This window comes from Halalkalicoccus jeotgali B3 (assembly GCF_000196895.1).
GTDB lineage: Archaea > Halobacteriota > Halobacteria > Halobacteriales > Halalkalicoccaceae > Halalkalicoccus > Halalkalicoccus jeotgali.
The window spans coordinates 2077521-2513006 of sequence record NC_014297.1; the positions used below are offsets into that span (position 1 = coordinate 2077521).

General features: G+C 65.9%; 482 protein-coding genes, 4 tRNA genes, 1 other RNA gene and 3 pseudogenes (1 of these 490 cut by a window edge). 263 read left to right on the top strand and 227 right to left on the bottom strand.

Annotated elements, in window-relative coordinates:
• The 3 genes from HACJB3_RS10855 to HACJB3_RS10865 form a co-directional block, all read left to right on the top strand.
• Positions 1-367, top strand: the 3' portion of a protein-coding gene (locus tag HACJB3_RS10855; protein ID WP_008416817.1) for a geranylgeranylglycerol-phosphate geranylgeranyltransferase. 467 nt of this gene lie to the left of the window's left edge; 367 of the gene's 834 nt are visible here — the last part of the coding sequence; the start codon falls outside the window, past its left edge; the stop codon is at positions 365-367.
• A 63-nt stretch (positions 368-430) separates the two neighbouring features.
• A complete protein-coding gene (locus tag HACJB3_RS10860) occupies positions 431-844 on the top strand; it encodes a CoA-binding protein (protein WP_008416816.1) in 414 nt (137 codons plus the stop codon).
• An 88-nt stretch (positions 845-932) separates the two neighbouring features.
• The gene (locus HACJB3_RS10865; RefSeq protein WP_008416815.1) at positions 933-1361 is read left to right on the top strand and encodes a universal stress protein; all 429 of its coding nucleotides are present in this window, start codon (positions 933-935) and stop codon (positions 1359-1361) included.
• A 15-nt stretch (positions 1362-1376) separates the two neighbouring features.
• Here HACJB3_RS10865 and HACJB3_RS10870 read toward each other — a convergent pair whose 3' ends face one another.
• Positions 1377-2351 carry a PLP-dependent cysteine synthase family protein gene (locus HACJB3_RS10870; RefSeq protein WP_013199497.1) on the bottom strand — a complete coding sequence of 325 codons (975 nt, stop codon included), beginning with the start codon at positions 2349-2351 and terminating at the stop codon, positions 1377-1379.
• Between the two features lie 26 nt (positions 2352-2377).
• Positions 2378-2737, bottom strand: a complete 360-nt coding sequence (locus tag HACJB3_RS10875) for a DUF5798 family protein (protein ID WP_202946613.1) — start codon at positions 2735-2737, stop codon at positions 2378-2380.
• Between the two features lie 84 nt (positions 2738-2821).
• On the opposite strand from HACJB3_RS10875, the gene HACJB3_RS10880 reads away from it, so the two are divergent.
• The 3 genes from HACJB3_RS10880 (at position 2822) to HACJB3_RS10885 (ending at position 4429) form a co-directional block, all read left to right on the top strand.
• Entirely contained in the window at positions 2822-3241 is a 420-nt protein-coding gene (locus tag HACJB3_RS10880) for a DUF7548 family protein (protein ID WP_008416805.1), read from the top strand.
• A gap of 51 nt (positions 3242-3292) precedes the next feature.
• Positions 3293-3604, top strand: an RNA gene (gene ffs / locus HACJB3_RS18795) — signal recognition particle sRNA.
• Positions 3605-3763: 159 nt separating this feature from the next.
• A complete protein-coding gene (locus tag HACJB3_RS10885) occupies positions 3764-4429 on the top strand; it encodes a DUF502 domain-containing protein (protein ID WP_008416804.1) in 666 nt (221 codons plus the stop codon).
• 25 nt (positions 4430-4454) lie between these two features.
• Here the strand turns inward: HACJB3_RS10885 and HACJB3_RS20215 are convergent, their stop codons facing one another.
• The 6 genes from HACJB3_RS20215 to HACJB3_RS10910 form a co-directional block, all read right to left on the bottom strand.
• Positions 4455-4628, bottom strand: coding sequence for a hypothetical protein (locus HACJB3_RS20215; RefSeq protein WP_008416803.1), 174 nt, complete (start codon positions 4626-4628; stop codon positions 4455-4457).
• 63 nt (positions 4629-4691) lie between these two features.
• Positions 4692-5579 (bottom strand): mechanosensitive ion channel family protein, encoded by an 888-nt coding sequence (locus tag HACJB3_RS10890; protein ID WP_008416801.1) that lies wholly within the window; start codon positions 5577-5579, stop codon positions 4692-4694.
• Positions 5579-5836 carry a YhbY family RNA-binding protein gene (locus HACJB3_RS10895; RefSeq protein ID WP_008416799.1) on the bottom strand — a complete coding sequence of 86 codons (258 nt, stop codon included), beginning with the start codon at positions 5834-5836 and terminating at the stop codon, positions 5579-5581. Before HACJB3_RS10895 ends, HACJB3_RS10890 begins: the two co-directional genes overlap by 1 nt.
• Before the next feature lie 66 nt (positions 5837-5902).
• The gene (locus tag HACJB3_RS10900) at positions 5903-6181 is read right to left on the bottom strand and encodes a ribonuclease P protein component 4 (RefSeq protein ID WP_008416798.1); all 279 of its coding nucleotides are present in this window, start codon (positions 6179-6181) and stop codon (positions 5903-5905) included.
• A 47-nt stretch (positions 6182-6228) separates the two neighbouring features.
• Complete coding sequence (locus HACJB3_RS10905) at positions 6229-6615, bottom strand: hypothetical protein (protein ID WP_008416797.1); 387 nt, start codon at positions 6613-6615, stop codon at positions 6229-6231.
• Between the two features lie 44 nt (positions 6616-6659).
• Positions 6660-7424, bottom strand: coding sequence for a DUF2797 domain-containing protein (locus tag HACJB3_RS10910; protein WP_008416796.1), 765 nt, complete (start codon positions 7422-7424; stop codon positions 6660-6662).
• Between the two features lie 122 nt (positions 7425-7546).
• Here HACJB3_RS10910 and acs (HACJB3_RS10915) point away from each other — a divergent pair, with 122 nt between their 5' ends.
• From acs (HACJB3_RS10915) to HACJB3_RS10945, 7 genes are all read left to right on the top strand, one after another.
• On the top strand, positions 7547-9487 hold the full coding sequence (gene acs / locus HACJB3_RS10915; protein WP_013199498.1) for an acetate--CoA ligase: 1941 nt from the start codon (positions 7547-7549) through the stop codon (positions 9485-9487).
• A gap of 103 nt (positions 9488-9590) precedes the next feature.
• Positions 9591-11231, top strand: a complete 1641-nt coding sequence (locus HACJB3_RS10920) for a bacterio-opsin activator domain-containing protein (protein ID WP_008416795.1) — start codon at positions 9591-9593, stop codon at positions 11229-11231.
• A 97-nt stretch (positions 11232-11328) separates the two neighbouring features.
• Positions 11329-13314, top strand: coding sequence for an acetate--CoA ligase (gene acs, locus HACJB3_RS10925; RefSeq protein WP_013199499.1), 1986 nt, complete (start codon positions 11329-11331; stop codon positions 13312-13314).
• 86 nt (positions 13315-13400) lie between these two features.
• Positions 13401-13838 (top strand): DUF4212 domain-containing protein, encoded by a 438-nt coding sequence (locus tag HACJB3_RS10930; protein WP_008416794.1) that lies wholly within the window; start codon positions 13401-13403, stop codon positions 13836-13838.
• The gene (locus tag HACJB3_RS10935) at positions 13835-15577 is read left to right on the top strand and encodes a sodium:solute symporter family transporter (protein WP_008416793.1); all 1743 of its coding nucleotides are present in this window, start codon (positions 13835-13837) and stop codon (positions 15575-15577) included. The genes HACJB3_RS10930 and HACJB3_RS10935 overlap by 4 nt, the downstream gene beginning before the upstream one ends.
• Positions 15578-15581: 4 nt before the next feature.
• Positions 15582-16040: a universal stress protein gene (locus tag HACJB3_RS10940; RefSeq protein WP_008416792.1), complete on the top strand. Its 459-nt coding sequence runs from the start codon at positions 15582-15584 to the stop codon at positions 16038-16040.
• 49 nt (positions 16041-16089) lie between these two features.
• A complete protein-coding gene (locus tag HACJB3_RS10945) occupies positions 16090-16311 on the top strand; it encodes a hypothetical protein (RefSeq protein WP_008416791.1) in 222 nt (73 codons plus the stop codon).
• A 7-nt stretch (positions 16312-16318) separates the two neighbouring features.
• Here HACJB3_RS10945 and HACJB3_RS10950 read toward each other — a convergent pair whose 3' ends face one another.
• The gene (locus HACJB3_RS10950) at positions 16319-16552 is read right to left on the bottom strand and encodes a hypothetical protein (protein WP_008416789.1); all 234 of its coding nucleotides are present in this window, start codon (positions 16550-16552) and stop codon (positions 16319-16321) included.
• Positions 16553-16649: 97 nt separating this feature from the next.
• On the opposite strand from HACJB3_RS10950, the gene HACJB3_RS10955 reads away from it, so the two are divergent.
• Positions 16650-17192: a tRNA (cytidine(56)-2'-O)-methyltransferase gene (locus HACJB3_RS10955; protein ID WP_008416787.1), complete on the top strand. Its 543-nt coding sequence runs from the start codon at positions 16650-16652 to the stop codon at positions 17190-17192.
• Here HACJB3_RS10955 and HACJB3_RS10960 read toward each other — a convergent pair.
• Positions 17176-17820: a hypothetical protein gene (locus tag HACJB3_RS10960; RefSeq protein ID WP_008416785.1), complete on the bottom strand. Its 645-nt coding sequence runs from the start codon at positions 17818-17820 to the stop codon at positions 17176-17178. The two genes, HACJB3_RS10955 and HACJB3_RS10960, sit on opposite strands and share 17 nt — an antisense overlap.
• Positions 17821-17910: 90 nt before the next feature.
• On the opposite strand from HACJB3_RS10960, the gene HACJB3_RS10965 reads away from it, so the two are divergent.
• From HACJB3_RS10965 to HACJB3_RS10990, 6 genes are all read left to right on the top strand, one after another.
• Entirely contained in the window at positions 17911-18438 is a 528-nt protein-coding gene (locus HACJB3_RS10965; RefSeq protein ID WP_008416783.1) for a transcription factor, read from the top strand.
• Entirely contained in the window at positions 18438-19115 is a 678-nt protein-coding gene (locus HACJB3_RS10970) for a DUF2110 family protein (RefSeq protein WP_008416781.1), read from the top strand. Before HACJB3_RS10965 ends, HACJB3_RS10970 begins: the two co-directional genes overlap by 1 nt.
• A complete protein-coding gene (locus tag HACJB3_RS10975) occupies positions 19112-19861 on the top strand; it encodes a DUF5803 family protein (RefSeq protein ID WP_008416779.1) in 750 nt (249 codons plus the stop codon). The genes HACJB3_RS10970 and HACJB3_RS10975 overlap by 4 nt, the downstream gene beginning before the upstream one ends.
• 29 nt (positions 19862-19890) lie before the next feature.
• Positions 19891-20580: a competence/damage-inducible protein A gene (locus HACJB3_RS10980; protein WP_008416778.1), complete on the top strand. Its 690-nt coding sequence runs from the start codon at positions 19891-19893 to the stop codon at positions 20578-20580.
• A 323-nt stretch (positions 20581-20903) separates the two neighbouring features.
• Positions 20904-21968 carry an ATP-NAD kinase family protein gene (locus HACJB3_RS10985; RefSeq protein ID WP_008416774.1) on the top strand — a complete coding sequence of 355 codons (1065 nt, stop codon included), beginning with the start codon at positions 20904-20906 and terminating at the stop codon, positions 21966-21968.
• A gap of 73 nt (positions 21969-22041) precedes the next feature.
• A complete protein-coding gene (locus HACJB3_RS10990) occupies positions 22042-23073 on the top strand; it encodes a phosphate signaling complex PhoU family protein (protein WP_008416773.1) in 1032 nt (343 codons plus the stop codon).
• Between the two features lie 469 nt (positions 23074-23542).
• On the opposite strand, the gene HACJB3_RS19640 is transcribed toward HACJB3_RS10990, so the two are convergent.
• Positions 23543-23977, bottom strand: coding sequence for a hypothetical protein (locus HACJB3_RS19640; protein ID WP_148258248.1), 435 nt, complete (start codon positions 23975-23977; stop codon positions 23543-23545).
• A 251-nt stretch (positions 23978-24228) separates the two neighbouring features.
• Here HACJB3_RS19640 and ggt point away from each other — a divergent pair, with 251 nt between their 5' ends.
• The gene (gene ggt, locus HACJB3_RS10995; RefSeq protein ID WP_008416771.1) at positions 24229-25842 is read left to right on the top strand and encodes a gamma-glutamyltransferase; all 1614 of its coding nucleotides are present in this window, start codon (positions 24229-24231) and stop codon (positions 25840-25842) included.
• Positions 25843-26113: 271 nt separating this feature from the next.
• Here ggt and HACJB3_RS11000 read toward each other — a convergent pair whose 3' ends face one another.
• Positions 26114-27994: an ABC transporter ATP-binding protein gene (locus HACJB3_RS11000; protein ID WP_008416770.1), complete on the bottom strand. Its 1881-nt coding sequence runs from the start codon at positions 27992-27994 to the stop codon at positions 26114-26116.
• A gap of 126 nt (positions 27995-28120) precedes the next feature.
• Between HACJB3_RS11000 and HACJB3_RS11005 the strand changes: the two genes are divergently transcribed.
• The gene (locus HACJB3_RS11005; protein ID WP_008416768.1) at positions 28121-28303 is read left to right on the top strand and encodes a YHS domain-containing protein; all 183 of its coding nucleotides are present in this window, start codon (positions 28121-28123) and stop codon (positions 28301-28303) included.
• 4 nt (positions 28304-28307) lie between these two features.
• On the opposite strand, the gene HACJB3_RS11010 is transcribed toward HACJB3_RS11005, so the two are convergent.
• Positions 28308-29450, bottom strand: a complete 1143-nt coding sequence (locus tag HACJB3_RS11010; protein ID WP_008416766.1) for an acyl-CoA dehydrogenase family protein — start codon at positions 29448-29450, stop codon at positions 28308-28310.
• A 96-nt stretch (positions 29451-29546) separates the two neighbouring features.
• On the opposite strand from HACJB3_RS11010, the gene HACJB3_RS11015 reads away from it, so the two are divergent.
• Both HACJB3_RS11015 and HACJB3_RS11020 read left to right on the top strand, forming a co-directional pair.
• Positions 29547-30344, top strand: a complete 798-nt coding sequence (locus HACJB3_RS11015; protein ID WP_008416764.1) for an RIO1 family regulatory kinase/ATPase domain-containing protein — start codon at positions 29547-29549, stop codon at positions 30342-30344.
• A gap of 43 nt (positions 30345-30387) precedes the next feature.
• Positions 30388-31920: an aldehyde dehydrogenase family protein gene (locus tag HACJB3_RS11020; protein ID WP_008416761.1), complete on the top strand. Its 1533-nt coding sequence runs from the start codon at positions 30388-30390 to the stop codon at positions 31918-31920.
• A gap of 302 nt (positions 31921-32222) precedes the next feature.
• Here HACJB3_RS11020 and HACJB3_RS11025 read toward each other — a convergent pair whose 3' ends face one another.
• The 6 genes from HACJB3_RS11025 to HACJB3_RS11050 form a co-directional block, all read right to left on the bottom strand.
• Positions 32223-33032 (bottom strand): carbon-nitrogen family hydrolase, encoded by an 810-nt coding sequence (locus HACJB3_RS11025; protein ID WP_008416759.1) that lies wholly within the window; start codon positions 33030-33032, stop codon positions 32223-32225.
• Positions 33029-33466: a CoxG family protein gene (locus HACJB3_RS11030; protein WP_008416757.1), complete on the bottom strand. Its 438-nt coding sequence runs from the start codon at positions 33464-33466 to the stop codon at positions 33029-33031. The genes HACJB3_RS11025 and HACJB3_RS11030 overlap by 4 nt, the downstream gene beginning before the upstream one ends.
• A gap of 39 nt (positions 33467-33505) precedes the next feature.
• Positions 33506-33730 (bottom strand): DUF7123 family protein, encoded by a 225-nt coding sequence (locus HACJB3_RS11035; protein ID WP_008416756.1) that lies wholly within the window; start codon positions 33728-33730, stop codon positions 33506-33508.
• Between the two features lie 46 nt (positions 33731-33776).
• Positions 33777-33962, bottom strand: coding sequence for a DUF7525 family protein (locus tag HACJB3_RS11040; protein ID WP_008416755.1), 186 nt, complete (start codon positions 33960-33962; stop codon positions 33777-33779).
• Positions 33963-34048: 86 nt separating this feature from the next.
• Positions 34049-35305 (bottom strand): Glu/Leu/Phe/Val family dehydrogenase, encoded by a 1257-nt coding sequence (locus HACJB3_RS11045; RefSeq protein WP_008416754.1) that lies wholly within the window; start codon positions 35303-35305, stop codon positions 34049-34051.
• A 70-nt stretch (positions 35306-35375) separates the two neighbouring features.
• The gene (locus HACJB3_RS11050; protein ID WP_049934580.1) at positions 35376-36218 is read right to left on the bottom strand and encodes an HpcH/HpaI aldolase/citrate lyase family protein; all 843 of its coding nucleotides are present in this window, start codon (positions 36216-36218) and stop codon (positions 35376-35378) included.
• 106 nt (positions 36219-36324) lie between these two features.
• Here HACJB3_RS11050 and HACJB3_RS11055 point away from each other — a divergent pair, with 106 nt between their 5' ends.
• Together HACJB3_RS11055 and HACJB3_RS11060 are read left to right on the top strand one after the other, a co-directional pair.
• On the top strand, positions 36325-36879 hold the full coding sequence (locus tag HACJB3_RS11055) for a YqaA family protein (RefSeq protein ID WP_008416752.1): 555 nt from the start codon (positions 36325-36327) through the stop codon (positions 36877-36879).
• A gap of 75 nt (positions 36880-36954) precedes the next feature.
• On the top strand, positions 36955-37404 hold the full coding sequence (locus tag HACJB3_RS11060) for a MaoC family dehydratase (RefSeq protein WP_008416751.1): 450 nt from the start codon (positions 36955-36957) through the stop codon (positions 37402-37404).
• On the opposite strand, the gene HACJB3_RS11065 is transcribed toward HACJB3_RS11060, so the two are convergent.
• Positions 37401-37733, bottom strand: coding sequence for a DUF5658 family protein (locus HACJB3_RS11065; protein WP_008416750.1), 333 nt, complete (start codon positions 37731-37733; stop codon positions 37401-37403). The genes HACJB3_RS11060 and HACJB3_RS11065 overlap by 4 nt on opposite strands.
• 68 nt (positions 37734-37801) lie before the next feature.
• Entirely contained in the window at positions 37802-39499 is a 1698-nt protein-coding gene (locus HACJB3_RS11070; RefSeq protein ID WP_008416749.1) for an acyl-CoA carboxylase subunit beta, read from the bottom strand.
• A gap of 119 nt (positions 39500-39618) precedes the next feature.
• Here HACJB3_RS11070 and HACJB3_RS11075 point away from each other — a divergent pair, with 119 nt between their 5' ends.
• Both HACJB3_RS11075 and HACJB3_RS11080 read left to right on the top strand, forming a co-directional pair.
• On the top strand, positions 39619-39819 hold the full coding sequence (locus HACJB3_RS11075; protein WP_008416748.1) for a hypothetical protein: 201 nt from the start codon (positions 39619-39621) through the stop codon (positions 39817-39819).
• Between the two features lie 76 nt (positions 39820-39895).
• On the top strand, positions 39896-40987 hold the full coding sequence (locus tag HACJB3_RS11080) for a baeRF10 domain-containing protein (RefSeq protein WP_008416746.1): 1092 nt from the start codon (positions 39896-39898) through the stop codon (positions 40985-40987).
• Positions 40988-41038: 51 nt separating this feature from the next.
• Here the strand turns inward: HACJB3_RS11080 and HACJB3_RS11085 are convergent, their stop codons facing one another.
• From HACJB3_RS11085 to HACJB3_RS11095, 3 genes are all read right to left on the bottom strand, one after another.
• Entirely contained in the window at positions 41039-41431 is a 393-nt protein-coding gene (locus HACJB3_RS11085; RefSeq protein WP_008416744.1) for a cupin domain-containing protein, read from the bottom strand.
• Between the two features lie 114 nt (positions 41432-41545).
• Positions 41546-42403: a class 1 fructose-bisphosphatase gene (locus tag HACJB3_RS11090; RefSeq protein WP_008416742.1), complete on the bottom strand. Its 858-nt coding sequence runs from the start codon at positions 42401-42403 to the stop codon at positions 41546-41548.
• On the bottom strand, positions 42403-43215 hold the full coding sequence (locus tag HACJB3_RS11095; protein WP_008416741.1) for a class I fructose-bisphosphate aldolase: 813 nt from the start codon (positions 43213-43215) through the stop codon (positions 42403-42405). The genes HACJB3_RS11090 and HACJB3_RS11095 overlap by 1 nt, the downstream gene beginning before the upstream one ends.
• Positions 43216-43435: 220 nt before the next feature.
• Between HACJB3_RS11095 and HACJB3_RS11100 the strand changes: the two genes are divergently transcribed.
• On the top strand, positions 43436-44245 hold the full coding sequence (locus HACJB3_RS11100; protein ID WP_394324780.1) for a 3-hydroxyacyl-CoA dehydrogenase family protein: 810 nt from the start codon (positions 43436-43438) through the stop codon (positions 44243-44245).
• Complete coding sequence (locus tag HACJB3_RS11105) at positions 44242-44520, top strand: hypothetical protein (protein ID WP_008416739.1); 279 nt, start codon at positions 44242-44244, stop codon at positions 44518-44520. The genes HACJB3_RS11100 and HACJB3_RS11105 overlap by 4 nt, the downstream gene beginning before the upstream one ends.
• Here HACJB3_RS11105 and HACJB3_RS11110 read toward each other — a convergent pair.
• Positions 44511-45602: a phytoene/squalene synthase family protein gene (locus HACJB3_RS11110; protein WP_049934421.1), complete on the bottom strand. Its 1092-nt coding sequence runs from the start codon at positions 45600-45602 to the stop codon at positions 44511-44513. The two genes, HACJB3_RS11105 and HACJB3_RS11110, sit on opposite strands and share 10 nt — an antisense overlap.
• Before the next feature lie 162 nt (positions 45603-45764).
• Here HACJB3_RS11110 and HACJB3_RS11115 point away from each other — a divergent pair, with 162 nt between their 5' ends.
• On the top strand, positions 45765-46907 hold the full coding sequence (locus HACJB3_RS11115; protein WP_008416737.1) for an acyl-CoA dehydrogenase: 1143 nt from the start codon (positions 45765-45767) through the stop codon (positions 46905-46907).
• Here HACJB3_RS11115 and HACJB3_RS11120 read toward each other — a convergent pair.
• Positions 46899-47831, bottom strand: coding sequence for a M23 family metallopeptidase (locus HACJB3_RS11120; RefSeq protein ID WP_008416736.1), 933 nt, complete (start codon positions 47829-47831; stop codon positions 46899-46901). The two genes, HACJB3_RS11115 and HACJB3_RS11120, sit on opposite strands and share 9 nt — an antisense overlap.
• Positions 47832-48079: 248 nt before the next feature.
• Here HACJB3_RS11120 and HACJB3_RS11125 point away from each other — a divergent pair, with 248 nt between their 5' ends.
• Genes HACJB3_RS11125 through HACJB3_RS11135 form a run of 3 tightly spaced genes read left to right on the top strand, consistent with a single transcriptional unit; the run spans position 48080 to position 49927 of the window.
• On the top strand, positions 48080-48337 hold the full coding sequence (locus tag HACJB3_RS11125) for a DUF7111 family protein (RefSeq protein WP_013199503.1): 258 nt from the start codon (positions 48080-48082) through the stop codon (positions 48335-48337).
• A gap of 49 nt (positions 48338-48386) precedes the next feature.
• Entirely contained in the window at positions 48387-49553 is a 1167-nt protein-coding gene (locus tag HACJB3_RS11130; RefSeq protein ID WP_008416734.1) for a thiolase domain-containing protein, read from the top strand.
• Positions 49550-49927 (top strand): Zn-ribbon domain-containing OB-fold protein, encoded by a 378-nt coding sequence (locus HACJB3_RS11135; RefSeq protein WP_008416732.1) that lies wholly within the window; start codon positions 49550-49552, stop codon positions 49925-49927. The genes HACJB3_RS11130 and HACJB3_RS11135 overlap by 4 nt, the downstream gene beginning before the upstream one ends.
• On the opposite strand, the gene HACJB3_RS11140 is transcribed toward HACJB3_RS11135, so the two are convergent.
• The 4 genes from HACJB3_RS11140 to HACJB3_RS11155 form a co-directional block, all read right to left on the bottom strand.
• Entirely contained in the window at positions 49904-50842 is a 939-nt protein-coding gene (locus HACJB3_RS11140; RefSeq protein ID WP_008416731.1) for an alpha/beta fold hydrolase, read from the bottom strand. The two genes, HACJB3_RS11135 and HACJB3_RS11140, sit on opposite strands and share 24 nt — an antisense overlap.
• 339 nt (positions 50843-51181) lie before the next feature.
• Positions 51182-51481, bottom strand: a complete 300-nt coding sequence (locus HACJB3_RS11145; RefSeq protein WP_238532760.1) for a hypothetical protein — start codon at positions 51479-51481, stop codon at positions 51182-51184.
• Positions 51482-51492: 11 nt separating this feature from the next.
• Positions 51493-52479 carry a methylmalonyl Co-A mutase-associated GTPase MeaB gene (gene meaB, locus HACJB3_RS11150; protein WP_008416727.1) on the bottom strand — a complete coding sequence of 329 codons (987 nt, stop codon included), beginning with the start codon at positions 52477-52479 and terminating at the stop codon, positions 51493-51495.
• Positions 52476-52892, bottom strand: a complete 417-nt coding sequence (locus tag HACJB3_RS11155; RefSeq protein WP_008416726.1) for a cobalamin B12-binding domain-containing protein — start codon at positions 52890-52892, stop codon at positions 52476-52478. Before HACJB3_RS11155 ends, meaB begins: the two co-directional genes overlap by 4 nt.
• A 181-nt stretch (positions 52893-53073) precedes the next feature.
• Here HACJB3_RS11155 and HACJB3_RS11160 point away from each other — a divergent pair, with 181 nt between their 5' ends.
• Entirely contained in the window at positions 53074-54174 is a 1101-nt protein-coding gene (locus tag HACJB3_RS11160) for a putative sulfate/molybdate transporter (protein ID WP_008416725.1), read from the top strand.
• Between the two features lie 4 nt (positions 54175-54178).
• On the opposite strand, the gene HACJB3_RS20220 is transcribed toward HACJB3_RS11160, so the two are convergent.
• From HACJB3_RS20220 to HACJB3_RS11185, 6 genes are read right to left on the bottom strand one after another with little or no spacing between them, the layout of a single operon-like run.
• A complete protein-coding gene (locus tag HACJB3_RS20220; RefSeq protein ID WP_008416724.1) occupies positions 54179-54331 on the bottom strand; it encodes a hypothetical protein in 153 nt (50 codons plus the stop codon).
• Between the two features lie 39 nt (positions 54332-54370).
• Entirely contained in the window at positions 54371-55117 is a 747-nt protein-coding gene (locus HACJB3_RS11165; RefSeq protein ID WP_008416723.1) for an ABC transporter permease, read from the bottom strand.
• A complete protein-coding gene (locus tag HACJB3_RS11170) occupies positions 55114-56034 on the bottom strand; it encodes an ABC transporter ATP-binding protein (RefSeq protein ID WP_008416722.1) in 921 nt (306 codons plus the stop codon). Before HACJB3_RS11170 ends, HACJB3_RS11165 begins: the two co-directional genes overlap by 4 nt.
• Positions 56035-56082: 48 nt before the next feature.
• Positions 56083-57000, bottom strand: a complete 918-nt coding sequence (gene pstA, locus HACJB3_RS11175; protein WP_008416721.1) for a phosphate ABC transporter permease PstA — start codon at positions 56998-57000, stop codon at positions 56083-56085.
• A gap of 14 nt (positions 57001-57014) precedes the next feature.
• Complete coding sequence (pstC, locus tag HACJB3_RS11180; RefSeq protein WP_008416720.1) at positions 57015-57953, bottom strand: phosphate ABC transporter permease subunit PstC; 939 nt, start codon at positions 57951-57953, stop codon at positions 57015-57017.
• A 23-nt stretch (positions 57954-57976) separates the two neighbouring features.
• Positions 57977-59083: a PstS family phosphate ABC transporter substrate-binding protein gene (locus HACJB3_RS11185; protein WP_013199504.1), complete on the bottom strand. Its 1107-nt coding sequence runs from the start codon at positions 59081-59083 to the stop codon at positions 57977-57979.
• A 323-nt stretch (positions 59084-59406) separates the two neighbouring features.
• Between HACJB3_RS11185 and HACJB3_RS11190 the strand changes: the two genes are divergently transcribed.
• Entirely contained in the window at positions 59407-60420 is a 1014-nt protein-coding gene (locus HACJB3_RS11190) for an aldo/keto reductase (protein ID WP_008416717.1), read from the top strand.
• Here the strand turns inward: HACJB3_RS11190 and HACJB3_RS11195 are convergent.
• Both HACJB3_RS11195 and HACJB3_RS11200 read right to left on the bottom strand, forming a co-directional pair.
• A complete protein-coding gene (locus HACJB3_RS11195) occupies positions 60417-61160 on the bottom strand; it encodes a DUF7546 family protein (protein WP_008416715.1) in 744 nt (247 codons plus the stop codon). The genes HACJB3_RS11190 and HACJB3_RS11195 overlap by 4 nt on opposite strands.
• On the bottom strand, positions 61157-62491 hold the full coding sequence (locus tag HACJB3_RS11200) for a heme o synthase (protein ID WP_238532868.1): 1335 nt from the start codon (positions 62489-62491) through the stop codon (positions 61157-61159). Before HACJB3_RS11200 ends, HACJB3_RS11195 begins: the two co-directional genes overlap by 4 nt.
• A 160-nt stretch (positions 62492-62651) precedes the next feature.
• Between HACJB3_RS11200 and coxB the strand changes: the two genes are divergently transcribed.
• The gene (gene coxB, locus HACJB3_RS11205; protein WP_008416713.1) at positions 62652-63557 is read left to right on the top strand and encodes a cytochrome c oxidase subunit II; all 906 of its coding nucleotides are present in this window, start codon (positions 62652-62654) and stop codon (positions 63555-63557) included.
• Between the two features lie 654 nt (positions 63558-64211).
• Here coxB and HACJB3_RS11210 read toward each other — a convergent pair.
• A complete protein-coding gene (locus tag HACJB3_RS11210; protein ID WP_008416712.1) occupies positions 64212-65117 on the bottom strand; it encodes a cytochrome c oxidase subunit 3 in 906 nt (301 codons plus the stop codon).
• A 90-nt stretch (positions 65118-65207) separates the two neighbouring features.
• Between HACJB3_RS11210 and HACJB3_RS11215 the strand changes: the two genes are divergently transcribed.
• The 5 genes from HACJB3_RS11215 (at position 65208) to HACJB3_RS11235 (ending at position 68486) form a co-directional block, all read left to right on the top strand.
• Positions 65208-65468: a DUF7410 domain-containing protein gene (locus HACJB3_RS11215; RefSeq protein ID WP_008416711.1), complete on the top strand. Its 261-nt coding sequence runs from the start codon at positions 65208-65210 to the stop codon at positions 65466-65468.
• Positions 65469-65506: 38 nt separating this feature from the next.
• Positions 65507-65890 (top strand): DUF7541 family protein, encoded by a 384-nt coding sequence (locus HACJB3_RS11220; protein WP_008416710.1) that lies wholly within the window; start codon positions 65507-65509, stop codon positions 65888-65890.
• Positions 65891-65933: 43 nt separating this feature from the next.
• Positions 65934-66161 carry a DUF6684 family protein gene (locus HACJB3_RS11225; protein WP_008416709.1) on the top strand — a complete coding sequence of 76 codons (228 nt, stop codon included), beginning with the start codon at positions 65934-65936 and terminating at the stop codon, positions 66159-66161.
• A gap of 84 nt (positions 66162-66245) precedes the next feature.
• A complete protein-coding gene (locus HACJB3_RS11230) occupies positions 66246-68000 on the top strand; it encodes a cbb3-type cytochrome c oxidase subunit I (protein WP_202946614.1) in 1755 nt (584 codons plus the stop codon).
• Between the two features lie 225 nt (positions 68001-68225).
• Entirely contained in the window at positions 68226-68486 is a 261-nt protein-coding gene (locus HACJB3_RS11235) for a DUF7520 family protein (protein ID WP_049934425.1), read from the top strand.
• 14 nt (positions 68487-68500) lie between these two features.
• Here HACJB3_RS11235 and HACJB3_RS11240 read toward each other — a convergent pair whose 3' ends face one another.
• Positions 68501-70114 carry a long-chain-fatty-acid--CoA ligase gene (locus HACJB3_RS11240; RefSeq protein ID WP_008416705.1) on the bottom strand — a complete coding sequence of 538 codons (1614 nt, stop codon included), beginning with the start codon at positions 70112-70114 and terminating at the stop codon, positions 68501-68503.
• Between the two features lie 93 nt (positions 70115-70207).
• On the opposite strand from HACJB3_RS11240, the gene HACJB3_RS11245 reads away from it, so the two are divergent.
• Positions 70208-70693, top strand: coding sequence for a hypothetical protein (locus HACJB3_RS11245; RefSeq protein ID WP_008416703.1), 486 nt, complete (start codon positions 70208-70210; stop codon positions 70691-70693).
• A 12-nt stretch (positions 70694-70705) separates the two neighbouring features.
• On the opposite strand, the gene HACJB3_RS11250 is transcribed toward HACJB3_RS11245, so the two are convergent.
• Both HACJB3_RS11250 and HACJB3_RS11255 read right to left on the bottom strand, forming a co-directional pair.
• Positions 70706-72412: an acyl-CoA mutase large subunit family protein gene (locus HACJB3_RS11250; protein ID WP_008416701.1), complete on the bottom strand. Its 1707-nt coding sequence runs from the start codon at positions 72410-72412 to the stop codon at positions 70706-70708.
• 76 nt (positions 72413-72488) lie between these two features.
• Entirely contained in the window at positions 72489-74138 is a 1650-nt protein-coding gene (locus HACJB3_RS11255; protein WP_008416699.1) for an acyl-CoA synthetase, read from the bottom strand.
• Positions 74139-74243: 105 nt separating this feature from the next.
• On the opposite strand from HACJB3_RS11255, the gene HACJB3_RS19965 reads away from it, so the two are divergent.
• On the top strand, positions 74244-74402 hold the full coding sequence (locus HACJB3_RS19965) for a hypothetical protein (protein ID WP_155828813.1): 159 nt from the start codon (positions 74244-74246) through the stop codon (positions 74400-74402).
• A 1-nt stretch (position 74403) separates the two neighbouring features.
• On the opposite strand, the gene HACJB3_RS11260 is transcribed toward HACJB3_RS19965, so the two are convergent.
• From HACJB3_RS11260 to HACJB3_RS11350, 19 genes are all read right to left on the bottom strand, one after another.
• A complete protein-coding gene (locus HACJB3_RS11260) occupies positions 74404-75603 on the bottom strand; it encodes an acyl-CoA dehydrogenase family protein (RefSeq protein ID WP_008416698.1) in 1200 nt (399 codons plus the stop codon).
• Between the two features lie 71 nt (positions 75604-75674).
• Entirely contained in the window at positions 75675-76997 is a 1323-nt protein-coding gene (locus tag HACJB3_RS11265) for an MmgE/PrpD family protein (RefSeq protein WP_008416697.1), read from the bottom strand.
• A gap of 34 nt (positions 76998-77031) precedes the next feature.
• Complete coding sequence (locus HACJB3_RS11270; protein ID WP_008416696.1) at positions 77032-77829, bottom strand: CBS pair associated ParBc domain-containing protein; 798 nt, start codon at positions 77827-77829, stop codon at positions 77032-77034.
• Positions 77830-77865: 36 nt separating this feature from the next.
• The gene (locus HACJB3_RS11275; RefSeq protein WP_008416695.1) at positions 77866-79350 is read right to left on the bottom strand and encodes a DHH family phosphoesterase; all 1485 of its coding nucleotides are present in this window, start codon (positions 79348-79350) and stop codon (positions 77866-77868) included.
• Between the two features lie 67 nt (positions 79351-79417).
• Positions 79418-80902 (bottom strand): NADH-quinone oxidoreductase subunit N, encoded by a 1485-nt coding sequence (locus HACJB3_RS11280; RefSeq protein ID WP_008416694.1) that lies wholly within the window; start codon positions 80900-80902, stop codon positions 79418-79420.
• On the bottom strand, positions 80902-82434 hold the full coding sequence (locus HACJB3_RS11285) for a complex I subunit 4 family protein (RefSeq protein WP_008416693.1): 1533 nt from the start codon (positions 82432-82434) through the stop codon (positions 80902-80904). The genes HACJB3_RS11280 and HACJB3_RS11285 overlap by 1 nt, the downstream gene beginning before the upstream one ends.
• A complete protein-coding gene (gene nuoL, locus HACJB3_RS11290) occupies positions 82435-84435 on the bottom strand; it encodes an NADH-quinone oxidoreductase subunit L (protein WP_008416692.1) in 2001 nt (666 codons plus the stop codon). It abuts the gene before it with no gap.
• Between the two features lie 4 nt (positions 84436-84439).
• The gene (nuoK, locus tag HACJB3_RS11295; protein ID WP_008416691.1) at positions 84440-84781 is read right to left on the bottom strand and encodes an NADH-quinone oxidoreductase subunit NuoK; all 342 of its coding nucleotides are present in this window, start codon (positions 84779-84781) and stop codon (positions 84440-84442) included.
• Positions 84782-85123, bottom strand: a complete 342-nt coding sequence (locus HACJB3_RS11300; RefSeq protein WP_008416690.1) for a hypothetical protein — start codon at positions 85121-85123, stop codon at positions 84782-84784. It abuts the gene before it with no gap.
• On the bottom strand, positions 85113-85421 hold the full coding sequence (locus HACJB3_RS11305; RefSeq protein ID WP_008416689.1) for an NADH-quinone oxidoreductase subunit J: 309 nt from the start codon (positions 85419-85421) through the stop codon (positions 85113-85115). Before HACJB3_RS11305 ends, HACJB3_RS11300 begins: the two co-directional genes overlap by 11 nt.
• Before the next feature lie 113 nt (positions 85422-85534).
• Positions 85535-85996: a NuoI/complex I 23 kDa subunit family protein gene (locus HACJB3_RS11310; protein ID WP_008416687.1), complete on the bottom strand. Its 462-nt coding sequence runs from the start codon at positions 85994-85996 to the stop codon at positions 85535-85537.
• Positions 85993-87060, bottom strand: coding sequence for a complex I subunit 1/NuoH family protein (locus HACJB3_RS11315; protein WP_008416685.1), 1068 nt, complete (start codon positions 87058-87060; stop codon positions 85993-85995). The genes HACJB3_RS11310 and HACJB3_RS11315 overlap by 4 nt, the downstream gene beginning before the upstream one ends.
• Positions 87061-88728, bottom strand: a complete 1668-nt coding sequence (locus tag HACJB3_RS11320) for an NADH-quinone oxidoreductase subunit D (protein WP_008416683.1) — start codon at positions 88726-88728, stop codon at positions 87061-87063.
• Positions 88725-89426: an NADH-quinone oxidoreductase subunit B gene (locus HACJB3_RS11325; protein WP_008416681.1), complete on the bottom strand. Its 702-nt coding sequence runs from the start codon at positions 89424-89426 to the stop codon at positions 88725-88727. Before HACJB3_RS11325 ends, HACJB3_RS11320 begins: the two co-directional genes overlap by 4 nt.
• Complete coding sequence (locus tag HACJB3_RS11330; protein ID WP_008416680.1) at positions 89423-89827, bottom strand: NADH-quinone oxidoreductase subunit A; 405 nt, start codon at positions 89825-89827, stop codon at positions 89423-89425. The genes HACJB3_RS11325 and HACJB3_RS11330 overlap by 4 nt, the downstream gene beginning before the upstream one ends.
• Before the next feature lie 88 nt (positions 89828-89915).
• Positions 89916-90539 (bottom strand): 5-(carboxyamino)imidazole ribonucleotide mutase, encoded by a 624-nt coding sequence (gene purE, locus HACJB3_RS11335; protein WP_008416678.1) that lies wholly within the window; start codon positions 90537-90539, stop codon positions 89916-89918.
• The gene (locus HACJB3_RS11340) at positions 90536-91690 is read right to left on the bottom strand and encodes a 5-(carboxyamino)imidazole ribonucleotide synthase (protein WP_008416675.1); all 1155 of its coding nucleotides are present in this window, start codon (positions 91688-91690) and stop codon (positions 90536-90538) included. The genes purE and HACJB3_RS11340 overlap by 4 nt, the downstream gene beginning before the upstream one ends.
• A gap of 37 nt (positions 91691-91727) precedes the next feature.
• Positions 91728-93131, bottom strand: a complete 1404-nt coding sequence (locus HACJB3_RS11345) for a sulfatase-like hydrolase/transferase (RefSeq protein WP_008416673.1) — start codon at positions 93129-93131, stop codon at positions 91728-91730.
• Positions 93128-94576 carry a sulfatase gene (locus HACJB3_RS11350; protein WP_008416672.1) on the bottom strand — a complete coding sequence of 483 codons (1449 nt, stop codon included), beginning with the start codon at positions 94574-94576 and terminating at the stop codon, positions 93128-93130. The genes HACJB3_RS11345 and HACJB3_RS11350 overlap by 4 nt, the downstream gene beginning before the upstream one ends.
• Before the next feature lie 243 nt (positions 94577-94819).
• Here HACJB3_RS11350 and HACJB3_RS11355 point away from each other — a divergent pair, with 243 nt between their 5' ends.
• The 4 genes from HACJB3_RS11355 to HACJB3_RS20225 are packed head-to-tail and all read left to right on the top strand — an operon-like array spanning position 94820 to position 97698.
• Positions 94820-95233 carry a hypothetical protein gene (locus HACJB3_RS11355; protein WP_008416670.1) on the top strand — a complete coding sequence of 138 codons (414 nt, stop codon included), beginning with the start codon at positions 94820-94822 and terminating at the stop codon, positions 95231-95233.
• Complete coding sequence (locus tag HACJB3_RS11360; protein WP_013199507.1) at positions 95230-96714, top strand: alpha,alpha-trehalose-phosphate synthase (UDP-forming); 1485 nt, start codon at positions 95230-95232, stop codon at positions 96712-96714. The genes HACJB3_RS11355 and HACJB3_RS11360 overlap by 4 nt, the downstream gene beginning before the upstream one ends.
• A complete protein-coding gene (gene otsB / locus HACJB3_RS11365) occupies positions 96707-97546 on the top strand; it encodes a trehalose-phosphatase (RefSeq protein WP_013199508.1) in 840 nt (279 codons plus the stop codon). Before HACJB3_RS11360 ends, otsB begins: the two co-directional genes overlap by 8 nt.
• A complete protein-coding gene (locus HACJB3_RS20225) occupies positions 97543-97698 on the top strand; it encodes a hypothetical protein (RefSeq protein WP_008416661.1) in 156 nt (51 codons plus the stop codon). The genes otsB and HACJB3_RS20225 overlap by 4 nt, the downstream gene beginning before the upstream one ends.
• 1 nt (position 97699) lies before the next feature.
• Here HACJB3_RS20225 and HACJB3_RS11370 read toward each other — a convergent pair whose 3' ends face one another.
• From HACJB3_RS11370 to gvpA, 5 genes are all read right to left on the bottom strand, one after another.
• Complete coding sequence (locus tag HACJB3_RS11370; RefSeq protein WP_008416659.1) at positions 97700-98317, bottom strand: hypothetical protein; 618 nt, start codon at positions 98315-98317, stop codon at positions 97700-97702.
• Between the two features lie 42 nt (positions 98318-98359).
• Positions 98360-99187: a hypothetical protein gene (locus tag HACJB3_RS11375; RefSeq protein WP_008416658.1), complete on the bottom strand. Its 828-nt coding sequence runs from the start codon at positions 99185-99187 to the stop codon at positions 98360-98362.
• 70 nt (positions 99188-99257) lie between these two features.
• Positions 99258-99596, bottom strand: a complete 339-nt coding sequence (locus HACJB3_RS11380; RefSeq protein WP_008416656.1) for a hypothetical protein — start codon at positions 99594-99596, stop codon at positions 99258-99260.
• A 51-nt stretch (positions 99597-99647) separates the two neighbouring features.
• Positions 99648-100106, bottom strand: a complete 459-nt coding sequence (gene gvpO, locus HACJB3_RS11385; protein WP_008416654.1) for a gas vesicle protein GvpO, halophile-type — start codon at positions 100104-100106, stop codon at positions 99648-99650.
• A 12-nt stretch (positions 100107-100118) separates the two neighbouring features.
• The gene (gene gvpA / locus HACJB3_RS11390; RefSeq protein WP_049934428.1) at positions 100119-100382 is read right to left on the bottom strand and encodes a gas vesicle protein GvpA; all 264 of its coding nucleotides are present in this window, start codon (positions 100380-100382) and stop codon (positions 100119-100121) included.
• A gap of 129 nt (positions 100383-100511) precedes the next feature.
• On the opposite strand from gvpA, the gene HACJB3_RS11395 reads away from it, so the two are divergent.
• From HACJB3_RS11395 to HACJB3_RS11440, 10 genes are read left to right on the top strand one after another with little or no spacing between them, the layout of a single operon-like run.
• Entirely contained in the window at positions 100512-101141 is a 630-nt protein-coding gene (locus HACJB3_RS11395) for a GvpL/GvpF family gas vesicle protein (protein ID WP_008416651.1), read from the top strand.
• A 2-nt stretch (positions 101142-101143) separates the two neighbouring features.
• Positions 101144-101398, top strand: a complete 255-nt coding sequence (gvpG, locus tag HACJB3_RS11400) for a gas vesicle protein GvpG (protein WP_008416650.1) — start codon at positions 101144-101146, stop codon at positions 101396-101398.
• Positions 101395-101892, top strand: a complete 498-nt coding sequence (gvpH, locus tag HACJB3_RS11405) for a gas vesicle protein GvpH (RefSeq protein WP_008416649.1) — start codon at positions 101395-101397, stop codon at positions 101890-101892. Before gvpG ends, gvpH begins: the two co-directional genes overlap by 4 nt.
• Positions 101889-102683 (top strand): hypothetical protein, encoded by a 795-nt coding sequence (locus HACJB3_RS11410; protein WP_008416648.1) that lies wholly within the window; start codon positions 101889-101891, stop codon positions 102681-102683. Before gvpH ends, HACJB3_RS11410 begins: the two co-directional genes overlap by 4 nt.
• A gap of 3 nt (positions 102684-102686) precedes the next feature.
• Positions 102687-103118: a gas vesicle protein GvpJ gene (gene gvpJ, locus HACJB3_RS11415; RefSeq protein ID WP_008416647.1), complete on the top strand. Its 432-nt coding sequence runs from the start codon at positions 102687-102689 to the stop codon at positions 103116-103118.
• Positions 103115-103447: a gas vesicle protein K gene (locus HACJB3_RS11420; RefSeq protein WP_008416646.1), complete on the top strand. Its 333-nt coding sequence runs from the start codon at positions 103115-103117 to the stop codon at positions 103445-103447. Before gvpJ ends, HACJB3_RS11420 begins: the two co-directional genes overlap by 4 nt.
• Positions 103444-104268 (top strand): gas vesicle protein GvpL, encoded by an 825-nt coding sequence (gene gvpL / locus HACJB3_RS11425; RefSeq protein ID WP_008416645.1) that lies wholly within the window; start codon positions 103444-103446, stop codon positions 104266-104268. The genes HACJB3_RS11420 and gvpL overlap by 4 nt, the downstream gene beginning before the upstream one ends.
• The gene (gvpM, locus tag HACJB3_RS11430) at positions 104268-104585 is read left to right on the top strand and encodes a gas vesicle protein GvpM (RefSeq protein WP_008416643.1); all 318 of its coding nucleotides are present in this window, start codon (positions 104268-104270) and stop codon (positions 104583-104585) included. Before gvpL ends, gvpM begins: the two co-directional genes overlap by 1 nt.
• Positions 104586-104616: 31 nt before the next feature.
• Positions 104617-105018: a 6,7-dimethyl-8-ribityllumazine synthase gene (gene ribH / locus HACJB3_RS11435; RefSeq protein ID WP_008416642.1), complete on the top strand. Its 402-nt coding sequence runs from the start codon at positions 104617-104619 to the stop codon at positions 105016-105018.
• Positions 105018-106202: a pyridoxal phosphate-dependent aminotransferase gene (locus tag HACJB3_RS11440; protein ID WP_008416641.1), complete on the top strand. Its 1185-nt coding sequence runs from the start codon at positions 105018-105020 to the stop codon at positions 106200-106202. Before ribH ends, HACJB3_RS11440 begins: the two co-directional genes overlap by 1 nt.
• Here the strand turns inward: HACJB3_RS11440 and HACJB3_RS11445 are convergent.
• From HACJB3_RS11445 to HACJB3_RS11455, 3 genes are read right to left on the bottom strand one after another with little or no spacing between them, the layout of a single operon-like run.
• Complete coding sequence (locus tag HACJB3_RS11445; protein ID WP_008416640.1) at positions 106193-107116, bottom strand: ring-cleaving dioxygenase; 924 nt, start codon at positions 107114-107116, stop codon at positions 106193-106195. The genes HACJB3_RS11440 and HACJB3_RS11445 overlap by 10 nt on opposite strands.
• Before the next feature lie 35 nt (positions 107117-107151).
• Complete coding sequence (locus HACJB3_RS11450; protein WP_008416638.1) at positions 107152-107691, bottom strand: CBS domain-containing protein; 540 nt, start codon at positions 107689-107691, stop codon at positions 107152-107154.
• A gap of 37 nt (positions 107692-107728) precedes the next feature.
• Positions 107729-108079 carry a DUF555 domain-containing protein gene (locus HACJB3_RS11455; protein ID WP_008416636.1) on the bottom strand — a complete coding sequence of 117 codons (351 nt, stop codon included), beginning with the start codon at positions 108077-108079 and terminating at the stop codon, positions 107729-107731.
• Between the two features lie 242 nt (positions 108080-108321).
• Here HACJB3_RS11455 and HACJB3_RS11460 point away from each other — a divergent pair, with 242 nt between their 5' ends.
• Positions 108322-108522 (top strand): hypothetical protein, encoded by a 201-nt coding sequence (locus HACJB3_RS11460; RefSeq protein WP_049934431.1) that lies wholly within the window; start codon positions 108322-108324, stop codon positions 108520-108522.
• Positions 108523-108570: 48 nt separating this feature from the next.
• Complete coding sequence (gene psmB, locus HACJB3_RS11465; RefSeq protein ID WP_008416634.1) at positions 108571-109314, top strand: archaeal proteasome endopeptidase complex subunit beta; 744 nt, start codon at positions 108571-108573, stop codon at positions 109312-109314.
• A 6-nt stretch (positions 109315-109320) separates the two neighbouring features.
• Here the strand turns inward: psmB and HACJB3_RS11470 are convergent, their stop codons facing one another.
• Positions 109321-110841, bottom strand: a complete 1521-nt coding sequence (locus HACJB3_RS11470; RefSeq protein WP_008416633.1) for a hypothetical protein — start codon at positions 110839-110841, stop codon at positions 109321-109323.
• 140 nt (positions 110842-110981) lie between these two features.
• On the opposite strand from HACJB3_RS11470, the gene HACJB3_RS11475 reads away from it, so the two are divergent.
• Positions 110982-112151, top strand: coding sequence for an AI-2E family transporter (locus tag HACJB3_RS11475; protein WP_008416632.1), 1170 nt, complete (start codon positions 110982-110984; stop codon positions 112149-112151).
• Between the two features lie 17 nt (positions 112152-112168).
• Here HACJB3_RS11475 and HACJB3_RS11480 read toward each other — a convergent pair whose 3' ends face one another.
• The 4 genes from HACJB3_RS11480 to HACJB3_RS11495 all read right to left on the bottom strand — a co-directional run bounded on the left by HACJB3_RS11480 (position 112169) and on the right by HACJB3_RS11495 (position 116744).
• Positions 112169-112348: a hypothetical protein gene (locus HACJB3_RS11480; RefSeq protein ID WP_008416631.1), complete on the bottom strand. Its 180-nt coding sequence runs from the start codon at positions 112346-112348 to the stop codon at positions 112169-112171.
• Positions 112349-112433: 85 nt separating this feature from the next.
• Complete coding sequence (locus HACJB3_RS11485; protein ID WP_008416630.1) at positions 112434-113525, bottom strand: DNA topoisomerase IV subunit A; 1092 nt, start codon at positions 113523-113525, stop codon at positions 112434-112436.
• Positions 113522-115891: a DNA topoisomerase VI subunit B gene (locus HACJB3_RS11490; RefSeq protein WP_008416629.1), complete on the bottom strand. Its 2370-nt coding sequence runs from the start codon at positions 115889-115891 to the stop codon at positions 113522-113524. Before HACJB3_RS11490 ends, HACJB3_RS11485 begins: the two co-directional genes overlap by 4 nt.
• Positions 115892-115961: 70 nt before the next feature.
• Complete coding sequence (locus HACJB3_RS11495) at positions 115962-116744, bottom strand: ZIP family metal transporter (RefSeq protein ID WP_008416628.1); 783 nt, start codon at positions 116742-116744, stop codon at positions 115962-115964.
• Between the two features lie 167 nt (positions 116745-116911).
• On the opposite strand from HACJB3_RS11495, the gene gyrB reads away from it, so the two are divergent.
• On the top strand, positions 116912-118819 hold the full coding sequence (gene gyrB / locus HACJB3_RS11500; protein ID WP_008416626.1) for a DNA topoisomerase (ATP-hydrolyzing) subunit B: 1908 nt from the start codon (positions 116912-116914) through the stop codon (positions 118817-118819).
• Positions 118820-119054: 235 nt separating this feature from the next.
• Positions 119055-121496, top strand: coding sequence for a DNA gyrase subunit A (gene gyrA, locus HACJB3_RS11505; RefSeq protein ID WP_008416624.1), 2442 nt, complete (start codon positions 119055-119057; stop codon positions 121494-121496).
• A 19-nt stretch (positions 121497-121515) separates the two neighbouring features.
• On the opposite strand, the gene HACJB3_RS11510 is transcribed toward gyrA, so the two are convergent.
• Together HACJB3_RS11510 and HACJB3_RS11515 are read right to left on the bottom strand one after the other, a co-directional pair.
• Entirely contained in the window at positions 121516-121902 is a 387-nt protein-coding gene (locus HACJB3_RS11510; protein ID WP_013199509.1) for a DUF7344 domain-containing protein, read from the bottom strand.
• A gap of 164 nt (positions 121903-122066) precedes the next feature.
• Complete coding sequence (locus HACJB3_RS11515) at positions 122067-122321, bottom strand: MTH865 family protein (RefSeq protein ID WP_008416620.1); 255 nt, start codon at positions 122319-122321, stop codon at positions 122067-122069.
• A 112-nt stretch (positions 122322-122433) separates the two neighbouring features.
• Between HACJB3_RS11515 and HACJB3_RS11520 the strand changes: the two genes are divergently transcribed.
• The 5 genes from HACJB3_RS11520 (at position 122434) to HACJB3_RS11540 (ending at position 127926) form a co-directional block, all read left to right on the top strand.
• The gene (locus HACJB3_RS11520; protein ID WP_008416619.1) at positions 122434-123498 is read left to right on the top strand and encodes a polyprenyl synthetase family protein; all 1065 of its coding nucleotides are present in this window, start codon (positions 122434-122436) and stop codon (positions 123496-123498) included.
• A gap of 67 nt (positions 123499-123565) precedes the next feature.
• Complete coding sequence (locus tag HACJB3_RS11525; RefSeq protein WP_008416616.1) at positions 123566-124429, top strand: alpha/beta fold hydrolase; 864 nt, start codon at positions 123566-123568, stop codon at positions 124427-124429.
• 28 nt (positions 124430-124457) lie between these two features.
• The gene (locus HACJB3_RS11530) at positions 124458-125516 is read left to right on the top strand and encodes a M42 family metallopeptidase (protein ID WP_008416615.1); all 1059 of its coding nucleotides are present in this window, start codon (positions 124458-124460) and stop codon (positions 125514-125516) included.
• Positions 125517-125567: 51 nt separating this feature from the next.
• Positions 125568-126353, top strand: a complete 786-nt coding sequence (locus HACJB3_RS11535) for a halocyanin domain-containing protein (protein WP_008416614.1) — start codon at positions 125568-125570, stop codon at positions 126351-126353.
• Between the two features lie 76 nt (positions 126354-126429).
• Positions 126430-127926 carry a TrkH family potassium uptake protein gene (locus HACJB3_RS11540; protein WP_008416613.1) on the top strand — a complete coding sequence of 499 codons (1497 nt, stop codon included), beginning with the start codon at positions 126430-126432 and terminating at the stop codon, positions 127924-127926.
• Here the strand turns inward: HACJB3_RS11540 and trkA are convergent.
• Both trkA and HACJB3_RS11550 read right to left on the bottom strand, forming a co-directional pair.
• The gene (gene trkA / locus HACJB3_RS11545) at positions 127921-129258 is read right to left on the bottom strand and encodes a Trk system potassium transporter TrkA (protein WP_008416612.1); all 1338 of its coding nucleotides are present in this window, start codon (positions 129256-129258) and stop codon (positions 127921-127923) included. The two genes, HACJB3_RS11540 and trkA, sit on opposite strands and share 6 nt — an antisense overlap.
• 60 nt (positions 129259-129318) lie before the next feature.
• Positions 129319-129849 (bottom strand): type II toxin-antitoxin system RatA family toxin, encoded by a 531-nt coding sequence (locus tag HACJB3_RS11550; protein ID WP_008416611.1) that lies wholly within the window; start codon positions 129847-129849, stop codon positions 129319-129321.
• Between the two features lie 107 nt (positions 129850-129956).
• On the opposite strand from HACJB3_RS11550, the gene HACJB3_RS11555 reads away from it, so the two are divergent.
• Complete coding sequence (locus HACJB3_RS11555) at positions 129957-130703, top strand: NAD(P)/FAD-dependent oxidoreductase (protein ID WP_008416610.1); 747 nt, start codon at positions 129957-129959, stop codon at positions 130701-130703.
• A gap of 2 nt (positions 130704-130705) precedes the next feature.
• Here HACJB3_RS11555 and HACJB3_RS11560 read toward each other — a convergent pair whose 3' ends face one another.
• On the bottom strand, positions 130706-131863 hold the full coding sequence (locus HACJB3_RS11560) for a thermonuclease family protein (RefSeq protein ID WP_008416609.1): 1158 nt from the start codon (positions 131861-131863) through the stop codon (positions 130706-130708).
• Positions 131864-131991: 128 nt separating this feature from the next.
• Between HACJB3_RS11560 and coaBC the strand changes: the two genes are divergently transcribed.
• The 18 genes from coaBC to HACJB3_RS11650 all read left to right on the top strand — a co-directional run bounded on the left by coaBC (position 131992) and on the right by HACJB3_RS11650 (position 150035).
• Positions 131992-133203, top strand: coding sequence for a bifunctional phosphopantothenoylcysteine decarboxylase/phosphopantothenate--cysteine ligase CoaBC (coaBC, locus tag HACJB3_RS11565; protein ID WP_008416608.1), 1212 nt, complete (start codon positions 131992-131994; stop codon positions 133201-133203).
• 90 nt (positions 133204-133293) lie between these two features.
• On the top strand, positions 133294-134325 hold the full coding sequence (locus HACJB3_RS11570; protein WP_008416607.1) for a monovalent cation/H+ antiporter subunit E: 1032 nt from the start codon (positions 133294-133296) through the stop codon (positions 134323-134325).
• Complete coding sequence (locus HACJB3_RS11575) at positions 134322-134597, top strand: cation:proton antiporter (RefSeq protein ID WP_008416605.1); 276 nt, start codon at positions 134322-134324, stop codon at positions 134595-134597. The genes HACJB3_RS11570 and HACJB3_RS11575 overlap by 4 nt, the downstream gene beginning before the upstream one ends.
• On the top strand, positions 134594-134908 hold the full coding sequence (mnhG, locus tag HACJB3_RS11580) for a monovalent cation/H(+) antiporter subunit G (RefSeq protein WP_008416604.1): 315 nt from the start codon (positions 134594-134596) through the stop codon (positions 134906-134908). The genes HACJB3_RS11575 and mnhG overlap by 4 nt, the downstream gene beginning before the upstream one ends.
• Positions 134905-135447 carry a DUF4040 domain-containing protein gene (locus HACJB3_RS11585; protein ID WP_008416603.1) on the top strand — a complete coding sequence of 181 codons (543 nt, stop codon included), beginning with the start codon at positions 134905-134907 and terminating at the stop codon, positions 135445-135447. The genes mnhG and HACJB3_RS11585 overlap by 4 nt, the downstream gene beginning before the upstream one ends.
• 67 nt (positions 135448-135514) lie before the next feature.
• Complete coding sequence (locus HACJB3_RS11590) at positions 135515-136039, top strand: MnhB domain-containing protein (protein WP_008416602.1); 525 nt, start codon at positions 135515-135517, stop codon at positions 136037-136039.
• On the top strand, positions 136039-136410 hold the full coding sequence (locus HACJB3_RS11595) for a cation:proton antiporter subunit C (RefSeq protein WP_008416601.1): 372 nt from the start codon (positions 136039-136041) through the stop codon (positions 136408-136410). The genes HACJB3_RS11590 and HACJB3_RS11595 overlap by 1 nt, the downstream gene beginning before the upstream one ends.
• Positions 136403-137929 (top strand): monovalent cation/H+ antiporter subunit D family protein, encoded by a 1527-nt coding sequence (locus HACJB3_RS11600; protein ID WP_008416600.1) that lies wholly within the window; start codon positions 136403-136405, stop codon positions 137927-137929. The genes HACJB3_RS11595 and HACJB3_RS11600 overlap by 8 nt, the downstream gene beginning before the upstream one ends.
• Entirely contained in the window at positions 137922-139700 is a 1779-nt protein-coding gene (locus tag HACJB3_RS11605; protein WP_008416599.1) for a proton-conducting transporter transmembrane domain-containing protein, read from the top strand. The genes HACJB3_RS11600 and HACJB3_RS11605 overlap by 8 nt, the downstream gene beginning before the upstream one ends.
• Complete coding sequence (locus tag HACJB3_RS11610; protein WP_008416598.1) at positions 139697-141550, top strand: Na(+)/H(+) antiporter subunit D; 1854 nt, start codon at positions 139697-139699, stop codon at positions 141548-141550. Before HACJB3_RS11605 ends, HACJB3_RS11610 begins: the two co-directional genes overlap by 4 nt.
• Before the next feature lie 177 nt (positions 141551-141727).
• Positions 141728-142114, top strand: coding sequence for a MaoC/PaaZ C-terminal domain-containing protein (locus HACJB3_RS11615; RefSeq protein WP_008416597.1), 387 nt, complete (start codon positions 141728-141730; stop codon positions 142112-142114).
• 48 nt (positions 142115-142162) lie between these two features.
• Positions 142163-142732: a hypoxanthine/guanine phosphoribosyltransferase gene (gene hpt / locus HACJB3_RS11620; RefSeq protein WP_008416596.1), complete on the top strand. Its 570-nt coding sequence runs from the start codon at positions 142163-142165 to the stop codon at positions 142730-142732.
• A gap of 292 nt (positions 142733-143024) precedes the next feature.
• A complete protein-coding gene (locus HACJB3_RS11625; protein ID WP_008416593.1) occupies positions 143025-144959 on the top strand; it encodes an ABC transporter substrate-binding protein in 1935 nt (644 codons plus the stop codon).
• 89 nt (positions 144960-145048) lie between these two features.
• Positions 145049-146005 carry an ABC transporter permease gene (locus HACJB3_RS11630; protein ID WP_049934436.1) on the top strand — a complete coding sequence of 319 codons (957 nt, stop codon included), beginning with the start codon at positions 145049-145051 and terminating at the stop codon, positions 146003-146005.
• A gap of 3 nt (positions 146006-146008) precedes the next feature.
• Entirely contained in the window at positions 146009-147043 is a 1035-nt protein-coding gene (locus tag HACJB3_RS11635; RefSeq protein ID WP_008416589.1) for an ABC transporter permease, read from the top strand.
• A complete protein-coding gene (locus tag HACJB3_RS11640; protein WP_008416587.1) occupies positions 147043-148119 on the top strand; it encodes an ABC transporter ATP-binding protein in 1077 nt (358 codons plus the stop codon). The genes HACJB3_RS11635 and HACJB3_RS11640 overlap by 1 nt, the downstream gene beginning before the upstream one ends.
• Positions 148112-149452 (top strand): ABC transporter ATP-binding protein, encoded by a 1341-nt coding sequence (locus HACJB3_RS11645; RefSeq protein WP_008416586.1) that lies wholly within the window; start codon positions 148112-148114, stop codon positions 149450-149452. The genes HACJB3_RS11640 and HACJB3_RS11645 overlap by 8 nt, the downstream gene beginning before the upstream one ends.
• Before the next feature lie 49 nt (positions 149453-149501).
• Complete coding sequence (locus tag HACJB3_RS11650) at positions 149502-150035, top strand: hypothetical protein (RefSeq protein WP_008416585.1); 534 nt, start codon at positions 149502-149504, stop codon at positions 150033-150035.
• A 9-nt stretch (positions 150036-150044) separates the two neighbouring features.
• Here HACJB3_RS11650 and HACJB3_RS11655 read toward each other — a convergent pair whose 3' ends face one another.
• Entirely contained in the window at positions 150045-150899 is an 855-nt protein-coding gene (locus tag HACJB3_RS11655) for a hypothetical protein (protein ID WP_008416584.1), read from the bottom strand.
• A 92-nt stretch (positions 150900-150991) separates the two neighbouring features.
• On the opposite strand from HACJB3_RS11655, the gene HACJB3_RS11660 reads away from it, so the two are divergent.
• On the top strand, positions 150992-151681 hold the full coding sequence (locus HACJB3_RS11660; RefSeq protein WP_008416583.1) for a type 1 glutamine amidotransferase domain-containing protein: 690 nt from the start codon (positions 150992-150994) through the stop codon (positions 151679-151681).
• Between the two features lie 88 nt (positions 151682-151769).
• On the top strand, positions 151770-152171 hold the full coding sequence (locus HACJB3_RS11665) for a DUF5518 domain-containing protein (RefSeq protein ID WP_049934581.1): 402 nt from the start codon (positions 151770-151772) through the stop codon (positions 152169-152171).
• A 388-nt stretch (positions 152172-152559) separates the two neighbouring features.
• Here HACJB3_RS11665 and HACJB3_RS11670 read toward each other — a convergent pair.
• Positions 152560-152634, bottom strand: a tRNA-Met gene (locus HACJB3_RS11670).
• Positions 152635-152745: 111 nt separating this feature from the next.
• On the opposite strand from HACJB3_RS11670, the gene HACJB3_RS11675 reads away from it, so the two are divergent.
• The gene (locus HACJB3_RS11675) at positions 152746-153108 is read left to right on the top strand and encodes a methylglyoxal synthase (protein ID WP_008416580.1); all 363 of its coding nucleotides are present in this window, start codon (positions 152746-152748) and stop codon (positions 153106-153108) included.
• On the opposite strand, the gene HACJB3_RS11680 is transcribed toward HACJB3_RS11675, so the two are convergent.
• Positions 153105-153371 carry an HAH_0734 family protein gene (locus HACJB3_RS11680; RefSeq protein WP_008416579.1) on the bottom strand — a complete coding sequence of 89 codons (267 nt, stop codon included), beginning with the start codon at positions 153369-153371 and terminating at the stop codon, positions 153105-153107. The two genes, HACJB3_RS11675 and HACJB3_RS11680, sit on opposite strands and share 4 nt — an antisense overlap.
• Positions 153372-153452: 81 nt before the next feature.
• Here HACJB3_RS11680 and HACJB3_RS11685 point away from each other — a divergent pair, with 81 nt between their 5' ends.
• A complete protein-coding gene (locus tag HACJB3_RS11685) occupies positions 153453-153869 on the top strand; it encodes a DUF6789 family protein (protein ID WP_008416578.1) in 417 nt (138 codons plus the stop codon).
• A gap of 14 nt (positions 153870-153883) precedes the next feature.
• Here HACJB3_RS11685 and HACJB3_RS11690 read toward each other — a convergent pair whose 3' ends face one another.
• Positions 153884-155728: a cbb3-type cytochrome c oxidase subunit I gene (locus HACJB3_RS11690; RefSeq protein ID WP_008416576.1), complete on the bottom strand. Its 1845-nt coding sequence runs from the start codon at positions 155726-155728 to the stop codon at positions 153884-153886.
• Between the two features lie 194 nt (positions 155729-155922).
• Here HACJB3_RS11690 and HACJB3_RS11695 point away from each other — a divergent pair, with 194 nt between their 5' ends.
• From HACJB3_RS11695 to HACJB3_RS11725, 7 genes are read left to right on the top strand one after another with little or no spacing between them, the layout of a single operon-like run.
• Positions 155923-156201: a 50S ribosomal protein L44e gene (locus tag HACJB3_RS11695; protein ID WP_008416575.1), complete on the top strand. Its 279-nt coding sequence runs from the start codon at positions 155923-155925 to the stop codon at positions 156199-156201.
• Between the two features lie 2 nt (positions 156202-156203).
• The gene (locus HACJB3_RS11700; RefSeq protein WP_008416573.1) at positions 156204-156377 is read left to right on the top strand and encodes a 30S ribosomal protein S27e; all 174 of its coding nucleotides are present in this window, start codon (positions 156204-156206) and stop codon (positions 156375-156377) included.
• The gene (locus HACJB3_RS11705) at positions 156377-157177 is read left to right on the top strand and encodes a translation initiation factor IF-2 subunit alpha (RefSeq protein ID WP_008416572.1); all 801 of its coding nucleotides are present in this window, start codon (positions 156377-156379) and stop codon (positions 157175-157177) included. Before HACJB3_RS11700 ends, HACJB3_RS11705 begins: the two co-directional genes overlap by 1 nt.
• A 2-nt stretch (positions 157178-157179) precedes the next feature.
• The gene (locus HACJB3_RS11710) at positions 157180-157362 is read left to right on the top strand and encodes an RNA-protein complex protein Nop10 (RefSeq protein WP_008416570.1); all 183 of its coding nucleotides are present in this window, start codon (positions 157180-157182) and stop codon (positions 157360-157362) included.
• Between the two features lie 4 nt (positions 157363-157366).
• Positions 157367-158119: a proteasome assembly chaperone family protein gene (locus HACJB3_RS11715; protein ID WP_008416569.1), complete on the top strand. Its 753-nt coding sequence runs from the start codon at positions 157367-157369 to the stop codon at positions 158117-158119.
• Between the two features lie 57 nt (positions 158120-158176).
• Positions 158177-158797 carry a J domain-containing protein gene (locus HACJB3_RS11720; RefSeq protein WP_008416567.1) on the top strand — a complete coding sequence of 207 codons (621 nt, stop codon included), beginning with the start codon at positions 158177-158179 and terminating at the stop codon, positions 158795-158797.
• Positions 158798-158822: 25 nt separating this feature from the next.
• Entirely contained in the window at positions 158823-159527 is a 705-nt protein-coding gene (locus HACJB3_RS11725; RefSeq protein WP_049934438.1) for a metallophosphoesterase, read from the top strand.
• A 43-nt stretch (positions 159528-159570) separates the two neighbouring features.
• Here the strand turns inward: HACJB3_RS11725 and HACJB3_RS11730 are convergent, their stop codons facing one another.
• Positions 159571-160815: an NAD(P)/FAD-dependent oxidoreductase gene (locus tag HACJB3_RS11730; RefSeq protein WP_008416564.1), complete on the bottom strand. Its 1245-nt coding sequence runs from the start codon at positions 160813-160815 to the stop codon at positions 159571-159573.
• A gap of 87 nt (positions 160816-160902) precedes the next feature.
• Between HACJB3_RS11730 and HACJB3_RS11735 the strand changes: the two genes are divergently transcribed.
• The 3 genes from HACJB3_RS11735 (at position 160903) to HACJB3_RS11745 (ending at position 163634) form a co-directional block, all read left to right on the top strand.
• Positions 160903-162099, top strand: a complete 1197-nt coding sequence (locus HACJB3_RS11735; protein ID WP_008416563.1) for a threonine synthase — start codon at positions 160903-160905, stop codon at positions 162097-162099.
• Between the two features lie 150 nt (positions 162100-162249).
• Positions 162250-162945: a TMEM165/GDT1 family protein gene (locus HACJB3_RS11740; protein WP_008416562.1), complete on the top strand. Its 696-nt coding sequence runs from the start codon at positions 162250-162252 to the stop codon at positions 162943-162945.
• 41 nt (positions 162946-162986) lie between these two features.
• Positions 162987-163634 (top strand): LysE family translocator, encoded by a 648-nt coding sequence (locus HACJB3_RS11745; protein WP_008416560.1) that lies wholly within the window; start codon positions 162987-162989, stop codon positions 163632-163634.
• On the opposite strand, the gene HACJB3_RS11750 is transcribed toward HACJB3_RS11745, so the two are convergent.
• The gene (locus tag HACJB3_RS11750) at positions 163626-164318 is read right to left on the bottom strand and encodes an HD domain-containing protein (protein WP_008416559.1); all 693 of its coding nucleotides are present in this window, start codon (positions 164316-164318) and stop codon (positions 163626-163628) included. The genes HACJB3_RS11745 and HACJB3_RS11750 overlap by 9 nt on opposite strands.
• 151 nt (positions 164319-164469) lie before the next feature.
• On the opposite strand from HACJB3_RS11750, the gene HACJB3_RS11755 reads away from it, so the two are divergent.
• The 3 genes from HACJB3_RS11755 to HACJB3_RS11765 all read left to right on the top strand — a co-directional run bounded on the left by HACJB3_RS11755 (position 164470) and on the right by HACJB3_RS11765 (position 167608).
• On the top strand, positions 164470-165237 hold the full coding sequence (locus HACJB3_RS11755; protein WP_008416557.1) for an alanyl-tRNA editing protein: 768 nt from the start codon (positions 164470-164472) through the stop codon (positions 165235-165237).
• A gap of 30 nt (positions 165238-165267) precedes the next feature.
• A complete protein-coding gene (locus HACJB3_RS11760; RefSeq protein ID WP_008416555.1) occupies positions 165268-166020 on the top strand; it encodes a ribonuclease H-like domain-containing protein in 753 nt (250 codons plus the stop codon).
• A 253-nt stretch (positions 166021-166273) separates the two neighbouring features.
• Positions 166274-167608, top strand: coding sequence for a polysaccharide deacetylase family protein (locus HACJB3_RS11765; protein WP_008416553.1), 1335 nt, complete (start codon positions 166274-166276; stop codon positions 167606-167608).
• A 42-nt stretch (positions 167609-167650) separates the two neighbouring features.
• Here HACJB3_RS11765 and HACJB3_RS11770 read toward each other — a convergent pair.
• From HACJB3_RS11770 to HACJB3_RS11800, 7 genes are all read right to left on the bottom strand, one after another.
• Positions 167651-167723 (bottom strand) — tRNA-Gln (locus tag HACJB3_RS11770).
• Positions 167724-167886: 163 nt separating this feature from the next.
• Positions 167887-168321 carry a metal-dependent transcriptional regulator gene (locus tag HACJB3_RS11775; protein ID WP_049934583.1) on the bottom strand — a complete coding sequence of 145 codons (435 nt, stop codon included), beginning with the start codon at positions 168319-168321 and terminating at the stop codon, positions 167887-167889.
• A gap of 109 nt (positions 168322-168430) precedes the next feature.
• Positions 168431-168931, bottom strand: a complete 501-nt coding sequence (locus tag HACJB3_RS11780) for a hypothetical protein (RefSeq protein WP_008416549.1) — start codon at positions 168929-168931, stop codon at positions 168431-168433.
• 50 nt (positions 168932-168981) lie between these two features.
• A complete protein-coding gene (sufD, locus tag HACJB3_RS11785) occupies positions 168982-170196 on the bottom strand; it encodes a Fe-S cluster assembly protein SufD (protein WP_008416548.1) in 1215 nt (404 codons plus the stop codon).
• Positions 170193-171611: a Fe-S cluster assembly protein SufB gene (gene sufB / locus HACJB3_RS11790; RefSeq protein ID WP_013199513.1), complete on the bottom strand. Its 1419-nt coding sequence runs from the start codon at positions 171609-171611 to the stop codon at positions 170193-170195. The genes sufD and sufB overlap by 4 nt, the downstream gene beginning before the upstream one ends.
• A gap of 34 nt (positions 171612-171645) precedes the next feature.
• Positions 171646-172569, bottom strand: a complete 924-nt coding sequence (locus HACJB3_RS11795; protein WP_008415635.1) for an ABC transporter ATP-binding protein — start codon at positions 172567-172569, stop codon at positions 171646-171648.
• Positions 172570-172681: 112 nt separating this feature from the next.
• Complete coding sequence (locus tag HACJB3_RS11800) at positions 172682-175366, bottom strand: DNA-directed DNA polymerase (protein WP_008415633.1); 2685 nt, start codon at positions 175364-175366, stop codon at positions 172682-172684.
• Between the two features lie 252 nt (positions 175367-175618).
• On the opposite strand from HACJB3_RS11800, the gene HACJB3_RS19645 reads away from it, so the two are divergent.
• From HACJB3_RS19645 to HACJB3_RS11810, 3 genes are read left to right on the top strand one after another with little or no spacing between them, the layout of a single operon-like run.
• Positions 175619-175789 carry a DUF7331 family protein gene (locus HACJB3_RS19645; protein ID WP_008415632.1) on the top strand — a complete coding sequence of 57 codons (171 nt, stop codon included), beginning with the start codon at positions 175619-175621 and terminating at the stop codon, positions 175787-175789.
• A 50-nt stretch (positions 175790-175839) separates the two neighbouring features.
• Entirely contained in the window at positions 175840-176202 is a 363-nt protein-coding gene (locus HACJB3_RS11805; protein WP_008415630.1) for a DUF7322 domain-containing protein, read from the top strand.
• Positions 176203-176225: 23 nt separating this feature from the next.
• A complete protein-coding gene (locus tag HACJB3_RS11810; protein WP_008415629.1) occupies positions 176226-176660 on the top strand; it encodes a DUF7346 family protein in 435 nt (144 codons plus the stop codon).
• On the opposite strand, the gene rad50 is transcribed toward HACJB3_RS11810, so the two are convergent.
• Genes rad50 through HACJB3_RS11825 form a run of 3 tightly spaced genes read right to left on the bottom strand, consistent with a single transcriptional unit; the run spans position 176634 to position 180884 of the window.
• The gene (gene rad50 / locus HACJB3_RS11815; RefSeq protein ID WP_013199514.1) at positions 176634-179306 is read right to left on the bottom strand and encodes a DNA double-strand break repair ATPase Rad50; all 2673 of its coding nucleotides are present in this window, start codon (positions 179304-179306) and stop codon (positions 176634-176636) included. The genes HACJB3_RS11810 and rad50 overlap by 27 nt on opposite strands.
• The gene (gene mre11 / locus HACJB3_RS11820) at positions 179303-180571 is read right to left on the bottom strand and encodes a DNA double-strand break repair protein Mre11 (protein WP_008415650.1); all 1269 of its coding nucleotides are present in this window, start codon (positions 180569-180571) and stop codon (positions 179303-179305) included. Before mre11 ends, rad50 begins: the two co-directional genes overlap by 4 nt.
• A gap of 40 nt (positions 180572-180611) precedes the next feature.
• Positions 180612-180884 (bottom strand): MarR family transcriptional regulator, encoded by a 273-nt coding sequence (locus tag HACJB3_RS11825; protein WP_008415652.1) that lies wholly within the window; start codon positions 180882-180884, stop codon positions 180612-180614.
• Positions 180885-181010: 126 nt separating this feature from the next.
• On the opposite strand from HACJB3_RS11825, the gene pan1 reads away from it, so the two are divergent.
• Entirely contained in the window at positions 181011-182222 is a 1212-nt protein-coding gene (pan1, locus tag HACJB3_RS11830) for a proteasome-activating nucleotidase Pan1 (protein WP_008415653.1), read from the top strand.
• 54 nt (positions 182223-182276) lie between these two features.
• Positions 182277-182834, top strand: a complete 558-nt coding sequence (cysE, locus tag HACJB3_RS11835; protein WP_008415657.1) for a serine O-acetyltransferase — start codon at positions 182277-182279, stop codon at positions 182832-182834.
• Positions 182835-182848: 14 nt separating this feature from the next.
• On the opposite strand, the gene HACJB3_RS11840 is transcribed toward cysE, so the two are convergent.
• The 4 genes from HACJB3_RS11840 to HACJB3_RS11850 form a co-directional block, all read right to left on the bottom strand.
• A complete protein-coding gene (locus HACJB3_RS11840) occupies positions 182849-183034 on the bottom strand; it encodes a hypothetical protein (protein WP_008415659.1) in 186 nt (61 codons plus the stop codon).
• A gap of 44 nt (positions 183035-183078) precedes the next feature.
• Positions 183079-183738, bottom strand: a complete 660-nt coding sequence (locus HACJB3_RS11845; RefSeq protein ID WP_013199515.1) for a hypothetical protein — start codon at positions 183736-183738, stop codon at positions 183079-183081.
• 327 nt (positions 183739-184065) lie between these two features.
• Entirely contained in the window at positions 184066-184197 is a 132-nt protein-coding gene (locus tag HACJB3_RS21075; protein WP_008415664.1) for a hypothetical protein, read from the bottom strand.
• A 30-nt stretch (positions 184198-184227) separates the two neighbouring features.
• Positions 184228-184425 (bottom strand): DUF5800 family protein, encoded by a 198-nt coding sequence (locus HACJB3_RS11850; protein WP_008415665.1) that lies wholly within the window; start codon positions 184423-184425, stop codon positions 184228-184230.
• Positions 184426-184520: 95 nt separating this feature from the next.
• On the opposite strand from HACJB3_RS11850, the gene HACJB3_RS11855 reads away from it, so the two are divergent.
• The 7 genes from HACJB3_RS11855 to HACJB3_RS11885 all read left to right on the top strand — a co-directional run bounded on the left by HACJB3_RS11855 (position 184521) and on the right by HACJB3_RS11885 (position 191286).
• Positions 184521-185378, top strand: coding sequence for a polymer-forming cytoskeletal protein (locus tag HACJB3_RS11855; RefSeq protein ID WP_008415666.1), 858 nt, complete (start codon positions 184521-184523; stop codon positions 185376-185378).
• A gap of 65 nt (positions 185379-185443) precedes the next feature.
• Entirely contained in the window at positions 185444-185773 is a 330-nt protein-coding gene (locus HACJB3_RS11860) for a 4Fe-4S dicluster domain-containing protein (protein ID WP_008415667.1), read from the top strand.
• A 14-nt stretch (positions 185774-185787) separates the two neighbouring features.
• The gene (locus HACJB3_RS11865; RefSeq protein ID WP_008415668.1) at positions 185788-186666 is read left to right on the top strand and encodes an electron transfer flavoprotein subunit beta/FixA family protein; all 879 of its coding nucleotides are present in this window, start codon (positions 185788-185790) and stop codon (positions 186664-186666) included.
• 2 nt (positions 186667-186668) lie between these two features.
• Positions 186669-188384 carry an electron transfer flavoprotein subunit alpha/FixB family protein gene (locus HACJB3_RS11870; RefSeq protein WP_081461317.1) on the top strand — a complete coding sequence of 572 codons (1716 nt, stop codon included), beginning with the start codon at positions 186669-186671 and terminating at the stop codon, positions 188382-188384.
• Positions 188385-190139: an FAD-dependent oxidoreductase gene (locus tag HACJB3_RS11875; protein WP_008415673.1), complete on the top strand. Its 1755-nt coding sequence runs from the start codon at positions 188385-188387 to the stop codon at positions 190137-190139.
• A complete protein-coding gene (locus HACJB3_RS11880; protein ID WP_008415674.1) occupies positions 190136-190501 on the top strand; it encodes a hypothetical protein in 366 nt (121 codons plus the stop codon). Before HACJB3_RS11875 ends, HACJB3_RS11880 begins: the two co-directional genes overlap by 4 nt.
• 44 nt (positions 190502-190545) lie before the next feature.
• Positions 190546-191286 carry a GNAT family N-acetyltransferase gene (locus tag HACJB3_RS11885; protein ID WP_008415675.1) on the top strand — a complete coding sequence of 247 codons (741 nt, stop codon included), beginning with the start codon at positions 190546-190548 and terminating at the stop codon, positions 191284-191286.
• On the opposite strand, the gene HACJB3_RS11890 is transcribed toward HACJB3_RS11885, so the two are convergent.
• Together HACJB3_RS11890 and HACJB3_RS11895 are read right to left on the bottom strand one after the other, a co-directional pair.
• Positions 191281-192666 (bottom strand): LLM class flavin-dependent oxidoreductase, encoded by a 1386-nt coding sequence (locus HACJB3_RS11890; protein WP_013199517.1) that lies wholly within the window; start codon positions 192664-192666, stop codon positions 191281-191283. The genes HACJB3_RS11885 and HACJB3_RS11890 overlap by 6 nt on opposite strands.
• A 158-nt stretch (positions 192667-192824) precedes the next feature.
• Positions 192825-194102 carry a carboxylate--amine ligase gene (locus tag HACJB3_RS11895; protein WP_008415684.1) on the bottom strand — a complete coding sequence of 426 codons (1278 nt, stop codon included), beginning with the start codon at positions 194100-194102 and terminating at the stop codon, positions 192825-192827.
• A gap of 192 nt (positions 194103-194294) precedes the next feature.
• Here HACJB3_RS11895 and HACJB3_RS11900 point away from each other — a divergent pair, with 192 nt between their 5' ends.
• The 12 genes from HACJB3_RS11900 (at position 194295) to HACJB3_RS11950 (ending at position 206323) form a co-directional block, all read left to right on the top strand.
• Positions 194295-195893: a Na+/H+ antiporter NhaC family protein gene (locus HACJB3_RS11900; RefSeq protein WP_008415686.1), complete on the top strand. Its 1599-nt coding sequence runs from the start codon at positions 194295-194297 to the stop codon at positions 195891-195893.
• A gap of 43 nt (positions 195894-195936) precedes the next feature.
• A complete protein-coding gene (locus tag HACJB3_RS11905) occupies positions 195937-197130 on the top strand; it encodes a redox-regulated ATPase YchF (RefSeq protein WP_008415688.1) in 1194 nt (397 codons plus the stop codon).
• Between the two features lie 41 nt (positions 197131-197171).
• Positions 197172-197387 (top strand): hypothetical protein, encoded by a 216-nt coding sequence (locus tag HACJB3_RS11910; protein ID WP_008415689.1) that lies wholly within the window; start codon positions 197172-197174, stop codon positions 197385-197387.
• A gap of 186 nt (positions 197388-197573) precedes the next feature.
• Positions 197574-198119 carry a ribbon-helix-helix protein, CopG family gene (locus tag HACJB3_RS11915; RefSeq protein ID WP_008415691.1) on the top strand — a complete coding sequence of 182 codons (546 nt, stop codon included), beginning with the start codon at positions 197574-197576 and terminating at the stop codon, positions 198117-198119.
• Positions 198120-198215: 96 nt separating this feature from the next.
• The gene (locus HACJB3_RS11920) at positions 198216-199421 is read left to right on the top strand and encodes an Nramp family divalent metal transporter (protein ID WP_008415693.1); all 1206 of its coding nucleotides are present in this window, start codon (positions 198216-198218) and stop codon (positions 199419-199421) included.
• A complete protein-coding gene (locus tag HACJB3_RS11925; protein WP_013199518.1) occupies positions 199421-201400 on the top strand; it encodes a hydantoinase/oxoprolinase family protein in 1980 nt (659 codons plus the stop codon). The genes HACJB3_RS11920 and HACJB3_RS11925 overlap by 1 nt, the downstream gene beginning before the upstream one ends.
• On the top strand, positions 201400-202983 hold the full coding sequence (locus HACJB3_RS11930) for a hydantoinase B/oxoprolinase family protein (protein WP_008415695.1): 1584 nt from the start codon (positions 201400-201402) through the stop codon (positions 202981-202983). The genes HACJB3_RS11925 and HACJB3_RS11930 overlap by 1 nt, the downstream gene beginning before the upstream one ends.
• Positions 202980-203675 (top strand): maleate cis-trans isomerase family protein, encoded by a 696-nt coding sequence (locus tag HACJB3_RS11935; RefSeq protein ID WP_008415696.1) that lies wholly within the window; start codon positions 202980-202982, stop codon positions 203673-203675. Before HACJB3_RS11930 ends, HACJB3_RS11935 begins: the two co-directional genes overlap by 4 nt.
• Positions 203676-203785: 110 nt before the next feature.
• Positions 203786-203962 carry a hypothetical protein gene (locus tag HACJB3_RS19970; RefSeq protein WP_155828814.1) on the top strand — a complete coding sequence of 59 codons (177 nt, stop codon included), beginning with the start codon at positions 203786-203788 and terminating at the stop codon, positions 203960-203962.
• Positions 203959-204576, top strand: coding sequence for a GAP family protein (locus tag HACJB3_RS11940; RefSeq protein ID WP_008415699.1), 618 nt, complete (start codon positions 203959-203961; stop codon positions 204574-204576). Before HACJB3_RS19970 ends, HACJB3_RS11940 begins: the two co-directional genes overlap by 4 nt.
• A gap of 219 nt (positions 204577-204795) precedes the next feature.
• On the top strand, positions 204796-205200 hold the full coding sequence (locus tag HACJB3_RS11945) for a DUF5518 domain-containing protein (RefSeq protein ID WP_008415700.1): 405 nt from the start codon (positions 204796-204798) through the stop codon (positions 205198-205200).
• A 91-nt stretch (positions 205201-205291) separates the two neighbouring features.
• On the top strand, positions 205292-206323 hold the full coding sequence (locus tag HACJB3_RS11950; RefSeq protein ID WP_008415702.1) for an AI-2E family transporter: 1032 nt from the start codon (positions 205292-205294) through the stop codon (positions 206321-206323).
• A 198-nt stretch (positions 206324-206521) separates the two neighbouring features.
• On the opposite strand, the gene HACJB3_RS11955 is transcribed toward HACJB3_RS11950, so the two are convergent.
• The 3 genes from HACJB3_RS11955 to HACJB3_RS11965 are packed head-to-tail and all read right to left on the bottom strand — an operon-like array spanning position 206522 to position 209107.
• Positions 206522-206896, bottom strand: coding sequence for a hypothetical protein (locus tag HACJB3_RS11955; protein WP_008415703.1), 375 nt, complete (start codon positions 206894-206896; stop codon positions 206522-206524).
• Between the two features lie 42 nt (positions 206897-206938).
• Positions 206939-207787 (bottom strand): UbiA family prenyltransferase, encoded by an 849-nt coding sequence (locus HACJB3_RS11960; RefSeq protein ID WP_008415705.1) that lies wholly within the window; start codon positions 207785-207787, stop codon positions 206939-206941.
• Between the two features lie 36 nt (positions 207788-207823).
• Entirely contained in the window at positions 207824-209107 is a 1284-nt protein-coding gene (locus HACJB3_RS11965; protein WP_008415706.1) for a TIGR00341 family protein, read from the bottom strand.
• A gap of 184 nt (positions 209108-209291) precedes the next feature.
• On the opposite strand from HACJB3_RS11965, the pseudogene HACJB3_RS11970 reads away from it, so the two are divergent.
• A pseudogene (locus HACJB3_RS11970) lies at positions 209292-210863 on the top strand (AMP-binding protein).
• 1 nt (position 210864) lies between these two features.
• Here the strand turns inward: HACJB3_RS11970 and HACJB3_RS11975 are convergent.
• The gene (locus HACJB3_RS11975; protein ID WP_008415708.1) at positions 210865-211830 is read right to left on the bottom strand and encodes an MBL fold metallo-hydrolase; all 966 of its coding nucleotides are present in this window, start codon (positions 211828-211830) and stop codon (positions 210865-210867) included.
• 111 nt (positions 211831-211941) lie between these two features.
• Here HACJB3_RS11975 and HACJB3_RS11980 point away from each other — a divergent pair, with 111 nt between their 5' ends.
• The 4 genes from HACJB3_RS11980 (at position 211942) to HACJB3_RS11995 (ending at position 215365) form a co-directional block, all read left to right on the top strand.
• The gene (locus HACJB3_RS11980; protein ID WP_008415710.1) at positions 211942-213081 is read left to right on the top strand and encodes an acyl-CoA dehydrogenase family protein; all 1140 of its coding nucleotides are present in this window, start codon (positions 211942-211944) and stop codon (positions 213079-213081) included.
• 39 nt (positions 213082-213120) lie between these two features.
• The gene (locus HACJB3_RS11985) at positions 213121-213639 is read left to right on the top strand and encodes an Lrp/AsnC family transcriptional regulator (protein WP_008415711.1); all 519 of its coding nucleotides are present in this window, start codon (positions 213121-213123) and stop codon (positions 213637-213639) included.
• A 135-nt stretch (positions 213640-213774) separates the two neighbouring features.
• Entirely contained in the window at positions 213775-214914 is a 1140-nt protein-coding gene (locus HACJB3_RS11990) for an ATP-binding protein (RefSeq protein ID WP_008415713.1), read from the top strand.
• Positions 214907-215365, top strand: a complete 459-nt coding sequence (locus HACJB3_RS11995; protein WP_008415714.1) for a response regulator — start codon at positions 214907-214909, stop codon at positions 215363-215365. Before HACJB3_RS11990 ends, HACJB3_RS11995 begins: the two co-directional genes overlap by 8 nt.
• 36 nt (positions 215366-215401) lie before the next feature.
• Here HACJB3_RS11995 and HACJB3_RS12000 read toward each other — a convergent pair whose 3' ends face one another.
• Together HACJB3_RS12000 and HACJB3_RS12005 are read right to left on the bottom strand one after the other, a co-directional pair.
• A complete protein-coding gene (locus HACJB3_RS12000) occupies positions 215402-216169 on the bottom strand; it encodes an SDR family NAD(P)-dependent oxidoreductase (protein WP_008415716.1) in 768 nt (255 codons plus the stop codon).
• 90 nt (positions 216170-216259) lie between these two features.
• The gene (locus HACJB3_RS12005) at positions 216260-217474 is read right to left on the bottom strand and encodes an acyl-CoA dehydrogenase family protein (protein ID WP_008415718.1); all 1215 of its coding nucleotides are present in this window, start codon (positions 217472-217474) and stop codon (positions 216260-216262) included.
• Between the two features lie 101 nt (positions 217475-217575).
• Between HACJB3_RS12005 and HACJB3_RS12010 the strand changes: the two genes are divergently transcribed.
• The 4 genes from HACJB3_RS12010 (at position 217576) to HACJB3_RS12025 (ending at position 222449) form a co-directional block, all read left to right on the top strand.
• Positions 217576-218640 (top strand): phosphotransferase family protein, encoded by a 1065-nt coding sequence (locus HACJB3_RS12010; protein ID WP_008415720.1) that lies wholly within the window; start codon positions 217576-217578, stop codon positions 218638-218640.
• Positions 218641-218825: 185 nt separating this feature from the next.
• Positions 218826-219554 carry a phosphocholine cytidylyltransferase family protein gene (locus tag HACJB3_RS12015; RefSeq protein ID WP_238532762.1) on the top strand — a complete coding sequence of 243 codons (729 nt, stop codon included), beginning with the start codon at positions 218826-218828 and terminating at the stop codon, positions 219552-219554.
• Entirely contained in the window at positions 219555-220703 is a 1149-nt protein-coding gene (locus HACJB3_RS12020) for a CDP-glycerol glycerophosphotransferase family protein (protein ID WP_008415723.1), read from the top strand. It abuts the gene before it with no gap.
• A 63-nt stretch (positions 220704-220766) separates the two neighbouring features.
• Positions 220767-222449: a thiamine pyrophosphate-binding protein gene (locus HACJB3_RS12025; RefSeq protein ID WP_008415724.1), complete on the top strand. Its 1683-nt coding sequence runs from the start codon at positions 220767-220769 to the stop codon at positions 222447-222449.
• A gap of 22 nt (positions 222450-222471) precedes the next feature.
• Here HACJB3_RS12025 and HACJB3_RS12030 read toward each other — a convergent pair whose 3' ends face one another.
• The 5 genes from HACJB3_RS12030 to HACJB3_RS12045 all read right to left on the bottom strand — a co-directional run bounded on the left by HACJB3_RS12030 (position 222472) and on the right by HACJB3_RS12045 (position 229620).
• Positions 222472-223908: a sugar porter family MFS transporter gene (locus HACJB3_RS12030; RefSeq protein WP_008415726.1), complete on the bottom strand. Its 1437-nt coding sequence runs from the start codon at positions 223906-223908 to the stop codon at positions 222472-222474.
• Positions 223909-224088: 180 nt separating this feature from the next.
• Complete coding sequence (locus HACJB3_RS12035; RefSeq protein WP_008415727.1) at positions 224089-225210, bottom strand: pyridoxal phosphate-dependent aminotransferase; 1122 nt, start codon at positions 225208-225210, stop codon at positions 224089-224091.
• Between the two features lie 39 nt (positions 225211-225249).
• Positions 225250-225399 (bottom strand): hypothetical protein, encoded by a 150-nt coding sequence (locus tag HACJB3_RS20230; protein ID WP_008415729.1) that lies wholly within the window; start codon positions 225397-225399, stop codon positions 225250-225252.
• A 31-nt stretch (positions 225400-225430) separates the two neighbouring features.
• Entirely contained in the window at positions 225431-228742 is a 3312-nt protein-coding gene (locus HACJB3_RS12040; protein WP_008415731.1) for an MMPL family transporter, read from the bottom strand.
• 137 nt (positions 228743-228879) lie between these two features.
• Entirely contained in the window at positions 228880-229620 is a 741-nt protein-coding gene (locus HACJB3_RS12045) for a proteasome assembly chaperone family protein (RefSeq protein ID WP_008415732.1), read from the bottom strand.
• A 180-nt stretch (positions 229621-229800) separates the two neighbouring features.
• Between HACJB3_RS12045 and HACJB3_RS12050 the strand changes: the two genes are divergently transcribed.
• Positions 229801-230343 carry a DoxX family protein gene (locus HACJB3_RS12050; RefSeq protein ID WP_013199519.1) on the top strand — a complete coding sequence of 181 codons (543 nt, stop codon included), beginning with the start codon at positions 229801-229803 and terminating at the stop codon, positions 230341-230343.
• Positions 230344-230404: 61 nt separating this feature from the next.
• On the opposite strand, the gene HACJB3_RS12055 is transcribed toward HACJB3_RS12050, so the two are convergent.
• Positions 230405-230794, bottom strand: coding sequence for a hypothetical protein (locus HACJB3_RS12055; protein WP_008415735.1), 390 nt, complete (start codon positions 230792-230794; stop codon positions 230405-230407).
• A gap of 298 nt (positions 230795-231092) precedes the next feature.
• Here HACJB3_RS12055 and HACJB3_RS20545 point away from each other — a divergent pair, with 298 nt between their 5' ends.
• From HACJB3_RS20545 to HACJB3_RS12075, 5 genes are all read left to right on the top strand, one after another.
• The gene (locus HACJB3_RS20545; protein ID WP_049946395.1) at positions 231093-231287 is read left to right on the top strand and encodes a hypothetical protein; all 195 of its coding nucleotides are present in this window, start codon (positions 231093-231095) and stop codon (positions 231285-231287) included.
• Positions 231288-231479: 192 nt separating this feature from the next.
• Positions 231480-232388, top strand: a complete 909-nt coding sequence (locus HACJB3_RS12060; RefSeq protein ID WP_008415738.1) for an RsmB/NOP family class I SAM-dependent RNA methyltransferase — start codon at positions 231480-231482, stop codon at positions 232386-232388.
• A complete protein-coding gene (locus HACJB3_RS12065; protein ID WP_008415739.1) occupies positions 232385-232885 on the top strand; it encodes a DUF7122 family protein in 501 nt (166 codons plus the stop codon). The genes HACJB3_RS12060 and HACJB3_RS12065 overlap by 4 nt, the downstream gene beginning before the upstream one ends.
• A gap of 81 nt (positions 232886-232966) precedes the next feature.
• On the top strand, positions 232967-233164 hold the full coding sequence (locus HACJB3_RS12070) for a hypothetical protein (RefSeq protein ID WP_008415741.1): 198 nt from the start codon (positions 232967-232969) through the stop codon (positions 233162-233164).
• Positions 233165-233226: 62 nt separating this feature from the next.
• The gene (locus HACJB3_RS12075; RefSeq protein WP_008415744.1) at positions 233227-234399 is read left to right on the top strand and encodes an MFS transporter; all 1173 of its coding nucleotides are present in this window, start codon (positions 233227-233229) and stop codon (positions 234397-234399) included.
• 121 nt (positions 234400-234520) lie between these two features.
• Here HACJB3_RS12075 and HACJB3_RS12080 read toward each other — a convergent pair whose 3' ends face one another.
• Positions 234521-236026, bottom strand: a complete 1506-nt coding sequence (locus tag HACJB3_RS12080) for a DUF790 family protein (RefSeq protein ID WP_008415745.1) — start codon at positions 236024-236026, stop codon at positions 234521-234523.
• A gap of 112 nt (positions 236027-236138) precedes the next feature.
• On the opposite strand from HACJB3_RS12080, the gene HACJB3_RS20235 reads away from it, so the two are divergent.
• Positions 236139-236282 (top strand): hypothetical protein, encoded by a 144-nt coding sequence (locus HACJB3_RS20235; RefSeq protein ID WP_008415746.1) that lies wholly within the window; start codon positions 236139-236141, stop codon positions 236280-236282.
• Here the strand turns inward: HACJB3_RS20235 and HACJB3_RS12085 are convergent, their stop codons facing one another.
• On the bottom strand, positions 236283-237647 hold the full coding sequence (locus tag HACJB3_RS12085; protein ID WP_008415747.1) for a DEAD/DEAH box helicase: 1365 nt from the start codon (positions 237645-237647) through the stop codon (positions 236283-236285).
• A 227-nt stretch (positions 237648-237874) separates the two neighbouring features.
• Between HACJB3_RS12085 and HACJB3_RS12090 the strand changes: the two genes are divergently transcribed.
• The 3 genes from HACJB3_RS12090 (at position 237875) to dnaK (ending at position 241181) form a co-directional block, all read left to right on the top strand.
• Positions 237875-238477, top strand: a complete 603-nt coding sequence (locus HACJB3_RS12090) for an HdeD family acid-resistance protein (protein WP_049934587.1) — start codon at positions 237875-237877, stop codon at positions 238475-238477.
• Positions 238478-238531: 54 nt separating this feature from the next.
• Complete coding sequence (locus HACJB3_RS12095; protein WP_008415749.1) at positions 238532-239128, top strand: nucleotide exchange factor GrpE; 597 nt, start codon at positions 238532-238534, stop codon at positions 239126-239128.
• Positions 239129-239267: 139 nt separating this feature from the next.
• Positions 239268-241181, top strand: a complete 1914-nt coding sequence (gene dnaK / locus HACJB3_RS12100; protein ID WP_008415752.1) for a molecular chaperone DnaK — start codon at positions 239268-239270, stop codon at positions 241179-241181.
• 179 nt (positions 241182-241360) lie between these two features.
• On the opposite strand, the gene HACJB3_RS20240 is transcribed toward dnaK, so the two are convergent.
• The 4 genes from HACJB3_RS20240 to HACJB3_RS12115 form a co-directional block, all read right to left on the bottom strand.
• On the bottom strand, positions 241361-241531 hold the full coding sequence (locus tag HACJB3_RS20240; protein WP_008415753.1) for a hypothetical protein: 171 nt from the start codon (positions 241529-241531) through the stop codon (positions 241361-241363).
• Positions 241532-241602: 71 nt separating this feature from the next.
• Positions 241603-242226 (bottom strand): SDR family oxidoreductase, encoded by a 624-nt coding sequence (locus HACJB3_RS12105; RefSeq protein ID WP_008415754.1) that lies wholly within the window; start codon positions 242224-242226, stop codon positions 241603-241605.
• 57 nt (positions 242227-242283) lie between these two features.
• Positions 242284-244017: a Rieske (2Fe-2S) protein gene (locus HACJB3_RS12110; RefSeq protein ID WP_008415755.1), complete on the bottom strand. Its 1734-nt coding sequence runs from the start codon at positions 244015-244017 to the stop codon at positions 242284-242286.
• Positions 244018-244064: 47 nt separating this feature from the next.
• Complete coding sequence (locus tag HACJB3_RS12115) at positions 244065-244859, bottom strand: ZIP family metal transporter (protein ID WP_008415756.1); 795 nt, start codon at positions 244857-244859, stop codon at positions 244065-244067.
• Positions 244860-244946: 87 nt separating this feature from the next.
• Between HACJB3_RS12115 and dnaJ the strand changes: the two genes are divergently transcribed.
• The 3 genes from dnaJ to HACJB3_RS12130 all read left to right on the top strand — a co-directional run bounded on the left by dnaJ (position 244947) and on the right by HACJB3_RS12130 (position 248210).
• Entirely contained in the window at positions 244947-246089 is a 1143-nt protein-coding gene (dnaJ, locus tag HACJB3_RS12120) for a molecular chaperone DnaJ (protein ID WP_008415758.1), read from the top strand.
• Positions 246090-246132: 43 nt separating this feature from the next.
• Positions 246133-246837, top strand: coding sequence for a hypothetical protein (locus tag HACJB3_RS12125; protein WP_008415760.1), 705 nt, complete (start codon positions 246133-246135; stop codon positions 246835-246837).
• Positions 246838-246899: 62 nt separating this feature from the next.
• Positions 246900-248210, top strand: coding sequence for a dicarboxylate/amino acid:cation symporter (locus HACJB3_RS12130; protein WP_368085819.1), 1311 nt, complete (start codon positions 246900-246902; stop codon positions 248208-248210).
• Between the two features lie 6 nt (positions 248211-248216).
• Here the strand turns inward: HACJB3_RS12130 and HACJB3_RS12135 are convergent, their stop codons facing one another.
• From HACJB3_RS12135 to HACJB3_RS12145, 3 genes are all read right to left on the bottom strand, one after another.
• The gene (locus HACJB3_RS12135) at positions 248217-250181 is read right to left on the bottom strand and encodes an AMP-binding protein (protein ID WP_008415764.1); all 1965 of its coding nucleotides are present in this window, start codon (positions 250179-250181) and stop codon (positions 248217-248219) included.
• Between the two features lie 196 nt (positions 250182-250377).
• Complete coding sequence (polX, locus tag HACJB3_RS12140) at positions 250378-252120, bottom strand: DNA polymerase/3'-5' exonuclease PolX (protein ID WP_013199520.1); 1743 nt, start codon at positions 252118-252120, stop codon at positions 250378-250380.
• A 14-nt stretch (positions 252121-252134) separates the two neighbouring features.
• Positions 252135-252572 carry a DUF5788 family protein gene (locus HACJB3_RS12145; RefSeq protein ID WP_049934589.1) on the bottom strand — a complete coding sequence of 146 codons (438 nt, stop codon included), beginning with the start codon at positions 252570-252572 and terminating at the stop codon, positions 252135-252137.
• A gap of 83 nt (positions 252573-252655) precedes the next feature.
• On the opposite strand from HACJB3_RS12145, the gene HACJB3_RS12150 reads away from it, so the two are divergent.
• Positions 252656-253591 (top strand): rhomboid family intramembrane serine protease, encoded by a 936-nt coding sequence (locus HACJB3_RS12150; RefSeq protein WP_008415769.1) that lies wholly within the window; start codon positions 252656-252658, stop codon positions 253589-253591.
• A complete protein-coding gene (locus HACJB3_RS12155; protein WP_008415771.1) occupies positions 253592-254326 on the top strand; it encodes an endonuclease V in 735 nt (244 codons plus the stop codon). It abuts the gene before it with no gap.
• On the opposite strand, the gene HACJB3_RS12160 is transcribed toward HACJB3_RS12155, so the two are convergent.
• The gene (locus HACJB3_RS12160; protein ID WP_008415773.1) at positions 254320-254718 is read right to left on the bottom strand and encodes an SHOCT domain-containing protein; all 399 of its coding nucleotides are present in this window, start codon (positions 254716-254718) and stop codon (positions 254320-254322) included. The two genes, HACJB3_RS12155 and HACJB3_RS12160, sit on opposite strands and share 7 nt — an antisense overlap.
• A 94-nt stretch (positions 254719-254812) precedes the next feature.
• On the opposite strand from HACJB3_RS12160, the gene HACJB3_RS12165 reads away from it, so the two are divergent.
• Together HACJB3_RS12165 and HACJB3_RS12170 are read left to right on the top strand one after the other, a co-directional pair.
• The gene (locus HACJB3_RS12165; protein WP_008415775.1) at positions 254813-255637 is read left to right on the top strand and encodes an SDR family oxidoreductase; all 825 of its coding nucleotides are present in this window, start codon (positions 254813-254815) and stop codon (positions 255635-255637) included.
• Entirely contained in the window at positions 255634-256977 is a 1344-nt protein-coding gene (locus tag HACJB3_RS12170; protein ID WP_049934446.1) for a glycerate kinase type-2 family protein, read from the top strand. Before HACJB3_RS12165 ends, HACJB3_RS12170 begins: the two co-directional genes overlap by 4 nt.
• Here the strand turns inward: HACJB3_RS12170 and HACJB3_RS12175 are convergent.
• Genes HACJB3_RS12175 through fer form a run of 4 tightly spaced genes read right to left on the bottom strand, consistent with a single transcriptional unit; the run spans position 256949 to position 260987 of the window.
• Complete coding sequence (locus tag HACJB3_RS12175; protein WP_008415778.1) at positions 256949-258031, bottom strand: M24 family metallopeptidase; 1083 nt, start codon at positions 258029-258031, stop codon at positions 256949-256951. The two genes, HACJB3_RS12170 and HACJB3_RS12175, sit on opposite strands and share 29 nt — an antisense overlap.
• A gap of 31 nt (positions 258032-258062) precedes the next feature.
• Positions 258063-259136 carry an ArsA family ATPase gene (locus tag HACJB3_RS12180; RefSeq protein ID WP_008415779.1) on the bottom strand — a complete coding sequence of 358 codons (1074 nt, stop codon included), beginning with the start codon at positions 259134-259136 and terminating at the stop codon, positions 258063-258065.
• A gap of 40 nt (positions 259137-259176) precedes the next feature.
• The gene (locus HACJB3_RS12185) at positions 259177-260277 is read right to left on the bottom strand and encodes a pyridoxal phosphate-dependent aminotransferase (protein WP_008415780.1); all 1101 of its coding nucleotides are present in this window, start codon (positions 260275-260277) and stop codon (positions 259177-259179) included.
• Between the two features lie 47 nt (positions 260278-260324).
• A complete protein-coding gene (gene fer / locus HACJB3_RS12190; RefSeq protein ID WP_008415782.1) occupies positions 260325-260987 on the bottom strand; it encodes a ferredoxin Fer in 663 nt (220 codons plus the stop codon).
• 80 nt (positions 260988-261067) lie between these two features.
• Between fer and HACJB3_RS12195 the strand changes: the two genes are divergently transcribed.
• The 4 genes from HACJB3_RS12195 (at position 261068) to HACJB3_RS12210 (ending at position 263070) form a co-directional block, all read left to right on the top strand.
• Entirely contained in the window at positions 261068-261421 is a 354-nt protein-coding gene (locus HACJB3_RS12195; protein ID WP_008415783.1) for a nuclear transport factor 2 family protein, read from the top strand.
• Positions 261418-261912 carry a CinA family protein gene (locus tag HACJB3_RS12200; protein WP_008415785.1) on the top strand — a complete coding sequence of 165 codons (495 nt, stop codon included), beginning with the start codon at positions 261418-261420 and terminating at the stop codon, positions 261910-261912. Before HACJB3_RS12195 ends, HACJB3_RS12200 begins: the two co-directional genes overlap by 4 nt.
• 38 nt (positions 261913-261950) lie before the next feature.
• Positions 261951-262439, top strand: a complete 489-nt coding sequence (locus HACJB3_RS12205) for a metal-dependent hydrolase (protein ID WP_008415786.1) — start codon at positions 261951-261953, stop codon at positions 262437-262439.
• Between the two features lie 115 nt (positions 262440-262554).
• Positions 262555-263070: a DUF7344 domain-containing protein gene (locus tag HACJB3_RS12210; protein WP_008415788.1), complete on the top strand. Its 516-nt coding sequence runs from the start codon at positions 262555-262557 to the stop codon at positions 263068-263070.
• A 5-nt stretch (positions 263071-263075) separates the two neighbouring features.
• On the opposite strand, the gene HACJB3_RS12215 is transcribed toward HACJB3_RS12210, so the two are convergent.
• Complete coding sequence (locus HACJB3_RS12215; RefSeq protein ID WP_049934449.1) at positions 263076-263828, bottom strand: PHP-associated domain-containing protein; 753 nt, start codon at positions 263826-263828, stop codon at positions 263076-263078.
• A 106-nt stretch (positions 263829-263934) separates the two neighbouring features.
• Between HACJB3_RS12215 and HACJB3_RS12220 the strand changes: the two genes are divergently transcribed.
• Positions 263935-264222 (top strand): DUF7565 family protein, encoded by a 288-nt coding sequence (locus tag HACJB3_RS12220; RefSeq protein ID WP_008415792.1) that lies wholly within the window; start codon positions 263935-263937, stop codon positions 264220-264222.
• A 40-nt stretch (positions 264223-264262) separates the two neighbouring features.
• On the opposite strand, the gene HACJB3_RS12225 is transcribed toward HACJB3_RS12220, so the two are convergent.
• Both HACJB3_RS12225 and HACJB3_RS12230 read right to left on the bottom strand, forming a co-directional pair.
• Positions 264263-264700: a transcription elongation factor Spt5 gene (locus tag HACJB3_RS12225; RefSeq protein ID WP_008415793.1), complete on the bottom strand. Its 438-nt coding sequence runs from the start codon at positions 264698-264700 to the stop codon at positions 264263-264265.
• A gap of 1 nt (position 264701) precedes the next feature.
• Positions 264702-264875, bottom strand: a complete 174-nt coding sequence (locus HACJB3_RS12230) for a protein translocase SEC61 complex subunit gamma (RefSeq protein WP_008415795.1) — start codon at positions 264873-264875, stop codon at positions 264702-264704.
• 90 nt (positions 264876-264965) lie between these two features.
• On the opposite strand from HACJB3_RS12230, the gene HACJB3_RS12235 reads away from it, so the two are divergent.
• Together HACJB3_RS12235 and HACJB3_RS12240 are read left to right on the top strand one after the other, a co-directional pair.
• Entirely contained in the window at positions 264966-266357 is a 1392-nt protein-coding gene (locus HACJB3_RS12235; RefSeq protein WP_049934452.1) for a hypothetical protein, read from the top strand.
• 36 nt (positions 266358-266393) lie between these two features.
• Entirely contained in the window at positions 266394-267470 is a 1077-nt protein-coding gene (locus tag HACJB3_RS12240; RefSeq protein WP_008415798.1) for a DUF7350 domain-containing protein, read from the top strand.
• Here the strand turns inward: HACJB3_RS12240 and ftsZ (HACJB3_RS12245) are convergent, their stop codons facing one another.
• From ftsZ (HACJB3_RS12245) to HACJB3_RS12255, 3 genes are all read right to left on the bottom strand, one after another.
• The gene (gene ftsZ, locus HACJB3_RS12245; protein ID WP_008415799.1) at positions 267471-268616 is read right to left on the bottom strand and encodes a cell division protein FtsZ; all 1146 of its coding nucleotides are present in this window, start codon (positions 268614-268616) and stop codon (positions 267471-267473) included. It lies immediately after the preceding gene.
• A 69-nt stretch (positions 268617-268685) separates the two neighbouring features.
• The gene (locus HACJB3_RS12250; protein ID WP_008415801.1) at positions 268686-270008 is read right to left on the bottom strand and encodes a D-aminoacyl-tRNA deacylase; all 1323 of its coding nucleotides are present in this window, start codon (positions 270006-270008) and stop codon (positions 268686-268688) included.
• A gap of 40 nt (positions 270009-270048) precedes the next feature.
• Positions 270049-271437, bottom strand: a complete 1389-nt coding sequence (locus tag HACJB3_RS12255; RefSeq protein WP_008415802.1) for a sodium/calcium exchanger protein — start codon at positions 271435-271437, stop codon at positions 270049-270051.
• 124 nt (positions 271438-271561) lie between these two features.
• On the opposite strand from HACJB3_RS12255, the gene HACJB3_RS12260 reads away from it, so the two are divergent.
• Together HACJB3_RS12260 and HACJB3_RS12265 are read left to right on the top strand one after the other, a co-directional pair.
• The gene (locus HACJB3_RS12260; RefSeq protein WP_008415804.1) at positions 271562-272383 is read left to right on the top strand and encodes a shikimate dehydrogenase; all 822 of its coding nucleotides are present in this window, start codon (positions 271562-271564) and stop codon (positions 272381-272383) included.
• Between the two features lie 21 nt (positions 272384-272404).
• On the top strand, positions 272405-273046 hold the full coding sequence (locus HACJB3_RS12265; protein WP_008415806.1) for a helix-hairpin-helix domain-containing protein: 642 nt from the start codon (positions 272405-272407) through the stop codon (positions 273044-273046).
• A gap of 15 nt (positions 273047-273061) precedes the next feature.
• Here the strand turns inward: HACJB3_RS12265 and HACJB3_RS12270 are convergent, their stop codons facing one another.
• Positions 273062-273352 carry a transcriptional regulator gene (locus HACJB3_RS12270; protein WP_008415808.1) on the bottom strand — a complete coding sequence of 97 codons (291 nt, stop codon included), beginning with the start codon at positions 273350-273352 and terminating at the stop codon, positions 273062-273064.
• A gap of 101 nt (positions 273353-273453) precedes the next feature.
• Between HACJB3_RS12270 and HACJB3_RS12275 the strand changes: the two genes are divergently transcribed.
• Positions 273454-274425, top strand: coding sequence for a sugar phosphate nucleotidyltransferase (locus HACJB3_RS12275; RefSeq protein ID WP_008415810.1), 972 nt, complete (start codon positions 273454-273456; stop codon positions 274423-274425).
• On the opposite strand, the gene HACJB3_RS12280 is transcribed toward HACJB3_RS12275, so the two are convergent.
• From HACJB3_RS12280 to HACJB3_RS12295, 4 genes are all read right to left on the bottom strand, one after another.
• Entirely contained in the window at positions 274426-275130 is a 705-nt protein-coding gene (locus HACJB3_RS12280) for a diphthine--ammonia ligase (protein ID WP_008415812.1), read from the bottom strand.
• A gap of 28 nt (positions 275131-275158) precedes the next feature.
• Positions 275159-276295 (bottom strand): DUF373 family protein, encoded by a 1137-nt coding sequence (locus HACJB3_RS12285; protein ID WP_202946615.1) that lies wholly within the window; start codon positions 276293-276295, stop codon positions 275159-275161.
• A gap of 34 nt (positions 276296-276329) precedes the next feature.
• Positions 276330-277325 (bottom strand): signal peptide peptidase SppA, encoded by a 996-nt coding sequence (gene sppA / locus HACJB3_RS12290; RefSeq protein ID WP_008415815.1) that lies wholly within the window; start codon positions 277323-277325, stop codon positions 276330-276332.
• Between the two features lie 577 nt (positions 277326-277902).
• The gene (locus HACJB3_RS12295; RefSeq protein ID WP_008415817.1) at positions 277903-278784 is read right to left on the bottom strand and encodes a coiled-coil protein; all 882 of its coding nucleotides are present in this window, start codon (positions 278782-278784) and stop codon (positions 277903-277905) included.
• A gap of 291 nt (positions 278785-279075) precedes the next feature.
• Between HACJB3_RS12295 and HACJB3_RS20245 the strand changes: the two genes are divergently transcribed.
• From HACJB3_RS20245 to HACJB3_RS12305, 3 genes are read left to right on the top strand one after another with little or no spacing between them, the layout of a single operon-like run.
• Entirely contained in the window at positions 279076-279225 is a 150-nt protein-coding gene (locus HACJB3_RS20245; protein WP_008415819.1) for a hypothetical protein, read from the top strand.
• Between the two features lie 38 nt (positions 279226-279263).
• On the top strand, positions 279264-280094 hold the full coding sequence (locus HACJB3_RS12300; protein WP_008415820.1) for a deoxyribonuclease IV: 831 nt from the start codon (positions 279264-279266) through the stop codon (positions 280092-280094).
• Positions 280095-280892 (top strand): class I SAM-dependent methyltransferase, encoded by a 798-nt coding sequence (locus tag HACJB3_RS12305; RefSeq protein ID WP_008415821.1) that lies wholly within the window; start codon positions 280095-280097, stop codon positions 280890-280892.
• Here the strand turns inward: HACJB3_RS12305 and HACJB3_RS12310 are convergent.
• A complete protein-coding gene (locus tag HACJB3_RS12310; protein WP_008415824.1) occupies positions 280889-281533 on the bottom strand; it encodes a DUF7095 family protein in 645 nt (214 codons plus the stop codon). The genes HACJB3_RS12305 and HACJB3_RS12310 overlap by 4 nt on opposite strands.
• 78 nt (positions 281534-281611) lie before the next feature.
• On the opposite strand from HACJB3_RS12310, the gene ncsA reads away from it, so the two are divergent.
• A complete protein-coding gene (gene ncsA / locus HACJB3_RS12315; protein WP_008415826.1) occupies positions 281612-282613 on the top strand; it encodes a tRNA 2-thiolation protein NcsA in 1002 nt (333 codons plus the stop codon).
• Positions 282614-282649: 36 nt separating this feature from the next.
• Positions 282650-283633, top strand: coding sequence for an aldo/keto reductase (locus HACJB3_RS12320; RefSeq protein WP_008415827.1), 984 nt, complete (start codon positions 282650-282652; stop codon positions 283631-283633).
• Positions 283634-283693: 60 nt separating this feature from the next.
• On the opposite strand, the gene ftsZ (HACJB3_RS12325) is transcribed toward HACJB3_RS12320, so the two are convergent.
• The 3 genes from ftsZ (HACJB3_RS12325) to HACJB3_RS12335 form a co-directional block, all read right to left on the bottom strand.
• Entirely contained in the window at positions 283694-284839 is a 1146-nt protein-coding gene (gene ftsZ / locus HACJB3_RS12325; RefSeq protein WP_008415828.1) for a cell division protein FtsZ, read from the bottom strand.
• Positions 284840-284841: 2 nt separating this feature from the next.
• On the bottom strand, positions 284842-285021 hold the full coding sequence (locus HACJB3_RS12330) for a ribbon-helix-helix domain-containing protein (protein ID WP_008415830.1): 180 nt from the start codon (positions 285019-285021) through the stop codon (positions 284842-284844).
• A 166-nt stretch (positions 285022-285187) separates the two neighbouring features.
• Positions 285188-285682 carry a double zinc ribbon domain-containing protein gene (locus HACJB3_RS12335; RefSeq protein WP_008415831.1) on the bottom strand — a complete coding sequence of 165 codons (495 nt, stop codon included), beginning with the start codon at positions 285680-285682 and terminating at the stop codon, positions 285188-285190.
• 137 nt (positions 285683-285819) lie between these two features.
• Between HACJB3_RS12335 and HACJB3_RS12340 the strand changes: the two genes are divergently transcribed.
• Together HACJB3_RS12340 and HACJB3_RS12345 are read left to right on the top strand one after the other, a co-directional pair.
• Positions 285820-285893 (top strand) — tRNA-Tyr (locus HACJB3_RS12340).
• A 285-nt stretch (positions 285894-286178) separates the two neighbouring features.
• Entirely contained in the window at positions 286179-286589 is a 411-nt protein-coding gene (locus tag HACJB3_RS12345; protein ID WP_238532763.1) for a type IV pilin, read from the top strand.
• A 78-nt stretch (positions 286590-286667) separates the two neighbouring features.
• Here the strand turns inward: HACJB3_RS12345 and HACJB3_RS12350 are convergent, their stop codons facing one another.
• Positions 286668-286967: a hypothetical protein gene (locus HACJB3_RS12350; protein WP_008415834.1), complete on the bottom strand. Its 300-nt coding sequence runs from the start codon at positions 286965-286967 to the stop codon at positions 286668-286670.
• Positions 286968-287053: 86 nt separating this feature from the next.
• Between HACJB3_RS12350 and HACJB3_RS12355 the strand changes: the two genes are divergently transcribed.
• Complete coding sequence (locus HACJB3_RS12355) at positions 287054-288253, top strand: M24 family metallopeptidase (RefSeq protein WP_008415837.1); 1200 nt, start codon at positions 287054-287056, stop codon at positions 288251-288253.
• Between the two features lie 40 nt (positions 288254-288293).
• Here HACJB3_RS12355 and HACJB3_RS20250 read toward each other — a convergent pair whose 3' ends face one another.
• Positions 288294-288431 carry a hypothetical protein gene (locus HACJB3_RS20250; RefSeq protein WP_008415839.1) on the bottom strand — a complete coding sequence of 46 codons (138 nt, stop codon included), beginning with the start codon at positions 288429-288431 and terminating at the stop codon, positions 288294-288296.
• Positions 288432-288553: 122 nt separating this feature from the next.
• On the opposite strand from HACJB3_RS20250, the gene HACJB3_RS12360 reads away from it, so the two are divergent.
• From HACJB3_RS12360 to HACJB3_RS12405, 10 genes are all read left to right on the top strand, one after another.
• A complete protein-coding gene (locus tag HACJB3_RS12360; RefSeq protein ID WP_008415841.1) occupies positions 288554-289171 on the top strand; it encodes an HAD family hydrolase in 618 nt (205 codons plus the stop codon).
• Positions 289168-290067, top strand: a complete 900-nt coding sequence (gene cbiB, locus HACJB3_RS12365; RefSeq protein ID WP_008415844.1) for an adenosylcobinamide-phosphate synthase CbiB — start codon at positions 289168-289170, stop codon at positions 290065-290067. The genes HACJB3_RS12360 and cbiB overlap by 4 nt, the downstream gene beginning before the upstream one ends.
• On the top strand, positions 290058-290792 hold the full coding sequence (gene cobS, locus HACJB3_RS12370; RefSeq protein ID WP_008415845.1) for an adenosylcobinamide-GDP ribazoletransferase: 735 nt from the start codon (positions 290058-290060) through the stop codon (positions 290790-290792). The genes cbiB and cobS overlap by 10 nt, the downstream gene beginning before the upstream one ends.
• Positions 290792-291337: a GTP--adenosylcobinamide-phosphate guanylyltransferase gene (locus tag HACJB3_RS12375; protein WP_008415847.1), complete on the top strand. Its 546-nt coding sequence runs from the start codon at positions 290792-290794 to the stop codon at positions 291335-291337. The genes cobS and HACJB3_RS12375 overlap by 1 nt, the downstream gene beginning before the upstream one ends.
• A gap of 23 nt (positions 291338-291360) precedes the next feature.
• Positions 291361-292371: an aminotransferase class I/II-fold pyridoxal phosphate-dependent enzyme gene (locus tag HACJB3_RS12380; protein ID WP_008415849.1), complete on the top strand. Its 1011-nt coding sequence runs from the start codon at positions 291361-291363 to the stop codon at positions 292369-292371.
• Positions 292364-293083 carry an adenosylcobinamide amidohydrolase gene (locus HACJB3_RS12385; RefSeq protein ID WP_008415851.1) on the top strand — a complete coding sequence of 240 codons (720 nt, stop codon included), beginning with the start codon at positions 292364-292366 and terminating at the stop codon, positions 293081-293083. The genes HACJB3_RS12380 and HACJB3_RS12385 overlap by 8 nt, the downstream gene beginning before the upstream one ends.
• 10 nt (positions 293084-293093) lie before the next feature.
• The gene (locus HACJB3_RS12390) at positions 293094-293765 is read left to right on the top strand and encodes a cob(I)yrinic acid a,c-diamide adenosyltransferase (RefSeq protein ID WP_008415852.1); all 672 of its coding nucleotides are present in this window, start codon (positions 293094-293096) and stop codon (positions 293763-293765) included.
• Complete coding sequence (locus tag HACJB3_RS12395; RefSeq protein ID WP_008415854.1) at positions 293766-295259, top strand: cobyric acid synthase; 1494 nt, start codon at positions 293766-293768, stop codon at positions 295257-295259.
• A gap of 83 nt (positions 295260-295342) precedes the next feature.
• Positions 295343-295427: transfer RNA gene (locus HACJB3_RS12400), tRNA-Ser, on the top strand.
• Between the two features lie 224 nt (positions 295428-295651).
• Positions 295652-295975 carry a HalOD1 output domain-containing protein gene (locus HACJB3_RS12405; protein ID WP_008415855.1) on the top strand — a complete coding sequence of 108 codons (324 nt, stop codon included), beginning with the start codon at positions 295652-295654 and terminating at the stop codon, positions 295973-295975.
• On the opposite strand, the gene HACJB3_RS12410 is transcribed toward HACJB3_RS12405, so the two are convergent.
• Together HACJB3_RS12410 and HACJB3_RS12415 are read right to left on the bottom strand one after the other, a co-directional pair.
• Positions 295972-297447, bottom strand: a complete 1476-nt coding sequence (locus tag HACJB3_RS12410; protein WP_238532869.1) for a (R)-citramalate synthase — start codon at positions 297445-297447, stop codon at positions 295972-295974. The genes HACJB3_RS12405 and HACJB3_RS12410 overlap by 4 nt on opposite strands.
• 190 nt (positions 297448-297637) lie before the next feature.
• Complete coding sequence (locus HACJB3_RS12415; RefSeq protein WP_008415859.1) at positions 297638-297982, bottom strand: DUF192 domain-containing protein; 345 nt, start codon at positions 297980-297982, stop codon at positions 297638-297640.
• An 83-nt stretch (positions 297983-298065) separates the two neighbouring features.
• On the opposite strand from HACJB3_RS12415, the gene HACJB3_RS12420 reads away from it, so the two are divergent.
• From HACJB3_RS12420 to HACJB3_RS12430, 3 genes are read left to right on the top strand one after another with little or no spacing between them, the layout of a single operon-like run.
• Positions 298066-299715 (top strand): hydroxysqualene dehydroxylase, encoded by a 1650-nt coding sequence (locus HACJB3_RS12420; RefSeq protein WP_049934458.1) that lies wholly within the window; start codon positions 298066-298068, stop codon positions 299713-299715.
• Positions 299716-300237, top strand: a complete 522-nt coding sequence (locus HACJB3_RS12425) for a DUF7097 family protein (RefSeq protein ID WP_008415862.1) — start codon at positions 299716-299718, stop codon at positions 300235-300237.
• A gap of 37 nt (positions 300238-300274) precedes the next feature.
• Complete coding sequence (locus tag HACJB3_RS12430; RefSeq protein ID WP_008415864.1) at positions 300275-300820, top strand: GMP synthase subunit A; 546 nt, start codon at positions 300275-300277, stop codon at positions 300818-300820.
• 5 nt (positions 300821-300825) lie between these two features.
• Here HACJB3_RS12430 and HACJB3_RS12435 read toward each other — a convergent pair whose 3' ends face one another.
• Genes HACJB3_RS12435 through HACJB3_RS12455 form a run of 5 tightly spaced genes read right to left on the bottom strand, consistent with a single transcriptional unit; the run spans position 300826 to position 302166 of the window.
• Positions 300826-301068, bottom strand: a complete 243-nt coding sequence (locus HACJB3_RS12435; protein ID WP_008415866.1) for a DUF3194 domain-containing protein — start codon at positions 301066-301068, stop codon at positions 300826-300828.
• Positions 301069-301467 (bottom strand): prefoldin subunit beta, encoded by a 399-nt coding sequence (locus HACJB3_RS12440; protein WP_008415867.1) that lies wholly within the window; start codon positions 301465-301467, stop codon positions 301069-301071. It lies immediately after the preceding gene.
• A 38-nt stretch (positions 301468-301505) separates the two neighbouring features.
• Positions 301506-301766, bottom strand: coding sequence for a KEOPS complex subunit Pcc1 (locus tag HACJB3_RS12445; protein ID WP_008415869.1), 261 nt, complete (start codon positions 301764-301766; stop codon positions 301506-301508).
• Complete coding sequence (locus HACJB3_RS12450; protein WP_008415870.1) at positions 301763-301897, bottom strand: DNA-directed RNA polymerase subunit P; 135 nt, start codon at positions 301895-301897, stop codon at positions 301763-301765. The genes HACJB3_RS12445 and HACJB3_RS12450 overlap by 4 nt, the downstream gene beginning before the upstream one ends.
• The gene (locus HACJB3_RS12455) at positions 301894-302166 is read right to left on the bottom strand and encodes a hypothetical protein (RefSeq protein WP_008415872.1); all 273 of its coding nucleotides are present in this window, start codon (positions 302164-302166) and stop codon (positions 301894-301896) included. Before HACJB3_RS12455 ends, HACJB3_RS12450 begins: the two co-directional genes overlap by 4 nt.
• A 149-nt stretch (positions 302167-302315) precedes the next feature.
• Here HACJB3_RS12455 and HACJB3_RS12460 point away from each other — a divergent pair, with 149 nt between their 5' ends.
• On the top strand, positions 302316-302756 hold the full coding sequence (locus tag HACJB3_RS12460) for a DUF5518 domain-containing protein (RefSeq protein ID WP_008415874.1): 441 nt from the start codon (positions 302316-302318) through the stop codon (positions 302754-302756).
• A gap of 20 nt (positions 302757-302776) precedes the next feature.
• Here the strand turns inward: HACJB3_RS12460 and HACJB3_RS12465 are convergent, their stop codons facing one another.
• Complete coding sequence (locus tag HACJB3_RS12465; protein ID WP_008415876.1) at positions 302777-303502, bottom strand: DUF2103 domain-containing protein; 726 nt, start codon at positions 303500-303502, stop codon at positions 302777-302779.
• Positions 303503-303579: 77 nt separating this feature from the next.
• On the opposite strand from HACJB3_RS12465, the gene HACJB3_RS12470 reads away from it, so the two are divergent.
• The 3 genes and pseudogenes from HACJB3_RS12470 (at position 303580) to HACJB3_RS12475 (ending at position 304908) form a co-directional block, all read left to right on the top strand.
• Positions 303580-304347, top strand: a complete 768-nt coding sequence (locus HACJB3_RS12470; RefSeq protein ID WP_008415879.1) for an aldo/keto reductase — start codon at positions 303580-303582, stop codon at positions 304345-304347.
• Positions 304348-304436: 89 nt separating this feature from the next.
• Positions 304437-304637 (top strand): annotated as a pseudogene (locus HACJB3_RS21250) (MATE family efflux transporter); the annotation flags it as partial.
• Between the two features lie 4 nt (positions 304638-304641).
• Positions 304642-304908 (top strand): hypothetical protein, encoded by a 267-nt coding sequence (locus HACJB3_RS12475; protein WP_008415883.1) that lies wholly within the window; start codon positions 304642-304644, stop codon positions 304906-304908.
• On the opposite strand, the gene HACJB3_RS12480 is transcribed toward HACJB3_RS12475, so the two are convergent.
• The 3 genes from HACJB3_RS12480 to HACJB3_RS12490 are packed head-to-tail and all read right to left on the bottom strand — an operon-like array spanning position 304905 to position 308154.
• On the bottom strand, positions 304905-305408 hold the full coding sequence (locus HACJB3_RS12480) for a TspO/MBR family protein (protein WP_008415885.1): 504 nt from the start codon (positions 305406-305408) through the stop codon (positions 304905-304907). The two genes, HACJB3_RS12475 and HACJB3_RS12480, sit on opposite strands and share 4 nt — an antisense overlap.
• Positions 305409-305441: 33 nt before the next feature.
• The gene (truD, locus tag HACJB3_RS12485; protein ID WP_008415887.1) at positions 305442-306824 is read right to left on the bottom strand and encodes a tRNA pseudouridine(13) synthase TruD; all 1383 of its coding nucleotides are present in this window, start codon (positions 306822-306824) and stop codon (positions 305442-305444) included.
• Positions 306825-306858: 34 nt separating this feature from the next.
• Positions 306859-308154, bottom strand: coding sequence for a cobyrinic acid a,c-diamide synthase (locus tag HACJB3_RS12490; RefSeq protein ID WP_008415888.1), 1296 nt, complete (start codon positions 308152-308154; stop codon positions 306859-306861).
• Between the two features lie 93 nt (positions 308155-308247).
• Between HACJB3_RS12490 and HACJB3_RS12495 the strand changes: the two genes are divergently transcribed.
• Both HACJB3_RS12495 and nucS read left to right on the top strand, forming a co-directional pair.
• The gene (locus tag HACJB3_RS12495) at positions 308248-308676 is read left to right on the top strand and encodes a DUF6735 family protein (protein WP_008415890.1); all 429 of its coding nucleotides are present in this window, start codon (positions 308248-308250) and stop codon (positions 308674-308676) included.
• Between the two features lie 40 nt (positions 308677-308716).
• Positions 308717-309445, top strand: coding sequence for an endonuclease NucS (gene nucS, locus HACJB3_RS12500; RefSeq protein WP_008415892.1), 729 nt, complete (start codon positions 308717-308719; stop codon positions 309443-309445).
• On the opposite strand, the gene mutS is transcribed toward nucS, so the two are convergent.
• Positions 309442-312090 (bottom strand): DNA mismatch repair protein MutS, encoded by a 2649-nt coding sequence (gene mutS, locus HACJB3_RS12505; protein WP_008415893.1) that lies wholly within the window; start codon positions 312088-312090, stop codon positions 309442-309444. The two genes, nucS and mutS, sit on opposite strands and share 4 nt — an antisense overlap.
• A gap of 91 nt (positions 312091-312181) precedes the next feature.
• Here mutS and HACJB3_RS12510 point away from each other — a divergent pair, with 91 nt between their 5' ends.
• Both HACJB3_RS12510 and HACJB3_RS12515 read left to right on the top strand, forming a co-directional pair.
• Positions 312182-312520 (top strand): thioredoxin family protein, encoded by a 339-nt coding sequence (locus tag HACJB3_RS12510; RefSeq protein ID WP_008415894.1) that lies wholly within the window; start codon positions 312182-312184, stop codon positions 312518-312520.
• 84 nt (positions 312521-312604) lie between these two features.
• On the top strand, positions 312605-313129 hold the full coding sequence (locus HACJB3_RS12515) for a small multi-drug export protein (RefSeq protein WP_008415895.1): 525 nt from the start codon (positions 312605-312607) through the stop codon (positions 313127-313129).
• Position 313130: 1 nt separating this feature from the next.
• On the opposite strand, the gene HACJB3_RS12520 is transcribed toward HACJB3_RS12515, so the two are convergent.
• Both HACJB3_RS12520 and pth2 read right to left on the bottom strand, forming a co-directional pair.
• Entirely contained in the window at positions 313131-313766 is a 636-nt protein-coding gene (locus HACJB3_RS12520) for a DsbA family oxidoreductase (RefSeq protein WP_008415896.1), read from the bottom strand.
• 53 nt (positions 313767-313819) lie between these two features.
• Positions 313820-314158, bottom strand: a complete 339-nt coding sequence (pth2, locus tag HACJB3_RS12525; RefSeq protein WP_008415897.1) for a peptidyl-tRNA hydrolase Pth2 — start codon at positions 314156-314158, stop codon at positions 313820-313822.
• Positions 314159-314240: 82 nt separating this feature from the next.
• On the opposite strand from pth2, the gene dcd reads away from it, so the two are divergent.
• The 3 genes from dcd to HACJB3_RS12540 are packed head-to-tail and all read left to right on the top strand — an operon-like array spanning position 314241 to position 316446.
• The gene (dcd, locus tag HACJB3_RS12530; protein ID WP_008415898.1) at positions 314241-314900 is read left to right on the top strand and encodes a dCTP deaminase; all 660 of its coding nucleotides are present in this window, start codon (positions 314241-314243) and stop codon (positions 314898-314900) included.
• Positions 314897-315799, top strand: a complete 903-nt coding sequence (locus HACJB3_RS12535; RefSeq protein ID WP_008415899.1) for a thiamine-phosphate synthase family protein — start codon at positions 314897-314899, stop codon at positions 315797-315799. Before dcd ends, HACJB3_RS12535 begins: the two co-directional genes overlap by 4 nt.
• The gene (locus tag HACJB3_RS12540; RefSeq protein WP_008415900.1) at positions 315796-316446 is read left to right on the top strand and encodes a class I SAM-dependent methyltransferase; all 651 of its coding nucleotides are present in this window, start codon (positions 315796-315798) and stop codon (positions 316444-316446) included. Before HACJB3_RS12535 ends, HACJB3_RS12540 begins: the two co-directional genes overlap by 4 nt.
• Here the strand turns inward: HACJB3_RS12540 and HACJB3_RS12545 are convergent.
• The 4 genes from HACJB3_RS12545 to HACJB3_RS12555 all read right to left on the bottom strand — a co-directional run bounded on the left by HACJB3_RS12545 (position 316414) and on the right by HACJB3_RS12555 (position 319049).
• On the bottom strand, positions 316414-316836 hold the full coding sequence (locus HACJB3_RS12545; protein ID WP_008415901.1) for an acyl-CoA thioesterase: 423 nt from the start codon (positions 316834-316836) through the stop codon (positions 316414-316416). The genes HACJB3_RS12540 and HACJB3_RS12545 overlap by 33 nt on opposite strands.
• A 77-nt stretch (positions 316837-316913) precedes the next feature.
• A complete protein-coding gene (locus HACJB3_RS20255; protein ID WP_008415902.1) occupies positions 316914-317069 on the bottom strand; it encodes a hypothetical protein in 156 nt (51 codons plus the stop codon).
• Positions 317070-317464: 395 nt separating this feature from the next.
• Positions 317465-318406: a sulfide-dependent adenosine diphosphate thiazole synthase gene (locus tag HACJB3_RS12550; protein WP_008415903.1), complete on the bottom strand. Its 942-nt coding sequence runs from the start codon at positions 318404-318406 to the stop codon at positions 317465-317467.
• 73 nt (positions 318407-318479) lie between these two features.
• Positions 318480-319049 carry a hypothetical protein gene (locus HACJB3_RS12555; RefSeq protein WP_008415905.1) on the bottom strand — a complete coding sequence of 190 codons (570 nt, stop codon included), beginning with the start codon at positions 319047-319049 and terminating at the stop codon, positions 318480-318482.
• 66 nt (positions 319050-319115) lie between these two features.
• Between HACJB3_RS12555 and HACJB3_RS12560 the strand changes: the two genes are divergently transcribed.
• Both HACJB3_RS12560 and HACJB3_RS12565 read left to right on the top strand, forming a co-directional pair.
• On the top strand, positions 319116-319553 hold the full coding sequence (locus HACJB3_RS12560; protein ID WP_008415906.1) for an FxLYD domain-containing protein: 438 nt from the start codon (positions 319116-319118) through the stop codon (positions 319551-319553).
• Entirely contained in the window at positions 319554-321065 is a 1512-nt protein-coding gene (locus HACJB3_RS12565) for a flippase (protein ID WP_008415909.1), read from the top strand. It begins immediately after the preceding gene.
• Here the strand turns inward: HACJB3_RS12565 and HACJB3_RS12570 are convergent.
• The 8 genes from HACJB3_RS12570 to HACJB3_RS12605 all read right to left on the bottom strand — a co-directional run bounded on the left by HACJB3_RS12570 (position 321022) and on the right by HACJB3_RS12605 (position 328662).
• Positions 321022-321792 carry a 4-phosphopantoate--beta-alanine ligase gene (locus HACJB3_RS12570; RefSeq protein WP_008415911.1) on the bottom strand — a complete coding sequence of 257 codons (771 nt, stop codon included), beginning with the start codon at positions 321790-321792 and terminating at the stop codon, positions 321022-321024. The two genes, HACJB3_RS12565 and HACJB3_RS12570, sit on opposite strands and share 44 nt — an antisense overlap.
• A 20-nt stretch (positions 321793-321812) precedes the next feature.
• Positions 321813-322706: a pantoate kinase gene (locus tag HACJB3_RS12575; RefSeq protein WP_008415912.1), complete on the bottom strand. Its 894-nt coding sequence runs from the start codon at positions 322704-322706 to the stop codon at positions 321813-321815.
• Between the two features lie 31 nt (positions 322707-322737).
• Entirely contained in the window at positions 322738-323544 is an 807-nt protein-coding gene (locus HACJB3_RS12580) for a hypothetical protein (protein WP_008415914.1), read from the bottom strand.
• Positions 323545-323786: 242 nt separating this feature from the next.
• Positions 323787-324386, bottom strand: coding sequence for a hypothetical protein (locus HACJB3_RS12585; RefSeq protein WP_008415915.1), 600 nt, complete (start codon positions 324384-324386; stop codon positions 323787-323789).
• Between the two features lie 182 nt (positions 324387-324568).
• Positions 324569-325867 (bottom strand): aspartate--tRNA(Asn) ligase, encoded by a 1299-nt coding sequence (aspS, locus tag HACJB3_RS12590; RefSeq protein WP_008415916.1) that lies wholly within the window; start codon positions 325865-325867, stop codon positions 324569-324571.
• 71 nt (positions 325868-325938) lie between these two features.
• Positions 325939-326364, bottom strand: a complete 426-nt coding sequence (locus HACJB3_RS12595; protein ID WP_008415918.1) for a GtrA family protein — start codon at positions 326362-326364, stop codon at positions 325939-325941.
• Between the two features lie 3 nt (positions 326365-326367).
• Positions 326368-327789, bottom strand: a complete 1422-nt coding sequence (locus HACJB3_RS12600) for a sulfatase (protein ID WP_049934462.1) — start codon at positions 327787-327789, stop codon at positions 326368-326370.
• Between the two features lie 150 nt (positions 327790-327939).
• Entirely contained in the window at positions 327940-328662 is a 723-nt protein-coding gene (locus tag HACJB3_RS12605) for a phosphoglycerol geranylgeranyltransferase (protein WP_008415920.1), read from the bottom strand.
• A gap of 108 nt (positions 328663-328770) precedes the next feature.
• Between HACJB3_RS12605 and HACJB3_RS12610 the strand changes: the two genes are divergently transcribed.
• Positions 328771-329169: a DUF2237 family protein gene (locus HACJB3_RS12610; RefSeq protein WP_008415921.1), complete on the top strand. Its 399-nt coding sequence runs from the start codon at positions 328771-328773 to the stop codon at positions 329167-329169.
• Positions 329170-329178: 9 nt separating this feature from the next.
• Here the strand turns inward: HACJB3_RS12610 and HACJB3_RS12615 are convergent, their stop codons facing one another.
• Positions 329179-331740 carry a DNA topoisomerase I gene (locus tag HACJB3_RS12615; RefSeq protein ID WP_008415922.1) on the bottom strand — a complete coding sequence of 854 codons (2562 nt, stop codon included), beginning with the start codon at positions 331738-331740 and terminating at the stop codon, positions 329179-329181.
• Here HACJB3_RS12615 and HACJB3_RS12620 point away from each other — a divergent pair.
• Complete coding sequence (locus HACJB3_RS12620; RefSeq protein WP_238532764.1) at positions 331727-332629, top strand: YihY/virulence factor BrkB family protein; 903 nt, start codon at positions 331727-331729, stop codon at positions 332627-332629. The genes HACJB3_RS12615 and HACJB3_RS12620 overlap by 14 nt on opposite strands.
• Here the strand turns inward: HACJB3_RS12620 and HACJB3_RS12625 are convergent.
• Entirely contained in the window at positions 332626-332874 is a 249-nt protein-coding gene (locus HACJB3_RS12625) for an amphi-Trp domain-containing protein (RefSeq protein WP_008415924.1), read from the bottom strand. The two genes, HACJB3_RS12620 and HACJB3_RS12625, sit on opposite strands and share 4 nt — an antisense overlap.
• A 157-nt stretch (positions 332875-333031) precedes the next feature.
• On the opposite strand from HACJB3_RS12625, the gene HACJB3_RS18810 reads away from it, so the two are divergent.
• Complete coding sequence (locus HACJB3_RS18810) at positions 333032-333136, top strand: universal stress protein (protein ID WP_081461330.1); 105 nt, start codon at positions 333032-333034, stop codon at positions 333134-333136.
• Between the two features lie 213 nt (positions 333137-333349).
• Here HACJB3_RS18810 and gatB read toward each other — a convergent pair whose 3' ends face one another.
• Positions 333350-334837, bottom strand: coding sequence for an Asp-tRNA(Asn)/Glu-tRNA(Gln) amidotransferase subunit GatB (gene gatB / locus HACJB3_RS12635; protein WP_008415929.1), 1488 nt, complete (start codon positions 334835-334837; stop codon positions 333350-333352).
• Positions 334838-334956: 119 nt separating this feature from the next.
• Between gatB and HACJB3_RS12640 the strand changes: the two genes are divergently transcribed.
• The 4 genes from HACJB3_RS12640 to HACJB3_RS12655 all read left to right on the top strand — a co-directional run bounded on the left by HACJB3_RS12640 (position 334957) and on the right by HACJB3_RS12655 (position 340328).
• Entirely contained in the window at positions 334957-335181 is a 225-nt protein-coding gene (locus HACJB3_RS12640) for a DUF7518 family protein (protein ID WP_008415930.1), read from the top strand.
• A 16-nt stretch (positions 335182-335197) separates the two neighbouring features.
• Positions 335198-338785 (top strand): chromosome segregation protein SMC, encoded by a 3588-nt coding sequence (gene smc / locus HACJB3_RS12645; protein ID WP_008415932.1) that lies wholly within the window; start codon positions 335198-335200, stop codon positions 338783-338785.
• A complete protein-coding gene (locus HACJB3_RS12650; RefSeq protein ID WP_008415933.1) occupies positions 338778-339584 on the top strand; it encodes a segregation and condensation protein A in 807 nt (268 codons plus the stop codon). Before smc ends, HACJB3_RS12650 begins: the two co-directional genes overlap by 8 nt.
• A gap of 255 nt (positions 339585-339839) precedes the next feature.
• Positions 339840-340328: a DoxX family protein gene (locus HACJB3_RS12655; RefSeq protein ID WP_008415936.1), complete on the top strand. Its 489-nt coding sequence runs from the start codon at positions 339840-339842 to the stop codon at positions 340326-340328.
• A gap of 6 nt (positions 340329-340334) precedes the next feature.
• Here HACJB3_RS12655 and mtnP read toward each other — a convergent pair whose 3' ends face one another.
• On the bottom strand, positions 340335-341189 hold the full coding sequence (gene mtnP, locus HACJB3_RS12660; RefSeq protein ID WP_008415937.1) for an S-methyl-5'-thioadenosine phosphorylase: 855 nt from the start codon (positions 341187-341189) through the stop codon (positions 340335-340337).
• Positions 341190-341649: 460 nt separating this feature from the next.
• Here mtnP and HACJB3_RS20680 point away from each other — a divergent pair, with 460 nt between their 5' ends.
• Both HACJB3_RS20680 and HACJB3_RS12670 read left to right on the top strand, forming a co-directional pair.
• Positions 341650-342108, top strand: coding sequence for a nucleoside deaminase (locus HACJB3_RS20680; protein WP_174264862.1), 459 nt, complete (start codon positions 341650-341652; stop codon positions 342106-342108).
• Between the two features lie 55 nt (positions 342109-342163).
• On the top strand, positions 342164-343588 hold the full coding sequence (locus HACJB3_RS12670) for an MATE family efflux transporter (protein ID WP_008415939.1): 1425 nt from the start codon (positions 342164-342166) through the stop codon (positions 343586-343588).
• Position 343589: 1 nt separating this feature from the next.
• Here HACJB3_RS12670 and HACJB3_RS12675 read toward each other — a convergent pair whose 3' ends face one another.
• Positions 343590-344285: a phosphoribosyltransferase gene (locus tag HACJB3_RS12675; protein WP_008415940.1), complete on the bottom strand. Its 696-nt coding sequence runs from the start codon at positions 344283-344285 to the stop codon at positions 343590-343592.
• Between the two features lie 116 nt (positions 344286-344401).
• On the opposite strand from HACJB3_RS12675, the gene HACJB3_RS12680 reads away from it, so the two are divergent.
• The 6 genes from HACJB3_RS12680 (at position 344402) to metG (ending at position 352433) form a co-directional block, all read left to right on the top strand.
• Positions 344402-345412: a DUF7544 domain-containing protein gene (locus tag HACJB3_RS12680; protein WP_008415941.1), complete on the top strand. Its 1011-nt coding sequence runs from the start codon at positions 344402-344404 to the stop codon at positions 345410-345412.
• A 22-nt stretch (positions 345413-345434) separates the two neighbouring features.
• Positions 345435-346337, top strand: a complete 903-nt coding sequence (locus HACJB3_RS12685) for a PhzF family phenazine biosynthesis protein (protein ID WP_008415942.1) — start codon at positions 345435-345437, stop codon at positions 346335-346337.
• Positions 346338-346432: 95 nt separating this feature from the next.
• Positions 346433-348748 carry a phosphoenolpyruvate synthase gene (gene ppsA / locus HACJB3_RS12690; protein WP_008415943.1) on the top strand — a complete coding sequence of 772 codons (2316 nt, stop codon included), beginning with the start codon at positions 346433-346435 and terminating at the stop codon, positions 348746-348748.
• Positions 348749-348790: 42 nt separating this feature from the next.
• Complete coding sequence (gene mfnA / locus HACJB3_RS12695) at positions 348791-349870, top strand: tyrosine decarboxylase MfnA (protein ID WP_049934465.1); 1080 nt, start codon at positions 348791-348793, stop codon at positions 349868-349870.
• A 25-nt stretch (positions 349871-349895) separates the two neighbouring features.
• Positions 349896-350282, top strand: a complete 387-nt coding sequence (locus HACJB3_RS12700) for a universal stress protein (RefSeq protein WP_008415947.1) — start codon at positions 349896-349898, stop codon at positions 350280-350282.
• Positions 350283-350354: 72 nt separating this feature from the next.
• Positions 350355-352433 carry a methionine--tRNA ligase gene (gene metG / locus HACJB3_RS12705; protein ID WP_008415948.1) on the top strand — a complete coding sequence of 693 codons (2079 nt, stop codon included), beginning with the start codon at positions 350355-350357 and terminating at the stop codon, positions 352431-352433.
• A gap of 286 nt (positions 352434-352719) precedes the next feature.
• Here metG and HACJB3_RS12710 read toward each other — a convergent pair whose 3' ends face one another.
• Positions 352720-353145, bottom strand: a complete 426-nt coding sequence (locus HACJB3_RS12710; protein WP_008415949.1) for a DMT family transporter — start codon at positions 353143-353145, stop codon at positions 352720-352722.
• A 443-nt stretch (positions 353146-353588) separates the two neighbouring features.
• On the opposite strand from HACJB3_RS12710, the gene pyk reads away from it, so the two are divergent.
• The 5 genes from pyk to HACJB3_RS12735 are packed head-to-tail and all read left to right on the top strand — an operon-like array spanning position 353589 to position 358034.
• Entirely contained in the window at positions 353589-355373 is a 1785-nt protein-coding gene (gene pyk / locus HACJB3_RS12715) for a pyruvate kinase (RefSeq protein WP_008415950.1), read from the top strand.
• Position 355374: 1 nt separating this feature from the next.
• Positions 355375-355560 (top strand): DUF7312 domain-containing protein, encoded by a 186-nt coding sequence (locus tag HACJB3_RS12720; protein WP_008415951.1) that lies wholly within the window; start codon positions 355375-355377, stop codon positions 355558-355560.
• Positions 355561-355598: 38 nt separating this feature from the next.
• Positions 355599-356156, top strand: coding sequence for an NfeD family protein (locus tag HACJB3_RS12725; RefSeq protein WP_008415952.1), 558 nt, complete (start codon positions 355599-355601; stop codon positions 356154-356156).
• Positions 356157-356214: 58 nt separating this feature from the next.
• Positions 356215-357372 carry an SPFH domain-containing protein gene (locus tag HACJB3_RS12730; protein ID WP_008415953.1) on the top strand — a complete coding sequence of 386 codons (1158 nt, stop codon included), beginning with the start codon at positions 356215-356217 and terminating at the stop codon, positions 357370-357372.
• A gap of 50 nt (positions 357373-357422) precedes the next feature.
• A complete protein-coding gene (locus HACJB3_RS12735) occupies positions 357423-358034 on the top strand; it encodes a winged helix-turn-helix transcriptional regulator (RefSeq protein WP_008415954.1) in 612 nt (203 codons plus the stop codon).
• Here HACJB3_RS12735 and HACJB3_RS12740 read toward each other — a convergent pair.
• The 3 genes from HACJB3_RS12740 to HACJB3_RS12750 form a co-directional block, all read right to left on the bottom strand.
• The gene (locus HACJB3_RS12740) at positions 358022-359023 is read right to left on the bottom strand and encodes a metallophosphoesterase family protein (RefSeq protein WP_008415956.1); all 1002 of its coding nucleotides are present in this window, start codon (positions 359021-359023) and stop codon (positions 358022-358024) included. The two genes, HACJB3_RS12735 and HACJB3_RS12740, sit on opposite strands and share 13 nt — an antisense overlap.
• Before the next feature lie 118 nt (positions 359024-359141).
• A complete protein-coding gene (locus tag HACJB3_RS12745) occupies positions 359142-359378 on the bottom strand; it encodes a DUF7123 family protein (RefSeq protein WP_008415958.1) in 237 nt (78 codons plus the stop codon).
• A gap of 127 nt (positions 359379-359505) precedes the next feature.
• On the bottom strand, positions 359506-360048 hold the full coding sequence (locus HACJB3_RS12750; protein WP_008415961.1) for a DUF84 family protein: 543 nt from the start codon (positions 360046-360048) through the stop codon (positions 359506-359508).
• Between the two features lie 231 nt (positions 360049-360279).
• On the opposite strand from HACJB3_RS12750, the gene HACJB3_RS12755 reads away from it, so the two are divergent.
• From HACJB3_RS12755 to HACJB3_RS12765, 3 genes are all read left to right on the top strand, one after another.
• Entirely contained in the window at positions 360280-361242 is a 963-nt protein-coding gene (locus HACJB3_RS12755; protein WP_008415963.1) for a transcription initiation factor IIB, read from the top strand.
• Between the two features lie 62 nt (positions 361243-361304).
• On the top strand, positions 361305-361988 hold the full coding sequence (locus tag HACJB3_RS12760; protein WP_008415965.1) for a type I 3-dehydroquinate dehydratase: 684 nt from the start codon (positions 361305-361307) through the stop codon (positions 361986-361988).
• A 37-nt stretch (positions 361989-362025) separates the two neighbouring features.
• Entirely contained in the window at positions 362026-362721 is a 696-nt protein-coding gene (locus tag HACJB3_RS12765; protein ID WP_008415967.1) for a carbonic anhydrase, read from the top strand.
• Positions 362722-362726: 5 nt separating this feature from the next.
• On the opposite strand, the gene HACJB3_RS12770 is transcribed toward HACJB3_RS12765, so the two are convergent.
• The 4 genes from HACJB3_RS12770 to HACJB3_RS12780 all read right to left on the bottom strand — a co-directional run bounded on the left by HACJB3_RS12770 (position 362727) and on the right by HACJB3_RS12780 (position 365298).
• Positions 362727-363473: a PHP-associated domain-containing protein gene (locus HACJB3_RS12770; protein WP_008415969.1), complete on the bottom strand. Its 747-nt coding sequence runs from the start codon at positions 363471-363473 to the stop codon at positions 362727-362729.
• A 129-nt stretch (positions 363474-363602) separates the two neighbouring features.
• Positions 363603-364556: a magnesium/cobalt transporter CorA gene (gene corA, locus HACJB3_RS12775; protein WP_008415971.1), complete on the bottom strand. Its 954-nt coding sequence runs from the start codon at positions 364554-364556 to the stop codon at positions 363603-363605.
• Positions 364553-364708 (bottom strand): hypothetical protein, encoded by a 156-nt coding sequence (locus HACJB3_RS20260; protein ID WP_008415973.1) that lies wholly within the window; start codon positions 364706-364708, stop codon positions 364553-364555. Before HACJB3_RS20260 ends, corA begins: the two co-directional genes overlap by 4 nt.
• 32 nt (positions 364709-364740) lie before the next feature.
• A complete protein-coding gene (locus tag HACJB3_RS12780) occupies positions 364741-365298 on the bottom strand; it encodes a hypothetical protein (RefSeq protein ID WP_008415975.1) in 558 nt (185 codons plus the stop codon).
• Between the two features lie 90 nt (positions 365299-365388).
• On the opposite strand from HACJB3_RS12780, the gene HACJB3_RS12785 reads away from it, so the two are divergent.
• On the top strand, positions 365389-366120 hold the full coding sequence (locus HACJB3_RS12785) for a glycosyltransferase family 2 protein (RefSeq protein ID WP_008415976.1): 732 nt from the start codon (positions 365389-365391) through the stop codon (positions 366118-366120).
• Here HACJB3_RS12785 and HACJB3_RS12790 read toward each other — a convergent pair.
• Positions 366117-366611: a deoxyuridine 5'-triphosphate nucleotidohydrolase gene (locus HACJB3_RS12790; protein ID WP_008415977.1), complete on the bottom strand. Its 495-nt coding sequence runs from the start codon at positions 366609-366611 to the stop codon at positions 366117-366119. The genes HACJB3_RS12785 and HACJB3_RS12790 overlap by 4 nt on opposite strands.
• A gap of 146 nt (positions 366612-366757) precedes the next feature.
• Here HACJB3_RS12790 and HACJB3_RS12795 point away from each other — a divergent pair, with 146 nt between their 5' ends.
• A complete protein-coding gene (locus HACJB3_RS12795; RefSeq protein WP_008415980.1) occupies positions 366758-368737 on the top strand; it encodes an aconitate hydratase in 1980 nt (659 codons plus the stop codon).
• Between the two features lie 25 nt (positions 368738-368762).
• On the opposite strand, the gene HACJB3_RS12800 is transcribed toward HACJB3_RS12795, so the two are convergent.
• From HACJB3_RS12800 to HACJB3_RS12820, 5 genes are all read right to left on the bottom strand, one after another.
• A complete protein-coding gene (locus HACJB3_RS12800; RefSeq protein WP_008415981.1) occupies positions 368763-369740 on the bottom strand; it encodes a nucleoside hydrolase in 978 nt (325 codons plus the stop codon).
• 134 nt (positions 369741-369874) lie between these two features.
• A complete protein-coding gene (locus HACJB3_RS12805) occupies positions 369875-370930 on the bottom strand; it encodes an ABC transporter permease (protein WP_008415982.1) in 1056 nt (351 codons plus the stop codon).
• The gene (locus HACJB3_RS12810) at positions 370927-372096 is read right to left on the bottom strand and encodes an ABC transporter permease (protein WP_008415984.1); all 1170 of its coding nucleotides are present in this window, start codon (positions 372094-372096) and stop codon (positions 370927-370929) included. Before HACJB3_RS12810 ends, HACJB3_RS12805 begins: the two co-directional genes overlap by 4 nt.
• Complete coding sequence (locus tag HACJB3_RS12815) at positions 372093-373685, bottom strand: ABC transporter ATP-binding protein (protein WP_008415986.1); 1593 nt, start codon at positions 373683-373685, stop codon at positions 372093-372095. The genes HACJB3_RS12810 and HACJB3_RS12815 overlap by 4 nt, the downstream gene beginning before the upstream one ends.
• Positions 373675-374754, bottom strand: coding sequence for a BMP family lipoprotein (locus tag HACJB3_RS12820; protein ID WP_008415988.1), 1080 nt, complete (start codon positions 374752-374754; stop codon positions 373675-373677). The genes HACJB3_RS12815 and HACJB3_RS12820 overlap by 11 nt, the downstream gene beginning before the upstream one ends.
• A gap of 63 nt (positions 374755-374817) precedes the next feature.
• Here HACJB3_RS12820 and rimI point away from each other — a divergent pair, with 63 nt between their 5' ends.
• Genes rimI through HACJB3_RS12845 form a run of 5 tightly spaced genes read left to right on the top strand, consistent with a single transcriptional unit; the run spans position 374818 to position 377139 of the window.
• A complete protein-coding gene (rimI, locus tag HACJB3_RS12825; protein WP_394295078.1) occupies positions 374818-375333 on the top strand; it encodes a ribosomal protein S18-alanine N-acetyltransferase in 516 nt (171 codons plus the stop codon).
• Between the two features lie 31 nt (positions 375334-375364).
• A complete protein-coding gene (locus HACJB3_RS12830) occupies positions 375365-375724 on the top strand; it encodes a DUF5810 domain-containing protein (protein WP_008415992.1) in 360 nt (119 codons plus the stop codon).
• A gap of 22 nt (positions 375725-375746) precedes the next feature.
• Positions 375747-376172, top strand: a complete 426-nt coding sequence (locus tag HACJB3_RS12835; protein ID WP_008415993.1) for a DUF5809 family protein — start codon at positions 375747-375749, stop codon at positions 376170-376172.
• Between the two features lie 38 nt (positions 376173-376210).
• Entirely contained in the window at positions 376211-376741 is a 531-nt protein-coding gene (locus HACJB3_RS12840; RefSeq protein ID WP_008415994.1) for an NUDIX hydrolase, read from the top strand.
• A gap of 32 nt (positions 376742-376773) precedes the next feature.
• Positions 376774-377139: a rhodanese-like domain-containing protein gene (locus HACJB3_RS12845; protein ID WP_008415995.1), complete on the top strand. Its 366-nt coding sequence runs from the start codon at positions 376774-376776 to the stop codon at positions 377137-377139.
• A 19-nt stretch (positions 377140-377158) separates the two neighbouring features.
• On the opposite strand, the gene yciH is transcribed toward HACJB3_RS12845, so the two are convergent.
• Both yciH and HACJB3_RS18815 read right to left on the bottom strand, forming a co-directional pair.
• The gene (gene yciH, locus HACJB3_RS12850) at positions 377159-377452 is read right to left on the bottom strand and encodes a stress response translation initiation inhibitor YciH (protein WP_008415996.1); all 294 of its coding nucleotides are present in this window, start codon (positions 377450-377452) and stop codon (positions 377159-377161) included.
• Between the two features lie 61 nt (positions 377453-377513).
• Positions 377514-377696 carry a DUF7573 domain-containing protein gene (locus HACJB3_RS18815; RefSeq protein WP_148258249.1) on the bottom strand — a complete coding sequence of 61 codons (183 nt, stop codon included), beginning with the start codon at positions 377694-377696 and terminating at the stop codon, positions 377514-377516.
• A gap of 51 nt (positions 377697-377747) precedes the next feature.
• On the opposite strand from HACJB3_RS18815, the gene HACJB3_RS18820 reads away from it, so the two are divergent.
• On the top strand, positions 377748-377957 hold the full coding sequence (locus HACJB3_RS18820) for a hypothetical protein (protein WP_008415997.1): 210 nt from the start codon (positions 377748-377750) through the stop codon (positions 377955-377957).
• On the opposite strand, the gene HACJB3_RS12860 is transcribed toward HACJB3_RS18820, so the two are convergent.
• From HACJB3_RS12860 to HACJB3_RS12870, 3 genes are all read right to left on the bottom strand, one after another.
• Positions 377908-378891, bottom strand: coding sequence for a 5,10-methylenetetrahydromethanopterin reductase (locus tag HACJB3_RS12860; RefSeq protein ID WP_049934591.1), 984 nt, complete (start codon positions 378889-378891; stop codon positions 377908-377910). The genes HACJB3_RS18820 and HACJB3_RS12860 overlap by 50 nt on opposite strands.
• A 64-nt stretch (positions 378892-378955) precedes the next feature.
• Entirely contained in the window at positions 378956-379711 is a 756-nt protein-coding gene (locus HACJB3_RS12865) for a coenzyme F420-0:L-glutamate ligase (protein WP_008415999.1), read from the bottom strand.
• Positions 379712-379793: 82 nt separating this feature from the next.
• The gene (locus tag HACJB3_RS12870) at positions 379794-381074 is read right to left on the bottom strand and encodes a polysaccharide deacetylase family protein (protein WP_008416000.1); all 1281 of its coding nucleotides are present in this window, start codon (positions 381072-381074) and stop codon (positions 379794-379796) included.
• A gap of 110 nt (positions 381075-381184) precedes the next feature.
• On the opposite strand from HACJB3_RS12870, the gene HACJB3_RS12875 reads away from it, so the two are divergent.
• Complete coding sequence (locus tag HACJB3_RS12875) at positions 381185-382366, top strand: translation initiation factor eIF-2B (RefSeq protein WP_008416001.1); 1182 nt, start codon at positions 381185-381187, stop codon at positions 382364-382366.
• Between the two features lie 131 nt (positions 382367-382497).
• Positions 382498-383424, top strand: a complete 927-nt coding sequence (gene ddh / locus HACJB3_RS12880) for a D-2-hydroxyacid dehydrogenase (RefSeq protein WP_008416003.1) — start codon at positions 382498-382500, stop codon at positions 383422-383424.
• A 3-nt stretch (positions 383425-383427) separates the two neighbouring features.
• On the opposite strand, the gene HACJB3_RS12885 is transcribed toward ddh, so the two are convergent.
• Both HACJB3_RS12885 and engB read right to left on the bottom strand, forming a co-directional pair.
• Positions 383428-383733 carry a hypothetical protein gene (locus HACJB3_RS12885; RefSeq protein WP_008416004.1) on the bottom strand — a complete coding sequence of 102 codons (306 nt, stop codon included), beginning with the start codon at positions 383731-383733 and terminating at the stop codon, positions 383428-383430.
• A gap of 52 nt (positions 383734-383785) precedes the next feature.
• Positions 383786-384406, bottom strand: a complete 621-nt coding sequence (gene engB, locus HACJB3_RS12890) for a GTP-binding protein EngB (RefSeq protein ID WP_008416005.1) — start codon at positions 384404-384406, stop codon at positions 383786-383788.
• An 81-nt stretch (positions 384407-384487) separates the two neighbouring features.
• Here engB and HACJB3_RS12895 point away from each other — a divergent pair, with 81 nt between their 5' ends.
• The 3 genes from HACJB3_RS12895 to HACJB3_RS12905 all read left to right on the top strand — a co-directional run bounded on the left by HACJB3_RS12895 (position 384488) and on the right by HACJB3_RS12905 (position 388342).
• Entirely contained in the window at positions 384488-385816 is a 1329-nt protein-coding gene (locus HACJB3_RS12895) for a TIGR00341 family protein (RefSeq protein ID WP_008416007.1), read from the top strand.
• Between the two features lie 105 nt (positions 385817-385921).
• Positions 385922-386950: a hypothetical protein gene (locus HACJB3_RS12900; RefSeq protein WP_008416009.1), complete on the top strand. Its 1029-nt coding sequence runs from the start codon at positions 385922-385924 to the stop codon at positions 386948-386950.
• Positions 386951-387058: 108 nt separating this feature from the next.
• Positions 387059-388342 carry a DUF389 domain-containing protein gene (locus HACJB3_RS12905; protein ID WP_008416010.1) on the top strand — a complete coding sequence of 428 codons (1284 nt, stop codon included), beginning with the start codon at positions 387059-387061 and terminating at the stop codon, positions 388340-388342.
• Here HACJB3_RS12905 and HACJB3_RS12910 read toward each other — a convergent pair.
• Positions 388312-389268 (bottom strand): NOG1 family protein, encoded by a 957-nt coding sequence (locus tag HACJB3_RS12910; protein ID WP_008416012.1) that lies wholly within the window; start codon positions 389266-389268, stop codon positions 388312-388314. The genes HACJB3_RS12905 and HACJB3_RS12910 overlap by 31 nt on opposite strands.
• 84 nt (positions 389269-389352) lie before the next feature.
• Between HACJB3_RS12910 and HACJB3_RS12915 the strand changes: the two are divergent.
• Positions 389353-389725 (top strand): annotated as a pseudogene (locus tag HACJB3_RS12915) (DUF5518 domain-containing protein).
• Between the two features lie 24 nt (positions 389726-389749).
• On the top strand, positions 389750-390070 hold the full coding sequence (locus tag HACJB3_RS12920) for a hypothetical protein (RefSeq protein WP_008416014.1): 321 nt from the start codon (positions 389750-389752) through the stop codon (positions 390068-390070).
• On the opposite strand, the gene hisE is transcribed toward HACJB3_RS12920, so the two are convergent.
• From hisE to HACJB3_RS12940, 4 genes are read right to left on the bottom strand one after another with little or no spacing between them, the layout of a single operon-like run.
• Positions 390067-390357, bottom strand: coding sequence for a phosphoribosyl-ATP diphosphatase (gene hisE, locus HACJB3_RS12925; protein WP_008416016.1), 291 nt, complete (start codon positions 390355-390357; stop codon positions 390067-390069). The genes HACJB3_RS12920 and hisE overlap by 4 nt on opposite strands.
• Positions 390354-390818, bottom strand: a complete 465-nt coding sequence (locus HACJB3_RS12930; protein WP_008416018.1) for a bifunctional nuclease family protein — start codon at positions 390816-390818, stop codon at positions 390354-390356. The genes hisE and HACJB3_RS12930 overlap by 4 nt, the downstream gene beginning before the upstream one ends.
• A 30-nt stretch (positions 390819-390848) precedes the next feature.
• Positions 390849-391439, bottom strand: a complete 591-nt coding sequence (pdxT, locus tag HACJB3_RS12935; RefSeq protein ID WP_008416020.1) for a pyridoxal 5'-phosphate synthase glutaminase subunit PdxT — start codon at positions 391437-391439, stop codon at positions 390849-390851.
• A 27-nt stretch (positions 391440-391466) separates the two neighbouring features.
• Positions 391467-391628 carry a preprotein translocase subunit Sec61beta gene (locus HACJB3_RS12940; RefSeq protein ID WP_008416021.1) on the bottom strand — a complete coding sequence of 54 codons (162 nt, stop codon included), beginning with the start codon at positions 391626-391628 and terminating at the stop codon, positions 391467-391469.
• Between the two features lie 95 nt (positions 391629-391723).
• Between HACJB3_RS12940 and HACJB3_RS12945 the strand changes: the two genes are divergently transcribed.
• Entirely contained in the window at positions 391724-391993 is a 270-nt protein-coding gene (locus tag HACJB3_RS12945; RefSeq protein ID WP_008416022.1) for a thioredoxin family protein, read from the top strand.
• Between the two features lie 27 nt (positions 391994-392020).
• Here the strand turns inward: HACJB3_RS12945 and npdG are convergent, their stop codons facing one another.
• Positions 392021-392686, bottom strand: a complete 666-nt coding sequence (npdG, locus tag HACJB3_RS12950; protein WP_008416023.1) for an NADPH-dependent F420 reductase — start codon at positions 392684-392686, stop codon at positions 392021-392023.
• Between the two features lie 96 nt (positions 392687-392782).
• Between npdG and HACJB3_RS12955 the strand changes: the two genes are divergently transcribed.
• Positions 392783-393259, top strand: a complete 477-nt coding sequence (locus HACJB3_RS12955) for a hypothetical protein (protein WP_008416024.1) — start codon at positions 392783-392785, stop codon at positions 393257-393259.
• On the opposite strand, the gene HACJB3_RS12960 is transcribed toward HACJB3_RS12955, so the two are convergent.
• From HACJB3_RS12960 to HACJB3_RS12970, 3 genes are all read right to left on the bottom strand, one after another.
• Positions 393260-394135 carry a TIGR01548 family HAD-type hydrolase gene (locus HACJB3_RS12960; RefSeq protein ID WP_008416025.1) on the bottom strand — a complete coding sequence of 292 codons (876 nt, stop codon included), beginning with the start codon at positions 394133-394135 and terminating at the stop codon, positions 393260-393262.
• A 120-nt stretch (positions 394136-394255) separates the two neighbouring features.
• Complete coding sequence (locus HACJB3_RS12965) at positions 394256-395899, bottom strand: hypothetical protein (RefSeq protein WP_008416026.1); 1644 nt, start codon at positions 395897-395899, stop codon at positions 394256-394258.
• Between the two features lie 248 nt (positions 395900-396147).
• The gene (locus HACJB3_RS12970) at positions 396148-396552 is read right to left on the bottom strand and encodes a UPF0146 family protein (RefSeq protein WP_008416027.1); all 405 of its coding nucleotides are present in this window, start codon (positions 396550-396552) and stop codon (positions 396148-396150) included.
• A gap of 40 nt (positions 396553-396592) precedes the next feature.
• Here HACJB3_RS12970 and HACJB3_RS12975 point away from each other — a divergent pair, with 40 nt between their 5' ends.
• Positions 396593-397114, top strand: coding sequence for an archaemetzincin family Zn-dependent metalloprotease (locus HACJB3_RS12975; RefSeq protein ID WP_008416028.1), 522 nt, complete (start codon positions 396593-396595; stop codon positions 397112-397114).
• Here HACJB3_RS12975 and HACJB3_RS12980 read toward each other — a convergent pair.
• From HACJB3_RS12980 to HACJB3_RS13000, 5 genes are read right to left on the bottom strand one after another with little or no spacing between them, the layout of a single operon-like run.
• The gene (locus HACJB3_RS12980; protein ID WP_008416029.1) at positions 397111-397872 is read right to left on the bottom strand and encodes an SDR family NAD(P)-dependent oxidoreductase; all 762 of its coding nucleotides are present in this window, start codon (positions 397870-397872) and stop codon (positions 397111-397113) included. The two genes, HACJB3_RS12975 and HACJB3_RS12980, sit on opposite strands and share 4 nt — an antisense overlap.
• A 41-nt stretch (positions 397873-397913) precedes the next feature.
• Positions 397914-398333 carry a universal stress protein gene (locus HACJB3_RS12985; protein WP_008416030.1) on the bottom strand — a complete coding sequence of 140 codons (420 nt, stop codon included), beginning with the start codon at positions 398331-398333 and terminating at the stop codon, positions 397914-397916.
• Positions 398334-398391: 58 nt separating this feature from the next.
• A complete protein-coding gene (locus HACJB3_RS12990) occupies positions 398392-398865 on the bottom strand; it encodes a hypothetical protein (RefSeq protein WP_008416032.1) in 474 nt (157 codons plus the stop codon).
• A 60-nt stretch (positions 398866-398925) separates the two neighbouring features.
• Complete coding sequence (locus HACJB3_RS12995; protein ID WP_008416033.1) at positions 398926-400740, bottom strand: ribosome biogenesis/translation initiation ATPase RLI; 1815 nt, start codon at positions 400738-400740, stop codon at positions 398926-398928.
• 1 nt (position 400741) lies between these two features.
• Positions 400742-401041, bottom strand: a complete 300-nt coding sequence (locus HACJB3_RS13000) for an EMC6-like membrane protein (protein WP_008416035.1) — start codon at positions 401039-401041, stop codon at positions 400742-400744.
• Positions 401042-401149: 108 nt separating this feature from the next.
• Here HACJB3_RS13000 and HACJB3_RS13005 point away from each other — a divergent pair, with 108 nt between their 5' ends.
• Positions 401150-401428 (top strand): MarR family transcriptional regulator, encoded by a 279-nt coding sequence (locus HACJB3_RS13005; protein ID WP_008416037.1) that lies wholly within the window; start codon positions 401150-401152, stop codon positions 401426-401428.
• Between the two features lie 83 nt (positions 401429-401511).
• On the opposite strand, the gene HACJB3_RS13010 is transcribed toward HACJB3_RS13005, so the two are convergent.
• Positions 401512-403353, bottom strand: coding sequence for a PINc/VapC family ATPase (locus HACJB3_RS13010; protein WP_008416039.1), 1842 nt, complete (start codon positions 403351-403353; stop codon positions 401512-401514).
• 89 nt (positions 403354-403442) lie between these two features.
• Between HACJB3_RS13010 and HACJB3_RS13015 the strand changes: the two genes are divergently transcribed.
• Positions 403443-403850, top strand: coding sequence for a hypothetical protein (locus HACJB3_RS13015; RefSeq protein ID WP_008416041.1), 408 nt, complete (start codon positions 403443-403445; stop codon positions 403848-403850).
• Here the strand turns inward: HACJB3_RS13015 and HACJB3_RS13020 are convergent.
• A complete protein-coding gene (locus HACJB3_RS13020) occupies positions 403814-404107 on the bottom strand; it encodes a hypothetical protein (protein ID WP_008416042.1) in 294 nt (97 codons plus the stop codon). The genes HACJB3_RS13015 and HACJB3_RS13020 overlap by 37 nt on opposite strands.
• A 70-nt stretch (positions 404108-404177) precedes the next feature.
• Here HACJB3_RS13020 and HACJB3_RS13025 point away from each other — a divergent pair, with 70 nt between their 5' ends.
• From HACJB3_RS13025 to HACJB3_RS21080, 5 genes are all read left to right on the top strand, one after another.
• Positions 404178-405308, top strand: coding sequence for a M20 family metallopeptidase (locus HACJB3_RS13025; RefSeq protein WP_008416043.1), 1131 nt, complete (start codon positions 404178-404180; stop codon positions 405306-405308).
• Between the two features lie 60 nt (positions 405309-405368).
• On the top strand, positions 405369-406844 hold the full coding sequence (locus tag HACJB3_RS13030) for a hypothetical protein (RefSeq protein WP_008416044.1): 1476 nt from the start codon (positions 405369-405371) through the stop codon (positions 406842-406844).
• Between the two features lie 58 nt (positions 406845-406902).
• A complete protein-coding gene (locus HACJB3_RS13035) occupies positions 406903-408408 on the top strand; it encodes a carboxypeptidase M32 (RefSeq protein ID WP_013199530.1) in 1506 nt (501 codons plus the stop codon).
• A gap of 51 nt (positions 408409-408459) precedes the next feature.
• A complete protein-coding gene (locus tag HACJB3_RS13040) occupies positions 408460-408669 on the top strand; it encodes a hypothetical protein (protein WP_008416045.1) in 210 nt (69 codons plus the stop codon).
• Positions 408670-408744: 75 nt separating this feature from the next.
• Positions 408745-408873 (top strand): hypothetical protein, encoded by a 129-nt coding sequence (locus HACJB3_RS21080; RefSeq protein WP_008416046.1) that lies wholly within the window; start codon positions 408745-408747, stop codon positions 408871-408873.
• A gap of 53 nt (positions 408874-408926) precedes the next feature.
• Here the strand turns inward: HACJB3_RS21080 and HACJB3_RS13045 are convergent, their stop codons facing one another.
• Positions 408927-409343: an EamA family transporter gene (locus tag HACJB3_RS13045; protein ID WP_008416047.1), complete on the bottom strand. Its 417-nt coding sequence runs from the start codon at positions 409341-409343 to the stop codon at positions 408927-408929.
• 58 nt (positions 409344-409401) lie between these two features.
• Entirely contained in the window at positions 409402-410052 is a 651-nt protein-coding gene (locus HACJB3_RS13050) for an alpha/beta hydrolase (protein ID WP_008416048.1), read from the bottom strand.
• 84 nt (positions 410053-410136) lie between these two features.
• Between HACJB3_RS13050 and HACJB3_RS20265 the strand changes: the two genes are divergently transcribed.
• From HACJB3_RS20265 to HACJB3_RS13060, 4 genes are read left to right on the top strand one after another with little or no spacing between them, the layout of a single operon-like run.
• A complete protein-coding gene (locus HACJB3_RS20265; protein ID WP_013199531.1) occupies positions 410137-410313 on the top strand; it encodes an HVO_0416 family zinc finger protein in 177 nt (58 codons plus the stop codon).
• A 42-nt stretch (positions 410314-410355) separates the two neighbouring features.
• Positions 410356-410514 (top strand): DUF7563 family protein, encoded by a 159-nt coding sequence (locus tag HACJB3_RS20270; protein WP_008416050.1) that lies wholly within the window; start codon positions 410356-410358, stop codon positions 410512-410514.
• Between the two features lie 45 nt (positions 410515-410559).
• On the top strand, positions 410560-412398 hold the full coding sequence (locus tag HACJB3_RS13055; protein WP_008416051.1) for a UvrD-helicase domain-containing protein: 1839 nt from the start codon (positions 410560-410562) through the stop codon (positions 412396-412398).
• Positions 412399-413532 carry a M24 family metallopeptidase gene (locus HACJB3_RS13060; protein WP_008416053.1) on the top strand — a complete coding sequence of 378 codons (1134 nt, stop codon included), beginning with the start codon at positions 412399-412401 and terminating at the stop codon, positions 413530-413532. It begins immediately after the preceding gene.
• Here the strand turns inward: HACJB3_RS13060 and HACJB3_RS13065 are convergent.
• From HACJB3_RS13065 to HACJB3_RS13075, 3 genes are all read right to left on the bottom strand, one after another.
• Entirely contained in the window at positions 413513-413956 is a 444-nt protein-coding gene (locus tag HACJB3_RS13065) for a pyridoxamine 5'-phosphate oxidase family protein (RefSeq protein WP_008416055.1), read from the bottom strand. The two genes, HACJB3_RS13060 and HACJB3_RS13065, sit on opposite strands and share 20 nt — an antisense overlap.
• 49 nt (positions 413957-414005) lie before the next feature.
• On the bottom strand, positions 414006-414236 hold the full coding sequence (locus HACJB3_RS13070; RefSeq protein WP_008416057.1) for a DUF7533 family protein: 231 nt from the start codon (positions 414234-414236) through the stop codon (positions 414006-414008).
• Positions 414237-414303: 67 nt separating this feature from the next.
• Positions 414304-414567 carry a DUF7533 family protein gene (locus HACJB3_RS13075; RefSeq protein WP_008416059.1) on the bottom strand — a complete coding sequence of 88 codons (264 nt, stop codon included), beginning with the start codon at positions 414565-414567 and terminating at the stop codon, positions 414304-414306.
• A 105-nt stretch (positions 414568-414672) separates the two neighbouring features.
• Between HACJB3_RS13075 and HACJB3_RS13080 the strand changes: the two genes are divergently transcribed.
• Positions 414673-415275, top strand: a complete 603-nt coding sequence (locus HACJB3_RS13080; protein WP_008416060.1) for a riboflavin synthase — start codon at positions 414673-414675, stop codon at positions 415273-415275.
• Here the strand turns inward: HACJB3_RS13080 and HACJB3_RS13085 are convergent.
• Positions 415244-416263 carry a PrsW family intramembrane metalloprotease gene (locus HACJB3_RS13085; protein WP_008416062.1) on the bottom strand — a complete coding sequence of 340 codons (1020 nt, stop codon included), beginning with the start codon at positions 416261-416263 and terminating at the stop codon, positions 415244-415246. The two genes, HACJB3_RS13080 and HACJB3_RS13085, sit on opposite strands and share 32 nt — an antisense overlap.
• Before the next feature lie 166 nt (positions 416264-416429).
• Between HACJB3_RS13085 and HACJB3_RS13090 the strand changes: the two genes are divergently transcribed.
• On the top strand, positions 416430-416804 hold the full coding sequence (locus tag HACJB3_RS13090) for a DUF7532 family protein (protein ID WP_008416064.1): 375 nt from the start codon (positions 416430-416432) through the stop codon (positions 416802-416804).
• Positions 416801-418150, top strand: coding sequence for a DUF402 domain-containing protein (locus HACJB3_RS13095; protein WP_008416066.1), 1350 nt, complete (start codon positions 416801-416803; stop codon positions 418148-418150). Before HACJB3_RS13090 ends, HACJB3_RS13095 begins: the two co-directional genes overlap by 4 nt.
• Here HACJB3_RS13095 and HACJB3_RS13100 read toward each other — a convergent pair.
• Both HACJB3_RS13100 and HACJB3_RS13105 read right to left on the bottom strand, forming a co-directional pair.
• The gene (locus tag HACJB3_RS13100; RefSeq protein WP_008416068.1) at positions 418147-418539 is read right to left on the bottom strand and encodes a DUF5611 family protein; all 393 of its coding nucleotides are present in this window, start codon (positions 418537-418539) and stop codon (positions 418147-418149) included. The genes HACJB3_RS13095 and HACJB3_RS13100 overlap by 4 nt on opposite strands.
• A 39-nt stretch (positions 418540-418578) precedes the next feature.
• Positions 418579-419379: a DUF7093 family protein gene (locus HACJB3_RS13105; RefSeq protein ID WP_008416070.1), complete on the bottom strand. Its 801-nt coding sequence runs from the start codon at positions 419377-419379 to the stop codon at positions 418579-418581.
• A gap of 103 nt (positions 419380-419482) precedes the next feature.
• Between HACJB3_RS13105 and HACJB3_RS13110 the strand changes: the two genes are divergently transcribed.
• The gene (locus tag HACJB3_RS13110; protein WP_008416072.1) at positions 419483-419773 is read left to right on the top strand and encodes a DUF6432 family protein; all 291 of its coding nucleotides are present in this window, start codon (positions 419483-419485) and stop codon (positions 419771-419773) included.
• Positions 419774-419833: 60 nt separating this feature from the next.
• Positions 419834-420910: a CAF17-like 4Fe-4S cluster assembly/insertion protein YgfZ gene (gene ygfZ, locus HACJB3_RS13115; RefSeq protein WP_008416074.1), complete on the top strand. Its 1077-nt coding sequence runs from the start codon at positions 419834-419836 to the stop codon at positions 420908-420910.
• Here ygfZ and HACJB3_RS13120 read toward each other — a convergent pair.
• From HACJB3_RS13120 to HACJB3_RS13135, 4 genes are all read right to left on the bottom strand, one after another.
• On the bottom strand, positions 420907-421992 hold the full coding sequence (locus tag HACJB3_RS13120; RefSeq protein ID WP_008416075.1) for a geranylgeranyl reductase family protein: 1086 nt from the start codon (positions 421990-421992) through the stop codon (positions 420907-420909). The two genes, ygfZ and HACJB3_RS13120, sit on opposite strands and share 4 nt — an antisense overlap.
• 100 nt (positions 421993-422092) lie before the next feature.
• A complete protein-coding gene (locus tag HACJB3_RS13125; protein ID WP_008416077.1) occupies positions 422093-423082 on the bottom strand; it encodes a WD40/YVTN/BNR-like repeat-containing protein in 990 nt (329 codons plus the stop codon).
• 36 nt (positions 423083-423118) lie between these two features.
• Positions 423119-426064, bottom strand: a complete 2946-nt coding sequence (uvrA, locus tag HACJB3_RS13130; protein WP_008416079.1) for an excinuclease ABC subunit UvrA — start codon at positions 426062-426064, stop codon at positions 423119-423121.
• Positions 426065-426231: 167 nt separating this feature from the next.
• Entirely contained in the window at positions 426232-427137 is a 906-nt protein-coding gene (locus HACJB3_RS13135) for a serine/threonine-protein kinase RIO2 (protein ID WP_008416080.1), read from the bottom strand.
• A gap of 130 nt (positions 427138-427267) precedes the next feature.
• On the opposite strand from HACJB3_RS13135, the gene HACJB3_RS13140 reads away from it, so the two are divergent.
• From HACJB3_RS13140 to ubaA, 5 genes are all read left to right on the top strand, one after another.
• Entirely contained in the window at positions 427268-428077 is an 810-nt protein-coding gene (locus tag HACJB3_RS13140) for an aldo/keto reductase (protein WP_008416081.1), read from the top strand.
• Positions 428078-428116: 39 nt separating this feature from the next.
• Positions 428117-428731 carry a class I SAM-dependent methyltransferase gene (locus tag HACJB3_RS13145; protein WP_008416082.1) on the top strand — a complete coding sequence of 205 codons (615 nt, stop codon included), beginning with the start codon at positions 428117-428119 and terminating at the stop codon, positions 428729-428731.
• Positions 428732-428782: 51 nt separating this feature from the next.
• Complete coding sequence (locus HACJB3_RS13150; protein ID WP_049934472.1) at positions 428783-429541, top strand: TrmB family transcriptional regulator; 759 nt, start codon at positions 428783-428785, stop codon at positions 429539-429541.
• 182 nt (positions 429542-429723) lie between these two features.
• Positions 429724-430296 carry a 50S ribosomal protein L15e gene (locus HACJB3_RS13155; RefSeq protein ID WP_008416084.1) on the top strand — a complete coding sequence of 191 codons (573 nt, stop codon included), beginning with the start codon at positions 429724-429726 and terminating at the stop codon, positions 430294-430296.
• A gap of 55 nt (positions 430297-430351) precedes the next feature.
• On the top strand, positions 430352-431191 hold the full coding sequence (ubaA, locus tag HACJB3_RS13160) for an SAMP-activating enzyme E1 (RefSeq protein WP_008416085.1): 840 nt from the start codon (positions 430352-430354) through the stop codon (positions 431189-431191).
• Position 431192: 1 nt separating this feature from the next.
• On the opposite strand, the gene HACJB3_RS13165 is transcribed toward ubaA, so the two are convergent.
• Positions 431193-431972, bottom strand: a complete 780-nt coding sequence (locus HACJB3_RS13165) for a DUF4350 domain-containing protein (RefSeq protein ID WP_008416086.1) — start codon at positions 431970-431972, stop codon at positions 431193-431195.
• A gap of 112 nt (positions 431973-432084) precedes the next feature.
• Here HACJB3_RS13165 and HACJB3_RS13170 point away from each other — a divergent pair, with 112 nt between their 5' ends.
• From HACJB3_RS13170 to HACJB3_RS13180, 3 genes are read left to right on the top strand one after another with little or no spacing between them, the layout of a single operon-like run.
• On the top strand, positions 432085-432918 hold the full coding sequence (locus HACJB3_RS13170) for a lipoate--protein ligase family protein (protein ID WP_008416087.1): 834 nt from the start codon (positions 432085-432087) through the stop codon (positions 432916-432918).
• A 1-nt stretch (position 432919) separates the two neighbouring features.
• The gene (locus HACJB3_RS13175) at positions 432920-433342 is read left to right on the top strand and encodes a DUF371 domain-containing protein (RefSeq protein ID WP_008416088.1); all 423 of its coding nucleotides are present in this window, start codon (positions 432920-432922) and stop codon (positions 433340-433342) included.
• A 37-nt stretch (positions 433343-433379) separates the two neighbouring features.
• Positions 433380-434183: an endonuclease III domain-containing protein gene (locus HACJB3_RS13180; protein ID WP_008416089.1), complete on the top strand. Its 804-nt coding sequence runs from the start codon at positions 433380-433382 to the stop codon at positions 434181-434183.
• Here HACJB3_RS13180 and HACJB3_RS13185 read toward each other — a convergent pair.
• Together HACJB3_RS13185 and HACJB3_RS13190 are read right to left on the bottom strand one after the other, a co-directional pair.
• Positions 434180-434926: an alpha/beta hydrolase gene (locus HACJB3_RS13185; protein WP_008416090.1), complete on the bottom strand. Its 747-nt coding sequence runs from the start codon at positions 434924-434926 to the stop codon at positions 434180-434182. The genes HACJB3_RS13180 and HACJB3_RS13185 overlap by 4 nt on opposite strands.
• 52 nt (positions 434927-434978) lie before the next feature.
• Complete coding sequence (locus HACJB3_RS13190; protein ID WP_008416091.1) at positions 434979-435380, bottom strand: disulfide bond formation protein B; 402 nt, start codon at positions 435378-435380, stop codon at positions 434979-434981.
• Positions 435381-435486: the final 106 nt, after the last annotated feature.

Here is a 435486-nt window from a genome sequence, read left to right on the forward strand (position 1 = left end):
CACCGCCCCCGCCGTGTTGTTCGTTCTCGCGGCGCTCGCGACGTTCACCCGCGAGGTGATCAAGGACGTCGAGGACCTCGCGGGCGACCGCGAGGAGGGTCTCAACACGCTCCCGATCGCGATCGGCGCACGCCCCGCGCTCTGGGTGGGCGTCGCCTGCCTCGCGGTCGCCGTCCTCGCCAGTCCCCTGCCCTATCTGCTTGACGCGCTCGGCGTCGTCTATCTGCTGGCCGTCCTGCCGGCAAACGCCGTGATGCTTTGGGCGGCGGCGACGAGCTTTCGGGACCCGACAGCGGGCCAGAAACGCCTGAAATACGGAATGTTCCTCGCGGCCGCGGCGTTCGTCCTCGGGCGGATCGCGGCCTGAGCCGCGAGGCGGTATCGGCCGCGGACGGAAACGTTATTCGAGGAGGTCCCCTTCACACGGCGTATGCCAGTCGAGAGCGATGCCGAGTTGCGAGAACTGCTCGGCCTTCGCACCGTCGCGGTCGTCGGTTGTTCCACGACACCGGGGAAGGACGCCCACGAGATCCCGAAGTACCTCACGAACCACGGCTACGACGTGATCCCGGTCAACCCCAACGCCGAGGAGGTCCTCGGGCGACCCGCCTACGACTCGCTCTCGGCCGTCGAGGAGGAGATCGACATCGTCGACGTCTTTCGCCCGAGCGACGAGGTCGCGGGCCTCGTCGAGGAGGCCCGAGAGCGCGAGGACGTGAAGGTCCTCTGGCTCCAGCTGGGCATTACCGATTCCGAGGCCGAAGCCCGCGCCGAGGAGGCGGGGATCCACGTCGTCGCCGACCGCTGTATGAAGGTCGAACACCAGCGATTGCACGCGCCCTGACGCCACGGGAGCGATCCCATCCGCACGGATCGTCTCTCGTAGTGCAGTCGATCCGATCGAATAATTATCACGGACCCCTAGTAGGGGTATGGACACCCGAATCCTCGTCCCGATCGACGAGTCCGAACAGTCAGAGACCGCCTTCGAGTACGCACTCGAGACGTTTCCGGAGGCGTCGATAACCGTTTTGCACGCCATCGACCCGCGAGAACTGCGAACTTACGGCGGCGTCGAGGGGTGGATCGACATGGACGAACTGGCGGCCCAGCGACGGGCGTACGCCCAGCGGCTGGTCGACGAGGCACGCGAGCACGCCGACGAGCGCGGGATTACCCTTTCGACGGCTGTCGAAACCGGCAAGCCGGCACGAACCGTCGTCGAGTTCGTCAAGGACAACGACATCGATCACGTGGTCATCGGGAGCCACGGCCGCTCCGGGGTCAGTCGCGTGTTGCTCGGCAGCGTCGCAGAACGGGTCGTTCGCCGCTCGCCCGTCCCCGTCACCATCGTCAGATGATCCCTGCCGACACCCTCACCCGTCCCACTCCTCGAACTCCCTGTAAATCCCCTTCGAGAGGTAGCGCTCGCTCGAATCCGGGAACACGGTGACGACGCTGTCGTAGGGCACCTCGAGCTCGCCCGTCTCGATCCGCGCGGCGACCCGCCGAGCCGCGACGCTTGCGGCGCCGGCACTGGAGGCAACCAAGTGCCCTTCCTCGCGGGCCAGTCGCTTGAGTTCGTCGTGAGCGTCCCGGTCGCTCACCTGCAGTACCTCGTCGACCAGGTCGGGCTCGAACAGTTCGTTCGTCGCCGGGTCGTGTGTGCCGATCCCCTCCGTTTTGTACTCGCCCTCCTCGCCGTCGATCCCTTTGGTCGTCGCGTACAGCGACCCCTCGGGTTCGACCGCGCCGACGTAGGTGTCGGAATCGCGCTCGCGGGCGTAGCGAGCCAGTCCCATCAGCGTGCCCGCAGTGCCACAACCGGCGACGACCGCCCCCACCGCCCCCTCCAAGGCCCCGTAGATCTCGGGGGCGGTCGTCTCGTAGTGCGCTTCCGTATTGAGGGGGTTCGAGAACTGCTGTGGGACGACGCTGTCCTCGAGTTCGTCGGCGAGTTCGTGGGCGCGCTCGATGGCCCCACCCATCCCCTCGCTGGTGGGCGTGTTGATTACCTCCGCACCGAGCGCGGCCATCAGCTGTTGTTTTTCCACGCTGAAGCGCTCGGGGACGACGAAGACCGCATCGAGATCGAGCTGTCCCGCGGCGACCGCGATCCCGATCCCGGTGTTGCCCGCCGTGGGCTCGATCACCGTTCCGCCCGGCGAGATCGCGCCCCGATCGAGCATCGCTTCGAGCATGTACTTCCCGATGCGGTCCTTGACGCTTGCACCGGGGTTGAACGACTCGAGTTTCGCGTAGACGGGGACCGACTCGGGGGCCGCACCGAGCGAGACCAGCGGCGTCCGGCCGACCGTTTCCAGCACGTTGGCGGCGGGCGGGGCACTCATCGGCTGGCAATCCTTGCCGGAGCTACTTAACTGGTCTCGGTTCCCACGCCCTCGTCGCCGTCGACGGGATCGGTCCCGGTGGTCGTGTCGGGGTCGTCCGCGACGTCACCTGCCGCGTCCTCGGCGGGGTCGGGCTCCTCGATGTCCTCGATGGAGGCCTCGGTAATCACTTTCTCGACGTCGATCCCCCGCTCCTCGGCGAGGGCTTCGAGCAGCGCGCGGTTCTGTTCGTGTTTGACTTCGAGGCCGGTGACAGTCTCGTGCGTGTTGTCGACCTTGACGCGGAGGTCCTCGAGCTGTTTTTTGACCTCGTTGAGCTGAGCGTAGAGCTGTTCGGCCTTCTCGGCCATTACTTGAAGCTTCTTCGTGGTGCTTCCCAGTCCCATACTCGGTCTTTTTTCCGGTCGTATGTGGGTGTTACGCTCGCCCGCGAACGCCGACTTTAGGTTTCGGCCATCCGAACGTCGCGTATGGACCTCACGCGACGTGCCCTCCAGTTGGGGATCGGCGCCTGTCTCGGCGTCGTTCTCGCCGTCATCGCCCCATACGTGCTCCTCCCCGACGGGGCGGCCGCCGGCCTCGCACGCTACTACGACGCCGGCTTTTTCGGTCCGCGGCTGATCGGCGTCTTCGGCGCCGTCGCGATCGTCGTCCTCGGGGCGGGACTGGGCGAGCGCTCGGACCCGGCGACCATCGCGGGCGCGGCGCTCGTGGTCGCGCTGTTCATGACGGGGATGTCCATCGAGTGGCTCCTCGCGCTCACCCCGGCGGACGTCACGGGCATCACCACCCAGGACTGGCTCGCGTATCACCGCTGGCTCGTGCTCGCCTTTTCGGGGCTGTCGGCGGTCGCTGCCGGTTTGTACGCGCGGGCACTCGGGCTGTTGTGACCGTACGAGACGACGAGACGAAACCCTCTTATGGTCGACGCGGATAGTAGAGAACGGACTAGGTCGGGCAGTTAGGCCCTGCTCGTCACCCGCGCTACGGTCTTCAGCGGGGACCGAACCCCGGGCGCGTCCGGTCCGACCGGCGCGGGCCCCGGGAGCCAACTGAGAAGCCTCGTCCGTCGGGGACAGCGGTCCGCGGCGAGCGTCCGCAGGGACGTGTCGTCGCGGTTGGTCGATGGAAATCCGTCAGGCACGGAAGTGAGCAGCGGGCCATCGGACACCTGTCGCTCGACGGATCGCGGGGTGGAGGAGGCAACCGGGACTCCCCGCGCCGGAACGCCGGGCAACCCCGGGCGTCCACCATTCATACGCTGTTCGACTCTCACGAGCCGTCGGCTCGGCGAGCGGTTTTCGCACCGAGCGGGCGCTGCGGTGGGATGATCCCGACTCGCGGTCGCCTCTCTCGTCCACCCGGCGAGTGCAACCGACAGTCGTATCAGGTTTCCGCGAGCGTTCGAGGGTATGCCCTCCCCGCGGCGCCAGCCCTCCCTCAGAGAGCGCCTCCGCCAGTCGGTCATCACCGGGACCGCGATCACAATCCCCTTCATCCTCACGGTCATCGTTCTGGGGTTCGTCCTGAGTTTCGTCGCCCAGACGCTTAACCCGGTGGTGTGGCTCGCCGATTACCTCGACGTCGAGGTCGCCCCGGCGATCGTACAAGTGACGACGGTCCTCACGCTGCTCGTGCTCATCGTCGCGGTGGGGATCGTCGCCGAACACACCGACGGAACACGGGTCGAGGGGGGATTTCACGCCGCCATGGAGTCGATCCCCGGCGTGAGTTCGATCTACAACAGCTTTCGCCGGATGAGCGACATCCTCCTCGAAAGCGACGTCGAGAGCTTTCAGGAGGTCAAACTCGTCGAGTTTCCCCGCGATGGCAGCTACACCCTCGCGTACCTGACCGGCCGTCCGCCGGCCGAACTGGTCGCGGCGACGGGCCACGAGGAGATGCTCACGCTGTTCGTGCCCTTCGCGCCCAACCCCGTGATGGGTGGGTTCCTGATCTACGCCCCCGAGGACCGCGTGATCGATGTCGAGATGAGCGTCGAGGAGAGCGTCCAGGCGATCATCACCAGCGGCGTCGCTCACAGCCAGGAGGACGACACCGGAGCCCGGACCAAATAAGAACGCGACGGCCGCCGCCCGCGAGCTACGTCCCGACCGAGCTATCGGCCGTCTGTTCGTCCCGCGGACGGCCCTCAGTCGCCAGTTCGACCGGGTGTCCGAAACGGACGTGATGTTCGACGGCCAGTCCGCCGAGATCGTCAGTGAGCGATTCGCTCGAATCGACGTGCCAGTCGCATTCGGTACAGACGTAGCGCATCGTACACCCGAGTCGTGGTGTCGCGCGTATCTAAATCAGTTCTTGTCTTGCGATAGCCGGGTCTCACTCCGCCGGCTCGCCGCCGGAGCGAAGCGTCCCGAGGCTCTCGATCGACAGCCCCCCGTCGAGCGTGCGATACGGGTAGGGGATGTCGATCCCCTCGCGGTCGAAGCGCTCTTTGACCCGCTGGACGTACTCGGCGCGGATCCGCACGAAGTCCGCACGGGCGGGATCGGCGATCCAAAAGCGCGACTGGAGGCCCACATCCGAGTCGTTGAGTTCGAGGAGTCGAACCGTCGGCTCGGGGTCGTCGAGGATCTCCGCATGATTTCGGGCCTCCTCGACGATGATATCGGTCGCCTGCCCGATGTCGTCGTCGTACCCGATCCCGAAGACGAACTTCTGTCGGAGCTTGTCCTTCGCGACAGGGTTTTTCACCGCGTTGTCGGTCAGATCGGAGTTGGGAACGGTGATGAGTTCGTTGTCGAACGTGCGCACGCGAGTCACGCGCAGGCTGATGTCCTCGACGATCCCCGAGTAATCGCCCTCCTGCCACTCGATCCAGTCGCCGATTCGGAAGGGCTTCTCGGTGAAGATGAACACGCCCGCGACGAAGTTCGAGATGACCGACTGCATCGCGATACCGATCGCGAGCGCGGCGGCCGCGGCGATCGTCGCCAGCGACGTGAGGAAGTTGCCAAAGCCCCCGAAACCGAACGCGACCGCGACCGCCGCAAAGAGCACGCCGAACCACGCGACCTTCATCAGCGGTCGCTGGGCGTGCGGTTCGAGGTCGCGCCTGTCGAAGGCGCGTTCGATCAGCGGTAACACCACGGCGCGGCCGACGAACACGAGGGCGACGAAGGCGACGAGAAAGCGTATCGCGCCGTCGATGGCGGCGGCGAGGCCCTGGGCGAACCCGAGATCGACGAGGATCCCTTCGAGTACCATCAGTGGTACACCGCCGTGTTGCCCCGCGTCTCGACGAGCGTGGCGTCGACCGCCTCGGCCAGTTCCGCAGCGAGCTCTTCGGTCGTCGTCCCACCGCGGGCCGCCCGGTGGAACTTCACCTTCACCAGTTCCCTCTCTGTGAGCTGGTCGGCCAGTTCCTCGGTCACGGCGTCGATCCCGCCCTTGCCGACCCACACCGTCACGTCGAGGTCGTGGGCGTCCTTCCTGAGTGCCTGGAGATCCGCTGGGTCGCTCATGCGTCGGTTATCGGGCCGATGCACTTTGAACGTTCGATTCGCGGTCGGAACGATCGGAGCGGCTCTTCAGGACCGATACGGGTACCGGTGGTGGGATCCGCAGTCACAGGTGACCACGACGTGGCCGTCCTGCAATCGGGTGCGGGCGTTGCGGCCGGGCCGGAGATACCGATCGCATCGGTCGCAGGTAAAACGCTCGAACGATCGGGGGACGCGCAGGCGGTTTCGCTCGGCGATCCGTCGCGCAAGTGCGACGTACTCGCGGGCCCGGTCGTCCTCACCCGCCGTCGCGGCCTCCTTTGCAAGCGCCTCCAGCCGGTCGATACGCTCGCTGGCGATGGACATTCACCTCGAAAAGGACGATACGTCGCTTTAGCTCTTTTGCGATCCGCTCAGTCCTCGAGGGCGTCGGCGATGCGTTCGAGGTGGCGGTTGACGTCCCGGACCTCGTCGCGAAGCTGACGGATCTCGCGGACGACCTGCTCGTCCCCGCCCTCGCCGCCGGCACCGGGCCCGCCGGCCGGACCGCCGCCCATCGCACCGCCGGGGCCGCCGCCGCCCATCATGCCGCCCATCATCTGGGCGAAGGGGTTGCCGCCCATGCCGCCCGGACCGCCACCGCCGCCCATCATCTCTTCGAGGCGCTCCTCGCGGGAGCCCTCGCCTTCGCCCTCGGGGCCGCCCTCGGCCTCGCGCTGCTCGCGGATCTCCTCAACGCGCTCGCGGAACGATTTCTCCTCCCCGCCCTCGGCGCCGCTCTCGTCGTTTTCGTCTGCCATACCTCCGGGTTCGACAGCCGAACCGAAAAGGGTTGGGTTGTCGCTCAGCCCGACTCGAACGCGCCGAGGCTCGATTGTAACGACCGCTCGGGGGCCCCCTCCCGGACCTCGTAGCCCACGAGGTCGCGCAGGTCGACCGCGTAGGTCGTCCTGTCCCGTTCGAGCACCAGAATCCGACCTTTGGTCCCGAGAACCCGGCCGCTAGCGATCGTCTCGCTGACTGGCCGCCCGGTGAGGTCCAACCCGTACTCGAAGGCGATCGTCTCGATGGGGTCGTACTCCGCCACGAACGCCTCCCACGCCGCGAGGTCCACGGTGGAGGCGAGCCCGCGAATCTTCGTCGGGACGCGCACGCTGTCGCCGACCTCCCTCGCGATTTCGCTCTCGATCTCGCGGGCGATTCGGCCGTTCGAGACGGTGTGGAGGTGTGCGGCGCGGTCGGCTCCCTGCTCGCGAAGCCGCGTGTCGAGTCGCCACGCACGGGTGACGCCGACCTTGAACGTCGCCGGGGCGAAGGCGGCGAGATACACCGCGTGCTCCTCGAAACAGTCCATCTCCGCTTTGAGACAGGTCCCCGTACAGCGGGCACACACCCACGTATAGGAGTGGTCCTCGCAGTAGGGAGCCGCGGGGTTCGAACACTCGACGTGAGTCCCTTCCGAGAGCGTGCCCGCACAGCGCCGGTCGCCGAGCGCGTAGTCGAGTCGCACGTCGGGTGCGAGAGCTTTGCGCGTGTACGCGTTCCCGGCGGCGAGGAGGAGCGCCGCCTCACCGTCGCCCGCGCCCGTCTCGTAACCCACGATCTGCACACAGTGAGTATCGGTGCGGGGCGGAAATGACTATCGCCCGCGGGCTGTGAACCCCGAAACAGCGGGTTGCAGACGGAGCGGGCGAAAACTTATCGTCCGATCGCCCGTGAACATCTCACACGATGACTCCGTCCCCGGACGAGCGATACGAGCCGCCCGCCCCGTTCGTCGAGCAGGCGAACGTCTCCGATCCGGGACTTTACCGGGACTTCGAGGCCGAGTGGCCCCAGTGTTGGGAACGGGCGGCCGCCCTTCTCGACTGGTACCGCGAGTACGAGCAGGTGCTCGACGACGACGAGGCACCCTTCTACGAGTGGTTCTCCGGGGGACGACTCAATGCCTCGTACAACTGCGTCGACCGCCACATCGAGGCCGGGCGCAAGAACCACGCCGCGCTCAAGTGGGAGGGAAAGCGCCGCGAAACGCGCACCTACACCTACCAGGACCTCTACGGCGAGGTCAACGAACTCGCCGCCGCCCTGCGGGATCTGGGCGTCGGCGAGGACGACGTCGTGACGATCTACCTCCCGATGATCCCCGAGCTTCCGATCGCGATGCTCGCGTGTGCGCGCATCGGCGCCCCCCACTCGGTGGTCTTCGCCGGCTTTTCCGCAGACGCCCTCACCACGCGGATGAAGCGGGCGAACTCGGAGTATCTGGTGACCTGCGACGGCTACTATCGGCGCGGCAACGCCTTCAACCAGAAGAGCAAGGCCGACAACGCGCTCATGGCGCTCGATCGCGAGGTCACGACGGTCGTCGTCGACCGACTGGGTGGGGACCTCGATCACAGTCTCGACGACGACCAGTACGACTACGGGGACCTCGTCCTCGCACACGCCGGGGCGACGATCCCGCCGGTGGTCCGGGACGCCGAGGACATGCTGTTTCTCATGTACACCTCCGGCACTACCGGCCAGCCCAAGGGGGTGACCCACTCGACGGGCGGTTATCTCGCCTACGCCGCCTGGACCTCCCGGGCCGTGCTGGATCTCAAGCCCGAGGACACCTACTGGTGTTCGGCGGACATCGGCTGGATCACCGGCCACTCCTACATCGTCTACGGGCCCCTCGCCCTCGGCACGACGACGCTGCTTTACGAGGGGACGCCCGACTACCCCGACCGCTCGCGGCTCTGGGAGATCGTCGAGCGAAACGCCGTCGACGTCTTCTACACCGCACCCACGGCGATCCGCGCGTTCATGAAGTGGGGCCAGCAGTACCCCGACGACCATGACCTCTCCAGTCTGCGCCTGCTCGGCACCGTCGGCGAGCCAATCAACCCCCGTGCCTGGAAGTGGTTTCACGACCACATCGGCGGCGGGGAGTGTCCAATCGTGGACACGTGGTGGCAGACCGAGACCGGCGGCATGATGGTCTCGACGCTCCCCGGGGCGAGTGCGATGAAACCCGGCTCGGCGGGTCCGCCCCTGCCGGGGATCAGCGCCCGGGTCGTCGACGAGGACGGTGAGGGGATCGAGCCCGGCGAGACGGGTTATCTCGTCGTCGACCGCCCGTGGCCGGGGATGTTTCGCACCCTGTACGGGGACGACGAACGCTACCGGGCCGAGTACTGGGAGCCCTTCTCCGAGGACGGAGAGTGGGTCTACTTCTCCGGGGACGGCGCGACGGTCGATTCCGACGGGTACATCACGGTGTTGGGGCGGGTCGACGACGTGATCAACGTCTCGGGCCACCGCCTCGGCACCATGGAGATCGAGAGCGCCATCGTCGGCGTCGCGGGTGTCGCCGAGGCTGCCGTCGTCGGCGGCCAACACGAGACCGACGGCACCGCCGTCTACGCCTACGTCAGCACCGACCACAGCCACGAGCCGAGCGAGGCACTCCGCGAGCGGATCGTCGAGAACGTTGAGGACGCCATCGGGCCGTTCGCCCGGCCCGAGGCGGTCGTGTTCACGCCGGAGTTACCGAAGACCCGTTCGGGCAAGATCATGCGCCGTCTGCTCGAAAACATCGCCAATCAGGAACCGCTTGGCGACACCTCGACGCTTCGCAACCCCGAGGTCGTCGGCGAGATAGCGGCCGCCGGCGACGACGGGTAGTTCGCTATTTTCGAGAGACGCGAACCCCCTACAGGTAGTGCTTTTCCCGAACTGAGGACCGACAGAGCTAACTGTATTTCGTAAAATACGAGAGATACGAAGGATGGCCGAAGCGAGTGCGATCGAACGAGGGGACGAGGAGGAGTGGCTCACGCGGTCGGACTACGAGCGACTGCTGGAGGCGGCGAGCACCTATCGCGAGCGCGTCCTCGTCCGGCTCGGGGGTGAGGTGGGCCTCAGGGTGACCGAGATGACGGAGATCCGCCGGAACGGGATTACGCGCGCACGAAGCGATCCGGACGGGTTCGTCCTCTCGGTCCCCGAAAACGATGGTACGAGCCGGGAGGCCTACCTTCCGGCGGGCGTCGAGCGCGAACTGACGCGGTACGTCAACAGCAACGCGATCGGGGACACGGACCGGATCGTCGACGTGACACCGCGGCGCGTCCAGATGCTGCTCAGCGGCGTCGCCGACCGGGCCGCCGAGCGAACCGGCGAGGCGCACTTTGCCGGCGTGAGCGCCCACGACCTGCGGCGGTATTTCGCCCGGACGCTGTTGTGTGAGCGAAACGTCTCGCCACGGGTGGTGCAGGCCGTCGGCGGCTGGCAAAGCCTCGAGGCGCTCGATCCATACCTCGAAGAATCCGACCGGCAGGAGATCGTCGAGGCCCTCGGAGAGGGACGCGAGCGGTCGGAGACGAGGCTCGATGCCGTCCTGCTCGATGCCTCGACGCGCGAGGGGATCGAAACCGGCGTCTGTGAGTCGCTCGCAGAACGCTATGCGTTCGCGTGGATCGACGCGCCGGAACTGGACGGGTCGGACGCACCCAGAGTCGTCTCGGGGATCGACGCCGAATCGATCCCATCGATCCGCGAGGACCTCGGCGAGGAGTCCACGACGCGAACCGAGGAGGGGGCCGTCCTCGCGATCGCGATTCGGTACGGCGAAACCCGTTATGGCACCCTCTGTATCGGCGGTTCGGACGTTCCCGACGAACGCGAACGGACGCGTCTGGAACTCCTCGGGCGTCGGATCGGCCACTCGATCACGGCGATCCGGCGCCGAAAGCTGTTGCTTGCGGATACGATCCTCCAACTCGAGTTCCGCTGTACTGACGCGGAATCGGCGCTGATCGCCGCCACCGATCGCTTCGACTGCCGGATCGACCTCGAATCGATCGTTTCGGCCTCCGAGTCGACGCTGGTCTATTACCTGACGCTCTCGGGGGCGAGCGCGACCGCCGTCATCGAGTTCGTCACCGACTATCGGGGAATCGAGGAGGGCCGACTCGTCGAGGGGCGTGACTCGGGCGCGCTGGTGGAGTTCGTCGTCTCGGGGGGCTGTCCACTCTCGTTGCTCACGGACTACGGCGCGACCGTCCAGCAGGCGACGGTCGAGGGCGGCGAAGCTCGCATCCTCGCCGAGTGTGCCTACGACACCGACCTTCGGGCGCTCGTCGAGCGGTTGACCGAGGCGTTTCCCGATACCCGCCTCGTGGGGAAACAGGCGGCCGAACGGGAGGCAAGCACCCTCGAGGGCTTCGAGCAGGGGGCGATCGAGCGCCTGACCGACCGCCAGCACGCGGCGTTGCGGGCGGCGTACTTCGGGGGGTATTTCGACTGGCCCCGGGGCAGCACGGCCGAGGAGGTCGCGGACGCCATGGGCGTCTCCTCGCCCACGCTACACAACCACCTCCGCAAGGGCCAGCGCGAGATCCTCGAGTTGTTGTTCGAGGACGGATAATATCTATAATCAGACTTATTTGTCACCGAATAGTAGACTGTTTTGCACACCTAGATCCCATGTTTACTATGTCGGTTCTGTATTGACTGGCCGTACCATGGAGGGTGACAACGAGGACGTTCAACTCGAGGCACGGCTCGCCGAACAGGACACGTTTGAGCCGCCGGAGTCGTTCACCGAGCAGGCGAACGTCTCCGATCCGGAGATCTACGAGGAGTTCGAAGGGAACTGGCCCGAGTGTTGGGAGCAGGCGGCCGATCTGCTCGATTGGGACGAATCGTACGACCAGGTACTGAACGAAGACAACGCGCCCTTTTACGAGTGGTTCTGTGAGGGCAAACTCAACGCCTCGTACAACTGTATCGACCGCCATATCGAGGATGGCCGTGGCGAGGAGGTCGCCATCGAGTGGGTCGGTGAACCCGTCGACGAGACGCGGACCTACACCTATCAGGACCTCTACGAGGAGGTAAACCAGACCGCCGCAGCGTTCCGTGAGATGGGCGTCGGCGAGGACGACGTCGTGACGATGTACCTCCCGATGATCCCCGAGCTCGCGATCGCGATGCTCGCGTGTGCGCGCATCGGTGCCCCCCACTCGGTGGTGTTCGCGGGCTTTTCCGCGGACGCGCTCGCGACCCGGATGAAGTCGGCCGATTCGGAGTACCTCGTCACCTGTGACGGCTACTACCGCCGGGGCGACCCGCTCGACCACCTCGACAAAGCAAACGAGGGGCTCGCGGACGTCGATCACGACACCACGACGGTCGTGGTCGACCGTCTCGGCGAGGAGGGGTTCGATCACGATCTGGGCGAGGACCAGGTCGACTACGCCGACCTGATCGCCGACCACGAGGGCGCGGAGATCGAACCCGTTGTCCGGGACGCCGAGGACATGCTGTTTCTCATGTACACCTCCGGCACTACCGGCCAACCCAAGGGGGTCAAACACACCACCGGCGGTTATCTGGCCTACGCCGCCTGGACGACCCATGCGGTGCTCGACGTCAAGCCCGAGGACACCTACTGGTGTTCGGCGGACATCGGCTGGATCACCGGCCACTCCTACATCGTCTACGGGCCCCTCGCCCTCGGCACGACCAGCGTGATGTACGAGGGCACGCCCGATTATCCCGAGAAGGACCGGATGTGGGAGATCGTCGAGGACTACGACGTGAATCAGCTCTACACCGCTCCCACGGCGATTCGCGCGTTCATGAAGTGGGGCCAGCAGTACCCCGATGAGCACGACCTCTCCAGTCTGCGCCTGCTCGGCACCGTCGGCGAGCCAATCAACCCCCGCGCCTGGAAGTGGTACTACAAACACATCGGCGGCGAGGAATGTCCGGTGGTCGATACGTGGTGGCAGACCGAGACCGGCGGCATGATGATCACCACCCTCCCGGGTATCGGAACGATGAAACCCGGCTCGGCGGGTCCGCCCCTGCCGGGGATCGACGCCCGGATCGTCGACACCAACGGCGAGCGGATCCAGGCGGGACAGGCGGGCTATCTCACCGTGGACAAGCCCTGGCCCGGTATGCTGCGGACGCTCTATAAGAACGACGACCGGTTCATCAGCGAGTACTGGCAGGAGTACTCCGACCCCGACAGCAACGAGTGGGTTTACTTCCCCGAGGACGGCGCGAAGATCGACGACGACGACTACATCACGGTGCTGGGGCGGGTCGACGACGTGATCAACGTCTCGGGCCACCGGTTGGGGACGATGGAGATCGAGAGCGCCATCGTCGGCGTCTCCGGCGTCGCCGAGGCCGCCGTTGTCGGCGGCGACCACGAGATGAAAGGCGAGGCGGTCTACGCCTACGTCATCACCGAGGACGGCTACGAGGGCGACGAAGACCTACGCGAGGAGATCGTTGCGGGCGTCGAGGACGCCATCGGTCCGATCGCCCGGCCCGAGGCGGTCGTGTTCACCGACGAGTTGCCGAAGACCCGTTCGGGCAAGATCATGCGCCGTCTGCTCGAGGACATCGCCAACGAGGAGGAACTGGGCGACACCTCGACGCTTCGCAACCCCGACGTCGTAAGCGAGATCCAGCAGAAGGTACAGAGCGACTGAGCCAGCGGCGCTTTTTCCCGATTTCGACTTCGATCGGCCGGGGAACATGCGCCGACGAAAACAACACAATTAACGATACACGAAACATGGCGAACGAACCACACACGGCCGACGAGATACGAACCGACGGCGGGTTATCCGACGTCGAGCGAGAAGAACAGATCGACTACATGGACGTCGAGATCAACTTGCTGAAACCGGCGACGCCGTTCATGCGCGATCACCTGCGGGTGATCTGGATCGGCTTTGCGATCTGGGCGCTGACGACGTTCGCGCCGATCACGATGACGCGTCTCGCACCCGACGTGATGACGTCCCAGATCCCGATGATCGGGTTCCCCTTGCACTACTTCCTGCTCGCGATCGTCGGGCCGGGGGCGGCGCTGGTCCTCTCGGTCTGGTACGCGCGCAAACGGGATCAGATCGACGAGAAATACGGTATCGAACAGAGCGTCGTCGACCCGGAAACGACCGATAGCGTTTCGGACGACGCGGCGGCAACTGACGGGGGTATCAGCGAATGATCGATAGCGTCCCGCTGCTTGCGGATTCCGCGATCGGCGCGATGGGCGATATGGTGCTTCAGACCGACGAGGGGCTGCTCCCGGAGGGGCTCAACGTCTCGTTCAAGCTCGTCCCGTCGATCATCGTCATCGGCATGATGCTCCTGTTCATCGTCGCCGGCTTCATGTTCAAGGTCGCTGACACCGACGACATGTGGGTCGCCGGCCGCTCGATCGGGAACATCGAGAACGGGATGGCCATCGGGGCCAACTGGATGTCGGCGGCGACATACCTCGGCGTGGCCGCCACCGTCGCCATCTCCGGCGTCTACGGGCTGGCGTACGTCATCGGCTGGACGACGGGGTATTTCATCCTGCTGATCTTCATGGCCGCCCAGATGCGCCGCTTCGGGAAGTACACTGCGCCCGATTTCGTCGGCGACCGCTTCAACTCCGACACCGCCCGCGCGCTGGCGGCGATCACTACGTTCCTGATCGGGTTCGTCTACGCGCTCGGACAGGCCCGCGGGATGGGGCTGGTCGGGATGTACATCCTCGGCGACTGGTCGGCAGTCACCGGCGGCGCGCTGACCGCCTACCAGACGATGATGGTGGTCTTCATGGTCATCACCGTCGGCTACCTCTCGCTGTCGGGGATGCTTGGCGCGACCAAGAACATGGTCCTGCAGTACGTCATCCTCATCAGCGCGTTCCTGATCGGGCTGGTCGTCACCGGCTGGTCGGCGGGATACACGACGATTCTCCCCCAGCTCGAGTACGGGATGATGATCGAAAGTCTCGGTACGGAGTTCTCGGCACCGTTCGCCGGCGGGAGCTACTACCTGTGGATCGCGACGTGTTTCAGCCTGGTCTTCGGGACGTGCGGACTACCCCACGTGCTGGTGCGGTTCTACACGGTCAAAAACGAGCGTGTGGCCCGCTGGTCGTGCACTTGGGGGCTCTTTTTCATCTCGCTGCTGTACCTGAGCGCGCCCGCCTTCGCTGCGATCGGCACCGCGCTCTACGGTGACCAGATCGGCGCCGTCTACGGCGATCCGGGCATGACCAGCGCCGCCGGCGACGTGCTGGTCGTGCTGGCCGCACAGCTCGCCGAGCTACCGGCGTGGTTCGTCGGCTTCGTCGCGGCGGGCGGCATCGCCGCGGCGGTCGCGACGACGGCCGGGCTGTTCATCGCCGCCTCGTCGGCGATCTCTCACGACATCTACGCGACCATCATCAACGAGGACGCGACCCAGCGCCAGCAGGTCCTCGTCGGCCGCCTGAGCATCATCCTGATCGGGGCGCTCACGATCGTCTTCGCGCTGGACCCCCAACAGCCGATCGCGGCCCTGGTCGGGTTCGCGTTCTCGCTCGCGGCCATCGTGCTGTTTCCGATGTTCTTCCTCGGTCTCTGGTGGGAGAACACGAACCGGCCGGGCGCCCTTGCGGGCATGACGACCGGTATCATCGTCTGGTTCATCCCCATGCTCAACGAGGGGAACTTCGGTCTCATCGAGGGCGGACTCGGTATCGAAGCCATCGCGACGTGGATGCCGGCTATCGGGTCGGCACTCGTCGGGACGCCGATCGTGTTCGCGGTGACGATCGCCGTCTCGCTCGTGACCAGCGAACCGCCGCTGCGGACCAAACAGATGGTCCGACAGTGTCACAGCCCCGACCCGATGCCAAAGGACATGACCGCGGCGGACGTCGTCGCCGAGAAGAACGGCAACCGGCCCGAGACGCCGGCGGACGACTGACATCATGTACGAACGCATACTCGTTCCGACCGACGGAAGCAAGGTCGCGCAAGCGGCGGTCGATCAGGCGATCGACATCGCCGAGAAGTACGGCGCCGAAGTCCACGCCCTGTTCGTCGCGGACGTCGACGCTGTCGCCTATGGGCTGGGGACCGAACAGGTCGATCGCATCAAACAGGGTAATTTCCAGGGGATGACCGATCTCCGCGAGGATGCCCAGGAGGCGACCGACTACGTCACAGAACGGGCCGAAGCCGCCGACCTGACCGCCGTCGAGCGCCACGCGGGCGGGCGACCCCACGACGTGATCGCTGACTACACGGCGGACAACGACATCGACCTCATCGTAATGGGCAGTCACGGCCGGTCGGGGATCCGCCGTGCACTGCTCGGGAGCGTCACCGAACGCACGCTGCGTTCGACGCACGTCCCCGTCCTCGTCGTCGACTACGTCGAAGACTAATACGACGTCGAACCGATTCACAATCACCGATCCGACCGACCACGATCCCATGACCTTTACAGACCGACTCCGCGAGCACGTCACCGAGAACCGGACCGGAATGCTCCATGACCTCATGTTCGCCGTCGTCTGGGTCGGACTCGTCTCGTTTCTGTTCGAGGTCGTCTTCGCCGGCGCGCCCTCCTGGGCCTACTACCTGTTCATGCTCGCGGGGATTCCGGCGTACTTCGGCTTCTTCCTCTCGCTCGCAGTGGCGCGCGAACAGTCGTAAAACCCGCTCAGTCGCCCTCGTCGGCCCGCGCGGCGACGTAGCGCCGTCGCAAACGAAAGCAGAGGGCACTGGCGACGGCGAACGCGATCGGAAACGTCAGGTGGGACGGCGGCCCCGAAAGCGCCGGTCGTAGGCTCATGCCGGCCATCACGGCGAACAGCAGCGCCAGGAGACCGGTGATCGGAACCACGACCCCCTCGGGAAACGCACCGCCCTCCGCTCGACGCGATCCGTCGTTCATGAGTGGCGTTCGAACGGGAACCGATTAAACGTCCGGTCCCCGACGGGGCGTCCGGTCGAATCGAAACCCCCTACCTGTCGGCGGGCCGAGCGAGGACATGAACGACGGACCCGAACTCGCCGTGGTACGACTGGGACATCGACCGGGTCGGGACGAACGCATGACGAGCCACGTCGGACTCACGGCACGGGCACTCGGAGCCGACCGGGTGATCCTCCCCGACAACGCCGGCCAGTCAAAAGCGACGGTCAAGGACATTACTGAACGCTTCGGCGGCCCCTTCTCCGTCGAACTCTCCGACTCACAGAAAGCACTTATCCGCGAGTGGGAGGGGCGGGTCGTCCACCTGACGATGTACGGCGAACGGGTTCAGGACGTCGAGGAGGGGATCCGAGAGACACACCGCGAAGAGCCCCTTCTAGTGGTCGTCGGCGGCGAGAAGGTCCCGTTCGGGATCTACGAACACGCCGACTGGAACGTCGGTGTCACTAACCAGCCCCACTCGGAGGTCGCCGGGCTGGCGGTGTTTCTCGATCGACTGTTCTGCGGCCGGGAACTCGAACGGGAGTGGGAGGACGCCGACCAGCGGGTGATTCCCACGGAGACGGGCAAGAAAGTCGAACCTACCGATTCGGAGTGAAAAGCGAGAAGGGGCGGGCGAGCCGTCGGGCGGTGGAACGAACCGGTCCCGGCTGAGCCCTGTCGAGCTCGTAGCGTTCGCGCTCTTCGAGAACCGCGTCGGCGTCTTCGAGCATTGTGAGTGCTTCGCGGACCTCCGCTTCGGAGAGGTCGGTGCGGGTGACGAGCTCCGAGGCCGACAGCGAGGCCGGCGAGTCATCGAGCGCCCGCTGGACCTTCCCGGCGCGATACATCACGCGGCCGGCCTCGCCGGCACCCATCTCGTCGAACCCGCTCGGGTCCGGTTCGGTGGGTTCGATCCCGTGGGCGGCCTTGTGAAACGTATCGAGGGCGAGCCACGCGAGGAGAAGGGTCATCGCACCCATGAAATACGACGATTCGGTGACCGTAAGCCACAGCCCGACGAGCGCTCCGAGCGCGAAGACGGTTGCACTCGCCCCGAGACTGGGGCCACCGGAGACCGCGTCGAGTGCGTTGATGACGGCAGTTAGACCGAATGCGATACCGGCGGCGACGACGATCGACCATGAGGCGTCGGTAAACACCATGACCATACCGAGGACGACGACGGTTCCAAGGATCACCGTCGGGTCCACCTCCTCACGGAGCGCGGCGAGGAACTCGCCCATAGGCCGTTGTTCTCCGACAACAGACATAGCGATTTCGGCCCTCGGGGTCGCTCAAAAGACTTAACCGGGAAACGGCGCAATGGGTGGCTAATGGCTTTTGAGGATCTACTCGAGGACCCCGTCATCCAGAAGTATTTGCACGAGCTGGTAGGGCCGAAGGGGATGCCGGTCGCCGCAGCACCGCCCGACGGGGAGGTCACCGACGAGGAACTCGCCGAGACGCTCGATCTGGAGCTCAACGACGTACGCCGGGCGCTCTTTATCCTCTACGAGAACGATCTGGCGAGTTATCGCCGGCTCCGGGACGAGGACTCGGGGTGGTTAACGTACCTCTGGACGTTCGAGTACGAGAACATCCCCGAGAACCTCGCCGAGGAGATGGAACGGCTGCTCGACGCGCTGGAAAACCGCGAGGAGTACGAACGGAACCACGAGTTCTACCTCTGTGAGGTCTGTTCGATCCGCTTCGAGTTCGGCGAGGCGATGGACTTCGGGTTCGAGTGTCCCGAGTGTGGCTCGCCCCTCGAATCGATGGACAACGCACGGCTCGTCGAGGCGATGGAGCGCCGGATCGAGGAGCTCCAGGGCGAACTCAACGTCGACGGCATCGAGGCCTGATGGTCGTCCTCGCAACCAAGGTGACGGTTCACGGCCGGGCCCGCGAACAGGCGCTCGACGGTCTTCGCTCGCTCGTCGGGAACGCCATCGGCGATCTCGACGTCACCTACGAGGTCGGCGTGCGCCACGACGACTTCCCGACGGTGAGCGTCGACGGGGAAGACGCGACCGTCGCGCGCAACGCGCTCCGTGAGGAGTGGGGCGAGATTACCGACGAGTTCCGCGAGGGCGAGACCTACGTCGGCACCCTGCAGTCGTGGGACGACGAGGGGTTCGTACTCGACGCCGGCCGCCCGGTCCGGATCCCGACGGACGAGTTAGGACTCGGACAGGGGCGGCCCGCCCAGCTCGTCGAACGGTTCGGACTGGTCCAGCACCTGCCAATGGAGTTCGTCTACGGCGGCGAGGACGACCCCTCGCGACTCGCCGACACGGAGCGCGACCGGCTCTACGAGTGGACTCGGGGCACCGGTCGGGTCAACGTCAACAACGCCACCCGCGGGGAGGTCCGGGCGACGGTCAACCGCGCGGGCCACGCGAAGGACATCGTCACCGTCGAGCGACTGGGCCTCTTAGAACAGAGCGTCGTCTGCCGGGAGGGGACCGACCCGCCCGGCCTGCTCTCAGCGATCGGCCCGCACCTCACCTCCGAACTGCGGTGTGTCATCACGACATGAACCGTCGCCTGCTCGCGTTCGTCTCGCTCGTCGCGCTCGTCACGCTAGCAGGGTGTGCGGGCTTCGGATCGACGACGAGCGAGGAGGGACTCAACGAGGAGGCGAGTTACGACTGGGACACCGACGCCGACGCCACCATCAACGTCTCCGGCGGCGAGTACCAGGCGGTCTACACGGTCGAGAACCGCTCGTCGATCCGTCTCTACGAATCGACGCGCTACGGCGACGACAACCCGATCGACGTGCGGGCGGTGCAGTTCCGCTATCCCGACGGCACGGTCGTCGGCACCGAGGAGATCGATGTCCAGGAGACCCGTTCGGGGGTCACCATCGAACTGCCGGCCGAGAACGGCCAACTCGCCTTTACCTCCGAAACCCAATCGAACAACTTCGCCACCGAGACGTTCGTCGAGGGTTCCTACGAGGTGATCCTCCCGCCGGGCTACCGGATCGACAACTTCGTGCTCGCGAACGTCCGGCCGGGGGGCTACGAGAGCGAGACCGTCGACGACCGGGTCCACATCCGCTGGGACGAGATGAACGCCAGCGTCATCTCGGTGCGGTACTACCTCGAACGCGACGTCTACCTGTTCGGCGGTCTCATCGTCGTCGCCTCCATCGGGGCGATCATCGCCGGGGCGTACGTCTACCGCCAGATGCAAGAACTCAGACGAAAGCGCGAGGAGGCGGGGCTGGACGTCGATATCGAGGAGGACGACCGAAAACCACCGCCGGGAATGCAGTAAGTTTTAGCGCGCGATCGCCAACGGGGGGTATGCACGTCGCGCTGGTGTCGGTCGGCGACGAGATCCTCGCCGGCGATACGGTCAACACGAACGCCGCATGGCTCGGACAGCGACTCGCCGCGCGGGGCGTCGACGTCGAGCGCGTGACCGTGATCCCCGATCGTATCGAGGAGATCGCCAGCGTCGTCTCCGAGTACCGAAGCGAGTACGACGCCGTGATCGTCACGGGCGGACTGGGACCGACCCACGACGACCTGACGATGGAGGGGGTCGCCGCGGCGCTCGACCGAGGGATCGAGCGAAACGAGGAAGCGCTGTCGTGGCTCACCGAGGAGGGGGGCTACGCCCGGGAAGACCTCACGGCCGGAACCGCCGACCTCCCCGCGGGGGCACGCCCGCTACACAACGAGGCCGGCGTCGCTCCCGGGGCGGCCATCGAGGGCGTCTACGTCCTGCCGGGGGTACCCGCCGAGATGAAGGCGATGTTCGAGACGGTCGAGACGGAGTTCGAGGGCGAACCCCGATATACGAGCGTCGTCTACACCACCGAACCCGAGAGCGCGCTCGTCCCGCGTTTGGAGGCGGTCCGTGACCGGTTCGACGTGTCCGTCGGGAGCTATCCCGGCGACGGCGTCAGACTGAAGCTCACCGGTGCGGACGAGGCGGTCGTCGAGTCGGCGGCCGACTGGCTGCGCGAACGCGTCGAACTGGACGAATAGTTGGGCGTGGCCCCGACGGGATCGAACCACGTCAGAGGCAATGCGTTGTGTCGATCCAGTTCGGGACCCGCGATGGGCGTAGGACCGGCGCGGGTATATATGTAATGGTCGTGATGGTCTACCGATAGAGGTAGACAAGCCAGGCGATCGTCAAGACGACGCTGACGACGAGCACCGAGGTGCCGAGGATCTCGATCGGGTACGTGCCGTGCTGTTCCAGCGGGAGCGGGTACATGACTCACCCTGTGTGGCGCTGTTTTATAAGTATTGACGACTCGCGTTCCGACCGCGAGGCCTTTCCTGACGGGGCGGGAACTGGCGGTATGCGACGTATCGGTTTCGTCTGTAACCCGATCGCCGGAATGGGTGGGCGGGTCGGCCTGAAGGGGACCGACGGGAAACTCGCGGAAGCGCGCGAGCGGGGTGCCGAGCCGCGCGCACCCGAGCGGGCATTCGCCGCGCTTGAGGCACTCTACGAGCGCCTGCCCGACGCCGAGGTCCTGACGGCCGGCGATCCGATGGGCGAGAGCGAGGCCCGGGCAGCCGGGTTCGACCCGGCGATCGTCCACGAGCCGGGCGAGGAGACGACCGCCGCCGATACCCGCGAGGCGGTCCGACGATTTCTGGATCGGGACGTCGACCTGGTCCTGTTCGTCGGCGGGGACGGAACCGCGACGGACGTCGCCGAGACGGTGACCGAGGCGGGAAGCGAGACGCCGATTCTGGGTGTGCCGGCGGGCGTGAAGGTCTACTCGTCGGTGTTCGGGGTCACGCCGCGGGACGCGGGCCGGATCGCCGCCGCGTTCGACGCGACCGAGTCCCGGGAGGTCAGCGACATCGACGAGGAGGCCTACCGGGAGGGAGAGGTCCGGGCGACCCTCCGGGCGGTGGTGAACGTCCCGGTCGCCGAGGAGCTACAGTCCTCGAAACAGCTCGGCGGCGGGAGCGTCGAGGGTCTCGTCCGGGGGTTCGTCGCAGGGGTCGACCCCGAGACGACGTACGTCTTCGCGCCCGGCGGGACCGTCGGCGCGATCGAGGCGGCGCTCGGGTTCGAGGGATCGCCGCTCGGTGTCGACGTCTGGCGGGACGGGGAGCTTCTGGTCCGCGACGGCGGCGAGTCGGAGGTCCTCGGGGCGCTTTCCGAGCGAAACGTCATCGTCGTCTCGCCGATCGGGGGACAAGGGTTCGTCTTCGGACGCGGCAACCAGCAGCTCTCGCCGGCCGTGATCCGACGCTGCGAGATCGAGATCGTCGCTTCCCGATCGAAGCTCGACGAGATCGGCGTACTCCGGGTCGATACTGGTGATCCCGACCTCGACGAAGAGCTTCGGGGCTGGACCCGGGTCCGGGTCGGCCGCGTCGAACGCCGGATGTTACAGGTCGTCTGACCCGCGCTATCTATAATGAGACATATAATGGAAGCGTAGTGAATATTAATACCCTCCAAGGCATACCCCCGGCATGGATACGCGAAAGGTCCAGCGACTCGGCCCCTCGACGCTGGCGATGACGCTACCCGCGGACTGGGCGAAAGAACACGGCGTCGAGAAGGGTGACGAGGTGACGTTGCGGCGGGGCAGCAAGGGCGCGCTGACGGTGATGCCCGAGTCCGCCGACCGTGAGGAAAGCGAGGCGATCATCCACGCCGACGAACTCGACGCCCGCGCCGTCGAGCGGGCGATCATCGCCCAGTACGTGCTCGGCCGACGGATCATCCACGTCCAACAAGAGGAGGGCGCGCTCTCGTCGGATCACATCAACGCCATTTATCAGGCCGAAACCCAGCTCATGGGGCTCGGCGTCATCGAGGAGACACCCGAGAGCATCGCGATCCGGTGCTCGGTCGATCCCGAAGACTTCACCCTCGACAACCTGCTCAAGCGCCTCGAGAATACCGGCAGCACGATGCGCGGGGAAGCCGTCAAGGCGCTCGCGATGGGCAATCCCGATCTGGCCCAGCGGGCCTTGAACCGGGAGCGACAGGCAAACAAGATCTTCGTCCTGTTGCTCAGGCTGATCTTCACCGCCTACCAAAACCCCACGCTCGCGCGGGCGGTCGGGCTCGACGACGGCTTTGCGCTGATCGGCTATCGCTCGATCGCGAAGAACCTCGAACTCACCGCCGACAACGCAGAGGACATCGCCGAGATCGTCCTCGAATCCGAGGACCACTCGCTGGCCGTCGACAGCGCGACGATGCGCCGGATCCGCGAATTTACCGACCGCGTCGACGAGGTTACCGTTCTCGCGGTCGAGGCCGCCGTCGAGCGCGATTACGATCTCACCATCGAGGTTCGCGAACTGTTCAAGGAGATCTCGGACCGCGAGGACGAGATCCTCGACGACTTATCCGAGATGAGCAACGAGGACCTGCTTCAGGTCCGAGAGGTGCTCGTGAGCCTCCAGCAGACCGCCCAGTACGCGATGCGAAACGCCGAGATCGCGGCGAACCTCGCACTCAACGAGGAGAGCGAACACGTGACCATCCACTAGAACGCCCTCGCGCGGTCGGCAAACCGCACTCGCCTTTTCGTGTCCGGCCAGGTAGCCGAGTCGCGATGCGCAACCGCGCCACTTCCGGGTGGATCGACTTTTCGCCGCCCCGCACGAGCGGGCGGCGGCCACCGGGCCGCTCGTAGGTCGTGCTATCGTTTCCCTTCCTCACCACAGGGCCTCACAGACTAATTCTCACGTACCGGTCGCATCTGATACGCAACGAAAAACCAAGGAGATAGATAGAGAGGTTGTATGCACCGCCGACCTCTACCTTCCTATCTCGAAGGGATACATCAGTTCAGTAGCCACCACCATCCTCAAAACACCGGCCGCATGTGCGGACGGTTATTGTATCAAGTTTCGGCTCAGCCCTGGATGAACATATCCATTGGCTCTATCGGGGAACAGACGACGAGAATCCAGTGTAGGAATCGATACCCACTTGCAGTCAGTCTTCCCACAATAATCAGCCAAGTTTCCTACAGTGTTTACTAATAGAAATATCATAGCCCGGATCCAGTAGAATAACCAGCGTTGCTTCAGCATCATCCCCATACCGATCTTCGCTGCAGGCTAATTCGAATTCAGTTCTGCTGGTGGAGAATTCAACGTCGCTATTCGCGTCCGGTTCGATAGTAGCTCGCACACTATAGACACCTTCTTCTACGATTTCAGCCTCAGTGATTTGACGTTCCGCTTTCACACTATATGTTTCTGCGAAAACAATCTCACCGCTATTTTGATCAGAAATCTCAATAGAAACCTGATAGCGCATTTCGCTAGCGTTATCTAATACAATATCTACAGAACCCTCATACTTTGTGAGACTGACACAGCCGCATACTACTGAGAGAGTGCTGAGACACCCATAGAGATATTCTCTACGTTTCAAATTAAACATACGATAGTTATACAATTAAGATACAAAATTCTTTTCGCCTATTGTCAACACGTCCAATAACCCCCCTATTGAATCCGTCCAACCACCGGAAACTGATAGCGGTAAGACAGACGAATGTTTCTGCGGTAACTAAGCACGAACTACCTAACAGGTGATTCAGTCCAAATCAGACGAAATTCACAGCCACGAGAACCGTTCTATGACACCCTTCCTTCTGTACCATTCAAGAACCCACGGTGCGGACGCACGCCATGGAGTTCGAGTACCCCTGGGAGTTCGCCGGCCGGCGCTCTGCGGTCATGGCCCCGAACGGGATGGTCGCGACGAGCCACCCGCTTGCGGCCCGTACCGGCACGAGAGTCCTCGAAGAGGGCGGGACGGCCGCCGACGCCGCGGTCGCGACCGCCGCGGTGTTGAACGTCGTCGAACCGCACATGACCGGGATCGGCGGCGACGCCTTCGCGCTGACCCAGTTCAACGGCGAGTACCGCGCACTCAACGCGAGCGGCCGGACACCCGCCGAAGCCGATCTCGAGAGCTATCGCGAGCGAACCGACGTCGAGGAGGACGGCGAGCCAGTCATGCCGGCCGAGGGTGGTCTACCCGTGACGGTACCGGGCGCGCTCGACGGCTGGGTGACGTTGCTCGACGCCCACGGGACCTTCGACCTCGCGGACCTCCTAGAACCGGCGATCGAGTACGCCGAAGACGGCGTTCCCGTCAGCGAGTACGTCGCTCGCCAGTGGACGACCGCCCAAGAACGGATCGCCGGGGTCGAGGAGAGCGCGCGGACGTTCCTCCCCGACGACCGAGCGCCCGAACCCGGCGAGCGCTTCTCGAACCCCGCGTTCGCCGAGTCGCTCGAATGGATCGCCCGCGATGGCCCCGAGGCGCTCTACGGCGGCGGCCTCGGCGAGCGGGTCGTCGAAGTGGTGCAGGACCACGGCGGCACCCTCACCCTCTCCGATATGGAGGCCCACGAGAGTACTTGGGAGGAACCGATCAGCACCGAGTACGGGGGTATCGAGGTGCTCGAACATCCGCCCAATGGGCAGGGGATCGTCGCGCTGGAGGCGCTGAACCTCGCCGCGGAACTCGGGATCGAAGGTGACCCGACCGACGAACAGCGTCTGCACCGACTGATCGAGGCGACCAAACTCGCCTTCGCGGACGGCTATGCCCACGTGAGTGACCCGGAACACGTCGACGTTCCCACCGAAACGATGCGCTCGAAGGACTACGCCCGCGAGCGCGTAAACGAGATCGGAACCGGAGCACGGACGTACGACGCGAAGGCGGGCGAGCACGCGAACACGGTCTACCTCTCGATCGTCGACCCGCAGGGCAACGCCGTCTCGTTTATCAATAGCATCTACATGAGCTTCGGCAGCGGGCTCACGGCGGGTGGTTTCGCCCTCCAGAATCGGGGCCATTCGTTCAGTCTCGACCCCGATCATCCCAACCGACTGGTGCCCGGAAAGCGTCCCTTCCACACGATCATCCCCGCGATGCTCCGCGAGGACGGCGAGTTTCGCGCCTCGTGGGGCGTCATGGGCGGGTCGATGCAGCCACAGGGTCATCTCCAGGTCGCCGCCAACATGGCAGCGGGGCTGAACCCACAGGCCGCCCTCGACGCGCCACGGTTCCGGTGGCTCGACGGGACCCGCGTTGCGCTCGAAACCTCGCGAATGCCCGACGAGGTGGTCGAGGGGCTCCGCGAGCGTGGTCACGAGGTGGTCGAGGAAGCGGCGTTCTTCGACGAGGGCGGCCACTGGGGCGGCGGCCAGATCGTCTATCGCGACGACGACGGAACCCTGATCGGCGGCTCGGACCCCCGAAAGGACGGGCAGGCCGTCGGCTTCTAACGAAAGCCCTCGGCGCTCGTTGGCACTCGCGCCTCGCCCTTTTCATGTCGCTACAAGAGACCGCGACGCGGTCTCTTGGCGTCACGAAAATCTTCGATTTTCGGTGACCACCAGGACCGCCACGCAGCCGGCCAATCGGCCGGCTGCGCTCAGTGACACCAGCCTTTCCCCGCCCCGTCCACGGAGCCGTCGGAAGTGGCGGCTCCGCTCGCGCCGGCCGCCGCCCCGTCCCGTTCTGCGTTTCAGTCCTCGGAGCTCCCCGAATCGGGACTCATCTCGACCCCGCGGCCTGTACGCCCCACAGGGAGGCGTACGTCCCCCCCTGGTCGAGCAGTTCCTCGTGGGTTCCCCGTTCGGTGATCCGACCGTCTTCGAGGACGAGGATCGTGTCCGCGCCTTTGACCGTCGAGAGGCGGTGGGCGATGGCGAACGTCGTGCGCTCTTCGGTCAGGCGGTCGATGCTCTCCTGGATCAATCGCTCTGTCTCGGTGTCGACGTCGCTGGTCGCCTCGTCGAGGATCAAGATCTCCGGGTCCTGCAGGATCGTCCGGGCGATCGAGAGGCGCTGTTGTTGCCCGCCCGAGAGCTTCACGCCCCTCTCGCCGATCCGGGTGTCGTAGCCCTCGGGGAGGTCACGGATGAACTCGTGTGCTTCCGCGGCGCGGGCGGCCTCCCGGATCCGCTCGTCGCTCGCCTCGAAGTTTCCATACGTGATGTTCTCCGCGACGGTGCCGTCGAAGAGGTAGGCGTCCTGGCCGACGTAACCGATCGCGCCCCGCAGGCTCGACAGCGTGAGACCCCGAACGTCATGGCCGTCGACGCGGATCTCGCCGCAGTTTACATCGTACAGTCGGAGCAACAGCTTCAGTACGGTCGACTTGCCCGCACCGGTCGGGCCGACGAGCGCGACGGTGTCGCCCGATTCGGCGACGAACTCGATGTCGTGGAGCACGCGCTCGCCCGAGTCCTTGCCCTCGGCAGCGGCGAGGGCGTTCTCGGGATACGCGAAGTCGACGTGGTCGTACTCGACGCGACCCTCGGGACGGGCTAACTCGACGGCGTCGGGGGCATCCGCGATCCGGACGGGGACGTCCATCAGCCCGAAGACGCGCTCGCTCGACGCCTTCGCGTTCTCGTACTGGTCGATGATGTTCGAGACCTCCGCCAGCGGCGTGACGAAACGCTGGGTCATCAACAGGAACGTAACGAACGTTCCCACAGTGAGCTCGCCAGTGAAGGGACCCGGCGCGCCCGAGAACAGCCAGACCCCGCCCACGACGAACGTCGCGGCGAAGGCGACCCCGGCAAGCAGCTCCATCCCCGGCCGGTAGACGTAATTGAGCTTGATCACTCGCATCGTCTGCTCGAAATACTTGTAGGAGGCCCGGCGAACGCGCTCGGTTTCGTAGGCCTCGGTGGTGGCGGTCTTGACGAGTTGGATCCCTCCCAGACTGTTTTCCAGCCGGGTGTTCAGGTCGCCGACGCTCGCACGCTGGGCGACGTAGATCGGCTCGACGACACGCATGAACCACAGCGTGAACAGCACCATCGCGGGTACTGCGATCAGGGTGACGAATGCGAGTTGCCAGTTGAGGTAAAACAGGACGGCGGCGATCCCCAGCACCATCACGCCCAGACGCGCGGAGTTCTGGAGCGCGTCGTCGAGAAAGACCTCCAAGTTGGAGGCGTCGTTGTTCAGTACGCTCATCACCTCCCCGGTCTGTTTGTCGTCGAAAAACGGCATGTCGAGGCGTTGCATCCGCTCGAAACTGTCCGTGCGAACCGCGTGCATCACCCGGTGGGCGAAGACGTTGGCAGCGGTGCCGTAGATCCACGTAAACACCGCCGTGACGAGAAACGCCCCGACGATCAATGCCGCCGAGAACCGAAACTGCCCCGACTGGGTCGCCGGAAGCCACGCGTCGGGAACTACGGGAAGGGTGAAGGGTTCGGTCGCGACGAAGATCGCGTCGATGGCGATCCCAAGCACCAGCGGCGGCAGGAGGCTCGCGATTCGGGCAACGACGTTCGCGGCCATGCCGAGGCCGAACCACGCGATCTCGGGCCGCCCGTAACTGCGAAACAGCCGGACCAGCGGCCTGTCGACCCGGTCGCGATAGACGTCGAAAACGCTCTCCTCGGTCGCACCCATCTGCCCTCACCGAGGGAGCGGGGCGGTATGTATCCGCCGGAATCCACGTCGAGAGCCGGTCTCGACCGGCGGCCAGCAGTCGCGCGCCGGTGACTTTTCACTCCGGGCGGCCAACCGGTGGCCACCATGACCGACTGTCCGGTCTGTAACAACGAGATCGAAGGGGAAACCCCCGGCTCCGAGGCGGGCTACGGCGGCGAGAACTACGCGCCCGCCCAGACGGAGTACGAGGGCGAGGTCTACTACTTCTGCTGTTCGGATCACAAGGAGTCGTTCGAATCGGCTCCCGAGGAGTACGCCGGATCGTAACGAGCTACAGCCCGATCTCCCGACCGATAACTAACTGTTGGATCTCGCTGGTGCCCTCGCCGATCTCCATCAGCTTGGCGTCGCGATAGAACCGCTGGGGCGCGAAGTCCTCGGTGTAGCCGTACCCGCCGAGCACCTGCACGGCGTCTTCTGCGACCTCCCGACAGGCCTCGCTGGCGTCGAGTTTCGCGAGCGCGCTCTTTCGGGTGACCTCCTCGCCGCGGTCGTAGGTCGTGGCGGCGTCGTGGGTGAGCAGGCGGGCACGCTCGGTCTTTCGGTGCATCGCAACGACGGTGTTCCGAACCGCGTCGAACTTCGAGATGGGCTGGCCGAACTGCTCGCGTTCGGTGCTATACTTCCGGGCGGCCTCGTAGGCGCCCTGAGCCAGTCCCACTGAGAGGGCCGCAATACTGATCCGCCCGCCGTCAAGGGTTTTCTTGGTCTGGTTCCAGCCATCGCCCACTTCACCGAGCAGACGGTCCTCGGGCAGTCGCACGTCGTCGAGCTGGATCTCACAGGTCGGCGAGGCGTTCAGCCCCATCTTCTCCCAGATCGTCGTCACCTCGAAGCCGTCGTCCTCGCGCGGGTCGACGATGAACGTAGAGATACCGTCGTAGCCCGCCTCGGGATCGGTAACGGCTTTGACGAGGATCGAGCCGGCCTCCGAGGCGTTCGTGATGAACTGCTTGGTTCCGTTGAGGACGTACTCGTCGCCGTCCTTTTCGGCGCGAGTGTTCATGTCCGAGGCGTCGCTCCCGCTTCCGGGCTCGGTCAATGCCCAGCCGCCGACGTACTCGCCCTCCGCGAGCGGGCGGAGCCAGCGCTCTTTCTGCTCGTCGGTGCCAAAGAGTTCGATGGGTTTCGAGGCGAGACTGACGTGGGCGGCATACGAGAGACCAATCGAGCCCGAAACCCGTCCCAGTTCCTCGGTGACGAGCGCGTACATGAGCTGATCGCCGCCGAGCCCGCCGTACTCTTCGCTTATCGGCACGCCCATGATATCGAGATCCGCGAGCTGGTCGAAGACTTCCTCGGGGTAGCGGTGTTCGGTTTCGATCTCCTGGGCGATGGGTTCGATCTCCTCCTCGCAGAAGTCCCGGACGGTGTCCCGGATCATCCGGTGTTCGTCAGGGAGCCTGAAATCCATAGTCCATCTTGCGCGAGAGCCGGCTTAAAAACAGCGAACGACCGTGATAGACCGGTCGCGAAGCGCCTATACGACTCGGGACCCTCCATTCGACCAATGGAGTTCCGTCGGCTGATTCGTGGACGAGTCGACGAGCCACAGCTCGAGCGGATCGGGCGGGAGATCGGCGACCGTTACGGCCGCGAGAGCGTCCACGTTTCGGTGCTAGAGGTGGACAACTGGCTCTCGACGCCGTGTGTCGTCGACGAGGAATGGTTTGTCAAGGTCATCAGCCCGCAGAACGCGCTGGTCCACGCGTTCTTTACCGGTGCGCGCAACCTCGGCGTCTTCTCGCGGGGCGAGGAAGGGTTCTTCGAGCGCTTCGAGGACCCCCTCGAAATGAGCCGCCACGAACTCGAGGCGACGCGAAGAGTCAGGGAAATCGGATTGAACGCTCCCGAGCCGATCGAGGCGTTCGGCGTCGGCGAGTTCGGCGTCCTCATGCTCGAGTACCTCCCGGAGTTTCGCACCCTCGATCGACTCCCACCCGCCGAGATCGAGACGCTGGCACCCGAACTGTTCTCGGCGCTCGCGCTCATGCACGATCACAGCCTCGCCCACGGCGACCTCCGCGGTGAGAACGTCCTCGTTCACGGCGGAGAACTGTACTTCATCGACGCGACGAACGTCCGGAACGAGGGGCTCTCGACCGCACGAGCCTACGACGTCGCCTGTGCGCTCGCGACGCTCGAACCCGCTCTCGGAACGAAACACACCGTCGAGATCGCCGCCGAAGTCTACGACACGACGACGCTGCTTGCCGCGCGGGACTTCCTCGATCTCGTCCGGTTACGTCCCGACCACGAGTTCGAGGCCGCGGGGTTGAAAGGCGAGATTGAACGGCGAGCGGGGTGACGGGCAACTTTTTACCCTCGCCTCGCAAACCATCCGAACGATTATGAGCCAGCAAGCCACGAGTGTCTCCCGACACTATATCGCCGGCGAGTGGACCGACGGGGAAGGCGAAGAGACCTTCGAGAGCGCCAATCCCGCGACCGGCGAGAGCCTCGGGGAGTTCCGACGGGGCACCGAATCGGACGTAGACCGCGCGCTCGCCGCGGCCGACGGGGCTTTCGAGGAGTGGCGCGCCCTCTCGTATATCGACCGGGCGGAGTACCTCTGGGACATCTACCACGAACTCAAGGATCGCCACGAGGAGCTCGGCCGGGTCGTCACCGAGGAGTGTGGCAAGGAGATCAGCGAGGGGAAGGCCGACGTCGCCGAGGCCTGGCATATGGTCGAGTGGGCCGCGGGCAACGCCCGCCACCCCCACGGCGACGTGGTTCCCAGCGAGATCCCCGCGAAGGACGCCTACATGCGCCGAAAACCCCGCGGTGTCGTCGGCTGTATCACGCCGTGGAACTTCCCCGTGGCGATCCCCTTCTGGCATATGGCCGTCTCGCTGGTTGAAGGCAACACCGTCGTCTGGAAGCCCGCCGAACAGACCCCCCGATGTGGACAGATCATCGCCGAGATGTTCGAGGACGCGGGCATCCCCGAGGGCGTGTTCAACATGGTACAGGGCTTTGGCGACGCCGGCAACACCATCGTCGAGGACGAGCGCGTTTCCACCGTTCTCTTCACCGGGAGCGCGGAGGTCGGCCACGAGATCGCGGGCAAGGTCGGAAGCGAGCCCGGGAAACTCGCCGCCTGCGAGATGGGTGGGAAAAACGGGATCATCGTCACCGAACAGGCGGACATGGACACGGCGGTCCACTCGGCGATCATGTCGAGTTTCAAGACGACCGGCCAGCGCTGCGTATCGAGCGAACGCCTGATCGTTCACACCGACGTCTACGACGAGTTCAAGGACCGCTACGTCGAACTCGCCGAGTCGGTGAAGATCGGCGACCCAATGGACGAGGACACCTTCATGGGGCCGGTGGTCGACGAGAGCCAGGTCGAGAAATTCCACAAGTACAACGACCTCGCACGAAAGGAGGGTGGGCGCGTGCTAGTCGACCGCGCTGAGCCCGATGCCGAGGAGCTGCCCGAGGGCTCGGAAGACGGCCACTGGGTCGGCCCCTTCGTCTATGAGGTCGACTACGACCCGGAGCTTCGCTGCCTGCAGGAGGAGGTCTTCGGCCCCCACGTCGCCCTGGTGGAGTACAGCGGCGACGTCGAGGAGGCCATCGACATCCACAACGACACGCCCTACGGGCTCGCGGGCGCGATCATAAGCGAGGACTACCGCCAGATCAACGCCTTCCGGGACTACGGCGAGGTCGGACTGGGCTACGCGAACCTGCCGTGTATCGGCGCGGAGGTCCACCTGCCCTTCGGCGGGGTCAAGAAGTCGGGCAACGGGTATCCGAGCGCGCGCGAAGTGATAGAAGCGGTCACCGAGCGCACTGCCTTTACCCTGAACAACTCCCGGGACATCGAGATGGCTCAAGGGCTCTCGGCGGATATTACGACGAGCGAGAACTGAAAGGATGGTGAACGGGGCCGGGCCAGACCCCGCTCGATAGGCACTGCGCTGGTTTCCACCAGCACGCTCTGCTACGAGGGCGGGGAGTATCAGTATACAGTTGCTAACGACGGTTAGGGACGTACTACGCGGTTCGAGACGAGGCGGGAGATGGACCGTCCGGGAGCGGTCCGGTGGAGCGCGACGCGGGTTGTGTGTGCCGTCAAGCGAGAAAAGCGCTCTTCGGCACTTCCTCCTCAGGGGTCGGGCCTAATAAACGTGTTTGCTCGGCCCTGACGGGTGCTACCACGCCCCGATTCGACTCACGACCGGCGATCACCCAGCGCCGGAAACTCCTCGCGGACCCGCTCGACCCTGCCGGGATCGATCTCGCTCGTGACCAGGGTCGGATCGTCGGCCGCACTCGCGAGCGTCGTTCCCCAGGGATCGAAGACCGTCGAGCGACCCAGTAACCGTGTCCCTTCGTACTCGGCGCTTCCGTTGACGGTCGCGACGTAACACTGGTTCTCGATGGCACGCGCCCGCGAGAGGGTCGTCCAGTGCTCGACGCGCGGGTAGGGCCACGCGCTCGGGACGAGTACCAGCGAGACGCCCTCCTCGACGAGTTCGCGATAGAGTTCGGGGAATCGTAGATCGTAACAGGTGGTGATCCCGACGGTGAACCCCTCGATCTCACAGACTCCCGAGAGGGGGTCCTCGCCCGGAACCAGCAGTTCGGCTTCGGCCGACTCGTAGCCGAAGAGGTGGTGTTTCCGGTAGACGGCCCGACGCTCGCCCGCCCGGTCGAACAGGACGGCGGTGTTCGCGAGCCCTTCGTCGGCGGGCGTCGCGACGTCGCTCGTCTCCGCGAGGTCCTCGACGATTGTCCCCGAAAGCACGTTGATTCCGGATTCGGCGGCGGCTTCCGAGAGCCGCGAGAGCGTCGGGCCCGAGAGTCCCTCGGCGGCGCGTTCGTAGGCCTCGAACGCGAAGTAACCGACGTTGAATATCTCCGGGAGACAGACGATATCCGCGTCGCGACCCGCGGCGTCGTCGATGGCCTCGATGGCCCGCTCGACGTTTCCCTTGACGTCGCCGTGTTCGATGTCCAGTTGCGCGAGTGCGATCTTCATCGGTCCCGTTCGGCGAGGTATTCCCGGATCGCCTCTTCGAGGTTCTCGAGTTCCGAATCGAGATTACGTTTGAAAAAGCGCTCGACGCCCGGGAGCTTGCCGTCGACGACGAACTCGTTGGAGAGACGACAGCCCCCCTCTACCTCCTCGAGGCGGTGGGTCCCGGTGACGCGCATGACCTTCGATCGACCGACGAACTCGACGTACCGGGGCGGATCGCGCTCGGTGTCCTCGGTCTCGACACGGGCGGCCCGCCGGATTACCGGAACCGGGATGTCGATGTACCAGGTCGCCTTGCGGCCCGCCTCGTCTTCGAGTTCGTACTCGGAGACGACGCTGATCGCCCGTGCTCGCTGCTCTGGATCGGAGATAAACTCCCAGACTTCCTCGCAGGTCGCCGGTAGCGTGAACTGTCGTTGAACCCGGACGGTCATACTACGAATCGGGGACCCTGCGATCAAAAAGACGCCGGATCAACTCAGTGTGACCTTCCACGTCGTCGAGCGCGAGCGGCCCCACTTCTCGATCTCGACCTCGTCGGTCTTCTCGTCGAGGTACGGCAGACGCGCGCCGACCTGTTTCGAGGAGAGGCCGAGCGCCTTCGCAATGTGCTTCGATCGGAAGTAGCTCTCGCCGGCCGAGACGCTGTCACGGAGGTAGGCGAGAATACGTTGATCCTCATCCGTGATATTGCTCATCGGACGGAAGTAGGGCGCAGACGGACTTTAACATTTCCCGCCCGCCCTATGCGTAGAGGTGGACGGCCACCACGAGGATCAACCCGGCGACCACCGCCGCCGCAAACCCCCACGCGCCGACCAGTCCGCCCGGGGCCGCGAGCATCCCGACCGCGCCGCCGGCCGCGAGCAGTCCGAACAACAACCCGATACCCAGTCCTTTATCCGACGTCACCCGTGTCGTGCGTGCCATTACTGGCCATACGCACAGGTGGGGCTTAGTGCGTTGTGGTTCGTTCGGGCGGCGTGAGCCCGCCGCAGGGCGGAATCTACCGACCGTCAGGGGAAGGTACCGCCTTCCTCGAAGGCCCGCACCACGCGGTCGATGGCGACGACGTAGGCCGCAGTCCGGAAGTTCGGCACGTCGTTGTCCTCGTAGGCCTCGATGAGGTCCTCGAAGGCGGTGACGATCACCTCCTCGAGTTCGTCGTTGACTCGATCTTCGTCCCAGTAGAAGCGCTGGCGGTTCTGGACCCACTCGAAGTAACTCACCGTCACGCCGCCTGCGTTCGCGAGGATGTCGGGGAAGACGTCGACCTCGCGTTCGGCCAGCACGTCGTCCGCGTCGGGCGTCAGGGGACCGTTTGCGGCCTCGACGATCACGTCGGCTGCGACCTCGCGGGCCAACTCCTTGTCGATGGCATTCTCGAGGGCCGCGGGCACGAGCAAGTCGACGTCGAGCGTCAGCAGGTCCTCGCCGGAGAGTTCCTCGTCGGCGCCGGAGAAGTCGCTGACGCTACCCGTTTCGTCCTTGTGATCGCGCACCGCCTGCGTGTCGAGTCCCGACTCGGTATAGATCGCGCCCGAGGAGTCCGAGACGGAGACGATCGTCGCGCCCTGTTGTTCGAGCAGGTTCGCAGCGATCCAGCCCGCGTTGCCGTAGCCCTGCACGGCGACCGTCGCGTCGCTTATATCGCGTCCGAGATAGGAGAAGGCCTCGCGGGCGGTGAGCATGGTCGAGCGGCCCGTCGCCTCGACGCGACCCTCGCTGCCGCCGCTTTCGATGGCCTTGCCGGTGACGACGCCCGGTGCGGTGGTGTTCTCGAGGGTCTCGTAGGTGTCCTTGAGCCAGTTCATCTCGCGCTGGCCGGTGTTGACGTCGGGGGCCGGAACGTCCCGATCCTCACCGATCAGCGGACGCAGTTCGGTCGCGAAGGCGCGGGTGATCCGTTCGAGTTCCGCCTCGGAGTACTGGGCGGGGTCGATGACGATCCCGCCCTTCCCGCCGCCGTAGGGGATGCCGACGATCGCAGTTTTGTACACCATCCACCCCGACAGCGCCATCACCTCGTCCCGGGAGACGTTCGGGTGATAGCGGATCCCACCCTTGTACGGGCCCCGGTCCCCGTTGAACTGCGAGCGGAAGGCCCGAAACCGACCCAGCGAACCGTCGTCCAGTTCGACAGAGAGGTTCGTCTCGAGGACGCGCTGGGGGTGTTTCAGTCGCCCGAGGACGTCCTCGTCGACGTCGAGGTAGGCGGCCGCGTCGTCGATCTGCTCCTGGAGACTCTCGAATGGGTTCGCTTCCTCGTCCATCGCTCGGTTTCACACCCACCGCGGAGTTAAGCGTGCCGGAATGTATATCATATTAGTAATATCTATGCCCTTAGTCGTCCCACGAGCCCGCGAGGCGGGCGTGCTCGCGGACCCGCTCGGCGCGCGCTAGAAGCGGGGCGTCGATCATCTCGCCGGCGACGCGAAAGACGCCCCGATCCTCGGCCTCGGCGCGCTCGCGGGCCGCGAGGACCCGGCGCGCCCACTCGATCTCCGCCGGGTCGGGCGCGAAGGCCTCGTTGATCGGTCCCACCTGACTAGGGTGGATCGCCATCTTCCCGTCGTAGCCCAGCCCGAGCGCAAAGCGCGTCTCGCTTGCGAGGCCCTCGCGGTCCTCGATGTCGGTGTAGACGGTGTCGATCGCCCCGACGTCGGCGGCGCTGGCGGCGATTACGACCCGCTCGCGGGCGTACAGCACTTCCGTCCCCTCGTCGGTGCGGGTCGCGCCGATGTCCGCCGCGAGGTCCTCGGCCCCGAAGACGAGCGCGTCGGTCGCCTCGTGGGCCGCGATCTCCGGAGCGGCGAGCACCCCGGCGGCGCTCTCGATCAGCGCGAGGACCGGCAGCGACCGGCCGTACTCCCGAACGGCCCCGTCGAGTCGCTCGACGGATCCCTCCTCGGCGACCTTCGGCAGCATCAGGCTGTCCGGCCGGACCCGTTCGAGGAGCGCGAGGTCGGGTTCGAACGCGGGATTGACCCGAAGACAGACCTCACAGTCGGGGTCGAACGCCGGGTCGGCGAGGAGTTCGGCGACCGCCTCGCGGGCCGCCGGTTTGCGGTCGGGTGAGACGGCGTCCTCGAGGTCGAAGACGATCACGTCCGCGCCCGCATCGGGGGCCTTCCGGAGCATCTCGGGGCGATCGCCGGGGGTGAACATGACGCTTCGGCGAGTCATGGCGGTCGTTCGATCCCGATCCATATCGGTCTACTCCCGTCGGCGGAGATGGGTGATGGGAAAGGGTTTACCACGAACTCGGACGAAAGAGTGAGGTGATGATCCGATGATCGACACGGCGTTCCTCTCCGGAGGGGGGTGGTTGGCGGGGATCGAGGGCATGCGGGCCATCGTCGAGACGGCGACTGGATGGCCGGGCGTCGGGATCGTCTTTGCGTACTCGTTTCTCATCGCCTTCGCCCTGCCGGGTCCGAGCGAGATCGTGCTGGTCGCGCCCCTCGACATCGCGCCAACGCGGGCGGCGACGCTCGGAGTCATCGTTCTCACCAGCGCGATCGGCAAGGCGATCGGGAGCGTGTTTGCCTTTCACATCGGGCAGGAGGCCAAACACGCCGGTCCGATCGTGCGCTGGCTCGAACGCTCGCGTTTCGACGTCATCTCGTGGTCCGAAAAACGGACGGTCGGGATCGCCCAGAAGTACGGGTACGCGGGACTCGCACTCGCCCTCTGTGTGCCGTTTTTCCCGGACACCGTCTCGATCTATGCGTTTGCCGTCCTTGAGGAGAACTACTGGAAGTTCGCACTCGCGACGTTCGTCGGGAGCCTCGGCCGACTCCTCGTGACACTCGGGGTCTTCGGCGGGGCCGCCGGCTTGTTGTAATCGCATCCGAGGACCGGACGCCAACGGAAAAACCCCCAGCGTTTTGCCCGCCGGAACCGACTCGGCAGTAGGGAGATGCCCGGACTGTACTACGAGGAGTTCGAGGTCGGCGAGACGATCGAACACGAAAAGCGCCGCACAGTGAGTGAATCGGACAACCAACGCTTCTGTGACATGACCATGAACCAACAGCCCCTTCACCTCGACGGGGAGTTCGCCTCAGAGAGCCAGTTCGGCGAGCGCCTCGTCAACGGCCTCTACACGATGAGTCTCGCCGTCGGGCTCTCGATACCCGAGACGACCGACGGCACCATCGTCGCGAACCTCTCGTACGACGACGTCTCGCATCCCCGGCCGGTGTTTCACGGCGATACGCTCCGCGCCCGATCGACCGTCACCGAGAAACGCGAGACGAGCGACGGTGAGCGCGGCGTGGTCACCATGCACGTCGAGGCGCTGAACCAACGCGAGGAACTGGTCTGTGAGTTCGACCGGACGGTCCTCTCGCTCCGAACCGATAGCTAGCTCAGGCCGGCGATCAGGGTGGCATTGACCAGCGAGGCGACTATCCACGGGATCGCGAGCCCCAACGGAACGATCGCGGTGTACTCGGCCGGAAGGAGGGTCCGCCCGGCGAGGCCGACCCCGAGCGCGAGGAGTTTGAGCGCGCCGAGTGCCACGTACCCGAACCGTTCGAGCGCGACGCGTGCGACCGGGTTTCCCTCGACGAACCCCCGTTCGATGCCGTAGTACGTAAGAGCAGTATCGGCGACCATCGAGACGACGACGAGTCCCCAGAGCAACGGTTCGTATCGGGAGAGACTCGCCCACGGCCCCGCTTCGTGGATCGGCATTCGAACCTCCGTTCGGGGCCGAGCACCATCGTTATCGACCGGCTATCGACCGACGAGGGCGTGCCTAACTAAATGACCGTTCCGTGTTTCTTGTCCGGACGGTCCTTCTCGAGGTCCTCGTAGAACGCGAAGCGATTGACGAGTTCCTCGCGCAGGTCGCTCGGCGGGACGATATCGTCGATGACCACCTCGCTTGCCATCCGATGGACGTCGATGTCTTCTCGGTACTCCTCGCGGAGGTCAGCCTCGCGCGCGGCGCGCTCCTCATCGTCGTCGATGTCGTCGAGTCTGTTCCGGTAGACGGCGTTGATCGCTGCCTCCGGGCCCATGATCGCGATCTCGCCGGAGGGAAGCGCGATCGTGCTCTCGGGGTCGTACGCCGGCCCGCTCATCGCGTAGATCCCTGCACCGTAGGCCTTGCGAACGACGACACACTGTTTGGGTACCGTCGCGCTCGAAGTGGCGTAGATCATCTTCTTGCCCTTCTCGAGGATGGCGTCCTTTTCGACCCCCGAACCGGCCATGAAGCCCGGCGTGTCACAGAGATACAGCAGGGGAACCTCGTAGGCGTCGGATTTCCAGATGAATTCGGCGGCCTTCTCGGCGGCGTCGGGGAAGATCGCCCCCGCGCGGTGGTTCGGCTGGTTGGCGATGATTCCCACGGGACGGCCGTCGATCCGGGCGTAGGCAGTAATGATCTCCGGCCCGTAGTCGGGTTTGAGTTCGAAATAGGAGCCCCGATCGACGACCCGCTCGATCACCTCACTCATGTCGTAGCCCCGATTGGGCTCGCTCGGCACGACCGAGTCGATCCCCGCTGGCGAACGCTTGGGTGGTTTCGCCTCGCCTCCTGGGGGCTTTTCGCCCGCTTTGTCGGGCAGGTAGGTGATCAGTTGAGAGACGAGCTTTCGGGCGTGCTCCTCGTCGCGGGCGACGAGATCCGCGCTTCCGGAGTGTTCGGCGTGGACCTGCGGACCGCCGAGGTCCCCCATCTCGATCTCCTCGCCGGTGACCATCTTCACCATTCGCGGGCTGGCGATCGCCATCGCGCTCATCCCCTCGACCATGACCGTGAAGTCCGCGAAAACGGGAGTGTAGGCCGCACCCGCGATACACGGCCCGTAGAGCACGCAGATCTGGGGTACTCTCCCCGAAAGCATCGAGTGGTTGTAGTAGTACTTGCCGATCCCCTCGCGGTTCGCGAAAAAGCCCCGCTGCTGGTCGATTCTTCCACCGGAGGAGTCCATCAGATACAGGACGGGCTTCCCGTTTTTCAGCGCGCGCTGTTGCATCCGGAGGAACTTCTCGACCCCTTTTCCGGCCATGGAACCGGCCTTTACAGTGAAATCGTTGGCCATGAAGTGGACTTCACGAGAGTCGAACTCCGCGGCCCCCGTCAGCAGGCCGTCGGCCGGCAGTCGATCCTCCGAATCGAACTCGGCGAACTTGCCGTCCTCGAAGAGCAACCCGTCGGGAAACCACAGATCCAGACGATCGCGAACGAACAGTTTGCCCCGCTCGGAGAGGCGCTCTTTGTACTTCTCGGGGCCGCCCGATTCGATGTCGGCGATCTCCTCGCGGAGCAGGCGTTCGCGCTCGGTGGGTCCGAGCCCGTCGTCGTACTCGACGACCGCGTCTTGAACCACCGTCGGTTCGTCGCTGTCGCCGACGTAGACCTCGACCTCGCTCTCGACGTGTTCCGCGAGCGCGGCGGCGATCGCGGAGGCCTCCTCCTCGCTCGCACCCGCGCTGATCCGGACGTCCATATCCCGTCTGTGCGGGGTGATTTGAAACAGTTTTCCATTGAGGATCCGTCCCCCAAGTGCATCCACCCGGAAGACCGCCACCACTTTTTAGTGAATCGGTGTAATTAGATCTAATTACGATGGTCGACGAGCACGCAGCGGAGAGTCCCGAAGGAGTCTCGCGCTACGACCTGCTCCTCGGACTGATCCCGGGGGTGTACGCGCTCGGTCTCGCCGCACAGGCACTGGTCTCGGTTTCGCTTCCGGTAGTGCTCGTTCTCTCCTCGCTGCTTGCGGCGACGGGACTGTTCGACGCGCTCGTCGTCCACCCGCCGGCGTGAGGTATGGTATCGATTCGCAGATGGCAGACGCAAGCCAAACGTTTGGGCGGTATCGCCGTTCACGGTCGATTACACGATGAGCGCTGCGAGAAACGATCTTCACGAACGGATCGAAGCGGTAGAGGAGGCTTCGGCCGATCGAACGGCCCTCGTTACGGTGGCGATCCCACCCGAGGAGGACCTCGAAGCGGTACGAAACCGGATCGAACGCGACCACGCCAACTCGGAGTACGGCGACTCGGGACCGGTCAACAGCGACGTCGAGGAGTCGCTCGAAGCGCTTCGGGGGCGCCTCCGGGAGTACGATACGGTCCCCGAGAACGGGCTGGTCGCCTACGTCGGCGTCGTCGACGAGGAACTCGTCGAGTACGTCTTCGACGAGTTGCCCACATCGGTCGAGGAGTTCCGCTACGAGCAGGCAAACGAGTTCGATACCGCGCCCCTCGAGAGCACGGGCGGACCCGACGCGACCTACGGCCTGCTGGTGGTCGAACGGGGCGAGGCGGCCCTCGGGCGCCTCGAGGGCGAGGAAATCGTCCCGATCGACACGCTAGAAAACGAGGTCGCCGAGGAGACCCCCACCGCGGACAACGCACCCGAAAGCGTCGAGGGCGGGGACCTTCAGAGCCGGCAGACGGAGTGGAAGGAGGGCTTTTTCGACGACGTCGCCGATGCGGCCGAACGGGCGTTCCTCGGCGAGGATCCGGTCGACAACCTCCTGATCGGCGGGACCGAGATAACGATCGAAGAGTTCACCGGCGAGGACCGACTCGACCACCGACTTCGCGACCGACTGGCCGGTACCTACCCCGTCGAGTACGCCTCCGAACAGGGACTCAGACAGCTCACCGAACGCGCGGAGGGGCAACTCACCGAGGCAGAGGACCGGCCCGCACGCGAGGCGCTCGATACGTTCTTCGAGCGGGTCGACGACGGCGAGGAGGTGGCCTATGGGTACGAGAAGGTCGACGAGGCGCTCACATACGACGCCGTCGAGACACTGTTGCTCGCCGAGTCGGTCCCCGCCGAGGAGGCGAGCGAACTGGCCGAGCGCGCAGAAGACATCGAGGCCGATCACGTGATTGTCCCCACGGGAATCGAACGCGGCGAGCAGTTCGAGGAGGGATTCGAGGGCTACGGCGCGCTGTTGCGCTTCGAGATCGACTAGTCGGCCGCGTTCGTTGATTCTCCGTCGGTCGTCACACTGTGTAGCCGCGAGTTACAGGTCAGGGAACTCCTCCTGATAGCCCGTCCCGTCGAGACGATCCTCCCGAAGCGGCCAGACGGCCAGAAGCGTCGCGGTCTCCCCCTCGAGCGCTCGCGAAGTGTGTGGGACTTCGGGGGGGATCGTCAACGCGTCGTAGGGTTCGAGCGAGACGCGCTCGCCGTCGACGAGGAAATCGAGGCGTCCCTCGACGAGCATGTTCATCTGTTCGTACGGGTGCGTGTGGGGCTCTCCGTCCGGCTTTTCGGGGCCGATCCGGGAGAGCCCGATCATCTGATCGATACCGCGAAAGACGACCTGCTCGAAACCCGGTTCCTCGCGATACGGCGCGACCTCCCGCAGGTTGTGGACGGCCGGTATCGCGGACGGGTCGTAGTCGCGTGGCATGCGAGTACATTCCGCGTACACCGGATAAACGTACCCGTTCACGTTCACGAATTTCGGGGGCGAGCGTCCGGCGAGAACCGCCTTTGCTGTCCCCGCTGTCCGTTTCGGACGGCGTCAGTTCAGCGCGCCTTCGAGCCTGTCGATCAGGTCCGTCGAGCCGACGTAGACGGGCACCCGCTCGTGGAGGTCCTCGGGGTCGACCTCGAGGATCGATCCCTCGCCGTCCGAAGAGCGCCCGCCGGCGGTCTCGACGATATATCCCACTGGATTGCCCTCGAACTGGAGGCGGAGTTTGCCCTCGGGGGCCGACTCCAGAGCGGGGTACGCGAAGATCCCGCCGTAGGTCAGCACTTGATTGACGTCGCCGATCATCGATCCGCCATACCTGAGTCTGAGGCTCTCGTCGCTCTCGATCTCCTCGACGTAGGCGGCAAAGTCCTCGGTCCAGTCGGGCACCCGGCCGCCGAAGCCGTAGACCGCCGGGTCCTCGGGCAGTGTCAGGTCCTCTCTGACTGCCTCGCGTTCGCCGTCGGTCACGACGTACTCGGTGACCTCGCCCTCGGCGGCGGCCGCCATCGTGGTGATCGGGCCGTAGAGCACGTACGTCGCCCCGACCAGTTCGTGTCCAGCGGCGGGCAGCGGCGCGTTGTAGATCCCGACGATGGTCCCCATCGTGTTGTTGGGCTTGAGGTTCGAGGATCCGTCAAGCGGATCGACCGCGATCGCGAGGCCCTCACCCGTATCGACGCTCTCTTTCGTTTCCTCGCTCGCGTACTGGCCGACGCCCTCTATCGCGCCCAGTCGCTCCTCTAAGAGGTCGTCGGCGTAGTCGTCGGCCGCGAGTCGGAGTTCGCCGCTGGGGTTCTTGCCGGCGGTCTCGGCTCGCCGGCCGGGTAGGGCGGAGCGGATCTCGGGGGCAGTGCGTGCGACCGTCTCGAAGACCTCCTCGACGGTGTCGGAGTGTTCCGACATCAGTCGTCGGCGGCGGCCGTCTCGGTCGATGCGAGCGCCTCGTCGGCGCTCGCGCCCTCGAAGATGACTTGTTCGAGCGCGTCGAGCAGCGCCGTGGGGTTCTCGCGCTGGAAGACGTTCCGTCCGACCGCGAGCCCCGAGGCCCCGGCGCTGATCGCGCTCTCGACGGTCTCGAGGAACTCCCTGTCGCTGGCTTTCGACCCGCCCGACATCACGACCTTGCTCTTTCCGGCCATCGCACAGGCGTGTTCCATCGCCTCGGGCGATCCGGGATACTTCACCTTCGTGATGTCGGCGCCCAGTTCCAGTCCGAGCCGGGTCGCATACGAGATCACGTCGGGCTTGGTGTCGTTTTTCAGTCCCTGACCGCGCGGGTAGGACCACATGACGACCGCCATGTCCTCCTCGCGGGCGCCCTCTTGGACCTCGCGGAACTCTTCTGCCATCTCGACCTCGTGGTTCGATCCCCCATAGAGGGTGAATCCGACCGCGTCCGCACCGAGTTCGGCGGCGTATTCGGGCGAGCAGTTGACCGCCGAGTCGTGTTCGCCCATCCAGAGGTTCGACGTGCCGTTGGTCTTGAGCAGGAGGTTCACGTCGTCCTCATAAGAGGGGTAGTACGCCTCAGCGATCCCCTTCTGGACGGCGACGGCGGTCACGGCGTCGTGGGTCGCGGCCTCGAAGACCCGCTCGGGGTCCATCGTCCCGGGGACGGGCTCGAAGTCCACGGGCCCGTGTTCGAGGCCGTGGTCGTAGGCGAGGATCAGTACCTTCCCATCGCGGACGATCGGGGAGTCGGAAAGCGGGAGCATTCGTCTTGGAGTCCGGCGACCTACTATAAGAAACTACTGCCGTCCGTCCGTCAGTGATACAGGGGGTAGCGCGCCGCTACCGAGCGATACCGGCGGATAGGTCGAATCGACAACTACGGCGATAGTAAACGCCAGCCGGCACGTTTAGGACGGTACCCGTCGAGGTCGGATCGTGAACATCGACTCGATAGAGCGGATCGGCGTCGTCGGCGCGGGGACGATGGGCAACGGCATCGCACAGGTCTGTGCGGCGAGCGGCTACGACGTGGTGATGCGCGACATCGAACCGGAGTTCGTCGAGAACGGTATGGAGGCGATCGAGGACAGCCTGGGGCGGTTCGTCTCGAAGGATCGCCTGAGCGAGCGCGAGGCCGAGGAGGCGACGGGCCGAATCACCGGCACGACCGATCTGGCGGACCTCCGGACGTGCGATCTGGTCATCGAGGCGGCCGTCGAGAAGATGGCGATCAAGCGGGAGATCTTCACGGAACTGGCGGAGATCACCGACGAGGACGTGCTCTTGGCGACCAACACGAGTACCCTGTCGATCACCACGATCGCGAGCGCGACCGATCGCGAAGAACGGGTGATCGGGCTTCACTTCATGAACCCGGTTCCGATCATGGAGGGCGTCGAGGTCGTCGTCGGCGAGAAGACCGCCGGGGAGACGGTCGAGATCGCCCACGCGCTCGCGGCGGAGCTGGGCAAAACCACCTGGGAATCGGACGACAAGCCCGGCTTCGTCACCAACCGAATCCTGATGCCCTGGATCAACGAGGGGATCCGTGCGTTCGACGAGGGCGTCGCCTCGAAGGAGGACATCGACGCGGGCATGGAACTTGGCACGAACGTCCCGATGGGGCCGCTGACGCTGGCGGATCACATCGGGCTGGACATCTGTCTCGACGCCAGCGAAACCCTCTACGAGGAACTGGGTGACCGGTACAAACCCGCCTACCTCCTGAAACGGAAGGTCGACGCGGGCGACCTGGGCAAGAAGACGGGTGCGGGCTTCTACGAGTACGAGTGAGCGACGGGCCCGACGACCGCGAACTCGCAGACCGGCTCTATCGGGAACTCGAGGCGACCGAGGACCTCCCGATCGATCGCGTCGCAAACCGGTGGCTCGGGGAGGCCCAAGCCGTCGCCAGCGAGATCCGCGGCGACGTCACCCCGACAGTGCGCCGGGAGGGCGCGACGGACGTCCTCGAACTCTTAGAGGCGATCGAGGGAACCGACAACGAACGGGCGGACGAGCGCGTCGAACGGGCGCGAAGACTGGCAGCGCGGCTGGCTCAGGCCTGATCGAACGGTCGGGCGGCGATCCTCGTTCGGAGGTCGCCGACGAGGGCGCTATCGGTTTCGCCGAGCATTCGGGAGACGATCGCGCCGACCTCGCTTCGCGAGACCTTCACGTCCCGCTCGGAGAGGGCGTCCTCGGGTCGAGCGGAGAGCTCCCGCAGCGTGCCGACCGCGAGCAGGTAGGGGATCGCCCACGCCGCGAGCCGGTTGCCCTCGACTTCGGGAAGCGTTTCGAGGTAGCGCTGGGCATCGTCGAGGAACGTCCGGGCGTGTTCGGCGGTCCGTTTGACGACGGCCGTCGATCCGTCGGCGTATTCGGCGGCCAGGACGCGCTCCTGTGGGACCCCCTCCGCGTCGAGCCACGTCGCCGGCAGGTAGACGTTGTCTTCCTCGTGGTAGTCGTCGTAGACGTCCTTGGCGATGTTTACCAGTTGGAGGAGAAGTCCGAACGACTCGGCGTTCTCGTAGAGGGTCCGTTCGACCGACGGATCGACTCCCTCGGTCTCCTCGCCGGGCGGTCCCGTGTTCCGACAGATGAGGTTGGTGATGAGGAGCCCGACGGTGCCCGCCGCGTAGTAACAGTACTCCTCGAGTTCCGTCCGGGTCCGGATCCTGAGCCCGCCGCTGTCGGCATACCGCTCGACGAACAGCGCCATCCCCGAAACGAGTTCGAGGACGGGCGGTCGGATCGCCGCTATCACGGAGTCGGGCTGGCGCTCGAAGGTGCGCACGACCCGGGGCGTCCGTGCGACGACCTCCCAGTCGGCGGTGCGCTCGCCGTCTTCGGGGATCCACTCGGCGACGGATTCGGTGAACGTCTCGACCCCGGTCGGGTCGTCGGGATCGAGGACGGCGTGGTAGGTCCGGAGCAACGTCGCCTGTGTCTCGGGAGGGATGTGGTGGGCGTCCTCGACGGTATCGGCGATTCGACAGAGGAGATAGCCCACACAGATGTACGACGACATGGGTTCGTCGAGGACGTCGATCGTCAGCGCGAACGTCCGTGAGACGCCCTCGACCGCCTCGTGGCACCACTCGAGGTCGGCGGCCGCCTCTGACAACGTACTCGGGGAGGATCCAGACATAGCCGTTGTCCGTCCTACGGGTCGGAGACAAAAAAACCCACAGGACCCGTCTTGAGCCCCCAGAACCCAACGGAACGTCCTCACGGCGAGGACGGAATCGACCCGGCCGTCGATTCGGGATCGAACCCGAAACCTAAAGCATCGACCGGGAGGATTCGAAACATGGACTTCAGCCTCTCCAGCGAGCAAAAGCAGATCCGCGAGATGGTCGCGGAGTTCGTCGACGAGGAGATCAAACCGCGCGCGAGCGAAATCGACGAGAACGACGAGTTCCCCCGGGATCTGATCGAGGAGATGGGCGAACTCGGCCTGATGGGGATACCCTTCCCGGAGGAGTACGGCGGGGCGGGTCTCGATTATCACTCGTATGCGATCGGCCTCGCCGAGATTTCGCGGGGCTCGGGCGGGCTCGGAACGGTCGTCGCGGCCCACACCTCGCTTGCGGGCAACATGCTCTACGAGTTCGGCAGCGAAGACCAGAAGGAGACGTATCTGACGCCGCTCGCCGAGGGACGGGACGTAGGGGCGTTCGCGCTCTCGGAGGCCGGCGCGGGCAGCGACGTCCCCGCGATGGAGACGACGGCCGAGCGCGACGGCGAGGAGTACGTCATCGACGGCGGAAAGCTCTGGATCTCGAACGGTTCCGTCGCTGATACCGTCGTCCTCTTCGCGAAGACCGACCCCGAGGCGGGCAACAGGGGGATCTCCTCCTTTGTCGTCCGCCCCGAGGAGGACGAGGGCTTTCTCGTCGAGGGAACCGAGCACAAACTCGGCGACAAGGGCTGTCCGACCGCCGAGCTCCGGTTTTCGGAGATGCGGATCCCCGAGTCCCGGCGGCTCGGCGAGGAAGGCGAGGGGTTCGTCCAGGCGCTGAAAACCCTCAACGGCGGGCGGATCACCATCGCCGCCCGCGGGGTCGGCCTCGCACAGGCCGCACTCGACGACGCCCGCGAGTACGCGAACGAGCGCGAGCAGTTCGGCCAGCCCATCGGGGAGTTCCAGACCATCAAGCACAAGCTCGCGGATATGGACACCAAACTGAGCGCCGCCCGACTGTTGATGCATCAGGCGGCGGATCTGAAGATCCGCGACGAGGAGTTCATCAAGGAGGCCGCACAGGCGAAACTCTACGCAAGCGAAATCAGTCGAGAGGTTGCGAACGAGGCGATCCAGATCCACGGCGGCTACGGCTATACGAAGGATTTCGACGTCGAGCGCTACTATCGCGACGCCAAACTCAACGAGATCTACGAGGGGACCAGCGAGATCCTCCGGAACACGATCGGCGATAAAGTTCTAGACTGACCGGACGGTCTGGTTTCGCTCGACGAATCCCGTTTCGCGCCGTTTCGACTCCCCGTCGGATTCGACCGCGTACTCGACGAACTCGACGGGCAATCCCGCACCGAGGAAGAACTCGGGACGGTCTTGGACGTGAAAATGGAGGTGCGGTTCCGACGAGTTGCCCGAGTTGCCACACCGGCCAACCGGCTGGCCGCGCTCGACGCACTCGCCCTCGCGTACTGTGACGCTCCCCTCCTTGAGGTGAGCGAGGACGCTGTACTCGTCCTCGGCATGACGGATGGTCACGTAATTGCCCCGGAGGTCGCGCTGGAACGGGTCGACCCAGCCGCCGAGATACGGACAGTCCCGGTGGCCGTCCGCGGCCGCAACCACTTCCCCGTCAGCGGGCGCGAGGATCGGCTCGTCGAAACAGTAGTACTCCCCCAACCGAGTGCCCTCGCCGGCGTGGCTCGTTCCGTCTTCGATGACGACGAAGTCGTAGGCATACCGTTGGGTGAGGACCTCCCACGAGTGGGAGGTCTCCTTCGTGGAGCCGCCGTTGATCGCCGTCCACCGACCCGAAAACGGCAGCGAAAAGCGGGTTTCCGGCGCATAGGTTTCAGGTGAGGGGAGTCCGTCGCGATAGCGGGCATGGATCGCGAGCTGGCCGGTGAGTTGGTTGATCGAGGCGACGAGGACGAAGGGATTGAGCATGGAGAGGAGGCTGCTCGCCCAGAATCGGAGTTTCGTCCCGCGATCGAACTCGAGCGACGAATCCTCCGTAGGATCGCCGAACAGCCCCCGAACCGCCGGCCAGAACCAGAACAGGAAAAACAGCGCGAACAGCCGGAGGATTGCGAGCGGTTCGTACACGTAGCCCGGAACGGAAAGGACGCCCAGATAGCCAAGAGTAGTCGGGTCGAACTCACGGAGCTGTCGGGCCATTGAGTCCTCTGTCTCGGCTCGTCCGATAGCGCTTTCGGCCGATGGACGCAGTTTCACTCGCTCGCCGTCCCGGCCTGGGCCACACGTCTCGCACGAAACCCGCCCGACTGCGAGCCCCCGAGGACGGTGGGATCACGAGAGTTGTCTAGTACTCCTCGACGGGATCGATCACGTCCCGCCGTCCCGACGCTGATACCGGTTCGGATCCCGACCGACAGGTTCGCCTTCCGGGCGGCCGAACGTCCGCCATGAACGAGGTAGGCAGTGTGCACGCGGAGTACCGCGAGACCGACACCGAGCGCGTTCTCACGTTCGAGCGCGAGGGCCGAACCGTCGAGATAGCACAGAACCGTGAGGGATACGCGATGCTGGCGGTGCGCGAGGGGGGGACCGAACTGGAGCGATACTACGGGTTCGACATGGCGCTCGATCACGCCGCCGAACTGCTCGGAGCACCGCCGACAGCCCTTCCCGTCCCCGATCCGGCGTCGAACATGGGACTGTGACTCCGCCCCATTCGGCAGCCCTTTATTTGCCCGTCGACTACGGGAGTTCATGACAGGTGTTCGAATCGCTGGCACGGGACATACTCACTTCGGGCAGTTCCCCGAGCGCACGGGACGGGATCTGTTCGCGGAGGCCAGCGCCGGAGCCATCGAGGAGGCGGGTGTCGACCGCGAGTCCGTCGAGGCGCTCTTCTACGGCAACTTCATGGGCGAACTCGCGGAGGATCAGGGCCATCAGGCCCCGTTGATGGCGGAGATGGCGGGAATCCGTGTCCCCGCCACGCGCTTCGAGAGCGCGTGCGCTTCGAGCGGGGTCGCGGTCCGGGAGGCCGTAAAGGACATCAGAAACGGCGAGAGCGACGCCATCCTCGTCGGCGGAGCCGAACGCATGACCAACCTCGGGACTGCGGGCGCGACGAAGGCACTCTCGATCGCCGCCGACGAACTGTTCGAGATCCGCGCGGGGATGAGTTTTCCCGGCGCGTACGCGCTGATGGCGCAGGCCTACTTCGCGGAGTACGGCGGTTTTCGCGAGGACTTAGCCCACATCGCGGTGAAGAACCACGAGAACGCCCTCGAGAACGACCACGCCCAGTACCAGCGTGCGATCACCGTCGAGGACGTTCTCGAAGCACCGCCCGTCGCCGAACCCCTCGGACTCTACGACGCCTGCCCGATCACGGACGGCGCGAGCGCGATGGTGCTCGTCAGCGACGAGTTCGCAGACCGCGAGGGGATCGACGCGCCCGTCTCGATCACCGGCACGGGCCAGGGTAGCGACCGGATGGCGCTTGCGGACCGGGAGTACCTCGCCCGGACCCCCGCCGCGAGCGCGGCCGCCTCGGCGGCCTACGCCGACGCCGGGATCGGCCCCGAGGACGTCGAACTCGCGGAAGTCCACGACTGCTTTACCATCGCGGAGGTACTCGCAATCGAGTCGCTGGGCTTTTTCGAACCCGGCGAGGGGATCGGCGCGGCCCACGCAGGCGAGACGACGTGTGACGGGACGATTCCGATCAACCTCTCGGGAGGGCTGAAGGCAAAGGGCCACCCCGTGGGTGCGACCGGGACGAGCCAGATCATCGAACTCGCGAAGCTCCTTTCGGGCGAGCACGTCAACAGCGACGCCGTCGCGGACGCTCGGGTGGGTCTTGCGCACAACGCCGGGGGGACCGTCGCGAGCACCACGGTTCATATCTTGGAGGCAACACAATGAGCGAGCAACGCGACGAGGGCTACGACGAGTGGATCGACGCGATCGATCGAGGCGAGGGCTACGTACTCGAGTGTTCGAACGGACACGGCTCGCTCCCGCCCCGCAGGCTCTGTCCGGAGTGTGGCGCGGGAGACCTCGAACGGAGGCCGCTGCCCGAGGGCGGCACCGTCGACACCTACACGAGGACCCACGTCCCGACCCCCGAGTTCGCGGAGGACGCCCCCTACGTCGTCGCCATCGCGGACTTCGGCGTCGCCCGGCTGACCGGCCAGTTGCGCGGCGTCGACGAGCCCGAGGTCGGGATGCGTGTGGCCGTCGGCGTCGAGGAGCGCGAGACGACCGGGGACCCGCTACTGGTCTTTCGATCCGCGTAGTTCCTCGCGGATCACGCCAACGAACTCCCGTGGGTGTTCGACGTGGGGGAGCAGTCGGGCGCGGTCGATCACGACGAGGCGGGTGTCTGCGGTCTCCGCGAGGGTGCGGCCCTGTCTGAGCGGCGTGATGTCCACTTCCCGGCCCCAGACGAGCGTCGTTTCGACGTCGAGGTCGGCCAGTTCCTTGCCCAGGTCGAGCGGGCGGTCGAGAAAGCCCGCGATGAACGAGGCGGGCGCGTAGCGCGCGCCCGGTTGGTGGGCGCTCTCCCACTCGTACTCGAGGGTCTCGTCGGTGAGCTTCTCCACGTCGTAGTAGCCGTGATCCGCGCTGAAATACCGGATCGAGGGCTTGCTCGCGATCAGGTTATATAAACTAGTCCCGACGACGGGGGACCGAAGCAGCGAGCGCAGGCGCGGGCGCTGGGTCGGCATCGTCCGCGCGGTCGGACAGATCAGCACGAGGCGCGAGAATTCGACGTCTGCGGCGGCCTCGACGGCGTACGCGCCCGACAACGAGGAGGCGACGCAGGTGGCGTCCTCGACGGTATCGGGGACGAAATCGCGGAGGAAGTCCGTATACAGCGCACCGGAGTACAGAAGCGGCGGGCGATCCGAGTTCCCGAAGCCCGGCAGGTCGGGCGCGATCACGTGGAACTCCTCGGCGAGTTCCTCGAAGACCTCCCTGAATTCGTGACTGGAGGCGGCGGCGTTGACCCCGTGGAGCAAAAGCAGGTCCGGATCCGACGAATCGCCGCCCTCGGTGTACGAAACGTCTATGCCGCGCCAGCGGTAGGTGTGCTGGCGGCCCGGGAGCGGTGGCGAAAGCGATCCGGCACGGCCGGCCAGCACGCGGTTGCCGGCGGCCGCGAGGCCGACAGCGGCCGCGGTACCACTAACCAATCGTCGAAGCTTCATGCTCGGTCTATCGGACGGAGGGGTCTTAACCCTGATCGACTACGCTGTTCGGCCCATTCAATTCCCATTAGAAATGTCAGAATATATAGTAGTAGCGGTCATACAGGAGATAATGAAACGTGGACGGCGAACGGTTCTCGCAACCGGTGCGTTGACGTTCACTGCCGGCGTCACCGGCTGTCTGGGCTCGTTCGGTATAAGCTCCGAGCCGGCCACGAGTACGGGGGCGTCGCGTCGGTCTCAGAGTCGCTCATCGCACGAACCATCACCGAGAAGCGTGCCCCGTTCAACGCTGCCGTCTTCTACGGACCACCGCCTGAGGGGACGATCGATTGGGAGCTACTGAGCGAGCGGATCCCAAAAGCGACCGAAGAGTACAGGGACGTAGATGAGGACGCGGTCATCACCGTCTTTCAGACGGCGTTCGAACTCGTCGAACCCGGACGCCCGCTGGTCGCCGTCGAGTTCGAATCGGACGTAACACGGTTCGTCGTCGATCTCGAAACGTGGCCCGACCGGACCGACACGGGGGATGATCCGAGATACCACGTCCGGATCCGACGGTACTCGTGGCAGGATTCGGTGGCGCCGGCGACCGAGACCGCGATCGAGGTTCCCGGGTTCGGGAGTTTCGATCACGTCGAGTGAGCCTACCGTGGCGAGGGTTCCGCTTCCTCGCGGGCGAGACACTCCGCCAGCGGCTCGATGATCTCGTCGGCCACGGTGTAGGGATCGGTCTCGCGGGCGACGATCCGGTCGACCAGCTCCTCGATCCCGCCGCGGCGCTCGATCTCACCCTCCAGCAGACGGCCGGCGTCCTCACGTAACAGGGTACGCACCTCCTCGGCATACCGGGTGCGGGCTTTCGCTTCGAGCGTGCCCGAGGATTCGAGATAGGTTCGATGGTCCGCGAACGTTTCGACGAGGGCATCGAGCCCCTCGCCGCTCGTCGCGACCGTCTCGACGATTTCGGGGGTCCACTCGCCGTTATCGCGGCCTTCGAGCATCTCCGAGAGCTGTTTCACGGTTCTGTCGGCACCGGGCATGTCGGCCTTGTTCACCACGAAGACATCGCCGATTTCGAGGATCCCGGCTTTGAGCATCTGGATGTCGTCGCCGCTTTCGGGCTGGACGAGCACGGCGACCGTGTCGGCGGTCCGGACGATGTCGACCTCGTTCTGACCCGCACCGACCGTCTCGACGATGATCCGGTCGATCCCGAAGGCGTCGAAGGCCGTGATCGCGTCGCCGGTCGCCGTCGAGAGTCCGCCTAACTGCCCGCGGGCGCTCATCGAGCGGACGAAGGTGTCCATATCGCCCGTGGTCGAGGCCATGCGGATCCGGTCGCCCAGCACCGCCCCGCCCGTATAGGGCGAGGATGGGTCGACGGCGATCACGCCGACGGTCAGGCCCTCGTCGCGGTAGGCCTTCGCGAGTTTATCGACGAGGGTGGACTTGCCCGCGCCGGGGCTGCCCGTGATCCCGATGACCTCGGCGTCGCCCGTGTGCTCGTGGAGCGCGGCCACCAGATCGCGATAGCCCGGCGAACGGTTCTCGATCCGCGTGATCGCCCGCGCGAGCGCCCGATATCGGCCGTCGAGCAGGTCTCCAACGAGGTCCGTGTCGCCGCCGCTCATCGCTCGGGAGCGTTCTCGCGGACGAACTCGATGGTGTCGCTCATGGGCGTTCCCGGTCCGAAGATGGCGTCGACACCCGCCTCCTGAAGCGGCTCTTTGTCCTTATCGGGGATCACGCCCCCGAGAATGATCAGCGTGTCCTCGAAGGCGCCGTACTCCTCGAGTCCGGCGACGATCTTCGGGACGAGCGTGTTGTGCGCTCCCGAGAGGATCGAAATGCCGAGTACGTCGACGTCCTCTTGGACCGCGGCCTGGACGATCTCGTCGGGCGCGTTGTGCAGCCCCGAGTAGATGACCTCGAAGCCCGCGTCGCGAAACGCCCGTGAGATGACGTGTGCACCGCGATCGTGGCCGTCGAGACCGACCTTCGCGACGAGACACCGGATCGCCCGCTGGTCCTCTTCGACGCTCACTTCGACCGCCTCCAGTCGGTGTTCATGGCCGTACTTTTCTGCCGAAGGGTTTTACTGTAACGGACGTCCGTGAGAGAGACGGCGGGCACCGCCGAGAAACCGGATTCGGTTATTTATTCGGATCGTTTCATCCCGTTCGGTTTCTGAGAAACGTAATACGATCCCGGTGTATAGTCCTCGCGTGGCCGTTTCAGTCCGAATCACCGGCTCCCGGCGTATCGAGTTCTCCGTCGACGAGGTGACGGGAGCGGTCGGTGATTCGCTTACGGTGTTGCCGATCGTCGTCGCGCTGGCGCTGTTGACCGAGATCTCGCTTCCCCACGTCCTGGTCGCCTTCGGGGTCTTCCAGATCGTGTGGGGCGTGTGGTACGGCCTGCCCGTTTCGGTCGAACCCATGAAGGCGCTGGCGGCGCTCGCGATCGCCGGGGCGCTCTCGTATGCGGAACTCGCGCTGGCGGGCCTCGTGTTGGGCGTCGTGTTGCTGGCGGTCGGCTATACGGGCGCGCTCTCGGTCGTCGAGCGCTGGATCGGCGAACCGGTGGTTCGCGGGATCCAGTTCGCCGTCGGGTTGCTCCTGTTGGAAACCGGCGTCTCGCTGGCGGCCGAGAGCCCCCCGCTCGCGGCGGTCGGATTGGTGGTCGCACTCGTCGTCATCGCACTCGGCTACAGGAATGCGAGCGCGCTCGTCGTACTCGGGGTCGGAGCGGCGATCGCGCTCGGGACGGCCGGCGTGCCTGCGGTTCAGTCGCCCGGCCTGCCGCCGGTTCCGGCCCTGGGGAGTGCGCTGACCTGGGGCGTGGTCGACGGGATCGTCGCCCAGTTCGCGATGACCATCGGCAACGCCGCGCTCGCGACGTCGCTGCTGTTCTCCGATCTGTTCGACCGGGAGGTCCCCGCCGACGTCCTCGCGGGAAGTATGGGCGTGACGAACCTCCTTGCCGTGCCGCTTGGCGGGATCCCGATGTGTCACGGCTGTGATGGCGTCGCGGGCAAGTACGAGTTCGGCGCACGCACCGGCGGCGCGAACGTGATCCTCGGAATCGGCTATCTCGCGCTCGCCTTGGTGGCGACCGGCGCGCTCGTGGCCGCATTCCCGGTCGCGATGCTCGGGGTGTTGCTCGCACTCGTCGCGATCTCGCTTGGAAGCAGCGTGAGAAAATCCTCGAACGTCGCCCTGTCGGTCGGAATCGGCCTGCTCGCGCTCGTCTGGAACGTGGGAATCGCCTTCGCGCTCGGGATCTGCGCTCACCTCGTCGTCGAGCGCTACCGCCGAGGCGCGTGATCCGTCACGGGTCGGCCGGAACGACTTCGGTCGACTGGATCCACGCCTGGTCGTTGTCGGCGTCTTGGATCACGGCGATCGTCCGCGACTCGTGTCGGTATTCGCTGTAGCGATATCGCGTCCCCTCCCATGGGTTCTCGGTCGGTTCGTCGGCCACACCGACCCTCGGAGAGTTGGTGTGATAAACGTTCGCATATCAATCGGTCTCGGGCAGCGCGTACGCGCCGACGAGGAAGAAGACGACTGCGAGCGCCGTGAGGACCGCCAGATCCGCGAGCCACGGCCCGCCGGAGACGGTAGCCGCGCGCACGCCCCGCGAGAAATAGGTGAGGGGAAGGAGGTCGATCACCGGCCCCATCCACTCGGGAAGGAGCGTCGGCGGGACGAACGTCTCGGCGAGAAACAGCATGGGCAGGGCGATAGTGTTCGCGGCGGCGATCACGCCGTCCTGGGAGTCCGCGACCCGCCCGAGGATCGCGCCGATGCCACAGAAGACGGCGGTGCCGATCACGACGAACGGGAGCAAGAGGGGCGAAAATACGAAGGTGGCGTCGGTCAGCAACCAGAGCACGCCAAGGAGGATCGCGCTGGCGACCCCGACGAGGATCGCGTTCACGAGAGTGTGTGCGAGCAGCCACTCGGTCCTGCTCAAGGGCGTGGTCGCCAGTTTCTCGAAGCGGTTGCCGTCCCGATGGCGCGCGACGGTGCTCCCGACCCGCGACAGCGGGGTAAAGAGGACGACGACCGCGAGATACCCCGGCAGGTAGTACTCCGGCGGCTCCGTAAAGAGGCCCCCGCCCGTGGGGTCGGTGGTCACGAGCGCTCCGAAGATGACGATCAGGAGGACCGGAAAGAAGAAGGTGAAAAAGACTGCCGTCCGACGGCGGATAAAGGAGTGCCACGCGGCGACGAACTCCGCTCGGGTGCGCGCGAACGAGTTCATTGGGCACCTCCGACCGTCGCCGGCTCCTCGGGGGCCCGCTCGTCGGCGAGTTCGAGGTAGACGTCCTCCAGTGTGGGTTGGGTCCAGGCGAGCGATTCGTACTCGACGCCGGCGCGTTCGAGGGCCCGTACGGCCGTAGCGATCCCCTCGGGGTCGATCCCGTGGATCGTGAGTTCGCCCCGCGTGGCCGAGACCCGATACCCGCTGCCCGCGAGCGCGTCGGGTCCGGCGTCGGTCTCGACGACCAGCCGGCTCTCGCCGCCGTGTGTCGCGACGAGCGAGTCGGGAGAACCGACTTCGACGAGTCGGCCGTCTGCGAGCAGCCCCACCCGGTCGGCGAGCGCCTCGGCCTCGGCCATGTTGTGGGTCGTGAGAAGGACGGTCGTTCCCCCGTCGGCGAGGTCGCCGATCAGCGCCCAGAGGTCCCGCCGGCCCGCGGGGTCGATCCCGGTCGTGGGTTCGTCGAGAAAGAGCAGGTCGGGGTCGTTGACCAGCGCCGAGCCCACGCAGATCCGGCGTTGCTGCCCGCCCGAGAGGGTCTCGTACCACGCGTCGGCCTCGTCGGCCATTCCGACCTCCGAAAGCACGTCCTCGACCGGCCGCGACTCGTCGTAGAGGCCGGCGTAGTACGCGAGCAGTTCGCGGCCGGTCAGCCGTTCGGGTGGTGAGAACGCCTGTGGAAGTAACGAGATGCGATTCTCGTCGAGCGCGCCGAGCGGGGCGCCGAAGACGGACACCTCGCCGGCATCGGGCGTCGTCGTTCCGGTCAGCGCCCGGACGAGCGTGGTCTTTCCCGCACCGTTGGGGCCGATAAGCGCGAACACCTCGCCGCGTTCGACGGCCAGCGAGACGCCGTCGAGCGCGGCGGTGTCGCCGTAGGACCGCGAGAGGTCCTCGGCGACGAGCGCGTTGTCCATATCGGGTGGAAGTAGCGAGGCCGTCCTAAGGGGTTCGATCCCGGGGCGCTACCGGCGTTGGTATCTGTTTCGGATCAGGATCGCCGCGGCGTTCATCGAGAGCATCACCGCCAGAAGGGTGACGACGCCTGCGGCGAGCACGCCGTACCGGAACTCGGGGCTCGGCATGGCCGACCACGTGTAGATCTGGCGCGGCATCGCACTGAACCGGGCCAGAAAGCCCGCGGGCGGGTTATAAATCGTCGCGGCCGCACCGATCATCAACAGTGGGGCCGTCTCGCCGATCGCGCGCCCGAACGCGAGGATCGTTCCGGTCAGGATACCGGGAAGGGCCCCCGGCAGGACGACGTTACGAGTTGTCTGCCAGCGAGTCGCGCCCATCGCAAGGGACGCTTCGCGCTGTGAGTCCGGCACGCTGTCGATCGCCTCCTGTGCGGAGATGATGACGATCGGAAGGATCAGTAGGCCAACAGCCATGCCGCCGACGAGAACGCTCCCGTAAGGGAGGGTAAAAACGCGGATAAACAGCGCGAGGCCGAGTAGCCCGTATACGACGGACGGAACGCCCGCGAGGTTCGCGATGTTGAGTTGGATCAGTTCCGTGAACCGGTTCTGCGGGGCGTACTCGACGAGGTACAGCGCCGCACCCACACCGATGGGAACCGTCGCCACTGCGACAACGATCATCATCATGATCGACCCGATGAGTGCGGGATAGATCCCCGCTTCATCGGGGAAGCGCGACGGAGCACTCGTCAGGAACTGCCAATCGAGCCACCGTGGGGTGTTCGGCTGTGTGAGCGCGAATGCATCGAGCGTAACGTACACGAGCAGGACCCCGACCATCAGGATGCCAAACAGCGTCGCGCCAAGGCAGACTCCCTGAAAGATTCGCCCACGCCAGTCACCGGAGCCACCGGTGTCGAACCAGTCGTCGGTCTGTGTCTGTGCGTTGTTTCCTGCCATCTATCTGTCCTCCATTAGCGGTACTCCTCCTGATATCTGCTTGCGACCCATTCCGCGGTGAGGTTCATCAGGAAGGTAATCACAAATAGCGTCAGTCCGATCGCGAACAGCGCGCTATATGCGGTCGTGCCGGCCGAAACGTCACTGGTTCCGAGCTGGACCATTGCCGCGGTCATCGTCTGGCCCGATTCGAGCAGTATGCCCGGGAAGCTCTCGAACGAGAACATCCGTGAGCGCTGGCCCATTGCGACCGCCACAATCATCGTCTCGCCGATCGCCCGTGAGAGAGCGAGGATGAACGCCGAGAAGATGCCTGAAGCAGCCGCGGGAACGACGACCCCCGTCGAGACCTCGAACTTCGTCGCGCCAAGCCCGTAGCCCGCCTGCCGGAGCTCGTCGGGGACGGCGCTCATCGCGTCCTCGCTCAGCGAGGAGACCATCGGGATGATCATGACGCCGACCATGATCGAGGCCGAAAGGACGTTGAACGTCCCGACGTTCAGCCCGACCGAGTCGAGGACCGGCGTGATGTATACGAGCCCGAAGTAGCCGTAGACGACCGTCGGGATCCCCGCAAGCACTTCGAGTGCGGGCTTGATCACCGATCGGATACGCGAACTCGCGTACTCCGAGAGGTATATCGCTGCGGCGAGCCCGACGGGGATGGCGATCAACGCCGACAGTACCGTCACGAGCAGCGTCCCAGTGACGAGCGGTAGCACGCCGAACTGGTTCGGCTCGATCGCGGGCGACCACTCGGACCCGAGGAGGAACGTCAGGGGGGAGACATCCCGGAAAAAGCCGATCGCGTCCGCTGTGAGCGTATAGATGATCCCCAACGTTACGAATACCGAGATCACAGCGGAGATAAACAGCAGGGTTTCGATCACTCGCTCTTCAAGCGAACGGCTGGCGCCGTCTTCGAGATCGAGTGTGTCGGTTTCCGTACTCATCTGTTATCAGCTATGTACTGTGATTATGCGCCGCTGCTGTTGTTGCTAGCGTTGCCGCTATCGTCGTTGCTGTTGTTACTGGCGTTGCCGCTGTCGCCGCTAGCACCTCCACCGACGACCTCATCGATCGTCGAGAGGTTTTCCTCGACCATGCTCTCGTTGGCCGGGACGTAGCCGATCTCGCTGACGAGGTCCGACGAGGAGTTGTTGATGTAGAACCGGACGAACTCCTCGACTGCCTGGTTCTCCTGCAGCGAGCTTTCGGAGACGTAGATGAACAGCGGTCGGGCGAGCGGGTAGTCACCGGCCTGTGCGGTTTCAAGGCTCGGCTCGACACAGCTGCCGTTACCGCCGTCGATCGAGAGGCCCTTGATCCGGTCCTGGTTCTCATCGTAGTAGGCGTATCCGAAGTAGCCCATCGCGTTCTCCGAGCCCTCGATGCCCTGAACGATGATGTTGTCCTGCTCGGTGCTCTCGTAATCGGAGCGGTGCGAGCCTCCCTCACCGATGACGGTCTCGGTGAAGAAGTCGAAGGTACCGGAGGTGGTCGCCGGGCCGTAGAGCTCGAAGGGCTGGTCCGGCCAGTCGTCGCGGACGTCGGACCACTGCTGGGCGCCGTTAGGGCCCCAGATCTGGGCGAGCTCCTCAAAGGTGACACAATCGACCCAGTCGGCGTTGTTGTTGACCGCAAAGGTCAGCGCGTCGCTACCGACCTGCATCTCGATCGGGGTGATGTCGTTCTCCTCGGCGGCCTGCTGTTCCTCCTCGCTGATCTCTCGCGAGGCCCCGTTGATGTCCGAATCGCCGGGGATGAACGCGTTCTCGAAGCCGCCACCGGTCCCGGTCGAGTCGACCGAGATGTTGACGTCGGGGTTCTCCCGCTGGAACTCCTCGGCCATCGCCTGCGAGATCGGGTAGACGGTACTGCTACCGGCGATGATAACCTGACCCGAAACCGAGCCGCTACCCGAACCATTGCCGCTCGACGAGCCACCGGACCCGTTGCCACCCTCGCCCCCGTTTCCACCGCTACACCCAGCGATCGAGATCGCAACGGCCGCCCCTCCGGTCGCAAGGAGCTCCCGGCGCGATACCGCTTCGACACGAGTCTTGCTTGGATCGTCTGCCATCACGTAACCCATTCGACGGATACGGGAAATACCATGCTATGAGTAATATATATTCGACAATATCTATATATCTAAGTACGGGTAGCCGTCGGCGCTCCGAACCGTGAGTCACGCCGAGACCGTGCTACGTGGGAGCCTCGTTGCCGATGGTGGTATCGTTGCCGGCAGGACTGAGGTATTGAATTTGATACGAATGTTAATAGAGCGTTTCGACCCCTCAATATATATTCGTCTACGTCGGCGCTTGCGCGGATGCAGTCGCCCGAACCCGAAGCGTTGGCCGGGACGGTGAGCGTTTAGGTGATCGCGCCGACAGGGGACGTATGGAGTATCACAGCCTCGGATCGACGGGCACGCAAGTCTCGGAACTCTGTTTCGGCACCTGGCGGTTCGGCAAGGAGAGCAACGGCACCGTCGAAACCGACAGAGAACAAGCCCACGACCTCCTCGATACGGCCTGGGAGCACGGTGTCAACTTCATCGACACCGCGAACGTCTATGGCACCCCCAACGGGACCAGCGAGGAGTACATCGGCGAGTGGCTCGCCGAGCACGACCGCGAGGACTTCGTGCTCGCCTCGAAGGTCTACTTCCCCTTTGACGGCTGGGGAGAACCCGGGCCGAACGATTCGGGGCTGGGACGCAAGCACATCCGCGCACAGGTCGAGGGCACGCTGGACAGGCTCGGTACTGATTACCTCGATCTGTACTACGTCCACCGTTTCGACGAGGACACGCCCATCGAGGAGACGCTTTCCGCGCTCGATACGCTGGTCGAGAAGGGCAAGGTCAACTACCTCGGCGCGAGCACGATGGCCGCCTGGCAGCTGACGAAGGCGCTGTGGAAGAGCGAGGTCAACAGCTTCGAGCGCTTCGAGGTCACCCAGCCGCTCTTTCACGCGGCGTATCGCGACGACGTCGCGGACTACCTCGACGTGGCGGCCGATCAGGATCTGGCGGTCTGTCCGTACTCGCCACTGGCGGGCGGATTCCTCACCGGCAAGTACGAACGCGAGGGCGAGGAGGTCGTCGGCCCCGAGGGCTCGCGCGCGGACCTCGACGACCGCTTCGAGGACTACTACGTCTCCGAGCGCGGTTGGCAGGTCTTAGAGGAGATCCGCGCGGTCGCCGACGAGGAGGGCGCGACCCCCGCCCAGGTCTCACTGCGCTGGCTGATGGACCAAGAGGCGTTCTCGTGTACGCCGATCGTCGGCGCGCGCACGACCGGCCAACTCGAGGAGAACGTCGGAGCGGTCGAAGTAGAGCTCTCGGACCAGCAGCGCGCACGGATCGACGACGCGCGCTACGAGGAAGAGGGGCGGCGCTTCGGTCACTAACCGCGACGTTCTCGTCGTTTTCGCCGCCAGCGCTCCTCGGAGTTCTCGCCGTCATCGCCCCCGTGCTCGCGCTTGAACGGCCGCCAGTACAGCAGGACGATAGTGACGAGGAAGATCGCAGTACCGGCAACGTACGACTGGAGGCTCGTAGCCACCGCGGTCCCCGCGCTGCCGAACGCGCCGACGAAGATCGGCGCGATCAGCGGCCAGACACACGAGAAACACGAAAAGAGGCCGATGACGCCGCCGATCGCGGAGCCCGCGGCGTCGATCAGGGTCGCGTAGACGAGATACGAGAGGGCGAGGTAGCCGACGACGAGGAACGGAACGAACGTCGCGCGGACAAGCGGGCCGTTATACGAGACGACGGGTCCGATCCCCGGGGAGGGCATCGAGACGTCGACCCCGGTGGGGAGCTGTGGAACCCCCGTCCAGAGCAGCCCCCCCAGCACGAACAGCGCGAGGAGGTAACCCCCGGCGACGACACCCGCGAGATACCGGTGGCGCGGTGCGCGCGGGTCGGGATTCGTCCGCACGATGGCCCACAGCCCGACGTTGATCCAGATGAAGGGGTAGACGACCGCGAAGACGCTATCGACGCGGACGTCAGCGAGGAGGTGATAGACCAACAGAACGGCGAGTTCGGTGTTGACCAGCAGGCCCCCGTACAGCAGCGTCGCGGTCCGCGGTCGGAAGCGTTCGGGGAGCGCGTCGAAAGAGAGCGTATCGGTTCGAGTCATAGCACGAGCGCGTCGACGATGATGGCGAACAGCAGCGCGCCCAGATACGCGTTCGAGGCGTGGAACGAGCGCATTGCCGCCTCGCGGGTCTGTTCGCGGTGCAGCGCCATCACTTCCCGCAGGAAGATCGCCCCGAAAACGACGCTGGTCGCAGCGAAAAGCCAGCCCAGCGTGTCAACCGCGGCGAGCAGGCTCGCGGCGATCAGCGTCGCGCCCAGATAGTAGACGATGTGTTTTCTGGTGAGGCGCTCGCCACGAACGACGGGCATCATCGGGAACCCGCCGCGGGCGTAGTCGTCCTTGTACGCGAGCGCGAGGTTGTAGAAATGCGCGGGCGTCCAACAGAAGATCACGCCAGCGAGCACGAGCGCCGGCAGGCCGATCTCCCCCGTCGCAGCGGCCCAGCCGATCAAGGCGGGCAACGCGCCCGCCGCACCGCCGATGACGGTGTTCTGGACGGTGTTCGGTTTGAGAACCAGCGTGTAGATCACGCTATAGAAGACGATCGCGGTCAGTCCCAGCAGGGCCGCGAGCGCGTTGACGAAGACGTAGAAGGTCCCGAGCGAAGCGAGCCCCAGGAGCGCACCGAACGCCAGCGCGTGGCTCACCGGGACGATCTCGGTCGCGAGCGGGCGGTCGGCGGTGCGTTTCATCCGCTGGTCGACGTCGCGTTCGAGTACGTGATTGAAGGTACCGCTCGCGCCGATGGCGAGTACGCCACCCAGAAGGGTGGCGACGATGGTGACGACCGGGAGGTTCGGACCGGCCGCAAGCGTCATCGCCGCGGCCGCGACCAGACAGAGCAGCCACATCAGCCGCGGCTTCATCAGGCTGTAGTACGCGCCCAGGGTCGCACGCAACCCGCCTGTCGGTCGTGGCGTTGCGGACTCCGGGGTCGCTTCGGTGGGGGGCGATTTCGTGAGCGGTTCGTCGCGTTCGCGGGTCGGGAACCGCCGTTCGAGCGACCACGCCAGACCGAGCAAGAGGCCACCGAAGATGGCCGTCCCGATCAGCAGGTGGAGCGCCGACACCATCGGGGGTGCGCCGGTCGTTGCGACGACCGCGCCGATCCCGATCTGGACGGGGTAGAGGACGGCGGGGATCCCGAGAGCCGTGCGGATCCGCGTCGAACCGGTTCGCCAGCCGACGACGGCGCTCGCGAGGACGCCGACCCCGACCAGCGCCGCAAGCAGTCGGTGTGTCCAGGCGATGGTCACCGCGGCACCCGTAAAGGGATACCCGCCGTTGCAGGCGGGCCACGTCGAACACGCGGCGGTGGCGTCGGTGAGCGCGGTCGTCGCGCCCGCGATCACCAGTAGGTACGCCCCCATCGCGGTCGCGGCGAGCACGCCGAGAGACCGGGATCCGTCGCCAAGCGATTCCGTGGACACGTCTAGGTAATCGTTGGAGCGGGCGTACTTAGAGGCCGCGATGTGACCGCCCCCGCTCGAAAACGCACACATTTATGCTCGCCCTCACAAAGGACGCGGTATGGAACGGAGCCGGCGCGCCCTCGTGGGGATCCTCTGTCTCGGGCTGTTCGCGCTCGTTGCAGAGCCCGCCGCGGCGCAGACCTCTATCAACGATCAACTCATCGGCAACCTGAACAACGCGCTCCTGTACGCCGCGATCCCGATCACGATCCTGGTGCAGGCGATCCTGATCTACGCGGTGTTCAAGTTCCGGAACAACGACGACCCCAAACCGACCCAGGAGAACCGTCGCTTGGAGATCACGTGGACGGTCGCGACCGCGATCGTGTTGCTGTTCGTCGGGCTGGCGTCCTATCAGGTGATGGCCGATCCCTTCATCACCGCCCAGAACGACGACGTGCCCGACGAGGCCGACGTCGAGATCGAGGTCGTCGCGTTCAACTACGGCTGGAACTTCAACTACCAGGACGAGGGCATCCAGACGACCGGCCAGGCGACGATCCCGACCGACACCCAGATCTACTTCAACGTGGGCGCTGATGCCGAGCAAAACTCCTACATACACGGGTTTCACGTTCCCGATCTCGGGCTGAAACAGGACGCCAACCCCGGCCAGCGAAACATGGTGAAGACCGAAGTCTACGAGGAAGGCGAGTACCAGGGCTACTGCTCGAAGTACTGTGGCGTGGGCCACTCGAACATGTACTTCACCATCAACGCGGTGAGCGAGGACGAGTACCAGCAGTGGGTCCAGGAGCAACAGGCCAGCGCTGAGGGCGGCAACGAGAGCCAAGCCGGCGGCGGTAACGAAAGCGGACAGAGCGGCGACCAGCAAGCCGGAGGCAACACGAGCGAACAGGCAAGCGGTAACGAGAGCCAGGCCGGAAACGAGAGCGGTGGCGGCAACGCGAGCGAACAGGCCGGTGGCAACGCAAGTAGCGGCAACCAGACCGGCGGCCAGTAGGGCCGTTTCCAGTCCGAGAGGATCCGGATTCTTTTTCGGAGTCCACGCGATGTTCGGTTCGGACGCGTCGTCACGACCGTAATCACCTATGATGCCGAGCATCTAGTGCGGCCAGTCCGTCGGGCCCGTCTCCCGGATCTCGTAGTCCCGCAGTTGCCGTGGCGACACTGCAACGCCTGCTGGGCCACTCTTTCGTCACAGTGTCGCTCCCCGTTCTCGTCCGTTCGGCTTCGTCTCGCGATCCCTGCCTCGGTTGAAACAACCGCGACAGTCGAGAGCGAACGCCCTCTCGCATTCCGGGCCCGTCGACCGGCACCGCGCATCGGCGTCGGTTGCCGTGGTAACGAGGTGGCTATCGACACAAACAGGAGAGACGACGGAGCTAGACGACCTCCGGATTCAGTCCATACACCGGGTCGAGTTCGACCGGTAAGAGCACATACTGACCGACTGGATCGTCTCTAAGAGCTACCCCGAGAGAAACGGCTCAAACGACACCGTCTGATCGAACGTTCACACTGCTATCGAGAGGGCGCCCGGACATACGCGAGCACTCCACTGGTCCTCAATAGTCATCGCCACCCGTCGTGACCGCTCCAAGCGTTGCCGTCTATCAGTCGGTCTGTCGCTCGCCTACGGAAGCGAAACGACGCCTCAGACGACCGCGCCGAGGTACAGCACGGCGACGAGGAAGATCCAGACGACGTCGACGAAGTGCCAGTACATCGAGACCGTCGAGACCGAAGTGTGGCGTTCGGCCGAATACTGGCCGTAGAGCGCGCGCACGAAGACGATGGCGATGAGCACTGCACCCATCGAGACGTGCAGCCCGTGCAGGCCGGTCAGCCCGTAGAAGGCACTGGCGTACAGCGCCTCCTGGGCGGCGGCCAGCGTGAACCCTTCGTGGACGATGAACTCGTAGTACTCGTAGCTCTGGCCGAAGAGGAAGATCACGCCGAGCAGGAGGGTCGCTCCGAGGCCGAGGATGAAGTTCCGGCGGTTGTCCTTCAGCAACTGGGAGTGTGCCCAGTGGATCGTCCCGCTGCTCAGTATCAGGATGAGCGTGTTCGCGAGGACGATCTCGCTGATGATGGGGATCTCGATCGAGCCCAGCGCGACGGTGCCGGCGACGAGCGGTCCCGAAATCACCTCGAAGTCGGCGGGCGGCCAACTGGCGATCCGGATCTGGAAGTAGTAGATGAACAGCGCACCGAAGGTCGCGACTTCGGTGCACAAGAACAGGACCATCCCCCAGCGAAGGCCGCTGTTGCCGTGACCGTCACCCTGCCAGAACGCCTTGATGAACGCGTGGTAGACCCAGCCATACAGCCCGACGAGGAATACGATGACGCTCGCGAGAACGAGCCCGCCGCCGACGAGCGGCTGCAGCGGTAGTTCGCCCATCGCGAGGATGAACAGTGCGGCCCCGATGTAGATCCCCGAGGCCCCCATCGCGGCGATGAAGGGCCACCAACTGGCCTCACCAAAGCCCTTCGGCCAGTCTTCGACGGCCGGCAGGTGGTGGCCGTGGTCGTCGCCAGAGTCTTCGGAAACGGTCATAACTCTGGGTTCTGCGTCGATTACCAAAAAGGCTCCCAACCGCGCCGACGGTCCGGAACCTACAACCGCTATCGGGGACAACCGCCGGGTATGTCAGCACCGGTCTTCGAGCGAGCCGACGAGGCCCCGGCCACCTGCCCGGAGTGTGGCCGGCCATTCGCGCGCACGGAGTACGTCACCCTCCATCTCGGCCTCGACCACCCGGAGGTGCTTTCGGAGTCCGACCGCGAGCGTTTCGTCGAAGTCTATCGGGGCGAGACCGAGGAGATGAAGCGGTTCCGGCTGAAGGCGCTCGCGGCGCTTCTCCTCGTCTACTTCGGGTTCCTGTACCTGTATCTCTTCGTCGGCTAGTTCGATGGGTTTTCGGTCGACTGGCCGCTAGTCGGGGCATGGAAGAGCAATCGGGGTTGAGCGACCGACACCGCAAGGCCAGCCCGTGGCCGCTGTTCGTCGCGCTTGGGCTGGCGCTCGCGGAGGTGGGTGTCTTTCTGGATCTTATCGCGATCGCGGTGGGGGGACTGTTGTTGCTCGTCGGCAGCCTCGGCGGGATCCTGAGCGAGTCGGGGTACGCAAAGACGCCTTGGCCCGCCGTCGGCGCGCTCGGGCTCGTCCTCGCGATCGTCGGGGTCGTCCTGACGGCGATCTACCCGCTTGGCGGCGGCGGGGCGCTCGATCTGGGGTTTCGGGCGATTTCGATCGCGATCGCGGGACTGATGTGTATGGGTGGGTCGTTGCTTGGGCGCGTGCTCGCGGGACGTGCCTCGCCGCTGTAGGGAGAACCACTAGCTATTTGATCGCCGACCGGGAAGGGCGGGTATGAGCCGACTGCTCGACGACCGCGTCTTCAACAAGGAGACGCTGCTCGACTCGACGGTGAACCTGGTGCCGTTTGCCATTCTAATGTTCTTTCTCGTCCTGTACGTCGTCGCGACCCCGAGCGGGTGGCAGGACGGATCGCTGATGAGCATCTACATGTTGACGATCATCATCAGTATGATCTGGGGACTCCTGCACCTGACGTACGCGACCGCAAAGCGCATCTAACTCCGCGGGCGGCGTCGCTGCGGGCGATTCTCCACGACGGGCGGAACCTAACCTTTCATTACGCTCCGTTACTGAGAGTCGGGTATGCAGGTAGACGGGCAAATAGCCTTGACCGTCCTGATGGGGCTCCTCCTGTTGATCGTCGCAGGGTGGATCGCCCGCATCGAGGACTGGCGTTCGTACACGCCGCTCGCCAGTGGGGGTGGGCGTGCGGTCGACGACAGCGCGCACGGAACACACGAAAAACCCGGCGGACTCATCCGCTGGCTCACCACGGTCGATCACAAGGACATCGGGATCCTCTACGCGATCTTCGGTACGTTTGCGCTCGTATGGGGAGGGGTGACGGTCGCGTTGATGCGGACCGAACTGTTCTCGCCGACGACGGTCCTCATGGACCCGACGACGTACAACGCCCTGATGACGAGCCACGGGATCACGATGCTGTTCCTGTTCGGGACGCCGATGATCGCCGCGTTCGGTAACTACGTCCTCCCGCTTTTGATCGGGGCCGACGACATGGCCTTTCCCCGGATCAACGCCATTGCCTTCTGGTTGCTTCCGGTCGCCGGGTCGCTGATCTGGGCGCCGTTTCTCCTGATGGCCGTCGGGATCGAACCCGCCCAGACCGGCTGGACGATGTACCCGCCGCTGTCGCTTGATCAGAGTGCACTCGGGGTCGACTTCATGTTACTCGGGCTGCACCTCTCGGGAATCAGCGCCACGCTGGGTGCGATCAACTTCATCGCGACCATCTTCACCGAGCGTGCCCCCGACGTCGGCTGGGAGCGACTCGACATCTTCTCATGGACGATGCTTACCCAGTCGGGATTGATCCTCTTTGCATTCCCGCTGTTGGGCAGCGTGTTGCTCATGTTGCTGCTCGACCGGAACCTCGGGACGACCTTCTTCACCACCGAGGGTGGCGGGTACATCCTCTATCAGCACCTCTTTTGGTTCTTCGGCCATCCCGAGGTCTATATCCTCGTGTTGCCCCCGATGGGGCTGGTGAGCCTGATCCTGCCCCGGTTTGCAGGCCGCAAGCTCTTCGGGTTCAAGTTCGTCGTCTACTCGACGCTCGCCATCGGCGTGCTCTCGTTTGGCGTGTGGGCCCACCACATGTTCACGACGGGTATCGATCCCCGGATCCGCTCGGCGTTCATGGCGGTTTCGCTCGCGATCGCGGTGCCGAGCGCAGTGAAGGTCTTTAACTGGATCACGACACTGTGGTCGGGCCGTCTGCGCCTGACGGTGCCGATGTTGTTCTGTCTCGGTTTCGTCTCGAACTTCATCATCGGCGGGGTCACCGGCGTGTTCCTCGCCTCCATCCCCGTCGACGCCGTACTTCACGCCACCTACTACGTCGTCGGACACTTCCACTATATCGTGATGGGCGCGATCGGCTTTGCGCTCTTTGCGGCCGTTTACTACTGGTTCCCGCTCATGACGGGCCGGATGTACCAGCGCTCGCTCGGGCTGATCCACTTCTGGCTCTCCTTTATCGGGACGAACGTGACCTTCTTCGCGATGATCCTGCTTGGCTACGGCGGGATGCCCCGTCGGTACGCCGAGTACCTGCCCCAGTACGCGACCCTCCATCAGGCCACGACGGTTGGGGCGTTTCTCATCTTCATCGGCGGGGTCGTCTTCCTGTGGAACATCATCCAGTCGTGGCTCGAAGGGCCCCGTGTCGAGAGCGGCGACCCGTGGAACCTCAAGGAAGACGGAATGGTTTCCCACGAGTGGGCGTGGTTCGAACACCAACTCGAAACCCGACTCGCTGACGGCGGCGAACCTGACGATGACACCGCGATGACCGACGGCGGCGAACGCGAGTAAAGAACCGCTTTTTCCTTTTCGACGCCCGGATTCGAGTCGGAGACCGACAAACCGGCTCGTCGCTACCCGGTCGTAACGATAACCACGGCGGTGACGGCCATCAGTACGGCGATACCGCCCAGAACGATCGCCAGTAGCTCCTTTTCGGTGAGCTCCCTGTCGAGCATATCCCCAGTCGGATCGGTGGAGGGAAAGCCTCATCGCTTCGCCGGCCGAACCCCCGCCGTGAGCGAATCAGCTACCGCCGGATCGCGCGTCTCGGGCCATCGGGTCGTCGTGGCGATCTACGTCGGGTTGGTCGTCTTCGCAGGTATCATGGGGTTTCTCCTCGGTTCCATCGTCGAGGACCTCCGGTCGGTCGCACTGCTCGGCGTGATCCCGATCCCGCCGACGCCGATCGGTCTGGCCGTCTACGGGTCGGTGACGATCGCCCTCTTGCTCGGGGTGCTCTTACTCGGGGTACGATACGCCTCGTCGGTCGAGTGACCTAATCCGGTCGACTACCCCTCGCCGACCATCCGGTCTTCCTCGTCCCACTCGCGCTGGCGCAGTTCGAACTTCTGGATCTTCCCGGTAGCGGTCGTGGGGAGTTCCTCGACGAACTCGATCTCGTGGACGACCTTATAGCCCGCCAGTCGCTCACGGGTGAACTCGGTGATCTCCTCGGCGCTCGCGCCCGGACTGTCGGGATCGCCGTTCGCGGGGACGAGAAACGCCTTCGGAGTCTCACCCCACTTCTTGCTCGGCGCGGGAATTACCGCGGCGTCGGCCACGGCGGGATGCTCGAAGAGGGTGTCCTCGAGTTCGATCGAGGAGATGTTCTCGCCCCCGGAGATGATGATGTCCTTCTTGCGGTCTTGGATCGAGATCATCCCGTGCTCGTCGACCACGGCCAAGTCGCCGGTGTGGTAGTACCCCTCGATCCGATCCGAGAAGGCCTCCTCCGTGGCATCGGGTTTCTCCCAGTAGCCCTCCATCACCTGATTACCCCGGACGACGATCTCGCCGATGGTGGCATCATCGCGGGGGACGTCCTCGCCCTCGTCGTCGACGACGCGGATCTCGGTTCCGAGATAGCCAAGCCCCTGTCGCTTCTTGATCGCGAAGCGATCCGTCGAGTCGGGATCGAACAGCCGTCTCGCGTCAGAGGTCGTGATCAGCGGGCCGGTCTCGGTCGCGCCGTAGACGTGTTTGAGATACCAGCCGAACTCGTCCTCGACGGTCCGGATGGTCGCCTCGGGCGGCGCGGCGCCCGCCGTGGCCGCCCGGACGGGATTGGACCCCTGGGTCCCCTCGCCGGTCTCCTCGTAGCGCTCGATCAGCATGTTCAACACAGTCGGGGCGGCACACAGATACGAGACGTCCTCGGTCCTGATGGTCTCGAGGATCCACTCGGCGTCGATTCCTCTGGTGCAGACGTGTTTCGCACCCATCCCCGTGATCGCGTAGATATGCCCCCAACCGTTGACGTGGAACATCGGCAGCGTCCACAGATAAACGTCGTCGTCGCGGATCTCCTGGTGGAGGCTGACGAGATACGCGTGGAGCGTCTCGGTCCGGTGGGTCCGACAGACCCCCTTCGGGTCGCCCGTGGTCCCCGAGGTGTAGTTGATCGTGATGACCTCGTCTTCCGTCATCTCGGGGCGGTCGTACTCGCCGGTCGAGTCCGAAAGTAGGGCGTCGAAATCCACCCAGTCGCCGTCGGTGGCGTTCGCATCGTTCGAGATGTAGAGGTCGGTCGGGACCGACCCGCGGATCGGTTCGATCTTTCCGGCGTGTTCGTGATCGGCGATGACCGCTTTCACCCCCGCGTCGTTCAGGATGTACTCGAAGTCCTCGGGGACCAGCCGGTAGTTCAGCGGCGTGTGGATCGCCCCCAGTTGCATGATCGCGTAGGCCGCCTCGAGGTGGTAGTGGGTGTTGGGATCAAGCACCGCAACCCGGTCGCCCTTCTCGATCCCCCGCTCTGCGAGGGCCGCCGAGAGCCGATCGACCCGGTCGCCGAGTTCCCCGTACGTGAATCGCTCCCCCGTGGTCGCCACCACGGCTTCCTGGTCACCGTAGTGCCTGCGTGCCCGGTCTAAAAAGTCGGTCGTCAGCAGTGGCTTGTGCATACCTCGCCGGACTTTTATCACAAATCGTGATATACGTTTTCGTCGAAGGCGGTCGTCCCAACTGATATCCGGAGACCGAGCCAACACTCGAACATGACGGGAGAGAACGGCTCGGCGCCGACGACCGAGGAGTTCGTCGAGTACTGTCGGACACAGGCGGGTCTCCTCCGGGGCAGCGTCGAGACGATGGTCACGGAGGCCGACGAGTTGCTCGCGGAGATCGACGCGAAGACCGAAGAGATCCGCGCGCGCCTCGACGAGCGCTCTGCGGGACCGGCGACGCCGCAGTCCACAGAGGGTCCGGACGACGACGTCGACCTCGAGGGGATCGAGGCGATGGAGTCGGACGTCGAGAGACAACAACTACTCGTCAGGACCAAACAGGCCCGAATGGAGGCGTTTCGCGAATTAGCGGACGATTACGACGCACTCGCGGGAGATCTGCGCTCGAACGTGGACGACGGCCGGGAGGCCATGGAACGCGTCGTCGAGTTCGAGGCCGACCGGGACGCGCCGGCGTACTTCGAGGACCGACTCACAGTACTGGAAGCCGCCGCCGGGGGATCCGACGCCGAGTGATCGGTTGGCGAGCTACCGGGCCAGTCCGACGGTCTCCCGATAGGAGCCGTGTTCGGCCTCGAAGACGGCCATGATCTCGCCCATCGTCGCGTAGGCCTTGACGGCGTCGACGATGGGGGGCATGACGTTTTCGTCCCCGCGGATAGCCTTTCGGATCGAGTCGAGGTGGGCCTCGACCGTCCCGTCGTCGCGTTCGGCTTTGACTTTCCGGAGGCGCTCGGTCTGGTGTTCTGCGGCGGCCTGTTCGTCGACGTGAAGGACGTCCGGGCTGGTGTCCTCTTCGAGGGTGTAGCTGTTTACCCCGACGACGACCTCCTCGCCCTGTTCGACGCGTTCTTGGTACTCGTAGGATGCGTCCTGGATCTCGCGGTGGAAGTAGCCCTCGGAGATCCCCCACAGAACGCCATCTCGGACCGACCCCTCGCCCATCTCGCGGATCTCCTCGAGGTACTCCATCGTCCGGCGTTCGGTCTCGTCGGTCAGCGCCTCGACGGCGAAACTTCCGCCGAGGGGATCGACGGTGTCGGCCGCACCAGACTCCTCGGCGATGATCTGTTGGGTCCTGAGTGCGACCCGCACGGCCTCCTCGCTCGGGAGGGCAAGCGCCTCGTCGAAGGAGTTGGTATGGAGGCTCTGAGTGCCCCCGAAGACGCCCGCGAGCGCCTGGATTGTGACGCGCACGACGTTGTTCAGGGGCTGTTGAGCAGTAAGGGACTGGCCTGCGGTCTGCGTGTGGAACTTCATCTGCTTCGAACGGGGGTCCTCCGCGCCGTACCACTCGTCCATGATCCTCGCGTAGATCCGTCGTCCCGCGCGGTACTTCGCGACCTCCTCGAAAATCGAGTTGTGCGAGTTGAAAAAGAACGAGAGCTGGGGCGCGAAGGCGTCGACATCGAGGCCGCGTTCCAGACAGTCCTCGACATAGGCAAAGCCGTCCGCGAGGGTGAAGGCGAGTTCCTGAACGGCCGTCGAGCCCGCCTCACGGATGTGATAACCCGAGATCGAGACGGGTTTGAACCGCGGGGTTTGCTGGACGGCGAACTCGATGGTGTCGGTGACCACCCCGAGCGAGGGCTCCGGCGGGACGACCCACTCCTTCTGGGCGATGAACTCCTTGAGCATATCGTTTTGGAGGGTTCCCCTCACTTCCTCGCGGGGCACGCCCTGTTGGTCCGCAAGCGCGACGTACATCGCGTAGATCACCGCCGCCGAGGGGTTGATCGTAAAGGAGGTCGAGACCTCCCCGATGTCGATCCCGGCGAACAGCACCTCCATGTCCCGCAGCGTGTCGACGGCGACGCCCTCCTTGCCGACCTCGCCCTCCGAGAGGGGGTCATCCGAGTCCTTGCCCATCAGACTGGGCATGTCGAAGGCCACCGAGAGCCCGGTTTGGCCCTCGTCGATCAGGTAGTGAAAGCGCTCGTTGGTCTCCTCTGCAGTGCCAAAGCCCGCGAACTGTCGCATGGTCCACGTCCGGCCCCGATACATCGTCGGATAGACCCCGCGGGTGTAGGGTTCCTCGCCCGGATAGCCAAGGTCCGATTCGTAGTCGATATCGGCCACGTCCGCGGGGGTGTAGAGGCGATCGACCTCGAGGTTCGAGACGGTCGCGAAGTCTTCCTTTCGCTCGCCGTGACGACCGAGGACCGGGTCGAGGGTCTCGGTCTCCCAGCGCTCCCTCTCGGTTCGGATCGCGTCGAGGTCCTCCTCGTCGTACATTGTCCTGTCTTTCATCATCGTTAGGTATTAATGTTCCGTCGGTCGAACGGAGGTCCAGCCGTCGCTGGGAGCCGACTCAGGCCCGTTCTCGCTTTCGGAGTTCGATCCGGCGGATCTTCCCGCTCGAGGTCTTCGGGAGTTCGGTGACGTACTCGATCCGGCGGGGGTACTTGTAGGGGGCCGTCTCCGATTTGACGACGGCCTGGATCTCCTCGGTGAGGTCCTCGTTCCCCTCGTAGCCGTCGGCCAACACGACGTAGGCCTTGACGACATTGCCCCGCTCGTCGTGGGGGCTCGCCACCGCGGCGGCCTCCGTGACCGCCTCGTGTTCGATCAGGGCGTCCTCGACTTCGAAGGGGCCGATCCGGTAGCCCGCCGAGATGATGATGTCGTCGGCCCGCCCCTCGAAGAAGAAGTAGCCCTCCTCGTCACGGGAGGCCAGATCCCCGGTCCGGTAGTACTCGCCCGCGAACGTCCGCTCGTCGAGGTCCGGGCGCTCGAAGTAGCCGTCGAAGATCCCCGGACAGTCGACCGGAACGGCGATCTCGCCGATCTCGCCCGGTTCGACCTCCCGCTCTTCGTCCGGGTCGATGATCGTCGTCCCCATCCCAGGTGCCGGCTTGCCCATGCTCCCGGGCTTGACCTCGATCCCGGGGTAGTTGGTGACGAGCGCGACCGTCTCGGTCTGCCCGTAGCCGTCCCGGGGCGTCACGCCGAAGGCCTCCTCGAAGGCCGCGATCGGATCGCGGTTCAACGGTTCGCCCGCCGAGACCGCCTCCCGGAGCGCGGGGTCGTAGGCCCCGAGGTCCGTCTGCGAGAACATCCGGTACTGCGTCGGAACCGCACACAGCCGTGTGACGCCCTCCTCTTCGAGGAGTTCGAGAAAGCGCTCCGGGTCGAACGCGCCCCCATAGACGAACTGCCTCGCGCCGGTGGTCAGACCGACGCCGACCGGGCTCCAGAACCACTTCGCCCACCCGGTTCCGGTGGTCGCCCACAGGAGTTCGTCCTCGAGGTCGTCTTCGGCCGTGATTCCCCACCAGTAGGGTCCGTTGACGAGTTCGAAACACCGCATCCAGCGGTGGCGGTGGAGGACGGGTTTCGGCTGGCCGGTCGTCCCGCTGGTGTAGTTGATCGACATCGGGTCCGCGGCCCCGAGTGCGGGCCCGTCGTGGTGGCCCTCTTCGGCCGCGACGAGGTCGGTAAACGACGCCCAGTCACCCTCGAACGCGTCGAAGGTCGCGCCCCCGTCGAGGTCGCCGCTCGTATCGCCGTCCAGAGCGACGAGCGTCTCGAGGGGCGTCTCCTCGAGAACGGGTTCGACCATCTCGAGCAGCGAGGCGTCACAGACGATCCCCGTCGCCTCGCAGTCGGTCGCACGATACTCGATGTCCTTCGGGGCGAGCATCGACGAACAGGGGACCACGAGCGCGCCACGTTTCAGTACCCCCAGTTGGATCGCGAAGACGTCGGGGTGTCGTGGAAGGAGCAACAACACACGATCCCCCTTTCCGATCCTGCGCTCGGCGAGCGCGTTCGCGAACCGGTTCATGTCCCCACGCAGGTCGCCGTAGGTACGTTCGGTCCGATCTCCGGCCTCGTTGCGGAACTCGAGTGCGACCCGGTCGCCGAACGACTCGCCGTGGGATTCGATCACCGCCGGGAGGTTGTACTCCTCGGGAACGTCCCACTCGAAGTCCGCCACCAAACTGTCATAATCGACCATCGTAGTCAATAGCTCTCCCGGTGCGTGTTACCTGTTTTGGTCAATCAAAAATAACTAGTAAGATATATATCTATTCAGTACATATCAGATATGAGGAACTAACTAATGGTTCGCTATCCAGACTGGTGCTGTCAACACTGTGGAGAACCGCTTCGTACCGTCCCCTGTCTGAACTGCATCCAGCTGGATCGGATGGAAGCAGAAGAAGACGGAACCGACGACGCCGAAGTCGAGGGCGAGCGCGCCGTCGCCACCACGAAGTAACTCAGTACGACCGCTCCATCCCGAGGGCGTTCTCGCCGAGGAAGTTGAGCGCGAGCTGTTGGGTGATCGGTACCAACCGCGTGAGGCGCGCCTCGCGGAAGTAGCGTTCGACATCGTACTCGCGGGCGATTCCGAACCCGCCGTGGGTCTGGACGGCCGCGTCGGCCGCCTCGAAGGCCGCCTCGCTCGCGAGGTACTTCGCGACGTTCGCGCGCGCGCCCAGATCCGCGCCGGCCTCCGAACCGACGGCGTTCGCCCCGTTGTAGACCACGGCCTTGGCCGCTTGCACCCGTGCGTAGGCCGCCGCGAGCGGGTGCTGGATCGCCTGGTTCGTCCCGATGGACCGGCCGAAGACTTCGCGCTGGTTCGCATACTCGACGCCCGCATCCAGAGCCGCCTCACCCAATCCAACGCACTCGGCGGCGATCACGAGTCGTTCCTCGTTCAGCCCGTCGAGCATCTGGTAGAACCCGCGGCCTTTCTCACCGATGAGCCGTTCTTCCGGGACGCGAAGCCCCTCAAACCAGCACTCGTAGGAGTGGACGGCGTTGCTCGCAGTCTTCTCGATCGCCTCGACTTCGAGGGTGCCCTTCGAGAGCGCCTCGTCGATGTCGACGAGGAACATCGAGATCCCGCGGGTGCGCTTTTCGACGTCCGCGCGTGGCGTCGTCCGGGCCATCAACACGAGGTAGTCGCTCGCGTCGATCCGCGAGGTCCAGATCTTCTGGCCGTCGATCACGTACTCGTCGCCCTCCTTTCGCGCGCGGGTCTCGATGGCCGTCGAGTCCGAGCCCGCATTGGGCTCGGTGAGGCCGAAGGCCTGGATCGACATCTCGCCGGCCGCGACTTTCGGAAGCAGGTCGGCTTTCAGCTCCTCGCTCGCGTATTCGACGAGCGAGACGGAGTTGTAGATCCCACCGTGGACCGACTGGGCGGCACTGAACCCGCCGCCGCTGGCTGCGATCTCTTCCATCATGACGACCGTCTCGGGCGTGCCCATCCCCGCCCCGTCGTACTCCTCGGGGATCAGTGCGCCGAACCAGCCGTGTTCGGCGAGCGCCTCGGCGAACTCGTGTGGGTACTCTCCCTCGCGGTCCTTCTCGCGCCAATAGGTCGCGTCGAAATCCGCACAGATCTCGCGGATCGAATCCCGGACGAGGCGCTGTTGGTCCGACAGCTCCACAGTGTCACGATTGATCATGGCTCGAATAGCCGCTACATAACTATACGCCTACGGAATGGCGTCGATCGTGCCGATTTCCGACGGCGCGCTCAGAGCGCCTCGGAGACGTCGAGCACCGTGGCGATCGAGTCCACTTCGGCGAACCCGTCGAGGTCCTCGTACAGTCCCTCGGCGTGTTCCTCACGAATCGTCCGGGTCGCACAGTCGAGGAACTTCGCGCGCTGGCGGTCCTCCGAAAGCGGGTTTCCGTACGTGCCCGGCGGGTTCTCCTGTCGGCGCTCGACGGTCTCGTCCCTTTCGAGTCGGACGACGGAGGTATGAGCGTCGTAGGCGAGGTCGGGATCGGTCCGAAACGAGACGCGCTCGCGGAGGTCCTCGACCGTCGGATCCGACAGCGCGGGCTCCTCGAACGTCGCGAGATCGACCCGGTCGCGCGCGAGCGCGCTCGCGACGGCATACTCCATCGAGAACTTCGCCTCCAGTCCCGTTTCGGGGTTCGAATGGGCAAGCGCGTCGGCCGCACCCTGCGAGGCCTCGACGACTATCGACTCGACGTCCTCGGGGTCGATCGCGTGCTCCACTGCGAGCGACTGGGTCGCGGCGATCGCCGTATGAGTGAAATAACAACACGGGTAGGCCTTGGTGTGGATCCCTCGCTCGTCGATGTACCGTCCCGCGGGCGCTTCGACCTCGCTTCGCTCGCCGTACAGGTCGAGAAAGCCGCCGTCACCGCCGATCGCCTCGTCGTCGGCGGTGATCCCGTCACGCGCGAGTATCGCGGCGGTGAGTCCCGACCGGGCCGCAAAACCCGCATGCATCGGCTTGGTCATCGAGCCGAAGTTCCGTTTCAATCCGGCGGGCGTCGAGGCGGCGATACAGAGGGCGTTCCTCGTCTCCTCGGGAGCGAGATCGAGCAGCCACGCCGCGGCGGCGGCCGCACCGAAGACCCCGAAGGTGGCCGTCGCGTGCCACCCGTCCTCGTAGTGGGCGGGACTGATCGGGGCGGCGACCCGGCTCATGACCTCGAAGCCTGCGACGTAGGCGGCGATCGCCTCTTGCCCGCTGGCCTCCGTCTCGCCGGCGAGCGCGAGGATCGGCGGGACCAGCACGACGCTCGGGTGACCGTCGATCGCCCACGAGAGGTCGTCGTAGTCGAGCGCGTGGCCCGCCGCCCCCAGCGCGAGCGCGTGGTCCAGCTCGGCACGTTCGGTGGTCGCCACCAACCCGCCGTCGGGACGCCACCGCGAGACGGACCGGCCGATATCGGTCGACAGTCCCGCGAGGGTCACCCCGACCGTATCGACGAACGCTCGCTCGACGAGGTCGGCCGTCGATCCGTCGATGGCGTTCGGATCGAGGTCCGTGACGGTCGCCGCCAGACGCGATTCGATGTCGTGATCCGCGAGGGCCATACCCACCCATCGACCGGTCGGCGTATAAAACGAGCTACTGGAGGCGCTCGGTCGTCTCGACGAGCGGGTGGCGCGCGTAGTCGACCACCGTGATGTCGCCGATGGAGGTGAGCCCCTCCTTGCGGGCGGTCCGTTCCATTCCGAGTTCGATGTCGTCGTCGATGACGATCACGTAGGCGTCCATCTCCTCGATGTCGAGTCGGTCGGCGGCCATGACTCGATGGTGGCCGTCGGCGAGCAACAGCCGGCCGCCGACATCGATCACGACCAGCGGTTCTGCCAGCCCGTGTTCGAGTTCGTACTTCCGTCCCTCGAGTTCGTCCGCGTAGACTTTCCCCTGTGTAGGAACGAGATCGGCGAGCGAGATCGTCCGGTGTTCTTCGCTGACGGAGATATCGTGGATGCTTTCGAGGGTGCGGATCAGTTTCCCCACCTTCTCGGGGGTAGCGCGCTCGATCTGGCTGCGGATCACGTCGGCGTTCGAGATGATTCCCACGAGGTTGCCCGCGTCGTCGACGACCGGCAGCTTTTGGATCCCCGAACGTAGGATGACGCGGGCGGCGTCGGTCACTTTCATCCGGGGGTGAGCGACGACCAGATCCGTGCTCATCACCTTGAAGATCGGTTCGTCCTCGTCGGCCAGCAGGAGATCCCGGGCGCTGATAAAGCCCTCGACGCGCCGGCCGTCACAGACCGGAAACCCGCTGTGCTCCTCGCTCTCGGCGATTCGGACGGCCACGTCGCCGACGGTCGCATCGGGCGAGACGGTCACGACGTCGCGGGTCATGTACTGGTTGACGCGTGGCTTGCCGTCGCTGACGCCTACGTTCATGGCCTCCAGACGGGTGGGTCTCGCAAAAACCCCACGCTACCGCCCACTGAGAGTCGAGCGCCACTGATCCGGTTCGTCGCCCGAGCGGTCATCCCCGCGCCCGTACGCCGAGAGCGTCTCGAAAAAGCGCTCGTCGATCACCTCGCGGACGATCTCGGTCAGCAGTTCGTCGTCGTTTTCGGTCTCCTCGCCGAGGAACCCGAGCGGGATCTGTGCGCCGGCCATCCCCGCGTGACCGCCCGCGCTCCCGATCTGGTCGAACGCCTCGCGCAGGGTTTCGCCGATATCGAGCTCCGAACCGCGCGCCCGCGCCGAGATGTAGATGGTCCCGTCGACGAACCCGTAGACGAGGGTGGCGACGACCCCCTCCATGGTCAGGAGGCGATCGGCAGCCTGTGAGATAGCGTCTCGGTCCCGGAGGGGGCCGATACAGCTCGTACAGACGCCGCCTTTCACTCGGTTGTTGCGGATCGCGCGCGCGAGCGTCTCGAAAGTCTCCTGACTGATCATTGGCCGTTCGATCTGATCGAGGACGTCGGTGTCGACGCGGGGCAACAGCGTTTCGGCCGCCTCGAAATCGAGGCGGTCTGCCCCCCGTGAGAAGTCCGCGGTATCGGTGCGGATCCCGAACAGGAGGGCGGTCGCGAGTTCCTCCGACGGTTCGACTTCCAGCGTATCGAAGTACTCGACGATCATGGTACACGTCGAACCGACTTCGCTTCTGACGTCGAGGTGACGGGCCTCGATCGGTTCCGGGGAGGGGTGGTGATCGATCACGATGTCGATCGGGGTGTCCTCGGGAAGCCGGTCGTTGACGCCGGGCAGCGAGTGATCGACGAGCGCGATCGCGTCGAACGCCGCGATGTCTTCGGGCGCGTCGAGTTCGGTGAGGTCCTCGTCGAGGTCGAGGACGTTGATCAGCGCCCGGTTTTCCTGATGGGAGATCTCGCCGAAGTAGTACGCACCGGCCTCCGCGCCAAAGGAGCGCGCGAGCGTCGCGAGTCCGACGCCACTGGCGATCGCGTCGGGATCGGGGTTGTCGTGAAGCACCACGGCCAGTTCCCCCTCGCAGTCGCCGATCAGCGATCGCAGGTGGCGCGCGCGCTGGGCCGCCTGCCCGGTGACCGTCTCGCCGACGTACTCGCGAAGGGCGGCGGTCGGGTCAAGAACCGTCCCGACCAGTCCCGAGAGCGTCTCGCGTTCGGCGGCGGTCGGCTCGTGGCCCGCGAAGGCGACGATCGGGACGGACGTGAAGACGTCGCTTGCGGCCCGGGCGATCTCGACGTTTCGCTCCGGCGAATCCGTCCCGATGAAGGCGCTCGCGACCGGCCCGTCGATCCCCGCGAGTACCGACGGGTCCGCGGGATCGGCCGCCGTGATCGTCACGTCCCGCTGGGGGAACTCGCGCTGTTCGGGGTCGAGCGTCACGACGTGGACCGGATCGGCCCGTTCGCGGGCGCGCTCGATCAGCGCGTGGCCGACGGTCCCGGCGCCACACCCCAACAGCAATCGGGAGGCCATACGGTGGTCGTACCCGATGGACGCGCTAAAACGTATCGTATCAGCGGGTGAAAAACCGTCCCGGGGATCAGGCCAGCAGCGCGCCCGCGGCGGCCTGTGCGAGGTCGACGACCGGGAACGCCGGAATCAGCGCGACGGTCATGACCGCCGCGGCGACGATCGCCGCGTACAGCCCGACGGGCTGGCGCGAGACGTCGAGTTCCCGAATCGGGTCCTCGATCCAGATCGCCTTGACCAGCCGGGAGTAGTAAAACAGCGACAGCGCGCTCGCGAGCGCGCCGACCGCCGCGAGCCACCAGTAGCCCGCCCCGATGGCCGCCGTGAACAGGACGTACTTCGAGAGGAACCCGCCCCCGATGGGCAGTCCCGCGAGGCTGAAGAGGAACACCGTCACCGCCGCGCAGGCGATCGGGGACTGGCGCCACATGCCGTTGTAGTCCTCGAAGGTGCGCCCGACACCGCGATATTCCGCGAGCGCGATAAAGAGGAACGCGCCGGTGTTCATGAAGCCATAGACCAGCAGGTGCATCATCGCCGCACCCATCACGGCCGCGTCGTTGCCGCCACCGAGCGCCGCCAGCCCGATCAGAACGTAGCCGGCGTGCCCGACCGACGAGTAAGCGAGCATCCGCTTGACGTTCTCCTGTAGCGCCGCGGCGAAGTTACCCACGAGCATCGTCACGACCGCGAGCACCTGAAAGATCAACACCCAGTCGATCCCGAGTCCGGCGACGACGTCGAGGGGGAACGCCTCGACGAACACGCGGAAGGCGATCACGAAGCCGGCGGCCTTCGACGCCGAGGAGATGAAGGCGCTGACGGGTGCGGGCGCGCCCTCGTAGGCTTCTGGCGCCCAGAAGTGAAACGGCACCGAGGCGGTCTTGTAGGCGAACCCGCCGACCAGCATCAGCGTGCCCACGCCGAGGATACCGACGTTCTCGGTCTCCTCGATCCCCGCGGCGACCGCACCGAGCTGGAGCGAGCCCGTCGTCGCGTAGACGAGGCTGATCCCGTAGACGAAGATCGCAGACGAGAGCGCCCCGATCAGGAAATACTTCAGACCGCCCTCGACGCTGCCGCGGTTGTGCTTGAGAAACGCAACCAGCGCGTACGAGGAGAGGCTCGCGAGTTCGAGACTGATGAAGACCGTCATCAGGCTGTTCGCGTTGGCCATCAGGGCCATCCCGGTCGCCGCGAGCACGATCAGCGAGTAGAACTCGCCCTTGTGGGGCTGGTCGTGTAGGTAGTCGTAGCTAGCCAGCACGACGAGCGCGGCCACGCTCGTGACGATGAACGTAAAGAAGAGGCTCATGCCGTCGACGATCACCTGATCGCCGAGCAAGGAGAGCCCCTCCGGGCGGCCGACGCCGGTAAAGAAGTACCAGACGGTGACCGCAAGCGACCCGAGGACGCCCGCGAGCGAGAGACCCGCGAGCAGCCCGTTGTTCGTCTTTCCGGGGTTGACGCTGTCGAGGAGGAACAGCGCGAACGACGTTACTGCCAGCACCACGACGGGCGCGAGTGCGATCCACGTGCCGGCGTCGGTCACCATCAGAGACCACCTCCGAGTTCGGCGAGCGGGTCAACTGCGTCTTGAATCATGGTAAAGAAGATGTCGGGATCGACACCCAGCAGGATGATGAGGCCGATCAGTACGAACAGCGGCACGACGTCGTGCAGCGGCGCGCGTGTGACCTCGTAGTCGGTTGCGAGTCGGTACTCGCCGAACAGCGTGCGCTGCATCGCAAACAGCAGGTAGCCCGCAACGATCACGATGCCGAACATCGCGACCGCTGTGAAGATCGGCGCGCTCGGGAGCACCGTCGACTGGAACGCCCCGAGGAAGATCATGAACTCCCCGGCGAACCCGGCCATCAGCGGCAGGCCCATGTAGCCGAACGCGGCTGCGATCAGGATTCCGACGGCGATCGGCATCCGGTCGGCCATCCCCGAGATGTCCCCGACCATACGCGTGTGCGTGGCGTTGTAGATCACGCCGACGGCCATGAACATCAGCCCCGAGATCAGCCCGTGGGCGACCATCTGGAAGGTTGCCCCGCCGATCCCGTAGACGGTGAAGGCGACCAGCCCGAGGATGACGTAGCCCATCGAGGAGATCGAGGAATAGGCGACGATCCGTTTCAGGTCCTGTTGGGCCAGCGCGAGCATCGCGCCGTAGATGACGCTGAAGACGCCGAGCGCGGCGATCGGGACGGCCAGCGCGGCGGCGACGTCGTACAGCATCGTGAAGTTAAAGCGCAACAGCGCGTAGGTCCCCATTTTCAGGAGCACGCCAGCGAGCAGCACGGAGACGGGCGTGGGGGCCTCGACGTGAGCGTCCGGCAGCCACGTGTGGACCGGGAAGATCGGCACCTTCACCGCGAACCCGAAGAAGATCGCGACGAAGCAGAGCAGTGCCACCGTATCGGGACCGAGCCCTGCGACGCCGGAGAGTTCGCCGTTGTGGAGCGCCTGGGTGATCTCGGCCATGCCGAAACTCGTCACCGAGTCCCCGAGCGCGAACACCAGCGTGATGAAGCCGATGAACATCACCAGCGAGGCGACGTTCGTGTAGACGAAGAACTTGATCGCGGCGTACTTCCGACGGGGGCCGCCCCAGACGCCGATCAGCAGGTACATCGGGATCAGGACGGCCTCCCAGAAGACGAACCAGACGAAGAAATCGAGCGTCGAGAAGACGCCGATGAGGCTCGCCTCCATGAACAACACCAGCCCGTAGAACTGCGAGATCCGCTCTTGAATGGGCGTCCACGCGCTCATGATCGCGAGCGGAACGAGGACGGTCGTAAGTACCAACAGCGGGAAACTCACGCCGTCGAGGCCGACGTGCCAGTTGATCGCGTAGGGATCGAGAGCGATCCACTGGGCTTGGGTTTCGAACGCGACGGTGCTGCCTTCGAGCAGGGCGTTCCCGCTCGCGTCGAAGCGCGTCCACATGTAGAGGCTGCCCGCGAGCGGAAGCAGGCTTAGGACGAACGCGACCTGCGGTGCGTACGCCTCCGGGATGAGGAAGACGACGAGCGCCGCGACGAGCGTGACTGCGATGAGTGCTTCGATCAACATTTAGAACCAACCTCCGTAGATGCCAAAGGCGACGAGCAACACGACCAGCGCAGTCGTGATCAGCGCCGCGTAGTTCGTGACGACCCCGCTTTGGAGCCTGCGGACCCGGCCGCTACCGAGCAGGCTCACGCTGCTGATGCCGTTGACGACGCCGTCAACGACACCCTGATCGAACGTGTCCGCGCCGCGGGCGACACGCTGGGTCAGACCCTCGGCGAGCCAGACCTGATACTCGTCCTGATAGTAGTTCGCCGCTAGCACGTCCTTCGCGCTACCGAGTTTGTCGGTGTGGGCCACCGGATGGGGCCCTCGGTAGAGCGCGATCGCGGTGCCGGCCCCCGCCAGTGCGAGGACGAACGCGATCGCACCGGGGATAAAGGGCGCCACGTCGGCGTGGTGGATGTGTGCGAACTCCTCTGCGGTCGTCGTGTACGTCGAGTAGGCGAGTTCCTCCGGCCCGCTGTCGAGCCAGTGTGAGAGGTACGTGATGTCCGCGCCGGTGAGTTCCGCGACCGGGACCATGTTGACGAACCCGGCGACCGTCGCGAGGATCCCGAGCACCGCCAGCGGGACTTTCGTGTTCCAGCCCAGCGGAACCGGGTGTTCCGCGTGGTCGCTCCGAGGCTCGCCGTGGAAGGTGAGGATCACCATCCGGAACGTATAGAATCCGGTGAAGAACACCGCGAGCAGCCCCATCGCGTACGCGGCGAGCAACACCGGGTTCTCGAGGCCGGCGATCAGCGCCTCGTAGAGGATCTCGTCCTTGCTCCAGAAGCCCGAAAAGGGCAGGATACCCGCGAGCGCGAGCGAGCCCGCGAGGAACGAGTAGTACGTCACGGGCATCTCGTCCTTGAGCCCGCCCATGTTCCACATGTTCTGTTCGTGGTGCATCGCGATGATGACCGCACCCGCGCCGAGGAACAACAGCGCCTTGAAGAAGGCGTGGGTCATCAGGTGGAAGGTCGCCGCGACGTAACCCGCCACGCCCAGCCCGAGCATCATATAGCCGTACTGGGAGATCGTCGAGTAGGCGAGCACCTGCTTGATGTCGTCCTTGACGACGCCCATGGTCGCCGCAAACAGCGCCGTGAAGCCGCCGGTAAAGGCGATGATGCCCATCGCGGTCGGCGAAAGGGCGTAGAAACCGAACATCCGCGCGACGAGGAAGACCCCGGCGGCGACCATCGTCGCCGCGTGGATCAGCGCCGAAACCGGCGTGGGACCCTCCATCGCGTCGGGCAGCCACGTGTGAAGCGGGAACTGCGCGGACTTGCCGATCACGCCACCGAGAACGAGCAACCCGAGGATCGTGACCCACGTCTGGGCGGGAAAGCCAAAGAGCGTCTCGCCACCCTCGATGGCCTCGCGGGCCAGTTGGGGGAACGCGCCCTCGCCGGCGAACTGGGCTGTGCCGAAGGTCGCGAGGATCCCGACGACACCGATCAGGAAGAAGTAATCGCCAAAGCGCGTGACCAGAAACGCCTTCTTCGCGGCGCTCGGCGGGGCGTCCTCGCGGAACCAGAAGCCGATCAGCAGGAACGAACAGAGGCCGACGAGCTCGAAGAACATGAAGGCCATCAGCAGGTTGTCCGCGAAGACGAACGAGAGCATACTGAACGTAAAGAGACCGAGCCCGGCGTAGTACCGGGGAAGACCGGTTTCGCCCTCGTCGTTCATATAACCGAGGCTGAACATGTGGACGAGGAAGGCGATCAGCGAGACGATCACCAACATCATCGTCGAGAGCGGGTCGAGAAGCAGGCCGAACGAAAGCGAGAGCGTCTCCCCGCCGACGCCGGTGATCCACGTATAGAGCGTCTCGTCGTAGACCTCGCCGCCCGCGACCCGAAGCATGGCCCAGAGCGAGAGCAACAGCGAGCCGCCCGTGGCAGCCATACCGACGAAGCCGCCCTTCTTCGGGAGGTACTCGCCCGCGACGAGCGCGATAACGAACGACGCGAGCGGGAGCAGTGCGATCAACGGTGCGTATTCGAATGCCATCTCGTTACCACCTCATCGTCGTCGCCTCGGTCACGTCCACGCCGCGGAAGTTGCGATAGAGAACGAGGATGATCCCGATCCCGATCGCGACCTCGGCGGCGGCCAGTGCCATCACGAACAGCGCGAAGGTCTGTCCGGTCAGGTTGCCCCACTGCAGCGAGAAGGCGACGAAGTTGATGTTCGCTGCGTTGAGCATGAGTTCGACGCTAATCAGGAACATTAGCGCGTTACGGCGCGTCAGTACGCCGAACAGGCCGATACAGAACACGCCCGCCGAGAGGACGAGGTACCACTGGACGGGCACGAGCAGTTGCGTCGGTGCGAGCAGTTGCGTCGGTGCGAGCATCTACTCCTCACCCCCCTCGAAGCCACCGCGTTCGGGGACGAGTCCCTCGGCAGGCTCCGCTTCTTCCTTGCGTGCGAGCATCACCGCGCCGTCTAGTGCCGCATCCAACACGATCGCGATCGCGAAGAAGCCGGCGATGAAGCCCTCGGCGGGAATCTCGCCCGCGTCGATGTTGAACAGCGCGTAGCCGATGTTCGCGGTAACGTTCGCCCCGTCGGGAAAGCCCTGTGGGGCGGGAAACGACGACGTGACGAAGACGAGCGCGAAGACACAGAAGAGCGCAAGCGCCGCCAGACCGGGAAGCAGGTGGCTCCCGACCTGGAATTCGGGCTTAGTCGGCATTGCTCGCCTCCGAGTCGGTCGGTCCCATGCCCTGTGCACCGCGGTCGGCCTCCACCGTTTCGTCGTGAGTCAGCATCACGGCGAACGTGATCAGGATGAGCACCCCGCCGACGTAGACGAGGATCTGCACCGCCGCGAGGAACTCCGCGGTCAGCGTCACGTAGTGGATCGCGACGCTCAACAGTGCCACCCCGAGCAGGAGCGCCGCGTGCCAGACGTCCCTGACGAGGACGACGCCGAGGCTGCTCGCGAGTGTCACCCCCGCAAACAGCACGAACGCCGCTGTCTCTAGTACCATTAGTTCAACACTCAGTCGCACGCCCTTTGAAGATTTCGAGATTGCCCCGGTGGATGGCGGATTTCCGGACCGATCCATCGGTGTTCGACGGCGAATTCGGGCCGCCGACTGGGCTACTGGTAGTCGACTTCGCCCTCGCCCTCGCCGATCCAGGCACCGCGATCGGGCTCGCGCGATTCGAGCGGGTCGATGTCCTTATACCACGGGACGTTCCCGAGCTGTTCTTTGTTGTAGACGAGATCGTCCTTGGTATCGCCGGTGAACTCGAAGTTCTGGGTGAGCAGGATGGCGTCGACGGGACAGACCTCCTCGCACAGCCGACAGTAGATACACTGGCCGATATGGAGGTTGTACTGTTCGCCGTTTCGCTGCTCGTCCTGGACGATCTGGATGGTGTCGTTCGGACAGACGTTCTCACACTGACGACACCAGATACAGCGCTCCTGGCTGAACTTATGCACCCCGCGAAAACGGGGGCTCACTTCGGGTGCGGTTTCTGGATACTCGACAGTGAACGTGTTGCCGTCGAGTGCGTGCTTCATCGTCGTCGCCATGGATTTGAACAGTCCGATCATGCGATAAACACCCCCACGATGATGGCCGTGAGAACCAGGTTGGCAAAGGAAAGCACGAGCATTCCCTTCCAACCGATCTCGATGAGCTGATCGATCCGCACCCGGGGCAGCGCCGAGCGCGCCCATTGGGTGAACAGGAAGACCGCCCAGATCTTGATGACGAACCAGACGATCCCCGGAAGCACCGGCCCCGCGGGCCCGCCCAGGAACAGCGTCGTGACGATCGCACCGCCGAGGAAGATGTGGAGGAACTCCCCGAGGTAGATCAACACGAAGTACACCGAGGAGTACTCGGTCTGGTACCCCGCGACGATCTCGGTCGGCGCCTCGGGCACGTCGAAGGGGTTACGACCCACTTCGGCCATGTTCGCGGTCATGAACAACACGAACGCGAAGGGGTTGACAAACGCGTACCACGAGGGGATCGAGACGCCCGCGACCGAGAACAGCGGTTCGGCCTGCGCGGCGACGATCTCGGACATCTGGAGCGTCCCCGCGAAGATCACGACCGACGCGGCCGTGACAATCAGCGGGATCTCGTAGGCGACGTTCTGGGCGACCGCGCGCAGCCCGCCGAGCATCGAGTACTTGTTGTTCGAGGCGTACCCTGCCGTCGCGAGCCCGAGCGAGGCGATCGAGGCGATCGCGAAGACGAGCACCAGCCCGACCTCGGGGTCGGCGAGGTGGATCCCACTTCCCATCGGGATCACCGCAAAGCCGAGCATCGCCGAGGAGGCGATCACCAGCGGCGCCAGATCGTAGGCCGGCCGGTCGACGCCCTCGGGGATGATCAGTTCCTTTGCGAGCAGTTGGACCGAGGCTGCGGGGATGATCAGGATCCCCGCCGGACCGTGTCGATTGACCGCGATCCGGTCGGTAAACGCGGCCGTGATCTTCCGTTTCGCCCACGGGCCGGCGACGCCGCTCATCGCCAGCATGATGTTGGCGATCAGGAACGCCGCGAGAAAGGCGGCGACGAACTCGCCGAGAACGCCGAACTGCCCAAGGCCGGTGACGTCGGCGATCCGGTCGGGGAGGACGACGTCCTGAAGCGGCAGGACCATTCAGCGATCCACCTCCCCGAGGATGATGTCCAGACTGCCAAGCGAGGCGATGAGGTCTGCGACGTACTCGCCCTCCGAGATCTCCGGCAGCACGTGGAGGTTGGAGAAACACGGACTGCGGATCTTGAAGCGTGCCGGCTTGTCGGTGCCGTCCGCACGGATGTAGATCCCGAGTTCGCCCTTCGCGGCCTCGACCGCCCGGTAGATCTCGGTGTCGGGGTCCGGGCGCAGCGTCCGGGGGACGTTCGCTTGGATCTCCCGGTCGTCCTCGGGCCACTCCTCGAGCAGGTCGATACACTGTTCGAGGATGCGGGCGGACTGTTCGACCTCGCGCATCCGCACGAGCAGGCGCGAGTAGTTGTCGCCGGCCTCCTCGGTGGCGACGTCCCAGTCGAGTTCGGGGTAATACCCATAGGGGTCGTCCCGGCGGAGGTCGTAGTCGACGCCCGACGCGCGGGCGACGGGGCCGGTCGCGCCGTACTGCTTTGCGACGTCGGTATCGAGGACACCGGTTCCGACGGTTCGGATCTGGAAGATCTCGTTGGAGGTGATCAGGTCGTGGTACTCCTGGGTCGCCTCCGGAAGGTCGTCGAGGAAGTCTCGAACCTTCTCGAAGAACTCCTCGCGGGGTTCGGGCAGGTCCCACGCGACCCCGCCCAGTCGGAGGTAGTTGAACATCATCCGACTGCCGGTGAGGTCCTCGAGGAGGCTCTGGCACTTCTCGCGGTCGCGCATCGCATACATGAAGATCGCGGTGAAGTCCCCGTAGATGTCCAGACAGAACGTCCCGAGCGCGAGCATGTGCGAACAGATCCGACACAACTCCGCGCCCATCGTTCGGATGACCTGTGCGTACTCGGGCACCTCGATGTCCGCGAGGTCTTCGGCGGCGCGCGCATAGCCCCACTCGTTCATCAGCCCGCCGGGTGCGTAGTCCCAGCGGTCCGGATAGGGCATGATCTGATGTCGATACGTGCCCTTCTGGGCCATCTGCTCCTCACAGCGGTGGAGGTAGCCGATGTCCGAATCGACGTCAACGACCTGCTCGCCGTCGAGCACCGTCTTCAGGTGCAACACGCCGTGGGTCGCCGGGTGGTGGGGACCGATGTTGAGGAACATCGTGTCCGTGTCCTCGTCGTAGTGGTCGTCGGCGATCGGGTTCTGGTGTTCCGCGAGCGTGACCATCTGCGGGCGGTCCTGATCGTAATCCAGCGCCAGCGGATGTCCCTGCCAGGTCTCGGGCAGCAAGATCCGTCGCGGGTCGGGATGGCCCTCGTACTCGATGCCCACTAGATCGTAGGCCTCACGTTCGTGCCAGTCGGCGGTCCGGTAGACGGGCTCTGCGGTCTGACTGACCGGACGGTCCTTGGCCGTCGGAACGACGACGCTGACTTCCTGGGTCGGATCCGCGTACTTCTTCAGGTGGTAGATCGATTCGTAACGGTCCTCGTACTCCTGGGCGGTGACCACCGAGAGGTGATCGAATCCGGCCTCGTCGCGCAGCGCAAAGAGCACGTCCTGGACCTCGTCGGGCCGGATGACAAAGCCCTCCGCGTTCAGATGCGTCTCGCGGCCGAGGACGTACTCGCCAAGCAGGCGCTCGATCGCGTCGTAGTCAACGCCCTCGTCGGTGACGTACTGTCGTCGTTCGGGTCGTTCTAAACTCATGGTGAATCAGCCCAGTTGTACCGCATGACCAGGTCCTCCGTGTCGATCTGGCTCGCGAGCTTATCGACCAGTTCGTCCTGTTCTAAGTCGCCGAACTGCTCTAGCTCGTAGGGTTTGACCGTCACCGGCGAGGACTCGCCCTCGGCGATGCGTTCTTGCAGCTTGACGACGCCGTAGACCAGCGCCTCGGGGCGGGGTGGACAGCCCGGAACGTGGATGTCCACGGGGATGACCTCCTCGGCACCCTTGATGACGTTGTAGCCCTCCTGGAAGGGGCCACCGGAGATGGCACACGAGCCCATGTTGACGACGAACTTGGGTTCTGCCATCTGGTCGTAGACGCGCTTCATCCGTGGGGCGAACTTCGAGACGATCGTTCCGGGGATGATGATGGTATCGGCCTGTCGCGGCGACGCCCGGGGCACGCCCGAGCCGAACCGGTCGAGGTCGTGTTTCACGGCGTAGGTGTGCATCATCTCCAAACTGCAGCAGGCGATCCCGAACTGCAGCATGAACATCGAGGACCCACGCGCCCAGTTCAGGAACTTATCGAACTTGGTGAGGATAAACGGCGAGGACCCGAACGCTTCGCGCAGCCGCGAGTTGAAGCGGTTGTCCACGTCGCCCATGCGGGCCTCCCTCGTGGCCGTCATGGCGTCGTTGCTCTCGGCGATCGACTCCCGTGGTGTGTCGCTCATTGTAGTCTGCTCCGTTTTGTCGCCTCCGGGCTCTTGATCCACTGTACTGCACCGGTGCGCCACGCCCAGATCAGCGCGGCGACGAGAACGGCGATGAAGACCAACATCGGTCCCAGCGCGTGGAGCAAGCCGACCTGCGCCACCGCGTCGCTGTAGATGAGAACCCAGGGGAAGATGAAGACCGTCTCGATGTCGAAGACGAGGAACAACAGCGCGACCATGTAGTACTGTATGTTAAACCGGATGCGCGTCGTCCCCGTTGGGATCTCACCGCTCTCGTAGATGCTCCGCTTTCCTTGTTCGGGGACCGTCGGCCGCAACAGCGCTGATACCGCCATCATACCGAGCGGGATCAACACCCCCACGAGCGCCAGTGCCCCAACTGCTATCCATGTACTCATAGACCGTGATCTCCGTATCGTTTTCCGGTTGGGAACCCACCTACATAAGGGTTGATTCTCACCGGTTCGCCCCCGTCAGCGGCAAGGGTCATCGGTCTCGCTCCGCCCGGAACGCGGGGGTTCCCGACTCGTGGAGCTCCCGGGAGACCGACGCCACTTCCCCCTGCAAGCTCTGGTGGTACTCGACCAAGCGATCGCGCAGTTCGACGTGCTCGCGCGCGAGGATCTGGACCGCCGACAGCGCCGCGTTGAACGACTTTCCCGCGTCGACCGCGACCAGCGGCGCTCCCGTCGGCATCCCGATCACCGAATCGACCGACTTCTCCTGAACCGGTACGCCGATGACGGGAACGGGGTAGGCCAGCGAAGCGGTCATGTTCGGCAGGTCCGCCGATTTTCCGCCCGCGCCCGCGATGATCACGTCTAGTCCCCGATCGCCAGCCGTACTCGCGTAGGCGTCCATCAGCTTCGGGGTCCGGTGGGCCGAGACGACGTACGTTTCGAAGGTAAAGCGAGTCTCGGGCGGGTCCTCGACGTCAGTCAGTTCCTCGAACCCCAGCTCGGTCAGGGCCTCGTAGGCCCCGTACATCGTCTCGAGATCCGAGTCGCTGCCCATGACGATCCCGACCTCGGGGGTCTCCTCGTCGGACCGCTCGCACTCGGCTTCGGCCTCGAAGCTCTCGATCAAGTCCCGTACTCCCTCGACGGTCATGGGTCGAACTCCACGTGCCGCCAGTATGTACGTGCCGACTCCAGCAGCTCGTCGGCCGAGCGATCGCCGCCGAGCACGGCGAAGTGACCCATCTTCCGAAGCGGGCGGACCTCGTCTTTGCCGTACCAGTGAAGGTGGACGAGCGGTTCGGCGAGCAGTTGCTCGATTCCCGAAAGCGTCGCTCGCCGGGGCTCACGGTCGTCGCCCAATACGTTCTTCGTCACGACCGGTTCGCGCAGTTCGGTCGCACCTAACGGAAGGCCACAGACCGCCCGGGCGTGCTGTTCGAACTGTGAACTGCGCGCGCCCTCGATCGTCCAGTGACCCGAGTTGTGTGGGCGTGGCGCGATCTCGTTGACGAGGATCTCCCCGTCTTCCTGAAAGAGTTCGATCCCGTAGACGCCCCGGCCGTCCATCAGTTCGAGGACCTCGCCGGCGACCGCCTGTGCGCGCTCTCGGACCGCCCCGCTCGCGCGCGCCGGGACCACCGTCTCGCGGAGGATTTCCTTTTCATGCAGGTTCTCGCCGGCCACGTAGGTCGCGACCTCCTCGTCCCCTTTGACGGCGATCACCGAGAGTTCGCGCTCGAAGTCGACCATTTCCTCGACCATCGCCGCCCCGCCCAGCTCCGAAAGGACGTCAGCGGCCTCCTCGGGGTCCTCGATGGGGAGGTTCCCCCGACCGTCATACCCGCCCTCGCGAGCTTTCACCATCGCGGGCGTCCCCAGTTCCTCGAGGGCAGCCCGCAACTCCTCGGGAGAGTCGACCGCCCGGAACGCCGGGACCGGGACGCCGGCGTCGGCGAGCGCGCGCTTTTGGACCAGTTTGTCCTGGATGGTTCGCAGGGTCTCGGGCGAGGGCTGAACCTCGATGTCGGCCTCCTCGGAGACGGTTTCGAGAAGGTCCGGATCCGCGAGTTCGATCTCGAACGTCAGCACGTCCGCGCGTGCGGCGAGTTCCCGAACCGAATCGGGATCATCGAACGCCCCGACGATCTGCTCGCTCGCGACGGGCGAGGCCGGACACTCGGGGGTGGGATCGAGGATGACTGTCTCGATACCGAGCGGTGCCGCCGCCTCCGCAAGCATCCGCCCCAGTTGGCCGCCGCCAACGACGCCGATCGTCGGTCCCGGAAGGGTCTTCGTTGCCATGAGCGACGGTTTCCCGAGGCGGGTCAAAAGCCCACCGCTACCGACCCATCGCGGTCGCGGTCCACGGTGCGATCGGGTCCTCGACCGCTTCCATGCGCTCGACCAGTCGTGCCTCCAGATCGCGTCGGATCCCCTCGTAGGCCGGATGGTCGATCAGGTTTCCGAGTTCGTTCGGGTCCGCCTCTATATCGTAGAGTTCGTTCCGGTCGGGGCCGTTGTGGACGTATTTGTACTGTGCGGTCCGAAGCATTCGCTGGGAGTAGAGTCCGAACTCGTCGCCGTGGTACTGGGCGAAGTGCGCGTCGGGCCAGTCCGTCGGTATCTCGCCCGCGAGGAGCGGCCGGATCGACCGGCCGTCCACGTCGGGGATCTCGACGCCCGCCAAGTCGAGAAACGTCGGCATCAGGTCGTGCAGCGAGACGAACTCCCGGCAGACGGAGCCTGCCTCGACCTCGCCGGGCCAGCGCACCTGCAAGGGGATGTGGTAGGTCTCGTCGTACATGATCGGCCCCTTGTTGAACTGGCGGTGGTTCCCGGTGAAATCGCCGTGATCCGAGGTGTGGATCGTACAGAGGTCTTCGACCCCCTCGGCGGCGTCGAGGATCCGTCCGATCTGGTCGTCGATCAGCGTCATGAACCCCCGATATTTGGCGATCGCTTCGGCCCACCGTTCCCAGTCGAAGCTCCTGACGCCGCGATAGTCGAGGTACTGTTCGTGGACCGCGGGTTTGCCGGCGTAAGTCTCCCGGTAGCTCGCCGGGGGGTCGATCTCCGCGGGGTCGTACATCGACGCGTAGGGTTCGGGGACGACGTAGGGATGGTGAGGACCGTAGAGGTCCACCCGGAGGAAGAACGGCTCGTCGAGTCCCTCCCGAAGCTGCTCGATGGCCTGTTGTGCGAGGTAGTACGGACGCGTCGCCTCGACCGGAACGGGGTCGCGTGCGGCGACGAGCGTTCCCGTGTCGGTGTAGATCGCGTCCTCGAGGTCCGCTTCGTCGACGCTGACCCCGAGCTCCTCGCGGTACGTACAGAAGTCGCCGGCCAAATCGGCGTCGTGGTGGCGGTCGGCCCCGCCGTGGTACTCGAAACCGAAGTCCCCGGGACCCTGATCGCGACCGACGTGCCACTTGCCCACGTAGGCGGTGTGGTAGCCGTCCGCGGCGAGCAGTTCGCCGAACGTGGGATGTCCCGGCGGCAGGTTCGGTTGTATCGCGTCGGCCTCGTGGCAGTTGTTCAACATCCCATGGTTGTGCGGGTACAGCCCAGTCAAAAGCGAGGCGCGCGCGGCCGAGCAGATGCTGATCGGGGTGTAGGCCCGCTCGAAGGTCATCCCGCCCTCTCGAAGGCGGTCGACGTGTTGAGTCTCGACCGAGGAGCCGGGCGCGGTGAGGTCGTACCGTTCCTGATCGGTGAGGAGAAGCAAGACGTTCGGGTCGCTCATAGGTAGCCTAGATCACGGAGACGGCCCTTGGTCGCTTCGGCCATCTCGACCGCTTCGTCGACGTCCGCGTGCTCGAAGGAGTCGGCCCACCCCTCCAGTTCGGCTGCCAGCTCCGCGGCGATCTCGGGTTCGGTCGCGGCGATCTCGAAGCGCTCCTCGGGGTCCTGCTCGACGTCGTAGAGCTCCTCGCTCCCATCGGAACCCCGGATGTATTTGTACTCGTCCGTCCGAATCGCCCGCAGGGAGCGGTCGTACTCGTATAAGGAGTCGGGAATCGACCCGAAGCGCTCCTCCAGTTGCGCCATCGAGGGCTGGGGCGAGACGTACTCGGCGATCACCGACTCGCGGGGCGTTTCCCGGGTGAGCAGCGATCGGCCCTGGGCCTGCTCGCGTGCGGCGGGCGCGTCGACCCCCGCCAGATCCAGCAGCGTCGGGAACAGGTCGAGCAACTGTATCAGTTCGTCCTCGTCGGCGGCGGGTTCGGGTCCGCCATGGATGACGAGCGGAACGTGCAACAGGGTATCGTAGACGTTGTACTGGTGGCCGAGAAAGCCGTGATCGCCGATGTTCTCGCCATGATCGCCACAGACCACGAGCACGGTGTCCTCCCACTCGCCGGCCGCTTCGAGGGCCGCACGGAACTCGCCGAGTTTCGCGTCGAGATAGGCGAGTTCGCCCCGGTACAGCCCCTCCAGTAGCGCGAACTCCTCCTCGGTGATCGCGTACTCCCCGACGTCGTAGGCACGCGGGTCCTGTCGGATCGCGATCGCCTCCTCGTAGGTTCCCTCGGGCAGGAACGGCTCGGCGTACTCGCGGGGTGGGCGATACTCGATGTGGGGCTCGATGTAGTTCGCGAAACAGAAGAAGGGGCGATCGCCGTCGCGTTTCCCAAGCCAGTCGGCGAGCCAGTCGGTAGTGTGGGCGGCCCCGTCGTCGGCGTTCGTTCGGACGAACTCGTCGTAGATCGCGTTCAGGCCGTTGACGATCGGGTTACCCGAGAACGCCTCCGAGACGAACGCGTCGAGCTTTCCGCGGGCGTGTTCGGCCCGCGTCACCTCCCCGAGGTCGGTCGCCGACTGGACGAGTTGCCACGTCTTGTGGAAGGTCTCGAACCCGCGGGCGAAGCCGAACTCCTCGGTGATCCACGTGTTGTTCGAGATACCCACCGTCTCGTAGCCCGCTCCGGCGAGCGTCTCCGCGAGGGTGGTGTAGCCCTCGTCGAGGTACGTGTGCCCGCCGTGGGCGCCGTGGCGTGAGGCGTAGGTGCCCGTAAAGAGCGACGCGTGCGAGGGCAACGTCCACGGCGCGCTCGTAAAGGCGTTCGAGTAGGCCGTTCCCTCGTCGGCGAGCTCCGCGAGCGTCGGCGTGATCGTCGGATCTGCCGGCACCGTCTCCGTCGCACGAGCGGTGTCCATGACGACGACCGCGATATTAGGATGTCCCATCGTCTGATCCCCTTCGGGGTTCGATATTGGATCATTACAGGCAAATATCAGGCCCTTGCGTGCGCACCCCATTCAGGGGTGATCGGACGGAACAGCGCTCCAAAATACCGATATCGGACAGCAGGATATTTGATACGATATCGAGTGAAGGTTTCCGAAATTGGCTAGTCCATATAAAAGCCACGGTATCGCAGGCAGAAGGGGGAGTGCTGAAAGCGTTGTAGCCATGTTCACAATAGGGCCATGAAACCCGCATTAGATGACATATTCCTGCCGTGCGGATGGGCGGTCGTCGCCCTCCGTGAGGACAGGATCGAGTTCAGGCGGGACGACGAGCGCCTGTCGCTCGTCGCGGAGCCGACGGACGAGAGTCCGTCGATGCCCGAGCTGTGTACGAGCCAACTCTGGCAGCTCCGGTGTGAACAACGCGTGGGAGAGGCGAAAAGTGGTATGAGGCTGGACTGTGTAACGACTATGGACACAGCCGTGGAGACACTACTCACCTATACGCAACGAATAAACGGAATCGTCGAGGCGGAGTCCGGGATCTCCGTCGGCCGAGTGGTGGAACTGCTCGACGCCGAGGCCCCCGGCAACTGCCGCGACCGGTGGAACCGGGATCTGTCGTCCGGTCTCGGCACGCACCCACCGCTATGACGGACCGACCACTGAGCGAGACGGTCCTCGAGGGGCTCGCCGAGCGGGACCTCGTCGTCGTCTCGAACCGACAACCGTACGCGCACAACCGCGATGACGGCGAAATCACCGTTTCGCGGCCGGCTGGCGGTCTCACCGCAGGGATCGACCCGGTGATGCAGCGCACGGAGGGGACGTGGATCGCGTGGGGCGACGGGGATGCGGACTTCGAGGTCGCCGAGGAGGGCCGCGTCCGCGTTCCCCCCGACGATCCCTCCTATACGCTCTCCCGGGTGGAACTGAGCGAGACCGACCTCGAACGGTACTACTACGGCTACAGCAACCAGGCGCTCTGGCCGCTGTGTCACGGCATGATCTACCCCGTCCGGTGTGACGGGCGGGACTTCGAGCGCTACCGGGCGGTCAACCGCCGCTTTGGCGAGGCCGTCGTTGAGGAGAGCGACGAGGGAAGCCTGATCTGGTTTCAGGACTACCACTTCGGGCTCGCACCCCGATTCGTCCGCCAAGAGATGCCCGAGGCGTTGCTGACTCAGTTCTGGCACATTCCCTGGCCGGCGCCGAAGACCTTCGCGGTCTGTCCGCAGGCCGACGCGCTGCTTGACGGCCTGCTCGCGAACGACCTACTGGTCTTTCACGTCGCCGAGTACGTCGAGAACTTCCTCGAGTGTGTCGCGTCGGTGCTGTCCGAAGCGACCGTCGACCGGGAGGACGGGACCGTCGAGTACGACGGCTCGACGACGACGATCCAATCGTTTCCGCTCGGAATCGACGCCGAGCGAACCGAGTCACTGGCGAGCGAGTCGGGCGTCTGGACCGACCTCGCCGAACGCTACGGGATCGACGGGCAGACGGTCGCGCTGGGCGTCGACCGGCTCGATTACACCAAGGGGATCCCCGAGCGTATCGACGCGATCGAGCGCTTTTTCGAGGAGTACCCCGGCCGACGCGGCGAGTTCACGTACGTCCAAAACGGCTCGGCGAGCCGCAGCGAGATCGAGAGCTACGAGTACCTCCAACAGCGGGTCGACACCGCGATCGAGCGGGTCAACCGTCGGTTCGGGACGGCGACGTGGAAGCCGATCGTCCGAATCGACGAGATGCTCCCCGAGGAGGAACTCTACGCGCTGTATCGCCACAGTGACCTCGCGCTCGTGAGCGCGCTTCGCGACGGGATGAACCTCGTGGCGAAGGAGTACGTCGCCTCCCAGGTCGACGACGACGGCGTGCTCGTCCTCTCTGAGTTCGCGGGCGCCCACGAGGAACTCGGCGATGGGGCGGTGACGATCAACCCCTTCGACACCCAGTCGTTCGCCGAGGCGATCGACCGGGCGCTGTCGCTGCCAACGGAGGAACGAAACGAGCGGATGGCCGCCCAGCGCCGGCGGGTCGCCGAATACGACCTGCTGACCTGGATGAACGACGTCTTCGAGACCGCACTCGCCTGCGAAACCGATCGGGAGCAGTCAGTGAGCCATGTCTGAGGGCGAGCGAAGCCTCGAGCGGTTCGACTCCTCACACGCGAGGATACGCGAGCGAGTCGAGGCCGCCGAGGGACTGTTGCTCTGTACGGACTTCGACGGCACGCTCGCCCCCATCGAGACCGACCCACAGGCCCCCGAGATCGTTCCGGAGAACCGCAGGGTGCTGCGTGCGCTTCGAGACACAGCCGGCGTGCGCGTCGCCGTCGTCAGCGGGCGGGCGCTCGCTGACGTCCGCGAGCGCGTTGGCATCGAGGGAATCGCCTACGCGGGCAATCACGGCCTCGAACTCCAGCGCCGCGACGCCACCGCCGTCCACCCGATCGCCGCGAAACACCGCGGGCGGATCGCCCGGATCGTCGAGGCGCTTAAGGCCGCCCTCGCCGGAATCGAGGGCGCGGCCGTCGAGGACAAGTCGGTCACGGCGACGGTTCACTACCGGAAAACCCCCGACGAACGGATCCGACAGGTCCGCGAGGCCGTCGAAACCGCCCTCGAGCGCTTTGGCGACGGGCGGGTCCGACGGACGGGGGGCAAGGAGATCATCGAACTTCGACCGGCCGTCCGCTGGCACAAGGGGATGGCCGTCTCGTTGCTCGCCGCCGACCACGAGGGATGGTTGCCGATCTACATCGGCGACGACACCACCGACGAGTCGGCGTTCCGGGCGGTCGAGGACGGGCTTGCGATCTACGTCGGATCGGGCGAGACGGCTGCCCACTACCGGGTGCCGACACAGGAAGGAGTCACCGCGTGTCTCTCTGCGCTCGCCGAGTGGCACGCCGACGAAAGCACCGTTCGAGAACCGACGCCGATAGAAACACAGCACACATGAGCCGCTACCCGCGCGAGGCGCGCAACGCACGGATCAAATGCATCGCCTGTAACGCACCCGTCGTCCGCACGACCGACGACCGGTACGTCTGTGTCGACTGCGGGGAGTCTCCGGTTCGTCCCCACGCGAAGGCGCCGCCCGCGGCCGACTAACTCACTCCTCGAAGTCGAGCGCCTCGATGAGCTGATCGGTCATCTCCTTGCGGCCGAGGTTGGCCTTGATGTCGTGGTCCTTCGCCAGCGACTGGAGTTCCCGATACGACAGCTCCTCTAGCTCCTCGCGACTCTCGGGGTCCTCTTCGTCCCCGGATTCGTCGTCCGATTCCCCACCGCCGTTCTCATTTCCCTCTTCGTCCTCCTCGTCCGTGCTCTCGACGTCCTCGTTTTCGTTCTCGTCGTCCTCGTCGTCCTCCTCGTCGTCGTCACCCGACTCCTCCGCGTCGTTCTCAGTTCCCTCCTCGTCGCCTGACTCCTCGTCCTCGCTCTCGTCTTGTGTGTCCTCCCCGTCTTCGGATCCGTCGTCGGCGTCCGATCCTCCGTCGTCCTCCTCGTCGTCGCCTCTGATCGATTCCTGGATCTGCCGGGCGATCGCTTCGCCGAGCTTCCGGCCGATGATCGCGCCGAGTGCGCCGCCGAGCGATTCGGCGAGCGATTTCTCGTCGTCGGCCTCGAAGGTGTCCTCGAGCTGGGTGCCCTCGAACAGCTCCTCGTAGTCGACGTTGTCGAGCAGTTTTTCGGTGTCGATGCTGTCGGCAAGGTTTGTGTCGCTCATTGTTGGCTCTGGGTGCCCACTGTGGGCTTGTCGGTTCGGGATCTATGCGCTCGCGGCGTCGCCGTTGTCGCTGTCGTCGCTATCGTCGGCGCCCAGAAGCTGGTTGACCAGTTCCTGAACGAACTGCGTGGCCAGCTCCTCGAGGGGCAACTCGTCGAGGATGCTGCCGAAGAAACTCCGCAGGCGCTCCGCTATTGCACTCCCGAACGCCGCAATCCGCTCGCCGAGGGCCAGATCGGGCAGGAGCCCGCTCGAACCGTCGCCGTCCTCGCCCTCCTGGTCACCGTCGTCCCCGCCAAGCAGACCGTCCTCGCCCAGCAGACCGCCGTCCTCGTCGTCCCCGCCCAGCAGGCCGCCGCCGAGCAGGTCATCGAGGCCGAGCAGGCTCCCCAGATCGCCGCCGTCGAGCAGGCCGCCGACCGCCGACAGCAGGTTTCCGAGCAGGTTCCCCCCGCCGGGAATCGCGGTGATATCGAGGGTCACCTCGTCGAGGTCGACCTCCAACCCGAGGAGATCGAGGAACAGTCCATCGAGGTTGAGGTGGAGCACGCGGGTGCCCTCCTCGGATTCGGACTCCTCGCGGTCGCTCTCCTCTTCGTCACCCGTCTCGTTGTCCTCGGTTTGATCGTCCTCGTTTTCCCCTTCGGCGTCCGCTTGTTCGTCGCCTTCCTCGGTTTCGTCGTCTTCCTCGTCCTCGGTTCCCTCGGCGGACTCCCCTTCGCTGTCGGCTCCGTCCTCGGCGTCCGCTTGTTCGTCGCTTTCCTCCGTTTCGTCTTCCTCCTCGGGCGCTTCCTCCTCTCCCCCGTCGGGGAGCAGTACGCGCACGTGGACGCCATCGTCTCGACCAGCGGTCGTAGATTGGTCTACCATCGTCATCGAAACAACCCACTAGAGACGTAAGTAGGTTCATTGCGGATTCGCTTACGTCTTCGTCGGGCGGCTACTCGCCGGCCGGCGTAAACGACTCGTGACAGTCGAGACAGACGTGGGACTCGGCGTTGAGCGCGTCCGCGCTCGCGTCAGTTAGCGCTCCGTCGTTGGCGAGTTTCGCCGCACCGACACCGGATTTGTATACCGCTGCCGCGCTCTCACACTCGGGGCACTCGATCGACGAGCCGTCCTCGAGGGCGGCGAGACGGCCCTCGAGGACCTCGATCCGGTCTTCGAGGGCTTCGATATGCTCGCCGTCGTCGACGGAGGCCTGTCCGAGCGCCTCGAGGGCCTCTTCTACGTCCATCGGTTCGTCGATCCACGGCAGGGTGATCTCTTCGTTACTCATCGCTGATCGGTAGGTGACGTGTCCGTATAACTCCCGGTACGTGACGAGAGATCAGACGTCCTGATCCATGTCGTCACGGCGATACCGGTGGGTTCGGCGGTAGCCGGTGATCTCGTGGTCGGCGTCGAGCGTGATCTCGTAGCGCCCGAGGATGTCCTGCGTATCGGGGACGCTCTTGCGTTCGAGGATCTCGACCGCCGCGACCCATCCTTCCTCGTTGTTGTCCTCGCCCCGGCTCCGATCGCGGTCGACGGAGACGACGCTCACGAGCGGACGGCCGATGAGGTCCGCTGCGACCTGCCTGATCTTTTCGCGTACCGTCCCGATCTCGGTTTCCGAGACGGAGTCGTTGTCTGCCATGTCTGAATCCTCCGATTGGTGGTCGTCGATCGTCTCGTCGTCGGGTCCGTGCTGGTAGCAGAACCCGTCGCCCTGTGCCGGCCGGGTGCATCGCTCGCCGCCCGAGGTCAGCGCCTGGCACTGCTCGTCGGCTGTCTCCGCGTCGGACATGGGGGAGTCCGCTTACGAGGACTCGGCGGACGCCTCGATCTCGATGTCCTCGAGGTCGTCTAAGTCCCCCTCTTCCTCCGCTTGTTCGATCTTCGATATCTCCCTCGCATAGTGGAGGAACGTGTCAACGGAGGCGATCACGACGCGGGCCTCGACGGTGAGGATCTCGATCCCGACGAGCGAGACACGCACCCAGATGTCGATGACCGCACCCTTATCGAGGATGCGATCGAGCACCTCTGCGAGGCTTGACGTGCTTGGTCTTGCTTGACTCATGGTCTTCCCTTCATCTACCATGCGAACGCCGACCGTCTTATGGTTTCCCCTTCCAGCGCAAGCGCTCACCTATTGGCCGACCGTGACACATATGCGGGTGCGACCGAGTAGGTTCGCTACCGAGCCACCATGACCGACGACGCACTCTACGTCTACGGCGTGATCGAAAACGAGGATCTCGACCTCGACATCGAGGGGGTCAACGGGGCCGAACGCGCGTACACAGTCAGCTATCAGTCGCTCGCGGCCGTCGTCTCGGACATCGACACCGTCGAGCCCGAACGCAGCGACGAGAACGTCCAGTGCCACGACGAGGTGCTCCAGACGATCCTCGAGCACGACGGCGGCCGAACGGTCGTCCCGATGAGCTTCGGGATGGGGTTCAAGAACAAACGCACCCTGAAGAACGTCCTCCGGAACGCCCGACCGGTCTTTTCGCGGACGTTACGGGAGATCGACGGGATGGTCGAACTCGGGCTGAAGGTCCTGACCGACGAGGACGCCGACGTCGACACCGACGAGATCGTCGCGGAGGTCGAGGAGCGCTTCGACCGGATAAGCGTTAACGTGGTGGAGAACCAACTGTTCAGCGATCGACTCGTGATAAACAGATCGTACCTCGTCGAACGCGCCGACCGGGAGGCGTTCAACGAGGCAGTCGGCGAGTTCGAGGACGACCACGACGAACTGTTGGTCCAGTATACGGGCCCGTGGGCACCGTACAACTTCGTCGACATCGAGATCACGGCCCAACGCTAACCATGTTCATCGTCGACGACATCCTGTTTCAGCCGTTCATCTCGATCCTCGATGCGATCCACACGCTCGCGGTCACGGAGATGTACAACATCGAGGGGATCCAGAGCGACCTAAAGGAAAACCAGCTGCTGTACGAACTCGGCGAGCGCGACCAAAGCGAGTACGAAAGCCGCAAGGCCGAACTCGAAGCCGAACTCGAGACGGCGGAGTTGGCACACGAACAGCTCGACAACAAGAACATCCAGATACGACAATGACCGACGACAACCACCGCGAGGCCTCCTCGCTGCTCGACGCACTCAGACACGTCGTCGAGACGCTACAGGAGGCGGAACAAAACGGCGAGAGAACGGGTGCGGGACACGGCAGCGTCTCGGGCAAACACGCCCGGACGGACTACGGGTTCAGGATCAGCACCGGCCCGGATCCGGACAGCCTCTGGGAGCGACTCGGCACCGACTCCGGCGAGGAGACCGAGCCGACAGCCGATACGGACACGGACACCGACGATCACCTCGTCGACGTCCGTAGGGAGGACGACGGCCTGGTCGTGCTCGCGGACCTCCCGCAGGCGACCGCAGAGAGCATCACCGCCGGGATCGACCGGGCGGAAAACGACCTGGTCATCGGGTTCGACGGGGAGGTCGTCGACCGGATCGCGCTGGGCGACGCCGAAGTCGCCGTGGCCGACTCGACGTTCAGAAACGGCGTACTGGAGGTCCGACTGCGAACGGAGGAGGGTGAGTCGTGAGCGAAACCGAAACGGAAACCGACGCTGAGGTCGCCTCGATCCTCGACCGCCTCGAGGAGCTACTTCCGGGACTCGTCGACGGGATCGAGCAACTCAAGACCCAGATCGTCGAGGGCAGCGACGACGAGGAGGTCATCGAGACCGCCGAGAACATCTGGGAGATCGTCGACGAGGCCGAGGACGTCCTCGATACGATCGACCTCGATGAGCTTCCCGACACGATCGACCTCGATGAGCTTCCCGACGCTATCGACGCCGAGGAGGTCCCCGAGGCGATCGCCGACGGCGACGCGCACGACGCGATCGATCTCTCGGCGCTCAAGGAGGCAATCGAACTCCGGGAGCTGTGGGAGGCCGTCGACCTCACTGACCTGCGCGAGCAGAAAGCGGACCTCGACGACGAGATCGACGACGTGACCGACGGCGACAGCGGCGACGACGGAGGGGTGCTCGATATGGATCTGGGGATGGGCGAGGGCGCACACATGAGTTTCGACCCCGAGAACCGCCAGGAGAAGATCCAACAGCTCATCGAGACGGCGGTCCAGGGCTTTCGAACCGCGCTGCTCGAGACCCACGACAAGCTCCGGTTGCTCTACGAGTTCAACCAGGAGAAACTCGGCGGCAACGACTCGCTGAACCCGACCGCGGTCTCGACGATGCCGAGTGGGCCGCTTGCGAACTCCGCCTCGACGCGTCACTCGACAGTGCCCTCGCAGGTGAAATACTCGCGAGCGAAAAACCCCCGCCGGATCTACGGCCGGCGCTTCGAGAACGCCAACACCGACTGAACCATGAGCGACGCACGACCCACACGACAGAAGAGCGACCTGGCGGACGTCCTCGAACTCGTCCTCGATAAGGGGATCGTCATCAACGCCGACATCGCGGTGACCGTCGGCGAGACCGAACTGCTCGGAATCGAGATCCGGGCAGCGATCGCCTCCTTCGAGACCGCCGCCGAGTACGGACTCGCCTTCCCCACCGGCACCGATATGCGCCGGGTCGAACAGGCCTCCGGGCGCGAACCCCTCGAGGTCGAAAACAACGAGGAGGTGAACCTCGGGATCAACGCGAGCGACGGGGGATCGAACGAGGACAGCGACCCGCCGAGCGCCCGTCCGGATCCCGAGGTCCCGATCTCGACGAACGAGGGTTCGGAGTCCGGCACCGACGCGAGCGACGGAGATGACGGGGACGGCGAGGACGAACCGGAGGACTCATGAGACAGATCGACCTCGGTGGCGAGGCCGACGAGGGTGGCGAGACGGACGCGGCCTCCGGACTGTTGGCGCTCGTGATGACCGTCGTCGAGTTGCTCGTCGAGGCGATGGAAAAGGAGGCGATCCGTCGTATGGAGTCGGGCGTCCTCTCTCCAGAGGAGATCGAACGGCTGGGCACCCAACTCCAGGCCATCGAGGACGAAATCGAGGCCATCAAGGAGCGAGAGGGGATCGAAAACGACGTCGGGGAGCTCCGTACCGAGCTCAACGACCTGCTCAGCGAGGGGATCGAGCGGGTCTACGACGATCACTACGAGGAGCTGGAACGATGAGCACCGCCGGCACGGAGTTCGAGGTGGGACGATACCTCTACTGTGCCGTGCGGGCCGACGATGACCCCTCGATCTCTGTCGCGGGGATAGAGGACGGCGAGGTGCGGATCGTCACCGCCGAGGGGATCGGCGCGGTCGTCCAGCCGGTCGAGGCGATGTTCGATTCGGACGACCTCACGGAGGTCAGACGGTGGTTACTCAGTCACCAGCGCGTGGTCGACGCCGTCGGCGAGTCCTTCGATACGCCCGTCCCCTTCCGGTTCGACACCGTCATCAAGGGCGACGACGAGCGCGTCGAAAACTGGATCACCGAGAACGCAACACAGCTCGAGGCCGCACTGGAGTCGCTGTCGGGCTGCTGGGAGTACCGGATCGAGCTTCGCTGGGACGAGTCGCGAGTCCGCGAGGAGATCGCACGCGATGACGAAGAACTCGCGGCGCTCCAAGCACGCATCGACGACGCGAGCGAGGGAACGGGCTACCTGCTCGAAAAGCAGTACGAACAGCACCTCACCGAGCGCCTCCAGGGGCGCCGGGACGACCTCGCGGGGCAACTCTACGATCGGGTCGCAGAACACGCACGAGCGGTCGAGACGGCCGGAAACCAGTCGACGCTGCTTGGGGCGGACGGGACGAACGGGAGCGACGACGGGTTCGAGACGGTGATCGAGCTGTCGGTGCTCGCCCCCGAGGACCATGAGGGAGTCATCGGCGACGTCTTAGAGGAGTTCATCGACCGCGATGGGTTCGACGTCAACTACACGGGGCCGTGGCCGCCGTACTCGCACGCACCGACGATCGGAGACGGGGGTGAGGGCTGATGGAGCCGGCACGCCCCGAGGGCCACGCGATCGTCGACGTGCTCGACGTCCTGTTGACCGACGGGGCGATCGTCCAAGCCGACGTGGTCGTCACCGTCGCGGACATCCCGCTCGTGGGAATCAACCTCCGGGCGGCGATCGCTGGCATGACGACGATGGTCGAGTACGACATCTTCACCGAGTGGGACGAGGAGATCCGGAGCCAGGAGCGGTATCGACACTCCGAGTTCGGCCGGCGGCCGCGTCCGAGCGTGCCCGATCCTTCGGGTTCGGATCCCGAGACCGACACGGGCCCCGCGGACCCGGACGAACGGTAAGGTCTTTTAGGTCGCTGTGATTCCCTCGGGTATGGTCACGCTCGGGCTCGTGGTAGCGCAGTTCAACCGGTCGGTCACCGAGGAGATGGCGGAGACGGCCCGCGACGCCGCCGCCGAGCGCGACGCCGAGATCGCGGCAACGCTCCGCGTTCCGGGCGCGTACGACAGCCCGCTAGCGGCCGATCGACTGGCCCGCCGCGACGAGATCGACGCGGTGGCGGTCGTGGGGGCGATCGTCACCGGCGACACCGAGCACGACCGCGTGATCGCCCAGTCGGCGGCCGACGCGCTCACGCAGGTGAGTCTGGAACGGGATACCCCCGTGACGTTCGGCGTCAGCGGGCCGGGGATGTCCTGTGCGGAGGCCCGCGAGCGCATCGAAAAGGGGAGGGATGCGGTCGAGGCCGCAATCGATCTGGTGGAGGAACTATAATGGAGTTTACAGACAGAGTCAGCCGAGTCGAACCGAGCGCAACCCTCGCGATCAGTCAACTCGCGAGCGAACTCGAAGCCGAGGGCGCGGACGTGATCGACCTCTCGGTGGGCGAACCCGACTTCCCGACCCCCGAGAACGTCGTCAGCGCGGGCAAGGAATCGATGGACGCCGGGGACACCGGCTATACGTCCTCGAACGGGATCAGCGACCTCCGCGAAGCCATCGCGACGAAGCTCCGGGGCGACGGGCTGGAGTACGGTCCCGAGAACGTTATCGTCACGCCGGGGGCGAAACAGGCGCTGTACGAGACGTTCCAGACGCTGGTGCAGGACGGTGACGAAGTGGTGTTGCTGGACCCGGCGTGGGTCTCCTACGAGGCGATGGCGAAACTCGCGGGTGGCACCCTTTCCAGAGTGGATCTCTCGGCCCACGAGTTCCGGCTGGAACCCGCCCTCGACGAGCTCGCAGAAACCGTAACCGACGACACCGAGTTGCTCGTCGTGAACTCCCCGAGCAACCCCTCGGGGGCGGTCTACAGCGACGACGCGCTCGACGGCGTGCGAGATCTGGCCGTCGAGCACGATATTACCGTGATCTCCGACGAGATCTACGAGCGCATCACCTACGGCGAGGAGCCGACGCCGCTCGCGACGCTTGAGGGGATGGGAGAACGCACCGTCACGGTGAACGGCTTTTCGAAAGCGTACTCGATGACCGGGTGGCGACTGGGCTATCTCGCCGCGCCCGAGGCGCTGATCGACGAGGCCGGCAAACTCCACTCGCACTCGGTTTCGTGTGCGACGAACTTCGTCCAGCACGCCGGCTGCGAGGCCCTCGAGAACACCGAGGACGCGGTAGAAGAGATGGTCGAAGCCTTCGAATCGCGCCGCGACCTGCTGGTCGACCTCCTCGCGGATCACGGGATCGACGTGCGAGCGCCCGAGGGCGCCTTCTACATGATGGTCCCCGTGAGCGAGACACCAAGCGCCTCGGATGCGAGCGGCGGCGAGCCGCGAGCGGACGATCAGTCGTGGTGTGAGGGGGCCATTCAGGACGCCCACGCCGCCACCGTGCCGGGAAGCGCGTTCGGCACGCCCGGCTACGCGCGGTTCTCGTATGCCAACAGCGAGGAGCGGATCCGCGAGGCGGTCGATCGGCTGGCCGAGGAAGGTTACCTGTAGAAGATCATCGGCAGATCGCGCTCGATCTCGGCCCGTCGGGGTTCGAGCCAGTCGGGCAGTCGAAGCTCCTCGCCGAGCGACGTTTCGGGCTCGTCGATGGTGAACCCCGGCCCGTCGGTCGCGATCTCGAAGAGCACGCCGCCCGGTTCCCGGAAGTAGATCGATTCGAAGTACGTGCGGTCGAGGACCGGCGTGACGTCCAGACCGCGCCCGACGAGCGTTTCGCGCCATTCCCGTTGGATGGCCGAATCGGCGGCCCGGAACGCGACGTGATGGACGCTGCCGACGCCGATCCGCCCGCGGCGCAACCCGGGACGGCACCTGACGTCGAGGATCGAGCCGGGTTCATCGCTCGCCACGTACCGGAAGCGGTCGTCCTCCTCGCCGACGGCGTCGTATCCCATCGCCCCGAGCAGGTCGGCGGTGCGCTCGTAGCCCTCGAGTGCGAGCGTCACGCCGTACAGGCCACCGATCGCGTGTTCGGGATCGGCCGATCCACCCTCCCACGGCTCCGCGTCGATCTCGGTTTCGGCGAGTTCGAGACGCAGCGCGTCGGGCCCGTGAAACCGCAGCAGGCGCTCGTCGAACCGTTCGACCGTCTCGGCGTCGATCTTCCGGTTCGCGAGGCGGTCGGCCCAGTACTCGAGCGAGTCGGGCGGTACCCCGAGAGCGATCGACTCGACCTGTCCGGTTCCGAGACGCCCGTGGGGAGTGTCGGGCCACGCGAAGAACGTCATCAGCGTCCCGGGTCGGCCGAGTTCGTCGCCGTAGTAGAGGTGATAGCTGTCGGGTGCGTCGAAGTTGACGGTCCGCTTGACCAGACGCAGACCGAGCAAGTCGGCGTAAAACGCGATGTTCTGTCCTGCGGTGTCACAGACGGCCGTGACGTGGTGGATGCCGGCTATGGTTGCCATACCAACAGGACGACGGCCGTCACCATAGCTGTAGGCTACGAGAGGCGTGCGGCGACGTCGGCCTCGGTGATGATCCCGACGGTTTCGCCTGTCTCGGTCACCATCACGGCCTTGTAGTGATCGAGCAGGTTGCCGATCTCGTCGAGGGTCGCCTCCCGCGAGACGGTCGGGAAGCTCTCGGCCATATGCGAGACCACCGGTTCGTCGCGCGCGTCGGCGTCGAGGTGGACGAGGTCGCTCTGGCTGATCGAGCCCACCGGAATACCGTTCTGGAGGACGGGCAGTTGCGAGTAGGCCTCCTCGTCCATCTTCCGCACCGCCTCGCGGATCGCATCATCGGGCCCAACGCGGATCACCTCGGTGTTCATCAGATCATCGGCCCGGACGATCCCGCCCTCGGTCTCGTCGAGCGCCTCGACGATCCGCCGCAGCGTCGAGAGCCGGGGGTCGACGTCACCGCCCTCGATCCTGGCGATCAGCGGCTGGGAGACGCCCGCCCGTTCGGCGAGGGCGCTCTGGGTCAGATCGAGTTCGATCCGGCGCTCGCGCAGGTCCTGGGGCGTGGGAAGGTTCATGCGCGTGAATAACTGCGAGTTATTATAAAAGGTTCGACTACTCGCCCTCCTCGATCTCGAAGGTCTCGATCACCGAGAGAGGAACGTCTCGGAGCGCGCCGCCGACCTCGCTTTTGGCGATGCGCTGGGCGTGTTCTTCGCCCTCGGCGTTGAACACCTTCATCTCCAGGACGAGCCCGACCAGGGCGGTGTCGGCCGCCACGTACGCCGAGTCGAACGGTTCCCCGCAGGCCGGACAGCCCGTCGCCCCGACCTCGACCTCGACGTAATCGAGGTCCTGTCGGTTCAGTCGCTTCCCGGCCTCGCTGACCGCCACGCCGATCGCGTCGTCGATCGACTCGACGTCCCGGACCAGCCACGCCGCCTCCATCGCCACGAGATAATTCATACCTTCCCTCTCCCCTGCGAAGGGGAGTGCGTTGCGGTTCGGCGCGCACGTCACGTCGATTCTCCCGATACGTTATTCAAATCTCTCAGTTCGCTCACCAAAAACCTTTCAATTCTCCGTCACGTGTCGGGATTTCGACCGTCCCGATCCGACAGAGTTCGTAAACCGAACGACTGCGCCGGGTCGCAGTCGTCACGAATGAATCGTTATATTCAGTTTGAGCAACAAGATATATGTAGGACGTGGTAGTCAGCGACTGGTATCGAATGATCGAACGGCTGTCCAACGTTGCCCTGTTTGCCCTGTACCAGACGACCGTCGCCCTCGGTTTGTGCCTGCTCCCGCTGGCGGTGGCGATGAGACGAGTCGGCCTCACCCTCCCGGTTCATCGGCTCCTCGCCGCGGCCGAGCGAAGCTACCAGAAGCGTTCGCCCGCGGAGTGATCGGCCGGAACGAGTGGGTTTATCAGTCCGTGGGAGTAACGTCCGGTAATGCGAACGCCCGACGACCTACAGCTTTCGGAGTCGCTCGCGTCGAGTCCCGGTCAGGCCAACCCCTACGAGCCCGAACTGGGTTCCCTACCCGAGGCCGACCTCCCCGAGGGGGCCGACGCCGCCGAACTCAAAACCGGCACCACGACCGTGGGCCTGCGCGCCGAGGACGGTGTCGTGCTGGCGACCGACATGCGTGCGAGTCTCGGCAACATGGTCTCGAGCAAGACGGTCCAGAAGGTCGAGGACGTCCACCCGACGGGCGCGCTCACCATCGCCGGCTCGGTCTCGGCGGCCCAGTCGCTGATCCGGACCCTGCGAGCCGAGGTCAACCTCTATGACGCCCGCCAGGGCGAGGACATGAGCATGACCGCCCTCTCGACGCTGACGAGCAACCTCCTTCGCAGCGGCGGCTTTTTCATCGTCGTGCCTGTGCTTGGCGGCGTCGACGACGAGGGCCCCCACATCTACAGCATGGACGCGCTGGGTGGCACCACCGAGGAGACCTACGCCGTCTCGGGCTCGGGCTCGCAGTTCGCCCTTGGCGTGCTCGAACAGCACTACGAGGAGGGCCTGAGCGTCGAGGAGGCCCGCGACGTCGCCATCCGCAGCGTCGGCAGCGCCGTCGAGCGCGACACCGCAAGCGGCAATGGCATCAACATCGCGACCGTCACCGAGGAGGGCGTCGACATCGAGCGCTTCGAGGAGTTCGAGGGCGTCGACGGCATCTCGAACGGCCGGTAAGTCGGTTTAGCGGTCGTCAACCCAATCGGCGAAGCTGCCCTCCAGCAGCGTTTCTTTCTGGCGGTCGATGTACTCGCGTTGAGCGGTGTGGATCGCCGACTCGAGCGAGTCACCCTCACTGCGGAGGTCGCTGACACGCTCGTGGCGCAACTCGGCGGGCGAGTAGCCATGTCGGGCGCGGTGGCGAAGCGGCCAGAGGTAGGTTTCGACCTCCTGATCGCTGAGCCCGCGGAGTTTCAGTCCGTCGCGGGCGTGGTCGAACAGGTCCGTAAACAGCGCCTCGCTCTCGATGGTCTCCTCGCCCCCGCCGGTGATCCACGAGAGGTCCGCCGCGAGGCCGTCGCGCATCGCACAGTAGAAGTTCTCCCGGGCGTCGGCCCAGTCGAGATCGATCACGGGGTGCTCGCGTCGGGGGAGACTCTCCAAGAGTCCGGCGAAGACCGCGAGGAAGGCCACCGAGTCCCTGACGGTCGGCTGGGAGCCGATGGGTCGGAACTCGATGCGGGCGTTGGCTGCAGAACGCGTCGCGCCGCCGAAGACCGGACGGACCCATCGCCAGTAGGTGCCGTGTTTCATGCGGAAGTGGGCGAACTCGTCGTCGAACCGATTCGAGGTCTCGACGGGCATCGGGACGATAGTGTCGTCGGCGACGACCCGGTCGACGGCCTCCTCGGTGCTCGAAAGATCGTGCGGGAAACGGACTTTCCCCGGGCTCGACTCGTTGAGGACGCTCTCGAAGACCGCGATCCGGTTCGCCATCCACGCCTCCTCGACGACCGCCTCCTCCGAATCCGCATCGTAGAGTTCCGGCGGGAAAAACGGCGAGTTCGCCCCGAGCGCGAGCAGCGGTCCGGCGATCCGCAGCGCGTAGTTGAAGTAATCGGGCAGGTCGGCGGCGTGGGCCACCTGGTAGTGGGGCTGAATCGAGGTGATGAGGCTTTCCGGCATCACCGTCGCCGAGTCGAGTGAAACGTTCGGCGCGTCGAGGTGCATTCCGGCCGTGGTGTCGCCCTCGGCGTTGGCCATAGCGTGATATCGTACGGAGTCGCTCATATTAGTCGCGATGCGAATCCCCCCGTCAGTAATGTGGTCGGTGAGGTACTCGCGGGCGCCCTCGCCCTCGGGCGGGATCGTCCACAGCCCGTCGCTGACCAACGTGATCCCCTCGGGACGCACACAGTCGAGTGCGGTCGTCAGGCGGGCTTTGATCTCGGCCTCCTGGGCGCGAAGCCCGTGGGCGTTCAGCGGCTGGGGGCTGGTCGACATCTCGGCGTTGTGCAGGCCCAGTTCCTTCTCGAAGCCGATGTACTCGAGCACCCGTCGGGGGACCCGCCGCAGCGCGCTGGTCTCGCCATCGACGGCATAGAACTCGTACTCGAAGCCGACGATCGCCTGTGGGTTGTCGAAGACTCCCTCCGAGAGTCCCTCGATGATAACGTCCGCGTCCTCGGCCGCACGGCGCTGAAAGGTCCGCGCGTCGGTCCCGAGAGCCTCCTGTACCGCCCGGGCGAGTTCGGATTCGGTCATTGCTCAGCCATCCGCCGCCGACCACCTTGAAAGTAGGAGTGTTCAGTCGGATCGACACCGGGCGAGCGCAAACGGCCCGTTAGCACCTGCTTTCGAACCGACCGGTGAGTTAATGCGACGAGCAACCATCGTGAAACGACATGGAGTACGACAGAGAGGTAGGGCGACGTCTCGGCTTGGGGCTGATCGTCCTCGGATTGGTTCTCCTCGCCGCCTACGTCGTCCGGGCGTTCATCGCCGTGGTCGTCTTCGCCGTCTTTTTGTACTACTCGGTTCGCCCGATCCATCGGTATCTCCGTCGGTTCGGACTGCCACGGCGTCTACGAGCGATGCTCGCGATCGTCCTGTTCGGGGTCCCGTTTCTGATCCTGCTGGCCTACACTGTCGCGATCGTGGTCATCGAAACTCAGCAGTTCGTCGAGGCCTACGACATCCAGAACCAAGTACTCAACAGCGGGCTCGAGCGGTTCGATCTGGCCGCGCTCGATCTCGATACCGTCCAACGGACCGTGACGACGGCGGGTACGCAGGGGTCGATTCTCGCCGTGTTCTTCAGCCTCTCGAGTGCGGCCAGCGTCGTCGGCAGCGTACTGATCCAGTCGTTGATCCTCGTCGTCTTGACGTACTATATGCTCGTCGACGGTCCACAACTGCGCGCGTGGGTCCTCGAGAACCTCGACGATACGGGGATCATTCGGCGCTACTTCGACGAGGTGGATCCCGAACTCTCGATGACGCTCTTTGGCAACATCGTCAACGTCTTCGTCACCGCCATCGTCGGCGTCGTCGTCTTTTTCACCTACAACGTCTTCGTCCCGGAGGCGGTCGAGGTGCCGTTTCCGAGCCTGCTCGGAGCGCTCGCCGGGATCGGGAGCCTGATCCCCGTCGTCGGGATCAAACTCGTCTACCTCCCCGTCGGGATCGGGCTCGCGGCGGCGGTCGTCGCCGCCGGCCAGACCCCCCTGTTGATCTACGTCGGGATCTTCTTCGTCGTCGCAGGGGTCTTCGTCGATTTCATCCCCGATTTCTTCATTCGCGCGCTCATCAGCGGCGAGAACACCCACACCGGGATGTTGCTGCTCAGCTACATCGTCGGTCCTGCCGTCTTCGGGTTCTACGGGCTGTTTCTCGTGCCGGTCCTCCTGATCCTCCTGACCAACGCGATGTACGTCCTCCTGCCGTACGTCCTCTGGGGCGAGGACACGCCGGCCCAGCAGACTCGCCTCGAGGACTTCGGCGGACCCGAACGGGACTCGCCGCCGGTGGCGGACACGAGCGATACCAACGCGACGCCCGTCGTCGAGGACTGAGAGCCGGGCGCGTCACCTCAGTCGGTGTGATGGTGGGTGTACTGTCCTTCGACGACGAACTCGTCTTCCCCGCACGCTCCACAGCGTGCGGGGGCCGTATAGCGGTGACCGTCGTCGACGTGCTCGACGACGCCCGCACTGATGACCAGACAGTTCGTACAGACGTAGCGCTCGGGAGTTTCGGGTGTGTGTGCCATGGGTCAGGCTACGGGAGAACGGAGCTTAGGTGCTGGTGTCCACCGTCCGACAAGTACGAGTAACGAACACATGCGAGGACCGTGACTACAGGACGTCCATCGCCGCGAGCCGCTCGGGGAGGTAGGTATCGGTGACGAAATCGAGCCCGCGGGAGGCAAGTGCCTGCTGTTCGGCCTTCTTTCCGATCTCCAACTGGAGTTCGATCTGTTCGGTCCAGTAGTCGGTCTGGAACCGGGGGTCCTCCAGTTCGTTCTCGAGGGCGTTGACGTCCGAGTCCGAGAGCGGATCGGTGGGAAGATCGTACTCGACGATGTCCGTGGGTTGGATGCCAATGAACTGTGCCTCGGGGGTCGCGAGGTACTCCGAGAGATGTGCGGATTTGATCGAGCCGTAGGCCACCGAGCCGTAGATCCGATAGGACCACGGGTCGCCGTCGGTAAAGACGGTCACGGGTAGGTCGAGTTCGTCGTGAAGCCGCTTCGTGATCCGGCGGGTCGCACGCGCCGGCTGGCCCTTCAGATGGACGATGATCACGTTGTATTCCTCGTCGAAGCCGTTCTCGACGAGCCGGTCGCGCATCCCGCCGGTCTCGACCGCGAGGACGAAGTCGGCGTCGTTGTCGAGGAACTCGATCGTGTCGGGGTTGTTGGGGATCTGATACCCCCCTTCACCGACGTCCTCCTGACAGTGGATCACCCGCTCGCCGCGGCGGGTCTGCTCGCGCAGTTCGAGCGGGCCCATCAGCGTCGCGCCCGACTCCTCGGGGCGCATGTGGAAGTCCTCGCGGGTCACCGAGGAGACGATCTCGAGGTCCTCGACGAGCTGGTTGGACTCGTCCTGATCGTTGAACTGAGCCTCCTCGTTGTCCCAGCTCTCCGAGAGGTAGTACAGTTCACGCAGCGTCGAGGAGCGATCCTCGCCCAGTTGGTCGGCGAGGAAATCGATCGTGTAGATCGCCTTCAGGAGCTTGCGCGCGCCCCGCACGGAGTTCGCAGACCGGGTGCTCGTCCGGTCGCCGTAGACCCAGACCTGCGAGTCCTCGTCGTACTCGATGTTGCTCTTGGTTCGTGTCGGGATCGACATCTCGGGGACGTCGCCGTCGGCGAACTGGTCGTAGAACTCCGCTGCGAGTTCGATCAATTGTTCGCGCGCGTCGTGTGGTGTGTCCGTGCTCATCTCTCAACTGTTAGTTTCGCCGTCTCGACCCCGCTCACGTCGAGGTCGAACGTCGCCTCCTCGTCCACGCTGTACTCCAAGGTCGCCGTCTCCCCGCCCGGAACCGTCGGCGACCACTTGACGAACCACTCGCCGTCCATCTCGATCACCGTCCCCGCAGAGAGGTCGTTCGGCTCGATAGAGACGATATCGGTGATTTCGAGGTCTTCCGCGGTGTTCGAGTGGTTCTCGACCGCCAGCACCACCGAGCCGTTCTCGACGACCCGCGAGACCTGTACGTTGTTCATGATCCGGGCCAGCGCCGCGTCGATGTCGGGGGGCTCTCTGTCCGTTACCTCCGCAACCTTCGTGGCCATTTCGGGCAGGATCGTCGCGAGCACGTCCTGTTTCTTCCGGCGTTTGGCGATCGAACGCTGTTTGTTGAGGTAGGACTTGAGTTCGCGGGCGGCCTCGCGGATCGCGAGTTCGATCTCGTCCTCGATCGCGGGGACGTTCGCGATGGCGTCCTTCGACTCGCTGGTGAAGGGGACGTTCGTCGAGGCGACGTGGACCATCACCACGGCGGGCCCGTTCGGCAGGCCCGTGTCGCCGGGCTGATCCAGTCCGTAGTTGCGCCAACCGATCGATTTGACGACGTCGGTGGTCGCACACGCCCCGCGTTGGTAGACGAGGGGGACGCGGTTCGCGAATCGCATCACGTCGATCGATCCCTCGGCGGAGATCTCGCCGCCGTAGGCGATGCCGGCCTCGACGATGAAGGGGTCCCCGCCGTGGACCTCAGCGTCCCGCGTCGCGGCGGCGTAGAACTCGGCGTCGAACTCCTTTCGGAGTCCGGCCTCGACCAGTTCGTCAGTGATCGGCGCCAGACAGTCCGTCGGCGGGGCGATGATGTCCGTCTCGCGCATCGCGTCGACCAGATCGCGAGCCGTGTTGCGGTCGTTCGCGACCTCCCTCGCGAGCGGGACGTCGTCGGGTACCGTCTTCATGACCGACCAGAACTCGGTAACGATGTTCTCGCGGGCGGTCTCGCCCACCGCGACATCGTCGCGCTCCTGGGTCATGTCCGCCGCGCGGTCGACGTACTCCGTGAGCGCCGAGTGGGAGAGTCTGTGGCGCCCATCGTCGTCGAACTTCGCGGCGAGCCTCTGTGAGAGTGCCTCGATCGTCGCCTCGTCCTTGCGGGTGCTCGTCGCGGCGTCCACCAACCGATAGCACTCGGCTTCCCGGTCCTCGACGATCGCGCTCCACGCCGCCCCGACGGCCGTCTCCCGGGCAGTCTGGCCGAAGGTACCGTGTTCGGCGGCGATCTCGTCCGCGACCTCGGCGACGAACGCTTCGAGTTCGTGATGGGCGATTCGCTCGCGCTGGGCCACGCGCTCGGCGACCCCGGTCGCGAACGCCTCGATGGCGTCGGCGGCCTTGTTCGTCGTCGCTTCCCGGACGGCACTCTCCACCTCGTCCGGTTCCGGGAGTTCCCACGCCATCTCGCGACCGAAGTGTCGGTTCCGGAAGTTATCGAGCACTTTCCGGGCGGTCTTCTTGCCGACGCGGGTGAACTCCTCCTGGAGAAAGCCCGACAGCGTGTGCGAGTCGGTCGCCCCGAGCATCTTGATGACGGTCCCGAGTTCGACACCGTGGGGGTGCGGGCGGATCTCCTCGGTCTCGGCGGGCAGCTGGTCGGTCGCGCGCTCGGCCTTAAACGAGTCGTTCGGCTCGTGGAGTTCGATCCGGGCGTGGGGGTTGACGACAGCGGTGTGTTTGATGTAATCGCGCAGCTGTCCCCGGGCGCGCATGTTCGCTTCCATCTCCAGCTCGATGCGTGTGCCGTGGGGCCGATCCCACGAGGTCGTCTCGGCGCTGCTGATCTCCGGTTCGTTGGTGTCCGTATCGATAATCAGTTCGAAGTACTGCGCTTCGTCCGCGCCCTGTGTTCGGGAAGTGATCTTCGCGGGCTTCCCGGAGGTGAGCTGACTGTAGAGCACCGCCGCGGAGATACCGATCCCCTGCTGGCCCCGGGACTGCTCGCGGGCATGAAAGCGAGAGCCGTACAGCAGCTTTCCGAACACCTTGGGGATCTGCTCTCTGGTGATCCCGGGGCCGTTGTCCTCGACGACCAGCCGGTAGTAGTTTCCCACCTCCTCGATCTCGACGTAGATGTCGGGGAGGATGCCCGCTTCCTCGGTGGCGTCGAGCGCGTTGTCGACGGCTTCCTTGACAGCGGTGACGAGCCCTCGGGCCCCGCTGTCGAACCCGAGCATGTGCTTGTTCTTCTCGAAGAACTCGGCGATGGAGATCTCCCGCTGGTTCGCAGCGAGCTCGTCGGCGATCCCCGTCTCCTCGCCGAGCGTCGACTGAAGCGACGTCATTCGTACCCGTCTCTATCGCCGGCGAACGTAAAACCCGTGCGGTAGCTCGGTGAAAGTGTAACTGGAGGCTTCAGACCGCCAACACCGTATCGACGAACAGCATGATCGAGAACCCGAAGATGAACAGCAAGGTGGCCTCGTCAGCGTAGCCGTGCCCGTGGCTCTGGGGGATCATCTCCCGGAAGATGACGGCCATCATCGTCCCCGCGGCGAACCCGGCGGCGACCGGGAACAGTTGAGTGAACACCGCGACGAGCACGAAGCCCGCGAGAGCGGCGATCGGTTCGGGAATCCCTCCCGAGAGGGTGGTATAGAGGATCGTCCGCGCGTCAGAGAGGTCCGTACGGCTTGCGGGGACGGCCATCGCGAAGCCATCGGGGACGTTCTGGATCGCGATGGCGAGCGCGAGTGAAAACCCGACACCCTCGAGGCCGCTACCGAAGGCGATTCCCACCGCCAACCCCTCGGGGACGTTGTGCAGCGTGATCGAACCGCCGACGAGTAGGGCCCTGCGGACCGTATCTGCGTCCTCCGGTTCGATCTCGACGTCGCGCTCGCCGGTCCGCCGACCGTTGATGAGCATGTGAAAGTGCGGGATCGCACGGTTCGCGACGAGCAAGAACAGCCCGCCGAGTAAGACCCCGACGAGCACCTCGCCGAGCGATTCACCTTCCATGCCGGGAACGATCAGCGCGAAGACTGCGGCACCGAACATGATCCCCGCGGCCAGCCCGAGGGCGGCGTCATAGACGCGGTGGGAGATTGTCGACACGACGAGAATCGGCAGGGCACCCAATCCCGTCGCACAGCCGGCCAGAAGCGAGACGAGAAGGACCGTCAGTACCGGTTCCATGCCCTACAGACGACGCCAATCGAGTATAAGGCCATGTGATCCAGCCGGAAGGCGCTTCTCCCCCGAGACGAAACGAGCCCGGACGTGTCAAACGCCAGTCTCCTCACGCGCGGGCGCGCGTACGGGAAGTTTAATCACTACGGAGGCCGAAGGACGAGTCAGATTTTATGTCCGAGCAGAGTGAGTACGGAGCCGGCCAGATCCAGGTGCTCGAAGGGCTCGAAGCCGTTCGCACCCGGCCGGCGATGTATATCGGTTCTACCGACTCCAGAGGGCTACACCACCTCGTCTACGAGGTCGTCGACAACGCGATCGACGAGGCGCTCGCGGGGTACTGTGATACGATCGGCGTGACGATCCACGAGGACGGTTCGGTGAGCGTCGCAGACGACGGCCGGGGCATCCCCGTCGATACCCACGCCGAGTACGACCGGCCCGCCGTCGAGGTGATCATGACCGTGCTTCACGCCGGCGGGAAGTTCGACTCCAAATCCTATCAGGTCTCCGGAGGACTTCACGGCGTCGGCGTCTCGGTGGTCAACGCACTCTCCGAGCGCCTCGAAGTCGAGATCCGGCGGGACGGCGCGGTCTGGCACCACCGCTTCGATCACGGCGCGCCGGAGGGCGACATCGAGCGCGTTCGTGATCTCGAAGCGGAAGAAGAGACCGGGACGACAGTCAGGTTCTGGCCCGACGACGGTATCTTCGAGGATCGCGAGTTCGTCGTCTCGACGCTCGAAAACCGTATCCGAGAACTCGCCTTTCTCAACCCAGGCGTCGAGATCACGCTGGCTGACGAGCGCGACGAAACCGAATCGACCTTCCAGTACGACGGCGGGATCCGCGAGTTCGTCGAGTATCTCAACGAGACGCGCACCCCGCTTCACGAGGACGTCCTCTATCTGGACGACGAGGAGCGAAACATCCAGGTTGAAGTGGCAATGCAGGCGACCGACGAGCTTCAGGGCTCGATCCACGCCTTCGCGAACAACATCAACACCCGCGAGGGGGGCACGCACCTGACCGGATTCAAGACCGCCCTGACGCGCGTGGTCAACGACTACGCGAACGGCGAGGGACTGCTCGACGAGATCGACGAGAACCTCCGGGGCGAGGACATCCGCGAGGGGCTGACCGCGGTGATCTCGATCAAACACCCCGACCCACAGTTCGAGGGCCAGACGAAGACCAAACTGGGCAACTCGGAAGTACGGGGGATCGTCGAGAGCGCGGTGCACGAGGGGCTTGGCACCTACTTCGAGGAACACCCCGACACTGCCCAAGCGGTCGTCCGCAAGGCCGTCGAGGCCGCGAAAGCTCGCAAGGCCGCAAAGCAGGCCGAAGAGCTCACTCGGAGGAAGAGCGCGCTCGAATCGACGGCCTTGCCCGGGAAACTCGCGGACTGTCAGACCCGCGACCCGAACGAAGCCGAACTGTTCGTCGTCGAGGGCGACTCGGCGGGCGGGAGCGCGAAACAGGGGCGCAACCGGAAGTTCCAAGCGATCCTCCCGCTCAAGGGGAAGATCCTCAACGTCGAGAAACACCGCCTCGACCGGATCCTCGAGAACAACGAGATCCGGGATCTGATCACGGCCGTGGGGGCGGGCGTCGGCGAGGAGTTCGACATCGACGAGGCACGTTACAAGCGGATCGTCATCATGACCGACGCCGACGTCGACGGGGCGCACATCCGCACCCTGCTGTTGACGCTGTTCTATCGGCATATGCGCCCGCTGATCGAGGCGGGCTACGTCTATGCCGCCCAGCCGCCGCTCTATCGCCTGCGGTACGGCGGGGAGACCCGCGAGGCGATGGCCGAGGCCGAACGCGAGGCGATCATCGACGAGTACGGTGCACCCGACCGGATCCAGCGGTTCAAAGGTCTCGGTGAAATGAACCCCGATCAGCTCTGGGAGACGACGATGAACCCCGACAATCGCGTGCTCAAGCGGGTCACCGTCGAGGACGCCGCCGCGGCCGACCGGATGTTCTCCGTGTTGATGGGAGACGCCGTCGAGCCGCGAAAGCAGTTCATCCAGGAGCACGCAAAGGAGGCCGAATGGGTCGACATCTGAAAGCCCTCGGAACGGACTGGCGACCGTTCCTCGCCCTTTGCATGTCCACCAGGACCGCATCGCAGCCGTCCGGTTGGACGGCTGCTCTTAGGAACGCCAGCCTTTCCCCGCCCTGCTCGCGGAGCCGCCGGAAGTGGCGGCACCGCTCGCACCGGCCACCTCACCGCGGCCGGTCACCGCAACCGCAGTACGAACGACACCCACAGCGACCACCACACCCTGAAACCCCCATACCATGAGTTCTGACGTCCCGAGCCCGAATATCGACGCCGCACGGATCGACACCGTCCGAATCGAGGACGAGATGGAACAGTCGTACATCGACTACGCGATGAGCGTCATCGCGGGCCGGGCACTGCCCGACGTCCGTGACGGCCTCAAGCCCGTCCACCGGCGCATCCTCTATGCGATGCACGAGATGGGCGTGAGCTCGCGGTCGGCCCACCGCAAGTCCTCCTCGGTCGTCGGGGAGACGATGGGGGATTATCACCCCCACGGCGACAGCGCGATCTACGACACGCTCGTCCGGATGTCCCAGGACTTCTCGATGCGTTACCCCCTCGTCGACGGGCAGGGCAACTTCGGTTCGGTCGACGGCGACCCCGCGGCGGCCATGCGCTACACCGAGGCCCGGATGAGCCCGATCTCCGAGGAGTTGCTGACCGACATCGAGAAGGAGACGGTCGACTTCACGGCCAACTACGACGACCGCCTCGAGGAGCCGGAGGTCCTGCCCGCGGCAATCCCGAACCTGCTCGTCAACGGTTCGTCGGGCATCGCCGTCGGGATGAGCACGAACGTCCCGCCGCACAATTTGCGAGAGGTGATCGACGCGACGATCCATCTGATCGACGATCCCGAGTGTTCGATTCCGGACCTGATGGAGCACGTCAAGGGACCGGACTTCCCGACGGGCGCGAACATCGTCGGCCGGGAGGCGATCCACTCGGCGTACACCACGGGTCGCGGGCGCCTTCGCGTGCGCGCCGAGTTCGAACGCGAGCAAGCGGACAAGCGCGAGCGGATCGTCATCACGGAACTGCCCTTCCAGCAGAACAAGTCGCGGCTGGTCGAGCGCATCGCCGAGAACGTCAACGAGGGCAAGATAGAGGGGATCAGCGACCTGCGCGACGAGTCGGACAGGGACGGGATCCGCATCGCGATCGACCTCAAGCGCGGCGCGAACGCCGACGTCGTCGAGAACCAGCTCCTAGAGCACCATCTCGAACGGACCTTCGGCGTGATCAACCTCGCGCTGGTCGACGGCCAACCGCAGGTACTCGACCTGAAGGAGACGCTCGAACACTACGTCGAGCACCGAAAGGACGTCGTACGCCGGCGCAGCGAGTACGACCTGGGCGAGGCCGAGGACCGCGCGCACATCCTCGAAGGGCGCCTGAAGGCGCTCGACAACGTCGACAGCGTCGTCGAGCTCATCCGCGGGGCCGAGGACCGAAACGGCGCGAAGGAGGCACTCAGCGACGAGTTCGACTTCTCGGAGGCCCAGGCCGAACACATCGTTCGGATGCAACTGGGTAGTCTCACCTCGCTCGAACGCAATGAGATCGATGAGGAGTACGACGCGCTCGTCGAAGAGATCGAGCGCCTCGAAACCATCCTCGCGAACGAGTCGGAGCTTCTCGGCGTCATCAAGGAGGAACTCCGGGAAATCCGCGAGGAGTACGGCGACGACCGGCGCACCAGCATCATCGAGGGCGGCGACACCGTGCTTCACGAGGACCTCATCCCCGAGGAGGACTCCCTGATCCTCGTCACCGAGGACGACTACGTCAAACGGATGCCCGTCTCGGCGTTCGACCCTCAGGGTCGCGGTGGCAAGGGCATCATCGGCGCGAACCTCAAGGAGGGCGATCGCGTCTCGAAGGTGTTCCGCGCGAACACCCACGACTACCTGCTTTGCTTTACGAACCACGGCAAGGCCTACCAGATCCGCGGGTTCGACGTTCCCGAGATGAGTCGCACCGCCAGAGGGAAGTCAGCGGTCAACATCCTCGATCTGGATCCCGACGAGGAGCTGACGGCGGTCGTCAACACCGACGACTTCGACGACGAGGAGTTCCTGACGATGGTCACGGAGAACGGCTACGTCAAGCGCACGGAGGCAAGTGCCTTCGAGCGCGTGCGCTCGTCGGGGCTGATCGCCGCCTCGCTCGAAGAGGGTGATCGACTCGTCGACGTCACCGTCACGGACGGTTCGGCGGACCTCCTGATCGCTACGCGAAACGGGATGGCGATCCGTTTTCCCGAGAGCGAGGCCCGCGCGATGGGGCGCACAGCCAGAGGAGTCAACGGGATCAAGCTTCAGGGTGGCGACTCGGTGGTCGGCCTCGTTACGGCCGACGAGAGCCGAAGCTTGTTGACGATCACCGAGAACGGCTACGGGAAACGCACGCCGTTCAGCGAGTATCGCACCCAGTCGCGCTACGGGAAAGGGCTGATCGACATCAAGACCGGAAACCGCAACGGGCCGGTGGCCGCAGTCGAATCCGTAAGCGAGGACGACGACCTCGTGGTGATGAGCGACGACGCCCAGATCATGCGGATCCACGCGGCCGACGTCTCACGGGTCGGACGAAACACCAAGGGCGTGATCGTCATGCGCCTCGCAGGCGACGATCGGGTCGCAAGCGTCGACGTGATCCCCGAAGTTCTCTGAGACCGATCCCGGAGCGATGCTACGAAGCGTGGAGTTTCTCGACCGCTTCGAGGCTGGCCGCGACAACGTCGAGTCGGGGGCCAGGAGCGACCGTCCCGGTTTCGCGGTCGAACTCGACGACGCCGGTGTCGACGAGTTTTGGGAGATGCGAGTGATACAGCGCGATGCGTGTCGGTTCGCGGTCGGTCTCCTCGAGTGCGGCCGGCTCGAGCCCGGTTCGCATCGCCGTCACGCTCGTAACGAGCGTCTCGAAGGGGAGCGTACCCGTTTCCCGATCGAGACGGACGACCACCTGCCGGCGGTACTCGGTCGCGAGTATGTCGAACACCCGATCGAGGGGCGCAGAGGCGGGGTGCTGATCGGGGTTCGGACCGTCTGCGTCGAGGGGGGCGCTTCGCTCCGACATTCCGTTTTGACCCACGGGTTCACCATGGGTAAGTACCGTACCATATCATTATGGTATTCCTAGAAAACGACGTTGGCGGATCCGTTTCGAGACATTTGGATCGGAAAACACGAGGAATGGGGTCAGGTCGGACGCCGACTCGTGTGGAGGCGACCGTCCTCGATTTATATCATGTCTTCCTTTTCGAGGCCGACCATAACGTCGTCGACGAGCGAATCGGCGTCCTCGTAGGGGAACTCCTGGTGGCCCGACAGACGGGTGGCCATCTCCATGGCGGTGAAGCTCGTCTCGCCGGCCTCGAACTTCGTTGCGGGACCGTTGGGGAGCGCGGGGACGAGGTCCATCTGGTTTTTCACGGGGTAATCCGCGCCCTCGAAGGCGTCGTGGAGCTGCGTGCGGAGTTCGTCTCTGTCTGCCATAGCGGGTATCTGCTCGCCCGGGCGATAAAAACGTTCTGGAACAATTATACATGCCGTGGGGGTTTCGACGGCAAACTGAACCTTTTTGAGCGCGCCGGGCGACCCCCGCGGTATGCGGGACGTCCTCACCGAGTGGCGGCCGGTCGTCGACGACGCCATCGAGACGCTGCTCCCTCGCGACATCGACGAGGCCTACCTCGTCGAGTGGTTCGGGCCGGCGAGCCACCGCTACGACCCGGATGCGATCCAGCGCGCGCTGTCGGACCCGATCTGGGACCTGCTCGATCGCGGCGGCAAGCGCTGGCGGGCGGTCGTCTGTCTGCTCTTGCTCGACGGGTTCGGGGCCGACCCACGCGCGTACCTGCCCTACGCCTGCATCCCGGAGGTGCTTCACAACGGAACGATCATCGTCGACGACGTCGAGGACGGGGCCGAGATCCGACGGGGCGAACCCGCCCTCCACCACCGCTTCGGTCCCGACATCGCACTCAACGCCGGCAATGCGATGTACTTCCTGCCCCTGAAAGTGATCGGCAAGAACCCCGCGGACCTCGATCCCGAGACTCAACTGGCGACCTACGAAATGCTCATGGACGAACTCAACCGCACGCATCTGGGTCAGGGGATGGACATCTACTGGCACCGCAACCGCGACGCGACGGTCGCGGAGGCGGAGTACCTCGAAATGTGTGCGTGTAAGACCGGCTGTCTCGGACGGATCGTCGCCCGATTGGCCGCCATCATCACCGACCAGCCCCCCGAAGTCGAGCGCGAGGTCGCCGCCTACGCCGAGGACATGTCCATCGCGTTCCAGATCGGCGACGACATCCTCGACGTCGAGAGCACCATCGAGGGTACCACCGAGTTCGGCAAGGCCTTTGGCAACGACATCCGCGAGGGAAAGCGCACACTGATGGTCATCCACGCCCTCTCGGCGGCCGACCCGGTAGCGGCCGATCGACTGTCGTCGATCCTCCACAAGCCCGAGAACACCCGCGAGGAGATCACCGAGGCCATCGGGATCCTCCAGTCGACCGACAGCATCGAGTACGCCCGCGAGTGCGCACTGTCCTTTTCCCAGAGCGCCCGCGAGCACCTCCGGGATGTGCCCCTCGACGAAGAGCGGGCCGACCAACTCGCCTCCTTTACCGAGTTCGTCATCGAGCGGGACGTCTGACTCGGTCGGGGCCGCTCGACTCGACCCCGTAGGGAGGGTTATGTCCGTCGGAAGCGTAGGACACCGGATGGCGACCGTGCGGACCGGCGATATCGAAACGTACTACGAACGACGCGGTGCCGGGCGTCCCGTGGTCTTCGTCCACGGCGCGATCCTCGATTACACCCAGTGGACGGCACAGATGGAGGCGCTTTGCGAGGACTACGACGTGATCGCCTACGACGTCCGCGGGCACGGTCGGACCGGCGGGTCGGACCGGGAACGCTACTCGGTCGACCTGTTCGCCGAGGACCTCGCCGCGCTCGTCGAGGCGCTCGATCTCGATCGCCCCGTCGTCTGCGGGCTTTCGATGGGTGGGTGTATCGCGCAGGTCTACGCCGCGCGCCATCCCGAGCGCGTGGGCGGGCTCGTGTTGGCCGATACGTTCACCCCGAAACTACTCACCCGCGGGGAGTGGATCCAGCGTTCGCTGATGTTGCGCGCGACCGTCCCGCCGGTTCGTCTCGTCGGCTACGAGCGTGTCGAGCGGGCGCTGGTGTGGCTTCACGAACGCCTCTCGAGGGGCGCGAGCGGCGACTACGGGGAGATCGAGCGCATCCGCTCGGCGGGTCCCCGAATGACGACCGGCGAGTTCGCGAAGGTGATCCGGGCGGTCGCGCGGTTCCACGAGACCCGACTGGACCTCGATTCGATCACGGCGCCGACCCTCGTGATCTACGGCGAGAACGAACCGCCGTTCGTACGCCGGCACGTCCCGAGGCTAGAAGCGACGCTCCCGGACGCCACCGTTCGGGAGGTCCCCGGCGCGGGCCACGCCTCGAACCTCGACGATCCCGCGTTTTTCACCCGGGTGGTTCGGGAGTTTCTGGCCCGGATCGATGCCTGCGAGGCGAACAGCGATCCCGACGGGACCGAGGGCGTCTCGCCGTGATTTATACGTATCGCGTCGTGGGGGAGGTATGGCAGTCGAACCCGACTTCGAGTACGACCTACTCGAGCGCCTGACCGAGGCCCGCGGCGTTCCGGGCTACGAGGACCGCGTACGGGCGATCGTCCGCGAGGAACTCACCCCGCACGTCGAGGATCTGCACACCGACGCGATGGGCAACGTGATCGGGACCGTCGAGGGCGAGTCGGCGTACTCGGTGGTCGTCGCCGCGCACATGGACGAGATCGGCTTCATGGTCACGCACGTCGACGAGAACGGCTTTCTCGCCGTCGACCCGCTCGGCGGGTTCGATCCCCGAGTCCTGAAAGCCCAGCGGGCGACCGTTCACACGCGCGGCGGGGACCTGCCGGGCGTCATCGGGTCGGCCCCACCCCACACGCTGGACGAGGCCGACCGCGAGAAGACACCGAAGGTCGAGGACGTGCGCATCGATCTCGGTCTCGACGCGGAGACGGTCGAGGAGCGCGTCTCGCCGGGTGACCTCGTGACGCTGGATCAAGGGACGGAAATCGTCGGCGAACACGTCACGGGGAAGGCGGTCGATAACCGGGTGAGCGTACTGGCGCTGATCGAGGCCGCCCGGCGACTCGACTCGCCAGCAGTGACGGTTCATTTCGCCGCGACGGTCCAAGAGGAGGTCGGACTCCGGGGAGCGAACGCGCTGGGGGTCGACCTCGATCCGGATCTGGCGATCGCGCTGGATACGACCGTCGCAAACGACGTTCCGGGCTTCGAGGAGCGCGAGTACGTCACCCGGTGTGGAGAGGGCGTCGCGATCAAGCTGAAGGACTCGAGCGTGATCACCAGCCCGAAGGTCCACCGACGCCTCGCGGCGGTCGCCGAGACGGAGGGCATCAGCCACCAGTTCGAGGTCCTGCCGGCGGGTGGGACCGACACGGCGGGCTTTCAGACCGCGGCGGGGGCCAAACCCGTCGGCGCGCTCTCGATTCCGACCCGGTATCTCCACACCGTCACCGAGAGCGCTCATCTCAGGGACGTCGGGGCGACGATCGACCTTCTGAGCGCCTTCCTCGACGGCGAGACCGGCGAGGGTGACTACCGTCTCTGAGCGAGGGCGAAAACCAACATATTCAGTACGGCCCGTTCCCAACCCCCGCGTATGACCGAGGACCGAGACCGGAACCGGGACCTCTCGCGGCGACTGTTCATGCGCGAGACGGTGATCGGCGGGACGGCGGCCGTCGCGGCGAGCACCAGCGCGGCCGCACAACAGGAAGGAGGCAACGAGAGTGGCGGGAACCAAAGCGAGGGCAACGAGAGCGGTGGAAACGAAAGCGGGGGCGGGAACGAAAGCGGTGGGGGCAACGAGAGCGAAGGTGGAAACGAGAGCGGGGGTGGCGGCGGTGGCGATCAGGTGCCCGCTTGGTCGAGTTTCGTGACGGACGCGAACAACTACGACGGTACCGACGACCAGCGCGGGTCGTCCGAGGTTACCGTCCAAGTCGGTGCGGGCGACGGACTGGCGTTCGGGCCGCCGGCGGTCTGGGTCGACACCGGCACGACCGTGATCTGGGAGTGGACCGGCGAAGGGGGGAGCCACAACGTCAGCAACACCGGCGATCTGGGCTTCGAGAGCGAAACCAGCGGCGAAGCCGGGTTCACTTTCGAGTACACCTTCGAGGAGAGCGGCATCTTCGAGTACGAATGCGTTCCCCACACCTCCCAGGGGATGCACGGCGGTGTCGCGGTCGGCGAGGAGATCGAAACGACCGCGGCCGAAAGCGAGAGCGGCGGGGCGGGTGGCTCGGAATCCACGGGCGTTACGCTGCCCGGTCCGGCGAAGTCCGCGGGCGTCGCGCTGACGGTCGCGCTCGGTTCGACGCTGGGGCTCACCTACGTCTTCATGAAGTACGGCGGCGACTACGGCGAAGAGCGGATCGAGTGAGCAAACGAACCGCTTACACGAGCGGTTCGGCCAGTAACGGTGTGAACCGACGATCGGCCGCGGGTCGTGGTATCCGATGAGGATCAACGTCGACTGGCGCGTGAGCGCGACCCTCGTCGGCGTCGTTCTCAAGTGGCTGAGCGTGCCGCTCGCGTTCCCGCTTCTGGTCGCGGTCTACTACCGCGAGGCGCTCGCCCCGTTTCTCGTCGCGATGGCGATCTCGGTGCTCGCGGGCGAGGCGCTGGTCCGCGTGGGTCACGAGGCACGGCTGGGGCCCCGAGAGGCGTTTCTCATGGTCGCGGTGACGTGGTTCGTCGTCCCGCTCATCGGGGCGGTTCCGTTCGTCCTCGCAGGGGTAGGGTCGGTCGCCCACCCGATAAACGCCCTCTTCGAGTCGATGAGCGGCATCACGACGACCGGCGCGACGGTCCTGGTGGACTTCGAAATCCACGCGCGCTCGATCATGATGTGGCGGCAGGTCAGCCAATGGCTCGGCGGCCTGGGTATCCTCGTGCTCGCGACGGCGATCCTCTCACAGATCGGCGTCGGTGGGGCACAGCTCATGGAGTCGGAAACCCAGACCCGCGACGTCAACAAACTCGACCCGCGGATCGCCCGGACAGCACGGCTGCTCGGCGGGCTCTACATCGGGATGACGCTCTTGCTGGTGGCGATCCTCTATTCGCTCTCGCTTGCGGGGCTGGCCCCGAACATGGGGCTGTACAACGCGATCGCCCACCCGCTGACGACCGTTTCGACGGCGGGATTCTCGCCGGAGCCCGACAGCATCATGGCCTTCTCGCCGGCCGTTCAGTGGGTCATCACGCTGTTTATGATCATCGGGGCGACGAACTTCGTGCTCATCTACTTCGCCCTGCAGGGTGACTGGCGTCGACTCGTCGACAGCGAGGAGTTTCGCTTCTACATCGCGCTGCTCGCGCTGTTGGCGGCGATCACGGCCGTGTTGCTCGCCTTCGAGAGCGACTACGCGGGCGGTGTCGAGCGGACCGTCCGCCACGCCGTATTCAATACGGTTTCGATGCTGACGACGACCGGCTACGCGAACGTCGACTTCGATCGCTGGGAGGCGGGCGCGAAACACGTCATGTTCGTCTGTATGTTCATCGGCGGGATGGCCGGCTCGACCACCTGCTCGATCAAGACGCTGCGCTGGCTGGTCGTCCTCAAGGGGTTTCGCCGCGATCTGTTCACCTCGATCCACCCCGAGGCGATCCGTCCCGTCCGGTTGAGCGACGAGGTGATCGACGAGGAGACCGTCAGGGACATCTACGCCTTCGCCCTCGTGAACCTCCTGTTGTTCTCGGCGGCGACGATCCTCGTCGTCGTCGACGGCGCCCGGGTCGGCCTCCCGTTGAACGAGTTCGAGGCGATGGGCGCGGCCGCGGCGACCTTCCTCAACATCGGTCCTGCGTTCGGGATCGCCGGCCCCTTCGGAACCTACGAGGCGTTTCCGGCGACGACGAAACTGGCGATGATCCTCCTGATGTGGATCGGGCGTATCGAGGTGATCCCGGTGTTGGTCCTGCTTACGAAGGCCTTCTGGACCTCATAGCACGGCGGCGGCGGCGTCGACGACATCCGTGCGCGCGAAGACGACGACGTGATCCCCGACCTCGATGCGGGTGTCGCCTCGGGGGATGAGACACTCCCCCTCGCGGGTGATCGCGCCGATCACGACCGCATCGGGGAGCTCGGCCATCGACTCCTGGAGGGTCCGACCCGCGAGTATGCTCTCGCGGTTGATCTCGACCTCAAGGACTTCCGCCCGGTCGTTGTGGATCAACGCGATGTTCTCGGCGCGGCCCTCGTGAGTGAAACGGGTGATCTCCTCGGCGGTGATCTCGCGGGGGTTGATCGCCGCGTCGACGCCGACCGCCTCGAAGATGTCGACGTAGTCGCCGTGTTCGACGACCGCCACCGCACGCGAGGTGCCCAGTTGCTTCGCCAGAAGCGAGATGAGCAGGTTCGACTCGTCGTGGGTCAGCGCGCTTATGACCACGTCGGCCTCGTCGATGTGCTCCCGGGTGAGAAACTCCATGTCGGTCGCGTCGCTCTCCATCACGACGGTGTTTGGCAGCCGTTCGGCGAGGTCGCGCGCCCGGTCGTGGTCGGCCTCGATGAGCCGGGGCGAGAGACCCTGGTCCTCGAGCAGTCGGGCGACCTGAAAGCCGATCTCGCTGCCACCGACGATGACGATCTCCTCGGCGGATCCCGGGGTCTGCTCGGGCGAGAGTTCGGCTCCAAAGAGCTGGACGCTCTCGGGGCTGCCGATCACGACGACGTAGTCGCCGGCCTGAAGCACCGTCTCCCCGCGGGTGATCTCGACGGTCTCGCCGCGCAACAGACCCACGAAGGTGAGCGAGTCGAAGCGATCCGCCTCCGCGACGGTCTGGCCGGTCACGGAACTGTCCTCGGGAATCTCGAACTCGGCCATCTGGATCGACCCGCCAGCGAAGGGGTCGGCGTCGCGCGCGGCGGGCAGGCCGACGATGGTGACGATCGCCTGGGCCGACAGCAGGTCCGTACAGACCATGAAGTCCACGCCGAAGGCCCGGTTCGAGCGGTGCCACGTATCCAACAGGTCGGGTTTCTTCACCCGGGCGATGGTGAAGACCTCGCCCCCGATCTTCGCGGCGTTGCAGGCGACGATGTTCGTCTCGTCGTTGTCGGTACTCGCGATGAGCATATCCGCCCGGTCGATCCCCGCCTCCTCGAGGGTCGGCATCGAGGTGCCGTCGCCCTGAATGGCCAGCACGTCGATCGAGTAGGTCAGGTCGTCGACGCGGTCGCCGTCGATGTCGACGACGACGACCTCGTGGTCGTCCGCGAGGCCGGCCGCGATCGAGGAGCCGACCTCGCCGGCACCGATGATGATTACGCGCACGAGATCACCGCTACTGTCATTGCTCGCCGGTTTGGGGCCGGCAGGTATGGGTATTTCCCTTCAGACGGAGTCGGGCGTCCGGTGGACCTCCAGATCCACCTCGCGGGGTTCGCCCTCGAGGTCGGCGACGATCCGCTCGACGATGCGTTCGGCCTCCTCCTCGATCTTGGGCTTGACCTTCTCGATCACCCACCCAAGCGAGACGAACGTCGGGAGATCGAGCGCGCTCGAACTGGCCGAATCCGGGTCGAACCCGACGTGGAGGTAGACCCGCGAGGCGGTCCCCTCGCCGTCCGGGGCCTCCTCGGGGACCTCCTCGACACGCCAGTGCCCGCGGGCGTGGATGTCCTTGACCAGTCGCCAGTCGATCCGTTGGGGCGGGTTCACCTCCGTGACCTCCGAGCGCGCAGTGTAGGAGAGTTTCCACCACTCCAGTTGGAGATCGTACTCGGTGCCGGGCGAGCCGTCGCCGTGCTGGCGGACCTCGGTGAGGTACTTCGAGTAGTTCGCGTACCGGGGAAAATCGATGAGGAACTCGTAGACCTCCGCTGGCGGCAGATAGACGACCGTGCTCAGTTCGACTTCGTCCACACCCCCTGTTGGGATGATCCCGCCCTAAGTGTTCGGCTTCTCGGATCGGTGACCGACCCCTCCGGAACGATGGACACCCTTACGAGCAAACGCCGTCGAGTGCGGGCATGGAGACAACCGGGCAGACGGACGCGGACGTACTGATCGTCGGCGGCGGGGTCGCCGGGCTCACGGCGGGGACCTTCACCGCGCGGGCGGGACTGGAGACGGTGGTCCTCACCGCGGGCGAGTCGATCCTGCGGCGCAACGCCCACCTGGAGAACTATCCCGGATTCCCCGCGGGCGTCGACTCGCGGCTGTTCGTCGACATGACGCGCACACAGGCCGAGCGCGCCGGCTGTGAGATCCACGAGAGGGAGGTCACGCAGGTCACGCACGCCGAGGACGGCGGGGGCTTCGAGGTCGCGACCGCCGGGGGCGCGCTCTTCGAAGCCGATCGGGTGATCGCCGCCTCGTGGTCGGATTCGAGCTACCTCGAAGCCCTCGACGTCGACCTCGATCGTCGCGGGAGCAAACAGTACGTCGAAACCGACGAGGGCCGCACCGCAGTCGAGGGCCTCTACGCCGCCGGCCGGATCGCCCGTCGGTACCACCAGGCCGTGATCGCGGCGGGCCACGGCGCGGAGGTCGCCCTGACGCTGATTCACGACTCCGAGGTGCATTTCTACAACGACTGGGTCGTCCCCGAGGGCTACTTCACCGACCGCGGCCGGGAGGTCCCGCCGGGCTGTGAGGAGATCGACGCGGAAGAACGCGAGCGCCGGGCGGAGGAGAGCCGCGAGACCATGCGCGAGTGGTTCGCCGAGCCCCATGACGGGGAGCCGACGCCCCATCCGAGCCTCGCCGAGGAGTGATCTCAGGGGAGCGTCTCACAGACCACGCCGTCGTTGTCGGCGTCGAGACGATGGGGATCGCTCGTGTCCTCGTCGTAGACTCCTTGGGCTTCCTCTTGGGTGTCGAAATCAGAACAGTCGAGGTCGCCGGTATCGCCAGTGGGCGGGCTCTCGGTCCCACCTCCGTCGTCCGCGGGCGGTTCCTCGGTGGATCCCTCGAAGCCCCACAGGCCGACACCCTCGCTCCGGGCCTCGGCTTCGGCGTTCTCGTACTCGGGTCGCTCGGAGAACTGCGAGTCGTACATCCGGGCCAGTCCCTCGTCGATCAGCGCGCGGTTGAACGACTCCCCGTCCATGTAGACGTAAACGAGGAGTCGGCCGTAAGAGCCACGCCGGTCGGCCTCGGGATCGATCGCGATGCGGAATTCCTCCCCGTCGAGTTCCTCGGTAGCGTACGCCGTCGCCCGGTCGCCCCAGTCGGCGAGCCAGTCCGCCCCGTCCGTGTTGTCGGGGATCCCCTCGAACTCCTCGGGATCGCTCTGACCGTAGGTTTCGGGGGTGTCGACTCCGAGCAGCCGGACGGTGTCGGTCTCGCCGTTCGGGAAGGTGACCTCCATCGTATCGCCGTCGATCACCCGATCGATCGTGACGGTCCACTCGGTGCCGTCGGCCGGCCCGCGTGCGGACGCCGACCCGTCGGTCTCGTCGGCGGTCCCGTCCTCGGAACTCACCGAGTCGGCGCTGTCGTCCTCGGCGTCGGCGTCCGAGGACCCGCCCGCCGAGTCAGTCGGCTCGTTCGACGGGTCGCTACCCGCATCGTCCTCCTCGGCCGACGCGTCTACCCCGTTCGAGTCGTTCCCGTCGCTGGTGCTGTCGCCGTCGTTCCCGTCGGATCCCTCAGACTCGCCGGACGTATCGGGGGGTGACTCGCCCGAATCCGAGGGCTCCGAATCGCCCGATTGGTCCGGCGAGTCAGTGCTCCCACCGGAGTCCGTTGTATCGTCGCTGGTCCCATCCTCGCCGCTCTCGACGTCGGTTTCCGGGGAATCGCCACCCTCGCTCTCGACCGGGTCGCCGTCGCCGGACCCGGGGTCGTCGGTTCCGACGCCGGCACAGCCGGCGAGCGCGACGAGGAAACAGAGGAGGGCGATGCCGCAGAGTCGACGCGAACGTCCGCTCATGCTCGTACCTCGTCGATCCATTATGTATGTGTTCGGACTGGTGCGGTTTGACTAGATGATTCGGCCGTCGAGGCGCGAGGGCTCCGGAGCGACTACGTTTAACCCCCCGGATCGAGAAGGGTGGGTAGATGCTCTCGGGAGTGAACGTCGCGCTCGGAATCACGGGGTCGATCGCCGCGGTCAAGACGGTCGAAATCGCCCACGAACTGCGCCGGCGCGGTGCGAACGTCAGGGGGGTGATGAGCCCGAGCGCGCGGGGGATCGTCCACCCCTGGAGCGTCGCGTTCGCCACCGACAACGAGGTCGTCACGGAGATCACGGGGCGGGTCGAACACGTCGACCTCTGTGGCCGGGAGGGGTGGGCCGACGTGCTGTTGATCGCGCCCGCGACGGCCAACACCGTCGGCAAGATCGCGAGCGCGATCGACGACACGCCCGTCACGACGTGTGCGACGACCGCGCTGGGCGCGGACCTGCCGGTCGTGATCGCCCCCGCGATGCACGAGCCGATGTACGACCACCCCGGCGTGCTCGAGGCCATCGAGCGCGTCGAGGGCTGGGGCGTCGGGTTCGTCTCCCCCCGTATCGAGGAGGGGAAAGCGAAGATCGCGACCGCCGACGCCATCGCGCTGGCGACCGCCCGCGCGGCGACACCCTCGGCGCTGTCGGGCGAGCGGATCGTCGTCACGGCGGGTGCGACCGCCGAGTCGATCGATCCGGTGCGGGTGTTGACCAACCGCTCGTCGGGCAAGACCGGGCGGGCGGTCGCGCGGGCCTGCTACGTCGCCGGCGCCGAGGTGACGCTGATCCACGCGCTCGTCGGTCCGCACCCGCTGACCGCGGGCGAGGAGGCGGATCCGGCGACCTACGCCGCGGTCGAACGCGTCGAGAGCAGCGCCGAACTCTCGGCGGCGGCTCTCGAAGCGGCCGCCGGGGCCGACGCGTACGTCTCGGTCGCGGCGATCAGCGACTACACCGTCGAACCCGAGGCCGAGAAGATCCGCTCGGGACAGGACCTCTCGCTCGACCTGCTGCCGAGCCCGAAGGTGGTCGATGCCGTCCGGGAGGAACACCCCGACTTGCCGATCGTCGGGTTCAAGACCGAGACGAGCGGCGACGACGGGGCGATGGTCGAGGCCGCCCGCGCGATCGCCGACCGGGTGGGGATGAGTTTCGTCGTCGCAAACGACGCGAGCGTGATGGGCGAAGAGGAGACCCGCACCCTGTTCGTCGACGGGGACGTCACGGAGCGCCGGGGGTCGAAAGCGGAGATCGGCGCGGCGGTCGCGGCGGAACTCGGGGTCCGCATCGCGGACGGGGTCGCCCGGGGCGAAGAATAACGAAATCGTTTTCCTATGAGTCGCGTTTGATTCCAGTAGTATGGGCCCCAGCTATGAGTAGGGACAACTCACCACCGGGAGGGGTCGTTCGTGGCGACTGAACGGGTCCTCGTGCCGGTCGAGCGGTCCGTGACGCTCAGACGGACCGTCGGCTACGCTACCGAGTCCGCCCGCGCGGCCGAGGGGAGCGTCGAGATCCACTTCGTCGCCGCGGTGACCGACGACGAGCGGACGCCGGGTGGGCGCGAGTCGGTCGAGGCGGCCCAGTCGCTGCTGGATCGCGTTCGCGCCTGGGCCGACGAGGACCTCGGGGAGGGTTCGGTGACCGTCGAGACGGCCGTCGTCGGGGCCGATCGCTACCTGTTCGGCCCGCGCGATTACGCCGATTGCCTCGCCGAGTACGCCCGGGAAAACGACATCGACCGCGTGCTGATCGACCCGGAGTACCGCCCCGGAGCCAGCGCGCCGATGCTTCGGCCCATCGAACACCGCCTCGCCGAACGCGGCATCGAGTTCAAGGAGGCCCCCGTCGAGCCCAAGACGCGCCGGGGACGGCTCGTCACGGCCGGCGGCGCGAGCCGGTTTTTCACGCTGTTCGCGGTGGCGTTCGGGTTCTATCTCGTCCTCGGGGACCCGACCTACTGGTTCGACCTCGCGACGGGGGCGGTCGCGGGGCTGATCGTCGCGGTCACCCTCGATCACGTGACGTTCTCGTCCCCGCCGTCGATCCGCCGGACGCCGGTTCGGGTGGCGCGATTCCTCGTCTACGTCCCGTATCTCCTCTTCGAGATCGTCAAGGCCAACGTCGCCGTCTCGCTGGTCATCCTGCGGCCGTCGATGCCGATCCAGCCCCAGATGACCCGCGTTCGGTCGGCCGTCCGGGACGGCCTCCCGCTGACGACGCTTGCAAACAGCATCACGCTCACGCCGGGGACGCTGACGGTTCGGGCGAACGACCGGAACCTCCTCGTCCACACGCTGATCACGGACGCCCGCGAGGACCTCTTCGACGGCGGGCTCGAACGCGCGGTGCGGTTCGTCTTCTACGGGCGAAACGCCGCCGGGATCGCCAGCCCCGAGGAGCGCGGCGACACCGAGATCCTCGGAGGTGAGGAGTCGTGAGCCTTCTTTCTGACGTCTTCATATGGGGAGCCGTCGCGTTCGTCGTGCTCGCGATCGCGATGCTCTATCGTGCGGTCAAGGGGCCGACGATGCAGGACCGGGTCCTCGCGGTCAACGTTCTGGGGACCAACACCGTGGTGATCCTCGCGTTGCTCGCGGTCGGGCTCGACGAGTCGTGGTTCCTCGACATCGCGCTGGTGTACGCGCTGCTCAACTTCCTGATGTCGATCGCCATCTCGAAGTTCACCGTCGAACGCGGGGGGATCATATGATCGAGACCCTTCGGGTGGCGCTGATCGTCGCGCTCGTCGTCGGCGGCGTCTTCTTCACGCTCGTCTCGACGGTGGGCGTGCTTCGCCTGCCGGACGTCTACGCGCGGGCCCACACCGCCTCCCAGACCGACACGTTGGGGGCCGGACTGGCGCTCGCGGGGGTCGCGCTCGGACTGGGCTGGCGCGCGGAGACGGTCTTTACCGTCCTGCTGTTGGTCTTCATCTTCATTACGAACCCGACGGCGGCCCACGCCATCGCGCGGGCGGCCTACGAGTCGGGGGTCGAACCCTGGCGGGAGGACGAGCCATGATCACGCCCATCGTTGCGACGCTGCTCGTGTTCGTGCTGGTGACGGCACTAGCGACGGCGCTGTTCCGGGACGTGCTCTCGGCGATCATCGTCTTTGCGGCCTACAGTCTGGGGATGGCGCTGGTCTACACCTACCTGCTCGCGCCCGACGTGGCGCTGACGGAGGCGGCCATCGGCGCGGGCGTGACGACGATCCTCCTGCTGTTGACGATCGCCAAAACGGTGCGCCCACCGACGGACGCGCTGTTCGAGTCGATCCACGTCCCCGGTGCGATCACGATGGGGGCGTTCGCGCTCGTTTTGGGGGCGGCGGTCCTGCCCGCGATGCCCGCGATCGGCGCCGAGAGCGCGCCCGTCTGGTCGAACCCCGAGGTGACCCAGTACTACCTCGAAAACACCTACGCCGAGACCGGCGTCCAGAACACCGTCGCGGCGGTGCTGGCCGCCTACCGGGGGTTCGACACCTTCGGTGAGGCGGTCGTCGTCTTCGGGGCCGCCGTTGCCGTGTTGCTCGTCCTCGATCGGGAGGTGTTCGCATGAACGAACTCACAAACGTCGTCCACACCTCGTTGGGCCTCGTTGGCGCTTGCGAGAGCGGCGACTGGGGGTGGTCGCCGTGAGCGCGGACGGTCTGAACGACGATTCGTACGTCGAGAGTCAGGTAATCATGACGACCGTAAAAGTCGTCGCGCCGTTCGTCCTGACCTACGGCCTCTTCATCACGTTCCACGGGGCCGACGCGCCCGGCGGGGGCTTTCAGGGCGGGGCGATCATCGGGACGGTGATCCTCATGATCGCCTTCGCATTCGGGATCGAACCCACCCGCGAGTGGCTCAGCAACGCCGCGGTCGTCGGGTTGATCGCCGGTGGCGTCCTCGCGTTCGGGACGATCGGACTCGTGTCGATGGCCCGGGGTGGGGCCTTCCTCCAGTACGACCTGCTGCCGATCCACCACCCCGTCCGGTACGGCATCGAGAGCGTCGAGATCCTCGGGATCGCCGCGATCGTCTCGGGCACCGTGATCGGGCTGTTTTTCGTCACGGCCGCGGGCTTTACCGCCGAGACCCTCGCGCGACCCGAGCGCTCGCAGGCGGACCGACCGCGCGGGCCCGAGACGGGGGGTGAGGAGTGATGCTCGAACTGCTCGCCACCCGCTATGCCTACGTCGTGTTCATCGTCCTGCTGTCGGTGGGGCTGTACATGGTAATCGCGAGTCAGAACCTCGTCAAGAAGGTCATCGGGGTCAACCTCTTTCAGACCGCGATCTTCCTGTTTTTCGTCGCCGCGGCCTACATCGAGGGCGGCTCCGCGCCGGTGGTGCCCAAGGACCCGGCGGGCCCGACCGCGGTACTGGTCAGCCCGCTGCCCCACGTGATCGTCCTGACGGCCATCGTCGTCGGGATCGCACTCACAGCGGTGGGGCTCGCGCTGATCATCCGGATCTACACCGAGTACGGCACGCTCCGCGAGGACGTCCTCCGGGAGGTGCGTGCGGATGATTGAACAGCTCCCCGTCCTGTTGATCGTCACCCCGATCCTCGCGGCGACCCTCTCGTTGCTGCTCGGGGTTCGCTACGGTCGGGCGGGCTGGTCGATCGCCGCGCTGACGACGACGGCACTGTTCGGACTCGCGGTGTGGCTCGCTACCAGCGTGTTCTCGGGCGGGACGATCGTCTACGAGGTCGGGAACTTCCCCCGGCCCATCGGGATCGAACTCGTCGCCGACCGGCTCTCGGCGCTCGTGGTCGTGCTCGTGGCCGGCGTCTCGGCGGGCGTACTCGCGTACACCCGCCGGGGCGGCCCGCGAGGTACCAGCTTCTACAGCGCCTACCTCCTGTTGGTGGGCGGGTTGCTCGGGCTCTCGCTGACGGGCGACGTCTTCAACATGTTCGTCTTCCTCGAGATCACGGGACTGACGACCTACGCGTTGATCGCGAAGGGCGAGTCGGGCGAGTCGGCGGTCGCCGCGCTCAAGTACCTGATCATCGGCACGGTCGGGGCTTCGCTGTACCTGATCGGCGTGGGCTTTCTGTTCCTCGCGACGGGCACCCTGAACATGGTCGATCTGGCGGCGTCGATCCCCGCCGCCGAGGGCGGGTACGCGAACCCGCTGGTGCTTGCGGCCTTCGCGTTCGTCTTCGTCGGCTTCGCGATCAAGATCGCGCTGTTTCCCCTTCACACCTGGCAGCCCGACGCCTACCAGCGCGCGCCCGACGGCGTGACGGCGCTGATATCGGCGCTGGTCTCGACGGTGTCGGCCTACGCGCTGTTCCGGGTGATCTACTCGGTGTTCACGATCGAGTTTCTCGTGGCGACCCCCCACGTCACCGAGGTTATCGTCGCGTTCGGATCGGTGAGCGTGCTCGCGGGGACCGCCCTCGCGGTGATCCAAACCGAGATCAAACGCACTCTCGCGTACTCGTCGGTCTCGCAGTTCGGCCTCGTGGTGCTCGCCTACGGACTGGCCAACGAGACGGCGCTTCTGGGTGGACTCGTCCACCTGCTTGGCCACGCGATCATGAAGGGGGGGCTGTTTCTGGCCTTCGGCGTCGTCGCGGCCAAAACTGGCGCCCGGACCGTCGACGAGTACGCCGGTTTGGCACGTCGCGCACCGTTCGCGGCGGGCACGTTCGCGGTGCTCGGCCTCGCGCTGGTCGGCGTCCCGCCCTCGATCGGCTTCGTCGGCAAGTGGTACATCGCCGTCGGGGCGGTCGAGGCGGGGATCTGGCCCGTCGCGGTCGTGGTCTTCCTGAGCACGATGTTGACGCTCGCGTACGTCGCGCGGCTGATCGAGAAGATGTACTTCACGCCGCCCACAGGGGACGTCCACGCCGCCGAGCGCGCGGTCGCGGCCGACGGTGGCGCGGAGAACGACGCCGAGGCCACCACCCGGAACCCGGTCTCGGCGGGGATGCTCGGCGCTGCGGTGTTCGCGGCGCTTCTCGTCGTGGCGCTCGGTTTCTCGGGAAGCGTCTTCGACTCGCTGCTCGGTCCGTTCGTCAAGGTGGTTCTCAATGGTTGACGTAGCTAGCATCAGACCGCTCGCGGCCGTCCTCGTCTCGTTTCTCGCGGCGGGGGCGATCGTCGCGTCGTATCGCCATCCCAACATCCGAGATAGCTGGTCGGTTCTGGCCGCGCTAGCGAAGTTCGGGATCGTCGCGAGCATGCTACCGGGCGTGCTCTCGGGGACGGTCTACGTCTGGAGTTTCGGTACCTTCCTCCCCGGCGTGGAGTTCGCCCTGCGTGCGGACCCGCTCGGGCTGTTTTTCGCCCTGCTGGCCTCGTTCCTGTGGATCTTCACGGCGTTTTACGCGACGGGCTACATGCGCGGGCTCGACGAACCCAATCAGACGCGCTTTTTCGCCGCGTTCGCGGTGAGCCTCTCGACGGCCGTCGGCATCGCCTTCGCACAGAACCTCGTGACGATCTTCGTCTTCTACGAGCTGTTGTCGGTCGCGACCTACCCCCTCGTCGCCCACGACGAGGACGCGGAGGCCCGCATCGCCGGCCGGAAGTACCTCGCTTACACCTTCTTCGGCGGCGGCGTGTTCGTGCTCGCGGGCACGGTGCTGGTCTTTCAGATGGCCGGCACCGTCGATTTCGTCGCGGGCGGGATCCCGGCGCTCGCACAAGCGGCCGGCACCGACCCGTGGTTCGCCCGCCTCGCGTTCGGCCTCCTGGTGACGGGATTCGGCGTGAAGGCCGCGCTGATGCCGATCCACTCGTGGCTCGCGGACGCGATGGTTGCGCCGACGCCGGTTTCGGGGCTGTTGCACGCGGTGGCGGTCGTCAAGTCGGGCGCCTTCGGCATCTCGCGGGTGGTCCTCGACGTCTACGGGCCCGACCTCGCTGCGGACCTCGGGGTGCACATCCCGCTTGCGATCGTCGCGGCCTTTACCCTGACTGCGGCCTCGATCATCGCGCTGCGCAAGGACCACCTCAAACGCCGGCTCGCGTACTCGACGACCGCCCAGCTCTCGTATATCGTGCTGGGACTGTCGATGCTGCACCCGTATGCGATCCTCGGCGGACTCTTTCACATCCCCGCCCACGCGTTCTGTAAGCTCACGCTGTTTTTCTGTGCGGGATCGATCCACGTCGAGACCCACACCGACTACATCAGCGAGATGGCCGGGATCGGCAAGCGGATGCCCTTCACGATGGCCGCCTTCACGGTCGGCGCGGCCGGTATGGCCGGCATTCCCCTCGTCGCGGGCTTCGTCAGCAAGTACTACATGCTAATCGGGGGGTTGGGCGCCGGCGGTATCGGCGTCATCGGGGCCGAGGGCGCGACGATGAGCCCGCTGCTGGGGACGATATTCTCGGGATCGTTGATCCTCAGCGGTCTCTTGAACATCGCCTATTTCTGGCCGATCGTCTACACGGCCTACTTCGAGAGCGAGAACCGTCACGACGCAAAACCCCTCGTTGAGTTCCCGATGGGCGGGAAACCCGAGTCCTACGGCGTTAGCGTGGGACGGCTCACGGACGGGGGCAAGCGGATCGAGGACCCCGAACACGAAGACGGCTACGCGGTCGACCAGTTCCCGAGCGATCACACGGACGACCCGGGCTACGAACCCGACGATCACGACGACCACCACGGCGGCGGGCCGCCCGACGAGGGCTGGGAGCGCCGAACCCCGTGGACCGAGAGCACGTGGCTCATGCTCGCCCCCATCGGCGTCATCGCGACCGGCGCGATCGTTCTGGGGGTCGTTCCCGCGCAGGCGGTGTTCTTCGATCTGGCCGGCTACATCGTCGAGACCGTGACGGGGGTGGTCGTCCCATGACCCCGGTCGACCTGCTCGCGAGCGTCCCTCCGGCGCTCGTGGTCCTGTTCGCCGCGTTGCTCGTCACCCTCTTCCCACGGACGGCGGGGTATGCGGTGAGCGCGCTCGCGACGATCTACGTCTTCGTCGTCTCGTTGGTCGTCCCACCGGGCGAGTACCTCCCGGTGGTCTTTCTGGGCTTCGACGCCCAGTTACTCCTCGTCGACGACTTCTCGCGACTGCTGGGACTGGGCTTTGGCTTCCTCGGGACCGCCGCGGTGGCCTACGCCGCCTCCAGCGGCCTGCCGAAGTCGTCGATGGCGCTGGTGATGTCCTACGTCGCCTCGGTGGCGGGCGTGATCTTCGCCGGCGACTGGCTCACGATACTGTTCTTCTGGGAGCTGATGGCCGTTACGAGCACACTGGTCGTCTGGGTCTACGGCGGCGACGCCGTCCGGGCGGGCTTTCGCTACGCCATCGCCCACGGTACCGGCGGTGTACTGCTCATTTGGGCGGTCGCCTGGCACTACGTCGAGACCGGCAGCCTCGCACTCGAAGGCGGCATCGCCCCCGGCGCACCCGCGCTGCTCGCGGCGCTCGGGGTCGGTATCAACTGTGCCTTCATCGGACTGCACACCTGGCTGCCCGATACCTATCCGCGCCCGCACATCGCAGCGTCGGTGTTCCTCTCGGTGTTTACCACGAAGAGCTCCGCGTACGTCCTCTATCAGGCGTTCCCCGACGGCCATCTCTATCTCGCCTACATGGGCGGACTGATGGCCGTCTACGGCGCGACCTTCGCGCTGCTCCAACACGACATGCGCGCGCTGTTGTCCTACCACATCCAGGCCCAGCTTGGCTACATCGTCGCCGGGATCGGGATCGGCAGCGCCATCGGGGTCGCCGGCGCGATGGCCCACCTGTTCAACAACATCCTCTTCAAGGCGCTTCTGTTCATGGCCGTCGGCGTCATCATTTATCGTACCGGCGAGGAGGACCTCTACGAACTGGGTGGACTGTGGCGCGAGATGCCCCTGACGGCGCTTGGCTACCTGTTCGGGGCGCTCTCGATCACGGCGATCCCGGGCTTTAACGGCTTCATCAGCAAGGGGATGATCCTCGACGCCGCCGATCCCCATTACTACGGCGCGCCCGAGTACGAGGCGCTGTACTGGCTGCTCATGGCCGGAGCGGTCGGCACCCTCCTGTCGTTCATCAAACTGGGCTACTACGCCTTCCTCCACGGCCCGGCGACGACCGACGTAAAGGACGCCAAACCCGGTCAGACGGTGGGGATGCTCTCGGTCGGCGTCGTCTGTCTCGGGGTCGGGGTCTTCTGGCCCACGTTCATCGACCTGCTGCCGTTCTCGGCCGAGCTCGACCTGCATCCCTACAGCCCGGGACACCTGACCGACTCGGCGGTGCTGGTGGCCATCGCAGTGGTCGGCTTCGCGGTCATTAGAAAACCCCTCTCGGCGCTCGGGCACGTCCACGACGTCGACCGCGTGTTGAACCCGCTGGTCTTCTACACCGGTCGGGTGAGCGTGCTCGCGGTCACCGAGACGTTCGCCGCGGTCGACCGGGCCGTCGTCGCGGTCGTTCGGCGGTGTTACTGGCTCGCCAATCACCCCGTTCTCGCGGTGGGGCGGGTCACCCGACGGCTCCCGACGTGGCTCGTCGGCGATCACAGCCCCGCCAACGGGGGCTCGCGGGCGTCCTCGGATCGCCGGTTCGACGGCGGCACGGGCGTCGCGGGGACGAACGCTGACAGCGAGTCCGCGCGACTCTACCTCCGGACGACTATCGGCGGGACGATCATGCTGATCGTCCTCGCGCTCACGATCGTGCTGCTCGTGCTGGTCTTCCTCTAAGCACGTGTTTCCACCTCGGATACCCTCGCGCTGTCGCCCTGCGGGTCACTCGGTGAAACCCTGTACGAAAAAGACGGTACGGCGAGCCGCGCCGGCCCCCACCAGGGGCTGGTACCGCTACCGTAGCGCTGGCCGCTTCCCCGCGCTTTATTCTCCATCGGTTCGACGGTCGGTTCGATGCCAGCCGAGCCACCACGGGAGGGCGACACCTATACTCACGAGCGTACGTTCACCCCCGAGGACGTCCGGCGATTCGGGGAGATCTCGGGCGACACCCAGTCGATTCACACCGACCCCGACGAGGAGGGGCGACTGATCGTCCAAGGCCTGCTGACGGCGACCATCCCCACGAAGGTCGGCGGGGAGCAGGAGTTCATCGCCCGGACCATGGAGTACGACTTCCGGCGGCCGGTCTACACGGGCGAGACCATCACCTGCGAGTGGACGACCGAGACCGTCACCGAACGCGAGGACCGGTACGAGGCCAGCGGGAGCGCCGTCTGCCGGAACGAGGAGGGGACGGTCGTGATGTCGGGGTATTTCGAGGGGATCGTTCGGAAGTAGGACACGGGCGGATCGGCAGGTTTTACTGGCGGATCGAGTAGATACGGCATGGATCAGTTGCGCCGGTCGCTGCAGGACGCGCCCATCATCGAGAAGGACGGCTATCACTACTTCGTCCACCCCATCAGCGACGGTGTGCCGATGCTCGAACCCAGTCTGCTTCGTGAGATCGTCATCAAGATCATCCGCAAGGCGAGCCTCGAGAACGTCGATAAGATCGTCACGCCCGCGGCAATGGGCATCCACATCTCGACTGCGGTCTCGCTGATGACGGACATCCCGCTCGTGGTCATCCGAAAGCGCCAGTACGGTCTGGAGGGGGAGGTCGCGCTCTTCCAGGAGACGGGCTACTCGGAGAACCAGATGTACATCAACGACGTCGAGGCCGGCGACCGCGTACTGGTGCTCGACGACGTCCTCAGTACGGGCGGCACCCTGAAAGCGATCACCGAGGCGCTCGGCGACATCGGTGCGGAGGTCGAGGACGTCGTCGCGGTGATCAAGAAGGTCGGCGGCGAGAACAAAATCGACGCCTCGCCGTACGCGGTCAAGACCCTGATCAACGTCGACGTCGTCGATGGGGAGGTCGTCATCGTCGACGAACGGGGCGACGGCTGACCGACCCGACGGGATCGCCACCCAGTGGGTGGGTTCGCGAAGTTCCTCGTGGTGTGAGTGCCACGAGGTGCGCGACCGACCCGATAATGAACTATCAATGATGTAGTTAACGGCATGTATTTCTTTTCGGAAGATTTGTGACGATATGCCCTACTATTTGCCGATTTCCATACGTACACTATATTAAACTCAAGTATCGTGTAAATACGAAGCTTACATACCACAGGAATCGGTACATATATATGTATACGATCGACACAAAAAAAGTATGCCAGAAGGTCACAATAATCTCATGGATGATATCAACCGGCGCCGGCTCCTACAGGGGATGGGGGCGGCCGGCGTCACGGGCGTTGCCGGCTGTCTCGGCGGCGACAACGATGACGAGGAGGATTCAAGTGGTCCGGAGGTCAGCGACCGCGAGGAGGTCGATTTCGCCGATCTACAGGAAGGTGGGACGCTTCGGGGTGCGGTCGGCGCGAACGTCGCCTCCTTCGATCCGCCTTACAGTACGGACACAACCTCGACGCAGGCTCAGAACTTCGTTTTCGAGACCCTGATCACGAACGACCGGGAGGGCAACTACTACCCGTGGCTCGCGGAAAGCTACGAGCTGGTCGAGACCCAGGACATCGACCGGACCGCCTACGCCGACTACATGACGAGCGTGAGCACGGACGAGGAGGGCGTCTTCGAAACCGACGAGCAGGTGATCATGCAACACCCCGAGGACGATCCCCTAGAGAGCGACGGGGTCCGCGTCATCACGCCCGAACAGGCCTCGGCGGCCGTCGACGACGGCACCTTCGGGATGCAGTATCGCTACCGGCTCCGCGAGGGGGTCCAGTTTCACAACGGCGAGGAGCTGACCGCCGAGAACGTCACTGCCAGCGTCGAGCGCTACGAGAACTCCGACGTTTCGGCCCAGACGTTCGACTCGCTGTTGCACGCCCGCGCAATCGACGAGTACACGGTCGATCTGTTCGCACAGGTCCCCGACGCCGAGGCCGAAGGACAGCTTCCGGGGATCTACATATTCACGACCGAACAGGCCGGCCTCGAGGACGGGGCGATCGATCCCCGCCAGGGTAACGAACCCATCGGGACCGGTCCCTACCAGTTCGAGGACTTCTCGGACGAACAGTACTACGAGCTCTCGAAGTTCAACGAATACTGGGTCGAGGCCATGGGCGTCGATTCGATCGACTGGTTCGACGGCCCCGAGGAGTTCCCCGACGGCCCGCTCGTCGACGCCATCGAGATGGAGATCGTCCCCGACGCCGCGAACCGGGCGGCCGCGCTCCGGAACGACGAGATCGACATCACGACCGGACTGGCGACCGACACCCTCGACGAGTTCAATTCGGACGACGGCTTTACCGTTACCGGCATCGAGACCGGCGGGTACGAGTACATCCAGTACCCGGTCAACGTCGAGCCGTGGGGCGACCAGCGCCTGCGAACGGCTGTCAACCACCTCGTCCCCCGCGAGAACATCGTCCAGAACGTCCTCAATGGGTGGGCGCGCCCGGCCTGGACGCCCATCCCCGAACTCGCAGAGGAGTCGGGCACGACCGACCCCGAGGCCCTCGAAGAGGAACTCCGCCCCGCAAACGAGTACGACACCGAACGCGCCGGGGAGCTTCTCGACGAGGTCGGCGAGGACCTCGGGCTTGAGTACCCCCTCGAAGTCACTCTCGAAACCAATGCGGACAACCCCGACCGCGTGCAGATGGTCGAGTTGATCGCCGAGTCGATGGCCCAGACGGAGTACTTCGAGACTTCGGTCGAGACCTACGAGTGGAACGCCTACATCGCGCGGGTGCTCGATCCCGAGTACCCCGACGGGGGAATCATCCCGTGTATCGGGCTCTCGGGGACGTTCAACCCCGGCAGTTTCTGCGATGCGCTCCACGGCACCGCGAACATCGGGCAGTGTTGTAACCTGACGGGGATCAGCGACCCCGAGTTCGACCGACTGGTCGACGCCGCACGCTTCGACATCGCGGTCGTCGAGGACGAACAGCTTCGGGCCGAGCGCTACGACGAGATCTGGCGGCTGCTGGCCGATCAACGCTACAGTTCGCTCACCCACTTCGACCTGATGACGGCCGTGAGCAACACCGACATCACCGGCTTTGGCATCTACCCCTTCGACGAGGGGATCTACAGCTTCGCGCTGTACAACCCGACCGAAAGCCAGGCGATGTGGCTCGAACGCGAGTGATCGCGCCGCCGAACCGATGAGTAGCGGCCGTCCCGACCAGTACAGCTACGACGACCGACTCCCAACGAACGACCAACGATGACCGCGACATGAGTTTACGACGCTTCATACTGAATCGAGTGCTGTCGATCATCCCGATCCTCTTCGGCGTGTCGGTGATCACCTTCGGGCTGGTGCACCTCACACCGGGCGATCCCATCAGCCAGATGGTCGCGCTGAACCCCGACGTAACGGCGAGCCAGGAGGCCCAGTTGCGCGCGCGATACGGGCTCGACGGCCCGGTCTGGCAGCAGTACCTGACGTGGATGGGCAACGTCCTGACGGCCGATTTCGGCACCGTCATCAGAACCAACCGCGAGGTTTCCGCGATCGTTCTCTCGCGGCTGCCCGAGACGATCGCGCTTGGCCTGTTCGGGTGGGCCTTCGCGCTGATCATCGCGATCCCGACCGGGATCTACGCGGCGGTCAACAAAGACGAGTTCGGCGACACCGTCAGTCGCTTTCTGGCGCTGTCGGGCATCTCGATCCCGAACTTCTGGCTCGGGTTGATGCTCATTCTCGTCGGCGCGCTCTGGCTGGGCTGGTGGCCGGTGCTTGCACCCTCCCGATTGTCGCTGTACCACCCCCAGATGCTGTGGTACCTCATCCTGCCCGGCCTGACGATCGGCACCGCTTCTGCGGCCTCGATCATGCGGGTGATGCGCACCTCGATGACCGAGGAGATGAACAAGGAGTACGTCACCGCCGCCCGCGCGAAGGGGCTGCCCGAGCGACAGGTCGTGCTCAAACACGTCCTGCGGAACTCGCTGATCTCGGTGGTGACGCTGGCGGCGACGCTGACGGCGGGGATCGTCGCCGGGTCGGTCGTCGTCGAGACCGTCTTCAACTGGCCCGGATTGGGTCGGGAGTTCATCCAGGCGATCACCACCCGGGAGGTGAACCTCATCATGGCGATCACGCTGTTTACGGGCGTGTTCATCATCCTGGCGAACCTGCTTGCGGACATCCTCTATGCGGTGCTCGATCCGCGGATCAGATACGATTAAACCATGTCTACAGAACGAGGCCGAATTCGGATCACCGGGTTCGACGCGGAACGTGTCGAAGAGCGCGACCGTCTCTCGGAGTGGGAGACGGAGAGCGAGACGGGCACACGGAGTCGGTGGCGCCGGGGACTGGACCGATTTACACACAATCGATCGGCGATGCTCGGCGTCGCGGTCGTCGTCGCGATGTCGTTGCTGGCGATCTTCTCGCGGCCGATTACCGTCGGCGGTGTGCTCGTCCAGCCGATCTCGCTTGCGCCACACGCACCGACCGACATCCTATATCTGCAGGACCCTTCGGTCGGGGTCTACGACCCGCCGTCGCTTGCCTACCCCATGGGGATCGACGGCTCGGGCCGCGACCTGTTCTCGCGGGTGCTGTACGGCGGGCGCTTTAGCATCTCGATCGGGTTCATCGTGGTCGCGCTCACCGCCGGTTTCGGCGCGGTCTACGGGGCCGTATCGGGCTACTACGGCGGCTGGATCGACGAGATCATGATGCGGGTCGTCGACACCATCTTCGCGTTCCCCGGCCTGATCCTGGCGCTGATCATCGTCGCCATCCTCGGCGGGGGCTACTGGCAACTCGTCCTCGCGTTTACCCTTTTCGGGTGGGCGGGCTACGGGCGACTGGTTCGCGGGGAGGTGCTCTCGATCAAGGAAAACGAGTACGTGCTGGCGGCCAAGGCCCTCGGGGCGAAAGACCGATCGGTGATCTTCAGACACATCATCCCGAACGCGATGCCGCCGTTGCTCGTGTTGGCTTCGCTCAACATCGGCACCGTCGTCATCGGGGTCGCGGCGCTTGGCTTTCTCGGACTGGGGATGCCGCCGGGCACCGCCGAATGGGGGACGATGCTGGACGCGACCCGCGCGACGCTGATTCAGGGACCGGGCGGGGCGATCCCGTGGTGGGCGACGGTCTATCCGGGGCTCGCGATCTTCTTGTTCGTGATGTCGATGAACATGATCGGGGACGGCATCAACGACGCGCTCGACGCCCAGCAAACCGGCGTCGGACGCGGGGGTGAGGAGTGATGGCGCTGCTCGAAGTCGAGGACCTGACCGTCGAGTTCTACACCGAGGAGGGGGTCGTCACCGCCGTCGAGGACCTCTCCTACCGGATCGAGCGCGGCGAGAAGTTCGGCGTCGTCGGCGAATCGGGGGCCGGAAAGAGCGTCACCGCTCTCTCGTTGATGCGCCTCATCGAGAGCCCAGGGCGGATCGCTAGCGGCGAGATCCGCTTCAAGGGCGAGGACATCCTCGAACTGAGCGAACGGGAGGTCAGGGACCTGCGTGGCAACGAAGTGGCGATGGTCTTTCAGGACGCCCAGACCGCGCTCAATCCCGTCTACACCGTCGGCGAACAGATCGCAGAGGCGATCCGCCACCACCTCGACTACGACGACCGGGAGGCACGCGAGCGAACCGTCCAACTGTTGGACGAGGTCGGCATCCCGGAAGCCGAGACGCGGTATTCGGATTACCCACACGAGTTCTCCGGCGGGATGCAACAGCGCGCGGTCATCGCGATGGCGCTGTCGTGCGAGCCCGACCTGTTGGTCTGTGACGAACCCACGACCGCACTCGACGTGACCATCGAGGCCCAGATCCTCGATCTGATCGAGGAACTCGCCGACGAGTTCGACGTCGCGGTCCAGCTCATCACGCACGATCTGGGCGTCATAGCGAAGGTCTGTAACCGCGTGATGGTGATGTACGCGGGCAAGCCCGTCGAGAAGGCGCCCGTCGAGGAGCTGTACTACGATCCCAAGCACCCCTACACCGTCGGGCTGATGAGTTCGATCCCGCGGGTCGGCGACGAGCGAGACCGTCTCCGGACGATCCCGGGGACGATGCCCGATCTCGTCGAACTGCCACCCGGCTGTAGCTTTCATCCCCGGTGTCCGTACGCCGAGGAGGTCTGTACCCTCGAGGAGCCACCGTTGCTCGACCCCGAGACGGGCGCGGCAGCGATCGAAACGACCGCCCACTCGGCGGCCTGTCTCGAATGGGCCGGCAAACTGGAGGCGGGGCTCGACTACGAGGTCGAAATACGGGACGACGAGGACACGCACCGAAACCCGGCCCGCGCGGAGGGAAGCGATGACTGAGCGGGCCGAGGAGCCGATCCTCCGGATCGAGGGACTACAGAAGTACTACGAGACCAGCGGGGGCTTTCTCGATACCCTGCTCGGACGCGGCGGGACGGTAAAGGCCGTCGACGGGATCGACCTCGAACTGTACGAGGGCGAAACCCTCGGGATCGTCGGCGAGAGCGGCTGTGGGAAGACCACGCTCGGACGGTCCCTGCTACGGTTGATCGAACCGACGGACGGGTCGGTCTACTACCGAGGCGAGGAGGTCACCGATATCTCGAACACGAAGCTACGGGAGCTGAGAACGGACCTCCAGTACATCTTTCAGGACCCGTTTTCGAGTCTGAACCCCAGACTGACCGTCGGCGACATCATCGGCGAGCCGCTCGACATCCACGGGATCGCCTCCGGCGAAGATCGTACCGAGCGGATCTACGACCTCCTCGACACGGTGGGGTTGAACCCGAGTCACGCCAACCGCTACCCCCACGAGTTTTCGGGCGGCCAGCGCCAGCGCATCGGCATCGCCCGCGCGCTCGCGGTCGACCCGGAGGTGATCGTCTGTGACGAGCCGGTCAGCGCGCTCGACGTCTCGGTACAGGCCCAGATCCTCAACCTGCTCGAGGACCTCCAGACGGAGTTGGGCCTCTCGTACGTCTTTATCGCCCACGATCTGAGCGTCGTCGAACACATCTCCGATCGGGTCGCGGTGATGTATCTGGGCGAGGTCGCCGAGACCGGACCGACCGAGGCGGTGTTCTCGCCGCCCCATCACCCCTACACGGAGGCGTTGCTCTCTGCGATCCCCGAACCGGATCCCCGCTGGGAGGGCGAACAGGTCATTCTCTCGGGGACGGTGCCCTCACCGATCGATCCGCCCTCGGGCTGTCGGTTTCACACGCGCTGCCCGCGCGTCATCCCGCCCGATGAGTACGACCTCCCGGGCGGCGAGTGGCGCTCGCTGCTCGATTTCAAACTGCGAGTCGGGGGCGCCGACGGCCTCGAAGCGCTCACCGCGGCGAACGACGACGGCGAGGACCCTTCGGAAGTCCCGCGATCGGTCCTCGACGAGCGGATCAGGGCCGAGTTCGACCTCCCGACGCGACTCTCCGATCCGAGAGCCGAGGAGGTGCTTTCGGAGGCGATCGAGGCGCTCCACGCCGGCGACCTCGAGGGGGCCAGCGAACGCCTCGAATCGACGTTCGTCTCGCCGTGCGAGCGCGACGAGCCGGCGCTGACCCGAACAGGCGAGGACCACCGGATCGCGTGTCACCGCTACGACGGGCGCTACGACGCCGGGCGACCCGAGTCGTTCGCGGCGGGAACGGACGCCTCCGCGGACGACTGAGCGCCGACCCGACCCAACGCTTTAGTCAGCCGGTCGCGTGCCGGCGACAATGCGGCGTATCTATGAGTCCGATGCCCTCCAGCGCGACGAGGGTGGGTTCACCCCGTCCGAGCGCCGGCACACCGACCCACAGGCGATGCGGTCGGTCGACGGGACCGCGCTGAGCCGACTGCTCGTCCCCGACTGGCTTCGCCACCGCGCGATCTCGATCACGGTGGCGACGCCCCGGACCGAGTACGCCCGGGGCGAGGCCGTTCCCTTCCGGGTGACGATGCGAAACACGATGCCGTTCCCGATCACCCTCCGGACGCGGTCGCCGCGGGTCTGGACGTGGAGCGTCGACGGGGCGAGGGACGCCACGCGGGTTTCGGTTCGCGATCCGCCCGCCGAATCGGGGGAGTTTCGCTTCGCCCGCGGCGAGCGAAAGCGCTTCGAGAAACGCTGGGAGCAGGCGTTTCGCGTTTCGAAGACCGAGTGGGAACGGGCCGATCCCGGGGAGGTCACGATCGGTGCGGGACTCAACGTCGAACACGCGACGGCGAAGGGGCTGTACGACGAGGTGACGGTTCGTCTCACCGAGTGAGACGGCCGGTCAGGGCCGAACGCCCCTCCCAGATACCGGCGTGGCCTGCTCGGGGGAGAACTCCAAAAGCGGGCCACACGCCTCACAGCCGAGCGCGAGCACCTCGTGGGTCCGACAGCAGGACTCGACGGTCCCCTCGCTCAGGACGATCTCGCCCGAACACCGCGGGCACGTCGGGTGAAACGACCGCAGCGAGCGGAGGATCCCCAGGCGCTGGTCGAGTGGAACCCGTTCCCAGCGACCCGTCAGATCGCACAACGCGCCGTCGGCGAGGGCGTCGGCCACCAGCGCGGCCTCGGAGGGCCACTTGCGGACCCGCCGGTCGGTCTCGACGGCGGGGTACTCCCGGTCGAGGACCGCCACCGCACCGGGATCGACGTCGAGCAGGCGCGCGATCGCGTCACGGTCGGTCGGATCCCCGTGGTCGGGCCGCTGGCGCTCGATCAGCCGGGAGAACCCCTCGGTCAGCCGGAGGTCGTCCCCGCGTTCGTCCGGTTCGATCGCCCCCGCACGGAGGAGGAACCGTTCGGGGTCGACGGCTTCTCGGTCGCGGCGACCGTCGCCCTCGGCCGTCCGGTCGTCGGGCCGTCGCTCTTCGATCGGATGGGTGTCGAAGCGGGCGAGGACGCACTCGGGCAGGTAGCGCTCCGTGAGGCGGGGCGTGCCGGGGACGAGGTAGCCACGGAGCGAGATCGAGAGCACCGAAGCGAGGAGCGTGACGGCGGCAAGGGGCACCGAGACGAGCGCCACCACCGCGCTCGCGAGGAGTGCGATGGCAGCGTTGAGAACGGTACACGGAACACAGCGGTTTCGTCCGGTGTGCGCCGGCTGTCGCACTCGGTCGAGAAACGACGGGTCGGTCATGTCCCAACCAGGAGACTGGCGCTCAAAACGATGGCGTCGAAAAGCCCGTCGGTCGTCACGTAGTTTATCGGGCTTGGTCCCCAAATCCGGGCATGGCACGCGCACTGTTCGTCGTCAGCGAGGAGGGCTATTGGGGAGAGGAGTGTATCGAGCCGTTGACGACGCTGTCGGACGCCGGCGTCGAGATCACGGTCGCGACCCCGAGCGGGTCGCCGCCGGTGATCGACGAGACCTCGCTGGACCCCGAGACGGTCGGCGAGGACACCGCCGAGTGGGTCCGAGAAGTCCACGAGACCGACGAGCGACTGAACGACCCCGAAGCGCTCGCGGCCGTCGAGGCCGCCGGGTTCGACGCCGTCGTCTTCCCCGGCGGACACGGCACCGTCTGGGACGTCAATCAGGACCGCGACGCCCGTCGGATCCTCGCCGAAACCGTCGAAGCCGGCCGAAAGGCACTCGTGGTCTGTCACGCGGTGGGCATCCTCGCCTTTACGCGCGAATCGGACGGGTCGTTCCTCGTCGAGGACCGGGACGTCACCGGCTTCCCCAACGAATGGGAAGCGGATACCGTCGAGGAACACGACGTCATGCCCGATGGCCGGAAACTCCCCTACTGGGTCGAAGAGGAAGTGGTCGCGGCCGGCGGGAACTGGAACGCCGAACTCGACGCCGACACGAGCGTCACCGTCGACGGCGACCTGCTGACCGCCCGCGGCCCCGACTCGTCCGCCGAGGCCGCCCGAACCCTGCTCGGGGAACTGGGAATCGAACGCCCGGCCTGAGCCGGCGAGTCCCGAGCCTCCTGTCAGAACCGCAGTACAGGATCGAGCAAGCGTCTAGTTCATGATCTTCCGTGACGTACTCCTTGTTATGGCAATCGACATGAAAGCGGTGGTGTACGGCTTCATCGTGAGCCTGCTCATCGGGTTGATCGGGGGAGCGGTAGTTCCGGGCACGGGCATGACGGTACCGGTCATGGGCTGGGGGCTCGCGGGTATCGTCGCCGGTCTGGTCGCCGGCTACGTCGCCGGCGGAACCGTGGGTAACGGGGCGGTTCACGGCGGCCTGGCGACAGTCATCGGCGCGCTGGTCCTGCTGGTCGCGGTCGCGTTCGTCGAGACCCTCTTCGGGGGGCTAGTCCCGGCGTTCGGCCTGCTGACCGTCGGCGTGACGCTGCTGGTGATCTATGCGATCCCGGGCGCGATCGGCGGGGCCATCGGCTCGTGGAGCAAGAACCGCCGGGCCACGCGCCAGGCCCGTCCGGCGGCCTGATACCGCGAACCGAGCGCAACTACGGCGTGATCGCCACGACGAACGGTTTTTCAAGGAATGTAGGATGGCAAGCCGTCGGTTTATTCTCGCCCAGTCCCCACTCGCCCCATGGACAAAGACGAGCGGGGTAAGGTCGTCTTCGCGCTCATCGCGGTTCTGGTAGTGCTAGTCTTCGGGTACGTCGTGCTTCGAGCCGTGATGGGCGCGTAGCCCCCGAGTCGAGGCTTCCGGTTGGTGCGTTGGATTCGGAAAACGTAGCGAAAGGGCGATTCGAACCCACTCGTTTCGTTCACAGTCGCTCACCCCCTGTTTCGGATCGACTACGTGCTCTACTTGTGGCGCTCGTGACGCTCGTCGCTTCGCTCCTCGGTATCGTCACGAGAAAGCATAGCGGGAGGTAGATTTGAACTACCGATCTGCGGGTTATGAGCCCGCCGGAATCTCCTGGCTATCCCATCCCGCTACCAGTTCATACCGGCGTGCCGTAGTTAAGGGTTGTGATTCAGAAATCGCACGGCGGCGACGCGATAGCCCCGGGGTAAACACCTTTGAAGCCGGCGCACGCAGGGGGTGTATGACTCGACTCGCGCTGATCGCCCACGACGAAAAGAAAGCCGACTTGATCGATTTCGTCCGCGAACACGAAACGCGCCTCGGAGAGTGTTCCCTCGTCGGCACGGGGACCACGGGAAAGCGCATCACCGAGGAGACGAGCCTGACCGTCGAGCGCATGGCCTCGGGCCCGCTCGGCGGGGACATGATGATCGGTGCGGAGGTCGCAAAGGAGGCGCTGGACGGCGTGATCTTCCTTCGCGATCCGCTCCGCGCACAGCCACACGAACCCGACATCACCGCACTGCTGCGGATCTGTGACGTTCACGACACGCCGCTTGCGACGAACCTCGCAAGCGCGGCGTATCTGATCGAGGGCGTCTAAGCGGAGGGTTTGCCGCGCTTTTGAACGATGTCGACGGCCTCGGCGTCGATGGTCTCGACGTCGAGGAAGTGGGGGACGTAGTTTCGCTTCTCGAAGTCCATTCGTTCGTCCTCGGTGCCGATGACACACCACAGCTGGGGACGCTCGGGACCGTGCCAGTCGCCGTTTCGCGTGACCGAAAACAGCACCATCTCCCGGTCGTCGTAGTCGATGATCCCGTCCTTCCGGACGCCGGGATCCCCGTGGATGATCAGGCGTTTCACGGCTGCGGGTTCGACGGATGGACGATTAAGCGCTTCGGATGATCGACAACGCTTTCCTTTCGACCGTGGTAGCCCCGGCAAATGAATCGGTACCTGCGTGCGATCAGTGCCGGCGTCGCCGCGACGACCGTGATGATGCTCGTGTTTCTGTTCAGTCAGGTACAGACCCGCTCGCAACTCGGCGCTCCGGAGGCGATCGCCCGGTTCGTCGGGATGCCCGAGCACCACGTCGTGGGCTTCGTCGTCTTCTCCGCGATCGGGATCCTCGTCTGGCCGGTCGTCTTCGTTCTGCTCAGAGAGCGGGTCGTCGGCCGGCGCGGGCCGCGGGATCCGACCGTCCAGGGGATGGCCTTCGGCGGGATCCTCTGGATCGCCTTTCTGATCCTCGGGACGGGTGAACTGACCTGGCCGTTCGTCATCCTCTATCTGTTTTTCACCCTCACGGGGCATCTCGTCTACGGGTTCGTACTCGGATACGTCTACGAACGACTGACCTGAAGAGTCGCCTACGTCTACGCCTCCGTCTCGGGGGTGTCTCGGGGTTTTTCCGTCGCCTGAGCCTGTTCGAGCCGGTTTTCGAACCACTCCCACTCCTTGGTGAACTGGCCGTACTTCTTCAGTCCCCAGACGTCGGCGTCCATCACGATCCGGCCCGAGCGATAGGACTGGACCATGTTGTACAACCAGATCACCTGCCCGAACGCGATCAGTAGCGCTCCGAGCGAGGCGACGACCTGTATCGGGACGAACTCGGCGGGGTAGGTGGCAGAACGCCGTGGCAGCCCGAGCATCCCCAGTACCAGCATGCCGAACGACAACAGGTTGACCCCGATAAAGGAAAACCAGAAGTGGGCAGCCCCGAGCGTCCGATTGTACATCCGCCGACTCATCAGCGGGAACCAGTAGTAGACCGCCGCGAAGACGGCAAACGGGATGGTGCCGGTGATGATGAAGTGGAAATGACCCACGACGTAGTAGGTGCCGTGGTACAGGAGGTCGACCGGGATCGACCCGAGGAACACCCCTGTCACGCCGCCGAAGATGAGCGTCGAGACGGCACCGATACAAAAGAGCATCGGCGCCTCCAGTCTGATATCCCCGGTCCACAGCGTGGTCGTCCAGTTGAAGACCTTCACCGCGCTCGGCACCGCGATGGCGATGGTGATCGCCATGAACGACGCGCGGATCCGCGGGTCGATGCCCGTCGTGAACATGTGGTGGGCCCACACGCCGAAGGATAGTACCCCGATGGCCATCGTCGAGTAGACGACGAACTTATACCCGAAGAGCTTGCGGCCCGCGAACTTCGGGAGGACGAGGCTGATCAACCCGAAGGGGGGCAAGACGAGGATGTAGACCTCGGGGTGGCCGAAAAACCAAAAGAGATGCTGAAAGAGGAGGTATCCCCCGTGTTCGACGGCGAAAAACGAGGTTCCGATGTTGCGATCCAGTAGCAACATCAGCAGGGTCGCACCCAAAAGCGGGAAGGCAAAGAGGATCAGTCCGGCCTGAACGAGCAGCGTCCACGAGAAGATGTCGAGTCGCTCCCAGCCGACGTCGGGCGAGCGCTCGACGAAGACCGTCGCGATGATGTTGATCGCCCCCAGCGTGGTCCCGATCCCCGAGAGATGTAACCCCAAAAGCGCCATATCGATCTGCGGGTTGACCGTCTGGACCGACAGGGGCGGGTAGAACGTCCAGGCCACGTCGACGGGCGAGAAGCCGAGAAACAGCGAGGCCATCGCGGGGACGACCGGCCCGAGGACCGTCGCCATCGCGTCGCTGATGATGCCGAATCGGATCAGAACGGCAGACGGCGGCAGTACCCAGAAGGCGATGGCGTTGATCCGGGGGTAGGCCATATCGTCGGCCCCGATCAGAAGTGGGAGGAAGTAGTTCGCCAGCCCGAATAGGATCGGCGTCGCGAAGAGAAACAGCATCGTAATCGCGTGGGTAGTAAAGAGTTCGTTGTACGTCTGGATCCCGAAGACCTCCGCTTCGGGCGTCAGCAGCTCGGTCCGGGCCATCATCGCGTCGGTGCCACCCCACAGGAACATGAACGCCCCAAAGGTGAGATAGAGGATGCCGATGTCGCGGTGGTCAACGGTCGTCAGCCAGCGGATCAGGCCGGTGGGTTTCGAGGTGTCAAAGCCGTAGCCGGTCGCAAAGCCGCCGTCAGACCGTGTACGCGAAGACGCCGAACCCTCGGCCGTGTCGTCGGTTCGCTCGCCGCCGTCGGTCACGAGGTCGCCGGCGGCGGGTGGGTCCGACGACCGGTGCAGTCGGTGGGCGAGCCCGCCACAGAGTACGAGTAGGACGACACCCAGCAGTGTCCCCCCGAGGAGTTCAGCGTACATGACAGAGACCTCCCGATCCGGTTCCCGAAGCACTGACGGTCGCGATCGTCGTCGAGTCGTGTGGTTTCGGGGTTCGAATCCGGTACCGGTTCACGCTTCGGAGTCGGGCTGGTAGCCACATCAACCTTTGCAGGCGGCGTCGAGGGGCAACCAAACGGGTTTTAAGCCACCACCCCCAACCCGTCGACAAGGCCATGGAGATTCCACGTCGATTCAACACGTACTGTCCGTACTGTAACGAACACCACGAACACGAACTGGAGAAAACGAGGACCGGGCGGCAGACCGGCATGAAGTGGATCGACCGCCAGCGCGAGCGCCAGAGCGGTATCGGCAATGACGGCAAGTTCTCGAAGGTCCCCAGCGGCGGGAAACCGACGAGCAAGACCGACTTCAAGTACCGCTGTGGCGAGTGTGGCAAAGCCCATCTGCGGGAGGGATGGCGAGCCGGTCGCGTTGACTTCCAGGAGTAAGTATGGCAGGAAACTTCTATTCCGTCGAGTGTCCGGACTGCGAGAACGAACAGATCGTCTTCGATAAGGCGTCCTCCGAGGTCGCGTGTGCAGTTTGTGGGCACACGCTCGCGCGACCGGCCGGCGGGAAGGCCGAGATCGACGGCGAGGTCACGGAAACCGTCGAGGCACGATAATGAACTACAGCGGCTGGCCCACACCCGGCGAACTCGTCGTCGGCAAGATCGAGGAGATCGAGGACTTCGGCGTCTTCGTCGATTTGCTCGAGTACGAGGACAAACAGGGGCTGATCCATATCTCCGAGGTTGCGTCGGGCTGGATCAAGAACGTTCGCGATCACGTCCGCGTCGGCCAGACCGTCGTCTGTAAGGTCCTCGAGGTTGATAAGGGCTCCCAGCAGATCGACCTCTCGTATAAGGACGTCAACGAACACCAGCGAAAGGACACGATCCAGCGCTGGAAGAACGACCAGAAGGCCGACAACTGGATGACGATCGCCTTCGGCGAGGACGTCGACGACGAGACCTACACGACGGTCGCCAACGAGCTCATCGAGGTCCACGGCGGGCTCTACGAGGGGTTCGAGCAGGCCGCGATCCACGGCCCCGAGGCGCTTTCCGAGACCGACCTCGGCGACGAGCAGGTCGATGCGATCGTCGAGACCGCCCGCGAGAACGTCTCGGTGCCCTACGTCACCGTGACGGGCTACGTCGATCTGATCTGCTCGACCGAGGCGGGCGTCGACGCCGTCAAAGAGGCCCTACAGGCCGCCGAAGGCAACGGGGAAGTGAGCGAGGAGATCGACCTCGAGGTCACCTACGTCGGCGCACCCGAATACCGGATCCGGGTCCAGGCGCCCAACTACAAGACCGCGGAGTCAGCACTCGAAGCCAGTGCCGAACGCGCGAACGCCGCGATCGGCGAGTTCGGTGGCAGCGGCGAGTTCCACCGCGAGCGACGAACCGACGACGAGTAAGCGTGAAATCGGACATCCGAGTCTGTCGCGAGTGGCGCGAGCGCCACGAACGCCCGGTGTACACCCTTTCGACGAGCTGTCCCGACTGTGGAGCCGAGGCGGTCAACAGCGCCCCGGCGCCCTTTTCGCCCGAGGACCGCTATGGCGAGTACCGACGCGCACTTAAGCGCCGAGAGCGCGAGTAACCGTATGAACGACGTAGAGGTCGAGGTCCTCGCAGAACCGGAACTCGACGACCCCGTCCTGGTCGAAGGACTGCCGGGCGTCGGCCACGTCGGGACGCTCGTCGCCGAACACCTGATCGAGGAGGGCGAGAGCGAACTCCTCAGACGGATCTACTCGGAGCACCTGCCCCCGCAGGTGACCGTCTCGGAGACGGGGTTGGCCGAGCTCGTCGCCGTGGAGTGTCACCACGTCGCCATCGGGGACCGAGACCTGCTGGTCGTGACCGGCGACCAACAGGCCGCAAGCGGCGTCGGTCACTACCGGATCGCCGAAGCAGTCCTCGATATCGCCGGGGAGGTCGGCGTCGGGAGCGTCCTGGCGCTCGGCGGGGTTCCAACGGGCGAACTCGTCGAAGAACACGCCGTTCTCGGGGCTGCATCGAGCGAGACGCTGATCGAAACGCTCGAAGACGTGGGCGTGGAGTTCCGCGAGAACGAACCCGAGGGTGGGATCGTCGGGATCAGCGGGCTGCTCGTGGGACTGGGCGGCCAGCGCGGGCTGACGGCGGCCTGCCTGATGGGCGAAACCAGCGGTTACCTCGTCGATCCCAAGAGCGCACAGGCGCTGTTGGGCGTGCTCCAGACACACCTCGATTTCGAGGTCGACCTGACCGAACTCGAAGAGCGTGCCGACGAGATGGAGGACGTCGTCGCCCGGATGCAGGAGATCGAGGACCAGAACGTCCCGACGGAGGACGACCTGCGCTACATCGGCTGACCGGGCGGTCGATCCGCTCTACGAAGCTTCTTTGCGATCGGATCCCTACCGGGTGGTGTGCAGTCGGAGTTCGTGTGGTTCCTCCCGTGGTGGCTCGTCGTCGGCGTCCTGGTCGGGCTCGCCATCGGACTCGTGATCGCCGGGGTGTTCGCCGTCGGCGCCCGTCTGTTTCCCGACCGACGACGCGAGCCGATCGCGAGTGGGGAACACAGGAAACACGCGGAGATCCGGCGTTACCTCCGGGCCATCGACGAACCCTTCGTCGAGAACGGCGAGATCGCGGGGGAGGTCATCGAGTTCTACCTCCCCGAGCGCGACGTGGCGATCACCTTCGACGCGCGGGCCTTTTTCCGGATCGAAGCGACCGACACCCACGGCGTGCTCGTCGAACACGAGATGCCGGGCATCCACCTCGGGCGCCGACTCCCCTTCGAGACGCCGGCGTTGACCGCCGGGGTCGGGACCGACGAGGCCGCGATGGCCGCCTTCGCCACCCTCGGCCTACCGACCGACGCGAACGAGGCCCAAATCAAGGCCGCCTATCGCGAGAAGGTAAAGCGCGTCCACCCGGATCAGGGCGGGGATCGCGAGTCCTTCGAGCGGGTGCGGACGGCCTACGCCACCGCCCGCAGCCACGTCGCCGACGAAGAGGAGAGCGCCGAGGCGCTCGCAACCTGATCTCGGGCGGGAAGCCGACAGGCTCATGCGTGGGGCGACGAACTCCCCGCCAGTGTTCGAGGACTGTCTGTTCCGGGACCGCGCCGCCTACTTTCCCGACGAGCGCACCCTCGTGCTCGCGGACGTCCACCTCGGTCGGGATCGGGCCTCGAACGTCGAGTTCTCGCTCGGCGAGCGCGAGGACGTCCTCTCGCGACTCGACGCGCTGCTCTCACGGTTCGACCCCCGCGAGGTCGTCGTCGCGGGCGATCTGCTCCACGGGTTCGATTCGGTCCCCCACGGGGTCGAACGGAGCCTCCGGGCGTTCGAACGGCACATCGAGGACGGGGGCGCACGCCTCGTCGTGACCCGCGGCAACCACGATCCGATGCTCGATTCGGTTCTAGAGGGGGTCGTCGCCGACTACTCGATCGGGGCCTCCCTCGCCTGTCACGGCCACGAACGGCCCGACCCCGCCGCGGGCTACGTCCACGGGCACATCCACCCCGCGATCACCATCGAGGGACGAAAGCGCCCCTGCTATCTCCGGGGTCCGGCGGCCGACGGCGGCGAGGTGCTCGTCCTGCCGGCCTTCACGCGGCTGGCCGGGGGCGTCGACGTCGCCCGCGCTGGGTCGTTTCGCTCGCCGTTGCTCGGGGAGCCTGATACCTATCGGCCGGTCGTCCTCGACGAGGACGTAGACGAGACCCTCGCGTTCCCGCCGCTGTCGGCGCTCCGATCGCATCTCTGAGGAGGAGGGGCCTCGATCACGCTGGCCGCGTCTCGGGACCCGGTCACGCCGAATCCTCGAGGACCGCCTCGGCGGCGACCCGGCCGCTCTCGATCGCACCCTGGATCGAGGACCACTGCGTGGACTCGCCTGCGAGATAGACCGGTCCCTCGGGGTCGCGGACGTCGGGTAGGTCCCTGTAGAAGCCCGGCGGCTGGGCGAACTGCGAGAAGGGGAGCCGGTCGGTGTGTAACAGCGAGAGCGAATCGACCGAGCGTTCGGGGAACCACGAGGCGAGCGCCTCGCGGGTACGCGCTGTGAGATCCTCGTCGGATCCGTCGGGTTCGCCGAGAAACGTCGCGCTCAGGAGCGTTTCATCCTCGGGTGCGTACTCCGGGGCGACCGCGGTGTGGGGAACGACGTGGTTTGGCGCGTCGTCGGCGACGTTGAGTAGCAGGCGCTTCCCGCAGTCGAGGGGTTCGGAGAGCGAATACCACTGGGTGAGACAGCCCCGGGCCTCGGTCGGGATCGAGTCGACGCCCGTCAGCTCCCGGGCGCGTTTCGGATCGGTCGCGACGACGACGGCGTCGGCCGAAACTGACTCGCCACCACGCGAGACGGTCGTCCCATCGATGGAGTCGACCTCGCTGTCGGTTTCGATCGTCGCGCCCGCCCCGCGTGCCGCGTCGGCCAGTTGCTCGGGGATCTCCCCCATCCCCGCGGCGGGGACGGCGATCCGCCCGCGCGAGAGCATCGCGAAGGTATAGGCGAAGGTGGCGGCCGAACTCGACAGCGCCCGATCGAGCGTGATCCCACCGTAGAAGGGCGCGGCGAAGTGCTCGATGAAGTCCTCGGAAAAGCCCCGTTCGAGCAGCGCCGCTCGGATGGTCTGGTCCCCGCCCGAAAAGAGCTCCTCGGGGTCGACGTTCGAGAGCCGTCGACGGAGCGCGAGCGTCCGGAGTTTATCGCCCAGCGTTACCTCCCGATTGAGCGCCGACTCGGCGAGCAAGCCGGGGTCCCGAAGCGGGTCCGAGAGCACCGAGCGCCGTCCGGGCCGGGCGAGACACGCCCCGGGCGTGAAATAGCGCAGGTCGAGCGCGTCGTAGTCGAGTTCGCGTTTTGCGGCGGGGTAGGCGGTAAAGAGGACCTGAAAGCCCCGATCGAACGTATAGCCGCCCTCGTGGCGCGAGCGCACCCGCCCGCCGACCGCGGGTTCGCGCTCGAACAGCGTTACGTCAGCCCCTTCGCGTGCGAGGTGGCGAGCACAGACCAGTCCCGCGAGCCCGCCGCCGACGACCACGACGTCCATGGCCGGGGGTTCGGCGGCGGGCTACTAAGTCCCTGCTACCGCCCGATCACAGAGCAAGCCCTTTGTCTCCGGCCGGCAAGCCCCGGTATGGAGACGACCGCGGCGTTCGTCGGCCTCTCGTGTATCGACTGTGGCGAGCGGTTCGACCCGGACGCCAATCGCTGTCCGGCGTGTGGTGGAATCCTCGATCCCGCCTACGACTACGGGGTGATCGACCTCACGCGGGAGGAACTCGCCGAGCGCCCCTTCGACTCGATGTGGCGCTACGAGGAACTGTTGCCCTTCCCCCGCGAATCGGCGATCACGATCGAGGAGGGCGCGACGCCGCTTGTCGAGTGCGAAAAGCTCGCCGCGGAGATGGGTGTCGGCCGGGTGCTGATCAAGGACGAGGGACGGAACCCGACGGGGAGTTTCAAGGACCGCGGCCAGACGGTGGCGATGACCGCCGCCGCCCAGCAGGGCGCGAGCGACGTCGCGCTCGCCTCGGCGGGCAACGCCGGGCAGGCCGCCGCCGCCTACGCCGGCCGGGCCGACATCGACGCACACGTCTTTCTCCCCTCGCGAGCGGGCTTTACGAACAAAGCGATGGTGAACGTTCACGGCGGCGATATGACCGTCGTCGGCGGGCGGATCGGCGACGCGGGAGCGGCTTACGCCGACGCGATGGCCGAGGAGGGCGAGAGCGAGGGGTGGCACTCTGTCGGGACGTTCGTCACGCCCTATCGTCATGAGGGAAAGAAGACGATGGCCTACGAGACGATCGAGCAACTGGACTGGGAAGTACCCGACGCGGTCGTCTACCCGACCGGCGGCGGGGTCGGGCTCGTGGGGATGCACAAGGCCGCGACGGAACTGCGCGAACTGGGCCTGATCGACGAGCTGCCCGCGATGTACGCCGCCCAGTCGAGCGGCTGTGCACCGATCGTCGAGGCATTCGAGGCCGGCAAGGACCGCCACGAGCCCGTCGAGCATCCCGACACGATCTGTGGCGGGATCGAGATCCCCGATCCCGGCGCGAGCCCGTGGATCCTCGAGTGCCTGCGTGAATCGGGCGGCGGCGCGGTCGCGACCGACGACGAGGAGATCCTCGAAAGCGCGATCGGGGTCGCGAAAGGCGAGGGCGTCGAGATGGGTGCGACCTGCGCGGCCGCGGCAAGCGGCGCGTGGAAACTCGCCGACGAGGGCGAGTTCGGTGCCGACGACACCGTTGTCCTGCTCAACACCGCAACCTCGAACAAGGACAGCGACGTGTTGCGAAGCCACCTGATGGGAAAAGGGATCTGAATTACGGGAGTCGGTATCGTATCGCGATTAGCTGGAACAGATATATGCTTTAGCCTCGTCTAACGCGAGTCGATCGATGGCCCTCCGAACGATCGCTCGGTTCGAACACCACACGGACTCGGAGTCGAGACCCCAACGCGGGGAAAAAGCGTGAGCGGCTGGGTCGAGGTTGCGGCAGTCGCGTTCGTCACCCAGTTGGCCGTGTTGCCCGGCGAGAAGGTCCAGTTCATCATCGCCGGCCTCTCGACGCGCTACAGCCCGTGGACCGTCGTCGGCGCCGCCGGGCTGGCGTTTGCGGGCTGGACGGCCCTCGAGATCCTCTTCGGTCGGGCACTGCAGACAGTTCTCTCCCCGACGGCGCTGACCGCGCTGACCGGCGGGTTGTTCCTCCTGTTCGCGGCGTTGCTCTACCGGTCGATGCCCGCGGCCGACGGGGAACGAACCGACGGGGGGCATACGATACTCACACCGGACCTCGACGCGCCGACCGTGTTCGGGCACGACCTCTCGGACTCCTTCGGCGGGTTCGTCCCGATCTTCCTGCTGATGGCGAGCGGCGAGTTCGGCGATAAGACCCAGCTCGTCACGATCGGGCTGGCGGCCGAGTACGGCGCGACGAGCGCCATCTGGGTCGGCGAGATGCTTGCGATCATCCCGGTGAGCCTCGCCAACGCCTTCTTCTTCCACAAGTTCTCCCGCCGCATCGACCTCCGAAAGGCCCACCTGCTGGGGGCGGTCCTGTTTGCCCTCTTCGCGCTCGACTCGTTCCTCTCGGTCCTGACGGGCGTCTCCGTCTGGGAGGCGGTCGTGGGGACCGTCTCGACCCTCGTCGGGAGCGTTCTCTGAGGGTACGGTGGAGTTTTGTCGATTCGCCCGAAACGGCCGGCGTGACCGGCACTCTCGGCGCGATACTGGCCGGCATCCTGCTCGGACTCTCGCTTGCGGCCCCGCCGGGGCCGATGAACGCGATCATCGCCGAGGAGAGCGTCCTCCGGGGATGGGATGCGGGCTTCCGGGCGGGACTGGGTGCGATGAGTGCCGACGCCTGCTTTTTCGTCGTCGCGCTCGCGGGCGTCACCGCCGTGATACGGGAGGCCGAGGCGGTGCGCGCGGGGATGATGGCGGTCGGCGGGTTGCTCATGCTCTACTTCGCGCTCGACGCCGCGAAAAGCACGGGCGAGTCGGTCGTCGGTACGGATCGGGACCCGAACTCGACGGGGTTTCGCCGGACGTTCGCACTCGCGTTGACCAACCCCTATCAGGTCCTCTGGTGGCTCACCGTCGGTGTGACGCTGCTCGATCCGGGCACGCTTGCGGTTCCGGTTCTCGACGAGGTGCACGTCGCGACCGGGAGCGCGGCCATCGTCGTCGGTTTCTTCGTGGGGATCGGACTGTGGATTACGGCGTTCCCGCTGGTGCTCACGCGGGCGGACCGACGGATCGACGGGTTCACACCGGCGATAGCCGCGACGAGCGCACTCGTTCTGGCCGGGTTCGGGCTGCTCTTCCTGTATCGGGCGCTTTTCTTACTCTAGGGAGTCGGGATCGCACTCCATTTCGGGGACCTCCATCTCGAGCCACTCGCGAAACCACCGCACGCGCTTGAGACGCTCGTGGGCGATGCTACCGCCGGTATCGCTCTCGATACGCTCGCAGGCGTCCGCCCCACGCTCGTAGACCCGCTCGACCATCGTCGCGGCGTCCATGTGGGTGCGTGCCTCATAGCCCATCCGCAGTATCATGAGGACTGTCCCGTTCGCGCCGACCTTATCGAGCAGATCGGCCTCGAGGAGACACTGACTTTCGAGCGAGAGGTCCGCCAGATCGCCCGAATGCGTGTGGGCTGTGATCGCCCGGCAGACCCGGTCGATGAACGAACTGGGGAAAGACCCCCGGGAGGACAGATACTCGCGGGCGACGCGGGCGCCCTCCTCGGCGTGGATCTCCTGGTCGGCGTCGAGTTTGGCGACATCGTGAAAGAGCGCGGCGACCCGGACGACGTCGACATCGGCACCCTCCTCTCGGGCGATCGTCTCGGCGATCGAGAGGACGTTCAGCGTGTGGTTGAACCGGTACTCCGCGGAGTGCCACGGATACCAGCGCATTCGTCCGCCCTCGTCTTCGTTTTTCACACTCGCGTCGAGATACTCGTAGACAAAGCGCTTCATCGACTCGAAATCCGCCTCCGAGACGGGCGTCTCTTTTATTTCAACGCCCATAGAAACACCTCGAAAGGACCGTGCGATCGTTCATTGTTATCTACAAAAACGCGTGTTTTACTCTTTAGCGTTACGACGGCCATGGGAGCGCTCGGGAGGTCACGCGAGCGACGACACGAGCGTTTATTCCCGACCGACCAGTACCGACGTCATGACCGATCCGCTGTACCTCGGCGATCCGACGGTTCGGGAGTTCGAAGCGCGCGTCGAGCGCGTCATCGACGACGGCGACGCGGCGCGGGTCGTCCTCGACGCCACCCATTTCTACCCCGAGGGCGGCGGCCAACCCGCCGATCGCGGGGCGCTCTCGGGAAGCGAGAACTGGCCCGTCCGCGACGTCCGAAAGACCGACGAGATCTACCACACCGTCGAGGGCGAGGGCCCAACAGTCGGCGAGCGCGTGGTCGGGGAGATCGACCGAGAGCACCGGGCCGCACATATGCAGTATCACACCGCTCAGCACCTGCTGTCGGCGGTCCTCCTCGAGGAGTACGACGCACCTACGACCGGCAATCAGCTCTACGCCGACCACGCCCGCCTCGATTGTGCGTACGAGCGCTTTACCGACGAGGATCTCGACGCGCTCGAAACCCGAATGAACGAACTGGTCGGGGCGGCCATGGACGTGCGGTGGTACACGCTCGGTCGCGAACGTGCGCAGACGGAACTCGACCCCGAACGCACCCGTCTCGACCTCCTGCCCGAGAGCATCACCGAGATTCGGATCGTCGAGATCGGCGACGGGATCGGTTCGACCCCGAACGGGGAGCCGAGCGGCCCGTCGACGGTCTTTGATCGAGTGGCGTGTGCGGGAACGCACGTCTCGAACACCGCGGAAATCGGGCGCGTTGAGGTAACGGGCCGTCGGACGCAGGGTTCGGACGAGGAGCGCGTCGAATTCGTCCTCGTAGACGAATAGGTTATCCTTCCGGACCACCGACTACGCGTCGTGCGCGTAGAGAACTGTTTCATCGCCGCAGACGGCGTGGGCGAGCGAACCGAGCGGAAACTCTGGGAGGCCGGCCTCACTGATTGGGACGCGTTCTCGGCGGCGGGGACGATGCCCGTCGGAGACGCCCGCAGCGACGCCATCGAGTCGTTCATCGACGAGGCACGGGACGAACTCGACCGACGAAACGCCGCCTTCTTCGCCGAGCGGCTCCCCTCGGCGAGCCACTGGCGTTTCTACGAGAACTTCCGACCCGACGCCTGTTTCTTCGACATCGAGACGACCGGCCTCAGCAAGGACCGCGATCGGGTAACGACCGCGAGTTTCCATCGCGGCGGCGAGACCGAGACGCTGGTGGCGGGCGAGGACCTCACCGGCGGGGCGATCGAGCGCGAACTCGACTCGGCGGACCTGCTCGTCAGCTTCAACGGCGCGCGCTTCGACGTGCCCTTCCTCGAGACCGCCTTCGACCTCTCGATCGAGACGCCCCACCTCGATCTGATGTATCCCTGCCGGAAGGCGGGGCTGACGGGCGGGCTGAAGGCGGTCGAGCGCGAGTTGGGGATCGAGCGCGAGGAAGACGGCGTCGACGGCCGCGAGGCGGTCAGATTGTGGCACGCCTACGAGCGCGGCGACGAGGCCGCCCTCGAGAAGTTGATCAGGTACAACCGCGACGACACCCGCAACCTCGCGACCCTCGCCGATCGGGTCGCCTCCCGGCTCGACGGGGACGTCTTCGGGGCATTTCGGTGACGGACCGCCCGTTCTGTCGCCGGGTCGAATGGGGAGATAGAGAGACGGTCGAAGCGACGCCGGCCTCGTTAGCGACCGCATAACTCACCCGAACCCACCGCCAACGTCAAGAGAGACCCCGAAGACGCTCGCATCGATGGATCCGATTGATGGCCGCTTGGAGGAACACCCCCGCTTCGATCCGGCCGAAGGAGGGGATAATCTGTCATATAGGGGACTAGTAACGATATAGGTGACGTGACTCCTATCATACATGAACGGGAGTCAAAAGCCCTTGACCAAGCGGGCCTTCCTGTCGACGGTCGGTGCGGCGTGTCTCACAGGCTGTCTCGGGGCTGGCGAAACGCGGTCGGATCCGAACGAAACCACGAACGAAGGAAACCGGACCGACGGAAACGAGACGGACCCCGAGTCACAACCGGAGTCCGAACCCGAACCGGAGCCCGAATCCGAGGAACCCACCCTGTTTCTCGACGGCGATCCCCGCGAGGAGTTCTGGGATCGCGGGGAGTGTTGGCAGGACTGTGAGTCCACGGACGAGTGGGACCTGCTCTCGGGGTCGCTCGAAACGTCGACGGAGCACGTCTATCGTGACTCTCGGTCGGTCCGCTTGACGAGTGCCGACGACGGCGAGAGCGCCGTCCGGATCCCACTCGAAGGATACGACCTCACCGAAACGTCGTTCTCGCTCGCGATGTACATCGAGTCGCCCGGCGATCACTACTCGCCGTCGTTCGACGTCAACGCTCCGGAGTGCGACCGAGAGCTTCACTTCCGGACCCGACACAAGATCGACGAACCGGGCTGGATCCGCTACGATCTGGGGATCAACCATACGTCAAGCCTCGAATCCACAGAGGAGGCCTATATGACGATCTCGTGGGCCGGCGAGGACGTCGAGTGGTACCTCGACGACATCCGAGCGGTGCCCGTCACCGAGGAACCCCGCCTGTTCGTTCAGTTCGACGATTCCCTGCGTTCGACCCACGACACCGCGTTCCCGATCATGCGCGAGTACGACATCCCGGCGACGGTCTTTACGATCACCGGGCGGATCGGTAACACAGGGAGTCTCACTCTCGATCAGATGACCGAGATGCAGGAGGCGGGCTGGGAGTTCGCGAGCCATACTCACACCCACCAACGGACCGGCGAACTCCCCCTCGACGAACAGCGAGCCGAACTCGAGGAGGCAAAGCGATGGCTACTCGAACACGGGTTCGGGGAGTCGGCCTCGCTGCTCGCCTATCCCTTCGGTTCGTTTACCACCGACACGATGGACATCGCCGCCGACTACTACGACTTCGCGACCCACGGTCAGCGCGGTGCGACGAACCGAACAATCAACTCCCCGCTGTCGGTCAATCGCCATCCCGGCGACGACGCCGGACGGTCGATGGAACTGATCGACATCCTCCTCGACGAACGCCTGCCGACCGACACGCTCGTGCTGTACTACCACGACGTCGTCGAGAACCACGAGACCTACATCGACCCGACGGGGTTCGCGGCGACGATGGCCTACATCGACGCCCAGGACGTCGATTGCCGTCTGACGACCGAACTCCGCGACTACCAGTTCGACTGACCATCGTAAAAATCGCGACCTACCGGGTCGCTCGCCACAGGATAGTCCCGGGCGGATTCGAACCGCCGTCAATGGCTCCAAAGGCCATTATGATTGGCCACTACACCACGGGACTGCGCGCACGCTTTCGTTCGTTTAGTTCCCTGAGGATCGCAGTTCTTTGGAACTGCTCACCACCACGGGACATCGTCGGTAGTCCGTGTATACCGCATCGCAGCGGGACATCACGGGACACCTCGCCGTACCTTCCCTCGGCGAGCACTTGAACGCTTCGAGAGTCAATCCGCCGGTTCCTCGAGACAAAACTCGAGATACTCACAGGCGTCGCTCTCGGGATCGAAACAATCGGGACAGTCCGACCGGCGGTCGATGATCGTATCCAATCGATCCCCGACGGTTTCGTCGATGACGCTCTCGAGTTCGCGGGCCTCCGTGCGGAACTCCTCGACCTCGAGGACGTTCGCGAGGAACCGTTCGATGATGCAGTAGGTCTGGAGTGCGTTTCGTGCCCGGACGATCCCCTCGTCGGTCAACGAGGCCCCCTTGTACTTTTCGTGGTCGACCAGGCCCCGGTCGGCGAGTTTGCCGATCATCTCGTTGACGCTCGCGGGACTGACCTCCAGCCGATCGGCGAGCGCACCGGTCGCGGCCGGCCCGTTCTCCGCACGCTGTACGACGTAGATCGCTTTGAGATACTGATCGGCCGTGTTCACGGCGACCACCTCGTGCGATCGCTGTGAGCAACGAACAGCGTTGTGAGTGTGTTCATGCGAGCCACCTCCGGTGGCCGACCGACAGCGACCAGCGATGTTGTCTGTGGGTTCATTCGCGTTCCTCCATGATCTCGGTGACCTCCCGAACGCCCTCCTCTTCCTCGGCTCGAATCCCCCGAAGCGTGTCCAGGAGGTCCTCGCGCTCGACCCCGAACTCCGCGTCGCTTCCCTCGATCGCCCCGATGAGGTCGTCATAGAACTTGTAGGCGGTCTCCTCGCTGTGGAGTTGGTCGTAGAGGATACCGTCGAAATCGTCGGGTTTGGTCTGGCCGTACTGGCCGTCGACCAGCGCCTCGATCTCCTCGAAAGCGACGCTCTCGGCGTCGAGATCCGCAATCAGTTCTTCGAGTCGTTTCCGGTGATCGGCCGATTCCTCGGCGGCGTGTTCGAGCAGATCCTCGATATCGTCGTCGAGTTCGGTCCGCTCGTCTGCCGACAACGACTGGTGGTGGTGATAGGCGCGGGCCTCGACGACCTCCTCGAGGACGATCCCGATCTGGAGCAACCGTGCGAGCTGGCGGTCCGAGCCGACCCGGGTCGCGAGACTCACGGCACCTCACCACGCGGTTCCAAAACGATACGGCCGATGGACATATCCCCCTATCGGAGCCGCTCTTTGATACGTCCTTCGAGGTCCTCACGCAGCTCGTCGACTTCGATCTCGTCGAGAACGGGCACGAAAAAGCCCTCGACGAGCATGTTCCTCGCCGACTGGGGGTCGACACCGCGCGAGATCATGTAGAACAGGTCTTCCTTGTCGACCTGTCCGACGGTCGCCGAGTGGCTCGCCTCGGTGTCGTGGTTGTTGATGATGAGCTTCGGGGAGGCGTCGGCCTCGCTCTCGTCGCTCAACATGAGCGTGTTCTCACGCTGGTAGGAGTTGGTGTCCCAGGCCTCGCTGCCGACGTCCTGGACACCCTCGTAGACCGAGCGCGAGCGATCGTCGAGCACGCCGCGGGTCACGAGGTCGGCGGTGGTGTGCTCCGCACGATGCCACACACGCGAGTTGATGTCGAAGTGCTGGTCGTCGTGGCCGAAGAAGGCCCCGACGATCTTCGTCTCCGATCCCTCGCCCGAAAGCGTGGTCTCGACGCCCGACTTCGTCAGCCGCGAGCCGAGGTTGCCCTCGATCCAGCTGATCGTCGAGTACTGGTCGGTGACGCCGTGCTTGAGCGTGTAGTTGTACGTCTCCTCGTCGAGGTCCTGCAGGCTGCCGTACTGGACGTGGCTGTTTTCGCCCGCCGCGATCTCGACGATGCCGCTGTAGTAGCGACCCTCCTCGCTCTCGACCGACTCGCCGGTCGACTGGCGCTCCAGAATGGTGACCGAACTCGACTGCTCGGTCACGACGAGCGTGTAGTTGAACAGCGACCCGGAGTTCATCGTCGTCCGGATCGTCACGTCCTCGGCGTCGACGTTGCGCGGGACGTAAACCACCGTCCCCGTGGTGAACAGGGCAGTCGACAGCGCCGTCAGGTAGTTCTCCTCCGGGTCGATGATCGAGCCGAAGTGCTCGCGAACGAGGTCCTCGTGCTCGCGTGCGGCCTCCGCAAAGGGCAGTACCTCGACGTCATCGGGACCGACTTGGTCCTTCTCCTCGGCCGCGTCGAGGGGATCGACCAGCGCCTCGAAGTCGAGGTCTTCGAGGTTCGTCCATCGCCGCCCCGGCGTCTGGATGACGCTGGGGAGCTCAAGCGAGTCGAGCGCCTCCAGCGCCTCCAACCGAGCGTCGAGGAGCCACTCGGGCTCGTCGAGCTTCTCGGAGATCTTCTCTACCGTTTCCTCCGAGATGTCCGCGTGCTGGATGGCGCTCATCCGAGCGATCCCTCCATTTCGAGTTCGATCAGACGATTCAGTTCGACGGCGTACTCGATCGGGAGTTCCTCGGTGATGGGCTCGATGAAGCCGCTGACGATCATCTGTTTCGCGTCGTCGTCGTCCAGCCCCCGCGACTGGAGGTAGAAGACGTCCTCGTCCCCGATCTTCCCCACCGTCGCCTCGTGAGCCACGTCGACCTTCGACTCGTTGATCTCCATGTACGGCATCGTGTCCGAGACGGACTCGTTGTCGAACATCAACGCGTCACACTCCACGCTCGTCGACGAATCGTGCGCCCCGTCGGCGATGTGGACCAACCCTCTATAATTGGTCCGGCCACCGTCTTTCGAGATCGATTTCGATTCGATCGTGGAGTTGGTGTTGGGCGCGTTGTGATAGACCTTCGCCCCAGTGTCGATGTCCTGGCCCTCGCCCGCAAACGCAATCGAGATGTGGTTCGCGCTCGCCCCGCGACCCTTGAGAATGGTGCAGGGATAGAGCATCGTGGCTTTCGAGCCCATCGAGCCCGAGACCCACTCCATCCGGCCGCCCTTCTCGGCGAGCGCGCGTTTCGTATTGAGGTTGAAGGTGTTTTTCGACCAGTTCTGCACGGTGCTGTATTGGACGTGGGCGTCCTCGCCGACGAACACTTCCACCCCCCCGGAGTGCAGGTTGTGCGTGCCGTATTTCGGCGCGCTACAGCCTTCGATGTAGTGGACTTCGCTGCCCTTTTCGGCGACGATGAGGGTGTGTTCGAACTGGCCCATCCCCTCCGAGTTCATGCGGAAGTAGGCCTGAACGGGCATTTCGACGGTGACGTCCTCGGGAACGTAGACGAAGCTCCCGCCGGACCAGACCGCACCGTGGAGGGCGGCGAACTTGTTGTCGCTTGGGGGAACGCAGCGGGTCATGAAGTACTCCTTCACGATGTCGGGGTGTTCCTGGACGGCCTCGTCCATGTTCATGAAGACGACGCCCTTCTCCTCCCACTGTTCTTGCATGTTCTGGTAGACGACCTCGCTTTCGTACTGGGCGCCCACCCCGGAGAGCGATTCGCGCTCGGCCTCGGGGATGCCGAGTTTCTCGAAGGTATCCTTGATGTCTTCGGGGACGTCCTCCCAGGAGTCGACGCTCCCGCGGGCTTCGACGTCGGGGCGGATGTAGGGGATGATCTCCTCGACGTCGAGCTGGGTGAGGTCGGGCTGGCCGGGCCAGTCGGTGGGAAGGGGCATGTTCTGGTAGTGTTCGAGCGCTCTAAGGCGGCGATCGAGCATCCAGTCGGGTTCGTCCTTGTCCTCGCTGATGAGGCGAACGACCTCTTCGGTCAGGCCCTTCTCCGAGCGGAACGCCGAGCGCTCCTCGTTGCGGTGATCGAAGCGCTCCTGGTTCTTGGTGAGTTCTTCTGAGCTCATTGGTTGATATGTATGGTAGTAGTCGTCGCGCGGTTCAGGCCGTCTGGTAGACTTCCTCGCGGACCCAGTCGTAACCCTTGTCCTCGAGCTTCTTCGCGAGCTCCGCGTCGCCGCTCATGGCGATCTCGCCGTCGAGCATGATGTGGACGCGATCAGGCTCGACGTAGTCGAGGATCCGCTGGTAGTGGGTGATCTGGAGGATCCCGGTGCCCTGCTCGTCGCGCAGCGCGTTGATCCCCTTCGAGACGTCCTGCAGACGGTCGATGTCGAGCCCCGAGTCGATCTCGTCGAGCACGGCGATCGAGGGCTCCAGAAGCGCGGCCTGCAGCACCTCGTTCTGTTTCTTCTCCCCGCCCGAGAAGCCCGCGTTCAGGTAGCGTCGGGCGAACTTCTCGTCCATGTCGAGCATCTCCATCTTTTCCGAGAGGAGCTGCTGGAACTCCGCGACACCGATCTCGCCGTCGTCGGCAGGCCCCTCCATCGGGCTGGTGTCGTAGCCGGTGTCCTCGGATTCGGTGCGTTCCGGTTCTTCGCGTTCCTCGTCCTCGAACAGTTCCTCGCGCTCGTCGAACTTCGCGTTGACGGCCGTCCGCAGGAAGTTCGACATCGTTACGCCCTCGATCTCCGCGGGGTACTGGAAGGCGAGGAACACGCCAAGTGCGGCGCGCTCGTTAGGCTCGAGTTCGAGCAGGTCCCACGTACGCTTGTCCTCGGGGATCTCGAAGTCCTCGCCGAAATCACCCTCTTCGAGGTGGATCAGCACCTCGCCGTCGGTGACCTCGTAGGCCGGGTGGCCCGCGATGACCTTCGCGGTGGTGGACTTCCCGCTGCCGTTGGGGCCCATCAGCGCGTGGATCTCGCCGGTCTTGACCTCGAGGTCAACACCGTTGAGGATCTTCTCGGCCTCGTCGTCGTCCGCCACTTCCGCGTGTAGGTTTTTCAGTTCAAGTGTTGCCATAGTGGCTCCTCAATCGGTTGAACGAAGGGTCGTGGCGTCCATAATGCTTTCGTCTTCCCCCGAATCGGTTTTCGAAACGAGAACTTTCCTTCGCCGATCTGTAAGTCGGGGACTACATGAAACTGCCCAGTCCCGTCTGCTGTTGACCCGATTTCACCTCGTCCCACGAGATATCGAGTGCTTCGAGCACGCGCGATATCGGGCCTTTGAGCGTCTTCTCGAGCATCTTCTCCCAGTCGACCTCGAACTCCTCGGGGAGTTGGTCCTCGTATTCGAAACAGATCACGTCCGGGTCGCGCTTGAACTCCGCGTAGAGGCGATCGCGCTGTGGGTCCAGGCCCCGCTCGTTCTCCATACGGCGGAAGAACTTCGGATGGACCTTCCTCAGATAGAGGCGTTTGGGTTTGCTCCCGCGTGTGAAGTTAGTCCCAAGCAGTAAGTTCGCGTACTTCGCGCCGCGGACCTGTGCGGTGTCGGTGTCGTAGTTGTCGAGGCGCTTGCCGATCCCGCCCGGGACAGCGATCCGGTCGAGGTCGATCTCGCCCTCCTGGAAGTCGGTAACGACGTCGTGGACGTAGCTCTTTACCTCCTCGAGGTCCTCCCCGAGGACGATCATCTCGATGACGTCCTTTTGGACCTCCTTCGTGATGGGCGCGATGTCCGAGCGCTTGTACTCGAAGCCCGTGATATCGATGTCGTCGACGTCCTTTCCCTCCTTCCAGATGATGTGGCCGGCATAGCGCTTTTTCCGACCGGCCTGGAAGAACCGTCTGTAGAGCTTCTCGAACTCGATCTGGAAGCGGTGGTCTTCGGCGTCGAGGACCTCGCTCGCGAACTCGTCGTACGAACCGTTGATGTGTTTCTCGATCTCGAAGGACTGCTCGATCGCGCTCTGTCTATCGACGCCGGCCCCGAGTTCGAGCATGACCGAGTCGGTGTCCCCGTAGGTGACCTGATAGCCCAGTTCGTTTGCGGACTCCTCGGTGAACTCGATGACGTCCCGTCCCGTGGCGGTCACCGCCCCGGCGACGTCCTTATCGTAGAGTCGGAAGCGCTCCCAGCCGAGCACCCCGTACAGCGAGTTCATGATGACCTTTACCGCCCCTTGCTGGCGGTCGAAGCGCTCGTACTCGCCGCTTCCGGGCGAGTGTTCGGCTCGCCGAGATTTCTTGCGATCGCGTTCGGTCAGCAGTTCGTCGACCATCGACCGGATGATGCCATCCGGTTGCCGTTTGAACTCCATCCCGTTGGGCGCGCGATAGGTCTCGCCCTCGTAGTCGGGTTCGGCCTTCGTCTCGGGCGAGGCGTTGATCGTCACCATACACATCGGGTACAGCGATTTGAGGTCCAGTACGGTGACGTTCTCCTTCACGCCGGTGATGGGGTCGAACACCGCCCCGCCTTCGTACTCCTCGCTGTCGACACGACCCTTCGAGGGCAGGGCGAACTCGCCGTGGACCTTATGCAGCACGTACATGTCGACAGTGTCGCCGGGGGTCGGTGCGTCCTCGAGCTTGCAGCCGACGAACGTGCGCACCTCGTCCCAGAAGGGGATGATCCCTTGACGGGCGTCGATCTCCACACAGAGTTCGACGTCCCTGACGTTGTATTCGAGCAGGCGTTCGGGGTCCTGTTCCCAGAGGTCGCCGATGTCACCCGCATACCGCTCCTTGCCGACGCCGAGTTCGGTTTCGGCGACGGCGTCGAGTCGGTAGGAGTCGAGCTCGGTGAACTGCGTGCGCTTGTACGCATAGAGCAGGTCGAAGACGACCCGGCCCTTGATGTTGGGCCCCTGCCAGTCCGAGCGCCAGACCTCGTTGACTCTCGAGAGACGCTCCATCGAGAGGTCGTAGTCGGTCGCCGGATCGAGACGGTCGAGGCGGTCGATCAGGTACGGGGCGTCGAAGTCGTCGACGTTCCAGCCCGTCAGCACGTCGGGGTCGGTCTCGGTGATGTAGGAGAGATACGCATCGAGCATCGCCTCCTCGCTCTCGAAGGCGTGGATCTCGATCTCGACGTCCTCGCTGATCGGGGCGTAGTCGGGGAGGTCGGCGGGGGAGGTTCCGTCGCCAGCGGGTGCGACGTACAGCCAGCCGATGTATTCCTCGCGCGTCGAGTCGTGGCTGGTCAGACAGACGATCGGCTCTTCGCCCTCCTCGGGGAAGCCCGACCGGTCGTCGACCTCGATGTCGAAGTTGTGGACCCGGAGGTCCGCTTCCGCCTCGACGGGCTCGATCTCCTCGTGGTGCACTCGAACGGAGCCGTCGTCGTCGCGGCGGTCGGGTACGCGGATCCCACTGTTGATGCCCTTGTCGATCAGCAGGCGGTTCGGAAAGAGGATGTCGGCCTCGTAGTGGTCGAAACGATCGCGCATGTTCCCGACGTCCCGGGGGGTTTGGCCGAAGATCCTCGTGAGCTTCTCGCCCCGGATCGACTCGTAGCCCTCCTCGGTGCCCGTGATCCGACTGTCGCTCAGGTCCTCGTCGGTCAGGCTCGCGCTCGGCGCGTAGAAGTAGGGTCGGAACTCGTAAATTCGGACGTGATGGGCCTCGCCGGCGTCGTCCCGACCGAAGACGTGGACGACGGGGTACTCGCCGTCGGCTCCCTCCTCGACGGTGTAGTTGACCTGTGTGACCCCGAGATCGACCGTCTCCTCGACGGGCGGGAATCGTCGCTCGTCGATGTCGACGACCTCACCCGTCGTATCGCCGTTCCCGGCGACGGCGCGCGCCTCCGCGGCCGGACGCCCCTCGCTCTCGTCGGCGTCCGCATACGCGGAGAGTCCCGATTGCTCCATATGTCCGCTCGTTGGATGCGGCAGGCTAAAACGTCGGTGGTTCGCCCGAGTGTCCCCGCCGTCGGGAACGCCTCGAAAGCGAGATTAATCCGAGGATGACCGTCACATCGAACGAAGCGAAATCGAGGGGCGAACGGGCCTGAAACCACCATTCGTCCGTGCGAAGCCCGGATCGACCGACTACCCTGGCAACTGGTGACGGAGCAACAAGACATATATCGTGTTAACACATACCAGTAATCGGTGACGACGATGTCAAGCGCCGATCCCGACCGACAGAGCGGCACCGACGAACTGGAACTCGACGCGGTCGAATCCGTCGAGACCTACGAGACCACCGGGGGCATCGTCTTCTACGACGTCCGGAACCCGCTCGCGTGGGTCAAAACGACCCATAGCGTCTCGCTGCCCGACCAACTCTGATCCGACCCGCGGGTCGAATCGCTTTTGCCCGCTGCGTCCGACCTCCGAACGTGTTACCCGACGAGCGCTCCGAGCACGAACCCGAGGAGCCCGATCTGGGTCCCGACATCCCGAACGTCGAACCAGAGGAGAGCGAACCGACCCTCGGGCCGGAGATCCCGGACGTCTCGCCGCCCGACGAGGGGTTTTTCGGGCCCGGAGACGTCCCGAAGGACCTCCTGAGCGCGTTCTGGAAGCTCGTCGTCCTGTTCAACGTCGGGCTCCTCGCGACGAGCCTCGGCGCGATGTTCGTGCTCTTCGAGGGGCGACTCGGCCTCGGGGGCGGACTGCTGGCGGTCGGCCTGCTCGCGCTCGCTCGCGGGCTCTATAGCTACTGGACGCTCGACCTCGAGGAGGGTACCGACAGCGACTAACCCGCGGGAGCAGTAGGACCGGTATGCAGACCGTCGAGGACGACGACGGCGCGCGATACCTCCTGCTCAAGCGCTCGGACGAGTCGAGCCTGGTACGCGATCCCGAAACCGGCGCGGAGCGCTACGTCGGGACCGACGACCTCTCGCCGGTCGAGGGGGTCTCGGCGCTTGAGACGGCCGCACGCGAGGTCGACGAACCGATCAGACGGCTTCTCTCGGCGGTCCACGACGACCGCACGCTCGGACTCCTGTTGGTACTAGACGCCCGCGGGCCGCTCGCGGTTCGGGAGCTTCTCGCGTTCGATACGCTCTGTGAGAGCGATTTTCACGGCACCGTCGCGGAGCTTCGGGCGGCGGGGCTACTCGAGGAGTGTGAGATCGCCGGCGAGCGCGGCTACGGGACGACTCAGCTCGCAGCCGAGGCGCTGTCCTCACTCCGTGGCTCCGGCGGCGAGTAGCGCCTCGCCGCGCTCGACCGTCGAGCAGTTGGTCGTCGGGTCCTTTCGCACCCGGACGAGGTCGTCGGCCGCGCCCACGAGCTCGTCGTCGTGGCTGACGACGACGATCTGCTCGACGCCCAGACGGCGCATCGACTCGACGAGGTCGACCAGCTTCGAGACGTGACCCGAATCGAGGAAGACGGTGGGTTCGTCCAGAATGAGCGGCGGCATCGGCGCGCCGCCCTCGATCCCCTCTGCGAGCAAACGGTAGATCGCACAGCGAAGCGAGAGGTTGAACAGCGCGCGCTCGCCCCCCGAGAGCTGCTCGGGCGCGAGCGGCGAGCCGTCCTTCTGGTAGACAGTGAGCTCGTATTCTCCTGTTAACTCCAGTTTCGCGTAGGCGTCGTTCTGGTAGACCAGCTCGAACGTCTCGTTGAGCATGCGTTCGAGCTGCTCGACGTTGCGCTGTCGGAGTTCCGAACGGAGCTGGGCGTACATCCCCTGGAGCTGTTCTGCCTCCCCGTACAGCGAGTCGAGCGCTCCGAGACGGTCGCCGAGGGCCGCGCGCCGTTCGCGGAGCGTCTCCAGGGAGTCGAGTTCGCTCTTGACGCCTCCGATCCGATCGCGCAGCCGGGCCTCCTCCTCGTCGAGTTCCGCGAGTTTCCCCTCGACGTTTTCGAGGTACGTCTCCGCACGCTGTCTGTCCTCCCGTGCTTGCTCGATGCGCTCGGGGTCGTGCTCGGCTTCGAGCTCCCGTTTTCGCTCGCGTTTCTCCGCGAGGCGCTCGCGTCGTTCGTCGTTCAACTCGGCGCGGTCCGCGCGGCGCTCGCGCAGCGACGAGACGGTCTCGCGGGCGTCAGCGAGGTCGACGAGGACGTCCGAGAGCGTTCCGAGGCGGTCGATTCGCTCCTCCAGCTCGGTTCGGCGCTCGTCAAGGTCGGCGGTTCGTTCCTGGGCCTCGCCCGCCCGTTCTCGCGCCTCGTTTGCGGTCTCGCGTTTTTCGACCGCCTCGGCGTCGAGCTCGTCCGCGCGCGTTCGGAGTTCCGATACCCGTTCGCGCTTCTCCTCGAGACCTGCCTCGCGATCCGAGAGCAACTCGTTGAGGGTCTCGCGGCGCTCGCGTTTCCGTTCGATCCCGGATTCGGCCTCCGAGAGCGCCTCAGCCCGGTCGATCCGTTCCTCGACGCTCTCGGTTTCCGTGCGAAGCTCCGCGAGTGCGTCCTCGAGGTCGGAAACCCGCTCGCGGCGCTCCGCGAGCGCGTCGACGTGGGGCGAGTCCTCGACCGGCTGCCCGCACTCGGGGCACTTGCCCGCCTCCCGGAGGCGCTCGCCCTCCTCGACGGCCTCGCGGGCGGTTTCGAGCGAGGCGCGAAGCGTCGTCTCGCGCTCGCGCAGCCCCTCGCGCTCCTCGCGCAGGTCTGCGAGCCGGCCGTCGGCCTCCCCGGGATCGACGGGGGCGCCCGCGAACCGCTCGCGCAGCTCCTCGATCTCCGATTCGAGTTCCGTGAGCGCCTCGCGGCGCTCTTCGAGGGCCGATTCGGTCTCCTCGATTTCCGCCTCGAGGGTCCGGCGTTTCTCGTGGGCCTCCTGGGCCCGCGTTTCGAGGTCCTTGGCGGCCTCCAGGGCCGTCTTCGCGTCGCTCTTCGCTTGCTGGGCCGCGAGACTCGACTCGCGGATCGCCTCGCGACACTCTTCGAGGTCCGTTTCGAGCGTCTCGCGGCGCTGCTCGATGATCGATTGGTCGGCGTCCTCGAGGGCCGATTCGGCGACGAGGTCTTCGCGCCGGTCCTCCAGTCGGCCGATCTCCGCGCGCGCCTCCGCGAGGCGCTCTTTGAGCGATTCGCGTTCGTCCTCGGTCTCCGAGATCGTGTCCCTGAGCCCCTCGATGTCGGTCTCGAGCGTTGCGATCTCCTCGCGGGTCCCCTCGTGGGCCTCGAGGATTTCGCTCGCCTCCTCGCGGGTTCGCTCTGCGTTCCGCTCGTTCTCCTCGTAGCGCTCGATCTCCTCCTCGAGGTCGTTGAGTTCGGTTTCGAGGTCGTTCAGGAGCGAGGGGAGCCCTTTTTCCTCTTTTTCGTCGATCTGGGATTCGATCTCCCGCAGGCTGCCCTGGACGTCTGCTCGCACGTCGTTGACGCCCAATCGAGCTTCGCTGACCCGCTCGCGGTACTCCTCTAACTTCCCGAGTTGGAGGAGGTCGTCGATCATGTCCTGGCGCTCGCCCGGCGTGGCGTGGATCAGCTTGTTGACCTCGCCCTGGCGGACGTACGCGCAGTTGACGAAGGCGTCCGCGTCCATCCGCAGTAGCTCCTCGATGTAGCGCTCGACGTCGCGGGCTCCTTCGATGCTCCCGTCGGGGGTTTCGAGGACGCACGTCGCGGTCTGTGCGCGCTCGCCCGACAGACGAACGCGGCGCTCGACGTGGTACTCCCCGTCTGCGTGGGTGAACCACAGCTCGATCTCACACTCCTCCTCGCCGTTCGTGATCACCTCCTCGAGGGTGCCGTCGAGCGCCGAGGAACCGTACAGCGCGAAGAAACACGCCTCGAGCAGCGAGGACTTCCCGCTGCCGTTAAGTCCGTGAATCACGCTGACGCCCCGTTCGAGCCGGAGGTCCGTGTCGCGATACGGCTTGAAGTTCGTCAGTCGGACGCGCTCGATCCTCACAGGTACTCCTCCATCGAGGACTGGGCCTGCCTGTCGGCACTCGCCCCCTCGGGTCGGTCGGTGGACTCGGCCGTGCCGGCCGTCCCGGGCGTGTCCCCGTCCGCGCTCTCGGTCGGCGACTCTGACGGTGACTCCCCGTCGGGTGCGGTCGCGGCAGGTTCGAAGGCCGCCGGGTCCTCCTCGAGCAGCGAGGTGACGCGTTCCTCGACGGCCCCGCGGACGTTCGAGTCGGCGAGCTTGCTCGCTCGAACCGTCTCGTCGATGTCGCTTGCGGCGCCCGACAGCCCCATCTCCCGCAGGCGCTCGCGGACCGCCGCGTCGGGGTCCGAGAACGAAACGTCGGCCGGTTCGCCGCTCTCGATCTCGCGTTTGTCGTTGACCCGAGCGATCAGCGCGCCTCCCTCGCGGGCGAACGACTCCACCTCCGCGGGCGCGAGTGGTTCGCCCTCGCCCTCGACGGTGACGATCACCACCCGCCCGTCGAGGTCGTGCTGGCCGACCCGTTCGAGCACGCGCTCGATCCCCTCGCCCGCAGCGAGTTGGACGTCGGCGAAGACGAACTCCCGGGTGTCGAGCCCCCGGCGGGTGATGTGGGCTTCGCCGTCCTCGAAGGTCACGAGGTTGTAGCCCCGCCCGTCGCGCTCGCTCGCGGTTGCCCGCTCGGTCGATCCGCAGTAGGTCACCCACGTCCCCTCGACCTCTGCGCGATCGGGGTGGTGGTTGTCCCCGAGCAACATGGCGTCGAACTCGACGGTGGCCGAATCGAGCAGTTCCTCGGTGTCCCAGTCGGCATAGCCGAAGGGCTCGAACAGGCCGTGGGCGACCAGCGCCGCGTGGTCGGTCTCGGGTAAGGCGAAGTCGTACTCCAACTCCTCGCGCCGGGAGACGGGAACGTGATCGAGCCCGTAGAAGGTCGTCTCGCCGACGGTGACTCCCTCGCTGTCGAGGCGGGTCGCAAGGCCCATGCGTGAGAAGAGATCGAGCCACTGTCCCTCGCGGGTCCCCTCGTGGTTGCCGACGATAGCGAGAAACGGCACGTCCGCGTCCTCGAGGTCCCGAAGCACGTCCAGCGTCCCGAGCAGGTCCCCGATGTCGGGCCGACGGTCGTGAAAGAGGTCACCGGCGTGAACGACGGCGTCGACGCCCTCCTCGATAGCGTCGGCGGCGACCCGCTCGAAGGCGGCCAGAAAGTCGGCGCGGCGCTCGGCCGAGTGGTACTGGCGATACCCGATGTGGGTGTCGCCGGTGTGGATCACCCGTGTCATGCCCCGTGGTTCGCCCGCGGGAAGTATAAGCTCCGTGGGGTCAGCGCGATTCGATCGTGAGGGTGTACAGGCGCTTTCTGGCGTCCGAAAACGAGAACCGTGATTCGACGACTCCCTCCTCCTCGAGCCGGTTCAACGCGTAACGGACGGTCCTCGGTGGGAGGAGCGTCTCCTCTGCGAGTTGGCTCTGCGTGAGCGTCTCGTTGTACTCTAGAACCTTCGCGACGAGTTTCGCGCTCGGCGGCAGCTCCCGGACCGCGTCCCACCCCGTCTGTTCTCCCGCCTCGGCCGCGATCGCCTCTGACGTGCTCATCTCGTCTGGCCCTACCGGATACAACGTAATAATATTTCCTCTTTTAAAATATTACCAGCAGAAATTCTAACTGATCGGAGTGGTTCGACCCGAAACCTCTTATGAGACAGCGCCGTAAATACCCCAATGACCGATACTGTAGAGGACGTCGACCTCCCGTACGAGGAGGGAACCTCACAGCAGGACAAGATCGAGGCCCTGCGCGACTGGCTCGACGTCCTCGAGGATCAGAACGAGGAGATGCGCGATAAGCTGTTGGACGCGAACGCCGAGAACAACAAGTACCAGCAGAAACTCGAGCGTCTGACCCACGAGAACAAGAAGCTCAAGCAGTCCCCGCTCTTTGTCGCCACCGTCCAGGAAATGACCGACGAGGGCGTCATCATCAAACAGCACGGCAACAATCAGGAGGCGCTCACCGAGGTCACCGAGGAGATGCGCGCCGAACTCGAACCCGACAGCCGGGTGGCGGTCAACAACTCGCTGTCGATCGTCAAGCAACTCGAAGGCGAGACCGACGTGCGCGCCCGCGTCATGCAGGTCGAGGAGAGTCCCGAGGTCTCCTACACCGATATCGGCGGGCTCGACGAGCAGATGAACGAGGTGCGCGAAACCGTCGAGATGCCCCTTCTCAAACCGGATATGTTCCGCGACGTGGGGATCGATCCCCCGAGCGGCGTCCTGCTCTACGGGCCGCCCGGAACCGGGAAAACGATGCTGGCGAAGGCGGTCGCGAACGAGACCGACGCCACGTTCATCAAGATGGCCGGCTCCGAGCTCGTCCATAAGTTCATCGGCGAGGGCGCGAAGCTGGTCCGGGACCTCTTCGAGGTCGCCCGCTCCCACGAACCCGCCGTGTTGTTCATCGACGAGATCGACGCCATCGCCTCGAAACGCACCGAATCGAAGACGTCGGGCGACGCGGAGGTCCAGCGCACGATGATGCAGCTCCTCTCGGAGATGGACGGCTTCGAGGACCGTGGCGAGGTACGGATCATCGCGGCGACGAACCGCTTCGACATGCTCGATCGCGCCATTCTCCGGCCCGGCCGGTTCGACCGCCTCATCGAGGTGCCAAAGCCCAACGCGGAGGGTCGCGAGCTCATCTTCGAGATCCACACCCGGGAGATGAACGTCGCCGAGGACGTCGACTTCGCGAAACTGGCCGAGGAGGCGACCGAGGCAAGCGGCGCGGACATCAAGGCGATCTGTACGGAGGCGGGGATGTTCGCCATCCGCGACGACCGCACCGAAGTGCGGATGGAGGACTTCGAGGAGGCGTGGGCGAAGATCCAGGCCGAAGAGGAGGACGACGAGGTCTCGAAGACGTTCGCCTGAGTCCCCGGTACCACAACAGCTACCATTCTGCACACGGAATGGCTGATAGCGATCATGTTCAAGCGAGTCCGTGAGGACGTTCGGACGGCCAAGGCGAAGGATCCGGCAGCCAAGAGTACGTTTGAGGTCCTGCTCGCGTACCCGGGGCTGCACGCGATCTGGATGTATCGGATCGCCCACGCGCTCTGGACGGCGGGCTTTCGGCTCCCCGGACGCCTGCTCTCGCATTACGCCCGCTTTCTCACCGGCGTCGAGATCCACCCCGGCGCACAGATCGGGCGACGATTCTTCATCGACCACGGCATGGGCATCGTGATCGGCGAAACCGCCGAGATCGGCGACGACGTAATGCTCTATCACGGCGTGACGCTGGGCGGGGATTCGTTGGCGGACGAGAAGCGCCATCCGACCCTCGAAGACGGCGTCACCGTCGGGGCCGGTTCGACCCTACTGGGCCCGATCGTCCTCGGCGAGGGCGCAAGCGTCGGTGCCGGATCAGTGGTGCTGGACTCGGTGCCCGGAAACTGCACGGTCGTGGGCAACCCGGCAAAGCTCGCCGGCGACTGTGCCGAGGACGATTCGGTGACGCTCGGCCGGGGCGTCAACCGATAGGATTCAGGGAGTCGTTAGGAGCCCGCACGGACCAGACAGACACACGAGTAGAGGACGAACGCGAACAGGAGGAAAAACATGATCGCTCCCATGGGATCGGTCGCCCAAATGGGTGCCGCCATCACCGCAAACGACACCGATAAGATGGCTGAACAGATCGCCTTCAAGTAGAGCGGGTCGATGAGATCGTTCCGTGTCATTTTGAGTGTATTTGAAGGAGTTGGTTCGATGTTTCGTGGTTACTCTACAGCGAGTTTCTCGGATCTACCGGCTTCGCCTTGCACCACGCAGTCGCGGGACTGCTACCGAGCGTAATGCCGAGACCACCGTATCCGCCTGAAATACTTTCGATTGCTCCGTTCGGCAGGGGAGAGAACGTGTGGGTATAAGACCCCCAGAGCGAGGACGCTACGCCGCCGTCCCGGAGCTGGAATTTTCCAGTAAGAGACGCGGTGGCGTCGGGCAAGAATCCCTCAAGGCTGAACGCAGGTGCTCGATTCTTGAGGTCGATCGTCCCAGCGAGAGCGTCCTGTGCAACGTCTCGTGCGGTGAACTTTGCGTTGTGACCATTGGTGACACTGACGCTGGGTGTACCCACCGGAGCCCAGTCCTGATTGATGAATCCGAAACCGATCGCATCGGGGCAGAACCACGAGTTTCTGAAGGCGTACTTCGCGTCGTTGAGCATCATCGTAGCAGTCGCCCGTACTTGGTTACGTTCTCCATAGACTGGCACGGTTGATACGATGAGCCTTGTGCTTGAGGAGTCAGGATTACCATAGACGTAGTCAGGGGAGACGACCGGAGAAGTGCCTGACTGCTCGCCGAGATCATCGGCCGATTGAGTGAGGTCTGCCGCACTGAGCGCTGCAGATTTGACAGTCGGATCAAGACCGAGGTCCATTAGGGCCTGTTCGACTCCATTGGCCCCGTTCCTATCCGCTCCAGAGAGTACAGCAGCGTTGATCTCCTCTTTCGTTAATTCGTCCTCACTTGTAGTGCCGACTCCGCTGATTGCGCCAACAGTAGCCAACGATCCGGCGGCGGCTGCGATGAACTGCCGTCTGTTTCGAATTTCACTTATTTTAGATATTTATAATATTAAATACTTTTTGTATTGTAATATTTCTCCATTTACAGCGATGGAGCAGATACCGATAGTAGCCGTCTGATCGGGTATCGGCCCCGAGTCCGGTCATACGAAGACCGTTCGAGTCGAGGTATCAGTCCGCTAGAATCCGGCGAAGATCGCATACGGGACTAAAAATAGCAAGAGAGTCATCACGAGCAAGAGCAGTCCGTACCCCGCGAGCGTGCCGGCGGCGGTGCGGAAGGCGGGGTGGGTGAGCGTCGAGCGATCCATACCGGGCGCTCGGCGGCCGTGGGGTAAAACCTACCGGACGATATCACCGACGCGCCGAGGTTCACCCGAGAGTTCGGGATCACGCTCGATGATCTGGAGGATCTCATGGTCGGTGACGTCCCAGTAGCGTTTCTCGGTCGCCTCTTCGATCAGTTCGCGTTCGAGGCGGAACTCCGTACCTTCGTAGACGGCGTCGACGCCTTCGTCGTCGATGGAGATCGTCGTCATGGGTCGAGAGAGACCGTCGAGACCCAAGATCCTGTCGTCCGACGCTCGTCAGACGCCACAGGAGATTTAAGAGGGCAGACCGCGGAACGAAAGGCGTGTCACTCCGGCCGGACCCCCTCTCTGCGCTCTCGATTCCCGACGGTACCGTCGTCGAAGAGCACGATCTGGTGACCGACGGCGACGTGTTCGTCGGCGCCCAGAGCACCGTCGAGTTCGGGATCAGAGGTCGGAACGTCGTCGCCGGCGAGCGGGTGCGCTTCGGCGGGCACATCGAGGCCGAGGGCGACTGCCGGCTCGATACGTGGTGTTCGGTCGCGGACAACGTACTGGTCGGCGGGGACGCCTACCTAGGCGAGCGCATCGAGATCGACGGTAAACTGGTCGTCGGTGGCGATCTGGACATCGGCGACGACGTCCAGATCGCCGAGGGGTTCGAAGCCAGCGGCTGGATCGTCATCCGGAACCCGATGCCGACGATCGTCTTCCTGTTCATGTACCTCACCCACCTGCTTCGGATGGGCGAGGACGACGCCGCAGAGGAACTGGTCGAGGAACTGTTCGACGAGGACGAGGAACGCGAACCGCTGACGATCCCGACCGGTGGGACCGTCTCGGACGACGCCTGGCGGGTCTCGACCCCGGCGACGATCGGGCGGGACTGTCGACTGCACGGCAACGTTCGGGCCGAATCGATCACGGTCGGCGAGGACACCGAGATCTTCGGGAGCCTTCGGGCGCGCGACGACATCGAGATCGCCGCCGGGGCCGTCGTTCACGGGGACGTCACGACCCGCAGCGGGACCGTCACCGTCGCCGCCGAGGCGCGCATCTGGGGGGATATCTCGTGTGAACACCTCGACCTGGCGCGCGATGGAGTCGTCGACGGGACGATCCGCGCACGCGGCGAGGTACACACTGGCCTCTCGACCGATCCCGACGGCTCACCGCAGTAAGTCACAGACGATGATGATGTTTGCCGAGTGATTTAAGTGACGAGTTGTCGTGTGAACAGATACCGATGCCCATTGATTCGACGTTCGAGGAGAACCGCGAAAAGGTAGATACCCACCGGGGCCACGACGTGTGGGGTCCGGTCGAAGAGCCAGAACAACTCGGAATCCACGGCACTCACGTCGCCGTGGACTTCGACGTCTGTCTCGCCGACGGCGCGTGCTTGGAGGACTGTCCCGTGGACGTCTTCGAGTGGGTGGACACGCCCGACCACCCTGAAAGCGAGATCAAGGCCGATCCGGCAAACGAGGCCCAGTGTATCGACTGTATGCTGTGTGTCGACGTCTGTCCGGTCGACGCCATCGACGTCGACGCCGGCCGAGCGGGGCGGACATGAGGGGGTGAGGAAGTATGTATACAGTCACACTCACGAAGGGCGTTCCGGACTTCAGCGAGGGCGCGGTCTCGTTTGACGACGAGGGGCACTTAGAGCGGGGCAAGACCCCGACGGTGATGAACCCGAACGACGCGTTCGCGCTCCGGGCGGCCCTCCAGACGAAGGTGCGCCACGGCGGCACGACCGCGGTGATGAGCATGGGCCCGCCGGGCTACGGCGAGGTGCTCGAAGAGGCGATGGAATCGATCTACGCCGACGAACTGTTCTTGCTCTCCGATCGCGAGATGGCCGCCGCCGACACGTGGGCGACGTCGATCACGCTCGCGACGGGGATCGAGAAGGTCGCGGAGGAACGGGAGCAGCCCGACCTCCTCTTTGCGGGCTTCAAGACCGCAGACGGCGAGACCGGCCACACCGGTCCCCAGACCTGCTGGTGTCTCGACTGGCCGATCCTCACACACGTGATCGCACTCGACGTGGACGAAGAGGAGCGAACGGTGCGGGCGAAACGGCTCGTCGAGGGCGATATCGAGGAGATAGAGACGGTGAAGGCACCGCTTCCCGCGATGATCGTCACCGACCCCGAGTTCGAGGCGACGTACAGGAAAGCCCAGCATCGACTCACCTACAAGGACCGCCGCGAGGAGACGAAAGCGCGTGCCGAGTCATATGAAGACCACCTGACGACGTGGGACCACACCGAATTGAACCTCGATCCCGACTACATCGGGCTGGATGGTTCGCCGACTATCGTTTCCGGTGTCGATCCGATCCCGAAAGCACCCTCCGAGCGCGAAGCGACGGTAGTCGAACCCGGCGACGAGGCGGGGATGGAATCGGTTCTCGACGAACTGCTTCCGTACACTGACCGCGCCGCCGCGGGGGGTGACTGACGATGGGCGAGATGGATCCGCGCGAGTATGAGATCGCGGAGCTCGGTCCGAAGGTGCGGGAGGTCGAGGATCTCGATGAACTGGAGGAGATGCTCGAACTCGAGGAGGGCGGGCCGAACCGCGAGGACGTCAAAACGCTGCTCGTCAGCCGGATCGAGAAGGTCGAAGCCGAAGAGAAGGAGGGCCCCCAAGAGATCGACCCGAGCGAACTCACCGTCGCGGAACTGGGCAACGTCGTGCGGAAGATCGACGCAGTCGACGAGCTCGAAGTCCTGCTGGAGGAGGAGAAGAAAGGGCAGGACCGAAAGACCGCAAAACGGCTGATCGAGAGCCAGCTCGAATCGGTCCAGGGAAGCGAGGATGGCGAGGAAACCGAACGACTCCCGCCCGAGGAGAAACACCCCGATCTCGACCACCCGACGGCGGACAAACAGTACGTGAAGGCCTTGGAGGGGGGCAGCTACCGGGACATGTGGGTCTACTGTGAGACCCAGCAGGGGCAGTTGATCGACGCCACAAAGGAGATGCTCGGGAAGGCCCGCGAGCTGATGGACGAGTACAACGACTCCTACGGAGAGACCGAGCGCGTCGTCGCGGTCGTGATCGGCGACTCGGTCGAAGGGCTTGCTGAAGAGACGATCGCCTACGGTGCGGACGTGGCGATCTACACCGAGGACCCACGGTTGGAGCGGTTCTACCACAAACCCTATACTGAAGTTTTCTGCGAGATGGCACGCGCCGGGTCGGGAAGCGAGTGGGACGACTCGCGAGGTGACGCCGACTGGAAGACGATCGAGGGCGAGGTCTACGACGAGCCCCGGTACGTGCTGTTCCCGGCGACGAACAACGGCCGGGATCTCTCGGCGCAGGTGCAGGCCGAACTCGACAGCGGGCTTGCCAGCGACTGTTCAGGGCTGTACATCGAGGAGACGGTCATCTCGAACCCCGCGAAGACAGGCGGGGCGGGCGACAAGAAGGAGTTCGAGCGCGTGCTCCACATGAAACGGCCCGACTTCTCGGGGTTCGAGTACTCGACCATCCTCTGTCTCGACGCGCCCGGTCGAGAGTTCCACCCGCAGGGCGCGTCGGTCATTCCCGGTAGCTTCGACCTGCCCGAGCCCGACGTCGGGCGCGAGGGCGAGGTCGTGGCGTTCGAGGCGACCCTCGACGAGGAGTGGTTCGGCGTGCAGATCGAGGACCACGACCGCCTCGAGGGCGGCGTGGACCTCACCGGACGGGAGGTGATCGTCGCGCTCGGGCGCGGGATCGGCGACGACCCCACGAAGGGAATGGAACTGGGTCTAGACTTGGTCGACGCCTTCGACGATGCCGATCTGGGAATCAGCCGCGGGATCGTCACCTCCTCATATCAGTTCGAGGGCCACGTCGAGCGCTACGCGAAAGAGGAGCGCCAGATCGGCGAGACCGGCCAGGTCGTCGCGCCCGACCTCTACATCGCCGCGGGGATCAGCGGCGCGATCCAGCACAAGGTGGGGATGGACGAGTCCGAGACGATCGTCTCGATCAACACCGACCCCGAGGCCGACATCCGCGACTTCTCCGATTACTTCATCGAGGGCGACCTCTTCGAGGTCCTTCCGCGATTGACCGAAGCGATCGAGCGCGGCGAGCCGGTTGCGGCCGTCGCGGACGGCGGCGAGGGCACCGGGGGTTCCCGACCCGATGCAGACCGGCGGTCCAAGGGAGGTGATGACTGAATGGCCACGAACGCCGATCCCGCGGAGAAGACCGAGAACGCGCCCGCGGAGGCGATCGAGCGCGGCGAGGTCGCGTCCGCCGACGAGGACAGCGAGGAGTACGAGCACTACGAGGCGGTCGTCGTCGGCTGCGGACCGGGCGGTGCCGCGGCGGCCGCGACGCTCGCGCGAAACGGCGTCGAGACGCTGGTCCTCGAACGCGGCGTCGACGCCGGCTCGAAGAACGTCTCCGGAGGGCTTCTCTACGCCGAGGAATCCGCCCCGTACACGATCGACGACCTCTTTCCAGGCTTTCGCGAGGAGGCCGCCGAACGCCCGATCACCGACTACTACCTTCACAACGTCGCCGGCGAGAAGGTGAAGACGTTCGACATCACGGACCTCCACGAACACGACACCGAGTGGAGCGACGCGGTGCTCCGGCGAAAGATGGACTCGTGGCTCGCAGAACGGGTCCACGAGATGACCCGTGAGACCGGCGGCGGGCTACTGACCGAGGTGCGGGTCAACGGACTCCTGCGGGAAGGTGGGGAGATCGTCGGCGTCACCTGCAACGAACTCGATCCCATCACTGCCGACCTGATCGTCGCGGCCGACGGCGTCAACAGCGAACTGGCTCGCGACGCCGGGCTGATGGACTGGGAGGAGCCCGAACAGTGGTTCCAGGGCGTCAAGGCCGTGGTGGACCTTCCCGATGTCGACGAGCGATTCGGGTTAGATAGTGATGAAGGCGAGGCCCACCTCTTCTCGGGCGACCTCTTCTCGGACGTCCGGGGCGGGGGTTTCCTCTACACCAACGAGGGGTCACTGTCGATCGGGACGGTCTTTCACCTCGATTCGCTGGTGGCGGAGGAGGCCGAACCCCACGAACTGCTCGACGCGCTGCTCACTCACCCGCTACTGGGGGAGTGGCTCGGCGACGAGTACCACGAACGCGAGTACAGCGCGAAGCTCGTACCCGATTCGAAGAAGGTCGCCAACCCCGAGCCCGGCGAGGGCCGACTCGTGCTCGTGGGCGACGCGGGCGGGCAGATGCAGGCCCAGGGGCCGATCATCAAAGGGATGAACCACGCGGTGACGGCGGGCGCGCTGGCGGCGGAAGCGTTCGTCGAGGCGCGCTCGCGGGGTGACCGGACCCTCGCGGGCGAGCGCTACGCGAAGCGCCTCCGTGACGAGGGCGTGATGGCGAAACTCAGGCCCAAACGCTACGAGGCCGCGAGCGCCCTGGGCGAGCGCGGGCCGGTCGCGAACCTTTCTGACAAAGTGGTCGACTCCCGCGTGGGCCGAACGGCACTTCGCGCGCTCTCGCGGGCGAACGGGCTCGAACGACTCTACAGTTCGCCGTACCTCTCGATGATGGTACCGGACACCGCGACGCCCTACGTGACGCTTCCGGCCGTCATCGCCGAGGAGTTAGGCCAGCCCGTCGAGGGCGAGAATAGCGTCGAACCTCCGAGCCTCGCGGATCGGATCGGCGAGTTGACCTACGACACCGACGTGGGCAACCCGCATATCGAACTGCTCGATTCGTCTGTCGAGGCAAGCGGCGCGGCGGTGACCGCCTGTCCAGTCAGCGCGCAGGACTTCGGCGGGGGCTGCTACCGCGAGGAGGTCGTCAAGACCAACGGGGACGAGGAACGTCTGATCAGCCTCGACACCCAACCCTGCGTCGAGTGCGGAACGTGTGCGATCGTCGCAGACACCCGCTGGGAGCACCCGCGTGGCGGGAAGGGCGTCGAGTTCCGCGAGGGATGAACGCGGAGGGCGAGAGCCGCCACGAGCGGATCGAGGCGCTCGCGGAGCGCGCCCACGAGGAACGCGAGCGGTTCGTCCCTCCCGAGAACCCGGACGAGCGGGCGCTTTCGTATCTCACGGACGGGCTGTGGCCCGTCCTGGAACTCTACATCGGAGCGCGCTCCTCGGGAGAGGGGTTCTCCCGGGCGGAACACGCCGCGCTCGAGGACGCGCTCAACGAATGGCTAGAGCTGTACGCGCTGTGTTACGGCGCCGGGATCGACGCGGCGTTCTCGGTCCGTGAGACCGCCGAACTGTTCGTCGAGACCCACAGCGTTCGGGACACCGCCCAACTCCTCACCCACGTGCCGACTCGCCGATAGGTGCGGACGCAAGATTATTGATCCGTGGTGTGGTATCATTGTTCATGAACGCCCAGACCGAACCGGATCTCGATCACGGCGACCGCGAACGCATCTACGCGTATCTGAAGGATCACGGCCCGACGGACTACGGAAACGTCCAGGAGGCGACGTTTCCGCAGGATCCCGGCGGATTCCGCCACCACGTCGCGATCCTGAAGCGAAACGGGCTCGTCGAGGAGGCGTTGGGTGGCGGGCTACAGGTCGTCCCCGAACTCGAAGGCGAGGAAGAGGAGTTCACCCGCGACGGGGTCGAGTTCCACGTCCGGCCCGCCCGTCAGGCCGATCTCTCCGGTATTCTCGGTGTCCTCCGGCAGGTCGCCGAGAAACGCACCTACATCGTCGCCGAGACGGTCGCCCAGGAACTCGACCACGAGGGCGAGCTGCTCCGCCAGGACGACGTCGAGTCGCGCGTGTTCTTCGTCGCGACGGTCAACGACGAGGTCGTCGGCTGGACGCACCTCCAGTCGCCGGAGATCGAGAAACTCTCCCACACGGCGGAACTGACGACGGGCGTCTTAGAGGAGTATCGCGGTCACGGTCTCGGGGGCCACCTGCTCGAACGCGGCCTCGAATGGGCCGGCTCGCAGGGCTACGAGCGGGTCTATCAGAGCATCCCCTCGACGAACGAGGGGGCCATCGAGTTCCTCGAAGACCACGGTTGGGAGGTCGAGGCGGTGCGGGAGGGCCACTACAAGATCGACGGCGAGTACGTCGACGAGGTGATGATGGCCGCCTCGCTATAGCTCTCGTAGCCCCATCGCGGATATCGCCTCTCGCTTGCCGGGGTGATCCTCCGCGAGCTCCGAGCGGCCGGTCAGGCTTTCGCGCAGCGTCCCGTCCTCGTACTCTCCCCGAACCAGCCCGCGCTCGCGTAGCTCGGGGACGACGAGGTCGACGAAATCACGCAGGCTGTTCGGCCTGATCACCTCCTTGACGTTGAAGCCGTCGACGCCGACCTCGTGGAACCAGTGCTCGAAGGCGTCGGCGATTTCCTCGGGCGGGCCGACCACGACGGGCGAGGTCGTCCCGAGCCCGGCGAACTGCGCCATCTCCCGCACCGTCCACTCGCGATCGGGGTCGCTCTTCGTGAAGGCGTTCACGGCACCCTGAATCGCCTCGGTCTCGATGTGTTCGAGCTTCTGGTCGGGGTTGAGCTCCGAGAGGTCCATATCCATGAACCCGCTGAGTAGCGCGAGGGTCGCCTCCACGTCGATGGTCTCTTTGTAGCTCTCGTGTTTGGCCTGGGCGATCTCCGCGGTCTCGCCGACGATCGGGACGAGTCCGGCAAAGAAGTCGAGCGAGTCGGGATCCCGACCGCACTCGGCGGCTCGCTCGCGCATATCGGCCATGTAATCCCTTACGCCCTTCTCTGTGGGCTGGCTGGTGAAGACCGCCTCGGCGTTCTTCGCGGCGAACTCGCGCCCGCGCTCGGAGGAACCCGCCTGATAGATCACGGGTGTCCGCTGGGGGGAGGGCTCACAGCCGTGGGGGCCCTGAACGTCGAAATACTCGCCCTCGAAGTCGATCTCCCTCACTTTCTCCGGATCAGTGTAGACGCCCTGTTCGCGGTCCCGAGCGACGGCATCGTCGTCCCAGCTGCCCTCCCAGAGGCGGTAACAGACCTGCATGAACTCCGCCGCGCGGTCGTAGCGCCCGTCGTGATCCATGCGTTGTTCGAGCCCGAGGTTTCGGGCGGCACTGTCGAGATACGAGGTGACGACGTTGAACGCCACCCGGCCGTCGGTGAGGTGGTCGAGCGTCGAGAACTCGCGGGCCAGCTGATAGGGATGGGCGTAGGTCGTCGAGCGCGTGATCGCAAAGCCGAGGTGGTCTGTGACCTCGGCCATCGCGGGCACCAGCGCCTGTGGGTGGTTCGACGGGGTCTGGACCGCCCGCTCGATCGCCGTTTCGCGACCGTCATCGTAGACGTCGTAGATCCCCCGCACATCCGCGAAGAAGATCGCGTCGAACCCGCCGCGTTCGGCCGTGCGCGCCAACTCGGTCCAGTACTCCCGGTCGGTATACCGGTGGGATTGGTCGCCTGGATAGCGCCAGGAGCCGGCGCTGACGTGCTCGACCGAGTTCATCGTAAAGAGGTTGAGCCCCATTCGCTCGTCCGTCATACCGGGAGGTCGGACGCCGCCGCCAAAAGCCGCCTGATAGCGGCGAGGGGAAGTGAACAACGCGGTGTGGACCGCGAGCGCTCCACGCTCGCGGTTTTTTGGAGGAGATTTTTGCTCCGAGAGGGTCGCTTCGCGACCCCGAGGAGTAAAAAGGTCCCCTAGCAGGAGCAGTAGTACTCGATCCCGCCGAATTTCGCTCGAATCACGTCATACGTGGGACCGGGATCGCTCGGGGAGTAGACGCCCGTCGCCAGGTCGTCGCTGTCCTCGAAGGCCCCCGAGACGAGCGCCGTCCAGTGGGCCTCGCTCAGCACGTCGCCGAAGGTGTCGTCGGTCGCGAGCAGTTCGAGGTAGTCGGGCAGGTAGACCCAGCGCGCGTCGGCGACCTCCTTGGAGTCGTATTCCGTGCCCGTCGCGTCGGCGTACGCGGCCATCGGGAGGTTCGCACCCGCCGCCACGGGAAGGCCGATCCATTTCCACGGGCGAGTGTTGATGTCGAGCAGGACGTACTCCCCTCGCTCGCGGTCGTAGACGAACTCCGATTCGCTGATGCCGTGATAGTTCGTCGCAGAAAGCACCGAGAGGGCGCGCTCCTCGATCTCCGGGCGCTCGACCCGTTCGACGACACACGAGGTGCCGAACGAAAGCGGGTAGCGCACGAGCGGGTTGCCGACGAACGTGAGAGGATCGCCGCTCGGGGGAACGTACGAGGCAAGCGAGCAGTCCTCGCCCTGCGCGATCGGGACCTTCTCCTGGGCCATCACGCGAATCCCCGCCTCGCGGGCGGTCGCGATTACCTCCGCGTACTCGTCTTCACTACCGACCTCGATGACGTTCGTCCCGACGGCCTCCTCGAACTCGCGTTTGCGTGCGGGCTTGATCACGAACGGGAACGCGAGCTCGGCGAGGATCGCTTCGGGTTCGAGGGGGTCGCCGAGCGCATCAGCGGCGTCGGGCGACTCCTCGCCGATGCCCGCCAGACGGTAGGTTTCGGGGTAGGGCACCCCGAGGTCCTCGGCGAGTCCGTACAGCGACTCCTTGTCCAGAACGCGACCGACGACCTCCTTGTCGGCGAAGGGGAGGCACACACCGTCGGGTTCGGCGTCGGCGAAGGCGTGAACCCACTCGTCCATGCAGCCGAAGGCGACCGGCTCGCCCTCGACGGCCGCCGCGATGGCCTCGACGTCCTCCCGGAACCCCTCCAGATCGTCAAGGGGATACGTCACTTCGCCGGCGAAGGTCACCGCCGTCGAGGAGGGCGCGACCCCGTCGCGGTTGCGATCGACGGCGATGACGGGCACGTCGTTGGCCGCGAGCGCGCGGGCGACGCCCAACCCCGTGATGTGGGCGTTACAGACGATCACGGGTGGGCGCTCGAAGGAGTGATCGTCGAGGGCCTCAACGAGCGCGTCGTGGTCGAGAAATCCGCTGGCCATACGTCGCCATAGACGCTTCCGAGCAAAAACCGACCGATACGCGAACTGAGAGAGACCGACACACTCACACCGACGAATGGGAATTAACGTTCCGAATCTATGGTCTATTATTCGACTTTTCTGGATTAAAGATGAAAAGTGAACTGTCGCTCGCGTCGAAAGTGTTAACACCTAGCTTGAATACAGGGGAGTATGCCAACTGAATTCGGGGCACTGTCGCTCGCACCGCCGCTGGTCGCCATCGCGCTGGCGATCATCACTCGGCGGGCGTTGCTGTCGCTGTTCATCGGGGTATGGGCAGGAGGGATCATCTATTCGGGTAGTTTGGGAGTGGTCCAGACGTTCGACTGGATCGTGAGCGCAATCGGCGAGGACGTCTTTCACGCACAGATCATCGTCTTCGTCTCGCTTCTGGGCGCGGGGATCGCACTGATCTGGCGGATCGGCGGGTCGCTCGCGGTCGCGAACTACGCGACCAGCCGACTCGATTCACACAGAAAGGTCGGAATCGCGACGTGGCTTCTGGGGCTGGTCTGGTTTTTCGACGACTACGCCAACACCGCCATCGTCGGTTCCTCGATGAAGGACATCGCCGACGAAACGAACATGTCCCGCGAGAAACTCGCCTACCTGCTGGATTCGACCGCCGCACCGGTCGCGACGTTCGGGATATCGAGTTGGGTTGCCTACCAGATCAGCATGATTCAGACGGGGTATGACGCCGCGGGGATCAGCGACGTCGCGCCCTCGGCGTTTCTCACGTTCGTCCGGAGCGTCCCGTACAACCTCTACTGTCTGTTCGCGATCCTCATGGTCGGCGTGATCGTCATCACCCGACGGGACTTCGGCGAGATGCTCGACGCCGAACACCGCGCCCAGAGCACGGGGAAGGTAAACCGCGACGGTGCCCAGCCCCTCCAGAGCATGAAAGATGACCTCGGCGATGTCGAGGTCGACGATCCGCAGCTCCGGTTTTTCACGCTCCCGATCCTCGCGCTGGTGGCCGTCGTCGCCGTCGGCGTGATCTGGAGCGGCTACTCGCCGGGCGCGTCGGCCATCGACATGGCAGAGAGCGCGGACTTCATGGGCGCGCTCGTCTGGGGTTCCTTTGCGATGGCGGCGACCGCGCTCGTGCTCGCGCTGTCCTACAGTATCCTTTCGCTTGATGAGGCCATGGAGACGGTGCTCGATGGCTTTGGCATCATGCTCCATGCGATCGCGATCCTCGTACTCGCGTGGTCGATCGGCGCGGTCGCCGGGGCGCTCGAAACCGGTACGTACGTGACCGAGATCGCCGCGGGATTCATCACGCCGACGCTGCTGCCGATCGTGATCCTGTTTGCCGCCGGGTTCATCTCGTTTTCGATCGGTACCTCCTGGGGGACGATGGCGCTCGTAACTCCCGTCGCGATCCCGCTCGCGTGGGAGGTTTCGGGGGGTACCCCGGAGATGCTCGCGGTCGCGACCGGTGCGGTCTTCTCGGGGGCGATCTTCGGCGACCACTGCTCGCCCATCTCCGATACGACCGTGCTGTCCTCGACGTTCGCCGGGGCCGACCACATCGATCACGTCCGCACCCAGATCTACTACGCGTTGACCGCCGCGACCGTCGCCACGTTCGTCTACGCCCTCTACGGACTGACGGGCCTGCCTCAGTTGGTCCTCATCCCGGTCGGGATCGGGACGCTGGTGGCGGTCATTTACGGGCTTTCGGAGCTCGACGCCCGCCGGAAGGGGCTGACCGCAAAGCCGTTCGTCAAACGCGAGCGCGAGTCCCTCGCCGACGACTAGGCCCCACCGAAAGGCAGTTGGCCCGCTCGGGGATACCACCGGTATGCTCACGCTCGCGCTCGCCGGCAAGCCAAACGCCGGAAAATCCACCTTCTACAGCGCCGCGACTCGCGCCGAAGTCGATATGGCGAACTACCCCTTCACCACGATCGACCCCAACCGCGGGGTGAGTTACGTCCGCACCGACTGTCCCTGTCTCGCCCGCGAGGAACGCTGTGGAACGGAGAACTGCCACGAGGGAAAACGCTACGTCCCGGTCGAGCTGATCGACGTGGCCGGCCTCGTCCCGGGCGCCCACGAGGGCCGAGGGTTGGGAAACCAGTTTCTCGACGCGCTGACGAACGCCGACGCGATCATCACGGTCGTCGACGCCTCCGGGGCAACCAACGCCGAGGGCGAACCCGTCGACGTCGGCAGCTACGACCCCGTCGAGGAGATCGACTTCATCGAAGAGGAGATGGACCGCTGGCTCGCGGGGATCGTCGCCCGGAACTGGGAGGGCGTCGAGCGCCAGTCGCGCTCGCCGGGGTTCGACATCGACGAGGCGATTTCTGATGTCCTCACGGGCTTTGGCGCGAGCGAGGCCGACGTCGCTGTCGTCCTCCGAGAACTGGAGTATCCCGAGAACCCCCGCGAGTGGACCGACGAGGATCGGAGAGGGCTCGCCCGGCTGGTTCGGGCCCGGACGAAACCCATTCTCGTCGCCGCGAACAAGGCCGACATCGCACCCGCTGAGAACCTCGACCGGCTGCGCGAAGCGGGGGAGAAGGCGGGTCGCCACGTGATACCGACCACGGCGGAGGGCGAACTCGCCCTGCGGAAGGGCGCGGAAGCGGGCCTGATCGCCTACGATCCGGGCGACCCCGACTTCGAGGTCCTCGGCGATCTCAGCGGAGCCCAACAAGAGCGGTTGGCGGAACTCGGCGACACCATGATCGAGTACGGCGGCACCGGCGTCCAGCAGGCCCTCGACAGCGCGGTCTACGACCTGCTCGATCGCTTTACGGCCTACCCCGTCCAGAACGAGACACGCTGGACGGACGGACAGGGCAACGTCCTCCCCGACGCCTTCTTGCTTCCCGCACACTCGACGCCGAAGGACCTCGCCTACGCCGTCCACTCGGACATCGGCGAGGGGTATCTCCATGCCGTCGACGCCCGCTCGAACCGGCGGATCGGGGAGGGCCACGAACTCTCGGAGGGCGACGTGATCAAGATCGTGAGCACGGCGAACTGAGCGAGCAGAACCGTTAGTAGCGTCCGGTCGAACGAGAAGGCATGAGCGAGCGTGCAGACGACGGCAAGAGCACGGACGAGGGGTCGGGCGGTCTCGGCGGAATGCTCCTCATGATCGGCGTTCTCGACCTGCTGTTGCTCGGCCTCGCAGCCTACACGTTCTCGCTGGGCGAGCCGACCGCCGGAACTGGGATCCTCGCGCTCGCGCTTGTGCTCACGGGGATCGACCTGTTCCTCTACCGGCGCGGCTCCTTCTGAGCCAGCATCTACCTACCGAACGACCGGGCGATCCTCGGCGAGTACACGAACACGCCCCGCCAGAACGTTCCCGGCGTTCTCGTCACCGTCGTCGTGATCGGCTTGGGACTCCTGGCGCTCGTGGATGTCACCGGGCTGGTCCGACCGGATCGTGAACTATACCCGCGGTAGGAGCCTCCATCCGGCATGACCGACCGCGTGACCGTCTCGCTCGACGCCGAGTCGCGTGCGGCCCTCGACAGCCTGCTTGCTGAAACCGGAAAGGGCCAAAGCGCCGTGCTCCGCCGGGCGCTGACCTTCTATGCCGCGAACCTCGAAGCCGCCGAGACCGACGTGAGCGCCGACCTCCAGCAGTACCACCGCCTGCTCTCGACCGGCGAGCACGTCCTGCTCGACGTGGACTTCCTCCACTGTTTTCTCGATCACGTCTACCGCGAGGGCGAGCCTGACCCCGAGTTCCGGGCCGCAGCCGACCGGGTCGCGGACTTTCACGCCGCCGAGTACGCAGAGCGTTTTTCCGACCTCGGCGAGGTCCTCGAATGGCTCTCGCTGTGTGGCTTTCTCACCGTCCGCGGGGTCGAGAACGGGACGTATCACGTCGTCTTTCCCTCCGAGCCCACTAAACGGTTCATGCTGCGGTTCATCGAGCGCTCGACGGCCGATCTCCCGTTCGACCTCGTCGTCGAGGAGGGGGTCGCGAAGGCGCTTCTCAGCCACGAACTGGACGAATGAACGGTTCATACGGGTGCTGTCCCGAGTATGCACCGGTCTCAACAAGCTTGATACCTCGTGAGCGGGTTCGTGAGTTCATAGCATGGGTGAGAACGAATGGCACTGAGGGACCGGCTGAAGGCGATCGGTCCGGGGGCGATCGTCGCGGCGGCGTTCGTCGGTCCCGGGACGGTGACGACTGCGAGCGTGATCGGTGCGGAGTACGCGTACGTTCTGGTCTGGACGATCGTCTTCTCGATCGTCGCGACGATCGTGCTCCAGGAGATGAGCGCCCGACTTGGCCTCGTCTCGCGGGCGGGATTGGGCGAGGCGCTTAGAGGCGAGTTCGACAACCCCGTTGCGAAGGGCGCAAGCGTCGTGCTCGTCGTGAGCGCGATCGGGATCGGCACTGCGGCCTTCCAGACCGGGAACATCGTCGGCGGCGCGGCCGGGCTGGCGACGATCACCGGGATCGACGCGAGCGTCTGGGGGCCGCTCATCGGGCTGGTCGCCGCGGCACTGCTCTGGAGCGGGAACTACGAACTGATCGAGCGGACCTTCGTTGTACTGGTGGTCGTCATGGGGCTTGCCTTCGTCGCGAACGCGATCATGGTTCGGCCCGATCTCGGTGCACTGGGTCGCGGGTTCGTCCCCGCCGTCCCCGAGGGATCGGCGTATCTGATCGCCGGGTTGATCGGGACCACGGTAGTCGGCTACAACCTCTTCTTGCACGCGAGCACGGTCCAGGAACGCTGGGACGGACCGGACGACCTCGCGGAATGTCGCACCGACACGATCGCCTCGGTACTCTTCGGCGGCGCGATCACCCTCTCGATAGTCATTACCGCCGCCGCGGTCTTCCCCGCCGGCACCGAGATCGGCGACGTCGGCGAGATGGCGAACCAGCTCGAACCCGTCTTCGGCGGGTTCGCGCTCACCTTCTTTGCGATCGGCCTCTTCGCGGCCGGCTTCACGAGCGCGATGAGCGCGCCGCTGGCGGGTGCGTACGCCACCGCCGGGGCGCTGGGCTGGGACGTCGATCTGACATCCACGCGGTTCAGAGCGATCTGGCTCACCATCCTGGGAACCGGGACGGTGTTCTCGGGGCTGGGCTACGATCCCGTCCAGGTGATCGTCTTCGCACAGGTCGCGAACGGGATCCTCCTGCCCGTGCTGGCGGTGTTCCTCATCTACGCGATGAACAACGACGCGTTGCTCGGCGAGCACACGAACTCCACCCTGCAGAACGCGCTCGGCGGGATCGTAACGCTCGTCGTGATCGGAATCGGGCTGCAGACGCTGTACGACATCGTTGCACTATGATGCATGACACACACATCGGGGTCGACGTCGGCGGCACGTTTACCGACGTGGCGCTGTATACGGACGAGGACCTCACGACGGCGAAAGTACCGAGCACCGAGGACCAGAGCGTCGGCGTGATGGCCGGGATCGAGAAGGCCTGCGAGGAGGCGGGGATCGATCCCGACGAGATTGCGGCCTTCAGCCACGCGATGACCGTCTCGGTCAACGCCCTGCTCGAACGCGACGGGGCGAAAACGGCGCTCGTGACCACCGAGGGCTTTCGGGACGTCCTGGAGATCGGCCGGCAGGCCCGGCCCGATCTCTACGACCTAGACGCCGAGAAACCCGCGGCGCTCGTCCCCCGCAAACGGCGCTACGAGCTCGACGAACGCGCCACTCCCGAGGGGATCGAGCGGGCGATCGACGAGGGTGAGGTCCGCGAGCTCGCACGCGAACTCGACGGGGTCGAGAGCGTCGCGGTCTGTCTGCTGCACGCCTACGCACACGACGACAACGAGCGCCGCGTCGCCGAACTCCTGCGCGAGGCGCTCGACGTTCCCGTCTCGACCTCCAGTGAGGTGCTTGCCGAGTTCCGGGAGTTCGAGCGAAGCTCGACGACGGCGGTCGACGCCTACGTGACCCCCGCGATCAACTCCTACGTCGGGCGGCTCGCCGAACGCGCCGCGGAGGCGGGCGTTCCGGTCCCCCGGATCATGCAGTCGAACGGGGGAACCGCCGAGGCCGACACCGTGCGGGAGCACGCGGTGACGACCGTGCTCTCGGGGCCGGCCGCGGGCGTCGTCGGCGCGGGAGCGACGGTCCCCGAAGAAGGGGGGTTGGTCACCYTCGACATGGGCGGGACGTCGAGCGACGTGAGCCTCGTCCGCGATGGCGAGATCGAGCGCACGACCGACGCGGAGATCGACGGGATTCCCATCGGGACCCCGATGGTCGACGTCAACACCGTGGGAGCCGGCGGCGGCTCGATCGCCTGGGTCGATCCGGGCGGGGCGCTGCGGGTCGGTCCGCGCTCGGCGGGCGCTGAGCCCGGCCCCGCCTGCTACGGCAAGGGCGGCGAACGGGCGACGGTGACCGACGCGAACGTCGTACTGGGATACATCGGCCCGGAGACGGCGCTGGGCGGCGAGATGACCCTCGACGTCGAGGCGGCCCACGACGTCCTCGAGGACCTGGCCGAGGAGGCCGGACTGGAGAACGCCTTGGAGGCCGCACGCGGCGTCTATCGCGTCGCCAACGCGAACATGGCCCGTGCGGTCCGGGCGGTCACCGTCGAGCGGGGCTACGACCCCCGCGGGTTCGGCCTGGTCGCCTTCGGCGGCGCGGGGCCGATGCACGCCGTATCGCTCGCCGAGTCGTTGGACATCGAGCGGGTGGTCGTTCCCCGACCAGCGGGGGTACTCTCGGCGTTCGGCCTGCTCGCCGCCGACGAGAAACACGACGCAGTTAGAACCTACCGTGCCCCCCTGGAGGAGGCCGATTCGGGGGCGGTCGAATCGGTGTATGCGGACCTCGAAGAGCGGGTCCGCGAGGAGACCGCAACCGGCGAACCCGCGATCGAGCGGGCGGCCGACCTGCGGTACGTCGGCCAGAGCTTCGAGATCACCGTCCCCCTGAGCGAGTTCGACCCCGCGGCGCTCGAAGAGCGCTTCCACGCGGCTCATAACCAGGCCTATGGCTATCGAATGGACGAGGCCGTCGAGCTCGTTAACCTCCGGGCGACGGCGACGGTGCCCCGCGAGGCGCCACCGGTAAGCTACGAGGGCGGGGGCGATCCCGTGGTCGGAACGCGCGAGGCGTACTTCCCGGGCGGAGGTCGCCACGAGGCGACGATCTACGACCGAGATCGGCTCGCACCCGGTGAACGGGTCGCGGGGCCCGCAGTGCTCGAACAGGCCGAAAGCACGACCGTCCTGCCCCCCGAGTGGGTCGGGACGGTCGAGACGGACGGAACGCTCACCGCACGGAGGGAGGACTGATGGACGCGATAACACTGGAGATACTCAGAAACCAACTGGAAAGCATTGCCGAGGAGATGGGACAGGTGCTGATCACGGGGGCCTATTCCCCGAACATCAAGGAGCGCCGGGACTGCTCGACCGCCCTGTTCGATTCGGAGGGGCGGATGGTCGCACAGGCCGAGCACATCCCGGTCCACCTGGGTGCGATGCCCGAGGCCGTCGAGACGGTCCGAAAAAAGGACCCACAGCCGGGGGACGTCTACGTGCTGAACGATCCCTTCGAGGGCGGGACGCACCTGCCGGACATCACGATGGTCTCGCCGCTGACGGTGGACGAGGGGATCGTCGGCTACGCCGTCTCCAGAGCCCACCACGCCGACGTCGGCGGGTCGACCCCGGGGAGCATGCCCGCGGGAGCACGCGAGATCTACGAGGAGGGGCTTCGCCTGCCGGCGGTGTGCCTCCAGCGGGCGGGTGAGACCAACGACGACGTCATGGACCTCCTGCTCGCGAACGTCCGGAACGCCGGGGAGCGCCGCGCGGACCTGCGCGCCCAGCTCGCCGCGAACGACCGTGCCGAGGACAGGTTAGGAGACCTCTTTTCCGAACACGGGGAGGGCGTAGTCAGAGAAGGGTTCGACGCCGTGATCGAGTACTCCCGCGAGCGGATCGAAGCGGAGATCGACGAGCTCCCCGACGGGAGCTACGACGCGATCGACGCCCTGGAGGGCGACGGGATCACCGACGGGGACATCCCGATCAAAGCGACGGTCACCGTCGAGGGCGAGGCGATCGACGTGGACTTCGAGGGGAGTTCGAAACAGGTCCCCGGAAACGTCAACGCGCCGCTTTCGGTGGCCAAAAGCGCCGTCTACTTCGTCGTGCGCTGCGTGACCGACCCAGAGATCCCGCCGAACCACGGCTGCTATGCGCCCGTCTCGGTACGGGCCCCCGAGGGATCGCTGTTGAACCCGCGGCCCCCGGCGGCGGTGGTGGGCGGAAACGTCGAGACGAGCCAGCGAGTGACGGATACGGTCTTCCTCGCCCTCGCGAAGGCCGCACCCGACCGCGTGCCCGCACAGGGCCAGGGGACGATGAACAACCTCACGATCGGCGGGCGGGATGGGGAATTCGCCTACTACGAGACGATCGGCGGGGGGTTCGGCGCGCGCGCCGAGAAGGACGGCATGGACGGCGTCCAAGTGGGTATGACGAACACGCTCAACACGCCCGTCGAGTCCCTCGAAACCGAGTACCCGATGCGCGTCGAGGAGTACGCACTCAGAGCCGACAGCGGCGGACGCGGGCGGTATCGCGGTGGAGTGGGTCTCGTGCGCTCGGTGCGCCTCGCGGAGCCCGCGACCGTCTCGTTGCTCACCGAACGGCGCCGATACGGCCCCCGCGGGGTCGCGGGCGGCGAGGACGGGCGGCCGGGCGAGAACCTGATTTCGGGGGAGCCGGTCCCGGCGAAGACGACGCGGGACGTCCCCGCCGGGGCGCTGATCACCGTGAAAACGCCTGGTGGCGGCGGTCACGGCGATCCCGACGATCGGGACCGCGAACTCGAAGAAAACGACCGCGAGAACGGGGTGGCCCAATGAGCGAGTGGCGCCGGCTGGGTGTCGTGGTCCCCTCCTCGAACACCGCCGTCGAGCGCGAGTTTCCGAGGTACGTACCCGAGGACGTCTCGGTTCACGCCAGCCGAATGCCCTTGGAATCGGTCACCGCGGCGGCGCTCGACTCGATGAGCGACCGCGCCGTCGAGTGTGCCGAACTCCTCTCGCATGCCGACGTGGACGCGGTCGCCTACGCCTGTACGACCGGGAGCCTGCTGCACGGCCCCGGGTTCGACGCGGAGTTAGAAAAAGCGCTCTCGGCGGCGATCGACGGGCCGGCGGTCGCCACGGCCCTGTCGGTCGACAGGGCCTTAGAGGAACTCGGCGCGAAGCGAATCGCCGTGCGCACACCGTACAACGAGGAGCTGAACGCCCGCGAACGGGCGTATCTCGAAGCGGCGGGGTACGAAGTCGTCTCGATCGCGGGGCTGGGAATCGAGGACAACACCGCGATCGGTGCGCTCGCACCCGACGACGTAACCGAACAGGTCGCCTCCGTCGATCCCGACGTGGACGCCGTCTTCGTCTCGTGTACGAACTACCCCACGCTGTCGGCGGTCGGGCCGCTGGAGAGCGATCTGGGGATACCGGTGGTGACGAGCAACGGGGCGACCGTGTGGGACCTCGGCCGGGCCGCGGGCGTGGGTATCGAGGGACCGGGACGCCTGTTTCACTAGGTCGGCGGTCGGTTCGGCCGCCCGGCCGTCCACCGCCGGCGTCGGCAGGGGGCGTTTCACTCGCTGGGATTGTAGAACACCTTGATGGTGTGTCACGACTAGACTGTTTCATGAGCGATCCGGATCCGAGGGGACCGCAAACGCCATCACGGACCCGGTTCTGGATGCTGATAGTCATCGCCTCGAGAGGCATGTTCCTCGGCGTGCTCGATACGACGATGATGAACGTTGCCGGGCCCGCGATCGGCCGAGCCCCGAACACGACCGTCAGCGCGACCGAACGATGACTGCCCCCGAGATTCTACCGCTGGTGTTCGTGATGATCGCGGGCCCACAGATCCTCTCCCCGATCTTCCTCGCGACGACCGAGAACTGGCGGCGGAACTCCGCCGCGTACGTCGCCGGTGCGGCGTTCTCGATTACCCTCGTGGTCACTGTCGCATACGCGTTCGGTGGTGGAACCGTCGGCTCGGGCGGATCGAACACGACGCTCAACGTGATCGTCCTCGTTGCGCTCGTGCTTGCGATGGTGAACACGTATCTGACCAGACACGAGTCGGAGCCACCGAAGTGGATGGGAAAACTCGGGACCGCGACGCCACGGTTCTCGTTCAGGCTCGGCTTTCTCCTCTTGGGATTTTTCCCGACCAACATCCTCACCTCGGTCGCCGTCGGGACCTATCTCGCGGCGAACGACGCCCCGTGGACGGACGCCCTTCCGTTCATCTCGCTCACGCTTCTGGTGCTGGCCCTCCCAGCGCTTATCCTGGTTGCGTTTGGCGAGCGTGCAGAGACCTTCCTACCGAAGGCTCGGGACTGGATGGACACGAACTCCTGGGTCGTCAACGAAGTCGTAATCGTCTTCTTCATCGGGATGGCCCTCAACAACCTTCTGGGTTGAAAGCGGCCTGCTCGCACTCGGAGTGGGGTTCTGACTACGTCCAACGACGGGATCGGGCGGTCACGGCTACAGCTGTTCACCGAACGGTCGGGACCGACGGCTGCGTCCTTGCTGGCCGCCCAGTCCGTCGGTCCCCTGCCCGGTACGAAACGTAGGGGAGTTTGGCTTGATCCACCACCGCAAAGAGTATCGCTGATGGCATCATACTAACTATTAATCATGGAGATTAGCTGGAAGGCTGTACTGATCGGCTTCGCCGTGACCATGGCGCTCGGCCTCATCAGTGGTCTGATCTACGTGGGCTCGGACGCCACGATCGTGGTACTGTACTGGGGAACGGTCGGCGTGCTCGGTGGCCTCGCGGCCGGATACGTCGTTGGCGGCACGAGTGGTTCTGGCGCGTTCCACGGCGGTCTCGCGACCGTCTTCGGGTCGGTCGTCGTGTTGGTCAGCGCGGCGTTCACGACCCTGCTGTTTGGGGGGATCGTTCCGACGTTCGGTGTGCTCGTCTTCGGCGCACTCGTACTCGCGTTCTACGCCATCCCCGGTATGCTGGGTGGCGCGGTGGGGTCGTGGGTAAAGGGCCGCCGGGCCGCTCCGGAGACGAGGCGCACGCGGGCCTGAGAACCCTCACTCCGACCATCGTGTACGAACAGACGGTTACCGGAACGACGAGGGAAACGAGGGGGATACTGACAGGGAGGACCAGACGGACATGAGTACGCGGTCGGAGCGTTCGAGAACGTTCCTCCGGATCGTCGCCATCGGAGCCGGAGGCCTCTCGTTACTGATCGTTCTGCCGTTTCTCAGTTGGATACTGGTCGCCGTGATACTCGCGTACGTCCTCCGTCCGATAGACGATCGGCTTTCGAGGCGGCTTGGTCCGGGGCTCTCGGCCGGTCTTTCGATACTCGGTGGTCTCTTTCTCGTCGTTCTCCCGGTCCTCGTCGTCCTCGGTGTCGCAGCGAATCAGGCACGCCAGCTAGCGGCCACGTTCGATCCGGGAGACGTCGCCCGGCTCGACGTCGTGATCGCGGAGCATCTCGGCGTGCAGGTCGATATGGCGACCGTACACGACGCGTTCAGCGGTGCAATCAAAACGGGAGCACGAGGGCTCGTCGGGAACCTCTTCAGTATCATCGGTGGGCTCCCCGAACTCTTCCTCGGGTTCACGGTCCTGTTTTTCGTGTTGTTCTACCTGCTCAAAGACGGCGAGTCCGCCGTCGAATGGCTCCGAGCGGTGGTACCGATCGAACCCGACGTTCGAGAGGAACTGTTCGAGGAGACCGGGTTGTTGCTGCACAACTCGCTCGTCGGTACCGCCGTCGTTGCAGGAGCACAGGCGGTGTTGCTCGGGGTCGCGTTCCTCGTTCTCGGTCTGGGGAACGTCGTGTTCTGGATCGTCACGACGTTCATCGCAGCGATGGTTCCGCTCCTCGGAGCGTCGATCGTCTGGATCCCCGCATCGATCTATCTGTTCGTCGTCGGTCGCCCCGTTCCCGCCGTTGCGTTATTCGTTTTCGGAGCGATCGCGATCAGTACGGTCGATAACATCCTCCGCCCGATGGTGATGCGTCGTGGGGCACAACTCAGTCCCGTTCTCACGATCATCGGCATTTTCGGTGGGATAGCGGTCTTCGGGTTCGTGGGGCTCTTCATCGGGCCGGTCGTTCTCGGACTGACGAAACTCCTCATCGAGCTACTCGTGCGGGAGTACCCCGCGTTGACACCAGTCGAAGGGAGATGAGACGACCGGATCACGCCGGTAGAAAACGACTGTCGGCGAGAACCGGAGAGAGTGCGTACGACCGTCGAAGCCCCCGAATTCGGGTGGGCATTGCTCCCCGCCGTCGCGACTGGGCGGTGTGAACGTCGGGTCACCACCGAGGCCGAATCGCGTTCGTCGTCACGGCGATCCACGACGGCGTCGGGGGAGCTATCGAGTTCAGTCGAACTGCTCTGCGGTGTCGATCCCGCAGACGACGCCCGAGCCTGCAAGAGCATCGCTGTCGCCGCTGCTCGCGACGAACAGCGCCTCAGCCTGGCGCTCGTGGGCGCGACGGGCGGCGGTTTCGAGGGCGTCATCGAAATCGTAGGGTTCGAACAGCGACTCCCACTCCTCCGGGTCGATCGCGTAGGCGCGTCGGTCCTCGACGGTGACGTACTCTCCCTGTTCGAACTCGGAGTGGCGACCCCGCAGGTCGGCGTCGAGCAGTTCGAGCGCGTCGGCCAGTTCTCCTTCATCGACGCCGGAGTCCTCGGCGGTCCGGGCGACGATGTCGGTCTCGATCGCCGTCGTACGTGCGGTGTCGTCGGTCATGGTTCGACGTTCGCGGACGACCGACGTAAAAACCGGGGCCGGCTACAGCGGCCGAAACCACACGGCAGCAAGGAGGAGCGCGAGAAAGACGTACGCCCCGCGGACGAGCAGCATGGTCGCGACCTCCGGATCGGCCCGCCGGGAGATGGCCGCGACGACGCCAAAGGCAAGGACGGCAAGCGTCGTCTCGGGCGGAAACACCCGCAGGAGGGCGAAGCCGACCACCAGCGCCAGCGCGAGGACCATCAGCCCGTAAGCGGCGCTCCGGGCGCGTGCGGGACCGAGCGCGACGGCCACGGTCCGTTTCTCGATCGAGCGGTCGTACTCGTAATCCTGCCCGTCGTCGATGACTTTCACACCCGAGAGCAAGACCAGAAAGACCAGCGAGAAGGCCAGCGCGATCGGTTCGAGGGTACCGACTTGGACGTAAAAGCCGCCGAGGATGGCCAGCGCGATCCCCGCCGGGTAGCCCGTGGTCGTCGTTATCGGGTTCGTATCCAGCTGTGGAGCGTGATGATAGGCGATGAGCCACGTCGGCAGCGTGAGGAGTGCGGCCCACGCGTCGACGGGGTACCACAGCGCCGCGAGACAGACGAAAAACAGGGCCGAGGCCCCGGCAAGCGCGCGCTTACAGCCCGGTTCGGAGAGCGGGTGGTCCGAGTCCTCGCCCCGGAGGTAGAAGTCGACGTAGCCGTCCTTGAGGTGGGCGGTGTAGACCGCGGCGAAGATCGCCGTCATGTGCACGGCCCCGAGCGCAAGCGAGAACTCCCCGGCGAGCATGCTCCCGAACCACGAGGCGGCGATCGGCGGCAGCATGAACACGGGGTGGACCTGCGAGAGAAGCGCCGCGAGATCCCCACCGACACCCTCCCCGTGGCGTGCGAAGACCATACCGAGGTGTTCGGCCGGGAGTTACATAGTTGTGGGTCACGTCCCCGCCGAGACCGTCTCGCGGTACTCGATCTCGACGGCGACGGCCGTCCCCGTCCGTTCCTCGATCCGCGCAGCGAGGGCCGTCGGGAGGTCCGGGTAGGCCACGTCTGCTGGGCGGCTCAGTACGACCGAGATCCGTCGGTCGCCCGACGAGAGGTCGCCGTCTGCAAAGCGTGTCTGGACGTCGACGAGTTCGACCCGGTCGTAGGCGTCCTGGGCGAGGACCTCCTCGACCCCGCGGTTGACCTCGTTCTCGAAGGCGATCTCGCCGGCGATGACGGCCCCCGATCCGGCCAGAAGACAGAGGAGGACGGTAAGCAGGACCAGTGGGGGACCGAACGCGGGCAGCGTGCGCTTTCGGAGCGGCCGGTCGGTCCAGTCGGCGGGGCGATATCCGAGCCACCAGAGGACGGCGATGGCCGCGAGGGTGACGAGTGCGGCGTTGACGATCAGGAGGACGAACGCCCCGAGTGCGACCGACGGGATCCCCCAGGCGATGCCGACGCCGACGGCGGCCGCCGCCGGAATCAGCGCCGCCGCGATCATGACGCCGACGATCGAGATCGGGAAGGCCGTCGCCAGCCCGAACGCCGCGGCCCCGCCCGCACCGGCCCCGACGACGACCGTCAGCATGCCGGGCGAGATCCGGTGGGTGACCTGCGTCACGGTAGTGACGTTCAGGGTCGCGGGCACGATCGAGGTGGTGCGGACGAGCCAGCCAAACGCCGCCGCCCCCAGGATCGCGACGACCAGCCCCGCCACGAGCGCCCGAAAGCCCCGCGCGATCATCTCCCGATCGTTGAGGACGGTCCCGGTGCTCGCGGTCAGAGCCGCACCGACCTGCGGGGCGATCACCATCGCGCCGACGACGATCGCCGGCGAATCGAGCAGCAGGCCGGCGGTCGCGACGATCGCGCTGATCAGCGTCATCCCGTAGTAGGTGCGGGAGTCGGGCGTCATGCCGTCGGCCCGCGTGCGGATCTCGGCGCGGTCGATGCTGTCGTCCTCGTCGGCAAAGCGCTCCTCGAGTTCGGCGAAGTTCGCCGTCGTCACCGTCTCGGCGCTCGTGATGACGGTGTAGTCCTCGCCGAGACCGGCCTCGCGTAGCTCGTCCATGACGGCCTCGACGGCGGGCGTCGGCAGCGGGAACTCGACGAGGACCGCCTCGCCGCCGTTGCTGGCGTCGCTGGTCACCACGTAGTCGATCCCCCGGTCGTCGAGCGCGTCGAGCCAGTCCTCGCGGTGGGCCTCGGAGACGAGCACCCGAACCAGTCGCATACACGCCCTGCAGATGCCACCTATATAATACCCGTCAGGATCGACGCCGCGAGGCTCTATTTCAACCGTAAGGGGAGTTTCGTGAACAAACGACGACTGTTAGCGGGCGGCGATTCGAGTGCCAGAACTGGTAGCCGTCGGAGGGAATCTTTTTGCCACGGAGGTGCTATTGTCGTGAACGAACATGACGAACCTTGTCACGCAGGTCGGGGAGATAGCCGAGGAGATGCCCGCCCGGACGGCGATCGGCTACGAGGGCCGGGAGACCTCCTACGAGGAGTTCTGGGCGCAGGTCGGCGGGTTCGCCGCGGCCCTCGACGAGCGCGGGATCGGCCCGGACGACCGGGTGGCGGTCTACCTGCCGAACCTCCCGCAGTTCCTCGTGGCCTTCCACGGCACCCTCAGGGCGGGTGGCGTGGTCGTCCCGATGAACCCCCAGTACAAAGCCCGCGAGATCGGTCATCTGCTCGCCGACAGCGGGGCAAAGGCGGTCGTCGCCCTCGGGGACCTCGTCCCGTTCGTCGAGGAAGTACGGGAGGAAACGGAGCTACAGGAGGTCATCTCGGTGGGCGAGGCCGAGGTCGGAAACGCGACCCCCTTCGAGGCATTCCTCGCCGACGGGGAGCTCGACATCGTCGAGCGGGACGACGACGACGACGCGGTCCAACCCTACACGTCGGGGACGACGGGCCGGCCCAAGGGCGTCCAGCTGACCCACGAGAACCTCGCGACGAACGCCGAGGCCTCGGTGTCGGTCGTCCCCGGCGGGATCCGCGCCGACGACGAGATGCTCGGGGTCCTCCCCTTGTTCCACATCTACGGGATGACGGTGACGATGAACGCGACGCTCTTTGCCGGCGGCGCGTACTACCCCCGACCGTCGTGAGACGCGGGGGAGGCGACCTCCCTCATCGAGGACGAAGAACTCACCCTGATGCACGGCGTGCCCGCGATGTACAACGACGTCATCAACCAGCCCGACGCCGCGGAGTTCGACCTCTCCTCGCTCCGTCTTGCGGGCGTCGGCGGCGCGGGCATCCCCATCGAGGTGCTGCGACGGTTCGAGGAACTGTACGACGTGACCGTCTGTGAGGGCTACGGGCTGACCGAGACCTCGCCGGTGACCCATTTCAACGACCCCAACGACCGCCGAGTCGGCTCGATCGGCAAGAGCCTCCCGGGGATCGACGCGCGGATCGTCACCGAGGACTTCGAGGACGTTTCGCCCGTCGAGCGCGGCCCCGTCGACGAAGAGGCGGTCGATCTGAACGAGATCACGGGCGAGCTGGTCATCGCGGGTCCGAACGTGATGAAGGGCTATTACGGTCTGCCCGAGGCCAACGAGGCGGCGTTCACCGAAGAGGGTGGGCGGCGATGGTTCCACACCGGCGACGTGGGATATTACGATTCCGAGGGGTTCTACTACGTCGTGGATCGCGAAAAGCACATGATCGTCACGGCGGGCTACAACGTCTACCCGCGCGAGGTCGAAGAGCTCCTGTTCGAGCACGCGGCCGTGGCGGACGCCGCCGTCGTCGGCATCCCCGACGACCGTCGCGGCGAGACGATCAAGGCATACGTCGTCCCGAGGCCCGACGCCGACGTGAGCGAGGAAGACATCAAGGAGTACTGTCTCTCCAACCTCGCCGAATACAAACACCCCCGCGAGGTCGAGTTCGTCGAGGAACTGCCCCGGACGACCACCGGAAAGGTCCAGAAGTTCAAACTCGAAGAGCGGGAAGTCGGAGCCGAGTGAGTCAGGGCAGCGCGAGCAGTGTTTCGAGGTCCGGCTCCGTGGTGAGGACGTATTCCGCGTCCTCGCGCTCGACGTGACCGGCGCGTTCGAGGTGGTCCAAGTGTGCGAACGCCTCGCCCGGCCCGTGCATAACGTGGATCCCCTCCAGATCGCCGAACAGCTCGGCGCTGACCGTCCAGGCGTCCGCGGGACCGTCTTCGAGTACCCCGAGGACACGCTCGGTCCGCTCGCGGTGATGGGACACGATGTAGCGCGCGCGCTCGGCCGGCTCGTCGATGACGTCGCGGTGGCCCGGCCAGACCCGCTCGAAGTCGCGTTCGATCAGGGTCCGAAGGGAGTCGACGTATCGTTCCAGGGGAGCGTCGATCCGGACGTCAGCCCCGCCGACGTTCGGGGTGTAGACCGGCAGAACTGCATCGCCGACGAAGGCTTCGGGACCGTCGCCCTCGAATGCGAAACAGCAGAGCCCGGCGGCGTGGCCGGGCGTATGCAGCGTTTCGAGGGCCATCTCGCCGGTCTCGATCCGGTCGCCCTCGGAGATTCGCGTGACGTCCGCGGGCTGGCCCATGATCTCCTGATGGCTGTCGAGGAAGGCAAGCAGCTCCTCGCGCTCGGCGTCGGGCATCCCCCACTGGTTGAACAGCTCCCGGCGGCGCTCGTCCAACTCGGCGAGCGCCTCGGCGCGCTGTTCGATCAGCGGGGCGTCGGCGGCGTGGGCGTAGACCGTCGCGCCGCTTTCGCGCTGGATCTTCCCCGCTAACCCGGCGTGGTCGGGGTGAAAGTGCGTGAGGATTACCTGATCGATGTCCGAAAAGTCGATCCCACGCTCGGCGAGCTCCTCACGGAGCTGTTCGCGGGTGCGGTCGGTCGCGATCCCCGTATCCAGCAGGGTGACGGGCTCGCCCTCCAGGAGATAGGCGTTGTTCTTGCCCTCGAACTCCTCGTTGCCGAGCGCGATGGCGTGCATACCGGAGCGAGGAGCGCACGGCTATTAAACGGGAGCGGTTCCCCGCCAAGAGAGTTAACGAATTTCAGAGAGTTGCCAAAACTATTTTACAGTGGAATGAGAGTATCCGACATGGCATTCACGCTGTCGGGCGAACACCGGGCGATCCGCGATGCGGTACGGGAGTTCGGGGAGGAGGAGATCGCACCCGTCGCACGCGAACACGACGAACGAAAGGAGTATCCCGCCGATCTGATCGAGGAGGCGGCCCGATACGATCTGGTCGCGCCGAACATCCCCGAAGAGTACGGCGGGCCGGGGATGGACATCCTTTCGAGTGCGATCGTCACCGAGGAGCTCTGGCGGGCCGATCCGGGGATCGGGAGCGCGATCGGCTCTCGAGGGTTCGGCTCGAACATGATCCTCGAGTTCGGCGACGAGTGGATGAAATCCGAGTGGCTCACCGCGATCGCGAGCGGTGAGTCGGCGTGTGCGAGCGCGATCTCCGAGCCCGCCCACGGGTCGAACGTCGCGGGCATGGAGACGCGCGCGGAACGGGACGGCGACGAGTGGGTCATCGACGGCAACAAGATGTGGATCACCAACGGAACCGTCGCCGACGTCGCGGTCGTGATGGCGAAAACCGATCCCGACGCCGGCAAACGGGGGATTACGGCGTTTCTCGTCCCCACAGACACCGAGGGCTTTCGCGCCGAGAAGATCGACAACAAGCTCGGGATCCGTGCCTCTGACCTCGCCGAACTGCTCCTCGACGACGTGCACGTTCCCGAGGAGAACGTCATCGGCGAGGTCAACGAGGGCTTTTACCAGCTCATGAACTTCTTCGGGTCCGGGCGGGTCAGCGTCGCCGCACAGGCCGTGGGTGCGGCCCAGGGCGCACTCGACGCCGCCCTCGAGTACGCGGGCGAGCGCGAGCAGTTCGACCGGAAGATCGCGGAGTTCCAGGCGATCGAGCACAAACTCGCGGAGATGGCCACGAACGTCGAGGCCGCCCGCTCGCTGACCTATCGGGCTGCAAGCGAGGTCACGGACGGCGATCAGCGCACGGCGATGAAGTTCGCGAGCATGGCAAAGCTCTTTGCGAGCGAGCACGCCGTCGACGTGGCTGACGAGTCGATCCAGGTCCACGGCGGGGCGGGCTACGTCACCGATCACGCCGCAGAACGCTACTACCGGGACGCTCGGATCACCAAGATCTACGAAGGGACCAGCGAGATCCAGAAGAACATCATCGCCGACGGGCTACTGTAACCGAAAGCGACAGTACCCGAGCAACGAAACCCCACGATCATGTCGGAACGCCCCCCGGACTGGGAGTTCAAGGAACGCGATATCGTCATTCTCAGGGAGCTCTCGGCGAACCCACAGATCTCCTCGCGACAGCTCACCGAGGTCCTAGCGAACGACCACGACATCGACGTCTCGCACGTAACCGTCAGCGAATCGATCCGGAAGATGCGCCAACAGGGCGTCTTCCGCGAGACGATCGTCCCGAACGAGGAGTACTTCATCTTCGGCCTGTTCGAGTTCCGGTTCAACCCCGAGAACTTCGCCGAGGGCTGGCGCGACGCCATGGAGTACATCCGCGAGGACCGACACACGCTCTTTTATTTTCTTTCGGACGGCGAGTACCAGTGGAAGTCGGTGATGATGTTTCCCGACCGGCGCTCGGAATCGCAGTGGATCCACGAGTTCTACAAGGCCCACGGCGGGGTCATCGACAACATCCGGAACTCGGTCATCCACAACGTCCTCAAGTTCCGTACCGATCCCGAACTCCTGAACGACCTCTCGGAAACGGGCGAGTAGCCCGCTCGACCGGCGACGAGACCCACAAAGACGGCCACCGTCTCGCCGCCCTGGCTTCCCGTCCCACTTCGGATTGATTGAATTCCAAATTTAGGTAGTAATATTTATTTCGTAGAAGTTAGAATAAGAATTCCAATGAGTTCCTCCCTGCCCATCGAGGGCGGAAACGGTGTCATCGTGTTCGTCGGGGGTGTTTACGTCCTCCTCGCCATCGGGTTGACGTACGTTCAGGTCGCCTCGAACGTGTCGTTCCGGGCGACGCCGATGGAGATCGTCCTGCTGGCCGGTCCGGGAGTGGTGCTGGTCTACGGTGGGTATCGGCTGACGGAGGCGGACGTCCATCCCGACTTTTACCCGACGATCACGCGCTGGTGTCTCGGCGGGTGTGGCCTGATGATCGGCCTGCTCGTGCTCTATCACGTCCAGCCCGGCACCAGCGTCTCCACGTCGAACCCGATCGGCGCCGTTCTCGTGGCGCTCAGTAGCGTTGCCGGCTACGAGGCAGGGCTGCACAACGCGCGGGCAAAGGAGCTCAGCCGAACGCGCGACCGACTCGATACGACCGTCGAGCGCCTCCGGACCTCCAACGAGCGCCTCGAACGGTTCGCCTACGCGGCCTCCCACGATCTCCAAGAGCCCCTCCGGATGGTGTCGAGCTATCTGCGGTTACTCGAACGCCGCTGTGGCAGTGATCTGAACGAGGAGGGCCGCGAGTGTCTGGAGATCGCCGTCGACGGCTCCGACCGGATGATCGCGATGGTCGACGGGTTGCTCAGGTACTCACGGGTGACGACCGGCGACGACTCCTTCGAACCGGTCGAGTTGGCGGACACGCTGGCGGACGCCCGGGCGGATCTCCGCGTGCTGATCCACGAACGTGGCGCGGAGATCACCGCCGGAACCCTGCCCGTCGTCATGGGGACACCGGGCCAGCTCGAACAGGTGTTCCAGAACCTGCTGTCGAACGCGATCCACTACGCCGGGGAGGGGCCGGCGCGGGTCCACGTCTCGGCCGCGCGGACCGGCGGGTGGTGGACCGTCACCGTCAGCGACGACGGGACGGGGATCGAGCCCGAGTACGCCGACGCGATCTTCGAGTTGTTCGAGCGCGCGACGACCGACGAGGAACACGCCGGTTCGGGGATCGGGCTCGCGCTCTGTGAGCGGATCGTCGAGCGCCACGGCGGCGAGATCTGGGTCGAGTCCGCGCCCGGCGAGGGGGCCGCCTTCTCGTTTACGCTGCCGGCCGTCGACGGGGGCGAGGAGAATGCGTGAGGGACGGCGGCTCGAACCGGTGGACATCCTGCTCGTCGAGGACAACCCCGGCGACGTCAAACTCACACAAGAGGCGTTCAAGGAGGGACAGATCGCGAACACGCTTCACGTCGTCACCGACGGCGTCGAGGCGCTCGATTTCCTCTTTCAGCGAAACGACCACGCCGACGCGCCCCGTCCCGACTTCGTCCTGCTCGATCTGAACCTCCCGCGCAAGAACGGCGACGAGGTGCTCGAAGAACTCCGGTCCGATCCGGACTGCAGGGACGTTCCGGTCATCGTCCTCACCGGGTCGAGCGCACAGGAAGACGTCGTTCGGTCCTACGAACTCGCCGCGAACGCCTATCTGACGAAACCGGTCGATCCGGGCGAGTTCATCAAGACGATCCTCGCGACCGAGCGCTACTGGCTGTCGGTCGTCCGACTGCCGACCGATTCCGAACTCGAGTGACGACCGCGAACGGGTTTGGAGGAGCGGGGCGGTCGTTCAGACCTCTGGGGTCTCCTCGACGCGCGGGACCCCGCCGGCAGTGATCGTCTCCCCGATGACGTAGGAGGAGGCGGGGCTCGCAAGAAACTGGGCGATATCGGCGATCTCCTCGGAGAGACCGATCCGGCGCTCGACCGACGCGCGGTCGATCTCGTCGGCCGAAACGCCCATCTGGGACTCGACGCCCGGCGTCGCGACGAACCCCGGCGCGATGCAGTTGACTCTGACGTCGTCGCCAGCCCATTCCGCCGAGAGGGTCGTCGTGAGGTTGATGATCCCCGCTTTCGCCGCACCGTAGTGGCTCATATACGGCGAGCCCCGTTGGCCCGCTACCGACGCGAGGTTGATCACCGTCCCGCCGGCCTGTTTGAGATGCTCGCCGGCCGCCTGCGTGCAGTGGTAGGTACCGGTGAGGTTGATATCGACGATAGTCTCCCAGCCGTTCTCGCTGATGTCGTCGAATCCGGCCATGAAACTCGCGCCCGCGTTGTTGACGAGGCAGTCGAGTCCGCCGAACTCCTCGACAGTCGCTTCGACCAGCGCCTCGACGGCGTCCCTGTCGGTCACGTCGCACTCGACGGCCAGCGCCTCGCCGCCCGCGTCCTCGATCCCCTCGGCAACCGGGTCGACGTTTCCCTGTTCGCGCGAGCAGACGACGACGCTTGCCCCACCCTCGGCGAAACGCTCGGCGATCGCCCGACCGATCCCGCTCGATGCCCCCGTCACGATCGCGACCTGCCCGTCGACCTCGAACCGCCCGCTCATCGTCCCGCCTCGCAGTGAGATGTGGTTACCATTGGTAGTACAATAACTGTGTTTCCATCCATCGTTAATAAGAATTCGTCCCGTGAGCGATTACCCTTCGTAGCGCGTGATCGCCTCGATCTCCCGTGGGTCCATGTCGTTGAGGGCCTCGCGGGCGATCACGCGCTTGTGGACCTCGTCGGCCCCGTCGACCAGTCGGAACTGCCGGACGTTCTCGTAGAAGTCGGCGATCGGGAGGTCCTTGCCGATGCCGTTTGCACCACACAGTTGGAGACAGTCGTCGATCACGTCCTGGACCGTGTTCGCCGCAAAGACCTTCGCCATCGAGACGGGGATCCGGGCCTCGCCGCCCGAATCGATCTCGCGGGCAGCGTGGCGCACCATCGTCCGGGCGGCGTGCAGGTTCGTCTCCGCTTCGGCGATCGTAAAGCGAACCGACTGTTTCTCGCCGAGCGATTCCCCGAAGGCCTCGCGCTCGCTGACGTAGGCCTTCGTCACGTCGAGTGCGCGTTCGGCCATTCCCGAATAGCGCATGCAGTGGGTGAGACGCGCGGGGCCGAGGCGCTGTTGGGCGTGGGAAAAGCCCTCGTTGCGCTCGCCGAGCAGGTTCTCCTCGGGGATCCGAACCCCGTCGTAGCGGATTTCGGCGTGACTCATCCCCGTGACTTCGCCACCCACATGGGGGATGTCACGGACGATTTCGACCCCCTCGGTGTCGCTCGGGACGAGAAAGAGCGAACAGCCGGCGTAGGGATGGGCCTCCGGGTCCGTGCGCGCCATCACGATCAGCACGTCGGCCTCCGATCCCTGCGTCGTCCACCACTTGTGCCCGTCGAGGATCCACTCGTCACCCTCCTTTTCCGCCTCGGTTTCGAGCATCTTCGGGTCCGACCCGCCCCCCTGGATCGGCTCAGTCATCGAGAATCCTGAACGAGCTTCCCCGGCAACGAGCGGTTCCAACCATTCGCCTTTCTGTTCGTCGGTTCCGAACAGTTCGAGGGTGTGCATGTTGCCCTCGTCCGGGGCGTCGACCCTGAGGGCGGCCGGTCCCAGCAGGCTCCGGCCGGCGGCCTCGAAGACGGGTAACATATCGCGGTAGCTCAGGCCCTGTCCCCCGTACTCCTCGGGGAGGTGCGGGGCATACAGTTCGCGCTCGCGGGCGGCCTCGCGCAGCGTTTCGAGTTGCTCCTCCGAAGCCGGGCCGCTCCCCAGAACCTCCCGTTCGACGGGGATCACTTCTTCCTCGAGAAACTCGCGGGTCCGGCTGGCGAACTCGCGTGCGCGCCGTGTGTCGTCGTACTCCATACGGGTGTATCGGAGATACACTGTAAAAGGATTCCCCCAAGCGAGTGTCGGTTGGTAATCCCGTCCCATAGCTATTCATACGACGGGGGAATACTGACCCCATGACCGATGCGAACGAGACGTACTTCGAGCGCCTCGTCGACGAGGAGGCGCTTGCCGACTATCTCGAAGGCGAACTCGGCCCCGTCGAGGAGTACTCGGTCTCCCACCATCAGGAGGGACACTCCAACGAGACGCTGTTCGTGACGTGGGGCGAAGGAGAGTTAGTAATCCGTCGCCCGCCGCCGGGCGAGACCGCCGACACCGCCCACGACGTGCTCCGGGAGTACCGGGTGATGGACGCGCTGCAGGGGACTGACGTCCCGCTTCCCGACACCCTGCTCGCCTGCAAGGACCACGACGTGATCGGCAGTGACTTCTACGTGATGAGTCGGGTCGACGGCGACGTTCTCAGGGAGCACGAACCCGAGCGGTTCGCCGATCACAGGGAAGAGATCGGCGGTGAACTCGTCGATTCGCTCGTCGCTATCCACGAAGTCGACCCGGAGGAGGTGGGGTTGGGCGAGTTCGGCCGACCCGCGGGCTACACCGATCGGCAGGTCGAACGGTGGGGCACACAGATCGAGTGGGCCACCGAGGTCACGAGCGAGGAACGGGAGGTCCGGACGCTCAAGGAGGTCGGCGACTGGTTGGAAGCGAACAAACCGAACTCGCACCCACACACGCTGGTCCACGGCGATTACAAGCTCGATAACGTGCTGTTCGCGCCCGGGACGCCGCCGGATCTGGTAGCGGTCCTCGACTGGGAGATGAGTACGCTGGGGGACCCGCTCGCGGATCTGGGTTGGATGCTCTCCTACTGGCGCGACCCGAAGGACCCCGAGCCGGCGATCCCCGAGCTCACCGCCCGGTTCATGGAGCGGGAGGGCTATTCCACCCGCGAGGAGTTGGTCGACCGATACGAGTCACGAACTGGATTCGAGTTCGAGCACGAGCAGTTCTACCGCGCGCTCGCTGTGTACAAACTCGCCGCGCTCGGCGAGATGTTCTTCCGGCGGTATCTGGAGGGGAACTCCGACGACCCGATGTATCCGAAGATGCGTGAGCGCGTCCCGGCGCTGGCGACACGAGCCGAACGGATCATCGAGGGCGAGGAGCCGCTGTAATTCCCGCGAGGTCTTCCCCATCTCGCCATCGCTGCCTCGAACACGACTGTCGCTGCGCGGCTTCGAACGCCCGCGGAGAACTGAAACGAGCGAGGGCGAGCCGTCACCCGAATCGGTTCTACATATTCACCCGGCGAGAACAGCCCCCTGCGTTTTTGCCGCTACTCGTGGATTACAACACAGTTATGAGTTCTCACGCAGGGGCTGAAGGCGTTCACGCAGTAGTGCTCGCCGCGGGGCTCGGCAGTCGGCTCCAGCCGCTTACCGACGGCACGCCGAAGACGCTGCTGGCCGTCAACGGCCATCCCATTCTCGGACACATCCTCGATTCGCTCGCTGACGCCGGCTACGAACGAGTGACCGTCGTCACCGGCTACGAGGCCGAACAGGTCCGCTCGTTCTGCCAGCGCGACGACCGGCTCGACTTCGAGTTCGTCCACAACGAGACGTTTCAGCAGACGAACAACAGCTACTCGCTGTGGCTGGCGCGCGAACGGCTCCGGGAGGGGTTCGTGCTCGTCAACTCCGATACGCTGTTTCCGACCGCCTGCCTCGACAGGCTCCGCGAGCGCGAGGGGTCGGCGCTGGTCGTCGACAGGGTCACCGACCTGACCGACGAGAGCATGAAAGTCGCCGTCGAGGACGGACGGGTCCGCGCGATCGGCAAGGGGATCGACCGCGCCGACGGCGAATTCATCGGGCTCTGTAAGTTCGAGCCCGACGAGGCGTCGGCGCTGATCCGCTGTCTCGATAACCTCGTCGAGCGCGGCCTGACGAACGAGTGGTACGAGACCGCCTTTGACCGGCTGGCGACCGACCGGTCGATCGGCGTCGTCGAAGTCCACGAGGAGTGGATCGAGATCGACGACCGCGAGGACCTCCGGACCGGCCAGCAGCTCTGGGGAGAGGCCTGAGTGGGCGTTCCGGGACTCTCGATCCTCGCCCACCGCCTCGTCCATCCTCTCCCGCGCGACGAGTCGCTGTGGGTCTTCGGAACGCGCGGCGGCGAGGCCTTCGAGGGCAACACCAAGTACCTCTTTTTGGCCCTGCAGGAGGAGGAATCGATCCGGCCGGTCTGGCTCTCGAAGCGCGCGGCGACCGTCCACGAGCTTCGCGAAAACGGGTTCGAGGCCTACCGCACGGACTCGCTCCGGGGACGACTGACGATGCTCCGGGCGGGCGTGGTCTTCGTCACCGGTACGATGACCGACATGGCGCTGTGGCCGACCGGCGGGGCGAGGGTCGTCCAGCTCTGGCACGGCGTCCCGCTGAAGCGTATCGCCGCGGACGCGCCGAGCTTCGAGGAGTTCTCGATCCGAGAGCGTCTCGGCCTTTCGTACACCTACCGGCAGTTCGACGCGTTGACCCTGACGGCGGCCGGGCTGGCCGACGCGTTTCGCTCGGCGTTCCGGATCGATTCCGATCTGCCGGTTACGGGCTACCCGCGAAACGACGCCCTGTTTCGCGAGATCCCCGGCGAGGACGTCGGCCAGCCCGAAAGCGCCCGTGGGATCCACGAGGACATCGACGCGGAGCGGCTGCTCGTCTACCTGCCGACCTACCGCGAGGACGGGTCCGACCCCGGAGAACACGTCGACTTCGAGCGCCTGGACCGGTTCCTCGCCGAGCGTGACGCGGCGTTGGTCGTGAAACTTCACCCCTTCAGCGACCCCGACTTCGATCCCGACCGCTTCGACCGCATCCGTCTCCTCCCGGCGGGCTCCGATATCTATCCCTTGCTCCGGGAAACCGACGCGCTCGTAACCGACTATTCGTCCGTTTACTTCGACTTCCTCCTGCTCGATCGCCCGGTCGCCTTCTACGCCTACGACCGCGAGCGCTACGAGCACCGTCCGGGATTTTATCACGCGTACGAACAGCTCACCCCCGGCCCCGTCGCCGAGACGTTCGACGGGCTGCTCGACGCGCTCGATCTCGTTCTCGACTCGCCCGAGGCACACGCCGACGAGCGCGAGCGCGTTCGGGCGTGGGCGTTCGATCACCATGACGATCGCTCCGCCGAGCGGGTCCGGGAGTACGTTCGGGTGCGGTTCGGGGTGTGACGGCGGTCCGGTCGACCGGCGAAAGCGTATGGATTGATACTCGTTCGTACGGCAATTAATCACATGAGTGAGAGCTACACCGGCGCGGATTGCTTCGTCGACGCGCTCGAACAGTACGGCGTCTCGTACGTCTTCGGTAACCCCGGCACGACCGAACTCCCAGTCTTGAAATCGCTTGCGGCAAGCGATATCGAGTACATTCTGGGACTGCACGAGGACATCGCGGTCGGGATGGCCGGCGGCTACGCGAGTACCCGGCGCTATCACGCCCATAGCGATCCCGACGTGTGCCCGGTTGGCGTGGCGAACCTGCATCTCGCGCCGGGGCTCGCTCACGGGCTCGGGAACCTCTACGCCGCGAAGGTCGCCGGCGCGCCGGTGGTCGTCACGGCGGGCAACCACAGCACCGACTTCCGCCACGAGGAGCCGATCCTCTCGGGCGATCTCGTGAGCCTCGCCGAGGAGTTCACCAAGTGGAGTGCCGAGGTGCTGGACGTGGCTGCGCTGCCAGCGATGATCCGGCGGGCGTTCCGGACGGCGCTGACCCCGCCGACCGGCCCGGTCTTTCTCGGCCTCCCGCTCGATACCATGCTGGCCGAGACGGACGCGGAGCCCGAACGGCTGGGCGAAATCCCGACCGCCGGTGGGGGAGACCCCACCCAACTCGCGCGAGCCGCGGAGCTGCTCACGGCGGCCGAGGCCCCGACCATGATCGTGGGCGATCAAATCGCTCGCGCGGGGAGCGACGCGGTCGACGCCGCTGTGACACTGGCCGAAACGGCGGGTCTACGGGTTCACGGCGAGATCCTCTCGTGTGAGGTGAACTTCCCGACGACGCACGACCAGTGGGTATCGTACATCCCACCCGACGAGGGCCTCGCGGCGCGGGTGATGGGGGCGGACACGCTCGTCTTCGCGGGCTGTTCGACCAACACGACGCTGACCCGCCACGAGAACCCCCTCATCGATTCCGAAACGACCTGCATCCATCTCGGGCCGGACGCGTGGGAACTCGGGAAACACCAGCCCGCCGACGCCGCCGTCCTGGGCGATCCCGGCGAGGTCATGCGTGCGCTCGCGGAGCGAATCGACCTCGAAGCGGGGGTACGAAAGGAGCGACTCGACCGGGTAGAAGAGACGAAAGCCGGGCTCGCCGACACGCTCGACTCGATCGGACGGGGTACGGAGGACGATCCGCGGGCGTCGAAGGCCGAACTGGCCGAGGCGCTCATCGAGAGCGCCCCGGACGCCTACATCGTCGACGAGGGCGTCACCGCGAAGTACGCACTGCTCACCCGCTGGCCGCTTGCGGCGGAGGGAATGATCTCGAACAAAGGCGGCGGGCTGGGCTACGGCCTTCCTGCGTCGGTCGGCGCGGCCATCGCCGAAAGCGAACACGAGGGGTCGAGGACCGTCCTCGGGTTCGTCGGCGACGGTTCGTACCTCTACTATCCCCACACGCTCTACTCGGCGGCACGCCACGACGTCGATCTAACAGTCGTAATCGCCGACAACCGCAACTACCGCATCCTGAAGGACAACACGATCGGGCTCTTCGGCGGCGAGGACGCCGATCACGACTACGTGGGAATGGACTTCGAGCCGCCGGTGGATCTCGTGACGAACGCACAGAGCCACGGCGCGGACGCCGAATTAGTCGAAACACCCGAGGGGATCGCTCCCGCGGTCGGGCGGGCGGTCGAAAGCGAGGGGCCGACCGTGCTCGACGTGCTGGTTCGGGACTGAGCCGCCGCGCCGACCGCCGCCCTCAATCGGAACGGTGTTGGCGTTCCGAGACCTCGCTGTCCCCGTCGGGGCCCATGATGGCGTTGCTGCGCAGGTCGGCCTCGATCTCCTCGAGCGACCGGCCCATCGTCTCGGGGACGCGCGTGTAGATGAACACGAACGCGAGCAGACAGAAGACCCCGAGAATCCAAAAGGAATAGCCCTCGCCGATCCGGTCGATCAGCGGGAGGAAGGTCAGGCCAACGAGGAAGTTCGCCCCCCAGTTGAAGACGCTCGCAACCCCCTCTGCGGTCCCGCGGATCCGAAGCGGGTAGATCTCGGAGATCAGCAGCCAGAACACGGGCCCGAGGCTGATCGCGTAGAAGGCGACGTAGAGGAACATACTCCCCAGCGTCACGTAGCCGACGATCCCCGACAGACCGGGCAGGAAGAACCCGAGTCCCAGAATACCGAGCATAACGGTCATCCCCGCAGTGCCCACGAGCAACAGGGGTCGCCGACCGACGCGATCGACCAACAGGACGGCGACGACCGTCAGCGCCACGTTGACGACCCCGACGCCGATGGTTCCGGCCAGCGAGGCGATGTCGCCGAAGCCGATGTTGCTGAGGATCGTCGGCGCGTAGTAGATGATCGTGTTGATTCCGCTGAACTGCTGGATGATCGCCAGTCCGACGCCGACGATCAGCGCCGGGCGGACCCACGGTTCGAGCAGGTCCGAGAGGCCCCCCTCCTCCTCGATCTCGCTGACTTCGCGGATGCCCTCGATCTCCTCGTCGACCGCGTCGGTCTCGCGGATGCGCGAGAGCACGCTTCGGGCCTCCTCGACCCGTTCGTTCTCGACGAGCCAGCGCGGGCTCTCGGGGAGGAAGTACGTCCCGATCGCAAGCACCGCAGCGGGCACCGCGCCGAACCAGAGCATCCAGCGCCAGCCGATGATCCCGAGGAACTCCGGTGCGAAGAGGTAGTTGACGCCGTAGGCCAGCAGGATGCCGATGGTGATCATCAGCTGCTGGAGGAAGCCGAGCGCTCCCCGGACGTCCGATGGGGCCGTCTCGGCGATGTACAGCGGGCCGACGATCGAGGCGACGCCGACGGCGACACCCTCGACGACCCGCCAGACGATCAGCCAGCCGAGCGTCGGCGAGAGGGCCATCCCGAACGAGCCCACGAAGAACACGACCGCGCCCGCGAGCGTCAGCCGGCGGCGGCCGAATCGATCCGCCAACTTCCCGCCGGTGGCCGCCCCGATCATCGCCCCCACGAGCACGCTGCTGGTCACGAGCCCCTGCATGAACGGCGAGAGGGTAAAGGACTGGTCGATGTAGAGCAACGCCCCGGAGATGACGCCGACGTCGAATCCGAACAACAGCCCGTTGAGTGCGGCGATGGCAGCGATAACGTAGACGAACTGGCTGTGGTCGCTGTCGGCGTCAAGCAGGCGGTTGGCTACGTCCATCGCACACTCCGACTCGTGTCCCCGCCATCGATTCGTCGTCCCGTTCGAACGGCCCCGCGGCGCCGATACGCCGGATCGGATCCCACCATTCTCACGAACGTTACTCGGATTCGGATAAACGCCCGTCGATGGCGATAGATCCAACGGAGTTATAACTCGGGTGTCACTGCGACCCGATCGTCAGCGCACCGCCCGCGTCGCCTCGCGCATGATCGACAGCGCCGCCTCCAACTCGTCGGTGCCGGTCGCATACGAGAGTCGGGCGTAGCCCGCCCCACCCTCGCCGAAGGCCTCGCCGGGGACGACCACCACGCCCCGGTCGATCACTTCCTCGACCCAGCCCTCGGGCACCTTCGGCATCGCATAGAAGGCACCCTTCGGGGTCGGCGTTTCGAGACCCATGTCGGTCAGCCCGTCGAGAACGAGGTCCCGGCGCTGTTCGAAGGTCTCGACCATCTCCTCGACGGGCTCTTGGGGACCCGAGAGGGCGGCCTCGGCGGCGTACTGGGCCGGCGCGCTCGCACACGCCTGGGCGTACTGATGCACCCGCAGCATGCGCTCGATCCGCCGGTTCGAGCCGGTGATCCAGCCGAGTCGCCAGCCGGTCATCGAATACGTCTTCGAGCAGGCGCTGACGACGACGACGTTGTCCGACTCGGCGAACTCCATGGGCGAGCGGTGAACGCCGTCGAAGACGATGTGTTCGTAGACCTCATCGCTGATGCACAGGACGTCGTGTTCGTCTGCGATCCGGGCGAACTCGCGCATGTCCGCCTCGCTTTGGACCGCCCCCGTTGGGTTAGCGGGGCTGTTGACGATGAACGCCGCAGTCTCGTCGGTGATCGCGTTCTCGACCGTTTCGGGCGAGAGCGTGAGGTCCTCGCGGAGTTCGAGGGGGTTCGGAACTCCGTCTGCGATCCGGGTCAGGGCGTCGTAGGAAACGAACCCCGGGTCCGGAAAGAGCACCTCTTGGCCGGGGTCGACGTGGGCTTCGATGGCCAGATGCAGCGCCTCGCTGCCTCCGGACGTCGCGATCACGTCCCCGGGGTCGATGGACTGGGAGTACTCCCGGTCGTACTTCGCGGCGATCGCCTCGCGTAGCTCTCTGGTCCCTTTGTTGGAGGTATAAGCGTCGACCGCGCCCGATTCGATGGCCTCGATTGCGGCCTCGCGGGCGTGGGTCGGCGTCGGAAAGTCGGGCTGGCCGAGCCCGAGGTTGATCGCCTCCTCGCCCGCTGCCTCGAACACCTCGCGGATCCCGCTGATCGAGACCGACTCGACACGTCGTGAGAACTCCGTCATGGGTTGGTGCGCGGCCCGCCCGCGCATAACGTTTGCTACCTATCCGCGAAACTCCTCGCGGAGGTCCTCGACGTGGCCCGAAAGCACCGACAGCGCCGCGTCGGCGTCCATGTATCCCTGTTCGTACTCCGAAAGCACGTACCCGGCGTCGTCGAGGAACTCCTCGACGTTTTCTTCGAGGTCTGCCATACTCCTTCCTACGTTCTCGAAGGGGATGAAGCTAATCCGAGGTGCCGGCCGGCGTCGCGGTTTCGGTCCCCGTCGAGTGGCCCCTGTCAGGGCCGAGATACCGCGCCCAGACCGCAAGCAGGCTCGGCAGGACGAACACGCTCGCGAGGAAGGCGTACACGATCGTCAACCCCGTGATGAGGCCGAACTGCTGGAGGGGCGGGAGGATGGCGAAGACGAGCACGCCGAAGCCGCCGACGGTGGTCGCAGCACTCCCCAGAAGCGCCCCGCCGGTCCCGCGGACGCTGCGGTCGAGCGCCTCGAAGAGGCCGTAATCGCGCTCGCGTTCGAGCAAGAATCGCTCGGTCATGTGGATGTTGTACGCCACACCGAGCCCGATCGTGAGGCTGGTGATCGTCCCGGTCATGACGTTGAAGGGAATCTCCAGGAGGTACATCGTCCCGAGGATCCACGCCACCGAGAGGACGATCGGCACCAGCGTCACGGCCCCGAGGACCGCGCTGCCGTGGGTCCACCGATAGGCGAGCATGAGGAAAGCAAAGACCGCCACGAGGGTGACGAGCATGCTCTCGACAACGGTTCGAAGGAGTTCCTGCTCGACGATCCCGAAGACGATCAGCTGGCTGGTTGCGGTCGCCTCCAGCCCGTCGCCGTCGAGGATCGTAGCGACTGCACGCGTCTCCTCGCTCGCCCGATCGGTGTCGGCGCTGCCCTCGATCGAGATCACGAGCCGGAACGACTCGTACTCGCCGGAATCGGTCCGATAGACGACCTCCTGGGCGGCGTTCTCGTCGGCCGCGAACAGCGCATCGTAGACTTCCTCGATATTTTCGTCGGGCACGCCGTCGCCGGTGGTGTCCGCGGCGGCGAACGTCTCGTTGAACTCCTCGTCCTCCTCGGCGACCGACTCCATGACCGACAGCGGACTCGTGAGATCGGCCTCGCCACTCGAGAGCACTACCGCCGAGTCGCTTTCGGCGGCCCGCGATTCGGCCTCGGCAAGACGGGAGAGCGCGTCATCGCGGGTGATATCGCCTTCGACGAGCACCTCGGTTTGGGTGTCCTCGCGCAGGAAGTTCTCGTTGACGTATTCGAGGTTCGCCTTCGAGTCGTACTGGCCCACGGCCAGCGGCTCGGGCAGGTCCTGCATCCAGTCGGCCGGATCGTCCGCGATGAAATCCTCTTGTGAGAAGGAGGTGTCGATGCCCGCCGCCCCGTAGGCCGCCCCCGCCGTAAGCACGAGCACGAGGACGATCACCGCCCAGGGAGCTCGGCGTGCGGCCCGCCCACCCAGCGCGAGGAAGTCACTCGCCGGACCCCCACCGGTCCCGAAGGCCCGCCGCCGCCTGTCGTAGCCCCGTGATTCGAGGGCGGCGTCGAGTTCGACCTTCGACGCGGGGATCAGCAGGCCGAAAACGAGAAGCGCCGAGACGATGCCGACGGCACTGACGATCCCGAACTCCCGGATCGGGCCAACGGGGCTGACGAGGTTTGAGAGGAAGCCGATCACCGCGGTCGCCGTGACCCAGATCAGCGCCAGTCCGAGCCCCGAGAGGGTGATGGCCATCGCGCGGCGCGAGCCCTCGGCGCTCTCTTCGCGCCGCTCGCGGTGGCGCATGAACACGTGGATGGCGTAGTCGATCGACAGCCCCACGAGCAACACCGGCACGGCGATCATGATCTGATTGAACGCGATCCCGATCCAGCCCATGAAGCCGAACGTCCACAGCAACACGACGAGGATGCCCACGCCACCGAGGACGATGTCGAGGGGATCCCGGTAGGCGATCGCAAGCACGCAGACGACGAACCCCAACGCCAGCGGGAGGACGATACCCAGACTATCCGTCAGCGAGCGCTCGATCTCGTCGGAGATGATACCCGAACCGAAGACGAACGCCGAGTCGAAGCGTTCCTCGACGATCCCGTCCATCGCGAGTTGCGAGTCGATCAACGAGGGTGGTGCTTCGCCCTCGATGGCCGCCCCGTCCCCGGCGGTCTGGGTGACGTAGATCGCGCGGGCGTCGGCGCTCGTCGATCCTGGCTCGTAGTCGGTCGGCAGGAACGCGAAGACCTCCCGGGGGGCGTCCTCCGAGAGTACCGATTCGAGTACCTTGTCGATCTCCGACTGGTTCATCGACTGGAGTTGAGCGATCCGCTCGTCCCGATCGGGGTCGATCTCCGCGATCGCCTCGGAGTCGTCTTCGAGCGCCGCGGCGTCGTCCTCCAGTTCGGCGGCGTCGGTTTCGAGTGCCTCCCCCTCGGCGTCGAGTTCCTCGCTTCGGGACTCGAGTGCCGCGCGGTCGTCCGCAAGGGCGTCACCGCGTTCCCCGAGGCGTTGCTGGCGCTCCTCTAATCGGCTGGCGTCGGTTTCAAAGGCCTCGCCGCGCTCAGCCAGATCGGCGCCCGCCGGGGCGAGCACCTCGCCCTCGATGGCGTCGTAGGCGGCCTCGATCTCCGCGGCGGGTTCGGCGCTTCGGTCCTCGTACTCCGCCTGCGTGATCTCGCCTGCCTGGAATCGTGCGTCGAGTGCGTTCAGTTCGGCCTGTGCGCCGGCCACGTCGTCGATCAGGGGTGCGAAAGCGGCGTACTCCCCGTCGGGAAGGCGCTCTCGGGCCGCGGCGTCGAGGTCCGCGATGCCCGTTTCGTACTCGGTCTCGGTGATCTCGCTGTCGTCGTAGGCGTCCCGTAGATCGCCGGTCTCGTTGAGCGTCTCGGCCATGAACGCGCCGCGGGCCTCGAGGTCGGTTCGGTCGGCTTCGAGTCGCGCTTGGCGCTCCTCTAGTTCGGCGGCGTCGGCTTCGAGTTCGCCGGCGTCTTCCTCGAGAGCCTCGCCGCGTGCTTCGAGGGCCTCGCCCTCGGATGCCAGTTCCTCGCCCTGAGCTTCGAGTCGCTGGCGTCGCTCGTCGAGGGCCTCGCCGCGCGCGTCGAGGGCCTCGGACCGCGTTTCCAGTTCGTCGGCACGTTCCCCGCGGATCGCGGCGGTGGCGACGACGTCAGCCAGATCACCGAACGGCTCGTCGGCGAGCGTTCCGTTTATCGTCTCGTTCTCGCGAAACGCCGCCTGCAGTTCGAGGCTCGCGATCAGCGATTCCTTCGAGAGGGCGTTTTCCTCGCGAACGATCAACTGGGCCGTCGTGGTGTTCTCCTCGGCACCGTAGTGCTCGTCGATGTAGGCCTGTTTGTCGGCCTCCACACTGTCGGTCTGGAACTGGTCGAGCGACGAGGACTGAGCGAGTCCGCCGACGCCGCTCCCGATCAGGAGCGTGAAGACCAGGAAGACGGCGACGACGAGTCGACTGCGTCCCGTGACGAGATCGATCAGGCGGTCTGCCGCGCGCACGCGCTCACCTCGCTACGGGATTCCTGCCACATCTGTGTCTATACGATCCTACAGACAGGACACGTATAACTATTTCGAGAGTACATCGAACCGACTCATAAGTACGTAGAGTCGATGAGATGCCCGTATCGGAAGAGTTACTGATACATTCCGAGGGGTTTGGCCTGCGTGCTCTCGTCCTCGCCGGCCTGTCGCATCCGCTCTGCGAGCTGTTCGCGCTGCTCGCGGATCTGTTCGGCCTGTTCGACGAGCTGGTCCACCTCGGCTTCGATCTCGGTGATCGGACCGATCCCGCCCTGAATCAGCGCGCGTGCAGCCTCGGGATCGGGGAACTGCGGATCGGTCTCGACGACCAGCCCCACGCTGTCGGAGTCCGTTTCGACCGCCCGATTGAGCAACGCGCCGGTCGGACCGCTGATGAAGCCCGTCTCGCGCGGGGGGACGATCCCCGCCCGGTCGAGGTGTGTACTCGCCTCGCCGGTCGCGACACCATACACCTCCGGGGAGCCGTCCTTCTCGGTCGGAAAGCCGCTGAGGTAGATCGGCGTCACCGCACGTTCCTCGAACCAGCCCGAGACGCAGGCGGCGAACTCGGGCGCGCCCGATCCCGAGACCGGCACCTCGCTCTGGAGGGCGAGCAGGTCCCGCTCGGGGTCGGCATAGAGCCTGACGGGTGCCTTGAGTTCGTCGTCGTCCTCGTGATACACCCCGATCCGCGGGAGCCCCTCGCAGTGGACGTTCGCGTAGTGGGTCATCGAGAACTGCTCGATCAGGTGATCGACCGCGATCTTGCCGACCAGTCCCACACCCGGTAGCCCCTCGACGAGGAACGGCTCGTCGAGCGAGATCGACTCCTCGCGTACGTCGATGCGTGCCATGCCTGAGCGACGCGGGCCATCTCAATAAAGGGACTGGCGGTCGTCGGTTCGGGCGGGCCGACAGGTCAGAGCGGGCGAATTAGCACGCGTGACTGTTCCTCCTTCGAGCGGGTCGTTGACCGGATGAATCCATCAGAACGGCTATACTCGGTGGTCGTGGATCCGGAGACGAATCAGGATATGGCGACGAATCAACTCGAACACACGGTCGCTGGAATCACGCTCGGCGGGCGCCTCCACGGTGCGAGCGTCTGGGTCGTACTGGCGCTGCGGGTGATCGCGGGAATCGCGTTCGTCCAGAACGGGCTCGGGAAGGTCCTCGGCGGGTTCGACGCACAGGGGTACCTGCTTGGCGCAGGAGCCAGCCCCATCAGCGGCTTTCTCGCATGGATCGCCGCGACCCCTCCGGCGCTCGAAGCGGTGAACGTGCTCGTCGCGTGGGGTGAGCTCTTCATTGGGCTTGGGCTGCTCGTGGGTTTTCTCACCCGACTGGCGGCGTTCTCGGGCGTGTTCATGATGGTGCTGTTCTACCTCGGGAACTGGTCGATCGCGACCGAGGGAACTCTCGTCACTGAGCCCCTGTTGTACCTGCTGGTCTTCCTCGCGCTGGCGGCGTTCGGGGCCGGACGCATCCTCGGGGTGGACCGGATCGTCGAGAACTACGAGGTCGGTGACCAAACGCTCATCGAGCGCCACCCCCACCTCGGAACGTTCCTCGGATAGGGCCTCGGACGACTGCCCCCTCGATTCGCAGCCGAGCGCTGACAGCGGTCGAACCCGGTGCTCACCCGACGAACCGCGCACGTAAATCACGCCGCAGCCAGTAGGCGAGCCCACCGGTGACGGAGGCGATGACGGCACAGCCCACCCCGTAGACGATGGCTACGGCGAAAAACGGGTTGAGACCCCACGCCAGCAGCGCGAGGTCCCCCGACGCGAGTGCGAGGCGAACCCCGATCCCGAAACCGAAGACGATGGCGAAGGCGAGTCCGGCGAATCCGCCGGACCCCGCGCCGTGAAACAAGGCGGCCGCGAGGTCGGGACTGCTCGCCCCGACGACGAGTCCCGCTACCCCGCCGCCGAGCACCCACCCGGACGGGCCGAACGACATCGCCGCGAGGGCGCCGATCACCGACCCGACGAGCGCGCCCACACCCGCGTTCCACCCGACCATTGTTGATCCGATTTCAGGACCGTTCGATAAGTAGTTACTGCCGGTACGAAGCGGTAGGGCCGCTCGTCGGGCCCCGTTGGCCGGACTTGATCGACGACGCCACGCCGTCGCTGTCGGACCGACGTTCGTCCGACCGTCATGAACTCGATCGTCTCGACGGCGGATCCGTTAGTGGTGTACCAAGTATGACATTCATCTACAGGGATGGTGAACAAGAGAGTGTAGAAATGACACTACACATAGTATTACAGACTATTTACATATTATTCAATAGTAGAATGTATAGAATCAAACTAGAATGAACACGGTAACGGTTCCATCGGGGCTCTCCCTCGATACGGTGTTCGGGGTATTGAGCGATCGCCGCAAGCGATACGTACTGTACGCGCTGCGCGGGGCGGAGGGGAACGTGTTGACGGTCGAGCAGTTGACGAGGCGAGTCCGTAAACTGGAGGGGGGGAATCGACGAGGGCGCCCCAAAGCGGATCGCTGAGGACCTCCGAAATCGACACATACCTGAGCTAGTCGCGACGAACGCGGTCGAATACGACGAGCGAAGCGAGACCGCCCGGTATCACAGCGTCCCGTCGCTCGAAGAATGGGTCGAACACGCCGAGTTCAAGGAGGCAAAAGCCCCCGAAGGATAGCGAAACCCACAAGCGAGCCACCGGGCTAGCGGGAAGCGATGGAGGTCCTTTCGCGGTACGAACCGCTCGTCGACGACTTCGAGGCCTTTCTCGCCGCCTGCGAGCGGTCGCTGCCCTCGGTCGTCCGCGTGAACACGATCAAGGCCGGCGTCGAACGGACGAAACGCGCCCTCGAGGCGGAGGACGTCGGCTACCGGGATCGCGACTGGAACCCGACCGTCCTCGAACTCGACACCAACAAGCCGGGCAACACGTGGCCCTATTTCCACGGTTGGATCCACGGTCAGGAGGAGGTCTCCTCGCTGCCGGCGACGGTACTCTCGCCCGACCCCGGCGAGCGGGTACTCGATGCGTGTGCCGCACCAGGGGGCAAAACTGCCCAGATCGCCGCATTGATGGACGACACCGGACTGGTCGTGGCTAACGACAACAACCTCGGGCGCCTGTCGGCGCTTCGCTTCAACGCCGAGCGACTCGGGCTGACGAACGTTGCCGTCACCCGCCAGGACGCCCGGAACTTCTCGCTGAAGCCCGTCGGGCTCGACGCCTTCGATCGCGTGCTCGTCGACGCCCCCTGCTCGTGTGAGGGGATCATCCGCAAGCGCCCCGACACCCTCGACGAGTGGAGCCTCTCGCACGTCGAGGGCGTTTCCGGCGTCCAGAAAGGGATCCTCAAACGGGCGATCCAGGCGACTCGCGAGGGCGGTGTCGTCGTCTACTCGACGTGTACGTTCGCCCCCGAGGAGAACGAGGCCGTGTTGGATCACGCCCTCGAAGAGGAGGACTGCCGGGTCGTCGAGTTCGAGACCCCCCTCGACTCCCGGCCGGGAGTCACCGAGTGGCAGGGAGAAAGGTACCACGAATCGGTCGCGAAAGCACGACGATACTACCCGCATCACAACGACACTGGTGGCTTTTTCTGTGCGAAACTGGAGGTGACGGGATGAGCAATTCGGGCCAGCGCTTCGACCGGCTCCCCGAAACCGACGAGGAGCGCGACCTCGACGGGCGAGCCACCCGCGAGGAAGTCGTCGAGTGGTGGGACGAGCGCTTCGGGATCGGCTCCGAGAAGTTCGCAGAGCACACCTTCTGGGAGAAAGGCGCGGGCAAGATCTGGATCTTCCATGACGAGGTCCCCTCGCCCACCGAGATCGAAGGGCTGGGGATGAAGTTCCTCAGGACCCGCCAGGAGCACTGGAAGCCGACGACCAACGCCGTCCAGCGCTTCGGTCGGGGCGCGACGCGAAACGTGATCGACCTCGACCCCGAGCAAGCGATGGCGTTCGTCCGCGGCGAGGATCAGGAGATCGAGTGGGACGGCGACTGGGGCTATCTGATCGCCGCCCACGAGATCGCCGGCGAGCGAGAACCGCTCGGTGTGGGGCTGTATCTCCACGGCGAGTTGCGCTCGGTAGTACCGAAGGGGCGGCGGCGCGAGGACTGAGCACCCGTCTTCGGGACGCCAACTCCGGACGGAGGCGATCCCGGCCAGTGGATTCTTATCATCAAAGTCGCATACGAGGACATGGCCATCGATCAGTGGAACGCAGAGACGACACCGGTGCAGACGGCGATTCTGGCGATGGTCACATGGGCCGTCGTGACGATGGTCCTGTCATACGTGTTCGGGCGGTCGTTGCTCGTGTCTAATCTGATGGCGTGTCTCGGTGCGGTCACCTTCGGCGTCGTGATCTACGTCGTCGAATCGGGACAGTTCGAATAGGAAAAGCCGTCTCGCTGGCCGCTATCCACACGTTTTAGCCGCGGTCGGATCAACCCCCGATAGTGCGCTGGGAGTACCGCAACACCGTCTTGGCCCTGTGTACGGCGGCGTTCTTCGCGACGATGGTCGCCCGCCTCGTCATCAGCCCCGTCGTCCCGCTGATCGTCGAGGAGTTCGGAACCTCCTCGGGAACCATCGGGCTGGCGCTATCGGGGATGTGGGCGGCCTACGCCCTCTCGCAGTTCCCCTCCGGCATCCTCGCGGACCGCTACGGCGAGCGGCGGGTGATCCTCACCGCCGTTTTCGTGACCGCCGCCGCGAGCGCCGCACTGGCGCTGTCGCCTTCGATGGCCGCCTTCGGCCTCTTCGCCGTCCTCCTCGGTGCGGGCGCGGGACTCCACTACGTGGTCGCGACGACGCTTCTGACCCGCATCTTCTCGAACACGGGCCGGGCGATCGGGCTCCACGTCACCGGCAGCCCGATCGCGGGCCTCTCGGCACCCGTGTTGGCGGCGGCGGTCGGTGCGCGCTACGGGTGGCGGGTCGCGCTCGTGTTGGGGACCGTCGCGGCGGTCCCCGTCGGGTTGGTGTTCGCCTGGCGGGTCCGCGAGACCGAGCCACAACACCCCGAGCGCCCGCTGCGCGAACAGTTCGAACCCCGGACGCTTGTCGAACTGCTCTCACGACCCGCGATCGCCTATACCACCGTTCTCGCGGTGATCGCGGCCTTTACGTGGCAGGCGACTGCCTCGTTTCTCCCCACCTTCCTGATCGCGCGCCACGGCTACTCGACGGCATTGGCCGGACTTCTCTTCTCGCTGTACTTCGTCGCCCACGGGGTGTTCGCCCCCACGATCGGCTCGCTCTCGGATCGTTTCGGTCGGGACCCGACGCTGGCGGCGACGCTCGCGGTCGGGATCCTCGCCTACCCCCTGCTCGTCGTCGGCCCCTCGCTGTCGGTCGTCGTCGCTGGGGTCGTCCTCGCGGGAATCGCCATGAGCTGGAGCGCCCCCCTACAGGACCGCTACATCGTCCGGCTCTCGGAGGGCGAGACGAACCGGGGGTTCGGACTCGTCCGGACCGTTTACATGCTGCTGGGGGCGCTCGGAAGCGTCGTTACCGGGACGCTCGCGGATCTGGCGGGCTGGGGCGTCGCTTACGGCGCGCTCGGGGTGCTGTTGGCGCTCGCGGTCGGGAGCCTCGCGGTCGTCCGGCTCCGGGGGCTCGCGCTCTGAAGCACTGAAAGGAAAAACTTCCCGAATCCACTGGGGTGGGGAGGGGGGGGATCAGCAGGACCGGGAAGTAATACATACTCCACACCTCTGAATAAAAACTCTTTCGGTTACAGCAGGTCGCCTACTCCTCGGCCGACCGGAGCCGACCGCCGGAGAGGCCGTCCCACTCGACGCGGTAGCCCAGTCGCGAGAGGACGGCGCTGGTCTCGGTGATCCCCGCCTTCGCGAGGACGCTTTCGGCCTCCGAGAGCGACTGACCGGTTTCGAGGCGCTCCGCGAGCCTCCCGAGGACGGCCGGTCGGACGAGGGTCCGTCCCACCAGTTCGTGCTCGGGAAAGTCGATGTCTGCAAGGGCGTCCTCGCTGACGCCGTGGCGGGCCGCGAGCGCGGCGATCGAAAGGGCGTCCGCCTCGGGCGAGAGCGCCTCAGGGAGGGAGGCGGCGCTCGCGGCGACGAGGCGCTCCTCGTAGCGGCGTAGTGCGTCACGGACGTCCTTGATCCGCACGGTCCCCGAGTAGGGGATGACGCGGTGATCGCGTGCCTCGATAGCCTCCCCGACGCCCAGCGATTCGTCGACCGCGACGAGCAACTCGACGTCCTCGACGCGATCCAGCTGGTCAAGCTTCTTTGCGACGTACTCGGGGGTCCAAAACCCCATGATTTCGAAGTGGACCCGGAACTCCGCGTGGGCGTAGTCGAACGCGAAGTCGGGGATCATCACGCTCGCACCGACTTCCAATGGTTCGGGCTCACGCTGGAGGTCCCAGTCGAGGTCGAGCGCCGAAAACCGGGTCGCGAACTCGCGCTCGACCGCGCTGTCGTAGCTCACCTCGACGACGGGCTCCGAATCGGGCGATCGCAGGGGATCGGCGTCGGAGAGTTCGAGGGTTCGTTCGGTGCCGTGGTCGTCGATCGTCGCCGTCAGCTCCCACTCGCCTGCCTCGACCACGGCCCGGAGCAGACGGGCAAAGCGGGTGCCGTACCGACGGGTCGCCCGGAACAGGGCGTCGGGACCGGTGACGAGGAGCTCTCGCCCCGAGCCCGTTTTCCGGACCTCGTAGAGCAACCCCAGGCGCTTTGTCGCCGAGACGAGCCGGCGGGGGTCGTCGCTTCGGATCCGTATCTCGCGGGCGTCGAACAGCGCGGTCTGGGCCAGCGAGAGGTCGTACTGGGCGAGCAGGGCGTCGGGATCGTACCGGTCGTCGAGCGCGACGAGCACCTGGCGTTCCTCCCGGTCGGCGTACAGCGCCCGGTCGAGCCGGTCCGGGGCGATTCCGAGGCTGTCGGCCGCCCGCGAGAGCGCCCGCTCGCGGTCGTCGTCGTTCGCGACCAGCAGTGCCTCGCCGGCCTCGAAGGCCGCTCGGCGGGCGCGTGCGGGGGAGACGGCCGCCCGTGTCTCGAAGGTCGCCTCGCGTTCGAGGAGTTTCGCGAGCCCCCGGACGAGCTTGAAGTCGTACTCGCCTTCGAGGTCAGCGAGCGCGCCGTCGAGTTCCGACCGGGGATCGCCGACGTGGTCCTCGAAAGTGCCGAGGACTTTCGCGGCCAGCGGGCGGTGTTCACGCCCGGCGAACTGGAGGTGGTAGCCCCCGCCCGCACGCGAGACGCGAAGCAGGTCCTTGGTCAGCACTGCCGACAGGTAGGGACCCGGGGGTGAAAAACGCGCCCAAACACCGGCGATAGCAGGCGCGCTCGGGCAAGCCGGCCGGCGATCCGGCCGCGACGCCAACGGTCGGGTACCGATGATCGTCGACAAATGCCGACTGTGCGAGTTCTACGTCGTCGTCGAAAGCCCGGCCGACCACCACCGCCTCATACAGGCCCACGAGCGACGCGAACACGGTGAGATCGGACCGGACCGACTGGACCGCCACCCCGACACCTGATCAGCGCCGCCGGGCCGCGACGTTCTCCTCCGCGGTGTCCTCGCTGACGAGTTCGTACAACAGCGCTCGCTTTCCCTCGCCGGGGCGTAAGATCCGGCCCAGCCGCTGGGTGAACTCCCGCTCGGAGCCGCTGCCCGAGAGCACCACGGCGACGCTGGCGTCGGGGACGTCAACGCCCTCGTCGAGGACGTTCGAGGCGACGACTCTGGAGTACGTCCCCTCGCGGAACCGGTCGAGGACCTCGCGGCGCTCTTTGGTCCCCGTACGGTGAGTGATCGCCGGGATGAGAAACCGTTCGGAGAGCCGGTAGACCAGGTCGTTGTGGGCGGTGAAGACGATGATTCGCTCGCCGTGGTGGCGCTCGAGGATCGCGCCCAACTGTTCGACCTTCCGCTCGGCGTTCGAGACGATCTCGCGAGCGTGCTGTTTCGCGAGCAGCGCTTCCCTCGCCCGGGGGTCCGACCCCGAACGTTTGACGAGTTCCTGATAGTCGCTGCCCCGGCGCATCTCGATGCCCGATTCGCGTAGATAGGAGACGAACGTCTCCTGGTTTCGCTCGTACTCCTCGCGCTCTCGTTCGGTGAGCGACACCTCGATCCGTTTGACGTCGTAGGGTGCGAGGTGCTCGCCGGCCAGTTCCTCGGCGCTCGTCCGGTAGACGACCGGCCCGACGAGGTCCTCGATGAGCTCGTGGGCGCCGTCGGGGCGCTCGAAGGTCGCGGTCAGTCCCAACCGAGCGGGCGCGGCCAGCAGGCGGGCGATCTCGCGATAGCCCTCGCCGCCGAGGTGATGCACCTCGTCGAAGACGACGAGGGAAAAGACGTCGCCGACCGAGTCGGCCTTCAGATACGCCGAGTCATAGGTCGAGACGGTGATCGCCTCCATCGACTGGACGCCACCGCCGAACTGCCCCACGGGGATATCGAACTCCGCGCGCAGCTCCTCGCGCCACTGGTTCAGCAGGTCGATCGTGGGCACGACGATCAGCGTCGGACAGGCGAGGGTCTCGATGGCCTTCATCGCGATCACGGTCTTGCCGCTCCCCGTCGGGAGTTCGAGCACACCCCGGTTCCCGTTGTCGTCCCACGCGTCGAGGGCCGCCTGCTGATAGGACCGCAGTTCGTACGCAGAGACGAGCCCGCGGAGGAACGACCGATCGAAGACGAGGTCCGCGTACTCGATGTCGCGCTCGTCGAGTCGTACTCGGAGATCCGCGTAGCGAAACGCGGGCGCTCGGTGGACCAGACTGCGGGGGTCGTATTCGAGGATCGGGTCCGACGGGACCGCCTCCCGCACGGCCTCGCGTTCGCGCTCGGGCCCGCTCGCGCGGATCGTCCCGTCCTCGTAGGTGAGCCGGATCGCCACTAGAGAAGGGTTGTCGGTCGGGGTGTATAACGACCGCGACGATCAGTTGAACAGTCGACAGTTCCACGGCCCGCCCCACCGCGGGAGAATCGTGCGATTCGCCGGGCCGGGATCGCGGTCCTGCTATCGGCCGTCGGTTCGTCCGGATGTAACTTACGACCCGACCTTCCCGACGATACGCAGACACGTTCATGCCCTCATCCGACCAACTCAAAGAGGGGAATACGATGGAAACACGAACGACCGAACGAGGGGAGGAACGGGTGGGGAACAGCGCCAGCGAGACGTGGCGGACGCTTATGGTCGTTGGCGGAGTACTGGCGATACTCGGGATGCTTGCGGTCGTGTTCCCGTTTGTCACGGGGATCGGAATCGAGCTGCTGCTCGGCGGACTGTTAGTCGTCGGCGGGCTCATCCATGCGTGGCACGCGCTCAGCGCGCGGGGTTGGGCCGGCTTCCTCGGCGGCGTGGCCCTCGGCGCGCTCTACGTGATCGCCGGGCTGGTGTTGCTCGTGAACCCTGTCGTCGGGCTGGCGACGCTCACCCTGCTGGTGGGGAGCTTCTTCGTCGTCGACGGGGTCGTTGAGCTCTACATGGGCCTTCGGGTCCGCCCCGAGACGAACTGGGTGGGGCTGGTGGTCAGCGGCGTCCTCTCGCTGGTGCTGGCGTGGCTGATCCTCGCGGGCTGGCCGAGCACGGCCGTCTGGGCGGTCGGGGTCCTGTTCGGGATCAACCTGCTGACGACCGGGCTGGCGATGGCTGCGGTCGCGATGGGCGGGCGCCGGACCGAGCGGGCGGCGGTCGGCTCCGGGACGGCCCGTCCCGAGTGATCCCGTTGGTCCGGTTCTGTAACCCTTAAACCTGCGGGGGCGCACCCTCGATACATGAGCAACGAGGAGCCGGCGGCCCCCGAGGAGGACCGGGAACCGACGGAGCCAGCGGCGGACGAGCCGGCCGAAGCGACTGGAACGGACGGCGTCGACGAGACGTCCGAAGACGAACGCGAGGGCCGAATCGCAGAACTCGAAGCCGAACTCGAGGAGCGCGAGGAACGCATCGAGGAGCTCGAATCGCGCCTGAAGCGCACGCAGGCGGACTTCCAGAACTACAAGAAGCGCGCGAAAAAGCGCCAGGAGCAACTCGAAAAGCGTGCCACCGAGGACCTCGTGACCCGGCTGCTCGACGTTCGGGACAACCTCAAACGAGCCCTCGAGGAGGAAAGCGAGGACGCGGAAAGCCTCAAACAGGGCGTCGAGATGACGCTCTCGGAGTTCGACCGCGTGCTCGAAGACGAGCGCGTCAGCGAGGTCGCACCCGAGCCGGGAGCCGAGGTCGACCCCCAGCGCCACGAGGTAATGATGCGCGTCGAAAGCGACCAGCCAGAGGGCGCGATCGACGAGGTCTACACGCCGGGTTACGAGATGAGCGAGAAGGTGCTTCGCCCGGCACAGGTCACCGTCAGCGACGGTACGGAAGAGTAGTGTTGCGGTTCCGGTTTTTCGGCGAGTTCGAGCGCGCGAATCGCCGGAAATCGGACGCCAGCGGCCCACTGGTATCGATTCACGCAGTCGCGTGATGTAGCAAGGTTTAACCGACCAAGAACGCAACGTCAGGCCAACAATGGCGAGTAACAAGATTCTCGGTATCGATCTCGGGACCACCAACAGCGCCTTTGCGGTCATGGAAGGTGGGGATCCCGAGATCATCGTCAACGGCGAGGGCGACCGGACGACACCGTCGGTCGTCGCCTTCACCGACGACGGCGAACGGCTCGTCGGCAAACCGGCGAAGAACCAGGCGATCCAGAACCCCGACCGGACGATCGCCTCGATCAAACGCCACATGGGCGAGGACGATTATACCGTCGAGGTCGAGGGCGAAGAGTACACGCCCGAACAGCTCTCGGCGATGATCCTCCAGAAGATTAAACGCGACGCCGAGGAGTACCTCGGCGACGACGTCGAGAAGGCCGTCATCACGGTGCCAGCGTACTTCAACGACAAGCAGCGCCAGGCGACGAAGGACGCCGGCGAGATCGCCGGCTTCGAGGTCGAGCGCATCGTCAACGAGCCGACCGCCGCCTCGATGGCCTACGGGCTCGACGACGATTCGGACCAGACCGTTCTCGTCTACGACCTCGGTGGGGGAACCTTCGACGTCTCCATTCTCGATCTCGGAGGTGGGGTTTACGAGGTCGTCGCGACCAACGGGGACAACGATCTGGGTGGCGACGACTGGGACCACGCGATCATCGACCACCTCGCCAAGGAGTTCGAGAACGACCACGGGATCGACCTCCGCGAGGACCGCCAGGCCCTCCAGCGCCTGAAGGACGCCGCCGAGGAGGCCAAGATCGAGCTGAGTAGCCGGAAGGAGACCGACATCAACCTGCCCTTCATCACGGCGACCGATTCGGGCCCGGTCCACCTCGAAACGTCGCTGACCCGCGCGACCTTCGAGTCGCTGACCGCCGATCTGATCGAGCGGACCGTCGCCCCAACCGAGCAGGCCCTCTCCGATGCGGGCTACGACGCGAGCGAGATCGACGAGGTCATCCTCGTCGGTGGCTCGACCCGGATGCCCCAGGTCCAGGAGAAAGTCGAGGAGGTCATCGACCAGGAGCCCAAAAAGAACGTCAACCCCGACGAGGCCGTCGCGCTGGGCGCGGCGATCCAAGGCGGCGTCCTCGGCGGCGAGGTCGACGACATCGTGTTGCTCGACGTGACGCCCCTGTCGCTCGGGATCGAGGTCAAGGGCGGCCTGTTCGAACGGCTCATCGAGAAGAACACCACCATCCCGACCGAGGAGTCGAAGGTCTTCACCACCGCGGCGGACAACCAGACCTCCGTGCAGGTCCGGGTGTTCCAGGGCGAGCGCGAGATGGCAGAGGACAACGAGCTCCTGGGGGAGTTCATGCTGACGGGAATCCCGCCGGCGCCCGCGGGCACCCCCCAGATCGAGGTCGGCTTCAACATCGACGAGAACGGCATCGTCAACGTCGAGGCCGAGGACCAGGGCTCGGGCAACAAAGAGGAGATCACCATCGAGGGCGGCGCGGGCCTCTCGGACGAGGAGATCGACCGCATGCAAGACGAGGCCGAACAGCACGCAGAGGAGGACAAGGAACGGCGCGAGCGCATCGAGGCGCGCAACGACGCCGAGAGTGCCGTTCAGCGCGCGCGGAGTCTGCTGGAGGAGAACGAGGAGGACCTCGACGAGGAGCTGATCGAGGAGATCGAAGCCGAGGTTGACGAAGTCGAGGCCGTACTGGAGGACGAGGAGGCCGACACCGAGGAGATCAAATCGGCGACCGAGGACCTGAGCAAGGCGCTTCAGGAGATCGGCAAGCAGATGTACCAGGACGCCGAGGGCGCAGCGGGTGCCGGTGGCGCCGATGCGGCCGGTGCGGGTGCCGGTCCCGGCGGCATGGGTGACATGGGCGGCGCTGGCGGGGCCGGTGCCGGTGGTGCGGGCGGTCAGGAAGGCGAGTACGTCGACGCGGACTTTGAGGACGTAGACGAAGACGACTCGTAGAGTCGTCTCGTCTGCCAATCAGAAGCCTGCGGCTTCTGATGACGTAGACGAGGACGAGGACAGTCAGTCCTCGTCCGCACACGAGAGCAGATCTCTCGTGAACGTAGACGAGGACGGCGACGACCAGTGAGACCGCCCGACTGAACTGAGTGGGTCCGGTCGACAACGAACGAGCCTTTTCAGGCGGATCGCGCCCGCCAGCCGTTGACGCCGAGGGGAAGGAGGACACCGACTCCGATCAGGACCGTCCACGCGAGCACGTCGCTATCGCTGGTTTGTCCTGTCGCGTACCACAGCACGACCGCGAGAACGACGAACGCGACCGTAACCTGCGTGTCGGTCGAGACCATAGCGTATCGACTGCCGATCCGAGTGAGTGTTTTCTGGTGATGATAGACGAATATACCCGAGGAAGCGATGATCAGACGGTTTCGAGCGCGCTCTCGATCGGTTCGTCGCCCTCGATCAGCTCGAAGGTCTTCCCGTGGGTGTTCTCGACATCGAGTGCGGCGACGAGCGTCCGGGCGACGTCGGCGCGGGTGATCTTCCCGCGCTCGACCCGGCGAGCGGCCTCGACCTTCCCGGTTGCGGGCTCGTCGGTCAGCTCGCCCGGTCGGACGATCGTGTAGGCCAGCTCGCTTCCTTCGAGGTGCTCGTCCGCGGCGAGTTTCGCCTCGAGATACGGCTGTAGCGCTTCGGGACTCTCCTCGGGACGATCGGCATTGATCGAACTGAGCATGACGAACCGATCCGTGCCCTGCTCTTCAGCCGCGTCGATGAGCCGGACCGCGCCGTCGCGATCGACACCTTTGACGTCCTCGCCGCTCGATCCGGCCGCGAAGATCACCGCGTCACACCCCTCGACGGCGTGGGAGACGTCCTCAGTCAGATCCGCGACGATCACGTCGACGCCGTAGTTCTCCTCCATCTCGGGGACCTGTGACTCCGTCCGGACCATCGCGTGTGCGGTGTGCTCGCTGTCGGCGAGCAGGTCCGTGATATGCTGTCCGACCCCGCCGTGCGAACCAGCGATGAGTACGTCCATCGCTCCAAGGAAGGGGCGACAGCACCAAAAGCGCGTGGCCGGAACTCGATGATGGGGTCAGGCCGACTCGTGGAGTTTCTCGCCACGATGCAGGCGGGTCGCGATCGTAAACGTCTGCTCGCGCTCGCGGCGAGTGGGGGTGTGGGCGGCGAGGTAGCGGGCGGTGGCGATCAGGTGGAGGCGTTTCTCGCCGGTGCGCTCGGCCTGCTCGAAGGCGGCCTCGACGTTCTGGAGCGTGTGGAAGTTCGCGTCCTCGCGGAGCAACGCCCCGCCGAGCGTGCGGGTTAGTTCCTCGGGATCGCCGCCCGAATCGAGGTAGTCCGCGACGAACCGTCCGGCCCTGTTGACCTCGCCCTCCTCGTCGAACGTCTCGAGCAGGTCCCCGAGGAGGGTTTCGGGGTCCGTTTCGACCTCCCGCGGTTCGGGGATCGGTGTCGGCGGCGTGTTGAGAAATCGGTCGAGATACACGTTGATCGCGCCGTCGTAGACCGCCTTATAACACTCTTCGCCGCCCGTCCGTCGGGCCAGCCCGCAGACCGCGTTCGCGTAGGTGTAGGTGTGATGGACCGTGTTCCAGTCGCGGACCTCGTTGCCCGTCCCGAACTGCGCGATCCGAACCCCGGCGGCCACGCCGACGCGGTCGGCAAGGTCCGCCGCACTCGCGCCGGCTTCGATCGCCTCGTCCAGTGTCGCGACGATCTCCCGGGGGTCCTCGGAGAGCAGCGTTTCGTCGAACCGTTCGGTCGGCGTCCACTCCTCGCGTTCGCCGGCCCCGATGCGCGCCGGGAGGCGCTCGAAGGATTCCGAAAGCAACGCGGCGAGATCGACCGGCTGGCGCCACGAGGAGCGTTCCTCGCTTCGCTCGGCGCTCGCCAACTGGGGGACGAGCGCCGGCAACAGGTCGTCGGCACGCTCCCAGCCGACGTGATTCAGCGTTTCTACGGCCTTGTTGAGGAAGTCCACCGTGTGTCCGGTGTCGAGATACCGGTGGTCGGTGGCCGCCCCCACCAGCATCGAGACGACCCGCTCGTTCGGAAGGTGGGCGATCGCGGTTCCGAGGACCCGCTCTGCACCCTGTCGGTCCCGGACCTCGATGCAGTCGCGAAACCAGCGCTCGAGGCGCTCGGGGTCGTGGTCGTCCCCCGAAAGGGGGTCCTGAACGAATCGGGGTGGGTGGCCCGACGCGTCGTTTGCGACGCTGACCGCGCCGGTGTAGAGCGCGCGGCGGCGGTCCTCGGGTTCGAGCGCCGGAAGGAGGTTGGCCATCGCGCCCATCGTCGTGAGCCCGCGCCCCCAGCCGTCGTCCCGGTAGCGCGCGCCGAACGTCGCGATACGTTCGAGGGGGAGTTCATAGTTGATATCGGCGTCGTCGAGCCCGATGACGGATTTCGCGAGCACCAATCGCAGGTCGTTCTCCAACCCGTCCTCCAACCGACCGAGCCAGCGCTCTCTCGGAGGATCGTCGCGCTTCGGGTGCGGGTCGACCCAGATCTCCTCGCCACGAACCTCGGTCGGGAAGGTCGGCAGGTCGTCGGCGAAGGGGTCGAACGTGCTGCCACAGCCGAGTTCGAACCGGGCGTGGTGCCAGTGGCAGGTGAGGACGCCGTCGTCGACGGTGCCCTGTGCCAGCGGAAATCCCATGTGCGGACAGCGGTTGTCGACGGCGTAGAACTCCCCTTCGTGGCGAAACAGGGCGATCGCTTGGCCGCGCGTCGTGACGAGAGCCTGGTCCTCGCCGTCGAGATCGGCTGTGGTCGCGACCTGTACGAAATCCTCGTCAGTTGTTGCCATGAGACAGGCTACGCGAGAGGGCGACTAAACGGTTCGCCGGATCGACGTCAGACGAACGACAGGGGCAGCATCAAGAGTACGCCACAGCAGAGTCCGGCGAGGAGTTCCGGAGTCCCGTTTCGCGGTAGCTCCCGTCCGATCGAGCGGGCCTCGGGGACGAGTTCGGAGGCGACGAGGTAGATCATCGCACCCGCGGCGAAGCCGAAACCGACGGCGAGAAACTCGCGGGCTGTCTGGACGAACAGGTAGGCTAGCGCCGCGCCGACGGGCTGAGGCAGGCTCGAAAACACCGCCCACCAGACTATCCGCCAGCGCGGGACGCCCAAGCCCTGTAACGGGATGGCGACGGCGATCCCCTCGGGGACGTTCTGGATCGCGATCGCCCCGGTGATAAAGACCGCGAGCACCGGCACCGTGACCCCGAGCGCCTCGACTCCCTCGCCGAGCGGGAGGTCCGCAAACGAGACGCCGATGGCGACGCCCTCCGGAAAGCTGTGGACGGTGAGCACGCCGAGGATGAGCACGAGCTTCTTGAAGCTCGCCTCCTCGTACCGCCGGGGGTGGATCTCGGTTCCCGAGAGCACGCGATCGCTCACGACGACCAGCGCGACCCCGACGGCGAGCCCGACCGCGAGGACCGTCGGCCCGCCCGCCGCGAGGCCCTCGCTCACCAGTCCGAAAACCGAAGCGGAAAGCATGATTCCGGAGGCGAACCCCCAGAGGCCGACGTTGAGTCGGTCGTTCACATCGTCGACGAAGAAGAAAGGGAGCGCCCCGAGGCCGGTGGCAAGCGCGGTCGCGAGGCCCGCGAGAACGACCACGGTCAGCTCCCCGAGCACCATAGGGGTCGTTGTCGAGCCGCCGTAGTAAGTAGAGGGGTCCGAGAGCGGTCCGTTCAAGTACGACAATCGAGTAAGGGGTGACAACTGATGAGCGAGGATTTCTACGACGTCCTCGGCGTGAGTCGAGACGCCGACGAGGACGAGATCAACAAGGCGTTCCGGAAGAAGGCCGCGAAGTACCACCCGGACGTCAGCGACGAACCGGACGCAGAGGAGAAGTTCAAACAGGCGAAGAAGGCCAAAGAGGTCCTCTCGGACGAACAGAAACGCTCCGCGTACGACCAGATGGGCCACGACCGCTTCGAACAGGCCGAAAAGCGCGGCGGGTTCGACGGTGGAGCCGGCGGTGCAGGTGGTTTCGGCGGGGCGGGCGGGTTCGGGGGGGCCGGCGGAGCCGGCGGCGGGCTGGGCGACATCTTCGAACAGTTCTTCGGCGGCGGGAGCGGGAGCGGCGGCCGCCGGCAGGGCGCGGACCTCCAAACGCGTCTCTCGGTCACGCTCGAAGAGGTCTACGATGGCGTCGAAAAGGAGATGACGATCAACCGCCCCGAGAACTGTCCGACCTGTGACGGCGCGGGCGGGGAGAACCCCGAGACCTGTCCCGAGTGCAACGGCCGTGGGCAGGTCACACAGGTCCAACAGACCCCCTTCGGGCGGATGCAACAGACCCAGGCCTGTCCGAACTGCCGGGGCGACGGTCAGATCTACGAGGAGACCTGCGGGGAGTGTCGCGGCGAGGGACAGGTCACCCGCGAGACCACCCTCTCGGTCGAGATCCCCGAGGGCATTCGCGACGGCCAGACGCTCCGGATGGAACGCGAGGGCGCGCCTGGCGAGCGGGGCGGTCCCAACGGCGACCTGCTGATCGAGATCCGGGTCGAAGACCACCCCGACTTCGAACGCGACGGCGACGATCTGAAGTATCGAAAACCCATCTCGTTCCCGGAGGCGGTCTTCGGGGCCACGATCGAGGTGCCGACCATGGAGGGCACCGTCGAAATGGACGTCCCGGGCGGCACCCAGAGCGGCGAGCGATTTCGACTCCAGGGTAAGGGGATGCCCCGACTTCGCCGTCGCGGTCAGGGCGATCTGTACGTCTCGATCCAGATCGTCACGCCCGAGGAACTGAACGCCGAGCAGCGAGAAGCCCTCGAAGCGTTCGCGGCGGCCGGCGGCGAGGAGATAGAAGTCGAGCAGGGCTTCTTCGAGAAGATCAAGAGCTCGCTGTAGCCGGATCGAGCACGTATTTGAGTGGCGAACACGAGACATCGGTATGGACACCGTCGGGGAGATCGTGGCTCGGGAGCGACGCACCCGCGAGCCGGCGTTGCGCGCGCAGACGGGCGTCAATCTGCGATACGATTACTACCAGTTCTGTACGACCGCCCACAAGGCGGGGAACTTCTTCAGCCACCGTGGGGTGCGAGCCGGCTCGCTCGTCGGCGTCGTCCGTGAGGAAAGCGGCGCGCCGTTGCTCTCGCTGTTCGGGGCGGCGCTGCTTGGCGCGCGGGTGTGCTTTGATCCACCCCACGACCTCGGTGCCCGATTGCTGGTCGCACCAGGAGAGGAGATAGAAACGTACGACCTCCCGTCCGGGGCGAGCCGGCTCGCATACGCCGGCGAGGCGAGGCCGGGGGTCGAGGCCTTCGGCGAGAGCGTCTGGAGCGAGAACCCCGCCTGTCCCGTCCCGCCAGAAATCGGCCCCGACACCGCGCTACTCGAAGTCGAGGACGAAACCCACACGCACGGCGAGTTGCTCGCCGCAGCGCGACGGGTCGTCGATCGGTTCGGGATCGAACCCGGAACGGAAGTGGCGATCCGCGCGCCGCTTTCGCGCCCCGGAGTGGTCGTCGCGGGCGTGCTCGCGCCGCTTCTGGCGGGCGGTGTCGTCCTCTTTCCCGGGCCCGACGAGACGGGAGATCTCGCGGTGGGTGAGGGATCCGAACCCGACGCGATCCGGCCCGAACAGGTCCTGTAACCTCTCCGCTTTCCGTTGGTTTGGGGAAACTGTTTTACCATTGAACGGACTGGCTATACGGTATGGCAAATAGTCGCATGCTGAAGGGGTGGCGCCGCTACCGGTCGGTGCCGATCATCTATCGGATCGGCGCGGCGTTCGTACTCGGCTCGCTGGCCGGTCTCACGATCGGGGAACCGATGTTGGCGCTCCAGCCACTCGGCGATCTGTTCGTGCGACTGTTGAGCATGATCGTCGTCCCGATCGTGATCTTCACGCTGTTGATGGGTGTTCGCCACCTCACGCCCTCCTCGCTGGGACGGGTCGGCGGGCAAGTCGTCGGGCTGTATGTCGTCACCTCGGCGATCGCCGTGGGGATCGGGCTGGCGGTCGCGAACGCCATCAACCCCGGTCAGGGGCTGACGTTGGTCGAAGCCGAGATCGACACACAACAGACGCCGAGTTTCACCGAAGTGTTCCTCGGGATCGTCCCCGAGAACCCGATCAACGCGATGGCGAGCGGCGACATTCTCGCCGTACTGTTCTTCGTTCTCGTCTTCGGGCTCGCGCTCGCGATGCTCCAGGAGGAAAGCGAGAATGCCCGCGTCCAGAACGGCGTCGAGACGTTCTTCGACGTGGCGGAGGCGGGTTCTGAGGCCCTGTTCAAGATCGTCTGGGGGATCATGGAGTACGGTGTGCTGGGCGTGTTTGTGCTGATGGCTGCCGTCTTCGCCGAGGCCGGTATCAGCGCGCTCTCGACGTTCGCGCTGCTTGCGGCCACGCTCATACTCGGGGTGGCACTTCACATCTCGATCGTGTATCTCGGGGCGATCATCGCCCTGCTCACCCAGCAGTCGCCGATCTCCTTTCTCGCCGGGATCAAGGAGGCGATGGTGACGGCGCTCTCGATCGCTTCCTCGAGCGCGACGCTGCCGATCTCGATGTCGAACGCCGAGGACAACCTCCGGGTCGACGAGGGGATCTACGGCTTCTCCCTGCCACTGGGTGCGACCATCAACATGGACGGCACCGGGATGTACCAGGGGATCGTCGCGGTCTTCGCGGCGAACCTCGTGGGCGTTTCACTCACGCTCACCGAACAGATCACCGTCGTCACCATCGCGGTGCTCGCGAGCATCGGCACCGCGGGCGTGCCGAGCGCCGGCCTGATCCTCCTGACGCTGGTGCTGACCCAGTTGGGTCTTCCCCTCGAAGTCGTGGGCTTCATCGCCGGTATCGACCCGCTACTCGACCGGCTCCGCACCATGACCAACGTCACCGGGGATCTGGCGGTGACGACGCTCGTCGCCCACTGGAACGGCGCGGTCGACTTCGACGACGGCGTCTGGGCCAGCAGCGAATCGGGTCCCGCGGGCGTCCCCGGCGACGACTGATCCCGTCTATCGCGCGTTCTCCAGCCCGTCTAACGCCTCGGGGTTCTCGATGCTGCTCATGTCGCCGAGTTCCTCGCCCGTGTAGCTCGCCTGCACGGCCCGGCGGATGATCTTCCCGCTCTGTGTCTTCGGGAACTCCGAAACGAACAGCACCTCGCGCGGACGAAACGGCTTGCCCAGTTCCTCGCCGACCTGCGCGCGCAGTTCCTCGCGTAGAGCGTCGGTCTCCTCGATCCCGGCCTCCAGAATGACGTAGGTGACGACCGCGGTGCCGGTGGTCTCGTCGGGGACGCCCACCGCGGCGGCCTGGTTGACCGAGGGGTGGTCCATCAGCGCACCTTCGACCTCGGCGGGGCCGACCTTGCGCCCGGCGACGTTGAGCGCGTCGTCGGCCCGGCCGTGAAGGAACCAAAAGCCCTCGGCATCCTTCTGTGCCCAGTCGCCGTGATCCCACAGCGGCGGGTCGTCGAAGGAGCTCCAGTACTCCGCGAGATAGCGCTCGTCGCCCTCCCAGAGGGATTTCGTCATCGAGGGACACGAGTCGCGCGCGACCAGAAAGCCCCGTTCGTGGGAGTCGGCGACCGATTCCCCTCGGGAGTTCACGATGTCGATGTCCATTCCGAGTCCGGGGCCACCGAGCGTACAGGGTTTCAGCGGCTGATTGGGCATCGGCATCAGGAAACAGCCACAGATCTCCGTGCCGCCGGAGATGTTGATGATCGGGGCCTCGCTCCCGCCGACCTTCTCGTAGAACCACTGCCAGGACTCGGGGTCCCAGGGCTCGCCGGTCGAGCCGAGGATCCGCAGCGACGAGAGGTCGTGGCGCTCGACGTGTGCATCGCCGTGTTTGCGAAGCGCGCGGATCGCCGTCGGCGAGATACCGAACTGCGTGATCGAGTGACGGTCGATCATCTCCCAGAACCGATCGGGTTCGGGGTGGTCGGGCGCGCCCTCGTACATCATTACCGTCCCGCCGAAGGTATGGGTCCCGATCAGCGTCCACGGCCCCATCATCCAACCGATATCGCTAACCCAGAAAAAGCGGTCGGCAGGCTTGAGATCCATCCCGAAGTGGACCTCTTTCGGACATTGGACGCCGACGCCCGCATGGGTGTGGACGATCCCTTTCGGTTTGCCCGTCGTGCCCGACGAATACAGCAACATCGACTCCCCATCCGCGGGCAGGGATTTCGTCTCGTACTCGTCGGACTCGGTTTCGATGGCGTCAGCCCACGTCTCGTCGCGCTCGTTACGGTCGTAGTCGCTTCCGAGTCGTTCGTAGACGATCGTGTGTTCGACGTGGCCCACCTCCTCGATGGCCTCGTCGGCGGAGGCCTTGAGATGGATCTCGCTCCCTCGACGGTAGAACCCATCGCCAGTAAAGAGGACGGAACACTCGGAGTCGTCGATCCGCGTCGCGGTGGCGTCGGTTCCGAACCCGGAGAAGATGGGAACGGCGATCGCGCCGACCTTGAAACAGCCGTAGAGAATGGAGATGACTTCGGGGACCATCGGCATGTAGAGTCCGACCGTATCACCGGTTTCGACCCCCCGTGCTTCGAGGGCGTTCGCGACCTGATTGGCCCGCCGGTACAGGTCGTGGTACGTGATCTGGCGCACCTCGCCGGGTTCGCCCTCCCAGATGCAGGCGATCTTGTTTCGTGTCTCGTTGCCGGGGGCTGCGTGGCGATCGACCGTGTTATGCGCGACGTTGAGCCGCCCGCCGGGATACCAGTCGGTGAACTGCGGGCCTTGGCTGTCGTCACGAACGCGGTCGTAGGGCTCGTAGAAGTCGATGCCCAGGTACTCGACCAGTTCGTCCCAGAACCACTCGATCTCGCCCGTGGTTCGCTCGATGAGTTCGTCGTAGTCGTCGAGATCGTAGCGCTCCATGAACGCCGCGACGTTCGTCTCCGCGGCAAAGGCCTCCGTTGGCCGGTGAACGATCTCCCCACCGTCCGGTGAATCCATACCCGCCAATCCCACAGGAACGACAAAGAGGTTTTGCACGTACGGGGTGGAGCAGGGTCGATGGGTACTGTGGGAACGGCCGCCTCGAATACGGCACCGAACGGACGTCCGTGAGTCGTGGACCCGAGGCGCTCGTATACCGACGAGGGGACAGGGCGAACCGCCGATCGGCCGGGTTCGAGGGCCAACCCGGCGATCACTCGACGAACGCCCGGACCTCGCTTGCCGTCCACGCGTTCAGGACGTCCGCGGGCCCGGCCCAACCCCGTCGGGCGGTGTGAATCCCGTATCGGTCGTTCTCGAACTCAGCGGGGCTGTGTGCGTCGGTGTTGATCACGACGGTCGCGCCCGCCTCGACGGCGACCTTCACCGCCCGGCCCCAGAGGTCGAGGCGGGCGGGGTTCGCGTTGATTTCGAGGGCCACCCCGTTGTCGGCGGCGGCCTCGGCGACCCGCTGGAGGTCCGGATCGAGGCCCGGCCGGCGGGTGAGCAGCCGCCCGGTCGGATGGCCGAGGATATCGGTCTGCGGGTGCTCGATGGCCGCGACGAGCCGGTCGGTCGCGGCTTCGGAGTCCATGTCGAGCCCGCTGTGTGGCGAGGCGACCACGAGATCGAGCTCTTCGAGGACGTCCTCGGCGACGCTCAGACCGCCCTCCGAGTCGATGTTCGCCTCGACGCCCGCGAACACCTCGATCGCCGCGTCTGCGGCCGCCTCGCGGATCGTTGCGGCCTGCTCGCGGAGGTCCTCGTCCGAGAGGCCGACCCCGCCGACCATCCCGGGCCCGGTCGCGTGATCCGAGATGCAGAGGTACTCGTGGCCGAACGTCTCGGCAGAAGCGATCCACTCGTCGATCGACTCGGTCCCGTCCGACCAGTCGGTATGCGTGTGTAGCTCCCCGCGGAGGTCGCCCTCCTCGATCAGGTCGGGGAGGGCGTCCGCGGCGGCGGCGTCGATCTCGCCGGTGTCTTCGCGGAGCTCTGGGGGGATCCACGCGAGATCCAACGCCGCATACATCTCCCCTTCGGTCCTGCCGGCGACCCGCTCGCCAGCACGCTGGCCCTCCTCGTTGGTGTCGCTCACGTCGAACACGCCGTACTCGTTGACTTTCAGGTCGCGATCCAGCGCACGGTTTCGAAACCGGATGTTGTGGGCCTTGCTGCCCGTGAAGTACTGCAATGCGCTGCCGAACTCCTCGGGGACGACGACTCGGAGGTCGACGCGAATCCCGTTTGCGACGACGCTCGCCTTGTTCTCGCCGGATTCGATGACTCGCTCGACCCGTCCCCAGTCGGTAAACGCCACGATGACTCCGTTCAGATCGTCGCTCGCGGCGAGCACGTCGACGTCACCGCTGGTCTCTCGCCACCGACGGATCGACCCGGCGACCTCCGCACGCTCGATCCCGTCGTGGCCGCGGAGGTAGTCGAGCAGGTCGTCGGCCAGCGGGCGGGTATCGCCCAGTAACTCGCGCTCGCTTGCCTTTCGGGCGAACTCCAACCCGCTGAGGATGTTCTGTTCGGTTTTCGGCCCGAACCCCTTGATCTCCTGAATCTCGCCAGCGCTCGCGACTGTTTCGAGATCCGCGAGGTTCTCGACGCCGAGTGCCTCGTAGAGCGTGCCGACCGTCTTCGGCCCGACGCCCTCGACGCTCGTGAGTTCGTCCATCGCCACCGGGAGCTTCGCGCGCTCTCCTTCTAGCTCCTCGATCGCGCCGGTGTCGACGTACTCGATGACCTTCGAGGAGATGGCGTCGCCAACCCCGTCGATCTCCTCGACCGCGTCCTGGCCCTTGCTCGCCAGGTCTTCGATTGCAGTCGGGTACTCCCGGATGCTCTCTGCGGCCCGGCGATACGTGTTGGGCTTGTATTCGACGTCCTGGGCTTCGAGGAGGTCGGCGTACTCCTCGAAGAGGGCGGCGATCTCGGCGTTGCGGCTCATGGCCCGTCTTGGATCTATCGCCTGTTAGGTGTACTGTCCTCGTCGAGCCCCAGCGCCTGGCGCATGAAGCGCGACCAGCGTTTCTTGTCGGCGACCTCCTGTGCGCGCGCCTCGGCTTCGAGGTTCGCGGGACCCAGTTGCTGGAGGCCCTCTAGCGCGCGGTCGATCCCGATGATCGATTCGGCGAGGCGTTCGCCCTCTGCCATGCTGATCTCGCCGGCCTCGATCCTATCGAGGCGCTCGATGCGCTCCTTGCGGAGGTTACGCTTTGCCTGCTCGACGCGCTCTTTCTCGCCCTCGGGGACCGTCGTGCGGCGCTTGATCTCGAAGACGAAATCCCGGAGTTCGACGCGTTCGCCCTGAACGGTGATCTCCTCTGGGATCCGTGCGCCGATGGTCGCGCCCTCCTTGCCGATCCGTTCGAGCAGCTGTTTTCGCTCATACTCCTGCACGTCCCGGTGTCGGTGATCGAGGAGCAAAAATCCCGCTCGTCCGATCCCCACCCCTTTTGTCGCCCCCACGCCAATCTCGGGTAATGGCGCAGTGTGATCGGTGTGGCGCACACGAGAACCTCCCCTACCGGTGTGGGCGCTGTGGCGGCGTCTTCTGTGCGAGCCACCGGCTGCCGGAGAACCACGACTGCCCCGGCCTCCAGGAGTGGCGCGACCCCGACGGGGTCTTCGACAGCGGGTTCGACGACGGCGTGAACAACCCCGGGGGACAGGAGAGGACGGTCCGCGACCGGGTGCCGTTCAACACCGGCACCGGCGGACCCCTCGGATACGTCCGCAACAACATGACCTACGTCTTCCTGTTGCTGATGTGGGTGACGTTCTCACTACAGTTCGTCCTCCTCCCGCTGTTCGGATTCGGAACCAACAGCGCCCTCCAGGTCTATCTGTTCGTCCTCGATTCGAACAACATTACTCACGTCTGGACGTGGGTCACCTCCATTTTCGCCCACGGTAGCGTCGGTCACATCGTGATGAACAGCATCGTCCTGTATTTCTTCGGGCCGATCGTCGAGCGGAAGGTCGGCAGCCGAAACTTCGCGGCGCTGTTTCTCGTAAGCGGCGTGATCGCCGGCCTCGCACAGGTCGGAACCGCGCTCGCGCTCGGCTCGTTCAGCGCCGTCGTCGGGGCCAGCGGTGCGATCATGGCCATCCTCGGTGTGCTCACCGTGCTGAACCCCCAGCTTCGGGTCCTGCTGTTTTTCTTCATCCCGATGCCGCTGTGGCTCCTGACGCTGGGCTTCGCCGCCGTCTCGATCGGTGTCGTCGGGTTCGGCGGCGTCGGCGCCGGCGGGATCGCCCATCTGGCCCACCTCGCGGGCCTGTTCGTCGGGCTGGCCTACGGCGAGAAGCTCCGCCGTGAAGGCGAGCGCGCGCCCGACCAACTCCGCTTTGGCGGCGGTCCCGGTGGTCCCGGCGGCCCGGGCGGTCCGGGCGGCCCCGGACGAGGGCGGTTCTGAATGGAGGTCGTCCATCCGAAATTTCGCCCTGATCCCGGACTCTCGCGGGCGGAGATGGAGGCCCTCCAGCGCGAGATCGGCCACGAGGCGGTCTTCGAGGACGACCTGGCCCCCCTGCCCGACTCGCCGCTGGTCGTCGGCGTCGATCAGGCCTTCCCAGACGAGCAGGCCGTCAGCGCGATCGTCGCCATGCGCGACGGCGAGGTGATCGAACGCACCTCCGCAGTAACCGACCTTTCCATACCGTATATCCCCGGCCTGCTCTCCTTCCGGGAGGGCGAATCGATCCTTGCGGCCTTCGAGACCTTGGAGTGCGAGCCGGATCTGGCGCTGTTCGACGGCAGCGGCCGGATTCATTACAGGGAGGCCGGACTGGCGACTCACATGGGCGTCGCGCTCGATCTCCCCAGCGTCGGCGTCGCAAAGAGCCTGCTCTGTGGCCGACTGAGCAACCCGCCCGAGGAGCCCTTCGCGGAGGGCACGCGAGTGCCGATACTGGCGAACGGCCGGGTCGAAGTCGAAGAGGGCAACGTACTGGGCTACGCGGTCCAGACCCGCCAGTACGACGGGGGGTCGCGCTACATCAACCCCCTCTACGTGAGCCCGGGCCACCGCGTCGGCCCCGAGACGGCAGCGGGGCTGGCGGAAGCACACTGTGCGGGCTATAAACTCCCCGAGCCGATCCGGCGGGCCGACGCCTATGCGGGCGAACTGGCGAGCGAAGCGCGTCAGTAGCGATCGGTCGCTCGGTCTCGGGACCGGCGGTTCCTCTCGGGGTCGCTCCCTAGCAGGCGCTCGATCCGGTGGTCGAACTCTTCATCGCTTAGCTCGCCGCGCGCGTAGCGCTGGCGCAACAGGGTTAGCGCGTCGGTATCGAGATCGGGGTCTGCGAAACAGTCGTCTTCAGTCAGGAGCTTCGTCGGCGAGTTGAGGTACGCGTAGACGGCGTACATGAGGTTGCCGAGGCCGAAGGTGAACCACACGGTGGTAAGGGCGATCAGTCCGTGGATCCACGCCGAACCGTACTGGGGGTTTTTCAGTACGACGCGGGTCTCGCCCTCGCGGGCGACCCGCCATCCGTCGGCGTACTCCTCGTCGAGTCGCCGTTGAAACCGCTCGATCCTCATGCTCACGACTGAGTAGGTCGAGGCGGATGAAAAGGGTTCCCCGCGCGGCGAGCATAGTACAACAATTAACACCCCTGCGGTCGACTGTCGGGACATGGAGAAGACCGTTTGTATCACGGGCTGTTCGTCGGGGATCGGTCGCGAGACGGCACGGCAGTTCCTGCAGGAGGAATGGACGGTGTACGCGACCGCCCGTGATACGGGCGATATCGCGGACCTCGCGGAGCTCGGCTGTGAGACGGCCGAACTCGACGTGACCAACGACGTACAGATACAATCGGTCGTCGAGCATATCCTCGCGGAGACCGGCCGGATCGACTGTCTGGTCAACAACGCGGGCTACGGCCAACTGGGTCCCGTCGAGGACATCCCGGTGCGCGACGTCGAAAAGCAGTTCGACACCAACGTCTACGGTCCGCATCGCCTCGTCCGGGAGGTCCTCCCGCACATGCGCGAGCGCGGCGACGGCACGATCGTCAACGTCTCCAGTCTGGCCGGGCGCGTCTCCTTTCCCGGCGGCGGCGTCTACTGCGGGTCGAAAGCCGCCCTCGAATCGATGACCGACGCTCTCAGAGTCGAGGCCGACCGCTTCGGCGTCGACGTCGTGTTGGTCGAACCCGGGCCGGTGGCGTCGAACTTCTCGGACCGTGCGACCGACTCCGCGGACGACATCCCACGCTCGGAGGCCTACAGCGACATCTACAGCGTGATCGACGACACGAGCGCGATCGGCGGGGACGGACCGGGCGCAATCGAGCCCGGCGAGGTCGCAGACTGGATCGTCCACGCCGCGAGCGCGACCCGCCCCAACGCCCGGTATCCCGTCGGGAAGGCCGCCAAACTCGGGTCGCTCGCCCGCCTAGTTCCCGACTCGCTTCGCGACACGGCGTTCAAACTCGCCCTGAAGATCGCCGGATGATGCAGGATCGCGAGGCGCTTGGCGGGACGGCCGCCCGCGACCTCGCACTCGACTGTATCGAGGCCGGAATCGAGGCCGGGGACCCCGAGCGGGCGATCGCCGAGAGCGTCTCGCTCGACGGCGATCGACTGACCATCGGCGAAACGAGCTACGACCTCGCTTCGTACGCCGACGTCGTCGTCTTCGGCGGGGGTAACGCCGGCGGCCGGATGGCGAGCGCGATCGAGGGCGTACTGGGTAAGCGGATTTCGAGAGGGGTCGTCGTCACCGACGCACCTGAAGAGACCGACCGGATCGAGGTGCTGCCGGGCGATCACCCCGTCCCCTCCGAGCGCGGGGTCGAGTCCACCCGCCGGATGCTCGAACTCGCGGACGACGCGGCGGACGATACGCTCGCGCTCGTGCTGGTCTCGGGTGGGGGAAGCGCGCTCATGCCCGCGCCCGCCGAGGGGATCACGCTTTCTGCACTCCAAGAGGTAACCGAAGCGCTGCTCGCGAGCGGGGCGGAGATCGGCGAGATCAACGCCGTCCGCAAGCACTGCTCGGCGTTCAAAGGCGGCGGGTTGGCACGCCGGGCCGCTCCCGGTACCGTGGTCTCGCTGATCGTCAGCGACGTCATCGGTAACGACCTGAGCACGATCGCGAGCGGGCCGACCGCCCCCGACGCGACGACCTTCGAGGAGGCCAAAGAGGTGCTCTCGCGATACGGGATCGACCCACCCGAGGCGATCGCGAGTCGCCTCGAACGCGGGGCAGAGGGGGAGGTAGCGGAGACGCCAGACGCCGAGGATCCCGTCTTCGATCGGGTCGACAATCACGTGATCGCCGACGGCTTCAGCGCCCTCGAAGCGGTCCGCGACCTCGCAAGCGAGCGGGGCTCCGAGCCGCTGATCCTCTCTTCCAGTGTGCGCGGCGAGGCCCGCGAGGCCGCAAAAACCCACGTCGCGATCGCAGAGGAAGTCCAACGAACGGGCAATCCGCTCGCCGCACCCGCAGTGGTCTGTTCGGGCGGCGAGACGACCGTGACGCTGCGTGGCGATGGCACCGGCGGGCCCAACCAGGAGTTCGCGCTTGCTGCGGCGATCGAACTCCGGGGGAGAGAGGGAATCGCGCTGACCGCGGTCGACACCGACGGGATCGACGGCGCGACCGACGCGGCGGGCGCGGTGGTCGATGGCGAGAGCGTCTCGGACCCCGAAACGGCGCGGGCTGCCCTCGCCGAGAACGACGTCTACCCGTATCTCGAAGAACGCGATTCGCTCATCGAGACGGGGGCGACAGGAACGAACGTCAACGACCTGCGGGTACTCGTCATCGCCAATCCCGAGGGGAGTCGTTGAGCCGTTCACAGCCCTCGGCAGTGACGACCACCAGGTCCTCGATCCGGACGCCGAACTCGCCGTCGAGATAGACGCCCGGCTCGACGCTGAAGACCATGCCCGCTTCGAGCGCCCTCGAGTTCCCGTCGACGATGTATGGCGGTTCGTGGACCTCGATGCCGACCCCGTGGCCCGTTCTATGCGTGAACTGCTCGCCGTAGCCCGCGTCTTCGATGACCTCCCTCGCAGCGCGGTCGACCGCTTCCGCGGGGACGCCGGGTGCGATCGCCTCGACGGCCGCCCCCTGAGCCTCACGGACGACGTCGTGAACCGCCTCGAACCCCGTCGGTGGGTCGCCCCCGAAGACGACCGTCCGGGTCTGGTCGCTCGGATAGCCATCGAGTCGGGTCCCGAAATCGAGGACGACGGGATCGCCAGCTTCGATCTCTCGGTCGCCATGGCGGTGGTGCGGGCGCGCGCCGTTCGGTCCGGCGGCGACGATCGTCTCGAAGGAGGGACCCTCGCCGCCCGCATCGGCTAATTGTGACTCGATCTCGCGGGCGAGGTCGCGTTCGGTCATCCCGATCGCGTCCAGCGTCCTGATCTCCTCGCTCACCCGGTCCGTCAACGCGCTGGCCCGTCGAATCGCGTCTATTTCGGCCTCGTCCTTCTTCAGGCGGAGGTCCGCAAGCACCTCGCTTGCCAGCCCGAACTCGGCGTCCGTCACAGCCTGAAGGTCCTGGGTGAAGCGCGCCCACAGCCGGTCGTCGACGAGCAAGCACTCCGGGTCGAGGTGCGAGAGGATCTCCTCGATGTACTCGCGAGGGTCCTCGCCGTCGTCCCAGAGTCGAGTATCAGAGACCCAGGTGTCGGCAAGCTGGTCGTCGTACATCGTCGGCGCGAGGAAGACGGGCTCGCCCTCACGGGGAACGAACAGGAGGAAGTGACGTTCCATCGGCTCGTCGCGAAATCCGGTCAAATATTGGAGGTTCGGTCCCGGAAAGAGCACGAGACACTCCTCGGGAGAAAGCGCCTGTTGGCAGGCGCGGGTCCGGCCCTCGTAGTCGGCGTCCATGGTCGAGGAGTCGGCCGACTGCGTGATAAAGTCAGTCGAGGCAGGCCGCGACGAGTTCGAGCATCCGTTCGCCCCGGACCTCGTCAGCAAACAGCGGTACCCGTTTGACGTCGTGGCCGCGAAACAGCTCCTGAGAGCGGGTCAACGCGCCCTGTTGGACCTTCCAGCGCCGATTACAGAACTCGCAGTTCTCGATATCCGGCGAGACGAAATCGTCGGGGTCGCCGCCGGCGACGTTCGCGAAGTCCTCCATCACGCGGTTGACGACCACCGTGGAAACGGGGATCTCGAACTCCGCTAACCTACTGAGCAGGCGTTTGGACTCGACGACGCTCATCTCCTCGGGCACCATTACGATCCGGAAGTCCGTTTTCGTGGGGTCTCGCAGCGTCGCGCGTAGGTGCTCGATTCGCTCGCGGAGTTCGTCGAGATCCCCCATCCCCCCTTCAGAGGGGTCGTCGCCGAACATCCCCTTCATTCCCTCGACCATCCCCTGCATCCGCTGGCGGAACTGCATCAGCCGCCCGACCATCGAGTCCATCAGTTCGGGGAGTTCGAGCAATCGGAGGGTGTGGCCCGTCGGCGCGGTGTCGATCACGACCCGGTCGAAGCGGTCGTCGTCGAGGTACTGAAGCAGTTGGCGCATCGCCGCCGCCTCGTCCGCTCCGGGCATCGACCCGCCCGACAGCAGGTCGCCCAGCCCGCTCTCCTCGTCGGCGGGCCCCTCGTAACCGACCCCATCGGCACCGCCGAACATCCCTTCGAACCCGCCGAGCGGGTTCTCGCCGCCGAGCATCCCTTCATCCATCGCGTCGTCGGGGTCGATCTCGGCGGCAAAGAGCGGGATGTCGTCTCGAATCTGCGTCGCCTCGCTCGGAATCTCCGTTTCGAGCGTGTCCGAAAGCGAGTGGGCGGGGTCCGTCGAAACCACCAGCGTTCGAGTGCCGTCCCGGGCGCTCGCGAGCGCGGTCGCGGCGGCCATCGTCGTTTTGCCGACGCCGCCTTTCCCCCCGTATAGTACGTACTCCGGAGCGTCGACACCGCTCGGAACGGACACCTCCACGTCTTCGATCTCCTCGACGGGCTCGACGTCCAGTTCGGCCATACCATCCGTTTCGGGGCGATCGCCGTGTACCCGTCGGTCTTCAGGCGAAAAACTCCGCCAGCCTGTCGGCGGCCTCCTGCGCTCGCGGCGTCACCAGCGCGAAGCGCAGCCACTCCGCCCGGGAGTCGCCGAAGGCCTCGCCGGGCATCCCCGCGACGCCGGCCTCGTCGATCAGGCGCTCGACGTTGTTCATGGTCCCCGGGAACCCCTCGAAGCGCGCCAGGACGTAAAAGGCGCCGTCCGGGCGGGTGTACTCGGCTCCCGCGGCGTCGAGCGCGTCGGTGAAGGCGTCAATGCGTTCCGCGAGCATCTCGCGCGTTCCCGCGTAGTAATCGGGATCCGTCTCGCGGAGCGCCTGCAAGACGGCATACTGGGCGGGCCGTGAGCCGGTGACGTTGACGAGCATGTGGCGGGTCCGGGCGGGTTCGGCCAGCGCGGGCGGCAACACGGTATAGCCCACCCGAAAGCCCGTGATCGCCATCGACTTCGAGAAGCTGGCCGTGACCACGCGGTGTGCCGAGTCGATCGATAGCGCGCTCGTAAAGCGTCCCGACTGGTCGAAGTGATCGTAGACCTCGTCGCTTATGAGGATCGCATCCGACTCCTCTGCGATCGCGACGAGTTCTCGTGTCGTTTCCTCGCCGTAGACCGCCCCCGTCGGGTTGTTCGGCGAGTTGACGACGATCGCGGCCGTCTCGGCGCTCGCCCGGTCGCGGACGGCCTCGGGATCGAGCCGGCCGTCCCCGTCGACGGGGACGTAGGTCGCCTCGCCGCCAAGCATCTGCGTCTTGCCGGGGTAGTACGGGTAGACGGGGTCGGTGAGCAACACCTCCTTGCCCGCGTCCCTGTCGAGGGCTTCGGCCATCGCGAGGTAGTTCGCCTCGCCGCCGCCGTTGGTGACGATCACCGACTCGAGAGGGACGTTTCGCCGATCAGCGATCTCCTCGCGTAGCTCGCGCAGGCCGTCGCTAGGCGGGTACTGGAACTCGTCGACGGGACGGTCGGCGTACTCGCGCAGGCCCTCCCGGAGCGCCTCGGGAGGTTCCCAGTCGGGGTTGCCACTGACCATGTCGATGACGTCCCGATCCGCGCGCTCGGCGTACTGCATCACCCGGAAGAACAGCGGTTTCTCGTAGTCCATACGTGCCCTGTCGACCCGGTCGACCTGCCTCTTTCGGGTTCGGACGATCAGTCGTTGACGTGGGCCTGTTCGAACGGTCGTGGGGGCAGTCGTAGCTTGTCGAGATACGGCAGGTGTTTGATGTTGTAGACGATCCGCAACTCGTCGGTGCTCGGCGTGCCGTTACAGGACAGCCGGATGCCCCGATCGAGCATCTCCGCCGGGAGGACGTGATTGACCGGCATCGAGAGCTCGCCGTCGAGGACCGCGACCGCACAGTTCGCACATGCCCCGCCCCGACAGGCGTACGGCCACGCGAACCCGCGGTTCTCGGCGGCCTCCAGCAGCGACTCGTTTGGCTGGACGAGAAACCGGCCGTAATCGGCCCCGTCGAGGCCCGCGTCGGCGGCCTTCTCGAACAGGTCCGCCTCGTCGAGAGTCCACCCGTGGTCGTCGAGCACCTCGTAGTTGAGGTACTCGACCCGCGAGAGCTCCTCGTCTTCCTCGTCTCCGGGGTCAGATCCCTCCTCCTCGATGCCGGTATCGAGCGAGGGGGCCTCGGGTCGCGAGCCGACGGTGAGTTCCTCGTAGGCCTCCCTGACCAACTGGAACTCGCGGGCGGATCCCCCCTGATCCGGGTGGGCCTCGATCACGCGCCGCCTGTAGGCACGGGCCACCTCCTCGTCGTCCGCGTCCGGATCGACCGACAGCACCTCGTACGGGGACACCATGCCCGCCCTAGCGGGTTCGTGCTGATAAATCCCTTCCGAGGTGCCGACAGCCTATTGGCGCGGGTCCCCGTAGCGGGCCCATGAGCGCGAGCGAGGAGGCGATCCGGGAGTACTACGAGTGCGTGGATCGGGAGGCCTACGAGGAGCTGTTCTCGCTGTTCGCCGAGGACGTCGTCTACCACCGCCCCGGCCAGGAGCCCATTGAGGGGATGGCCGACTTCGAGGAGTTCTACCAGGAGATCCGCGCGATCGATCGGGGGACCCACACCGTGATCGACCTCACCGCCGAGGACGACACGATCGCAGTGCAGGGGCGCTTTGCGGGCGTGCTGGAGGGCGGGCAGGTCGAGTTCGGCTTCGCCGACGTCCACCGGTTCGACGACGAGGGGCTCATCACCGAGCGCTGGACCTACACGGACACGGGGCGGGTGTGAGCGACCCCATCGAAACGCGGGTCGGCGAGGCGCTTCGCGAGCGCGAGGCGACGGTGGCGACCGCCGAGTCCTGTACCGGCGGGCTGATCTGCTCACTTTTGACCGACGTCCCCGGATCGAGCGACTACCTCGACCGGGGGTTCGTCACCTACGCCTACGACGCCAAACGCGAGATGCTGGGCGTCTCGCGGGAGGCACTGGACGATCACGGCGCGGTGAGCGACCCCGTCGCCCGCGAGATGGCCCGCGGGGCGCGCGACGTGGCCGACGTCACGTGGGGACTCGCGACGACCGGGGTCGCCGGGCCCACGGGGGGAAGCGAGGAGAATCCGGTAGGGACGGTCTACATCGGCGTCGCCCACGCCGCCCCGTGGGGCTCTGGCGACTCGTATGCAAGCGTCTCCCGATACGAGTTCGACGGCTCGCGGACCGAGATCAAGGGCGAGATCGCTCGCCAAGCCCTCACCGAACTGTACGAGGCGGTCGTCTGACGCAACCGTTATTTGCGTGCCGCGTTTATATCAGATAGATGAACAAACGTGGGCACGTGCTGAACGCGGCGTTGCTTGCGGTCGGGTTGGGGGTGATGGTCCGGCCCGTTCCGGAGGTCGAGACGCTCGCCGTGGTCGCCGAGCTGTTCGTCCCCATCGTGCTTGGCGCGCTCTTTCCGGACGTCGACACCGCGTTCGGAACGCACCGCAAGACGCTGCACAACCTGCCCGTGCTTGCGATCTTTCTGGCCTACCCGATCTACTTCGGGAACCTCCAGTGGGTCTGGGTCGGCGTGCTCAGTCACTACCTGCTGGACGTGCTGGGAAGCAAGCGCGGGATCGCGCTCTTCTATCCCCTCTGGCGCCGCGAGTTCGGCTTTCCCTTCGGGGTGCCCGTCAGGAGCCGGTGGTCGCCCGTCGTGACCCTCGTCGTGACGGGTCTCGAACTCGCGTTCGGGGCGGCCGTGATCCACTGGCTCCCCGCCCCGATGGCCGAGGGCGCCCTGACCCTCTTGGGCGTCCGATAGCGTCCGACACCGGCGTGCGTCGAGGAGGGATCGGTGTTGATATAACACGGTTGATCGTAGTGAGAAGCGTCTCGACAATCGGCGCGAGGACGGGCGACATGACGGTGATGGAAGGATGGTCACAGGTTCAAACCAGCACTTGACGGAAGCCCAGATCCACGACGTGCTGCGTAACGACCGTCGGCGGGCGGTGATCTCGACGCTCGGCGACGCCGACGGGGTGGCACAGATCCGGGACCTCGCCGATCGGATCGCGAGCACCGAAACCGGCACCACGCCCCCGCCACAGAACGCCAGACAGAGCGTCTACGTCTCGTTGCACCAGACCCATCTCCCGAAACTCGACTCGCTTGGCGTCGTCGAGTACGACACCGACACCAACACGGTGTCGCTGCGCGAGGAGGCGAGCGAGGTCGCGGCGTACATGGGTGGTGCGCCGGGATCGACCGTCCACTGGGCGCGGATCTATCTGGCCCTGAGCGTCCTCGGACTGGTCAAGACGGTCGTTGCGCTGCTCGCGATCGAACCACTGACGCGCGCGGCACTCGTGGGGGCGCTGATCATGTTCGTCGTCATGATGGGGCTTGCGGGCTATCACGTCTGGTTACAGCGCGACCGGCCGCTGCGCTGATCCGATCAGTACACTGCCACGTCGTCGAACCGGCCTTCGTACGCGGGGTGGCGCGGATGGGTCGGTTCCATCCCCGAGAGCGCGAGGCGATCGACCTTCTTCCAGGAGTTCTCCCATGCGAGGTGAGCGAACTCGATCCGACACCGGCGGCCGTGGCGCCGTCCCGACCGGTGGAACACCCGGCGGGCCACACCCGAGCGAAGCGCGGTATACAGGTCCGCCGCCGAGTCGATGTCGATCCCGAACTCGGTCCAGACCTCGCCGACGGTTCGAGGGAGGTGAGCGTACGACGAGCCGAAGGCCGGGAGACTGGTTTCACGGGCGATCTCGCGTGCGCGGCGGTTGTGATGCGGGAGGTGTTTCGGGTTGTAGATCTCGACGCCACAGAAACAGTCGGGGTGGCGATTCAGGTCGACGACGTCCAAACTGACCGTCGCGAACTCCGGGTGCGGGACGAGCGCGAGGGCGTCCCGGCGGTCGAGTTCTTCGAGCGTGCCCTCGAGCGTGAGGAAGTCCGGAATCGGCTCCTCGAGATCGAGCGCGAGGACGTGTTTTCGGTCGCGGAAACTCCCCGTGAAGACCTCACGGGCCGGAACGACCAGCAGGTCGTCGTCGCTGAAGCGCGCCGCGCGCTCGCGGATCTCCGGCAGGCGGGTGAAATGGGGCGCGTAGACGAGGACGTCGATTCCACGGTCTTTCGCCCGGCGGGCGACTCCTTCGTCGAGGATCTTCACATGCGGGTCGACACGAGTCGGCATACCGACTGGGTACTCCGGTCGCCGGTTTGCGACTTACGGTTCCAGTACCCTAAAATACATGGTATAAAATAAAGTATTTTATATCAGTAGGCCCTGTCGAACGTCGATGACCGGCTGGGAGTGTGCGATCGACGGCTGTGGCGTGACCTTCGAGTCCGCCGAGGAGCTGATCGCCCACCAGAAGGGCGAACACGCGGGCCACGAGTGTCGGGTCTGCGGGGTCGAGGTTCCCGACGGCTATCCGGCGATCAGACACGCCTTCGGGGAACACACCCGCGCGCAGTACGTCCGGGTCTACGACGCCGACGCGGAGGCGATCCGCGTCCGTGAGGCGGTGCTCCGACGGGTCCAGTCGGCGCTCGACGGGTCGATTTCGGCCGTCAATTCCGAGTGAAGAACGCGAGAGAGCGGGCGCTTTCGTCGCGACGCCGACTCTAGCGTTCTTCGGAGTCGAGCACGCGGATCTGATCGCCGCGCACCGTCACGGGGATCGGAACGGTCGCCTCGTAGAGTTCGACCGTGACCTGGTCTTTACCCTCGTCGATGCGCTGGACTTGGGCCTTCTCGCCCTTGAACGGGCCGGCGATGAGTTCGACGATGTCGCCCTCGGCAATCCCCTCGACGTCCGGTTTCGGACTGAGGAAGTGTTCGACCTCGGTGATCGAACTCTGTCCGGGGACGATCGAGCGCGCGTGGGGGATCTCGTCGAGGACGCGCTCGATGATCGCGTGGTCGTCGGATTCGACCATCACGTAGCTCGTCAGCGAGTCGGGCGCCAGCGCCGCGTGGATCGCGGGCTCCTCACGGTTCATGATCATGTCCGCGACGGTGCGCTCCTGGCTCGCCGTGGTTTTGACGGCGTAGATCGGCATTTCAGAGCCCTCCGGGGAGGAAGCTCATGACGACGAACATGAAAAAGCCGATGAGGCCGACGAGGACGATACCGACGGCGGCGATCAGCGCCACGCGGGAGAACTCCTCCCACGCCGGGGTCGTGGCGAACTTCAGGACGCGGACGTAGGAGTTGAGATCGGTCGGGACGTTCATACTGGCCGACGATAGGACAGCAGGGGTTTTCTATCTATTGATGGGCGCCTGAGCGACAGGTAGAGAACCCTCCGGTGTCGAGTACCGACGATGGGTACGAGGAGACGCGGGGTGGCCCTTCTGGCCCTCGCGCTCGCGGGACTGGTGTTCGCGACCGATGCGGTTGCGGCGAGCAACGTCGCGACCGGCCTCCAGGGCGACGGCCGTGATCTGCAGGTGCCGACGTGGCTCTACCTCGGTACCGGCGGGGCGGCGGTCGGCGCCTCGGGCCTGCTCGCGATGTTCGTCACCGACCGGCGGCTGATCGATCGCCTCCACACCTGGCGGCGGTCGACCGCCCTCGGCGAGGGGCTCGCGGGACCGTTTCGGGGTCTCGCCGGCACGCTCGCGGTCGTCGGCCTCGCGTTCGTGGTCTTCGTCGGACTGACCGGGCCGACGATCGCGAACGCCAACCTCGCCGTGCTCGTCGTCTTCGTCGGCGTGCGCGCGGGACTCGTGATGGTCGCGTACCTGCTCGCGAACCCCTGGCCCGCCCTCAACCCGTGGCGGGCGCTCGCGCGACTCGCGCCGACCGGGTTCGTCGAGTACCCCGACCGCTGGGGCGTCTGGCCCGCGGTCTGTGGCCTGCTCTGTATCCTCTGGGTCGAGGTCGTCGTCCCGATCAACACCGTCCCCGGGACGCTCGCGCTCGCCGTCCTCGCGTACAGCGCCTCCACGCTCACCGGAGCGGTCGTCTTCGGTCCCGACGACTGGTTTCGCTACGGCGACCCGCTTGCGGTGCTCTTTCGGTACTACGGGGCCGTCGCGCCGATCCAGCGAACGGACGAGGGGGTGGAACTAGTCCTGCCGGGCGCGAAACTCCGCGAATCCTCCGTCGTCGACGGGGCGAGCGGCGTGGCGTTCGTCCTCCTGTTGGTCTGGGAACTCACCTACAGCGCCTTCATCGTCGTCCCCGCGGGGATCGCGAGCGTCGAGTTCCTCGTCTCGCTCGGCGTCCCGCCCTCGGTGACCTACGCGGGGCTATTGCTCGCGGGCTACGGCCTTTTTCTGGGGAGTTACTGGTTCGCGACCCGCTTCGGAAAGCGCCTCGCCGAGACGTACGTCACCACGGAGCACCTCGCGGTGTGCTTTGCGCCGCCGCTGTTGGCGATCGCGGCGGGCTATCACCTCGCACACTACTTCACCTTTCTCGTCTCGCTTTCCCCGTCGCTCGCGCTCGTCCTCGCCTCGCCGCTGTCGCCGCCGGTGCCGCCGCTGACGCTCGTTCTGCCCACTTGGTTCGGCCTGCTCGATATCGGGTTCGTTCTGGCGGGCCACCTGCTCGCGATCTGGGCGGCCCACGCGGTCTCGTTTTCGGTGTTTCCGAGCCGACTGCAGGCGATCCGCAGCCAGTACCCCGTTGTGATCGTGATGATCGTCTATACGATGATCAGCCTCTGGTTGATCTCGCTTCCCACCGCCGACCCCGCGTTCGTCGGCTAACGCAACCCGTAAGACCGCGAGGACCCGAGGGCCGACATGGACCGCCGTGACTTCCTCCGGGTCGGTGCCCTCCTCGGAACGATCGGGACTGCGGGCTGTCTCGGTGTCTTCGAGACGCAATCGGCCTGGCGCGACCCCCCGCTCGTCGAGGACCGCCCTGAGGCGGCCTACATCCCCGCCTCGACCGAGGAAATGGGCACCTACGGAGTTACGGAGGTCGGCGAGTACACCGTTTCCTTACTCTATACCTTCCCCCATCGCTTCTGGACGGTCACCGGCACCGAGACCAACATGGTCGACGTCGGCGACGAGGACGCGTTACATCTGATGGCGAGCGTCTGGGAGACCGACTCGGGCATCGTCGTCCCGGCGGACGTCAGGCTGACCGTCGAGGGCGAATCGGCCCCCTACACGGGCCAACTCTGGGCGATGCTCGCCCAGCGGATGGGGTTTCACTACGGCGACAACCTCGCGATCGAGGAGGGCGAGTACACCGCGCGCCTCGATATCAACCCCGCCGGGGCCCGCGGGGTCGGTCGGTTGGAGGGGTTGTTCGAGGAGCCCCGCACTGCCGAGATCGACTTCGAGTACACGAGCGACGACGTCTACGACCTGACGTTCGATCTCGTCGAGGAGAGCCGCCGGGGAAATCGCGGGGAACTCCCCCTGATGGACCACGAGGGGATGGCCCACGGGGGCGACGGCGACCACACCCACGGCGGGATGGCCCGGCCGACGGTCCCGCCGGCCGACTCGTTTCCCGCCGAGGTGCTCGGAACCGGCGAGAGCGGGGACGCGACGTTCGTCGTCGCCAGCGAACCCGCACGGTTCGACGAGCCCACGCTCGTGGTCTCGCCGCGAACGCCCCACAACCGGACCATGCTCCCGCTGATGGCGCTGTCGGCGACCGTCCAGAGGGGGACGGAGACGGTCTTCGAGGGGGCTCTCGAAAGCAGGCTCGATACTGAACTGGGGTTTCACTACGGCGCGCCCGTCGGGATCGACGGGGGCGAGACGATCCGGATCGATATCGAGTCGGTCCCGCAGGTCGCCCGCCACGACGGCTACGAGACGGCCTTCTTCGAGATGCCGCCGGTCGAGATCGAAAACTGACTACTCGACGTAGTCGATGTCCTGTAGCTGACCGGTACTTTGCTCCTGTTGGCCCTCGTCCTCGCGGCCGTAGATCTGCGGGGAGTCGACCCCGGTAACGACGATCATGGTGCGCATCGCGCCGTCGAGTTCCTCGTCGACGGAGGTGCCCCAGATGATGCGGGCGTCGGGATCGATCCGCTCGTAGATCTCCTCGACGACGCCTTCTGCCTCCTCGATACTCATGTCGTTGCCACCGGTGACGTTGACCAGCGCGGAGTTCGCCCCGGAGATGTCGACGTCAAGCAGCGGAGAGCGAAGTGCCGACTTGACCGAGTCCTTCGCCTTCGATTCCGAATCGCTCTCGCCGAGTCCGATCATGGCGACCCCGCCTTTCTCCATGACGGTGCGAACGTCCGCGAAGTCGAGGTTCACTAATCCGGGTTTGGTGATCAGCTCGGTAATGCCCTTGACCGAGCGCATGAGCACCTCGTCTGCGACCTTGAACGCCTGGCGCACCGGCAGTTTACCGACGGCGTCGAGCAGGCGGTCGTTCGGCACGACGATCACGGTGTCGGCGACGTCTCGCAGCCGTTCGAGGCCGGCCTCGGCGTTGGTGCGTCGGACCTCGCCCTCGGCCGTGAACGGCGTCGTGACGATGGCGATGGTGAGCGCGCCCGACTCGCGGGCGGCTTTGGCGACGACGGGGGCCGAACCGGTGCCGGTCCCGCCGCCCAGACCCGCGGTCACGAAGACCATGTCCGAGCCCTGAATCGCGTCGTTGACCTCGTCCTGGCTCTCGAGGGCGGCCTCCTCGCCCACTTGGGGGAGTGACCCCGCGCCCCGGCCGCGCGTTTTCTGTTCGCCAAGCAGGATCTTGGTGTCGGCCTCGATCTCCACGAGGTGCTGGACGTCCGTGTTGGCGGCGACCAGCTTCGCGCCGTGGATGCCCTCCTCTTCCATCCGGTCGACCGTGTTGCCGCCCGCACCGCCACAGCCGACCACCGTTATATTGGTCTGGAGGTCCTCCAGTACGTCCCGAAGCTCCTCGTCGGTCATCTGGCCCGACTGGCTGACCTCGGGGGCGACGCCGTCCTCGGCGTCCTCTCGTGTCGCCGCCTGCTCCGCCTCGTCGCTCTCGACGGCGTCCTGAATGATCGAGTCCATTGTCTTGCGCGCTCGTAATGTACCCATCGTAATGATTGTTCCCGTTTACGTCCGACGAGCGTCCGACTCTCAGGCCCGATAGGACAGCTCTCGGACCCGCTCTGAGGTTACTGCCTCGGGCTCGATGGTCCGGCCGTCGACTTCGACAGCCTCTCCGGAGGCGAGTTTGCCGAACGCCGGCCCCTCGGGCACGCCGAGGGTCGCCGCCTTCTCTGGATCGAAGGCTCGCTCGCGGATCCGGATGTCCTCGGAACCCCGTTCGACCTCGTACTCGCGGTCGAGGAGCGCCACGAAATCGTCGAGGAGCGCCTCCCGATCGTTCGCTCCCGCGAATGCGGCGCGCTCGCCGATCTCGCTACCGTTCTCGGTGGTGTCGAAGGCGACTGTGTGGCGCTCGACCGCCCCGCGAACCGCCTCGGAATCGATCGGGCGGGCCGTTTCGAGCAGCTCGACGGGCAACGGTTCGACCGCGAACGCTTCGCCCTCGCCCTCGCCGAACCGCAACCCCTCCTCGACGGACCCGAGTTCGGATTCGAGCCGTTCTACGAGTTCGAGGTCCCGGTCGCCGACCTCGCGGAGCCACGTCTCGCCCACGACCCGATAGCCCAGTTCCTCGATAACCGATTCAAGTTCGGGCCGGTCGCCGTCGATGACCGCGAGTTCGGCCCCGCTTTGCTCGAAGGCCTGTCGGATCACGTCGGGGTCGAGCGCACCCATCGCCTCCAAACACCAGTCGGCGCCGATATGGCCGACCGCCCACGGCGTTTCCCTCACGACCCGCTCGGGTCGCGGGACGTAATGGCCCCCACCGAAGGCGACGACCTGTCGTTCCTGGTGGGCGCCTCCCTCGAGGTCGAGGACCGACCGGGCGAGCGCGCGGGCGCCCGCGTCGTCCTCCCACTGGGCCTCGTCGCTTCCCAGTTCCGCGAACAGGGAGGGGACCCCCACCGAGGTCGGCCCGTGGTGGGTACACTCCATACCGACCTCGTAGCCATCGGGGGCGTGCTCGCGGAAGTTTTCGAGGAGGCGTTTGTGTGCCGCCGGGGCGGCCGCCGCGAGTTCGCCCTCCTCGCCGCCGAACTCCGCGGGTCCGAAGTTCCCGGTGAAATGAGCCGTCAGCAGTGGCCCCGTCTCGCCCGAATGCCGGGAGGCGAACACCACGAGATCAGGCTCGGAGAAAGCCTCGGCGACGCCCTCCAGTTCGAGGTGCCACGCCTCGAAGGTGCGAAGCTCGAAGCTCGTCGTCTCGGTTTCGAGGGTATGGTAGGTGCTCCCGCCCTCGGAGTCGGGTCGGGCCGGGTCCTCCCGGGCGCGCCAGTCGGCGACGTCCAGCAGGTGCTCACGGATCAGTTCGGAGGCGCAGTCGGCGCGGCTGGCGACGATCGCGATCACTCACGTCGGTAGGGGCCCGGGAGGAAAAAACCGGTCGGGATCAGTCAGCCCCGCCGGGACGGACTTCGCGCGAGCCGACGGCGGATCGGGCGGTTGCTCCCGCCCGGGCGAAGAGGTTCCGGAGCTCCCCGCGGCGGGTCACAAGCAGGTAGCCCCCGAGCAGGAGATAGACGGCGGTATACCCGTACAGGAGATCGAGGCTTAGCGCCTCGGCGACGCCCTCGGGATAGATCCGGATGACGGCGAACTCGATGGCGACCTGCGAGACGAACAGGACCAAGAGGACGAGCGCCTCGCGCACGCTGATCTCGAAGTTCGAGAGGATCGCGAGCGCGAAGAGGCTCTGGGCGGCGGTGATCCAGATCTCGGCGACCTGCTTCTGGTCGAACGGAAGCGCTCCAAGGTGGCCCGCAGCGATGGAGTAAACCACCGCGAGCGTCCCGATCAGGAGCGTCCACTGGTTGAGCTTCGAGGAGATCAACGCGTTGAACCCCGCCGTCGAGCGGGCCTTGTTGACGAGGTAGGCGACGACGATGAGTTCGGGCGATTCACTCGCGAGCGGCGCGATCCACTGGATCATGAAGAACTCCGGGATGCCGTTCTGGATGCCGATGGTCTCAAGACCCATCGCGAAGGGGTGGACGGCGGTGTAAATCATCGCCCCCGAATAGGCAAACAGCGAAAGGACGACCCCGATCCGGGCCGGCTTCGGGAACGACTGGAAGTACGCGGGAACCCCGACCTGTTCTTCGTGTTCCTCGACATCGCCGCGCGCGATGATGAGGATGTACAGCACGTACAGTCCCACGAGGACGGCCGTATCGAAGAGGCCGATCCCGCCGGCGGACCCGCCGCCGGTCAGGCTCGCCATGCTGAACGGGACGACGAAGGCGAAGGCGGTCGCCGCAAAGAGGAACGCGATCTCGACGCTCAGATCCCGGTCGATGGAGACGGCGTTTCGTAGGCGTCCCTCCCGGTGCTCGACGGCAGGATCGCTCGCGGACCCCGCCCGGTAGACGGTAAAGAGCGCGATGGCCGACCAGCCGAGACCGATGAGGATGCGGTTCGCGCCGGTCATGTTCGCGACCGCGAGGTTCGCGGCGTCGGCTCCCCGCTGGGTGCCCTCTAGCGAGCCGGCCTGCCAGGCGTACAGCGCGTCGACGGCGTACTCGGGGGCGACCGCAAGCACCGCAAGCACCGCGATGGCGAAGGCACGAGGGACGTCCTTCTCCGCGGTTTCGGCCCCCCACGCCAGCAGGAACGACGAGCCGAGGACTGCGATCCCGGAGACCGCGACGGTAAGCACCGCCGAGTAGGGGGCACCGGGTTCGACGTGACCGCCGTGGGTGAACCACGTATACACCCACGGAACGGTGAGGACGAACGTCAGGACGACCGCGACGAGCGGGTGGCGAAAACGCTGTAGCATCGTCCTGAGAGGGGCGGGATAGGCACGTATCTCTTTTGTTACTCGGTCGGCCCGCAAACGGAGGTTCGTGGACCGGGTTCGGTCCGGTCCGTTTATCGGGTGGGGCGACGACACTACTCTCGTTATGGACGTCTACGGACTCCTCGGCAACCCCGTCGGCCACTCGCTATCCCCGCCGATGCACGAGGCGGCCTACCGGGAACTCGGAATGGACGCCCGGTACGTCACCTTCGAGCCCGACCCGGAGTCGCTCGAGGCTGCGATCTCCGGGGCGAGCGCGCTCGGGATCAAGGGACTGAACGTGACGATCCCGTTCAAACAGGAGGTGCTCACGCTCGTGGAACTCGACGACCTGGCCGACCGGATCGGTGCGGTCAACACCATCGACCTTACGGGGACGCCGACGGGGTACAACACCGACGCCGCGGGTGCGCGCCGGGCGCTCGAGCGCCACGACGTCGATCTCGACGGCGCGCGTGCGGTGCTGATCGGGGCCGGCGGGGCCGCACGCGCGATCGCGTTCGTCCTCGCCGACGAAGGGGCGACGATTCAGATCGCAAACCGGACCAAAGAGCGCGCAGAGGAACTCGCAACGGCGGTCCCGCAGACGACCGGCCACGGCCTCCCGGACCTGCCGGACCTGCTCGAAAACGCCGATGTGCTCATCAACGCCACCAGCGTCGGGATGGAGACGGACACCTCGCCGGTGCCCGCGGAGTCGCTACACCGCCATCTGACGGTCATGGACGTCGTCTACCGGCCCCTCGAGACCCGGCTGCTCAGGGACGCAAAGCAGACCGGCGCCGAGACGGTCGACGGGGGGTGGATGTTGCTCTATCAGGGCGTCGAAGCACTCGAACGCTGGACGGGACGGGAGGCGCCGGTCGAGGCGATGAACGAAACCCTCCGAGGGGAACTGACCGACGAGGCGGGCGCTTTTAAGTAGGTCGGCACGTATATCCCCCCAATGGCACTGCTGAACAAGCTGAAATCGTTGCTCGGACTCGACGACGGGCAGTCGGGTAGCGATCGGCAGGGCACCGACGACGTCGGCGTCACGGTCGAACGCGACTCCGGCGCCAGCGCCGGCAAACCGGCCGAGGAGTCCCCGCCGTCGACGCCCGCTCCCGGATCCGAGGACGCCGAACCCGAACCGGCAGACGGGAGCAAGTCCGATCCCGAACCCGAGGCCGGGACGGAGCCGGCCGCTGGGACCGACGTCGAGGCCGAGATCGAGTCCCCGTCGCCGGCCACCGGGACGGACGACGTCGAGGAGCATTCGGAGGGCCAGGAGGGCCCGCTCATCGACTCGGAGTCCGAGCCCATGGAGACGGTCGAGTCCGAACCCGTCGACGAAACCGGGACCGAAACCGAGGACGCGGACCGAGACTCCCACACCGGAACCGACGCCGCGGGACCGGAGGCGGCCGAACAGGAGGCCCTCCGGGAGATCAAGGGGATCGGGCCCTCGTATGCGACGAAGCTCTCGGAGGCCGGCGTCGACTCGGTCGCGGACTTAGCTGCGGCCGACGCGGGCGAGCTCTCGTCGGCGACGGGCCTCTCCGAGAAGCGCATTCAGGGTTGGATCGACCGCGCACAGGCGCGCTGAGTGGCGTCGGTCGGACTACTCGATGAGGAACGCGGGTTCCTCGACGCTTTCTGCCTTGCAGTCGGGACACCGAGAAGGGACGTTCAGCGGGTCGTCGAACGCCGAGAACCCACACTCGCGACACGTCGGCGGGGAGACCAGCAGGCGTCCGTCCGTGCCCTCGGTGCTCCGAGAGACGTGCTCGACGTGTGAGAGTGCGCTTTCGGTCGTGATCGCGAACTCGCTTGCGAGCGCGCTGGGGGTCGCAGGCCCCTCGCGCAGGCGGGCGGCGATGCGCTGGCGTGTGGTGGCGCTCGATTCGCGCATACGAATCGGAGACGGCGCGAGCACAAAAACCGTCGGTGTCGTGGTCGGTGGGAGCGCCCGGCACGGGAAAACGACTTAGCGTCGGGGCCTCATGTGCGAGCATGGACGCCATCGTGTTGGCAGGTGGGTACGCGACCCGGTTGTGGCCGATCACGAAACACAGGCCGAAGATGTTCCTCCCGGTCGGCGGGGAGACGGTCATCGATCAGGTGTTTGCGGGACTCGAGGCCGACGAGCGGATCGAGGACGTCTACGTCAGCACCAACGAGCGCTTCGCCGAGGACTTCGAGGAGCACATCGCGGCGAGTCGCTTCGAGAAACCCCGCGTCTCCGTCGAGGACACGAGCGCCGAGGACGAGAAGTTCGGCGTGGTCGGCGCGCTCGCCCAGTTGATCGAACGGGAGGGACTCGCCGAGGACACCCTCGTCATCGCGGGGGACAACCTGATCAGTTTCGACGTCAGCGACTTTATCGACTTCTTCGAACGGAAGGATGCGCCGGTGCTTGCGGCCTACGACGTCGGCTCGTACGAGCGCGCGAGTCAGTACGGGATCGTCGATATCGAGGGCGATCGGGTGGTCGGCTTCCAGGAGAAACCCGACGAACCCGAGAGCACCCTCGCCTCGATCGCCTGTTACGGCTTTCCGGCCCGGACCCTCCCGCAACTGGGCGAGTACCTCGAAGACGGTAACAACCCCGACGAGCCGGGCTGGTTTATCCAGTGGCTCGTCGATCAGGGCGAAGTCTACGCCTTTACCTTCGACGAGGCGTGGTACGACATCGGCACGCCCGAGAGCTATCTCGAGGCCGTCTCGTGGTTTCTCGACGGCGATTCGCACGTCCATCCCGACGCGACCGTCGAGGACTGCGAGATCGGCGAGAACGTCCACATCATGGCCGGCGCGCACCTCGAAGGCGTGACCGCCGTAAACTCGGTGGTCTTCCCCGACGTGACCGCCAGGAACTGTGAACTGCGGGGGACGATCATCGACGAGGGGACCCACGTCGAGGAGATCAACCTCGCGGGCGCGCTCATCGGGGCCCACACCCGGATCAACGGCGAAGAGCAGTGACTACTCGCCAAGCCAGGCGTCGGTGACCTGTAGCTTCCCGCGAGTGCCGTCCCACTCGACGGCGTACTCGAGTTCGATCGGACGATCCATATGCGGGCCGTCGGTCACGAGCGTCTCGAACTCCCCGCCCTCGCCAAGCACGTGGACGCCGTAGCGCTCGTTGAGGGCGATCAACTCCTCGAGGGCTGCCCGGTCGAGACTGCGGCCGAGCCATGACTCGTCGAGGCCGGCCGCGGCGACCTGCACGATCTGTATCTCGAAACCCGCCGCGAGCATTGCCTCGGCGAGCGCGACGGGGTCGCGCTCCCACAGCGGAGTGTACGTCTCCGCGTCCAGCCGTTCTGCCATCGCTTCGATCCGGGTCGTTTGAAACTCGCTTTCGACCGCGCCGGCGATGATCCCGTCGACCCCGACCGCCGTATCGAGGTCCGAAAGGGCGCGTTCGAGCGGTTCGAGTTCCGCGTCACCCTGTGTGCCCGAGTCGACGACGCCGTCGGTCCCGACGGCCGACTCGACCTCGAGGAGGTCGATGCCGATGCTGTCGGCCGCGAGGGCCGCGAGGTCGGTCGCGGGGACGTGATACATATACGAGTCGGCGGCGGGGTGGACGGTGAGCAGTCGCGAGACCGTCCGCCCGGAGTCGAGCGCGCGATACAGCGCCCACGAGGAGTCCTTCCCGCCCGAGAAGAGCGCGATCCAGTTCATACGGAGTGTTCGCCCCGATCGACAAAGGTCAGTCGGTCGCTTCCGCCGGTTCGGGCGCGCCGGCAAAGCGGGCCGCAGCCCGGACCCCGACGAGGCTCACGACGACGCCGGCGACGACGAAGACGGCGAGGCGCTGGAGCGGCGAGAGGACGAACGCCTCGACCGAGACGACCCCCACGTCGACCGGCGGGACGGCGCTGTGGTCGATCACGCCGCTTCGCTGGAGGAAGTACGCCGCGAACCCGCGGACGATCAGCCCCAGTGCGATCACCCCGAACGGGAGATTGAGCGCGGCCGTCGGAAGGGGCTCGTCGTGGATCGCCTCGTCGAGCAACCGGCCGGTACTGGCCGCCAGCGCGGCCATCGCGAGCCAGGGGACGCTATCGAAAACGAACCGCATGGCGGGCTCGAAGACCCCCTCCTGGGATTCGAGCCCCGAGACACCGAGCAGCCCGGCGAACACGCCGATCAGCGCGAGGCCCGCCCCGACGACGTAGGTCACGACCGAGACCTGCCCCGAGTAGAGTGCGTCTCGCACCCCGGCGGGCACCGTCGAAACGTAGACGTCGACGCCGAGCCCCTTATAGAGGAGAAACAGCCCGAAGACGGCCGTCAGCGAGGCGACGGCGACGACCGGCCCCATCGTCGCGAGCAGTATCGGAAAGACGATCAGCGCGAGCCCGAGGGGCACGAGCGTCGTCTGGCGGAGCTCCTCGTCGCCGAGGAACTGCTTGAGCAGGTAGTACGTCGACTCGATGTCGCGGGCCTGGCGGACGACCACCCGGTCGACCGAGTCGACGGACAGGCGGCTCTCGATGACGGGGACAAACCGTTCGTCCTCGGCGCTGTCGGTGACGATGATCGCCGAGTCGACCGCGTGGGCGTCGCGGATCGCCTCGATCTGGGCGGCGATCGACCGGCCCGCGCCGACCGCGTCGGGGCCGCCGGTGACGAGCGCGACCGTCGGCTCCTCCCCGTCCTCTTGGAGGTCGCGGGCCACTCGCAGCGTCTCGAGCAGACAGTTGACGCTCGAATCCTCCGGATCCGCGAGCCCGACGTCGATCACCAGCGACCGCACCGCGTCCCAACCGACGACCGGCGGGGAGGCGTCGGCCGCCCGCGCGATCCCGTCCGACCGGTCGAGACACACCACCAACGTACTCACGGTGTGCGCACACAAACGCCGGCCGGATAAAAACCTACAGGCGAACCTCGATCTCCCGATCCGACTCGCCGAGCACGCTCGCGATCCCCGCGCCGAAGGCGTACGCGACCGAGGCACTCCCGATCGAGAGCCGGGCCATCATCCCCTGATCGGGCTCGAACGCCCGGACCTCGGGGTCGATATCGAGGAGGTCGGCGAGCCGGTCCTCGGCGTCCTCGCGGGTGCCGAGCGCGTCGACCAGCCCCAGTTCGAGGGCCTCCTCGCCGACGTAGACGCGGGCCTCGGTCGCGCGGACCTCCTCCTCGGAGAGCTCGCGGCCCTCGGCGACCCGCTCGACGAACTGGCCGTAGAAATCGTCGATCAGCCCCTGGAGGTAGGCCCGTTCGTGGTCGTCCATCTCCCGGAGGGGGACGCCCGCGTCCTTGAACTCGCCCGCCGCGAAGCGCTCGTAGGACAGCCCCACCCGCTCTGCGAGGGCCGCGGCGTTGACTCGCGAGCCGATCACGCCGATACTTCCCACGAGGGAGGCCTCACGTGCCAGCAACTCGTCACAGCCGCTGGCAATCCAGTAGCCCCCGCTCCCACAGACGTCGGTCGTATAGGCGATCGCCGGTCCCTCGAAGGCGACGATCGCCCGCCTGATGTCGTCGCTCGGGACGACCTCCCCGCCGGGCGTGTTGAGCTTCACCAGGAGTCCCTCGACGTCCCCGTCGTCGGCGGCGGCCTCGATCTGTTCGACGACGTCGTCGGTCGGAGTGGTGTTGGGACCGTTCGGGAGCCGCCCACCCCCTCCGTCCCGCGAGATGGGTCCCTCGACGGCCACCTGTGCGACGTTGTAGGTCGTAAAGGCCTTGCTGGCCAGCCGACTCGCGATCCGCAGCCCGATAAGCGCGGTAGCGATCACGAGCAGGACCCCGATGAGTTCCACGCCCGTTGTCGGCAGTGCGAAAAACAGCACGTAACCGACGGCCGCGGCGAGTAGCGCACCGACCAGTGAAACCGCTAGTCGTCCGATAGCGTCCGAGTTCATGCAGACCTCCGAATCATACCCACTGCTTACGCTCTCGGGCGGTTAACGTTTCGTCTACGGGGCCAGCCTCGCTACTCGTCAGATCGCTCCGTCAACTACCGTTTCGTTAGCGTTGCCTAGTACTAATACCCGGTTCGACGAATCGCACCGGTTCTCATCAGTAGCAGATGCCAGTTCCTATCGTATTCGATCGGCGTTTAAAGAAATCAAGTACTATTAGACGAATTTAGCACGGGTCGAAGGAAGCCACGCACGAAAGCGACGATACCAATGACGACTCCTAGTAGATATCCAGGGTTAGACGCTGCCTCTAGACTGCTGGCAGGTGAGTTGACCACCGCGATAATAGCTAATCCGACGAGATATCCAATTGGAAGGAAAATTGCTATCAAAACCCAGCCATTATTTCTGATGTCATCCACTTCCCGTAATTAGAATGTTATATATATGTATATATATAAATTACGGACAATAACAACCGCAATAGCCGCGGTGGCGGACCGGCGCGGCTCCGTCACGTCGGTTTTTCGAGAAGATTTTTGCGGCGAGCGCACCCGAGCCGGAAAGAGGTCCGTTTCTAGAGCAGGCCGGTCTTCTGGAGCTTCATGAGGTCCTCGGTGTCGAGGGTTTCCCCTTCCTTGAACTTCTGGTAGATCTCCTCGGCTTCCTCTTTGGCTTCCTCGCGCTCTTGCTCGCGGTTGGACTTGCGAGCTTTCTCCTCTTTCTTGTCGAGTTCGCGCAGGCGCTTTTGGACGCGGACGAAGTCCTCGTGGTGCTGGTCTGCAGCCTCCTGGACCTCGACGAAGGCTTCGTGCATCTCGTCGGCCTCGTCCCTGATATCGTCGGCCTCCCGGTAGGCCTCGATCATCTGGTTGTGGTGTTCCTGGGCCTGGTCGGCGAGTTCCGTGACCTGCTGGTGGTGCTGGGAGGCTTCCGAGCGGACCTCTTCGGCTTCTTCGACCATCCCTTCGAGGTCGTCGTTGCCTTCGAGTTTCTCCTGGCGGGTCCGGTACTCCTCGCGTTTGTTCTCGATCTTCTCGATGAGTTCGCGCTCGTCCTCCGTCGAGAGGACCTCGGTCTGTTGTTTGAACTCGAGCTGTTCGATCTCCTCTTCGAGCTCCTCGAGCCCCTTGCCGTCGTCGAGTTCGAGGTCCGATTTCCGACCCTCGACCTCGTCGAACAGCTCGTTGGCCTTCGCGTTGAGCTCGTTTCGCTTCTGTTTGTGCTCTTGGACCTGCTCGTTGAGCTCGTCGCGTTTCTCCCTGTGCTCCTGGGCTTCGTCGACCTTCTCGCGGGTCGCCGCGTTGAGCTCGTCGCGCTTCCCGGCGCGCTTCGAGGCCATCTGGTTGAGGTCGTTCCGGCGGTCCCGGAGCTTGCCGGCGAGTTTGATGAGCTGTCCTTTCGAGTCGCTTTCGAGGTCGGAGTCGCTGACCTCGATGTTCTTGCTTTCGTCTACCATGCGTAGTTAATCCGTTATCCATCCCTCCACCGAAACCCGGCAGTGTACACTCGTCATCGCAACCACCCGTGTATAAGGATGCCCTCTCATTTTTCGAGCGATACTGCCGCCACGTCGGTGGCGTTCTGGTACCCCATACTACCGTCACGATCGGTTTAACTGTTGCGGTCGTGACACCCTGTAAATCGGTACCAAGACGCTCGAAATCGGGGTTTTGGCCCTCGGCGGATCAGTTTCACTTCCAGTCCGCCCGTGGCGCAGGGTAATGGCCCCGCAGCCCGAGTATCGAGTATGTTCGAACGGCTCGCGTGTACTTGCGAGGGGTGCGATCGGCCTCTGACGGTGGACGATCCCGAACTCGAGTTCCGACGGGGCGAGTGTCGCCGTCGGGCGTACGAGTGTGGTTGTGGGACGGTGACGATCACGGTCGCTCGTCGGTAAGTCGAAGCCACTATCCCCCCCGGCGGGCTCCCCCCTGCATGCACGTCGGAGCACACGTCTCGATCGCCGGCGGGGTCGACAACGCCGTCCCGCGACAGCTCGATATCGGGGGCAACTGCGGGCAGATCTTCACCACCTCACCGCAGGTCTGGGCCCAGCCCGAGATCGGCGAGGAGGAAGCGGAGCGCTTTCGCGAGGGAACGGACGAGAGCCTCGACGGGCCGTGGGTGATCCACTCGTCGTACCTCGTGAACCTCTGTACGCCCAAGGAGGACCTGCGCGAGAAATCGGTCGCGAGCATGCAGGCCGAACTCGAGGCGGCCGAACAGTTGGACATCGAGTTCGTCAACGTCCACCTGGGTGCCCACACCGGTGCGGGCGTCGAGGGCGGGCTCGAGAACGCCGCGAGCGCACTCGACGAGTTGGACGTCCCTGACGGGGTGACGATCCTGATCGAGAGCGACGCCGGGTCGGGAACGAAACTCGGCGGGGAGTTCGAACATCTCGCACGCGTGCTCGAAGCCAGCGCGCAGGATCTGGACGTCTGTGTCGACACCGCCCACGCCTTCGCGGCGGGCTATGACCTCTCGACCGCCGCGGGCGTTCGGGAGGCGGTCAGCGAGTTCGACGACGTCGTCGGGCTGGAGCATCTGCGGTGTATCCACCTCAACGATTCGAAACACGCCTGTGGCACCAACAAGGACGAACACGCCCACGTCGGCGAGGGCCTGATCGGAATCGATGGAATGGAGGCGATCATCAACCACCCCGACCTCGAAGACGTACCGCTGGTGCTCGAAACGCCCACCGAGGACGGCAAGAGCTACGAGTGGAACATCGACCGGGTCCGCGAGTTGCGCGGCGAGTAGATGCGCCGGTTCGATGCCGACTACCTCGAGGAGACGCGCCGCGGGATGTGGGAGGAGGTCGGCAAACTGGTGGACCTCGACCTCGGGTCGCGAACGCGGGTCGCGGACGTTGGCTGTGGGACGGGCGAACTCACGCGCGTGCTCGCCCGCGAGAGCCCCGCCGAGGTGGTCGGGATCGACGCCGACCCGGCTCTACTGGACGCCGCCCGCGAACACGGTCCCGTGCTGGCGGGCGACGCGACCCATCTCCCCCTGCGGACGAACGCGGTCGACCTGGTGACCTGTCAGGCCCTGCTGATCAACCTGCCCGAACCCCGGCGAGCCGTCGCGGAGTTCGCGCGGGTCTCCTCGGCGCTGGTCTGTGCGATCGAACCCGACAACGGGGGCGTCGAGGTGAAGTCGACGGTCGGTCGTGAGGTGGACCTCGCACGGCGCGCCCGCGAGCACTACATCGAGGGCGTCGGGACGGACGTCACCCTCGGGGCCGATAGTAGGGACCTGTTCGAAGCGGTCGGGTTGTCCGAGGTTCGGACCCGCCGGTACGACCACGAGAAGGTCATCGAGCCGCCCTACGGCGAGGCGGCCCTCGAGAGCGCGAGGCGAAAGGCGACGGGCGAGGGACTCGAAAGCGATCGCAGGACCATGCTCGGGGGCGATCTCGCGCCCGCAGCGTTCGACGAGTTGCGCGCCGAGTGGCGCGAGATGGGCCGCGAGGTGATCGGGCAGATGCAGGCCGGCGAGTACGAGCGAACGGAACGGGTGCCCTTTTACGTGACCGTCGGACGGGTCGACAGTTAGACCACGTCCCCTCGCACCGTCGCGCCCTCCTGGCGCTCGCGGTAGGCCTGTAGGGTATCGGCGGCCTCGCGGGCCTCGCCCTCGTCCATGCCGAGCATCTCGAGGGCGTTCGGAAGCGTCGGAAGGACGAGTTCGCCCGAGCGCAGTTTCTCGAGGGCCTTCGCGCTTCGTTGCCCGTCGACCCACAGACAGACCCCACGGGGGTCGAGGATCCGCTCGTAGTCGTTTCGCATCATCGCGCCCTGCAGGCGTTGGGTGACGTTGTCCTCGAAACTCGCGTTGCAGACCTCCAGATGGATCGGCTCGTCGTCCCCGAGGAGATGAGCCGCCAGACACCGCTCGGGAGCGGCGTAGCCGTTGTCGTTGGCCCGAACGAACTCGGGGAACGCTTCGGCCCACTCGCCTCTGACCGTCTGTCCGACCCCCTTCACGCCGTATCGCTCCTCGAAGGCCTCGCTTCGGCCCCCGTCGCTTTCGAGGAGGATGTCCTTGGTCAGGTAGACGTCGAGGCGCTCGATGGGGTCGAGTCCCAGCGAGACCTCGCCGTAGACCCAGATCTCCCGTACCGGAACGGGCATCGGCTCGGACTCGACGGTCTCGATCAGTCGTTCGACGCGCTCGACCGCCGCGGAACGGTCCATTGGGTGTCGTTGGCGACCTGCCCGCAAAACCCCCTCGGAGCGAAACCGTCATACGCCGAGGTGGGTTAGAGTCGGGCGATGGAGTGTACGAAGTGCGACCGCGAGGCGGTCATGCACGCGGCGTACTCCGGAGCACACCTCTGTGAAACCCACTTCTGTGAGTCGGTCGATCGGCGGGTCAGAAAGCGGATCCGGGAGGACTCGCTGCTGTCGGACGCGGCGACCCCCGAGGACCCCGAGACGTGGGTGATCGGTCTCTCCGGGGGAAAAGACAGCGTCGTCCTCACACACGTCCTCCACGAGACGTTCGCACAGGACCCCCGCGTGGAGATCGTCGGACTGACGATCCACGAAGGAATCGAGGGCTATCGCGATAAGAGTCTGGACGCCTGTGTCGAACTCGCCGACGAGATAGGAATTCGCCACGAGGTCGTCAGCTACGCCGAGGAGTTCGGCGTGCGCATGGACGACGTCGTAGAGGACGACCCCGAGAACATGGCCGCCTGTGCATACTGTGGCGTGTTCCGCCGGGACGTCCTCTCGCGGTACGCCGAAAGGCTAGACGCCGATAAACTGCTGACGGGCCACAACCTCGACGACGAAGCCCAGACCGCCTTGATGAACTTCTTGGAGGGTGACGTCGCCCAGATCGCCAAACACTTCGACGCCTCGCTGGGCGGGTTCGGGGACGAAACAGGAGGATCGAACGGGCGAAACAACGACGGAACACGGGCGGAAAGCGACGAGTTCGTCCCCCGGGCAAAACCCCTGCGGGACGTCCCCGAGAAGGAGGTCGCGCTCTATGCCCATCTGAAGGACTTGCCGGCTCACATCACCGAGTGTCCCCATTCGAGCGAGGCCTACCGGGGCGAGATCCAACGCTTGCTCTACGATCTGGAGGAGAACCACCCCGGGACGCGCCACTCGATCATGGCCGGCTACGAGGAGTTAGGAGAGATCGTCTCCCACGAGTACGACGACCGGAGTGCCGATCTGCGCGAGTGTGATCGGTGTGGATCGGCGACGACGCGCGAGATCTGCCGGAAGTGCTCGCTGCTTTCGGCGATCGAGGCGGTGTAAGCGAAGCTACAAGCGGCTAGCGTTCCCGGTTGAACCATGCGACAGCGCCCGCTCGGACGCACCGGTTGGACCGTCTCGGAGATCGGCCTCGGCACCTGGCAGGTCGGCTCCGATTGGGGCGACGTCTCCGACGAGGAAGGGCGGCGCGCGATCCACGCCGCCCTCGACGCCGGCGTCGACTTCATCGACACGGCCGACGTCTACGGCGACGGCCGCAGCGAACGGCACATCGCGACTGTCCTCGAGGAACGCGAGGAGGAGCCGGTCGTCGCCACCAAGGCCGGTCGCCGGCTCTCGCCACACGAGGCCGACGGCTACACCGAAGAGAACCTGAGAGAGTTCGTCGACCGGAGCCGGGAGAACCTCGCCGTCGAGACGATCGACCTGCTCCAACTGCACTGCCCGCCCACCGAGGCCTACTACCGACCGGAGACCGTCGACGCGCTCGATACCCTCGTCTCCGAGGGCCGGATCGGCGAGTACGGCGTCAGCGTCGAACGGGTCGAGGAGGGGCTGAAGGCCATCGAGTACCCCGGCGTCCAGACGGTCCAGATCATCTTCAATCCGTTCCGCCAGCGCCCCGCCGAACTGTTCTTCCGCGAGGCTGAGCGCCGCGACATCGGCGTGATCGTGCGCGTGCCCCTGGCCTCGGGCCTGTTGACCGGAACCATCGACGCCGACGACCAGTTCCCCGAGGGCGACCACCGCAACTACAACCGCGAGGGCGAGGCGTTCGACCGCGGCGAGACGTTCGCGGGCGTCCCCCTCGAAGACGGCGTCGAGGCCGTCGAGGAACTCGAACGGGTCGTCCCCGAGGACGCGACCATGGCGCAGTTCGCGCTGCGCTGGATCCTGAGCTTCGACGCCGTCAGCACGGTGATCCCCGGCTCGACGAGCACCGAGCACATCGAACAGAACGTCGCGGCGGCCGACCTCCCGGCGCCCGATGACGCACAACACCGGGCGGTTCGGGACGTCTACGAACGCCACATCGCGCCGGCGGTTCACCACCGCTGGTAGACGATAGACGCACGATCGGAGAGGTCGAAAAGAAAAGGAGGGCGACGGGGTGTGGTCGCCTCAGCGAATGACGTCCAGCCCGTTGTTTTTCTCGCGTTCGTCCCGCCCGCCGTCGCTCTGAGCGCCGGTGTCGACCTGCTGGCCGTTGATCGAGGCACGCGAGCGGTCGGCCTGTTTCTGTGTGCTCGGCCCGAGGATCTGGGCGCTCTGGACGCCCGTCATGATGGCCATCACCCGCACCTTGCCCTTGTACTCCTCCTGAATGCGCGCGCCCCAGATGACGTTCGCGCTGGCCTCGAGGCGCTCGGTGATGTTGTCGGCGATGCCTTCGGCCTCCTTCAGGGTGAGGTCCGGGCCACCGGTGATGTGGACCAGCCCACCCGAAGCGCCACGATAGTCGACGTCCAGAAGCGGGTGGTTCATCGCGTCCCGGACCACCTCGTCGGTCTTGTTCTTGTCCTGGGTCTCGCCGACGAGCATCACCGCGACGCCGCCCTGGTTCATGATCGCGGTCATGTCGGCATAATCGAGGTTGATCAGGGAGGGCTGGGTGATCGTCTCGGCGATCCCCTTGACCGTCTCGGCGATGATCTGGTCCATCACCGAAAAGGCCTTTCCGATCGGGAGGTTCGGGACGTAATCGAGCAGGCGGTTGTTGTCGAGCACGATGATCGAGTCGGCCTCGTTGCGCAACTTCTCGAGGCCTTCCTCGGCTTTTACTGTGCGTGCACGCTCGACGTTAAAGGGCGTCGAGACCATGCCCACGACGATGGCGCCCTGGCTCTTTGCGATCTTCGAGACGACGGGCGCAGCGCCGGTTCCGGTGCCGCCGCCCATACCGGCGGTAACGAACACGAGGTCGGCGTCGCCCAGTACTTCCTCGACGGTGCCCGTAGCCATCTCGGTGGCGCGTTCGCCCATCTCGGGGTCGCCACCGGCACCGAGCCCCTGCGTGAGGGACTTGCCCACGAGGATCTTGGTGTCGGCCTCGATCATCTGGAGGTGCTGTTTGTCGGTGTTGATCGCGACCGTCTCGGCACCCTCGACGCCGATGTTGTAGAGGCGGTTGACGGTGTTGTTGCCGGCACCGCCACAGCCGACGATCACGATACGAGGGTCGCCGAAATCATCGGCCTCGCCGAGTTCGCGCTTTCGTTCCTGCTCTGCCTCGGCGTTATCGAGCGCGTCGCGGACGATGTCCTGCATCGTTACACCTTTGCCCACGTGCGGTCGGAGCCTTGGGTGTCCTGGCTTACACCCCGTTCGTCGAGCATCTCCCGTACCGCGGCGCGAATCGCCTCGCTGCGGTTGGGGAACTGCCCCGTTTCGACCATCCGTTCGACCTCCTCGATCTGTTGTTCGGGAATTCGTAGTGTCACACGTTCCATGGTATCTTCCCCTGTCGTAAGACGAGGACCGTTTGGCGGCCATAGTGTCTTACACTGTAGCCAAACTCGCCCCATCCGTGGCGAGAAGGTGGCTAGCGCGTAAGACACGTCTTACATGGCCGTATCGTGCTCCCGTGAACTATTAAAACTACCGGCCGGTGTACGACTACGGATCGAGGACATCGGCGGCCGGTGTCCGACGGCCGCAGCTCGGACAGAACGCCCAGTCGGTCCGCAGTTCGACTCCACACTCGCATGAAGCGGGGTCAGCGGCCTTCTCGCCACAGTTCGGACAGTAGACGTGATCGGCGTCGACGAGTTCACCACACTGCACACAGTGGACGTCCGGGGGACGCTCGGCCGCATCGGATCCGTGCGTTTGCGGCGTTTGCGCCGACTCTCCATCGGAACGGGGACGGTCGTCCTCGACCGTCACAGTGACGTTTACGCCCGGAGCGGACTGCTCGTCGAGACGGTCCGTGATCCGGGAGTCGATCCGATCGGTGATGAGCGCATCGAGCGAATCCGACGCCGTCGGTTCGGCGGCGGGGGACTCGAGGTACGCGCGAAGCGCTTTGCGCATGACCTCGCTCTTCGAGGCGTCCATGGCCTCGATGCGTGCGACGAGGTCGTCGTCCGCGCGAAACGTGATCTTGCTCATCCAGCTAGGCGTTCATAACCCGTCCGGGTATTTGAACGTTTAGCATCGTGTCGGACGGGTGTCTCCCGCGTCCCTCGTGGCGAGTGTGGGTCGAATAACAACCCTTAAGTCCGAAAACGCACGACGGGTAGGTGTCGCCGCTCTTAGCTCAGCCTGGTAGAGCAGCCGACTGTAGATCGGCTTGTCCCCCGTTCGAATCGGGGAGAGCGGACTCGGATTTTCTCCGCGCCCACCTGCGAGAGCGACCGCCTCGCCAGCGGCGCGCCCGATGACGCCATCCCCGAGCTCGACGGCCGAAATCCCTCATCGGAGAGAACAGTAAATTGATAAGTCGTTTATCTCGTAACTATTATATAATCTCCCAAACATATTGGATAACAAGCACGAAGGCATCGAGGAGGACACCGGCCCTGGTGGCCGGTTCCGCCGTCGAGCCTCACGACCGTATCGGGGTGTGGTCACGGCGCTGTTCTCGTCCTTTCGTGTGCAGACAATCATGAGCTTGAAAACACTCACACACAAGGTCCGCGGCCTCTGCAGCGGCGAGGACCGCGGCGTATCGCCCGTGATCGGCGTCATCCTGATGGTCGCTATCACCGTGATCCTCGCGGCCGTCATCGGGGCGTTCGTCCTCGGCTTAGGTGATGACCTAGGCGAGAATCCGCAAGCAAGTATTAGTACCAGTAATGGGAACGTGACCGTGGATAGTCTCGGTAATGCAGATGGAATCGCGATTACTGATGATTCCAACAGTGTGCAGACAACGATAGAGAGTACAGGAGGGAGTGATACGATCGACGATGGAGATACCAGAGTTTGGGTCTATATTGGAGATACACCTGCGGATGGTGAAAATATGGACGAGTACAATGGTGATGCACAGCTAATGGAATCTGATCTTAGCTAGGATAAAGACACTCTAAGTTTATAATGTACTAATTTCCTGCTACCATCTTTGCATTTGTGGAAGGACGATCATTAGAGACTAATCAGCGAGTTCTTCCGGATCCAGTTCCCCGCTGAGGTAGGCCCGACCGCGCTCGGCCAGCCGGTACTCGCCGCCCTCACGTTCGAGCAGGTCCCGGATCGCGAGCTGTCGGCACCGATCCGCGACGTACTCCTCGCTCTTTTCGAGGCTCGTCGCGATCTCGGCGGGCCGCATGGGACCCTCCACGAGCTGTTCCATGACCCGCTCGTCGGTGTGGGTCATCCAGTCGATCCGCAGGCGCGCCTGCTGTTCGCGAAACCCGCCACGCACGAGCCGCGAGAGGAGTCCGTCGCTCATACCGGGCGTTCGGGCGCGAGCGCCTTAGGCCCGCCGCCCGGGTCGCTTCGGGAGGCTTATCCGCCGGCTTCGCGTCGCCCGGTGACATGGCGACACGGCTTCCCAACGAGGAGTTCGACGCGCGACTCGAAACCGTCCGCAGGCGGATCGCCCGGAGCGAGCACGACGCGGGCGTCTGGTTCGACGCGACCAGCATCGAGTACCTCACCGGCTTCGCGCACGTCCAGACCGAACGCCCCGTCGTCCTCGGCCTCACCGACGAGCGCTGTGAACTGGTCGTGCCCCGACTGGAGGTCGAGCGATGCGAGGACAACCCGCGGATCGACCGGGTCCACAGCTACTTCGACTATCCGGGCGGGCACCCGATGGAGACCGTCGTCGAAATGCTCCGGGAGATGGGCGTCGAGTCGGTGCTGGCGGACGCCGACGGCGCACCGGGCGTCATGGGCTACGAGGGGCCCGCCCTCTCGGCGTCTCTCGGGGTCGAAACCCAGTCGTGGGTCCCGCGGATGCGCTGGGAGAAGTCGTCGGCCGAGATCGATCTGATTCGGGAGTCCGCGAAATGGGCGAACCTCGGCCATCGCTATCTCGCCGAGTGCACCGAACCCGGCGCTCACCCCGCGACGGTGAGCCAGCGCGCCTCGATGGAGGCGTCCAGAGCCATGCTCGATACCCTCGGCGAGCGGTTCGTCGAGCGGGTGCGGGCAAGCGGGCCGGTACAGGCGGGCTACATTAGCGCCCGCGAGACCGCCCTGCCCCACGGCCATACACCCAACCAACGGCTGCGCGAGGGCGACGTCCTGATCACGGGTGCGAGCGCGAACGTCGACGGCTATCGCTCGGAACTCGAACGCACCATGTTCGTCGGCCATTATACGGACGAACAGGCCCACTATTTCGAGGTGATGCTCGAGGCACAAGACATCGCCATCGAGGCGCTCGGGCCGGGTGTCCCGCTCGCGGACGTCGACGAGGCGGTGTGGAGCTACTTCGAGGAGCAGGGACTCACCGACCTCGCCCGGCACCACGTCGGCCACAACATCGGGCTTGGGGCCCACGAACCGCCCTACATCGACCGGGGGTGGGCCGCCCACTGCGAGGCGGAGGCGACGGGCTACGGGGAGTCGGACGCCGTGATGCGACCCGGACACGTCTATACGATCGAACCGGGGATCTACACCGAAACCGAGGGCTATCGTCACTCGGATACGATTGCGATCACCGAGGAGGGCACCGAGTCCCTCACCTACTTCCCGCGGGATCTCGAATCGAACGTGATCCGCTGAGGCGGACGGTCGCGGGCGACGCCCGCAGCCACGACCGGTCTCAGAGCTGTCGTTCGGCCTCGCGCACCCCTTGTGCGATCGATTCGCGCTCGAAGTAGACCGCCTCGACGGTGAAGACCGCGGCCGCGATGGGGCGACGAGCCAGAAGACCGAGGGGAGCTGTGCGTAGAGGTACCACGTCAGCATGACGAAGAAGGCGCCCGATCGACGGCCCCGACCAGCGGCCTCACGTTTGTGCTTGCATCAGCACCCCCTGAACCGACCGAGCGATTCAAGTTCGCTTTCGCCAATCACACGGTAGTGGCAGTCTCGTTCGACCTCTTCGGCACGCTCGTTCGTGCCCCCAAACCCGCCGACCCGGCGCGGGCGATCGCCGCCGAACTCGAATCGCGGGGCGTCGAGGTTCCCGACGACTGGGAGGTGGCCTATCGCACCCCGTGGATCGACGCGCCCGAGGGCGCGGAGGTACCCTTACCGGCCCACGTCGCGCGGGCACTTTCGGCCCGCGGGGTCTCGGTCCCCGAAAACGCGGCCCGACGCGCCGTGATCGCGGCGTTTGACCCCGACGTCGAGCGTCGCGAGGGGGCCGTGGAGGCCATCGCGGCGGCTCGCGAGTACGGTCCCGTCGGCCTGCTCTCGAACTGCAGCGTGCCCGAACTCGTCTCTCGGACCCTGATCCGCGCCGGCCTGCGCGGGGAGTTCGACGCGGTCGTCACGAGCGTGGGCTGTGGCTGGCGCAAACCCGATCCGAAGGCGTTCAAGGCCGTCGCCGCCGAACTCGACGTGCCCGTCGCGGACCTCGTCCACGTCGGGGATTCGCCGGATGCCGACGGCGGAATCGAGGCCTGCGGGGGCCGGGCGATACTGCTCGATCGAGTTGCGCTCCCGGCGGTTCCCGAGCGCCTCGCAGAGCGATGAGCGACGCGCTCGTGGCGCTCGCGCTCGCGGTCGGCCTCGAACTCGCGATGGGAGAGCCACCTACGACGGCCCACCCCGTCGCGTGGTTCGGCCGACTCGTCGGGCGGGCGGATCGGGCGTGGTCCCGTCCCCGCACGGCGGGACTCGCCGTCGCCATCGCGTTGCCCGTGCTGGCGGCGGGGGTGGTCGTCGGGGCAGTCGCGCTCGCGGGCGGCGTCCATCACCTCGTGGGGGCCCTCGCCGCCGGAACCCTCCTGTTCGTCTCGACGAGCCTGCGGATGTTGCTGGACGTGGCGCGGACGGTGATCGCCGAAAGCGAACACGATCCCGTACGAGCGCGCGAGTCGGTTCGCGCGCTCGCCGGACGGGACGCGACGGACCTCTCAGCCGGCGAGATACGGAGCGCCGCCGTCGAGAGCGCCGCGGAGAACCTCGCGGACGGGCTAGTGGCACCCCTCGGCGCGTTCGCGGTTCTCGCCCCGGTCTCGCTGTCGCTCGCGGCGGGTGCGGCGACGTGGGTCAAGGCGGTCAACACGCTCGATTCCATGCTCGGCTATCCCGAGAAGCCCCACGGCACTGCGAGCGCTCGCCTCGACGACGCCGTGATGTGGCTGCCTGCCCGCGCGAGCGCCCTCCTGCTCGCACTGGTCAGCGGGCGCCCGTACGCGCTCGTCCGGGCCGCCGAGTGGGCGCGCGCGCCGCCCTCGCCCAACTCGGGGTGGCCGATGGCGACCCTGTCGAGCGTCCTCGACGTCCGCCTCGAAAAGCCGGGCGTCTACGTCCTGAACTCCTCGCGGGGGCTGCCGACGGTTGCCGAGGCGCGCCGCGGGGTCCGGACCGTCGCGCTCGCGGGCGCGCTTGCGTACCTGCTCGCAGGGGTGTTCGCGTGGTCCTAAACGCGCTCCGGGGGGCGCTCGGGTTTCTGACCCGCCTGCCGGTCGGCCGGGACGAACGCGCGTGGGAGGCGTTTCGCCGGACGCCGACCGCGTTCCCGCTCGCGGGCTATCCCGTGGGGGCACTGCTCGCCGTCCCCCTGCTCGTTCCAGGCCCGTCCCCGACCGTCGCGTTCGCGTTCCTTCTGGGGGTCTACCTCCTCACCGGGATCAACCACGCCGACGGCGTCGCGGATCTGGGCGACGCGGCGGTCGTCCACGGGGGGCCGGAGAAACGACGGGACGCCATGCACGACACCACCACCGGCGTCGGCGCGATCCTCGCGCTGGGAACCGTCCTCGTGGGCCTGGCGCTCGCAGGACTGGCGCTGGCGGCGCTCCCGCTCGCGGTCGCCGCCGGGATCGTCCTTGCGGCCGAGGTCGGCGCGAAGTTCGGGATTGCGCTGCTTTGCTGTCTCGGCGACCCGGCCCACGAGGGGCTGGGCTCGCAGTTCGCCGACCACGCGCCGCGGGCGCTTCTCGGTCCGCTGGCCGCGACCCTTCCAGTAGCGGTCCTCTCGCTACCGGCGTTCGCGAGCGTCTGTGGGGCGGGACTCGCGGCCGTCGTCGTCGGCCGGTGGGCCAACCGCCGACTGGGCGGGGTCAGCGGCGACGTACTGGGCGCGGCGAACGAGATCGGACGGGTCCTCGCGCTGCACGCGGGGGTGATCGCGTGGACGCTCTGGTGATGTGTGGCGGGCGGGGGACCCGACTCGAGATGGGCGAAAAGCCGCTGGTCGAGGTCGGCAGAAAGGCGATGGTCGACCGGGTGATCGGGGCCGTCTCGCCGGTCGTCGGGACCGTCCACGCCGCGCCCTCCCCCCACACCCCCGAGACGCGGGCGCACCTCGCGGGCCGGGTCCCGCTCGTCGGGACGCCCGGCGAGGGCTACGTCGAGGACCTCACGGCGGCGCTCGCGGTGATCGGACGCCCGGTCCTGACGGTCACGGCGGACCTGCCGCTTCTCCGGCCGGCGGACGTACGGGCCGCACTCGACGCCTATGGATCGGGCTCGCTGACGGTGGGCGTACCCGCCGAGCGAAAGCGCGAACTGGGCGTCAGCGTCGATACGAGCTTCGAACACGAGGGTCGCGAGATCGCGCCGACCGGGCTGAACGTGGTCGGGGACCACGGGGAGGCGGTCCGGGTGCTCGACCGGATCGGCCTCGCGGTCAACGTCAACACATGCTCTGATTTGGAAGTCGCTTCGGCTGTCATTTCCGAACGCTTCTAAGCCCGCGCGGTAATGAAGAACGCATGAAGCCGGACGCTATCGAGGGGGCGCGGCGCGTACCACACGGGGGTTGTACCGATCCGGGGATCACCGACTTCAGCGCGAACATCAACCCACGGATCCCATCCGGAATCGCGGGCGTCTACGAAGGGGCGTTGATGCAGTCGAAACGCTACCCGGCCGACGACTACCCCGAATATCGGACTGTCGCCGGCGAGTACGTCGGCTGTCCGCCCGAGGACATCGTCCCCACACCGGGCGGGCTCGCGGGGATCAGACTGGCGCTCGCGACGAGCGTCTCCTGTGATGACTCCGTGCTCGTCCCGGCCCCGAGTTTCGGCGAGTACGCCCGCGAGGTCGAACTTCAGGGAGGTGTCGTCGAGCGTGTCCCCCACGACGAGATCCTCCGGACCGACCCGAGCGACCACGCGATGGCGATCGTCTGTAACCCGAACAACCCGACCGGGACGGTCTACGAGTCCGGCGATCTGCTGGATTTCCTCGCGCGCTGTCGGCACGCCGACACCACCTTGCTCGTCGACGAGGCGTTTCTCGGGTTCACCGACCGGCCCTCGATGGCGGGCCAGCGCGGCGCGATCGTCGCCCGGTCGCTCACCAAACTCTTCGGGCTCCCGGGCCTCCGGGCGGGGTTTCTGGTCGCCTCCGGCGCTCCGGGTGAGCGCCTCAAGAACGCCCGGCGGACCTGGAACCTCTCGACGCCGGCGGTGGCGGTCGGTGCCCACTGCATGGCCCAGCGGGAGTTCGTCACCGAAACCCGAGAGCGCGTCCGAACCGAGCGCGAACGGCTGGTCGCGGCCCTCGACGGCGAGTACGACGTCAGCCCCTCGGAGGCACCGTTCCTCCTGCTCGAAACGGGCGAGCGCGCGGTCGACCGGGTGATCGAGCGCGTCGCACTCGAGGACATGACCGTCCGGGACGCCCGCACGTTTCGGGGCCTCGATTCGCACGTCAGGGTCGCGATCAGGACCCCTGAGGAGAACGACCGGCTGCTCGACGCGCTGCTGGATGTTTGAGACGCGGGTCCGCGAGGGCGTCCTGCAGGTCGAACGCGAGGGGACCCGATGGCTCAGCACCGGCTGGGACGGGGGCCCCTCGGAAGGCGCGGTGGCGTACAACGTCTCGGTGCCCGAGGGGTGGGACGAGACCGACCTCGCGGCGTACGTCGATGCGCGGTGCGAGCGGGCAGGCTTCGAGCGGCCGGGACCGGCGCTTCTGACCGGCGTCGACCTCGAACACGCCCGGAGAGCGCGCTATGGCTCCGTGGAAGCGATCGCCACGGCGGGCGTCTCGAACCCAGCCGGGCTGCCGATGGAGCCCTCCGGCGAGCCGAGCGTGCCCGCCGGGGAGGGCGTCGGCACCGTCAACCTGATCGTCGGAACGACCCGTGCCCTGGCGCCGGGGGCGCTCGCGAACCTCGTTGCCATCACAGCGGAGGCCAAGGCCGCGACCCTCTTAGAGCGGGCGGGCGCCCCGGGGACGACCACCGACGCGGTGATCGCGGCCTGTGACCCCGCCGGTGAGCGCGTCGCGTTCACCGGGAGCGCCACGCCGGTAGGAGCCGCAACCCGCGCCTGCGTGCGGGAAGCAGTGGCCGCAAGCCTCGACTCGCGCTACGCCGACCGGGCACTCCCCACCGTCGCGGAGGCCGAGTACGGTGTCGAGACCACGGAACGCGCCGCGGTCAGTACGATAGGGGACCGAACCGGCGAAGTGGGTTCACGATAAGGGGGTGGGTATGAGCAACACGGCCGAGAACACGCCCGGCAAGGGCAAGACACCCGAAGCCCGCGAGATCGAACCGAGCGCACCCGAGGCGTTCGGACGCGTCCAACTCTGGTGGGGCGACGGCAAGGGCAAGACCACGGCGGCGATGGGGATGGGCTTTCGCGCCGCGGGCCACGGCTTCCGTGTGCATATGCTCCAGTTCATGAAAGGTGGCGCATCGAGCGTCGAGGACGTCCGCGGGGAGTACAACGCGATCCGGGCGATGCCGGGGTTCACCTACGAGAACGCGGGCCACTACGGCTGGCACGGAATGGCCGACGGCAGCGAGGACGCCGATCACGAGGGCGAGGCCGCGGCGGGCTTCGAGCGCGCCCACGAACTGGTCGAGGCCGCGCACGGGGCGGACCTCTCGGCGCCACTCGATCTCGATGGCGAGCCCGAGGCGGGGATGCACATGCTGCTCCTCGACGAGGTCGTCTACGCCGCAAACCGGGGGCTGGTCGATCCCGACGACCTCGTCGAACTGATCGGGAACAAACCCGCGTCGCTCGAACTGGTTCTGACCGGCGGGCACGAGAAGCCCGAGTACCTCTATGAACGCGCCGACCTGATCACCCGCGTCGGAAAGGAGAAACACCAGTTCGAGGCGGGCGGGCGCGCCCGCAAGGGCACCGAGTACTGAATGGCCCGCACTCTCCTGATTGCGGGCACCGCAAGCCACGTCGGCAAGAGCACGGTCGCGGCGGGGTTGTGTCGGCATCTCGCCGACCGGGGGGTGGCCGTCGCGCCGTTCAAGGCCCAGAACATGTCGAACAACGCGCGGGCGGTGCCACGGGCGACCGAGCCCACGGAAGCCGGCGAGATCGGCGTCTCCCAGTACGTCCAGGCGCGGGCCGCCCGCACGGAGGCGACCACCGACATGAACCCCGTGCTCCTCAAGCCGCGTGGCGACGGCGAAAGTCAACTGATTATCGACGGCGAAGCAGTCGAGAACGTCGGTGCGGGCGAGTACTACGAGGCGGGTTGGGAGCGCGCCCGCGAGGCCGCCCGCAAAGCCTACTCACGCCTCGCCGCCGAGTACGACGTGATAATCGCCGAGGGCGCAGGCTCCATCGCGGAGATCAACCTCGCGGATCGGGATCTGGCGAACGTCGAGACGGCTCGTTTCGCGGACGCCGACGTGTTCTTGCTGGTCGATATCGAGCGTGGCGGGGCGTTCGCGAGCCTCTATGGCACCCTCGAACTGATGCCCGAAGACCTGCGCGACCGGGTGGTCGGGGCCGCGATCACGAAGTTCCGGGGCGATCCCTCGCTGCTCGAGTCGGGAATCGTGGAGATCGAAGAGCGCACGGGCGTCCCGATACTGGGCGTACTGCCGTACGACGACCCCGGCCTTCCCCAAGAGGACAGCGTCTCGCTACCCGCAGCGGGCGAGACGGCCCTTTATGGAGACTCCTCGGAAGTGCGCATCGCAGTGCCCCGACTCTCGCGGATCTCCAATTTCACCGACCTCGAACCGCTGGCTCGCGAACCCGGCGTGGGCGTCGCCTACGGGCCGCCCGAGACGGTTCTAGAGGGTGCGGACGCGGTCGTGCTCCCCGGAACGAAAAACACCGTCGACGACCTGCTCGAACTCCGCACGTCGGGCTTCGGCGAACGCCTCCGGACCTTTTCGGGCCCGATCGTCGGGCTCTGTGGGGGCTATCAGATGCTCGGCGAGCGGATCACGAACGCCGCGGTCGAGGGGACCGGCGACGAGGCGACCGTCGAGGGGTTCGGCCTACTGCCCGTCGAGACGCACTTTTCGCGGGAAAAACGCGTCGAACGCGTCGAGCGCGAGATTCGAGGCGTCGGCCCGCTCGCTGGTGCATTGGGGCGGGTGACCGGCTACGAGATACACATGGGCGAGACGGCCCTCACGGGGCCCGCAGACCGCCCCTTCAGGGACGAGGGAGCCGCGACCGAGCAGGTGTTCGGGACCTATCTCCACGGTCTGTTCGAAAACCGGGTCGCACGCGAAGCGTTCCTCGATCGGGTCTTCGAGTACGCCGGTCGTATGCGCCCCGAGTCGCACGCGGAACCGTCGCCATACGAACGCGCTGGGGCCCTCGTGGCCGACCATCTCGCGCTCGACGCGCTCGGAGTGAGCCATGAGAACATGTCGGAACGGGTATGAAGCGAACCACCAGACTGTATGTCAACAGGTGTCACAAATGAAAGCGAAACAACTAAAATACAGCCCCGTGTAGGTGGAGACGAGCCGAGGTAGCCTAGCCCGGCCAAGGCGGCAGATTCGAAATCTGCTGTCCTCACGGACTCGAGAGTTCAAATCTCTCCCTCGGCGCTTCTCAATGTCGCTGTTTTCCGAGCGACGCGTGTCGTCGAACTCCGGCCCCGACGGACGGCGGGAATATTATATATGTTATCTGTTATCCCGTCTTGGAGCTCAAAAAAGCCATAGAGGGACCCATCGAAACCAGTGTCACGTGATTAGAAGCGAGAATATATTTATACGATGAGGATAATGGTTGAATGTATTATGCGCAGGTCGGCGAGGTCCGATAGGGTATGACGGACGACGATCGGGGTGATCGCGGGACGGCGACCGTAGAGGGGCGTCGGGTCTATCGGACGACCCACGACTTCGAGGGGCGTCGTGCCCTGAGCACGACCGTTATCGAGGCCATCGAGGAAACCGTTGACATCGACGGCCCCTCCTCGCGGGTGCTTGCCGACGTCATCGATCCCGATTGTCTCGACGGGTTGTTCAGACCCGTTCGCCACCGGACCGACCGCGACAACGGGGCAGTAGAGTTCCCGCTCGAAGAACACCGGATCACCGTCTACGCGAACGGGGAGATCGAACTCCGGCGGATCGACGGGGAGGACTAGTCGTCGGCGGGCGGCGTCGGCGCTCGGTCGACGAGCAGGCGATCGAGCGCGTCGACCATCGCGACCACGCTCGCGCGCGTGATGTCGGCGTCGCTGCGCGCGACCGTTACGGTGCGATCCCCGCGGGACATCGTGACCTCGACGGTGACCACGGCGTCGGTCCCGCCGGTGATCGCGTCGACGTGATACGAGTCGAGTTGGGCGTCGGCCGCCGAGCCCAGCGCTTCCCGGACAGCCGAGACCGCGGCGTCCACGGGACCGCTTCCGAGGCCGCTTGCGACCCGTTCCTCGTCGTCGACCCGCAGGCGAACGCTCGCGGTCGGGGTGTCGCCGCCGCTGGCGGCGGTCAGATCGAGCAGTTCGACCCGCCGATCGCGCTCGCGCCCGCGGACGTCCTCGGCGATCGCCAGCAGGTCGGCGTCGGTGACGCGCTTGCCCCGATCCGCGAGTTCCTTGACCCGGGGGACGATCTCGGCGAGGGCCTCGTCGCTTACCGCGACGTCGTGCTCGGCGAGCGCGGCGCGTGCCCCCGCCCGGCCGGTGTGCTTTCCGAGGACGAGCCGGCGTTCGCGGCCCACCCGCTCGGGCGCGTAGGGCTCGTACATCCGCTCGTCCTTCAGCGTGCCGTCGGTGTGGATACCGCTCTCGTGTGCGAAGGCGTTCTCGCCGACGACCGCCTTGTTCGGGGGCAGCGGGACGCCCGTATAGCGCGAGACGACGCCCGCCAGATCGTATAACTGGGTAGTGTCGACCGTCTCGACCCCATAGGAGTGATCGAGCGCGATCGCGACCTCCTCGAGGGCGACGTTGCCCGCACGCTCGCCGACGCCGTTGACCGTGGCGTGGACGAGGTCCGCGCCCGCGGCGATGCTCGCGAGCGCGTTGGCCATTCCCAGTCCCAGATCGTCGTGGGTGTGGGTGCTGGTCGGCCCCAGTTCGGCGAGCCGGGAGACGGCCTCGTAGGCGGCTTCGGGGCCCGCGTGGCCGACGGTGTCGGCATAACAGACCCGATCGGCGCCGGCTTCGAGGGCGCTTCCGAGCAGATCGACCAGATACTCGAGGTCGGCCCGCGAGCCGTCCTCGCCGATGACCTCGACCCAGAGGCCGTGATCGCGAGCGTAGTCGACCAGTTCGACCGTCCGTTCGAGGACGCCTTCGCGGGTGGAATCGACCTTGCCCTCGATGTGTCGATCGCTCGCGGGCACGACGAGGTTGATCCCGTCGACGCCACACTCCATCGCGAGGTCGACGTCGCCGCGCACACCGCGGGCGAAGCTCGTGACCGTGGCGTCGAGTCCCAGATCCGTCACCCGCGAGATGGTTCGGCGTTCGCCCTCGCCGGTGCAGGCGCTGCCGGCCTCGATGTAGGGGACGGCGGCCGCATCGAGCGCGCGGGCGATGTCGGCCTTCTGGTCGGGCGACAGCGAGATACCCGGCGCTTGCTCGCCGTCACGAAGCGTCGTATCCAGCAGGTCGACCGAGTCGAGCGATTCGAGCCCGTCGAAAAGTGAGTTACTTTCGGGGGAGAATTTCGCATCCAGCCGGGTCGCCCCGACTTCCTCTATCCTCCGAGTCCGAATGGTGAGGGTTGCTCTCCATTGTACCCCCACTGAGGGCGAGACGGTATATCAAGCTGCTGGTCCCGACAGATACCGCAGCGGGTCACTCCTCGTCGAGTTCGAGTCGGTCACCCTCCCGGATCCCCTCGGCCGCGCCCGCCGGGAGTTCGAGGATCGTATCGGCCCACCCGCGCCCGAGGCCGGTCCAAGCATCGAGGCGTGCGGTGTGTGTGACCTCCCCGTCGACCAGCCAGACCGCGTCGATCGGGAAGGGGACACAGAGCATGTGTAGCGAGCGGGTGACCGGCTTTCCGAACTCGAAGACCAGCGCGTAGTCGTCGGGAATCGACCGCCGGAACATCAGCCCGCGCGCACGGGCGAGAAACGAGTCCGCGAGCTCGACGTGCTCGGCGACGACGATCTCGAGGTCGCGGTGAACGAGGCGCACAGGGGAACTGGGAAAACCGTCGTCATGAGCCTTGTGGCCCGCGGAACCCTTTTGTTCGCGCGTACTAACGAACGGCTGTTTCCATGAGGAGTGTGGCGATACTCGGCGGCGGGATCGGCGGCCTGAGCGCGGCCCACGAACTCGCCGAGCGGGGCGTTTCCGTGACCGTCTACGAGCGAAACGACCGCTTCGGCGGGAAGGCCCGGAGCGTCGCCGGGCCGGATCGGGGTTCGAGGACGCCGTTGCCCGCCGAACACGGCTTTCGGTTCTTCCCGGGGTACTACCGCCACGTCACCGAGACGATGGAACGGATCCCGACGGACGGGTCGGACAGGACGGTCGCCGACGCCCTCGTCCCGACCGAGGGCACGTTGCTCGCGCGCACGGCCGGCGAGGAGACGATCAGTTCGACGCGCACTCCCGAAGGGATCGAGGAGTGGCTCTCGGTCCTGCGACCGAGTTTCGCCACCGAGGAGCTCTCGAACGCGGAGGCGCGCTTTTTCGCCGAGCGCATGCTCGTCCTCCTCACCAGTTGCGAGGCCCGGCTGGACGAACAGTGGGACCGCACCTCGTGGTGGGAGTTCGTCGACGCCGGCAACCGCTCTCGGGCCTACCAGCGGGCCGTCTCGGCGACACAACTGCTGGTCGCCCTGCGCCCCCAGTTGGGTAGCGCCCGCACGGTGGGACGGATCTACCTCCAGCTCATGCGGGGACATCTCGACCCCGAAATCGAGACCGAACGGGTACTCGACGGCCCCACGAGCGAGGTCTGGATCGACCCGTGGGTCAGGTATCTCGACGGGCTGGGCGTCGAGTTGCGGACGAACGCGACGGTTCGGGAACTGCAGTTCGACGGCGAACGGATCTCCGGGCTGGTCGTCGAGGACGGGTCGGGAACCCACATCGAGCGCGCCGACCAGTACGTCCTCGCCGTGTCCGTCGAGGCGGCCCGGAGGCTCGTCTCCGAGGGGATCGGCCGAGCCGCACCCTCGCTGTCGCGACTGGACCGGCTGCGAACGGAGTGGATGAACGGCATCCAGTTCTACCTTCGCGAGGACCGCCCGCTGGTGCGGGGCCACGGCGTCTACACGGACTCGCCGTGGGCGCTGACCTCCGTCTCACAGGCACAGTTCTGGGACCGGGACCTCGCGGCGTACGGCGACGGCCAAGCGGGGGGCGTGCTCTCGGTGATCGCCTCCGACTGGGAGACGCCCGGGATCGTCTACGGCAAGCCCGCCCGGGAGTGTACCCGCGAGGAGATCGCAACGGAGATCTGGGAGCAGCTCAAGGCCCACCTCAACCGCGAGGGCGTTCGTCTCACCGACGAGAACCTCCTCGAGTGGTCCCTCGATCCGGCGATCGTCGAACGCGAGGGCGAACCCGGCGTCGAGAACCGCGAGCCCTTGCTCGTGAACACCGTCGGCTCGTGGCGTTACCGGCCGGCGGCCCGGACCGAGATCGACAACCTGACCGTGGCCGCCGATTACGTCCGCACCGAGAGCGATCTCGCGACCATGGAATCGGCCAACGAGGCCGCCCGGCGGGCGACCAATGTGATCCTCGAACGGGTCGGATCGAACGCGGAGCCGTGTGCGATTTACCCCCTCGAGGAACCGGCGATCTTCGGGCCGTTGAAGGCCCACGACCGGCTCCGGTATCGACTCGGCCTGCCCCATCCCGGCGAGATACACGACGGCATCCGACGGACGATCGGCCGGATCGCTCGCGCGTAGATGGAGCGAACACCCACCGGAACGTCGGTCGGCGTCGACGACCCTTACGAGCACACGGACCGATGCGATCACCTCACCGACGACGGGCGCTGTCGACTCGCCGTCGAGCGCCCCGAGACCGATCCCGAGTTCGCCCGCGAGCGACGCGCCGAGGACTACGCCTGTCTCGTGAGCGAGGCGGGCGTCGGGTGGCGGGACTGTCCGCACTTTCGCTCGCGGGCCAACGAGCGGGAGTGTCGCCGGTGTGGACTCGACGAGCGCCGGATGGCCCACTCGGGCGAGCGCCCCCTCTTGGAGGAACACCACCTCTCGTATCGGGCGGAGGGCGCCGAGCCCTCCCACGAGATCACGGTCGTCCTCTGTCGGTGGTGTCACGCGAAGGTCCACGGGTCGTGGGCGCGCATCGACGACGACGTTTCTCCGAGCGCCGAGGCGCTCGCGGAAGCCGAGGGCAGGCGCAGTCGCGAGCGCGACGAACTCGGGTTTCGTCGCGCGAGCGAGTGCGAACGCGAGGAGCGCTGATCGCTCACCTTTTTGCCCCCCGTCGGCTACCCACAGTATGCGAATCGACGTGGTCGACAACCACGGCCAGTTCACCCACCTCGAAGGGCGCGCGCTGCGCGATCTTGGCATCGAGACCGAGACCATCGACAACGAAACACCCCCCGAGGAGATCGACGCCGACGGGCTCGTCCTCTCGGGGGGCCCGGACATCGAGCGGGCGGGCCGGTGTGGCGAGTATCTCGACCTCGACATCCCCCTCCTGGGGATCTGTCTGGGGATGCAGGTGATCGCCGACGAACTCGGGGGGAGCGTTGGCAGCGGCGAGTACGGCGGGTACGCCGACGTCACCGTCGAGATCGTCGACGACGAGGACCCGCTGATCGGCTCGCTCGCACCCGAAACCCGCGTCTGGGCGAGCCATGGCGACGAGGTCAAAGAACTGCCTGAGGGGTTTTCGCTCACCGGAAAAAGCGACATCTGCGGGATCGAAGCGATGAGTTTCGAGGAGCGAGACCTCTACGGTGTCCAGTGGCATCCCGAAGTCGCTCACACCGAAGAGGGTGAGGCGGTGTTCGAGAACTTCCGGACGATCTGCGAATAGGCGTTCTACTCTTCTCGTTCGGCGAACAGTTCGTCGACGGCCGACTCGGCGGCCAGCACGGCGTCTTCTGCGACGTCGTCGGCCGCGCCGTCCTCGACGTTGAGATAGACGTCGACTTCCAACAGACCGTCCTCGAAGTGCACCGTCACGTCCAGATCATCGACTTCCGAGCGGCGATACCGCGAGAAAACGAACCCCTCGGCGGCTTCTGCGGCCGTCCGGACGACTTCCTCGTCGGTCGGTTCCATCTACGCGCCGCCGGGACCGGGGCTCGGACCGCCTGCCGGGCCCGCCGGACCGCCTGCGCCGCCAAGCATCTGCTGGAGTTCCTGCTGGAGCTCCTCGAACTGCGTCTGGACACGCTCTTCTTGCTTTTTCAGCGTTTCGAGGCGGACTTCGAGGCTGTCGACCTTCTCCGAGAGCTCGTCCTCTGCAGTCTCGCGGTCGGTCTCGATCAGCAACTCGCCGGCCTCGCGGTACATCGTGGTGTCCTCGTCGACGTCCTCTAAGGTTTCGAGGGCGTTCTGCGAGTCGTTGAGGCTCGATTCGGTCTGGTTCTTCTGGGTGGCGACCTGCTGGGCCGTATCCTGAAGGTCCTGCAGCTGTTCGAGTTTCTCCTGTGCTTCCGGCGGTAGGTTACCCTGCATACCTGCTCCGAGGTGGCCCGGACTGAAAAACCCCCGTTTTATGTCTCGACGAGGTCGCCCGCCTGGGCGCTCCGCTCCGCGACATCGAGCAGCGTCAGCCAAGTGTTCGCCGCCGCCCGCAGCGCAACGAGATCCGTCGCCTCGATCCGGATCGAGAGCGTCGCGCCCGACCGCGAGACGTCCGTCCACGAGCGCTCGTCCGCGAGGTCGGCGAGTTCGGGACGGAGCGAGCGCTCGATAAGGCGTGCACGGTGCTGGTCGTTGTACTCTGTGGTGAGAAACGCGTCGTGGGCAGTCACTTGACGCCGACTTCTTTGACGTCGCGGCTGCGCTCTTTGAGGAGCACGCGGTGGCCGCAGTACGGACAGCGGACGCCGCCGTACTCGTCGAGTTCGACGTCGCGCTTGCACCGCGAACACTTGTAGCTCATTCGTCGTCCGACTCGTCGAGCGCCGCGCGGATCGACCGCGAGACGGTGCGCCCGGCGGGCGTCTGAGGGCGGTAGGCGCCGCCGGCGAAGACCTCGCCGGTCGCCTCGTTCTTCCAGATTCCCGTGCCGACGCGGGTGACGTCGTCACCGTCGACGGTGGCGTGTTCCATGTCGTGTTCGATGTCCGCGACCCGGCGGCGGGCGACGCGGCCGTAGCGTGCGCCAAAACGTCCCGCGCTGCCGACACTGCCCGATTTTCTCTTAGCCATAGTGCCAGTAGCTACCCGCAGGGCGCACATAAGCCTGTTGAACCGCGCCCCTCCCCGGGTTCGAAACCACCGGGCACGGATCGCCTGGGGCCGTCTGTAACGCGGCCGAGCCCGAACGATTAAGTCAGATAACGTATATTTCGTAGGTGATGTCAGCTAGGTCCTCGTGGAACGTCAACAACTCGTTCGACGACGATCTGCGAACGGCGACGCTGCTCGGGTTCGCGTCGATCCCGGCGACCGTCGCTCTCAACTGGCAGGGGGATCCGAGCTCAATCGAGGGCGAGGCGCTCTTCCTCGCGTGTGTGCTCGCGGGCTATCTCTATGCGGACCGGTCAATGGGGTCCACTCATGCCGGGGCACAGACCGCGCTTATCGGAACGATCCCGGTCGTCGTCTGGTGGTTGATCGAGCTCATCAGCCAGCCGATCTCGGACTCGTTCGGACTGGCGTTCCTCTTCGTCGCCGGCCCGATCGTCCTGATCGGTGGGGTTCTATTAGTAGTGCTAATGGGAGCCCTGTGTGCAGTCGGCGGCGACCTACTACACCGACTCCTGGATCGCATTCGGGCGGGCGCCGTCAGAAACTGACTGAACCGGCCGGATTTCGACTAACTCACGCCGTAGCCTTCCTCGTCCAACAGTTCGTTCAAATCCTCCCGAACCCGCTCGCCGGTCTCGCGATCGGGGGCCGTCGTCACGACCCGGTTTTCCTGTACGCTGGAGCCGTCGCGCAGAAGCAGCCGGACGTTCCCGTTCGCACCTGCGCGGGTCGCCTTCGCGCGCAGCCCCGAGCGCGAGCCGCTGCCGCCGGCGTCGATCGGTCCCGGGATCACCTTCTTGACGTGGGGGTGGCCCGCGACGTGGTGGATGGCCTTCATTCCTGCGCGCCCCCCGATCAGCGTCGAGTGACTGCCGCCGATCTTCTCCTTCGGCGGGGTTTCGACAACCGCGAGCGCGGGCTCGCCGATCCGGCTGCGGACGGCCTCGACGGGGTCGTCATCCGAGACGCGATAGAAGTCGTAGTGCAACTGGGCGCGGATCTCCCGGAGGACCTCCCGGTCGCCGGCGGCATAGACCTCCTCGGGGCGCTTCCTCCGGATCTCGTCTGCGACCCGACCCGCGAAGTTCCGGCGCTCGACGACCTCGGCGGGGTCGCCCGATTCGGGCACAGTAGTTATGATCGTCTCGCCGAGGACCTCCTCGCCGTCGAGCATCGTCAGCGTCACGCGATCGCGCGCGATCGCACAGACCACGCCATCGGTGTTCGCCGAGCGACAGACCAGACAGTAATCGCCCGGTTTGTCGAGTTCCGAATGACACGCGCGACACCGCATCGCTTTCCCTACCCCGCGGCGGGATAAAACCCGACCGTTTCCGACAGCGATTCGTCCGGGGCCCCCGAGAGCCGAGCATGGACCTCGAACTCCCCCCGATCGGCCTCGGAACGATGGGTATCGACGAACCCGAGACGATCGCCAGCGCGATCGAAATGGGGTACAGACACCTCGACACGGCCCAGATCTACGAGAACGAGGCAGTCGTTGGCGAGGGGATCTCCCGCGCCGACGTGCCCCGCGAGGAACTAACGGTGGCGACGAAAGTCTGGGCCGACAGCCTCGCGCCCGCGGACGTCCGCGAGAGCACGGAAGCGAGCCTCGACCGACTGGGACTCGACGCCGTCGACCTGCTCTACGTCCACCGGCCCATCGAGGCCTACGACCCCGAAACGACGCTGCCGGCGTTCGATTCGCTTCGCGAGGACGGGCTGATCGAACGGATAGGGATGAGCAACTTCACCACCACCCAGCTCGGGGAGGCTCGTGAGATCCTCGACGCACCGATCGCCGCCCACCAGGTCGAGCGCCATCCATTCTACCGCGAGGACGACCTGCTCGAATACGCCCGCGAGGACGGCCACACGCTTGTGGCCTACGCACCGCTCGCCCAGGGCAACGTCTTCGACGACCCCATCCTCGGGGAGATCGCCGCCGAGCGCGGGGTCAGCGAGGCGCAGGTGAGCCTGGCATGGCTCGCGGGGACAGCGGGAGTCGTTTCGATCCCGAAAGCGAGCAGCGAAGAGCACCTGAAGGCGAACCTCGCAGCCGCGGAGATCGAGCTCACGAGCGAGGAGCGCGCGCGGATCGACGGGGTCGAGGGCGAAGGGAAGCTGTTCGAGTAGTAAAGGTAAACGGGTCCTGCGAGTATTTCGGAGGAGTGGACGAGACAGCCGGGCTTCGAGGGCGCGTGTTCGACCTGTCGTGGCCGGTGATGGCAGAACAGGTCCTGCGGACGCTGATGCGGACGGTCGACATCATCGTCGCGGGCTTCTTTTCGCCGGCGGCGGTCGCCCCGGTCGGTCTTGCCGATGTCTATGTGCGCCTGCCGCTGTGACTCGGGCTCGGCGACGGCGCGATCGCGCTGTCGAGTCAGGACACGGGCAGCGGCGCCGAGGCCAACAGGAACCGGGCGTCGCGTGGGCGCTGACGATCGCGGGCTCGCTTCGCGGGGGCAGCGAGACGGTCGCCCCGTTTCTCGCGAAGCTCACCGGGACGGTACTGTTCCTGTTGGAATCTCCTACGTCTTCGGCCTCAGGCTGGAGTACGGCGTCGCCGCCTACGTCGCCATCGTGGCCGATTACGTCTGGCGAAACCTGGTCGTCGGGGCGGTCTACTACCGGCGCAACTGGCTCGAACGGGGAACCCGGCTGATGGCCGACCGCGGCAGTTTCGATGAGGACTAGTTGAGCGCCCAGATCGAGTAGTTCAGAACGGCGGCGAAGGAGACCCACGCGAGATACGGCACGAGCAACGCGGCCGCACGCCGATCCACCCGCGAGAAGGCGACGATGGTCGCGACGATCAGAACCCAGAGGGCGACGATAATTCCCAAGGCGAGCAGGAGCTCCTGTGCGGCGAAGAAGGCCGGCGACCACGCGACGTTGACGACCATCTGCAGGGCGAAAACGCCGAGGGCGAGTTTCACCGCGCGGTTCTCGAATCCCCGCCGGTAGATCAGAAAGGCGGCGAGCCCCATCAGGGTAAAGAGGACCGTCCAGACGATCCCGAAGGCCGCGCCCGGCGGGTAGAACCACGGCTTCTCGAGCGCCTGGAACCACGCGCTGTCGGGGGTCGTAAAGGGGACGCCGAGCGCGCCGATCAAGTTGATCAGGACCGCCGCGGCGATCGCTCCGAGGATCTCGCGGCCGGTGAGCCGGACGCCGCCAATGGAAACGTGGGTCATGGCCGTCAGTAGGATCGCCACGACGATAAACGCTCAGCCCAGATCTCGCGGGTCGCACTTCAGGTATTCGCGGAGCAGAACGGTAGCATACGAGCCGCTCGGGAGCGCAAAGTCGAACGTGAGCGGGTCGCGCTTGACCGAGAGGTCGGTCGTCAGCAGGATCGCTCGCCGGGTGCCGGTCGAGTGGAACTCGCCGGGTAGGTCGAAGTCAGTAGTAGTGACTCCGGCTTCGGCGAGTACCTCGCGTTCGATCGCGCCGGGTTCGCCCTCGCCGAGTTCGGTCTCGGTGCCCACGAGCGGCGCGGTGACGAACGCCCGACCCCGCTCGACGTGGCGATTGACCGTCTCGACACGGTTTTCGGTCACGCGCTGGGTTCGGCTGGTATCCGGCCGGGCAAGCCCCTCGGGGGCGTCGGTATCCGCAAAACAGACGACGTCACCTGCGACCGCACGGTCGAACGGTAGATCGCGTTCGAGGCGCTCGCTCAGGATCCGGTTGAACAGGGAGGATTGAGCGGCGTTGACGAAGAGCCGCTGGAGGTTCGTCGGCGCGGTTTCGAGCGCAGCGCGGAAGTCCGCCTCGCTTTCCGCACCGCCTTCGACCAGCCGGTGGAGCATAGCGCGTTCGAAGCCGAGTTTGCGGGGAAACCGTTCGAGCGCGCCGTCCCAGTCTTCCGTCTCGTCGAGCGGGTCGCTTCCTTCCTCGCCCTCCTTCGAGGCGCGTCGCGCCTCGCGGTCGACGTATCCTCTGGCCGCCTGCGTGTCTTCCGGCTCGGACTCGCGGGGATTGCCGAGGTACTCCATGACCGCCCCGCGCCAGTCCTCACGGGCGATCGCGAGCCCGACCCGGTGGGTAACGGGCCGGCGACTACCGAAACGCTGCTGGCCGAAGTAGTTCGGAACTCCCACTCGTCCCCCGCCGAACTCCCGAAGCGCCGCCGTGATCGCGTCGCAGTTCTCGGGGTCGGCGTCCCGAACCCGGATGCGAAACTCGTTGCCCGCTAAGTCGCCGAACTGCAGGTCCCGACCGGCGCGGCCGACGACCTCGATGTCGGCGCCGCGGACCTCGGGGAGTGCCTCGGGCTCGCCCTTCATCACGCTGAATAGTTGCGTGGTCACGGCGCGTTTGTCCTTCGTCCCGGCCCACGAGACGCGCTCTCGGCTGGCCCCCATCGCATCCGACAGGCGACGGGCGAAGTCGTTGGTATCCCAACCTCGGAGGGTGACCCGGAGCACGAGATGCGGGTAGGCAGCGGGGTCGGCGTTGACGGGCTCGGTCGGAAAGTCCTCGATCTCCCGGACCCGGAAGTCCCCGTCGCGATCGCGGATCCGCCCGCCGATGCCGTCCGACCCGCTGGCGTAGAACTCCATGCCGACCTCGCGCTCGATCGGGTGGGCAGGGAGGTGCTCGTTCATACCGGCTCTCGACCCGGCGGGCGGATAAACCCTCTCAGAGCGCCTCGCAGAAACGGTCGAACGCGCCGCTCTCGGCGTGGACGTGCGTGTAGGTCCCCAGCGTACGATATTCGCTCAGTCCGTCGTGCTCGCCGTCGATGCCCGCGCCGCGCTCGACGTCGAAGGCGAAGCGAGCATCCGAGCCCACCGCGGCGCTGGAGTAGTGAAACTCGTGGCCCCGAAGGGACTCGTCTTTTCGCGCAGAAAGGGTGTCCTCGCGCGCCCGGAGTTCGACGTGGTCGAGCGCCTGATACCGCTCGCACATCTCGATGTCGGCGGGGAGGACGCCGGCCATGTCGTAGCGCTCGCCCTCGACGGTCGTCAGGGACTCGGCGAGCGCCATCAGCCCGCCACACACCCCGAGGACGGCAAGCCCCTCGCTCGCCCGCTCGGCGAGGGTTTCGAGGGCGGGGCTGTCGGCGAGCGCGGCAGCGTGCAGTTCGGGGTAGCCCCCGGGAAGGTAGACGCCGTCACACTCGGGGAGCGCGTCGCCCCGGATGGGCGAGAAGGGGACGACCTCGGCGCGTTCCTGCAGGCGCTCGATGGTCGCGGGATACCGAAAGCAGAAGGCGCCGTCGCGGGCGACCGCGACCCGTGTTCCGGTAGCTGGACGGGGTTCGGCGGGATCGGGTCGCGGCGGTGCGCGTGCGAGGGCCGCGAGCGCATCCGCGTCGAGGTGAGCGGCGGCCTCGTCGAGGATCGAGAGGTCGATCGGGGACTCCCCACCCATGTGGAGCCCGAGGTGGCGCTCGGGGATTTCGAGCCCGTCGAGGGGCGGGATCCGGCCGAAATACGACAGCGAGTCGGGCAGCGCCTCGCGGATCCCCCGCTCGTGGCGCCCGCCGTGGGCCCGCCCGGCGATGATCCCGACCACGTCGATATCGACCCCGGCATGGGCGGCGTATTCTCGAAAGCCGAGTGCGCTCGCTGCGACGCTCTCCATGCCCGCGCTCGCATCGCAGACGAGGACGACGGGCAAGTCGAGCAGCTCGGCGACGCGTGCAGTGCTCGTCTCGCCGTCGTACAGCCCCATCATCCCCTCGACAATACAGATATCGCCCTCGCCGCGGTAGTAGTTCCGGCGCATTCCCGCCTCGCCACAGAGCCACGGGTCGAGCGTGCGCGAGGCGCGTCCGGCGACTGCGGTGTGGTGGCTCGGGTCGATGAAGTCGGGGCCACCTTTTGCCGGTTGGACGGTGTAGCCCGCCGCCGAAAGGGCTCGGATCGCCGTGAGCGTCGCGACGGTCTTGCCGACGCCCGAGGCGGTCCCCGCGATGACGAATCCCTTCATGGCGGGCGTACGCGATCCGGTAGCATCAACGCCACGGGACCCGACGCACTCGCTTCGCGTAGGTTTATACGCGATGGCGGATCCAGAGGGCGCGTGGCCCGCAGAACCCTCCTCGCAAGAGCGCTCGATAACGGTTCGTACGTACTCACAGAGCGGCGCGAACCCGCCGCGGACGGCGACGAGCCGGTGGCGACGGCTCTCTCGCGGCGCGCGGTCTTCGAGTTCGCGGAGTTCGGGGTCCATGACGCAGTCGTCGTTCGCGAGGAGACGGAGACGACCTACGTCGTACTGCCCTTCTCGATACCGACGGCCGATTCCCTATCTCCCACGGGCGGGGCCTGTATCGCGCTCAGACCCGAAGCGGGGCTGAGCGAGGACTACCTCCGGGGCTGGGCCCACGCGATGAAGGGTGCGCTCGGCGACGCGATCGAAGCAGGCCTGCTCGACGAACGAGCCGCGACAGTGTATTTCGAGGGGCGAATCCAGCGGTTCGCCGACGCGACGGAGGTGATTGTCCCGTAGTGGGGCGTGGTTTTTATCCGCCGAGCCGGTAGGGAGCACAGTGACAGCGACCGAGGAGGGGAGTGCGCTCTCGGAGCCGACCAGCGAGGAGGCCTGTGACCGGCTGGCAGGAGCGATCGAACGGGGCGCGCTGGCGACGCTCTTTGGCGAGTGTACCGTCGCGTACGACGGGCGAGCGGCGAGCGAACTGGGCCCGGGAAAGCGCCACGTGATGTGCAAACCCGACGGGACGGTCCTCGTCCACACCGACGAGGGACAGAAGCCGATCAACTGGCAGCCGCCGGGCAGCGACCAGTCCGTCCGGATCGAAGACGGGCGTCTCGTCCTGCATAGTCAGCGCTCGAATCCCGACGAGGAACTCGTGGTGCGGTTCACTAATATCGATCAGCTCGCGGTCTTCGAAACGGGCGAAACGAGTACGAGCCTCTCGGTGACGGGCACCGAGGCGGAGATGAAACAACGCATCCTAGAGGAGCCGGAGCTGATCGAACCCGGCTTCCGGCCGCTCGCGACCGAGCGAACCACCCCGGCGGGGGCGGTCGATATCTTCGGCGAGGACGGGAAGGGACGGGTCGTGATCCTCGAACTGAAGCGCCGGCGGGTCGGCCCGGACGCCGTCGGCCAGCTGAACCGCTACGTCGAGGCACTCGAGCGCGACCTCCATGCCGGCGTCGAGATCAGAGGCGTTCTCGTTGCACCCTCGATCACGGATCGGGTCCGCCGGCTGCTCGCGACCAACGGGTTAGAGTTCGTTGCGCTCGCGCCCTAATCCTCGTTGGCCTCGTGTTTCAGCCGGTCGAGCGTCGTCAGCGCCTCGATGGGCGTCATGTTCGCGACGTCGAGCGCGCGCAGCGCCTCCGTGAGCTCCCCGTCGGCCGACGAAGGGGCGGGACCGCCAGAAGAAGGGTTGTCGTCGGAATCGGGGTTCGGCAGGGTACGGGAACCAACGATCGTTTCGCCGCCGTCGGTCGCGTTCTCCGGGGAACCCTCCGCAACGAGCGCACGCGACCGCTCGACGACACGGTCAGGAACGCCCGCGGCACGGGCGACCTCGATCCCGTAGGAAGCGGTCGCGGCCCCCCGCGAGACGTCGTGGCGGAATGTGACGCCGTCGTCGGTCTGGGTCGCCGCGAAGTGGAGGTTGAAGCCGCCCGCAAGCGCGTCGGCGAGCTCGGTGAGCTCGTGGTGGTGGGTCGCAAAGAGCGTCAATGCGCCCACCTCGCTGTGGACGTACTCGGTGATGGCGCGGGCGATCGCCAGCCCGTCGGCGGTGCTGGTTCCCCGTCCGACCTCGTCAAGCAGGACCAGCGAGCGCTCGCTGGCTCCCCTGAGAATGGTCGCGAGCTCGCTCATCTCGACCATGAAGGTAGAGCGCCCGCCGGCGATGTCGTCGCTCGCGCCGACGCGGGTGAAGACCCGGTCGACGATCCCGATACGGGCCCGGCTCGCGGGCACGAAACTCCCGATCTGTGCGAGGATCGTGATCAGCGCGATCTGGCGCATGTACGTCGATTTCCCGCTCATGTTCGGGCCCGTCAGCACCGCGAGGCGTTCGTCGGGCGTGAGCTCGGCCCCGTTGGGAACGAACGACTCCTGGGTCCGCTCGACGACCGGGTGGCGTCCGCCCTCGATGGCGATCCCCGGCTCCTCGTCGATCTCGGGGCGGGCGTAGCCGTACTTCGCGGCGACCGCCGCAAGCGAGACCAGCACGTCGAGGGTCGCAAGCGTCTCGGCGACCGCTTGTACCCGTTCGGACTCGCCGGCGACTTCTTGGCGTACCTCGACGAACAGCTCGTACTCGAGGTCGTCGGCCCGTTCCTCGGCGGTGATGATCTCGTCCTCTCGCTGTTTGAGCTCGGGCGTATAGAAGCGCTCCGAGTTCTTGAGCGTCTGTCTGCGGGTGTAGTTCTCAGGTACCCTCTCCAGATTGGGGTTCGTGACCTCGATGTAGTAGCCATGCACTTGGTTGAACCCGACCTTCAACGAGTCGACCCCGGTGCGCTCGCGTTCCCGGGCTTCGAGCGAGTCGATCCATTCCTTGCCCTCGCGTTCGGTCTCGCGAAGGCCGTCGAGATCGGCGTCGTAACCCGGCGCGATAACGTCGCCCTCGGTGATCTCGATCGGCGGGCTCTCCGCGATTGCCCGGTCGATCAGCTCCCGCACCCCTTCGAGTTCGTCGAGCCCCTCCCGGAGCTCGTGGAGGGTGTCGCTTTCGACGCCCGCCATCGCCGCACGAATCTCCGGAACCCTGTCGAGGGTGTCCTTCAGCGCGCGCAGGTCGCGGGCGTTCGCCCGCCCGCGCGAAACCCGTGCGATCAGGCGCTCGATGTCATACACGTCGCTCAGCAGGTCGTGGACCGTTTCCCGTGGTCCCACGAGCGTCGTCCACTCGGAGACGGCGTCCAGCCGGGCCTCGATCCGAGCGCGATCGAGCAGGGGCCGGCGCAGCCAGTCGGTGAGCTTCCGTCGGCCGAGCGCGCAGGCGGTCTCGTCGAGAACCCCCAAGATCGTGTGTTCGCTATCGCCGCCGACCGCACGCGGCTCGAACAGTTCGAGGCTCCTGAATGCGACCCGGTCGAGTAGCATGTACTCGCGGGGTTCGTAGCGGGTGAGGTGGTTGAGGTAGTCCAGACGGCCGTCCTGCCCCCCGCGGGCGTATTCGGCATACGAGAGCAACGCGCCACAGGCGCGGATCTCGGCGTCGCTCGCCAGTCGCTTTTCAGGAGTGCCGAAGTACGAATCGAGCAGCTCGCGGGCCCCTTCGAGGGCGAACCTAGAGGGGTCGTACGGCGTGACCATACAATCGCTATCGAACCCGTCGAACCCCTCCAGCCCGGGGCCGACGATCGCCTCCGCGGGGGCGAAGCGGCTGATCTCGTCCCTGATCGTCTCCTCCGATATGGCGCCCGTAGCGACGAAATCGCCCGTCGAAACGTCGAGGAACGCCAGCCCGTACTCCCGTTCGTCCCCACTCTCGTCCTCGGCGAGCGCCGCGACGTAGTTGTTGTCTTCGCTTCTAAGCAGTTCGGCTTCGGTGAGCGTGCCGGGTGTAACGATTCTCGTCACCGCGCGGTCGACCACGCCGCTCGCCTCCTCTGGGTCCTGGACCTGGTCCGCGACCGCGACCCGAAAGCCCGCATCCAGCAGCGTCTCGATGTAGGATTCGGCGCTGTCGATGGGGATCCCCGCCATCGGGTACGTTCCAGTACTGTCCTCGCGTTTGGTCAGCGTGATCTCCAACAGCCGGGCCGAAACCTCGGCGGCCTCACAGAACGTCTCGTAGAAGTCCCCTACCTGAAAGAGCACCAGCGACTCGTCGTAGCGCTCACAGAGGTCACAGTACTGGCGCATCATCGGCGTCAGCTCCCCGTGGCGCTCTTTCATCTTCGCGGGTGCGCCGAGCGCCCGTTCCATAGCAGTGGATGGCCCTCCGCGTGGAAATACCCCTCGGAATCGGACTCTCGTACGGCGATTCGCCTAACCGGATCGAACTCATAGGGAGCCCATGACCGCTTCGCAGAAACCGATCCGCGCGGAGACCGGCGAGGAGCTCGGCGCGCTGGTCGCCGAATACGACGTCGTCCTCGCGGAGTTCTACACCAAGGGCTGTACGCTCTGTCGGTCGATCGAGCCTGTACTCGGAACTGTCGCGCGAGCCACCGACGCCCGCGTCGTCATGCTCAACCCGGAGACGGACCTCTCGCTGGTCGAGACCTACGACATCAGGAGCGTCCCGACGCTGATCCTATTCGAGAACGGTGAGCGGGTAGGACGAGTAGCGAAGGGGTTCCAGGGCGCCGAGGAGATCCTCGGGTTCATCGAAGGAAACACGGGTGATCGATAGGGGCTAAAGCCGGCGGGCCCTCAGTCGACGACGATGCGAGTTATCTCGACCCTGAGCCGTCGGTCCCCCTCGTGGGTCGCAGCCATGGCCGTACTAACTACCCTACTAGCCGTTGAACCGGCTGCCGCGCGCTCGGCGACCGACCTGTTCGTCGAGTCGGGCGGACCACTAGGGTACGCGCTGGTCTTCCTGTTCGCCGCGATCCCGTGGTTCGAGATCTTCCTCGTGATCCCGCTCGGGATCGGCCTCGGGATGAACGTCGTCGGCGTCGCCGTCTTCGCTTTCCTCGGGAACGCCCTGTCGGTCTACGCAGTCATCGCCTTCCACGACCGGGCGCGGGCCTGGTGGATGAGGCGCCGTAAGACGGAGACGGAGCCGCGCGAGCGGGCCAGAGGGCGGGCGCGGGCCATCTGGGACCGCTACGGGCTGGCCGGACTCGCGCTCTCCTCGCCGCTGGTCACGGGAGTGCACCTCGCGGCGCTCATCGCGCTCGCGACCGGATCGAAAAAGCGGGCCGTCGGCGCGTGGCTGACCGCGAGCATCGCCCTCTGGACCGTAGTCCTGACCGCCGCCTCCTACTACGGTTTCGGGTTCGTCGCGGGGCTGTGAGTCAGGCGCCCTCGACGAGCCGTTCTAACTGTTCGGGCGGGACCGCACCGCGGGCAGCATACCCCCCGTAGGCGAACGTCGGCACGCCGGTCACGCCCTGCTCGCGGGCCGCGGTAAAGCGCTCGGCGAGGCGCGCACGAAGGTCTTCGTCCTCGCTGGCGGCGAGGACTTCCTCGGGATCGAGCCCCACGCTCTCGATGACGTCCGAAAGCACCTCGCGATCGCCGATGTCACGGCCTTCTTTCCAGAGTGCGGCGTAGATCGCCCCGTCGAGGTCGGCCCACCGCTCGGGACGGATCTCCTTGACGGTCAGCGAGGCGGCCTGTGCGGGCAGGGAATCGACCTCGGTCGCGATCTCCTGGGCCATCTCGACGCCGTAGCGCTCCTGGAGCCGGCGGACGTTTTCCCTGGCTTGCTCGAAGTACTCCTCGTCCTTCCCATCAGGGACGCCGTGGTCGATCTCCCCGTCGGGGCCGCGTTTCCCGCTTCGGAGGTCGAAGGGCTGCCAGTCGATCTCGACGGGTTCCTCTCGAGTTTCCTGATACCGGGCAAGGGACTGGCGGCCGAGATAACAGAATGGACAGACGTAATCGGCGTAGATCGTGAGCCGCTCGTCGGGGGAGTCGGAATCGGCCATACCGGCGGTTCGGTGTCGAGCCGGTAAAGCGGCCGGGTCGCGGCGACCCGCGATCAGAACAGCGAGAGGTGTCCCGTCACGCGATCGACCCGGTCGTCGGCGGCGGGCCCGACCGCCAGGGCCGTCACCGTCCCGGATTCGAGTTGGGTGTGGCCCGCGTCGCGGATCACCGCGTGGGGGACCCCCTCTCGCTCCGCGCGGTCCGCGAGCTCGAAGATCTCCTGTTCGCCCGACGCCTTCAGCACCACCTTCTTCTGGCCGCTGCCTTTCCACTCCTTCCATGCGCCCGAGTCGGTGTCCTCGTAGGCCGATAGTGCGGCGTGTGCGACCTGTGCGGCCAGCTTTCCCTGTCCCATACCGATGTCCGTGCGCGCGACGATCGCCTGTTTCATACCCCAACTGGCCCGGCGAGGGTTATAGCGGTGGCTACTCGCTATCGAGAAGGTTTACACCCTCTCGTGCGATCGTTCGGGTATGATCCTCTCGGACGCCGATATCCTCCGCCGTCTCGAAGCGGGCGATCTGGTGATCGAGCCACTCGATGACCCCGATCTCCAGATCCAGCCCGCGAGCGTTGACCTACGGCTCGGTCGCGAATTTTTGGAATTTCAGCGCGCGAACATTCCCTGTATCCATCCAGGCAGCGAGCGCGAAGTCTCCGAGTACGTCTCCGAAACCATCATCGACGAGGGCGAGGAGTTCGTGCTTCATCCCGGCGACTTCGTGCTCGGCACCACGAAAGAGCGCGTCGAGATCCCCCCGGACCTCTTGGCGAACGTCGAAGGACGGTCCTCGCTGGGCCGGCTTGCGATCGTGGTCCACGCGACTGCGGGGCTCTGCGATCCGGGGTATCGCGGACAGATCACGCTCGAACTCTCGAACCTGGGCACCGCGCCCGTCGCGCTCACGCCGGGGATGCGCATCTCCCAACTGGTGTTCACCGAGATGAAAAACGCCGCCGAGCGGCCCTACGGCTCGGGCCGGGGCTCGAAATACCAGGACCAGCAGGGCCCCCAAGCGTCGAGAATACAGGGCGATCACGAGTTCGGCGGCGATCAACGGGATGCCGAGCGCACCGAGGACGGACATGATTCGCCGAGCGGATCGACCGGGTCCGGGGGCGAACGACGATGAAGTTCATCGAGGAGGTCGTCGTCGAGGAGTTCCTCCCGACCGTCCGGTCGATGCTCGCCGAGGACTTACGCGAGCGGGGGTTGACCCAGAGCGAGGTCGCGGCGATGTTGGGGATCAGTCAGAGTGCCGTCTCGAAATACGCCCACGGTGAGGTCGCCCGCAACGAGGTAGTTCTCGGGGACGAACGGGTTACGGACCTCGTCTCTCGCGTCGGCGAGGGGCTCTCGACGGGCGATATGAGCCGGGTACAGGCGCTCATCGAGGCCGAAGTACTGATCCGTCGGCTCGAAACCCGCGGGGACCTCCTTGCGACGCTCCACGAGGAGTCGATGCCCGAACTCGCCGATCACGAGGGGGAGTTCCGGATCCACGACCCCGAAAGCGAGCTTCGGACCACCGAGCGCGTGCTCTCGTCGGTGCGCCGCGGGCTCAGAACCCTCGAAAACGCAAGCGGTTTTGCGGGGTTGATCCCCAACGTCGGGTCGAACCTCGTCGAATGCTCCCCTGATGCCGTGACGATCGACGACGTCGCGGGCGTTCCGGGGCGGATCTTCGACGTGAAGGGGCGGGCGACGATCCCCGGCGACCCCGAGTTCGGGGTCAGCGAACACGTCGCGAACGTGCTGCTGACCGCCCGCGAACACGGTAGCGAGGCGAGTGCGGCGCTGAACGTGCGCTACGACCCCTCGCTGTCGGCACTGCTCTCGGAGAACGGCCACACCGTCGTCGAGTTCGAGGGCGAGAAAGACCTCGACGAGGCGATCGCCGCCGCGCTCGATTCGGAACCCGATGCAACCGTCCTCGCTCAGACCGGCGGGTTCGGTATCGAGCCCGTGATCTACGTCCTCGGCGAGGACGCCCCCGCGGTGGCGGAAGCGATCAAACCCCTACTCCGATGAGCGCCGCCGACTTCTACACCCGGTGGGCCGACCTCTACGATCCGCTCTCCCGGCTGATCCCGGGGATCGCCGGTCTCCGGCGGAAAACGGCTGTGGCGCTCGACCTCGAACTCGGGGACGTAGTGGTCGAAATGGGCTGTGGAACGGGTGCGAACCTCGCCTCTCTCAGGGAGGAAGTCGGCCCGGAAGGAACGGTGATCGGCGTGGATGTCTCGGCGGGCGTCCTCGAACGCGCCCGCGAACACGTCACACGCGAGGGCTGGGAGAACGTCCACCTCGTCCGTGGAGACGCAACTGCGCCCCCCGTACAGCGAGCCGACGCCGTCGTCGCCACCTTCGTCATCGGGATGTTCTCCGATCCCGAACGTGTGGTCGAGGGGTGGTGTGAGTTCGTCGGGAGCGGGGGGACGGTTGCACTGCTCAACGCCACGCGGAGCCGCCGGGCGTACGGCCCGCTGGTCAACCTCCTCTTCCGGGCGTTCGTCTACGCCTCGACGCCGGGAAAGCGCCGGTTCGACGACCCCACTGAGGTGCTCGACCGGCGGGTCGCGGCGGGCCACAGGACCGTCGAACGTCGCTGTGAACGGACCGTCCACGACGATGGCGCGTTGGGATTAGTCCGTCTGACTGCCGGCCGCGTCCGCTAAGCCTTCGAACTCGGCGATGCGCTCGCGGAAGCGGTCGGGGATCGGACTCGGTTTCTCGGTTTCGGGGTCGAGGAACACCTGGATCGACTCGGCAGTCGCCACCCGCTCGCCGTCGGCGAGGACCTCGTAAGTCATCGGGAGGCTCGATCGGCCCATCTCGGGGACGTCGATCTCGACCGTGACGGACTGCTCCAGCAGGATCGGGCGCTCGTAGGAGAGTTCCAGCGAAGCGAGCACGCTCGGGACGGCGTCCAGTCCCGTTTCGAGCACCTGTTTGAAGTACTCGGTACGGGCCTGTTCGACGTAGGTCGCATACACGGCGTTGTTCACGTGGCCCATCGCGTCGATGTCCCGAAAGCGGACTTGGACGTCCGAGGAGAAGTTCCCCATTGTGTAGTCCAAAACGGATGGGCGAAATAACTCCCGCGATCCGTCCGGCTGTCCTGTGCGAACCTTCGATTCGCTGATCAGCGACGCCGAAAGGCCTCGACAACGAGAATCGAAGGGATGGCACCGACGAGGTAGCTGCTTACGACGACGGGGTCCGGTTCGAAAACAGCCATCCCGCTCCAGATCAGCGCTGCCGCGACGATGATGACGACGAGCCGTCCGGAAACCCCCATCGCACGGAACCACCGCCCGACGGCCCGAAACCCATCACGAGCCCGTTCACGAGAGCGCCGACGAGCACCCAGCACCACGCTACCGTTCCGGCTTCGACGAGGGCCGCCACAGGGATCAAAAGAACCATCAAGCAGAGAACGGCGTTGAACCACAGGCTCCCCACGTCGGACTCCGAGCCGGTGGTAGATGTCGCCATTGGGACACACTATGGGTGGAGCAACTATAATATTTCTGTAACTATCGACCGGCCAGCGGCTATATCGACTCTCAGCGAACCGGGAAAACAGTGGAACTGCGACGGCGCGATTCCGACGGAACGTCACTCGGCATCAAAGCCCTGGCGGGGATCATCGATCTCTGTGCGGCCGCTGTCGAAAGCGAGAACTATCGCCGCTCAATCGTCGCCCGAGGCTGCCGCGGCGGCCTGCCGGTCGGTCAGTTCGACCGGATCGGCGTCGATTTCGAGTTCGTTGAGGGCGGCCTGGGCGGCGCGCTTGCCCGAGAGCAACATCGCGCCGAACGTCGGGCCCATCCGCGGGAGGCCGTAGGTCGTTGCCGTAGCCATCCCGGTGACGATCAGCCCGTCGTGTGCCAGTCCGGTATGCTCGACGACGGCGTCCTCGCTTTGTCCGACCCACATCGAGTCGTGGCCCGGCGAGTCGTGGCCGGGCGCGCCGTAGGTGTCGTCGTCGGTCTGGTCCATCCCGCCCGCGCTCGCGGCGGCGTCGCCGATGCCCGGGGCGTCGAGCACACCCCGCTCGTGGAGCTTCTTGATCGCCATCGCGTCGTGTCCCGTCGCGTCGATCACCAGGTCCGCCTCGACCGCGATCGGGTCGACGCAGGTGATTTCTCTGGGGAGGGCGTGGACCGGCGTCCAGTTCATGACGATTCCCCCGACTCTGTGATCCTCGCGGATCACGATGTCGGTGAACTCCGTCATGTTCTGCATCTTCGCACCGGCGTCACACGCCGCCTTGATCAGCCCCGAACAGGCCTCGGGCCCGTTTGCGACGTAGAGCCCCTCGGTGTCGCTTGCGGGCTTGTACTCGACATCGAGGTCTTCTAGTACGTCTTGTGCGGGCTGGCGGACGGTGACCTTGTTCATTAGGAAGCCCCCGAGCCAGAACCCACCACCCAGGTAGTTGTTCTTCTCGACGACCATCGTCTTCACGCCCCGTTCGGCGAGTTCCTTCGCGGCCATCAGCCCCGAGGGGCCGCCTCCGACGATGATGACGTCCGAATCCGAGAAGTCCATGAACTCCTCGGTCCACTCCTGGCCGATCGCGCGCGTTACGTCCGCCTCGCCGACGTCGCTGAACCGTTCGTACTGGCTCATACAACTAAGTCATATTACCGAGTAGTTGAAAGACGTTGTGGTAGCTCTCAGGGAGGTGATACGACGTCGGTGACTACTCGACGCTTCGAAGGATGGCGAGCAGTTCCGCACGGTAAGCAACCGGATCGAGATCAATGGGAAGCCCCGAGACGGGGTAGGCCCCGCCCGCGACGCGGAACTCGCCCGAATGGGTCCAGACGCCGAACCACGCCTCGATGCCGGCGTCGACCCCGCCCGCCGCGAACCGGGCGGTGTACTTCGTGAGCCGAACACGGTCCCCCGAATCGGTTCGCACCCGCTGAGTCCGCCCGCGCTCGACGGCCTCGAACCCTCGGGCTTCGAGGTCGGCGACGAACGCCCGCCGGGCGTTCGAGAGTACCATCGGGAAGACGGCCATCGGTCCGATTCCCATCAGCGGCGGGTCGAACGTCAGTCGCGTCGCGAAGAAAAAGCGCCACGGTTGGTCGAGACCCCCGTCGGTCGCGTCTCGAACCGGCCCGCGAAGGTCGGCCCGCTCGTAGAGCGCGGTGTGGCCCTCGACGTCGAGCCCGGACATCGAGAACACCGTCTCGGTGGTTCGCCCGTCGAGGGTCCACTCGTCGAGGAGTTCGGAGGCCACCGTCGGAAAGGGATCGCCGGCCATAGCGGGCGTTCGGAGGCGATCGCATTAGTCGGTGTGTATATGCGTCCCGGACCCGTAACCGGGCCAATGCGCCGCCGGGAGCTACTCGTCTCGACGGTTCTCGCGTGTCTCGCCGGCTGTGTCGGTGGCAAGGACGGTTCCGGTACGCCCGAGGAGCCGAACGAATCGGGCGAACCGGCCGCTCCCGCCGGGGAACCCGACCGGCCGGAGGAAGGCGAACGCGTCGAGATCGTCGAGAGCGGACTGGTCCGACGGGACGTCGGCACCGACGAGGAGACCGTCTCAGTCAGGGGCGCGGTCGTCCCGCGGGCGGACGTGACGGTCAGCTACGTCGAGGTCCGGGCGAGCTTCTACGACATAGAAGGGGAGTTGCTGGATACGACGATCGAGCAGGTCGACATCGACGAGGGCGAGCGCTGGGAGTTCGAGGTCACGTATCCGGGCGTCGGCGACCGGGCCGCCGCAGTCGAGGACTACGAACTCGAGGTCGGCACCGAACTATAGATGAGCGGGGACGACTCGACGGCGACGATGGCCCGTGAGGGCTCGATCACCTTCCTCGGCAACGTCATCGGGAAGGTGTTCGGATTTTTCATGATCGCCGTCATCACCCGGCTGGTGAGCCCGTCGGTGTACGGCCTGTTCATCCTCGCGACCTCGATCATCCTGTTCCTCCAGGCGTTCGGGAACCTCGGGCTTCCGAAGGCGATCGACTACTTCGTCCCCCAGTACCTGAGCGACGGCGACCACGGGAAGGCTCGTGGGGTCATCGTCGTCGTGTTCGCGCTCGCGCTCGCGACCTCCGCGGTCGTCGCCGGACTGATCGTGCTTGGCGCGCGACCCATCGCCGACGCCTTCGGGGAACCCGCACTCGGGGTGGCGCTGCTCGTATTGAGCGTCACGATCCCGTTTCTCGCGATCTACAACGCCCTGCTCGCGAGTTTCAGCGCGATCAAGCGCCTGAAGTTCCGCGTCTACACGCGCGACGTCGTCCGGCCGACGGTTCGCCTCCTCGCCACCGCCGCGCTGTTGCTCGCGGGATACGGCCTGCTCGGGGTGGTCGGGGGCTACCTGATCGGACTGGTCGCCGCGATCCTCGCCGGCGCGTACTTCCTCCGGGAGAACGCCCCCCGTATCGTCAGCGCCGAGACGGCACGTGTCGCCTCCCGACCCCTGCTGTGGTACTCCGTGCCGCTGGCCTTTGCCGGCATCATCTACGTCTTCTTGGGTCAGGTCGACTACTTCGTCATCGGCTACTTCTACGGTTCGGAGGAGGTCGGCATCTACCGCGTGGGCTACGCGCTGGCGGCGAACCTGATGATCTTCTCGAGTTCGCTCGGGCCGATCTTCAAGCCGCTGATCGCAGAGACCAAGGCCGACCGCGCGGCGGTCAGGACGCGCTATCGGACCGCGACCCGCTGGATCGCGGGGTTGACCCTCCCGGTGGCGCTGGTCGTGGTCTTCGGCGCGAGCGCCTACCTCTCGGTCGTCTTCACCCCCCAGTACACGGTCGCGACCGCCGCGGTCGTGATCCTCGCGGTCGGGATCACCATCAGCGCCACCTGCGGGGGTCCCGACGGCGGCCTGCTACAGGGGCTCGGGTACTCGCGACTGGTCCTCTGTAACACCGCCGTCCTGGTGGCCGTCAACGTCGGCGTGAGCGTCCTACTGGTGCCCCGTATCGGCATCACCGGCGCGGCAATCGGGACCGCGAGCGCGCTCACGATAAACGGTCTGTTGGCCGTCGCCGAGGGCTATCGCTTTCACGACGTGCACCCGCTCACTCGGGACCTCGGTAAGGTCTTTCTCGCTGCGGTCCCCGCCGCCGTCGGCGCGAGCGCCGTCGTCACCCTCGTCGAGTCGCCGCTTTTCGTCGCGATCGCACTGCCGGTCGTCGTCCTCTCGCTGTACGTCGGCGCGCTCCATCTGACGAACGCCTTCACGGCCGAGGACGGCGAGATCGCCGCCCGGATCAGTCCTGCACTCCGTCGGGCGATCGCTCTGAGCCGCCGGTAGCATCCCGGATCGCCCGCTCGGCGGCCGCAAGCACCGCTTCGGGGTCGAACCCCGCGGTCAGGTCCTCCAGATCCGCGTCCGACCCGCGAAGCTCGCGGGCGTGGCGGGCGATGTTGGGTACCGCCCGGACGACGTTGTCGATGATTGGGACCGCCGCAACCTGCGCCGAACGCGAGAGAGGGTTGAGATCGATCACGATCTCGGTTTTGCCCATCGTCCCCAGCGCCGCCGCGCGGTCGCCGTCCTCGAGGGGGACGAGCACCACGTCGGCGTCGTAGATTCCGTCCGAATCGACCTTCGCGCGCTCGTGTGAGAGGTCGGGGATCCGCGCGTCGGCCCGTAGGCCCTTGACCTCGCTCGCACCGTGTTCGCGAAGGTGGTCTGCGATCGCCCGCACGCGCTCGGCGGTGCGTCCGAACAGGTTGACTTCGAGGTCCGCACCGACGGCCTCCGCGAGGTCGACGATCTCGCCGGGACACAGTGCGGCGACGTTACCGTTGACCGAGAGCACGGGATGGCGCGCCCGAAGGAGGTGGGCGGCCGCCACGCGGGCGGCGGCGTCGGCGCTCTCGGTGGTGCGTTCGCCGAGCAAGTAGTCGAAGGCCTCGCCCCGTCCCTGCGCGATCAGCCCCTGTTTGCTCGTGATCCCCTGCTCGACGCCCGCCTCGATCCGGTGGCGGGTCACCAGCGAGTCGTGGCGGGGGTGGTCGGCCGGAATGTCGGTCATACGCGTTCTCGACGAAGCAGTCACAAATCGCCTGCGTTGTTCGCCCGCGGCGGCCCCGAGGCACTCGGCGGCGGGGCCGCCCCCTCGAGAACGGTCGCTCCCGCGGCGTGGGTCCGACAGACCGACGGGTCGTAGCCCGCCTCGGAGAGCCCCGTTCCGAGCGCGAAGACGGTCTCGCCGAGCATCGCCATCGAGGCCTCGCCGCCGGCAGCCGAGACGTCCTCGATGGCCCCGCGAACCCGGTCGGTCAGCAGGTCCGCCTCGCGGGCGAACCGGCGGGAGGCGTACATGAACGTCGAAAGGGTCGGCTCCTCCGCGAGGATCGAGAGCGACTCGAGACCCGCGTCGGTCAGTCGGTCGGTGTCGCCCGAGAGCACCGACTCCGTCGAGAGGTCGCCGAAGGTCAGATACTCGATCCGAGTGCTCGCGGGGATCGCGTCGAGGCGATTGTGTGCGGGGCCACCGGGATCGAGCCGGATCGGGACGCCACCGCGGGCCTGCGCGACGACGTCACCAAGGCCGGTCCCCGAGCGGACCTCCGCGGCGTGGGCGATAGTGACGAGTTCGTTCGCAGAGAGTCGTCGGTCGAAGAGTTGATTGGCCGCGAACGCGGTCCCGAGCGCGAGCGCGCCCGAGGTTCCGAATCCCGCGCCCAGCGGGAGGTCGGTCGTCGCCTCGACATGAACGGAAATGGAGAGGGCGTCGAGTACGCGATCGACCGGTTCAACGACGATTTCGGTCCCGTCGAGGGTCGTCCGGGCCCGGGCGGCGGGCGTGGCGCGAACGGTCACGCCGTCGGTGAGCGTCACCCCTGCTCCCCGCGATCCCGCCTTCGAGGGGTCGTCGTCGGGGTGGCTACTGAAGAAACCGGTGACGTGTCCGGGGACGAACGCCGTCACCGCGTCGTCGTCCATGCCGGAAGTTCGCGAGCCCTTCGGTTAAGCCTTATACTCTCTCGCGCATGACGCGGGCGATCCGGTCGCTCGAGGTGCGCCCGATCGAGTGGACGGCTTGTGCGGTCGATTTGCCCGCTTCGGCGGCGACGTCCCACGCCACCCGCTGGACGTGTTCGGCGGGGTTTCGCGACCACCGGCCGGGGTGGACGAGCAGGTACAGGCGTTCACAACCCTCGGATTCGAGGCCCGCGATCAGGTCGTCGGTCGTCGAGATCCGTCCGAAGTCGCCCACGGTCGTCCCCCAGTCGCGCCCCGTATCCGAGACGTACGAGGGTTTGGTGGCGTCGTCGCTGGCGGTCTCGACCGAGAGATACGCTTCTGCCAGCAGGTCGTACTCCTCGATCGTGCGCTCCCCCCGCCACATGTCTAGGTTGTGATAGGGCGAGAGCGGACTCCCGTGGGGACAGATCGTCCGCACGTCGACGTGCTCGCGAAATCGTGCGAGGTTCTGCGTGAAGCGCTCGTGGGCCGCCTCGAAATCCCCGCGGGTCTTGACGTAGTCCTCGTAGTGATAGCCGACTTCGTGGCCCAACTCGGCGACCTCGCTGACGGTTTCGGGACTGAACGTCGAGGTCCGGAAGTAGTAGCTCGTGGGGATCTCGCGGGCGGCCTCGACACGGGCCATCGACCGGGCGGTGCTGACTTTCCGGTCGACGTCGTGGCGGATCACGATATGCGGGTCCTCGTGGTCGGTGTGCCTGACGTACTCCTCGAGCGTGTAGAACGTGTACCCGGCGTCGAGTGCGGCGTCCAGTAGCCGCCCGTAGTGATCGAACGTGAAATCACTGATGTTCATTCGGATTCTATATCTCACAACTACAGCCCCCGATATATATATGTGTTCACTAACTGATGATAACGAGTTCCTACCGGCCCAAACCAACAGACGTCACCGCGTTCCCCGATTCGAAATTAAGCCCACCCTACGGATATGTTAGGACATCTGTACGACGATAACGGCCCCAGTGGTTCCGTATTCGATCCGATTCGGCGGCCTCGAAAGGGGGATGACGACCGCAGGGGGTATCGACGGGCGAATCAGTAATCGAGCCAGTCGTCGCGCATCTCGCTGGTCTCCTCGGTGAGGTAGACCCGGGCCTCGGGATGTTGGTCGGCGTCCTGTACGAGCCCACCATCACGGCGATGGCGTTCGAGACGGTCTTTCGCCGTATCGCGATCGGCACCGTCGATAACGCTGATCGCGTCCAGCAACAGCGGTTCGGGAACGCCCGTCCCGATGCCGCCTTTCGGCGCGTCGGGTTCGGTATCCGTCGAGGCGGTGTCGTCCTCGATAACGGCGACGTACTCGCGGACATCGTCGCTGTCGCCGAGGCGGTCGTGCCAGCGCTGGGGAAAGAGACTGACTCGATCGTCCCCGACCCTGTAGTAGGCCTCGGCGTCGTGCCACCCCTCGCCCGTCGAGAGGGTGTCTTCGATGGACGAGCGAAGCTGTCCCTCTTTGAACGGAAGGCTGTCGTCCTCGGCGACTGCACGGTCGTAGGCGGCGAGCGTCTCGCGATCGAGACCGCGCCCGTCGGACCGGTGGTGGTGTTCGATGATGCGCAGTAGCTCCGAGGACGTGAGGGTCCCGCCGTACTGTCGCGCCTCCGCGAGCGCCTGCTGGTTCGGTTCGGCCATCGCTCGTCTATCGGGGCGAACGGCGAATAAAACCATTGCTGGCGATATGCGAGGTGCCACGGAAGGACGCCTCGTTCCCGCCGGCATCCCCACGCTATCACCGCCTTCGCCCGACGAACGCGATCGCTGACGGTCCGTAGAAACGGCACGGGATCGAAGCTCCCGCGAGCACCCGAGGGACCTTACGGCGAAAGCCGTTGGCGGTCCCTCGGAAACAGAACCGCCTCGCGGATGTTGCCCAGGTCGAGCATCGTCATCACGAGCCGCTCGACGCCGTAGGCCCAGCCGGCGTGCGGCGGCATCCCGTACTTGAACATCTTCGTGTAGTACTCGAACTGTGCGGGGTCGAGCCCCTGCTGTTCGAACCCCTCCACGAGGTGGTCGTAGCGGTGTTCGCGCTGCCCGCCCGAGACCAGTTCCATGCGCGGATGCATCAGGTCGAAGCCCTTCGAGAGCTCGCCGCCCTCGTGGTCCTGGATGTAGAAGGGCTTGATCTCGCTTGGCCAGTCAGTGACGAAGTAGTGCCCGCCGACGTCGTCGCCGAGGGCCTTCTCGCCCTCCGTGGGCAGGTCGTCGCCCCAGACGAGTTGCTCGTCGAGCTCGCCGGTGGCGTTGATGCGCTCGATTGCCTCCTCGTAGGTCAGGCGCGGGAACCCCTCGGCGGGCACCTCGAAGTCGTCGTAGCCGAGCGTCTCCAACTGGGCCTCGCAGTTCTCCGCGACGCCCTCGTACGCGGCCAGGAGGGTGCGCTCGCAGGCGTCCATCGCCTCCTCGTGGTCGATGAATGCGCTCTCGAAGTCGATCATCGTCGCCTCGTTCAGGTGCCGGGGCGTGTTGTGCTCCTCGGCCCGAAATATGGGACCGATCTCGAAGACCCGTTCGAGCCCGGAACCGACCATCAGCTGTTTGAACAGCTGCGGGCTCTGGTTCATGAAGGCCTCCTGTCCGAAGTAGGTGATCGGGAACAGCTCCGTGCCGCCTTCCGTTCCTGTGGCGACGATCTTCGGCGTGTTGATCTCCGTACAGCCGATCTCTCGGAAGCTCTCCCTGACTGCTCGGAGGACCTCCGCGCGGATCTCGAAGATGGCTTTGGTTTCCTCTTTTCGCAGATCCAGCGTCCGGTTGTCGAGTCGCGTCGAGAGTTCGGCATCGACCTTGCCCGAGGGATCGAGCGGGAGTTCGGGTTCGGCCGACGCGATCACGTCGAGTTCCTCGGGCGTGATCTCGACGCCCGTGGGCGCGCGTGGCTCCTCCTCGACCGCGCCGGTCACCGATATCACGCTCTCGCGCGCGAGGTCGAGTCCCGTCTCGACGATCTCGTCGTCCATCTCGTCTTTCTCGAACTTGATCTGGATCTTCCCGGATTTGTCCCGAAGGATGAGAAACGCGATGCCACCCAGATCGCGGACCTCGTGGACCCAGCCCGCGACCGTGGCGGTCTCGCCGGGTTCGGCCTCGGCGGTGTAGGTTCGGTTTTCCATACGGAGCGTTGAGCAAAGCGGGACTTAAGCCCGGCCATTTCGCTCATCCGGTCGGTCGACGGGGAGCCGATTCAGACGTCCCACGTCCAGCGCGCGTCGAGTACGTACCGGTAGACCCCGCTTATGAGGATGGCGATGATGTTCGCGATCAGGTACGCGATCCCAGACCACGTGACGATCCCGTAGAGGACGCCGAGTTGGATCGGGATCGCAGACCCCCGCACCAGGTTGGTCTTGATCAGACCGTGGAGGTACTCGCCCCAGCCCGTGTTCTTGACCGCCCGGAACGTCCAGAAGTTGTTGAGCGCGTACTGGAAGACGATCGTGATCTCGATGGCGATCGCCGCCGCGAGCAGGTAGTGGATGCCGGCGTACTCGACGAACCCGCCCAGTAGCAGCGTCTGGAGGCCCGCGGCCACCGCACCGACGATGGCGAAACGCCGGATTCGAACCGCAAAGCGTCCACCGACTGCCTGTCTGAGCAGTGCCCGAACCATTCGTTATCGATAACCAAGCGCCTCCAGTCGCTTCTCGACGGCCTCGTCTGCCGAGACCTGCGCCGTCTCGTCGCGTTCGAGCGACCGCGCGTGATCCCGAACCAGCGGTCGGAGCCGTTCGATGGCTGCCGCCCCCTCGGCGTCGGGCTCGGTCGCCAGGTCCCGTTGCTGTCTCGGATCCGAGGGGCGGTGATAGAGCTCCGCGGTTTCGGTGTTCGTGTTCTCGATGTAGGTCCACTCGTCGGTCCGGGCGCTCACGAGGAGATCCCCGTCGTCGAGGTCGCGCGGGATCGGCTGTTGGGTAATCTCCTCGCCGCGGACCGTCACCGAGAGCACCGGCTCCTCGGCGGGGCGATCGCCGCTGCGAACAGACTCCACGAGCGAGTCGCCCGCCCACGTCGCCGGCGACGGGACCCCGAGGAGCTCACAGACCGTCGGCGGGACCGCATCGAGCCCGACTGCTCCCTCGATCCGCCGGGCGTCGGAATCGGGCGCGTCGACGAGCAGCGGCACGTGCAGCAGTTCGTCGTATAGTTTGGGGTAGTGTGCGAGGTGGCCGTGGTCTTGGAACTCCTCGCCGTGATCCCCGGCGACGACGACCGCCGTCTCCTCGCGGGCACCGCTTTCCGACAGCGCCTCGAGGACGCGCCCGATGCTCGCGTCGACCTGACGCACCGTCGCCTGATAGAGCGTCCGCAGGTCCGCGAGGGTTCGCTCGCCGACGTCCCTGCCGAGCCCCGCCCGGGCGTGGGCCAGCAGCATCTGCGGGGTACCGAGCGGCGCCGAGGAGACCTCCCGGAAGTGCCGCGGTGCGGGCGCGTAGGGCGTGTGGGGGTCCATGTAGTGGATCCAGAGGAAAAACGGCTCCTCGCGGCCCTCGATGAACGACGTCGCGTGCTTCTCGACGTCGAGCATCCGCGAGGCGTCCATAAAGGGGCGGTCGTCGTCCCCGCCGCGGGCCCGCGAGAGGAGGCGACGAACCGGCGAGCTCGCGAGCTGGAGCCACGCCTCGACGGTCGGATGGGCCGCGAGGTATCGCCCGTAGAGCGACCCGGCGTCGGCGACGAACGACTCGAACTCCCCGAACCCGTCGTCGTACCCCCAGTGGTCGGTGAGAAAGCCGTTCGCGGCGTTGAACCCGCCCGTCTCGAAGCCGGCGTCGGCGAGGACCTCGGCGAGCGTCTCGCTTTCGGTGACGCCGATAGCCCCTGAGTCTGCGAAAACCGGACGGGAGGCCAACAGCCCCGGAAACGAAAACGGCGTCCAGTTACCGGTCGCGAAGGCGTGCTCGAAGACTGTCCCGCGCTCGGCGAGGCGCTCGAGGGATGGCGTCCGGTACTCGTCGCTGTACGGTCCGATCGCGTCCGCACGCAGCGAATCGACCGTGATCAGAACCACGTTACTGCAGTCAGTGTCTGTTGTCATGCCAGAGGACGGCCGGTTTCGACGCTGGGCGGATGTGACCCCGATTCCGCCCGGTGGCGACGACGAGACGTCGTCCGGCATACGTCGAACACACCGACCCGATACGGCGCTATAAACGGGGCGACCTACTCAACGTTGCGATACTCTTTCCTATCGGTGGTTCGTCGCTTTGGCCCGCGCGTCCTGGGCGCCCTCGACGGTCTCCTCGACCGCCTCGCAGCCCGCCTCGTGGAGCAAGTCCCCGACGACGATCACGTCGGCGTACTGAGCCATCGTATTGGCTGACTCGTAGTCGCCGATGCCACCGCCATAAAAGAGGGTCGCCTCCTCTAGGGCCTCGCTTGCGGCCCGCACCTTCTCCGGATCCCCGAAGGTGCCCGAGTACTCGATGTAGACGATGGGCTGGCCGAGCATCTTCTCCGCGACTTCAGCGTATGCAGCCACGTCCTCCGCGGTCTGCTGGCAGTCGGCTTGTGTTAGTTCTGCAACGCTCGCCTCGGGGTTGAGAACGATGTAGGCCTCGGTGAACGTCCGATCCCAGTCGATGTCATCGATCTTGACCCACTCCTTGTGGAACCCGATCGCCCACGAGATATCGCCCGCGTTGAGGACGACCGGCACGAGATAGCCGTCGAGCGCCTTGTCGTCGACGACTACCGCGGGGTTCGACGGCTCCTGATACAGCGGCACGTCGTACTTCGCGCAGGCGTCGATCACCTCTTGCATCTTCTCTTCGGTCATATCGAGGGTGCCACCGATCTCGATGGCGTCGGTTCCGGTTCGACAGACGTCCTCGAAGCTGTCGCCCGGAGCCAGGTCCTTGTCGGGATCGACCTTGACGATGTGATCCCAATCGGTCCACGATTCGCTCATACCGACTCAATTCTAAGGACGTGCTAAAACCCCTTCGGTGGGTTCGGAAGGGAAGCGATAGCGGCCCCGAGTAGCCACAGTTTTCCTCCCGCACTCGAACCCACACCCATGAGCGACGAGTCCGACCGCAACGTCTACGGCACCGAACTCCGTCCCTGTAGCGTCGACCCCGAGACAGGCTTCCTACGGGACGGCCACTGCCGACACCTCCGGCGGGATCCGGGCCGCCACGAGGTCTGTGCGGTACTGACCGAGGCGTTCCTGACCTTCAGCAAAGCGCAGGGAAACGACCTGACGACGCCCCAGCCCGAGTTCGGCTTTCCCGGGCTCGAACCGGGCGATCGCTGGTGTCTCTGTCTGCCCCGCTGGATCGAGGCCCGCGAAGCGGGGCACGCACCCCCGATCGTGCTCGAGGCGACCCACGAGCGTGTTCTCGACGAGATCGATCCCGACACGCTCCGGGAGTACGAGCTCGACCCGCGGGCCGAGGAAACGGGAGACGAGTAGGGACGTCCCTCAGCCCGCTTTCGCCTGCCACTTGCGAACCCGATCGGCGCTGATACCCTCGACCTCGTTTGCGACGGTCTCGGCCTCGGCGTCCTGGAGGTCGCTGACGCTCTCGACACCCGCGGCGGCGAGCTTCTCGGCCGTTTTCGCGCCGACGCCCTCGATCGATTCGAGGTCGGTCCCCGAGTCGTTCTCTCGCTCCTGGTACTCCCGGTAGTTACAGATCGGACAGCCCAGTTCCCAGGGTTCGTCGCCCGAGTGGACGAGCAGCTCGGGCAGGCCGTGTTCCTCACAGCGCTCGTCGGTGATCTCGATGTCGCCGCGTCGCGGAAGCGGCAGCGAGTAGTCACAGTCGGGGTACCGAGTACAGCCCACGAGCCGCGAGCCGTTCCGGAGCTGTTTGATCGCGAGCTCGCCGCCGTCGGCCTCGACGGGTTGGCCGTCCTCGGCGGTTGCGGCGGGGTCCTCGCCGTCACGCGAGGAGGGCGGGATCGACCCCTCCCCACATTCGGGACAGGCCCCGATCACTCGATCCTCCTCCTCGTCGGCCTCGTCAGCCTTACACTGCGGACAGCCGTGGACGAACGTCCCTCGGCCGGCGAGCATCTTCACGTGCCGTAGGTCGTGCTCCTCGCAGGTCGCCTCGAGGATGAGCGGCTTGCCCGTATTGGGCAGCGGAAGCGTGTACTCGCAGTCCGGATAGCCGTCACAGCCCACGAAGTACGACCCGCGGCGGGACCGCCGAACCAAAAGATCGTGACCCGATTCGGGGCACGGTCCCAGGGTCTTATCCGCTTTGAGCGATTTCTGGAGGTGGTCGCCGATCTCCTCGCGCGATTCCATCAGGTCGTCGAACACCCGTTCGAGCATCTCGCGGGACTCGCCGGCCACTTCGTCCAGGTCCTTCTCGCCCGCGGCGATCGCCTGCATGTCGTCTTCCAACTGGGCGGTCATCGCCTCGCTTACCACGCGGTCTGCGTACTCCTCGCCGGCCTCGACGACCGCCGTCGCCAGCTTGGTGGGCCGCGGCGAGTCGTTCTCGATGTACCCCCGGTCGTAGAGCTTCTCGATCGTGTTGTGACGCGTACTTTTCGTTCCGATTCCCATCTCCTCCATCGTCTCGATGAGGCGCGACTGCCCGTATCGACGGGGCGGCTGGGTTTCCTTGTCCTCGATTCGTATCTCGGTCAACGCGAGGGACTCGCCCTCCTCGACGTCGGGGACGACGTTCTCGTTCGTGCTGAAATAGGGGTAGACGGCGTGGTAACCCGGTTCGACGAGGCGTTTGCCGTTCGCCTTCAGGCGGTGCTCGCCCACTTCGAGGACGACCTTGAGGTGCTCCCAGCGCGCCGAATCGGCGACGGTCGCGAAAAAGCGCCGGACGACCAGTTCGTAGACCTCCCACTCCGCATCCGACAGTTCGCCCTTCGTCGGCAGTTCCTCCGTGGGATGGATCGGGGGGTGGTCGGTCGTCTCCTCGTCACCCTCCGTGGGGGTAATTTCCTCGCGTTCGAGCAGGGTTTCTGCGTCCTCGCCGAAGGTCCGGTTCCCGGTGAACGCATCGAGTAGCTCGCGGGGATCGAGGTCCTCGGGATACACCGTGTTGTCGGTCCGGGGATAGGTGATGTAGCCCGCCGTATAGAGGTCCTCGGCGATGCTCATCGCGCGTTTGGCGGAATAACCGATCGAACTCGCCGCACGGATGAACTGGGTGGTGTTGAACGGTGCGGGCGGCGCGTCGGTTCGCGTTCGCCGCGAGACCGACTCGACGCGGGCCTCGCTCGCTTCCCGAAGGGTCTCGTAGACAGCCTCCGCACGCTGCCCGTCCCAGACGCGTTCGGCCTCGTTGCCGTCCTCATCGCGGTAGAAGTACTGGGCGTCGAAGCTCTCCTCCCCTTTCACGAGGTTCGCGAAGATCTCCCAGTAGGCCTCGGGGTCGAACGCCTCGATCTCGCGTTCGCGATCCACGATCAGCTTGAGGGTGGGCGTCTGGACCCTTCCTACTGAAATGAAGTCGTCGCCCAGTTGCCGGGCCGAAAGCGAGAGGAACCTGGTGAGGGCCGCCCCCCAGACCAGATCGATGATCTGGCGGGCCTCGCCCGCCGCCGCCAGGTCGAAGTCGATCTCGTCGGGGTCGTCGAAGGCGCTGTGTACCTCACCGTCGGTGATCGACGAAAAGCGCACCCGGTCGATCTCCGCCCCGTCGTTGACGTCGCGGACGATCTCGTAGGCCTCCTTCCCGATGAGTTCGCCCTCGCGGTCGTAGTCGGTCGCGATCGTTACCCGGTTTGCGTCCCGAGCCAGCAGGCGAACGGTGCGGACGATGTTCTCCTGTGTGGGGGTCTTCTCGACGGCCGCGCCGATCAGTTCGACGGGCTCGACGTCACGCCAGTCCGAGTACTCCGAGGGGAAGTCGACGGCGACGACGTGGCCCGACAGGCCGATACAGCGTTTCCCGCCCCAGCGATAGACGTTGACGCCGTTTTGGCGTTCGACCTCCGCGGACTCGCCACTGAGGATGGCGGCGATCCGGCGGGCGGCGTTGTCCTTCTCGGTGATGATCAGATCCACGGATTACCGGCGCTACGTCGAGGCGGAGCCTAAACGTTTCGCGCGCCGTCAGGACACCCCGACGTCGGGATCGGAACGTTGTTCTCGGACCGACGAGTACGTCTGTGGGATGCGTGGGGGGTACGAGGTACTCGTAGAGATCGTCAGGGAGGTCCGCCGCCAGAACCTCCCGTTTCTGGCCGGGAGCCTCGCGTTTTACGCCTTCGTCTCGCTGTTGCCGCTGTTGTTGCTCGTCCTCGTCGCGGCCTCGCTGCTGGCCGGCGAGACCGTCGCGCGCTACCTGCTCGCGCTGACCCGGCTGTACCTCAGCCCGACCGGTCAGGACCTGCTTGCTGGAGCGATCACGGAGGCGACGGGCTGGGTCGGGAGTTCGATCGTCGGCCTGCTCGTGTTGCTGTGGGCGGCCTTCCGGATGTTCCTCGCCATCGACACCGCCTTCGCACAGCTCTACGAAACCCCCCGAACGAAGACCTCCCTCGGCCAGCGGGTGCGCGACGGGCTGATCGCCTCCTCTGCGATCGTCCTGGTGTTGGTCGCGGCCGTGGCCACCGCCGGGGTCTTTACGCTCCTGCCGGATTTCAGCTACTCCGGGGCCGTCGACTCGCTGTTGCTCGTCTGCGGGTTGCTGGTCGCGTTCCTCCCGTTGTACTACGTCTTTCCGAACGTCGAGGTCACCCTCGTGGAGGTGTTGCCGGGGGCGTTGTTCGCGGCCGTCGGCTGGGCGCTCCTCCAGTGGTTGTTTCAGTTCTACGCCTCGGTGGCGACGCTTGCGGCGGTCTTCGGTGTGATCGGAGGTGCACTGTTGTTCCTGTTGTGGCTGTATTTCGGCGCGTTGATCATCCTCTTTGGCGTCGTCGTCAACGTCGTTCTGGCGGGACGGACCGGTTAGTCCGCCTTCTCGACGGCCCAGTCCAGCGTCACCGTGATCGTCTGGCGCTCGCCACCGAGCATCGGGGACCGTTCCTCGGTCGTGATGTCGTACTCGAGGACCGAGGCCGGGTTAAGTTCGACGGTCTTGTTCCCGACCGAGATGTCCGAGGGTCCCTCCCCCCGGATCTCGCGGGCCAGCGCCTGCAGGTTGTCCGCGACCTCGTCGCGCGAGAGGTCCTCCTCGTAGGAAGTCTTGTCTGACATACGACTCCGAATTGGATCGCAAGCGACATAGTGGTTTACCCGGCTGCGGGTGCCTGCCACCGCGAGAGCGCTCGAAGTCGACCGTCCGAATCGCGCCGGTAAACCAGAACGGGAGTGGAACTCGATCCCGACCCTGTAGAACGGACGATTACACGTAATTCCGCTCGATGGAAGCGACGAGGCCGCACACGCGGCGCGCTGGGGCCTCGAACTCGACCGGCAGTTCGACGCGACCGCCGACGTCGTCCACGTCGTCGAGTGAAGGGATCCCAGCCACGAGAACGGCCGCCGAGTCGGCGGGATCGACCGGATCGAAACGTATTACCGCCCCGCGATCGGTACATGAATCGATGACAACCGACGGCACCACCACGACGCAACTGGAGATCGTAGAACCGATGGGCGAAGCCTGCATGATGGGTGTGCAGTTCGCTTTCGACGTCGCGACCGCGCTCTTTTGAACCCCGTTCGAGGCCTACCCGTCGAGACGCTCGCGTAGCAGTCGGTTGACCTGTCCGGGGTCGGCGCTACCGCCCGTTTTCCCCATCACTTGCCCGACGAGGAAGTTGATCGCGCCGTCGTCGCCCGATTCGAGGTCGGCGACCGCCTCGGGGTTCTCCTCGATCGCCTCCGTGACGGCGGCGGCGACCGCGTCGTCGTCGGTTTTTCCGAGGTCGCGCTTCTGAACGACGGCGTCGGGGTCGGTTCCCGAATCGAGCATCTCCCGGAGAACGATCTCGCGGGCGTTCTTCGCGGTGATCTCCCCTCCGGAAACCAGTTCGACGAGCCGGCGCACCTCGTCCAGTCGGTCCTCGACGTCGGTGACCGCCATGTCGCGGTAGTTAAGTTCTCCCAACAGGTCGTCCGCCACCCACGTCGCCGCCAGATCGGGCTCGAAGTCCCTCGCCAGGTCCTCGTAGAAGTCCGCGACCTGTTTCGTCGAGGTGAGTTTCGAGGCCGCCTCCTCGCCCAGCCCGTACTCCTCTCGAAAGCGCTCGCGCCGGGCGTCGGGCAGTTCGGGGATGTCGATCTTCGACGTCCAGTCCGCCACTCTGAGAACGGGCAGGTCGTACTCCGGGAAGTACCGGTAGTCCTTCTCCTCTTCTTTCGACCGCATCGAGACGGTGATGCCCCGGGACTCGTCCCAGTGGCGCGTCTCCTGTTCGATCTCGCGCCCTCTGCGAACGGCGTTTTTCTGTCTCGTCACCTCGTAAGCCAGCGCTTTCTCCGCGCCCTTGTGACTGGAGATGTTCTTGACCTCGGTCCGGTTGGCTGCCGCGAGCGTCTCCGCGTCGATGAAGCCGTCCTCCTCGACGTCCTCGCCGTCCACCAGCGAGATGTTGGCGTCGACTCGCAGCGAGCCGTCGCGCTGGCTGTCGAAGATCCCCAGATACTCGAGGACCTCCTCGAGTTTGGCGAGAAAGGCCCGCGTCTCCTTGGGGCTCCGAAAGTCGGGCCGGGTGACGATCTCCATCAGCGGGATCCCTGCGCGGTTGTAGTTGACGAGGGTGTGGTCGGCGGTTTCGATGTTTCCCCCTTCGTGCTGGAGGCTGCCCGGGTCCTCCTCGAGGTGGGCGCGCTCGATTCCGATCTCCCGGCGCTCGCCCTCGACGCCGATCTCCAAACGTCCGTCTTGGCAGAGCGGGGCGTCGTACTGGGTGATCTGGAAGTTCTTCGGCAGGTCGGGATAGTAGTAGTTCTTCCGGTGGAATCGAGTCTGCTGGGGGATCTCGGCGTCGATGGCCTTGCCGAGTTTCACCGCTGACTCGACGGCGGCCTCGTTGAGAACGGGGAGTGCTCCCGGCAGCCCGAGACAGGTCGGACAGGTGTGGGTGTTGGGTTCGGCGCCGCCTAGGTCGGTCGAACAGCCACAGAACACCTTCGTCTCGGTTTCGAGTTGGACGTGGACCTCGAGTCCGATCACGACCGCGAGATCGCGCTCGTGGGTCGCCTGCGCAGTCATTGGCCGGGCTTCGATCCGGACCGCATAAAGGCTACCGGGAGACCGATCCCGCCCGAGTAGTTAATTCACGGACACGTGTCTGACGCAGGTTTATGTCCGCCGAGCGAGGTAACGTGTGTATGCCCAACAGAGTCGAGGACCTCGAATCGCGGCTCCGCGAACTCGAAGCCACGGTGCGTGGACTCACCGAAGAGCTCGTCGAGACGAACGAACGGCTCCGCGAACTCGAAGCCACCCACGAGGAAGACGCCGAGATAGAAACCCGCGAGGTCGGAGTCGAAACCGATAGGAGCGAGCGCGAGGAATCGGAAGACGACACGGCCAACGACATCATCGTCGCGTAGTCCGCCGGTCCTTACCATGCACATTCGAGCGCTCGTCCTCGAGAACTTCAAGAGCTTCGGCAGAAAGACACGAATTCCGTTCTACGAGGACTTCACCACCGTCAGCGGCCCCAACGGCTCGGGCAAGTCGAACATCATCGACAGCGTGCTCTTTGCGCTCGGACTGGCCCGTGCCCGCGGGATCCGCGCCGAGAAGCTCACCGACCTGATCTACAACCCCGGTCACGACGGCACGGACTCCCAAGAAGGGCCCCGCGAGGCGAGCGTGGAGGTCGTCCTCGACAACACCGATGGCACGCTCGCGCGCGAGCAGGTCGTCAGCGCCGCCGGCAGCGAGGACATCGGCGACGTCGAGACGATCTCGGTTCGGCGGCGGGTAAAACGCACCGAGGACAACTACTACTCCTATTACTACCTCAACGACCGGTCGGTGAACCTCTCGGACATCCAGGACCTGCTCGCGCAGGCCGGCGTCACCCCCGAGGGCTACAACGTCGTCATGCAGGGCGACGTGACGGGGATCATCAACATGACCGCCGGACAGCGCCGCGAGATCATCGACGAGATCGCGGGCGTCGCGGAGTTCGACGCGAAAAAGGAGTCGGCCTTCGAGGAGCTCGAGACGGTCAAAGACCGGATCGAGGAGGCCGAACTCCGCATCGAGGAGAAAGAAGACCGCCTCGACCAGTTGAAAGACGAACGCGAAACCGCACTGGAGTACAAATCGCTCCGGGAGGAAAAAGAGGAGTTCGAGGGGTATCTGAAGGCCGCCGAGCTGGAGGAAAAGCGCGCGGAACTCGACGCCAAAGAGAGCCGGATCGAACAGAAGCGCGAGAAAGTAGAGGAGCTCCGCCGGGAGCTCGACGAGAAGCAGGGTGCCGTCACGCGCCTCGAAGAGGACTTAGAGGACTTAAACGCCGAGATCGAGCGCAAAGGCGAGGACGAACAGCTCGCGATCAAACGCGAGATCGAGGGAATCAAAGGCGAGATCAGCCGGTTCGAGGACAGGATCGAAAACGCAGAAGAGGCCATCGACGAGGCCGAAAGCGACCGACGGGAGGCGTTCGTCGGGGTCGACAGGAAAGAGGAGACGATCGCCGACCTCGATACGGAGATCCGCGAGACGAAGTTGGAGAAGGCCTCCGTGAAGGCCGACATCCAGGAGAAGGAGGCCGAGCGGGAGGAGATCGAAGCAGCAATCGAGGACGTCGACACGGAGTTCGACGAGCTGAAGGCCGATCTGCGGGAGAAAAAGGCCGCTCTCGAGGCGGCGCGCGACGAGCGAAACGAACACCAGCGCGAGCAGGACCGCCTGCTCGACGAGGCCCGCCGGCGCTCGAACGCGATCGGCGAGAAGGAGAACGAACGCGAGGAGACGCTCGAAGCGGTGCCCGAAATCGAGTCCGAGATCGACGATCTGGAGGACGAGCGCGAACGGGCCGTGAAGAACCGCGAGCAGATCGACGCGGTGGTCGAGGACCTCAAGGAGGAGAAGCGAGAGTTTCAGGGAAAGCTCGACGGGATCGAGGACGACCTTCAAGCCAAACAGCAGGAGTACGCGGAGCTCGAGGCCAAGGCCGGCGAGAGCGGCGACAGCTCGTATGGCCGGGCGGTCTCGACGATCCTCAATGCGGGCATGGACGGCGTCCACGGCACCGTCGGCCAATTAGGAGGCGTCGACTCGCGGTACGCCACCGCCTGCGAGACCGCGGCGGGCGGCCGGCTCGCGAACGTCGTGGTCGACGACGACGGGGTCGGCCAGCGCTGTATCGAACACCTGAAATCGCGCAACGCGGGCCGGGCGACGTTCCTCCCGATGACGGAGATGCGAAACCGCTCGCTCTCCTCGCCGCCGCGTGCGGAGGGCGTGGTCGACTTCGCGTACAACCTCGTCGATTTCGATACTGCGTACGCGGGGATCTTCTCGTACGTGCTCGGCGATACGCTCGTCGTCGAGGACATCGACACCGCACGGGACCTGATGGGCAAGTACCGGCTCGTGACGCTCGACGGGGAGCTGGTCGAGAAAAGCGGCGCGATGACCGGCGGGAGCCGCTCGGGCTCGCGCTACTCGTTTTCGAAATCGGGCAAAGGACAGTTAGAACGGGTCGCCGAGGCGATCACTGACTTACAGGACCGGCGCGAGTCGGTGCGCTCGGAGCTCCGAGGGGCCGAAGAGCGCCTCGAGAGCGCCCGCGATCGGAAAACCGAGGCCACGGAGCAGGTCCGTGAGATCGAAAGCACGATCGAGAAGAAACGCGAGGCGATCGAGGAGCGCGAAGCGAAGGCCGAGCGGTTGGTCGAGGAAGTCGAGGAACTGGAGGACGCCCGCGGGGACGTCGACGAGCGTATGGGCGAGATCGAGGAAAAGATCACGGAGGCAACCGGAGAGATCGAGGAGCTCGAAGGCGACATCGAGGAGCTCGAGGGCGAGCTCGCCGACTCGGAGATTCCCGAACTGACCGCCCAGCTCGACGGGATCGACGACGCGATCGACGAACTGGAGGACGCCCTCGACGAGCACGACGGACGCCTCAACGAACTCCAGCTCGAAAAACAGTACGCGGACAACGCCATCTCGGATCTGGACGAGCAGGCCTCGAACGCAGAGGAGCGTATCGAGAAGCAGGAGAGACGTATCGAGGAGTTCGAGACCGAGATCGAAAAGCAAGAGGAGCGCCTCGAGGGGAAGCGCGAGGCCGTTGAGGAACTCGAAGCCGAACTGACCGAAAAGAAGGAGGAGCGCCGCGAACTTCGCGGAACGCTCGGCGAGGCGGCCGACGAGCGCGACGTGGCCAAGGAGAAGGTCGGCACGACCGAGAGTCGTCTCGAAGGGCTGGAGGCCAGCGCCCGCGGGCTCGAAACCGACATCGCCGACCTAGAGGGGGAGGTCGGCGAGTACGACCCCGAGGAGATCCCCGATCACGACACCGTCGAGTCGCGGATCGCGGAGCTCGGTAGCGAAATGGAGGCCCTCGAACCCGTCAACATGCTCGCGATCGACGAGTACGACCGGGTCGAAGGGGAGCTCGACACCCTCACCGACCGCAAGGACGTGCTCGTCGAGGAGCGCGAGGGGATCACGGAGCGCATCGACTCGTACGAACAGCAAAAGCGCGACACGTTCATGGACGCCTACCGGGCGATCGACGAGCAGTTCCAGGAGATCTTCTCGCGCTTGTCGGCCGGCACCGGGGAGCTCCACCTCGAAGACGAGGACGACCCCTTCGACGGTGGCTTAACGATGAAGGCCCAGCCCGCCGATAAGCCCATCCAGCGCCTCGACGCGATGAGTGGGGGCGAGAAGTCCCTGACGGCGCTGGCCTTTATCTTCGCCATCCAGCGGTACAACCCCGCGCCCTTTTACGCGCTCGACGAGGTCGACGCCTTCCTCGACGCGGCGAACGCCGATCGGGTCGGAGAGCTAGTCGACGAACTCGCGAGCGACGCCCAGTTCGTCGTCGTCTCGCACCGCTCGGCGATGCTCGAACGCTCCGAGCGCGCCATCGGCGTCACCATGCAGGGCAACAACGTCAGCAGCGTCACCGGGATCGACCTCGCGGGAACGACCGAGGACGAGGAGGCAGCGACCGCCGATGACTGAGCCCACGATGCCGGAACCCGACGCGGAGAGCGAACCCGTCGAGTTGCTGGTCCAACTCGCCGAGGAAGGCGAGATCGAGCCGTGGGACATCGATATCGTCGAGGTGACCGACGCGTTCCTCGCGAAACTCGACGCGGCGGACCTGCGCACCTCGGGCCGGGCGCTCTTCTATGCGAGTGTCCTGTTGCGGATGAAAAGCGACGAGCTGCTCTCCGAGGACGACGAGGAGGAGTTCGACGACTGGGAGGCCGAGATGCACATGGGAGAGGACGAGCCGTTTCCCGAGGACCCCATCGGGAACCTCGAACGCGAGATGGAGCGCCGCCTCGATCGTAAACACGCCCGTGGTTCGCCCGAGACGCTCGACGAACTGGTAAGAGAACTGCGCGAGGCCGAGCGCGACTCGTGGTGGAAAGAATCGCGCGAGTACGATACCTCGGGTTCGCCAAAGGGCTTTCAACGGGGCACCCAGACGCTCGATTACCACGCGGCCGACGAGTTCCGCGCCGAGGAGGAACCGACCGCCGAGGAGGTGACCGGGACCGCCCACGGCGAGGACATCGAGGACACCATCACGCAGGTCTACGCCGCACTCGACGAGCAGTACAGCGCCGGGCGCGAGGAGGTGCTCTTCGGCGAGATCCGTTCGGCCGGCGGCACGCGCGTCGAGACGTTCCTCGCATTGCTCTTTCTGGCCCATCGCGGGCAGGTTTCGCTCCATCAGGACGACCTCTTTGGCGACCTCTGGGTGCGAAATCCCGCGGCGACGACCGAGGGAGCCGAAGCGATCGCCGATTGACTGAGGATCGTGTTATCAGTTAGCATTACCCTTATGTGGCACGACGTGGTATGATAGAGTATGTCACCCACAAGAATCCGCGAGCGGCTGACCGAAACCGAAGGCCGGGTCGATCCGGAAGAGTTCGTCTCGGCGCTCGATTACGTCCGCGGAAAGTGATCTGTCGATTTCCGACGTTCCAAGTATCCGTCCGGTCAGAAACCTCTCAAAAACGGTTATTATCCGAGACTTCCATACTAGCAACGGGTAATTCACATGTACCAACACGTTCGAAACGGAGAGGGACGGGGCTGGAGTCCGGTGTTTGTGCGGGTCGCACTCGGGCTCGTTTTTCTGGTCGCCGGGGTCGGCAAGGTCTTCGCAGTCGGCCCGAAGGCGACGGGGATCGCCGGTTTCGCAGGGTTCCTCGCGAGCCTCGGCGTTCCGATGCCCACGCTGTTTGCGTGGCTCGTCGGACTTCTCGAGTTGACGGGCGGGGCACTGTTGCTGCTGGGCCTATTCACGCGCTACGCCGCGGTGTTGCTGGCGATCGACATGCTCGTCGCGACCCTGCTCGTCCACCTGCCCAGCGGCTTCGCCGTCGGCAACGGAGGCTACGAGTACACACTGGTGTTGGCGCTCGTTTCGATCTCGCTGGTCTTCAGCGGCCCCGGGCGTCTCGCGCTGGAGTACGCCGTCTTCGACCGCGAGTTCCTGCCCGGCAACAGCCGTCGCTCCGACTCGGCCGAGGAAGTTCGAGCCTGAGCGGGTTCAGAGATACTCGCCGACCAGCGGCTCGACCCGCTCGCGGGTCTTCTCGGGGATCGCATCGGTGGGCGTGTTGATCGTCCCTTCGAGGGAGGTATGGGCCGCACACTCGTGGTCCTCCGGGAGCGTGCGGATCGCCTCCTCGACGACGGCTTTGATCGCTTTTTGGTTCTGTTCTGCGTTTTCGAGGACCTCCTGGAGGGTGACTTCGCTGTCCTCTTTCCAGACGTCGTAGTCGGTGACGCCGGCGACGGTAGCGTAGGCCATCTCGGCCTCACGGGCGAGTTTCGCCTCGGGAATCGCGGTCATACCAACCAGATCCCAGCCCTGGCTCCGATAGAACTCGCTTTCGGCCTTCGTGGAGTACTGTGGACCCTCGATGCAGACGTAGGTCCCGCCCTTCGAGACGTCGGCGTCGATCGTGCTCCGGGCGGCCTCGGTGAGATGATCGACGAGTTCGGGGCTGTAGGGGTAGGTGAAGGGCTGGTGGACCACGATCCCCTCGCCGTAGAAGGTCATCTCGCGGTGGCGGGTGCGGTCGACGATCTGGTCGGGGATCACGAGCGTCCCCGGTTCGAGTTCCTCTTTGAGCGAGCCGACGGCGTTCGAGGCGACGATATGGGAGACACCGACGGATTTGAGCGCGTAAATGTTCGCCCGGTAGGGGAGGTTCGTCGGCGAGCGCCCGTGGTCCTCGCCGTGGCGTGGCAGGAAGGCGATTTCTGTACCCGTCTCTCCGAACTCGCCGATGGTGACGGGAGCGCTCGGGTCGCCGTAGGGCGTTTCGACGTGTTCCTCGTGGGTGTGTTCGAGCGGTAGTGCCTCGTAGATGCCGCTGCCGCCGATGAAGCCGATCATACCCCGTTTTCCTCGGAGCGGCTACAAAACCGTGCTGGATCGGAACGATCAATCCGCCTACGGTAGTCCATAGCGTATGGCTACTGACGGAATCGACATGGACGGGCGAGTGCTTCGGGCGGTCTCGAACGACGGGGATGGGACAGTAAGCGACGCGACGACGTTCCGGTTCGAGCAGGAGAGGGACCTGATTCAGGCCCGTTACGAAGGCGGAGAGATAAGACGGGGGTTCCTCGTCGGCCGGAGCGACGGCGAGACCCTCGACTTCCGGTATACGCATCTGACGGTTGAGGGTGAGACCGCGACCGGTCGCTCGGTCGATGTGGTCGACCGCCTCCCCGATGGGCGGGTTCGCCTCCACGAGGAGTGGTCATGGGACTCGAAGGAGGGCTCGGGAACGAGCGTACTTGAAGAGATCGACGGGGAGGACGGTGATCCTACCGACCACAAACCACACCCTATGCCGCAACCATCCTCCCGCATGAACGAGGAGCGATTCATGCGCCGAGCGATCGAACTCGCCCGCGAGGCTGCAGAGCGCGGCGACAATCCCTTCGGTTCCGTTCTCGTCCACGACGGCGAGATCGTGATGGAGGACTCCAATAGAGTCGCCACCGAGGACGACATCCGCAGACACCCCGAGTTGACCCTCGCCCGACTCGCCGTGCGCGAGCTCGATCCCGAGATCAGAAGCGAGACGACGATGTACACGAGCACCGAGCCCTGTCCGATGTGTGCCGGCGGAATGGTTTATGCGGGGTTCGATCGGGTGGTGTACGCGACCTCCGGGCCGGAGATCGCCGCGTTCACCGGCCACGACCCGGGTGTTCGAGCGGCGGAAATCCTCGATGGAGTGACCGAGGTCGAGGGGCCATTCTGTCACGAGGCGGCCCTCGCGCTCCACGAGTCGGTGTGGTGAGCGCTGACACCCGTCAAGAAAGCTCATATAGTTCGGGCTGTTTCGGTTCGAAGTAGTGTCCACGGCCCACGAGAGTTCGCTCACCGAGGGCGGGTTGGTCCGCCCGATGGTCCGCCTCGCGTGGCCGATGGTCGTCATCCAACTGCTGCAGGTCGCGTACAACGTCGCCGACACGGCGTTTCTGGGCGCGGTCTCGGAGGACGCCGTCGGCGCGCTGAGCCTCGCCTTCCCGCTGATCTTCTTTCTGATCTCGGTCGGTGGCGGGTTCACCGCCGCCGGCGCGATCCTCGTCGCCCAGTATACGGGGGCCGAAAGCGGCCGGAACGCCGACGTGATCGCGGGCCAGACCCTCGCGTTTGTCACCCTGCTTGCCTGCGTGCTGGCCGTTCTCGGTCACTTCTCGACCGACTGGCTACTCTCGCTGTTCCCCGCGGGCGCCGGCACCCAAGAGCGGATCGTCCCGCTTGCGGCCGATTATATGAGGATATACTTCCTCGGGCTGCCCTTCCTGTTCGGGTTTTTCATCTTCGTCTCGATCATGCGCGGGTACGGCAACACCCGCACGCCAATGCGCGTGATGATCGTCAGCGTCGTGATCAACGTCGCGCTCGACCCCCTGTTGATCTTCGGGCTCGGACCGTTCCCCAGACTGGGAATCGAGGGGGCGGCCATCGCCACCATCACTGCTCGGGCGATCGCAACCGGGCTGGGGCTGTACGTCCTCTTCTATACGAACGCCGGGCCGGACATCCAGCCTCACGATCTCGTTCCACGGTTCGACCACGTCCGCGACATCGTCAGACTGGGAACCCCGAGCGCGATCGAACAGTCCTCCTCCTCGCTCGCGTTCGTCGTCCTGACGGGGATGGTCGTCGCCTTCCCGCCCGAGATCGTCGCCGCCTATGGACTCGGAAACCGGCTGATCTCGCTGGTCTTCCTGCCGGCGATGGGGCTCTCCCAAGCGCTCGATACGGTCGTCGGCCAGAACCTCGGGGCCGACCGGCCCGACCGTGCCGCCCGCGCCTCGAAACTCGCGATGGGGCTGGTTTCGATAGTGATGGCCGGTCTCACCCTCGTTGCCTACCTCTTTCCCGAACCGATCGTGGGCGTGTTCCTCACCGCGGATACGCCCGGCGCGGCCGAAACCATCGCTTACGGCGTCGAGTACCTGCAGATCGCGGCGCTCATGTTCGTCTTCTTGGGCGTATTGCAGGTTCTCCTTGGGACCTTCAGGGGCGCGGGCAACACGAAGACCGCAATGGTCTTCTCGCTGATCACGCTCTGGGCGGTCCGCGTCCCGCTGACGTACTCTCTGGTCTTTGTCGCCGGCTGGGCCGAGACGGGGATCTGGGTCGCGGTCGTGATGGGCGATGTGGTAGGTTGTCTCGTAGCGCTGGCGTGGTGGACGCGGGGAACGTGGAAGGAGAGCTACGTCGAGATCGAGCGCGAGCGCGCTCACGTCGGGGCGAGCGAGGACTGAGTCAGTCCGCGAGTCGCCACTCGTTTGCGCCGCTGCGCTCGATAACCTCGCGGCGTTCCATCTCGACGAGCACCTCGTCGAGGCGGTTGGGCTGGGCGATCTCCATCTCCATGCGTTCGAGATCGTGGAACTCCGAGAGGTAATGGCGGACCGCGTCGGGCGAAAACGTTTCCTCCTCGGCTCTCTCCATGACCCCCGAGATCAGGTCGATCATGTCCTCGATGAAGTTCCACGGGTAGACGATCCAAGCCCACTCCTCCAGGCGTTCGCCGATGAAATCGGGTTCGAACTCGCTGGTCTGGAGGAGTTGGAGGGTCGCGGTGCGGACCTCGCTTGCACCCCGTTCGGTCACGTACTCGTGGGCGCGCTCGATCGACCCGCCCGTATCCGCGATGTCGTCGATGATCAGGACGTCCTTGTCCTGTACCGAGCCCTCGGGCATCGGATAGCGGATCTGGGGCTCGCCGCTCTTCTGGGCCGTCCCCACGTAATGTTCCATTTTCAGGCTCGTCAGATCGTCGAGGCCGAGGAAATCGCAGATACAGCGCCCGGCGAACCAGCCCCCACGCGCCAGCGCGACGATCACGTCGGGTTCGAACGAAGAGCGTTTGACGTCTGTGCTCACCGCCCGGCAGAGTCCGTAAATGTACTCCCAGTTGGTGACCGTACAGTTGAACTCCTCGGGGAGATCGGACATGCTATGGTGCTATCCAGACGCGCTCCCGGTTTAAGTCGTCTGGCTTCTCACGAACGCCCGATCCGTGCGGGGAAGTGGCCGGTAAAGATTTGACCCGGGTTCGACAAACGGTCGGTATGGCGCTGTACGCGATCGACGATCTGGACGACGCGTGGGCGGCGACCCGCGAGTTCTTGACGCCGCTGTCAGTCAGGCGGGTCGCCGTCCTCGCCGTCGTCGTCTTCTTCGTCGGCGGAACCGGGATGAACCCCCTTGGCGGCAGTAGCGGAACCGGAACGGCCCCGGAGGCGGGACCCGGACCGGGAGCGAGCCTCGATGCGATCCAGGAGTTCGTCGCCCAGAACGCGCTCGCGATCGGCCTCATCGGCGGCACGTTGCTCGCGGTGGTTCTCGGGTTCGTGTTCGTCGGCGCGCTCATGGAGTTCGTCTTCGTCCAGTCGCTTCGCACTGACGAGGTCCGCTTTTGGGACTACGCGCGTCGATACCTCGGCAACGGACTGCGGCTGTTTGGCTTCCGGCTCGGATTGGCGTTGCTGACCGTCCTTCCGGTTCTGGCCTTTCTCGGGGTCGGGCTGACGGCGATCGGGGCAGGATCGCTCACCCAGACCGGCGGGGCGGCGCTCGTGCTCATCGGACTGCTCGCGGTCGTCGTGTTCGTACTCGTCTCGCTGGTCGACTCGTTTACCACCGCGTTCGTCGTCCCCGTTATGCTCGTTCGCGATTCGGGCGTGCTCGACGCCTGGCGGGCGTTCTGGCCCACTCTTACGGGCCAGTGGAAGCAGTACCTCGCGTACGCGGTCGCTGCGTTCGTCCTCAACGTCGCCCTCGGCATCGTGCTGTTCGTCGCCGTCGCGGCCGCGGCGCTCGTCCTCCTGATCCCGCTGGGTGTCGTCGTCGCGGGCACCGCGTTGCTCGCCCCCACTGTCGTTGCCCCCGTCGCGATCGCCCTCGGGGTACTGTTCGTCCTCGGGATCGTCGCGGTGGCGCTGGTCGTACAGGTCCCGATCCGGACGTACATGCGATATTACGCGCTGTTGATCCTCGGGGATACCGACGGGACGCTGGATCCGATCCCGGCGATCAGAGCGCGCGTCCGCGGGGACGGACGGGACCCCGAAACGATATAGCGCCACCGACCCGACACCGGCCATGGAACGACGGGTTCACCTGATCGATGCCTTCACCGGCGACCCTCTCGCCGGCAACGCCGCCGGCGTGGTACCCGATGCGGGGGAGTTGAGCGACGAGCAGCGCCAGGCGATCGCACGCGAACTCGCCGTCAGCGAGACGGCCTTCCTGAGCGACTCCGAGCGCGCCGACCGCCGGATCCGGTATTTCACGCCGACCACCGAGGTCGACCTCTGTGGGCACGCGACGATCGCGAGTCACGCCCACCTCTTCGAGGCGGGGACGCTCGACGCCGGGACGCACACCCTCGAAACCAACGTCGGCGTTCTCGATATCGAGGTCCGCTCTGACGGGACCGTCTGGATGGAACAGGACGACCCGCGGATCGAGCGGGTCGATCCCGACTACGAGACGGTCGCCGAGTCGCTCTCGATCGATCGTGCGGCGCTCGAAGACGTCGGTGCGGACCTCCCGCTTGCGGTTTCCTCGACGGGGTTTCCCGTCCTCGTCGTCCCGGTGAACTTCCTCGAACACCTCGGAAACGCCGACCCCGACGACGGGGCGGTCGCCGAGCTCTGTGAGTCCGTCGGCGCGATGGGGATCTATGCATTCACGTTCGATACGCTTACGCCGGCGGCGACGCTTCACGGCCGGATGTTCGCACCGCGTGCGGGGATCGCCGAGGACCCCGTCACCGGGACCGCAAGCGGCGCGGCCGGGGCCTACCTCCGCGAGTTCGATGCGTTCGGTCCCTCCGAATTCCCCGAGGAGATGCACTTCGAGCAGGGCCACTTCGTGGACCGCCCGGGTGAGGTCCGGGTGCGGGTCGGCGGAACGGTCCGCGTCGGCGGGCGCGCCGTCAAAGCGCTCTCGGGGACGCTTTCGGTGCCCGATCGCGGGACCGACGGGATCGTCGAGGCGTAGCGATCCGTCTTCACTCGAATTCGGGTAGTTGATTCCACGAACATTCGTGCGGGTCGCAACCTTCTTTACTCGCCTCGGTGTCGATCCGACCATCAATGGCAGTACGCTGGCTCGCGGAGATCGGCGCGGACGACATCGAAACCGTCGGTGGGAAGGGCGCCTCCCTCGGCGAGTTGACCGGTGCGGGCCTGCCAGTCCCGCCCGCGTTTATCGTCACCGCCGGGACCTACCGCGAGTTCATCGACGACGCCGGTATCGCGGACGAACTCCACGAGGCCGTCGACGTCGACGTCGAGGACTCGAAGGCGCTGGCCGCCGCCCAGAAACGCGCCGGAGAGCTCATCCTCGAGACGCCGTTTCCCGACGAGTTGCGCGAGGAGGTCCTCGCGGCCTACAGGGAGTTCGAAGACGACCCCTTCGTCGCGGTGCGCTCCTCGGCGACCGCCGAGGACCTGCCCGACGCCTCGTTTGCCGGCCAGCAGGAGACGTTTCTGAACGTCACCGAGGCGGACCTCTTAGAGCGCGTCAAGGAGTGTTGGGCCTCGCTGTTCACCCAGCGGGCGATCTACTACCGCAAACAGCAGGGCTTCGACAGCGAGGACGTCAACATCGCGGTCGTCGTCCAGCGGATGGTCGACGCCGAGAAGTCGGGCGTGATGTTCACGAGCCACCCCTCGACGGGCGACCCCCGGATCATCCTCGAGGCCGCGTGGGGACTCGGCGAGGCGGTCGTCTCGGGGTCGGTCTCGCCCGACAACTACGTCGTCGACCGCGAGAGCGGCACGATCGAGGAGGAGACCATCGCCACGAAGAAACTCCAGTGTGTCCGCGACGAGGAGACTGGCGAGACGATCGAGGAGGAAGTGCCCGAAGGAAAGCGAAACGAGCGGGTGCTCAGCGATGAGGAGATCGCCGAACTGATCGAACTGGGCGAGCGCGTCGAGGACCACTACGATACCCCCCAAGACGTCGAGTGGGCCATCGTTGGAGGGGAGGTGTTCATGCTCCAGTCGAGGCCGATCACGACGATCAGCGACGACGCCGGCGAGGAGGTCGAATCCGAGCTGATGAAAGGGATCGCCGACGGCGACGGGGGGACGATGGAGTACGACGAACGCGAGGAGAGCGACGGGGACGGCGAGGAGCTCGTCCACGGACTGGGCTCTAGCCCCGGACGGGCGAGCGGCGCGGCCCGCATCGTCACCAAGCTCGACCAGCTCGATAAGGTAAAAGAGGGCGACATCATCGTCACCGAGATGACGACGCCCGATATGGTGCCCGCGATGAAACGCGCCTCGGGGATCGTCACCGACGAAGGCGGGATGACCTCCCACGCCGCGATCGTTTCGAGGGAACTGGGCGTGCCCGCCGTCGTCGGAACGACCAACGCGACGAAAGTGATCGAGGACGGCCAGCAGATCACCATCGACGGCGAACGGGGCAGCGTCGAGGCCGGTCGAGTCGACACCGGCGAACCCGAGCGCGAACCGATCGAGGAGGCCCGCCCCGAGACACCGGTGAAACCGATGACCGCGACCGAGGTCAAAGTCAACGTCTCGATCCCCGAGGCCGCAGAACGGGCCGCCGCCACCGGTGCGGACGGCGTGGGCCTGTTGCGGATAGAGCACATGATCCTCTCGCTGGGCAAAACCCCCCAGAAGTTCGTCGCCGAGAACGGCGAGAAGGCCTACGTCGACGAGATCGTAAGCGGGATCAGGGGCGTGGCCGACGAGTTCTATCCCCGGCCGGTTCGGGTCCGGACGCTCGACGCCCCGACCGACGAGTTCCGCCAGCTCGAGGGCGGCGAGGACGAACCCCACGAGCACAACCCGATGCTTGGCTATCGCGGGATCCGACGCAGTTTGGATCGGCCCGACGTCTTCGAGTACGAGCTGCGGGCGTTCAAACGCCTCTACGAGATGGGCTACGACAACGTCGAGATCATGTTCCCGCTCGTGAACGACGCCGAGGACGTCCTTGCGGCCCGCCGACTGATGCGGGAGGTGGGAATCGACACCGAGCGCCGGTCGTGGGGCGTGATGGTCGAGACGCCCGCGAGCGCGCTCTCGATCGAAGGGATGGCCGAAGCCGGCATCGACTTCGCCTCGTTTGGCACGAACGACCTCACCCAGTACACCCTCGCTGTGGATCGCAACAACGAGCACGTCGCGGACCGCTTCGACGAGCTCCATCCCGCAGTGTTAGAGCTGATCGCAAGCACCATCGAGACCTGCCGGGAACACGACGTAAATACGAGCATCTGCGGGCAGGCCGGCTCGAAGCCGAAGATGGTCCAGCACCTCGTCAACACGGGCGTGAGCTCGATCAGCGCGAACATCGACGCCGTACGTGACGTCCAACACGAGGCAAAGCGCGTCGAGCAGAAGCTGGTGTTGGACTCGATCCGCTGACGAGAACGGAACCCATAAACGCCCCGCTTGGCCAGAGAGGGTATGCAGCGGGCAGAGAGGGGAACTCCACAGTCGTTCGACCGGGTGCTCTCCTCGATGTGTACTGAGCCCCATCCCGCGGCCCGCCGGGCCGCCGAACGCTTTCTCGCGACGAACCCGGGCGACCCGGCGAGCTACCCCGCGGTCGCCGACCTCGAAACGCAAGCGATCGAGTACCTCGGCGAGATCGCCGGACTCGAAACCCCCGACGGGTACGTCGCGAGCGGGGGGACCGAGGCCAACATTCAGGCGGTGCGTGCGGCGCGGAACCTCGCGCGCGACGGGACCAGCGCCGACGGCGAATCGGTGAACGTCGTCGCCCCCGAGAGTGCCCACTTCAGCTTCCACAAGGCCGCAGGACTTCTCGACGTGGAGTTGCGCCTCGTTCCTACCGAGGACGGGAAGGCGGACCTCACGGCGGTCGAGGCTGCCGTCGACGAGGGGACGGCGCTCGTGGTCGGGATCGCGGGCACTACCGAGTACGGCCGGGTCGATCCGATCGGCGAACTGGCCGAGCTCGCCCGCTCCGTGGGCGCCCGAACCCACATCGACGCGGCGTGGGGTGGCTTTTTGCTCCCCTTTAGCGACCACGAGTGGACCTTCGCGGACGCCCCGATCGACTCGATGACGATCGACCCCCACAAGGTCGGCCGGGCGGCGATCCCCGCCGGCGGGTTTCTCGTCCGGGACCGGGCGCTGCTGGACGCGCTCGCGGTCGAGACGCCGTACCTCGAGTCCGCGAGTCAGGCGAGCCTGACGGGCACGCGAAGCGGCGCAGGTGTCGCGAGCACGGTCGCCGCCTGCGAGGCGCTGTGGCCGGCGGGCTACCGGGAGAACTACGAGCGCGCCCGGGCGAACGCCGAGTGGCTGGCCGGCGAGCTTTCCGAGCGCGGCTTTCCGGTCGTCGAACCCGAACTCCCGATCGTCGCCGCCGACCTCCCGCAGGACCTCTTCGAGACGCTCCGGGAGGCCGGCTGGCGGATCTCCCGGACCGGCCGGGGGGAGCTTCGAGTGGTCTGTATGCCCCACGTCACCCGGGGGACGCTGGGGCGTTTTCTCGCCGACCTCGACAGTTACCGGTAAGCCATTGGCGTCCGAAGGGCCGGGCGTGTACGACATCATCGTCGGCGTAGACACGGACGTAGAGCGCGCGCGGACGCAGGCGGAGGCGGTCGCGGCGCTGCCGGGACGCGGGGAGATCAACGCGATCCTCGTCCACGTCTTCGACAACGAGGACGGCGACATCGAGTCGGTCGAGGCCGTCTCGGAGGCCCGGTCGATCCTCGAGGAGGCGGACGTCGGGGTCACGACCGAGGGGATCGGCGGGGAGACGGCGATGGCGCTTCTCGACACCGCAGAACGGTACGACGCCGACTGCATCTGCGTCGCCGGTCGGAAGCGAAGTCCCGCGGGCAAGGCCATCTTCGGCAGCGTCACCCAGGACGTGATCATGGGCACCCAACGCCCCACGCTGGTCTGTAGTCGCGAGGAGTGACGCCGGCCGGTCGTCGGCAGTCGAAGGGGGAAAACCGGCGGGTTTAGGGGCCGCGGCGAGCCAGAAGGAGACATGAGCCACGACGAGTACCCGACGGACCATCCTGCGGTGGTAACGTGCGGGTTGCCCTACGCCAACGGCGACCTGCACATCGGCCACCTGCGGACGTACGTCAGCGGGGACACCCTCGCGCGCTCGCTGCGACGACTGGGCCAGCAGACGGCGTTCGTCTCCGGGTCGGACATGCACGGCACTCCTGTGGCGGTGAACGCCGAGCGGGAGGGAATCACTCCAGAGGAGTTCGCCCTCGAATACCACGAGGAGTACGCCGAGACGTTCCCCGAGTTCGGCGTCGAGTTCGACAACTACGGCCACACCCACGACGAGACGAACACCGAACTCACCCGGGAGTTCGTCCGCGAGTGGATCGACAACGGGCACGTCTACGAGAAGGAGATCCAGGTCGCGTGGGACCCCGAAGTGGATCAGCCCCTCCCCGATCGATACGTCGAGGGGACCTGTCCCTACTGCGGCGAGAAGGCCCGCGGCGACGAGTGCGACGAGGGCTGTCAACGCCACCTCGAACCCGGCGAGATCGAAGACCCCACCAGCACCCTGACCGGCAACCCGGCCGAGTACCGCACCCGCGAACACGAGTTCCTCCGGCTCTCGGACTTTCAGGAGTACCTGAAGGGCTTTCTCGGTCGCTTGGAAGGCACCGATAACGCCAAGAACCAGCCAAAGGAGTGGGTCGAGGGCGAGCTTCAGGACCTCTGTATCACCCGTGACATGGACTGGGGGATCGAGTACCCCGAGGAGGGCAAGGAGGACCTCGTGCTGTACGTCTGGGTCGACGCGCCCATCGAGTACGTCGCCAGTACGAAACAGTACACCGAGCGAGTGGGTGAGGAGGTCTTCGACTGGGCCGAACCGTGGAAGGAGGGCGACGGGGAGTTGATCCACGTCATCGGACGGGACATCATCCAGCACCACACCGTCTTCTGGCCCTCGATGCTCCGGGGAGCGGACTACAACGAGCCCCGGGCGGTGATGGCGAGTGGCTTCGTCAACCTGGACGGAAAGGCGTTCTCGACCTCGCGAAACCGTGCGATCTGGGCCGACGACTACCTCGCCGAGGGATTCGACCCCGATCTGCTCAGGTACTACCTCGTGACCACCGGCGGGTTCCAGCAGGACGTCGACTTCTCCTGGGAGCGTTTCCAGGAGCGGGTCAACGGCGAGCTCGTGGGCAACTTCGGGAACTTCGTCTACCGGTCGCTGCTCTTCGCCCACCGGAACTTCGAGGGCACGCCCTCGGCCGACGTCAGCGAGGAGGTGCGTACGGAGATCAACGCCGCGATGGAGGCCTTCCGACGGGACCTCAACGAGTACTCGCTGCGGGAGGCCAGTCAGGCTGGGATCCGGCTCTCGCGCTTTGGCAACGAGTACATCCAGCGCAACGAGCCCTGGAAGCTCGTCGACGAGGACCCCGAGGAGGCTGCACGGGTGATCCGCGACTGCGTCCAGTTGGCGAAGGCCGCCGCCGTCCTCCTCGAACCGATCCTTCCACACGCCGCAGAACGCCTCTGGGCACAGTTCGGCGAGGCAGAGTCGGTCCACGACACTCGACTCGAGGACTCTCTCGAGGCCCCACCCACGGAGTTCGGCGAACCCGAGGCGCTGTTCGAGAAGGTCGAGGACGAGCGCGTCACGGAGCTCAACGAGAAGCTCCAAGAACGCGTCGCCGCCGCGAGCGCGGCCGCGAGTTCGGAGGACGAGGACACCGGTGGCGAGACGGATGAGGACACGAGCGGCCTCGAATCGCTCGCCGAGGAGCGAATCGGCTTCGAGGAGTTCCAAGAGCTCGATATCCGCGTCGGCGAAATCGAACTCGCCGAGGGGATCGAGGGGGCGGACGACCTTGCCCGCCTCGAAGTGGATATCGGCGTCGAAACCCGACAGATCGTCGCCGGCATCAAGCGCCTACACGATCTAGAGGAACTGCCCGGAACGCGGGTCGTGATCCTGGCCAATCTGGAGCCCGCCGAGCTGTTCGGCGTCGAGAGCAACGGCATGGTACTCGCAGCGGGCGAGGACGCGGACCTGCTGACGACACTTGGCGACAGCGATCCGGGGACGAAGGTCAGGTGATCGTGGGTCCGGTCGAGTCGTTCGCGTAGTTTTTGCTGGTCGACCATCGTAACGGCGATTCTATCGTAACGTTAGGGGAAGCACACAGCCGTTCGCATACCAGATCGTCCGTTTTCCGAGTTAACCAGACAAATGAAACGATCTCGAAGTAGCCATTGATGTCTTTAGCGTATGTCAAACTCAGGGTGGTAAATACAGAGGCTGTATACAGTATGGCGAGGCGGGGTGGGCAGCCGTGACGAGGTGAACAGTTATTGGCCGGATAGGTATAGCGTGAGCGGCTCGTTTATTGCGCTACGAGGACGACAGCGACACCCGCGAGCAGGAGTCCTGCAATTCTCGTCGTGGTGATTTCGTCTCCGAGCGCGGCCATCCCGATGAACGCTGCGACGACGAAATACATGGCACCGAGAGTCGAAACGACTGTCGTTGAGCCACGTGAGAGACCGACGTACATCGAGACGAAGCCGATTCCGGCGAACAATCCAGCCACGCCAGCGAGCGCCCCGCCTCGTGGCGTGACAACCAGCGAGGCACCTGATACGATAACGAACCCGACTGCAAGGAAAGTTGCGACGAGATACGAGACCGCAGCAGCCGTCCTCGGGTCCATGGATTCTGAGGCAGCGTTCCCCACGACGATCCAGATCCCCCACGAAACCATCGTCAGCGATCCGAATACCACAGCCGAATTTACCTCAGGGACTCCCATCGGTGCGTACGTTCTTCCTATAACGGTAAAAGACTCCGTTTGTAGCAATTCCGATCAAAGCAGAGGGAACAACTGCCAGTGACCGACTTGCGCTATGTATCATACACGGCGCTTGAACACCATCTGCTACTGGTGAGAGTGCCGGCAGCCAGTTCGCATATCTACTACCGGCCAGTTCACCGGATTACGGTCGCAATCGACCCATGCAACATCCTCCGTCCTATAATGATAGCCCTCACACACGACGCTTAGCGATCGGCGACGAATTCGATGAAGCCAGCCCCGGGACGTTCTGGAACACTCGGTTTCCACGTCGACGAACCCGACATACGTGGTCTAGTCCGGAGTGCGTGATCACGCCCGAAAGGCGTTCGGCCAACGAGGACTCACTCGCTGGCGAGCTAACCGTTGGGCTTTTTGCCGGCTTGTCGTCTACTGCCCCTATGAGAAACGCGAAGATCGTCTGTACGCTGGGGCCGGCCTCGGACGACCGGCGCACGATCCGCGAGCTGGCCGACGCGGGGATGTCGGTCGCGCGCTTGAACGCGAGCCACGGGACCGTCGAGGACCGCGCGGAGCTGATCGATCTCGTGAGGGAGATCGACGAGACCACCGACGACCCACTGGCGGTCATGCTCGACACGCAGGGTCCGGAGATCCGCACCGCACCCCTCGAGGAGCCGACCGAACTCGAAACCGGCTCCCGCGTGCGCTTCGTCGAGGGCGAGGACGCCACCCCCCAGCAAGTGGGTCTCTCGAACCCGATCACCGGGGTCGAGCCGGGTGACCGGGTGTTGCTCGACGACGGCCGGATCGAGACGACCGTCGAGGAACTCGAGGGCGATACCGTCATTGCACGCGTCGAGAGCGGCGGGCCGCTCCCGGGTCGCAAGGGGGTCAACGTGCCGGGCGTGGAGCTCGATCTGGAGGTCGTCACCGAAAAGGACCGCCGGGACCTGCAACTCGCCGCCGAAAAGGAGGTTGATTTCGTCGCCGCCTCGTTCGTCCGGGACGCAGAAGACGTCTACGAGGTCGGCGCGACCCTCGAAGAGTTCGGCGACCCGCTCCCTATCGTCTCGAAGATCGAGCGCGCCGGGGCCGTCGAGAACCTCCAGGGGATCGTCGAGGCCTCCTACGGCGTGATGGTCGCCCGGGGCGACCTGGGGGTCGAGTGCCCGATGGAGGACGTCCCGATGATCCAGAAACGCATCATCCGGGCGTGTCGGGACGCGGGCGCGCCCGTCATCACGGCCACGGAGATGCTCGACTCGATGGTCCACTCCCGGCGTCCCACCCGCGCGGAGGCCTCAGACGTGGCAAACGCCGTGCTCGACGGCACCGACGCGGTGATGCTTTCGGGCGAGACCGCCATCGGGGACCACCCCGTCCGCGTGGTCGAGACGATGGGCAGCATCGTCCGGCAGGTCGAGCGAAGCACCGAGTACGACGAACTACGCGAGAGCCGCGTCCCCGCCCCCAGCGACTCCCGGACCGAGGCGCTTGCCCGTGCGGCGCGCTATCTCGCCCGGGACCTCGACGCGAGCGCCGTCGTCGCGGCCAGCGAGTCGGGCTACACCGCCCGGAAGATGGCCAAATACCGGCCGGGCGTACCCGTCATCGCCTCGACGCCCACCGAGCGAGTCCGTCGACAGCTCGCGCTGTCGTGGGGTGTCAGCGCTCAGTACGCGCCCTTCACCGACGAGGGACCGAACGCCGTCATCGACAACGCCGTCAACGCGGCGCTCGATTCGGGCGTCGCAGACAGCGGCGACACAGTGGTGGTGCTCTCGGGGATGATGAGCGAGATCGAGGGCGCGGGCACGACGAACATGCTGAAGGTCCACGTCGCCGCGGAAACCCTCGAAACGGGTACGGGCGTCGTCTCCGGGCGGACCAGCGGGCCCGTCGTCCACACCGAAGACGGCGACCTCGCGGGCGTCGAGCCGGGAGCGATCCTCAGCCTCCCCGCGGGGTTCGACGGGGAGTTCACGGGCGAGCTTTCGAGGGTCGGGGCGATCGTCGATGCGCGCTCCGGGATGACGGGCTACCCCGCGATGATCGCGCGCGAACTGGGCATTCCGATGGTCAGCGGGGCGGACCTGACGGAGGTCCCCGACGGGACGACGGTGACCGTCGACGCCGAGCGGGGCGTGATCTACGAGGGCGAACTCGCGAGCCCGACCGAACGCCGCGAGATCGACGCCCCTGACTGGGCGGGAGGGCGGTGAGATGGCGAGCGACGACGGCGATCGGGAGTGGCAGTACGCCGTCGACGAGGTCGGCGAGGACGCCGACCCGGAAGACGACCGGCGCCGGATCGAACCCGAGTCGGTAACCCCCGAGAACGCGCTGTTCGTACTCGTCGGCGTGCTCCTCGCGATCGGTGCGCTCGCCTACGGGCTTGGACTTATCTGACCCGGAACCATTAATCGGGTCCCGTACTAAGACCGAGTATGGTCGAGATCCTCGGGCAGTCGTTGCCGCTCGTCCTCCTGGTCGCCGGCGTGTTGCTGGCGGTCGCGGAGGCGCTCGCGCCGGGGGCTCATCTGATCGTCCTCGGGGTCGCGCTGGTCGTCGCGGGGCTCGTCGGACTGGCACTCGGACCCTTCATCGGGGGCAGCGCCCTCGCAATCGCGCTGGCGGCGACGGTCCTCCTCGTGGGTGGCGTCTCCCTGTTCGCCTACCGCGAACTCGACATCTACGGCGGGAAGGGAGCCGGGCAGACCAGCGATTCGGACTCGCTCAGGGGACGGACGGGTCGGGTCACCGAACGGGTCACACCGAGCGACGGTGAAGTCAAACTCACCGGCGGGTTCAATCCGTACTACACCGCCCGGTCGATCGACGGCACCATCGAGGTGGGCGAGGAGGTGTTCGTCATCGACCCCGGCGGTGGGAACGTCCTCACGGTCGAATCGATGGGCGTCGTCGAGGACGAGATCGACCGCGAACTCGACCTCGGGCGGGTGACCGACGACGAACGTGAACCCGAATACGACCTCGACGGGTAGCGAACCTGTATTGGTATCTAGGGGAATCCTTTTGGTACCTACATCCTAACATCCACACATGTTCCCCGCGGTACCGCTGCAGGCGACGCTGACGCTGACGTTCGTCGCGTTGTTGTTGTTGTTCTTGGCCATCGTCACCGTCTGGCAGATGGTCGAGATCGTCGACGCGACCGAGAAACGCGCCCTGACGGTCTTCGGTGAGTACCGGAAGCTGCTCGAACCGGGCATCCACTTCATCCCCCCGTTCGTCAGCGCGACCCATCGCTTCGATATGCGAACCCAGACGCTCGATGTACCCCGACAGGAGGCCATCACGCGGGACAACTCGCCCGTGACCGCCGACGCCGTCGTCTACATCAAGGTAATGGACGCCAAGAAGGCGTTTCTGGAGGTCGACGACTACAAGCGGGCGGTCTCGAACCTCGCCCAGACGACCCTTCGAGCGGTGCTCGGCGACATGGAACTCGACGACACGCTCAGCAAGCGCGAGGAGATCAACGCCAAAATTCGAAAGGAACTCGACGAACCCACCGACGAGTGGGGGATCCGGGTGGAGTCGGTCGAAGTCCGGGAGGTGAACCCGAGCCAGGACGTCCAGCGTGCGATGGAACAACAGACCTCCGCCGAGCGCAAACGCCGCGCGATGATCCTCGAAGCACAGGGTGAACGCCGCAGCGCCGTCGAGAAGGCCGAGGGTGACAAGCAGTCGAACATCATCCGCGCACAGGGTGAAAAACAGAGCCAGATCCTCGAAGCACAGGGTGATGCGGTCTCGACGGTGCTGCGAGCGAAGTCCGCCGAGTCGATGGGCGAGCGGGCGGTCATCGAACGCGGGATGGAGACCTTGGAGTCGATCGGCCAGGGCGAGTCGACGACGTTCGTCCTCCCCCAGGAGCTGACCTCGCTGATGGGCCGGTACGGCAAACACCTCACCGGTAGCGACGTGAAACTCGACGAGGGCCAACTCGACAGCCTGGAGTTCGACGAGGAGACCCGACAGATGCTCGGGCTCGACAACATCGACGAGCTGATCGGCCAGATCGACGAGGAGGCCGACCTCGACGTCGAGGAGATGGAGCAGGAGGCCCAGGCGATCAAGGAGGGCGAGGACGTCGACAGCATCCAGGACCCCGACGAGGTGATCAGTGGGATGAGCGACGAGTTCGAGGACGACTCCGACGAGCGCGACCTCGAAACGGAGACGGAGACGAACTGACTGCAACGGGCCGAAGCTGTTATATCTCGGCTCTGCTATGTACCGATAGCATGGTAGAGCCGGGGCCCGAATCGGTCGATCGGGACAAACGGACGACGTTGCGGCGGTTTGCGGCGCTTGGAGCCGCGAGCCCGCTGGCGGCGTTCGTCGGGTCGAACTCCGGGAGCGACGCCCGCTCTGCGATCGCGGGCTACGTCTCCTCGACCCCCGGTGCGCACTTCTCGAAGATCCGTGACGACCTCTCGCTGGGGACGGGCGAAACCCAACACCACCTCCGGCGACTGGTCGATGCGGGTGCGATCGAGAGCCACATGGACGGAGAATACAGGAGGTACTTTCCGGAGGGACGGTTCTCCGCGTTCGAGCGCCGGGCGCTTGGCTACCTCCGTCGGGAGACACCACGCGGGATGGTGCTCGCGCTGCTCGCGAACCCGGCGACGACCGGCAGCGCGATCGCAGAGCGCCTCGACGTCTCGACGGCGACAGTGAGTAACACGGCCGCGGACTTAGAGGAGGCGGGGCTTCTCACCCGGTCGAACGGGTACGCGGTCGAGCGTCCCGAGACGCTCATCTCGCTTCTGGTTCGGTACGCCGACTCGTTCGACGAGCGCACCGTCTCGTTTGCGGATCGGGCCGACGAACTGGTCAGCTACGACCCGTAAACCGACACCGGACGGGAACGCTCGTCCGTGATCGGGGCGGATTCGATGGTGTCTGCGATGATTCCCGAGACGGTTCGTCTGAACCGATCGTCCTGGAGTGCCTCGTAGGCCGCACGCTGCTGAGTGGGGGTCGCGTGGGGGACCATCCGGATCGTGGTGCCGTTTTCGTCGATCTCGACGTGCAGGTGAGCCTGCGGATAGGCACACGCCGCCGGCGCGATCACCTGCCGCAGCGAGCCCCGTTCGATCACCGCCGGGACGTGGTGGTGCCCCGAGAGCACGAGCGGGACGCCCGCCGCGGCCAACCGATCGGCGACGGCGGGGGAATCGTGCATGGTCGAGGTGTTCCACGGCTCGACGGTGGCGAGCGACCCCCTGACCAGCGGGAGGACGTTGTGGTGGGTAACGACGACCGGCACAGCGGCGTCGGAAGCCGCCGCGTCGAGCCAGTCGCGCTGGCGGGTGGAGATCGCCCCCCGATGGGAGTCGTGAAGGGAGCCGTCGGGAAGGGAGGTACTGTCGAGGACGAGGAGGTCGACGCCGCCGACGCGCTCGACGGCCGGGAGCCCGCTCGGTGTGTACCGTTCGTAGAACGTCTCGACCGGGACGGACGAATGGTCGTCGAACGATTTGGGCACGTCGTGATTGCCAGGCGTCGCGAGGAAGGGCGTTTCGAGTGCGGAGACGATCTCGCCGAACCGTTCGAGGTTCCAGGGCTCGCCGTCCTTCGTCAGATCTCCCGCAAAGACCACACAGTCGAGGTCGGCGTTATCGAGCCGTGAGATGGCGGTTTCGAGGCGTCGTTCGGTACAGTGAAGGAGCCTGTCGGTGCCCCGCTCGCGCGTCGAGACGTGGATGTCAGAGAGCACGCCGATCCGGGTCGGCTCGTCGGTTCGGGGCCGGGCGAACCGAGCGAGAACGATTCCCTCGGGGTCGAGGATCGGAGCTCCAGCGGGCGTCCCGGCAGGTGATAAACCGTCTCCCGTCATTGGGAACGATTTCCAGGCACGGGAGAAGAACGCTGCTATGAGGTGTCCGTCACACCCCGGCACCGACAGTACGGGTCGGGCTTCCTCCGGAGGTCTCAGTAGCCGATGGGATGGATCGTTACTGACTGACCATCCACGTCGTCGAGGAGGAGTAGCCCCACTTCTCGACGCTGAGACCGAACTCGCCCGACTGGAGCGTGCTCATGTTCGTCCCGACCTCCTTCGCCGTGAGGTCGAGGTCCTCCGCGATGAGGCGGGACTTGAAGTACGTCTTCGTCTCGACATGCTCGCGGAGGTACGTGAGGATGCGCTGTTGGGTCTCGTTCAGGCTCCCGACGGTCGCGGTGGTGCTCATGATACACCCTACGGACCTATCGACTTTAGCGGATTTGGTACGGCTGATTAACCCGGTGTCGGCTTGCGTTTTCTCCCCGATCGCGCCGGCCCGGGCGGGGCCACCGCCGGTCGGTTGGTACGGCTGGTTAATCCCGAAACAGATGGCCGGCCGCACAGGCGACCGCCTGTGCGAGGGCCGTCTCCCGGTCGAGACGGCCGCCGGTGAACACGCCGATAGCACCCTGTTCGCGGGCGATCCTGTCGGTCCCGAGGTGGTCGTCGAGGACGGGACCGAGTTCCCGGCCCCCGATCATCTCCATCGAGATCGGATCGGGCAGGCGGACCGACGGTCCGGAGCCGATCTCGATGCGCTTGCCGTCGGTGACGGCCGCCCACATGATCAAGAACAGCCCCTCGACGCCGCCGAAGCGATCGTCTTCGGGTGCGTTCGCCGAGCGCTCCCCGTCCGAGAGGTCGGCAACGCCACCCTCCAAACCGACGGCGAAGGCCACGTCGGGCCCGAACGACCGCTGGGCTCGGTTTCTCGCGCCGACGATCGTCTCCGTGCGCCCGACGGGCTGTTCGCTGACTCCGGACTCGACGCGACGGCTCTCGACTCGTGCGGACTCGAACACCCGCTCGACGGCCCCCCGCTTGACCGGATTCTCGCTTCCGACGGCAACGTCCATGCCCCACCCTCGGGCGCAAACGGGTTGCGTGTTCCGTTCCGCTCCCGACCGACGGGACTAATTAAATCATTCGTTACAGACCCCTCAATCCGCCGTATAACCCGGTGTTATACCGGTCCGGATTTCGATACCAAAACACCTAAGTAAGTTTCGGACTTACCACATCTCAACCAGACGATCCGGGATTTTTCAGGTATCCCTGCCCGGCCAGCGCCCGCCCTCTCACAACCAATGAGCGAGAACATCAGAGAACGAACGCGCGAGACCGAGGACGAACAGGAGCGAGAACGCGAGGACTACAGCTGTCCGGAGTGTAGCGGTCAGCTGATCAGCGACGACGAGCACGGCGAAACCGTCTGTGCGGACTGTGGGCTGGTCGTCGCCGAGGACTCGGTCGACCGCGGGCCCGAGTGGCGCGCGTTCGATTCGCGCGAGAAGGACCAGAAATCGCGCGTGGGGGCCCCGACGACCAATACCATGCACGATAAGGGCCTCTCGACGAACATCGACTGGCGCAACAAGGACGCCTACGGCAACTCGCTGGGCAGCCGCCAGCGCCAGAAGATGCAACGGCTTCGCAAGTGGAACGAGCGCTTCCGGACCCGCGACAGCAAGGAACGAAACCTCAAGCAGGCACTCGGCGAGATCGACCGGATGGCGAGCGCGCTCGGTCTGCCCGACAACGTCCGGGAGACCGCGAGCGTGATCTACCGCCGGGCGCTCAACGAGGACCTCCTGCCCGGCCGGTCGATTGAGGGCGTCGCCACCGCGAGCGTCTACGCCGCCGCCCGGCAGGCCGGCGTTCCCCGGAGCCTCGACGAGATCAGCGAGGTCTCCCGGGTCGAGAAGAGCGAGGTCGCACGCACCTACCGGTACGTGGTTCGGGAACTCGGACTGGAGGTCCAGCCCGCAGACCCCGAGAGCTACGTTCCCCGGTTCGCCTCGGGGCTCGAACTGTCGGACGAGGCCGAACACCGCGCCCGCCAACTGCTTCGCAACGCCAAGGAGAAGGGCGTCCACTCGGGCAAGTCGCCCGTCGGCCTCGCGGCCGCGGCGGTCTACGCCGCGGCCCTGTTGACCAACGAGAAGACCACGCAGGCCGCCGTCAGCGAGGTCGCGGACATCTCCGAGGTCACGATCCGAAACCGGTATCACGAGCTGCTGGAAGCAGAGGAGAGCGTCGGTATCGCCTGAGCCGGTCGACCGGCGTAGCCGCGAAGCAACAGTATAACGACCGATCGGTTCCTGGAGGGAGTATGAGCCTCGAGTTCGATTCCTTTACGCTCGCCGCCGCGACGGCCGATCTGAGCGAGGAGCCACGTGCACGCGAGCACGCCGATTGCGTCGAGTTCCGCATGGACCTCGCGACGGAGTCGCTGACCGCGCTGGCCTCCTATACGGGCGAGCTCCCGATCGTCGCGACCAACCGCACCGACCGGGAGGGCGGGGCGGGCGGCGAGGAGAGCGACGAGCGCCGTCTCGACGATCTAGCTCGTGCCGCCGAGTTCGATAGCGTGGGCGCGATCGACATCGAACTCGCCGCGCTCGAATCGGGTGCGGCCGAGACGACCGCGGCCCACGCGCGCGATCACGGGGCGAGCGTGATCGCCTCGGCCCACGACTTCGAGGGGATCCCCGACACCGACGGGATGCGCGAACTCCTCGATCGGGCGACCGAGCACGGCGAGGTCGGCAAACTCGCAGTCAGCGCTACCGATCCGGGTGACGTCCTCGCGTTACTCTCGGTCACCGACGAACTGGCGGGCGAGGGCAAACGCGTGGCGACGATGGCGATGGGCGAGGCGGGCCGACACTCGCGGGCGGTCGCGCCGATCTACGGTTCGCGCATCGGCTACGCGCCGGTCGACCCCGCGAACGCGACCGCACCGGGACAGTACGATCTGGCGACGCTCCGGGAGTTGGTCGAGCGGTTGCGGTAACGCCAGCACTTTTGTCCTCGTCCCCGTAGGCGGTCCCATGTCAGGTGTCTCGCTCGACGCGCTGCTCGAACGGAACGACGCACACGCCGACTCGCTCCCCGAAGACCACTTCGACGCCGTCCAAGACGGCCAGCGACCCGCGGTCGTCTCGGTGTGTTGTTCGGACTCGCGCGTCTCCCAGGAGGGGATGTGGGACGCGACGGAGCCGGGGTGGATCTTCACCCCGAGCAACATCGGCAATCAGGTCCGCGAGCGCCACGACGGCGATCTCGTGGTCGACGGCTCGGTCCTGTACCCGATCGCCCACACGGAGACGGGGACGGCGGCCGTCGTCGGCCACACCGGCTGTGGGGCGATCACGGCGGCCTATCGAGCCGTCCGGGGCGAAGCTGGCGAGGAACCCCCCGGGATCGAACACCGGATCGAACTGCTCGTTCCGATCGTCGAGGAGGCCCTCGAGAAGGGCGTCGTCGCCCCCGATGCCGAGGAGTCGACGGCGATCAACCGGCTCGTCGAGTACAACGTCCGCCGGCAGGTCGAGTTCCTCCGTGAGGCCCCAGAGGTACCTGACGAGCAGCGCGTCTACGGGTTCGTCTACGACTTCCAGCGTGTCTACGGATCGACTCCGGGGAGAACCTACCTCGTGAGCGCCGACGGCGAGACCGACCCCGATCGCCTACGCGAGCTAGTTGGGGAGGACGCCTACGACCACGTCCGGAGCCTGCTCGCGTAGGCCGCCTAGCGGTCCATCGACGCGGGGACGGTGGGGACGACCGGCATCCGCGAGGTGATCAGATACGAGGACTTGCGGGCTGCGCCCTTCGCGTACTGGACGGTGCTTTTGCGGATCGGCGTCCGTCTGCCCTGGATGCGGGTCGCGCCCTCCGAGAGGGCGTCGATCACGGTTTCGCGCGGGACGTCCGCGATCGTCGACGCCCCGTCGGTCTCGATGGTGATCTCGGTGTAGGCCCGCCCGACGTTCGGCAGGTAGTGGGCGTCGCTCGCACCGAGTTTCGGGTACGCGTGGCGTTCGGCGAACGCCCGCGCCCGACGGTTTCGATAGCCGGTAAACAGCATCGAGTTGTACACCTCGATGGCGTCACAGTCCTCGATCCGGCGCTTTCGCACGCCGTGGCGCGAGCGCTGGAAGGGGTGTGGAACCGCCGCGACGCCGCCCAACTCCCGGACCTCCTCGACGGTGTCCTCGAAGGGGTTACCGGCGTCGGGGAGCTCCTCGACCCCGATGGCCAGCAGGTGGCCGTGGGCGGTCGAAACTTCGACCCCCGGGATGCCGATCAGCCCATACCGAGGGGCGAGTTCGGCGGCCCGGATCGAGTGTTCGATCTCGTCGTGGTCGGTGATCACCACGCCGTCGAGCCCGATGTCCGCAGCGTGTTCGAGGATGAGTTCGACCGGCTCGTGGCCGTCGTACGAGCCCTCGGAGTGGACGTGGGGATCGACGGAGATGGTAATGGAAGTGGACATCAGTGTTCACCGCGGGATCAGGACGCCCCGAAGAGCGCGATTACCTATCAATATGTCGGAAACAAAGTTAAATCCTTCTGTCGGGTGTGCGTGTGATAGTCACCCGGGGATGGCGCCCGGACGGGCCACTCAGAGGTAGTTCTGCCGGCGAAAGTAGTCGGCGAGGACGAGCGTGAGGCCGGCCATTCCGAGCATGACGGCGAAGTACCCGCCCGTCCAGCCGAGTTCGGGCATCGTCTCGAAGTTCATCCCGTAGACACCGACGACGAACGTCAGCGGGAGGACGATCGTCGCGACGACCGTGAGGCGTTTCATCACCTCGTTTGTCGACTGGGAGATCGTGTTCAGGTAGATGTCCCGGGCCCCGCCGACCAGATCGCGGTAGGTCTCGGTGAGTTCGACGAGATGGACGAGCCGATCCGAGACGTCCCGGAAGTACTTTTCTGTCTCGGGGCGGACGTGGTCCGGATCGCCGCGCGCGAGCGCGCCGACGGCCTCGCGGGTCGGCCACACGAGCTTTCGAAACACCAGTAGCTCGCGCCGGAGGCTGTTGAGTCGTTCGAGCGTCTCGATGTCGGTCGAGGTCATGACGCTCTCCTCGACGATCTCTATTCGCGACTCGAGCGAATCGAGGGTTTCGAGGTACTCGTCGGTGACCCCGTCGACGATCCGGGAGGCGACGAAGTCCGACCCGCGAGCGAGCACCCGTCCGTCGGACTCAACGGTGCGCCACGCCCGGTCACAGGCGTCGGTCGTGGTAAACGAGAACGTCACCAGCCAGTCGTCCCCGATACAGATCCCGAGCGGGTCGACGGCCAGTTCCTCCCCGAAGGATGTCTCTCCGGCGGCGAGTTCGGCGATCTTCAACAGGACGAACGTGTACTCGGGGTACTCCTCGGTCTTCGGTCGGGCCACCCCCGAGAGGTCCTCGACGGCCAGCGGGTGGATCCCGAAGGTCTCTGCGACCCGGTCGAGGTCCGCGGGGGTGGCGTCGGTCACGCGCACCCAGACCGCCCGCTCGGCCTCGCGGGCGGCGGCGAGCGATTCGGGTCGGGAGCCGTCGGCTGCGAGCGACCGAATCATGTCTTTCCCGATCCGATCGCCGCGAGCGCGATCCCGATCATGACGAGCGTCACTGAGAGCGACCGGCCCGGATACGCCACCGCGATCCCGAGGAGATACCCGGCCAGCCCGCCGGTCGTCAGGCCCAAACCCAGACCCAGCGTCCGATTCATGGACATCCATCGCCGGCCGGGTCCAAAAGCGTTCAGAGGCCGATCGTCCCCTCCAGAAACACGGCGACGATGACGAGCCGACCGACGCTACCGCCAAAGGCCGCGACCGAAAACCGCAGGTAGTCGTCTTCGAGGACCGAAAATGCGTAGACGGAGGCGGTGTCGGGAAAGAAGGGTATCGAAAGCACGAGCGCCATCCCCAGATAGCCGTAGCGTTTGGCCATCCGGATCGAGGCCTTCCGGGACCACTCGTGGAGTCGGAACCGGGAGCTCTCGATCGCCTCCTGGACGGGGTCGGACTCGCGGATCGAGACGCTGATCCAGAGGACGAGAACGCTCCCGGCGGCCTTTCCGAGGCCGCTGACGATCATGATGAGCGCGAGGCGGCCGGATTCCGAGAGACCGAGCCGAAGGGGCGCAAAGAGGACGAGTTCGCTCGGCAGCGGCACGACGGCAAATCCGAGGACGAACGAGTACGCAAAGACGATCGCCAGCCCGGGCCAACCGGTCGCGATCGCGATGAGCGCCTCCGCAAAGGCGATCACCCGATCGAGGGAGAAACCGGAGACGAGAACGAGAGACCAGTCCATACGTGTGTCCTACTCGGGGGAAGGTATCTAAATACCCCGCCGCAAGGACTAAATCGCCCAGCCCGCGAAGTCACAACCCAACGACCCCGTATGAGTCACACGCTCGTCACCGTTGCGCTCCCGAGCCTGAACGAACAACGACGGATCGGTGACTGTCTGGATTCGATTGCGACCTCCATCGAGCACGCACCCGAGGAGTACGCTTTCGAGGTGCTCGTCCTCGATTCGTACAGCGACGACGACACCGTCGAGATCGCCCAAGCTCACCCCGTCGTCGACCTCGTGGACTTCGTCGAACGGGGGATCCTGACCGCGCGCCACCGCGGATTCGAACTCGCCGACGGCGAGGTCTGTGTCGCCGTCGACGCCGACAGCCTCTACCCGCCGGAGTTTCTGACCGAACTGCTCGCGCCCTTCGATCCGGGCGTTTCGCTGACTTATGGCCCCGTCGAGGGGGAAAAACAGGCCAACGTCGACGCCTCGATCCGGCTCGGGCTCCAGTACGGACTGCCACTCGTGGGTCTGGACTGGGTCAGCGGGTCGAACCGCGCGATCCGGACGGAGGACTACTTCGCGGCGGGCGGGTATCGCCTCTCGGCCGACGGCAACGCCCTGTTTCGCGTGATGGTCGAAGAACAGCTCCTCTTTCCCCGGCGGCTCGACGGGCGGTTGGTCTTCGCTCGCGAGGCCGTCTCCTCGCAGAGTGCGCGCACCCTGGAGCAACTGTTCTTCCTCGAGGAGAAAGAAGGCGGCGTGAACTGGAACGTGATCAGTCCCTACGAGTCGATCAGCCGGTATCGCGAGAAGCTCCGGCGCGACTAGTCGCGTGGCGTCTGGAGGTTCTCGCGCTGGTAGGACCCCTCGTAGGTGCCTTCGTGGTCGGCCTCGGCGAACACGAGCTGGGCGATTCGCGCGCCCCGTTCGAGTTCGATGTCGTGATGGACTTCCAGAAGGCCCTCGCCACGGCCCTCGTAGCCGGCGTCCCACACCGCCGTATCGAGCATACAGCCGTTTCGCATGAGCGACGAGCGCGGGTAGACGAAGCCGACGTGGCCCTCGGGGATCTCGATGACCTCGTCGTAGCGCACGACGTAGCCGCCGGGTTCGAGGTAGTACGTCTCGGGGACTTTGCGCTCGAGTTCGGCGCTCGCGACCCGCTGGCGCTTGCCGATCTCGGTGTCGTTTCGCGTGATCCGGCCGGGTTCGAGCGGTTCGAAGATCGCATCGAGCGTGAGGTCGACGCCGTTTGGCTGGATCTGTGCGTGCGTCGTCGGCGTGACGTGTTCGCCGACGAAGGCTCCGTCGCGGTACATGGCGGGGCTACCTCGCCCCCGGATAAACCCCTGACGAACCGGTGGCGTTCGCGCAATAATTGCCCCGCCGCCGGTCGATTTACAACGATTATCGGGTACACAAACACGCGGGATTTATATCCGTGGACGGCCGACCTCCGGGTGATATGGGACAGACGCTAACGGAGAAGATCCTCGAGGACCATCTCCTCGACGGCGAGCTCGAAACCGGCGAGGAGATCGGGATCGAGATCGACCAGGTTCTCACCCAGGACACGACGGGGACGATGGTCTGGCTGCAGTTCGAGGCGCTCGATCTGGACGAGGTCCAGACGGAGATCGCCGCCCAGTACTGTGATCACCAGACATATCAGTTCGACTTCAAGAACACCGACGACCACCGCTTCCTGCGCTCGGCTGCGGGCACGTTCGGCGCGCACTTCTCGCGACCCGGCAACGGGATCTGTCACAACGTCCACAAGGAGAACTACGCCGCACCCGGCAAGACGCTGCTTGGCAGTGACAGCCACACCCCGACGCCCGGCGGGCTCGGCGAACTCGCGATCGGTGCCGGTGGCCTCGACATCGCCGTCGCAATGGGCGGCGGCCCGTACTACATCGAGATGCCCGAGATCGTCAACGTCCGCCTCGAGGGAGAACTCCCCGAGTGGGCGACCGCGAAGGACGTCATCCTCGAGATGCTGCGCCGGCTCTCGGTGAAGGGCGGCGTCGGAAAGGTGCTCGAGTACACCGGCCCGGGCGTCGAGACGCTTTCTGCCCCCGAGCGCACGACGATCACGAACATGGGCACGGAGCTCGGGGCGACCTCCTCGATCTTCCCGACCGACGAGCGCACCGAGGAGTACCTCGAGGCGCTCGGCCGCGGCGACGAATACGTCGAGGTCGGCCCCGACGAGGACGCCGAATACGACGACGAGATCACGGTCGATCTCTCGGAGCTCGAACCGCTCATCGCCCAGCCGTCGATGCCCGACAACATCGTTCCTGTCCGCGAGGTCGCGGGCACCGACGTCGATCAGGTCATCATCGGCTCCTGTACGAACGGCGGCTACGAGGACGTCCTGCCCACGGCGAAGATGCTCGAAGGCCGCGAGGTCGATAAGAAGACGGACATGATCGTCGCGCCCGCCTCGAAGCAAGCCTCGGAAATGCTCGCCCGCGAAGGCTGGACGGCCGAGCTGATGGCCGCCGGCGTCAACTTCTCGGAGTCGACCTGTGGCCCGTGTATCGGCATCGGTCACGTCCCCGGCAGCGATTCGGTCTCGGTGCGGACGTTCAACCGCAACTTCGAGGGTCGCTCGGGTATCGAGGACGACTCGGTCTACCTCTGTTCGCCCGAGGTCGCCACCGCGGCGGCCATCAAAGGCGAGCTCATCGATCCGCGCGATCTGGCCGACGAGCTGGGAGATCTGGAGGACCCCGGCTTCGAGATGCCCGATCAGTACACGGGTTCGAAGGCCGACCTCATCCCGCCGGAGGAGGCCGTCGACGACGATCTGATCAAGGGCCCGAACATCGCGGACGTTCCCCTCAAGGAGCCCCTCGATGCGGAGATCGGCGGCGAGGCCTTGCTCAAGATGGAGGACAACATCACGACAGACCACATCGTGCCCGCCTCCAGCGACATCCTGATGTACCGCTCGAACATCCCGAAGATCTCGGAGTTCACCCTGAGCCGGGTCGACGACACGTTCCCCGAGCGCGCACAGGCCGCAGACGGCGGCGTGCTCGTCGCCGGCGAGAACTACGGACAGGGCTCTTCGAGAGAACACGCCGCGCTCTGTCCGATGTACCTCGGTATCGAGGCCGTCTTCGCCGAGAGCTTCGCCCGGATCCACAAGGCGAACCTCTTCAACTTCGGGATCGTCCCCTACACGATCGACGAGGAGACCTACGAGAAGATCGAGCAGGGCGACGACATCGAGGTCGTCGACGACGTCCAGGACGGTATCGCCTCCGGCAAAAACGAGTTCACCATCCGCGTGAACGACGACTGGGAGGCGACCGCCCGTCTGGACGCCTCCGAGCGCGAGCGCGAGATCGTCACCGCCGGCGGCAAGCTTCCCTACACGAAACAGCAGGCAGAAGAGGGCGATCTGGGCGGCGCGAGCCCGGCTGACGACTGAGCGCACCCGGCCGTTTTCCAGTTTTTTATCGCGACGCGTAGTGTGGGTCCCCGTGGCGGAACACATCGAGCAGCATGCGCTCGAAGCCTTCGCCGTCGGCGGATTCGATCACACGCGTCCGCGGCTCGCCGTCGGTGACGCCGAGTTCGTCGACGAGGCTGTAGCCCCGCGTCGGCCCCTCGCGGTCGTCGACTTCCATGTAGTACGTCTCGGCGCGCTCGACGAGGTCGGGTTCGAGCAGCGCCGCGAGCGTCAGCGAGTCGGGCTGGGTGGTCACGTCCGCGCCGAGCGAGTCGTGCTCGGATTGGGCGTTGAACTCCCTGACGGCCCCCGTGATCGTCAGGAAGAACTCCGCCAGCGGGGTGTCGACCGTCTCAATCTCGGCGAAGACCTCGGCGTCGAACAGCGAATCGCGGAGGGTCAGGCCCCAGTCGACCAGCGTGGTCTCGAAGGCGTCGACGACGATCCGGGCGGCGTCGGGGTCGACCCAGAAGTTGTACTCCGCGGCGGGCGTGATGTTGCCGAGCGTGTTGACCGCCCCACCCATGATCCACACCTCGTCGAGGAGTTCGGGGAGCTCGGGTTCGCGCTGGTAGGCGAGCGCGACGTTCGTCAGCGGGGCGATGCACGCGAGGGTGACCTCCCCCGGATTCTCCCGTGCCGTCCGGACGATCACGTCGACCGCGTGTTCGTCGGCCGACGGAATGCCGGTGTCGGGAAACAACTCGCCGCCCAGCCCGCCCTCACCGTGGACGTACTCGGCGGATTTGTACCCTTTGAGCAGGGGCGAGCGTGCGCCCTCGTAGACGGGGACATCGGCCGCGCCGACCAGATCGAGGGTGTACTTCGCGTTCTCGACCTGGGAGTCGAACGGGACGTTGCCGGCGGGGATCGTCAGACCTTCGAGGGTGACGCGATCGGAGAGCGCGGCGAGGACGATCGCCTGCGTGTCGTCGCCCGCGGTGTCGGTATCGATCAGCAGTCGCCGGGGTTCGGGACTCATGTCGATCGATCCTCCGTCGGATAGAAAAACGCTACCGGTACCGGATCCGGCGTGAGCCGGTCGCCTCGGGTTCGGTCGGATAGGGTCACGTCCCGACCGGAGTCAGGCGACGACCGCCGATCGGAAGAGGAGCGCTACTCGTCGGACTCGTAGTGCTCGCCGGCCTCGGCGGGCATCCGGGTCCGCCCGACGAGGGTGAGAACGACGAGGACGGCCACGTAGGGGATGATCCCGACCAGCGTCGAGGAGACGTCGTAGCCGGCGATCTGCTGGAGCTCGATCTGGAGCGCATCGAGGCCGGCAAACAGGAACGACGCGAGGAAGGCGTTGACCGGGTTGTAGTTACCGATCAGGAAGGCCGTCAACCCGATCCAGCCCCGCCCGTCGACCATCGTATCGCCGCTACCGACGAACTGGCCGGTGTTCAGTGCGAGCCCGGCCCCGCCGATGCCACAGTAGATCCCCGAGAGCAACACGCCCGCATAGCGCACGTGGCGCACGCTGATGCCCGCGGTGTCGAGCGATTTCGGGTCCTCGCCGCTTGCCTCGATCCACATCCCGAAGGGCGTGCGGTTGAGGAGATACCACGAGAACGGAACCGCAAGCACGAGCAACAGGACCGGTGGGGTCACCGTAAAGAGCGAGCCGACGTTTGGCAGCGCCGAGAGGACCGGGATCTCGATCGCCGAGAACGTACCGACGCTCGGGCTGTTGGTCCGGTTCCAGATGACGATGCTCGCGAAGGGCGCGAGCCCGAGGGCGATCAGCCAGACCGCGAGCCCGGCGATGATCTGGTCGGCCTTGAATTCGATGCAGACGATCGCGAACAGCAACGCGACGAACGTACTCGCGAGTACCGCAAGCAAGAATGCGACCCAGATGTTCGGCCCGATCGGTGTCGCCGACAGGCCCCAGAGGCTCGCGACGGCGCCGAACGCGCCGATGATGAGCAGGCCTTCGAGGCCGATGTTGATAACGCCCGATTTCTCCGCGAAGATACCACCCATCGCCGCGAAGGCGATCGGGACCGTCAGCCGGAGCGCAGAGGCGAGATACGACGCGCTGAGGACGCCGGTGACGTCACTGAGGAGCTGTCGACCGCCGTCGACGGCGAACCCGAGCGCCAGCAGGCCAAAGAGGACCACGCCGATGGTAAGACCCTGTCTGCGGGAGACCGTCGGCGCGTTCATTCCGCCTCACCCCCACCGTAGCCGGCACGTTTCCCGAGCATACGGAAGAACTCCGGCATGGCGATAAAGAGGATGATCAGCCCTCTGAGCACCTCGACGAGTTCGTTCGGGACACCAAGCGAGAGGTCGACCGCGACGCTGCCGGTTTTCATCCCGCCGAAGAGCAGGGCCGCGGGGATCACGCCAAGTGGGTTGTTGCCCGCGAGGATCGAGACCGCGATGCCGTCGAACCCGAGCGCCGGGATGCCGGCCTGCCAGCGGTACTGGATCATCGTCACGTAGATCGCGCCCGCGACCCCACCGAGCGCACCCGAAAGCGTCATGCTGGTGACGATGTTGCGTTTCGCGTTCACGCCGCCGTACTCGGCGGCGGTCTCTTGGATTCCGCTCGTGCGAAGCTCGTAGCCGAGCACCGTCCGAGTGTAGAGCAGGTAGATCCCGACGGCGATGAGTAGCGCGCCGAGCAGGGCGTAGATCGAAAAGCGCGCGCCCGAGATCGTCGCCGGGAGACGCGCGAGTTCGGGGATCGAGTGGGTCTGAACCGAGTCGGTTTCGAGGTTGCCGACGTGGTTCTGGACGGCCCAGAAGGCGATGCCCGTGGCGACGAAGTTCAGCATGATCGTGGTGATCACCTCGTGGGCGTCGGCGTACGCCTTCATCACGCCCGGAATCATCCCCCAGAACCCGCCGACGAGCGCACCGACGACGATCCCGACGGGGATCACGACGAGCGCGCCGACGATAGTGGCGGGGACGACGTCGCCGAGCGCGATGACGGTCAGCGCGGCCGCAAGCGCTCCGAGCACCATCTGTCCCTGCGTCCCGATGTTGAACAGCCCTGCGCGGAAGGCAACGGCGACCGACAGCCCGGTAAAGAGAAGCAGCGTCGTCTCCTGGAGGGTGCGCCCGAGTGCCGTCAGCGACCCGAACGCACCGTTGATCATCGTCCCGTACATCTCGACGGGGTTGTAACAACCGTAGCCGACACCGGGGATGTAGATGAACGGGTCGGAACAGTCCGCGACGAAGCCCGAGACGAACACCAGAACCGTGCCGACGAGCACGGCAAAAACCAGTGCGGTGAGGCTGGCGAGGATCCGCTGAACGGCAGAGGCGTTGACGAGCCAGTCGAGCGAGGCGTCGGTCCGTTCGCGCCAATCGCTCACACGACCTCCCTCCGTTCGGTTCGTTCCCCCTCGGTATCGAGTCCGGTCGGGCGCTCGCCGGCCATCAGGAGACCGAGGTCCTCTTCAGTGACTGCATCGGAGTCGACGACCGCCATCACTTCGCCGTCGTGCATCACCGCGAGGCGGTCTGCGAGCCGTCGGACCTCATCGAGCTTCGAGGAGACGAGCAAGAGTGCCTTCCCGTCGGCTCTGAGGTCGAGCAGGCGGTTGTGGATGAACTCGATGCTCCCGATGTCGACGCCGCGAGTCGGCTGGGAGGCTACGACCAGCGAGGGATCGCGCTCGAACTCCCGGCCGACGATGAACTTCTGTTGGTTCCCGCCGGACAGCGAGTGTGCAAGAGCGCTCGTGTCGGGCGGGCGGACGTCGTACTCGCTGATCACGTTGTCGACGTACTCCTCGGTTTTTCCCCAGTCGATCCGCCAGCCATCGGAGAACCTAGGGAGCCGTTGACAGCCCAACAGCCCGTTTCGCCGGAGGTCGTACTCCATGACGAGGCTTCGCTTCTGGCGGTCCTCTGAGACGTAGGCCATCCCCGCCCCGATCCGATCGCGGCGCGGGCTGTCGGTAATCTCCCGGCCGTCGAACGTGAGCGATCCCGACTCGGCTGGGCGCAGCCCGGTGATCGCCTCGACGAGTTCCGTCTGCCCGTTGCCGTCGACGCCGGCGATACCGAAGACCTCGCCGGCGTGGACGGTAAAGCCCGCGCCGTCGACAGCCGTAACCCCGCGGTCGTCCTCGACGACGAGGTCAGCGAGTTCGAGCACCGGTTGTCCGCGCTCTGCGGGTGGTTTGTCTATCTCGAGGATCACGTCCCGGCCGACCATCATACTCGCCAACTCCTCGCGTGTCGCGGTTTCGGCGGGGATCGTTCCGACCAGCTCGCCGTCTCGAAGGACGCTGATCTCGTCTGCGGCCTCCAGTGCCTCCCCGAGCTTGTGCGTGATGAAGACGATCGTCTTCCCTTCGGCGATCAGTTCGTCGAGAACGTCGAACAGCGCGTCGATCTCCTGGGGGGCGAGCACTGCCGTCGGCTCGTCGAGGATCAACACGTCCGCGCCACGGTAGAGCGTTTTGAGGATCTCGACGCGCTGTTGTTCGCCGACGCTGATCTCCTCGATGTGCTCGGTCGGGTCGACGTCGAAGCCGTACCGGTCGGCGAGGGTCCGCGTCTCCTCGATCGCGCGGTCGGTGTCGGTCGCCAGCCCACCCCACTTTTTCGGCTCGTCACCGAGGACGACGTTCTCGGCGACGGTCATCGTATCGACGAGCATGAAGTGCTGGTGGATCATGCCGATGCCGGCGGCCATCGCCTCGCTCGGCCCGTCGAACTCGTGGGCCTCGCCGTCGATCCATACCGTACCTTCGGTGGGTTCGTACAGCCCGTAGAGGACGTTCATCAGCGTCGTCTTGCCGGCCCCGTTCTCCCCGATCAACGCGTGGATCGTCCCGCGTTCGACACGGAAATTGACGTCGTCGTTGGCGACCACGCCCGGAAAGCGCTTGGTGATGCCATCGAGGTGGACTGCAGGCGTCTCGCCCGGCGGTGTCTCGGGTTCAGAGCCCATCGCGCGTAGTAGGCACGTCGATCTCGCCGTCGATGATCGCTTGCCGGGACTCCGCGAGTGCGTCGGTGATCTCCGTGGGCAGTTCACCCTCGAAGTCCTGGCCGATAACCGCACCGACGCCCTCCTCTTCGAGCCCGAGGTCGTTGACCTGTCCGCCCTCGAAGGAGTCCTCGACGATCGATTGGATCGACTCGAAGACGGCGGTGTCGACGCGTTTGATCATGCTCGCGACGATCACGTCACTGAACGCCTCGGCGCTCACCGACTGGTCGTCGTCGACGCCGATGGCGAAACGACCGCTCGACTGAGCGGCTTCGAAGACGCCACCACCGGTCCCGCCGGCGGCGTGATAGACGATATCCGCGCCGTCGTTGTACATCCCGCTTGCGATCTCCTGGCCCGTCGTCGGGTCGGTCCAACTCCCGGCGTACGCCGAGGGCGTCTGGATCGCCTCGTCGGCGTACTGTGCGCCGGCGACGTAGCCCGCCTCGAAGCGCTCGATCAGCGAGGTCTCCTCGCCACCGACGAAGCCGACGATCGATTCGGTTGGATTGGTCTCGCCCCCACCGTGGGCGTACTCCGTCCCGGTCAACAGCCCCGCGAGGTGACCGACCTGGAACGATCCCTCCTGTTCGCGAAAGACGTAGCTCGCGACGTTCTCGGCCTCGACGACCGCGTCGACGAGGACGAACTGCGTGTCGGAAAACTCCGTGGCGTTGTTCTGGAGGTCGGCCTCGTGGTCGAACCCGATACAGACCACGACGTCGATGGCGTCGTTGCCGGCGAACTGCCGTTGCATGTCGTTCATGTCCGCTGGCGAACCGGGTTCTGCACTCTGGTACTCGATGCCAAGCTCCTCTTGGGCCCGCTCGATCCCCTGGTTGGCCATGTCGTTGAACGACTCGTCGCCGAGCCCGCCCGTCGAGTAGACGATCCCAACGGTGACGTCCGAATCGCCAGCCCCCCCATCGCCGCCCCCGCCGCCGTTGCCCTCATCGTTGATGAGACAGCCGGCAGTCAGTACCGGAACTCCAGCCGCTGTGGACGTGAGAAACGTTCTGCGTCGCATTGTGTGTGAGAGGCAACTCCCGGGGTTTATAGCTTTGGAGACTGGATTCGTCCAGTTTTCGGCATGAAGACGACAGACCCAGTGGTTATACTCTCCGAAACCGTATCGACGGTCGTGACTGCGGTGACACCCACGTCCGTTCGGACGGCCACGCGAGCGGACCTGCTCGCGATCTACCATATCGAGAAGGCGTCGTTCCCACAGCCGTGGCCGTTCTCGGCGTTCGAGAGGTTTCTCGGCGAGCCCGGTTTCCTCGTCGCCTGGGACGACGAGGGGGGTGTCGTCGGCTACGTCGTCGCCGACAGCGTCCCGAACGGCGGCCGGGCGATCGGGCACGTCAAGGACATCGCGGTGGCTCCCGACCACCGCGGCGAGGGGATCGGCCGACAGTTGCTCTCACAGGCGCTATCAATCCTCGGCGACAACGGCGTCGGCTGGGTCAAACTCGAAGTTCGCGACGGTAACGAACCGGCGCTCTCGCTCTACCGGGAGTTCGGGTTCGAACTCCGCCGGCGGATCCCGCGGTACTACGCCGACGGCGAGACCGCCCTCGTGATGGTGCGGCCGATCGAGGCGTAAGGTCGTTAGGCGTTGCGTTCGTACGGAGCCTATGGGCTATGCCTGTCCGATCTGTGAGATCCCCCAGCAGGACGAGAAGCATCTGGCGAACCACCTCGCCTTCGCCGCCATGCTCGGGCGCGAGGACCACGAGGGGTGGCTCGACGAACACGTCCCCGACTGGGAGGGGATGGGCCCCGAGAGCCTCGGCGAACGGGTCGCGACGTTCGCACCCGAGGAGGAGTTCGAGACGACCTTCGAGGACACCACGACGGGACACGGCGGTTCGGGTCGGCTCGAGGACGCGGTCCCGCGCCAGCACGGCCGCCAAGCGATGGGCGGGGAGGCAAGCGACGTCCTCGCGGAGGCACAAGCGATGACCCGCGAGATGTACGAATCCGAGGAGGAATAAGGCCCGCCGGGAAACCAAGGGTATGAGCGAAACCGACGGCTGGCTGGCGCCCGAAGAGCCCGAGGAGGCCCGTACGCTCTACGAGTCGGTCGGTCCGAGCGCACAGGTCGTGACCCGCGAGGTCGCTAAAGCGATGGGGTTCGACCGCGAGGAGTACCGCGAACGCGTCACCGGCGAGGTCGTCGAAACAGCCCGCGACGCGCTCTTTGCCTCGTTGCTCGAAGTACACGACGGCTCGCGCGAGGACTTCGAGGGGTGGCGCGAGGGCTTTTCGGGCGAGGTGTCGGTGATGGGTAGCGAGAACGTCGACCGGGTGGTGTGGCACGCCTTCGACGGCGAGGGGGTCGCGGCGACCTATCAGAACGAACCCGAGGCGGCGCGAGGGACGCTGCGTAGACAGGCGTTTGGCAGGCTCTACCGGCCGCTGTTCGACGGGGACGGCCGGTAACCGGGACGCTTTATCGGACGGGGGTCCAGGGAGGGATCATGAACGACGACTGGACGGTGCTCGAATCGGTCGCGGAGTACGAAACCGGCTGGTACACCGGCGGGTACGACCTCGTCGAACAGCCCGACGGCACGACCAAGAAGTACTACTGGGCCGAGCTCCCGCCCGCGACCGTGGTGGTGGCCTCGACCGGCGAGGAGGTCGTCTTCGTCGAGCAGTACCGCCCCGCCATCGGCCAAACCCACCTCGAACTGCCCGCGGGGATCGTTGAGGACGGCGAGTCCTTCGGCGAGGCCGGCGCGCGCGAACTGCGAGAGGAGACGGGCTTTGCGGCCGCGGGCGTCTCGGTCCTCCAGCGGATGTGGGTCGCGACGGGCGCATTGCGCCACGAGCGGGGGGTCGTCTTCGCCGAAGGGCTCACCCCCGTCGAGCGGGAACTCGACGACAACGAGTTCATCTCGGTGCGGTCGGTGCCGATCGAGAGGGCGCTCGAACGCGCCCGCGAGGAGCCGACCAACGACGCGACCCTTGAGGGGCTGTTGCTCGCCCGCGAGGAGGGGCTGCTCTAGGGATTTATCCGCGACGGGTCGCTACCGACCCCATGAGCGATCGAGACGACGAGATCAGTCCCGAAGAGCTCGACACGCTGCTAGAGGCCGACGAAGAGGTACGGATCGTCGACATCCGTTCGCCGGCCGCTTTCGACCGGGGAGCGATTCCCGGTAGCGAGAACGTCCCGTTTCGGACGCTCCCCCAAGAGATCGAACGGTTCGCGGGCGACGAGCGGGTCGTCACCGTCTGTCCGCACGGCAAGGCGAGCCTGCAGGCGGTCCGGATCATCGACTCCTACGAGGGAGCCACCGGAACGGTCCGGAGCCTCGCGGGCGGGCTGGAGGCGTGGAGCCGGGAGTACGAACTGGAGGACGGGAAGGAACGTGAGAAAACCGGGGCCGACGCGCCCTTTTAGGCGCTATCAGAGGGATCGATCAGGCGACCGAGTACCCCTTATCGCGGAGGAAGTCCTCGACGCGACCGGAGTGGTTGCCCTGGAGCTCGATGGAGCCGTCCTCGACGGTGCCCCCGCAGGCGAACTTCGACTTGAGGTCCGACGAGAGACTGCTCAGGTCGACGTCGCGGGGGTCGAGTCCTTCGATGATCGTTACCTCTTTTCCGTAGCGGCGCTCGTCGATGCGGATGTTGACCTGCTGGGACTCCTTGGCGACGTCCTCGCAGACGCAGAGTTCCTGGGGCAGTCCACACGTCGAGCAGACTTCCGACATTACAGTCGAACGTACGAAATCGACCTATTAAACGTTGTCGGGGGCGACGAACGGACCCGGATCATTCCGGCGGCTGCACGCCGTCGGCGGGGTCGGACCACACCTTACAGGCGGGACAGACGACCCCCTCGTCGCGCCACCACCGGTCCGTCGGCTCGCCACAGCACTCGCAGACGACGCCCTCGGGCGACCAGCCGTAGACCGATCCGAGCGGATCGGCCGCCGTTTCGGGGGACTCGTTCACGCCGATACGATAGAACAGCACACACAAGTACCACCCGAAACTACGGTCGGTATGGTCACTCCGATCCAGGACGCGATCGATCTCGTGGGGTACTTCAGCGACGTCGCGCTTGGCGATCCGATCAACGTCGTCCTCATGCTGTTCGGCTTCCTGTTCGTCGTCGTTCCCTCGGTGGCGTTCGGCGTGCTCGCCGCCGGCGGGATCCTCGATTCTATCCTTCCCGATACGCTCGGTCGATCGCCGCCCCAGCAAGGGAGATAGCCGCCTCGATGTCGGGGCCCAGCGGCGATCCGACGACAAAACCGTCGGTGTACGCCGATATCTCGCGCACCCGCCGCTCGACTGTCCCGGGCGTGCCCGCGATACAGAACGCGTCGATCATTTCCTCGGAGACGAGCGAGAACGCCTCGGAGAACGCCCCTGCGCCGATGTGTTCGCCGATCTCGCCCGCCAGTTCCCCGTCGAGGTCGTGGCGCTCCAGAACCGGCGGGGCCGCCCCGGCAGCGATGAAGGCGACCGGGGGCCGGGCCGCCTCGCGCGCCGCGTCGCCGTCCTCGGCGACGCTGAGGCTCGCGAAGGCCGCGAAATCGAACGGGCCCCGCGATTCGGGCCGCTCTGCGAGTCCTTGCTCAACGCGCTCTGCCGCCCACGCGAAGTCGTCGGGATGGGCGGCGTTCAGAAGGACGCCGTCGGCGTGTTTCGCGCTCATACGTATCATATGGGGGCCCTGTGCGCCGACGTAGACCGGGATCGATCCGACCTCGTAGTTCAGCCCCGCGTCGATCGCGGTGAAGGTCCCCTCGTGGTTGACCCGTTCGCCCGCCCAGAGGTCCTGTGCCACTTTGAACGATTCGAGCACGCGCCGGAGCGGTCGGTCCCGTTCGTAGCCGAGATTAGACAGCGTCGAGGCGTCGCCCGCGCCGATCCCGAAGACCGCCCGCCCGTCGCTCAGTTCGTCGAGCGTCGCCACCCGCGAGGCCAGGGCCACGGGGTGGGTCTCGTAGGGGTTCGCGACGCCGGGACCCACCCGGAGGGAGTCGGTTCGGCGAGCGATCTCCGAAAGGGCGGCGAACGGGTCGCGGTTGTTGTAGTGACAGCTCACGAAGGCGGTGTCGAAACCGGCCTCCTCGGCGAGCGCACCACAGGCGCCGATCCGCGCGGCCGGGTGTTCAGGTGTGAGTTCGATCCCCACCACGTTCCGGTTCGCACTCGTGGGACCTCCCCCGGAGTGTTCCTCCGGTGTCGTTTCGTTCGCTCGCTTACGCTCGGTCATACGACCACCCCCGGAGCGCCTGACGGACGTAATCGCTCTCTATCTCGCGAAAGTGCTCGTCGCTTCCATCCATCTCCCCGAACTCGAAGTCCTCGACGACGACAGCGGGCACGCCACCGGCCCCCTCGCCGGCGACGAGGTTCGCCGCCGCGGCGAGTTCGTCGATCACGTTCTCCACTGTGACCCCGAGCTCCCGGCCATCCCTGTCGTTCTCGCCGCGCCAATCGCGGCTCGCGGGGGTTCCCGCCCAGCCGATGGCGACCCCGCGCTGGCCATGGCGAAACGGTCGCCCGCAGGTGTCGGTGACGATCACGGGGACCGAGAGGGCCTCCGAGAGGCGAGCGGCGCTCTCGGAGGGCCGTTCGGGCAGGAGGAGTATCTCGCCGTCGCCCGTGTTCGAGCGGTCGATCCCGGCGTTGACACAGACGTGGCCGAAGCGCGTCTCGGTGAGCAAGAACGGGGCCTCCGTGATGAGTTCGGTGCTCTCCTCCAACACTGCTTGTGCGAACCGGGGGTCTTTCTCCTCATCGGTGAGCTCCCCGAGTCGAGCGGCGATCTCGCGGGCGCGCGGGCCGGCCGGGAACTCGTCGAGGGAAGCGATCCGACCCTCGGCCTTCGAGACGACGGTGCTCGCGAGACAGAGGATCGAATCCGAGGATAGATCGACCCGCTCGGCAACGAGCGAGGCGAGGTCGTCGCCGGGACGGATCTCCGGGAGTCCGGGGACGGGCGTGAGTCGCATACCGGGACTCAGCAGGGGCGGGTCAAAAGGTCGCCGACACCGGCGAGGTTGGGGAGGGCCGAAGCGGGGCAGAGGGAGCCGTTCAGACGTTGGCGAGTTCGGAGGCGGTGACGACTTGGAGGTCGCGCGATTCGATCTCGTCCAGCAGCGTCTCGAAGTCCGCCTCGGAGATGTCGTTCAGGTCGCTCGTGGTGTCGCCCACCCCGTGAACGAGGGTGACGACGGCCTGGTTGTACTCGGCCGCCAGATCGAGCAGATCGGAGACCTCGTCGAGGGCGTAGCCGTTGACCCGCGAGACCATGTGGCCGTCGGTCGGCGGGGCGATGTTGGGCTGGCCGCCGTGGATGTACGAGTGATCGAACACCTCACGGACGGCCTCGAGCGAGTCGGCGTCCATTCGGTTGTACGGCGCGAAGTAGTGGTTCGCGCCGTCCTCGTCGATCCGGTTGGCGATGTAGTCGCGTGCGTCCTCGAGATACCCCACCCGCTCGTCGTGGGACTCCATCTCCGGCAGCGCCGTGTGCGGATGGGAAGCGATGTCCCAGCCGGCGCTTCGCATCTCGCGACACTGATCGACGGTCAGGCGGTCGGGCTGGTTGATCGAGTCGGGAATGACCGCCGCGACGCCGGGCCAACCGCGCTCTTCGAGCATCGGCATGGCGGTCGTATACTGGTTCTGGACCCCGTCGTCGAACGTGAGGACGACGTAGCCCTGATCGCCGCGCTCGGTCGCACGCAGGTCGTCGACCAGGAACCGAGTGGTGGGGTTGGTGTCGCTGTGGGGTTGGACGTAGATGCGAAGCTCGCGGACGTTCCCGAGGTTCGGTTCGCCGCGCTTGCCCGTCCAGCCGGCCTCCATGCGGAACCAGCCGGTGAACTCGCTGGGGATCGACCGGGCGCTCGTCAGCTGGTCGCTCCGACCGGGCGCGCGCGCCTCGAGGACGACGCGGGCGGGCGTGGGCGATTCGATCTTGATCGCGACCGAGAGATCCTTGCCCTCGACGTCGAGGCCGTCGGGAAACACGCGGTAGGCACCGATCGACTCGGTCGTATCGGCCTCGACGAGCATCGACCCGTCGCCGACGAGCGCCTCGTCGCTCGCCTCGACGGTCGTGTGATCGTAGAGCGGGTTCCACTCGATCTCCTCGAAGTCGTCGATCGATTCGCCGTCGGCGATCGCGGGTGCCGTGACGTCCGCGTCGGGGGAGTCAGTCCCGTCGTCGCCGGTCGGGTCGTTCGTATCCCCGTCCGGGTCGTCGGTGTCGCCGTCGTCCTCGCGCGAACCGATACAGCCAGCGAGGGCGGCACTGCCCATACCCACGCCGACGGTCGTGAGGAACGTTCTGCGGTGTTGCTTGGTCATGTTCTCAGCAGTATGATATGTTCCATAAGTGTATAAATCTATATGTTTTCATCAAGATAGATAATCGGCCGGACGATAGCTACAAACGCTCGCCCGGCAAAGCGCCGGGCATGAGGACGGAGCGCGCGACGGTCGTCCTCCGCCATCGGGGGCGGGTCCTGCTCCGGCGATGGGCAGGAACGCCGGGCTGGGAACTCCCCTGGAGTGCGGTCGGGGACGATCCGGCCGCGGCGGCCTCGCGGGCGGTCGAGTCGACGGGAGTCGAAGGCCCGGTGACGATCCGCGAGGGAGCGCCCGTCGAGATCGACGACCGGACGGTGTACCCGTTTCTGGTCGCGTGTGAGTCGCCCGAAACCGACGACGGCGAGTGGGTCCACGCAACCGAGATCCGCCGCCGCGAGACGCCGGCCGGATCGTGGCGGGCCTACAGCGCCGTCGCCCCCACCGTCGAGAGCGTCCGTGGGGATCGCACCCAGGGGTCGGCGGCCGTCTCCGTGCGGGCGCTGGAGGTGCTTCGCGACCGAGCGGGCGAGGGGGCCGACTGGCCGGCGCTCGTCGAGCAGGCGAACGCCCTACTCGAAGCGCGCCCGAGCATGGCCGCCGTCATGAACCGGATCAACCGGGCGATGGCCGAGGCCGCGGGGACGGCCGACGCCGTGGCGCTCGAACGGGCCACCCGAGCGGGCATCGACCGGGCGCTCGCCGCCGACGGGCGGGCAGCCGAGAACGCCACAAAGCGCGTCGAGGGGACGGTCCTGACCCTTTCGCGATCGGGCACGGTCCGCGGGGCGTTCTCGGCGGGCGATCCCGATCGTGTGATCGTCCTCGAATCCCGCCCGGACCGGGAAGGGATCGACGTGGCCGAGGATCTCGCCGAAGACGCGGACGTGACCGTGACCCTCGACGCGGCAATCGCCCACGTCATGGCGGACGTCGACGCGGTGCTCGTGGGCGCCGATACCGTCCTCGCCGACGGAAGCGTCGTCAACAAGGTCGGCACCCGGACGGCGGCGGTCGTGGCTGCCCGCGAGGGCGTGCCGGTCTACGCCGTCGCGGCGGTCGATAAGATCAGCCCGGCGACCGAGCCAGTACTGGAATCGATCGACTCCGAGGCGATCACCGACCGCGAGGCCGTTGCCGTCGAGTGTCCGCTGTTCGACCGCACGCCGCCGGACCTCATCACGGGTCTGATCACCGAGGAAGGACTGCTCAACGCGACCGCCATCGGCGAGCGGGCGGCCGACCACGAGCGCCGGGCGCGGTGGAAAGAGCCAAACCCCTCCGAGGGGTAGTGGTGCCGACGGCAGTGACGAGGGTTACCCCCACCGAGCCCCGTGTGACGAGGTGTTTTCCCGAGCCGTCATTCGACGCGACGCCAGGGCGTTCTCGGAAGATTCAACCCCCCGGTAGGTCAAGCCGTCCCATGCACGTAGAACGACTCGGCATCCACGACTCGGTGAGCGCCGTCTTCCCGCCCGAACGACTGTGCGAGGCCCTCGCGGACCTGCATCCGGAGGTCGTCGTCGTGGACGACGCGGCGGCCATCTCGGCGTGTGATGCCGTTGTCACGTTCGCTCACGAGGAAGCCTTCCTCGATCTGGAGTGGATCCACTCGATCCAGGCGGGCTACGACCGCTTTCCCCTCCCGGAGCTCGAGGACCGCGGGATCGTCCTCACCAACAGCACAGGGATCCACGGCGACAGCGTCGGCGAGACCGTACTCGGGTACATGCTCGGCGTCTCGCGTCGTCTCCAGCAGTACGCCCGCCAGCAGGAACGCCGCGAGTGGGACAAGCCCGACTGGGACGTCCCGTTCACTCTCGCGGGCGAATCGGTCTGCGTGGTCGGCCTCGGAACGCTCGGGCGGGGGATCGCCGACCGGGCCGACGCGATCGGCATGACGGTCACGGGGGTCAGACGCAGCGAGGAGCCCGTCGAGGGTGTCGATCGGGTCTACGCGAGCGAGGACCTCCACGAGGCGATTTCGGGGGTGCGCTTCGTCGCGCTTGCGACCCCGCTCAACGAGCACACCCGGGGGTTGATCGGCGAGGCCGAACTGGCGGCGATGGACGAGGAGAGTTACCTAATCAACGTCGCCCGCGGCGGGGTCGTCGATCAGGACGCGCTCGTGGCGGCCCTCGAAGACGGGGAGATCCGGGGGGCGGCGCTCGACGTCTTCGAGACCGAACCCCTCCCCGAAGAGTCGCCGCTGTGGGGGTTCGAGGAGGTGACCGTCACGCCCCACGTCGCGGCCTTCACGCGCGAGTACTACGAGGGCGTCGCCGGGATCGTCCGAACGAACCTCGAGCGGATCGCGGCGGATGGAACCTTCGAAAACAGGGTCGTCTGAACGTCACCGGGCGGCGAGTCCCCACGCCTCGTCGACGAGTCGCTTACTCGCGAGGATTTCTGCGTCCCCGAGCACCCGAATGAGGAAGGCCGCCTCGTCGCGTTCGACCTGCAGGTCGAGCGTCAGCACGTCGGCGCTGAACGTCGTCTCGGTCGGCTCCGGGTCCCCGCCCCGAGAGGTCACACCGTAGTCCTCGTAACCGATCCACGTCGAGGCCTCGATCGTGCCGTCCGCGTCGTAGACGTCGACATCGAGGCCGTCCTCGGTCTCGCTCTCTTCGACGTGGAGAGTGTAGGTTTTCAGTGCCATGCGAAACCCTGACCGCAGCGTTCCGAAGGGAGTTGAGCTTGCGTTCGCAAGCTTATCGAACGAATTGGAGGAGGTCGTCGCGGTGCTGTTCGCGCAGGTGCGTCTCGAGGGCCTCGCGTAGGGGGTCGATCTGCCCGCGTTTCGCCGAGATGGGGGCCACGACGTCGCGCCACTGCTGCCACGGCCCCGGCAAGCCGAGGCGATCACAGAGGGCGTCGAGGCGCTCGTCCCGGTCGTCGACCTTGTCCATCTTGTTGACCGCGACGACCGTCGGAATTTCGACCTCCCGGAGGAAGTGAAACATCTCGACGTCGTGGGGGACCTCCCCGCGCTCGCTGTGGCGGTCGATGATGTCGATGACGGCCTTGCCGTCGACGACGAGCACGCCGACGAGGATCTCCGCGCTGTGTTCCTCGATGTACTGGACGATATCGGTCTTGATCGCCTCGCGAGTCCCCTCCTCGACGCCCTCCATGAACCCGAACCCCGGCAGATCAGTGAAGGTGAAGTCCGCGCCCGCCCAGTCGTAGTGGTTCGGCGAGCGGGTAACGCCGGGTTTCTTTCCCGTCGTGAACGTGTGGCCGGTGAACTCGCGCATCAGCGTCGATTTGCCGACGTTCGACCGGCCGACGAACGCGATCTCGCTTCCTCGGTCGGGTCGCCCCTCGAACATGGTTCGTCTACCCGGCGGCGCGGTATATACTGTCGGCTCCCCTTCCGAGGGTTATTTGCGTCCGCCTGCTGAACCCGTGGTGTGCGTCTGGTACAGGTCACGATCCCGGCCGGCAAGCGAGAGACGGTGTTGGGGACGCTCGACGACGAGGGGATCGACTACGTGGTGACCGACGAGACGAGCGGTCGGGAGTACACCGGCGTGGTCTACTTCCCGCTGCCCGACAACGCCGTCGAGCCGATCCTCGACGAGCTACAGGAGCTGGGCCTCGAAGAACAGTCCTACACCGTCGTCGTCGACGCCCAGACGGTCGTCTCCCGGCAGTTCGACGAGCTGGAGGAACGCTACTCAACCGACGACACCGACGAGGAGCGCATCTCCAGACAGGAGCTGCACACCGAGGCCGAGAACATGACCCCGACGTTCCCGGTCTACGTGGCGATGACGCTGATCAGCGCGATCGTCGCGACCGCCGGACTGTTGCTCGACTCGCCGGCGGTGGTTGTCGGTTCGATGGTGATCGCGCCCCTGATCGGCCCGGCGCTGGCCGCAAGCGTCGGCACCGTCACCGACGACGACGAGATGTTCTGGGGCGGGCTCAAATACCAGGCGTTCGGGCTCGGCCTCGCGATCGCGGGTGCGGCGGTGTTCGCGTGGCTGCTCAAGACGGCGAACATCGTTCCGCCGGGGATCGAACTCTCCTCGATCGGCGAGATCAGCGAGCGGTTCACCCCCGACCTGCTCCTGTTGGCCGTCGCGCTCGGAGCCGGTGTCGCGGGCGTGCTCGCGCTCTCGACGGGCATCTCGGTCGCGCTCGTGGGCGTGATGATCGCCGCGGCGCTGATCCCGCCCGCCGCCGCCGCGGGCATCGCCATCGCGTGGGGGCTGGTCATGGAGACGGTCGGGGCGACCGTGCTCGTGTTGGTCAACGCCGTCTCGGTCAACCTCGCGGGCGTGGCGACGCTGTGGTACACCGGCTATCGGCCCCGCAACTGGTTCGAGACCGACGACGCCCACCGCAAGATGCTTCGCAACGTCGCGGCCTTCGCGGCGGTCGTCCTCGTGCTCTCGGTCTTTCTGGGGGGCGTCACCTACTCGACCTACCAGACCTCCGTGGCCCAACAGGAGATCAGAAACAGCGCCCAAGAGACCCTCGAAGAGGCCCAGTACGAACAGTTCACGCTGTTGGAACTCCAGTCCTCGACCGGCCAGGGTGTCACCTATGATCAGGGATCGATCGTGGGGATCAACCAGGGAATCACGCAGGTGACGGTCACTGTCGGGTACGAGAACGACCCCGACCGGGCGGCGCTGGCGGACGTGCTCGCACAGCGGATCAACGAGACCGTCCAGCAGGACGTGACCGTCGAAGTCCGGTTCATCGAGGTCGAGCGCCGGCAAGTAGGATGACGCCCCCGGGTCGAACCACCCCACCGTGTTCCGACCGCACCGGACGCGAAAATCCGTCGTCCGAGGGATCTCAATTCCTTTCCGCGCGGGTATTGTAGGTCGCTCATGGACAGGCTGGCGTTGACCGACACGCTGCGGGGACGAACCGGCGAGAGCCGGATCGCACTCTGGCTGTTTCTCGACGCGAACCGGTGGCTGATCGGGGGGCTGCTCTCGGTTCTCACCTTCGCAGTGCTGGTCGCGTTCGGGGCGGCGGCGCCGCCACTGGGCGAGATGATGGGGAATGCGGATCCGGTCGAGACCGCCTTCCAGGCGCTGATCGGTTCGCTCATCACCGGCGTCACGCTCGTCGTCTCGATCAACCAACTGGTTCTCTCCCAAGAGATCGGCCAACTGGGCGATCACCACCAGTGGATGGACGAGGCCATGGAGTTCCGACAGGAGGTCGAACTGCTGTTCGGCTCGATCGGCCCGCCCGATCCCGCACAGTTCCTTCAGGCGCTCGTCCAGACGAGCGCCGACCGGGCCGAGGCGCTCCGAGAGGCGGTCGCCGACAACGACGACGAGGAGCTTCGCGCCCGGACCGACCGGCTCGTCGGGAACGTCGTGGAGAACTCCGAGGAGATCTACGAGCAGCTAGAGACGGCGGAGTTCGGGGAGTTCAGCGTGCTTCGCTCGGGGTTGAACTACAACTACTCCTGGAAGATCTACGCGGTGCGACGACTCCGGGACGAACACGCCGACAGCCTCGAAGAGGAGGACTTCGAAGCGTTCGAGGACCTGGTCGAGATACTGACGCTGTTCGGCCCGGCGCTCGAACACTTCAAGTCACTGTACTTCCAGTGGGAGCTCGTCAACCTCACGCGGTCGATCCTCTACGCCGCGATCCCGGCGCTGATCGTGTCGCTCGGGACGGTGCTCTACCTGGATCCGGGATCGTTTCCGGGTGCGACGGGCGGCATCGACGACGTGGTCTGGGTCGTAAGCGCCAGCACGGCGCTCGGGCTCGTGCCCTTTTTCGTACTGGCCGCCTACGTGGTTCGGATCGCGACCGTCTCGAAGCGGACCGGCGCGCTGGGGCCGTTCATCCTCCGAAGTTCGGAGCGAACGACCGCCATCGACTGGGAGCAGTGAGCCGCCGGTTGCGTCGTTCACGGAGCCCGACTGGTCGGGCGGGCTCGCCGGCGAGACGGTTGCCGCTGCCGGGCACAACCTTTTTCTCCCGTCCGGAGTAGGGGCGGTGTGCGCCAGGTTCGGATTCTCGTCGACGAGGACGATCGTGAGACGATCGTGGACGTCCTCGAGGACAAGGACGTCGATTACGTCATCAGCGGCGAGAACGCTACGGGAGATTCCGTCCTGATCGAGTTCCCCCTGCCGACCGACGCGGTCGGGGACGTGCTCGGATCGCTCGACGAGGCGGGCTACGAGGACACGTATACGGTGATCAGTCAGGTCGAGAGCGCCCGGACGCCCAACGCCGAGACGCTGATGGAGCGGTACGCCGGCGACTTCGACCCGCTCACGACACGGGAACTGCGCTCGAAAGCCAGCGACATGAGCAACGACACCAAGTCCTTCCTCGCGCTGATGTTGCTTTCGGCGTGGATCGCGACCGCGGGGCTGCTGAGCGATTCGCCGGCGATCGTCGTCGGCGCGATGGTGATCGCCCCCATCGTCGGGCCCGCGCTCACCGCCAGCGTCGGCGGGGTGGTGGGCGATCGCGAGATGCTCGCGGCGAGCATCCGGCTGCAGGCGATGGGACTCGTGGCGGCGATCGCCGGGGCGACGGCGCTCGCGGCCGTCATCCGCTGGGGGATGTTCGCCCAACCGGACCTCGCGCTGGGCTCGATCGAGCTCATCGGGGTGCGGACGGCCCCGACCCTGTTGGCGTTGATCGCCGGGACGGCGGCGGGGGCGGCCGCCGCCTTCGGGCTCACGACGAAGGGACCGATGTCGCTGATCGGCGTGATGATCGCCGCCGCGCTGATCCCGACCGCCGCCGCGACCGGCATCGCCATCGCGTGGCGTGACCCGGTGATCGCCGCGGGTACGGCCCTGTTGCTCGTGATCACCCTCGTAGCCATCAACCTCGCGGGCGCGGTCGTCCTGTTCGGACTCGGCTATCGCCCCGATCGCTCCCTCTTGGGCGGGTCGTGGAGATCGGCGAAGACCCTCCTCGCGATCGCCCTGCTCGTTTCCGTGATCGGCCTGACGGGCGTCGCGACCGCCGAGCAGATCAGCCACGAGCGAACGGTAAACCAGGTCGTCCACGCGGAACTCACAGAGCACGAGAACGTAACGGCCGTCGCCGTCCGCAACGAGTACGGCGACCTCTCCGCGCTCACCGGCCCCGAAACGGTGACCGTCGTCGCGAGCTACACCGGCGGGGGCGACCCGCCGAGCGACCTCGCGGCCGACATCGAGGAGCGCCTCGACGAGCGAAGCGATCGCCCGGCCTCGGTGCGGGTTCGCTTCCAGGAGTACCAGACGGCTCAGGACTCGAACGGCAGTTCCGGTTCGTAGCCGATGGCCTCGATCGCACCGTCGAGGAGTTCCGCGACGCCCTCCCCGTCCTCGACGCTCAGATAGAAATCGGCCTCGATCTCGCGCGAGCGATCGGCCTTGCTACAGACGGTAAAGACGGGCACGTCGAACGTCGTGGTGATCTCCTCGCGGAGCGCGAGTTGGTCTTCGACCGGGTAGCCACACGCCCCGCTCGCGTCGACGAACACCAGAACGCAGTCGGCCAAATGTGTTAGAGCGCTGACCGCCTGGGACTCGATCTCGTTTCGCTCCGCCGGCGGTCGGTCGAGCACGCCGGGGGTATCGACCAACTGATAGCGGATGTGATCGCGCGTGAGGTGGCCGACGCCGATCCCCTTCGTGGTGAAGGGATAGGTGGCCGTCTCGTGGCGGGCGTTCGTGACGTCGTTGACGAACGTGGATTTACCGACGTTCGGGTAGCCCGCGACGACGATCGCCGGTTCGTCGGGATGGATCTCGGGCAGCGTCTTCAGCTGATCGCGGGCCTCTCCGATCCGCAACAGGTCGTCCTCGACCTCCTCGAGGACGCTCGCGAGCCGCGCGAACGCCTGCTTTCTGTGTTTTCGCGCGAGGTCGGCGTCGGTTCTGAGACGGCCCTGGTACTCCTGGCCGATCTCCCGGGTCTTGCGGCTCGCCCAGCCGATCTCCGAGAGGCTCTTGCGGAGTTCGTCGACCTCGACGAGCGCGTCGGCCAGTTCGTAGTAGAACGGGTCGACCGTATCGAAGTCGGGCCAGGACGTGACGACGTTTTCTAAGTTATCAGAGAGGATGTTGGACGCCGTCTGGAGCATCGACTGCTGGGCCTCCGCGCCGCTTTTCGCCCGCCCCGACCGGGCCGCCCGCGAGAACGCCTTGTCGATGAGTTCCTCCGATCTCGGCGTCGTCGGAAGGTCCTCGAAAATCATACCCCGCGTTACGGCGGCGCGCTATAAAAGGCCGTGCTTTGGTCGAGCGGCGGGCTTTTCTCGGTTCATCACCAACTGACGGTCATGACGGATTGGCGCGCGGTCGGGTACGGATTCGTGGTGACGTTGCTCGTGGGCGCGGTCGGGCTCGCGGTCCCCGGGCTGGGCCAACTCACGGCGGGGCTGCTCGGCGGGTTCGTCGCGGGCTACGTCGCCGGCGGCGGCCTGCTCGGTGGGTTCTGGCACGGGCTGCTTGGCAGGGAGTCTCGGCGGGCTGATCGTCGGGGTGCTGTTGTGGGGTGCGATCGCGCTCGTCGGGCTGGCGGGCGGGCCGGTCGGCGGGGCCGCGGGGGCGCTGGCCGGGTTCAGCGTCTTCGCCGTCGTCGTCCTGATCGCGCTCGTAATGGCCGCCGAAAGCGCGGTCGCCGGGGCGATCGGCGCGGTCCTGAACGACTAACTGTACGCGGTCCCTCCCGGAGGTATGGGAGAGATCGATCCCGAGGCGTTGCTGCCCAACGAGCACGTTCGAAACGCCGTCCGCGAGGGCGAGGTGACACAGCTCAGCCGCGGGGCGACGACCCGCTACGCCGAGACGGGCGATACCTTCGAGCTGGACGGCGAGGCTTTCGAAATCGTCGCCGTCGAGGAACGCACCCTCGGGGAGCTGACCGACGCGGACGCCAGACGCGAGGGATCGGCGGACCTCGAAGCGTACAGAGAACGGATGGTCGCGGTCCATCCGGGCGACTTCGAATGGGACGAGGAGAGCGCGATCGTCAGCTACCGCTTCGAGCGCCGCTAACGTCGCTCCTCTAACTCTTCGCGCAGGTCGCCGAGATCCAGCCCGTTCATCGAGAGCACCACCAGCAGGTGATAGACGAGGTCCGCGGACTCGGCTGCGAGTTCGTCGGTCGCGTCGTCTTTCGCGGCGAGGATCACCTCGGTGGCCTCCTCGCCGAGCTTTTCGAGTGCCCTGTTCTGGCCCTTTTCGTGGGTGAACAGCGAGGTCGTGTATGACCCTTCGGGCAGGGTCTCCTTTCGGTCCTCGATGACCGCAAAGAGTTCGTCGAGGACGTCGGGATCGCTCACAGCCCCTCCCCCACCAGGTCGCCCATCTCGCGGATGTCGGTGAGTTCCTCGAACTGCGCCGCGTCCTGGCGGCCCTGCTCGAAGACCTCGGAGGCCACCGCGATGGGCGCGTTCGTCCGGGCCGCGAGCGCGAGCGAGTCGCTCGGGCGGGCATCGACGACGACCGAATCGCGGGGGCCAGCGACGTGTAGATCCGCGATGTAGGTCCCCTCCTCGCTGATCTCGCCGATCTCGACGCGCTCGATGCGTCCCCCGAGTTCCTCCATGACGTCGAGCAGGAGGTCGTGGGTCAGCGGGCGGCCGATGTCGTAGGCGTCCATTCCGTGGGCGATGCTGTTTGCCTCCTCGAAGCCGATGAAGATCGGCACGACGTCGGCTTCGTCGTCGACTGTGAGGACGACCACGGGGACCGGTCCGTCTGGCGTGCCAGCGACACGCACGGCGTCGATACTGGCGTTCATACCTCCTCGACGGGACCGACGACTAAAGGCCTACTGTGTACCGGCCGGCCCGTCGAAGAACGCGAGGCGGTGGATCCGGGCGTCGTCGGTGAGTTCCGGGTGAAAGGCGGTGGCGACGATCGGTCCCTGCCGCACCGCGACCGGTCGGCCTGCGACGCGGGCGAGCACCGCACAGTTCCCGGGGTTCGTTATCGCGGGTGCGCGGATGAACGCCGCCGGGAACGGCTCGTCGAGTCCCGTCACGTCGAGGGCGGTCTCGAAGCTGTCGTGCTGGCGGCCAAAGGCGTTTCGCTCGACGTCAACGTCGAGCACGCCGAGGGTTTCGACGCGACCTGTGGCTCGCCCGAAGACGATCAGCCCCGCACAGGTCGCGAGCACCGGCTTGTCGTGCTCGACGTGGCTGTGGATCTCGGTGTCGATCCCCTCATCGTGAACCAGCCGGGAGATCGTCGTCGATTCGCCGCCGGGGACGAGCAAGAGATCACACTCAGGGAGAACGCCCCGCGAGCGGATCTCGCGGACCGCGACCGAACGGCCGTGGTTCCTCGCCGCTCGTTCGATCGCGTGGGCGTGCTCGGAGACGTCGCCCTGAACCGCCAGAACGCCGGCGGTGAGCGTCATCGGCTGTCGAAACGGACCGCTCTCACGTTAGACGAGGACGTTGAGGAACTGAATGAAGACCCCGAACAGCACGCAAACGGCCATGACTGTCTTGGGATCGAACGTGACCGCGTTGCGGTCCTCGGAGTCGAAATACCGGACGAGCCCGGCACTCGACATCAGCCCGCCGCTGTTCTGTCCGCTGCTCATAAGTGAGGTCGGGAAGCCTCGCAACCTAAACCTTTCGACCGAAGCACGTCGGAGGAAACGCTTATCCGCACCGAGTGGGTAGCCTTCGGTGAACGATGGCTGTAACCCTGAAAGACTTTTACGCAGACTGGTGTGGACCATGCAAGACCCAGGACCCGATCCTCGAGGAGTTAGAGGAGGACTGGGACGGCCGCTTCCACGTCGAGAAGGTCAACGTCGACGAGGACCAGGAGACTGCAAACGAATATCAGGTCCGCTCGCTCCCGACGCTGATCGTCGAGAACGACGACGGCGTCGTCGAGCGTTTTGTGGGGGTCACCCAGCGTAACGACATCGAAACCGCCCTCGAAGAAGCGGGCGCCTGAACGGCCCGCTCGGACCGTTTTTCGGACTCACTCGAAGCGAACGCCCACGTCGTGGAGGTCGGTATGGGTCGCGAGGTTGATCAGCAACGGCGTCAGCGACTCGACCTCGGGGGCGTTCGCGAGCGGGCCCACCGAGAGCGCACGCAGCCCCTCGATCTCCCCGGCGAGCTGCCGGACGACGTCGAGGGCGTCCTCGTCGTCGCCAACCAGCAGGGTGTCCTCCTCGAGGTCGCGCTCGAGGTCCGCGAGTTTACCCGCAGAAAGGCTGTGAAAGGCGCCGACGACGGGCACGTCGTCGGGGGCTGTCTCGGCGACCATCGCCGTGACGCTCCCCGCCGACGGACGGTTGTAGTGAAGGCCCGCCTCGTCGCGTTCCATTCCGACCGCGGGACTGACGAGCGTGGTCGAAGGATCGAGTCGGTCGGCGATCGACTCGACAGTGTCACGGATGTGATACGGCGGCACCGCCAGCACGACGACGTCCGCCCGGTCGGCCGCCATCGCGTTCTCGAAGCCCTTGATCGTCGTCTCGACTCCCCGATTACTGAGTTCGGCCCCGTATTCGTCGGCTTTCGTCCGCGCTCTCTCGGGGTCCCGCGAGCCGATCAGGACCTCGTGATCGGTATCGCGGGCAAAGCGCAGCGCCAGCCCCGCCCCGATGTCGCCCGTGCCGCCACAGAGTGCGATTCGCATACGGGCAGTGACGAGGGACGCGGCCTAAAGGTTCCGAGAGTCGGGGAGAACGGAGTCGGCCACAAACTATACCAGCGTGTGTCGGGACGAACGGACGTGAGTAGTGTCGAGACAGTCAACGTCCTGATCGACCCGCCCGACGGTCAGAAGAAGCCGGGACGGGTTTTCCTCGAACGCGGCGTTTTCCTACTCGCGCCGACGCGCCACGGCCCGCTCGCGCGGACCCTCGGTGCGTGGGCCAATGGGTTGTTCGCGCATCTCCCCGAGGAGATCGGGCTGTACGATCCGTTCGCGGTGACCCGCGAGGAGGCAAGGGCCGATCCCGGGACGGTGCGGGTGCGCTACGGCGACGTCGAGGCGATGGCACCGGTCGTTCGTCCGACGGGCTTCTCGCTTCACCTCCGCGTCGCCCGGCGCGAGGACGCGGTTCGACTCGAGTTTCGCTCGAACGAGGAACGGCGCGAACTCGTGACCCTCGCGCGGGCGATCCGCGACCGTGCGCGCGAGGCCGGACGGGACGTCGGGCGGTTCGACCCCGGCGGGCGGACGCGCCCGGTGTCGCTGGCCGAGTGATCACTCCAGCAGCGCCGGCAGGTCGTTGACCGACGCCAGGACCGCAGCCGCGCCCTCTCGCTCGTATTTCTCCCTGCCGCGCTCGCCGGTCAACCCGCCCGTGAGGACGCCGACGCCGTGGTACTCCCTCGCCGAATCGGCCTCGGCGGCGTTTCGGGCCGTCCGCACGTCGTCGAGCGTGTCGCCGACGAAGACGACCGACGACGCGTCGAAGCGCTCGGCGAGGGTCACGAGCGCCCGGGGGTGGGGTTTGCCCTCCTCCCAGTCGTCCATCGTAAAGCGGTGGTCCTTGGGAACCGCGAGACCCACCCTCGAAAGGGCGATCTCGGCCTCGGCGGCAGGTCGGCCGGTCAGAACGCCCACCCCATAGCGGTCGCCGAGGCACTCCCTCGTACTCGCATCGAGCAACACGGGCTCGTCGTTGATGAACCCCGGGTGGTCGGTCGGGACCCCCGGCGGGGTTTCGCCTTCGAGGTCGCCGTAGAGATCGGCCCCGAGGTAGAGCCACTGGAACACCTCGCGGAGGCGTTCGCGGTCCCAGCGCCCGCGGACGCGCTCCGTGGCGTCCGGCGAGAGGGCCGCCTCGACGACCGCTTGCGCCGCTTCGAGACCACCCCCCTGGGCTGCGATCCGGTCGGTGAACGCCTCGATCGAGTCGGCGTAGCCTTCCTGGCGGGCGAGGACGTAGAGCGCGGCAGCGTAGGTCAGCTCCCAGTCGTTGTTGAACCCGCCGGCGTCCTTGAACGCCTGTATCCCCTCCTTTTCGATGGTGTCGTCGTAGACCCGTTCGACGGACTCGACGATCGCCCGGCGATACGAGCCCGCAACGTCGACGAGCACCCCGTCGATGTCGAGGACGACGCAGTCCGCGTGCATACCCGAACGTACGAGTGAGGGGGTATGTGGCTATTGTTTCGCTCGGCGTGAGTGGACTGACAGCAGTATCGATTCCGTCTCTCCGTAGTAGGGAACCGGAGTCCCGCCGATGCCGAGGACTCACGCCAGCGTATACGTATCGAACCGGCGGACGACGTACCGATACGCGACGGGCGGAACGACGGCCCCGAGCGAAACGGCGACGACACCGCCGACGAGACGGAGCGTCGCAGGGGCTAGCTCGACGGGCGAGACGAGAAGCGTAGACCAGAACGCGATGGCGTTCGAGACGAGGGTCGCACCACCCGGAACCAGGGCGACCGCAGCACCGACAAAGCCCATCGCCACCACGAGCGTGTAGTAGACGAACGCCCGCTTGCTCGGAACCACGACGCGTCGGTTGTGGGTGATCCGGACCGTACCGAACCGGGGAAAGACGGTTCCGATCGCCACCGCAACGATCGGCCCGGTAACGCTGAGAAGGGCGCTCACAGCGGTCAACAGCACCCAGACGGTCGGTTCGAGCGGACTCAACGCGCCGGCGATCGCGGTCAGCGCAACGAGCACCGGGAGGCCCACGGCCGTCACGGAAAGGACGTGACCCCCGACGAACTGGGAGCCACGAACCGTCGAGGTCAGCGTCAACGGGAGCATCGGTCCCTCGTCCCCCAACGGGTTGAGCGCCGCCGCACCGATCGCCCACGTCCCGTAGAGCGCCACCAGGACGGGCAGCGATCCCGGGACCTGTCCCGATGTGACTGCTCCCCGAAGCGGAACGAACAGGAACAACAGGGGATACGCCACGTAGACGAGCCGGAACGGGGTGCGAGCGGTCCGCGACCAGATAGTCGCGGTCACGGTTCGCGTCGGCCCCGATGCGATCCGCGAGAGGAACGCAGCGTTCGACCCCGACGGGGCGCGCTTTCGGACGGTGGGCCGTGGCCCGTCCGTATACCAGAGCCCGGTCGCCGCACGGACGTCCAGCGCGACGAGCAGCGGAACGCCGACGGCGAACAGGGCGGTCGCACCCGCGATCCGTATCGGGGAGGGATCGACGCCGGGAATGCCGAGGACGAGCAGGTCGCCGAACCACGCCATCGGGGCGTCCTGCAGGAGGACGAACAGCCGTCCCAGAAGCCGGCCAAAGGCCTGCGAGGAGACGGCGGCGAAGTAGACGAGGAACCCGACGACCGCGAGGACCGAGCGGTATCGCGTGAGCAGTTCCGAGCGGGCGAACAGGGTTTTCAACACCAGCCCGACGAGGTGGCCGACAAGCAGCGCCGTCGCGAGCAGTGCGAACAGCGCGCTGACGACGCTCAGGAACGCCGCCGGCGCCCGAAGGCCGACCGACAGCGCCGCACTCACCGCGAGGAGCGGAACCGCGACGACCGAAACCAGACGGGCGAACTCGGCCAGCACGAGCCCGCCGACGACGTCGGAAGCGGGAACGGTCGTCAACAGCCCCGCCTCGTTGTCGATCCGCCCGGTCTTGCCGACGGCCCGTTGGGCGATCAGGACCGTCGAAACGAGCCATACGAGCGCGAGCGACCCGCGAACGACGCCGAGAACGGGAACGGCGTCGATGATCGAGCCGGCGAAGCGATACGCCACGTACGAGCCCCCGATCGTCGGCCCCCCGACGAACAGCAGCGCGAAGAGGGCGACCCCGAGCAGTTGGATCGGGCTCGTGCTGATGGCCCGACGGCTCCGTAGACACTCGATACGGGCGATTCGGGCGCTCGTACGTGGCGTCGGCCAGTTCATCGACTCACCGATACCCCACCAGACGACTGGGATCCGATCCCACGGTCGGCTCCCGGGTCGCGATAGCTTCGATCACCGATCCACCCACGGACACCGCCGATAATCATGCACAGTACATTCCTATCGAAAATAAAAACGTTATCGTTCGGGCGGTCGGATCCAATCGGGTATGGACCGACGCGGTCCACGGTCGCCGGATTATCCCGCATGGTCGGTGTGACCAGGGGTTCATCCATCGTCGCCCAGGGTTATCCCTCCGATCCCGGCCACGTCGTGACGAACAGCGTCTCGCCGGGCAGGGTTCGCCGCGAGACGGGAACTACAGGACCGTCCCCGCCGAGCGTGGTAAAGAGACAGTCGGCGCCGACCCGGCGGGCCAAATCCCGGATCGGACGATGGAGCTCCGGCGGGCAGTTGAGCGCGTAGATCGCCTCCGCGTCGGCGAAGTTCCCCAGGTCGGGGTCGGTGACGTCATCGAGGACGAAGGCGACGCCATCGGGTACCTCACGGGAATAGATGTCGAGCGCCGTAACTCGACACCCGCGGGCGACGAGCGCGCGAGCCACGTCGGTCCGACGGCCGATACCGACCTCGACGAGCGAATCGTATCCCGCGAGTTCGTCGGCAAGCGCCTCGCAGGTGTCGAGTTTCATGGCCGTGATATTTATGATTCGGTACGTCATACCCCTTTTCATGCATGTCGACATCGTGCCGATCGGGGAGCTCTCGGGGGCGGTCAAACGGGAAGCCTCCGCGGGGCTGCGAGCGGTGTATGACTGTGACGTGACCGTCCACGACGAACAGTCCGTTCCCGCCGGCGCGTACGACGCGAAGCGAAACCAACACCGCGCCGAGGAGTTCATCGAACTCGCCGGCCGGGTCGGAAGCGGCGAGAAGAACATCGCCATCACCGCCAAGGACCTCTTTTACCGGCGGCGAAACTACGTCTTCGGGCTGGCCTATCTCGACGGTAACGGCAGCGTGATCTCGACCTACCGCCTGCAGACCTCGAGCGACGGCGGCTTTTCCGAGAAGAGCGCAAGCGAGATCTTCGGCGACAGAGTGCGCAAGGAGGTCGTCCACGAGATCGGCCACACGATGGGGCTCGAACACTGCGACAACAACCGCTGTGTGATGAACTTCTCGCCGACGGTTCGGGAGGTCGACATCAAAGAGCAGAACCTCTGTGGGACCTGCCAGCGCTCGGTTCTCTAACGCACCGTCCAGCCCCCGTCGACGCCGAGACACGCCCCCGTAACGTAGCTCGCGGCCTCGCTCGCGAGGAAGACGACCGGCGCGGCGATCTCTTCGGGTTCGGCGAACCGCTCTAATGGCGTGCGCGAGAGCAGCGACTCGCGGAGTCCCTCGTTTTCCATCGCCTCTTTGGTCAACTCGGTCGCCACGTAACCGGGCGCGACGGCGTTGACCCTCGTCTCCGGGGCCCAATCGAGCGCCATGCTCTTGGTGAGGCCAACTAGCCCGTGTTTCGAGGCGACGTAGGGGTGCTGGCGGGGCAGTCCCACGAGCCCGCCGACGCTGGCGACGTTGACGACCGACTCCACCGAGCCCTCGCCGGCGACTGTCGCACACAGGAAGGCACCGCGAAGGTTCACGTCGAGGGTGCGGTCGTACCCGTCCATCTCGATCGTCTCGGGTTTGCCGAGGGCGTCCTCGGGGTTGATCCCGGCGTTGTTCACGAGCACGTCGGGGGGTCCGATCTCCTCGCCGACCCGCTCAAACAGCGTCCGGACATCGTCCTCGTCGGTGACGTCGGTGGGGTGGAGCAGGGAGTCACCGCCACGCTGTTCGATCTCGCCGACAACGGTTTCGAGCGAGTCTGCCGACCGGGCAGCAGGCACCACGTCCGCACCGGCCTCCGCGAGCGCGAGTGCGATCGCCCGGCCGATCCCGCGGCTCGCACCCGTGACGACCGCCGTGTTCCCCGTACAGTCGAACGCGTCGAGAACGGACATACCGGGCGTGTGGCGGGCGGGGGCTTAAGCGCTCGGTCGGGTCAGCGAACGACGGTAACGGGAACCGGCGACCGCCGGACGACGAGTTCGGCGACGTTCCCGATCAAAAGCCGCGAGGAGAGGTCCCGACCGTGGCCCCCGATGACGACGACGTCGAACCCCTCTGCCCGCTCGACGATGGCCCGCGATGGATTGCCGACCGCGACGGCGGTTTCGACCGGGGTGGTGTGGTCGGCGGCCACCTCGCGGGCGCGATCGAAGACGGACTGGGCATGATTTCTCGCCGCCTGCGAGACGTCCTCGGAAAGCGAGATTCCCGCTGCCTCGCCCATGAACCAGCTCGGCACGCCGACAACCGTCAGAACCGTTATTTCGGCGTCCGGATAGGCCTCGACGGCGAATTCGAGCGCTTTTACGGATAGCTCAGAGCCGTCCATCGGGACGAGGATGCGGGCGGTCATACCGGATCTACGCGCCGCGAGTCGATAACCGTGGCCGATCCCGAGGACCGCGAGGCGCTCAGCGCGAGAGGGCGAACCCGGCCGTCATGAGCGAGGTCGTGATCCCGAACAGACCGAGGAGCGCCAACTGAATAAGGGTCCGAGGGCTCCCTTCGATGAACGGGATCGCGGCGAGCGCGCCGAGGCCGATGACTGCGAACACGACCGCGAGGATCGGGTCGTACGTTTCGTCGTAGCGTTCGTCGAGGGCCACGGAGAGTCGGACCCACCGGTTTCCCTCGGGGGAGTCGTCGACCTCCGTGAGCCGGCGTTCGATCCCCTCGTCTGTGCGAACCGCATGGAACAGCCGCCGGTAGCCGACCAGCATGGCGCCGAACATCGCGCCGAGGAACGACCCGGCGAGGAGGTTCTGGCGCCCACCGAGCGCGAGGACCGCGAGCCCGACAGTGAGCGTCGGGGCGAGAAAGAGCGCGAGATACTCTCGGAGGTCGACGAATGGCGCTCGCGTCTCTCCGCTGTCCGCCGATTGCACTGTCGTTCGTGATCTACTCGCCCGTTTTATATGAAATTTATGTAGAGAATCCGCGATCAGCTACGGCGCGTAGTAGTACTCGCCCTGTTTTTTCTGCTGGCGGTCGAGCTGGCTGTCGGGCTTGTTGATGCGCGGGCGACCCGTACGCTCGTCCCGGCGGAAGGTCACATCGAGGTTCGCGAGGAACTCGTTCATCCCCTCGCGCATCCCCTGTGGCTGGCTCGCGTGGCCGTGGTGGGCGGGTTCGCCGTCGAAGACCAGCAGGCGGTCCGCGAGCAGGTCCATCATGTAGATGTCGTGGTCGATCACCATGACGGTCGCGTCCTGCGTCTCGGCGTACCGGCGGATCGCGCGGGTCGCGAGCACCCGCTGTTCGACGTCGAGATGTGCGGAAGGCTCGTCGAGCAGGAACAGGTCGGCGTCCTTTGAGAGACACGCCGCGATGGCGACGCGCTGGCGCTCCCCGCCCGAGAGGTCGACGAGGTTCTGCTCCATGATCCGCGAGAGCTGGAGGGGTTTTGCGATCTCGGTGTTCCAATGGGAGGAGCCGAAGTCGTCGGTGATCGACGAGAGGAAGACGTCGACGCGCATCGGCTGGTCGATCTCGATGTACTGGGGCTTGTACGCGACCTCCAGATCGGTCTCGAACTCGCCCTCGTCGGGCGCGAGCTTTCCGGCGACGAGCTTCGCGAAGGTGGATTTCCCGATCCCGTTCGGACCGACGATCCCCAACACTTCCTCCTCGCGGATCGTGCCGCGTTCGACCGCAAGCGAGAAGGCGTCCTCGCCGTAGGACTTCTCCATTGCGGGGTATTCGACCAGCGAGTCCGCCCGGCTCACCGTCCGGGGAGCGTGCTGCTCGAAGCCGATGGCTTCGGGGCGGATTCGCATGTTTTCGTTGTCGAGATAGCCCGCGAGGTACTCGTTGATACCATTACGAACGGATTTCGGCGAGGTGATCACACCGTAGGCACCGGGCTCACCGTAGGCGACGTGGAGGTTGTCACAGAGCAGGTCGAGGATCGCCAGATCGTGTTCGACCACGAGCATGGATCGGTCGCCCTCTTCTGCGAGTTCGCGGACGATGCGAGCGACGGTGACGCGCTGGCCGATGTCGAGGTAGGGCGTGATCTCGTCGAGGAAGTAGAAGTCGGCGTCCCGCGCCAGACAGGCGGCGATGGCCACCCGCTGGAGCTCCCCGCCCGAAAGCTCGTCGATCCCCTGATCCATGACGGGGGAAATCGAGAGCCGTTCGACGAGTTCGTCGAGCGCACCGCGCTCGTCGGTGTGTTCGAGCAGCTCGCGGGTGTTGCCGTCGAACTGCTTGGGGATCTGATCGACGTACTGGGGTTTGCGTGCCACGCTGACCTCGCCGTCGCGCACCTCGCGGATGTAGTCCTGGAGTTCGGTGCCCCGATAGGCGTCGAGGACGGCGTCCCAGCCCGGGGGCTCCTCGTGCTGGCCGAGGTTCGGCGTGAGCTCGCCGGCGAGGATCTTCACCGCGGTGGACTTCCCGATCCCGTTGGGACCCAAAATCCCGGTGACCTGGCCCTCGATGGGGATCGGCAGGCCGTAGAGTGAAAAGGCGTTCTCGCCGTAGCGGTGAACGGGCTCGTCCTGCAGTTCCTGGGGCAGGTTGATGATCTCGATGGCGTCGAAGGGACACTTCTCGACGCAGATCCCGCAGGTCTCGCCCAAACAGATCTCCTCGGAGATGCGGATCTGGTCGGGACTGCCCTCCTCTGTGTCCTCGCCTCGTTGGGTGATGCACTCCTTTCCCGTCCGGTTTGGCGGACAGTAGTTCGCACACTCGTAGCTACAGCGATCCGGCTGACACCTGTCGAGGTCGACGACGGCGATGCTGTCGTCGGCCATCTCAGACCGATGCCCCGGTGGTCAGCAGGATGCCCCAGGTGACGAACCAGAGACAGAAGCTCATAAAGACGACGAACACCCTGTCCTTGCCCGAGAACTCCTCGACGATTCCCGTCATCTTGAGCAGCGGGAACTGGATTACGATGAGCGCGCCCAGCACGGCGAGCGCGATGGGATCGCCGGCGTCGCTCGCGAGCGCGGAGGAGGCGATCCCCGCGCCGATCCCCGCGAGCGAGGCGACCGCGGTGACCGACACCGCCCGGACGTGGGCTGCGCGCTGTTCGACCGCTTCGGTTGCCATGGGCGAGGATCGGCCGCCGGGACTCAAAAGCCGTTCGCTTATCCCCGCCCAGACGGTGTGAGACGGATGCTCAACCTTTATACTCGTGGCGCGTTTCGATTCGTAGTGATGACTGGCTCAGAGACGGAGACCGTCGAGGATCTCCCCCCGAGCGCGAAACTCGTTTTCAAAGTGCTCGAATACAACGGCTCGCTCACGCAAAAACAGATCGTCAACGAATCGATGCTCTCGGCACGCACGGTACGGTACGCGCTCGAACGCCTCGAAAACATCGACATCGTCGAGGAGGACATCTACTTCGCCGACGCCCGACAGAACCTCTACACCCTCGACGAGCAGGCGGTCGTCGCCGACGGCGGCCCCGACGAGGCCTGCTGTGCGGAGTAGTCGGCCCCGTCGGTAGTCCGACTCCGCTCGGGACGTTCGTTGATCTGCGCGTGAAACGCCTCGAAACCCGGACGCCCAAGCGATTACGCTCCGGCGACCGTGATCTGCTGGCTGCGGTCGATCGCCCGCTCTAACTCCTCTGCGATGGCGCTGCCCCGCGAGACCTGGATGTCGCCGCCGCGACCCACCGTGGCCGTAAAGAGGTACTCCCCACCTGCCTGGACCTCGACGGTCTGGCCCGTCTGGGCGCCGTCGACGGTGAGGCGGATGTGCCGGGAAGTGATGTCGGGGGTGACGACCTGTCCGCGCTCGGTCCCCGTCGACCCGTCTGACCCGCCGGGGTTGGGGTTCTCGTCGTGGGTCCGGACGTCGATGTCGATCCCCAGTCGATTCTCGACGTCGGTGATCCGCCCGCCGCCCTTGCCGATCACGGAGGAGATGTCGTCGTCGTCGACGTAGACGACCGCCTTGTTCGAGCCCTGAAGCTCGACGTCGACGTAGCCACGGGCGATCGAGCGGATCTCGCGTTCGATCTCCTGGCGGGCGATCCGGTCGACGCCGCCCTCGCTTTCCTCGGTTTCGTCGAGCGGGACGGTGACGACCTGGCGGTTGAACGTGTAGATCTCGTAGGCCGGCGTGCCCGTCTCGAAGTCCTCGATAACGATAACGGGACGGGCGAGGTCCTCTTCGGTGAGCCCTGCTGGTACCTTCACCTCGGTGGTGACGTCGTAGACCGTGTGGACCTCCCCGGCCTCGATATATACTACTGTATCGACGACCTGTGGGATCATCCCCAGCTCGACCCTGCCCACCAGCCGCTGGAGGGCGTCGATCGCGCGGGTCGCGTGGACGACCCCGATCATGCCGACGCCCGCCAGCCGCATGTCCGCGAAGACCTCGAAGTCGTCGGTCTTCCTGACCTCGTCGTAGATGGTGTAGTCAGGCCGGACCATAAGTAAGGAATCGGCGGTTTTGGCCATCGACCCACCCAGTGCGGTGTACTGGGTGATCTCGGGGCCGACCTGCAGGTCCCGTGGTTTCTCCATCGTCTTCACCGAGTAGCCCGAGTCGTTGAGGAACTCGGCGACCGCCTGCGCGAACGTCGATTTCCCCGCGCCGGGCGAGCCCGAGATCAGGATGCCGCGCTGGCGTTCGAGCATCCGATCGCGCAGCTCGTCGGCCGAGTCGTAGTCGTCGAGGTCGGTCTTGACCAGCGGGCGAACCGCCGTGATCTCGATCGCGTCCGCGAAGGGCGGGCGGGCGATGGCGATCCGGTAGTCCCGGAACTGGACGATCTTCATGCCCGGTTCCGAGAGCTCGATGAAGCCCTCGCTCGATTGTTTCGCGCCGTTTTCGATCTCGCGGGCGATCTCCTCGATCTCGGCTTCGGTCTGGACCTCCTCGCGGACGCGCTCGAAGCGCATCTCCCCGACGTCGCCGCGTTTGGCCATCGGCGCCACCCCGGCCTTGAGGTGGACGCTCATCGTCGTCTCGTCGAAGAACTCCTCGACGTCGAGGGTGCCGACGTCCTCGACCTCGGGGGAGATGTACTCCACGTCGAGCCCTTTGGCCTCTGCGACCTCGCTCTGGACGATGTCGCTCGTGACGAACGTCGCCTCCTGCTCGGCAGCCAGATCCCGAATGAGGGCGTCGATCTCGCCTTCCGCCGCTTGCCCCTTCTCGATCGCGTCGGGTCTTCGGCCGACGTATTCGAGTTCGATCTCGCCGGCGTCCGCGAGTTCGGCGAGCGTTTTGAGCTCTTCTAAACCACTCCACCCGCTGTCGATGCCCTCGTTGGCCTGGTGTTCGAGCTCGCCGACGACCGCCTCCGGGATCAGGACGGTCGCGTCCGCAAAGTCGCCGTCGCGGACCCGCCTGGAGACGCGCCCGTCGATGACGACGCTGGTGTCCGGAAGAACCTTCATACCGTCCATAGTAGCCGGGACGTTGATAAGGGTATTTCATCCGGAGGGCGGCCGGAAGCGATACGTATTCGAGATCCGATACGTCGTGTATGTCGACGACCCGACCCGTCCACGTCGCCGAGCGCCCGCGGGTGTGGCTCGGCGTGTTCCTGCTCGCGACGGCGGCGATCGGCCTGCTAATCATACGGACTTCCGGACCGCTCGTCTACGCGCCGCTGAGCGGGGCAGCGGTGACTCTGTGCGGATTTCTCGCGGCCAAAGCCAATCAGGCCTTCTTCGGCGAGCGGACCGAGCACGTCGCGACGCGCCAGCGTCTCTGGGCCGGCGTCCTCCTCGGGATCACGGCGGTCGTCGCGGCGTTCGAAGTGGTGGACGGTGAGTCGGTGCTGTACGGAGCCTTCCTCGGGTTGTTCGTCGCGCTGCCGATCACGACCGCTTGCCTCCTCGCTGCGAAAGTCAATCAGGTGATGGTTTCTCCGGGCCGGCGGAACGTGTAAGTGATTTCCTCGCTTTCGGCCGAGATCGTGCCGCCTACGTGGTCGAATTCGAGGGTCTCGATCACGCCGTCGAACTCGTGAAGCGGCATACTGCCCGCGACCCGACCGTCCGCGTGGATCTCGATCGTCGCATCACCGATCGTGCAGTGGGCCATGTCGCTTTCGACGTGGGTCATCCCGTCGACACAGAAGCGATCGAGTTCCGAGACGATCGCCTCCCAGTCGGCGATGTCGACGGTGCGACTGTGCTCGTCCATGCTTCCCGTAGGCCGCCCACCCCGATAGCGTTTCGTGGCCACTTATGCACCCGGCGGTCGGCGGGCGTGCATGGACGACGTGACCGAACTGACCCGCGACCTCGTCGCGATCCCGAGCCACGAGGACGAGACGCGGGCGGGCGAGTTCATCGAGGCATGGCTGTGCGAGGAGACCGACGGCGAGGTAACCCGCGACGAGGCCGGCAACGTCTTCGCCCGGAAAGGATCCCGGGAGGGGGCGTCGCTCGCGCTCGTGGGTCACCACGACGTGGTACCGCCCGCCGGAACACAGATCGAAGACGGCGAGTACGTCCTCGAGGAGCGCGACGGGCGCCTCTACGGTCGGGGCACCGCGGACATGAAAGGCGCCGTGGCGGCGGCGATGTGTGCGTTTCGGGACAGCGAGGTGTCGGGTAGCTCGGACCGGTCGGGCGGCTCCCGAGCGCGAGACAGCGCCCCAGCGGGCGAACTCGTCTTCGCGAGTTTCGTCGGCGAGGAGTCAGGCGGCGTCGGCGCGCGCTTCGCCATCGAGGCGGGCTTCGTACCCGACTACGCCGTCGTCTGTGAGGGTTCGACGAACTACTCGAAACCGGGGGTAACCGACGTGGTCGTCGCCCACAAGGGTCGCCGTGGTAGCACGATCACCGCCCGCGGGGCGGCGAGCCACGCGAGCGAGCCCGAGGCCGGCGAGAACGCGATCTACCGGGCCTGCGAGGCCGTCGACCTCGTTCGGGGACTCGACGCGCCGACGGCGACGGTCCTCGAGAACCGGCTCTCGGGCTCGGTCGCGGTCACCGAGATCGACGGCGGGTCGGCGATGAACGTAATCCCGGATCACTGTACGGTAACGGTCGACGAACGCACCGTGCCCGGCGAGCGCACGTCGCTCGAGCGGACGGGCGAGATCGGCGGCGTCGAGTGGGCGGTCGATCAGGACCTCCCGCCGATGGCCTGTTCGGACGAGGGGTTCGCACGGGCGGCGCTCGAAGCCGCCCGCGAAACCCAAGAGGGAGCCCCCGAACTGGTCTCGAAGCCCCACGCGACGGATGCGGGCTGGCTCGCGGAAGCCGGGACCGTCTGTGTGGTCTGTGGGGCCTCCGAGCCGGGCGAAGCCCACACCGACGACGAGAGCGTCTCGCTTTCGGTACTGGAGCGGTGTTACCGGCTGTACCGGGCGCTCGCGTCGAAACAGGTCGGATGAAAACCACTTTCGCGGCGAGAGGGACAGGACTTTGGAGGTCGGCGCGCAACGAGGGGTGACGTGAGTCGCTCACAGTCCCCCGGACCACCGAAACCGAGATCCCAGACGGACACCGAAACCGGCGAGAACACCGACTGGAAACGGCCACAGCAGATCCTGCTGGTGGCCGGGATCGGCCTGTTCGTGATCGGGCTGATCGCGACCCTCGGGCTGCCGTCGCTCGGCGTGGGCCCGTTTGGCACCGACAGCCCCGGCGACGGCTCGCCTCCCGGCCTCTCGGACAACGGCTCGGACACGGGGGACGGCGGCGGAAACGACACTGCCGACGACGGAGCGAGCGATAGCAACGCCGACGACAGCAGCGACGGGGACGACGACAGCGGCGGCGATGCCGGTTCGTCCGACAGCGGTGACGCCACCGAGGAGCAAACAGACGGGAACGACGGCTCGAACGACGACGACGACGGGCAGGACTCGTCCGACGAGAGCGCGAACGACGACGGAAACGCCGACAACACCGGCGATGAGTCGGGTGGTCTCCCGGTCTTCGGAGGCGGTAGCGATGACTCCGGCGGGGACGACAGCGACGACTCGAACGCCGACGAGTCCACGGACGATACCGGCGACGAGAACGCCGACGGCGCGCAGGACGAGTCCGATGACGCTGGGAACGACGGGGGAGATGCCGGCGGAGACGACGGGGCCCAGGACGACAACGAAAGCAGCGAAGACGAACAGACCGACGAATCCACGGACGAGAGTGCCGGCGACGGGAGTGCGGATGATGGAACCGACTCGGCGGACGACTCCAGTTCGGACGGCAGCGAGTCCGACGAGAGCCAGAACGCCGACGACACTAACAACGACACTGAAGCGCCAGCAGGCGACGATAACGGCTCGAGCGAGCCGGAGAGCGGCGAGTCGGCGCCGGACTCGGCCGAGAACGGCGATCAGTCCGACGGCGGGACGGCCGGCGACGAATCCGGTGAGAACGGGACGGCCACCGACCAACCCGGCGGAAACGAATCCAACGAAGCTTCCCCGGAGGCCGATTCGGGAAATGAACCCGGCGGCGTGAGCGACGGCCAAAACGGTGAGGGCGGCGACGACGGAACCAATGGCGAAACGAACCAGACCGAAGAGGGCGACACCCAGCCCACCGGTGACGGGGGCCAACCCGAGGCCGGTTCGGGAAATGAAAGCAACGGTCAGGGTGGGAACGCGGACCAGACCAGCGGGACCGATGGCGGTGAGACGGGAAATGAGACCGGTGGGGCGAGCGATAACCAGACCGACACTACTGGGGCTGGTTCGGGAAATGAATCCGGCGGCGTGAGCGACAGCCAAACCGACACCGACGGCATAGACGGATCCGACACGAACGGAACGGTCACCAACGACACCACGGCAAACGACACGGAGCCGGCCGAGCCGAACGAAACGACCGGGAACAACAGCGAGAACGCGACCGGGACCGACAACGGGTCCGCGGACGGGAACGACACCGACGGCGGCTTGCTGGAGGTCGTCGGCTGATCCGCACCACGCTCGCCGCGACCATCGGGTTCATGTCGAGGCGTTTCGAATCGTAGGTATGGCGCAGTCGACGACGGAAAACGATACCTACGAGCGGTTCGTCGAGAAGGTCAGACGCATCGAGAACCTGGGGGCCGGAGCGGGCGTCCTCCAGTGGGACCAAGAGGTGAAGATGCCCGACGAGGGGATCGAAGCCCGCTCCCAGCAGCTCTCGACCCTCTCGGCGGTGATCCACGAGGAGTTCACCGACGAAGAGATGGGGACGTACCTCGACGAGCTCGAATCGACCGATCTCGACGGGAAAGAAGAATCGGTCGTGCGGGAGATCCGCCGCCAGTACGAGCGAAAGACCCGCGTCCCGACCGAACTGGTCGAGGAGATCTCCCGGACGACCTCCGAAGCGCTCCCGAAGTGGAAGGAGGCGAAAGCCGAGGACGACTTCTCGGTCTTCGCGCCGATCCTCGAGGAGCTGATCGAGCTGAAAAAGGAGTACGCGGAGCACATCGATCCCGATGCCGACCCCTACGCGGTGCTCTTTGCGGACTACGAACCCTACATCGAACTGGAGACGGCGGAGGAGATGCTGACTCGACTGCGCGAGGAGCTCGTTCCGCTGATCGATTCGGTCGCCGACTCCGAGGCCGACCTCGCGGTCGACGCCTTCGCCGGCGAGTTCGACCCCGAAACCCAGGAGGAACTGGCACGCGACGCGCTCGATACGCTGGGGTATGACTGGGATCGCGGACGCCTCGACACCGCACCACACCCCTTCTCGACGGGCACCCAGTTCGACGCCCGGGTCACCACGCGTTTCGACGAGACGGACCTGCTGGGCGGGCTGACGAGCACGATCCACGAGTTCGGCCACGCGACCTATACCTTAGGACTGCCCGACGAGCACTACGGCACCCCATTGGGCGATTCCCGGGATCTCACCGTCCACGAGTCCCAGTCCCGGCTCTGGGAGAACCACGTCGGGCGCTCACGGGCGTTCTGGGAACTGTTCCTCCCGCAGGTCGAAGAGCGCTTTCCCGATGTCGACGCGGGTACCGAGGAGGCCTACGAGGCAGCCAATCAGGTCTACGATGACAACCTCATTCGCGTCGAGGCCGACGAGCTGACCTATCACATGCATATCGTCCTGCGCTTCGAGATCGAGCGCGAGCTCATCGAGGGCGACCTCTCGGTCGAGGAGATCCCAGAAACCTGGAACGAGAAGATGGAGGAGTACCTCGGCGTCAAGCCGGAGACCGATGCCGAAGGGTGCTTACAGGACATCCACTGGTCGCACGGTTCCTTCGGGTATTTCCCGACGTACTCGCTCGGAAGCGTGCTCGCCGCCCAGCTGTACGCGAACGCCGACGAGGACATCGAGGACCTCGACGGGAAGATTCGAGCGGGGGAGTTCGACCCGCTTCGCGACTGGCTCGTCGAGAACGTCCACCGCCACGGCGCGCGCTACACCACGCCCGAGTTGATCGAACGGGCCACCGGCGAGTCGTTCACCGCCGATCACTTCCTCGAGTACGTGACGGAGAAGTACGGCGAACTGTACGGTATTTAGGAAGCACTCGCCTGCAGAGGCGTTACCCGGCCGGCGCCACGATGGATCGACATGGTGGATATCGGCAACCCTTTCGGCGTCGATCTGGCGACCACGGTCTTCGGTGCGGGATTGTCCCTCCTGCTCTCGGCGGCGGTCATGGAGTACGGCTACCGGGTTCCCGAGTACAATAGCACGGAACTGCTCGGGCTCGCGGGAATCGGGCTCGCCGCGGCCGGCTTCCTGCTGGGGATCGTCATGGTCCTTCGAGGGCTTCGCTGATCCGGTCGGCGACGGCCCGTCGGACGGACCCGGAGGGATATATAATTATAAACAATTGGTCGGGAGGAAGAAGCGATGATTCCCGACAGCGAACTGCGGCCGATCCCAACGCCGTGGGGACACTTCGGAATGTTCGGGCTCGATGCTGCGGACAAGGAGTTCATCGACGAGACGATCGGGGAGTTGCTCAAGGAACCAGTCTGATCCGATCGGTCGGACAATCGGCACGTCGATGACCTGTCCGACACGGGTGGGAGTCATTCGACGGCGATGAGGTAGATCGCGAGCGCGGCGAAGGCGATCCCCAGCAGTTTCCGGGCGGTAAGCGGTTCCCCGAGGACGGTGACGCCGAGCAGCGAACTCGTCACGACGAACATCCCGAAGACGGGAACGACGACGCTGACGGGACCGACCGACAGCGCGTAGTAGTACGCGAGCAACCCCACGGTGAGCGTGATCCCGGCGGCGTACATGTAGATCGCCTCGCCCGAAAGGAGGTACGGCGCGACGCGCTCGCCCCGATAGACGACGACGCCCGCTGCGCCCAGCGCGAACGTCGAGGCCGCGACCAGCGTCACGACCGCGCTGGGGACCGTCCGGGTCGAGAGGTTCACCAGCGGCGGGAAGACGGTGTACGCGAGCAACGCCAGAAGCGTCCAGCCGACGTAGTTCACACGGGGCGGTCGTGGGCGGCCGACAGAAGCGTTGTGGATCCGGCGATCGGTACCGTACTCAGAGCCGCTCGGCCACCCACGCCGAGACTGCCCGGATCTCCTCGGGGTGGGTACCGTGGCCCACTGGGTAGACCTCGAGGCGCACGGCCGCGCCCGCTTCCTCCAGCAGTTCAGCGGCGCGCTCGGCGCGCTCGGCGGGGATGATCTGATCCGCCTCGCCGGCACCGAGGAACACCGGCTTATCGCGGGCGTTGCCCGCGCTGTCCTCGTGTGAGGCGGCGAGATAACCGTTCAGCGCGACGATCCAGTCGTAGTTCTCGGGGCGCTCTGTGAGTGCCGCGAGGCTCGCGATCGCACCCTGGCTGAAGCCCAGCAGGCCGACCCGCTCGGGATCGAGGTCGTACTCCCCGACAGCCCACTCGACGAACCCGTGGAGGAGGTCGAGGCTGCGGCGGAACTCCTCGGGGTGGGGCTGGCTCGCGTGGAGGCCGCCCGCCGAGAGGTCGAGTTCGTACCACGTGTACCCGCCCTGCAGCGGGTCGGGCGCGCGAACGCTGAGGACGTGCAGTTGGTCGGGCAGACGCTCGGCGATGGGCAGGAGATCCCGTTCGTTCGTCCCCCGGCCGTGGATCAACACGACCGCCGGGGCGGGACCGTCGGCCGGGGTATCGGGTGCGCTGCTGACGTGTTCGAGCGGGGCGTCGGCCATGCCCGCCCTACGGACGCCCGACGTAAACTCGCTGTCGTTTCCGGCCCGAAACGTTATGTACTGTCGTGGTATAACGTACCATGTATGGCCACCGCACCCGACGGCGACGACATGTTCGACCAGTTCCTGTCCGAGCGTGGACACGAGACGGAACCGGCAGGGTGGGACACCGACTATAACAAAAAGCAGTGTCCCGACTGCGGCGGCCTTCACGATCAGTCCGCCTCGGACTGTACGGTCTGTGGGTGGGCACCACGCTAGGGACCGAAACCGTTTATTGCTCGCGACGAATGTTCCGAACGAATGCCAGAGTGTCAGAACTGTGGCTCGTTCGTGACCGAGGCGTACGCTCGCGTGTTCACGCCGACGGACATCGAGGAGCCACGCGTCTGTCCGGACTGTGAGGACCTGATCCGTGACGGTGCGGACGTGCGGAAAGCGCGTTCCTCGCGGGGTGGCTGAGCGAATCCACGGGGCTTATCAGGTATAGGCCCGTGAGTTCGTGCAATGGCTGAGACACAGGTCACCCGACTGTTCGGTGGACCCGGCAGCGGGAAGACGACCGCCCTACTCGACCGCGTCGAGGGGCTCCTTGAACGCGACGAGGTCGCCGTCAACGACGTATTGGTCGTCTCCTATACGCGGGCCGCCGCCGCCGAGATCCGCGAACGACTGGCCGAACGCCTCGACATCTCCCCACGGAGCCTGCAGGGCAACGTCTGTACGATGCACGCGAAGGCCTACGAACTGCTCGACCTCTCGCGTGCGGACGTCGTCGGCGAGAAACAGAAAAAGGCGTTCTGTGAGGACTACGGCCTGGAGTTCGAAGACGAGTACAGCGGCGCCGGCCGCCGGACCGCGCGCTCAACGACGCTCGGCAACAAGATCATCGCGACGAGCCAGTGGCTCCAGCGCACCAACAGGGAAGTCGGCGACTGGTACGACGTGCCCTTCCAGTGGAACGACGAGGAGGTCCGTCTGCCCCCCGAGATCGACGAGAACTCGCTGTCGGGCAACAAGTACACTCCGACGTGGCCCTCGGATGACGACCGGATCGACATCCCCGAGGCGATCCGGGCGTGGCGCGCGTTCAAGGGCGAGGAGGGGCTGGTCGGCTTCGCCGATATGCTCGAACGGGTCGAACAGCGCTCGCTGGTTCCGAACGTCGACTTCCTGGTCATCGACGAGTTCCAGGACATCACCACGCTGCAGTACGCCGTCTACGAGGAGTGGAAACCCCACATGGAGGGTGTGTTGATCGCCGGCGACGACGACCAGGTCGTCTACGCCTGGCAGGGTGCGGACCCGAACCTCCTCTTGGACGCCGAGGTCGACGACGACAACGTCCTACCGAACTCCTATCGGCTCCCCTCGCGGATCCTCGACGTCGTCAACCGCGAGGTCCGACACATCGAAAAGCGCCAGGAGAAGGACCTGAACCCCCGCAAGGAGGGCGGCAAGGTCGAGGCCGTCGAGAGCCCCTCGATGCTCGATCTGGTGCGAAACGTGCGCGCAACGGTCGCCGAAACCCCCGACGAGACGGTGATGGTGCTCTTTCGGGCGCGCTATCAGATGTTCCAGTTCCTCGATGAGTTCATCTCCGAGGGGATGCCCTTCCGGGTGCTGACCGACCAGCGGATGTGGACCGACCGCCTCCAGCAGTTCATCGCCGCCGTCGAGAAGATCGACGCGGGCGAGGAGATCAACGGGTTGGAGGCCCGGCGCCTCGCGGACATGCTCGCCGATTCCGCGTTCAGCACGAACGACCGGGACGACCTCTTCGACGAGATCGACGAGCGAAAGGAGGCCGCGGGCGTCGACAACGTCGCGGAGATCACGATCGGGCCCGAGACCATCCGCGAGTACGCGCCCTTCGTCCCCGACCCGGTCTCGGCCGCGGACATGTCCCGGAAGATCACCAGTTTCCAGCGAAAGAGCGTCAAGTCTTACTTCGCGACGGGGACCTACGAGGGTGCGGACCCAGAGCGCGTGCGCGTCGGGACGATCCACTCCGCGAAGGGCCGCGAGGCCGACCACGTCTTCGTCGCGACCGATCTCACTGAAAAGGTCGTCGAACAGATGGCCGCGACGATCGAACAGGAAGCGGTGCCCATCGAGGAGGAGTTTACCCGGACGACCAGCCCGGTGCCGATGCTGACCGACAACGAACGGCGCGTGTTCTACGTCGGGATGAGCCGCGCACGGGAGCGACTCGTCCTGATGGAGAACCTCGTCAACGGCGCGCCGACGCTGCCACTCGACGTGTTGCTCTGTAACGAACCCCGCGAGGAGCCCATCGAGGAGCTGATCGCCGAGGCCAACGCCCCCGAGGCCGAAGTCCACTAGATGGACTACGAGGCGCTCGAGGCCGAACTCGACTCGCGGGATGCAGCGGCATTCGTCCACGTCGGCGACCGCTTTGACGACGACCTCAGGTACCTCACACGTTTTTCGGGCCCCGACCGCGAGTACGCCTTCGTCTACGACGGTGAGGACGGCGAGGCGGTCCTCTGTGCGCCCCGACTGTTCGAAGCGCAGGCTCGACGGGAGTTCTCCGGGACCGTCGTGAGCGCCGCCGAACAGGACGCGACGACCGCGGGACAGCGCGCCGCAGAACTCGTCTCGGGAACGGTCCTGGTCCCCCGATCGATCCCCCACGCCGCCGCCGTCTGGCTCGAAGAGGGGGGTTGTGACATCGAATCGAGCGCCATCGTGAGCCGAATGCGTGCACGGAAGACCGAGGGTGAAATCGACCGGATCCGGGCGGTACAGGGGTCTGCCCGGGTCGGGATGGCCCGCGCGGAGACGGTGCTGGCCTCGGCGGGGATCAATGGGGAAGCCCTCGAATGGGAAGGCGAGGCGCTTACGACCGAGCGCCTGCGCCGTGAGGCCGACGCCGCGATGGCACGCGAGGGCGTCGCGCCGGCTGGAAACACCGTGATCGGCGCGGGAGAGAGCTGTGCGGACCTGCACTTTACCGGCGACGTCCCGATAGAGGCGGGCGAGACCGTCCTGCTGGACCTCTCGCCGCGCGGACCGGCGGGCTACTACGGCGACCTCTCGCGGACCTTCGTCGTCGATCCGGAGGGGGGGTGGGAGCGCCGGGCGTACGTCGCCGTCGAACGCGCCCGGGAGGCCGCCCTCGACGCCCTCTCGGAGGGTGCGGGAACGCTCGCGACCGCGGTCCACGAGGAGACCGCCGCGGAGATCGCCGCCTACGGCTTCCGGCCCGACGGATCGCCCGGATTCACCCACGGGACGGGCCACGGCGTCGGGATGAGCCTGCATGAGGCCCCGTCGCTGCGCACGGACACCGAGTTGGCGGCAGGAACGGTGCTGACGGTCGAACCGGGCGTCTACGACCCCCGAGAGGGGGGTGTGCGGATCGAGGACCTCGTCGTCGTCCGCGAGGAAGGGATCGAGATCCCCGTCGAGTACCCCCGGTCGCTCGTCCCGCAGGTCAGGTCGTTCGGCCCGTGACCGTTTCGATCGCGAGTTCGTAGACCGTCGGTTCGATCGACTCGATCGACTCGTCGAACACTCTGAGAGGGGTAAACAGCGCGTTGATCGTCGCGTCGTCGAGGTCCCGTTCGGCGGGCCGGATCGGCCCCCGGAGCACGATACTCCAGGAGTCGTCGGGCGGTGCAGTATCGTAGACGACGAACGCCGCCCGTGCGGTCGATTCGAGGGACGCGGCCTTCTCGCTGCCTTCGTGGACGGCCAGCCGGAAGTAGACCCGCTCGCCCTCGCGGTGGAACGCCACCGGGATCGCGTAGGCGTCGTCGCCGACGGCGAGCGCGAGCACGCCCGTCTCCGCGCCCGCGAGACGCTCGTCGACCGCCCCCTCGTCCATCCCCCGCGTGTAGGTATACTCGACGTCCCCCATCCCCGGGCGCTCGCTCATAGGGGTCGTACGCCGAGCCGGCGAATAGCTCTTGTGTCCCTCGGGACCGTCAGTCCCCGCGCCGGAAGGGAAGCCGGCCGAGAACCCACTCGCGCGGGCTACCGACCCGACGGGCGACGTACTCGGGCAACAGGAGCATCGCGGCGGCGACGAGCAGGAATCCGGCACCGAAAACCGGCCGACCGTTCGTCAGAAACTCGATACCGATGATACCGAGCGGGATCGCGAAGATCAGCCCCGAGCCCAGCTGGATCATGCTTAGGATACCGGGGAGTTTCATGCCTCGGACTGATCGCCGGCGGCCCAAAACCCTGCCGGCCCCTCGTGGGCCAGTCGGTCCGCCGGAATCACTCCGAGCGGTCGCGCTCTTCGTCCTCCTCGGGCGTTTTGGCGACCGTTCCGACGGCGGCTCCGGCGAGGTCCGCGGGGAGGTCCATCGGCGTCGTGAGCTTTTGAGGGAGCAGTACCATCGCCACTGCGACGACAACCAGCCCGCCGCCTAGAACCGTCTGCCCATCGAGAAGCCGGTTCAGCCCGAACACGCCGACTGGAAGGGCAAAGACGAGCGAGGCCGCCAACCCGATCATATCCAGAATCCCCAGGTTCGCCATCGGGCGTCCGTAAACGCCCGGTGGATATAACGTATCTGGCCGTCCGGGCAGACGCCGACGGCTTCCCGACGGAACCCTTTCGTGTCGATCCCTCCAAGTCGGGGTATGTTCACCGGGATCGTCGAGGCGACGGGCGAGGTCCTCGCGAGGACCGAGACCGACGACGGACTCCGACTGCGGATCGGCTGTCCGTTCGCGAGCGAACTCGAGGGCGGCCAGAGCGTGAGCGTCAACGGGGCCTGTCTGACCGTCGAGGACCACGACGAGGCGGGGTTCTCGGTCTTCCTCGCCGCCGAAACCGTCTCGCGGACCTATCTGGGCGAGCTGCGGGAGGGCGAACGGGTCAACCTCGAACGCGCGATGCCCGCAGACGGCCGGTTCGACGGCCACGTCGTCCAGGGCCACGTCGACGGCGTGGGCGAAGTGGTGGGGATCGAGGCGGTCGGCGAGGACTGGCGCTTTACCTTTTCGTTGCCGGACGACCTCGCGAACTACGTCGTCGAGAAAGGGTCGATTACAGTCGACGGCATCAGCCTCACCGTCGCCTCCCTCTCGGCGGGGGAGTTCACGGTCGCGATCATCCCGACCACGTACGGGGAGACGACGCTTTCGGGAAAGGAAGTCGGCGATCCGGTGCATCTCGAAGCGGACGTGATCGCCAAGTACGTCGAGCGGGTCACCGACCCGTATCGGGATCGAACTCGGTGAGTTCGGGCATCGGGTCGCCATCACCGTCGCGGATCCCGGCGTCGGCGTACGCGCGCCGGTAGGCCGAGAGCTTCCGATAGAGGAAATAGGCGACGAGTCCGTCGTAGACGAGGATGAAGCCGATCAGCGCGACGGGGGGCGTGATCCAACTCGCGGCCGCGACGAGTAGGCCCGGGACGATCCCCGAGAGCGTGTTGTACAGCCCGTGGAAGAAGGCGGCGATCAACACCCCCTTGATGACGATCGGGCCGGCGTTCTCGCGGTTGAACTTCGCAAGCCCGAGGTAGTAGCCTGCGATCGCCGAATAGAGCACGTGCCCCGGTCCCGCCAGCGCGCGGGTCGCAGCGGTCCCGCCGGCGGCGCCGACGACTTCGATCCCGGCGAGACCGGCCTCCAGGCCCCGCGTGATGTAGATCGCGTTCTCGATGGTCGCGAATCCCAGTCCGGCGGCCGCGCCGTAGACCGCCCCGTCGATGACGGCGTTGAATCGCGGATCGCGGTAGGCAAACAGACGCACTGCGAGCAGTTTGACCGTCTCCTCGACGGGGCCGACCACGAGGAAGAAAAACAGCGGCAGCCCGATCAGCGCCGGCAGCGAACTGAACGCCGGCTGGAGAAACGAGTTGACGATCGCGGCGAACATCGCAAACAGCACCGCCAGCAGGAAGGTCGCCACCAACAGCGAGAGGGGCTCGCCCGTCGTCACGTCGCTGCGCCAGATGTAGGCCGCGATCGCGAAGGCGGGCACCACCGAGAGAACCACCAGAACGCCGACCACGGGATCCGAGACCGCACCCAGTCCCCCGAGGACGAACTGCGCGATCAGGAAAACCAGCGCCAAAAGCACGACAAACGCCTTCGTTCCCGCGACGCCGACGCGATAGAGCCCCGCCGCGAGCTTATCGACCGCCGACCGACGCTCCCACGTCGAGACGTCGTACAGGTCGCGTTTTCCGCGCGTCTCGCGATCGACCGGGTCCCGTTGCATACGCCACCTACAGAATCGTCCTTCCTAATTCTTCGGACCCGGGACCGATCGACCGGTAGGTCGTGAGCGCTCTACGGACCGCGGCATCGCCCCAGCGACCCGTCGAAACCGAGCCGCCCGCCGACGACTAGTCAGAGTAAAACGGGCCGCGACCCGATGGAGCGATATGCACTTCGATCAGCGCACCCAGCAGGCGCTCCGCGAGGCCGGACTCGAGCGCGAGGCGATCGTCGCGGCCTCCGACCGGGTCGCCGAACTCGTCGCGGCCGACGCCGACGATCTGGTGGGATTTTTCGAGGCCCACGGGACCGTCTACTCCGATATGGACCTCGCCCACAGCCGCGAGGAGTTTCCGGAACACGCCGTCGAGTACTGCGATCTGTTCACCCACGGCGCGGACATCCGGGGGTATCTGCGATTCGACTCGTGGGGCGTGCCCGTCGAGGGTGGGCGGGTGCTGGACGAGGGCCTCGTCGAACTCTCCTTGGGACCGACCGTCGACGCCCGGGTGAAGTTCGCCGCCTCGCGCGACGCCCTATGAGGGTCGCGATCCGGGGGATCTACACGACCGCGCTCACCCGGCTGTTCTCCGAAGCGGGCCACGAGGTCGTCCAGGCGACCGCCCCGATCGAAGAGCGATTCGAGCGCGAGTTTTCCGACGGCCCCGCCGACCTCGCCTGCGAGACGAGTCGCGACCGACAGGGCGTCTCGTTGTCGGGGGTTCCGGAGGCAGTCGAGGAGGCAAAAAGGCTGCTCGCGGTCGGTCGCGACGCGTTCATCTGGGAGGACCCCACCCCGTTGGGTGCGGTTTTCGAGGGACGGGTCGAGGGGACCCGTGGAGGCGGGGCGGTCGTCTCGCTTCCCGAGGGACGGGGCTACCTGCCCTTCGACGACGCCGAGGGCTACGTCGAGGCGGGCGACGAACTGCGCGTGCAGGTCACGGAACTCGCTGCGCCGTGGGACGAGGACGATCCCCGACTGACGACGACGATACGCGCGCGGACCCCCGGCGGGCTGGCGGCGCTCGAAAAGGGCCAGTCGGGGATCGACGCGCCCGACGCCGAGACGGCGGGGCTGGTCGACCTGCTCTCGGTCGAGATCCCTGAGGAGTGGGGCGTCTCGCTCGGACGGCGCGCCCGCGGGGCGAGCCTCGACGACCTGAACGAGGCTCTCTCGCGGGTGACAACCCTCGCCGAGGAGTACGGGGACGGCGGGGCGAACCCGTACGCGAGCGCGTGGTGCTGGTTCGGCCGCGAGAGCCGGTTCTCGCTCGATGGGGTTCGGAGGGAAATCACGGCGACGATGGCGGGCCACCACCGGATCAAGGCCGGCTCGAATCGGGCGAGCGACGCCGTCGACTTCGCGGAGGCGCTCTGTGAACCCACGGCGTTCCCCTTCGACGCGGTCGCGAGCCAGTTCGGGCCCCGGGCGGGCGACGAACTCGCCATCGAACACGGGAAACCCGGCGGGCGGGTGATCACGCTGGGACGCGGCGAGGTGATCGAGTACGACCCCGAGGGCTCGATCACGCTGCGCCGCGAGATGACCCCTGGGGGGAGCTACGACGCGCTGGGCACGTCTCGCGAGTCCGGCGATGTCGCGATCACCACCCTGAAGGAGGGGCGGTGGTGGTATCCGACGGTCTACCGGGACGATGACGGCGAATCGAAGGGAACCTACGTCAACGTGTGTACGCCCGTCGAACTCTTTCCGACGAGTGCGAGATACGTCGACCTCCACGTCGACGTGATCAAACACCCCGACGGGCGTGTCGAGCGCGTCGACGACGACGAGCTAGCCGAGGCGGTCGGTGCGGGCCTCGTGGGCGAGGAACTGGCCGAGAAGGCCCGCGGGGTCGCGGCGGCGATCGAGCGCGCGCTGGATTAGGCGTCGGGGACGTCGGCGTCTTTGTCCTCGACGTCGCGTTTCATCGATTCGCGCCGGGATTTCGCGTCCCGGCCCGTCGCTTCGAGCAGAAAGCTGTTTTTGGCGTCGACCGCGTCGGCGGCGGCGTCGGCGTTGCCCTCGGCGATGACGTCTTCTGCGGGGCGCTCCTCGAAGTGGACCGCGAGCTTGTCCTTCTTGCCGCTGTAGGCGACCGCGCCGGCGACGATCCGCTCGAAGACGGGGTTGTCGGGCTCCTCGACCACGAAGAGGTCGCTGCCGTTGTGCTCCTCGGAGTCGGTAATGGAGCCGAAGTACTCCTCGATGGTCCCCTCCATGTCGGGGATCCGCTCTTCGAGGTGCTCGCCGCGTCGCATCTTGTATTCGCGCATTGGGCCCCGTTCGACAGCGCCGGATTTACGGGTTTCGTCTCAGCGCTCGCCCTCGGCCAGATAGCCCCGGTGACACTCCGGACAGATGTCGCCCGCCCGCAGCGAGTCGCGCTCGTCGAGCGATGCGGCCTCGCAGTGGGGACAGTACAGTCCACCGCCGACGTTGGGTGGCGCCGACCGGCCCGGCGACTGCGACGAACCGGCGTCGACGAAGGTCGGTTCCGCCCCGCCCTCGACGTCCGATTCGCCGGCCGAATCGATGATCTCCGCGCCCTGATCGGCCTGTGGGGTCAGCCCGCCGCCGAAGTCGATGTCGGTCGGCCCGTCGGGAGTCGTCGCGTCGAAGCCCTCGTCCTCGCCGTCGGCTTCGGGCCACGCGCCCGGGTCGCGCCCCTCGTCGGTTCCGGGCCCGTCCTCGATGATCTCCGTGTCCTCGCGGTCGGGGTCGGCCTCGACGACCGGGTCCCGTCGGCGGGTCGTTTCCGAGTTCGCGGGGTTGGCCGTCGAGTCGGCCGGGTCGCTCGTCTCGCGGGGCTCGATACCCGGTCCCGAGGGGTCGGCGATCTCGCCGGGCTCGCCGGGCTCGTCGGGCTCGTCGGGTTCGTCGGACTCGGCTGGCGACGGGCGGGCCCGGGCTGGCCCCGGTTGGACGGTCCCGGATCGGGGACCCGAGAGCTGGGTGACCTCCGTGTTCTCGCTGATCGTCCGCGCCGTACCACAGTGGACGCAGCGTTCGAGTTCGACGACGCTGATGACCACCTCGTTGCCGCGTTCCTCGCGGTCGCGCTCGATCTCGCTTTCCCCGTACTCGTGACCGAGGAGTGAACAGCGGAGACTCATGGCTGTACCTACCCCGACAGGACCAAAAGAGTACTGCTCGCGGGGAATCGGCGGCCGGTCGGGTCGGCCCACAGTATAAATCCCTCGCCGTCGGAGTGGGAGTATGGGCGCAAAGCGGGCGTACCGGAATCGCACCGACAGCGAGGTTGCCGTTCTCGACGCACTTATCGAGCGACCCGAAGGCGGAATGACGGTGCTGGAACTGCGGACCCGCGCCGACGTGACCATCGACGAACTCGAGACCGCACTCGCCGATCTGAAGCGCGCGGACCTGATCACCGTCGAGAAGAACGGCGATCGCACCGTCATCCTGCCCGACGAGTCGGTCGTTCCCGACCCCGAGAGCGAGGAGCCGTCGTTTTTCGAACGACTTCGGGAGCGACTGCCGTTCTAAGCGCCACGCTTTACCGGCGCGACCCCCGATCAGCGGTATGAACACGGAGCGGAGCCGAGGATGACCGTCCTCGAGACCTTCCACGCGAACCACGGCGCGACCTTCGAAGAGCGCGGCGGACGGCGGCTAGCGCGCCACTACGGCCGCCCCGAGCGCACCCATCTGGCGGTCAGAAACGGCGTAGGGATCACCGAGATGGCCTACGGCGTCTTGGTAATCACCGGCGACGATCGGGTGGAGTACGTCGACAACGTCGTCTCGAACCGCGTGCCCGACGACGACGGCGAGGGCGCGTACGCCCTGCTGTGTGATCCGCAGGGCCGGATCGAACTCGACATCTACGTCTACAACGCCGGCGAGCGCCTCCTGCTTTTCGTCCCGCCCGGCCGTGCGCGAGGACTGGCCGAGGAGTGGCGCGAGAAGGTGTTCATCCAGGACGTCGAGATCGAGGTCGCCAGCGACGATCTGGCGGTGCTCGGCGTTCACGGACCGAAAGCCACCGAAAAGGTCGCGAGCGTGCTCAACAAGATCGGCGTTCCGGAGGGCGAACTGGTCTTCGACCGCGGGACGATCAACGACATCGGCGTGACCGTCATCGCGAGCGACGACCCGACCGGCGAGGACGGCTACGAGATCGTCTGTAGCGCCGCCGAGAGCGAGGCGGTGATGGACGCACTGATCAACTACGGGACCGGGGCGATCCCCTTCGGTTCCCGGACGTGGGAAACGCTGACGCTCGAGGCAGGCACGCCCCTCTTTTCGAGCGAACTCGAAGGCCGGGTACCGAACGTACTGGGGCTTCGAAACGCCGTGGACTTCGAAAAAGGCTGTTTCGTCGGTCAGGAGGTCATCAGTCGCGTCGAAAACAGGGGCCAGCCGAGCCAACGGCTCGTCGGTCTGCGGTGTTCCGAACTACCGGCGGCAGGCACGGCGGTCCTCGGGGACGACGAGACGGTCGGGGAGATCACCCGCGCGGTACAGAGCCCGTCGCTCTCCGAGCCCATCGCGCTCGCGCTCGTGGAGTTCGGGTTGGAGAGCGAGGACGTAACGGTCGGGGACGAGTCGGTGCCCGCAACCGTCACGGAACTGCCGTTCGTCGAGGGAAGCGGGCGCTCGGCGCGGGTGCCGTTCTACTAGGACCGCGAGAGAAGCGCCTTCAACTGGGCGCGCGAGAACAGTGAGGTGGGACGGTCCATATGGACGCCGATCTCGCCCGAGAGCGCGCCCAGTCCCGCGTTCTGGATCGGCTTCGGGAGCGAGTACGCCCGCCGGAGTACGCCACCGAGGCGGATCTCGCGGGCGAGGTCCGACCGCCATGTTTTCTCGTAGCGTTGGAGGGTCTTCGGGTTCTCGGGATCGACGGTGTCTGCGGCGTGGTCGGCGGCGGTCATGCCATACAGGATCCCCCCGCCGGTGAAGGGCTTTGTCTGGGCGGCCGCGTCCCCGAGGAGGAATCCCCGGTCGCTCGTGATCCGCTCGGGTGGGCCGATGGGGATCATCCCCGAGCAGACGTTCTCGGTCTCGACGCCGTAGCCGGCGGTGAACTCCTCGAACAGCCCGCGGACCTCGCGTCCGGGCGGGGCGGCCAGCCCGTACTCCACCCCGGCCTCGCCCCGCGGGATGCGCCACGCGAAAAAACGCGGGACGGTGAGGTGGACGTCGACCCGGTCGCCGTGGTCCGGCGTCGGATCGAACCCGAGGACGCCGTGGAGCAGTTCGTCGGGTTCCTCGATATCGAGATCGCGACGGGTACGGGAGACGGGCCCGTCACAGCCCGCGACCATCCGCGCGCGAAACTGCGCGCTCCCCTCGGGCGTGCTGGCCGAGACGAGGACGTGATCCGGTTCCTCCGAAACGTCCGTGACGGTGTGGTGCTCCCGGAGGTCGGCGCCGGCCTCGCGGGCGGCCGCCGCGAGGTGCTCGTCGAGGCCGACCCGGTCGATCACGTTCGAGATCGGGTCGTCGGTGTAAAAGGGGTGGGCCTCGCTTTCGGGCCCCCCAACATGAAAGCGCGCGCCCGTGATCTCGTTCTGGAGGAGGTCCTCGCGGGCGCCCTCGGTCGTGTACTCCCAGACGTCGGTGCTGACGTGTCCCGAACAGGCAAGCGGCTCGCCGACCGATCCCTGCTCCAGGGCGAGCACGTCGTAGCCCCCCTCGGCGGCGCGGTGGGCAAAACGCGAACCGGCGGGGCCGGCCCCGACCACGACGAAGTCGTACATCGGTCGAGTCTACCGGACCGTCGATTAAATACCTTCCCGGTTTCGCGGCGGAAACGAACGCGACCCGACGGCCTGCCGAGCGACTTGCCTACCGGGACCCTCAGACGACCGTCAACCCACGTGGAGCCTGGCGCTCGAATTCCGGGGTCCACTCGACCGGGAGTCGGTCCCACGAGTCGCCCGCGTCGCGCGATCGAAAGAGACCGCGGTTGGTCGCGGCGTAGAACTCCTCCCCGTGGGTCGCGAGGGTCGCCCGGAGGACCCCTTCCCCCATCGGAAGTCCACGGCCTGCGAGGCGGTCCCATCGTCTACCCCGGCGGCGGTAGACGTACGACTCGGCCGAGCCGACCGAGTGTGCCGAGCGCGCCCCGCTCGCACAGGAGACGAGGACGGTATCGGGGTCGGTCGGGTCGGGCCGGACGCTCCAGCAGTAGCGATGGTCAAGCCCCTCCTGTGGGTGGGTCCAGGACTCACCCCCGTCGTGGCTCTCGGCGTAGCCGTCGCCCGCCGCGGAGTAGACGCTCCCGGACTCGTCTGGATGGGTCGCAAGCGAGTGGTTGTCCCGGCGCGATCCGGGGGGACGCTCGCGCCACGTTTCCCCACCGTCGTCGCTGATCAGCAGCGCGCCGAGTTCGATCCCGACGTAGATCCGACGAGGGTCGTGGGGATCGATCTCGATCCATCGGACGTGGTGGGTGTCGGGTCTGGGCGGAAAGTACCACTCGGGCTCGGAAGGCAGGTCGACGATTCCCTCCATGTGTTCCCAGCTATCGCCCGCGTCCCGCGAACGGTAGACCGCGCTCGGCTCGGTACCGACCCAGACCTCCGCAGGATCGTGGGGGCTGACAGTCGCACTCATGACCCGATCGGAGCCGATCGAGCGGCCTACCCGTTCGAAGGACTCCCCGCCGTCCGCGCTGCGAAGGAGGCCGTCCTCGGCGGTGCCGACGAACACGCGTTCGTCGGCCTCAGGCGAGACGGCGAGACACTGGAGGTCCCGCCCTCCCAGTCGGTGTGTGAGGGCCCAGTCCCCGGATCCCGCTCGTGCGACGATCAGGGTGTTTCGCATGGCCGTGTAGACGGTGTTCATACGCGAGCTACGGGATGCAACCGGAAGAAGGTCGGGTCAGTCGTCGTCCGCGATGGCGGGCTTTCGCTCCTCCGAACGGGGCCCCTCGATATCGACCGCGGGAAGCAGGTCCCTGAGATACCGGCCCGTGTGGGAGGCCTCGACCTCGGCGACCGCCTCGGGGGTCCCCTCGGCGACGACCTCGCCGCCGTTCTCGCCGCCCTCCGGTCCGAGGTCGATTATGTGATCGGCGTTTTTCACCAGGTCGAGTTCGTGCTCGACGACGACCACCGAGTTCCCGCTGTCGACCAAGCGCTGGAGGACGCTGATGAGTTTGCGTTCGTCCTCGCTGTGGAGTCCGGTCGTCGGTTCGTCGAGCAGATAGAGCGTATCGCCGGTGTTGCGCTTGCCGAGTTCTTCGGCGAGCTTGATTCGCTGGGCTTCCCCGCCCGAGAGCGTGGTCGAGGGTTGGCCCAGTCGCATGTAGTCCAGTCCGACGTCCGAGAGGAGTTGGAGGCGACTCGTGAGCCGAGTGTCGTGGTCGAAGAAGTCCAGGGCCTCCTCGACGCTCATCTGAAGGACGTCCGCGATGGTCTCGCCCTTGTATTCGACATCGAGCGTCGCGTCGTTGTATCGCGATCCCTCACACGCCTCGCAGGGCACGTAGACGTCCGAGAGGAAGTTCATCTCGATCTTGACCGTCCCCTGCCCGCCACACTCCTCACAGCGCCCGCCCTTGACGTTAAAGGAGAAGCGCCCCTTCTCGTAGCCCCGCTGTTTGGCGAGGGACGTCTCCGCGAACAGCTCGCGGACGTAGTCGAAGACGCCGGTGTAGGTCGCCGGGTTGGATCGGGGGGTGCGCCCGATGGGCGATTGGTCGATCAGCCTGACCTTCTCGATGTTCTCGATACCCCGCACGTCGTCGTGCTCGCCGGGGTCCACACTCGTATTGTCGTTCATCCGGCGGGCAAGCGCCTTGTAGAGGATTTCGTACATCAGGGTGGACTTGCCCGACCCCGAGACGCCCGTGATCGCGGTAAAAGCCCCGACGGGGATCCCGACGTCGAGGTCCTTCAGGTTGTGCTGGCGGGCCCCCTCGATCGTCAGCGTCGAGTCGAATCCCCTCCGTTCCTCGGGCACCGGAATCGCCTTGCGCCCCGAGAGGTAGTCGCCGGTAACCGAGTCCTCGGAGTTACAGATCGCCTCGAAATCGCCCTGGGCGACGACCTCGCCACCGCGCTTGCCGGGGCCGGGCCCCATGTCGACGATGGTGTCGGCCCGTCGCATCGTCGCCTCGTCGTGCTCGACAACGATCAGGGTGTTGCCCAGATCGCGCAACCCTTCGAGGGTGTCGAGCAGGCGGTCGTTGTCGCGCTGGTGCAGGCCGATGGAGGGCTCGTCGAGGACGTAGAGAACGCCCACGAGCCCGCTGCCGACCTGCGTCGCGAGGCGGATGCGCTGGCTCTCCCCACCGGAAAGCGTCGCCGCCTCCCGATCCAGCGTGAGGTACTCCAGTCCCACTTCCTCCATGAAGCCCAGACGGGCGCGGATCTCCTTGAGGATCTCTTCTGCGATGGTCAACTGGCGTTCGGTGAGGTTCGCCTCCATCCCCTCGAAGTGCGAAAGGGCGTCCCCGATGCTCATGCGGTTGACCTCGGTGATCGAGGTGCCGTCGACGAGCACGTGTCGGGACTGCTCTTTCAGACGGGTGCCCTCGCAGGCGGGACACTCGGTGACGGCCATGTACTTCTCGATGTGCTCGCGCGTCGAGTCCGAGTCCGTCTCGACGTGACGGCGCTCGAGGTTCGGGATCACGCCCTCGAAGCGCTTTTCCTTGCGTCGGGTACCGTTTCGCGTCGAGCGCTCGAAGACGACCTGCCGGTCGGTGCCGTAGAGGAACTGCCGGCGCTCGTCCTCCGAGAGCTCCTCGAAGGGCGTCGAGGGGCTGACACCGAAGTGATCGGCCACGGAGTCGATCCGCGTCCGGTAGTACGAGCGCTTGTAGCTCCACGGTTCGAAGACGTTCTTCAGGGACTTCGAGGGGTCCCGAACCACGAGATCAGCGTCGACCTCCTTGGTCTTACCCAGTCCCTCACATTCCGGGCAGGCTCCGTAGGGACTGTTAAAGGAGAAGGAGCGGGTCTCGATGGCCGAAAACTGGAAGTCGCTGTTGGGGTTGCCGAGTTCCTCGGAGAACTCGATCACCACGCGCTCGTCGCCCTCGCCGCCGAGCGAGCCCGTCGAACGGGAGTTCGACCCCAGGTCCATCCCCTCGGGCGGGTCCGGGACGATGAGTTTGAGGGCGCCGTCGGCCTCCTCGAGTGCGGTCTCGACGCTGTCGGCGATCCGGGGGCGCGCTTCCGGCGAGATCTCGATCCGGTCGACGATCACATCGATCGTGTGGTCGTAGTTCTTGTCGAGATCGGGCGTCTCGACGGTGAGATCGTAGCTCTCACCGTCGACTTCGACCCTCGAATAGCCCTCCGAGACGAGTTCGTCGAACAGGTCCTCGAAGGCCCCCTTCTGGTCGCGGGCGACCGGCGCGGCGATCATCGCCCGGGTGCCCGCCGGCAGCGAGAGGATCGATCGGACCATGTCCTGTGCGCTCTGTTCGCCGACCTCCTCGCCGGTGATGGGATCGTACTGCGTGCCCACCCGCGCGTAGAGCAGTCGGAGGTAGTCGTGGAGTTCGGTGACGGTGCCGACGGTCGAGCGGGGGTTGTTCGCGGCGTTCTTCTGATCGATACTGATCGCTGGCGAGAGCCCCTCGACGCCCTCGACCTGCGGTTTATCCATCTGTCCGAGGAAGTTCCGGGCGTAGGCCGACAGGGATTCGATGTAGCGTCGTTGGCCCTCGGCGTAGATCGTCTCGAAGGCCAGCGAGGACTTCCCCGACCCTGACAGCCCGGTGACGACCGTGAACTCCTCCCGGGGGATCGACACGTCGAGGTCCTTGAGGTTGTGTTCCTCCGCGCCTCGGACCTCGATGAAATCCCGACTCATTGGGTGTTTCGTATGGGTGCGAGGGGGGTATAGCCATCGGTTTCAGAGGCAAGCACTGGGAAACGATGGCACATACCGGCGACGAACGAAGACGAGAAATACGAACGCAGGGGGAAAACACGATCCATGTCCCGTAGCGGGACCGATTGTATATCGCCGTATAGGATTTATTCGAGATGGGCAAGGCGTTCGAACGAACCGTCGCGAACGGCGTCGACGAGCGCGAACTCGTCGACGTCGGGAACCTGACCGGGATATTTGCGCTCGAAATACCCGAAGAGGTTGCGGACGTCGCGTCCCAGGAACTCCACCGCGTTCTCGTGTTCGCGCGACACCGCCTGTGGCCAATCGAAGATCGTGATCCCGTCCTCCGCGACGAAGACGTTGTACTGGCTCATATCGGCGTGAACGTAGCCCCGTTCGTAGGCTCGTGTGAGTTCCCGGAGGATCATCTCGAGAATGGGGCGGACCTGCTGGGATTCGAGTTTCGTCCGCGAGAGTTCGACCCCGTCGATCTTCTCCATGACCAGGGCATGGCGGTTCTGATCCTCCGGGCGCGGGACCGAGACATCCGGATAGAGCGCCTCCAACGTCTCGTACTCACGTTCTGCGGCCTTGCGAGCGGTGTAGAACCACGAGAGGTGCTCCTTTTCGGCAGTGTAATCGCGCTCGCGGCGGACTTCTCTGAAATTCGTATAGCCCTCGCGGTGGAACTTCAGCGCCATCGGGCGGTAGGATTGGACCTCGAAGACGTCACTCTCCTTGCCGACACCCAGCGGAACCCCGAACCCCTCGATGGTGTTACGCTCGGCGAAGGTCCGCAACGCGAGGGCATCGTAGCCGTCCATTCGGAGACGGACCCCCTCGTACTGGATGGTCTTTCGTTCGACGAGCTCGCGGTCCAGACAGCGCTCCAGCCGGAAGTCGACCTCCTCGGGTGTGAGACGCGAGAACTGGGGAAGCTTCTCGCGGTTCACCCATTCGCTAAAGCGCATCCCGTGTTCGACCCCCGAGAGGAGGTGAAAGTCCTCGGGCGCGAGGTCCTGCATGACGCTCGCGACGTTTTGTACCATTGGCTCCGGTAGGGGCGACGCGCCTAAAAGTCCCGCGAGGAACGGGTATAAATTTCATGTGACGATATGAAACCCCGCTCGGCGGAACCACCGTCGGTAGCTTGATTGTGCCCCTCCCGGTGGATGGGACATGGCAGGAAACCTCCCGCGGGTGGGACTCGGTACCTACTCGGAGACGAACCGCGAGCAGTGGGTCGAGTGCGTCAAGACGGCCCTCGAAGCCGGCTATCGGCACATCGATACCGCACAGGTCTACGGAAACGAGGAGTACGTCGGTGAGGGGATCGCCCGCTCGGACGTCCCCCGCGAGGAGGTGTTTCTCGCGACCAAGACGGTCCACGTCGACGTGCCCGGCCCCACGCAGACGGAGATCGTCGAGTCGGTCGAGGAGAGTCTCGAAAAGCTCCGGACGGAGTACGTCGATCTGTTGTACGTCCACTGGCCCGCAGGGTGTTACGAGCCGGAGACCACCTTCGGCGCGTTCGACGACTTCCACAGGGAGGGGCTGGTCCGCAACGTCGGCGTCTCGAACTTCGAGCCCGAAACCCTCGAGGAGGCCCGTGAAATGAGCGAGGCACCGATCTTCGCGAACCAGGTCGAGTGTCACCCGTTCTGTCAGCAGGCGGAACTCCGCGAGTACGCCGTCGAACACGACCACTGGCTCGTCGCGTACTGCCCGCTAGCACGCGGCGAAGTCTTCGACGACCCCGTACTCGGCGAGATCGCAGAGGACCACGGGACGACCGAGGCACAGGTTTCGCTTGCGTGGTTGCTCTCGAAGGAGAACGTGGCAGTCGTCCCGCGCTCGACGGGCGAGAGACACATCCGTGAGAACCTCGCGGCCCGCGACCTCGATCTGAACGACGAGGAGATCGAGCGGATCGACGGAATCGAGCGCGAACACCGGCTCATCGACCGCGACTACGCGCCGTGGAACTGATCCCGGTACGGTGAAACGACCGCGAACCGACCGGGAGGTATGAGCGATTCACAGCCGGTCTTCGCGGCACTGTACGACCCCGTGACCCGACTCGCGGAACGACGCTTCGGCCCGGAACGCGAATGGCTCACCGAGGGGCTCTCGGGGCGAGTCCTCGATCTGGGGTGTGGGACCGGCGCGACCTTCCCGTACCTCTGTGACCGGGACCTCGATCTCCACGCCGTCGAACCGGACCCCCACATGCGAAAACGGGCGAGACGCCGGGCCACCGACGTCGGGTGTTCGGTCGAGATCCACACAGGAACGGCCGAGTCGGTGCCGTATCCGGACGGGTCGTTCGACGCGGTGGTCGTCTCGCTGGTGTTGTGTTCGGTCTCGGACGTCGAGGAGAGCGTCGAGGAGATCGCACGCGTGCTCGCGCCCGGCGGGGAGTGTCGCTTCCTCGAGCACGTCCGGGCGGACGGTCGGCAGGCGAGGATACAGGAGGCGTTGACACCCTGCTGGCGACGTGTGGCGGGAGGCTGTCACCTCGACCGCGAAACCCCCGCGGCGTTCGTCTCGAACCCCGATCTCCGAGTCGAGACGCTCCAGCGCGTTCCCATCGGTTTCCCGCCGGTCGCACCGATCCTGCGGGGGCGAGTCGTTCGCGAGTAATCGGAATACCCTTCTACGCTCGTCGTGTCCGTACACGGAACGGATATCGTCATGACGACCGATGAAACGGCAGCACTCGACGCGTTGGAGCGACTCGGACTCTCGAACTACGAGGCGAAAGTGTTCATCGCCCTCCAGACGCTCGGGACGGGAACCGCACGCGACGTCTATCGCGTCTCCGAGATCCCCCGATCGCAGGTGTACGGTGCCGCTGAAAACCTCGCCGAACGCGGGCTGGTCGAGGTCCAGCACTCGACGCCGATGCAGTATCGACCGGTGAGCCTGGCGGAGGCCGAGGAACTGCTCGAAGAGCGCTTCGAGCGCGAGCGCACGCAGGCGTTCGAGTACCTCGAATCCGTCCGCGAATGCCACGAACCCGGCCCCGAGGAGCGCGAGGACATCTGGTCGGTCAGCGGCGCCGAGCAGGTGAGCGACCGGATCGAACACCTCGTCAGGGGGGCCGAACGTCGCGTCGTCTTCGGTGCGCGGGCGACTGAACTGGTACGCGACTCGCTTTACGAGACGCTCACCGAGACTGCCGACGACGGGATCGAGGTGGTGATCGTCAGCGAGGACCCCGCGGTCAGATCGCTGTTTACCGACGCACCCATCGAGGTTCACGCACCGCCCGAGAACCTCCGAAACGAGCGGGCCGCTCGGATGCTCGTGGTCGACGACCGGGCGGTGTTACTGAGCGTCCGGGGCGATAGCGACGAGCAGGAGGCGGCCTTCTGGAGCGAATCGAGCGGCTTTGCGACCGTGCTCGTCGAGATCCTCACGGGGTGGCTCACGACCGCCGTCGCCGAGTAAGCGACGCGGCGGACCGGCGAAACGACGCGGGACCGAAGGGCTTAACCGTGATTCGGGGGTAGATCCTCCACTCGCTGGGAAACGGGCACCAGCAGGCACCTGCTACCGTCGGGTCGCAGGCAGGAATGTGGTCCGCGCGACCGGGCGCGGACTGAACCACCCAACGCCCGTGGTGATACCCAATGGCACGAAGCTTCTATTCACACATCCGAGACGCATGGAAGAACCCCAAGGAGGGGGCACTGGGCGAACTCCAGTGGCAGCGAAAACAGGAGTGGCGCGAACAGGGCGCAATCGAGCGCATCGAGCGACCCACACGCCTCGACCGCGCGCGGGATCTGGGCTATAAGGCTAAACAGGGCGTCGTCCTCGCACGCGTCAGCATTCGCAAGGGCACAGCCCGCAAGCAGCGCCACAAGGCCGGACGGCGCTCGAAACGCCAGGGCGTCACCCGCGTGACGCGCAACAAGAACCTTCAACGGGTGGCCGAGGAACGGGCGACCCGGACGTACCGCAACCTGCGAGTGCTGAACTCCTACGGCGTCGGCCAGGACGGCTCGCAGAAGTGGTTCGAGGTGATCCTCGTCGATCCCGAGCACCCCGCGATCGAAAACGACGACGATCTGGGCTGGATCTGCGGTGACAGCCAGGAGAACCGCGCGCTGCGCGGGCTGACCAGCGCCGGTCAGCAAAACCGCGGGCTCGGGACGAAAGGCAAGGGCACCGAACACACCCGTCCGAGCCGCAACAGCTAGATCGACTGGTCCGTTTTTGCCGCGCGCTTAATAGCCACGACGCCCGAGTGAGCGTATGGCGGACCTCTCGCTCGGCCCCACGCAGCTGGATCGCTACTCCAGACACATCATCATGGACGAGATCGGCCCCGAGGGCCAGGCGAAGCTGCTCGATTCGCGCGTGCTCGTGATCGGCGCTGGCGGGCTCGGCGCGCCGATCATCCAGTATCTGGCCGCCGCCGGAATCGGGACCCTCGGCATCGCCGACGACGACGTCGTCGAGCGCTCGAACCTCCAACGCCAGATCGTCCACGGCGACGCGGACGTCGGCGAGCCGAAAGTCGAATCGGCCAAACGGTACGTCGAGCGGCTCAACCCCGACATCACCGTCGAAACCCACGAGGTACGAGTAGAACCCGAGAACGTCGAGGAACTGATCGCGAAGTACGACGTCGTGGTCGACGGCTCCGATAATTTCAGAACCAGATACCTCGTCAACGACGCCTGTACCCTCTCGGAAACGCCGTTTTCCCACGGTGCGATCTACAAGTTCGAGGGCCAGGCGATCACGTTTCCTGCAGGGGAGGGCGAGGATCGAGGACCCTGCTACCGGTGTCTGTTCCCCGAGGCACCCCCCGAGGACGCGGTCGCGGACTGTGCGAGCACGGGCGTGCTTGGCGTCCTTCCGGGTACCGTCGGTTGCATCCAGGCGACGGAGGCGATGAAGCTCGTCCTCGGGTTCGGGGAGGTACTCGACGGGCGGTTGGTAGCCTACGACGCCGCCGACATGAGCTTCGAGGAGGTTCCCGTGCGGAGGAACCCCGACTGTCCGATCTGTGGTGAGGACCCGATCGAGTCCATCGAGAACGTCGAGTACGCCGCCGAGGGCTGTCGAGTGAGCGCCGACGCCGACTGACTCAGACGAACTGGTCGGGGTCGTACGCCGTCGTCAATACCTCGAAGGGCGCACCGGCGTTGGCCTCGTCGTCGTTGACCTCGTCGGCGTTGAATCGGAAGGCAAGATCAAGGCGCTCGGCGATCGCGTTCAGGTTGTCGGTCTCGTCGAGCCCGCGGAAGGTCGCCTGATCGTGGAGGAACAGGGCACCGCCCCGGTCGACGAACGCCGCGAGCGCGTCGAGTTCCTCGGGGTCGAACGCCCGCGGCGGTGTCGTGACCACGAGGCCGTCGGCGTCCGCGAGCGTCGACCGGTCGACGGCGTCGGCCGACCCGAGTTCGTAGCCCTCGCGTCCGGCGAGGTCTCGAAACCGCCCGAACGCGTCCAGACTCCAGTACTGATCGTGGGTGGCGTCCCAGCGGACCCGCGTTCCGTCAACGAGGGCGTCCCACAGCGCAAGCAGCGCCCGGCCGTTCGAGTCGGCGTAAGTCGCGTGACCGCCCTGTCGGGCGGGATCGGCGACGAGCATCGATCCGATCCCGGCGACGCGGCCGTCGATCGAAACCAGCGGAATCGACCCGTCGTACCGTACGGGTTCGCTCCGGCCTGCGGTACGGTTGTAGGCGGTCGGTTCGGCCCACGCCGCCACGACCGAGTCGTCGGTCAGCGGGGAGCCGTCGGCGGCCAACTGGCTCGCCGGCGAGTACAGCCGGATCGGGGGGCGGGTAGGGGGGGCGGCGCTCGCGATCCCGGGACCGGAGAGGGCCACTCCGGCGGTCGCGAGGAACGTCCGTCGGTTCATACGTGACCATCCGCGGAACCGGATAAATACTTTCAGGTATTTCTAGTATTGAATTTATATTCTTCCCGATGGTGAGCGCAACCGCTTTGAGCGGGTCGGCGTATGGGGAGGTATGGATCGGCGAGGAAGCGAGTGGCGACTCGTCCACGAGGAGTCCTACCGGGGGCCGATGAACATGGCGCTCGACGAGGTCGCGGCCGCGAGTGCCGCCGCGGGCGGCCCGCGGACCCTGCGGGTCTATCGGTGGGAGCCGAGTACGCTCTCGCTTGGCTATCATCAGGATCCCACGACCGTCGACTGGGAGTTCTGCGAGTGCGAGGGGATCACCGTCACGCGCCGTCCGACCGGCGGCGGCGGGATCTATCACGACTCGTACGGAGATATCTCCTATTCGATCGTCGCGCCCGCCGACGAGCTCCCGGGCGATCTGATGGAGACGTACGAACTGCTCTGTGAGCCGATCTTCGACGCCTTCGACCGGCTGGGCGTCGCGGCAGAGTTCGCAGACGAGCCTCGACCGGAGATCCACCGGCCCGCCTGCTACCTGCGGGAGCTACATCCGGCCCACGACGTGGTGGCGGGCGGGCGGAAACTGAGCGGGAACGCCCAGTACAGGAGGAGGGATGCGGTCATCCAGCACGGCTCGATCACCTTTGAGTCGCGCCCCGAGCGCCACCTGTCGACCTTCTCGAAGCCGGAGACGACTCCGAAGGAGTTCACAGAGCGGGTGACGAGCCTGAAAGAAGAGGGCGTCGGCGAGCGCGAACGGGCCGTCGAGGCACTCGAAGGCGCTCTAAAGGAGTGGGTCGACGCCGAGGACGGGGCGTGGACCGACGACGAGATGGCGGCCGCCCGCGAACGCGCCGACGGAAAGTTCGCGAGCGAAGCCTGGAATCACAACGGCGAGGATCCACTCGCCAGAAGTACCAAGAGCAAGGAGGGGTGACATGGAGGAAGTCGTCCGCGCGAAGGGCCACGAGAACGTCAGCGCAGAGCACGCGAGCACCTTCGAGGTCACGACCGACGACTGGCTCACGCCCGCCGGCGACTGCATCCTCGCCGTCGAGGCCGACCGCGCGCCCGCGGAGTTCGATCCTGAGTTCGTCGCAGCCTGCCGCGAGGAGGGAGCGAGAATCACCGTCAGATTCGAGGCCGACGGCCACGTCGAGGACGTCGTCGGGCAGGGTCATCCCGACCTCGCCTTCGAGAGTGAGCGCAGCATGGTCGGGCGCACCAGCGAGTACGTCGACGAGCGGACCGTCGTCGTCGGCACGGACCAAGCGGCGGCGGGGTTCGATCGCGACCTGGTGGAAGCACTGGCCGCGGGCGCGGAGCTGACGGTGACGCTGCGGGTCGAGCCCGCCGAGTAGACGACGGTTTTTGTACGATGCGGGCCCACAACCGGGTATGGGCGACGAGTCGGAGCCGACGGAAAACATCAGCGGCGGCCCCGGTGGCGGCGGAAGCGAGGCGACGTTCGACCCGGGCGAGGCCGCCACCCGCGCGGAGGCGGTCGTCGACGTGCTGGGCGAGCGCTACTGGCAGAAAACGTACGGTGGCCAGGACGCCTTCGAGTGTCTCGTTCGCACTATTCTGAGCCAGAACACCTCGGACAAAGCGAGCCAGCCGGCCCACGAGTCGCTGATGGAGCGGTATGGCGGCGGTGACCTAGTCGAGGCGCTCGCTGAGGCGCATCGGGACGAGCTCGCCGAGACGATCAGTTCCGCGGGGCTGTACAACCAGAAATCGGACGTGATGATCGCCGCGGCCGAGGAGATCCGCGAGGAGTTCGGCTCGGAGGCCGAGTTCGACGCGTTCGTCCGCGAGAGCGAACCCGAGACGGTGCGCTCGCGCCTGTTGGAGATCAACGGCGTCGGGCCCAAGACGGCCGATTGTGTCCTCCTGTTCTCGGGCGGCCGGGGCGGCGTCTTCCCCGTCGACACCCACGTCCATCGGATCTACCGGCGCATGGGGATTGCGCCCCCCGAGGCCGACCACGAGGCGGTACGGGAGGTTCTGGAGGAACAGGTCCCCGCCGAGAAGTGTGGCTTTGGCCACACCGCGAGCATCCAGTTCGGTCGGGAGTTCTGTTCGGCGCGCAAACCCGCCTGCCTCGACGGGCCGGAGGCCTGTCCGCTGTACGACTGCTGTGAGCGGGTCGGGGTCGACGAAGTGAGCGAGACGGTGGTCGACCCCGCGGAGGCCGATTAGCGCGGCTCCGTCACGGGTTCGACCCAGTCGATCAGAACCGTCGAGAGCCGCTCTCTGGCCTCTTCGTCGGTTATCTCTGGGGGGTTATCGCCTCGCTGGGGACCGTACGCACCGAACTGGGCGTGGTTCATCCCTTCGATCTCGACGACTTCCGTATTGGGCGGGAGGTTCACACGCGAGTCGCGCTCGCGCTCGGCGTCGATCACGCTGTCGGCGGTGCCGAGGACACTCAGACCACTGATCTCCCCGTCGCTCAGGTCGCTCGCACAGTAGGAGGCGAAGAGGACGAGGCCCTCGACCCTCTCGCCGTCGGCGTACTCGCAGGCCATTGCCCCGCCGAGCGAGTGCCCACCGACGTACCAGCGCTCGATGTGGGGGTTCGCCACCATCGCCTCGTCGGCGGCGCCGGTATCGAAGACCGCGAAGTTGAGCGGCATCTCCGGGACGATCACGATTACGTCGCGCTCGGCGACGAGCGGCGCGAGATGCGGGAGGTAGCTCTCGGGGGCGACGCGCGCGCCGGGGTAGAAGATCACCCCGACGGCGTCGTCGGTGACGGGACCGTCCGAGAGGACGTAGCCCGCGTCGGTTTCGCTGACTTCGACGTCGGGCACGAGGCGCTCTGGGTCCTCGTCGGGTGTGTAAGGAGTCTCGGCGTAGACGAGGCCGACGAGCGCCGCGGCGACCAGCAGCATGGCGAGGGTGACTACCGTGGCGCGGGCGAGCCCGCGGATCGAGGTCATACGCCGAGAGCGCGCCCTGAGAGAATAAAGACGGCGTCGGCTCGGGTGGGGCTCAGGCGGATCGGCCTGCGGCGACCACCGCCCCGATCACGAGAAGGAAGGCAACGAGCGCCATGTTCGGGATCGAGAGGCCGAGCAGTTCGTACTGGATCGACGTACAGCCCCCGCCGATAGAGCAGGTCCCCCCGCCGACGCGCTGAATGGCCGAGTGATACGCCGCAACCGTCGCGCCGGGGATCGCGAGCGCGAGCGCAGTCGGGTAAACCCTCGTGTTTCCTTCGAACGCGGCGATCCCCAGTACGGGGACCAGCGGATACATGAAGACCCGCTGGTACCAGCACAGCTCACAGGGGACGAACCCGAGGCCCTCGCTGAAGTAGAGGCTGCCGGCGGTCGCGACCGCTGCGAGGAAGGTTCCGAGGGCGAGCCACTCCCGCGAGCCGAGTCGGGGCATTGGAAGGGGTTTCGCACCCCAGTGTGAGAACGGTTACTGTTCGTCGGTTGTGCAGTTCGACTGTGTGGGTGCGGTGGCCGGCGCGAACGCGGGCGGCACTTCCGCC

What these genes read in the sequence shown, in the direction of transcription:
- HACJB3_RS10860 (WP_008416816.1), top strand. Translation starts at nt 431, where the DNA reads ATGCCAGTCGAGAGCGATGCCGAGTTGCGAGAACTGCTCGGCCTTCGC.
- HACJB3_RS10865 (WP_008416815.1), top strand. Translation starts at nt 933, where the DNA reads ATGGACACCCGAATCCTCGTCCCGATCGACGAGTCCGAACAGTCAGAG.
- HACJB3_RS10870 (WP_013199497.1), bottom strand. Translation starts at nt 2,351, where the DNA reads ATGAGTGCCCCGCCCGCCGCCAACGTGCTGGAAACGGTCGGCCGGACG.
- HACJB3_RS10875 (WP_202946613.1), bottom strand. Translation starts at nt 2,737, where the DNA reads ATGGGACTGGGAAGCACCACGAAGAAGCTTCAAGTAATGGCCGAGAAG.
- HACJB3_RS10880 (WP_008416805.1), top strand. Translation starts at nt 2,822, where the DNA reads ATGGACCTCACGCGACGTGCCCTCCAGTTGGGGATCGGCGCCTGTCTC.
- HACJB3_RS10885 (WP_008416804.1), top strand. Translation starts at nt 3,764, where the DNA reads ATGCCCTCCCCGCGGCGCCAGCCCTCCCTCAGAGAGCGCCTCCGCCAG.
- HACJB3_RS20215 (WP_008416803.1), bottom strand. Translation starts at nt 4,628, where the DNA reads ATGCGCTACGTCTGTACCGAATGCGACTGGCACGTCGATTCGAGCGAA.
- HACJB3_RS10890 (WP_008416801.1), bottom strand. Translation starts at nt 5,579, where the DNA reads ATGGTACTCGAAGGGATCCTCGTCGATCTCGGGTTCGCCCAGGGCCTC.
- HACJB3_RS10895 (WP_008416799.1), bottom strand. Translation starts at nt 5,836, where the DNA reads ATGAGCGACCCAGCGGATCTCCAGGCACTCAGGAAGGACGCCCACGAC.
- HACJB3_RS10900 (WP_008416798.1), bottom strand. Translation starts at nt 6,181, where the DNA reads ATGTCCATCGCCAGCGAGCGTATCGACCGGCTGGAGGCGCTTGCAAAG.
- HACJB3_RS10905 (WP_008416797.1), bottom strand. Translation starts at nt 6,615, where the DNA reads ATGGCAGACGAAAACGACGAGAGCGGCGCCGAGGGCGGGGAGGAGAAA.
- acs (WP_013199498.1), top strand. Translation starts at nt 7,547, where the DNA reads ATGACTCCGTCCCCGGACGAGCGATACGAGCCGCCCGCCCCGTTCGTC.
- HACJB3_RS10920 (WP_008416795.1), top strand. Translation starts at nt 9,591, where the DNA reads ATGGCCGAAGCGAGTGCGATCGAACGAGGGGACGAGGAGGAGTGGCTC.
- acs (WP_013199499.1), top strand. Translation starts at nt 11,329, where the DNA reads ATGGAGGGTGACAACGAGGACGTTCAACTCGAGGCACGGCTCGCCGAA.
- HACJB3_RS10930 (WP_008416794.1), top strand. Translation starts at nt 13,401, where the DNA reads ATGGCGAACGAACCACACACGGCCGACGAGATACGAACCGACGGCGGG.
- HACJB3_RS10935 (WP_008416793.1), top strand. Translation starts at nt 13,835, where the DNA reads ATGATCGATAGCGTCCCGCTGCTTGCGGATTCCGCGATCGGCGCGATG.
- HACJB3_RS10940 (WP_008416792.1), top strand. Translation starts at nt 15,582, where the DNA reads ATGTACGAACGCATACTCGTTCCGACCGACGGAAGCAAGGTCGCGCAA.
- HACJB3_RS10945 (WP_008416791.1), top strand. Translation starts at nt 16,090, where the DNA reads ATGACCTTTACAGACCGACTCCGCGAGCACGTCACCGAGAACCGGACC.
- HACJB3_RS10950 (WP_008416789.1), bottom strand. Translation starts at nt 16,552, where the DNA reads ATGAACGACGGATCGCGTCGAGCGGAGGGCGGTGCGTTTCCCGAGGGG.
- HACJB3_RS10955 (WP_008416787.1), top strand. Translation starts at nt 16,650, where the DNA reads ATGAACGACGGACCCGAACTCGCCGTGGTACGACTGGGACATCGACCG.
- HACJB3_RS10960 (WP_008416785.1), bottom strand. Translation starts at nt 17,820, where the DNA reads ATGGGCGAGTTCCTCGCCGCGCTCCGTGAGGAGGTGGACCCGACGGTG.
- HACJB3_RS10965 (WP_008416783.1), top strand. Translation starts at nt 17,911, where the DNA reads ATGGCTTTTGAGGATCTACTCGAGGACCCCGTCATCCAGAAGTATTTG.
- HACJB3_RS10970 (WP_008416781.1), top strand. Translation starts at nt 18,438, where the DNA reads ATGGTCGTCCTCGCAACCAAGGTGACGGTTCACGGCCGGGCCCGCGAA.
- HACJB3_RS10975 (WP_008416779.1), top strand. Translation starts at nt 19,112, where the DNA reads ATGAACCGTCGCCTGCTCGCGTTCGTCTCGCTCGTCGCGCTCGTCACG.
- HACJB3_RS10980 (WP_008416778.1), top strand. Translation starts at nt 19,891, where the DNA reads ATGCACGTCGCGCTGGTGTCGGTCGGCGACGAGATCCTCGCCGGCGAT.
- HACJB3_RS10985 (WP_008416774.1), top strand. Translation starts at nt 20,904, where the DNA reads ATGCGACGTATCGGTTTCGTCTGTAACCCGATCGCCGGAATGGGTGGG.
- HACJB3_RS10990 (WP_008416773.1), top strand. Translation starts at nt 22,042, where the DNA reads ATGGATACGCGAAAGGTCCAGCGACTCGGCCCCTCGACGCTGGCGATG.
- HACJB3_RS19640 (WP_148258248.1), bottom strand. Translation starts at nt 23,977, where the DNA reads ATGTTTAATTTGAAACGTAGAGAATATCTCTATGGGTGTCTCAGCACT.
- ggt (WP_008416771.1), top strand. Translation starts at nt 24,229, where the DNA reads ATGGAGTTCGAGTACCCCTGGGAGTTCGCCGGCCGGCGCTCTGCGGTC.
- HACJB3_RS11000 (WP_008416770.1), bottom strand. Translation starts at nt 27,994, where the DNA reads ATGGGTGCGACCGAGGAGAGCGTTTTCGACGTCTATCGCGACCGGGTC.
- HACJB3_RS11005 (WP_008416768.1), top strand. Translation starts at nt 28,121, where the DNA reads ATGACCGACTGTCCGGTCTGTAACAACGAGATCGAAGGGGAAACCCCC.
- HACJB3_RS11010 (WP_008416766.1), bottom strand. Translation starts at nt 29,450, where the DNA reads ATGGATTTCAGGCTCCCTGACGAACACCGGATGATCCGGGACACCGTC.
- HACJB3_RS11015 (WP_008416764.1), top strand. Translation starts at nt 29,547, where the DNA reads ATGGAGTTCCGTCGGCTGATTCGTGGACGAGTCGACGAGCCACAGCTC.
- HACJB3_RS11020 (WP_008416761.1), top strand. Translation starts at nt 30,388, where the DNA reads ATGAGCCAGCAAGCCACGAGTGTCTCCCGACACTATATCGCCGGCGAG.
- HACJB3_RS11025 (WP_008416759.1), bottom strand. Translation starts at nt 33,032, where the DNA reads ATGAAGATCGCACTCGCGCAACTGGACATCGAACACGGCGACGTCAAG.
- HACJB3_RS11030 (WP_008416757.1), bottom strand. Translation starts at nt 33,466, where the DNA reads ATGACCGTCCGGGTTCAACGACAGTTCACGCTACCGGCGACCTGCGAG.
- HACJB3_RS11035 (WP_008416756.1), bottom strand. Translation starts at nt 33,730, where the DNA reads ATGAGCAATATCACGGATGAGGATCAACGTATTCTCGCCTACCTCCGT.
- HACJB3_RS11040 (WP_008416755.1), bottom strand. Translation starts at nt 33,962, where the DNA reads ATGGCACGCACGACACGGGTGACGTCGGATAAAGGACTGGGTATCGGG.
- HACJB3_RS11045 (WP_008416754.1), bottom strand. Translation starts at nt 35,305, where the DNA reads ATGGACGAGGAAGCGAACCCATTCGAGAGTCTCCAGGAGCAGATCGAC.
- HACJB3_RS11050 (WP_049934580.1), bottom strand. Translation starts at nt 36,218, where the DNA reads ATGACTCGCCGAAGCGTCATGTTCACCCCCGGCGATCGCCCCGAGATG.
- HACJB3_RS11055 (WP_008416752.1), top strand. Translation starts at nt 36,325, where the DNA reads ATGATCGACACGGCGTTCCTCTCCGGAGGGGGGTGGTTGGCGGGGATC.
- HACJB3_RS11060 (WP_008416751.1), top strand. Translation starts at nt 36,955, where the DNA reads ATGCCCGGACTGTACTACGAGGAGTTCGAGGTCGGCGAGACGATCGAA.
- HACJB3_RS11065 (WP_008416750.1), bottom strand. Translation starts at nt 37,733, where the DNA reads ATGCCGATCCACGAAGCGGGGCCGTGGGCGAGTCTCTCCCGATACGAA.
- HACJB3_RS11070 (WP_008416749.1), bottom strand. Translation starts at nt 39,499, where the DNA reads ATGGACGTCCGGATCAGCGCGGGTGCGAGCGAGGAGGAGGCCTCCGCG.
- HACJB3_RS11075 (WP_008416748.1), top strand. Translation starts at nt 39,619, where the DNA reads ATGGTCGACGAGCACGCAGCGGAGAGTCCCGAAGGAGTCTCGCGCTAC.
- HACJB3_RS11080 (WP_008416746.1), top strand. Translation starts at nt 39,896, where the DNA reads ATGAGCGCTGCGAGAAACGATCTTCACGAACGGATCGAAGCGGTAGAG.
- HACJB3_RS11085 (WP_008416744.1), bottom strand. Translation starts at nt 41,431, where the DNA reads ATGCCACGCGACTACGACCCGTCCGCGATACCGGCCGTCCACAACCTG.
- HACJB3_RS11090 (WP_008416742.1), bottom strand. Translation starts at nt 42,403, where the DNA reads ATGTCGGAACACTCCGACACCGTCGAGGAGGTCTTCGAGACGGTCGCA.
- HACJB3_RS11095 (WP_008416741.1), bottom strand. Translation starts at nt 43,215, where the DNA reads ATGCTCCCGCTTTCCGACTCCCCGATCGTCCGCGATGGGAAGGTACTG.
- HACJB3_RS11100 (WP_394324780.1), top strand. Translation starts at nt 43,436, where the DNA reads ATGGGCAACGGCATCGCACAGGTCTGTGCGGCGAGCGGCTACGACGTG.
- HACJB3_RS11110 (WP_049934421.1), bottom strand. Translation starts at nt 45,602, where the DNA reads ATGTCTGGATCCTCCCCGAGTACGTTGTCAGAGGCGGCCGCCGACCTC.
- HACJB3_RS11115 (WP_008416737.1), top strand. Translation starts at nt 45,765, where the DNA reads ATGGACTTCAGCCTCTCCAGCGAGCAAAAGCAGATCCGCGAGATGGTC.
- HACJB3_RS11120 (WP_008416736.1), bottom strand. Translation starts at nt 47,831, where the DNA reads ATGGCCCGACAGCTCCGTGAGTTCGACCCGACTACTCTTGGCTATCTG.
- HACJB3_RS11125 (WP_013199503.1), top strand. Translation starts at nt 48,080, where the DNA reads ATGAACGAGGTAGGCAGTGTGCACGCGGAGTACCGCGAGACCGACACC.
- HACJB3_RS11130 (WP_008416734.1), top strand. Translation starts at nt 48,387, where the DNA reads ATGACAGGTGTTCGAATCGCTGGCACGGGACATACTCACTTCGGGCAG.
- HACJB3_RS11135 (WP_008416732.1), top strand. Translation starts at nt 49,550, where the DNA reads ATGAGCGAGCAACGCGACGAGGGCTACGACGAGTGGATCGACGCGATC.
- HACJB3_RS11140 (WP_008416731.1), bottom strand. Translation starts at nt 50,842, where the DNA reads ATGAAGCTTCGACGATTGGTTAGTGGTACCGCGGCCGCTGTCGGCCTC.
- meaB (WP_008416727.1), bottom strand. Translation starts at nt 52,479, where the DNA reads ATGAGCGGCGGCGACACGGACCTCGTTGGAGACCTGCTCGACGGCCGA.
- HACJB3_RS11165 (WP_008416723.1), bottom strand. Translation starts at nt 55,117, where the DNA reads ATGAACTCGTTCGCGCGCACCCGAGCGGAGTTCGTCGCCGCGTGGCAC.
- HACJB3_RS11170 (WP_008416722.1), bottom strand. Translation starts at nt 56,034, where the DNA reads ATGGACAACGCGCTCGTCGCCGAGGACCTCTCGCGGTCCTACGGCGAC.
- pstA (WP_008416721.1), bottom strand. Translation starts at nt 57,000, where the DNA reads ATGGCAGGAAACAACGCACAGACACAGACCGACGACTGGTTCGACACC.
- pstC (WP_008416720.1), bottom strand. Translation starts at nt 57,953, where the DNA reads ATGAGTACGGAAACCGACACACTCGATCTCGAAGACGGCGCCAGCCGT.
- HACJB3_RS11185 (WP_013199504.1), bottom strand. Translation starts at nt 59,083, where the DNA reads ATGGCAGACGATCCAAGCAAGACTCGTGTCGAAGCGGTATCGCGCCGG.
- HACJB3_RS11190 (WP_008416717.1), top strand. Translation starts at nt 59,407, where the DNA reads ATGGAGTATCACAGCCTCGGATCGACGGGCACGCAAGTCTCGGAACTC.
- HACJB3_RS11195 (WP_008416715.1), bottom strand. Translation starts at nt 61,160, where the DNA reads ATGACTCGAACCGATACGCTCTCTTTCGACGCGCTCCCCGAACGCTTC.
- HACJB3_RS11200 (WP_238532868.1), bottom strand. Translation starts at nt 62,491, where the DNA reads ATGGGGGCGTACCTACTGGTGATCGCGGGCGCGACGACCGCGCTCACC.
- coxB (WP_008416713.1), top strand. Translation starts at nt 62,652, where the DNA reads ATGGAACGGAGCCGGCGCGCCCTCGTGGGGATCCTCTGTCTCGGGCTG.
- HACJB3_RS11210 (WP_008416712.1), bottom strand. Translation starts at nt 65,117, where the DNA reads ATGACCGTTTCCGAAGACTCTGGCGACGACCACGGCCACCACCTGCCG.
- HACJB3_RS11215 (WP_008416711.1), top strand. Translation starts at nt 65,208, where the DNA reads ATGTCAGCACCGGTCTTCGAGCGAGCCGACGAGGCCCCGGCCACCTGC.
- HACJB3_RS11220 (WP_008416710.1), top strand. Translation starts at nt 65,507, where the DNA reads ATGGAAGAGCAATCGGGGTTGAGCGACCGACACCGCAAGGCCAGCCCG.
- HACJB3_RS11225 (WP_008416709.1), top strand. Translation starts at nt 65,934, where the DNA reads ATGAGCCGACTGCTCGACGACCGCGTCTTCAACAAGGAGACGCTGCTC.
- HACJB3_RS11230 (WP_202946614.1), top strand. Translation starts at nt 66,246, where the DNA reads ATGCAGGTAGACGGGCAAATAGCCTTGACCGTCCTGATGGGGCTCCTC.
- HACJB3_RS11240 (WP_008416705.1), bottom strand. Translation starts at nt 70,114, where the DNA reads ATGCACAAGCCACTGCTGACGACCGACTTTTTAGACCGGGCACGCAGG.
- HACJB3_RS11245 (WP_008416703.1), top strand. Translation starts at nt 70,208, where the DNA reads ATGACGGGAGAGAACGGCTCGGCGCCGACGACCGAGGAGTTCGTCGAG.
- HACJB3_RS11250 (WP_008416701.1), bottom strand. Translation starts at nt 72,412, where the DNA reads ATGTACGACGAGGAGGACCTCGACGCGATCCGAACCGAGAGGGAGCGC.
- HACJB3_RS11255 (WP_008416699.1), bottom strand. Translation starts at nt 74,138, where the DNA reads ATGGTCGATTATGACAGTTTGGTGGCGGACTTCGAGTGGGACGTTCCC.
- HACJB3_RS19965 (WP_155828813.1), top strand. Translation starts at nt 74,244, where the DNA reads ATGGTTCGCTATCCAGACTGGTGCTGTCAACACTGTGGAGAACCGCTT.
- HACJB3_RS11260 (WP_008416698.1), bottom strand. Translation starts at nt 75,603, where the DNA reads ATGATCAATCGTGACACTGTGGAGCTGTCGGACCAACAGCGCCTCGTC.
- HACJB3_RS11265 (WP_008416697.1), bottom strand. Translation starts at nt 76,997, where the DNA reads ATGGCCCTCGCGGATCACGACATCGAATCGCGTCTGGCGGCGACCGTC.
- HACJB3_RS11270 (WP_008416696.1), bottom strand. Translation starts at nt 77,829, where the DNA reads ATGAACGTAGGCGTCAGCGACGGCAAGCCACGCGTCAACCAGTACATG.
- HACJB3_RS11275 (WP_008416695.1), bottom strand. Translation starts at nt 79,350, where the DNA reads ATGGCCTCCCGATTGCTGTTGGGGTGTGGCGCCGGGACCGTCGGCCAC.
- HACJB3_RS11280 (WP_008416694.1), bottom strand. Translation starts at nt 80,902, where the DNA reads ATGGTGACCGACGCCGGCACGTGGATCGCACTCGCGCCCGTCGTGGTG.
- HACJB3_RS11285 (WP_008416693.1), bottom strand. Translation starts at nt 82,434, where the DNA reads ATGTTGATCGAAGCACTCATCGCAGTCACGCTCGTCGCGGCGCTCGTC.
- nuoL (WP_008416692.1), bottom strand. Translation starts at nt 84,435, where the DNA reads ATGGCATTCGAATACGCACCGTTGATCGCACTGCTCCCGCTCGCGTCG.
- nuoK (WP_008416691.1), bottom strand. Translation starts at nt 84,781, where the DNA reads ATGCTCGCACCGACGCAACTGCTCGCACCGACGCAACTGCTCGTGCCC.
- HACJB3_RS11300 (WP_008416690.1), bottom strand. Translation starts at nt 85,123, where the DNA reads ATGCCGACTAAGCCCGAATTCCAGGTCGGGAGCCACCTGCTTCCCGGT.
- HACJB3_RS11305 (WP_008416689.1), bottom strand. Translation starts at nt 85,421, where the DNA reads ATGGTACTAGAGACAGCGGCGTTCGTGCTGTTTGCGGGGGTGACACTC.
- HACJB3_RS11310 (WP_008416687.1), bottom strand. Translation starts at nt 85,996, where the DNA reads ATGATCGGACTGTTCAAATCCATGGCGACGACGATGAAGCACGCACTC.
- HACJB3_RS11315 (WP_008416685.1), bottom strand. Translation starts at nt 87,060, where the DNA reads ATGGTCCTGCCGCTTCAGGACGTCGTCCTCCCCGACCGGATCGCCGAC.
- HACJB3_RS11320 (WP_008416683.1), bottom strand. Translation starts at nt 88,728, where the DNA reads ATGAGTTTAGAACGACCCGAACGACGACAGTACGTCACCGACGAGGGC.
- HACJB3_RS11325 (WP_008416681.1), bottom strand. Translation starts at nt 89,426, where the DNA reads ATGAGCGACACACCACGGGAGTCGATCGCCGAGAGCAACGACGCCATG.
- HACJB3_RS11330 (WP_008416680.1), bottom strand. Translation starts at nt 89,827, where the DNA reads ATGAGTACATGGATAGCAGTTGGGGCACTGGCGCTCGTGGGGGTGTTG.
- purE (WP_008416678.1), bottom strand. Translation starts at nt 90,539, where the DNA reads ATGACCGTCGAGGGAGTACGGGACTTGATCGAGAGCTTCGAGGCCGAA.
- HACJB3_RS11340 (WP_008416675.1), bottom strand. Translation starts at nt 91,690, where the DNA reads ATGGCAACGAAGACCCTTCCGGGACCGACGATCGGCGTCGTTGGCGGC.
- HACJB3_RS11345 (WP_008416673.1), bottom strand. Translation starts at nt 93,131, where the DNA reads ATGAGCGACCCGAACGTCTTGCTTCTCCTCACCGATCAGGAACGGTAC.
- HACJB3_RS11350 (WP_008416672.1), bottom strand. Translation starts at nt 94,576, where the DNA reads ATGGGACATCCTAATATCGCGGTCGTCGTCATGGACACCGCTCGTGCG.
- HACJB3_RS11355 (WP_008416670.1), top strand. Translation starts at nt 94,820, where the DNA reads ATGAAACCCGCATTAGATGACATATTCCTGCCGTGCGGATGGGCGGTC.
- HACJB3_RS11360 (WP_013199507.1), top strand. Translation starts at nt 95,230, where the DNA reads ATGACGGACCGACCACTGAGCGAGACGGTCCTCGAGGGGCTCGCCGAG.
- otsB (WP_013199508.1), top strand. Translation starts at nt 96,707, where the DNA reads ATGTCTGAGGGCGAGCGAAGCCTCGAGCGGTTCGACTCCTCACACGCG.
- HACJB3_RS20225 (WP_008416661.1), top strand. Translation starts at nt 97,543, where the DNA reads ATGAGCCGCTACCCGCGCGAGGCGCGCAACGCACGGATCAAATGCATC.
- HACJB3_RS11370 (WP_008416659.1), bottom strand. Translation starts at nt 98,317, where the DNA reads ATGAGCGACACAAACCTTGCCGACAGCATCGACACCGAAAAACTGCTC.
- HACJB3_RS11375 (WP_008416658.1), bottom strand. Translation starts at nt 99,187, where the DNA reads ATGGTAGACCAATCTACGACCGCTGGTCGAGACGATGGCGTCCACGTG.
- HACJB3_RS11380 (WP_008416656.1), bottom strand. Translation starts at nt 99,596, where the DNA reads ATGAGTAACGAAGAGATCACCCTGCCGTGGATCGACGAACCGATGGAC.
- gvpO (WP_008416654.1), bottom strand. Translation starts at nt 100,106, where the DNA reads ATGTCCGACGCGGAGACAGCCGACGAGCAGTGCCAGGCGCTGACCTCG.
- gvpA (WP_049934428.1), bottom strand. Translation starts at nt 100,382, where the DNA reads ATGAGTCAAGCAAGACCAAGCACGTCAAGCCTCGCAGAGGTGCTCGAT.
- HACJB3_RS11395 (WP_008416651.1), top strand. Translation starts at nt 100,512, where the DNA reads ATGACCGACGACGCACTCTACGTCTACGGCGTGATCGAAAACGAGGAT.
- gvpG (WP_008416650.1), top strand. Translation starts at nt 101,144, where the DNA reads ATGTTCATCGTCGACGACATCCTGTTTCAGCCGTTCATCTCGATCCTC.
- gvpH (WP_008416649.1), top strand. Translation starts at nt 101,395, where the DNA reads ATGACCGACGACAACCACCGCGAGGCCTCCTCGCTGCTCGACGCACTC.
- gvpJ (WP_008416647.1), top strand. Translation starts at nt 102,687, where the DNA reads ATGAGCGACGCACGACCCACACGACAGAAGAGCGACCTGGCGGACGTC.
- HACJB3_RS11420 (WP_008416646.1), top strand. Translation starts at nt 103,115, where the DNA reads ATGAGACAGATCGACCTCGGTGGCGAGGCCGACGAGGGTGGCGAGACG.
- gvpL (WP_008416645.1), top strand. Translation starts at nt 103,444, where the DNA reads ATGAGCACCGCCGGCACGGAGTTCGAGGTGGGACGATACCTCTACTGT.
- gvpM (WP_008416643.1), top strand. Translation starts at nt 104,268, where the DNA reads ATGGAGCCGGCACGCCCCGAGGGCCACGCGATCGTCGACGTGCTCGAC.
- ribH (WP_008416642.1), top strand. Translation starts at nt 104,617, where the DNA reads ATGGTCACGCTCGGGCTCGTGGTAGCGCAGTTCAACCGGTCGGTCACC.
- HACJB3_RS11440 (WP_008416641.1), top strand. Translation starts at nt 105,018, where the DNA reads ATGGAGTTTACAGACAGAGTCAGCCGAGTCGAACCGAGCGCAACCCTC.
- HACJB3_RS11445 (WP_008416640.1), bottom strand. Translation starts at nt 107,116, where the DNA reads ATGGCAACCATAGCCGGCATCCACCACGTCACGGCCGTCTGTGACACC.
- HACJB3_RS11450 (WP_008416638.1), bottom strand. Translation starts at nt 107,691, where the DNA reads ATGAACCTTCCCACGCCCCAGGACCTGCGCGAGCGCCGGATCGAACTC.
- HACJB3_RS11455 (WP_008416636.1), bottom strand. Translation starts at nt 108,079, where the DNA reads ATGAATTATCTCGTGGCGATGGAGGCGGCGTGGCTGGTCCGGGACGTC.
- psmB (WP_008416634.1), top strand. Translation starts at nt 108,571, where the DNA reads ATGCGAACGCCCGACGACCTACAGCTTTCGGAGTCGCTCGCGTCGAGT.
- HACJB3_RS11470 (WP_008416633.1), bottom strand. Translation starts at nt 110,841, where the DNA reads ATGACCGAATCCGAACTCGCCCGGGCGGTACAGGAGGCTCTCGGGACC.
- HACJB3_RS11475 (WP_008416632.1), top strand. Translation starts at nt 110,982, where the DNA reads ATGGAGTACGACAGAGAGGTAGGGCGACGTCTCGGCTTGGGGCTGATC.
- HACJB3_RS11480 (WP_008416631.1), bottom strand. Translation starts at nt 112,348, where the DNA reads ATGGCACACACACCCGAAACTCCCGAGCGCTACGTCTGTACGAACTGT.
- HACJB3_RS11485 (WP_008416630.1), bottom strand. Translation starts at nt 113,525, where the DNA reads ATGAGCACGGACACACCACACGACGCGCGCGAACAATTGATCGAACTC.
- HACJB3_RS11490 (WP_008416629.1), bottom strand. Translation starts at nt 115,891, where the DNA reads ATGACGTCGCTTCAGTCGACGCTCGGCGAGGAGACGGGGATCGCCGAC.
- HACJB3_RS11495 (WP_008416628.1), bottom strand. Translation starts at nt 116,744, where the DNA reads ATGGAACCGGTACTGACGGTCCTTCTCGTCTCGCTTCTGGCCGGCTGT.
- gyrB (WP_008416626.1), top strand. Translation starts at nt 116,912, where the DNA reads ATGTCCGAGCAGAGTGAGTACGGAGCCGGCCAGATCCAGGTGCTCGAA.
- gyrA (WP_008416624.1), top strand. Translation starts at nt 119,055, where the DNA reads ATGAGTTCTGACGTCCCGAGCCCGAATATCGACGCCGCACGGATCGAC.
- HACJB3_RS11510 (WP_013199509.1), bottom strand. Translation starts at nt 121,902, where the DNA reads ATGTCGGAGCGAAGCGCCCCCCTCGACGCAGACGGTCCGAACCCCGAT.
- HACJB3_RS11515 (WP_008416620.1), bottom strand. Translation starts at nt 122,321, where the DNA reads ATGGCAGACAGAGACGAACTCCGCACGCAGCTCCACGACGCCTTCGAG.
- HACJB3_RS11520 (WP_008416619.1), top strand. Translation starts at nt 122,434, where the DNA reads ATGCGGGACGTCCTCACCGAGTGGCGGCCGGTCGTCGACGACGCCATC.
- HACJB3_RS11525 (WP_008416616.1), top strand. Translation starts at nt 123,566, where the DNA reads ATGGCGACCGTGCGGACCGGCGATATCGAAACGTACTACGAACGACGC.
- HACJB3_RS11530 (WP_008416615.1), top strand. Translation starts at nt 124,458, where the DNA reads ATGGCAGTCGAACCCGACTTCGAGTACGACCTACTCGAGCGCCTGACC.
- HACJB3_RS11535 (WP_008416614.1), top strand. Translation starts at nt 125,568, where the DNA reads ATGACCGAGGACCGAGACCGGAACCGGGACCTCTCGCGGCGACTGTTC.
- HACJB3_RS11540 (WP_008416613.1), top strand. Translation starts at nt 126,430, where the DNA reads ATGAGGATCAACGTCGACTGGCGCGTGAGCGCGACCCTCGTCGGCGTC.
- HACJB3_RS11555 (WP_008416610.1), top strand. Translation starts at nt 129,957, where the DNA reads ATGGAGACAACCGGGCAGACGGACGCGGACGTACTGATCGTCGGCGGC.
- HACJB3_RS11560 (WP_008416609.1), bottom strand. Translation starts at nt 131,863, where the DNA reads ATGAGCGGACGTTCGCGTCGACTCTGCGGCATCGCCCTCCTCTGTTTC.
- coaBC (WP_008416608.1), top strand. Translation starts at nt 131,992, where the DNA reads ATGCTCTCGGGAGTGAACGTCGCGCTCGGAATCACGGGGTCGATCGCC.
- mnhG (WP_008416604.1), top strand. Translation starts at nt 134,594, where the DNA reads ATGATCGAGACCCTTCGGGTGGCGCTGATCGTCGCGCTCGTCGTCGGC.
- HACJB3_RS11585 (WP_008416603.1), top strand. Translation starts at nt 134,905, where the DNA reads ATGATCACGCCCATCGTTGCGACGCTGCTCGTGTTCGTGCTGGTGACG.
- HACJB3_RS11595 (WP_008416601.1), top strand. Translation starts at nt 136,039, where the DNA reads ATGCTCGAACTGCTCGCCACCCGCTATGCCTACGTCGTGTTCATCGTC.
- HACJB3_RS11600 (WP_008416600.1), top strand. Translation starts at nt 136,403, where the DNA reads ATGATTGAACAGCTCCCCGTCCTGTTGATCGTCACCCCGATCCTCGCG.
- HACJB3_RS11605 (WP_008416599.1), top strand. Translation starts at nt 137,922, where the DNA reads ATGGTTGACGTAGCTAGCATCAGACCGCTCGCGGCCGTCCTCGTCTCG.
- HACJB3_RS11610 (WP_008416598.1), top strand. Translation starts at nt 139,697, where the DNA reads ATGACCCCGGTCGACCTGCTCGCGAGCGTCCCTCCGGCGCTCGTGGTC.
- HACJB3_RS11615 (WP_008416597.1), top strand. Translation starts at nt 141,728, where the DNA reads ATGCCAGCCGAGCCACCACGGGAGGGCGACACCTATACTCACGAGCGT.
- hpt (WP_008416596.1), top strand. Translation starts at nt 142,163, where the DNA reads ATGGATCAGTTGCGCCGGTCGCTGCAGGACGCGCCCATCATCGAGAAG.
- HACJB3_RS11625 (WP_008416593.1), top strand. Translation starts at nt 143,025, where the DNA reads ATGGATGATATCAACCGGCGCCGGCTCCTACAGGGGATGGGGGCGGCC.
- HACJB3_RS11630 (WP_049934436.1), top strand. Translation starts at nt 145,049, where the DNA reads ATGAGTTTACGACGCTTCATACTGAATCGAGTGCTGTCGATCATCCCG.
- HACJB3_RS11635 (WP_008416589.1), top strand. Translation starts at nt 146,009, where the DNA reads ATGTCTACAGAACGAGGCCGAATTCGGATCACCGGGTTCGACGCGGAA.
- HACJB3_RS11640 (WP_008416587.1), top strand. Translation starts at nt 147,043, where the DNA reads ATGGCGCTGCTCGAAGTCGAGGACCTGACCGTCGAGTTCTACACCGAG.
- HACJB3_RS11645 (WP_008416586.1), top strand. Translation starts at nt 148,112, where the DNA reads ATGACTGAGCGGGCCGAGGAGCCGATCCTCCGGATCGAGGGACTACAG.
- HACJB3_RS11650 (WP_008416585.1), top strand. Translation starts at nt 149,502, where the DNA reads ATGCGGCGTATCTATGAGTCCGATGCCCTCCAGCGCGACGAGGGTGGG.
- HACJB3_RS11655 (WP_008416584.1), bottom strand. Translation starts at nt 150,899, where the DNA reads ATGACCGACCCGTCGTTTCTCGACCGAGTGCGACAGCCGGCGCACACC.
- HACJB3_RS11660 (WP_008416583.1), top strand. Translation starts at nt 150,992, where the DNA reads ATGGCACGCGCACTGTTCGTCGTCAGCGAGGAGGGCTATTGGGGAGAG.
- HACJB3_RS11665 (WP_049934581.1), top strand. Translation starts at nt 151,770, where the DNA reads ATGGCAATCGACATGAAAGCGGTGGTGTACGGCTTCATCGTGAGCCTG.
- HACJB3_RS11675 (WP_008416580.1), top strand. Translation starts at nt 152,746, where the DNA reads ATGACTCGACTCGCGCTGATCGCCCACGACGAAAAGAAAGCCGACTTG.
- HACJB3_RS11685 (WP_008416578.1), top strand. Translation starts at nt 153,453, where the DNA reads ATGAATCGGTACCTGCGTGCGATCAGTGCCGGCGTCGCCGCGACGACC.
- HACJB3_RS11690 (WP_008416576.1), bottom strand. Translation starts at nt 155,728, where the DNA reads ATGTACGCTGAACTCCTCGGGGGGACACTGCTGGGTGTCGTCCTACTC.
- HACJB3_RS11695 (WP_008416575.1), top strand. Translation starts at nt 155,923, where the DNA reads ATGGAGATTCCACGTCGATTCAACACGTACTGTCCGTACTGTAACGAA.
- HACJB3_RS11700 (WP_008416573.1), top strand. Translation starts at nt 156,204, where the DNA reads ATGGCAGGAAACTTCTATTCCGTCGAGTGTCCGGACTGCGAGAACGAA.
- HACJB3_RS11705 (WP_008416572.1), top strand. Translation starts at nt 156,377, where the DNA reads ATGAACTACAGCGGCTGGCCCACACCCGGCGAACTCGTCGTCGGCAAG.
- HACJB3_RS11715 (WP_008416569.1), top strand. Translation starts at nt 157,367, where the DNA reads ATGAACGACGTAGAGGTCGAGGTCCTCGCAGAACCGGAACTCGACGAC.
- HACJB3_RS11725 (WP_049934438.1), top strand. Translation starts at nt 158,823, where the DNA reads ATGCGTGGGGCGACGAACTCCCCGCCAGTGTTCGAGGACTGTCTGTTC.
- HACJB3_RS11730 (WP_008416564.1), bottom strand. Translation starts at nt 160,815, where the DNA reads ATGGACGTCGTGGTCGTCGGCGGCGGGCTCGCGGGACTGGTCTGTGCT.
- HACJB3_RS11735 (WP_008416563.1), top strand. Translation starts at nt 160,903, where the DNA reads ATGGAGACGACCGCGGCGTTCGTCGGCCTCTCGTGTATCGACTGTGGC.
- HACJB3_RS11750 (WP_008416559.1), bottom strand. Translation starts at nt 164,318, where the DNA reads ATGGGCGTTGAAATAAAAGAGACGCCCGTCTCGGAGGCGGATTTCGAG.
- HACJB3_RS11755 (WP_008416557.1), top strand. Translation starts at nt 164,470, where the DNA reads ATGACCGATCCGCTGTACCTCGGCGATCCGACGGTTCGGGAGTTCGAA.
- HACJB3_RS11765 (WP_008416553.1), top strand. Translation starts at nt 166,274, where the DNA reads ATGAACGGGAGTCAAAAGCCCTTGACCAAGCGGGCCTTCCTGTCGACG.
- sufD (WP_008416548.1), bottom strand. Translation starts at nt 170,196, where the DNA reads ATGAGCGCCATCCAGCACGCGGACATCTCGGAGGAAACGGTAGAGAAG.
- sufB (WP_013199513.1), bottom strand. Translation starts at nt 171,611, where the DNA reads ATGAGCTCAGAAGAACTCACCAAGAACCAGGAGCGCTTCGATCACCGC.
- HACJB3_RS11795 (WP_008415635.1), bottom strand. Translation starts at nt 172,569, where the DNA reads ATGGCAACACTTGAACTGAAAAACCTACACGCGGAAGTGGCGGACGAC.
- HACJB3_RS11800 (WP_008415633.1), bottom strand. Translation starts at nt 175,366, where the DNA reads ATGGAGCAATCGGGACTCTCCGCGTATGCGGACGCCGACGAGAGCGAG.
- HACJB3_RS19645 (WP_008415632.1), top strand. Translation starts at nt 175,619, where the DNA reads ATGTCAAGCGCCGATCCCGACCGACAGAGCGGCACCGACGAACTGGAA.
- HACJB3_RS11810 (WP_008415629.1), top strand. Translation starts at nt 176,226, where the DNA reads ATGCAGACCGTCGAGGACGACGACGGCGCGCGATACCTCCTGCTCAAG.
- mre11 (WP_008415650.1), bottom strand. Translation starts at nt 180,571, where the DNA reads ATGACACGGGTGATCCACACCGGCGACACCCACATCGGGTATCGCCAG.
- HACJB3_RS11825 (WP_008415652.1), bottom strand. Translation starts at nt 180,884, where the DNA reads ATGAGCACGTCAGAGGCGATCGCGGCCGAGGCGGGAGAACAGACGGGG.
- pan1 (WP_008415653.1), top strand. Translation starts at nt 181,011, where the DNA reads ATGACCGATACTGTAGAGGACGTCGACCTCCCGTACGAGGAGGGAACC.
- cysE (WP_008415657.1), top strand. Translation starts at nt 182,277, where the DNA reads ATGTTCAAGCGAGTCCGTGAGGACGTTCGGACGGCCAAGGCGAAGGAT.
- HACJB3_RS11840 (WP_008415659.1), bottom strand. Translation starts at nt 183,034, where the DNA reads ATGACACGGAACGATCTCATCGACCCGCTCTACTTGAAGGCGATCTGT.
- HACJB3_RS11845 (WP_013199515.1), bottom strand. Translation starts at nt 183,738, where the DNA reads ATGGACCTCGGTCTTGATCCGACTGTCAAATCTGCAGCGCTCAGTGCG.
- HACJB3_RS21075 (WP_008415664.1), bottom strand. Translation starts at nt 184,197, where the DNA reads ATGGATCGCTCGACGCTCACCCACCCCGCCTTCCGCACCGCCGCCGGC.
- HACJB3_RS11850 (WP_008415665.1), bottom strand. Translation starts at nt 184,425, where the DNA reads ATGACGACGATCTCCATCGACGACGAAGGCGTCGACGCCGTCTACGAA.
- HACJB3_RS11860 (WP_008415667.1), top strand. Translation starts at nt 185,444, where the DNA reads ATGCCCATTGATTCGACGTTCGAGGAGAACCGCGAAAAGGTAGATACC.
- HACJB3_RS11865 (WP_008415668.1), top strand. Translation starts at nt 185,788, where the DNA reads ATGTATACAGTCACACTCACGAAGGGCGTTCCGGACTTCAGCGAGGGC.
- HACJB3_RS11870 (WP_081461317.1), top strand. Translation starts at nt 186,669, where the DNA reads ATGGGCGAGATGGATCCGCGCGAGTATGAGATCGCGGAGCTCGGTCCG.
- HACJB3_RS11875 (WP_008415673.1), top strand. Translation starts at nt 188,385, where the DNA reads ATGGCCACGAACGCCGATCCCGCGGAGAAGACCGAGAACGCGCCCGCG.
- HACJB3_RS11880 (WP_008415674.1), top strand. Translation starts at nt 190,136, where the DNA reads ATGAACGCGGAGGGCGAGAGCCGCCACGAGCGGATCGAGGCGCTCGCG.
- HACJB3_RS11885 (WP_008415675.1), top strand. Translation starts at nt 190,546, where the DNA reads ATGAACGCCCAGACCGAACCGGATCTCGATCACGGCGACCGCGAACGC.
- HACJB3_RS11890 (WP_013199517.1), bottom strand. Translation starts at nt 192,666, where the DNA reads ATGACGGACGAGCGAATGGGGCTCAACCTCTTTACGATGAACTCGGTC.
- HACJB3_RS11895 (WP_008415684.1), bottom strand. Translation starts at nt 194,102, where the DNA reads ATGGCCAGCGGATTTCTCGACCACGACGCGCTCGTTGAGGCCCTCGAC.
- HACJB3_RS11900 (WP_008415686.1), top strand. Translation starts at nt 194,295, where the DNA reads ATGCCAACTGAATTCGGGGCACTGTCGCTCGCACCGCCGCTGGTCGCC.
- HACJB3_RS11905 (WP_008415688.1), top strand. Translation starts at nt 195,937, where the DNA reads ATGCTCACGCTCGCGCTCGCCGGCAAGCCAAACGCCGGAAAATCCACC.
- HACJB3_RS11910 (WP_008415689.1), top strand. Translation starts at nt 197,172, where the DNA reads ATGAGCGAGCGTGCAGACGACGGCAAGAGCACGGACGAGGGGTCGGGC.
- HACJB3_RS11915 (WP_008415691.1), top strand. Translation starts at nt 197,574, where the DNA reads ATGACCGACCGCGTGACCGTCTCGCTCGACGCCGAGTCGCGTGCGGCC.
- HACJB3_RS11920 (WP_008415693.1), top strand. Translation starts at nt 198,216, where the DNA reads ATGGCACTGAGGGACCGGCTGAAGGCGATCGGTCCGGGGGCGATCGTC.
- HACJB3_RS11930 (WP_008415695.1), top strand. Translation starts at nt 201,400, where the DNA reads ATGGACGCGATAACACTGGAGATACTCAGAAACCAACTGGAAAGCATT.
- HACJB3_RS11935 (WP_008415696.1), top strand. Translation starts at nt 202,980, where the DNA reads ATGAGCGAGTGGCGCCGGCTGGGTGTCGTGGTCCCCTCCTCGAACACC.
- HACJB3_RS19970 (WP_155828814.1), top strand. Translation starts at nt 203,786, where the DNA reads ATGAGCGATCCGGATCCGAGGGGACCGCAAACGCCATCACGGACCCGG.
- HACJB3_RS11940 (WP_008415699.1), top strand. Translation starts at nt 203,959, where the DNA reads ATGACTGCCCCCGAGATTCTACCGCTGGTGTTCGTGATGATCGCGGGC.
- HACJB3_RS11945 (WP_008415700.1), top strand. Translation starts at nt 204,796, where the DNA reads ATGGAGATTAGCTGGAAGGCTGTACTGATCGGCTTCGCCGTGACCATG.
- HACJB3_RS11950 (WP_008415702.1), top strand. Translation starts at nt 205,292, where the DNA reads ATGAGTACGCGGTCGGAGCGTTCGAGAACGTTCCTCCGGATCGTCGCC.
- HACJB3_RS11955 (WP_008415703.1), bottom strand. Translation starts at nt 206,896, where the DNA reads ATGACCGACGACACCGCACGTACGACGGCGATCGAGACCGACATCGTC.
- HACJB3_RS11960 (WP_008415705.1), bottom strand. Translation starts at nt 207,787, where the DNA reads ATGGTCTTCGCACGCCACGGGGAGGGTGTCGGTGGGGATCTCGCGGCG.
- HACJB3_RS11965 (WP_008415706.1), bottom strand. Translation starts at nt 209,107, where the DNA reads ATGCGACTGGTTCGGGTGCTCGTCTCCGAGGCCCACCGCGAGGACTGG.
- HACJB3_RS11975 (WP_008415708.1), bottom strand. Translation starts at nt 211,830, where the DNA reads ATGCACGCCATCGCGCTCGGCAACGAGGAGTTCGAGGGCAAGAACAAC.
- HACJB3_RS11980 (WP_008415710.1), top strand. Translation starts at nt 211,942, where the DNA reads ATGGCATTCACGCTGTCGGGCGAACACCGGGCGATCCGCGATGCGGTA.
- HACJB3_RS11985 (WP_008415711.1), top strand. Translation starts at nt 213,121, where the DNA reads ATGTCGGAACGCCCCCCGGACTGGGAGTTCAAGGAACGCGATATCGTC.
- HACJB3_RS11990 (WP_008415713.1), top strand. Translation starts at nt 213,775, where the DNA reads ATGAGTTCCTCCCTGCCCATCGAGGGCGGAAACGGTGTCATCGTGTTC.
- HACJB3_RS11995 (WP_008415714.1), top strand. Translation starts at nt 214,907, where the DNA reads ATGCGTGAGGGACGGCGGCTCGAACCGGTGGACATCCTGCTCGTCGAG.
- HACJB3_RS12000 (WP_008415716.1), bottom strand. Translation starts at nt 216,169, where the DNA reads ATGAGCGGGCGGTTCGAGGTCGACGGGCAGGTCGCGATCGTGACGGGG.
- HACJB3_RS12005 (WP_008415718.1), bottom strand. Translation starts at nt 217,474, where the DNA reads ATGGAGTACGACGACACACGGCGCGCACGCGAGTTCGCCAGCCGGACC.
- HACJB3_RS12010 (WP_008415720.1), top strand. Translation starts at nt 217,576, where the DNA reads ATGACCGATGCGAACGAGACGTACTTCGAGCGCCTCGTCGACGAGGAG.
- HACJB3_RS12015 (WP_238532762.1), top strand. Translation starts at nt 218,826, where the DNA reads ATGAGTTCTCACGCAGGGGCTGAAGGCGTTCACGCAGTAGTGCTCGCC.
- HACJB3_RS12025 (WP_008415724.1), top strand. Translation starts at nt 220,767, where the DNA reads ATGAGTGAGAGCTACACCGGCGCGGATTGCTTCGTCGACGCGCTCGAA.
- HACJB3_RS12030 (WP_008415726.1), bottom strand. Translation starts at nt 223,908, where the DNA reads ATGGACGTAGCCAACCGCCTGCTTGACGCCGACAGCGACCACAGCCAG.
- HACJB3_RS12035 (WP_008415727.1), bottom strand. Translation starts at nt 225,210, where the DNA reads ATGACGGAGTTCTCACGACGTGTCGAGTCGGTCTCGATCAGCGGGATC.
- HACJB3_RS20230 (WP_008415729.1), bottom strand. Translation starts at nt 225,399, where the DNA reads ATGGCAGACCTCGAAGAAAACGTCGAGGAGTTCCTCGACGACGCCGGG.
- HACJB3_RS12045 (WP_008415732.1), bottom strand. Translation starts at nt 229,620, where the DNA reads ATGGCACGCATCGACGTACGCGAGGAGTCGATCTCGCTCGACGAGCCG.
- HACJB3_RS12050 (WP_013199519.1), top strand. Translation starts at nt 229,801, where the DNA reads ATGGCGACGAATCAACTCGAACACACGGTCGCTGGAATCACGCTCGGC.
- HACJB3_RS12055 (WP_008415735.1), bottom strand. Translation starts at nt 230,794, where the DNA reads ATGGTCGGGTGGAACGCGGGTGTGGGCGCGCTCGTCGGGTCGGTGATC.
- HACJB3_RS20545 (WP_049946395.1), top strand. Translation starts at nt 231,093, where the DNA reads ATGAACACGGTAACGGTTCCATCGGGGCTCTCCCTCGATACGGTGTTC.
- HACJB3_RS12060 (WP_008415738.1), top strand. Translation starts at nt 231,480, where the DNA reads ATGGAGGTCCTTTCGCGGTACGAACCGCTCGTCGACGACTTCGAGGCC.
- HACJB3_RS12065 (WP_008415739.1), top strand. Translation starts at nt 232,385, where the DNA reads ATGAGCAATTCGGGCCAGCGCTTCGACCGGCTCCCCGAAACCGACGAG.
- HACJB3_RS12070 (WP_008415741.1), top strand. Translation starts at nt 232,967, where the DNA reads ATGGCCATCGATCAGTGGAACGCAGAGACGACACCGGTGCAGACGGCG.
- HACJB3_RS20235 (WP_008415746.1), top strand. Translation starts at nt 236,139, where the DNA reads ATGATCGTCGACAAATGCCGACTGTGCGAGTTCTACGTCGTCGTCGAA.
- HACJB3_RS12090 (WP_049934587.1), top strand. Translation starts at nt 237,875, where the DNA reads ATGGAAACACGAACGACCGAACGAGGGGAGGAACGGGTGGGGAACAGC.
- HACJB3_RS12095 (WP_008415749.1), top strand. Translation starts at nt 238,532, where the DNA reads ATGAGCAACGAGGAGCCGGCGGCCCCCGAGGAGGACCGGGAACCGACG.
- dnaK (WP_008415752.1), top strand. Translation starts at nt 239,268, where the DNA reads ATGGCGAGTAACAAGATTCTCGGTATCGATCTCGGGACCACCAACAGC.
- HACJB3_RS20240 (WP_008415753.1), bottom strand. Translation starts at nt 241,531, where the DNA reads ATGGTCTCGACCGACACGCAGGTTACGGTCGCGTTCGTCGTTCTCGCG.
- HACJB3_RS12105 (WP_008415754.1), bottom strand. Translation starts at nt 242,226, where the DNA reads ATGGACGTACTCATCGCTGGTTCGCACGGCGGGGTCGGACAGCATATC.
- HACJB3_RS12110 (WP_008415755.1), bottom strand. Translation starts at nt 244,017, where the DNA reads ATGGCAACAACTGACGAGGATTTCGTACAGGTCGCGACCACAGCCGAT.
- HACJB3_RS12115 (WP_008415756.1), bottom strand. Translation starts at nt 244,859, where the DNA reads ATGGTGCTCGGGGAGCTGACCGTGGTCGTTCTCGCGGGCCTCGCGACC.
- dnaJ (WP_008415758.1), top strand. Translation starts at nt 244,947, where the DNA reads ATGAGCGAGGATTTCTACGACGTCCTCGGCGTGAGTCGAGACGCCGAC.
- HACJB3_RS12125 (WP_008415760.1), top strand. Translation starts at nt 246,133, where the DNA reads ATGGACACCGTCGGGGAGATCGTGGCTCGGGAGCGACGCACCCGCGAG.
- HACJB3_RS12130 (WP_368085819.1), top strand. Translation starts at nt 246,900, where the DNA reads ATGGCAAATAGTCGCATGCTGAAGGGGTGGCGCCGCTACCGGTCGGTG.
- HACJB3_RS12135 (WP_008415764.1), bottom strand. Translation starts at nt 250,181, where the DNA reads ATGGATTCACCGGACGGTGGGGAGATCGTTCACCGGCCAACGGAGGCC.
- polX (WP_013199520.1), bottom strand. Translation starts at nt 252,120, where the DNA reads ATGAGCCGCAACGCCGAGATCGCCGCCCTCTTCGAGGAGTACGCCGAC.
- HACJB3_RS12150 (WP_008415769.1), top strand. Translation starts at nt 252,656, where the DNA reads ATGGCGCAGTGTGATCGGTGTGGCGCACACGAGAACCTCCCCTACCGG.
- HACJB3_RS12155 (WP_008415771.1), top strand. Translation starts at nt 253,592, where the DNA reads ATGGAGGTCGTCCATCCGAAATTTCGCCCTGATCCCGGACTCTCGCGG.
- HACJB3_RS12160 (WP_008415773.1), bottom strand. Translation starts at nt 254,718, where the DNA reads ATGAGGATCGAGCGGTTTCAACGGCGACTCGACGAGGAGTACGCCGAC.
- HACJB3_RS12165 (WP_008415775.1), top strand. Translation starts at nt 254,813, where the DNA reads ATGGAGAAGACCGTTTGTATCACGGGCTGTTCGTCGGGGATCGGTCGC.
- HACJB3_RS12170 (WP_049934446.1), top strand. Translation starts at nt 255,634, where the DNA reads ATGATGCAGGATCGCGAGGCGCTTGGCGGGACGGCCGCCCGCGACCTC.
- HACJB3_RS12175 (WP_008415778.1), bottom strand. Translation starts at nt 258,031, where the DNA reads ATGGACGCCGACTACGAGGGCCGGACCCGCGCCTGCCAACAGGCGCTT.
- HACJB3_RS12180 (WP_008415779.1), bottom strand. Translation starts at nt 259,136, where the DNA reads ATGGCCGAACTGGACGTCGAGCCCGTCGAGGAGATCGAAGACGTGGAG.
- HACJB3_RS12185 (WP_008415780.1), bottom strand. Translation starts at nt 260,277, where the DNA reads ATGGACTACGAGAAACCGCTGTTCTTCCGGGTGATGCAGTACGCCGAG.
- fer (WP_008415782.1), bottom strand. Translation starts at nt 260,987, where the DNA reads ATGGTGTCCCCGTACGAGGTGCTGTCGGTCGATCCGGACGCGGACGAC.
- HACJB3_RS12195 (WP_008415783.1), top strand. Translation starts at nt 261,068, where the DNA reads ATGAGCGCGAGCGAGGAGGCGATCCGGGAGTACTACGAGTGCGTGGAT.
- HACJB3_RS12205 (WP_008415786.1), top strand. Translation starts at nt 261,951, where the DNA reads ATGAACAAACGTGGGCACGTGCTGAACGCGGCGTTGCTTGCGGTCGGG.
- HACJB3_RS12210 (WP_008415788.1), top strand. Translation starts at nt 262,555, where the DNA reads ATGGTCACAGGTTCAAACCAGCACTTGACGGAAGCCCAGATCCACGAC.
- HACJB3_RS12215 (WP_049934449.1), bottom strand. Translation starts at nt 263,828, where the DNA reads ATGCCGACTCGTGTCGACCCGCATGTGAAGATCCTCGACGAAGGAGTC.
- HACJB3_RS12220 (WP_008415792.1), top strand. Translation starts at nt 263,935, where the DNA reads ATGACCGGCTGGGAGTGTGCGATCGACGGCTGTGGCGTGACCTTCGAG.
- HACJB3_RS12225 (WP_008415793.1), bottom strand. Translation starts at nt 264,700, where the DNA reads ATGCCGATCTACGCCGTCAAAACCACGGCGAGCCAGGAGCGCACCGTC.
- HACJB3_RS12230 (WP_008415795.1), bottom strand. Translation starts at nt 264,875, where the DNA reads ATGAACGTCCCGACCGATCTCAACTCCTACGTCCGCGTCCTGAAGTTC.
- HACJB3_RS12235 (WP_049934452.1), top strand. Translation starts at nt 264,966, where the DNA reads ATGGGTACGAGGAGACGCGGGGTGGCCCTTCTGGCCCTCGCGCTCGCG.
- HACJB3_RS12240 (WP_008415798.1), top strand. Translation starts at nt 266,394, where the DNA reads ATGGACCGCCGTGACTTCCTCCGGGTCGGTGCCCTCCTCGGAACGATC.
- ftsZ (WP_008415799.1), bottom strand. Translation starts at nt 268,616, where the DNA reads ATGGACTCGATCATTCAGGACGCCGTCGAGAGCGACGAGGCGGAGCAG.
- HACJB3_RS12255 (WP_008415802.1), bottom strand. Translation starts at nt 271,437, where the DNA reads ATGCTACAGCGTTTTCGCCACCCGCTCGTCGCGGTCGTCCTGACGTTC.
- HACJB3_RS12260 (WP_008415804.1), top strand. Translation starts at nt 271,562, where the DNA reads ATGGACGTCTACGGACTCCTCGGCAACCCCGTCGGCCACTCGCTATCC.
- HACJB3_RS12265 (WP_008415806.1), top strand. Translation starts at nt 272,405, where the DNA reads ATGGCACTGCTGAACAAGCTGAAATCGTTGCTCGGACTCGACGACGGG.
- HACJB3_RS12270 (WP_008415808.1), bottom strand. Translation starts at nt 273,352, where the DNA reads ATGCGCGAATCGAGCGCCACCACACGCCAGCGCATCGCCGCCCGCCTG.
- HACJB3_RS12275 (WP_008415810.1), top strand. Translation starts at nt 273,454, where the DNA reads ATGGACGCCATCGTGTTGGCAGGTGGGTACGCGACCCGGTTGTGGCCG.
- HACJB3_RS12280 (WP_008415812.1), bottom strand. Translation starts at nt 275,130, where the DNA reads ATGAACTGGATCGCGCTCTTCTCGGGCGGGAAGGACTCCTCGTGGGCG.
- sppA (WP_008415815.1), bottom strand. Translation starts at nt 277,325, where the DNA reads ATGAACTCGGACGCTATCGGACGACTAGCGGTTTCACTGGTCGGTGCG.
- HACJB3_RS12295 (WP_008415817.1), bottom strand. Translation starts at nt 278,784, where the DNA reads ATGGTAGACGAAAGCAAGAACATCGAGGTCAGCGACTCCGACCTCGAA.
- HACJB3_RS20245 (WP_008415819.1), top strand. Translation starts at nt 279,076, where the DNA reads ATGTTCGAACGGCTCGCGTGTACTTGCGAGGGGTGCGATCGGCCTCTG.
- HACJB3_RS12300 (WP_008415820.1), top strand. Translation starts at nt 279,264, where the DNA reads ATGCACGTCGGAGCACACGTCTCGATCGCCGGCGGGGTCGACAACGCC.
- HACJB3_RS12305 (WP_008415821.1), top strand. Translation starts at nt 280,095, where the DNA reads ATGCGCCGGTTCGATGCCGACTACCTCGAGGAGACGCGCCGCGGGATG.
- HACJB3_RS12310 (WP_008415824.1), bottom strand. Translation starts at nt 281,533, where the DNA reads ATGGACCGTTCCGCGGCGGTCGAGCGCGTCGAACGACTGATCGAGACC.
- ncsA (WP_008415826.1), top strand. Translation starts at nt 281,612, where the DNA reads ATGGAGTGTACGAAGTGCGACCGCGAGGCGGTCATGCACGCGGCGTAC.
- HACJB3_RS12320 (WP_008415827.1), top strand. Translation starts at nt 282,650, where the DNA reads ATGCGACAGCGCCCGCTCGGACGCACCGGTTGGACCGTCTCGGAGATC.
- ftsZ (WP_008415828.1), bottom strand. Translation starts at nt 284,839, where the DNA reads ATGCAGGACATCGTCCGCGACGCGCTCGATAACGCCGAGGCAGAGCAG.
- HACJB3_RS12330 (WP_008415830.1), bottom strand. Translation starts at nt 285,021, where the DNA reads ATGGAACGTGTGACACTACGAATTCCCGAACAACAGATCGAGGAGGTC.
- HACJB3_RS12335 (WP_008415831.1), bottom strand. Translation starts at nt 285,682, where the DNA reads ATGAGCAAGATCACGTTTCGCGCGGACGACGACCTCGTCGCACGCATC.
- HACJB3_RS12345 (WP_238532763.1), top strand. Translation starts at nt 286,179, where the DNA reads ATGAGCTTGAAAACACTCACACACAAGGTCCGCGGCCTCTGCAGCGGC.
- HACJB3_RS12350 (WP_008415834.1), bottom strand. Translation starts at nt 286,967, where the DNA reads ATGAGCGACGGACTCCTCTCGCGGCTCGTGCGTGGCGGGTTTCGCGAA.
- HACJB3_RS12355 (WP_008415837.1), top strand. Translation starts at nt 287,054, where the DNA reads ATGGCGACACGGCTTCCCAACGAGGAGTTCGACGCGCGACTCGAAACC.
- cbiB (WP_008415844.1), top strand. Translation starts at nt 289,168, where the DNA reads ATGAGCGACGCGCTCGTGGCGCTCGCGCTCGCGGTCGGCCTCGAACTC.
- HACJB3_RS12375 (WP_008415847.1), top strand. Translation starts at nt 290,792, where the DNA reads ATGTGTGGCGGGCGGGGGACCCGACTCGAGATGGGCGAAAAGCCGCTG.
- HACJB3_RS12380 (WP_008415849.1), top strand. Translation starts at nt 291,361, where the DNA reads ATGAAGCCGGACGCTATCGAGGGGGCGCGGCGCGTACCACACGGGGGT.
- HACJB3_RS12385 (WP_008415851.1), top strand. Translation starts at nt 292,364, where the DNA reads ATGTTTGAGACGCGGGTCCGCGAGGGCGTCCTGCAGGTCGAACGCGAG.
- HACJB3_RS12390 (WP_008415852.1), top strand. Translation starts at nt 293,094, where the DNA reads ATGAGCAACACGGCCGAGAACACGCCCGGCAAGGGCAAGACACCCGAA.
- HACJB3_RS12395 (WP_008415854.1), top strand. Translation starts at nt 293,766, where the DNA reads ATGGCCCGCACTCTCCTGATTGCGGGCACCGCAAGCCACGTCGGCAAG.
- HACJB3_RS12405 (WP_008415855.1), top strand. Translation starts at nt 295,652, where the DNA reads ATGACGGACGACGATCGGGGTGATCGCGGGACGGCGACCGTAGAGGGG.
- HACJB3_RS12420 (WP_049934458.1), top strand. Translation starts at nt 298,066, where the DNA reads ATGAGGAGTGTGGCGATACTCGGCGGCGGGATCGGCGGCCTGAGCGCG.
- HACJB3_RS12425 (WP_008415862.1), top strand. Translation starts at nt 299,716, where the DNA reads ATGGAGCGAACACCCACCGGAACGTCGGTCGGCGTCGACGACCCTTAC.
- HACJB3_RS12430 (WP_008415864.1), top strand. Translation starts at nt 300,275, where the DNA reads ATGCGAATCGACGTGGTCGACAACCACGGCCAGTTCACCCACCTCGAA.
- HACJB3_RS12435 (WP_008415866.1), bottom strand. Translation starts at nt 301,068, where the DNA reads ATGGAACCGACCGACGAGGAAGTCGTCCGGACGGCCGCAGAAGCCGCC.
- HACJB3_RS12440 (WP_008415867.1), bottom strand. Translation starts at nt 301,467, where the DNA reads ATGCAGGGTAACCTACCGCCGGAAGCACAGGAGAAACTCGAACAGCTG.
- HACJB3_RS12450 (WP_008415870.1), bottom strand. Translation starts at nt 301,897, where the DNA reads ATGAGCTACAAGTGTTCGCGGTGCAAGCGCGACGTCGAACTCGACGAG.
- HACJB3_RS12455 (WP_008415872.1), bottom strand. Translation starts at nt 302,166, where the DNA reads ATGGCTAAGAGAAAATCGGGCAGTGTCGGCAGCGCGGGACGTTTTGGC.
- HACJB3_RS12460 (WP_008415874.1), top strand. Translation starts at nt 302,316, where the DNA reads ATGTCAGCTAGGTCCTCGTGGAACGTCAACAACTCGTTCGACGACGAT.
- HACJB3_RS12465 (WP_008415876.1), bottom strand. Translation starts at nt 303,502, where the DNA reads ATGCGGTGTCGCGCGTGTCATTCGGAACTCGACAAACCGGGCGATTAC.
- HACJB3_RS12470 (WP_008415879.1), top strand. Translation starts at nt 303,580, where the DNA reads ATGGACCTCGAACTCCCCCCGATCGGCCTCGGAACGATGGGTATCGAC.
- HACJB3_RS12480 (WP_008415885.1), bottom strand. Translation starts at nt 305,408, where the DNA reads ATGACCCACGTTTCCATTGGCGGCGTCCGGCTCACCGGCCGCGAGATC.
- truD (WP_008415887.1), bottom strand. Translation starts at nt 306,824, where the DNA reads ATGAACGAGCACCTCCCTGCCCACCCGATCGAGCGCGAGGTCGGCATG.
- HACJB3_RS12490 (WP_008415888.1), bottom strand. Translation starts at nt 308,154, where the DNA reads ATGAAGGGATTCGTCATCGCGGGGACCGCCTCGGGCGTCGGCAAGACC.
- mutS (WP_008415893.1), bottom strand. Translation starts at nt 312,090, where the DNA reads ATGGAACGGGCGCTCGGCGCACCCGCGAAGATGAAAGAGCGCCACGGG.
- HACJB3_RS12510 (WP_008415894.1), top strand. Translation starts at nt 312,182, where the DNA reads ATGACCGCTTCGCAGAAACCGATCCGCGCGGAGACCGGCGAGGAGCTC.
- HACJB3_RS12515 (WP_008415895.1), top strand. Translation starts at nt 312,605, where the DNA reads ATGGCCGTACTAACTACCCTACTAGCCGTTGAACCGGCTGCCGCGCGC.
- HACJB3_RS12520 (WP_008415896.1), bottom strand. Translation starts at nt 313,766, where the DNA reads ATGGCCGATTCCGACTCCCCCGACGAGCGGCTCACGATCTACGCCGAT.
- pth2 (WP_008415897.1), bottom strand. Translation starts at nt 314,158, where the DNA reads ATGAAACAGGCGATCGTCGCGCGCACGGACATCGGTATGGGACAGGGA.
- dcd (WP_008415898.1), top strand. Translation starts at nt 314,241, where the DNA reads ATGATCCTCTCGGACGCCGATATCCTCCGCCGTCTCGAAGCGGGCGAT.
- HACJB3_RS12535 (WP_008415899.1), top strand. Translation starts at nt 314,897, where the DNA reads ATGAAGTTCATCGAGGAGGTCGTCGTCGAGGAGTTCCTCCCGACCGTC.
- HACJB3_RS12540 (WP_008415900.1), top strand. Translation starts at nt 315,796, where the DNA reads ATGAGCGCCGCCGACTTCTACACCCGGTGGGCCGACCTCTACGATCCG.
- HACJB3_RS12545 (WP_008415901.1), bottom strand. Translation starts at nt 316,836, where the DNA reads ATGGGGAACTTCTCCTCGGACGTCCAAGTCCGCTTTCGGGACATCGAC.
- HACJB3_RS20255 (WP_008415902.1), bottom strand. Translation starts at nt 317,069, where the DNA reads ATGGGGGTTTCCGGACGGCTCGTCGTCATCATCGTCGCGGCAGCGCTG.
- HACJB3_RS12550 (WP_008415903.1), bottom strand. Translation starts at nt 318,406, where the DNA reads ATGAGCCAGTACGAACGGTTCAGCGACGTCGGCGAGGCGGACGTAACG.
- HACJB3_RS12555 (WP_008415905.1), bottom strand. Translation starts at nt 319,049, where the DNA reads ATGGCCGGCGATCCCTTTCCGACGGTGGCCTCCGAACTCCTCGACGAG.
- HACJB3_RS12560 (WP_008415906.1), top strand. Translation starts at nt 319,116, where the DNA reads ATGCGCCGCCGGGAGCTACTCGTCTCGACGGTTCTCGCGTGTCTCGCC.
- HACJB3_RS12565 (WP_008415909.1), top strand. Translation starts at nt 319,554, where the DNA reads ATGAGCGGGGACGACTCGACGGCGACGATGGCCCGTGAGGGCTCGATC.
- HACJB3_RS12570 (WP_008415911.1), bottom strand. Translation starts at nt 321,792, where the DNA reads ATGACCGACATTCCGGCCGACCACCCCCGCCACGACTCGCTGGTGACC.
- HACJB3_RS12575 (WP_008415912.1), bottom strand. Translation starts at nt 322,706, where the DNA reads ATGGACGACGACGCGGTGACGGCGTTCGTCCCCGGACACGTCACCGGT.
- HACJB3_RS12580 (WP_008415914.1), bottom strand. Translation starts at nt 323,544, where the DNA reads ATGAACATCAGTGATTTCACGTTCGATCACTACGGGCGGCTACTGGAC.
- HACJB3_RS12585 (WP_008415915.1), bottom strand. Translation starts at nt 324,386, where the DNA reads ATGGCCGAACCGAACCAGCAGGCGCTCGCGGAGGCGCGACAGTACGGC.
- aspS (WP_008415916.1), bottom strand. Translation starts at nt 325,867, where the DNA reads ATGGAAAACCGAACCTACACCGCCGAGGCCGAACCCGGCGAGACCGCC.
- HACJB3_RS12595 (WP_008415918.1), bottom strand. Translation starts at nt 326,364, where the DNA reads ATGGTTCGGGCACTGCTCAGACAGGCAGTCGGTGGACGCTTTGCGGTT.
- HACJB3_RS12600 (WP_049934462.1), bottom strand. Translation starts at nt 327,789, where the DNA reads ATGACAACAGACACTGACTGCAGTAACGTGGTTCTGATCACGGTCGAT.
- HACJB3_RS12605 (WP_008415920.1), bottom strand. Translation starts at nt 328,662, where the DNA reads ATGAGCGAATCGTGGACCGATTGGGATCACATCGTCAAGGTCGATCCC.
- HACJB3_RS12610 (WP_008415921.1), top strand. Translation starts at nt 328,771, where the DNA reads ATGAGCGACGAGTCCGACCGCAACGTCTACGGCACCGAACTCCGTCCC.
- HACJB3_RS12620 (WP_238532764.1), top strand. Translation starts at nt 331,727, where the DNA reads ATGATCAGATCCACGGATTACCGGCGCTACGTCGAGGCGGAGCCTAAA.
- HACJB3_RS12625 (WP_008415924.1), bottom strand. Translation starts at nt 332,874, where the DNA reads ATGTCAGACAAGACTTCCTACGAGGAGGACCTCTCGCGCGACGAGGTC.
- gatB (WP_008415929.1), bottom strand. Translation starts at nt 334,837, where the DNA reads ATGACTGCGCAGGCGACCCACGAGCGCGATCTCGCGGTCGTGATCGGA.
- HACJB3_RS12640 (WP_008415930.1), top strand. Translation starts at nt 334,957, where the DNA reads ATGCCCAACAGAGTCGAGGACCTCGAATCGCGGCTCCGCGAACTCGAA.
- smc (WP_008415932.1), top strand. Translation starts at nt 335,198, where the DNA reads ATGCACATTCGAGCGCTCGTCCTCGAGAACTTCAAGAGCTTCGGCAGA.
- HACJB3_RS12650 (WP_008415933.1), top strand. Translation starts at nt 338,778, where the DNA reads ATGACTGAGCCCACGATGCCGGAACCCGACGCGGAGAGCGAACCCGTC.
- HACJB3_RS12655 (WP_008415936.1), top strand. Translation starts at nt 339,840, where the DNA reads ATGTACCAACACGTTCGAAACGGAGAGGGACGGGGCTGGAGTCCGGTG.
- mtnP (WP_008415937.1), bottom strand. Translation starts at nt 341,189, where the DNA reads ATGATCGGCTTCATCGGCGGCAGCGGCATCTACGAGGCACTACCGCTC.
- HACJB3_RS20680 (WP_174264862.1), top strand. Translation starts at nt 341,650, where the DNA reads ATGCCGCAACCATCCTCCCGCATGAACGAGGAGCGATTCATGCGCCGA.
- HACJB3_RS12675 (WP_008415940.1), bottom strand. Translation starts at nt 344,285, where the DNA reads ATGTCCGATCTCCCCGAGGAGTTCAACTGTACGGTCACCAACTGGGAG.
- HACJB3_RS12680 (WP_008415941.1), top strand. Translation starts at nt 344,402, where the DNA reads ATGGCGCTGTACGCGATCGACGATCTGGACGACGCGTGGGCGGCGACC.
- HACJB3_RS12685 (WP_008415942.1), top strand. Translation starts at nt 345,435, where the DNA reads ATGGAACGACGGGTTCACCTGATCGATGCCTTCACCGGCGACCCTCTC.
- ppsA (WP_008415943.1), top strand. Translation starts at nt 346,433, where the DNA reads ATGGCAGTACGCTGGCTCGCGGAGATCGGCGCGGACGACATCGAAACC.
- mfnA (WP_049934465.1), top strand. Translation starts at nt 348,791, where the DNA reads ATGCAGCGGGCAGAGAGGGGAACTCCACAGTCGTTCGACCGGGTGCTC.
- metG (WP_008415948.1), top strand. Translation starts at nt 350,355, where the DNA reads ATGAGCCACGACGAGTACCCGACGGACCATCCTGCGGTGGTAACGTGC.
- HACJB3_RS12710 (WP_008415949.1), bottom strand. Translation starts at nt 353,145, where the DNA reads ATGGGAGTCCCTGAGGTAAATTCGGCTGTGGTATTCGGATCGCTGACG.
- pyk (WP_008415950.1), top strand. Translation starts at nt 353,589, where the DNA reads ATGAGAAACGCGAAGATCGTCTGTACGCTGGGGCCGGCCTCGGACGAC.
- HACJB3_RS12720 (WP_008415951.1), top strand. Translation starts at nt 355,375, where the DNA reads ATGGCGAGCGACGACGGCGATCGGGAGTGGCAGTACGCCGTCGACGAG.
- HACJB3_RS12725 (WP_008415952.1), top strand. Translation starts at nt 355,599, where the DNA reads ATGGTCGAGATCCTCGGGCAGTCGTTGCCGCTCGTCCTCCTGGTCGCC.
- HACJB3_RS12730 (WP_008415953.1), top strand. Translation starts at nt 356,215, where the DNA reads ATGTTCCCCGCGGTACCGCTGCAGGCGACGCTGACGCTGACGTTCGTC.
- HACJB3_RS12735 (WP_008415954.1), top strand. Translation starts at nt 357,423, where the DNA reads ATGGTAGAGCCGGGGCCCGAATCGGTCGATCGGGACAAACGGACGACG.
- HACJB3_RS12740 (WP_008415956.1), bottom strand. Translation starts at nt 359,023, where the DNA reads ATGACGGGAGACGGTTTATCACCTGCCGGGACGCCCGCTGGAGCTCCG.
- HACJB3_RS12745 (WP_008415958.1), bottom strand. Translation starts at nt 359,378, where the DNA reads ATGAGCACCACCGCGACCGTCGGGAGCCTGAACGAGACCCAACAGCGC.
- HACJB3_RS12750 (WP_008415961.1), bottom strand. Translation starts at nt 360,048, where the DNA reads ATGGACGTTGCCGTCGGAAGCGAGAATCCGGTCAAGCGGGGGGCCGTC.
- HACJB3_RS12755 (WP_008415963.1), top strand. Translation starts at nt 360,280, where the DNA reads ATGAGCGAGAACATCAGAGAACGAACGCGCGAGACCGAGGACGAACAG.
- HACJB3_RS12760 (WP_008415965.1), top strand. Translation starts at nt 361,305, where the DNA reads ATGAGCCTCGAGTTCGATTCCTTTACGCTCGCCGCCGCGACGGCCGAT.
- HACJB3_RS12765 (WP_008415967.1), top strand. Translation starts at nt 362,026, where the DNA reads ATGTCAGGTGTCTCGCTCGACGCGCTGCTCGAACGGAACGACGCACAC.
- HACJB3_RS12770 (WP_008415969.1), bottom strand. Translation starts at nt 363,473, where the DNA reads ATGTCCACTTCCATTACCATCTCCGTCGATCCCCACGTCCACTCCGAG.
- corA (WP_008415971.1), bottom strand. Translation starts at nt 364,556, where the DNA reads ATGATTCGGTCGCTCGCAGCCGACGGCTCCCGACCCGAATCGCTCGCC.
- HACJB3_RS20260 (WP_008415973.1), bottom strand. Translation starts at nt 364,708, where the DNA reads ATGAATCGGACGCTGGGTCTGGGTTTGGGCCTGACGACCGGCGGGCTG.
- HACJB3_RS12780 (WP_008415975.1), bottom strand. Translation starts at nt 365,298, where the DNA reads ATGGACTGGTCTCTCGTTCTCGTCTCCGGTTTCTCCCTCGATCGGGTG.
- HACJB3_RS12785 (WP_008415976.1), top strand. Translation starts at nt 365,389, where the DNA reads ATGAGTCACACGCTCGTCACCGTTGCGCTCCCGAGCCTGAACGAACAA.
- HACJB3_RS12790 (WP_008415977.1), bottom strand. Translation starts at nt 366,611, where the DNA reads ATGTACCGCGACGGAGCCTTCGTCGGCGAACACGTCACGCCGACGACG.
- HACJB3_RS12795 (WP_008415980.1), top strand. Translation starts at nt 366,758, where the DNA reads ATGGGACAGACGCTAACGGAGAAGATCCTCGAGGACCATCTCCTCGAC.
- HACJB3_RS12800 (WP_008415981.1), bottom strand. Translation starts at nt 369,740, where the DNA reads ATGAGTCCCGAACCCCGGCGACTGCTGATCGATACCGACACCGCGGGC.
- HACJB3_RS12805 (WP_008415982.1), bottom strand. Translation starts at nt 370,930, where the DNA reads ATGAACGCGCCGACGGTCTCCCGCAGACAGGGTCTTACCATCGGCGTG.
- HACJB3_RS12815 (WP_008415986.1), bottom strand. Translation starts at nt 373,685, where the DNA reads ATGGGCTCTGAACCCGAGACACCGCCGGGCGAGACGCCTGCAGTCCAC.
- HACJB3_RS12820 (WP_008415988.1), bottom strand. Translation starts at nt 374,754, where the DNA reads ATGCGACGCAGAACGTTTCTCACGTCCACAGCGGCTGGAGTTCCGGTA.
- rimI (WP_394295078.1), top strand. Translation starts at nt 374,818, where the DNA reads ATGAAGACGACAGACCCAGTGGTTATACTCTCCGAAACCGTATCGACG.
- HACJB3_RS12830 (WP_008415992.1), top strand. Translation starts at nt 375,365, where the DNA reads ATGGGCTATGCCTGTCCGATCTGTGAGATCCCCCAGCAGGACGAGAAG.
- HACJB3_RS12835 (WP_008415993.1), top strand. Translation starts at nt 375,747, where the DNA reads ATGAGCGAAACCGACGGCTGGCTGGCGCCCGAAGAGCCCGAGGAGGCC.
- HACJB3_RS12840 (WP_008415994.1), top strand. Translation starts at nt 376,211, where the DNA reads ATGAACGACGACTGGACGGTGCTCGAATCGGTCGCGGAGTACGAAACC.
- HACJB3_RS12845 (WP_008415995.1), top strand. Translation starts at nt 376,774, where the DNA reads ATGAGCGATCGAGACGACGAGATCAGTCCCGAAGAGCTCGACACGCTG.
- yciH (WP_008415996.1), bottom strand. Translation starts at nt 377,452, where the DNA reads ATGTCGGAAGTCTGCTCGACGTGTGGACTGCCCCAGGAACTCTGCGTC.
- HACJB3_RS18820 (WP_008415997.1), top strand. Translation starts at nt 377,748, where the DNA reads ATGGTCACTCCGATCCAGGACGCGATCGATCTCGTGGGGTACTTCAGC.
- HACJB3_RS12865 (WP_008415999.1), bottom strand. Translation starts at nt 379,711, where the DNA reads ATGCGACTCACGCCCGTCCCCGGACTCCCGGAGATCCGTCCCGGCGAC.
- HACJB3_RS12870 (WP_008416000.1), bottom strand. Translation starts at nt 381,074, where the DNA reads ATGACCAAGCAACACCGCAGAACGTTCCTCACGACCGTCGGCGTGGGT.
- HACJB3_RS12875 (WP_008416001.1), top strand. Translation starts at nt 381,185, where the DNA reads ATGAGGACGGAGCGCGCGACGGTCGTCCTCCGCCATCGGGGGCGGGTC.
- ddh (WP_008416003.1), top strand. Translation starts at nt 382,498, where the DNA reads ATGCACGTAGAACGACTCGGCATCCACGACTCGGTGAGCGCCGTCTTC.
- HACJB3_RS12885 (WP_008416004.1), bottom strand. Translation starts at nt 383,733, where the DNA reads ATGGCACTGAAAACCTACACTCTCCACGTCGAAGAGAGCGAGACCGAG.
- engB (WP_008416005.1), bottom strand. Translation starts at nt 384,406, where the DNA reads ATGTTCGAGGGGCGACCCGACCGAGGAAGCGAGATCGCGTTCGTCGGC.
- HACJB3_RS12900 (WP_008416009.1), top strand. Translation starts at nt 385,922, where the DNA reads ATGGACAGGCTGGCGTTGACCGACACGCTGCGGGGACGAACCGGCGAG.
- HACJB3_RS12910 (WP_008416012.1), bottom strand. Translation starts at nt 389,268, where the DNA reads ATGATTTTCGAGGACCTTCCGACGACGCCGAGATCGGAGGAACTCATC.
- HACJB3_RS12920 (WP_008416014.1), top strand. Translation starts at nt 389,750, where the DNA reads ATGGGAGAGATCGATCCCGAGGCGTTGCTGCCCAACGAGCACGTTCGA.
- HACJB3_RS12930 (WP_008416018.1), bottom strand. Translation starts at nt 390,818, where the DNA reads ATGAACGCCAGTATCGACGCCGTGCGTGTCGCTGGCACGCCAGACGGA.
- pdxT (WP_008416020.1), bottom strand. Translation starts at nt 391,439, where the DNA reads ATGACGCTCACCGCCGGCGTTCTGGCGGTTCAGGGCGACGTCTCCGAG.
- HACJB3_RS12940 (WP_008416021.1), bottom strand. Translation starts at nt 391,628, where the DNA reads ATGAGCAGCGGACAGAACAGCGGCGGGCTGATGTCGAGTGCCGGGCTC.
- HACJB3_RS12945 (WP_008416022.1), top strand. Translation starts at nt 391,724, where the DNA reads ATGGCTGTAACCCTGAAAGACTTTTACGCAGACTGGTGTGGACCATGC.
- npdG (WP_008416023.1), bottom strand. Translation starts at nt 392,686, where the DNA reads ATGCGAATCGCACTCTGTGGCGGCACGGGCGACATCGGGGCGGGGCTG.
- HACJB3_RS12960 (WP_008416025.1), bottom strand. Translation starts at nt 394,135, where the DNA reads ATGCACGCGGACTGCGTCGTCCTCGACATCGACGGGGTGCTCGTCGAC.
- HACJB3_RS12965 (WP_008416026.1), bottom strand. Translation starts at nt 395,899, where the DNA reads ATGAACTGGCCGACGCCACGTACGAGCGCCCGAATCGCCCGTATCGAG.
- HACJB3_RS12970 (WP_008416027.1), bottom strand. Translation starts at nt 396,552, where the DNA reads ATGAAACTCGACACCTGCGAGGCGCTTGCCGACGAACTCGCGGGATAC.
- HACJB3_RS12975 (WP_008416028.1), top strand. Translation starts at nt 396,593, where the DNA reads ATGCATGTCGACATCGTGCCGATCGGGGAGCTCTCGGGGGCGGTCAAA.
- HACJB3_RS12980 (WP_008416029.1), bottom strand. Translation starts at nt 397,872, where the DNA reads ATGTCCGTTCTCGACGCGTTCGACTGTACGGGGAACACGGCGGTCGTC.
- HACJB3_RS12985 (WP_008416030.1), bottom strand. Translation starts at nt 398,333, where the DNA reads ATGACCGCCCGCATCCTCGTCCCGATGGACGGCTCTGAGCTATCCGTA.
- HACJB3_RS12995 (WP_008416033.1), bottom strand. Translation starts at nt 400,740, where the DNA reads ATGGCCGACGACAGCATCGCCGTCGTCGACCTCGACAGGTGTCAGCCG.
- HACJB3_RS13000 (WP_008416035.1), bottom strand. Translation starts at nt 401,041, where the DNA reads ATGGCAACCGAAGCGGTCGAACAGCGCGCAGCCCACGTCCGGGCGGTG.
- HACJB3_RS13005 (WP_008416037.1), top strand. Translation starts at nt 401,150, where the DNA reads ATGACTGGCTCAGAGACGGAGACCGTCGAGGATCTCCCCCCGAGCGCG.
- HACJB3_RS13010 (WP_008416039.1), bottom strand. Translation starts at nt 403,353, where the DNA reads ATGAAGGTTCTTCCGGACACCAGCGTCGTCATCGACGGGCGCGTCTCC.
- HACJB3_RS13015 (WP_008416041.1), top strand. Translation starts at nt 403,443, where the DNA reads ATGTCGACGACCCGACCCGTCCACGTCGCCGAGCGCCCGCGGGTGTGG.
- HACJB3_RS13020 (WP_008416042.1), bottom strand. Translation starts at nt 404,107, where the DNA reads ATGGACGAGCACAGTCGCACCGTCGACATCGCCGACTGGGAGGCGATC.
- HACJB3_RS13025 (WP_008416043.1), top strand. Translation starts at nt 404,178, where the DNA reads ATGGACGACGTGACCGAACTGACCCGCGACCTCGTCGCGATCCCGAGC.
- HACJB3_RS13035 (WP_013199530.1), top strand. Translation starts at nt 406,903, where the DNA reads ATGGCGCAGTCGACGACGGAAAACGATACCTACGAGCGGTTCGTCGAG.
- HACJB3_RS13040 (WP_008416045.1), top strand. Translation starts at nt 408,460, where the DNA reads ATGGTGGATATCGGCAACCCTTTCGGCGTCGATCTGGCGACCACGGTC.
- HACJB3_RS21080 (WP_008416046.1), top strand. Translation starts at nt 408,745, where the DNA reads ATGATTCCCGACAGCGAACTGCGGCCGATCCCAACGCCGTGGGGACAC.
- HACJB3_RS13050 (WP_008416048.1), bottom strand. Translation starts at nt 410,052, where the DNA reads ATGGCCGACGCCCCGCTCGAACACGTCAGCAGCGCACCCGATACCCCG.
- HACJB3_RS20265 (WP_013199531.1), top strand. Translation starts at nt 410,137, where the DNA reads ATGGCCACCGCACCCGACGGCGACGACATGTTCGACCAGTTCCTGTCC.
- HACJB3_RS20270 (WP_008416050.1), top strand. Translation starts at nt 410,356, where the DNA reads ATGCCAGAGTGTCAGAACTGTGGCTCGTTCGTGACCGAGGCGTACGCT.
- HACJB3_RS13055 (WP_008416051.1), top strand. Translation starts at nt 410,560, where the DNA reads ATGGCTGAGACACAGGTCACCCGACTGTTCGGTGGACCCGGCAGCGGG.
- HACJB3_RS13060 (WP_008416053.1), top strand. Translation starts at nt 412,399, where the DNA reads ATGGACTACGAGGCGCTCGAGGCCGAACTCGACTCGCGGGATGCAGCG.
- HACJB3_RS13065 (WP_008416055.1), bottom strand. Translation starts at nt 413,956, where the DNA reads ATGAGCGAGCGCCCGGGGATGGGGGACGTCGAGTATACCTACACGCGG.
- HACJB3_RS13070 (WP_008416057.1), bottom strand. Translation starts at nt 414,236, where the DNA reads ATGAAACTCCCCGGTATCCTAAGCATGATCCAGCTGGGCTCGGGGCTG.
- HACJB3_RS13075 (WP_008416059.1), bottom strand. Translation starts at nt 414,567, where the DNA reads ATGGCGAACCTGGGGATTCTGGATATGATCGGGTTGGCGGCCTCGCTC.
- HACJB3_RS13080 (WP_008416060.1), top strand. Translation starts at nt 414,673, where the DNA reads ATGTTCACCGGGATCGTCGAGGCGACGGGCGAGGTCCTCGCGAGGACC.
- HACJB3_RS13085 (WP_008416062.1), bottom strand. Translation starts at nt 416,263, where the DNA reads ATGCAACGGGACCCGGTCGATCGCGAGACGCGCGGAAAACGCGACCTG.
- HACJB3_RS13090 (WP_008416064.1), top strand. Translation starts at nt 416,430, where the DNA reads ATGCACTTCGATCAGCGCACCCAGCAGGCGCTCCGCGAGGCCGGACTC.
- HACJB3_RS13095 (WP_008416066.1), top strand. Translation starts at nt 416,801, where the DNA reads ATGAGGGTCGCGATCCGGGGGATCTACACGACCGCGCTCACCCGGCTG.
- HACJB3_RS13100 (WP_008416068.1), bottom strand. Translation starts at nt 418,539, where the DNA reads ATGCGCGAATACAAGATGCGACGCGGCGAGCACCTCGAAGAGCGGATC.
- HACJB3_RS13105 (WP_008416070.1), bottom strand. Translation starts at nt 419,379, where the DNA reads ATGAGTCTCCGCTGTTCACTCCTCGGTCACGAGTACGGGGAAAGCGAG.
- HACJB3_RS13110 (WP_008416072.1), top strand. Translation starts at nt 419,483, where the DNA reads ATGGGCGCAAAGCGGGCGTACCGGAATCGCACCGACAGCGAGGTTGCC.
- ygfZ (WP_008416074.1), top strand. Translation starts at nt 419,834, where the DNA reads ATGACCGTCCTCGAGACCTTCCACGCGAACCACGGCGCGACCTTCGAA.
- HACJB3_RS13120 (WP_008416075.1), bottom strand. Translation starts at nt 421,992, where the DNA reads ATGTACGACTTCGTCGTGGTCGGGGCCGGCCCCGCCGGTTCGCGTTTT.
- HACJB3_RS13125 (WP_008416077.1), bottom strand. Translation starts at nt 423,082, where the DNA reads ATGAACACCGTCTACACGGCCATGCGAAACACCCTGATCGTCGCACGA.
- uvrA (WP_008416079.1), bottom strand. Translation starts at nt 426,064, where the DNA reads ATGAGTCGGGATTTCATCGAGGTCCGAGGCGCGGAGGAACACAACCTC.
- HACJB3_RS13135 (WP_008416080.1), bottom strand. Translation starts at nt 427,137, where the DNA reads ATGGTACAAAACGTCGCGAGCGTCATGCAGGACCTCGCGCCCGAGGAC.
- HACJB3_RS13140 (WP_008416081.1), top strand. Translation starts at nt 427,268, where the DNA reads ATGGCAGGAAACCTCCCGCGGGTGGGACTCGGTACCTACTCGGAGACG.
- HACJB3_RS13145 (WP_008416082.1), top strand. Translation starts at nt 428,117, where the DNA reads ATGAGCGATTCACAGCCGGTCTTCGCGGCACTGTACGACCCCGTGACC.
- HACJB3_RS13150 (WP_049934472.1), top strand. Translation starts at nt 428,783, where the DNA reads ATGACGACCGATGAAACGGCAGCACTCGACGCGTTGGAGCGACTCGGA.
- HACJB3_RS13155 (WP_008416084.1), top strand. Translation starts at nt 429,724, where the DNA reads ATGGCACGAAGCTTCTATTCACACATCCGAGACGCATGGAAGAACCCC.
- ubaA (WP_008416085.1), top strand. Translation starts at nt 430,352, where the DNA reads ATGGCGGACCTCTCGCTCGGCCCCACGCAGCTGGATCGCTACTCCAGA.
- HACJB3_RS13165 (WP_008416086.1), bottom strand. Translation starts at nt 431,972, where the DNA reads ATGAACCGACGGACGTTCCTCGCGACCGCCGGAGTGGCCCTCTCCGGT.
- HACJB3_RS13170 (WP_008416087.1), top strand. Translation starts at nt 432,085, where the DNA reads ATGGATCGGCGAGGAAGCGAGTGGCGACTCGTCCACGAGGAGTCCTAC.
- HACJB3_RS13175 (WP_008416088.1), top strand. Translation starts at nt 432,920, where the DNA reads ATGGAGGAAGTCGTCCGCGCGAAGGGCCACGAGAACGTCAGCGCAGAG.
- HACJB3_RS13180 (WP_008416089.1), top strand. Translation starts at nt 433,380, where the DNA reads ATGGGCGACGAGTCGGAGCCGACGGAAAACATCAGCGGCGGCCCCGGT.
- HACJB3_RS13185 (WP_008416090.1), bottom strand. Translation starts at nt 434,926, where the DNA reads ATGACCTCGATCCGCGGGCTCGCCCGCGCCACGGTAGTCACCCTCGCC.
- HACJB3_RS13190 (WP_008416091.1), bottom strand. Translation starts at nt 435,380, where the DNA reads ATGCCCCGACTCGGCTCGCGGGAGTGGCTCGCCCTCGGAACCTTCCTC.